Source organism: Nocardia sp. NPDC056000, from assembly GCF_042269265.1.
Taxonomy (GTDB): domain Bacteria; phylum Actinomycetota; class Actinomycetes; order Mycobacteriales; family Mycobacteriaceae; genus Nocardia.
In genome coordinates this window covers 1-459,828 of the sequence record NZ_JBHJXS010000003.1, presented here as the reverse complement: position 1 = coordinate 459,828, position 459,828 = coordinate 1, and the positions used below count along the sequence as shown (strand labels likewise).

Below are 459,828 nucleotides of genomic sequence, written 5' to 3'. Positions count from 1 at the left end.
GGATCAGGAGCGGGCGCGCCGCACGATTCTGGACGCGGCCCTGGCCACGGTCGTGGACCGCGGTGTCGGCAAGGTCCGGATACGCGATGTCGCCGAGTTCGCGGGGGTGTCCCCGGGCACGGTGCACTACTACTTCGAGGATCTGGAGAACCTGCTGCGCACGGTGCATCACGAGGCCAGTGACCGGTTCTTCACCGCTCGCCTGGAGATGGTCACCCAGATCGCCGATGCCCGCCGCAAGATGGGCGCGCTGATCTGGGCCGGACTTCCGGCCTCCGATGCCGACACGCTGGTGGTCGCGCTGTACCGGCTGGAGGGGTACACCAATCTCGCGCCGCAGCACGGGGATCTGATCACCTCGCTGTTCGACAAGCAGGTCGCGGTCTATCTGAACGCGCTGGAAGTCGGTGTGGCGCAAGGTCATTTCCTGATCGACGCGCCGGTGCTGGACGTGGCCGCGAATCTGGTGGCGCTCGAGGACGCGTACGGGCTGCACATCGTGAGCGGCAATCGCACCATGACCAAGAACCGCGCCGCCCAGCTGATCTGCTCGTACGCCCGCACCGCCACCTGCTGCCCCGAGATAGTCACACCGCCGAAGGAGCTGTAAATGTCCGATACCCAAGCGTTTTCACCCGATGGACGGCCGCGGGCGCGGGCATTGGGCATCGAGCCGGGCGGTCGCCCCGGGCCGTGGAACGCCATCACCGATGTGCCGGGGGTCGAAGTCGGCTATCGCACGCTGATTTCCGGAGACGGGCCGCTGCGGCGCGGTCAGGGCCCGGTGCGCACGGGGGTGACCGCGATCCTCCCGCGCGGGCGCGCCGGTGTCGGCAGACCGTGCGCGGCGGGCCGGTACGTGCTCAACGGCAATGGCGAAATGACCGGCACCGCATGGATAGACGAGGTGGGCGAGCTGACCATGCCCATCACCATCTCCAATACCCATGCGATCGGGCCGTGCCACAGCGGGACCATCGAATGGATCAATCGAACGCATCCGGAGTGGGCGCGGCAGTGGCTGCTACCGGTGTGCGCGGAGACCTGGGACGGGTACCTCAATGACATCAACGGCGGGCATGTGACGCCGGAGATCGTCATCGAGGCCCTCGATGCCGCGGAATCCGGTCCGCTGCAGGAGGGTTCGGTCGGCGGCGGTACGGGCATGAACTGCTACGCCTTCAAGGGCGGCAGCGGGACCGCCTCGCGGCTGGTCGATTTCGGTGCGGAGACCTATACGGTCGGGGTCTTCCTGCAGGCGAATTTCGGTTCGCGCCAAGAACTCACGATCGCGGGGCGGCGCATCGGCGATCGGATCGGTACGAGCAATCCGCAGGAGACCACGGCGTGGGGCACCGCACCGGACAGTTCCCCGGCCGCTCCCGGCGGTGCGGGTTCGGTCATCGTCATCGTGGCAACCGACGCGCCTTTGCACGCGCTGCAATGCACGGCGATGGCGCGTCGAGTGCCATTCGGCTTGGCGCGCACCGGAACCACCGGCAGTCTGTTCTCCGGTGATCTGTTCCTGGCGTTCTCGACCGCCGATGACCGGCCCTCGGAAACCGGTTTCCCCGTGGGGGATCCGAGTGCCGACGAGATGATCACCACGACCCGGCTGCCGTGGAATCGCATGGACCGCTTCTATGCGGCCGTTGTCGACGCGGTCGAGGAGGCGGTGTTGAACGCGCTCATCGTGAACTCGGATATGACCGGACGCGACGGACACTTCTCCCCCGCGCTCCCGCATGACCAGCTGAAAACGCTGCTGGCCGAGGCACACTGACTCAGGCGAGCTGGATGAGCTCCAGGTAATCCTGCGACCAGTGGTCCTCGGTGCCGTCGGGCAGCATGATGACCCGTTCCGGGTTGAGCGCCTCGGCCGCGCCCGGATCGTGGGTGACCAGGACGACCGCGCCCGCATAGCTGCGCAGCGCGTCCAGGACCTGCTCGCGCGAGATCGGGTCGAGGTTATTGGTCGGCTCGTCCAGCAGCAGTACGTTCGCGGCCGAGGACACCAGTCCGGCCAGCGCCAGACGGGTCTTCTCACCGCCGGACAGCGTGCCCGCGGGCTGGTCCAGCTGCGGTCCGGAGAACATGAACGCGCCGAGCAGTCCGCGCAGATCCTGTTCGCCCGCGTCGGGTGCGGCGTGCCGGATGTTCTCCCACACGCTGGCGTTGTCGTCGAGGGTGTCGTGCTCCTGGGCGAAGTAGCCGACCTTGAGCCCGTGGCCCGGCACCAGCGTGCCCGCGGTGGGCTGTTCGGCCCCGGCGAGCAGGCGCAGCAGCGTGGTCTTACCCGCACCGTTCAGACCCAGGATGACCACGCGGCTGCCGCGGTCGATGGCCAGGTCCACACCCGCGAAGATCTCCAGCGAGCCGTACATCTTGGTCAGGTTCTCCGCCATGAGCGGGGTCTTACCGCAGGTCGCCGGGTTCGGGAACTTGATGCGGGCGACCCGGTCGGCCACGCGCAACTCATCGACCTCGGAGAGCATGCGTTCGGCGCGCTTGATCATCTGATGTGCGGCAGCGGCTTTGGTGGCCTTGGCGCCGAGTTTGGCGGCCTGCTGCTTGAGCGCGCTGGCCTTCTTCTCGGCATTGGCACGTTCGCGGCGGCGGCGCTGTTCATCGGTGGCGCGGGCGTCGAGGTATTTCTTCCAGCCCATGTTGTAGATATCGGCCTCGCCGCGCACGGCGTCGAGGAACCACACCTTGTTGACCACGTCACCGAGCAGTTCGACATCGTGGGAGATGACGATGAGCCCGCCCTCGTGGTTCTGCAGGAATCCGCGCAGCCAGGTGATGGAGTCGGCGTCGAGGTGGTTGGTGGGCTCATCCAGGAGCAGTGTGGTGTCGGACTTGCCGCCGCTGCCGTCCGAGGCGGCGAAAAGGATGCGCGCCAATTCGATTCGACGGCGCTGACCACCGGACAGTGTGCGCAGCGGCTGGGCGAGCACCCGATCCGGCAACCCCAGGCTGCTACAGATGCGCGCCGCCTCACTCTCGGCCACATATCCGCCCAGCGCCGAGAACCGGTCCTCAAGCTGCCCGTACTTGCGAACGGCCTTATCCCGGGCGGCGTCATCGGCCACCTCGGCCATGATGGTCTGCTGCTTCTCCATATCGCGGATCAGCGTGTCCAGCCCCCGCGCCGACAGCACCCGATCGCGCCCGAGCACATCCAGATTGCCCTCACGCGGATCCTGCGGCAGATAGCCCAAATCGCCCGAACGAATCACCTTGCCCGCGTAAGGTTCTCCCTCACCGGCAAGAATGCGCAACGTAGTGGTCTTCCCGGCGCCGTTCCTGCCGACCAGCCCGATTCGATCACCGGCCTGCACCCGCAGCGCCGGCCCGGGCGCCGTCAACAGGGTGCGGACTCCGGCCCGGACCTCCAGGTCGGTCGCGGTGATCACAGACGGTCTCCTCGTGCGGTGGTGTGCTGACAGATAACTGATCGATTGTGCGCCCTCCGGACACACAAGAACCACCAATTTTAGCTGTCCACCTCGGAACCCCACGGTCAGGGGCACCCGGCCGGTGCGAGCGGTTCGGATCACAGTGATGGCAACCGTGGTGGATGCCGCCAGGTTCGATGAGCATCGAACGTATGGGCAGCGAAAGTGAAGTCCGGAAGAGCCTGTTCGCGCTGGGGATCGAGCTCGACGGCGAGGGGTATCACCCGGGTGCGTGGCGACGCGCCGACCATGAGCCGGAGCGGTTACTCGGTGCACAGGTATTGCGAGCGCGGGTGGCCGCGGCGGAAAACGCGGGGTTCACCTTCGCGAGCTTCGACGATTCGATCACACCGTCCGCGACAGCGATCGGTGGACGGATCGATGCGGTCACTCGCGCCGGGTTCGTCGCGGCCGGTACCAGCACGCTCGGGCTGGTACCGGTGGTGGCGGCTACCTACGCCGAGCCGTTCCATATCTCCTCGCAGTTGTCGAGCTTGGATTACGCATCTCGGGGACGTGCGGGGTGGCTGGCTGCCGATGATCCGGGTTCGGCCCGCACCTGGGGTGCCGCGCCGCGCGTAGGCGATGACGAGGTACGCCGTGAGCGGGTGGATTCCATCGAGGTAGCGCGGCGGCTGTGGGATTCGTGGGAGGACGACGCGGTTGTCCGGGATTACGCGGCGGGGAAGTTCCTGAACCGGGATCGGTTGCATCACGTCGATTTCATCGGGGAGACGTTCTCGGTGAAGGGACCGTCGATCGTGCCGCGGCCGCCGCAGGGGCAGGTGGTCGTATTCGGTTACGACACAGCGGGATCCGGCATCGATGTGGCGCTGGTGAGCGGTGCGACGGTGGCGGAGACACTGGCGGCGGTGCGGCACGCACGCGAGGCCGGTGTGCCGAGGGTCCTGGTCGATCTCACCGTTGCTCTGGATATCCCCGGTGCGAGCGCGAGCGAGCGGCTCGCCGAGCTCGACGCTGATACCGTCGCGGATCACACTGCGCGACTGCACTTTTCGGGCAGCACCGGCGATCTCACCGCACTGCTGACCGAGCTCTCCGCGCACGCCGACGGCGTGCGTCTGCACCTCGCGGTGATCGATGAGGACCTGCCCGCCCTCGCGCACTACGTCCTGCCCGCCCTGCTGCGCGCGGGTATTGCGCATCGCCCGGTGCCCGGTTCGACCCTGCGCGCGAACCTGCGACTCCCCCGTCCCGCCAACCGTTACGCGAAGGAGCTCACCCGATGAGCGAGGTCCGCTTCCCCGATGCCCGAGTGCATTTCGGTGTCTTCTTCCAGGGCGTCAATCACCACACCATCTGGTCCCATCCCAGCAGTGGTTCGCAGATCGACTTCGAAACCTTCCGCCGCGTCGCGACGACCGCCGAACGCGGACTGTTCGACGCCTTCTTCCTCGGCGAGGGATTGCGGCTGCGGGAACAGGACGGGCAACTCCTGGACACCGATATCGCGGGCCGCCCCGATGCCATCACCCAGCTTGCCGCGCTGGCGGGCATCACCGACCGCATCGGCCTGGTCGCCACCCAGAACACCACCTACAACGAGCCTGCCGACCTGGCACGGCGACTATCCGGACTCGATGTGATCTCCGGCGGCCGCGCAGGCTGGAACGTCGTCACCACCGACAACGCGTGGACCGGCGAAAACTTCAGGCGCGGTGGGTTTCTGGACCATGCGCACCGCTACGACCGTGCCGCCGAGTTCCTGGGCACCGCTCGCGAGATCTGGGATTCCTGGTCCGACAACGCCATTGCGTCCTCGCGCCGCGACTCATCCTGGCTGACAACGGGTTCGGTGCGCACCGTCGAACGCGAGACCGAGCATTTCCGGGTGTCCATCACCCCGACCCTGCCGCGCAGCGCGCAGGGCCACCCGGTGATCTTCCAGGCCGGAGTCTCACCGCAGGGCCGCGATTTCGCGGCCGCGCACGCCGAAGTCATCTTCTCCCCCTTCGGAACCAATTTCGATCCCGCCCTCGATTTCGCCGACGATATTCGCGCGCGACTGGTGGCGGCCGGACGCCCCGCCGATGACATCCGCATCCTGCCCGACACCCAAATCGTGCTGGCCGAGCGAGAATCGGAGGTCGAGGAGAAGAAGCGCTGGGTGCTCGAACAGCAGATCACCGGTGCTACCGCGCTCTCGCTGGCGGGTCAGGTCTGGGGCCGCGATCTCTCGCACCTGGATCCGGACGGGCCGCTGCCCGCCGAGGACGCCGAGCAGTCGGTGATCTCGGGCACCCGCGGCACACAGCGTGACGGACAGGACCGCGGCGCGCTCGTCGCGCAGTGGCGCGCGCTCGCCGAATCCCGCAATCTCACGCTGCGCCAGGTGGCCATCGAAACCACCGCGCGATTCGGCTTCGCCGGTACTCCCGGACAGGTTGCCGACGAATTGACCCGCTGGGTCCGGCACGGCGCCAGCGATGGTTTCAATATCACCCCGTATCTGGTGCCGACCGGCCTGGACGACATCGTGGACCTGCTCGTTCCGGAATTGCAGGAACGCGGTTCGTACCCGGCCGCCTACGAGGGCACGACCCTCCGCGAACATCTCGGATTGCGGCCGCCGCTCACCCGACGTTGACGGATCTGCCCCGCGAATCTCTCGCGGGGCAGACTCTTTTCGCAGGTCAAAGTCCACTCCGTCGCGCTGTTCGGCCGCGTAACTGGACCTTTACGGCAACTACTTGTCGCGTAACCTGCCCCTGGGCACAGTACGACTATGTCCTCCAGCGAACAGCGCCCCAGTCGAACCGGTGCACCCGATACCGCACTGGAACGCACCCTGTTCGGCGCGCAGGTGCGGGAGTGCCTACCGGCCTCCTCCCAGCTGATTGCCCGGCGGTTGCACGATCTGCTCCGCGCCGCCCTGCGCGACGGCGCTTTCGCTTCCGGCAGGCTGCCGAGCGAAGCAGAATTGATGGCCCAGTATCAAGCCTCGCGTGATGTGGTCCGCGAGGCGCTCGACCTGCTCCGCAATGCCGGATTGATCGAGCGGCGGCGCGGTGTGGGCACCGTGCCGGTCCGCGCGGAATACCTTGTCGCGGGCGCACTTCCGCCCGAGGGCCGTTCGCTCGAGGAGCATCTGGCGCTGGGCCGGATATCCCCGCGCCTGCTGCATTGGGCATGGGTTCCGGCGACCCGGGTGATCGCCGACCATCTGGACGGCATCGCGGTCAGCGATGACTGCCTGTGCATCGAATACGTGCTGCTGCTCGATCAGCGGCCGATCGGCCTGTTCACCAACTATCTGCGCGCACCTGAAGCCGCGCGGGTCGACCTGACCATTTTTCGCGAGGATTTCTACTCCCTGCTGCACGCGGGCGGTATCGACTTCACGGCATTCGATGTCGGCCTGCAAGCCGCGCGCGCCGACGACTACGCGGCCGCGCTACTGCACGTGCTGCCCGGTGAGCCCGTACTGCTGCTGGAGCAGACCATTCGCAATCACGACGGTCAGGCGATCGACTACGCGCTGGGCACCTGTCGCAGCGAAATTCAGCTCCGAATCGGGGCCATCCCCCGCATCGATCTGACCGGCACCCTCCCCCGATAACAGTGAGGTATGTATGACTACGACTGTCCCCGTGGCGTTTTCGACGCTCACCAGCGCGGCCGCCGCACTGCGCCGCCGTGAGGTGAGCGCGGTCGAATTGGTCGACACCGCCCTGGCCGCCGCCGACGCGGATCCCGATCTCGGCGTCTTCCTGGCGAGATTCGACGACCGCGCGCGTGCGCAGGCCGAACAGGTCGACGCCAAGCTCGCGGCGGGCGAACCGCTGGCCCCGCTCGACGGAATTCCCTTGGGCGTCAAGGATATTCTCGCGCACGCACACGCTCCCACCACCGCGCAGAGCCTCGTACTGGCCCCGGAATGGGGTACCGCCACCGGCGATTGCGCCGTCGTGTCCCGGCTCGAACAGGCCGGTGCCATAGTCACCGGTAAGACCACCACCATGGAATTCGCGATCGGAGCTCCCGATCCGGAGAAGCCCTTCCCGATTCCGCGCAATGCCTGGGATAGGACCCGCTGGGCGGGCGGTTCCAGCTCGGGTTCCGGCAGCGGGGTGGCGGCGGGGATGTTCCTGGGCGCGATCGGCACCGATACCGCGGGCAGTATTCGAATTCCCGCCGCCTTCAACGGAATCACCGGGCTGAAGCCAACTTTCGGCCGAGTGCCCAAATCCGGAGTGGTGCCACTCGGATACACCCTCGACCATGTCGGGCCGATGGCGCGCAGCGCCGCGGACTGTGCCGTGCTGCTATCGGTGATCGCCGGATACGAACCGGGCGACCCGTACAGCTCCCCCGCCGCACTCGACGACTATCCCGCCGCCCTGACCGGTGACCTGCACGGAATCACCATCGGCGTAGACGATTTGGACCGCTACGCCACCGGCGGCATCGACCCGGCGCAACCCGCGCTCTTCGCCGACGCGATCGCCGCGCTACGCGAGGCCGGAGCGACCGTCGTGCCCGTGGAGATCCCGATGTACCCGGAGGTCACCGCGATCGACGTGCTGGTCATGCTCGCCGAGGCGCATACCTATCATCGCCGGGACCTGCGCAGCCGATGGACCGACTACGGTCGCGGCACCCGCGTGATCCTCGCCGCGGGTGACGCCGTCAGCGGTGCGGATTACATTCAGGCGCAACGGGTTCGACGCATCGCCCAGCAGGAGATGGCCGAACTGTTCACCCGCGTCGATCTGGTCCTGACCCCGACCGGTCACCTCGGCGCACCAGCCCTGGACGCCATCGATCAGCTGCGGCCCCTCGATGTGCTCTCCTCCCTGCACACCCCGTATTGGAACCCCCTCGGCAACCCGACACTCGCCGTCCCGATCGGCATGTCGAGCGAACACACTCCCCTGTCGATCTCCCTGAGCGGCAGGCCATTCGCAGAAGCGACCGTGCTGCGCGCGGGCGATGCCTATCAGCGACTTACCGACCATCACCTGCGCACCCCCGCCACCACGGAAGGCAACCGATGACCAACCCCGAAACCTGGTCCGCCACTTCGGAAGAGAACGCCGCGGTCGCCGCCCTCGGCGAGCACCTGCGCGCTATGGCGGCCATGCTCCACAATGTCGACGACAGCCGCTACATCAACCCCAGCGGCGGATACATGCTCAGCTGACCGGTACGGGTCGGACCGGGCCGCCGGGCCGCTCGGCAACGGGAAGGGCCGGACCCCGGAAGGTGCGGCGGTACGCCGACGGGGTGGTGGCGAGGGCACGCCAGAACTGTTCGCGCATCGTGACCGCACTGCCGAAGCCGCAGAGATCGGCGATGCGGTCTATGGGATGGTCACCGGTTTCGAGTAGCCGCTGAGCCATGGCGATGCGCTGGGTGGCCACCCACGCGGCAACGCCGGTGCCCACAGTCTCGCGGAACCGGCGGGTGAATGTCCGGCGGCTCATATTCGCACGCGCGGCCAGGCGATCGACGGACAGATCCTCATCGAGATGCGCTATCGCCCAGTGCAGCGTGCTCGTCAGCGGATGTCCGGAACCCGTTGCGGGCAAAGGATGTTCGATGAACTGCGCTTGCCCGCCCTCGCGATGCGGCGGCGCGACCAGCCGCCGTGCGACGCGATTGGCCAGTTCCGCGCCGTGCTGGCGACGCAGCAGATGCAGGCAGGTATCGATCGCGGCCGTGGTTCCGGCCGAAGTGACGATATCGCCGTCGTCGACATACAGCGACTCACGATCCAGCTGCACATCCGGGAATCTGCGGGCGAAGACATCGGCCCATTTCCAGTGGGTGGCGGCCGGTCGGTTCGCCAGCAGTCCGGTATCGGCGACAACGAACGCACCCAGGCACAACCCCACCACGCGCGCGCCATTGTCGTGCGCAGTGCGGATCGCGTCGATGATCGCGGGCGGGGCGGGCAGATCCGGATCGGGCCAACTGGGCACGATCACCATCGACGCGCCCGCCACCTCGTCCAGCCCGTGCCCGGTGCTGACGGTGAATCCGGCGGTCGTGATGATCGGCGCGGCATCGGGCGTGCACACCCGGATCTCGCACGGCGGCAATTCGGGCGAGGGCTGTTCCTCACCGAACACCAGGCAAGGCACCGACAGGTGAAACGGATTGATCCGGTCGAAGGCCACGACGGCGATCACATCCACGGCTGAACTCCCACACTCCACTGGCCCGAATCCGTTGATTGTAGGCACGCGAGCCACTGTCGAGCCGAGGCCGGTCGCGAGATCGTGGACGCGATCCGATAGCCAGTGGAAAGAGATTCTCGATGACATCGCTCGCCCCGAAGCCCGCTCACCGCATCGCCCGCGTCGCCCTGCCCGCACTGGCGGTGGCGATCGCGGCAACCGCCTGCGAGAGCGGTTCCGCGGCCCAAACACCCGCAACCACCCCGCCCCCGGTGGCGAGCGGCCCCGCCATCTCGTTCCCCGCTGCCAACCTGTCCTGGACCGAACTCCCCGGCAGCGGTGGTGTCCGATACGCCAATGTGCGAGGCGACCTCGCGGGCCACGGCCCTTACGAAGCCTTCGTGAAATTCCCCGCCGGAAAGGACAATCCGCGCCACACCCACACCAGTGACCTGCCGACCGTCGTCCTCAGCGGCACCTTCTACGCCATCTTCGACGGCAAACGCATCGACTACCCCGCCGGTTCCTTCTACACCCTGACCGCCGACATCCCCCACCTGAGCGGCTGTGCCCCCGGCGCGGAATGCCTGCTGTTCCAATACCAAACCGACCACTTCGACCTCGTGCCCACCGCGGGTCAGTAACCGTCAGGGCCGTTCAGGCGGAGGGGCAGCGATACCGCATCCCCGAGTGACACGCGGTGAGGCCGGAGCGACACGCCGACAGCGGGTGCCGGGGCGATGGGCGGACTACGGTCGAAGGATGGGAATCGAACGTTCGAGCGTTGTCTCAGCGCCGCTGGCCGAGGTGTTCGATTGGTTCGGGCGGCCGGGGGCGTTCAGTCGGTTGTCGCCGCCGTGGCAGCCGATGACGCTGATCTCGGAGGCGGATTCGCTGGCTGATGGGCGAGCCGTGCTGGGGTTGCCGGGTGGGCTGCGATGGGTGGCGGCGCATGATCCGGCGGCATATGACCCGCCGCATCGGTTCGCGGATCAGGTGGCGGTGGACGGGGTGGCGTCGATTCCGGCGGGAATCGCGGTGCGGTGGCGGCATATTCATGAGTTCGAGGCCGTGGATGCGGGGCATACGCGCGTTATCGATCGGGTCGAGACGCCGGTTCCCGCCGCGGCGTTGAATGCCACGTTCGACTATCGGTATCGGCAACTCGCCGATGATCTGGCCGCGCATCAGCTGGCGGCGGGCCGGGGGCTGAAGGCATCCACGATCGCGATCACCGGGGCGTCGGGGCTGGTCGGTTCGGCGCTGTCGGCGTTCCTGAGCACCGGCGGGCATACGGTGATCCGGCTGGTGCGGCATGCGCCGCGCAATTCCGCTGAGCGGCAATGGGATCCGGCGGCTCCGGCGGCGCAGCTGTTCGACGGGGTCGATGCGGTGATTCATCTCGCGGGGGAATCGATCGCGGGACGGTTCACCGAGCGGCATCGGCGCGCGATCGCGGACAGCCGGATCGAGCCGACTCGTCTGCTCGCGCGGGCGGTCGGCGAGGCGGGGGTGGGAACCTTCGTCTGCGCGTCGGCCATCGGCATCTACGGCTATGACCGCGGGGATGAGGTCCTGACCGAGGACAGCGCCCGGGGTGACGGGTTCCTCGCCGATGTCGTCGAGGCGTGGGAGGACGCCACCGAGCCTGCGGCCGCCGCCGGAACCCGGGTCGTGCGGGTACGCACCGGCATCGTGCAGTCACCGCGCGGCGGCACGCTGCGGCTCATGCGCCCGCTGTTCGCCACCGGGTTGGGTGGGCGAATCGGTGATGGCGCACAGTGGCTTTCGTGGATCGGCATCGATGATCTCGTCGACGTGTATCACCGTGCGCTCTGGGACGAAACACTGTCGGGACCCGTCAACGCGGTGGCCCCGAATCCGGCGCGCAATCGCGAGTACACCGCCACGCTGGCCCATGTGCTGCACCGCCCCGCGATACTGCCGGTGCCGGGATTCGGCCCCGCACTGCTGCTCGGCAAGCAGGGTGCGCAGGAACTCGCCAATGCCAGCCAGCGGGTGACCCCGGCCCGGCTCACGGCCGCCGAACATCGTTTCCGCACACCGGATCTCGAAAAGACCCTGCGGCATCTACTCGGGCGATAATCCTGCAACCTGTTCCAGGTTGAGCGTCACCATCGCCCGATCACTCTTCGATTCGAAGAACATTCCGCATATATTTTGTCACACAAGCCAATTCGTCTCCGCCGAGTTGTTCTTCCGCACCGCGAACCTATGATCGGGTAGGCGATCGCCTACTCCCGCGGAGGAACAGCAAATGTGTGGAATCAGCGGAATCGTCGACTTCGCCGGTGCGGTGGATCCCCGGCCCATCGAGGCGATGAACGCGATCATGCGGCATCGCGGACCCGATCGGACCGCGGTGTGGTCGGATCGGAACGCGGCGTTCGGGTTCGCGCGGCTCGCGATTGTCGATGTGGCGCACGGGGATCAGCCGGTGCGCAGCGAGGACGGCACCGTACTGGCGGTGTGCAATGGCGAGATCTACAACCATCGCGAGCTGCGGCGGTCACTGGCGGCGCGGGGGCATCGCTTCCACAGTGGCAGCGATGCCGAGGTCCTACCGCACCTGTACGAGGAGTACGGCGATCGGTTCGTCGAACATCTCGATGGCGATTTCGGAATCGCGCTGTGGGACATGGGAAAACAGCGGCTGCTGCTGACCCGGGACCGGGTCGGGGTGAAGCCGCTGTTCTACCACCGCCGCGGCAGCGCAATCGTTTTCGCCTCGGAGATCAAGGGCATCTTCGCTTCCGGTCGCTGCCCGATCGAGATCGATCCGCAGGGCATGGCCGACTGCCTGTTCTACGGGCACACCATCGCACCGCACACCTTCTGGCGGGAGGTGAACGATCTCCAGCCGGGCACGATCACCACCATCGATGCCACCGGAGTCCGATCACGGCGCTATTTCACGGTATTCGAGCGCCCCGATCCCGATAAGCCACTGCTCACGGGTCGCGCCGCCATCGAGGCGTTCAATGAGCGCTTCACCGCTGCCGTGGCCAAACGAATTCCCGAGGAGGTGCGCGGTGGCGTCGCCCTGAGCGGCGGTCTGGATTCGTCCGCTATCGCCGCGGTGGCGGCCCGCCGCTGCGATTCCCCACTCCCCACCCTCAGTCTCGCGCTTCCGGGCGAGATACACGATGAGACCTCGATGTCCCGCCTGGTCGCGGAATCGCTGGGCGTGCGCAATGACGAAGCCGCGATGACCGGGGCCCGCGCGTGCGAACTGCTGCCGAAGAGTATGTGGCACTTCGAATCCCCGTTCTGGTACGGCGGGGTGGCGACGCCGTTCCTGGAGCTGACGGGGATGGCGCGCGAGCACGGCTGGACGGTCGCCATGAGCGGTGACGGCTCCGATGAACTCCTGGCCGGATACGACTTCTACCGGCTCATGAAGGTCAGTGCGAAGCTCGAATCGCTGAAACTGGGTGCGTTGCAGCCGATGCTGTGGCAGCAGGCCACCAAGTGGATCGGCGCGCCGAGCGGTATCGACCGCCATATCACCGGCGTGGCAACGCGATTCGGCGAGTACACCGACCGCTTCGGACAGGTCCCGCCGTGGATCTATCTGTGGAGCGCCCTGGGTGACGCCATCGCACCGGCCATCACCGGACGACTTCCCGAGCCCTCGGAGCTACCGGCCCCGCCCGCGCACACCACCCTGCACCGGCAGTTGCATTTCGAATTCCACACCCGTCTGCCGCACTGGGTGCTGCCCATCTCGGATCGGCTCGGTATGGCCAATGGCATCGAGGTGCGGGTGCCGTTCCTGGATCGCGATGTCATCGATATCTGCGCCGAGATCCATCCGAATATGCTGGTGCACTTGGGCACCGAGAAATACGTGCTCAAACGCGCGGTCGCCGATGTGCTGCCGAAGCCGATCGTGCGCCGCCGCAAGAAACCGTTCATGACGCCGATCAGCGCCTGGTATCTGAGCGGCCCCGGAGCGGAGCTGGCCGGGGATCATCTGTCGCAGTCGGCGGTTCAGCGCTACGGATTGTTCGATCCCGTTGCCACCGAACGGATCTGGCGCACCGCGGTGGACAGGTTCGGCACCTGGGAGGGCGCGGCCGCCGAATGGGCCAGTATGGCGGTGCTGTGCACGCATCTGGTACTGGATCAATTCACCACGGCCGGAATCGAATCGGCCGCCGCGACCGCGTGGACCGGCACCGGAGCCACGGCATGACCATCACCGGCACACCCGTCACCGCTCGCCGCACCGCCGAATGGCATGAACTCGCGCTGCACGCCTGCGCACAGCCGGGCCTGGCCGTACTGCTCACCGCCGCGCCGCTGGCCCGCCCGCTGCGCAAGGTGCCCGGTCTCGGCTGGGTGGTCGCCGACCCCGGGTTGGCACGTGAGATCCACTCCGACAGTGACAATTTCAGCATCGTGCACGATGGCGCGTCCGGGCACTGGTGGTCGCAGATGCTCGGCGATTTCGTGCTCGAACACTTCGAGGGAGTCGATCACACCGCGTTCCGCGCGCGGGTCAACGACCTGTTCACCCGCGCGCGATCCGAGGCGATGGTGGAACGCGCGGTCGGCCCGATGCTGACGCGGCTGCGGACCGATCTCGCCGCCGGGCGCACCGTCGATATCGCGGCCTTCTCCCGGGTGTTCACCGGACGGATCATGACCGATCTGGTGGGCTTGCCCGCGCTGCCCGATGACGCCGCGTACGAGGAGCTGTTCCGGGCGGTCACCGAACTCGCCGATCTCGGTAAGGGCAATTGGGCGACCACCGTCGTACCCGCCCGCAATGCCCGCAAGGGAAGGGCCATCGCCGCCCGGATCGGCGCGGCTGTCGCCGATGTCTACGACACGGCCCCGCCGGATACGGTGATCGGCAGATGCCGCGCACTCGGCTTCGACGCCGGCGAAACCCGTGGCACCGCGGTACTTCTCATCGTCGCGGGCACCGCCACGCTGGCGAGCACGATGGGCCGCCTGGTGGCCCTGCTGCACGACACCGGTGAGCACGAACGGCTCTGCGCCGATCCCGCCTCGCTACCGGCGGCGATTCGCGAGGGTCTGCGGGTCACCAGTTCAATGCCGGTCGTCGGCCGCGGCGTGGTGGGCGAGGTGGAACTGGCGGGCCGGGTGCTGCGCCCGGGCGATCGGGTCAAGATCATGACCTGGACCATCGCCAACGCGCCCGGCCGTTTCGATCCGAACCTGGGTCATATCAACGAGATTCGTCAGCTGTGGTTCGGCGGCGGTAAACACCTGTGCCCGGGCGCGGCCCTGAGCCAGGTCGAACTGACGCGTTTCCTGGAGACGCTGCTGGCCGCCGGTCGCCCCTGGTCGATCATCAGGCGGCGGTACCGGATCAATACCTTCGTTCCGATGTACCAGCGGCTCGATATCGAATTGGCGGCCGATACCGGCGGGTGAGCCGATCAGGCCATGATCACGGGTTGTATTCCGGGCGCGGCGATATCGTCCGGGCTGTCGAGTATGAAGCGGCGGCAGCCCGAGCAGCGTGCCGCGCCGGATTCCGGTGCGACGGTGTGGTGCAGTACGGCCCGGATCGCCCGGATGTCGAGATCCGCACCGGACACGGTCGCGATGCCATCGAGGATGAGCGCATGACCATCCGGGGCGGTGGGCGGCCAGAGAATCGTAATCGCCGGGCTCGCAGCGATATTGCGCCGCGTCGTCGGCCCGATACCGGGCAGGTGCACGCGATTCGCGTCGAGAATCGTCTGCTGCGGAGTGGTGTGCGGGCCGTCGTGCGCGCCGATGGTGATCAGGAAGGCGAGCCGGTATCGGCCGATGGCTTCGACCAGTTCGGACGGGAGCGCCTGGGTGCTCATCGACCCAGGCTAGTAGACAATCCGGACACGCAGGCCCGCATTGGGACAACAATCCGCATCTACGGCATACCGATCGTCAATCGATACGTGAGTGCGGTCGCAGAGTCACGATACTTCCGCGTACGAGGATCAACCGTCCAACTTCCGGCCCGGCTCCGACCAGCCTCACTCCTCGCGGGGAATGACCTGCCACCTGCCGTTTTCCTCACCTTCGGCGCTCACGGCCGCATTTCTGCGACGCGCCGCGGTGGTGAGTGCCGTGCCGATGAGCAGGCAGATCACCGTGATCACGGCGGCGGCCAATCCGATGGCGTTCGCACCGGCCAATCCGGCCAGCAGTGTCGCGCAGGCGGTGAGCACACCCACGCCCAGTAGTGCGTAGCCGATCCGATTGCCGTTGTCCCCCAGCCTTTCCGCTGCCACCGGGGTCTCGCGGGAGATGTCCGGTGCGTCGTCCAGCGGCGGGAACTCCACCGCTCCTTCACTTGTCATATCGCGTCCTCATGTTCAACCGGGATGTCCGGGTGCCCTTTTCAGCAGGATGACCAGCCGGGGCCGGATCAAACGGGAGGACGGCGAGGTATCACGGTTTGATAACGCCCGAGGTGGGGTAACCCATGGATATGACCTTGAAGCGATAGATCGGCCGGTGACGAGCGCACCGATCCCGACCGGCGGAAGGAAAGCAATGGAGTTCGACGAGATGGTGTTACCGGTGTCGGGGCTGTGCGTGCAGTGGCGGCCGGCCGATGAGCATTTCCGAATTCGCCCGTCCCACAACGATTCCGAGGGTGAGGCGGCTCCGCCGTGGCGAACGTGGCTGGGGCACAACGATATGGCGGTCGGCGCGGCGGGTCCCATCCCCGAGGAGCCGGAGGCGATGTGGTGGGCGGTCTGGGGCGAGTACACCGGGGCGGATGTCCAGGTGACCCTGGATGATCAGACCCGGCCGGAGGTCATGGTGTTCGGCAATCTGTGGATCACCGAATGGCGCGGTCCCGAACAGGAGGCGACGGTGGTGACCGCCGATCGGCAGGCGGAAATCCATTTCGCGCATCCGATTTCGCTCCAGGAGCGCACGCAGCGTATGCGGCACAACCGGTTACGCGGTCCCAGTCATATCGAGACCCCGGCCGGATTCCACGAGATGGCGCTTCGCCCGGACCGCCGGAACTCCCGGCTGCGTTCGCGCTGACCGGAACTCGAATCAGCGAAGTATCAGACAATTCCGGCGTGTTCGGTGCGGACGGAATGTCGGTGCGTGCGTCGCGCGGTCCATACGGGGCTTTGCCCTTACCCTGCCCTGGTGATGTCATCGAGCGTGTCCCGGTCGATCACTCTTGGCGATGGCACGGTGGGCTTCGCCGAATACGGCGATCCATCGGGCGTTCCGCTGCTGTACTGCCCCGGCGTCCCCGGATCACATGTGGAGGCGGAGGCTTTCGATCAGGCGGCGGCCGCCGCCGGTATCCGCGTGGTGGCGGTGGACAGACCCGGTATGGGCGATTCCAGCCCGGCCGCCGCCCAGCCGGTGGTGGACTGGCCCGATACCGCCGTCCAACTCGCCGATCACCTCGACTGGGATCAGTTCGCGGTCATCGGCGTATCGGGCGGCGGCCCCTACGCCCTGGCCTGCGCCTACCGCCTGCCCGGACGCGTTGCCGGTATCGCGGTGGTCTCCGCTCCCGCACCCTTCGACAAGCACCCGGACGGCGATCTGGACGCCGCGGCCCGTAAGCGCCGCCGGAGTCTTGCCATGCTGCAACGCTTTCCCTTCCTCACCGGCCCCGCCGCCGCCCAATTGGAGAAGGCCGTCCGCAAGCGCGGCGGAATAGACACCCTGATCTCGCAGATGGCTCAGGTGGATCAGGCCCGCGTGGCCGCCGATCCCGAACTCGCGGCCAAGATGGCCGCCAACCTCGCCGAGGCGTTCCGCCAGGGCCCACGCGGTTTCGCCACGGACCTGCGCTCGCTGTTCGGCAAACCCTGGGGTTTCGATCTCACCGATATCACCGCCCCCGTACAGATCTGGCACGGCGACGCCGACCTGAACCTCCCCTGTTCGGAGAGCCGCCGCCTGGCCACCCTGCTCCCCCACACCGACCTGCACCTGATCCCGGGCGCGGGTCACCTGCTCTTCATCGACTACGCCGCCGAGATCCTGGATTCCCTCTGCCTGCGCTGACTCATGTCAGCGGGAGGGCGGTGGTGCGCAGGGTCCAGGCCGGGGCGCGGTGATGCAGGGTGGTGGCGGTGAGGGGTGGAATGTCTATGCGCCAGAAGGATTGTGCGGGTGCTTGCAGAGCGCACAGGACCGCGGCGCGCACCAGTGCGGGATGGGTGATGGCCGTGATGTGCTCGCCGCGACCGGCGAGGGTGTCCAGCCAGGCCCGGGTGCGGTCGATGAGATCGGTGATCGATTCGCCGCCGTGCGCACGGAATTCGGGGTCGGTGAGCCAGGGCATCAGCTGCTCGGGCGGGAGGGTGTCCATGGTGCGGCCGGACCAGTCGCCGTGGTCGAGATCGCGCAGGGCCGGGTCGGGGGTGCCGATGAGGCCGAGGCCCGATGCGGTGTCCCGGGTTCGGGTTTCGGGGCCATGGTAGGTCACGGTGCGGTCGGCGCCGGGGACGCCGCCGACCTTTCCGATCATGCGTTCACCGAGTGCGTTGAGCGGTTCGTCGAGGGGGAAAGCGGCGTTCTGCGTGGCATCGGTGATCGCGTGTGTGATCAGCGTGAGCCGGGTGACCGCGCTCATGCCGTCGCGGGGGTGCTGGGTTCGGTGGCCCGTTCACCGAGCAGGCGCGGGGCCAGCCACGCGAAGCCGATGCCGATGACCGCCCACATGATCAGTTGTGCGGCAAAGGAATACAGCCGGAAGTGATACAGGTCGTCGGCCGGGAACCCCGGATAGACGATCTTGCCGGACGGATCGGTGAGTGGCCGTGGCGTCTCGGTGTCGAAGTCGCCGAAGGAACTGTTCGCCGACAGATGTCCCAGCGGCGGCAGGATGAGCATGACCACCGCCATGACCACCACGAAGGAGGCTGCGGCGGCGATCGTCGCGGTCCAATTACCCAGTCGCGCAGCGAGTTTGCGGCCGAGCCAGATCGCCGCGATCAGCGCCACCCCGGTGATCACGATCATCGCCAGATAGAGCGCCGTTCGCTCCTTGATGGTGTCCGGATGTCCGATCGAGGGCGGATTGGCCGGATACTTCAGGAACGGAACCGCGTACAGCGTCAGGAACATTCCGCCCGCGACGAGCAGTGCGAGATTGCGCGGGGTGATGTTCCCGGCCCGGCGCAGCGCCAGGTAGTAGACCACCGCGAACAGCGCGCCCAGTGCCAGGCCGAAGACGACCATGCCGAAACCGATTCCGACATTGGCCTGTTCGGTGCGGGTGAACAATTCGGTATCGGCCATATCGGCCATGGGATGTCCGGCGGCCTTGTCCAGGGCCATTTGGGCGTCATCGCGCCCGGTTTCGTAATCGATGGCGCGGCCGATGATGGGTTCGGCCAGAATCCGCGCGAACGCGAACGCCAGCAGTCCGCCGAGTCCGCCCAGCAGGACGCCTCGGCCGATGATTCGCTTTTCCATTGTGTGTGCTCGATTCCCGTTGCTAGTGGCAGGGGAATCCGAGGAAATGCCGGCCGTCGTGGACGAACTCGTGCACGTGCATATCGCTGCCGAAGATCGATACCGCGCCCTGGTCGATCCCGATGAAGTAGATCGCGAGCAGGGCCAGGATGGCGGTGCCGGTCAGCCATAGCGCGGTGGTGGGCAGGGCCAGGGATCCGGTTCCGAGACCGGAACGCGGGACGTATGAGGTTGCCACGATGACTCCTCGAGTTCGTGGGGATTGTGCGCGTCCCCGTCGGTGAATTGAACGCGATGCGAGGGTCTGACTCGCTCCCGCCGGGTGGCGGGAGTTCACAGTGGCGCGACCGTTCCGGAGTTGCACCGGATTCCTCGAGGCATCGTTCCTCAACGATACGAAACCGCGTGCGCGCAGGTCAAACGCGGAACCGCACCGTGAAATGGCTATTGCCGAGCTATCGATACCTGTGAATTTCCTGGTACCGCTCAGGCGGATCCGAGTGCGTCACCGAGGATCTTGTTCAGATCGACCGGCGTTCCCGGTTCGTAGACGGTCGCGCCCTTTTTGGTGATCACCACGATCTTGCCGTCCCGAATCCGGCAATCCATCTCTGTCAGCACGGTTTTGGCGCGCACATCGTAAACGGTTCGGCAGTGCGTCTTTTCGCGAATCCAGAAGCCGAGCCGGGCCAGCACCGACAGCTCGACCAGGGTGGCGGAGATGAGGTATTCCAGCGCCTGCAGATCGATCATGCCGCGCTCGCGGGTGACGCTGACCTCCTCGATCCCGGACTTCTCCAGCCATTGGCCGAGTTCTTCAGCTACGTCGCGGTCACCCGCGCGCACTTCGACATTGAATACTTGTTCCGCTGTCATAACGGGCTCCGGCCGGTCGGCGATGATAGAGAATTATTCCGTGATCGAGGCCGGATCGGAAGCCGATTCGCCCGGCTGTCAGCCCGAACTCCTGCGTGCGCGGGCGGCCCGGCTGATCTCCGATCGCGGCTGGGCCTGGCCGCCCGCCACACCGCTGTCCGAGCGGGAATTGGCGCGAGAATGCGCACTGCTCGGAGTTCCACCGATGGTGGGTCAGCTGGCGAATCACGCGCAATTCGGTGTGCCAGAGGCCCTGGAACTGCTCGTTTCCACATTTCTGACCGAAATCGCGCGGCGGCGACCGGACTTGGCGCGAACGCTGCGGGATTGCGTGGTGGTCGAGACCGGTCGCAGTGGCCGGGCGCATGGCACGAGTACCCCGTATCGGGGTGAGGGGGTGGTCGTCTTTCTCGACGGCGCGATGCTGCTCATGTTCGCCGATATGGTCCGGCACGCGATGACCCTGATCGGTCAAGCACCGGGACGGGTTTTCGTGGATCCCCCCGAATCGGGCACGGTGCGCGCGGCGGCCCGGCTGATCTGGGCGTTCCGGCAACCGGCACGGGGATTCGAGCATTCGGATCTGCCACCGGCGGGTGATGGCTGGTACAGCGGCGCAGCGGCTTTCGGGAAGCTGCTGTGGTTCGGCGAGCGCTTTCTGATCGGACACGAGTTGGCGCACGCGCTGTTCCGCCTGGAACGCCTGACAGCGACACCGGGCATCATCGCCCTGATCGATCGCGATTTCCCGGACCTCCCCGCGCAGGTGCGCGAGGACTGGGCCGAGGAATTGAGCGCGGATCGGTTCGCCCGGAATCTCGTCACCGCCGGGGTCTCGCAAGTCGCACGCCCGGTGGCGTTCACCGCCTGCGCGGTCGCGACGGCCTACCTGGGCATTCTGGAGCGATCGACCGCGATACCGTCGAACGTGCCACTGCCGATCGCGCCCGCGGCGATCCGGGAACATCGGCACTGCTTCAGAACTCATCCGCCAGCCGAGTTACGACTCGAACTCCTGATCAAGGCCCGGGGTTCCGGGGCCGATGCCGGAATGACCGAGTTGTATCTCGCGGCCATGCATGCCCTGCGAGACGCGCTACACCAGGCATCGAATGGAAAGTGCATAGTGCCAATCGATTTCGATGCCTGGTGTGCGAATCCGCGCGGCCCCGCCGGGTGGTTGTGCGAGGCGCACGGCGACCGGCGTCAGTACTGACTACTGGCTGGGCTGCGGCACGTTGACATTGCAGTCGTCGATCTTGGGGTTCACGCCCATGTAATTGAGCGGCCCGGCCAGGATCGTCACCGCGATCGTCGAGGTGCCTGCGCAGTTGGTCGGCGCGTCGTCGAAGTAGTGCCGCTGTCCGGCGGCGACGGCGCCGATGACCAGCCACACCAGCACCAGGAAGGTGCCGATACCGGCCAGGCCGCTGCGGCCGCGGACCATCGGGCGATCGTTCGGATAGCTTCTCATTGTCCAACTCCAGGGTGAATCATGTAGTGCCGGTTCATCTTTCGAATCGGTCAATTCCTACGTGCTGCGCTAGTTGCCGCAATACCCGCTCGCCGCGACCTCAATCCCCGTATCGCGGCGGTTTTTCCCGCTGTTTGAGCGCGGAGCGGACGGCTATAACCCGACCATGACTTCACTGTGGTTGAAAAACGCTGATGCGCCGGCGCGGTTGCGGCTGACGCCCGGATCGCGTTTCGATACCGTCGTGATCGGCGCGGGCATCACGGGTTTGGCGACCGCGCTGCTGCTCGCGGAAAGCGGTGCGGACGTGGCGGTGGTCGAGGCCCGCCGGATCGGCGATTCCACCAGTGGTGCGTCGACCGGAAAGCTCAGCCTGTTGCAGGGCACCCGCGCCCAGCGCATTCGCCGCCGCCACGGCGATCGCGCACTGCTCGACTATCTCGAGGCCAATTGTGAAGCGCAGCAATGGCTGATCCGATTCTGCGAGGAGCATTCCCTGCCGGTGCAACGGGAATCGGCGGTGACCTACGCGCAGACCTTCGCCGAAAAGAAGGCGGTGCGAAGGGAATTCGACGCCCTGCGGATGGCGGGCCTGCCCGTCACCGATCTCGCGCTGGATATGCCGTTTCCGGCCCAGGACGCGATAGCGCTGGCGGATCAGGCCCAATTGGATCCGGCCGCCCTGCTGGAGGCGCTGGCCCTCGAGATCGAGGCGCACACCACGTCGATCTTCGAATCGACCCTGGTGCACGATGTGCGCGAGGGCAGCGGCGATGATCTGATCGTGGAGACCGAGCACGGCGAGCTCACCGCCCGGACGGTGGTGATCGCCACCGGCACACCGATTCTCGATCGCGGCGGCTATTTCGCCCGGCTGATCGCGCAGCGCTCGTATCTCACCGCGTTCCGCGTGGCCGAGCCGATTCCACGGCATATGTTCCTCAGCGCGGGCAGTCCCACCCGGTCGTTGCGCTATGCGCCGACGCCGGAAGGCGATGTGCTGCTCGTCGGCGGTCACGGCCATACGGTGGGCCGCGTCCGCTCGCCGCGGCATCACGCGGAGGAGTTGATCGAATGGACTCGGCGCTGGTTCCCCGATGCCGAGCCGCTGCACAGCTGGTCCGCACAGGACTATCTTCCGATCGACGAACTCCCCTATGTCGGCCCGCTGCTACCGGGCCGGAATCGGATCCTGGTCGCCACCGGATATGCCAAGTGGGGCTTGACGAATGGCGTCGCGGCCGCGCTCGCGCTGACGGGCCGCATTACCGGTAAGCCACCGGCCTGGGCGGGCACGCTGGCGAGCTGGCGGCCCTCGGAATTGCGCTCACTCCCGACCGCCGTCGCCGCCAATGCCGGTGTGGCACAGCAACTTCTGACGGGCTGGCGGCATGCGCTCGGCTCGGGCCGGGACGGTATTCCCGCCGAGGGACAGGGCCGAGTGGAACGCCACGGCGTCATCCCCACCGCCGTCTCCACGGTGGACGGCGTCACCACCGAGATCTCTGCCGTGTGCCCGCACCTGGGTGGCATCCTGTGCTGGAACGATGCCGCGCTGTCCTGGGATTGCCCGCTGCACGGCTCGCGCTTCGCACCCGATGGGACTTTGCTCGACGGCCCCGCCTCGCACCCGTTGCGCCCGCTGGCTCCGCCGCTGGACGCCGCGAACCGGTTGCCCGGCCCGCGGCTCTAGCCGACTACTTCTTGGGCAGCAGAATCCCGGTCAGATCAGCGTTCTTGATCGGGGTATCCGGATTGGCCTGCGCCTTGCACATGAGCCCGATGGCGGTGATCGCTCCGTCGATCGAGTCCGGGCTGGGCGTGGCGCTGATCTCGGTGTCCTTCTCCAGGTACTTGCGCACCGTGACGTGTTGCTTATCCGAATCCTGGGCCACGAATTCACTGCACGGGGTGTCGCCGCCCTTGTTCACCGCTTCTTTCGCCTGGTCACAGCCGGTGATCAGCAGGCCGGTCAGCAGCAGCGCCGCCAAGGGCGCGGTCGCGGTCGCGGCGCGCATCGGTCGGAATCGCATGGGTCCTCCATCGTCAGATGTTCGGTGGCGTTCATGCTGAGGAATTCAGCGGCATTGCTACCGGGGCAATATCCGCTGGACCGGCGGATAAACGGTATTCCGGTATTCGCGCAGGTCCGGGTGACGCGGGTGGGGCGACAGCACCGTAGACCAGGCGTTTCGGCGAGTCGCGGCGGCGCGCCGAAGACCGACCGGGTGTGCCAACTCGCAGACCCGCTGTGCCAGCGGCTTTCCCCGGTTCGACGGGCGCGGTTATGTCGGTGAGACTCATTGTGACCGGCGGTGATTCGTACTTCCGGTTTGCTCCGGGCATGGCGCGGCGCACCGAAGCGCGCACTGTGCAGGGAAGGCACTTCGTGTCGCCGTGGCCCACGCAGACGGCTCCGGCGATGTGAACACCTATCCGGCGGTGCCCATCGGGGCGTCGGCTCCAAGGTGCTGGTGTCCGGAGCAAGAGACGGCCCGGAAGCCCCCTCGGCTTCCGGGCCGTTGTCCACTGCGCGGGATCGGTGCCCGGCATCGGCGCAGGTGCTCGAAACGCGATACGCGAAAGATCTTGGCGGTGGCAGACTTACGCGGCATGACCGCTGCTTCGCCGGAAATCGCCACCATCATCTGCGGAGATCGGGTGCGCACCCAGCCCGATGCCCTGGCCCGGGCCGGACGGCTCGGAGCGGCGCTGGTGGCCGCCGGTATCGGGCGCGGTGACAAATGTGTGGTGATGGCACGCAATGACATCGAGTTCCTGGAGGTCTCGGTCGGTATCGCGGCGACCGGCGGGAATCCGCTGCCGATCAATACCCGGTGGACCGCGGGTGAGGTCGCCCATGTGCTCACCGACGCCGAGGTCCGGTTGATCTTCGCCCATACCGAATTCGTTCCGGTGGTGGAGGCGGCGCGCGAACTGACGGGCACCGCGGCGCGCATCGTGGAAATCGCGATGCCCGCCGAACTGCTGGCCGCCGGTGGCTGGGATGCGGGGCTCGCGCGGCCGACCGGACGCCATGAGCTGCTGGAGGATTGGATCGCCGGGCAGCCCGAGCCGGTAGGCCATATCGAGGGCGCGATCTCGGATTCGATGGGCGTCATCTACACCTCCGGCACCACCGGTAAGCCCAAAGGTGTTGCGCGGGAGTCGATGACGCCGCATCAGCTGCTGAGTATCGCGGGCGCGACCGCACAGCGCATGGGCCTGGCCCCCGGTGTCCCGATGCTGGTCGCCGGTCCGCTCTATCACACCTCACCCAATGCCATTGCCGTGCTGGGCCTTCGAATGGGCGCGAAGATCGTGCTCATGCCCAGATGGGACGCACGCGACTTCCTGCGGCTGGTCGATCACCATCGCATTCGGCAGGTCAAGATCGTGCCGACCATGGTGTCGCGCATTCTGAGCGTGCCCGCCGAGGAGCGCGCACACTACGATCTGTCGAGCCTGACCCATGTGATTCATTCCGCCGCACCGTGTCCGCCCGCACTCAAGCGTGCGGCGATCGAGCTGTTCGGGGATGCGCTGTGGGAGTTCTACGGGTGCAGTGAGGCGGGCACGATCACCTGGATCAATGCGACCGAATGGATGGCGCATCCGGGCAGTGTCGGCCGGGCCGTGGACGGGTCCGCCGTCCTGATCGGTGATGAGCGCGGAAATCCGCTGCCCGCCAAGGAGATCGGCCGGGTGTGGGTGCGCGGCGCGGACTATTGGCCGCGCTTCGAGTACCTCAATCAGGGCGCACCGCAATCCCCGGTGCCGGACATGCTGTGGGTCGGCGATCTCGGCTACCTCGACGAGGACGGTTATCTGTACCTGACCGGGCGCGATGCCGAGGTGGTGATCCGCGGCGGAGTGAACATCTACCCCGCCGAGATCGAGAGCGCCCTCGCCGCGCTGGACGGCGTCGAGGATGTGGCGGTCTTCGGGGTGCCCGATTCCGGTGATCTGGGTGAGCAGGTGGCCGCGCACATCCTGCCGCGCCCCGGTGCGACGCTCACCGAAGCCCTTGTGCGCGAATCCCTGTCCGGGCAGCTCGCCGCCTACAAGCTGCCCGCCCACATCGAGATCGTCGATTCGCTGCCCCGGGACGACAGCGGCAAGGTCTACAAGCGCCTGCTCCGGGACGGCTGGATATCAGCGAATGGTGCCCGCGCCGGGGATGAGCGGCAGGTCCAGGGCGGTCACCCAGCCGGGCGGTAGCGCGTTGACCGCCGGTACCGCGTTCAGTGCGCGCATACCGGTGGACAGGCATCCGGCGACCGCCGGGGCGCGGCCGGAGCCGTCGGTGAACCGGAACGAGGTTTCCTGCGAAATCGACGGGGAGCCGAGGATATCCACGCGGTAGACGTCATCGCGGGTGCCCGCGGGCCAGTCGGGGGCGGCGTCCAATCCGATGCGGTTGACGTGCTCCAGGGTGATCACCTCGCGGCCCTTGTAGATGCCGTTGATGGTGAATCGGATCGCGGCGACGGTGCCCGCCTTGATGGTGCCCTTGGCGCACGGACGATCCTCGGGGGTCACCCACTTCTCCCACGTGGTGGTGATGTCGTCGAGTTCGATTCCGGCGGCGGTGGCGATCATGGGCACGGTCGGACCCCACGCCATGATCAGCAGGTCCCGATGTTCCAGCAGCGCGGTGAATTCCGGCGGATGGCCGATACCCATCTCGAATTCGTAGTCGCCCTCGTAGTCGGTGTAGTCCAGCAGTTCCGAGGCGCGCACGGACTCCACTTCACCGCACAGGCCCATCAGGGTGAGCGGGAACAGGTCGTTGGCGAAGCCTGGATCGATGCCGGTGGTGAAGCAGGACGCCCCGCCCGCCGCGCAGGCTTCGGTAATGGGATCGCGCCAGACATCGGGCAGCTGTTTGATATTCGGGTACACCCACGGGGTCATGGCGGTGGAACAGACGTCGATGCCCGCGCGCAGGAACGCGGTGATGACCCGGATGTTCTCATCGGCGAACTGGGCGGTGGGGCCGTAGTGCACCAGTGCGTCGGGGCGCAGCGCGATCAGCTCGTCGACCGAATTCGTGGCCAGGACACCGGTTTTCGGCTGTCCGCAGAGGTCTCCGGCGTCCTTGCCGACCTTATCGGGGTTGCTCACGCCGACACCGACCAACTCGAACAGGGGATGGCGCAGGATCTCGGTGAGCACCATGGAGCCGACGACTCCGGTGCCCCACAGCACGATTCGTTTGGTCACGGTTTCTCCTGTGCTCATCGGTGGAATTCACCGCAGTCGACGGTCAGCATCTGGCCGGTGACCGCGCTGGCGAGGTCGCTGGCCAGGAAGAGTGCGGCGCGCGCGACCTCTTCGGGTCCGGCGAGCCGTTTGAGATCGGTGGGCTCGGCCTTCTGCCGGTAGATCTCCTCGTGCGTGGTGTTCGCCTGGCTCGCCAGCCAGTCGAAGTAGGCCTTGTTGATGTCCTCGTAGACGTACGACGGGGCGACGCTGTTCACGCGGATGCCGCGCGGGCCGAGTTCGGTGGCCAGCGACGAAGCCAGGTGTGCCAGTGCGCCTTTGGAGAGTTTGTAGCCGGAGAACTCGGGCTGCGAACTGTAGGCCACGCACGAGTTCAGCATGATGACCGAGCCACGGGAGGCCGAGAGCGCGTCGGCGAACAATGTCGAAAGTCGCAGCGGGGCGAAGACATTGGTCTCATTGGCGACCCGCAGCGCCTCCAGTTCGATCTCGGTGATCGGGTTCATCGGCGGAATGGCGAACGCGTTGTTGATCAGGCAGTCGATCCGGCCGAATTCGGCGAGCGCGCGCTCCACCAGTGAGCGACGCTGGTCCTCATCGGTGATATCGGTCGGTGCGACCAGGGCGGTGCCGCCCAGGGCGCGCACTTCTTCGGCGAGCTTCTCCAGGCGCTTCTCGGTGCGGCTGACCAGCACCAGATTCGCGCCCATCCGGGCCGCCTCGATGGTCAGCGAATGACCGAGTCCGGGACCGATGCCCGAAATGACGATGACTTTGTCCTGCAGGAGCGGTACCGCCCGATAGGTATCGGCGATTTCCGGGGCAGCAGACACGATAACTCCTCGAGCCGCAGCAGTTACAGAGTGTAACGACTTTGTTGTGACAGACTGTAACGACTCCCGACCGCACTGACAAGGACGGATTTCGTGACCGAACGCCACCGCCTGGGCCCGCACCGCGACCCCGCGGTGGATGCCGCCGTCCTGGACGCGGCCCGCGAGCTGCTCATCGAACGCGGTTATGCCGCAACGTCAATCGATGCCATCGCGGCGCGCGCGGGCGTGAGCCGCCCGTCGATCTACCGGCGCTGGCCGACGAAAGCGCACCTCATCGCCAAGGCCGTCTTCCCCGATGTCGGCTCCGATCAGGTCGCACCCGACCTCATCTCGGAAATCCGCAAGATCATCCGAGGCACCATCCAGCTCTTCGGCTCCGCCGAGACCCGAGCCGCCATGCCCGGTCTCATGTCGGAAATGCGCCAGGACCCCGGCCTCTACGAAAACCTCGCCACCCGCCTGGACACCCCCACCCGCGCCGAATTGGCCGACTACCTCCCCGCCGACCCCGACTCCCCCCGCCCCGGCCTGGACCCCAATACGGTCCTGGACACCATCGCCGGCGCGGCACTGTTCGCCATGTGCATCCGCGATATAGCCGACCTCGACACCTTCGCCGACTCCCTCGAGGATCTACTCCTCTACGGCATCATGGGAGCCCGCCCCGCCGAATAACACTGCGGCAGAAGCGAACTCCCATCCCTTCCAACGATGCCTAGGGCCGGTCGAACCTACCGCCCTGCACGGCATCATTGAACGTGTCCCATTCGGCCGGGCCGAATACCAGCACCGGCCCGCCCTCCCCCAACTTCGAATCCCGCACCCCGACCGAGCCCCCACTCAGGTGCGCGGCCTCGACACAGTCCTGATTCGGACCGCTTCGGCTGCTCTTGAACCAATCCGCGTTGGGCAAATCGGCGCTCACTCGTACTCCTCTGCGATGCTCAGAACCAGTTGTCTGGTCTCCTGCTCGCTCAGCGCCGTAGCGCGAAGAGTTTTGCAGGCGGCCCGGTACTGGTCCATCTCTTCTGGCTTGTCCAGGTACAGCGCACCCGTGAAGCCCTCCACATAGACCAAGGCGGGCTCGGTCAGTCGAGTGCCCGTATACACGGGGAACTCCATCAGTGTGAACGTACCAACGATCAGCGGCAACGGCGTTGCGATACCCATGGGCACCAACCGAATTGACGCCGTTGGAAGCTTGGACACGGTCGCGATGTGTCGCAGCTGCTCCGCCATGACCGCCGGGCCGCCAACCGCCCACCGCAGCGCCGACTCACAGATGTACATCGTTACGCTGAAATCAGCCGGATCTTCGGTCAGTCGTTGTTGTCGCTTGGCCGAAATCTCAATGCGCTGTTCAACTTCCACCGTCGGCATCCCGGGGATCGCGGCCCAGATCACCGCGCGACGATAGCTGGGCGTCTGAAGTAGTCCGGGAAGCAGATTCGGATGAAGCGTGGTGAGCTTGCACGCCGCTTCTTCCATCCCGAGGTAGAGATCGAAGTAATTCGGCACCGCCGATCCGTAGTTGTGCCACCATCCCGGGCTCTTCGTCTCGGCCACCAGACCGAGTAGTGCGGCGCGCGTGTCCTCGTCAGCGTCATATAACTGGCAGAGCGCACCGACATCCAGCTCTCGAATCTTCGGACCGGGTTGTCCGGTCTCGATACGCCAAAGTGTCTGTGCCGAAACATCGATGAGCTTGTACGCCTGAACCGCCGGAACCCCGGACTGCTCGCGCAGTTGCTTCAAGGTACGGCCGATCAGGCGGCGCGGAACGGTGGAACCGGCTGCCATCTCTTAGCCTCTCTATCGGTCTTATGCAATTTTGGAATGATTCTCCCAACAACTTTGGAAGGCGGAGATCTTTTCGCCGATTTTCCACCCTGGATCATTCCAAGCGCTCGCGTGCCGGCGTAGACCTGTAATCACCCCGGCGGACAGGAGATCCCAAGTCCCCGACCCGATTCCCCGCTACAGGAGGTAAAGGTCATGTACACCAGTCACGAGCCGCCCGACTACCCGATCATGAATCTGACTGTCGCACAGCGCGGCCAACTCGCCCACCAGCACTGCGACCCCGAAACCTGCTCCGCCAAAGCCTATTTCGACAAGGTCGCACTCCGCCTCAGCCGAGAACTCCGCACGGTCAGAAGCTCCCACGGCACCGGCGATATCCGAGGTACCTGGAATATCTGGACGAGCCGCTCCTTCTGACCTTCCCGCCGGATCGGACCCCGCCGCCAACGCGTCAACCGCCCTCGAACGGCAAATCCCCTTCGGCTACTCGCCGGGATGGGGGGTGGTGCTCATTGCTCCTGAGCTGGAATGGATTCGAGTAGAACGCCGCGCTGTGTCGATCCGGAGGGATCGCGCCACGGTGCGGTCACGCGTCCCCCAGTGGTGCCCTCAGCGCTGGTCGACGCGGGAATCCTACTGATATGCAGCGTCATCGGCAGATCCGGATCGGCGGGCGAAATCTCCACCGTGGGGTCCGGGGCGTCACTCTCGTTCTGGGCCTGTGCTTTCGCGCGGCCGGTGAGTAGCGCCCGCGCCTGCGCGATCAGTACCGGGTCGGATTCGCCGTCGTAGACCCAGCGGCGGCCGAGAACACCGTGTTCCATGGTGCCGATCAGTGCTCGGTCGGCTCCGGCCAGTGGCTCGCCCCGGTAGGCCATCGGTACGTGGTAGGTGACGGGGGTGTCGCCGGAAGTGTCTGTCACGAGCATGAATTCGAGGCCGACCGCACCGGCGGGGTCGTCCAGGCGGAATCCGCCCACCTTGCTCAGCTCGGGTGCGCCGGTGCCGCGGTACCACGGTTGGGCCGGGAGCCAGGTGGTGAGCAGTTCGAGTTTGCTCGGGTGCAGGGTGGTGTGGTGGATTTCGGCCATGGCGCGACCCTACCGACCGGATCGGGGCCGGGGCCTACCAGTATTGGTGGCGCGTCCCGTCAGTGTCCGTGATGAAGATGATCGCATCGGCGCTGGTCAGGTCTGCGGGGCCGAATGGGATATGGCCCGGGAGAAACGGTTTGGCGGATTGCGCCGCCGGGGGCAGGGCGGCGAGGAGAGGCGGGACGGGGAATAGGGCACGGCGGGTGGTCGCCTGGGCAAGCAGGTGGTGGAGAGTGCCGGGGTCGGCGGTGGGGTTGGCGTCGGTTGCCACGAAGAGGTAGCGGTCGCCGAGGGTCAGTGCCGTCAAAGCGCCTGCGCTCCCCCAGGTCGGAGCATCGGCACCGGATTGCGGGTGGGGCCGGGCGCGTTGCAGGTGGGCGTTGTGCGCGAAGACCAGGCTGGGCCCGCGGTGGCGTTCCCGAGCCAGGATGGTGAGGAGATTGTCGGCCATCATTTCGGTGCGGTGGCTGGCGAGGGTGCCGATGCGATCGGTCGCGGGGGTTGCCATCGCGGAGTGGTAGCGCAACAGCGCCAATGCCGTTCGCGCCCGGGCGAAGGCGCGGTCGTAACCGCCAGGGTCGGCGGGACGCAAGGTCGGTCCGGCCCGGTGCAGGACGCTGACCAGGTCGTCGGCGATGAGGCGCAGGGCGTGGGCTTGCGCCGAGCCGCCGATGGAGGCGGCCGCGTCGTACATGGCGGCTTGATTGGTCCAGTCGGCATCCGCACCGCAGAGTGCGTCGATATCGGGGAGCGATTCGGGCCGGAATGCGGACGGCAGATAGTCGATGGCATCGGTGAGGAACTGCCGGGGGCTCGGTGCGCCGGAGTACTCAGTCGGGGCGTCGAAGCCGTAGAAGTGAATCCGATCCCGGGTTTCACGGTCCTCGTTCACGGCGCGAAGCCATTCGAGAAGTTCCCGATTGCCCGGTATCGCACCGAATCCGTGACTGAATCCGGTGCTCAGCACAGTGTCGAGATCGGTGTCCGACCCATTCACGTAGTCGTCGACCACGGCGGCGGCGAAGTGGTCGGTCTCGAGAATGATTGAGCGGTAACCCCGTTCGACGAGATGGGCGAGGATGTCATTGCGCAGCACCGGGAATGCCTCGATCCCGTGTGTCGGTTCGCCCAGGGCGAGCAATGCCGGTGGTTCGGTTCGTCCGGCGAGTAATTCATCGAGCGCGCGACCCAGGCTTGCCAGGTCATCGAGTTGGCGGCCGATCGCACGCAGTGCGGTGGACATGGAGCACCCCTTTCCGAAGGAACTCCCCTCGACGATATCGTTGAAGAATCCTTTGAAGCTTTTCCGCTTCAAACGACCACATACTGTCGAAAAGCCTCAATCGGAGGTAAACCTGCGCCCCATCGATCTCGCCCGCGAACACGGATTGTCCACCCAGGCGATCCGCAACTACGACGATGCCGGAGTGCTCCCGCCTGCCGCACGCACCGAGACCGGCTACCGCCGCTACACCCCGCTGCACGCGCAAGCCCTGCGCACCTTCCTCGCCTTGCGCGCGGGCCACGGTCATCAGCGGGCCATGGCGATCATGCGCGCGTGCAATCGCGATGACAGCGAATCCGCCTTCCGCCTGATCGACGCCTCACACATCGCGCTGCGGACGGAGCGAGATACTCGCTCCGAGGTCGCGAAAACCCTTGGTGGCCTGTCGAGTACGCCACCGACCCCGATTCCCGGCCCGCCATTGACGGTGGGTGAACTCGCACACCGAATCGAGGTGCATCCAGCCACGCTGCGCACCTGGGAGGAACGGGGAATTCTGCGACCGGAGCGCGATCGGACCACGGGCTACCGCCGCTACGGTCCGGAATGCGTGCGGGACGCCGATATCGCGCGGCAACTACGGCGCGGCGACTACCCGCTCGAGCGGGTCGCGACATTCCTGGACGCACTGCGCGAGGCGGGCGGCGCGGACTCGCTACGCACCTTCCTCGACTCCTGGCAGGATCGGCTACAGGCCCGCAGCCGCGCTCTGCTGTGCGGCGCTGCCCAACTCGACGCCTACCTCACCATGCTCGATCAGGCATAACGCCTGTCAGTGCGGATCCGCGATCAAATGCAGATACGCGGTATCCAGCGGTATATCGACCGCGTACCAGGCCGCGGGTCTCTCGTCATCGCGCGGGCACCACGCGGTGGCGATGCACAGCCGCGCCACCTCCAGGCCGCCCAATCCGGGCAAATGCCAGGCGATACGCGCCGGATCCTCGTATCGCACACCGTATTCGGACATACTGTCATCGCCGTCTGCGGGCAGCAGATCCACCCAATCCGAGGGCATCAGCCGCCCATCCGCCGCCTGCATACCGAGCAGTTCGGAATCCGGACCGCCGATCGACACCATGAAATGCTCGTTCTCGACACTCACCGCCGCAAGGCATTCGCCCGAATCCCGGCCCCCGTACGCCCCGGCGGGCAAATCGCTCAACTCCGCCGACACCACCAGACCCGGCACCCCGGACGGCGCCTGCACCTGCCAGATCGCGGCCCAGATCGGCACCGCCGCACCACCGTCCCACGGCTGCACATCAATGCTCCCGATCAGCAGATCCACGGTCGCCCCGCGATGCTGCCAGCGATGCAGATGTGAGCCATTGGCCAAGCGCCACAGCGCATCCGGTGCGGCGGGTAGCGCATCCGGACCGAGCCGCACGCCGAACCTGACGGCGCCGAGGGGTGTGTCGATCACGGCTGGGTGCCGGTCCGCCTGGTCCAGGTGCTCGGTGGGAAGCATGCGCCCATCATCCAGGTTGGCTATCTCGGCGAGCCAGCCGGGCACACCACGGGCGGTGATACCGGTTGATGGCATAGTCCCGGTCATGCTCACGATGGCAATGAACGATCGGGCCCGCGAACTGTTCGATCTCCGGACCGGATTCGCGGTGCTGGACCCCGCCGACGGTTTGGCCGCCGGACTACGCGACTGGGCGGACCGCGGCCTGGAATTCCGGGATGAGGTGCTCTCCTGGAAGCCGGTGCCGTTCAACGCCGCGGACGCGCCCGCGGATTTCGGCGATCTCACCGGATGGGAATGCGCGCATACCGTGCTGCATCTCGATGATTTTGTCCCGGTGACGGTTTCGCAGGAGGGCGGGGAGCCGCAGATCGGCCCGGACGATCAGCGCGAACTGCTCCGGCAGGGCATCGTGCTGGCGCGCGAGATCGGCCGCCTGGCGGGCGAACTGACTGTGCCGCAATCGATCCGGTGTGTGATCTCGGCCAATGACACCAATGGCACGTTCCGTTTCCACCGCATCCGGTCCGGGGAGTCCTGGCACGATGCCGACCTCGACAAATACGAGACCGACCATGTGGTGGTGATGGACTTCGGCGTGTGAATCGGCGGGCCTCCCGCCCGCCGGTGCGATACGCGTGCCTCGGTAGAATTCGATCTTGATTCGACTAGCGTCTGCTGCGTTGTGCGCTCCATTCCACCAACCAGGGCGGAGGCCACCGACAATGACCGTTTCCATCGGTACGCGATCCAGAGAGAGCATGTTCGACCAGGTCGAGACCGCGGTCCGCGACATCGCCGCCGGGCGGGCGGTAATCGTGGTCGACAATGAGAATCGCGAGAACGAAGGCGATCTGATCATGTCCGCCGAACTCGCGACGGGTGCGGCGCTCGGCTTCTTCATTCGCTATACCGGCGGGGTGATCTGCGCGCCCATGCCCGCCGAGCGGGCGGATCTGCTGGGGCTGCCGCCCATGGTCGCGGCGAACGAGGATCTGAACCAGACCGCGTTCACGGTCACCGTGGACGCGGTGGCGGGCGTGGTTTCGGGTATCAGCGCGCAGGATCGGGCGACGACGCTGCGCACACTGGCGAATCCGACGACCCGGACCGGGGATCTACAGCGGCCGGGGCATGTGTTCCCGTTGCGCGCGCACCCGCGGGGCCTGGCCGGGCGGCAGGGCCATACCGAGGCCGGGGTCGAGCTGATGCGGCTGGCGGGGGTGGCTCCGGTGGCGGTGATCAGCGAGGTCTGCCATGACGACGGTTCGGTGATGCGGTTGGACGCGTTGCGCGCGTTCGCCGATACCCATGGGCTGACACTGATTTCGATCGATCAGCTCGGTACCGGGTGCGCGGGAGCCGGGGACCTTCCGGGATGAGCGTGCCCATCGACGCGGTGCTGTTCGATCTGGACGGCACACTGGTGGCCACCATGGAACCGTGGGATCGGTGCTGGTTCGATTTCGCGGCCCGGCACGGGCACACCTGGACCGATGCCGACCGGCGGCGCACCCACGGCCATGGCGACTGGGCGGATCATCTCGCCGAGGTCTGCGGAATCGATTCCGCGGCACGGGTTATCGAGGAATGCACCGATCTGATGGTCGAACAGGTGCGGGCCGGGCGTATCGAATTGCTGCCCGGGGTGAGGGAATTGGTGCGGACCGCGACGAATGCCGCGGCGACCGGCGTGGTGTCGGCATCACCGCATCGGTTCGTGCACGCCACCCTCGAACACTTCGGGCTGCACCACCGGTGGGATCTCACCCTGACCCGCGAGGATCTGACCGAGACCAAACCCGACCCGGCCCCGTATCTGCATGCCGCGGCCCGGCTCGGCGTGCTCCCGAAACACTGTGTGGCGGTAGAGGATTCGGCGGCGGGTATTCGCTCCGCCGCAACGGCGGGCTTGCGCGTGCTGGCCATTCCGAGCTGGGCGGATCACTCGCCCGCACCCGAAGCCGCTCTCGCGGAATACCTGGCCCCCGACGCCTTCCGGGCCGACGAGTGGCTGCGCACCACACTCGAGCCGACCATCGCCGGCATGTACGAGATCAGCGCCGCCAATAGTTCATGATTTTCTGAATACAGATTCTGATGTACTGTCGCGGTGTGGACACCTCGCTACACCGCGACGCCCTGGCCCGCTTCGGCCATGCCCTGTCGGACCCGACCCGCACGCAGATCCTGATGAGCCTGCGGCACACCCCGGGATACCCGTCCGAGCTGGCCGAGGAGATCGGCGTCTCACGCCAGATCCTCTCCAATCACCTTGCCTGCCTGCGTGGTTGCGGTCTGGTGGTGGCGGTGCCGGAGGGCCGTCGCTCCCGCTACGAACTGGCCGATCCGAGAATCGGCCGTGCCCTGGACGATCTGACCGGCCTGGTCCTGGCCGTGGATCCGGCCTGCTGCCCCGACTCCGGCACCGAGGGCTGCTGCTGATGTCCCAGTCCCTCGGCATGCCCACGCGCCCCCTCGGCCCATCCCCCCGGCGACGCGCACAACTGGCAACCCGAATCCGCTGGTTGGTAGCCGCCACCATCACCTACAACATCATCGAAGCGATCATCGCCCTCACCGAAGGCACCCGAGCCTCCTCCACCGCCCTCATCGGCTTCGGCCTCGACTCGGTCATAGAGGTCTCCTCCGCCGCCGCCATCGCCTGGCAGTTCGCCACCCCCGACCACGAGCGCCGCGAGAAAACCGCCCTCCGCATCATCGCCTTCTCCTTCTTCGCCCTCGCCGCCTACGTCACCACCGACTCCCTCCGCGCCCTGCTGGGCGTCCACGAAGCCTCCCCCTCCCCCATCGGAATCACCCTGGCCGCACTGAGTTTGGCCATCATGCCGATCCTGTCCCGGTCCCAACGCCGAGCAGGCCGAGAACTAGGCTCCGCCTCAGCCGTAGCCGACTCCAAACAAACCCTCCTCTGCACCTACCTCTCCGCAATCCTCCTAATCGGCCTACTCCTCAACACCCTCCTCACCTGGTCCTGGGCCGACCCCCTAGCCGCCCTGACAATCGCCGCCATAGCCATCAAAGAAGGCATCAACGCCTGGCAAGGCGAAACCTGCTGCCCCACATCGCCGGTCCGCGACTCGGGCACCACACCCGCCGACCACGATTGCTCCTGCTGCTGACACACCAACCGAATCCTCGCGGGACGAACCGGGGCTTCGGTGGCTACTGCGGCGCTGGGGTGGGTTCGCGGTGGCGGAGGGTGATCAGGGCGTTGCGGGAGGGGCTCAGGCCGGTGTGGTAGCGGCGGGCGGGTTCGATGGGGCCGGGGATGGGGTCGATGCGGCGCTTTTCGATGATGGCGCGGAAGAGGATTCGGGCTTCCACGGTGGCGAATTGTGCGCCGAGGCAGCGGTGCGGACCCGCGCCGAAGGTCAGCCAGGTGTGGCCGTCGGGGCGCTTGTCGAGGAAGCGTTCGGGGCGGAAGGAGAGGGGGTCGGGGTAGATGTGTTCGGATTCGTGGATGAGCAGGATGGGGATGATGACGATGGTGCCCTCGGGAATGGCTACGCCGTTGACCACGGTGTCGCGCAAGGCGATTCGGCCGGTGAACGGTGACACCGGGCGCAGCCGCATGGTTTCCGCCACGACCGCGTCCAGATAGGCGTCCAGGCGCGCCTCGTCACCGGAGTCGATGGCGGCGTCGAGTTCGGCCATGGCGTCCGGATGCGCGGCCAGCATGGTGGCGATCCAGCCGAGGGTGATGGCGGTGGTCTCGTACGCGCCCAACAGGATTCCGCGCAGATTGCGGGACAGCGCGACATCATCGTGCTGATCGAGGTCGGTGCCGACGTAGCGCGCCAGCACATCCCGGCGATCGGTGCCGTCCTCGTTATCGGCCCGGCGCGCGGCGATCTCCTCGATGATCACCTCGTCGACCTTGGCCTGCGCGCGCATGAGCGGCCGATACGGCGGGGTGTAGCCACCGAGCAGCGGGGTGATCAGCGTGACCGCGAGGAACCCGCGACTCTCGATCTCCCCGAACCACGCGCTCACCGCATCCTTGAGCCGCCCGCTGCGCTCGGGCGCCACATCACCGAACACCACACTCAGCAGCACACCGATAGCCAGATCGTAACCGGCCTTGAGGAATTCGATCGGTTCGTCGACCGGCCACTTGGGCAGCTCGCGCTCGACGACCTCGATCATCAATTCCTCATAGGATTTGAGCGCCTTGTTCTGGAACGGCGGCGAGAACAGTTTGCGCTCACGACGATGATCATCACCCTCCAGGAAGATCAGCGTCTCCTTGCCGAACACCAGATCATGACTCGACAGCCGCGCCATCAACTGACCGACCGAGAAATCCTCGTGATTGGTGAACACCTCACGGACATCGGCCATGTCATGGGTGATGAACATGGTCGGGAACCCCGGCGGCGAAGCGACGAAACGCTTCCCGAATTCCAATAGCGGGGAGCTATGAGCACCGGGGCGAATCAAGCCCCCCAACTGCCCGAGACGGCGGTTGCGTAGGCGGGGAAGTTGGCGCAGCGTTATCGGGGTCTGTGACACGCAGCCATCTTCACCGCTGATCCGGCGTCTGGCAATCATGAAATCCTTGCCGTACCAACGAGTGTCGCGCCTGCCCTGCCCCTACTTTTCGGGGCGCGGATTGATCTCGCCGAGGTCCGGTGCGGACGTGTAAAGATGGCTAGGGTTGGCGCACACGGGTCGCAACGCGCCGCCGCGCCCTCTTCGCGCGCATCAGTACACAGCACGACCGAATAATGAGATTTACCAGGTAGAGAAGGTATTTCGTGCTCAACACTTTTACTGAAACACTGTTCGCTCAGATTGCGAGCCGACCGGACGAACTGGTCTACCGGTTCCTGGACAGTGCTGAGGTCGAAGGTGTCGTCCGCGAAATGACCTACGCGGAGCTGGGCATACGCGCCAGAGCGATAGGCGCGGCCCTACAGGATTCGAGACCGCGGCGCGCACTGCTGCTCTACCCCGCCGGTCAGGAATTCGCCGAGGCGTTCTTCGGCTGCCTCGCCGCGGGCGTCGCGGCCGTCCCCGCACCGCTGCCCGAATGGGACAACCGCTCCCTGCGCCGGCTGCGGCGCATGGTCACACACGCCGAAGTCGAGGTGGTGCTGGCCCCGGCACGGGTGGTCGCGGATTCGGCCGCACTGTGCGCGGAGATCCCCGAACTCGCGGGCCTGCGCTGGCTTGCCACCGACGAGATCCCGGGCGAGCGCGCGAATGATTGGCGCGAGCCCGATCTCGGCCCCGATTCGATCGCGTTCATCCAGTACACCTCCGGTTCGACCAGCGCCCCGCGCGGTGTGCTGATCACCCATGAGAACCTGCTGCACAATCAGGGCGCGATCGCCGACGGCCTCGGCCACCCCCGCGATTTCGCGCAATCCTGGGACGGCGCGCTGTTCGCGAGCTGGCTGCCCATGTACCACGACATGGGCCTGATCGCGCCCCTGCTGCATACGGTCTACCTGGGCGCGAACTCGGTGCTCATGTCCCCCATGCACTTCCTGCAACGCCCCGAGCGCTGGCTGCGCGCCATCTCCGACTACCGCGCCCACACCAGCGGCGGCCCGAACTTCGCCTACGAGCTGTGCGTGCGCCGCATCGCCGCCGACCAGATCGACGATCTGGATCTGAGCACTTGGCGGGTGGCGTTCAATGGTTCGGAACCGGTGCGCGCGGCCACCATTCGCCGGTTCGCCGACACCTTCGCGCGCGCCGGATTCCGCGCCGGAACCCAGCATCCGGTCTACGGACTGGCCGAGGCCACGCTGATCGTGACCGGTCCGTCCATCGGCGTGCCGCCGACCTTCCACGAGGTGAAGGACGCACTGGGCGATCGCGCCCGCGGCGCGGAACTTGTCGGGGTCGGCCGAGCGGTCGGCGGTATGTCGCTCGCGATCGTCGACCCGGAGACCGGCACCGAGCGTTCCGACGGGACCGAGGGCGAGATCTGGGTCGCCGGAAAGAGCGTCGCCGCGGGCTATTTCCGCGATGACCAGGCCACCGCCGACGTCTTCGGCGCGCGCCTGCCCGGCGATGAACGCCGCTATCTGCGCACCGGCGACCTGGGATTCGTTTCCGGCGGCGAACTTTTCGTGACCGGCCGCAGTAAAGACCTCTTGATCATCGACGGCCGCAATCACTATCCGCAGGACATCGAATCGACCGTGGAGGCCGCGCACAGCGGTGTGCGCGCGGGCTGTGTCGCCGCGTTCTCGGTGGAACTCGGTTCCGGCGGTGAACAACCCGTCGTGGTGGCCGAGGTGCGCACCGAGGAACCCGATGAGCTGGCCGCCATCGAGGCCGCCGTGCGCGGCGCGGTCTCGACCGAACACGGCCTCACCCTGGCCACCCTCATGCTGATTCGGCCGGGCACCATCTTCAAAACCAGCAGCGGCAAGATCCAGCGGCAGGCGTGCCGGGCAGCGTACGGCTCCGGTGAGCTACTCGAATTGACCGCCGGGCCACTGCGTTCCCCCGAGGACGAGCTCTTCGATTTCGAGGAACCGGAGGTCGCGACTGTCGCCGAAACCACCGCCGGACCGTCCACCGAGGCCGTGCGCGCATGGCTGGTCAAGACCATCGCACAGCAGGCCGCACTCGATCCCGAGCGCATCGACATCCATCAGCCGATCGTCGAATTCGGTTTGGGCTCAGCGGATCTGGTCGAGCTGGTGATCGATCTCTCGGATTTCTACGGCGAATTCCTCGATACCAATCTGTTCTTCGACAATCCCACCATCGACGGTGTGGCCCGGGCGCTCTCCCCTGTCGCCGAGACGGTTCCGGAGACGGTCGAGCCCGAGGTCACGGCCACCGCGCAAACCACCGACGCGGACAGCGAGAGCATCGACGAGGACGCCATCGCCATCATCTCCATGTCCTGTCGTTTCCCCGGTGCCGCCGATTCACCCGAGGCGCTGTGGCGCTTGCTGGACGGTAACGGCGACGCGCTCGGTGAAGTCCCCGAGGGCCGTTGGGATATCGAGGATCTCTACGATCCGGACACCACCGCGAGCGGTAAGGCGTACACATTCCGCGGCGGCTACGTGGACGGCCTGGATCGATTCGACGCCGCCTTCTTCGGCATCGGCCCGCGCGAGGCCGCGGTCATGGACCCGCAGCAGCGCATGATGCTGCAACTGGCCTGGGAGGCGATCGAGCGGTCCGGACGCGATCCGCGCACCCTGCACGGCAGCGCCACCGGCGTCTACCTCGGGGTGTACGCGACCGGATACCTCGCCGATCCCGCGCCCGAACAGCTCAATGGTCAAGTCGGGACCGGACTTTCTCCGAGTGTCGCCTCCGGGCGCATCTCGTACACGCTCGGGTTGCACGGTCCGGCGGTCACCCTCGATACCGCCTGCTCATCCTCGATCGTGGCCATGCATTCCGCCATGGCGGCCTTGCGCGCGGGCGAATGCGATCTCGCGCTGGCGGGCGGCACCACACTGCTCATGTCGCCGATCGCGCATATCGAGCTGTGCAAGCTCGGCGTGCTGTCCCCCACCGGCAAATGCGCCCCGTTCTCCGCCGAGGCCGACGGCACGGTGTGGGCCGAGGGTGCGGGCCTGGTGCTGTTGAAACGACTCGACGATGCCCGCCGCGACGGTGATCGGGTACTGGCCGTCATCCGCGGTTCGGCGGTGAATCAGGACGGGCGCAGTCAGGGCTTGAGCGCCCCGAATGGCGCGGCGCAGGAACAGGTCCTGCGTTCGGCGCTGCGAGTTTCGGGTTTGAGCCCGCACGATATCGACTATGTCGAGGCGCACGGCACCGGCACCGCGCTGGGCGATCCCATCGAGGCACGCGCCCTGGCCCGGGTATTCGGACCGGGCCGCGATCCGGAACGCCCGCTGGGTATCGGTTCGCTCAAATCCAATGTGGGACACACCCAGGCCGCTGCGGGCGTCGCGAGCGTCATCAAACTCGTTCTCGCCCTGCAACATGAGCGTATTCCCGCCACCCTGAACGCGAAAACGTCGTCACCGCACGTGGATTGGGAACGCGGCGGCGTCGCGGTGGCGGGCGAGGAGCTGCCGTGGCGGCGCGGCGAGCGCGTCCGACGCGCGGGGGTCAGCGCCTTCGGGCTCAGCGGCACCAATGCGCATCTCATTCTCGAAGAGGCTCCCGCAGTACCGGTCCCGGCCGCCGAGGCCGCGACCGCCGATCAGCGGGTGGCACTGCTCCCGATCTCGGCGCGCAGCGAGGCATCCCTGCACGGTCAGGCACAGCGCCTGCTGGATCTGGTGAGCGCCGATCCGACCCTGGAACCGGCACCGGTCGCCCGCTCACTCGCATTGCGCCGCACCAGGTTCGAGCGCCGCTCCGTGGTGGTGGCCGCCGATCGCGAGCAGATGATCGACGCACTGCGCGCCCTGGTCGACGGTAGCGAATCGCCCGATGCCGTGACCGGCAACGGCGCGGTGCTCACCAATGCCAAGACCGCGTTCATCTTCCCCGGTCAAGGCACCCAGTGGGTCGGTATGGCGCGCGATATGCTGCTCGCCTCCGAGGAGTTCCGCACCGAATTCGAGCGCTGCGACAAGGCTTTCAGCGCGTTGCTCGGCTGGTCGCCACAGGAGCGGCTGGCCACCATGACGGTCGAGGATCTCTGGGATCATCCGCTCATCCAGCCCCTGCTGTTTATGATCATGGCCGGACTCGCCGCCACCTGGCGCGCGGCGGGCGTGACACCGGACGCGGTGATCGGCCACAGCCAGGGCGAGGTCGCGGCGGCCTACTGCGCCGGTGTCCTCGAATTGGGTGATGCCGCAAAGATTGTCGTCACCCGCAGCCGCCTGATCCAGGATATCGAGGAGCCGGGCGCGATGGCCGTGGTCGGCCTGCCCGAGGTCGAGGTCATTCCGCGACTCGCGAAATTCAGCGACCGGGTGTCGATCGCGGCGGTCAATGTCCGGCGCTCGACCTTCGTCACCGGACAGCAGGCCGCGGTCGAGGAATTCCTGGCCGAACTGACCGAGGCCGGGATCTACAACAAGCTGCGCGCCGCCGGGCCGAGCCTGGGCGGGCACAGTCCCATGTACGAGCCACTGCGCGAACCGCTGGCCGCCGCACTGGCCGGAATGTCAGCGGAAGCGCCTGTTACACAGTGGTATTCGACGGTCACCGGCGAGCCGATCACCGAATCGGTCGAGCCCGGCTACTGGTTCCGCAATGCCCGCCAAACGGTGCGATTCGCCGACACCGTGGAGCGCATGATCGGCGACGGCTTCCGCTATTTCGTCGAACTCGGCGCGCATCCCATGCTCACCGCCGCCGTGAAATCCCTCTCCGATGAGCTTTCCCGCGAGGTCATCGCCGTGGGCTCGCTGCTGCGCGATCAGGACGGGCCGACCGCGCTGGCCCGGGCCCAGGCCGAATTGCACGTCGCCGGACATGAACTCGACTGGACCAGCCTGCTGCCCGATGCCGCGCGGGTGGATCTGCCCACCTACGCCTTCGACGAACGCAGCTTCTGGACCGAACGGCTCAACCGGGATTCCACCGCCCTGGGCCTCGGCGATATCGAACACCCCATTCTGGGTGCGGTTGTGCCGCAACCGGATTCCGGCGGCATCATCCTCACCGGCCGGGTATCGCGCCGTCTGCAACCCTGGGTGACCGACCACGCGGGCCCGAACGCGGTGCTCATGCCCGGCGCGGCGCTGATCGAACTGGCCATCCGGGCCGGTGATGAGGTGGACAGCCCGGTGGTACGCGAATTGCTGCTGCGCGCACCGCTGCTCGTCCCCGAACGCGGCGCGCTGCGCGTCCAGGCGGTGGTCGGCGGACTCGACGCGCAGGACTGCCGCACCGTTCGCATCTACGCCCGCGACGAACAAGACCCCGACGCACAGTGGACCCTGCATGCCGACGGCCTGCTGGCGGAAGAATCGGCTCTTGCGCCTGCGCACTCCGATTCACCGCTGCGGACATCGGGTTACGCCGACGCATGGGTGGCACCGGATCCCGCGACTCCGGGACAGGCGCACTCCGATACCGCGACCTGGCCACCACAGGGCGCGGAACGCATCGATGTGGCGGAGTTGTACACCGCCCTGCACGCTCGCGGTCACCAGTACGGCCCGCACTTCCAGGGCATGCGCGCCGCCTGGCGACGCGCCGACGAGATCTTCGCCGAGATCGAACTCCCGGAATCCGCTCACGGTGATGCCGCGCGATTCGGCATCCACCCGGCCCTGCTCGACGCCGCCCTGCACGCCACCGCGCTCTACGCCGACGACGGCACGCACGCCCTGCTGCCCTTCGCCTGGACCGATGTCACGCTCTGGGCCTCCGGCGCGACCGCATTGCGCGTGCGCCTCACCCGCTCGGGCGCGGAGACCGTCTCGATGTCGGCGACCGACCGCACCGGCAACCCGGTCGTCTCGGTGGGTTCGCTCCTCTTGCGCCCGGTCGCAACCACCCAGTGGGATGCCGCCACCCTGGCTCCCGCCTACCGCCGCCTGTTCCAGCTGAACTGGACCGAGCGCACACTCGGCACCGGGAACCGCGCACTAACGATCGCCGAATGGCATTCCCCCGACCTCACCACGGCCGGATCGGAATCCACCTCGGCGGCGAGCGGACGTGGAACGGTGGCGAGTTCGACGGCCACCAACGGAGTCCACGCGCCCGCGCAGGACACGGCTCGGCCCACGTGGGGCTCAGCCTCCGCCGAGAACGCGGATGCGGTCATTCTTCTTGTGCCCAAGGGCAATTCGCCCGAACAGGTGCATGCCGTCACCCAGGATCTGCTGGCGACGCTGCAAACCATTATCGGCGACCCCCGATTCGAGCGGGCGACGCTGGTCGTTCGCACGCGCGGCGCGGTTGCCCCGATCATGCGGGGCGATAACGCGAGTCCGAATCCGGCGGGCGCTGTCGCGTGGGGTCTGGTGCGATCGGCACAGTCCGAGAATCCGGGACGGATCGTGCTGATCGATTCCGAGGATTCGGAACTCGATATCGCCGCGCTGCTCGCGACCGAGGAGCCGCAACTGGCCGTGCGGGACGGCATGGCCTTCGTACCGCGACTGGCTCGTCTGCCGGAGAACGCGACTCGAATGCTGGAGGGCCGGGTCGGTCTCGGAGAGGGCGCGGTGCTGGTCACCGGCGCGCCGGGTGGGCTCGGGTCGGCACTGGCCCGGCATTTGGCCGAGGCATACGGGGTGCGGGATCTGGTGCTGGTCAGCCGACGGGGCATCGATGGCCCCGGCGGACACCAACTGCGGGCGGATCTCGAAAACCGTGGTGTGCGAGTGCGATTCGCACAGTGCGATATCACCGATCGCAATGCGCTGGCGGTCCTGCTCGACGGGTTGCCATTGGCCGGTGTCGTGCACGCGGCGACTGTGCTCGACGACAGCACGCTCGGTTCGCTCACCCCGGCGCAGTTGGATACCGTGCTGCGCCCGAAAGTCGATGCGGCACATCATTTGCACGAATTGACCGCCGACCGCGACCTGTCGATCTTCGTGCTGTTCTCCGCCGCGGGCGGCCTGTTCGGCACACCCGGACAGGCCAATTACGCTGCCGCGAACGCCTATCTCGACGCGCTGGCACTGTACCGCCGGTCCATCGGACTGCCCGCGCAATCGCTGGCCTGGGGCGCATGGGAGGTCAACCAGACCGAGTACATGGCGCGCGCCGATCTGCAACGCTTCGAACGAGCAGGGGTTCGTGCGTTCTCGACCGCCGACGGTATGGCGTGCTTCGACGCCGCACTTCGCGCCGGTGATCCGATGCTGGTCCCGCTGCTGCTCGATACCGAGGTGCTGCGCCGCGAACCGGGTGTCCCGCGCCTGCTGCACGGATTGGTGCGCCGCACCGCGCGCCGGGCCGTCGCCGATCGATCCGCCGTGGACGTGGTGGCGGAATTCCTTTTCGCCGAACGACTTCGGACCGTTCCGCGCGCCGAGGCCGTGACCCTGGCCATCGCCGCCATCTCCGAATGGACCGGGCAGGTGCTCGGCCACGCGGGAACCGCACAGGTGTCGGCGGAGGCGAATTTCCAGAGCCTGGGCCTGGATTCGCTGATGGCGATCGAATTGCGCAACAAGGTGCGCGAGCACACCGGCGTCTCGGTGCCGCTGGGCACCATTCTGGCCGAACAGAACCTCACCGATCTCGCCGGCTTCCTGGTGGATGAAATACTGCGGCAATCGGATTCGACCGCCGACGCCGTCGCCGCCGATGTCCCCGATATCGAGGTCCTGCCGGTGAGCCGCGATATGATGCGGCTGCTGCGCACCGAACAGCTCGGCATTCCCAGCGCCGCGCAGACCGGCGGCGTTGCCGTGCGCATCCCCATTCCGATCACGCGCGCACAGCTGGAGCAGGCGATCACGCGGCTGGCGCATCGACACGCCGCGCTGCGCACGACCATTCGGCGCAGCGAGGAGTACGGCCGTCAGCTCGAGATCCATCGCGAGCCCGGTGCGCTCACCAGCTGGCTCGATCTCGACCACCTCGACGATGCCGTGGTGCGGGAGCGCTTCCGCGAGCTCATGGCGCGCCCGTTCGACCTGGAGACCGGGCCGCTCTGGCGATTCGAGCTTCTCAACAGCGAATCCGATTCACCCGTCCTGCTTTTCGGCGCGCATCACAGCATGAGCGATGTGCAGTCGATGCTGCTGGTCGCGGGTGAGATCGCCGCCGAATTGTCCGGTGAACCGCTCATCGACACCGTCACCAATCGCGATATGCATCAGCTGCTCACCGCGCAGCCGGGCAAACGCGAGGGCGACGAGATCGCCGCGGCCCGCTGGCGTGAACTCTTCGCCGGTGCCCGCCGCCTGGAATTGACTCTGGCACAACCGCGTCCGGCGCAGCGCAGCTACGGCGCGGGATCACTCGCCCTCGATATGCCCGCCGGACTGCACGATCGGGTCGCGGATCGCGCCCGCGATCTGGGCGTCACCCCGGCCGCGATCTTCCTGGGCTCGCTCAGTGTGCTGCTGGCGCGACGCCAGGGCGCCGACCGCTTCGCGCTCGCGGTGCCGGTGGACACCCGCATGCACGCCGACGCGACCGACGCCGTCGGGTATTTCGGTCTGCCGGTGCCGTTCCCGGCCGCCGTCGACGCCGGGGATTCCGTCAGCGATGTGCTCGAACGCACCGGTGAACGCCTGCGCAGTCTGCTCGCACCCGGTGCGGGTTTCGCCGATGTGCTGGCCGCGCTCGCGGCCGAGGGCCTGCATCGCGATAACGCGCCGATGATCGAGGTGTACTTCAACTATCTGCGCGCCAACTCCGCCGTGGCCGCGGCCGAGGTGGTGCCGGTGAGCACCGGATACTCCGACCTGGATCTGATGGTGGCGGTGCTGCCCGATACCGGGCAGGTGTGGTTCACCTACAACAGCGACATCATCGACGCCGACAGCTGCACCGACTTCGGCACGGAGTATCTGGCCACCGTGGCGGCGGCCATCGCCGATCCGGGTGCACCCGCCCGGCCCGAACTCGCTGACGCCCAAGGGGTTTCCGGAGTTCGCGCGGCGGTCGGAGCGACCTTCGCGCTCGGCAGGCTGCCCGAACTGCTGACCGCGGCCTCGGCCGACAGCTCCGCGATCACGGTCGCCGAAGCCCCGTACCACCATGTGCTGTCGAGCCTGCGCGATCCGTCGGGCGTATTCGCGCAGACGTCCATGGCATTGAGCATCGTGCTGTTGCGGGCGGCGGATCTGGAACGGTTCGGCGGACTGTCCGATGAGCTGCTGACCGAACTCGCCACCGAATATCCGGCGGCCATCAAGGAATTGGCCGAGCGGAACCGCAAGCCGGTGATTGTGGGCATGCTGCCGTCGGCGGTAGCGGAGGAACGGCTGCTGACCTGGGAGCGACTCGTCACCGAAAACCTGCGGGAGGTGCCGGGTGTCGCGGTGCTCGAACCGGGTGACTGGACTCGAAACCATCAGGTGGACAACCCCTTCGACGATCGCACCGAGATCCTGGCGCATCTGCCCTTCACCCCGGAGTTCCAGGCCGCGGTCGCGCTCACCCTGGTGGCGACCGTGGGAGCGGTCATCGAACCGGCGCCGAAGGTGATCGCCGTCGACGGTGATGACACGCTGTGGAGTGGAACAGCGGGCGAAATCGGCTCCGCCGCCGTCGGTTTCGATGTGCCGCGACTGGCGTTGGCGCGCAGGCTGGCCCAGTGGCGTGCGGCGGGAACGCTGCTGGTGCTGGTCACCAACAATGACGCCGATATCGTCGACGCCATTCTCGATCGGCCCGAAAGTCCCTTGCGACGTGAGGATTTCGCGGACATCTCCACCGGCTGGGAAGCGAAGCCGGAGCGGCTGGAACGGGTCGCGCATACGCTCGGCCTGAGCCTGGACACCTTCTGCTACCTCGACGACAACCCGGTCGAAGTGGCGCGCATGCGCACCGAACTCCCCGAGGTGCTGTCGGTGACCTGTCCGCCCGCCGCCGAGCTGGAATCCTTCCTGACCCGGCTGTGGCCCATGACTCCGATCGCCGCGACGGCGGAAGACCGGATGCGAGCCGACTTCTACCGCCAGGACGGTGAACGCGACCGTGCCCGCGCCACAGCCGAATTCGCGGACTTCCTGGAGCAGCTCGAACTCGAGGTCGACGTCGAACCCTTGACCGACGCCACCCTCGAACGCGCACAGCAGCTGGTCCGCCGCACCACCCAGTTCACCCTCGCCACCGTCACCGCGGCCGATCTCGACCGCTGGCGCGCCGAAGGCGAAGTCTGGACCGCCACCGCCCGGGACCGCTTCGGCGACTACGGCCTCATCTCCCTGCTCGCCGTGCGCACCGACGGCGACGCCCTGGTGATCACCGGCTGGCAACTCAGCTGCCGCGCCCTCGGCCGCGGCGTCGAGGAACGCCTGCTCACCTGGGCCGCCGACCGAGCCGAGGCACTGGGCCACAACACCATCCGGATATCGTTCGAGCGCACCGCCCGCAATGAACCCGCCCGCCGCCTCGCCGCCCGCCTGCTGGGCGTCCCCGACGACGGTCAGGGCTACGACGTCTCGGTGACCCCGGATCGCCTGCGCCACTTCCGATCCTGGGACGCACACCCGAACACCGAGGAGCTGACCAGTGACCGCACCTGACGAACGCCCCCCGGTCCGCAACGAATCCGTCGACCGCCGCACCCGCGCCGAAACCCTCGAACGCGGCACGGGCGCACTGGACATCGCAGCCCTCCTGGCCCGCACCGGAGGCAACGGGCGAGCGAGCGAGCCCGGTGGCGCCGTAGACGCGCCACGCGAGCCTCCCGCACCACACAGCGGAACGGGTGCCCTGTCGTCCACCGACCACACAAAGCGGTTCGATGTGCGGAAGGCCCCGGGAGACGTCAACCGGTCATCACCACTCGGGATCGCTGCGGACGGCCCTGGCCCGCGGGTGTGGAACGCCGACGCCCTGGCCGAAGCGATCACCGCGTTGGCGAATCGGTTCACCGCCGACCCCATCGACGCGGACACCGATTTCTTCGACGCGGGCGGCACCTCCCTCGCTGCGGTCGAACTGCTCGCGGCGCTCGCGCGTGAACTCGATATCCACCCGGACCTGGACACGGTCTTCTTCGACGCTCGCCCGCGCAGGCTCGCACTCCGCTGGCTCGCCGACCACCCCGAGGCCGTCAAGCGGCCGCCGGACAACCAGAGCCCGGAGCACTCCTCGCCCAAGGGCGGTGGCCCTGTCGAGGACCTCGATCGGAGTTCGGGCGGTCCAACCGGCGGCCTCCCGCAGAGTTCGGCTACGGCCGACCAGCCGGGACGGATCTCCGCGCGTCCCAACGGCGATGATCCGGGCGCGACCGCTACCGAGCCGGGCCTCGGCGGCGTGGGCCTCGGTGAAACGAACGCGCTGGATTCGACCACCTCTGTGGCACGCGATCCCGTTGAAGGCTTCATCGACACGGATGATTTGGCGCTGCTGTTCGCGGATCTCGCGGGGGCGGATCGGCTGCCGATTGTGGCGGAGGTGGAGCGGGTCGCGCCGCGGCGGATTCTGTTGACCGGGGCTACCGGGTTTCTCGGGAGTCATGTGCTGCTGGATTTGCTGCGGCACAGTCAGGCGCACGTGGTGTGTGTGGTGCGGGCCGATGATGATCAGGCGGCGGCGCGGCGGCTCGAGGATGCGGTGCGGCGGTATGCGTTGCCGTGGTCGCGGGAGGTGTTGCGGAGGGTGACGCCGCTGGCGGCGGATCTGCGGCTGCCTCGGCTCGGGTTGACCGATGAGCGGTGGGAGGCACTTGCCGCCGAGGTTGATTCGGTCGTCAATGTGGGTGCGGCGGTGGACTTCCTGCGCGGGTATCCGTCGCTGCGGCGGAGCAATGTGCTCGGGCCGCTGACATTGGCGGAGTTGGCCTGCACCGGACGGCCTAAGCCACTGCATCACATCTCGTCGATGGCGGTGTTCAACGGGTCCGAGGCCGAGACGCTCAGCGAGGACGCGGCGACCGCCAATGTCGCGAAGCTGCCGATCGGATACGACCGGTCCAAGTGGGCCGCCGAAGCGCTGCTGCGACGTGCGAGTGAGCACGGGCTCGTCGTGACGATCATGCGACCGGGCGGGATCGGGAGCCATCCGGAGACCGGTGCGCACAATCCGCGCGATCTGAACGCGGGAATCACCGCCGCGCTCATGCGGTTTCGCACCGTGCCGGGCTTCCGGTACCTCAACTCCGCCCCGGTGGATTGGGTCAGCCGGGTGACCGCGGAGATCGTGGGCACCCCGAGTGCATGGGGACACACCTATCACCTGACCGGCGCACCCACCTCGCTGGAAAAGATCGTCGCCGAAACCACACTGGGCGGCTTGGGGATTCGCGTTCAGCACTGGGAGCAATGGTGCGAGGACGTGGTCCGCGAGATCCGGGACGGCCCGGTACCCGAACTGGAATCGCTCGCACAGGTCCTGCAGAGCCCCGCCGCCAGAAGGCAATTGGCCGCCATGGTGACCGCACCACCCGCCACGGCCGCGCGCACCGACGCCTTCGTCGCGGCACACGGCCTACCCGCGCCGGTCGTCTCCGGCCCGGCGCAGCGCGGCAAGATGCTCGCCACCATGGCGGGAATGGGACCGCGCCCGGGCGATGAACCCTATCTGCGCTTCCACGAGACACTCAGCGGCACAATCAGACTCAGCGGCGAGCAGAGCAGCTCGACCGACTCGGGCACCCCGGCCAACTCGAACGGCTCGGCGAACTCGAACGGCTTGAACGGTCCCACCAGCTCAACCAGCTCGAACAGCCCAAGCGGCTCGACTGCGGACATCCCGTGCGATCTGCGGTTGGCTCTGTCCGTCGCGAGCAGTGCACAGGTGTTCTCCGCCCGCACGCTTGATGTCAGCGGCGAATTGATGTGCGCCGCACTGCATGACGAGCCGCTCACGGTCGAGGGCACGGCCATCGTCCGCCCGCACGACGGCACCCCGCTGCCCGGTGAGACCCGGCATCCGATCATGCATTACCAACTCACCCTGCGGGATTCGTCCGGCGGCACCTGGTGGCTGGAGGGGTACAAGTTCGCCGCCGCCCGGCGCAGACTGGTGCGCCAGCTCGGCACCCAGCTGATCGAGATAGGCCGCACCGGCGAACCGGCGTCGTTCACCGGCGAGGTCGCTGTCCCCGTGCACACCTACCTGCCCGATCAGATCGATGGCATCCAGATCGATCCGCGCCTGCCCGAACGCCAGCAACGCCTGGCGAAGATGTTGTGGCTCAGCTGGTTCGGCGGTCAACTCGGCAAGAGCCTGCTCGAACCGGTCCTGCGCGTGGGCACCGATCTGCTGGATCTGCGCCGCGCCATGCGTAAGGAGCACCGACGGTGACCGACACACGAGCCGAACTCACCGCCGCGGACGTGATCTCATTCCGCACCGCCGACGGCATCGACCTGCGCCTGCGCCGCGTCGGCCCGGCCGACGGTCCGGCGGTGCTGCTGGTGCACGGGCACGGCGTCTCCTCGGAGATGTTCGCACTGCCCGAGATCCGCAATATCACCGATGTGCTCGCCGACGCGGGTTATCAATCCTGGCTGCTGGATTGGCGCGGCAGCTGCCGCCTGCCCTATAACGAATCCGGCCGCCCGTACACCTTCGATGACGTCGCGCTCTACGACCTGCCCGCGGCCGTCGCGGAGGTCCGCGCACATATCGGCGACCGTCCGCTGTTCGTGGTCGCGCACTGCATCGGCGCGTTGGCGTTATCGCTCAGCCTCACCGGCGGCCTGCTGCCCGGTCTGGCGGGCGTAGTCGCGCAAGGCGTCTTCCTGACCCCGAAGGTCAGCACCGCCGCCCGCGTGCGAGTCCTGCTGGGCAGCGAACTGCTGGGTTCGCGTGTCACCCACCTGGACTCGGACTTCCGCAAGGTCGGCCTGTGGTCCAAGCGCACCCTGCTCTACGCCGCCCTGTCCCGCAAGGGCGACTGCCCGGACCCCACCTGCCGCATGGTGCAGCACGGCTGGGGTATGGGCGCGAAACTCTTCGAACACGATCACCTGCACGCCCGCACCCACGATCGCCTGGCCGAATTGTTCGGCGCGGTACCGCTTTCGGTGCTGCCGCATCTACGGCAGATGGAATTGGCGCACGCCGTGGTGCGCTGGAACGTCGACGATGAGCGCTATCACGCGCTCCCGGAGAACGCCCTGGACCAGGCCGGCCGCATCGACTGCCCGGTGCTGCTGCTGTCGGGCAGCCGCAATGAAGCCTGGCTGGACTCCAACCGGCTGTGCCACGAGGTGCTCTCGGCCCGCAATCCGGGGGTCGACGTGCGCTACACCGAGATTCCGTCCTACGGACACCTGGACACCTTCATCGGCCGCGGCGCGGCCTTGGACGTGTTCGGGCATATCGTCGATTTCCTCGATGAGACCTCCGCCCAGATCACGAACGAAAGTCGAGAGTATGCGAATCGCATTGTTGACGGCGGGAACCCGGGGCGACCATCAGCCATATCTGGCCCTGGCCGATGAATTGCGTTCGCGCGGCCATCATGTCGAGATAACCGCGACCGAGAACTACGCGGATGTGGTGCGGCGCTCGGGTTTCGAACCGCATGTCATCCCGTTCAACTCGGCGGAGCTGCTCGAATCGCCCGCGGCCAAACGCGGGCTGTCCTCGGGTAATCCGCTGCCGTTCCTGCAGATCATGCTCGACACCGTCAAGATCATGGCGGGCGAGCGCGGCGCGCAGATGCACGAAGTGCTCAGCGGCGCTGTCGAATCCGCCGATGTGATCGTCTCCTGCGCCTCGACGCTGCCGTGGGCGATGGAACGGCGGGAGAAGACCGGCCAGACCGTGGTCGGCGGCCTGCCGTATCCGCTGGAGCGCACCGCGGAGTTCCCGTCCTCGTTCACGGTCAAGAAGATGATCTCGTCACGACGGCTGCGGCTGGCCAGCTACTCCGCCTTCGAACTCGCCTACGGCGTGGCCTACCGCAAGATGGACCGGCGCGTGCGGCAGTTGATGGGCTTGCCGGGCAAACCGCAGAATCCGTTCCGCCGCATGCGGGCCGAGGGAATTCCGCTGGTGCACATGGTGAGTCCGGTGCTGCTCCCGAAACCCGCCGACTGGCCGGATCGTTCGGTCGTCGTGGGCGCGCCCACCCTGCCCGCGCATATGCGCGACGCCTGGGGCGAAGCGGTGGTGTCCCCCGAACTCGACGAGTGGCTCGGCGAGGGTGAGCCGCCGATCTACTTCTGCCTCACCGGAATGCCGATCCTGGACCCGGCGGGCTCCTGCGATCTCATCGCCGATGTCTGCCGCAGGCTGGGCGCTCGCGCACTCATCACCGTCAAGGGCGAGGGCTATCCGCGCGGAATCGGCTACGACCGGAATCTGTTCGTACTGGACTCCTTCGACTACGACCGGGTGCTGCCGCGCTGCCGCGCGGTCGTCCATCACGGCGGCAGCGGCAATACCCACGATGTGCTGCGCGCCGGACTGCCCGCGGTGGTGATCGGCGTGCACAGCGACCAATTCTTCTACGGCTGGCGGATTTCCGCGCTCGGCATCGGGGCGGACTTCCCGTACCCGTCACTCACCGCGGATCGCCTGTACGACGCCCTGGTCCGCACGCTCACACCCGAGGCACGCGACCGCGCCGCCGAACTCGGGAAGCGGGTCTCCGCCGAGAACGGCATCGCCGCGACCGCCGACGCGGTGGAGAAGCTCGCCGCCAACGCCCCGGCCTGAATCATGGCCGACACCATGCATATCGCGATCTTCACCGATTTCCACCCCGCCACCCTGGGCGGGGTGCAGACGGCAATGCGGTCACTGTGCGACGGGTTGCGGGAGCAGGGCCACCGGGTGACCGTATTCTGCGCTCCCGCACCGGAATCCGCGCCGACCGACACCGATACCGTGGTGCTGTCGGCCATTCCGGCGAAAATGGCCACCGGCCTGCCCGTGGTGCTGCCCACCCGCGCCAACCGACGGCTGATCGATGCCGAGTTCGCCGCGCGCGGCCCGGTCGATGTCGTGCACACCCTCACCGCGTACGGCTGCGCCATCGCGGGCATCCGCGCCGCGCGCAGGCATGGCGTGCCCGTGGTGCAGACCATGCAGAGCCGCGATGACACGATGATCGAAAAGTATTCGCCGTCACCGTATTTCGCCGCCCTGACGATGCGGCTGCTGCACGGCTGGTTCGTACCGCTGCGCCACCAGCCCGCGCATCCGGGCGATACCCGCACCACCCGGCTGGCCTGGCGGCCCATGATCGCCCAGGCGCAGGCCGCCGATCGGGTGACCGTGCCGACCGAACATTTCGCCCAGCGACTGGCCGCGCGGGGTGTCGATCGGCCGATTCACGTGGTGTCCAATGGGATCGATGACGCACTGCTGGATCGAGTCCGTGCTGAACCTGTCGAAGCCGCTGTCGCGGAAGCGCCTTTGCGCGTCCTGTGGTGCGGCCGATTCTCGCCGGAGAAGCGTCCCCTGGAAGCCATCGAGGTGATCCGCGCGGTCCCCGGCTGCACCCTGGACGTCTACGGCGGCGGGCCACTCGCCGAGCGGGTGCGGCTCGCGGTCGATGCCTCGAACCTGGGTGATCGCGTACACCTGCACGGCGAAGTCGATCAGGCCACCTGTCTCGCGGCCATGCGCACCCACGATCTGTTGCTGCTGACCTCGGACTGCGACACCCAGGGCATGGTGCTGCTCGAGGCGGTCGCCACCGGCCTGCCGATCATCTACTGCGATCCCGAGCTCTCCGAGACGATTCCGGCCGGCGGCGGCATCCGCACGACCGACGGCACCGTCGATTCCTTCGCACACGCCGTGCGGGCCGTCGCCGATGACCGCGCCCAGCTCACGCGGCTGCGCGCCGCGCTCGCACCCCATGCCGATGAGCCCCGCCAGTCCCGGCACATCGCCGACATCCTGTCGGTCTATCGCGCCACGCGGGCGGAATCCGCCGAGGCGGAAACCTCGGGAAAGCCGTCGTGACCGCCAATCTCACTGGCCTACTGCGCCTTCCGGCAACGCTGACCGTATGCTGCGTCTCGGAGCGGTCGAGAGCACCGATGCGCTCGCGGATTTTGTGATAGGGGAACGTCGATGCCACCGGATTACCATCGGCCGGATGACCTGTGGAATCAGGCCACCGAGGTACTGCCGATCGTAGACGGCTACGAGCCGCCCGAGGCCGCGCCGGCGGCGAGCTCGGGCAAGCGATCACCGGCGAGCCGATACACCATCATCGGACTCTCCGCGGTGCTGGCCGCATTGCTGCTCATCACGGCGGGACTGTTCGCCGCCAAGCATTTCCGGCCGAATACCGAGACCGCGACCGCGGCGACGACCCAGCGCACCACGCCCGCGCCGACCACCTCGGCGGCGGGCCCGGCGGCACCGCCCGCGGCGGGTGCTCCGCTGGCGTCGGTGGTCGCCTGGGTGCAGGCGGGTAAGACGGTCGACGTCACCAACTATCACACCGCGACCACCAGCGACGGGACCATCAACAATCTGGGCTCGGCCGTGGCGTTCGTGAGCCCGACCAAGAAGATCCAGTGCATGACCCAGAAGCAGGCCACCACGGTCGATCAGGGCGGACTGTCCTGCATGGTGGCGCTGGACAATCCGCCTTCGCGGCCGACGTCACGCAATTTCGGCAACTGGGTCGGCGGCTGGGTCGACTATCCGGGCGAGCGCGTGGGCGTCGGCGCGGTCAAGGGTGATCCGGGACAGTTCCTGCTCGGTGATGGTCCGGCCCTGGCGTACGGCAGCCGAATCACCTTCGACGACTTCGACTGCCGCATGGATCAGACCGGACTGTTCTGCGTGAACAAATCCGCCGAATCCGCAGTCCAGCTCAGCTCCTCGGGCGCGGTGCCGTTCGGCTGCCTCGGCGCGGCCACCGCGCAGAACTACGGCATCGAATACTCCTGCGGCGGTGCGGCTCCGACCACGACCACGACGACGACCACCAAGAGCAATGGTCCCGTCGCGCTCGGCGAGAGCTGCGATACGGCCGGGCAACAGGCCAAGGCCGCCAGCGGCGCGATGCTGACCTGCGATGCCGCCGGTGACAGCGGTCTGCGGTGGCTCAACGAGAACAAGCCGGTCTCCGGATCCTCGTGCTCCGCGGGCGAAGCCGGGACATTCGGCTACACCGCCAACGGCAAGCTGCTGATGTGCTCCAGCGTCACCTCGGGGCGGGTCTACGCCTGGGGCGACCCCGGAACCCTGGTGGGCGGACAGCATCAGTCCGGGGAGAGCTGCGACGGTTCGCAGGAGGGGAAGGTCGCCAAATCGGCCACCGGAACCGGGTTGTTCTGCATGCCGGTCAATGGTTCGCCGGGTAAGTGGGCTTGGCGCGCACCGTCATAGCGATGCGACGGCGCACGGACGGCCCGGCGCGCCACCGCGGGTGCGGCGTCACGGTCCTGTGTCGCGGGGCGCGGCACGATCTCCGGTTCCACCGATCTGTCAGCGCCCACCGCTAATCTGCGGACATGGTCAAACCCGAATCGGCTCTGCGCCGCCTGATGCGTGACACCGGAAAGCTGCTGCAGCCGTATGGATTCGACGGTGCGGAGCCCACGTGGACGCGTGTCGTGGATGCGGGTGTGGCGACGGTCGGGCGCACCCGAACCTTCCGGACCTTCACCGGCGGCGAGCAAATCCTGCGATTCGGGCTGACCATGAGCGCCACCCCCGCGCCCTGGTGGGAGTTCTGCAACTGGCGCAATACCCGACTAAGCCGCCCACCCATACCCTTCGAAGCGGCCACCGGCCCCGGCCTGATCCCCGACGGCATACCCGCCCACCTCACCGAGATGTGGGCGATGAACCTGCCCGCCGAGGCACAGGGGCACATCGACCCGGCCGATATCGACACCATTCGCGCCGAACTCCCCCGCCGCGTGCACGCCTACGCCCGCCGCGCACTGCGCCTGCTCGAACCCGACGCGTACCTCGACGAACTACTGGCCCAACCGGATCCGCAGCTCGGCACCTGGGAAGCCATCGCGGTCCTGCTCGCCGACAACGGCTCCGGCCCGGAGCTCGACAACGCGCTCGAGCGTCTTCGGCTGTGCTGCCACGATCAGGAGGCGTCGGATTACGCGGCCGATGTCATCGCCTACGTCCAATCCCGGGCGGCGCTGGTGTGAGAAGCCCCTCCGATCCGCGATCCGATCGGCGGGGCTGAATACGCTTGTCCCGGAAGGGGATGCATATGAGCGAGGCGACACCGAAGGCGCTGCTGTTCGACGTTCAGGGGACGGTGACGGACTTCTTCACCACGATCCTGACCGAAGTCCGGCAGCTCTGCGCGGCGCGTGGGGTGGAGATCGACGGCCCGCGATTCGTAAACGATTGGCGCAAAGCTTATTCCGATCGAATCGCACGATCCGATCCGGCGAGCGGCTGGCAGCCGGTGCACGAGGTCTACCGCACCGCTCTGGACGAACTGCTCATCGCCTACGACGCGACGGTGTTCGATGACGCCGAACGCGAACAACTCACCTCGGCCTGGCAGCGCCTCATCCCTTGGCCGGACACGGTTCCGGGATTGGCGGCGCTGCGCGAGCGCTACACCATCGCCGCGCTGTCCAACGCCGATGTCGCCGCGGTCGTGCGAATCTCCAAGCGCGCCAACCTCCCCTGGGACGCCATCTTCACCGCCGAAATGTCGGGCGCGTTCAAACCCGCACACCGCACGTACCTGATGGCGGCACGCTACCTCGGCCTCGACCCGGCCGATATCATGATGGTGGCCAGCCACAAGTACGACATTCGAGCCGCCGCCGAGCTGGGATTCCGCACCGCGTTCATCGCCCGGCCGCTCGAATTCGGACCCGGCGAACGCCCGGACGTCACCTACGAGGACACCTTCGATATCAACGCCGCCAGCCTCCTGGAACTGGCAGCCATCCTCGACCCTCGGCCACCGCAACCGGCGAATTCCTTCGCGGTCAACCGCTTCGACCACATCGTCATCAACTGCCGCGATGTCGAAGCCACCGCCGCCTGGTACGCGGCGGTCCTCGGTATGACCATCACCAAATTCGGACCCAGCGGCCGCACCGCCCTCAGCTTCGGCAATCAGAAGATCAACCTGCGCCCCATCGGGGCACTCGACATCGACCCGGCCTGGACGACAGCCACGACCGAAGCCGCTGGGTCCGAAGATCTTTGCTTCATTACCGGCGGTTCCCCGCAGGCTGTTGCCGCGCACCTCACAGCCTCGGGGGTGGAAATCATCAGCGGGCCGGTGACCAAGGAAGGCGCTCTCGGCAAAATGACATCGCACTACTGCTACGACCCCGACGGGAATCTCATAGAGATCGCCGTATACGAGTAGGGCGAGAATTGAATTTGAAGATCTCGATATTCTGAATAGCTTTGTATCACAATAGAATTAAGCTTTCGGAAGACTTCTTGCGGGAGTAGAATAGAGGTATGAATTCAGGGGAGAACATCGCAATCACGGACAGTGCACACGCACTCTCCGCTGCGATCGATTCCCTTGTTTCTCAGCCGCTTATTCCGGTGTCGGACAACGACATTGTCGAATTGATGCAGCAGGTCGAAACCGCTACCCGCAAACTCGACGCGCTCAAACTCGACCTTGTCGTGCAGACCTGTTCACGGTCACTGCCCAAGCGCGCAGGCGCGGGCTCGGTGGCACTGTTCCTGCAAGACACCCTGCGGATTTCGCACGGGGACGCGCTGAACCGCTGGCACTGCGCCGAGCAGGCTGCGATCTGGCCGCGTGTAGGAGACAACGCCGAAGTATCGACCCCTGCGCCGGTGCTGCCCAATACTGCTCTGGCGCAAGAAGAAGGCGCGATCGGACTCGACCATGTGCGCGTGATTCGGCAGATCATGGACCGGCTGCCCAACCAAGTCACCGCCGAAGACCGCGCACTCGCTGAAGAGCACCTGGCCCGGCACGCGCGCGCCCTGAACCCGAACCAGCTCCCCAAGATCGGTGACCGGATCCTCGGCCACCTGGATCCCGACGGCACCCTCACCGACGACGCGGACCGCGCTCGCATGCGCAGCATGCGGTTGAGCCCACAGGGCTTCGACCTGATGTCCACCATGACCGTGGTGTTGACCCCCGAAGCCCGCGCCGCCATGGACGCAGTGCTGGCAAAACTCGCGCGGCCCGGCCTTTGCAACCCGGCCGACCCGGAGAGCCCGTTCGTCGTGGATGACAAGCTCGATCCGGAGGTCGTGAAGGCCGCTGCCGCACGCGATACCCGCACCACGGTGCAGCGTCAGCACGATGCGCTGTTCGCGCTCCTGCACCCCGACTTCAACCCCGCCCACCTCGGCTCACACCGTGGACTGCCCGCCACCACGATCCTGACCATGAGCATCGCCGATGTGGAGCGCGCCGCCGGAGTGGCGACAACCGCCACGGGTGGGACGGTGCCGGTCGCGGTCGCGTTGGAAATGGCTGCGCGCAAGAGCAAGACGTTCTCCGTGGTGACTGACGGCAGCGAGATGCCCTTGCACATCGGTGAAGCACGCCTGGCGAACCCGGCCCAGCGGATGGCGTTGATCGCCACCGAACGTGGCTGCACCCGCCCGGGCTGCACCGCACCAGCCAGCATGGCCGCCGTGCACCACGTCACCGAGTACGTCAAAGGCGGCCCTACGGACATCGAAAACCTCACCCTGGCTTGCGATCACTGCCACGCGCTGGTGAACGACACCCCGACCGGGTGGACCACCATCAAGCTCGGCAAGGATTCAGCCTTCGCGGGACGCACCGCATGGATCGCACCGGCACACATCGACCCAACTCGCACACCGAAGGTGAACCACCTTCATCACCCGGACGAGTTGATGGCCACCGCACCGGCCGCGCCACCACTGCCTGCTCGCTCCTCTCGGGGGTGTGTGCCGAGTCGGATGCGTCAGCGACCCTGGGTATTGCCTCGCCCGGCTTGCCCAGCCCGGCAATAGGTTCCACCCCACCTGCCTCCACCGTCAGGAACCCTCCTGCCGGTCCTACAGGCATGTCCGCATCGAACTTCGGGGTGCGGATGCCCTGTTCCAGCCCTCCCGCAGTCCAGACAAAGAAGCAGTGCTGGGCACGTCGCCTGCCGTACCCGACTTGCTCTCCCGCAACCCACGCCCGCACCTCACGCACCCGACGGGGTGACCGGCTGTGGTCACCTTCCAGGACCTAAGAACCAAGCCCCCCAAATGTTTTAGTTCTTTTTGTTTTGTTCTTTTCTTGTCCGGGCGTCTTTTTCTTTTGTTCTTTTAGTTCTTTGTTCTTCTAGTCTTTTGTCTTTCCCAGCAGGTGTCCGATCAGTGCGGTGCCAGGCGCAACCCGGCCCCCTGCCCCGGGCAGGTAATCGACAGTCTCGGTTGTCAACCGCTCGCCACATTGTTCGCATGCCACAACGGCATTGGTGACGTGGCCGCAGTCCTGATGGTGTACTCGCAAAGGCGCGCCGTCGGAACCAGATTCCCACCGATCACCCCACGCCATCAAAGCCAGTAGCGCCGGAACGAGATCCTGCCCTTTCTCCGTGAGCCGGTACTCGAACCGGTCCGGATTCCGCTCATACAGATGCCGTTCCAGCACTTCCGCATTGACCAACCGCTGTAGTCGATCGCTCAGCACGTTGGTGGCGACTCCCAGATCTCGCTGAAGTTCATCGAACCGGTGCAGACCGACAGCGATATCCCGCACCACCAGCAGCGCCCACGGATCACCGACGATCGCGGCCGAGCGCGCGATCGAGCAGGCGATCCGACTGAAGTCAGTCCTAGCCATGACAGTCCCTTGTTATAAGCAAGTCAGCAGGTTAGCTTGAGTATATGTACCACGCTATCGTGCGAACCCTGGTCCGGAGAACATGGCGCCGTGCAGGCGCGGGCGACTTCGACGCGGCAGTGGCGATGGCCGCGCCCGATATTCGATTCCGCTTCCTCGGCGATACCGCGCTCGGCGCGGACCTGCGCGGCCGTGACGCCTTCCGGAACTGGTTCGACACCTTCGAACAGCATCTGCCGGGCATCCGCCTCGAACTCGTGGACGTCGTCGCGAACGGCTGGCCTTGGAAAACCACCGTCGCCGCCCAACTCAACGTCACCGGCACACTCGCCGACGGAACCCCCTACCGCAACACCGCAATCCAATGGCTCACCCTGCGCTGGGGCCGCCTCACCGACGATCTGGTCCTGGAAGACACCCTCGCCCTCGACGCCGCACTGCGCCGCCAGCAAGCACTTCCGGCATGATTCCCTCGGATGGTCCCGGAACCTTCCCGGCAACAACGACGTTGACGGGGTGCGGAGCGGATCTCCGAGGAATAATCCGGTAGGGCCGGTGGCCGGCCACCGTAGAGATCGTTAGGAGAAATCGGTATGGGTGTCAGTCTGACCAAGGGTGGCAATGTTTCGCTTACCAAGGCGGCTCCGAACCTGACGGCCGTCGCCGTCGGTCTGGGCTGGGACCTGCGAACCACCACGGGAACCGATTTCGACCTGGACGCCAGCGCCATCGCCCTGGGCCCGGAAAAGAAGGTTGTCTCCAACGGCCACTTCGTCTTCTTCAACAACCTGAAGTCGCCGGAAGGCACCATCGAGCACACCGGCGACAACAAGACCGGTGAGGGCGAAGGCGACGACGAGGTCATCAACGTCGACCTCGCCAACACCCCGGCCACCATCGACAGCATCGTCTTCCCGGTGTCGATCTACGAAGCCGACACCCGCGCACAGAGTTTCGGCCAGGTCCGCAACGCCTACATCCGCGTCGTAGACCGCTCCAACGGCACCGAGCTCGCCCGCTACGACCTGTCCGAGGACGCCTCCACCGAGACCGCCATGGTCTTCGGCGAGCTGTACCGCAATGGCGCCGAATGGAAGTTCCGCGCCACCGGTCAGGGCTACACCTCCGGTCTGGCCGGCATCGCGCAGGACTTCGGCGTCACCATCTGAGTGCGGCAGCGGTAGGCCTGACAGCCCCGAACTGCTAGGCCGGGGCGGGCGCGGAAGCGCCCGCCCACACCGCCGCGGCCAGTCGCCGATGCGACTCGAGCCGCGCGGTGCGGTCGAAAGTGCTGGTGTGCACCAGGATTTCGTCCGCTCCGGTATGCGCGATCAGGCGATCCAATTCCGGAATCACCACCGATTCCGGACCGTGGATGTGCCCGCGCAGCGAGTCCTCGAAGATGCCGCGCTGGCGATCGGTCATGGGTTCACGCTCGATTCTGTCCGGTGAGATCAACGCCGGAAACTCACCGCGCGTACGGGAGTACGCCGCGGACCATGCCTCGGGCAGCAGCAGACGGTGCGCCTCTTCGACGGTGTCCGCGATGACCACCGAGGTGGAGACGATCACGTACGGCGCGCTCCCCCATTCGGTCACCCGAAAAGCCTTGCGATAGTTGTCGATTGCCTCGACCATCGCGTCTTCACCGGCGACGGCGGCGATGACCAGCGGCAGGCCGAACTCCGCCGCTCGCTGCGCACCGGATCCGGTCGCCAGCAGATACGCCGGAACCCGCAAGCCTTCGGCAGGCCAGGCGTGCACGCCATTTCGCCCGCGCGCCAAATACTCCAGCACCTCGGTCAATTGCGCGTCGAAGTCCTCGGCGTCATCCTTGCCATGCCCGAGCGCCCGCCGCACGCCGTCGGTGAATCCCACGGATCGCCCGAGTCCCATATCGATTCGGCCTGGGAACAATGCCTCCAGGGTCCCGAATTGCTCAGCGACGATCAGCGGTTGATGATTGGGCAGCATGACGCCGCCGGTTCCCACTCGAATGTGATCGGTGACCGCGGCGATCGCGGCCGCGAGCACGGTGGGCGCGGAACCCGCGACACCCGGCACGCTGTGATGCTCGGACACCCAGAATCGGTGATAGCCCCACTCCTCGGCGAGCCTGCCGAATTCGACGGTCTCGCGCAACGCCTCGGGATGCGATTGACCGTACCGGACGCGCGAACGGTCCAGGATCGAGAAGCGGGTGGTCTGTGCGGAGCTCATAGCCATGGCAACGCATTCGGCCCGGGTTGATTCCGGCCCGGTAATGCGGCTCACTCGTGCACATGCACAAATTCGGCGATGCATGATCGGCATGACGCCGATTGCGCGCGGGGTGGCGGTGGTGTGAGCTGGATCGCATGCACCGGAGTGTCTGAGCCGGTGGTGTGGAAACAATGGAGTTTTGGAGGCTCGGGTGAACAGGGCTCGAATGCGGCGGCTGCTGGTGTTGGCTACGTCGGCTTGTTTGGTGACGGCGGGTGCGGGCGCGGCGGGCGCCGAACCGGATTTCCCGCCGACGTTCCCGCCGAATCAGAATCAACTGCCGCAATTGCCCACGGAGCCACAGATTTACGATCTGCTGCCGATTCCGTCCCCGGATCAGGACCCCTGGTACAACGACCCGGAGAACATCGCCGACTATCAGCCCGGCGAGATCGTGCGCTCACGCGAAGTGCAGACCCGTCTGCTCGGCCTGCCGGTCCCGGTGTACACCAAGCAGCTGCTGTTCCGCTCGGAGGATGTGCACGGCAATCCGATCGTCACCGCGTCCACCGTGATCGTCCCGGGCATTCCCTGGCAGGGCAGCGCGCGGCCGGTGGTGTCCTTCCAGGAGGCCATCGACTCCACCGATTCGGCGTGCAACCCCTCGCACACCCTGCAGACCGGCACCATGAAGGAATCCACCCTCGTGGTGTATTGGCTGGCACAGGGATTCGCGATCAACGTCCCGGACTTCGATGGCAAGTTCAATACGTTCAACACCTACGCCGAGGGCAAGATGGTGCTGGACAGCTTGCGCGCCATGAAGAATGACACCTCGCTGGGCCTCACCGATTCCGGGATCGCGCTGTACGGATACTCCGGTGGCGGTTCGGGTTCCATTCGCGCGGCCGAATTGCGGGCCAGCTACGCGCCGGATGTGCGGCTGCTCGGCACTTCGATCGGCGGTACCCCGGGCAACCTGGTGGCCGAGGCGGACTACGCGACCCGCAATCAGCCCGGTCTGACCGGCACCAGCAATTTCACCATGTGGCTCGGATTCGCCTCGCTGTCGCGGGAGTACCCGGATGTGTTCAAGCCCGAGGAATTCCTGACGCCCGAAGGGCAGGGGCTGCTCGCCGATATGCAGCACCGCTGCTATGCGACCATCGCGTTGCAGGGCGTGTATCGCCCGATCAGCGACTATTTCCAGCCGGGTAAATCGCTCAATACCTCGCCGGAGGTCTTGCAGGTGCTCAGCGATAACAGCCTCGGCAAGCACATTCCGGACACCCCGATTCTGTGGTGGCACGGTGTCTGGGATGAGCTGATTCCGCCGTCGGTGGTCATCCCGACCGTGCAGTCCTACTGGGATCAGGGCGCGGACGTGCGGTTCTATACCGTTCCGGTCCCCGAGCACATCACCAACGCGGTCACCGGCTGGCTGCCCGCGGTCGCCTGGACCAGTGCGGTGCTGCGCGGATTGTCGCCCGGGCCGAAGTTTATGGCCGCGTTCCAGCCGCTCCCGGCCGGTTTCCCGGGCAGCTGAGGTAGCCGGGCTATCTGTAACATCCTGTATCGCATACAGTGTCCGAGACACTGTATGCGCTCGGGCACAAGGAGGTGGCATGGGCGACACATTGGAGCTGCTGCGGGAGCGCGCTACCGCGCTGGCAACCGCGGTCAGCGGTGCTACGCAGCCGTATGACGAACTTCCGCATTCGTTTCGAGACGCGGATTTCGTCCCCGGCGCCACCCTGAACCTCGAACTGTTCTTCCGCTATCTCATCGAAGATATCGAGCCCTCGGTCGCCGATACCCAGCCGCTCATCGATCGGGCGCTCACGCTGGTGCACGACGGCATGTCCCTCGATGAGGTGCTGGCCAATTATCGGGTGGGCGCGGCCTTCTTCTGGGCGCAACTGATGCCGCTGCTCGATGTGCGGGAGTACGGCGTCGTCCCGCAGGTCGGGCTGCGCCTGACCGAATATCTGGGTCTGATCATGGGCCGCATCGCGGGCGCGCTGGTCGAGGACGCACGCCAGCCGCGCTGGGATCTGCTCGAACGCCAGCGCGAGATCGCGGACGCACTGCTGACCGGGCGGGAACCCGCGGGATGGGCCGTCGATCCCGAATCACCGCCCGCCCCGGCGTTTCTCGTGGCCGTGATCCGCCTCGGCGAACCCGCACCCGGCACGCTCACCCGGCTGCGCAGTCGCCTGGCGACATTGCCGGGCACCCTGCTGCACCGGGACAGCGGCGGCTGGACGGCACTGGTGCCCATGCGCGAGAGCGCCGGTGATCCGGTGAGCGGGCTCATTCATACACTCGCACTGCGTGATTCCGATCCGCACCCGCAGTTCTGGATCGGTGTCGCCCCGGCCTCGACGCATACCGCCATCCCGGCGGCCTATGCCGAGGCCACCGCGGTGGCCGAGGTCGCGTGCAGTCTGCAATTGCCAGAAGTGGTCTGCCGTCGCGAGCATATGATGTTCGAATACGCCATCGCCACAACGGGTTCCACCCGGCACGCGCTGGCGGCGCTGCTCGATCCGCTCGATGATCAGCCCATGCTGGGGCAGACTCTCGACGCCTTCATCGATAATCAGTTCAATCACAATGCGGTGGCTCGCGCGCTGTTCATCCACCGCAATACCGTCACCTATCGGCTGAGCCGGATCGCCGATCTCACCGGTTACGATCCGCTGCATCCCACCGGGATCTCGACCCTGATGGCGGCGCGCACGGCTCGGCGGCTGGAGTCGAAGTCGTTCCGGCTCTGAGGGAGTCGACTAGCGCTCGGCGAATTGACCTACCGCATAAGAGATTTCGGCCAGGGAATCACGCAGGGCGCGGTCCGGATCGCCGGGCGCGGTAACCGCGCGCCAGCCGATATAGCCATCGGGACGGATCAGCGACGCGCCCTGTGCCGAGATGCCGTACGCGGTCTGGAATGCCTCGGGCACAACCGGTTCCACATCCTCGCCGATATGTACGAAGGTGACGTCGATACCGAGTTCGGTGGCCATTCCGGCTGCCGCCGCCACCCAACGCGCATCCGCGCTCAGCAGCACCCAGCCGCGCTGAAATAGTTCGAGAATCGAGAACTCGGAACCGTTGGCGCGCACCGGAATGTGCGGGGCACGCGTCCCCGGCTGTCCTGCCCACTGCTCGGGCCGCTGGGCGCGCGGCAATTCCGGACCCGCGCCGAGTATCGCGGCCGAGCGGTACAGCTGCCCCAGCTCCATCGCGTCATCGTCGATGATCTCCGCCGTCGCGGCTCCGGTCTCCAAGTGCGCCTTGTAATCCGCGCGCGCGAAGATCTGCTCATGCCGCAGCCAGGCGATGGGGCGGCGCTCGGCGTCATAGGTGTTCAGTAGCTCCGGCCCCGATTCCCCCGCCAGTACCGCCGCGAGCTTCCACGCGAGATTGTGCACGTCCTCGATACCGGTGTTCGCGCCGTAACCCCCTCGGTTGGGCGGCAATTGGTGCGCGGCGTCTCCGGCCAGGAAGACCCGGCCGGCGGCAAATCGGTCGGCGATGAGCGCGGCCAGTTCCCAGCGACCGGTGGTGATCAGCTCGATATCGATATCCTCGCGCCCGATGGCTTTGCGAAGCAGCGCACGCTGCGCGTTCTCGTCCCGTTCGATGTCGTCGGCGATCATGAAGACCCAGCGGCCGTCGTTGTAGGTGGTCAGGAAGCCGGTGAGATCCGGCTGCTCGATTTCGAATTGGTTCACCCCGTGCACCAGGTACTCGTCCAGCGGTGCGCGGAACAGGATGCTGCGCTGTTCGGAGAGCAGGCCGCGACCGGTGCGATCGATGCCGAGGGCCTTGCGGACCGGGCTGCGCACGCCGTCGGCGGCCACCACATACTGTGCGCGGAGCCGATATTCGTGCCCGTCGGCGCGTCGGCGCAGGGTTGCCGTCACCCCGGCGTCGTCCTGCGCGAAGTCGACGAGTTCGGTGCTCATGCGGATATCCGCGCCGAGTTCGATCGCCCTGTCCCGCAGGATCGGCTCGAGCGCGTCCTGCGCGAGTGCAGTGGCCCGCATGGGCGAGTACTCGATCTCCGGACGCGAGGCGGCCCCGGCGGGCGACCACGGGTACTCCTCGAACCACTCTCCGGCCAGGCTCGCCACGCGCGCCCGGCGCGGTTTGCCGCCGTGCACGGGCGGCAGCTCCACACCCGCCGCGTGGAACAGCTCCATCGTCCGGGTCGTGTATCCGATGGCTCGGGGATGCGCTGAGCTGCCCGGATGCTTCTCGACCAGCACGGTCGGCACACCCCCGGCGGCGTAGGAAAACAGCGGCGGACAGCCCGACCAGGCCGCCACCCACGATCAGTACGGGCGTTGTCTCCAGCTTCTCTTCTGTCATGCCTCCAGAAAAACACAACTCAGTTAAAACAGCCACTGAGTTAATTAATTATGTGACTTAACAGACCTGATACGATGGGCCGATGACCACGCCGACCATGGGACGCCGCGAGCGCAAGAACGCCCAGACCCGTCAAGCGCTGGCCGATGCGGCACTGCGACTGTTCCTCGAACGCGGGTACGACGCGGTGAGCGTGAAGGAGATCGCCGATGCGGTGGACATCTCGGTGCCGACGGTGTTCAAGCACGTCCCCGACGGCAAGGAGGCGCTCATGTTCGACGACGGCGTCGAACGCCGCGAGCGCCTGCTGGCCGCGGTGCATGACCGCCCCGCCGGTCAGTCGGTAATGGCGGCGCTGCGCGAGTTCATCTCCAGCCGTGGACCTTTCGTCGCCGATCAGTCCCCGGAGTTCCGGCGGCGCACCGAGCTGATCATGAACACCCCGGCCCTGCGCGACTACTCCCGCAAGCTCTGGATTCGCTGCGAAGAGCCCCTGGCAGAGGCCATCGCCGCCGAAATCGGCCGTCCCGCAGGCGATATCACCGCGCGCGCCACCGCACGCTATGTACTCGAGATCCCGCAGTTCGTCGGCGGCGAACCCGATGCGGTCACTGCCATGCACGCGGTGTTCGATCTGCTGGAGTTCGGCCTGCCGACGGCCACCGGGGTGCGACCCGGTGGCGTCGAACTCGGTGATCTGCTGCCGGACGCTATCGACTCCGCACCCGGGGCATAACCACTGTCCGAGTGATCACAACCGCGGCCGCCACAGCGATTTCCAGGACAGCGGTCCCGGTCGCCGCACGCAGCATGGGCATTTCCGTGTGATGCATCGCCGTACCCATCGGCATCGTATGCAGGACGATCATGCCCACGCTCATGGCGGCCGTGAGCGCCCATGCCCGCATGGTCGGCCGGGTCCACAGGTGCCAGGCACACACCAGGCACGCCAGGATCATCAGATTCAGCAGTACGACACCGGGAGCGGCCACCGAGCCGTGACCGGAGGAACCGGCGGCGTGCAGTGCCGCCGATCCCACCGCCAGGACCGCGCCGCAGCGGCCCGCGATTCGAGCGCGATCACTCGGGGACAGCGAATACCGCTGCGGCGCATGCTGATCGACGGTCACCGCGGCTCCGGATGGCAGCAGTGCGATTGCGTCGACGCGGGCACGCCCAGCACCGGATTGCGGTCGAAGAATCCGTACGGCTTCAGCGTGAAACCCACGTAGTCGACCGGCATCACGGGCCAGTCCTCCAGCCTCGGGAAATGGGTGAGGCCGAAGGTATGCCACAGCACGATGTCCTCGCCGTCGATACCGCGATCCGCCGCCATATAGGCGGGCAGGCCGTCCCCGCCCGCGTTCTGATTCACCAGATCGCCTGCGGGATAGCGCTCCTCGGGCGAGTACCGGGATACCCACAGCTGGCGGGTCGTGAAGGCGGCGCGGGCGGCGATGGAAGACGACGGGTCGGCCAGCAGGGTCGGGGTCTGCTGCGGGTGCAGCACATAGCCGGTCGGCTTGCCCATGCGATTGGTCCGCTCGGTGCTGACCACATGCCAAACGCGCCCGCTGGCGGCATCGGCATCACGCACGCCCTCCGACTCACTCGCCAGTCGAGTCGTCTTGGCGGTGAAGGCGTTTCCGTACGGGTTGTCCGGCCCGACGGGCACCCGGCTCACCTCCACCTCGTCCACCGCGTTGGCGGTCCCGTCGACCGTCATGTCCAGCCGCACGCTGAACAGATGCTGGTGATACGGCAGGCCCAGCCCGGGTGCGACCTCGCTCTGATACGGCGAGCCCTCGGGCGGGTAGGCGGCGCTGAACGCGATACCGGTGAGCTTGGCCTCGCATTCGATGGTGCCGTCCAGGTAGAGGTACCAGTAGAACCCGTAGTCGTAATTGCCGACGGTGGTGAAGAAGCTGATCACCAGCCGCCGCTGCCGCCGCACCTCGCTGACGCCGGTGAACAGGTCGGTGTGCTTCCAGAGTGTGCCGTAATCCTCCTCGTGCAGGCAGATGGCGTTCTCGATGGTGCGGGGCATACCGAGCTCATCGGCGAGGGTGGCGTCGAAGTAGTGGATCTCGCCCAGGCAGTCACAGCCCAGGCGCAGGGAATTGGTGAAGCGGCCGAACAGGTATTCGCCGGTGTCGAAGTAGTTCTGCCAGAACCGGTTCGGTGACGGATCGGCGTAGGGCACCACCATTTCGGCGATCGAGGCGCGGTAGAGCACCGGGCGGTCGCGATCGCCGTCGCGGAAGCTCAACTGCCGCAGGATGAGTCCCTCGCGGGCATCGAATCCGATGCGCAACCGCCAGTTCGCCCATTCGATGCTGTCACCGTCGACGGTGAAACTCGGTCCCTGCGGCTGGGTGATCTCGATAGGCTTGAGGCCCTCGTAGCCCGGCAGCGCCAATTCGGGATCCTGGAAATTCCCGTGCTCCTCGGGCACGGGCAGAATGCGGTCGTCGATCAGGTCGACGAGTTCGCGGGTGATGATGTCAACGTAGGCGCACAGACCGTCCACCGGATGCGCCCACGGGTGATCCTCGGGATGGTCCTGCCGGAAGGCGAAGACGCGAATAATGCGGCGGCCCTGCTCACTCGGGATGTCGTAGTGCCCGGCCGACAGCGGTACGCACACCGTCATGGCGGGATCGACGCCACGGGCGCGCAGTGCCGCGCACCAACGGTCGTTCCCTGCGAGCACCACGCCGACCTCGGCGAATTCCTCCTCCAGAATTGGCACCTGACCGCGCGAGCCGTCTATCGCTGTGTCGGAATGGATTTCGCCACGGGTGAGCGATACCAGCACATCACGGGACGCGCCGGTGACGATATCCAGCAGCAGCGCCCGGGCCAGCCGTTCGGGTGCGGGCGCGGTGCCGAGTTGATGGGCCAGTACCTCGGCCTTGTCCGGCTCGTTCAGTCCGACGTAGACGAAACGTCCGGTGGGACCGACCTTGCCCGCGGCGGTGAGGATTTCACGCACGGCACCGATCTCCTCGGCGGACAGGCTTTCCAGCACCCGTAGCCCGGAATCGGTTGTGGTCACGAGTGATTCGACAGTGGACATGGTTCAACTCCTGATGAGAAGGGATGAAAACGAGCCGGAGTCACGCGGCGATGGCATCGGTCATGCCGTCGTACACACCGCGATTGCCGCGCCGCAGCGCGTACGCCTGTGCGATGCCCGCCAGCGGGCAGGCGAAGGTGATCAGCAGCAGGACCGTCGACAGGGTGGCCGATCCGCCGATCAGCGTGCGGAAATTGAGCACGATGAGCCCGGCCGCCACGGCCAGGCCGACCACACCCAGGGCGGGCGCAATTCGCGTGTGCCACAACCGAGTATCCGCCCGAGTGCGCGCGAAATACACCAGTACCGCGGCACAGGTGAGTGCCATCAGCAGCGCCACCCCGAGGCTCGCCACACCCGAGAACCAGGTGAATACCTCGAGTTCGGGATCGAGCCCGCACAGCGCGAACACCACGATGAGCGTCGCGGCGGTGACCGTCTGCACCGCCGAGGACAGGTACGGCGAGGAGTGCCGCCCGTGCACCCGGGCCAGCGCGCCCGGCAGCACATTCGTCGCGCCCATCGAATGCTGATAGCGCGCGATCACATTGTGGAAGGAGAGCACGCAGGCGAACAGGCTGGTGAGCAAGAGGACATTGATGGCGACCGCGCCGACGGTCCCCAGGTACTCCTGTGCCGTGCGCACGATCAACCCGCCCGGATCCTGCGCCGCTTCATCGAGCACCCGATCCGGTCCCCACGCCATGACCAGCGCCCAGGTGCCGAAGGTGTAGAACAGTCCGATCGAGATGACCGCGCCGTAGGTGGCGCGCGGAATGGTGCGGGCCGGATCGCGCGCCTCATCCCGGAAGATGGCGGTCGCCTCGAATCCGATGAATCCGGCAAGGGCCATCATGAGTCCGAGTCCGGGCGAGCCGGACAGCGCCAGATGCGGGGTGAACGGCTGCGCCGACAAGCCCTCGGCTCCCCCGCGCGCCACGACCACCAGACCGAGCAACAGTACGATGCCCACCTCGGCGATCAGCAGTGGCCCCAGCACTTTCGAGCTGAATTCGATATGGCGGTAGCCGAGCGTTCCGACCACGGCCACCACGGTGAGCGCGTAGGCGTACCACGGCAGGTCCGGTCCCCCGATATCGAGCACGGACCTGCGCAGTGCCGCGCCCAGGAACCCGTACACCGCGACCTGCACCGTCGTATACGTCAGCAGCGCAAGGTAGGCCGCGCCCAATCCGAGCGGCCGTCCCAGGCCGTAGCCGATGTAGGTGAAGAACGCCCCGGCTTTGGGCACATGCCTGCTCATGGCGCTGAGGCCGACCGAGAACAGCAGCAGCACAACGGCGGACACGACGAACATGGCCGGGAAACCCGCGCCATTGCCGATGAGCATGGCGATCGGCGCACTGCCGCCGATCACGGTGAGCGGGGCCGCCGCGGCCACCACCATGAAGATAATGGCGCCGGGCCCGAGTGAGCCGCGTAACCCGCCCGGTGACGCGGAGGTCCCTCGGCCGGGACTGGATATGGATGTCATGGGTGCACCTCGCAGAGCGAAAACCTGGAACTCCCAACACTGTTGGCGCATCCCTTTGCCGGACCATGACCCGGCGGTAACGGTCACGGCAGCCGCTTTTGAGACCCTCCGCCCGCGCGCTGTCTCGTTCGGCAACACCGAGCGCTGACATCACGGCAACATTCGCGACACATTGCCTTCGTACGTTCCGGGCGTATGAGCTCACGCGGCAGCGCACTCGATCAGGCCATCGCCGATCCCCCGCCGGTCTCCGGTGTGCGCGATACCTCGCCCATGTCCGGATTGCACCGGCGCAGCCTGGGGTTTCCGGATCTACTGGCGCAATCGGTTTCGGCGGTCGCGCCGTGCGCGGCGGCGGCCACCGTGCCAGCCATGCTGGTGACCGCAAGCGGTGACGGGGCGCTGTGGGCGGCGGTGCTCGGTATCGGTATGACGCTGCCGGTCGCGGCGGCGATCAATCAGTTCACCAAGCGCATGACTACGGCGGGCTCGCTGTACACGTTCACCGCCAAGGGTCTCGGCCCAACGGCGGCGTTCCTGTGCGGGGTCGGCATGATCCTCGGATACGCCTTCATCGCCATGTACTCACTGGCGAATATCGGTTTGCAGGTATCGAATCTGCTGGGCGCGCAGGGCGTGCTGATCCCGATCCTGTGCGTACTGTGCTGCGGCCTGATGTGCGCGACGGTGATGCTGCGCGGGGTACGAGTCTCGGCGCGTTTGAGTCTGCTGGTGGAGTCCGTCGCGGTGGCGGTGCTGGCCGGATTGGTGATCGTGCTGTTCCTGGGTCAGGGGCATCGGCCGATCGCCCGGGAGCTGCTCGTGCCACCGCATCTCTCGTTCGCCGGGCTGGTCACCGGTGCGGTCATCGCCATTACCGCGTTCGTAGGATTCGAGAGCGCGGCTTCGCTGTCGGTGGAGGCGCGCCGCCCGTTCGCCGCGGTGCCGCGGGTGCTGATCTGGTCGCCGATCGCGGCCGGGGTACTGGTGGTGGCGGCCACCTCGGTGCAGACCACCGGATTCCGCGCGGCGGGGGTGGCGCTGGATCAGGATTCCGCTCCGGTGCATCAGCTTTCGTCGTACTACGGGGTCGGGTGGATCTCGCCGATTCTCGATTGCGGTGTGGCCGCATCGTTTTTCGCGTGTGCGCTGGCCTCGGCGACGGCGCTGGTCCGGGTGCTGCTGAGCATGGGTATCGACGGGGTGCTGCCGCGGTCGGTGAGCCGCACCCATCCGGTGCATCGCACCCCGCATATCGCGATCGGAGTGTCGATGCCGGTGGTGACCGTGGTGCCCGCACTTCTGCTCGCCGCCGGAATCACGAACCGGCAGGCGGTGGGGATTCTGCTGGTGGTGTCGGCGGGCGGATATGTGCTGGCCTACACGCTGGTGTGCGCGGCGGTGCCGTTCTTCCTGCGGCGCATCGGTGAGTTCATGGTGGGTCCGGTGCTGGTGGCGACCGTGGCCGCGCTGGCCCTGGCCGGCTGCCTGGTGGTCTTCCTGGGTACCGAATGGCAGGGTCCGCGCGCCGCCGGGGTGGTGCTGTTCCTGCTCGGAGTCGCGGTCGGGCTCATGGTGTTCCGCCGTGCCCGGCGACGCGGCGCACTCCTGGTGGGCACCCATGACATTCCGATCGGCGCGGATGTGCTGGGCGGTTCCGCACGCGAGGAGCGAGACGCGGCGTGAGCGCTTCGGACGGTATCGGCGGCCGCCAGCCCAAGGCGGTCCTGAGCGCCCTGGTGGTGCTCGAGGAGGTCGCCGCCTGCGGTCCGGGTGTGACCGCACGCGAGATCAGCCGCAATCTGGGTATGCCGCGCGCCACCGCGTACCGGCTGCTGAATCTGCTGGTGCAGCAGGAGTATCTGGTGCGCACACCGGATCTGAGCGGATTCGCGCTGGGCAGCAAGGTGACCGAACTGGCTGGAATGGCCACTCCCGCACCGCTTCCCGGTGCGGCACTGGAGGCGCTCGCACGATTGCGCGATCACACCCGCGGCGGTGTGCATCTGGCCGGATATCACCGCACCGGTACCGAACGGCCCCGGGTCCGCATTCTCGACGCCGATCCGGAGTATCCGATCGAGCATGAACACGTGATCACCGGCGATCTCACCGCATCGGCCATCGGGCGGCTCGCGCTGGCCGAGAACGACGCCTTCGCTCGGGCTCGCGGATACGCCCTCCAGGTGAATGAATTGCGTTCCGGGGCAGGGTGTCTGACGCTTCCGATCCGCAATCGGCGCGGAGTGCTGGTCGCCGGGCTCACGCTCTCGACCAGTTCGGCGCGGTTGCGGGATGTGGATGAGGCGGTCGGGCTGCTCACTCCCGGCCGGGATCTGCTCGAAACCGCCTTCGGCGACCGCTAGCCCGCTCGATCAGCGTCGCGAGGCACTCGATTGGCGTTGCACACCACTGGTTTTCAGCACGTCGATGACCATCGAGGTTTCCACCGAGTCCACATGCGCGACCCATTCGGCCGCGGTCAGCAACTGATACAGGCTGAGTTTGTCCGGTACCGCCACATCGGCGACGATCTGGTGATCGCCCATGATCACCGCCGCATATCGCACGTACGGTGACTTCAGCAGCAGCTGCCCCACCAATTCCACCGTGCCCGGCTGCGTCCGGATCCACAGCAGCGCCTCCACGCCCAGACCGAGCGCGGCCGGGGCCACCACCGCCCGAATGTGCACGGCCCCGGTACGCCGCAGCGCCTCCACCCGGCGGCGCGCGGTCGGCTCGGAAACGCCTGCGATACGCGCGATTTCGTCATAGGTGCGGCGACCGTCCTCGGCCAGTGCGCGCAGCATGAGCCGTTCCTCGCGGCCGAGCCGCTGCCCGCCCACCCCGGTGGGCTCGGGCGTGATCGGCGGTTGCTCGGTCAGCGCCTCGACTTCGGCCGCGGTGAGCAGCGCGGGCCGCCATTCGTGCACGGTGCGGAAATAGCGCAGCACCGGCAGGGTATTGCTCTCCACCAGTCCCGCGATCCCCGGCAGTTCCTGCAACACCAGATCCGCGACCTGTTCCGGCAGACAGATGATTTCGGCGACGCAGTCCACCGAACCGGTCAGCACATAGCTGAAGATCGCGTCCGGCCGATGCGCCAGCGTGCGTCCGCACACCCCCGCCGTACCCGGTGCGCATCGAATGCGGACCAGTACCGAATCCCCGCGCGGCGCGAGCGCGGTCACCGTCACCGCCCCGCTCTCCAGCAGTCGATTGCCGTGCCGGGCCACGGTGCGCTCGGGTTCGCCCAGCACCGCTGCGATGCGACTCCAGGCCGCGCGGCCGTCGATCTGTAGCGCCCCAACGATTCTGCGGTCCAATTCGTCCAGCATCGGCCAAGTATGTGGCGGTATCCGTCGATCAGCCAGCCGACCTTGTCCGAAATCTCGCTGACCGGGCACGGTGATACGCATGCGAATTCGGCACATGCTGTCGGCCCTGGCTCTCATCTGCGCGGCGGGTCTCGGAACAGCCGCCCCCGCCCCCGCCGATACCGGCTCCGGCTCCGACCCGACGGTCGTGACCATCGATACCGGACAGATTCGGGGCACTACCACCGATACCGATCGGTCCTACCTCGGAATCCCCTACGCCGCACCACCGGTCGGCCCGCTGCGCTGGCAGCCGCCGCAACCCGCGCTCCCGTGGCCGGGCGTGCGGGAGGCGACCGGTCCGGGCAATGCCTGCCCGCAGTCCGCGGGCGCGCTCGGCGGAACCGATGTGACCACCGAGGATTGCCTGAACCTCAATGTCTGGACGCCTCGGCGCGCGACGCGCGGGCTGCCGGTCATGGTGTTCATCCACGGCGGCTCGATGGTGTCCGGTTCCGGACGGGACTATGCGGCGCATCGGATGGTGGCACGCGGCGATGTCGTGGTGGTCACCGTCAACTATCGGCTCGGCGTGCTGGGCGGGCTGTCCATGGCAGCGGATTCCGGAGCCGAAATCACCGGGAACTACGGCATTCTCGATCAGCAGGCCGCGCTGCGCTGGGTGCGGCGCAATATCGCGGCCTTCGGCGGTGATCCGGGATCGGTCACCATCGACGGACAGTCCGCCGGGGCGGTATCGGTGTGCTCGCAGCTCGGATCGCCACTGGCGGCCGGACTGTTCCAGCGCGCGATCGTGCAGAGCGCACCGTGTGCCGGTGACGGTTTCGGCGCGTGGCCGACTCGGGCGCAGGCCGATGCCAAGGGACAGACCTACGCCGCGGCGGTCGGCTGTGCGGATCCGCGCACCGCGGGAATCTGCCTGCGCGCCAAGCCCGTCGGCGAGCTGATCGCGGCACAGGCTCCGTACCAATGGTTTCCCGATATCGACGGCCGGGTGCTGACCGAACCGCTGCGGGATGCGCTGGGGTCGGGGCGTTTCAACCGGGTGCCCGTGCTGGTCACCGATGCCAAGGATGAGGAGCGCCTGATGGTGCTGTTCCAGTACGGGCTCGGCACCACGCTCACCGCCGATGCCTATCCGCAGGCCGTGCGTGATTTCTTCGGCGCGGACAAGGCCGATCAGGTGATCGAGCGCTATCCATTGCGGGACTACGCCCAACCGGTACTCGCCTACGCCGCCGCGCGCAGCGATTTCGACTACATCTGCGGCGTACCGACCACGGCCGGACTACTGGCACAGCATGTTCCGACCTATGCCGCCGAATTCGCCGACGATACCGCGCCCGCGCTGCCGGGCATTCCACCGGCGAGCTTCCCGCTCGGCGCGGCACATGCTTTCGACCTGCCCTACCTGTATGAAACCAACGGCGTCACACCGGCGTTCACCGATGCCCAGCGGCGACTGTCGGAACAGATGATCGACTACTGGACCGCGTTCGCCCGCACCGGCGATCCCGATGGGGCGGGCCGCCCGGCCGCACCGCGCTTCGATGCCGCATCGGGACGAATGCTCCGGTTCGCACCGGACGGGTCCCGCGACTACACCCGGTTCGCCGCGGATCACCACTGCGGCTTCTGGAACTCCTTCATCACCTGGTGACCCTCGAAATACACACGGAGCAGCCATGAATCGAACACTTCTGTCCCTATCCCCCGGTGTACCCGCGGTGGCGCTGCTGTCGGCGATCTGGTTGCCGTTCGTCAATACCCCGCACCTGTGGTTCGGCTTGCCTGCACTGTTCGTCTGGCTCTCGGCGTGGGTGCTGCTGATCACCCCGGCGCTGCTGCTGGCCGAGCGTGGCCGCAGCGGAGGGCGGGACCGATGATTCTCACCATCGCACTGATCGGTATGGCGGTGATCGCCGCGCTCGGTATCCGCGGGCGGCGCAGCAGCCGTGACCTGTCCGAATGGACCGTCGGCGGCAGGAATTTCGGCAAGGGCGCGACGTGGTTCCTCCAGGCCGGAGAGGGCTTCACCACGTTCACCTTCCTCGGGGTGGCGAACCGGACCTTCGTCGGCGGCGCGACCGCGACCTACGCCATCCCGTACATCCCGCTGTCCTATATCGGCGTGTACTTTCTCGGGCCGCGACTGTGGCGACTCGCCAAGGCGCGCGAATACCTCACGCAGGCGGACTATTTCGCGGATCGCTATCGCAGTCCGCTGTTCGGCAAGCTGGTCGCGCTGATCGGGGTGATCTTCCTGCTGCCGTATCTGCAATTGCAGATCACCGGGCTGGGCACCATCGTGCAATTGGTCACCGGCAGTAGAAGTTCGGGCCATTGGAGCATGGTGATCGCGACCGCGCTGATGGTGGCGTTCGTACTGTGGTCGGGTATTCGCGGCATCGCCAATACGGCCTATCTGAAGGACGCCCTCATGATCGGCGCGATGATCGTGCTGGTGATCGCGATTCCGGCGCATTTCGCCGGTGGTATCGGGGATGTCTTCCGCGAAATCCAGCGCAGCGCACCGCAATTGCTCACGGTGCCGCACAATGACGGTCCGGCGGGATCGAACTGGTGGATCAGCGGGGTGCTGATCTCCGCGATCGGCAGCGCGTTCTTCACCCTGCCGCACCTGTGGCCGCCGCTGCTGGCCTCGCGCGACGAACAGGTGATCCGCAGCAATAACACCTGGTTGCCGCTGTATCAGGTGGTGATCATTCTGCCGATCATCATCGGCTTCACCGGGGTACTGGCCGCGCTGCACGGCTTCCGGGTGCCGCCCGGCGGGGTGCTGCTGTGGCTGACCGGGCAAGCGCTGCCGGATTGGCTGGTCGGGGTGATCGCGGTGGCGGCCGCGGCGGCGGCCATGGTGCCCGCGGCCGCGATCAGCCTGGGCATCTCCTCGCTGGTGGCGCGCAATCTGATTCCGCTGCGCGGTGCGCGGGCGACGCTGGCGCTCAATCACGGCACGGTGATCGTGGTCGCGTGCCTGACCCTGCTGCTGGCGATACAGCGGCCCAGTGCGCTGGCCGATCTGCTGTTGCTGACCTTCAGCGGATTGGCGCAGACCGCACCGGCTTTCCTCGCCGCGCTGGGTGATCGGCGGCCGCTCGGAAAGTATCCCGCCATGGCCGGACTGCTGTCCGGCATCGGCGTGGTGGCCTGGGTGGAGATCGGCAAGCACTACGCCGCGGTGCACAACATCAATTCCGGAATCATCGGATTGGCCGTGAACCTCGCGGTATGTGTGGTGGCCCAGGGTATTTGGATGCTGCGCACGAGCCGCACCGGGGAGCCGGTCGCGGAATCCGATGCCCTGACCGCCGAACTCTAGGAGACACCGATGGATTCGGATATCTGCTTCGCCACCGCGCGGGAACAGGCCCGGCTGCTGCGCACCCGCGCGATATCGGCCGTCGAGCTCACCCGGGCCCACCTGGAGCGGATCGAGGCGACCAACCCGCGGGTCAACGCGATCGTCACCCTGGTCGCCGACCGGGCGCTGGATCAGGCCCGCGCCGCCGATGCCAGGATGGCCGCCAAGGCTCCGGTGGGACCGCTGCACGGTATTCCCATGGCACACAAGGACACCCACGATACCGCCGGAATACGCACCACCTCGGGCAGTGTCCTGCTGGCCGAGAATGTGCCCGTCCGTGACGAATTGGTGATCGAGCGCATCCGTGCCGCCGGGGCGATCACGCTGGGCAAGACCAATGTGCCCGAGTTCGCGGCGGGTTCGCACACGTTCAACGAACTGTTCGGCGCCACCCGTAATCCCTATGACCTCGGAAAGTCCGCGGGCGGCAGCAGTGGCGGCGCGGCGGCGGCGCTGGCCTGCGGTATGCACGCGCTCGCCGATGGCAGCGATATGGGTGGCTCACTGCGCAATCCGGCATCGTTCTGCAATGTCGTGGGATTCCGGCCCTCCCCCGGCCGGGTGCCGTCCTGGCCGACGCAGGCCCCCTGGTCGACGCTGGCGGTCCAGGGGCCGATGGCGCGCACCGTCGGCGATATCGCGCTGCTGCTCTCGGTGCTCGCCGGACCCGATTCCCGCAGTCCCATCGCGATTTCCGAGCGCGGATCGGTCTTCAGCGGTGAACTGGACCGGGATATGCGCGGGCTCCGGGTGGCCTGGGCACCCGATCTGGGCGGGGCGGTACCCGTGGACCCGGCGGTGCGCGCGGCCCTGGAGCCCACGGTGGCGACGTTCACCGAACTCGGCGCGGATGTCACGCTCGACTGTCCGAATCTGACTGGGGCGGAAGAGGTCTTCCGCACCCTGCGGGCCTGGCAGTTCGCCCTCGCTCTGGGTCCGCTGCTAACACAACGGGATCGAATCAAGAAGTCACTGGTGTGGAATATCGAAGCCGGACTCGCCCTGCGCGGGACCGATATCGCCGCCGCGGAGCTCCGGCACGCCGAGCTCTTCCATCGGATGCGCGAATTCTTCGACCGCTACGACGTGCTGCTGGCCCCGGTCAGCCAGGTGCCGCCGTTCGATATCGAGCTGGAGTATCCGGCCGAGATCGCGGGCGAACCCATGCACACCTACCTGGATTGGATGCGCTCGGCGTACTTCATCAGCGCCACCGGCTGCCCGGCGCTGTCGGTGCCGGGCGGGTTCACGGCCACCGGGCTACCGGTGGGATTGCAGATCATCGGACCGCATCGCGCCGACCGGCGCGTGCTGGAGGTCGGTCATGCTTTCGAACAGGCCACCGGTTTCGGGAAGATCCGTCCCACCATCGCTCGTTGAACCAAGGGTAGGAAGGTCTCGAAATGGCGGGAATTTCCCTCTCGGACATGACAATCCGCGCCGGGGACGTCAAGATGATCGATGGCCCCGGCCAGAAAACGACAATGTTGTCAGACAGTTCCAGCGCTTCGGCTTCGCGGCGCGGACAGGAGAGCCCCGTGGCAATGACGCCGCAGACCTCGGAATCCGTTACGTCCGTGATCGTCGAATCGACCCGGCCCGCCCGGATCGGCACCCGCATCGCACATCCGGTATTGCGCACGACGCTGCAACAGTTCCTGCGCGCCGGAGCGTGGGTCGCCGATTTCGGGCCGGGGCCCGCCGAACTGATCTTCCGGGCGACCCGGCTGTCCGAAGCGCCCGCCCGCATGCTGGGCGCACCGCGCGGGACCCATCGGCATCCGGTGTTCTTCGAACGGTTCGATGCCGAATGGCTGTGGACCGCACCGGTTTCCGACCCTCGCGTCGACCGGGACGCGGCCATCCTGTACTTCCACGGCGGCGCGTTCATCGCGGGCGGACTGAACAGCTACCGCAGGCACACCGCGCGGCTGGGCACCGAAAGCGCGCTTCCGGTGTTCACCGTGGACTATCGGCAACTGCCGGACGCGCATCCGAACGACAGCCTCGATGACGCGCTGACCGCCTATCAGTACCTGCTGGACGAGGGCTTCGCGCCCGAGAAGATCATCGTGGCGGGCGACTCCGCCGGCGGCGGGCTGGCACTGCGGATGGTGCTCACCGCCCGCGATCTGGGCCTGCCGCTGCCCGCGGGCATCTCGGTCACCTCGCCGTGGGCCGATTTCGACTCCACCGCCCGCATGGCCCACCCCAATGCCAATACCGATGCGGTGCTGCCCGCGGCGGGTCCGGCCATGGTGGTGCGCCGCGGTATCGCCATCGACGGCGTACTCGATCCCAGCTGGTCGGTGGTCAATCACGATTTCACCGGGTTGCCGCCCATCCTGTTGCAGGTCGGCTCGCGCGAAATGCTGCTCTCCGACGCCCTCGAAGTGGCGCGCCGCTGCGAGGAGGCGAATGTCCCGATGACTTTGCAGATCCGGGCCAGCGCCCCGCACACCCTGATTCACCTGGGTGCGGAACTGCTCGCCGACGGCCGCGACGCCGCCCGCGACGCGGCCGGATTCCATCGTGCGATGATCGAACAGGCGAGTACGGGACGCAGCGCGGCCTGAGCCCTCGCCACCCTCGACCGCTATCGCCAGGGAGGCCCGAATGTCCCAGCCCGCCAACGCTTCCCAGGCAGCTCGGCCCGCCGTCCTGATCACCGGGGCGGCGGCGGGCATCGGCCGCGCCATCGCGGCCAAATTCGCGGGACAGGGCTGGACGGTCGGCATGTACGACATCGATGCCGAGGCCGTGGCGCGCACCGCCAAGGAGATCGGCGGGACCACGGTCACGGGGGCATTCGACGTGACCGACTCGGCTGGGTGGGAGCAGGCGCTCGCGGACTTCACCGCTACCACCGGCCGCCTGGATCTGCTGGTCAACAATGCGGGCATCCTGTACTCCGGCCCGTTCGGGGATATCTCCCTGGAGCGTCAGCACCGTCTGGTCGATGTGAATATCAAGGGCGTGCTGAACGGCTGTCACACCGCGCTGCCGTATCTGCGCCGCACACCCGGCAGTCAGGTCATCAATCTGGCCTCGGCCTCGGCGCTGTACGGCCAGCCCGGTCTGGCGGTCTACGGGGCGACCAAGGCGGCGGTCCGCAGTCTCACCGAGGCGCTCGATCTGGAATGGCGGCACTACGGCATCGCCGTGCGGGATCTGCTGCCGCTGTTCGTGGCCACCGACATGATGACCGAGGTGACCCGGGGCTCGAAGTCCTCGGCCACGCTGGGCGTGCGCCTCACCGCCGATGATGTGGCGAACAGTGTGTGGCACACCGCGACTCACCGCCGGGCGGTGCGCGGTTCACACGTGCTGGTCGGTTTGCAAACCAAAATCACCGCCGCCGCCACCCAACTCTCCCCCTCCTGGCTCAACCGCACCGTCGTCGGCTGGATCAGCAAGGCCGATTCGCTGTAGCTACGCGGGCCGACGCTGCTTGCGCGACAACGGGATCGGCATCCCGCGCAACACGCCCGCGGCGCGCCGCAGCATCCGAGACACCGGCACCGTGAAGATGCCCGCCAAACGCGTGTACGGCCAAATCGCGATGAGCGTCATGACGATCAGCCCGCGCGCCTGATAGATCACCGGCGCATGCTGCATGACCTCGGGATTCGGATGCAGCGTGACCAGCGAACGGCACCAGGTGTACAGCGTCTCGGCCGTGCGATAGCGGTCATCGGTGGAGTACGGATCGAAGGTGACCAGCACCGAGGACAGCAGCGCGGCCACCAGCACCGGCAGCGTCATGCGATCGATCGGGGTGACGTGCGGACGGGATTCGGCGGTGATGAGCGGCGGGATCAGGATCAGGCCGGCGCCGATCACCGCCAGCGGTATCGCAATGCATTGCGCCAGCGTCAGAATCACGTCGACGGTGCCGTGCGAGCGCGAATGCGGCCCGGAGACAACGACTTCGGCGATCCGCACCGTGAACAGCACCGGCACCCCGGTCCGGAAGGCGAGGCTGCCGAAGCGTTGCGGCCGATCGATATGCGGGCCGTAGAGGTAGCTCAGGAACCGATCGCGGCGGAAGCGCCAGATGTGTCCCCCGACACAACACAGCACGGCGGCGACAGGCAGGAAGACCCACAACAGATGCATCATGGTTAGACTTCCTCGTCCGATCGATCGTGCTGTTGCGCACCACTGTTGCACGTGCATCCGCGCTGCGAAAGAGGCGAATTCTGCGAATTCCCGGCGCAATTCCGGGACGCTACGCGTCGGCCGCCCGGCGCGCAGCTGTTTGACACATCGGCGATCCGCGGGCAGCATGGTCGAGTCAGCACCTCGCTAGGCGAGGCTCCTGTTCGAACACAGGCCACTGATCCGACGACGTCGAGAGACGCCCAGGGTTAGGACAGATCGCTCCGGATTAAGGGGCTATCCAAAGTGGCTTCCCCAGCCGGGGATACGTCGTTCAGTGCCGAAGCTCTGACGAGAGGGGTGCCCGCCATATCGTTCGGATTGGCGGATTCTCCCTCTGTGTCGCGTGGTTCGCACCGCGTGGTCTGACGTGATCGACGCCCGCGTGCGTCCCGGCGGCAAGGAGGTGAGGAGTGAAGTGAGTTCCGGCGATAGTCCGTATCCGAGTACGGATACACCATTCACGTTCATACCCGCCTGCCGCGGTTATTCAGTCATGCGCTGAATCAGGTTGCGGCAGCGGACTTTTCCTCCAAGGAGGCTGTCATGACCTTTATCGCTTTCCAGCGCCCGATGTCGGTACTGTCGGTGCTCGGCGAATCCGCCCAGCGCATCAGGGAGCGCCACACCCTGACCCCGCAGGAGCGGCACAATATGTCGCTGTCGCGGGATCGGGTGGCGGTGCACACCGCATCGCTCGGTGGGCACCCGTTCCACCACTGACCTGCCGAATCGAGCTACGAAACCACGAATTCCATTGAGGTGCCGGTGAATCCGGCGGTCTGCCCGGCGGCGTCCTTACTGTCGCCGAAATACCGGATCCGATATTTCCCGATCCTGGTCCCGGCCGGGATCGTCCAGCGGACCTGGATCAGCGAAGCCGCCGGATTGTCATCGGGTCGCCGCCAATGCAATTCGGTGCACCAGTCGTTATCGTCGAATACCCGCTCCCAGCCGTCCCCGGTCGAGCGCTGCACCTCGAAATAGGTGCCGCCCAAACGGAAGTCGTTGTTCGGGTGCGCGCCCGCGAATTCCACCGACACCAGATCCCCGGCGGTGTTGTTCGCGGGCGGCTGGGTCAGCACATCACCGAAGGCGCGGCCGGCGACCGGGACGTCGGCCGGGACCGGGGCCAGCAGATTGGGTTGCAGGCCGAAATTCCAGTCCAGCGGCGCGGGTCCGCGGCCGATATCGGTGCGCGCGGCCACCGCGCGGGCGAGCCGATCGAACTCCTGCATATAGGCCGACAATGTCCAACGGCCGTACAGGGTTTCACCGCCCTCGTACTGCTGGGAGACGTACTCCTCGGGCGTGGTCACATAGCCGCAGTAGCCGTTGGCGTACCCCTGCATCAGCACGTTCTCCAGCGGCACCCCGAGGGCGCGCGCGACCACCCGACGCACCCGCAGACCGGAGACGATGGTGAATTCCGCTGGGCCCGAGGCCAATACCAGATCACCGATGCGCATGATCTGGATCGCCACCACCTGCGGCACCCACGGACGCGGCGGCAGGATGCCGAGCGGGACGATGGCCAGCTTGGGGGCCTGCACATCGCGCATCCACTCTTCGATGGGCGCGTCGACGCCGCCGAGCGCGGCCACCATCGGATTGGTATCGCCCTCGTGCAGGAACGGGATCTGGGTGTTGTAGTTGTCCTCCGAACTGGTGGCGACCGCGGCCGCGCCCATCATGGCGGGTGCGGTGCGGGCGGCCTTACCGTCCGGGGTGTACGAACCGTCGATGAAGGTGTCGGCCATATTCACATAGCGGATGACCGAATCGACACCGCCGGTGGACATGGCGCGCGCGGCGGCGAAAGCCGTTCGCCCGGCTTGATATTGACGCTCACCGATCATGGCGCAGTTGGCGCGATTGTCCTCGGTCGGCCCGGCCGGATGCCACGGGCGGGTCCACAGGTTGGGGGTCATATCGCCCGGATTGGTCTGCGGGAACGCGGCGATGAAACCCGGCTGCCCGTCCAGATAGCGCGCGCCCATCTCATCGTGCTCCCAGCGGTAGCTGGCATAGCCCTTGTTGTCGACCGAGATGAGCGTGTTGTGATCGGTGAGCGAGGTGCCGTGCGTGGCGAACCAGGTGATCGCGCCGACATCCCTGCCGCCCTGCTTCAGTCGCAGCACGGTGACGGCCGGATCGATGGCATCCGGGAATTCGGCCTTGTCATCGGCCGGATTGAGATCGAAGGCCACCCGCGAGCGATTGGCGCTGGCATCGTGCAACTCACCGTGGCCGATCATGATGGTGCCCGGGGCCAGGCGCTCGTGCGCGTTAGCGATGGCGGTGACGATGCCGTTCACCTCGGCGTCGTATGAGTTCTGCTGGAACCCTTGCGCGGCAAGGGAATACGCGTACTCGCGAGCGGTGCCGCCGCAGGAATTGTGATTGTGCGTGGCATTGAGATTCACATTGCGCTCGGTGTACAGATCACCGAATCGCTTGGCCAGCTCCACCATCACGGCCAGGTGCACCGACTGGAACAGACAGGCGTTATCGGTGTTCACGAACGCCACCCGATCACCGGTCACCTGATCGACGATGATGTACGCGCGAGCCCAGCAGCGCATGAGCAGACCGGTGGTGACCTGATCCAGTTCGGAGTAGCCCATCATGCCCTGACCCGCGGGCGCACCGGTCATATCGGCCATACCGCAACCGACGAGATAGTCCGCGCCGCCGCCCGGTTCGGCCGCGGCCGTACCCGCGCCGAGGAAGCCGGTCGCGCCCAGCGCGGCGGCGGAAGCGGCCGCGCCTGCCAGCGCGGATCGCCGGGACACTCTCATCGAATACTCCTTACGTATGTCGGTCACGGACCGGTCCACTGACTCGCGTACGCGCGCAGCGCGATCTTGGCCTGGCGCAGCAGATCCGGATCGCCGTCCGGATCGGAACGGAAGGCTTCCTGCATCACCGCATCTCCCATCAGGTGTGCGGTGCGGCAGGCGGTATCCAGATCGGCGGTGTCCGCGGCGACGCCCTGCGCGATCATGATCTCGCGGAGCGTAACCGCCATTCGGCGTTTATGCTCGCGGTCCGCCGCGCGCGCCGCCTCGGTGAGGTGTCGGCCGAACCAGAGTGCGCGGAATCCGGGCTCACTGCGATACAGGTGCGCGAAGGCATCGATCAGCACATCGGTGGGGTCCGGCCAGGGTGCGGCGCGGGCGAGTTCCAGCAGTGCGGCCATGCGGGATTCGATCATGGCGAGATAGGACCCGGCGAGCGCCTCGATAATGGCGTCGCGATCGGGGAGGTACTGGTAGAGCGAGCCGACCGAAATGCGCGCCTCGGCCGCCACTCTGATCATGGTCAGCGATTCGACGCCCTCGGTCCCAAGTAGTCGATCAGAGACCTCGAGCACCCGGGCCAGTCGCTGCCGACTGCGGGCCTGGCGCGGCACGCGGCGCAGCAGGGCGTCGGGCAGCTCCAGCGAGGCGGACATTTCGGCTCCGAGTTAATGTGAATCGAATTCAGGTTTGGGTAGGGTAGCCGCCATGAGCAGTCCCGCGCCAGCCGAAAGCGCCCGTGTCGCAGCCGCTTCCCGGCGCTTGGCCGAGGAGGGGCTGCTGATCGGCACCGCCGGAAATGTGAGTATGCGCCATGGCGATCTTGTCTCGGTCACCCCCACCGGTGCGGTGCTCGGCGAGATCGACGCGGCCGATATCACCGTGGTCGATCTGGACGGTGGAATCGTGGCGGGAAAATACGCGCCGACCTCGGAACTCGGTCTGCACCTTGATATCTACCGCGCCTATCCGGCACGCGCGATCGTGCATACGCACGCGCCGAAATCGACGGCCGTCGGCTGCGTGCTCGATGAGCTGCCGGTGCTGCACTATCAGCAGCTGGTGCTCGGCGGTGCCACACCGGTCGTGCCCTTCCATCCCTTCGGGACCCCGGAACTCGCGACCGCGGTGCGAGAAGCCCTGCGGGGCAAGCAGTGCGCGCTGCTGGCCAATCACGGCGCGGTAGCGCTCGGCGCGGATCTCGATCAGGCCGTCGAGTACGCGCTGCTGCTGGAGTGGGCGTGCACGCTCTACCTCGACGCCCGGACCATCGGAACGCCGCGCCCGCTGACGGCCGAACAGCAGACCGCCGTCATCGAAGTCGCCTGGCGCACCGGATACGGCACCCGCAAACCGCTCGACGGTCGGCTCGATAGGGATAACAGATGAAGGTCATCACTCTGGGCGCGCACGTCCTGGATATTCTGGTCCGACCGGTCGATGGGATTCCGGAAGGTCAGCAGACCGCGCTGGTACAGGACATTCGCATCACCGCCGCGGGCACGGCCGCCGGAACCGCGCTGACCCTGGCCAAGCTCGGGGCGCAGGTCCGCACCGCAGGAGCCGTCGGCACCGATTCGACCGGGGATTTCCTTGTCTCCCTGCTGAATACGGCGGGAATCGACACCGCGCTCATCGTCCGCAAGTCGGAGCAGCCCACCTCGGCCTCGGTACTGCCCATCCGCCCCAATGGCGAACGCCCGAGCCTGCACCTACTCGGCGCGAATCCCTTTTACACCCTCGACGATGTCGACTGGGATGCGCTGGCGGCCACCGACTTCCTGCACCTGGGCGGTCCCGAACTGCTCGGCGCACCCAATGCGGCGCGAATCCTGCAGCACGCCAAGGACAATGGCGTCACCACCTCCGCCGATCTCATCGCGCCCGGAGCACTGGGCAGCCTCGACGCCATAGCGGCAGCGCTCCCCCACATCGACTACTTCCTGCCCAATGACGAACAGGCGCTCGGCTTCACCGGCGCGTCAACGCTTTCCGCCGCCTGCGAGATCCTGCACGCGACGGGGGCGCGCACCCTGGCGATTACCCAAGGCGCAGCCGGAGCCCTGCTCTCCACCCCCGACGGCACGCACACCATCCCGGCCTTCGCCGTGGACGTGGTCGACACCACCGGCTGCGGCGACGCCTTCTCGGCGGGCTTCCTGCGCGGGCTGGCCCTCGGCCGCGAGCCCACCGCCGCGGCCATCCTCGGCAACGCGGTCGCGGCGCTGGTCGCACAGGGGCTGGGCAGCGATCACGGCGAATTCACACTGACAACCACAGACGCTTTCGCCGCGCAAAACCCGACCGTCGCAGCCCGATAGGCACTGACACGAGCCCGTGATTCCGGTGCGCTTTCCGCCGTAATCACCACGGCATGCCGGTGAGTCTCCGGTGTGAATCCCGGCCACAAACACGCCGGGATGACGCGGGGAAGCGCGCCGGGGCGGATGAGGCATCCTGCGACCCGATGACGAGCGGAGCCGTTCGGTGTGGCCGGTGGTGGCGAGCACTGAAGCCGGGGTCGCGTTCGATGGGCGCGGCTAATAGGCTGGCGCGGTGATTTCCGGGCGGACAGTGGTCGACGGGCGCTTCGAATTGCTCGAACCGCTCGGCAGTGGCGGTATGGGGACGGTGTGGCGGGCCTATGACCTGGCGCTGCATCGGGAGGTGGCGCTCAAGGAGGTGCGGGCGGCCGATCCGGATAAGGCCAGTTCGCCGGGGGTGCAGCGGGAGCGGGTGCTGCGCGAGGCGCGGGCACTGGCGCGGATCGGGCATCCGAATGTGGTTGCCATCCACCATATTGTCGATACGCCCGGTGAAGAGCATCCGTGGATCGTCATGGAGCTCGTGCGCGGGCGCAGCCTGGCCGATCAACTCGATCTGGGTCCGATGCCGCCGGATCGGGCCGCGCAGATCGGGCGCGGAATTCTCGCGGCATTGCGGGCCGCGCACGCGGTGGGGGTGCTGCATCGCGATATCAAGCCCGCGAATGTGCTCATGCGCGAAGACGGTTCGCCGGTGCTCACCGATTTCGGCATCGCCGCGATCAACGGGCTGGAGGGGCTGACCTCCACCGGCAGCGTGGTCGGATCACTGGATTACGTGGCACCGGAACGACTGGGCGGGCAGGAGGGGCATCCGGCCTCGGATCTGTGGTCGCTCGGGCTATTGCTCTACGTCTGCGTCGAGGGCTATCACCCGATGCGCCGGGAGACCTCGGTCGCCACCCTGGCGGCGGTCATGCGCGGTGAGGTCCCGCCGCCGCGCCGCGCGGGCGCGCTCACCCCCGCGCTCCAGGCGGTGCTGGTACCGCAGCCCGATCAGCGGCCCACCTCCGAACAGGTGGATTGGCTGCTGTCCCAGGCGATTACGGCTCCGAACACACCGATGCCGATGCCCGGGCCGCATCAGATGTCCGCGCCGCAGCAACTATCCGTGCCGCACCATATGCCCGGGGTGTCGAGCCCGCATCACCCGCTGGCCACGTCCTCCGGCCAGACCACCTATTCGGGACCGGTACAGCCGCTGGCGTACGGCGGACATCCGAGTCAACCGAGCTATCCGGGGTACGCCGCAGCGCCGGTCTACACGGCACCGACCGCCTCCTCCCCCGGCATCGCGACGGATACCGCCCCCCGATCGCAGCGGCACTGGATCCTCGCCGGAGCCGCGGGTGCGGTCGTGATCGCGCTGATAGTCGTTGCGGCGGTAGCACTTCGGCCCAGCGGATCCGGTAGTGACCCCAATCCGCAGGCGCTGCCGAGCGTGCCCGGCGGCACCAGCATCGTGCGCGGCACGAACGCGGTCCCGCCGATCACGCAAACCAAGGCGAGTACCGGCACCGTCGACCTATTGACCCCGATCGCGGTCCGCCAGGCCATCGCCTCCCTCGAACAGGCAACGGGCGGACAGCTTTTCACCGAAACCACCATCTACCCGGAGTTCATCAACACCGGGGCTCCGGTCAAGGATCGGCCGACGGTGTACGACGAGTACACCTATCGCAATGGCGCGACCACCAGATCCGGTCCGGGCGGTCAGCTCTCCGGTCATCCGACCGTGGCGCTGGGCGGTATCAACTGGGATATTCTCCCGGCGCTGCTGAGCACCGCCCAGGACAAGCTCGCCGTCCCGAACCCCAAGAACCACTACATCATCATTGATCCGGCCTGGACGTTCAACGACAACAAGCCGACCCTGCTGGTGTACTACTCGGACGAGTACAACGGCGGCGGTTATGTCGCGGCCAATGTCGACGGCAGCATCGTGAGCGTCTACAACAGCAAGTAACGCACGCCGCGGTTACGGCATCACCCCGCGCGGCACCACGCGGATGAACGTGATCGAACTGTCCGGCGCGACAGCGGATTCGGGATCCTGGCAGCCGACGGTGACCTCGTCACCGGCCGGCGCGGAGAAGGTCTGCTGTGTCACCCAGGAGGTTTCGCGCACCTGCTCGCGGTACACGCCATCGGGCCTGCGCAGTTCGAGCACGGTCCCATTGCGATCGGTGGCGGTGCAGCGCAGTGCGGTCGCGGTGGCGGGATTCCAGCTCTCCGGGACCTTGATATCCATGACCGCGTCGGCGGGGATCGGCACCGTCTTGGTCTGCCCGATCAGCACGCGGACGCCGCCGCCGCGTTCGGCGTCATCGTCGGCGAGCGGGTCGGCCGTGGGGGTGCCGGTGGCAGCGGCGGTGGTCGTGGTCGATCCGCTCGCCTCGGTCTTGCCGGAATCGCTGCTCGAACAGCCTGCGGCGGCGGCGGTGGCGATCAGCAGGGGCACTGCGGTCCAGACAAGCTTCATGGTCGTCATCCTCTCGTTCGCGGGTCCCCGACAATTTCGTGTAACCGAAAGTATCAGTTAGCTGAATAATTGCCAGTGACCTGCACCATAACGTGAGGACTACCGCAGCAGATTGACAATCTGACGATACGCGGTGCGAGTCGGCGGAGCGAGCTTCGACCAGCTCACCGCGCCACCGGTAGCCAGATGCGCGTCATACGGGATCTCGGTGACCGCGCGGACATACTTTCCGAGGTACTGCCGGATATGTTTGGCATAACCGGGACCATCGGTCGGATTCTGTCGCGTCACCACGATGACCGCCTCGGCCAGGTGATACTCGCTGTAATTGTCATCCAGCCAGATCAGCGCGGGGCGCAAACGGTTCACCGCGTCCGAACGCGCGGCCAGGGTGATCACCAGCGCGATGCGCGAATCCGCGAGCAGCGGCGCGACCATGCGATTGGTCACCGGTGACCCGCCGTCGTACACGGGCAGACAACCCGCATCACACAGACTCCGATGCACCGAGGCATAGCTCTCCCGGCGGGGCAGCGCTTCGGGACCGCGCGGCAGAATGCCGACGCTGGAGGTGTTCTCACCGCAGCTGTCCAGCACCGCCGAGGCCAGCCCGCGGTGGCTCATATTCAGCCAGGATTGCACCGTGCCCGCGGCATCGATTGCGTCGCAACCCCTTCGGGCCAGATCGCCGCCGGTGGCGGTGGCGTCCACCACGATCGGCGAATGCTCGCGATAGTTATAGGAGGCGGCGGTGGCCACCCCGAGCGCGGTGGTGGTGGTCCCCGCGCCGCCGGAACTGCCCAGCACCAGTACGGGCGGCAGATCGGCCCAGAGCAGGAACCCATTGGAGCTGCGCAGGCGCACCACATCGGTGGGGGCGCCGGGCGGAGCCGGGCGCAGCAGTACGGACAGATCGGTGGGGGTGTTGGAGAGCGCGGCGGGGTGATCGGGAAAGCTCAGGGACACTCGAGATTCCTTTGTTCGAGCGGCATCTGTTCGAGCGGTATCGATGAAGTTCTTCGGTTACTGCGCGCATACCCCCTTGCCGCTGCCCAAAAGAGTTGCAGAACAACTCCTTTCAGAGTGGAACGATAGTACATCGATCGAGGTGCCGGGACGATTCGGGGAGGATCTCCGCACCGGCAACCACGCGGCGCGAGCACCGCCGGTAGCAGACCACTCCGGCCGTTATATGCGGGCTACTGTCGCGCAAAAAGGCTGTGGGAGAACGCGGAAAACCCGCGCCGTGTCGAATGACATGGCGTTGTTCACGCTTTCGTGGGGTGTATTGCGGAATACCTTCGAATTAAGTTGTAACCCATTGGATTCGAACTGGACAACCGTATCCTTGTCGCGGGGACGGCTACGGAAGGAACACACCATGTCGCTGATACCCGGCGCCAGTGCAATCGGGCGCGGATTCAACATCCTCGGCACATACAGCACCCGATCGCTGATGCCACAGCAAATCGTGAATCTCGGCCCCGACGCCCGGAACTGGGAATACCCGCCGAGTGGCATCACCTACCAGGTGCCGGAGAACGCCACTCCGATCGAGTACACCAATACGATGGGCTCGTCCTACGTATACAACACGGTCTCGCAGTTCCAGTCGCACTTCTCGCAGAAGGCCGAAGTTCAGGCCTCGTACGGTGCGTTCAGCGCGCAGTTCAATGCCGCTTACAGTAAGACCGTAAATACCGACCAGTCATATTATTACGGCATTTACGAAGCCGATTTCACCGCCTGGGAACTCAATCTCAACCATACGTCCAGCCAATGGCTGAGTGCGGACTTCCGCGATGATCCCGACATCAAGAACCTGCCGAGCACCTTCAACTCCGCCAATCAAGAGCAATTCTTCGCCGTATTCCGCAAGTGGGGAACCCATTTCGTGGGACAGGTGGTGGTCGGCGGCAGCCTGGACTACTACGAGGCGGTGCAGACCATGTACACCTCCAACCAGTCGCAGGTCAGCGCCAATATCGAGCTCGAGTACAAGGCCGTGTTCACCTCCAGCAAGGCCGAATCCCATACGCAGTGGGAAGAACTCACCAAGACCTGGTCGGACAGCCGGCTGGTCACGGTGAACGCGACCGGCGGCGACGCCTCCGCGCTCAACGCACTCACACCCGGCTATGGCGATTCCAAGGTGGGAGTGTTCGACGCGTGGTCCGCGGCGCTGATGAAGAACCCGTCGGTCATCGATTTCAATCTGCGCCCGCTGAACATGCTGTTCTCCGGCAATCAGGCGACGGCGGTGGCCCAGGCGCTGGAGGCCTATACCAATGGCGCGATTCTGACCTATGCCGCAACCGATTACACCCCGCATCGCGCACCCGGCGGCGGCAATGTCAGCACCAGCTGGGGCATCATCACCAATGGCCGGGTCGCGACTCCGGTACCGGAAGTGGATCCGCCGGCCCCGACAGTCATTGCTCCCGGAGAGGTGGCGCCGGTCGGCGGTTATCAACTGGCACTATATGACTCGACAACCTTCGAACCGCTCATGGTGCATCTGTATTACCAGACGTACCAGCCCAATTCACTCACTCCGGATCCGGCCATCTACAAGGCCATGATGAAGGATCTGAATGGGGTGAAGAACACCGGCTACATCGCCGCGGTGACCGGCTTCGGCATCGATCTGCTGAACTATCCCTCGCAGGATTTCCAGCATTGGCTGTTGAGCATCGGCGCGACCATGCAGGGGTGGAAGAAATTCGTCGGCTATCCGGATAAGGGCGGCTCGGCCTGCTACACGGTGGTCGGCAGGCAGGGTTCGGCACCCGGTTTGGCACTGGAAATCCTACAGGCCGTCTACTCACCCAACACCTGGTTGGCAGAGCCGTACTACTTCAATATGAATGCCTCGGTCGTCGGCCTGACCTATGCGCGCTCGGCTACCGCCGCAACCAAGAACCACGCGATCGGTTCGGTGGCGAAGTCACTCGAGCCCGAACAGCCCCATAAGCCACAGCAGCCCACAAAGCCGCACAAGCCCGAGGATCACGGTTCGCATCACCACAAGTAGGTAAACGGCGCACCAATTCTCGATGCCCTCCCGCACACGAATGCGGGAGGGCATCGATCACGCCTCAGAGAATGGCGATCGGCGCGACCGGAGCGCCGGTGCCGCCGACGAACGGTTCCGGTGTGGCCGAGAGCAGGAATTCATAGCGCTGCTCCTCGGCGCAGACCCGGGACAGTTCCTCCAGATTCCAGTTCTGGCCCTGCAGCATGCCCATCTCCACCAGATGCAGCGCGTGCACCGGCAGCCATAGATTCTCGATCTCGGGCGGGAAGATCTCGAAGGTCAGCGTGTCATTGGCCACGGCCGCGACATCGCGGGCATGAAACCATTCCGGACAGCGCACCGACAGGCCCGGTGACGGAACGCCGTAACCGTGCCGGTCACCGGCCAGGAAGAGCCGGATCTGACCGGTGCGCACCAGCACCAGATCACCCGCGCGCACCCGCACCCGGCCGTATTCCTCGGCCAGTTCGAGGTCCTCGGGGGTGACCGCGTGGTCCGCGGGCAGGCGTTCGAGCCCCAGCGCCCCGGCCACATCCAGCAGCACGCCGCGCGAGACGATATGGCGCACCTTGTCTATGGCGCTGTACGTCGCGCCGCCATGCGCGGTGATGCTGTCGGCGGGGCGGTTGTTGTAGATGCGCCCGTTGTACGACACGTGCGGTAAAGCGTCCCAATGGGTCCCGGCCTGCAATGCCATGGTGACCACGTCATCGCTGGTGGCAACGGTGTCGGGACCGAACATCTCCCAGTTGATCGCGATCATGCTGTGCAGCGGGTTGACTCGGCCCCGGATCATGCCGGTCTGAATGCCCTGCTGGCTCAGCGGTACCGCCAGGGCGACGCGCCGCCCGCTGCGTACCGTGGCCGCGGCGGCGCGCACCACATTGTCGGTGATGAGGTTGAGCGTGCCGATCTGATCGTCGGAACCCCAACGGCCCCAATTGTTCACGCGTTTGGCGAGGGCGAGGAATTCGGGTGGGAAAGCCATACCGGGGTAACTTACCCACCGCACTCCGGCGATCCGCACACACCAGACAATCCACACGCCTAGTACCGTGGACCATTGGTCACCGTGGAGTTCGCCCGCTGGTAACCCTCGTGTGAAACAACAGACGCACAAGCGCTGGGCAGTTCTATGAGAGGTGGGCACGACGCCATGCAGCAGTCCCCGGTCGATACGGCGATGGGCGCCAGCCCGTTGCTGCGGGCCACATTGGCGCCACCTGTGCGGACGCTGGTCGAGTTGCTGGCCGCCACCGCGGCCGAGTTCCCCGAGGCCGCCGCCATCGACGACGGCGAGGCGATTCTCAGCTATTCGGAGTTGCTGACCGAGATCGATCACGAGGTCGGCCGCCTGGCCGCGGCGGGTGTGCGCGCCGGTGATCGCGTGGGCGTGCGCATGCCGTCCGGCACCCGGGCGCTCTACATCACCATTCTCGCGGTGCTGCACGCCGGTGCGGCATACGTCCCGGTGGACGCCGACGATCCGGACGAACGTGCGCGGCTGGTCTTCGGCGAGGCGAAGGTGAGCGCCATCGTCACCGGCGACGGCATCGAAAGCACCGGCGCGACAACGGAATCGGCGGAAGGATCGGCCGCGCCGGGGTCGACCGCGCATCCCACCCCGGACGATGACGCCTGGATCATCTTCACCTCCGGCTCGACCGGAACCCCCAAAGGCGTTGCGGTGACCCATCGCAACGCCGCCGCCTTCGTCGACGCCGAGGCCCGGTTGTTCCTGCAGGGCGAGCCCATCGCCCCGGGTGATCGGGTGCTGGCCGGGCTCTCGGTCGCCTTCGACGCCTCCTGCGAGGAGATGTGGCTGGCGTGGCGGCACGGGGCCTGCCTGGTGCCCGCACCGCGCGCGCTGGTGCGGACCGGTGCGGATCTGGGTCCGTGGCTGGTGCGCCGGGAGATCAGCATCGTCTCCACCGTGCCGACGCTGGCCGCCACCTGGCCCGCCGAGGCGCTGGATTCGGTGCGCCTGCTCATCTTCGGCGGTGAGGCGGTACCGCCGGAATTGGCCGAGCGGCTCGCGGGCACGGCCGATCGTGAGGTGTGGAACACCTACGGCCCCACCGAGGCGACCGTGGTGGCGTGCGCGGCCCTGCTGAACGGCGACTGGCCGGTGCGCATCGGCCTGCCGCTGGACGGCTGGGATCTGACCGTCATCGACGCCGCCGGAAATCCGGTGGCCGAGGGCGAATCCGGTGAGCTGGTCATCGGCGGCGTCGGCCTGGCCCGCTATCTGGACCCGGCCAAGGATGCGGAGAAGTACGCGCCGCTGGAGTCCGTCGGCTGGGAACGCGCCTATCGCAGTGGCGATCTGGTGCGCAATGACAGTGCCGGACTGGTGTTCCTGGGCCGCGCCGACGATCAGATCAAACTCGGCGGGCGGCGCATCGAACTCGGTGAGATCGATAACGCGCTGCAGCATCTGCCCGGTGTGACCGGCGGTGCGGCCGCGATTCGAACCACCAAGGCGGGCAATAAGATTCTGGTCGGATATCTGACCGGACCGGGCGCGGACTACGACGTCAAGGCCGCTCGCGCCATTCTCGCCGAACAGCTACCCGCGCCACTGGTGCCCCGGCTCGCGGTGGTGGCGGATATGCCCACCCGCACGTCGGGCAAGGTCGATCGCGATGCGCTGCCCTGGCCGCTGCCCAAGGTGACCGAGGTCGACCCGGGACTCACCCCGACCGAACAATGGGTTGCGGGACTGTGGGATTCGATCCTCGGCGCGGAGGTCACCGATCCCAATGCCGACTTCTTCGATCTCGGCGGCGGTTCGCTCGCGGCCGCACAGCTGGTGACCGGATTGCGCGAACGGCATCCGCAGATCACCGTCGCCGATCTCTACGATCAGCCCCGGCTCGGCGCGCTCGCCGCGATGCTGGACGCCCGGGCTCCGGTCGCGGCGGTGCAGGACCGGGTGGTCGCACCGGTGCCACTGCCCGCGCAGCTGTTCCAGGTACTGGCCACCATCCCGCTCACCACACTGACCGGATTGCAGTGGCTGACCTGGCTGGCCATCGTCGGCAATATCGCGTCCTGGAACGGGTCGCTGCCTTGGCTGCCGCATCTGTCATGGTGGTGGGCGCTGATCGCCTTCCTGCTTTTCATCTCGCCGCCCGGCCGAATGGCACTGTGCGTGGCCGGTTCCCGGCTGCTGTTGAGCAATGTGCAGCCGGGTGACTATCCGCGCGGCGGACTGGTACATCTGCGGCTGTGGACGGCCGTGCGGCTGTCCGAGGCCAGCGGTGCCGAGAACCTGTCCGGCGCACCGTGGATGGTGCCGTTCGCGCGCGCCCTGGGCTCGCGCATCGGCAAGGGCGTCGATCTGCACACCCTGCCGCCGGTGACCGGCATGCTCGAACTCGGTGACGGATGCAGTGTGGAACCCGAGGTCGATCTGTCGGGGTACTGGATCGACGGCGATACGGTGCATATCGGCCCGATCACCATCGGGCCGGGCGCGGTGGTCGGCGCGCGCTCGATTCTGCTGCCCGGCACCAGGATCGGCCGCAATGCCGAGATCGCACCGGGTTCGGCGGTCTCCGGACGGGTCAAGGCCGAACAGGCCTGGGCCGGATCACCGGCGGTGAAAGTCGGTAAGGCACAGCACGGCTGGCCCGACAACACGCCCGCGCGGGCGTCGCACTGGGTCGCCGTCTTCGGTATCACCTCGATGGCGCTGGCGGCGGTGCCGATCCTGGCGCTGGGCACCGGCGGCGCGTTCATCGCCTGGTGGATTCGCGATACCACCACGCTCACAGCGGGACTCGGGCGCGCGTTCGCCATCCTGCCGGTCGCGGCACTGCTGTGCCTGGGCGTGTACGCCGCGGTGACTATCATCGCGGTGCGACTGTTCAGCATCGGCCTCACCGCCGGATATCACCCGGTGCGCAGCCGGGTGGGCTGGCAGGCGTGGTCCACCGAACGACTGCTCGATTCGGCGCGCACCTTCCTTTTCCCGCTCTACGCAAGCCTTTTGACCCCGGTGTGGCTGCGGCTGCTCGGCGCGAAGGTCGGTAAGCACGTGGAAGCCTCGACGGTGCTGTTGCTGCCCAAGTTCACCACGGTCGCCGACGGCGCGTTCCTGGCCGATGACACCATGATCGCCAGCTACGAACTCGGCGGCGGCTGGCTGCATATCGGTGAGGCCAAGGTCGGCAAGCGCGCCTTCCTCGGCAATTCCGGAATGACCGCGCCGGGCCGCCGGGTGCCCAAGAACGGACTCGTCGCGGTGCTCTCGGCCGCGCCGTCCAAGGCCAAGGCCGGTTCCTCGTGGCTGGGCAGTCCGCCGGTACGCCTGCGTCGCACCGCCGGAACCTCCGATACCGCACGCACTTTCGATCCGTCCTGGCGACTGCGGGTGGCGCGCGGCATCGTCGAGACCTGCCGCCTGATACCGGTGCTGGTGACCTTCGCCATCGGGCTGGGCGTGCTGTTCACCCTGGCCTGGCTCGCCCAGCAGATCGGGCATCTGGGCACCGCGCTGCTGAGCGGGCTGGTGCTGCTGGCCGCCGGTGCGGTGGCGGGTGTTGTCTCGGTCATCGCCAAATGGTTGCTGGTCGGGCGGATCGGCACCGAGGAGCATCCGCTGTGGAGCTCGTTCGTATGGCGCAATGAAGTCGCGGACACATTCGTGGAACATGTTGCCGCACCGTGGTTCGCGCGCGCCGCAACGGGTACGCCGGTACTGAATCTGTGGCTGCGCGGACTCGGCGCGAAGATCGGGCGCGGGGTATGGTGCGAGTCCTATTGGCTTCCGGAGGCTGACCTGGTGACTCTCGGTGATGGTGCGACCGTCGAGCGCGGCTGTGTGGTGCAGACCCATCTGTTCCACGATCGAATCATGGCCATGGACACCGTAACCCTGGGCGCGGGAGCGACTTTGGGCCCGCACTGTGTGGCGCTGCCCGCGTCCGGCATCGGGGCGGGCGCGACCGTCGGCCCCGCATCGCTGGTGATGCGCGGTGACACCGTGCCGCCGTCCACGAGATGGTGGGGCAACCCCATCGCACCGTGGCCGCACACCGGAGCGGCCGAGTGATGCCCGGCAAGTTCGCCGATGAGCCCATCGATGATTACCTGCCGCAGAACGGTAATCGCGGTTACCGGGTGTCCAGGTATGAGCTGGAGCTGGTCTACAAGGTAGCCAGCAACCGGCTCAGCGGGCGCGCGGAGATCACCGCGGTCACCACCGAGGTGCGCGAGCGGTTCGCACTGGACCTGTCGCAGGCGCTGGCCGTGTCGAAGGTGTTCGTCAATGGCACTCGGGCCGCGAAATACGCGCACCAGCAAGGCAAATTGGTGATCACGCCCGCGCAGCGGATTCCCGCCGGGGGCGTGCTGGCGCTGGTGATCCAGTACACCGGTGTGCCCAAACCGGTGCGCGGGCCGTGGGGTGAGGTCGGCTGGGAGGAGCTCACCGAGGGCGCGCTGGTGGCCAGTCAGCCCAATGGCGCGGCGTCCTGGTACCCGTGTGACGATCATCCGAGTTCCAAAGCGTCCTACCGGATTTCGATCACCACCGACACCCCGTACTACGCCCTGGCCAATGGCACCCTGATGCGCAAGCAGACCAAGGCCAGTCAGACCACCTGGGTGTACGAGCAGACCGAGCCGATGGCCACCTATCTGGCCACCATTCAGATCGGGCCGTATCGCAAACATCGGCTGGAGGCCCCGCGCGGCGCGGTCCCCATGCAGGCGGTGCTGCCGGTCCGGCTGCGCGCCGCCTTCGATCATGATTTCGCGCGGCAGCCGCATATGATGGAGGTCTTCACCGACCGGTTCGGCCCGTACCCGTTCGACGGGTACACCGTCGTCATCACCGATGACGAACTGGAGATCCCGATCGAGGCGCAGGGCATCTCGATCTTCGGCGCGAACCACTGCGACGGCCACCGCGGCTCGGAACGCCTTGTCGCGCACGAACTCGCGCACCAGTGGTTCGGCAACAGCCTCACCCTGCGCCAATGGCGCGATATCTGGCTGCACGAGGGTTTCGCCTGTTATGCCGAATGGATCTGGTCCGAGGCGTCGGGCGGGCAGAGTGCGGACCAGCTGGCCCGCTCGGCCCACCATATGCTCTCGCGGCATCCGCAGGACATCCTGATCGGCGATCCGGGCCCCACCCGCATGTTCGACGATCGGGTCTACAAGCGCGGGGCCCTCGCCCTGCACGCGCTGCGCCTGCACCTTGGCGATCCGAAGTTCTTCAACCTGCTGCGCGAGTGGACCACCCGCTATCGGCACTCATCGGTCACCACCGACGAATTCACCGATCTGGCAGGCCATTACAGCTCAACCCCGCTGCGACCGCTGTGGGACGGCTGGCTCTACAGCCTGCCGCTCCCCCATCTGCCGCCGCCCCGGGTGCTGAGCGCGTAACCCCGCGTCTACGCGCTCAGAGCCTCCGGGTCGCGGAAAGCGCCGCCGCTCAGTCCTTTTCGGTGGGGTCGATGCGGCGGCGGGCCAGCTGGGTGATGCCGTTGTAGCCGTAGCTCTCGCCGTCGAGTTCGTAGAGGGCCACGTAGGCCGCGCCGGGCAGTGCGCCCAGGCGGGTGTTCAGCGCGTCGTAGGCGTGGTCGATGAAGGCGGCCTTCTCCTGGGATGTGTTGGTGCCCGCGGTGATACTGACCTCGAGGTGAGCGCCGGTGACTCCGGTGAGCCTGCTCGCGCCAACGAACCAGCGGTCGGCCGGGACCAGGTTCAGGTGCACGACGGTGACCTCGGGCTCCTTCAGGAGATCCTTCTCCAGGAGAGCGGTGATATCCGCGGCCAGAGCCGCCTGGGTGTCCGGTGCGAGCTCCGGATCGGCAATGGTGATGCGCACGAACGGCATTGGTACGACTCCTGCTCCAAGGGGTGGGCCTTCGAATCTAGAACGATTCGAAGGCCGAACCCGGGCGCAGAACACGCCAGGATGCGGTCCCGGTGCGCCAACCGGCCGAATCGCTCAGCGGCGCTGATAGGCCAGGCTCTGCGCGGCGACCAGATCGACCAGATCCTGCTGTGCGAGATTGGTATCGAGTAGATGGGTACCCCAGGTCTGATCCGGGACCGCGGGCACCAGTCCCGCGCCGGGGCCTTCGACCAGTAGGACGTGCGGGCCGTCACCGGTGGTGCACCGTGCGTGCAGGGTATCGAATTCACGGCCCGCGACCACCGCGTGTATCGGGGCATCGGCGTTGTCCCGCAGGGACGCCGGGTTCGTGCAGAGCACCTCGTAGCCGGGGCCGTAGGGCAGGGTGCCGCGCACATCGGAGACGTCCGGTGTCGCGGGTGAGCGGCCGAAGCGAGTATTCGCCGGGGGCGTGCGCGTGAACGACGAGTAGGCGATGACGCAGCCGGTTTGCGCCACCTCGGTGCACGCCGGAACGGTCGGGAAGTCTCCGCCCGTCGTCGAGCCCTTGGCGACCAGGACGTCACCGCCGATCAGCAGGGCCGAAACCAATTGCGACCGCACCGGTTTCCCGTCGATCTCATTGCGAATCAGGGAGCGCAGCATGCGAGTGCCCTGCGAATGGCCGATGAGCACGACGCCGCGGCCGCCATTGTGGTTGGCCAGGTAGTCGTTCCACGCGTTCACCACGTCGTGATACGCGAGATCCCGTGCGGCGGCGACGCCTTCGGCGGGCGGATTGAACAGCGCTTTCAGCGTCACCTGGCGGTACACCGGAGCCCACACATCGCAGTCGGCGTCGAAGGGTCCGGCCTGCATGCCCGCGACCGTCCGCAACTCCGCCGAGGTGGCGAAGTCCGCGTTCGTCGACTGTTCGAGCGAGGCGGTCGGATAGACGTAGAAGCAGTCGATCGGCGCGCCCGAGCGACCGCCGCACGGATCGCCCGCCTGCCCGGGACGGCACAGCCAGGTGGTGCCGGAATCGGCCGAAGCGGGCGGGGCGGCGACCAGGAAGGCCGAGACGAGGGTGAGGATCGCACCGCTCAGGACGGACGCTACGGCGGGGATGCGCATTTCAACACCAAACCCCTTGCCGCCCTTGTTGGCAAGTACCGCCGATTGATACATAATCACCGTTATGCCAAAACAGGTCGATGTGGTGGAACAGCGCCGGACCATCGCCGCCGCGGCGGTCTCGGTGATCGGAGCCGCCGGGATCGACGGGACGCGATTACGCGATGTGGCCGCCGCCGCGAATGTCACCACGGGCGCGGTCACGCACTATTTCGACGGTAAGGACGCGGTGCTCGAGGCCGCGCTCGAAGAGGTGGTGCGGCGGGTGCTCGAACGACCCGAGACCGACTCCCCCGCCGATGTCCGGGCCTGCATCGACATCTCCGCGAGCTATCTGCCCCTGACCGCCGAGAGCCTCGGCGAATGGCGGGTGTGGCTGGCCTTCTGGGCGCGGGCCATGACCGATGAGCGATTGCGCGCGGTGCATCGGCGGTACTACACCGCGATCGTCGAGCGCATCGCAGACCGGGTCTCGACGCTGCGGACGACGCCGCCGACTCGCGCGGAGGCGATCGCCTGTGCGGACGCGGTGCTCGCGGCCGTCGACGGCGTCGGGTGCCGGACCGTGCTGGAGCCCGAGGTCTGGCCCGCCGAGCGTCAGCGACAAGCGCTTTCGATGCTGCTTCTACCCATGCTCACCGCGTTCGCGGCAGGAAATCAGGAGTTCTGAAATGCCTCAGCAGGATATGTCCGCCGATGATGCGCTGGCGGACTTCACCATTCGTGAGATCACCCTCGAAAACGTCAGCAAGCGGGTCTATCTCGCGGGAACCGGCCCGGCGGTAATCGTGATGACCGAGATGCCGGGCATCAGCCCGCATGTGGCGCGTTTCGCGCGCTGGGTACGCGATGCCGGATTCACGGTGTACATGCCGTCGCTGTTCGGCCGCGACGGTGTGGTCGCGAGCGCGGACGAGGGCATGCGGGTCTTCCGCAAGGCCTGTGTCAGTGCGGAATTCCGCGCTTTCGCCGCCGGCGAATCCAGTCCGGTCACCGTCTGGTTGCGCGCACTGGCGCGGTTGGCGCATGCGGAGTCCGGCGGTCCCGGCGTCGGTGCGATCGGTATGTGCTTCACCGGGAATTTCGCGCTCACCATGATGCTGGAGCCGTCCGTACTCGCGCCGGTGCTGTCCCAGCCCACGCTGCCGATGAACGATCCGGCCGGATTGGAGATCGCGCCCGATGAGCTCGTGGCGGTGCGGGATCGGCTCGAGCGCGATGACCTCACCGTGCTGGCGTATCGCTTCGCGGGCGATAAGTTCTGCCGCGCACAGCGTTTCGCGGCCTATCAGGACGCGCTCGGCGATCGGTTCGTCGGCCGGGTGCTACCCGACGAAGCCGCGAATACCGATACGGCCCCGTTCTTTTCGGTGCACGTCGACAGTCCGCACAGCGTTGTCACCGCCCACCTGATCGATGAGGCCGGACAGCCCACCATCGCCGCCCGCGATGAGATTCTCGCCTTCTTCAGGGAGCGGCTCACCGTGGGTGCGGCGATGCGGTCCGGACGGACCTAGTTGGCGACCGGTTCGCGAGCGGCCATGGTCCGCCCGGTGAGCTCCACCGAGTGGACGCGGTCTTCGATCTTCGTGGCGTGGTGGGCGAGGATGAGTTCGTCCGCGCCGATTCCGGCGGCGAAATCCTCCAGTCCGGCAACGACTTCGACGGGTGTGCCCGCGAACGTGTAGGTGGTCATCTTGGCCAGGTGTGAACCATTGGGCGTGCTCAGGAACAGATCGATCTCCTCATCGGAGAACTCCTGCGCGGCCGCACCACGCTGGAGCATGCCGCGCGCCCGCGCGCGGTAGGCGATCTGCTTCTGTTCCTGGGCCTGTTCGTGATCGTCGGCGGCGAAGACGTTCGCCGCCGCCATCACATACGGTTCGGCGAGCTGCTCGGACGGCTTGAAACCCTCCCGGTACGCCTCGACGGCCTGGTACAGCGCGTCCGGCGCGAAATGCGAGGCGAAGGCGTAGGGCAGGCCCAGATGCGCGGCCAATTGCGCACCGAACAGCGAGGAGCCCAGAATGTACAGCGGCACAATGCCTTCCGCGCGCGGTACGGCGTTGATGCCCGGAATGCGCGAATTGCCGGACAGGTAGCCCTGCAACTCCAGCACATCCTGCGGGAAGGTGTCGGCGGAGGACGGATTGCGGCGCAGCGCCCGCATGGTGGCCTGATCACTGCCGGGCGCACGGCCCAAACCGAGGTCGATGCGCCCCGGGAACAGCGATTCCAGGGTCCCGAACTGCTCGGCGATCACCAGCGGCGAATGATTCGGCAGCATGATCCCGCCCGCGCCGAGCCGAATGCTCTCGGTCTGGGTGGCCACATGCCCGATCAGCACGCTGGTCGCGCTCGACGCGATGGACTTCATATTGTGGTGCTCGGCGTACCAGACCCGGCGATGTCCACTGCGTTCCGCGGCCTGGGCCAGCTGCACGCTGTTGCCGAAACTGTCACGCGCGGTCTGACCGGGCGCGATAACCGCCAGGTCGAGGAGGGACAGTGCGACGGGCATCGGGGCCGCCTTTCTGATTCGGAAATATCGGCAGCGCGACGCAAAGTCCGCGCGCATACCTTTCCTTCAATTCATCTCTACCCGAAGTTATGCCCACCGGTGGGTGCCGGTCCGCTCACACCCGTCGGCACCGATGCCCGACACGCGCATTCCCGCCGGTTACGGCCCACCGGTTCGCCCAGGTGAGACCCTTGCCGCTGTGACCGACTCGCTGATGATGGCCGCGATAGAGAGCTTCTCCCAGACGGTGAATTCGCACGCCGCCGAAGCCGCCGGGCGACCGCTACCCCGGGTGCGGTGGATGTGGGATTGCTGCGCGCACTTCACCGACACCGATCCGGAATTCTGCGGCACCATCGACCCCGATATCCCCGCCATCGAAGCCAGCGCGCAGCTGCAGCAGTGGGCCATCGCGTTGAATATGGTCGAGTCGACCACCGACCGGGAAGCCGCCGAAGGCCGCCGCTCATTCTCCGGCCACCTGGCCAATGTGCGCCTGCGCCTCACCGCCGCCGTCGAATCCCTCACCCCCACAACCGAAACCCAGCCGCTGCTGATCATGTCCTGATCGAAGAAGAGCTAGGCGAGAATGGCGAGGGTCAGCGCCGCGAGCAGCGAGAGGCCGAACGCGGCCGCGACGGCACACGCCAGGGAGAAGATCAGGCGGGGGCGCAGTGCCTGGGCGATGAAGTAGCCCGCGAGGCCGCCGAGTGCGGCCAGCACGAACCCCTCGCCCATCACCAGGTAGTAGACCGAGGCCGCGGCCGCGTTCAGCGCGTCGGCGAGTCCGGTGGCCTTGTCGCCGAACGGAATCGGGAAGCGGTAGGCGATGCCGATGATGGCCGCCGAGAGCGGTGCCGTGAGGATCGCGGCGATCAGCCCCCAGGCGGCGACGGTCCAGGGCACCAGTCCGCTGGTCCCGTCCGTTTCGATGCGCATATGTCCGCCTCCCGATTCCACGTAGCTGAATCGTAGAGTCACCGCGATCGATGTTCGCCCAGGACCGTCGCCGCGAGCACCGCCGGGCGGGTCGTGCACGACGATCCGCCCCGCTCAGCGCCGACGCGCTCGAATCAGGGCGCGGGCCAGTCGTTCTCGGTGTCCGCGACCTTGTTGACGTAGTTGGTCAGGGTTTGCAGCGCCACCAGGGCGATGATCTCCAGGATCTGTTCCTCGGTCCAGCCCGCGGCCAGCGCGGCGCTCGGATCCGCCTTACCCCGGCTCTCGGTGAGATCGCGGGCGAAGGCCACCGCGGCGGCCTCTTTGGCGTCGGCGGAGGTGCCGGCCTTCGCGGCCTCGATTTCCGCGGCGCTGAGCTTGGCGACGCGGGTGCCCGTGAAGGTGTGCGCGGCAACGCAATACCCGCAGTCATTGGCCGCACCGACCGCGAGGGCGATGCGTTCGGAGGTGGGGGCGGGAAGCGCGCCGCGCTTCAGCGCCCCGGCCAGACCCAGGTAGCCCTCCAGTACGGCGGGCGAATTGGCCATCACCTTGGTCATATTGGGCACCCGGCCCATGCGCTTGCGCACTTCATCCAGTAGCGGGGCTGCTTCGACGGGCTTGATCATGACGGGCCTTTCCGGTGGAACCGATATGCGCGTCACCGAATCTAGGAGCGATGCGCGCGGTCACCGGGGTACCGGAGACGCCACGGTGCGGACAGTCGACGCCAGCGCGTCCAGGCGGAAGTAATGGATCGGCGGCCGTACCCGTGCCGGGCATGGCCGCCGCGATATTCGGCTATTTCGGTTGCTGGACAGTTACTATCAGTATTAATCGACCGTTCAATGACTAGGTCGAGCGGTCGTCCGGACTCGGATAGGAGAAGATCCCATGCTCGGTCTCGGAATTCTGGGTTGGATCATTATCGGTGGTCTTGCCGGGTGGATTGCCAGTAAGTTGATGAAAACCGATGCTCAGCAGGGCATCATGCTCAATATTGTCGTCGGCGTTATCGGCGGTTTGCTGGGCGGATTCCTGCTGAAGTTGCTCGGGGTGGATGTGCACGGCGGTGGATTGTGGTTCAGCTTCTTCACCTGCCTGGGCGGCGCGGTTATTCTGCTATTCCTCGTGAGCCGTTTCGCGGGACGCTGATCGAATTGCCCACGCGCGCGCGGTGATGCTCGATGCGCACCACCGCCGCGCCCGTGGCCAGGCATAACGCGCTGGTGATCATGCCGATCAGGGACCAGTTGTCGAAGCCGGAGTCGGCGGCGGCCAAGGTGGATCCGAGGCCGAGAATTCCGAAAAGCAACAGGGCCAGGCCCGGACCATTGACGGTATCGAGGATGGATTCTCCGGTGCGTGCCCCGGTGGTGTTCGAATAGCTCGCTTGGTGACTCATCGAGGGGTTCTCCTTCGGCTGGTCGATTCCCCAACCTCTCCGGGGTGCCCGACCGCGCTCGCGCCAAACGGATCAATGTGCGCCGGTCAGCGCGTCGTCAGCGTGTCGGCGCCGTGTCGCCGCGGGACAGCCAGGCGAGAAGATCGGATTCGACTTCCTCGCGATTGATTTCATTCAGAATTTCATGCCGGGCGCCCGGATAAATCCGATAGGTGAGATCGGTCAGACCCGCCGCGCGATACCGTTCGACGAGCAGATCGCTCAGCCGCAGACCGGCGTTGAGCGGATCGCGATCGCCGACCATGATGTACACCGGCAGATCGGTCGGTACGGTTTTCGGCTCCGAAAGCCGTTGCGCCGCAACCTCGGCCAGCGTGCCCATATTGGCCGGATCGATCTCGAACCCGCACCAGGGATGCGCGATATAGGCGTCGACCTGCGCCTCATCGCGACTGAGCCAATCCGCGGTGGTCCGCACGGGCTGGAACTCGGCGTTGAACAGCTCCAGCAGATCACCGCCCGTCGCGGCGATGATCTCGAAGAGTCCGTCGACCGCTGTGCTGCCGCACAACACCACATCGTCGACCAGGGCGGAGTGGTCCAGAATGTACTGCTGCACGGCGAAGGACCCGAGACTGTGCCCGAAGAGCACGAGCGGCACCCCGCGATGCCGTTCGCGCAGCAGTCCGGTGAGCGTCACCAGGTCGTTCACCAGCAGATTCCAGCCGTCCGCGCCGAGCTCGCCGGGTGCGCCCGCCATGCTGTGCCCGTGCCCGCGGTGATCATTGGCGTAGACCGCGTATCCGTGCTCGGTGAGCCGTTCGGCGAGGTGGCCGTAGCGCGCGGCGTACTCCCCCATACCGTGCGCGATCTGCACGATGCCGACCGTCGATCCGGTCGGCAACCATTCGCGCACATGGATTTTCACGCCGTCGCTGCTGGTGAAGGTGAACACGGTCGGCTCCTCGCAATCGTCAGGTCGCGGACGATCCTCGCAGTGCGCGACCGCCGAGCCCATGGGTGCGCCGACAACATCGCCGCCGGCCTCTTGTTCCGGCGGACAATCGCACCGGCGGTACGCTGGTCGAATGCCCGGAGAAGTGCCGCTCGAGATAATCAGGACGGTGCCGCCCGCGGCGATTGTCGAGGTCGCGGACGCGCTGCTGGAGCGCATCGATGATCTCGGGTTGGCGCTGGCCCACCGATTCCAGCTCGAGCTGGAGTCCTACCGCAATGCCGCGCAGGTGCCGTTCGATTCGATTCGCATCTCCTGCACCCGCAATCTGACGCTGATGATCCGGCACTTCACCTCCACCATCCCGGTGGATCCGGAACCGCCGAAGGAGACCGGCCGCCTGCGGGCACAGCAGGGTGTGCCGCTGGCGGAAACCCTGCACGCCTTCCGCATCGGCTTCGAATTCCTCTGGTCCGAACTGGTTTCCGAGGCGCGCCGGCATCCGGGCGTCACCGATGCCATGCTGGTGGCCGTCGCCGCCGAGGTGTGGGCGCTGTCGGGTGAATACGCGGTCGCGGTGGCGACGGCCTATCGCGAGATGTCCTCCGAGCTACTGTTCCAGCGTGAGCATGAGCGCTCGGTGCTGGTCGAGGCCCTGTTCACCGGGGTGATCGCGGATCCCGCCACGCTCGGCGAGACGACCCGCATTCTCGGCCTCCCCGCCACGGGCAGATATCTGGTCGCGGCCGCCGATGTACCCGCCACGGGCCGGGAAGCTTTGCCCGGCATCGAATCCGCACTCCGGGTCCTCGGGGTCACCTCGGCCTGGCGGCTGCTGCCCGATCAGCAGATCGGGGTGCTGGCGGTACCCGCCGAGCAGGAGAACGCCGTGCTCAGGGCGGTGCGCAAACACCACAGCCGAGTGGGCATCAGCCCGCCCTACGAATCGCTGCCCGAGACTCCGCAGGCCCTGCATTTCGCCCGCCTCGCCCTGGCCGGATTGCGCGGACACGCCTCCGGCGTAGCCCGTTTCGACGACAACCCACTCGCCATGTTGATCGCCGCCGCTCCCGTCGAGGCCGCGCGTATGGTCCGGGTGGAATTGGGCGCGATCCTGGCGCTGCCGTACGAGGAGCGCCATCGGCTGCTCGAAACCCTCCAATCCTGGTATGCCGCACGGGGATCGGCCGCCGAAACGGGGCGTCGCCTGTTCCTGCACGCCAATACGGTTCGCTATCGGCTGCGCCGTATCGAGGAGCTCACCGGGCGCACCCTCACCGATCCCGCGTCCGCCACCGCGCTCGGCAGCGCACTACAGGCATACGCCCTGCTCCCGGAAACGCCGACGGGCGGCTGACCCGCGACCGATCGGCCGATTACTCCGAGGCTTCGAGCAGTCGTTTGGGATGCATGCCGTCGACCTGGCCGATGAAGGGCGGATGGATGCTGTAGCCGAGCATGCGGCGGATGTCCTCGTCCACGGTTCGGGCGATGTGGTGCGGGGTGGACAGGGTGAACGCCTCCTGCGGTCGCAACCAGGGCTCGCAGTACTGCGCGGTGACGGCCATGCGCGGTGCGGTGGAGCGATTCGGGCCGCCGCCGTGCCAGAGCGTGCCGAGGAAGAAGACGCAGGATCCGGCGGACATGACCACCGGCCGCCGTTCCGAATCCGGTTGCGGGAGTTGTGAACCCCACTCCTGACTGCCGGGCACGATCTCGGTCGCGCCATTGCTGTCGGTGAATTCGTCGATGGCCCAGATGGTGGCGGCGCTCAGGGCTTTGCGGGGGCGCGGCAGCGGATAGAAGCCGTCATCGGTGTGCAGCATTTGGGCGGCTTCGCCGGGCAGGATATTGATGACCTGGAGCATGGACAGCAGATAGTTCGGCATCAGCAGGCGATCGAGCAGGGCGAGCACCCGCGGATGCGCCGCCAGCCGATCACAGCTGCGGGTCTTGTTCAGCACGCTGTAGATGCGCTGGGTGGCGTGGCCTTCGAAGTTATTGCGGCCCTTGAGGTTCAGCAGTGAGTCGACATCGTCGTGAATGGCTTTCAATTCATCGGCGGTGAGCAGATCCGGCAGGATCACGTACCCATCGCGCAGTACCGCGGCCAGATCGGCCTCCACCACGGCCGGATCGACAGTGCTCCCGCTGCTTTCCGTCCGGCGGTACTTGCCGGCCAGGTCACCGGCCAGATCGGTGACGGATGAGACTTCGGCGCTCACTGCGTACCTCCGTTTAACATAACTGAGTTCTGTTATGCTTCGGAGCATGGCACGGGCTCCCCTGGGACGTCAACAACTTCTCGATGCCGCCCGCGCGGAGCTGGTGGCCGCCAATGGCGTGGTCGATCTGAACGCGCTCAAACGGCGCTCCGGATTGAGCACCGGGGCGCTCTATCATCACTTCGGGTCCAAAGCCGGTCTGCTGGTGGCGATCTACGAGGAATTCCACGCCGGACTGGTGGCCGCCATCGCCGATGACACCATTGCCGATGAACACGGCTGGGGTCCGCGCGAACGCGCCCGCACCCGCAATTTCGTGGCCTACCACTTCGCCGATCCACTGGCCGAACTGCTGCTTGGCCGAATCAGCACCGAACCCGAGGTCGCCGAGGTGGAGGCCGCCACGCTGGCGCGCATCATCGAATCGGCGGGCCGCAATATCCGCTCGGGTCAGGAATCGGGCGAACTGGACCCGAGCATCGATCCGGAACTGGCCGGGGCCTGCGTCATGGGCGCACTGCGGCACGGTATCGCCGAACAGCTGCGCCGCCACCCCCGGCCCGCGGTCGAGGACGCCACCGAGGCGCTGTGGCGCTTCATCGCCGCAGCGGTCGGGGTCGAGGCCGTCGCGTCCGCGATCAGTCCAGCGTCCACACCAGCGCCATAGTGAACGGATGACCGCGCAGCTCGGCCCATTTGGGTTTGCGCGCCAGCCACGCCTCGTCCACCACCGCCTCGGCGACCTCGGTCAATCGCCATCCGGCGGCCACGCCCGCGGCCACGTGCTCGCCGAACATGTGCAGATGTGTGCTGATGGCAAGGGGCGCACCGGATTCGGGCGTGTAGTGGGTGGGCATACCGGTCACCATCATGAACTGCGGGTGGTACGCGACCAGGACGAAGGTCGCGCCGGGAGCCGCGAGTCTGCGCGCCTCACGATAGAAAGGCTCCAACTCCGGCAGGTGCTCGTCGATCAGCGATGAGATCACCAGATCGTAAGCGCCGCCGGGGAATCCGGTCGCACGCACATCGCCCTGTGTGAGCGTGGTGTGCGCACCCCGTTCCCGCGCGCGGTCCAGCATTCCCGCGCTGAGGTCGATGCCGTCGATATGGGTGACGCCCCGCGCGCGCAACCAGCCGCCGGTGCGCCCGGTCCCGCAGCCCAGATCCACCGCTCGCCCGCTCCAGCGCACCCGCACCCGATCCAGCAGCGCCAGATCCATCTCATCCATGACGGTCCGGTCGTAGGTCGGCGCCCAGCCGTCGTAGCCGTCGGCCACCCCGACGGTCGGATAGTTGCGGCGGTCGAAGTCGGCGAAGGTCGGCATGGCGGCAGTATTCCGTGTCGAATGGGTCTCGAGCCAAGTAATTTTCGGCCAGCCGCGTCGAAACCCGATGAACCGCAGCGATAGCGCCTAACCTGGGGTTTGTTTCAACTCGACCAAAACGGGAATGGCTGCTTTGCCCAACTGTCCTCGGCAGTCATACGCGCAGAACGCAGGAGCAACCCAGCGTGAGCAGGAAAGCGAACACCCCGCAACTCGATCTCGACGATACGACCCAGAAGACCCTCAGCGGCGCGGACGCCTGTTGGCCCGAACCGAGTCCGCTGGCGTCATGGTGGGAAGAAGTGATGTTCGACGGCGCGGACGCCGGCAGCCGCCGGCGCGATATCGCCTGAAGCCAAACGCACGAACCTGATTCGATCACGGCCCGCTCCGGATCAACGGCGGGCCGTGGGCTCGCACGGCCGAACGTGAATGCGGCACAACCGAACTTGTCGGTGGGCGGGCCTACGCTCGATGGGCAGATTCGCATTTGCCCAGCAGCGTAAAGAGTTGATCTTCATGACTGTATTTGCCGTTTATGGAGCCACCGGCCATACCGGTCGCCTGGTTTCCGCCGAACTACTCGCCCGGGGCGCCGATGTCATTGTCTCCGGGCGGGATTCGGGCGCGCTCAACGCGCTCGAAGCAACCCGTGCCATGCCCGCCGCGGTGGATGATCCCGTCGCACTGCGCGCACTGGCCGAGGCCGCCGACGTGCTCATTCACTGCGCCGGGCCCTTCGCCGACACCGGCTTGCCGCTCGCCACGGCCGCGGTCGAGGGCGGCTGTCACTATGTCGATCACGCGGTCGAGGTGCACCACGTCAAGCGTTTGTTCGACGATTTTCCCGATCGCGCGCAGCGCGCCGGGGTCACCCTGCTGCCGAGCGTGAGTTTCTACGGCGGACTGGGTGATCTGCTCGCGGGCGCGGTGGCGCGGGATATTCCGGATATCGACCGCATCACCGTGGCGTACGCGGTGAGCAATTGGATGATGACGCACGGTGCGGTGGAAACCGCGCGGCTGCTTTTCGCGGATACCGACCGGATCGGATTTTTCGACGGACAACAGCAGTACGGATTCGTGGAGCCGCGCAGCGCGATCTTCGCCTTCCCGCCTCCGGTCGGCCCGCGGCCGATGATCGCCCCGGTGCCCTTCCCGGAGGCGGTCACCATTCCCCGGCACACCCGCACCCGGGCGGTGGAGGCGCAACTCACCGCCGCCACCTTCGCCGAGGAGCAGGCGTTCGCCAGCGAACAGGTGGCACCCGAAGCCCGCGCCGACAGCGAATTCACCATCACCGCACAGGTACTGGCCGGACCCGGATCGGCCGCCGGGAATCTCCGGGGCCGCGATCTCTGGCGCGCCGCGGCGCTGGCGTCGGTGGAGGCGGCGGTCCGGCTCGCCGGGGGCGCGGCCAAGGCCGGAGTGTCCAGTCCCGCCGAGGCTTTCGACGCGACCGAATTCCTCACCGCCCTCGCGACGAGCGGGGCATTCACCCTCGACCTGCCAGGGAAGGCGTGAACACCATGACAACGGAACCGATTCTCGTCACCGGCGCGGCCGGTGGCACCCAGGGCGGCACCGGCCGCCGGGTCGCCGAATCCCTGCTGCATGCGGGATTGCCGGTGCGCGCCTTCGTCCATCACGATGACGCCCGCGCCGCCGAATTGAAGGATCTCGGGGCCGAGATCGCACTGGGCGATCTCCGGGAGATCGCCACGGTGCTACCCGCCACCGAGGGTGTGCGGCGCGCGTATTTCACCTATCCGGTGACCGCCGGAATGCTGGACGCCACCGCCGTTTTCGCGGCGGCCGCCCGCGAGTCCGCGATGGAGCGCGTGGTCGCGGTATCCCAGCTCGGTTCCGCGCATAACGCGGGCACGCCGCATATGCGCAGGCACTGGGTCGCCGAACAGGTCCTCGATCGCGCCGAGATCGGCGCGGTGCACCTGCGGGCGGCGGTGTTCTTCGAGAACCTGCGCGTCGCCATCGGCGACAGCGGTGTGCTCGCGCTACCCCTCGGATCCCCGGATACCGTGCTGCCCTTGATCGCGGCCGAGGATGTCGCGGGTGTCGGCAGCGGTGTGCTGCGCACCGGCGAATCCGTCGACCCCGTGCTGTGGCTGGCGGGCGAGGTCATGACCGTCGGCGAGGCCGCCGAAATCCTCGGCGTCCCCTACGAACACGTCGATGCCGACGAATGGTCCGGAACCGCGCTGACGCGCTACCGCGATCCGGTCGCGGTGGAGCATCTCACCCACCTCTGGACCATGTTCGCCGCCATCGGCTCCGGTCATGAACTCTTCCGAGTCACCGAAACCATCGAGCGGTACACCGGCAGACCACCGATCACGCTGCGCGAGTACCTATCCCGCGAATAATCGCGAGTAGCCGACTCGCGAAAGCGCGGTCAGGCCGCCTGCTGATCGTTGCCCGTCCCGGCCCCGGGATCGTCGTACATGGCACGGTGCATCGCGCACCGATGCGCCGGTCCCGGGCGGCAGAAGGCCGGGTCCAGCCGCTGTACGAAGGTGAGGTTGTCACGCCGCCAGCAATCCACACACACCGGCTCGTTCATGGCGTCCTCCTAGGTCTCGTGCGCGAGAGGCCCCATTGCCTCGTCACGAAAGGCCACAGTGCAGTAGTTCCCCGGCACGTACGCACTCACGCGTGACGTGTCCATCCGCTCACCGCGAAGCGGCCGAATCGTTATCCCGCAACCTGATTCAGGTCATGTCAACCTGTTCACTGATTGTGCGGGACCGGAGCCGAAACCGCTTCTCCAACAGCGAATCAGCCCACGGCGGCCCGTTGGATCAGCTCCGCCGCACCCGGTCCGGTGAGCGCGTGCACGCGCGCGGATCTGCCGGTGGCGAGCAGTAGCAGATCGGCGGTGGAGCCCTCGACGAGCGCACCGCTGCCCGCGGACCAGCCGGAATCGGTAGCGAGGAGATGGAAACCGGACAATCGTTGTTCGGAGCGGAACAGCCAGCCGGTGGACCACACCCGTTCGATCGCGAGTCGCGCTGCGGCCGTTGGCATTTCCACCGTGCGGCCGAGCGGGATGGCGATGTCCTGGATGTGCACGAGCACATCCATCAGACGATCCGCCGGGGTGGTTCCGGGTGCGGTGGTGCGCATCGGGATCGCGGCGCGCAACTGCGCCACCAATTCCGGTGCGCCGACACGGTCGGCGTGCCGGATGCCGGTATCGCGGGCCAGCCGGGTGATGCTGCCGCGCGCGCGAATCAGATTGATCAGCAGCACCCAGAATTCCGGATTGCTGGAGAGCACCACGTGCGCGACCACATCGCGCACGCGCCAGTCCGCGCACAGCGAGGGATGATCCCAATCCGGTGCGGAGAGTGATTCGAGCAGTTCCACCAGGATGACGCGCTGGGCGGCGACGGCCCGCCAGATTTCGTCGTCGGTCATGGACATCGTTGAGTTCCTTTCGGTTCGGCGTCGGTACCGTAGGAACTCCACCCGGGTGGAGGTTCAAGACATCGTGACCCAAGACACACAGCGCGGCCTGGTGAGCATCGGTGAGCTGGCGGAGCTGACCGGGGTTCCGGTGCGCACCATTCGCTTCTACTGCGATAACGAGGTGCTCGACTTCGCACGAAGTTCGGGCGGTCACCGCATGTTCGACGGCGCGCACGCCGCCGATCGACTGCTGCTGGTGCGCAGACTGCGCGCACTGGGCATGGGATTGACCATGATTCGCGCCGTGCTCACCGGTGAGCGCTCACTGGCCGAGGCGGTGGCCGCCGAACGCGCGACGGTCGATATCGAACTCGACGCGCTCAGCTGGCGGCGAGCGAGTCTGCGCGCCATCGAGGACGCGAATCCGGCGCAGCGCGCAGCGCGACTCGAATTGCTCACCGCGGTACAGGACGGAGCCGCCGCGCATGACGCCTTGGTCGCGTTCTGGCGACGGGTGCTCGGCCCGGTGCCCGCGGAGATGTTCGAGGGCTTCCTGGAGATGAATGTGCCCGACCGGCTGCGGGATCCGACGCCGGAGCAGGTGCTCGGTTACGCCGAACTGGTCACGCTGGTCACCGATCAGCAATTCAGGATCGTTGTCGCACAGCAGCTCTGGCGCTCGGATCGATACACGCTGCGCGACCGCGCCGGATTGATCGCCGGGGCCGGAGAAGCCTGCGGTATGGCCGAGACCCTGATCGGCTCGGGCGTCGAACCCACCGCCGGGGCGGCTCTCGACCGCTATGTCGCCGCGCACGCCGCCGCGCGAAATATCCGGGACACACCGGAATTCCGGATCAAGCTCAGCCACGGACGCTACGACTCCGATCCGCGCGCACAGCGCTACTGGCAGCGCACCGCCGAGGTCATGGGCACCACGACCACGGCCGGTGCGGGCCAGCGCTGGCTGTTCCAGGCGCTGGACCGCACGGTGCGCCGATCGGCGGGCGACCGCATGCCGCTCGCCTAGAGCACGATGTCACCGCGAATCGGTCAGGCCGCGGCCGCGATTCGAAGCTGTGCGACCACGACTTCGGGCTCGGCGACATCGACGACCAGCCGGGTGAAATCAGCGCCCGACAGCTCGATGCGCACACCCTGCCCGGTGAAATGCGTATCCCAGAACTCCTTGCGCCCCTTACCCCGGAAAGTGCCGGCCGCGATCACGCCCGGGAAGAAGGTGCCCGGTGCCCGGACCCACGGCGGCCGCAGATCCACCTCGGCCTTGCGCACATCGGTGACCTGCGATAGATCGAACGTCAGATGCTCGCGCAGGGCCAGTACCCGATGCGCTCCGGTCACGTGCACCGTCACGGTCGTCCCCGTGATCTCCAGCTCGACCATCCCGCACCTCCACGCTCGTCGTTCACTGTCCTGCCCTCCACAGTGCCGCGCGGTTCTGGTCATAGCCTGAGCTTCTCCTACGAGTTCTCTCAGGTTCGGTCACACGCGCGGGTCCGCTGTGAAACGGACGACCCCCGTTAACGTGGCAGGGTGATGACAGGAGGCAGACTTCGGTGGGCGGCGCTGTTCGGCTCGATCGCACTTGCCACGGGATGTGCGCACGGGTTGGCCGACGGTGCTGATCCACAGCGGGCCACCGATATCCGGAGCACCACTGCGCAGGTGCGGGTGTGGGCGCGGACCATCACGCTGACCACGGCCGACGGCGGCGGCTGGGCGAGTATCGCGGACGCACGGCCCGGGGACGCGGTCTGGCTCGATCGCGGTACAGGCGATGAGCCGACGGGCAACGAGAATCTGGGCGGCACAACTGTTTCCGCACCCGATACCGCCGCCACCACACAGTTCTACCGGTACGACCGAAATCGGCTGCGCGCCTGCGGAAAAGCCGGTGACCGGCCGGAAGTGCGCTGTACGCGCTGGATCGCGGCCGGAGACGCGCCGCCCGATCAGCGCATGCGCGCGGTGGAGCGACTACTCGATCGCTACCAACACGACACCGGACTGTGGGAGCGCGACGGCAGTATCTGGCAGAGCGCCAATGCGCTCACCACGCTCATCGGGTACATGCGCCGCACCGGGGATCGTCAGTACCTCGACTATCTCGACGAGACCTACCGGCACGGCGAGATCGCGCGCACCGGGCTGCCCAGGACGACCGGATACAACGATGACGAACTGTGGTGGGCGCTGGCGTGGATCGACGCCTACGACCTGACCGGTGAATACCGCTACCTCACCGCCGCGCGGACCATCGTGGACGGGCTCGAGGATCAGCGGGCGTCCTTCTGCGACGGCGGATTGGCGTGGGCTCGTACCGGAGTGGATCCACAGACGCGGCCGTGGGAGCAGGTCAACTCGATCACCAACGCGCTGTACCTCACCGCGAGCGCGAGACTGGCGACCCGGGTCGGCAAGCCCGATCTCGCGCGGTATCGCGACCGCGCCACCGATACCTGGGACTGGTTCACCTCCCGGGCGGGCCGCGCGCTGCTGGATCCCTCGGGGGCGGTCAACGATCATCTGGATCGCTACGGCGATACCTGCGTACTGGTCGACGAGCACACGCGCTGGACCTACGGGCAGGGACAGCTGATCGCCGGACTGGTTGCGCTGTATCGGGTTTCGGGAAATACGCAGCTACTCGCCCCGGCCGATGCGATCGCGGCGGCGGCCACCCGTGCGGACTCGGTATTCTTGCGCGACGGTGTGCTGATCGAGCCGAATGCCGCCAACTGCCCCGGACCCGAATGCGCTGACGCGGAAACCTATAAGGGCGTATTCGTCCGCGGCTACCGAGAACTGCTGGATACCGGCCTATCCCGGGTCGCGACGGCGGATTTCCTGACCCGCCAGGCCGATTCGCTGCGCGCGACCGGCGATGAATACGGCTTCCGGTGGCAGGGTGAGCCGCAGCCCGACGACCGCCCGGATTTCGCGACCCAGGCGGCGGCCCTGGACGCACTCGACGCGTCCGCGGGCAAACCTCCGGCATAGCCCGATTCGCCGCGCCCACTCCCCTAACGCAGTGAACATATTGGCGCGCAGCGGCTTTCGATCAACCACCGACGTCGACACGGCACCCTCGCGCGCGGGAGACTGCTAGGCGATGCCCAGGCATCACCGGACTGTCGAGGAGAGCACGATGGACGCACAGCCAATTGTCCTGGACCCCATGGGATCCGATATTCAGGGCGAATCCGCCCGCATTCGTGAACACGGACCGATCACGCTGGTCGAACTGCCCGGCGGCGTGCGCGCCTGGTCGGTCACCGATGCCACGGTGCTCAAGGAGCTGCTCACCGATCCGCGCGTCTCCAAGGACGCGCGCCAGCACTGGACCGCCTATATGAACGGTGAGATCACCGCCGAATGGCCACTGCTGCCGTGGGTTTCGGTCGACAATATGTTCACCGCCTACGGCACCGATCATCGCCGACTGCGCAAGCTGGTCGCACCCGCCTTCACCCATCGCCGCACCACCGCGCTGCGGCCGCGCATCGAGGCGATCACCGCGGAACTGCTGGACGGACTGGCGCTGACCCCAGCCGGCGCGACCGTCGATCTGCGCGAGGGCTACTGCTATCCGGTGCCGATCCAGGTGATCAGCGAACTCATGGGCGTGCCCGAGGACCGCAATCCGGCCCTGCGCAAATGCGTGGACGGGTTCTTCGACGGCTCGCTCGGGCCGGAAGAGGGCTTGGCCAACTACCTCGAGATGTACGGCCTGATGACCGAGATCGTGGCACTGCGCCGCCGATCCCCGGGCGAGGACATCACCAGCGCGCTCATCGCCGCCCGCGATGAGGACGACGGCTCCGAACTCTCGGAGAAGGAGCTGGTCGACACCCTGCTGCTGATCATCAACGCGGGCCACGAGACCACCGTGAACCTGCTGGACCAGGCGATTGTCGCGCTGCTGACCCGCCCGCAGGTGCGCGCCGACCTGGCCGAGAACCGGATCACCTGGGCCGATCTGGTGGAGGAGACGCTGCGCTATGAAGCGCCGGTGGCCCATCTTCCGCTGCGCTATGCCGTCGAGGATATCGAGATCGGCGATCATCGCATTCCCAAGGGCGAGGCCATTCTCGCCTCCTACGCGGGCGCGAACCGGGATCCGAAGGTGCACGGCCCCAACGCATCCGAGTTCGATCCGACGCGCGGCAGCAAGGATCAGCACCTCGCGTTCGGCTACGGTGTGCACCACTGCCTCGGCGCGCCGCTGGCCCGGCTGGAGGCGACCATCGCCCTGCCCGCACTGTTCGCCCGATTCCCGGATCTCGCACTCGCCGCGGACCCGGCCACCCTGCCCCGGGTGGGCAGTTTCATCTCCAACGGACATGCCGAACTCCCCGTGCGTCTGACCCTCTGACAAGATCGAACCGAGGACCGGACCACGACACGACGGGTGTCGGTGATCACGCACCACGCGATTTCCGGCATCCGACCGGCGGTCCCACCGCGCACCGGCATCGATCGTAGAACAATTTCGATGCATCACGAGATGTCTTTGTTACATATTTGTCCTAGCTTCGAGGTGACCACGAATCAGCCGGAAGGGCAGAGATGCTGCACACAGATATCCCCACCCGCCACGAAATCGAAGCACTGATCAACGCGTCCGCGCCCTGGTCCGTGTCGATCTACACCCCCACCGAGGCCGATACCCCGACCCCGGAGGAGAACCGGATCGCGTTCACCAATCAGACCCGCGACGCACTGGACCGCATCGATGACCGCAAGGCCCGGACCGCGCTGGAGCAGGAACTCGACGATCTCATCGACGATGAGGACTTCTGGCGCTTCCAGTCCCGCACCCTGGTCGTGCATGCCACCCCGGACCGGATGCGGACCTTCCGGGTGCCCAATCGCCTCGACGCGGGCGTGACGGTCGGCGACCGATTCTTCATCAAGCCGCTGCTGCGCGCGGTCACCTTCCCGCAGTCCGCGTTCGTACTCGCCCTCGCCGAGGGTTCGGTGCGGCTGGTGCAGATCACCCCCGATCGACCCGCCGCGGATGTGCGCGTCACCGATATGCCCACCAGCGCGGCGGATTACGCGCGCAAGGCTTCGCTGAGCGGGCGCGCGCCCAAGGGCCGCATCCAGGGCACCGAGGGCCGTAAGGTCCGGGTGCGCCAGTACGCCCGCGCGGTGGATGCCGAACTGCGGCCCATACTTTCGGGCAGCGATCTGCCGCTCATCCTGGCCGCCGCCGAACCGATCGAGGGGCTGTTCCGCTCGGTCAACAGCTATGACGGACTGCTGGACGAGACCATCACCGGCAATCCCGAACACCTCACCGACGAACAGCTCGCCGCCCGGGCACGGGAGATCCTGGACCGGCATTACGAACACGAATTGGCCGATCTGCGTGCGCTTTTCGAGCAGCGGCGCGCCGAGGGCCGCGGTGCGACCGATCTCGCGGATATCGCCCGCGCCGCCACCTTCGGCACCGTCGACACGCTCATGGTCGATATCGACGCGACCGTGCACGGTTCGATCGCCGAGGATGACGGAACCCTCACCCTGGCAACGGCTTCCGATATCGAGGCACCCGGCGTGCTCGATGAGATCGCCCGGCGCGTACTGCTGTCCGGTGGCCGCGTGCTGGCCGTGCGCGCCGCCGACCTGCCGGAATCGACACCGGCTGCGGCGATTCTGCGCTACGCCCCGTAACGCCGATTCCGCCCTGCTCCGACCACAGTCAGACAGTTTCAGGAAGGACGCGCACCCATGTCCGACAATGTCGCCGATGCCATGTGGAAGATGCTCGAATCCGCCGGGGTCCGAAGGTGTTACGGGATCGTGGGCGATGCCCTCAACCCGGTCATCGATGCCATGCGCCGCAATGGGCAGATCGATTTCGTCCATGTCCGGCATGAGGAGTACGGGGTGTTCGCCGCCGTCGCCGAGGCGCGATTGACCGGGCGGCCGGTGGCGGTGTGCGGTACGGCGGGACCGGGCGTGACACATCTGATCAACGGGCTGCTGGACGCGCGCAAGGAGGCCGCGCCGGTCATCGCCATCGCGGGCGATACCGAAACCGCCATGTGGGACAGCAGTACGGTCGAGGAGCTGAATCCGTACAAGTTCTTCGAGACCGCATCGCGGTACACCGGGCGGATCGCCGATCCGGCGCAGCTGCCGCATGTGGTGGGCAGTGCGGTCACCATCGCGCTGGCCGAGCGGGGGCCGACGGTCATCTCGCTGCCCGGCGATGTGGCGGTGCGCAAGGCCCCGAAGATCACCCTGCCCTTGGCGCTTCCGGCCACGACGCCGGGACCGGCCGGGAGCCAAGATCTTTCGGACATGGCCGAGCTGATCAATTCGGGCGGCACCGTGGCCATCTTCGGTGGCGACGGCTGTGAGTTCGCGACCGCGGAGGTCCGCGAACTCGCCGAAAAGCTGCGCGCGCCGGTGGGTTACTCGCTCAAGGGCAAGCAGTGGCTGGAGTACGACAATCCCAATGCCGTCGGCATGACCGGGCTGCTCGGCTACGGCGGATGCTGGGAAGCGGTCAATAAATGCGATGTGCTGCTCATGCTCGGCACGGACTTCCCGTATCCGAACTTCCTGCCGCATGACAAGGTCAAGGTAATCCAGGTCGATCGCAACGCCCGCCATCTGGGGCGGCGAATTCCCTTGGAGCTGGCGGTGATCGGCGATGTCAAGGCGACCGTCGCGGCCTTGCTGCCCATGGTCACCGAGAAGTCCGAGGATCGCTTCCTGAAGAAATGCGTGAAGCTGACCGTGAATTCGCGGGAACGGCTGCGGCACTACATCACCAAGGGCCCGGAGCTGTCCCCGATCCGGCCGGAGTACCTGGCGTCGATCCTGGACGAGGAAGCCGCGGACGACGCGCTGTTCTTCGCCGATACCGGCACCGCTGTCATGTGGGCCTCCCAGCACATCAGCTACGGACCACAGCGCAGGCTGTTCGGCTCGTTCTCCTGGGCGTCCATGGCCAATGCCTCGCCCAATGCCTTCGGCGCACAACTCGCCTATCCCGGACGCCAGACCATCGCGCTGTGCGGGGACGGCGGATTCACCATGCTGGGACTCGGCGATCTGCTCACCGAGGTGCAGCGGCAGACCCCGGTGGTGCACGTCATCCTGAACAACAGCATGCTCGATTTCGTCAATATCGAACAGCAGGAAGCCGGGTTGATCCCCTACGGCACCGACTTCCAGAACCCGGATTTCAGTAAGGTCGCCGAGGCCATGGGGGCCAATGGAATTCGGGTCGAGGACCCCGGCGATCTGCGCACCGCGGTGCGAAATGCCCTGCGGCACACCGGCGGGCCGACCGTGCTCGATGTGGTCGTGGACAAGTACGCCCTCGCCCTGCCCGAGCACGTGCCCATGGACGCGGCCACCGGTTTCACGCTCAGCATGGCCAAACAGGCACTGAGCGGTGATTTCGAGAGCGTGCGCCGCACCGCCACGCACAACATCCGGCTGCTGTGACGGTCAGCGTGTGATCACTGGGCGTGGTGGCCGACCGCGTCCAGGTGCTTGAGCGCCTGGGCGTAGGAATCGAGCAGGGAGGTCTCGGCGTACGGAAGTCCGCGCTCGGCACAGAAATCCATCACGATCGGCCGGGCGTAGCGCAGGCTGGGCCGGGGCATGGACGGGAACAGGTGATGCTCGATCTGATAGTTCAACCCGCCCATGGCCGTATCGGTGAGCGCGCTCGGCCGCACATTGCGGGAGGACAGCACCTGGCGGCGCAGGAAGTCCGGATCCTCGCCCTCCTCGAAGACCTCCATGCCCTTGTGGTTCGGCGCGAAGGTACAGCCCATGTAGAAACCGAACAGACCCTGCTGAACCGCGATGAACACCAGCGCCTTGACCGGTGACAGCACCAGGAAAACGGTCGCCAGATATCCGGCCGCGTGCGCGGCGAGCAGCGCACCCTCCCAGAAGCGGTGCCGCAGCGGCCATTTCACCACCGCGCGGACGCTGGAGAAGTGCAGGCTGCCCGCCTCCAGCAGCAGCAGCGGGAAGAACAGCCACGCCTGATACCGGAAGATGAACCGCCGCCAGCCTTTTCCGGTCGCGGCGCGCTCCCCCGAATGCGCCAGGATGCCCGACACATCGGGATCGGCGCCCTCGGTATTGGGATGCGCGTGATGCCGATTGTGGTTGCTGGTCCACCAGCCGATGCTCAACCCGATCGCGAGATTGCCCGCGATCACCCCGTAGATGTAGTTGGCGCGGCGGGTGCCGAAGATCTGCCGATGCCCGGCATCGTGCCCGAGAAACGCGATCTGGGAGAACACCGCGGCCAGTACCGGCGCGGGGGCCAGCGCCCACCACGAATCGCCGATCGCCACGAGCGCCGCCCACCCACCGAAGTACACCGCCGCGGTGATCGCACTGCGCACCCCGTACGCGCGCACGCGCCGATCCAGCAGACCCGCCTGCCGCACCCGGCGCAGCAGTACCGCGTACTCGCTGCCGCGAATGGGCGCGGTATCGCGCGCCATAGGCAGCCGCGTCTGGACAATCGACGCAGACCTGGGCTGCGTCATCTCAATCACCACGGGCTCTGCACATCCTGCTGTCGCTGTTGATCGGCGAGCACCCCTTTGGTGTTCGCCGCCGCACCGGATTTCGACGTCGGCACATGGCCGCTCACCTGCCTAGCCAACAGCATGCCGCGCCGCGACCACCATCGGATGAACATCTGTGCCGAGCGGTGACACATCTGCATGACGATTCGCCCTGCCGTCGTCCGCACATAATGCACCACGCGGCGTGCCCGCGAAAATCGCGACCCTGCCGGACAATGAGGCGGTTCGGTGACCACTTTCCCGGTTGGATCGGAGCTGCCGTTATGCACGATGATCGTCGGTTGATCGAGGCGCGCCTGGGACGGGTGCTCGGTGAGCGGATCGTTCCGGCCATCTATCCGGAATCGGTGCCGTTGCGGGCCTCGATCTGGGTCGCGCCGGGGGAACCCGTGGACGTGGCCGAGGGGCTGGCGGCACCGCGGACACCCGTCGAATCGGGTGCGCGCTGGGGTGCGCCCTGGGGGACGAGCTGGCTGACCGTCGAGGGCACGGTGCCGCCGGAGTGGGCGGGGCGGACCGTCGAGGCGCTCATCGATCTGGGCTTCGACCAGAACATGACCGGATTCCAATGTGAGGGACTGGTTTACCGGGCGGACGGGACGCCGGTGAAGGGGCTGCATCCGCGAAATCAGTGGGTGCGCATAGGATCCCCGGTCACCGGCGGTGAGCAGGTGCTGCTGCATGTGGAGGCGGCGTCGAACCCGATCATTCCGTTCTTCGGGCCGACCGCGCTCGGGGACAAGCTGACCGCGGGTGGTGATCCGCAATATCGGCTGGGGCGAATGGATCTCGCGGTCTTCGACGAAGAGGTCTGGCAGCTGGTGCAGGACCTCGAGGTGCTCGGCGAACTGATGCACGAGATGCCGGAGGATCCGGCGCGCCGCTACGACATCGTGCGAGCCATCGAACGGGCGCTGGACGCGATCGATCTGCGCGATGTGAACGGCACCGCGACGGCCGCGCGGGCCTGCCTGACCGAGGTGCTGGCACAACCGGCCATCGGTTCCGCGCATACGATTTCGGCGGTCGGACACGCGCATATCGATACCGCCTGGCTGTGGCCGCTGCGCGAGACGGTGCGCAAGGTCGCGCGCACCACCGCGAATATGACCGCGCTGCTGGCGGATTCGCCGGAGTTCATCTTCACCATGTCGCAGGCCGCGCAGTACGACTTCATCAAACAGCATCGGCCCGAGGTGTACGCGAAGGTCAAGCGGGCGGTGGCCGAGGGCAGATTCGTTCCGGCGGGCGGGATGTGGGTCGAATCGGATACGAATATGCCGGGGTCGGAGGCGATGGCGCGGCAGTTCGTGTACGGCAAACGGTTCTTCCTCGACGAATTCGGGGTCGAGAATCAGGAGGCGTGGTTGCCGGACACCTTCGGGTTCGCGGCGGGACTGCCGCAGATCATCAAGGCGGCGGGATCCAAATGGCTGCTGACGCAGAAGATTTCCTGGAGTCAGATCAATCAGTTCCCGCACCATACGTTCCTGTGGGAGGGGATAGACGGCAGCCGGATCTTCACCCACTTCCCGCCCGTGGACACCTACAACTGCTCCATGCAGGGGCGCGAGATCGCGCACGCGGCACGGAATTTCAAGGAGAAGGGGCGCGCGTCGATATCGCTCGCGCCGACCGGCTGGGGTGACGGCGGCGGCGGAACGACCCGCGAGATGGTGGCCAAGGCGGCGCGCATGAAGGACCTCGAAGGGTCACCGAGGGTGCGGTGGGACACCCCCGCCGACTTCTTCACCCGGGCGGAGGCCGACTACGCGAATCCGCCGGTGTGGGTGGGTGAGCTGTACCTGGAGCTGCATCGCGCGACCCTGACCAGTCAGGCCCGGACCAAACAGGGCAATCGGCGCAGTGAACATCTACTGCGCGAGGCGGAGCTCTGGGCGGCCACCGCGGCCGTGCGCGGCGGCTTCGACTACCCGAGCGCGGATCTGGACCGGATCTGGAAGACGGTGCTGCTGCATCAGTTTCACGACATCCTGCCCGGATCGGCGATCGCCTGGGTGTACCGGGAGGCGGCGCAGACCTATGCGGCGGTGGCCACGGAACTGGTCTCGATCATCGATCGGGCGCAGCGCGCGCTCGGCGGTGATGCGCTGGGCCCGAACGTCTTCAACTCCACCCCGCACACCTGGCGATCGATTCCGGCCGGTGCGGCGGGTCCGGCCGAGGCCACTCCCCCGTGCTCGGTGACCGCTCGAACCGAGGGCGGATTCGTGCTCGACAATGGGCTGCTGCGAGTGGAGGTGGACGCGCGCGGGCTCGTGGTGTCGGCATTCGACCTCGAGCGGCGGCGGGAGGCACTGCCGCCCGGTGCGACCGCGAATCTGCTGCAAGTGCATCCGGATCTGCCGAATTCGTGGGACGCCTGGGATGTCGATCTCTTCTACCGGAACCGGGTCACCGATCTCGTCGACGCGGATTCGGTGACGGCGGAACCGGATTCGACGTCGGGCGCCGCGGTGCGGGTGACCCGCTCGTTCGGAACCTCCACGGTCGAACAGACCCTGACCCTGCGCCCGGGTGAACGCGCCCTCGATATCGACACCGGCGTCGACTGGCATGAGACCGAGAAATTCCTGAAACTCGCGTTCCCCCTCGATATCCACGCCGATCGCTATGCCTCGGAAACCCAGTTCGGGCATATGTTCCGGCCGACGCACACCAATACCAGCTGGGAGTACGCCAAATTCGAGGCGTGCAACCATCGCTTCGTGCACGTGGCAGAACCGGGCTGGGGCGTGGCGGTGGTCAATGATTCGACCTATGGGCACGATGTCACCCGCACCGTCCGCGATGACGGCGGAACGACCACGACGCTGCGGGTTTCGCTCCTGCGCGCACCGCGCTTCCCCGATCCCGAGACCGATCACGGTGCGCACCGGTTCCGGCACGCGCTGATCGTCGGCGCGTCCATCGGCGATGCGGTGCGCGAGGGATACCGGATCAACCTCACCGCACCGCGCACCGGTTTCGGCTCGGCTGTCGCACCGCTGGTCCGTATCGACAATCCCGCCGTCGTGACCAGCGCCGTCAAACTCGCGGACGATGGGAGCGGGGATGTGATCGTGCGGGTGTACGAGGCGCATGGCGACCGCGCGCAAGCCCTGATATCGCCCGATTTCGACTACACCGGGGTCGAGTTCTGCGATCTCCTGGAGCGGCCGCTGGCCGGGGAATCCTCAGAGACCTCTCATGACGACGGAATTCGCTTGCGGCTGCGGCCATTTCAACTACTCACCCTCCGCTTCACCCGTCCCGGCGCATCGCCCGCGCGTCAATGATCCGACATGCGGGGTTACGATCCGAGCCGCTCCACAGCTTCGACGAAAGGCCCGGCCCGGTGACTCGACTCCGCCGCGCGGTACCCGGTGCGATCATCGCCATGGTCGCCGCATCCCTCTGCGCGGGTCCGCAGGCGGCCGCCGATCAACCGGCGGCCGATCAGGGCTGTGCCTGGCAGGCGGAGCTGTCACCGCGCACGGTCGGTCAGGTGAACTTCGCGTATCCCGATACCGGCGCGTGGTACTGGATCCTGCCGTACCAGGTGCGGCCGGGTATGACGATCACCGCGACCGGGCAGTACCCGGACTCCCGGTACATCTCGTTCAATACCTACGACGCGAGATTCAGCAGTTTCAGCAATGGCGGGGTGTCCTCGGCACTGCCCGACTATCTGATCGCCCCCGACGCCGGATCGGTCAATCCGTGGCAGCGGCCGGGCGGCGGCGGCACCTACACGGTGACGATCGGTTCGGATCGCACCGCGGCGAACGCGCTTCCGCTCGCTCCCGAGGGCGAGTCGGCGGGCGTGGGATTCCTGATCTATCGCGAGTACCTGCCCTCCGGCGGGGCGTCGTCGGTGCGGCTGCCGCAGGCTCGCATCACCGATGACACGGGCTCCCGGACGCTCGGGGGCTGTGTGGGCGGTGGTTCGCCGCTGCTGGCATCGGCGCTGTCCGCACTCGGCGCGACCGCCGCGAATCTGCCGCCGGCCACCGCCGACAATCTCGAATTCCGCCGGGTCAGCGGTGCGGGGGCGTTTCCGAACGCGGACAACGCCTACCTGGTCGCCACGCTCACCCCGCCCGGTGACGACAAGGTGGTCGTGGTGCGGGGTAAAGCTCCGGTCGCACCGGCGGGTACCGGACCGACGGTGTGGCCGCCCGGTGCGAGCGCCGATGTCCGCTATTTCTCGCTGTGCGCGAACCTGAGCACACTGCCCGGACCGGTGGTGCTCAATCCCGCCGCCGACGGTTCCACCGACAATGGCTGCCGATCGGATCGGGAAACCCTGCTCGACGCCGACCGCGACTACACCTACGTGCTGGGCACCGAGGCGCAGCGGGCCCGGATCGAGGCGATACCGGGTGCGACCTTCGTACCACTGTCGTCGGCGCACCCCACCGCCCAGGAAGCGATTCTGCTGCGGAATATGCTGCCCGCCAGCGATTTCCGGCAGGGGGTGCAGAGCGTACCGGTCAATGGCACCCCGGCGCAGGCCGCGGAAATCATGGGCCCCTACCCGCGCGCCACGGTGTGCGCGCTCGCGGCTGTGCTCGATCGCACCTGCTGAGACTCCGTCCGCGCCGATGCCCACCGCATCACCGAACAAGTGCTAGGTTTCGGCGGTTGTCTTGTAGCGGATGGAGATTCGGTGGGGCTGGGTAGCTTTTGGCGGCGCGAACCGCAGCAGCGGACGGCGGGGAGCGAGATCACCCCGGAGATCGCCGGCGAGCTGTGGGATTCGTATACCGAATCACTGGCGTGGCGGCTGTTCACCCTGCCACTCGGGGGTCGAATCCTGCTGTCGCCCGGGCACGGTCGCAACGCCCGATTCACCCGCGACGGCGGCGGACTGGAATGGGCGCTCTTCGCGCCCGGACAGGACAATCTGCCCAGCAGGCGACTGCCGTGGCCCGCGCTGTTCGAGGACTACCGATCCTTCACCGCCATGACGGCGCTGGCGTTCCGCGATATCTTCGGCGCGGAGCTGCCCTTCGAGCTCACCGCGCAGGCGTGGATCGAGGATTCCGGCGAGCAACTCGATACGCGCGGAATCGGATTCGGGGAGTTCGCCGACGAACCGCCGGGCCGGGACGCCGATGACGCGCTCGATCTCATGGACTGGGTGCGCCAGCTCGCCGAGGCGGATCGGGAGGTCCGCACCCACGATCACACCATCGCCATGGTCTGCGGCGTCGACGTGCTGAAACAGCAGGGGGTCGAACTGCTCGTCGGCGGGGATGAGAACTGGCCGGTGCGCGAGCATACGGTGGACTTCATCGGGCTGACGGACGACCGGCTGATCGTCACCGACGTCTTCGTCAATTTCGAAGGGCTGACGGCGATTCCGCCCGCGAGCATCGAGGTCGACGGGCGCATGGTGGATCGGGGCAGTCCGGCCTACGCGCACGCCATGGTCAACGCGGACCCCGATTTCCGGCGGGTGCTGGCCCGGCGGCCGGAACTCGCACAGGCGCTGAACCAGGACCGGCTCACGATCGAGTACTCCATCCTGGAGATCGACGCCGAGCAGCGGATTCGCCTGCACGGCTTCGAGGGCGCGACGGATTCGATTGCCCCGGCGCCGATCACGCATGAGCTGTCCCCCGCCGACGATGCGAACGGACCGGCGACCGATCCCATCGAGACGTGGGTGCCATTCGATCCGTACCCGCTGCTGAAACCGGCCGATTGGCCACACCGGCATCAGATTCCGCACTGGCCCAGCGCATCCGGAAACGCCCCGATCATCGTGCTCGCCGCGGACACCCCCGACGGCTACACCATGCAGAGCTATGACCAGCACGCACCCGAGAACCAATTCCTGCTGCCCACGGCCATGGCCCGGCTCTCCGGTATGGAACGCTACGAATGGGAATTCGACGAGCTGTACGGACTGCCCACCGCGAACTGCTCGGGACACGATTTCTCCGCGGAGAAGGTGCTCGATCCCCGGGCGATGCTGGTGGCGCACAACGCGCTTCGCACCCCGCGCCTGTGGGTCGCCACACCGCGCCGAACCTGTCTCACCGCGGTCCCGTACGACCTGGACGAACGCCAGCGCATGATCTTCCAGCATCTGGTGCGACTGACCTGGGATGACGACTCGTTCGGCAACGCACCCATCACGCGCGGCGCGTTCCTGCTCGAACACGGCCGCATCGCGGGTTTCGTCGAGGATGTGGATCTCATCGGCCGAAGCTGAAACACGCTGTCGGACGGTCGATCCGACCTGGTTCGTTAGTCGGTCGTTAGTGCCTCGTTGGTGTCCCCGGACAGGGTCGTTCCGAGCCGTCCGAAGGCTGGACATCGATTCACTCGAGGGGAACCACCATGACGATCACCCACCGGACCACGTTCATTCGCCGTATCGTCCCGCTCGCCGCCGCCGTGCTGACACTCGGCGCGGGCGCTGCCGTCGTCGCCGGACCGGCATCGGCCAACTACGACTGTCCCGGCGGCATGTTCTGCGGCTACGACAATCCCAATGGCACCGGCATGATCGTGCAGGTCGATTCGGGTTGCTTCCTGCACGATATCGGCAATGGCGGGGTCGGCGATCGGCTGAGCTCGTACTGGAATCGCACCGGCCAGAAGGCGACCGTCTACAACTGGACCGGCCGGGAATGGCAGGTGCTGGTGACCATTCCGGACAACACCCGGGGCACCATGCCCAAGAGCGTCGACAATATCGCCGATGCGGTGAAGATCTGCGACTGAGTCCCACTACTCGGCCGCGGTGAGGCCCCCGGGTTATTCCCGGGGGCCTTTTCGGCGATTCCGATCAGTCGTCGAGGTGCGCGCGCCGCAGCCGCTGCAGGAAATCCTCCAGCGGGGCCTCATTCGGGCGTTGCGGCAGTACGGATTTCGCGCTGTCGAACTTCTCCTCGTATTCCGCGATGAGCGCCTTGGCGATATCCGCGCCCGCTTCGGTCATCATCTGCCTGCCGAATTCGAAATACGGTTCCGGATCGGGCAGCCGGATGGGCAGCACACCGGTCGTGTACAGCTCATAGCCCTGCCAGAGCAGGCGGCGGGTATGCCTGGCGTGCTTGGCCAGCCGGGTATCGCCCAGCCCCTGGGTTTCCTGCCTATGCAGCATGCGCCGGAACTGGGCCATGGCGTAGCCGAAATAGGAATGCCGAACCCGTTGCGCCGAAAGGAAACACGACCGCAATTCGATCAGCTCGGCCCCGAATTCGGTGGTCACCGTGTAATCGTCGAGCCAGAGGATCTCCGAGGCCGTCGGATTGCAGGACAGGATCAGGCCGATCGCCTTGCCCACCTCATGATAGGTGGCATCGGCCCCGTCGCGACCCTGCCGAGTGCCCCGGTCGCGGGTCGGCGGATGCAATCCGAGGAAGGTCCGGGTCGGCTCCACATACACGCCCAGATAGTCGATATCGCTCGCGGGCGTATTCAGGCCGTATGCGAACGACCCCACCACGCCTTCCAGCAACAGATCGCTTCGATCGCTCATCACACTTCCCTCCCCGGTTTCGGAAAGCACCGAGTATTCCGGGACGGGGAGGGAAGCGATACCGAATATTTCAGGCGGGCACGTTCATGCCCTGGGCGAGCATCGGCCAGGAATCGTGCAGGGCCTTCTCCCAGTACGGGTAGTAGTGGGTGCCGACCGGGGTGAACTGGTAGGTGGCCGGAATGGCGAGCGCGTCCAGGCGATTCTTCAGGTTCACGGTGCAGCCGTTGACCGCGCCCTCGATGATCATGCCCAGCGCGAGCGTGGTGGGGCCGCCGCTGGCCAGGTAGTACTTCACATCCTCCATGACGGGGATGCCGCTACCGCTGGAGATGTACAGCGTTGTGCCGCGCAGCTTCTCGGCATTGAGCACCGGATCATTGGCGGCCCACTGCGGATCCGCGGACGGCCCGTACATATTCTCGGTGTCACCGCCCGCCCAGGTCTCGACCGCCAGTTTCACGAACTGCTGACCGATCGGATCCGCGATCTGCGCGCAACCGCTGTACGCGGCCACCGCCTTCCACAGACCGGGTGCGGCCTCGGCCAATTGCAGTACCGAGGTGCCGGAGGTGGACAGGCCGGTCAGGGCGTTCACACCCGTCGAGTGCAGCGCCTCGTCCAGCAGCGGCGGCAGCTCCTGCGTGAAGAAGGTCCGCCATTTGTTCACCCCGAGAACGGGATCCGAATGCTGCCAGTCGGTGTAGTAGCTGCCGAAACCGCCGATCGGCTGAATCACATTGACCTGTTTGCCCGCCAGGAAATCGAGCGCGTTGGTCTGGGCCTTCCAATTCGCGGTGCCCTCACCGCCGTCGAGGCCATTGAGCATATAGAGATTGGGAGCGGGCACGGACTCGTCGACCGGCCGCTGCACATCGACGGAGATATCGCGGCCCATCGCGGGTGAGTACACCCGCAGATGCCAGGTCCGGCCCTCTTTGGCGATGGAAGTAATTCCGGACGCTCTATCCGGCGCAGCCGACGCGCCCCCACCCAGCATCATCATGGACAGCGCGGCGGTCACTGCCACCGCGGTGGTCCGAAGGGCGGTCGCGCCGCCCGGCACAGAAAGCTTCACGTGCGGCTACGTCTCGGGCCGAGGCAAAACCGTTACACGACAATGGCGTTCGATAGCATCGTCTGGGTGAGTACACCTGTGGAGGACGAATACGAATTCGATGTCGACGCCGAGCGGATCGATGTGGACCTGGTCCATAAATGGCTGTCCACGGACGCGTACTGGGCGCTCGGGCGCGAGCGCGAGGTGGTCGAGCGATCGGTGCGGGGGTCGTTGAATTTCGGGGCGTACGACCGGGAGGGGAATCAGGTCGCCTACGCGCGGGTGGTGACCGATCTGGCGACATTCGCGTGGCTGTGTGATGTGTATGTCGCGCGGGATCATCGCGGATCCGGGCTCGGGGTGCGGCTCGCCACCACCGTTGTCGAATATCTCGCGCCCTACGAACTCAGGCGGGTCATGCTCGCGACCCTCGACGCGCACGGGCTGTACGCCAAACTCGGATTCGTCGCGCTGCCGGACCCGCAGAAGTGGATGGTTCTGCTCGACGGCCGATCCGCCTGATCAACTCCACCCGCCGCTCTGCCCTAAGCTGCACGAATGGCCGAGGGTGCGGGTGCTACCGGAACATTCGGGAAGGCTCCTTGGGGGTCCCGACTACTGGGGCCCGTCGAGGAAGGCGCCGTGTCCCGGCGGGTTCGGGTACAGGTATTGCTGACCGTCCCGTTGACCGTGGCGAATTTGATCGGCATCGCGGTGGCGATGGTGTTGATCGGGGTGGTGCTGCCCGGGCCTTCGGTATTCACCCGGAAACTGGTGCTGCTCAACTTCGTGGCGGTGCCGCTGTACGCGGCGCTGGCGCTGGTGCTCGGATTCACCTGGGGCACCGTCTGGGGATTGCGGACGCTGCGCTGGTCCACCGATCCGGATCGGATACCCGATCAGCGCGAGCGGCATGCCGCCGCACGGGTGCCGCGGCGACTGGTTTTGCAGCAGGCGTTGCTGTGGCTCGGTGGTATGGCGGTGCTGACGCCGCTGTACGGGATCGCCGATCCGGCGTTCGTGCCCAAGTTCGTGCTCGGCATCGGATTCAGCGCGATCGTGGTGTGCGCCAACAGCTATCTGGCCGCCGAGTTCGCGCTGCGGGTGATCACGGCGCGGGTGCTGGACGCCGCACCGTCACGGCAGGCGCGCGGGGTCGGGGTGTTCGGGCGGTCGATGCTGGTGTGGATGCTCGGGTCCGGGACGCCGGTGGCGCTGCTCATGGTGCTGGCGATACTGGCGCTGTCGAGTGTGGACATCAGCACCGAAAGGCTTGCGGTGTGCGTACTCTCGCTCGGCGGGGCGACGCTGGTCTTCGGCGGTGTCCTCATGACACAGACGCTGGGAGCGGCGGTCGCGCCGATTCGCGGTGTGCGCAATGCGCTGCGGCGGGTCGAGGACGGCGATCTGGAGGCCGCGGTCACCGTGTACGACGGCACCGAATTGGGGGAACTGCAAGCCGGTTTCAACCGCATGGTGCAGGGTCTGCGGGAGCGGGAACAGATCCGCGACCTGTTCGGCCGTCACGTCGGCCACGATGTCGCCGCGGCCGCGCTGGAACGCAATCCCGAGCTCGGCGGCGAAGAACTGTATGCCGCAGCGCTTTTCGTCGACATCATCGGATCGACCACCATGGCGGCGACTCGCCCCGCCCGGGAAATCGTCACCATCCTCAATGACTTCTTCGCCATCGTGGTCGACGAGGTGGAACGACACGGCGGGCTGGTCAACAAGTTCGAGGGCGATGCCGCCCTCGCGGTCTTCGGCACGCCCGCACCGCTGTCCGACGCCGCCGGGTCCGCGCTGGCCGCATCGCGTGCGATACGCGGCCGGTTATCCAGTGAGACAACCGGATTCGATGCCGCGATCGGCGTCGCGGCGGGCCGTGTGGTGGCAGGCAATGTCGGCGCGCACCGCCGCTATGAGTTCACCGTCATCGGCGATGCGGTCAATGAGGCCGCCCGCCTGTGCGAACTCGCCAAATCCGAGGACAACCGGGTCCTCGGCTCCGGGGCCACCGTGGATGCGGCCGACGCCGCCGAACAGAAATACTGGACCGTGGGCGAATCGGTGACCCTGCGCGGCCGCCTCGCCCCCACCCACCTGGCCCGACCACAGAATTGACCCCGTATGCGACACCCATGGCGCACAAGGCATTTCCGGTCACTATCGCTGCTGCTGGCGGTGTGCGCATCGGCGAGCCTCATCGCCGCGTGCTCCGATGATCAGCCCACCACGGCCCAGGGCCCGACGGCGGTGGCCACCTCGACCGCACCGAGCCGGTCCGGCGGAACGATAGATCTCACCGCGCCCGAGGAACTCGTCCACGGCATCGACGTGCCCTGGGGTCTCGCCTTCCTCCCGCAGGGCGGCGCGCTGGTCGCCGAGCGCGACTCCGGGGTGATACTCCGGATCACCCCGGGAGCCCCCGCCGAACAGGTCTACCGGGTCCCCGGTGTGGCGGCCGCCGGTGAGGGCGGTCTGCTCGGTCTCGCCGTATCCCCCGCCTATGCCGAAAACGGCTATATCTACGCCTATTTCACCGCCGACACCGATAACCGCATCGTGCGCTTCCGGCTCGACGGCCAACCCGAGGTGCTGTTCACCGGAATCGCCAAGGCGTCCAACCACAATGGCGGCCGCATAGCCTTCGGCCCCGACGGCATGCTCTACGCGGGCACCGGCGACGCCGGAACCGGTGCCGCGGCACAGAACCCGTCCAGCCCCAACGGCAAGATCCTGCGCCTCACCCCCGAAGGCCAACCCGCACCGGGCAATCCGACCCCCGGCTCCCCCGTCTACAGCCTCGGCCACCGCAATGTCCAAGGACTCGCCTGGGATTCGGAAGGCCGCCTCTACGCCACCGAATTCGGCCAGAACCGCTTCGACGAAATCAACCGCATAGAACCGGCCCACAACTACGGCTGGCCCGACGTCGAAGGCATAGCGAACAACCCCCAATACACCGACCCCCTCATCACCTGGTCCCCCTCCGACGCCTCCCCCTCCGGCCTCGCGATCGCCGGAAACACCATGTACGCGGCAGCCCTACGCGGCGAACGACTCTGGACCCTCCCCCTGCAAGACGGCGCACCAACCCGCCCCACCGCCCAATTGACCAACCACCTCGGCAGGCTGCGCACCGTCGCGATCGCCCCCGACGGCGCACTCTGGCTGACCACCTCCAACACCGACGGCCGCGGCGACATCCACACCGGCGACGACCGCATCCTCCGCTTCCCCGCCCGCTGAATCGAATCCATCACCGAACCGGCCGAAACGGGCAATATCGTTCGGCCGCGCGACATGCGGTCGAAACCGGGGTGGAGCGTCGGATTTGGGGTGTTTCGCGGCGTGGTTCGGGGGTGGGTTGCCGCTAGCATTCGCTCGATTGAATACCCATTTCGCTGCCGAGTAGATATCGCGGCGGGCCCTTTGCTGCCCTCGGCTGGATCGACGAGTTCGGATCTTTCGCAGAGGAGATGACGGTGACGGCTGCCCCACAGCGGACTACGACGCGGACACTCGCGCCCGATCGTTCGCCTCGGCGGGGGGAGCTACCCGAAGAACACGGGGCCGCCGGTCGGCCGGTGGTGAGCGATCGGATGATGATCGTCGTCGCGATCGCCGCGGTGGCGGTGCTGGTGTGGCATGTGTTCGCGATGCCGATGGGCAATCCCTACTACGGGCTGTTCAGCAATGCGCTGGATTTGCAGGTGTATCGCGCGGGTGGGCTCTCGCTGCTGGAACGCACGCCGCTGTACAGCGGGCCCGTCGTGTTCGAGATGGAGTTCACCTATACCCCGTTCGCGGCGCTGACGTTCGTACCGCTCGCGTTCTTCGGGGTGAGCGTGGCCAAGGTGATCTGGTGGGTGGCGATCATGGCGGCGCTGATCGGGCTGGTGGGGCGCTGCCTGCTGGTGCTGCGGTACGAGAACAGCACGCGCACCTGGATTTTCGCGACCGTGCTGGCGGTGGTGTGCACCGCGCTGGAGCCGGTGCGCACCACGCTGTGGCTCGGACAGGTCAATGTGTTCCTGGTGCTGCTGATCGTTTGGGATCTCACCCGGCCGCCGACCGCGCGGCTGCGCGGGCTGGGGGTCGGGATCGCGGCGGGTATCAAGCTGACACCGGCGTTCTTCCTGCTGTATCTGGCGTGCACGCGGCAGTGGCGCACGCTCGGCATCGCGGCCGGGACATTCGCCGCGACCATCGCGGTCGGATTCCTGATCCGGCCCACCGATTCCTGGAAGTACTGGAGTGCGCAGGTCACCGCGTCGGGGCGGATCGGAGCGGTGGACTCGCCGGGCAATCAATCGGTCAATGGCATTGTCGCGCAACTGCTTCGGTTCGCCGATGCGCGAAAGTTCATCTCGCACACCTACGGCACCGTCTACACCCCGCCTATGTGGATGTGGCTGGCCGCCGTCATCCCGGTGATCGCACTCGGGCTGGCGGCCGCGACCCTGGCCTATCGCACCGGCCGGAATCTGCTGGCCATCACCATCGCGGGCATGACCTCGGCGTGCGCGTCGCCGTTCTCGTGGGGGCATCACTGGGTGTGGTTCGTACCGCTGTTCATTCTCGCGGTACAGCACGTCTGCACCACGACCGATCGGAAGCGCTGGATCGCGCCGGCGGTGGTGCTGTCGATCAGCTTCTGCTGGTGGTGGAACTATCCGGACCGCCCGCCGCTGGCGGAGTCCCCGCATCCGATCGGGATCGGGCTGTTCATGTTGCCGCGCGACGACATTCCGGACTGGTGGTCGTATCTGGCGGTGCCGTTCTACGCGAGTTGCTATCCGCTGCTGCTCATCGTGACGGCGGCCTACGTGATCGCCCGACGCCATGATCGGAGTAGTCGATGACGCTGTCCCTCTCCCCCGATGCGGTCGCCGACCCGGGACTGCCCGCCACCGCGCAATTGCCGATCGTGCGCACCGGTACCCCGCGAGAGCACCACGCGGCCGCGTTCCCGCAGCTGCCGCGTATCGTATTCGGCGGTGGAATCCTGCTCGTGGCAATACTTTTCGCCGCCGGAGCGTGGCAGCGCCGCTGGATCGCCGATGACGGGCTGATCGTGCTGCGCACCGTCCGGAATCTGCTGGCGGGCAATGGCCCGGTCTTCAATATGGGCGAACGCGTCGAAACCAATACGAGTACGGCGTGGACCTATGTCGTGTGGTTCTTCAGCTGGCTGACCCAGGGACGGCTCGAATACGTCGTCCTGACGATCGCGCTCACGCTGTCGGTGCTCGCGGTGGTCATCGCCATGCTGGGCGCGGGAAGGCTGTGGGGCGGAACGCGATCCACCCTGCTGGTCCCCGCCGGAGCGCTGGTCTATATCGCCCTGCCGCCCGCCCGCGATTACGCCACCTCCGGACTGGAGAACTGCCTGGTCATCTTCTGGCTGGCGGTGCTGTGGTGGGGACTGATGCGCTGGGCCCAGGCCGAAACAGTGCGTCCCGCGGCGTTTTTCGGGTTGGTGTTCTGGGCCGGACTGGCACCGCTGATCCGCCCGGAACTGACCGTGGTCGGCGGGCTCGCGGTACTGCTGCTGTGCTGCGCGCCGGTCCCCCGAACCCGGCTGCGGCCGTGGATGTTCCGGGTGTTGATCGGCGTGGTCGCCGGTCTGACGCCGATCGCCTATCAGATCTGGCGGATGGGCTACTATGCGCTGCCGTTCCCGAATACCGCGGTGGCCAAGGATGCCGGTGGCGCGAAATGGCATCAGGGGTTCATCTACCTCCAGGATCTGGCCGGACCGTATCTGCTGTGGCTGCCACTGCTGATCCTGGGAATCTGGGCGGGGGTGGCTCTCCGGGAGCGCCGAATCCGCTGGGCCGCACGGCGATTGCGCGCACCGGCCACCATCGCCGCACTCATGATCGGCAGCGGCATCCTGCTCACCGTCTATGAACTCCGCGTCGGCGGCGATTTCATGCACGGCCGCATGCTGCTGCCCCAGCTGTTCTGCCTCCTGGCCCCGGTCATGGTGCTGCCCATCCGCCTCGGCCGTGATCGCACCGCCGTGATCGCGCTGGTGACCCTGGCCTGTACGGCGGGCTGGGCGCTGTTCGCCGCCAATATCACCGCCATCACCTCCGGTACCGAGATCCGGTCCAGCGGTATCGTCGACGAGCGAATCTACTACGTGCTCAACGGCGGTCACGACCATCCCATCCTGGCCGAGGACTATCTCGATTACCCCCGCATGCGCCCGCTGCTGCGCGATATCGGCGACACCCCCAACGGCGGACTCGTCGTCAACCTGCCCGATCAAACCTATTGGTACGTCATCCCGCCGCCGCAACCCGTCCCCGAGGGCGGCGCGGGCCATACCGTGCTGTTCCTGAACCTCGGCATGACGAGCATGAACCTGCCGTTGCACGTACGCGTCATCGATCCGATGGGTCTGGCGTATCCCCTTGCGGCGCATACCGATCGGGTCACCGACGGCCGCATCGGACACGATAAGAACCTGAACGGCAGCTGGGTCGTCGCCGATACCGGCGTCGTCGACAAGCACCCGTGGATGGCCGCGCACATCGAGGAATCCGCGGTGGCCCGCTCCCGCGCCGCGCTGTCCTGCCCCACCACCCAGGACCTACTCGCCTCGGTCCGCGCCCCACTCACCTTCACCCGCTTCCGCCACAACCTCATGCAGGCACTCACCTTCGCGAACACCCGCATCGACCGCATCCCACGCTACGAGTTGCAGCGCTGCGATCTCGCCGACCCGATCCCGAAATAGTTCCCGCACCCCCTCACCAAGAGATTTCGCCCCGATCGGCATAGCATCGGGGCGTGCCCGCAATTCCACCGCTGCCCTCGTTCCGCGGACCGAGGCGACGGTCGGCCGTACCGTTGCCGCGCATTCGCATTCCCACCGCGCGCGCCATTGTGGATTGCGCGGTGTACGTGGACGGGGAGCGGTTGCGGGGGCATTTCACGCATACCGCGGCATTGGCCGAGGTGCGCAAGCGCGGGAACGGATTCGTGTGGGTGGGTCTGCACGATCCGGACGATATCCAGATGACCGATATAGCGCAGACTTTCGGATTGCACGCGCTGGCGGTCGAGGATGTGCTGGAGGGTTCGCATCGGCCGAAAGCCGAGCGCTATGACGACACCCTCATGTTGATCATGCGCACCGTCGCCTATGTCGAACATGAAATGCATACGGTCAGCGAGATCGTGCAGACCGGGGAGGTCGTGGTATTCGCCGCGCCCGATTTCGTGGTGGCGGTGCGGCAGGGCGAACATTCGGGACTGGCCGGCGTCCGGCAGGAATTGGAATCGGACCCGAAACGGCTGGCTTTGGGGTCCGGTGCGGTGCTGCACGCCATCGCCGACTATGTGGTCGACGCCTATGTCGAGGTGACGCGGAAACTCGAGGCCGAGGTGGACGCGGTCGAAGAGGTGGTGTTCTCCCCGAACAGCCATGTCTCGATCGAATCGATCTACCAGCTCAAACGCGAGATCGTCGAATTACGGCGCGCGGTGAGCCCACTGGCGACCCCGCTGCAATTGCTGGGCCGCCCCGAAACCCCACTGCCCAAAGAGGTTCGGCGGTATCTGCGCGATGTCGCCGACCACCACACCGCGGTCACCGAACGTATTCGCGATTTCGACGAAACGCTCAGCGCCCTGGTCAATGCCGCCGTCGCCAAGACCGCGGTACAGCAGAACACCGATATGCGGAAGATCTCGGCGGGGGTCGCCATCGCCGCGGTGCCGACCATGATCGCCGGAATCTACGGGATGAATTTCGAGCATATGCCCGAACTGCATCAGGTATGGGGTTATCCGGCGGTACTGACGCTGATGTTCACCCTCTGCGCCGGATTGCTGGTGCTGTTCCGGCGCATCAAGTGGTTGTAGCTCAGGGGTTTCCGGGCTCGTTCCAATTGTCGTCGACGGGCCATCCCGAAGCCAATAAATGCGCGCGCACCCGCGCGATATCGGCTTCGGAAGGCATATCGTCGGTGACTTTGGTGATCCCGACCCCGGCGTCGATCTTATCCGCCGGAATCGCTCCCTGCCGCACGAGTGCGTCCGCCACCTGACGAACTTCGTCCTCGGGCAACCGCTGCGCGAGCAGCGACAGCAGCGGAATGTAATCGGTATCCGGCACGCCCTGGGGATATCCGGCCCTGAGCCAGGCCAGAATTCGGGCGAGCACACCAGACAGCGCCATTGGTCTCCGGTTTCGCGAAAGTGATCAGGCTTCGGACGGGTGTGCCAGCGGCCACCCGGCGGCGGCGAGCCGCGCGGCGACTCGATTGATATCGTCGTCCCCCGGCGTTTCATGCGCAAGCCGCCGGATGGCCGCTTCGATTTCCGCGCGCTCGATGATGCCGTCGGTGTCCTCGGCGGTCAATTGGTCCACGAGCAGGCCGATCTCGGTCTCGGTGAGCCGGCGGTGCAGCACCGCCAGCAGGGCGAGATAGTCCTCGGACGGAACGCCCTGCGGGTATCCGGCGCGCAGCCAGCGCAGCACCGAACCCAGGATTGACGTATTCGATGTCATGGCTTCATTTCTTGGGAGGTTTGGCGCCGAAGAGCTGGATATCGAACGAGTGGCTGATGAAATCCTTGGCGATGTACAGGATTCCGAGCCCGACCGCGATGACCACGATCGCGAAGCAGAGGTAGGCGACCGCCTGTACGGCCGGATTGCGCACGGCGGGAGCGCCATTGGCGGTGGCGGGTTCGTCGGTCGCCCAGAACCGGATGCCGACCGAGAAGATCAGCGGCAATCCGACACCGAGCAGCAGCGCGATCAGGGTGACTTCGCCGAGGGATTTCGCGATGGCGGTAACTGTATGCATGGATCGTGGCTCCTCAGACCGTCGCGCCGGTCTTGATATCCGAAGACGGTGCGAGCCCGCCCTCCCATTCGTCATTGACATTGTCGGTGCCGACCGGATTGCGCCGGGACCGCAGGTAGATGTAGCCGGACACCGCGATCAGCAGCGCGAAATCGACCAGCACGCCGCCGAGTCCGCCGAACAGATCGGCGATGAACCAGCACAGCGCGCCCACCAGACCCGCCAGCGGCAGGGTGAACAACCAGGCCAGCGCCATGCGTCCCATGACCCCCCAGCGCACCTCCGCGCCCGGCTTACCGAGCCCGGTACCCAGAATCGAGCCGGTGGCGGTCTGCGTGGTCGAGAGCGGCAGGCCGAATTGCGCCGAGGTGAGAATGATTGCCGCCGAGGATGTCTCGGCCGCGAAACCCTGCGGGGAATCGATTTCCACCAGACCCTTGCCGAGCGTGCGGATAATCCGCCAGCCGCCCAGATAGGTGCCCGCGGCAATTGCCAGCGCGCAGCAGACCTTGACCCACAGCGGAATATCGTCGCCATTGGTGAAGGTGCCGTGCGCGACCAATGCCATGAAGATCACGCCCATGGTCTTCTGCGCGTCATTGGTGCCGTGCGCGAGCGAAACCAAACCGGCGGAACCGATCTGGCCCCAGCGGAAGCCGTCGGAGACCTTCTTCTTGTTCGCGGTGCGGGTGAGCCGGTAGATCAGGAAGGTGCCCAGCGCGGCCACCATGGCCGCGACGAACGGGGCCAGCGCCGCCGGAACGATGATCTTGCTGATCAGGCCGGTCTTCTCATTGCCGGTCCAGATCACCCCGCTCGCGCCCAGCGCCGCAACGGCCGCACCGATCAGGCCGCCGAACAGCGCGTGCGAGGAGCTGGACGGAATTCCGAACAGCCAGGTGAACAGATTCCACAGAATTCCGCCGACCAGACCGGCGAAGACTATGTGCAGCAATTCCATATGGTGGACATTGCCGATATTGAGCAGCCCGCCCGAGACGGTTTTGGCCACTTCGACGGAAAGAAAAGCGCCGATCAAGTTGAGGACCGCCGACATGGCCACGGCCACTCGCGGTTTGAGCGCCCCGGTGGCGATCGAGGTCGCCATCGCATTGGCGGTGTCATGAAAACCGTTGGTGAAATCGAAAGCCAACGCGGTGATGATCACGATCAGAAGCACGATCAGTTCTGCACTCACCCACGTATTTTCAGTCGCCGCCGGGCCGTCGGCTACGGCTCCGCGCAGCTGTTCACTCGAAGTTCAGAACGCGACCACCCAGTGTGTCCGAGCTGTGCCATACTCCCAAACATGTATAGCCAAGTTTCGAGCGGGTGCGGGGTCGAGGCTGCTGTGATCGGCGGTGATGTGCGGCTCACAACCGGTGGCGACACCATTGACATACCCGCAATCTGGTTGCGGGACAACGCACCCGACGCGGACAGCCGGGACGTGCTGAGCGGGCAGCGGCTGTTCGATATCGTCGACCTGCCCGCCGATATCCGGGTCGCCGAGGCGACTGTCGCCGATGGCCGTCTGCGGGTGCGGTTCTCCCCCGATGACCATCAGACCTCGTTCCCCCTGGAATCGCTGCTGGGTGACGCCGACCGGATCGCGAACCTCGATCTGCGCAGCGAACGCGCCAAACGACTCTGGATCGACGCCCGCGACGCGGCCGCGCTCGAGCCGATCGCATGGGAGAGCTATCTGAACGATCCCGCGCCCGCACTGCGCCAGGTGGTGGAGTGGGGATTCGCACTGCTGCACGGTGTTCCGGCCGCGGCCGGACAGGTCACCGCGGTCGCCGATACCTTCGGATATGTGCGCGAGACCAACTACGGGCGCATTTTCGATGTGCGAGTCGAGCCGAATCCGGTGAACCTGGCGTTCACGGGATTGGCCATCACACCGCATACCGATAATCCCTATCGGGAGCCGGTCCCCACCCTGCAATTGCTGCTCTGCCTGCACAACGCGGCCGAGGGCGGCGATTCGGGACTGGTGGACGGGTTCGCCGCCGCCGCCACGCTGCGCCGGACCGATCGCGCCGCCTTCGATGTCCTCACCTCGACCCCGGTCGCCTACCGGTACGAGGGTGACGGAACCCGGCTCGGCGCGATGGTGCCGCTCATCGGACTCGATGCCGAACAGCGCATTCGCGAGATCCGGTTCAATAATCGGTCCATGGCGGTACCGCTCGCCGAACCGGCCCGGGTGCGCGCGTTCTACGCCGCGTATCGCGCCTTCGCCGAACTGCTCTACGCACCGGCGGCACGCCTGAATTTCCGCCTGGACAGCGGCGACTGCCTGATCTTCGACAACACCCGCGCACTGCACGCCCGTACGGCGTTCGCCGCCGCCGGTGGCCGCCACCTGCAGGGCGCGTACGCCGATCTGGACGGACTCACCAGCACCCTGCGCCGACTCGAGGAGCACGCGCGATGACCTCCGCGTATCACGTCCTGACCGAACTCTTCGAGAGCGAGGGTGCGGCGGACTATCTCGGCGAACAGGTGTCGATGGCCACCCATATGCTGCAAACCGCGCGGGTGGCCCGCGAATCCGGCGCATCGGCGGCATTGATCGTGGCGGCGCTGGTGCACGATGTCGGGCACTTCTCCGGTGCGATGAGCGGGCGTGAACTCATGCGCGGCACCGATAACCGCCATGATCTCATTGCGGCGCAGTGGCTTTCGCAATGGTTCGATGCCGATGTCACCGAACCGGTGCGGTTGCACGTCGCGGCCAAACGGTATCTGTGCGGGACCGACCCGGACTACTACGACCGGCTCTCGGCCGCCTCGAAATACACCATGTCGGTACAGGGCGGGCAGATGAGCGCCAGCGAACTCGCGGCCTTCGCGGCCGAGCCGCACTGCGAATCCGCCACCGCCCTGCGCAGATTCGACGATGCCGGAAAGGATCCGGACGCGCCGATACCTGCGCTGGCGGACTTCCGCGCCGAGATCGACGCCCTGGATCGCACGCTCAGGTCGCCAGCAGCGACCTGACCCGGCTGACCGCGCCCGCGGCCACCGAATTGCGCACCACGAACGCGACGGCCGAACCGACATAGGTGTCGAACGAGCACTCCAGCACCTCACCCGCGGGATCGGTGGTGCGCCGGATGGTGCGCAATAGCGGTGTGCCGGTGCGGATTCCGAGCAGTCCGGCGGTGCGGGCGGGTGCGGCGATGGCATCGATGGAGTGTTCGGCGTCGGCGAAGACGATGCCGTAGTTCTCCAGGTGATCGGTGATGGATTCGGCGTCCAGATCCATGGCCAGAATCGGCTCGGCGAGCCGTTCGGGATAGTAGGTGTTCTCCAGCATGGTCGGGGTTCCGCTCAGCAGCCGCACCCGTTCGACGTGGAAAGCGTTCTCGCCCTTGGCCAAACCCAGCTTTTCGCGCACTTCGTCCGAGGGCAGCACACTCGCGGTCCCGACCGTGCTGCTGCTCGGGGTCTCACCGATGCTGCGCGCCCACCGGGCGAAGCTCACCAGTTCGGTCATGGGCTGCGCGCGCGGACCGCTCAGCACCTGGCGGCGCGCGCCCTGGCGTGAGGAGACCACACCGGAGGCGCGCAGGAACGCGAACGCATGGCGGATGGTGCCGCGCGATACCCCGTAGCGTTCGCTGAGGCGATGTTCCGAGGGTAGTGCGGATCCGTCGGCGAACTCACCGTTCTCGATCGCCGCGCGCAATTGCTCGGCGATCTCCCGGTAGCGGGGAACCTTCGGATGCTCAGTGGTCACACGGCAACTGTATTCAACGCGAATCCGCGGCCAGCAGCACCGGCCGGTCCAGCAGCGAGACCTCGACCCGGGTGCCGGGGGTCAGCTCGGCGGCACGGTGGCTGGCCACATCGGCGAGCAGTTCCAGACCGTCGGGCCGGGTCAGGCGCAAGCGGGTGGTCGCGCCGAAGAACGTTCCGGACTTCACAGTCGTTGTGCCGTCCGGGGATTCGTGCACCAGCACCGCTTCCGGGCGGGCCAGTACGGTCACCTCACCCGACGGTGTGGACTCACCGTCGCACACCAGCACCTGCTCCCCCACCCGGACATGGGTGGCGTCCACGGCGATCGCCGGAATCCGATTCATGGTGCCGACGAATTCGGCGACGAACGGCGTCGCGGGCCGCTGATACACCTGATCGGGACTCGCGCACTGTTCCATGCGGCCATTGCGCATGACCGCGACCCGGTCCGCGATGGCCAGCGCCTCCTCCTGGTCATGGGTGACGAAGACGGTGGTCACGCCGAGTTCGCGCTGGATGCGGCGAATCTCCTCGCGTAATTGCTGGCGTACCTTGGCATCCAGGGCCGAGAGCGGCTCATCGAGCAGTAGCACCCGGGGTGCGATGGCGAGCGCTCGCGCCAGTGCGACGCGCTGCTGCTGTCCGCCGGAGAGCTGATGCGGATACTTCGTCACATGTTCGGCGAGGCCGACCATATCCAGGAGTTCGCGCGCCCGCTCGCGCCGCCGCTTGGCGGGCCGACCGCGCAGGCCGAGCCCGAACGCCACATTGTCCTGCGCCGACATGGTCGGAAAGAGGCTGTAGGACTGGAAGACCATGCCCATATCGCGCTTGTTCGCCGGGATCGAAGCGGCATCGCGGCCACCGACCAGGATCTGCCCCGAACTCGGGTGATCGAATCCGGCGAGAATGCGCAGCGCGGTGGTCTTACCGCAGCCCGAGGGACCGAGCAGGGCGATGAATTCACCCGGTTCGATATCGAGGGTGAGCCCGTCCAGCGCGCGCACCGCACCGTAGTGCCGGTGCACATCGGCGAAACTCACCGCGGTGCTGCTGATTTCGGGAACGGTCTGGGCGGTCATCGGGATTCCTTCCGGGATCGACCGGCGATCGAGACGACGATGAGCAGGACGAGCCAGGTCAGCACCAGGCTCAGAATGGACAGTGCGACCTGCAACTGACCGTCGGTATTGGCCGACTGCGCCAGCCACACCGGGAAGGTCCGGAAGATCAGGATCTTCGCGATCGTGTACTCCCCCATGACGAGGGCGAAGGTCAGGAAGGCCGCGTTCAGGATGGAGGTGCGCAGCGCGGGCAGCACCACCCGCCACAGCACCGTGAACCAGCCCGCGCCGAGATTCTGCGCGGCCTCGACCAGCACGTCGATCCGCGAACCGCGGATTCCGGCATCGAGGGCCCGGAAGGTGAACGGCAACGCGATCACCACGTAGACCAGGGCCAGAATCAGCGAAAGCGGTTGCCGCTGTAGCGCGGTGAAGACCTGGGTCACTTCCACGTAATCGCTGTTATTGCCCCACGACAGCACACTGCGCACGCCCACCACCAGGGCGACCGGCGGAATCACCAGGGGCAGTAGCGATAACAGCTCGACCAGCGGGCGCGCGGCGGGTAATCGCAGGTGCACCAGCAGCATGGTGGGCACCATGAGCACCAGGGTGATCACCACCGCGATCAGGCCCAGCGCCAATGAGGTGCCCAGGGCGTCGGTGAGCCCACCGGCGGACAGGATGTGCCCGTACGCGCGGAAACTCACCCCGTTCTTGTCGTGGATGGTGAACCAGAACGCCACCGCGAACGGGCCGATGAAATAGAGCCCGGCCAGGCCGAGCACGATCCACCGCCAGTACGCCGTCGGGCGCGAGATACCGCGCCGAGGTCCCGAATTCGGTTGTCCCGCAGCGCCACCCAGCACCACGGCGGGATCGGTCACTGTAGCCATCGGGAGGTCCTGTTCTGCATGTACTGGTAGAGCAGGGTCAGCGGCACCACCACCACGATCATGTTCAGAGCCATGGCCGCGCCCAGATTCTCCTGTCCGACAAGGACATTGCCCGAGACGGCGCTCTCGATCTGGAGGGGCGTGATCGCCAGGGTGCCGTTGGTGAGCGCATCGGCGGTCGCGAAGGAGGAGAACGAGGTGCAGAACAGCAGCGCCACACTGCCCAGGAAATGCGGCAGTAGTGCCGGACCCGCGACATAGCGCCAGTACTGCCAGCCGCGCGCGCCCAGACTCTCGGCCGCCTCGCGCCATTCCGGCCGCAGGCCCTCCAGCGCGGGTGTGATCACCAGAACCATCAGCGGGACAAGGAAATACAGGTAGACGAACTGCACGCCGATCTGGGAGTAGAGATCGAAGTGCAGATCATCGCGAAGCGAGACGCCCAGGTGATCCTGCACCAGTTTCGTCAGCACGCCGGCATTGCCGATCGCCGCGACGAACAGGAACGCCAGCGGCAGACCGCCGAAATTCGCCAGCACCGCGGCCGAGGTGGATACCGCGCGTTGCAGCAACTGCCCGCGTCCGCTCGAAATCGCTTGTGCCAGCACGATACCCAGCACCGCCGCGATGACCGCGACCACGAGCGACAGCACGACGCTGTTCTTCAAACCGGTGAGGTACGCGCCCTTGAGCGCCGCCGCCACATTCGCGGTGCCGAAACCGGTATTTCCGCTATCGCCCACCTGGAACGCGGAATACGCGATCACGCCGGTGGGCAGCAGGAAGAACACGCCGACGTAGGCGAGGAACGGAACGAGCCCGAGCCAGCGCAGGGCTCGGGCCGAACGGGCCGTGGAACTCATTTGACAGTGTTCGCCCAGTTCTGGGTCATGACATCCTTGGCCTTGGCGGCCTGATCGTCGGTCGGATAGACCGCCTTGTCACTGGGCGCGGGCAGCACCTTGGTCAGCGCCGGATCGACCTTGCCGCTCTTCTGCATGGCGGGCAGGCGCACCGGGCGGGCGAAACCCTTGAGCAGGCCGTTCTGACCCTCATCGCTGTACAGGTACTCCTGCCACAGGCGCGCCGCGGCCGGATGCGGTGCGGTCTTGCTGATGGCCTGCGCGTAGTAGCCACCGATGGTGGCATCGGTGGAGACCGCGACCGTCCACTTCACACCGGTGTTCGAGGTGGTCTGCGCGATGCCCGCGTTCAGGTAGTCCCAGTCGATGATGATCGGGGTCTCACCGGACTGCACGGTCGCCGCGGTCGCCTTGACCGGAACGAAATTGCCTGCCGCCTTGAGCTTTCCGAAGTACTCGATACCGGGCTGGATATTGTCCGGCGAACCGCCGTTGGCCAGCGCGGCCGTCCACACCGCCATGAGCGCGGAATTGCTCTTGAGCGGATCACCGCTGAGCGCGACCTGACCCTTGTACTGCGGTTTGATCAGATCGGCGATGGTGGTCGGGCACACCTGCACCTTGGCCGAATCGCAGCCGATCGACATGTAGCCGCCGTAATCGGCGAACCACGTTCCGTCCGAAGCCTTCTGGGAATCCGGGATATCGGCCCAGCCGGTCACCTTGTAGGGCGCGTACAGCCCTTCCTTGGCCCCGCTGATGGCGAACGAGGTGCCCACGTCCACCGCGTCCGGCGCGCGATCCTGCCCCTTCAGTGATTTGATGGCATTGATCTCATCGGCGCTGCTCGCGCCCGGGTTGTCATCGTTGACCTTGATGCCGTACTTGGCGGCGAAATTGTCCATGAGTTCGCCGTAGCCCGCCCAATCCCGTGGCAGCGCCATGAGATTGAGCGTCCCCTCCTTCTTGGCGGCGGCGATCAACGCGTCCATCCCACCCAGGTCCGCGGCCGAGGTGGCGGTGGCGGCACTGCTCGCCGCCGTCTCGGACTTCTTGGTGCAGGCTCCCATGCTCAGGACCAAAGCCCCTGCGACGAGACAGATTCCAATATTGCGAGCAGATGCGATGCGCACGAGCGACTCCCGGTCCAGCGTTCGATCAAATACCGGGAATCGATCACGATCCCGGCAACACGTACATACATTCGGCCCGAAAGTTGTATAGCCAAGATATCCGAAACATACGGAAGGTGAACAGAAAATGTGATGTCCGGTCCACTTTCTGTTCACCCCATCTTGCGCTTGAATCGCTAAGCGCCGCAGCCGAATGCCGCCCTACGGTACGAAGAAGGTCGCCAGACCGGGAGTGACGATGCCGCCGCCGACGGGATTGAGGATCAAAGCGACCTGTCCCCCACCGGTATTGAGCGTCGCGGCGGCGGGAATGCCGTTGAGGCCGTTGGACAGTTGAGCCGCGCCGGTGGCTCCGGTGGCGAGGTTGATCCAGTTGACCCCGGCCGACAGGGGGCAGCCCCAGCCGCCGGGTTTGTCGCCGGTGATCAGCACTACGCCGGGCTGATCACCGACCACCGCCGCGCATCGCATCGCGGGGGCATCGAAGCTGCCGTTCGGATTGCCGAACGGAGCGGGATTTATCTGAAAGGGGATGGAGACCGGATCGGCAGCGGCGACTCCCGTTGATGCCATCCCCGCCGCGGCACCGATGATCGCGAACAAACCCAGGGTGGTTCTCAAAGCCGGTGTGGTTCTCAAAGCCATCGTGGTTCGCAAAGCCATCGTGGAGATCTCCTGCGGTGGTAGGGACCAGACTCGAGCATTGCCGACCATATCGGGCATTCGCGACGCCGCGTTACCCATCAGCGCATTGTCAGCTAATTTCCCTGTGTCAGGGCCTCGAAATCCGTGTAATCGTGCAGTGTGATGGCGTCGGCCTTTTGCAACTGCTTCGACATGAGGCCGCGCATGGGCTTCGAGGTCATCACCCGGACCGAGAGATTGCGCATGCGGATGGCCGCCCGGCTACCGGGCAGGAAACCATTCACACCGCCCGGCGGCAGCTTCTGGCATTCGGTCACGTACGGGCGCAGTTCCTGCTGATAGCGGTCGAAGGCCGCCCGGTGGTCATCGCGCGAGCGGGCCAATTCACCGGCCAGGACGTACGCACCGACCATGGCCATCGCGGTGCCGTTGCCCGAGAGCGGGGAGCCGCAGTAGCCCGCATCACCGATCAGGGCGACCCGGCCGCGGGACCAGCTGTCCATCCGGGTCTGGCTGATGGTGTCGAAGAAGAAGTCCGGGGCCTGATCCATCACCTCGAGCAATCGCGGTACGTGCCAGCCCAATTCACCGAACCGCTCGGCGAGAATGCGCTGCTGCCCCGCCTGATCGTGCCGGTCGTACACCAGATCCGTTGCCTTGAAACCGAACATGGCCTTGGCACTGGCCGGTCCCTCCGGCCGGATGGCGGCGAGCAGGCCACCGGGCGCGTTGTACATCAGGAACCAGTCCTCGAGGTCGAGGCCCTCCACGGGCACCGTGAAGTAGGACAGGTACGCACCCAGATGCCGGACGAATTCGGATTCGGGACCGAAGGCCAGGCGGCGCACCGTGGAGTGCAGACCGTCCGCGCCGACGACGAGATCGAAGACGCGCGAGGCATGGCGTCCGAAGTCGGCCACCACGCCGTCCGCGGTCTCGCGCAGCTCGGTGATCGTATCGTCGAAGAGGTACTCGACACCGGATCGCGCTGCGGCATAGAGGATATCGGTGAGATCACCGCGCAGGATCTCGATCTCGGCGACCGCGCCCTCACCATCGAAGAGTTCGGCGGACATACTCGCCGACCAGTCACCGGCGGCGTCGACATAGGCCAGACCGCGCTCGTGCACGCGGGCCCGCTCGATCTCGGGCAGGATGCCCATGCGCTGGGCGACCTCCTTGGCGACGCCGCGCAGATCCACGGCCTGCCCGCCGGGACGCGGGGCGGGTGCGCGTTCGACGACGGTGACCTCGAATCCGTAGCGGCGCAACCAGTATGCGAGGGTCAGACCGGCGATACTGCCGCCGGAGATCAGGACGGTACGGGCGGTGGTATTCATCGGGTGCTCCTAAAGGGTGGGAATCATCAACTGGCGCAGGATGGGTGGCCAGCCCTGTTCATGTGCGAGCTTGCGCACGGCGGTGGCGACGGCGCTGCCCGCACCGCGACCGCCGATCAGCAGGCGGTCCGGATCGGCGGACAGGTCCGCCGCGTGTTCGGCGGCCCATTCGAGGGTGCGCAGGGCATCGCGCTCTACGGCGGCGCGCTGCTCGGGCAGCAGGTCGTATCGCACCGCGAGGACGACGAAATCGCCTGCGGCGCTCAAGGTTCGGCACAGCGCGTCGAGATCGATCGATCGGTTCGACGGACCGACCTCGAACAGCGTCAGCAGTGCGCGCGGCGGGCCGGTGGGACCGGGCCAATAGATACGAGAGCCGCGGTCGACGATCGCGGACCGCAATCGCAGGTCGGCGACCCGGTGGCGGGCCGGGGTGGAAGGCATGCCAGAACATTCGCATCGGCCCCGCGACCGAAGGAAGGTCCGAATGCGCATAACAGTCTTGCGTCCACGGCATGACCGCTCGCACCGGATCTGGGCAATACTGACGATCATGAACGTCCAGACCGGCGAGAACACGGCCGGAAGCCCGACCCCGCTCCCCAAAGCGCCCGATGCGATCGAGTTGCGCCACCTGCGAGCCTTCGTCACCGTCGCCGAGGAACTCAATTTCGGCCGGGCAGCCACCCGCCTGTACGTCTCACAACCCGCACTGAGCAGGCAGATTCGGGGACTGGAACGCCTGGTGGGCTGTGATCTGTTGCGGCGCACCACGCATCGGGTGGAGCTGACGCTGGCCGGGGAGGCGCTGCTCGATCGCGCACGGCGCATTCTCGACGATGTGGACGAGGCGGTATCGGCAACCCGGGCGGTCGGCGGGGAGCTGCTGGCGCGAATCGCGCAGTACTGGGAGCCTTTCGGTGATCCGGATCCCGAATTGGGGGTGCTGCGAACGGCTTACGAGGACCTGCACGCGCAATTCCCGCCGCCGCCGGAGGTCACCGTGCGACCGGCCAACGCGGGCGGGGTGCCGAGTCTGCTGGTGCGGACCGAACAACCGAACGACACCACGGTGCTCTATCTGCACGGCGGCGGGTATATCGCGGGCTCGGCGTTCGGCTACCGCTCGCTCGCCGGTGCGCTCACCGTCGCCGCGAACAGCAGCACGCTCATCCCGGATTATCGCCTCGCGCCGGAACATCCGTTCCCGGCGGCCGTCGACGACGCCGTGAGCGCCTACCGCTGGTTGCTCGATACCGGTGTCGAGGCCGAGAACATCACGCTCGCAGGCGATTCGGTCGGTGCGCACCTGACCATATCGGTCCTGCTGCGACTGCGCGAGGAACAACTGCCGCAGCCCGCGAGCGTCGTATTGCTCTGCCCCGGAATCGATCTGCACTGCGGAACACTCGATGCCCAGCTACCGGACGCGCAGCCGGGGAAGGTGTCCGGGGCGCATTTCCACCGCCGCATCGTGCCCGACTATCTGGCCGGGCATCGCGACGATGATCCGATCGTCGCCCCGTTGCTGGCCGATCTGACGGGCTTGCCGCCGCTGCTCATCCAGGCGAGCACGGGTGACTCGCATCTCACCGACGCGCATCAACTCCTGGACCACGCCCAGGCGCACGGGGTGCGGGCCCGGCTCGAGCTCTATCCGGTGGAAACCCATAATTTCCACCTGTTCTGGTCGTTCCTGCCCGAGGCCGCGGACGCCCTCGAACAGGCCGGGAAGTTCATCCGGGAGCAGGCCGGACGGGCGCGGGTCCGGTCCAGCGCATAGCCCTTCTACCACCACAATCACCCCTCGCCCGTTTTGCCCGATTAGGGTTGGGGCGTGAATATTGCAGCAACACAGATATTGCGCTCGTTCGTAGCACTGTTCGAGTTGAAGATGATCACCTCCGGCCCAGCCGGCCGCGATCTCACGGACGGCTGAGCTGAATGGTCGCGCATGAAACCGCACTGTCACTGGTTCAACTGGGCGCGGTGCTCTTCGGATTGGGATTGCTCGGACGATTGGCGGCGCGGATCGGGATGTCACCGATCCCGCTGTACCTGATCGGCGGGCTGGTGTTCGGCACCGGCGGGCTGATCGAATTGCAGCATGTGGACCAGTTCATCGAACTGGCCAGCGAGATCGGCGTGGTACTGCTGCTCCTGCTGCTCGGATTGGAATACACCGCAAGCGAATTGGTGACCGGGCTGCGCAGCTCCTGGGCCGCGGGCGTGGTGGATCTGGTACTCAACGCGGTGCCCGGCGTAGCGGTGGCGCTGATCCTGGGGTGGGGAGCCACCGGGGCGGTCGCCATGGCGGGCGTCACCTATATCTCCTCCTCCGGAATCGTCGCCAAGGTGCTCAATGACCTTGGGCGACTTGGCAACCGGGAGACCCCGACGATTCTGTCGATCCTGGTGTTCGAGGATCTGGTGATGGCCGGATATCTGCCGGTGCTCACCGCCATCCTGGCCGGGGCCGGATTCGCGGCGGGTATGAAGACGGTCGCCATCGCGCTCACCGCGGTCACTGTGGTGCTGGTGGTCGCGCTGCGCTACGGCAAATACGTCTCCAAGATCGTCGACAGCCAAGACCGGGAGATCTTCCTGCTCAAACTGCTCGGCTCCGCCCTGCTGATCGCGGGAATCGCTTCCGCGCTACAGGTTTCGGCGGCGGTCGGGGCGTTCCTGCTCGGTATCGCCATCTCCGATTCCACCGCGCACAATGCCACCAAACTGCTGGAACCGCTGCGCGATCTGTTCGCGGCGCTGTTCTTCGTACTGTTCGGGCTCAGCACCGATCCGGCGAGTATTCCGCCGGTGCTCGGCTGGGCGATCGTGCTGGCGGTGCTCACCGCCGGAACCAAGATCGCGACCGGATGGTGGGCGGCCGGGCGGGCCGGGGCTTCCCGCTACGGACGCGCTCGCGCCGGATCGGCGCTCGTGGCGCGCGGTGAATTCTCCATCGTCATCGCGGGTCTCGCGGTCGCGTACGGGGCGGTGCCGCCCGCGTTCGCGGCGCTCGCGACCACCTACGTGCTGATCATGGCCGTACTGGGACCGGTCGCCGCGCGATTGATCGAACCCGCGCTGCGGTGGGCGGATCAGCTGCGCGTGCGCACGGCCTGACCACGATCGCCGCCGGTGGCCCGCTCGACGCGGGCGGCCACCGGGGCGGTCAATCCCGTTCGGGGCCCAGCGAAATGCCACGACTGGCCAGCCACGGCAGCGGATCGACCTTGTCCGCGCCATTGAGCCACACCTCGAAATGGCAGTGCGGGCCGGTGGAGAAACCGCGATTGCCGACCGTGGCGATCTGATCACCCGCCAGCACCCGCTGACCCACATCGACCGTCGCGGTATCGACATGCCCGTAGACGGTGATGGTGCCGTCATCGTGCTGAAGTCGCACCCACATGCCGAAACCAGAGGCCGGACCAGCACTGATCACCTTGCCGTCCTCGACGGCGTAGATCGGCGTTCCGATCGGGGCGGCGATATCCACGCCCAAATGTTCCGCGCCCCAGCGCGAACCGAAACCCGAGGTGAAGGTGCCCTCGGCGAATTTCACGAACAGCGGGCGCAGTTTCGAAGCGGCGCGGGCCGCGATATCGGCCTCGAATTGCTCGCCATTGCGCAGAATGTCTTGGAAGTCTTCGGGATTCTCCACCTGGGCGGCATCGAGAATCTCCGGGAAATGCGCATCCGTGCCATCCAGGGTGGCCGGCTGTAAGGCCGCCAACTCCTCGGTGGCGGACGTGTCCGCCGGTTGTTCATGCGCCTGCTGCATACCGGCCTGCGTGGCGGCCACCGCCGCGCCCGCGGCCACCGCGGCTATCACCGCGCGACCGCGCAGTACCTTGATCGCGGGCTGGCGCCGGTGCGCACCCCGGCCATTCTGAATCCCGGAAGTATTGCCGTGCAATAGAACTGCGCCTCCAACCTCGTTCTGCCCTGAGTCGGCCGCGAGACCGTAACAGACGAAGCTGTGAGTCGTTCCCAGGAAACCGTATGGACCGGAGCGCCGGCACCGTGCGTGCGTGGCGGCCGGATTACGCGGTGCGCGCGAACTCTTCCGGGCCGAGTGCCTGTTCACGCAGGTCGGACAGGGTGCGCGTGAGCAATCGCGAAACCTGCATTTGCGAGACGCCCAATCGCTGGCCGATCTCGGACTGGGTCCGATTCTCGAAGAAGCGCCAGTGCAGAATTTGGCGTTCGCGCGCGGGCAATTTCGCCAGCAGCGGGCCCACCGCGAGCGCGTTCTCCAGCAGCCGATAGGACGGCTCCTCCGCACCGAGCGTGGCGACCAGCGGGGATTCTCCGGATTCGCTATCGCGGGTCGCGTCGAGCGAACTCGCCTGATACGCATTGCGTGCCACCAAAGCCTTGGTGACCTCGGCCAATTCGACCTCGAGTTCGGCGGCGATCTCCCGCGCGGTGGGCATGCGCTCCAACCGTTGCGCCAGCACCTCGACCGCCGGGGCGATACGCCCCTGCAATTCCTTGGCACTGCGCGGAACTCGCACCGACCACGTGTTATCGCGGAAATGCCGCCGCACCTCACCCATTACCGTCGGCACCGCGAAGGACAGGAACGAGCTCCCGCGCGTCACATCGAAGCGGTCGACGGCCGCCACCAATCCCATCGACGCCACCTGGTGCAGATCGTCGAATTCCTCACCGCGGCCCTTGTACCGGCGCGCGATATGCTCGGCCAGCGGCAGGCACAGTTCGATGATGCGTTCGCGCAGCACCTCCCAGTGCGGGTCAGCACGATCGAGCTGCGACCATTCGGTGAACCGCACCTCGATATCGTCATAGCTGTCCTTGGTGGCTATCGCCTCGTTCATGAAGTTCCTCACTTCTCTACGAATCCGACAGATACCGAGTACCCACTCGTTCGTTATCAAAACGTAATCAGTCCGAATTGATCTCTACCTGCGGGTATCCGAGGGCGAAAACGCCGCGATCGCGGCTCGGCGTCAGCTCGTGGCGGGCGTGCCCGGCGGCACCTCCCGCGGCAACCGGACCGTGAAGGTCGCACCGGCGCCCGGGGCGGTGTCGACCGTCACCCGGCCACCGTGCGCGGCCACCAGGGCCTGCACGATGGACAGGCCCAGGCCGGTGCCGCCGCTGGCGCGGGTGCGCGAGGAATCGGTGCGATAGAAACGTTCGAAGACCCGCATAGCGGCATCGGGGGCCAGGCCCGGCCCCTTGTCCTCGACATCGATCCGGACCTCATCGGGAGACGGTGTGAGCCGCACCGTGATCGGGGCCGGGGCGGGCGTATGGGTCAGGGCGTTGCCGACCAGATTCGCCAGCACCTGCCGCAAACGGGCCTCATCGCCGACGACCTGGAGAGTGCCCTCCCCCGGGCACACCTCGAGCTTGATCGGGCGGGCCGGTGCGTCCGCGGTGGCCTGCTGGCGCGCGGCGATGGCCTGGGCGTTGTGCACGGCGTCGGAACCGATGGTCAGCAGATCCACCGGCTTTCGCTCGAACGGGCGGTTCGCGTCGACCCTGGCCAGCATGAGCAGATCCTCGACCAGCAGCCCCATCCGCGCGGCCTCGGCCTCGATCCTGGTGAGAATTCCGGCGGCGTCGGCGCTCGCGCCCTGCCGGTAGAGCTCGGCGAAACCTCGAATGGTGGTCAGCGGGGTGCGCAGTTCATGGCTGGCGTCGGCGATGAATCGGCGCATCTTCGCCTCCGAACGCCGGGCGGCCTCCTCCTGCGCCTCGGTCGCGGCCACCCCGTGCTGGATCTGGGCCAGCATTTCATTGAGTGACCGGGCCAGATGATCGACCTCGGTATCGACATTGCGCACCGGCACCCGGCGATGCAGATCACCGCCCGCGATGGCCGCGGCGGTCTCCTCCACCTGGCGCAGCGGCCGCAGACTCCGGCGCACCACAAGATAGCCGCCGGTGCCGAGCACCAGCAAAGCCGTTATGCCGGTGGCCAGTTCGAAATAGATCAGGCCGGAAATGGTCTCGCGGTTCTCGGCCAGTGAGATGCCGATGGTCGTGGAGCCGTACTCGTTGGCGATGGTGAGCACCCGCCAGCGCGGCATGGACTCATCGGTGGAGCGCACCGTGGCCGGGCCGTCGCCGTGCAGATCCGACAGCGCGGGGGTCGAATCATCGCCTCCGGCAAGGAATTCCGAATACACCGTGCCGTCCGGGCCCTTGCGCAGTTCATAGAATCGGCGGGGCTGTTCGCCCGTCGTCTTCACAGGTTGCGGCGGACGCGGCGCATCGGTGGGCACCCACACCGCGCGACCGTCCTCGGTGGTGATCTGCTTCATCGCGCGCGGCTGCGCCCAGCCGCGCGCGGCGTCGAAGAGTTGCTCATCGGTTCGCGAGGTCAGCGAACGCGATAACGCGGAGGTCAGCGCCACCCCCGAGGCGAAGAGCACCAGTGCCGCGAGCGCCACCATCGCCACCACCAAGCCGATTCGGAGCGGCACCGAGGAGGCCCGCCGAGCCAGCGTCTTCCGCAGGTTCACGTCCCGCTCAGCCCCGGTTCCGAATCGTTGTGCCACACCGTCATGGCTAGATGGTGGCGTTGGCAACCTCGGTGACGCTGTATGTGCGCTGGGTGTTTCCTGTGAATCGCCCGCCGGGACGCTATAACAGTCGGTATGGCATTGAATTGGAAGCTTGTCATCGACAGCGCGGACGCCCCGGTCCTGGCCGATTTCTGGGCCGCCGCACTGGAATACGAGGTCGAGGATCCGAGCCCGCTCATCGAACAATTGCTCGCCGCGGGGCACCTGCCGCCGGAGGCCGTTCGAGAACACAATGGCCACAACACTTTTCGCGGGCTGGCGGGAATCCGGCATCCCGAGGATCCGTTCGATCCGCTCAGCGGCGCGGGCCATGGCAGGCGACTGCTCTTCCAGGACGTCCCCGAACCCAAATCCGTGAAGAATCGCCTGCATATCGACGTGCACGGTGTGCCGGGTGAACTGGAAGCGCTGGTCAAGCGGCTGGAGAGCCTCGGGGCCGAGCGCGTGCACGAGGTCGACCAGGGACCGGCCGGGCACTGGTGGGTCATGCGCGATCCCGAGGGCAATGAATTCTGTGCCGCCTAGGTGACACGGAATTGCGCGCCGGATAGGTATAGCGTTTCATTCGTCAACTGCCCGCTGGGACAGGAGAACGATCATGCGGATACCGACAACACTGCGGACCGGCGTTTTGAGCGCGGCGGCCGTCCTGGGGCTCACCGGGGTCACCGCGCACGCGGAACCCGCTCTGCCGACCGTCGTCCTGGTGCACGGCGCGTTCGCGGACGCCACCAGCTGGGACGGCGTCGCCACGAAATTGCGCGCCGACGGATATCGAGTCGTGGTGCCCGACAACCCATTACGCGGACCCGCCAATGACGCGGCCGCCATCGAGCGCACCCTGAACGAACTGTCCGGGCCGATCGTGCTGGTCGGGCACTCCTACGGCGGCACGGTCATCACCAATGTGTCCGACCCGAAGGTCACGGCGCTGGTCTATATCGCGGGATTCGCGCCGACACCGGGCGAGCCCGCGCTGCTGGAGATCAATCCGGTGCAATTCCCGGGCAGTCGACTGCTGCCGCCCGCACTGTCGGTCAAGGTGGCCGACGGCGGCCTCGACGCCTACGTCGATCCGGCGTACTTCCACGAGGTGTTCGCCCAGGACGTCTCCGATGCCACGGCCGCGGACATGATCACGCATCAGCGCTCGCTGGCGCTGACCGCCAATCTCGAACCGTCCGGTCCCGCCGCCTGGTCGAATACGCCCAGCTGGTATCTGGTCTCCAGCCAGGACCAGGTCATTCCGCCCGCGTCCCAGCGCTATATGGCACAGCGCATGCACGCGCACACCAGCGAGATCACGGCCTCGCACGCCTCGCTGGTCTCGCAGCCGCTCGCGGTCGCCGATGTCATCGAACAGGCCGCCCGCGGCTGATTCCGAGTACGCCGGGCGGTAGGCCACCCGGCTATCGGAGCGTGTCGATACCCGCCAGGATGAGGTCGAGACCGGCGCGGAACTGCGCCCGATCGTCATGGTCGGCCAGTTGCGCGGCGATCCGGTGCACGAAGGGGTATCGCTGCGGATCGTGCCGGGTCCAGCGGTCCGCGACCGTGGCCAGGAAGGCCGCGCGATCGGTTTCGCGGGCTATGCGCGCGCCCGCGGCGTACTGGCCCGCGAGGCCGTGGATGTAGTTCACCAGGGCGGAAGCCGCGTCGAACTGCGCTGATTCGGGCACGCCGAGGGCCTCGAGCTGTCCGCCGACGCCCTCCAGAATCCGCATATTCGCGGAATGCCATGGCTCACTGGAGAGTTGGGCTCCCACCCAGGGGTGGGCGTCGATCGCGTCGAAGACGCCCAGGGCGACGGCGCGAATGGATTCGCGCGGTTCCGCGCCCGCGGGCACCTCGGTCATGACCCGGGCGATGATGTCGTCCGCCGCGGCGGCGAGCAGATCGTTCTTGTTCGCGACATGCCAGTAGATCGCGCCGCTGCCGGTGGCCAGGCGGGCCGAGAGCGCACGGAAGGTGAGCGCGGCCTCGCCCTCGGTATCGAGGATCGCTATCGCGGTCTCGACGATCCGCTCCTTGGACAGTGCGTCCGCGCGGCGTTCGGGCCGCTGCTTCTTGGTCGTCACAATCTTCATCTTGACATGTCTGGAACGTTGTTCCAAACTGGTTTGTGGAACAACGTTCCAGAGAGCTTTGAAGGGAGCGCATCATGACGACATCGATCACCATCATCGGAGCGGGACTGGGCGGCCTGACCCTGGCTCGCGTCCTGCACGTACACGGCATCACCGCCACCATCTACGAGGCCGAAGCCTCCGCCGCCGCCCGAACCCAGGGCGGTCAGCTGGACATCCATCAGGACGACGGGCAGTTCGCACTCGAAGCGGCCGGGCTCACCGACGAATTCCGGGCGATCATCCACGCCGGCGCGGAGGCACAGCGCGTCTTCGACCGGGACGGCCGGCTACTGCTCGACGTCGCCGACGACGGACTGGCGACCCGGCCCGAGGTGCTGCGCGGGGAGTTGCGGCAGATCCTGCTCGATTCACTGCCCGAGGACACGATTCGGTGGGGACACAAGGTCACCGGCGTGCGCCCGCTCGGCGACGGGCGGCACGAACTCACCTTCGCGGACGGTTCGACCGTGATCAGCGATCTGCTCGTGGGCGCGGACGGCGCGTGGTCCAAGATCCGGCCGCTGCTCTCGGACGCGACGCCCGAGTACATCGGCACCACCTTCATCGAAACCTATCTGTACAACGCCGATCAGCGTCATCCCGCCATCGCCGCCATGGTCGGCGACGGTGCGATGTACGCGGCCACACCCGGCAAAGGCATTACGGCGCACCGGGAATCGGGCGGCACACTGCACACCTACGTGCAGCTCAACCGCTCGGCCGCCTGGATCGCGGATATCGATTTCACGGACGCCGCCGCGGCGACCGCGCGCATCGCGGCCGAATTCGACGGCTGGGCACCGGAACTCACCGCGCTCATCACCGAGGGTGAATCCGCACCCGTGCCGCGCATGATCCACACCCTGCCGGACGGACATCACTGGGACCGGACGCGCGGGGTGACGCTGATCGGCGATGCCGCCCACCTCATGCCGCCCTCCGGCGACGGCGCGAACCTGGCCATGCTCGACGGCGCGGAACTCGCGCTCGCCATCGCCGCGCACCCCGGCGATATCGAGGCCGCCCTGACCGCGTACGAGGCGAGCATGTTCCCGCGCAGCGCCGCGTTCTACGCGGACGCACACGAGATCCTCGACCTCTGCCTCGGCGATCGCGCGCCGTACGGACTCGTCGATCTGTTCAACGGTGTGCCGCAGCCCGAACTCGAACCGTCCGCCCGGTCCTGACAGGCCGCCCGGTCACAGCGCCGACACCCCGGGTCACACCGCAAGTTGGCACGAATGGTCATCAACTGGCCATTCACGCGCTCGTGTCCCCGCCACTACAGTGATCGACGGTCCACAAGCTGTGCGGTTATTGCTCGGTAGCTCATCCGATCAGAGGTGGCGAAAACAACAGTGGCAGTGACGAATACACATCAGTTGCTGAGCGAGGTGCTCTCCAGATACGGGAGCGTCGAGGAATTCTGCTCGCGCCTTCGCGGCGATGGCGAAACCACCACCGAATTACCGCGCATCAGCATCGAACCGGACACCGGGGGGCGGCACCGCCGTCACGATACGGCCTGACAGGAGTGCGAATCGATGGACTTCGGCAGCATTCTGTGGGGCCATGCCGATGCTGCCGGGCCGGAGACGGCCGAGGATACGACGCTCACCGATCTGAATCTCGATCAGGTCTTCGCGGCCACCGGCGGCGCGGAACACCGGGCCGCACAGTACCGGCCGCTCCGCGATATCGCACTGGTCGAATTCCGGCAGCGGGTCTTCGGTGATCTCGAGGATGACGCGGTCCGTTCGGTATTCGAAGCCTTCGTCGACGGAATGCGTTCGGTGCGCGCCCATCTGGAGCGCGCGGGACGGCTGACCCATCCGCAGCAGCGCAATCGCTGGCAGATCGACGCCGAAGCGGTGTACTGCCGCACGGTGCGCGGGATGAGCATCGCGCTGCGGGGACTGCCGCTGCACTCGACCGGATTGCGGGAATGGGCGGCGTGGCTGTCCGGCTACGTCGATCTCGATTCGTTCCGCGGCTTCGCCGAGGACGGGGCGGGAGTGCGCGCGGAGCTCGATGCCGTGCGCTATTCGGTGCAGGTGACCGGCCGCCAGCTGGTCATCGACCGGTACGGCGGCCAGCCCGATTTCAGCGAGACCATCGCGGCGGCCTTCGCGCGCTTCCGGCCCGAGGGTGATCCTGCCCGGCCGCCCGCGGTGGATCCGTGGCCGGATATGAACGAGGTCGAGGAGCAGGTAATCGCGGCCGTCATCGATCAGCATCCGGCCGTCTTCGAACGGCTGGGCCGCCATGCCGAGCGGTATCGGGATTTCATCGATCCGGTCATCGCGCGATTCGACGCCGAGGTGCGCTTCTACCTCGACTATCTGCGCCTGGTGCGCGGGCTGCGCGCCCGCGGTATGCCGTTCTGCTATCCGGAGGTCACGGCCGAGTTCGCCGGAATCGAGGTGGTGGACGGTTTCGACGCGGCCCTCGGCTTCGCCCTCGCCAAACGGCAGGCGACCGTGGTGCGCAATGGTTTTCGGCTCGACGGCCGCGAGCGCGTGCTCGCGGTCACCGGCCCCAATCAGGGCGGGAAGAGCACATTCGCCCGCATGGTCGGGCAGTCGCTGTATCTGGCCGCGCTCGGCTGCCCGATTCCCGGGACGCGCGCGCGAACCATGCTGCCGGACAACGTGTTCACGCATTTCATCCGCGCGGACGATATCGAGGATCCGCACGGCGCGCTGGCGCAGGAGCTCACCCGCATGCGCGATATCCTGGACCGGCTCACCGCGCGCAGTGTGGTCGTGCTGAACGAAAGCTTCAGTACCACCACCGCTTCCGATGCCGTGGCGATCGGCGCGGACGTGGTCGGGCGCATCATCGAACGCGGTGCGGTGGCGGTGTACGTGACCTTCCTGGACGAACTCGCCACCGTCCGGCCGGAGGTGGTCAGCATGGTCGCGGGCGTGGAATCCGGCGATGATCCGGTGCGCACCTTCCGAATCGAACGCCGCCTGCCCGACGGCCTGGCCTACGCGGCGGCGGTCGCACAGCGACACGGACTGACCTACCACGAGATTCGCGCGAGGATTCGATGATCCCGATCGGCCTGCTGCATCCGCCCGGCGCGATCGTGCACGGTGCGCGCAATGGTGCGGCACTCACCGATGATCTCGGCCTGGACGAGCTCTACGCGGCCATGGCGGCCGGGGACGAATTCATCGCCCAGGTCGTGAAAACCGTTGTGCCCGTGGGCCTCACCGATTGCGCGATCATCCGGCACCGGCAGGGCGTGCTCGCGGACTGCTGCGCCGATCCCGATCTGCCGCGCGCCCTCTACGCGGTGACCGCCGCCGCGACCACGGTGCGGCGCTGGACCACCGGGCGCACCCGCGAACCGCGCGGCAAACTTGGGCTGGCGCTGCAACCGCTGGAGGCGTTGATCGGCCACCTGCGGCAGCTGCGGCAGACACTGGAAAAATACGCCGCATCCTGCACCTCGGACGGGCTGCGGCGCTTGCGGCGGGTACTGGCCGAGCAATTGGACGAGGACTATCTCGCGCGTCTCGAACAGCATGTGGCCGCACTGTATTTCGAGCACGGCATCCATTTCAGCGCGGCACTGGGCACCGGCAACAAGGCCGATCGGATCATGCTGCACGAGCCGCCGGCCGCCGCCAAACGGCTGCGGCTGGGCCGCCGTTCCGGGACCGTGTTCGAGGCCTTCGACAATTTCGAATTCCATGACGGCGATCCGCTGCGGGCGGTCATCGAACCGCCGCTGGACGGCGTCGCCGAGGTGATCTCCCGGGTCACCGACAATGTGCAGGACTTCTTCCGGCAGCTGCGCACCGAACTGGCCTTCTATCTCGGCGGGGTGAATCTGCACGAGCGACTGACCCGGTCCGGTGCGCCCGTCTGCTTCCCGGAACCGGTCGCGGCGGGTGCGAACCTCATGCGCGCCACGGATTTGCGTGATGCGGTGCTGTGCCTGAACACGTCCGAGGTGATCGGCAATGACATCGACGCGGACGGCTCGACCCTGGTGGTCGTCACCGGAGCCAACAGCGGCGGTAAATCGACCTTCCTGCGCAGCGCCGGGACCGCGCAATTGCTGATGCAGGCCGGAATGTTCGTCACCGCCAAGACTTTTCGCGCCGATGTCCGCGAGGGCATCTTCTCGCATTTCGTGCGCGCCGAGGATCCGACCATGACGCACGGCCGCCTCGACGAGGAGCTGTCCCGCATGGGCGAGATCATCGACGCCCTCACCCCGGGCGCGCTGCTGCTGTGCAATGAACCCTTCGCCTCCACCAATGAGCGGGACGCGGCCGCCATCGCCGATCCGATCATCTCCGCACTGCTCGATTCCGGCGTCAAGATCATCCTGGTCACCCACCTGTACGAGTTCGCACACCGCCGCCATCTCGCCGCGCACGGCACCGATCTGTTCCTGCGCGCCCGGCGCGATGCCGAGGGCAGGCGCACCTATCGGCTGACCGCCGGTCCGCCCGAACCGACCAGTCACGGCGCGGATATTTTCCGGGGCGTCTTCGGCCCGGCGGACCTCGAGAGCGACTAAACGCCGTTAACCAATGGCTTTTCCCGGCATCCGAAACCGGTTACATTCGCGATCGACGGTGCGGGCGATACGAGGAGAGTCATGAACACGAGCGAGCTGGCGACGGCGTTCGAACTGGGTATCGACACCCGCATCACCCTGGCCGCCGCCGGGCTGCTGTTCCTGCTGGCGCTGCTGCTCGGGGTCTGGAAGTACGAGCAGATCCGCACCTCCCCGGACGCGACCGCGCATGTATACGTCGATATCGCGCACCGCGCTACCCTGCTCTACTCCTTCGCCACCCTGCTGCTCGCGGTCTTCACCGAACTCAGCAGCTGGCCGACCGCGGTGAATCTGACCGCCGATATCGTGGTGCTGATCTTCTTCGTCGCCGCCATCGCCGCCTATATCGTGCACGGCCTGCTGCGGGACACCACCAACCAGTTCCACGGTCAGACCGGCAAGATCGGCACCAATGTCTCGATGATCGCGCTGATCATCGGCGAGGTCGGCGGATTCGGGGTGCTGTTCGCCGGATTCATCGCCGGTCAGTTCTGATATTCGGCCAGGGCGCAGGCCAGATCCAGATTGTCGACCGTGGCCAGATAGGCGGGCGGTTTGACGGGGGCACCGAGGTCGCCGAGTTCGTTCAACAGGGCGATATGCGTCGACCAGGTGATGCCCGGCTGCTCGTGCAGGAGCGGAACGAGTGCGCGAATGGCATCCGCGGCCTCGAGTTCGCCCAGCGTGTGAATGGCGGTGTGGCCGATCACTTCCCGGGGGTCGGTGCGGGCCAGTTCGACCAGGCGATCGATCGCCTCCGGCGCGGGCGCGTGCGCGGCATAGGTGCGCAATGCCTCATAGGCCGCCGTTCCGGTGGCCGTCGCGAGGTATTCCCATGCGGTGGTGGCGATTCGGGCGTCGACCGGCAGCAGGACCAGCGAGTACATGGCGGCCTTGCGGACCGTGAAACTGGGATCCGCGGTGAGTTTCAGCAGTGTGCCGGGATCGGACCAGCCGACCAGCACCGCGCACGCGCACTCCCGCACGAGTGGATCGGGGTGCGCCGCCAACCGCTCGGTCAGCCGCGCTCGTGCGCCGGAATCGTAAACGCCCCAGTCGATTCGGCGCAGGGTTGCGGTCATCTCCAGCCAATCCTGATCCGGAGTGCCGAGGATCGCGGTCACCGCCTGCTCCGATAACTCCGCGGGTGGTTGCGGGGGCGTGGCCGGATGCGGCGTGTGTTCCGGCCGCGGCGGACGCAGCAGATCGGTCACCGGCCGCACCCACTCGTGCAGTGCGACAGCCTCTTTCGCGCCCGCGGTGTGAACGGACGATTCGAACTGGGCACGCAGATCCTCGAATGTCTCGAGCGCCGCGGCGCGGACCCCCGCGTCATCGGAATCCCGGAGTTCGGCGACGGCGCGCAGCACCCGCCGGGTCGGGTAGTAGCGCAGGGTGTTGACGGCTACCGCCGCCAGTTCGGCCGAACGATCCCGGGCCGCCGCGAGCAACCCCTCCTCGGCGGCGACGGGCTCGTCCCAGAGCAGCGTTTCCGCCGCCACCGCGCGGATGTCGCGATCGCGATGATCGAGGGCGCGAATCAGCACCGGCATGAATTCGGGCTCACCGAAACCGAAGCTCATCGCGGCCAGGGCGTCGCGCTGGAGCGGATGCGAGTCATCGGCGGCGACCGGGATGAGCAGATCGGCCTCGGTACGGCCCATCAGGCCCAGCGCGTGCCGCATGACGATCGGATCGCCACTCCCCCACCAGGTTCGGCGGAGCGCGGGGGTGGAGACGTCCTCGTAGGCGACGACCACATCGGAGGCCCGCGTCCGAATCGGTTCGGGCACTTGGGTATCGAGCACCATGGCGGTCAGCGGCTCGATGGCGCGATAGTCCTCGAGCGCGGCCAGCGCCTGGAGGGCATCGGCCCGTTCCGAGGCCGGGGCATCGGCGTCCCCGGCCCGGGCGAGCAGGTCGAACGTTCGGGTCCGATCGTGTTCGGCGGCCATCCGCTCAGAATGACATGCCCGGCTACCGATCCAGGCCAGCGAATTGCGGGCGGAACGAATCCGGATCCGCGGCCACCCAGTCCAGCACCCAGGTCGCGGGCGGCTCCTCGAGCAGCTGGTTCGGGGTGAGCCATTCGTAAAGCTCCGCGTAGGAGCGCTGTTCGGTCGGTGAGATGCGCTTGCGCAGCAGATGCGGGGTCAGTTGCGCGATCTCCGAGACGCCGAGCGAGGCCATGATCTGCGCGGCCTGCATGGTGGTGGCCCGCTGATAGTGGAACACCCGCTCGCTCTTGTCCGCGACGTCGAGGGCGCGGGCGCGGCGCGGATCCTGGGTCGCCACGCCTACCGGGCATTCATTGGTGTGACAGCGCTGGGCCTGGATGCAGCCGACCGCCATCATCATGGCGCGCGCGGCCATGGTGAAGTCCGCGCCCTGGATGAGCCGTTTGACGATGTCATTGCCGAGCGCGATCTTGCCGCTCGCACCGAGTTTGATTCGATCGCGCAGCCCGGCGCCGACCAGTGCGTTGTGCATGATCATCAGGCCGTCGGTGAGCGGCAGCCCGATATGGTCCTCGTACTCCAAAGGCGCTGCGGCCGTGCCGCCTTCGGCGCCGTCGATAATGATGAAATCGGGTGTGCTGCGCTCGGCGAGCATGGCCTTGCACAGCGCGAGCACTTCCACGCGCGAGCCGACGCAGAGTTTGAAGCCGATCGGCTTACCGTCGGAGAGCTCCCGCAATCCGGCGATGAAGCGGATCAGTTCGCGCGGGGTCGAGAAGGCCGAATGCGCGGCGGGGCTGACGCATTTCTCGTGTACGGGCACGCCGCGGAATTCGGCGATCTCCGGGGTCACCTTGGCCGCGGGCAGCACACCGCCCAGACCCGGCTTCGCACCCTGGCTGAGTTTGATCGACACCGCTTTGATCCGCTCGTGCGCGACCCGGTCCTTGAAGCGCGCGGGATCGAAATGTCCATCGCCGGTACGGGTTCCGAAATAGCCGGAGCCGATCTCCCAGACCAGGTCGCCGCCGCCGTCCAAGTGATAGGGCGTGAGCCCGCCCTCCCCGGTGTCATGCGCGAAACCACCCAGTGCCGCACCGCGATTCAGCGCGCGCAGCGCATTGGCCGACAGCGCGCCGAAGCTCATGGCCGAAACATTCAGCAGCGCCATGGAATACGGCCGCGTGCAGTCCGGACCGCCGATCAGCACCCGCGGCGGCTCGGCGGGCTGGGGCACCGGGGCGATGGAGTGCACCAGGTATTCGTAGCCGACCGCTTCGACATCGCGTTCGGTGCCGAAGGACAGCTCACCGTTGATGCCCTTCGCGCGCTCGTAGATCATGGTCCGCACATCGCGGTCGTACGGGCGGCCGTCGTAATTGCGCTCGATGAAGTACTGCTGCAATTCCGGCCGCAGACTCTCCAGCAGATAGCGCATATGCCCGAGCACCGGATAGTTGCGCAGGATCGAATGCCGCGTCTGGATCACGTCGTAGACGCCCACCACGAGCAGCGCCACCAGGATCACCAGCAGGACGTACCAGGCCCAGGAGCCGATGGCGGCGGCCACGCCGACCGCGAGGACGGCCGTGGCGAGAAACCCGATCAGGAAAAATCGGAGCATGACCGTCCTCGGATCGCTGGGCTGGCGTACTCCGGCAGCGTAGCGAGCATTGCTGTGAGCGGGCCGCCGAAACCGCCGGGCGGAACCGGATCAGGCTTTGCGATCCACCGCGGCCCAGGCGGTCAGCGCGACCGCGCTCGATACCACCGCCACCGACGGCCAGGCGCCGATCTTCTTGGCCAGCGGATGCGAGGCGCCCATCGCCCCGATCGACAGGCCGGTCAGCGCGGCCGCGCCGCCGACGCCGATCGTCTTGCGCCACTGCGGAATCGCGGCGGCGGTACCCGCGGCGAAGACCACGCCGCCGAGTTGCCGCTGTTTCGTGGCCTGCGCGAGCGCGAAGCCGCCCACCAGACTGCCTGCCGCGAGCAACGACGTTGGTACCGCGGGAATTCGAGCCATTTGACTACCTCCATCTCCGAGCTGTCCATCCGAACACCTCGACGATAACCGGAGGAATCACCACCGTTTCATTGGGGCGGGCGGGCCCGATCAGAGCACGCAGATCTCATCGCTCGCGTTGAGCAGGGCCGCGGCGATGCGGCGGGCCTCCGTCGCGGTGACCTCGGTGGGTTCGTCATCCTGAATGACCAGTGCGATCACGATCCGCCTGCCGAGACGAGTATCCCTGGCACACAGGCGGATTCGAATCTCGGCGTTCCAGCGATGCGGACCCTCGACCGGAATCGAGGCCGCCCGGCCGTGATGCGACAGCTCCACCAGCGGATCCTGTTCAAGGGCGCCGTCATGCTGCACACACCAGGGCGGGCACTCATCGGCAAGCAGCAGCGTATCGGGCAGCACCCGATAGTCCCAGAGATCGGCCACCGCGATGAGCGTATCGGCGACCCGGACCGCCTGATCCTCGGTGAGTTCGGCATGTGCGCGGGTGGGGGCGACCAGATCGATCCAGTTGTGCCGCAGACCGTCACAGTCGTGCGCGTTCAGCTGTACGAAGACCGCGGGCAATACCGGGCGCGGTTGCGGGCCGACCAGCACCGACATTTCCTGTCCGCCGTGCCGTCCGCCGTCGTAGGGGTCGAACGGGTCCGGATCCTCGTGCTCGACGCACCATGCCGGACAAGGTAGAACAACGGTCATCTTCTCGGCCCCCGGATCAGCCGCAGCACGGCCCGTTCGCGAGGACTGCGCCCCCTTCGCGCAGCCCTCGCGCCGGAACTCCCGCACGGCGCCGGGCGGGCGAACTGTGAGGTGCGACACAGCCGAGGCACTAGCGAAATGTGCTGTACTGCAGTGCAATTGCCCTTCACTTCGGCCTCGATCAGAGATCGCGACCGCAGGCAATCCCATCACGGGAGATCGCGCCGGTAAAGGTGTGTGAGACACGCTGACAAGAGGTACCTCTGACCAGAGGGTGGTGCCGGGTATGGCCGCGGGGCGGCACCGAGCGGCGAACGAGATTCGAACTTTCGGGGCGAGGTTCGTGAACCGGAACAGATGGTCGCTCGGTCGAGGGGCCGCCCAACGGGTAGTGTCCTGATCGTGAATGCTGGCCACTCCGCGCCGGGGGGATTCATAGCCGACCAGCTGCTGGCCCCCAATCTTGCCGACTTCGTCCGAACCCACCGCACCTTTCCGCGACCGCCCGAACATCCGCGGGGGCTCAGCCGCCCCGCTCTGGCCGCCCGCTGCGATGTCAGCGCCAGCTATATCGCCCAGATCGAGCAGCGCGAGAAGGTGTCACCCAGCCCCGAGGTCGTGGACGCGATCGCCCGCGCACTGGAACTCACCCCGGCCGAACGACAGCACATGCACAATCTCGCGGCCCCCAAAACCCCCGGTCCGCGCACGCACGACCCGATGCCCGTCACCGCCATGCTCACCCTGATCACCGATGATCTGCGCGCCGCCGCGGACGATCTCATGCCGCACCTGTCCGGTTATATCGACGAGCGCTGGAATGTGCTGTGGGTCAATGAAACCTACGATCGCGCATATCCCCGGCTGCTGGATGTGGTCAATATCCTGGTGTGGTTCTTCCTGGTGCCCGAATCACGCCGGGTGATGCTCGAATGGGAGGACGAGGCGCGCCTGACGGTGAACTGGTTCCGCTGGCATATGGGCCGCTACCAGGATCCCGAATGGGCGATGGAACTGCTCGCCCAGCTCAGCTCGTGCGAGGAGTTCCGGGCCATGTACCTGGCCGAGCGGGTGGATTTCGAACGGCATCAACCGCTCATGCATCTGCGCGATCCGGACACGCTGGAGCCGTACAGCGTGCGCGTCCGGATTACCGATGTGCCGGGTGTCGACGCGCCATTTCAATGGTTCATCGGCATCCGGCAGCCGTTCAACGGACCGGCGAGCTTGTTAACCGAGTGAGGAACTCCCCCAGCGCGTCGTTGACCAGGTCGGGCGCGGTCCAGTTGGCGGCGTGCCCGGCATCGGGAATGGTCACCACCGGACCCGAGGCGGGCAGTCCGGCCGCCAGCGCCGCGGACTTCTCCGCGGTGCTGGAACCATCGTGCTCACCGCGCAGAACCAGTGCGGGACAGGTGATCTCGGAAAGCCGGTCGAGCAGTGACTCGCGTTCGATCAGGGTCTGCGCGGCGGCGCGGATCGCGGTGCGGTCGCTCGCGGCCCACTTGTAGCGCCACGGCGACTGATCGACCACGGTACCGCCGATGAGCTGACCGGCCAGCCCCTCGGACAGCTGGCCGATCGGCACCTCGGGATTGGTCCACGCGGCGAACAGGCCGCGATACTCCTCCCGCTGCTCCTCCGGGGAATCACTGGCCTCGGTGTCGAACAGCAGCAGCGCGTCGACGCGTTCGGGAGCCAGCAGTGCGGCGCGCAGCACCGCGTACCCGCCCTGCGACATGCCACCGAGTACGGCGTGCTCGACGCCCGCGGCGTCCATCACGGCGAACATATCGCGCGCCGAATCCCAGTAGGTGAAGGACTGCTCGGGGTCCGAGTCGGTCGCACCGTGGCCGCGCGCGTCCCAGCACAGCACCCGGAATCCGCGCGCCTCCAGGTACTCGGCCTGCGGCGCGAACATCGACAGGTCCATGAAGAACCCGTGACCCAGCACCACGGCCGGCCGGTCCTGACCACCGGAATCGGTGTAGAAGATACGGGCACCATCGGTACTTACGTACGGCATGGCCGTAGCGTAGCCGGGCGGTGCGTGCTTGTCGCGGCCCGGGCACACTCTGTGCAGAGGTGGATCGCGAGCGCGGCGGAATGCGAAAGCCGCAGTGGCTCAAGTCGAATCACTCGATGATCCAGTGTGGATGCAGTGCGGCGATATGCGCGTCGACGGCGGCCCCGACCCGATCGCGCCAGCCCGGATTCGCCTGCGTGGTGTTCTCGTCGTGGAACCAGGGACAGCCGGGCACCGGACAGACGAATCGGTACGTGCCGAAATCATCGACGCGCCCGCCGGGGCTGAAACGCCAACTACCCGTTTCGGTTCCGTCCAGAGACCCGGCGGAGGGTGTGATCTCGTCTCCCACTCGCACATGCGATCACAGAACGGTGCGCACGTACCACTTGCGTACCGCGCGGTACGTGATGTGCCGCGGCACCCTGCCCGATTCGTCCGATCGCCACGTGCGCTGCGTCACACAAACTTTAAGCAACTATTTAGCAACGTTTCCGTGCCGCATGACGATAGGTGTTCGAGCGAGCGTGGTGACGGAAACTGCCTCCGGCGCCGCGCTCGCTCCGCGCCCGGTGCGGGGACCGGATCCGAATGGCCCTGCGGTCACCATGACCGCTCGAGCGAGAGGACCCGATCGATGAGATCGATTCGCGGTAGAACGAATTCGACCGAAAGACGCGGCGGCCCGATCCGGCGAACAGCGCTGTTTCTGGCATTGGCGCTGCTCATCCCCTTGGGGACAACCGTTTTGGGCAGTGGCGCGAAAGCGTCGGCGGCGTTCAATCCCGCCGCGTTCGACTTCTGGGTGGACTCACCCTCGATGGGCCCCATCAAGACTCGCGTGCTGCGCGCCGCGGACGGCAATACCAATCGTGTGGTCTACGCCCTCGACGGTATGCGCGCGGGCGAAGGTCTGAACGGCTGGGAAATCGAGACCAATGTCGCGGAGACGCTGGCATCGTGGAACATCAACGTGGTCATGCCCGTGGGTGGTCAATCGAGTTTCTACACCGACTGGAACGCACCCAGCGAATTCCTGGGTATCCCCGCGGGCACCGGCTCGGCCAATACCGGCTCCGGTGCGACCGATGCCCTGTCGGGTGGTCCGGGTAAGAGCTACCGCTATACCTGGGAGACCTTCCTGACCAATGATCTGCGCTGGGCACTGCGCGATCGACTGGGTTTCAACCCCAATCGCAATGGCATCTTCGGCCTGTCCATGGGCGGCAGCGCGGCCCTCACGCTGGCCGCCTACCACCCGGATCAGTTCAGCTTCGCCGGTTCGTACTCCGGCTACCTCAATATCTCCGCGCCCGGTATGCGCGAGGCCATTCGACTGGCCATGATCGATGCCGGTGGCTACAACGTCGATTCGATGGCTCCGCCGTGGGGACCGCAGTGGCTGCGGATGGATCCGTTCGTCTTCGCACCGCAGCTGGTCGCCAATAACACCCGGGTCTACGTGGCCGCGGCGAGCGGGCGGCCCACCGCCATGGACGGCCCGAATATGGGCACCGTGAACGGTATGGCGCTGGAAGCGCTGGCACTGGCCAACACTCGCGCCTTCCAGGTCCGCATGGCTTCGCTGGGCGCGGGCAATGTCTCGTACTCGTTCCCCGCCTTCGGCATTCACGCCTGGAACAACTGGCAGGACGAGGCGTACCGGATGATCCCGGACCTGTCCGCCAGCATCGGCTAGAACGCCCGGGCTAGGACCCGGCGAGGCGGTTGCCGACCTCACCCAGGCCATCGGCGATGGCCCGCTGCTGCGCGGGCGTGAGCACGTCGATCAGCGCCCGGCGCACCGTGTCGACATGACCGGGCGCGATCTCGGCCAGCCGTTCCCGGCCCGCGTCGGTCAGCACCGCGAGCACCCCGCGCACATCGGTGGGGCAGTTCTCGCGCCGCACCAGACCGGCCTTCTCCAAGAGCGTGACCTGATAGTTCAGGCCGCTCTTGGAGGTGTAGAGGGCATCGGCGAGTTCGGTCATGCGCACCGCACCGCCGGGGGCCTCGGCCAGCCGGACCAGCACCTCGTACTGGGTGTGCGAGAAACCCTCCTGTTTGAGGTGTCGTTCCACCTCGCGCCCCACCAGCGCCCCGGCCGCCAGGAAGCTCTGCCAGGTCCGCATCTCGCGATCGTTCAACCACTGTGGATCGTGCACAACCGCCAGCATAGCCCCGGTTGTTCAAATTTGAACAGCCTGCTAGCGTGCTAGTTGTTCAAATTTGAACATCACCGGCGGAGGAGAACGCGATGACAGGCGAGGATCGGGCGATGCCCGTGCTGTACCTCTCGCACGGAGCGCCGCCTTTGGCGGACCATCCGCGCTGGCCCGGCGAATTGGCCGCCTGGGCGGGTGCACTGCCCCGGCCGCGCGCGGTGCTGGTGGTGTCCGCGCACTGGGAGACCGCGCCGATCGCGCTGGGGGCCACCACCGTGACCCCGCTGGTGTACGACTTCGGCGGCTTCGAAAAGCGTTATTACGACGTCACCTACGCCGCACCGGGCGCGCCCGAACTCGCGGCCGAAGTGCGCGCATTGCTGAGCGGCCCCGGTACGACCGTGCAGGATTTCCCGGATCGCGGGCTGGATCACGGGGCCTATGTGCCGCTCAAGGAGATGTATCCGGACGCCGACGTGCCGATCCTGCAACTGTCGATCCCGACCCTGGATCCGCGGGCGCTACTCGAGGTGGGCCGCAAGCTCGCACCGCTGCGCGCACAGGGTGTGCTCATCGTGGGCAGCGGATTCTTCACCCACAATCTGCGCGCCATGACCGGCGATGACGAACACGCCTATTCCTTCACCGTCGAATTCGACCAGTGGGGCCGGGAAGCGCTGGCCGCCAACGATATCGACGCACTCCTGAACTTCCGGCACACCGCACCGGGAGCCAAACTCGCGCATCCGCGCACCGAACACTTCGCGCCGCTGTTCGTCGCCCTCGGGGCCGGCGAGTCCGATCTGGGCACCGTCCGCACCGTCATCGACGGTTACTGGTTCGGCATGGCGCGTCGCTCCATCCAACTCGGCTGATCCCGGCCCTCCGCGAAAGGCGTTCTCATGTCCACGATTTCCGCGCTGACCAAACCCGCCGCGATCGGCGTCGACACCACCCGCACCGCACCCTACGACCCGGGACTGCTGGTGCTGCGCCTGGTGGTCGGGTTGACCATGGCCGCGCACGGTACGCAGAAACTGTTCGGCTGGTTCAGCGGTGGCGGTATCGACGGCACCGCGGCCTTCTTCGATTCGAGCGGTTACCCCGCCGCGCGCACCATGGCCGTAATCGCCGGTCTCACCGAGACTTTCGGCGGTCTGGGCTTGGCGCTGGGCCTGCTGACCCCACTCGCGGGTGCGGCCGTGGTCGGCACGCTGCTCAATGCGCTCGCGGTCAAATGGGGTGGCGGGTTCTTCGCGCCCAAGGGCGTGGAATACGAACTGCTGCTGACCGCGGCGGCGGCCACGCTGACCCTCACCGGTCCGGGCGCTTACGCGCTGGACCGGTACCTGCCCGCACTCCGCACACCGCGCCTGGCCTACGGCCTGGCCGCACTGGTGCTGGCGGTCGTGTCCGCGGGCCTGGTGCTGCTCATCCGCACCTAGGACATCGCGATCACGGCTATCCCGAAAACCGCAGTGCCCGGACACCTTCGGGGTCCGGGCAACACGGATTTCGGGACGGGCCCCGGGTCAGTGCTTGAAAGCGTCCTTGACCTTCTCGCCCGCGTCCTTGAAGTCGGACTTGACCTGGTCGGTCTTACCCTCGCGCTCCTGTTCGCGATCGCCGGTCACCTGACCGAGCTTCTCCTTGGCCTTACCGGCGATTTCCTCAGCCTTGTTCTTGGCCTTGTCGGTGGCACTCATGTGTCATTCCTTCCATCGAGCGAACTCGGTGAGCCGGGAATCGACCCGAAACGGACCTACCCGGCTATTCGGTGACGAAACGGGCGAGGCCCGCGCGGGACAGATCACCCGCTGTGGGTGAGCCGCCTGACCTGGAGCGATGCCACGCTCGCAGTCGTGAAGAAACTCATGATGATCTCCGGCCTGGCCGCCGCCGTACTGGTCGCGGTGACCGCCTGCGGCGGCTCCGGGAAATCGCCGGACGGCACCGCGACATCCTCCGGTTCGCCATCCTCGGCGGCAGCCGCGCCGAACTATCCGCTCGGGCAGCCACTGACGGTGACGCCGGAGAACTTCGTACGCGCCGAAACAGATATGGAATTCTCGCGCAGTGTCGAGTCGGGCGGATTCGGGCGATTTCACCACAATCGCGAGCTGATGCCGATCGACGGCCAGACGGTCGTGCGTCCCAACCGGGACACGCTGTACTCCTCGGCGGTGTTCGATCTCGACGCCGGTCCGGTCACGGTCACCCTGCCCGATTCCGGTACGCGATATATGGCCATGCAGGTCCTCGACGAGGACGAGTACACCCACCAGGTGGTGTACAAATCCGGCAGCTACACCTTCGACCGGGACGAGATCGGCACCCGCTATCTCATGCTCGCCGTGCGCACCTTCGTCGACCCGAACAGTCCCGCCGATCTGGACACCGTGCACCGGTTACAGGACGCGATCAAGGTCGGACAGCCCACCGGCCCCGGCACATTCGAGATTCCGCAGTGGGATCCGGTGAGCCAGAAGGTCGTGCGCGATGCCCTGCTGACCCTGGCGGGGACCCTGCCGAACACCAATGGCGCGTTCGGCCCGAGGGATGAGGTCGACCCGATCCAGCACCTCATCGGCGCGGCCTCCGCCTGGGGCGGCAATCCGCTGCGGGACGCGGTGTACCTCACGGTCACCCCGGCCGGGAACGACGGCGCGACGGACTACACCCTGCACGTGAAAGACGTTCCGGTGAAAGGATTCTGGTCGATCAGCCTGTACAACGCCGAGGGCTACTTCCAAGCCAACCCGCTGAACGCCTATTCGATCAACAATGTCACCGCCGCGACCAATCCGGACGGCTCGGTCGACATCCGTTTCGGCGGTTGCGACGCGCGACCCGGCAATTGCCTGCCGATCATGCCGGGATGGAACTACATGGTCCGACTCTATGAGCCGGAGCCCTCGATACTCAACGGGCAGTGGACATTTCCCCAGCCCACACCCGTGCGATAGCCGATCGGATACGATCTTGAATTTGTTGGACGATATCGTTCAACAAGTTGCCCACGGGTGGCCCGGATAAGCTGCGACGGCAGCCCCGGTTCAGCGTCGATCGATCGCGAAGGGAGCATTCCTCTCCGATGCCGCAGCACACTGGTTCCGCAGCGCGCCTGTACGGGCGCGAACGCGAACGCGAGGAACTGGATCGGGTGTTGTCGCTGGCCCGGGACGGGAAGGGATCGGCGATGATCCTGGTGGGCGAGCCCGGGATCGGTAAGACCACCCTCCTGCGCTACGCGACCGCACAGGCCGCCGACTTCCGGGTGCTGACCTGCCGCGGCGTGCCGAGTGAGACCGAGCTGGCCTTCGCCGGACTGCATCAACTGCTGTGGCCGATACTCGATCGAATCGATGAGCTGCCGAGCGCGCAGGCGACGGTACTGCGGGGTGCGCTGGGATTGGGCGGGCACAGCGGAGACCGGCTACTGCTGGGCGTCGCGGTGCTGACACTGCTCTCCGAACTGGCCGGGGACCGGCCCGTCCTGGTGGTCATCGACGATCTGCAGCTACTCGACCAGCCGAGCCGGAACTGTCTTCGATTCGTCTCGCGGCGCATCGCGGAGGAACCGATCGCCATGCTCGTCGCGGCACATCCGGGAACCTACAGCGAGACCGGTGAGCCGACCCCCGTCCTGCCGATCCGGGGCCTGGACAGTGCGAGTGCCGAACAGCTTGTCGCCGAACACAACCCGAGATTGAGCCGGGCGCGCACCAGTACACTGGTTCGGCTCACCGACGGAAACCCGCTCGCGCTGATGGAACTGAGCCGCGACGCGGGAGTGACGCTGAGCCCGGCGGCGAGTTCCCATATCGCGCTCGGTCCACGCCTGCGGGCCTCATTCGACGCGCGGCTACGCGAACTGCCCGAGAGCGAACGGATCATCGCGCTCATCGCGGCCGCCGATGACGGCGCGGACGCCCGCACCGTCGCGCATGCGGCCGAACTGCTCGGCGTCACCGCCGAAAACTTCTCCGCCGCACTGAATTCCGAGCTGCTGCGGCCCGCCGACGGCCGAATAACGGTGGACCACCCGCTGATTCGCGCGGCGGTGTACGACAGCGCGGATCCGGAACTGCGGCGCACCGTGCACGCCGCACTGGCCCGGGTGTACGCCGATACCGACCGCGAGCGACATGACTGGCATGTGGCGGCGACCGCCACCGAACCGGACGAGACCATCGCCGCGATGCTGGACGATGCCGCCGAGCGGGCCTGGGGCCGTGGCGGCGCACTGGCGGCGGCGCGGATCTATCGCCGGGCCGCCGCGCTCTCACCCGATACGGCCGCGGCCGCGCACCGGCTGGCCCGGGCGGCGCGCGCGGCCTGGGACGGCGGTGACACCGAATCGGCGCGCGAACTGCTCGAGGCGGCCGAGGATCGAGCCGGGGCCGATGTGGTCGGGGCGGCGGGCGGTGGCCTGACCGGACTGTTCGAACTGGGGCAGGGCGATACCGCGCGGGCGCGCCGATTGCTGTTGCGCGACGCCGAATCCGCCGAACCACGCTTCGCCGATGAACTCCGGCATTTGGCGCTGCGCGCGAGCTGGGCGCTGAGCGATCCGCTCACCGCGTCCCAGCTCGGCGCGATCGCCGCGCGCACGGTGGACAGCGGCACCGACCTGCCGCCGTCCCGGTTGCCGATCGCCGAGGTCGCGATCGCCGTCGGAGGCGAAGCCCACGCATTGCGCCTGTATCGGGAAAGTATCGAACGAATGCGCACCGAGGGACCGGTCACCTGGCTCGGCTACTCACTCGGCCAGCAGGCGATGCTCGAGATCACGGTCGGCCGCTGGGATGACGCCATCGCGAACGCCATCGAGGGGCTGCGGCTCTCCGAGGACTTCGGCGGCCGTCAGACGCCCGCATACTGTTATGTCGCAATGGGTTTCATAGCGGCGCTGCGCGGTGACGAGGCGACCGCGCTCGACCTCACCGATCGGGCGCTGGCTTTCGCGCGCCCGATCCGATTCCATCCGCTCGCCGCGGACGCGTACTGGTGCCGAGCGCTCGCCGCGCTGGGCGCCGGACGGCCCGACGATGCCTTCGAACTACTCCGAACCATCCGCGCCCCGGAGCATTTCGCGCATCAGTCCACCATCGTCGTGCTGAGCGCGGCCGATGCCGCCGAGGCCGCCGTGCGGCTCGGCCGTTTCGAGCCCGCCCGCGAATACCTGGAGATTCTCACCGCGCACGCCGAACTCACCACTGCCGCATGGGCATCGGCGGACGCCGCCCGGGTGCGCGCGCTGCTGGCCACCGATGCGGAGGCCGAGGCGCTGTTCCTGGAGGCGCTGCGCATCGCGCCCACTCAGCGACCGTTCACCTATGCCCGTATCCAACTGCAGTTCGGGGAATGGCTGCGCCGAATGCGCCGCCGCCGGGCGGCGCTGGAGCAATTACATCTGGCGCACAACACCTTCGAACGGCTGGGTGCGCGGCCGTGGGCCGAGCGCGCCGAGCGCGAAATCGTCATGGCCGGTGATCGCACCACCGTGGGCGCCGTTCGCTCGGACTCCGATCCCGCCACCGTGCTGACCGCTCAGGAATTGCAGGTGGCCCGGCTGGCGGCCACCGGGCTCACCAACCGGGAGATCGCCGCGCGGCTGTTGATCAGTCCCCGGACCGTGGGAAACCATCTCTCGCATATCTTCTCGAAGCTGGGACTGGGCGGGCGCGGGGATCTGGTGAACGTCGATTTCGAGAACGGCTTCCGCCTCATACCCTGACCGATGCTGCCGGGCGCGGGTGTGCGCCAACGTCACTGTCAGCGATCCGCAGGCGACGGTGACCGCGACCGCGATCCAGCCCGGCACCCAGGACTCGTCCGGCGGGCTGTGCGTCCACACTTTCGACAGGCCCGCATGGTCGTAGCGCCTGCTGGTCACCACGGCAACGAGCGCGGGAGCGATCAACGTCACCAACGCCACTGCCATGCTCGAAAGCTCCTGCGGCACTATGACTCCGAAACAGTAGCCGCCGACCGTCGCGACCGCGGCGGCACCGACCGCCGACAGTGACGCGGATCCATCCGGCGCCACGGTGAGAGCTTCGAACACCGCCAATGCGATGGTGGCCAACACCGCGAGCAGTGGGCGTGGCCAGCGCATTCCCGCGGCCAGGCCCGCCGCCACCGCGATAACCAGCAGCGGAATCATCCAGCCCGGCCGCAGCCCCAGGCCCACCGCCCCGCCCGCGGCGGTGAACGCCACCGCGAGCGCGATCAGCACACCGTCGCGGCCCGGTAACAGCAGTGCCGCGACCGAGGTCGCGATCACGATCAGCACACTGCCGCCGATTATCCGCGCCGCCCAATCCTCCTGGGCCGCCAGCCATTCCGATCGCAGCAGCGATGCGATGACCAGCACCAGCACCGCGCCCACCGGGCGCAGCGGAATCTCCACCACCGGAACGGCATCCGCGTCCCGGTTCAGCCACGCACAGCCGCCGAGCAATCCCACCGTGACCACGATCAGCAGGAAGGGCGGTGGATCGATCAGCGCCCACCGCACCACCTCGTGCGATTGAACTCCACTGCCCGGCACGGTGATTCGATTCCCGGTCACGATGCCGGACAGCGCACCGAGCAGCGTGCCCGCCAGCGCCGCACGCCGCCCCGCGGACAGTACGACCAGCGCGCCCAGCAGCGCGCCGCTCACGATCGCGTCCACGAAACCGAAGGTCGCCAATCCGAAGGTCACCCGGTGCGCCACCAGGTGGGTGAGCAGGAGCAGCAGACCGCAGAACCAGGCGAGCAGCCAGACCGTGCGAATGGTGATCGCGGTGCACAGCGCCGCCACCCCGACCGCCGCGAGGGCCGCGGTCGCCGTCGCACGCGGTGTGCTGAACACCAGCATCTGCAGGTCCAGCGCCGACCCGCGCGCCAGCCAGCGGAAATCGATCGGCACCGTCACCGCCAGCCCCGCGACGCCGGCGGCGAGGCACAGCGTGAGGACCTCCAGCCGATATCTCCTGCCAGCGGTCATGGCGACCTTCCTCCCGGAACGCGTCGACCACGGTGATCGAGCCTGATCGCACGCTACGAATCGAGTGCGTATCCGCGCCTCACGCATTTCGGGTGAACAGGCCCGCACCGCGTGCGGGCACCGGCCGATGCGATATCCGGGCCTTGTTCACCCTCGATGGGTGGCGTGCGGCCGCCCGCACCGCTCCTAGGCTGGGATCAGTCGATCGGACACCGCTCGGATACGACGGGTATGCGCGCAGGACCGATCGGGAATCGGAACAGGAGGATTGCATGCGAATCGATGTGCACGCGCATTTTTGGACCGATGACTATCTGGACCTGCTGGTGGACCTGGGCAAGACCGATACCGATACCCAGCGCGGTATGGGCGCGGGCGGCGGCGCGGAACTCGAGGCCCGGCTGCTGCTGATGGACCGGGCCGGTGTCGATATGCAGGTGCTGTCCACCGCACCGCAGAACCCCTACGGGACGGATCGCGAAAAAGCCGTCACCGCAGCGAGATTCGTGAACGACCAGTACGCCGGGGTGGTGGCCGCGCATCCGGATCGATTCCTGGCCTTCGCGTCCGCACCGCTGCCGCATATCAGCGAGTCCATCGCCGAAATAGGCCGGGCACTGGACGATTTGGGCATGGTGGGCGTGGCCATGAACACCACGGTGCTCGATCGCGCGCTGGTGGATCCCGAATTCGCGCCGGTATTCGCCGAACTCGATCGGCGCGGGACCGTGCTGTATCTGCATCCGGCCGGTAACAGCGCGTGCTCGCCGCTGATTCGCGATTACCACCTCACCTGGATGGCGGGTGCGCCGATCGAGGACACCATCAGCGTCATGCAATTGATCACCACCGGTTTTCCGCTGCGCTATCCGAATATCAGAATCATCAACTCACATCTGGGCGGCGCACTGCCGATGCTGTTGCAGCGGGCCGACAATCAGTACCTGTGGGAGGCGCCGCAGACGCCCGAAGCGCCCAGCGTGCTGGCGCGCCGGATGTGGTACGACACGGTCGGGCACGGTCATCTGCCCGCGCTGAAGGCCGCCATCGAATCCTTCGGTGCGGACCGCCTGATCCTGGGCACCGATTTCCCGTACGAGAATGACAAGATCTTCGTGCGCGCGATCGATTACATCTCCGATCCGAGTATCGCGGCCGCGGACGCACGGGCGATTCTGGAAGGGAACGCCGAGCGAATATTCGCGCCGGACCGGTCCGCCCGGGTGTGACGTACCTCATCGGTCGATTGATCAATAAATGTTTGCGGTAACGTCGCCAGTGGCGGTTGTGATGTCTCTGCACTCGAGCCGGAGGATTCGGTGACGACTTCACAACGAACATCTGTTTGTCCGCAATCGGTACTCGAACGCTCTGCGCCCTACCGTCCACCCACGCTCACCTGCGATCCGATCACCCGGTCCGAACTCTTCGACCGCCTCGACACCGGGCCGCCGCAGCCGGGAGCCCGCGTGGTGGTGCTCAACGCACCCGCCGGATCCGGGAAAACTGTGCTGTTGCTGGACTGGATCGAACAGCGCGTTCGCGCACGCGCCCCCGAGACCGCGGTGGCGTGGCTGACCATTACCGCGGCCTTCGACCGCGATCGCAGCCGCTGGCCCGTGGTCACCCGGGCGCTGTGCGAGGCGCTCGGCACTCCCCCGCCGCCGCCGGGTGTCACCTTCGCCGCACATCTGATCGAAGCGCTCGGCGAACGTGACACCCCGGCGCTACTGGTGGTCGACGACGCGCATCTGATCACCGATTCGTTCGTTCTGGTCGCCGTCGAATATCTGATCCGGCACGCACCGCGCACCCTGACCATCGTGCTGTCCGGACGGTACGAACCGCCGCTGCGCTGGCACACCCTGCATGTGGAGGGGAGACTCACCCGCATTCGCCGATGGCATCTGGCTTTGACCAGATCCCAAGCGGGACAACTGTTCACCAGGCACGGCTGCACCCTGACCGAACCGGAATTGGATACGGTCATGGAACTCACCGAGGGCTGGACCGCGCTGGTCCGGATCGCCGCACAGGTGGTGGCGGGCGGTGCGCGCGATCGCGCCGCATCGCTGGCGCTGCTGGCCCGTCCCGCCCCGGCGGTGGTGGATTTCGTGGTCGGCGAGGTGCTGCGCCCTCTCCCCGAGACCGTGCTCGAATTCCTCATCGGCACCGGCGTGCCCGAGCGGTTCACCGAACAACTCGCCGACGAACTCTCCGATACGCGCACCCATGACATGCTGGATGAGTTGCAGCGCACCGGATTTCCCCTCACTCGGCATTCCGAAGGCGGTGCGCTGTGGTTCGTTCACCACCCCCTGGTGCGTGCGTACCTGTTGACGCGGGCCCGCCGTCGCGGTGATGCCGCACTGTCGGAATTGCGGCTGCGCACCGCGCGAGCGCTCATCGAGGCGGGCACACCGGCCGCCGCGCTACCGCAGCTGCTGGCCCTGCCCGATCCGGAACCGCTGCGGGACTTCTTGCGCGACAACGGTATCGGCATCGTTTTCGACGGTTCCGGCCCGCGATTGTTCGATGCGCTCGACCGATCCGGCTCCGCCGTCGCCGATGATCCCTTCGTCTGGCGGCTGCGGGCCATCGACGCGGTGACCAGCGGCCAGGATCGGGCGGCGCTGGCCTACCTGGAACTGATTCGCGCCCAGCCCATGACGAAACCCTCACTCGCGCCGATACATTGGCTGGACGCCCTCGGTTCCGCGGTGACCATCGACGCGGTGCTGAGTTCGGGCGCGCAAGTGGACGACGTGGACGCGCGCATCGAGCTGCCCGCCACCGGCAACCTCGATATCGACTGCTATCTCGCGGTCCAGGCGGCGAGCGCCATGCTGCTGCACGGCCGAATCGAACGCGGTGAGGCACTCTTGCGCTCGGGCATCACCCTGGCAGAGCGCACCGGCAGGCATCGCCTGGTACTGCGATCGCTGGCCCGGCTGGCGGTCGCCTCGGTGTACACCGGTGCCATCGGTGCCGCGCGCGCCCGTTCCGAGGTCGCGATTCGCTATGCGTTCGACCATGAGCTGCGAGATTTCCCCGACACCCATCGAATGCTGCTCGTGGCGGCGCTGACCCGGTATGTGCAGGGCGAATCCTTCGATGCCGAGCCGATTGCCGACATTCTGGAGCAGTGGTCCGAACCGGAGCGCTCGGGTATGCCCGCCACCGGCCTGCCCACGGTGGTCGCCTGCGAGTTCCTGCTGAGCCGCGTCGCGCCGGACAAATACCTCGCCGTGCATCGGGTCCGGGCCGGACTGCTGCGACTGCTGGCTTCGGATCCGCTGCCCGCGGGCAATCAGGGTGTGCAGCTTCCGGCGGTGGTGCGTTCGCTGCTGCAATTGCGCGAGGTGCGCCCGGCGCAGGAACTGGCGGATCGCGCGCAGGCGGTGCTCGGCGACACCGCCGAGGTGATCCTGCTCCAGGCGATGCTCGCCGACGCGGCGCATAAACCGCGCTCGGCCCGCGCACTGTTGGAGCCACTGCTGCACGGCACCGAACAGCTGTACTCGGTGACGGAACTGTCCGCGTGGCTGCGTTACGCGGCCGTCGTGCACAAACTCGGCATGCCCACCAAGGCGGCGGAGGCGCTGGAGTCGGCGCTGCGGATATCGGAGCCCGACGCACTGATCTCACCGTGGCTCGATGTGCCCGAGGCCATCGGGCTATTGGATATCTACGCGGGGCGTTTCGGCCGCCTGGACGATTTCGCCGAACGGCTGCGCCATCATCCGGCCGCCGTGCGCGATGCGGCGCTTCCGCCGCTCACCGCATCGGAAACGACTGTCCTGAAACATCTTCCGTCGGGACGCACCACCGGGCAGATCGCCGCGGATCTCGGGGTGTCCATCAATACGGTCAAGACGCATCTGCGCGGTATCTACAGCAAGCTCGATGCGAATACCCGGGGCAATGCCGTGGAGCGGGCGCGCCTGGTGGGCCTGCTCTGAATTCCCGCTCTGACGTAAGAGACGGACCGCCTCCGGCGGCGGTTGTGCTGGGATGGAGTACGGTCCCTCTCTCACGTTGGCGCCGTTCGGACTGCAGGGAACCGACCGACATTGCCATGGTGCCCGCGGTCCACCTCGACCGCCAGGTCATGACCTATACGGCGACCTATACGAGAGTGTGTGACGTCCACGCTTCCCGGCTCACGTCGTGATTCGTTGCATATCGCTGATGAGCCAGCGGCCGTCGGGTTGTTCTTCGGCGGTGACGACCGCGACGGTGAGCGCCACTTCCGGATTGGGAGCGGTCTCGGTGGTGGTGGACTGTTTGATATAGCCCACGGCCGTGGCGACATTGTCGGTGATCGCGCGCAGGCCGCAATTGAAGTCGACCACTTCGCTGGTGCTGTTGTTCGCGAGCAGATACGCGCGGGTGGCGGTATTGGTTTCCTGCAATTGTTTACGGTACGGCCCCGTGGACGCGGCGATGGCTCCGGCGAAATAGGCGTCGAGCGATCTCGGATCGTAGGTGCCGATATTCTTGAGGTGCACATGAATGGCGTGCAGGGCGGCGATATGTCTACTGCCGATTTTCGCGATCTCGGGCGCGACCCCCGGGTTGGGCTGGGACCTCGTCGTAATGGCTCCGGCATTGTTGACCGCCGCACCGGTCGCGCGCTTGGGGGCGGAAGAATTGTCATCACCGGAATTTCCGACGAAATACGCCGAGCCGACGGCGACAGCGCTCAATGGCAGCACCCCGGCGAGTGCGGCGAGCTTTCGGCGCGACATCGGGGCCTTGACGGGCGGCGGGGTGGGCTCCGGAAAGGGTGGCGGCTCGACCGGAGGGAAGGACAGCGATTCGTTCTCAGTTTGAGTCACGCGATTTCCTCACTGTAGTGCGACCAATCGCAGATGTTAACCGGCGGTGGGTATTTCAGCGCGGAAACCATGAATGTCGATACATTCGCCTTTAATGCCTGAATTGCACGAAATCACCATTTCTATGACGGGGTGAGCACCCGATCGATGAGATATACGGTGGCGGTGGGGGTATGGAAACCACCGCAGACCAAACCCGCCGCACCGATCCGGATAACCGGACCCGAGCGGGTGATGGTCAGGCTGTGCCCCTCCAGCGTGGGGTGGGTACCGGGCAGCGCGTCGGGCGTGAGCTCGAGCGGAATCGTCTGGTACGCGATGAGTTTGAGTACGGCGGCCGGATCGGTGCGGAAGGTCGCGGCCGCCTCCGGAGCCAACTCGGACAGCGCGGTGGCGGTGGGGATGAACATGGTGATGCGCCGGGGCGCGCGGCCCGCCCGCGCCGACCGGGCGGTCGGCGTCGCGGGCGGGTAGAGCAGCGCGTCCAGCAGCGCGGTATGCGGTGTGAAGGCCGCCGGATCTCCCGATGCCTTTGCGGCGGAGCGGTATTCGTCGCAGCCGGGTCCGATCAGCTCGGGCGGTTCCGAATGCGCCGCACCGGTCCCGGCGGCGAGCGGCGGGACCGGGATCTCACCCGCGGCCTGCTCGGGCGGACTGCCGAACGGGCCGGAGGCCGCGACGGCGAGTGCCAGCGCGGCCACGGCCGGATACCGCATCATTCTTCGGTCGCGGCGATCAGGCTGTTCGGGCGCATATCGGTCCAGTGCATTTCGACATAGGCCAGGCAGCCGACCCGATCGCCCTCGTAGACCGCCTGCCAGCCGTCCGGCACCGCGGCGAAGTCCGGCCAGAGCGAATGCTGGCCTTCGGCATTCACCAGTACGGCGAAGCGGCCCTCCGGGTTGTCGAACGGATTGGTGGCACTCATCGATGGTCCCTTTCTGCTCCGGTGTGGATGGAAACCTCCGACCGCCCGCCGATATCGCGCAGGTGGTCGCACAGCACCGGGCCGATCTCGTCGAGCGCCCGGGGTGAGCCCATATCGACATGCGAACAGGCGATGAAGCGTTCGTGGATCTCACCGCCGACGGTGCGCCGCCAGGGTCCGGCGCCGGGGATCGGCTCGGGCGGGCGGTTGGCGATGATCGGCGAATCCTGTTCGGTGGCGGTGAAATACAGCAGATCACCGTCGTAGCGGCCGGGCCGGAAGCTGTAACCCATGCTGGTTCCGGCCAGATATGCCGCGTACAGCCGTTCCACGTGCGCGGCATCGAGCGAGCCGAAGGGGCCCTGATGTTCGTGCAGCAGTTCGGCGGCCCGCTCGGAGGAGACATTCTCCGCGGCCAGGCTCGCATCGCCCAGCAGCGCGGCGAGCAGCTCCCCGGCGCTGGGGTCGGCGATCTCGGGTTCGTCGGCCAGCACCCGGCTGTCCAGCATGGCCAGCAGGTCCACCCGCTCCCCCGCCGCCCGCAGCCGGATGGCGATCTCGTACGCGATCAGACCGCCCAGCGACCAGCCCAGCAGGTGGTACGGACCGTGCGGCTGCACCGTCCGGATCTCGCGGATATAGCGTTGCGCCACTTGCTCGATGGTGTCCAGCCCGCTCGCGTCCTCGGTGAGGTGCGGCAGTTGCAGACCGTACAGCGGACGCTCGGATTCCAGATGCGGGAGCAGCCCGGTGTAACTCCAGGCCACGCCGCTCACCGAGTGCACGCAGAACAGCGGCGGCAGTTCACCTTCGGCGCGAATGGGCAGCAGCGGCAGCAGCGCGGCCTCGATGGGATCGGGGCCGGTGCTGTCCGGGCTGCTCATGCGGGCGGCGATCCCGGCCGGGGTCGGATCCAGGAACAACGCCTGCATGGGTACTTCGATGCCGCCGCGCTCCCGGATGGCTGCCACCAATTGTGTTGCCAGCAAGGAGTTTCCGCCGAGCTCGAAGAAATTGTCGTCCGCGCCGACGGTGTCGAGCCCCAGTGTGGCACCGAAGCATTCGCACACCAGCGCCTCGGCCGCGTCGGCCGGAGCCCGGTAACCGGCCGCGGACAGCAGCACCGGTTCGGGCAGGGCGGCCCGATCGAGCTTGCCCGAGGGGGAGAGCGGCAGCGTATCGAGCACCGCGATCGCCTGCGGCACCATATATCCCGGCACGCTCAACGCGACGTGCCGGCGCAGCTCGGCGGGGTTCAGTCCCGCATCACCGCTGACGTACGCCGCCAGAATCATGGCGCCGCTGCCCATTTCGTACCCGATGGTGGTGGCGGCCCGCACGCCTGGATAGCCGGCGAACGCGGCGTCGATCTCACCGAATTCGATGCGGAAGCCGCGGATCTTCACCTGATCGTCACCGCGCCCGAGGTATTCGAGCTCGAGCCCGGCGGGCCGCAGCACCCAGCGCACCAGATCGCCGGTGCGGTACATGCGCTCGCCGGGTCCGCCGAAGGGATGTGCGACGAACCGCTCGCTGGTCAGGCTCGGCCGATCGTGATAGCCACGCGCCAAAGCGGTTCCGGCCAGGTACAGCTCACCGGGGACGGCGAGCGGTACCGGGCGCAGCCGGTCGTCCAGCACGGTCAGCCCGAAACCGCGCAGCGGTGCGCCGATGGTGACCGGCGCGCCGGGGCGCAGCGGTGCGCTGATGGTCGCCGCCACCGTGGCCTCGGATGGCCCGTAGGCATTGAGCATGGTGCGCTGCGGTGCGCCCGCGGTCCAGCGTTCCACCAGTTCCGGTCCGGTGCGATCGCCACCGACCATGATCATCTCGAGTTCCTCGAGCTGTTCGGGTTCGACCGTGGCCAGTGCCGCCGGGGTGATGAAGGCGTGCGTAATCCGTTCCGAGCGCAGCAGTTCGCCCAGTTCCGCGCCACCGAACACGGTGGCGTCGGCCAGCACCAGGGTCGCGGCCGAGCCCAGCGCGAGCAGCAGCTCCAGGATCGCGGCGTCGAAACTCGGTGAGGCGAAATGCAATACCCGCGATTCGCCGGTGACGCCGCCGCGTTCGGCCAGCTCCGCGGTGAAGTCGGCGATGCCCGCGTGCGTGACGCTCACGCCCTTGGGCAGGCCGGTGGAACCGGAGGTGTAGATCAGATACGCCGGATTGGCCGGATGCGGACGGCCGTGCAATTCGGTATCGGCCAGCGCCGCATCGGAATACGCGCGGATCTCGGTGGCGAAGGACGGATCGTCCAGCACCAGCCAGTGCGCGCCGTCCGGCAGTTCCGCCCGGCAGCGCGCCACGGTCAGGCCGATCGCGGCGCGGGAATCGGTGAGCATGTGCTCCTTGCGCCGGGCCGGGTACGCCGGATCGACGGGCAGGAACGCCGCACCGGTCTTGAGCACCGCGAGCATGGCGCGCACCGAGTCCACCGACCGCGGAATACCGACCGCGACATAGCTTTCCGGTCCGACACCGCGCGCGAGCAGTGCCCGCGCGAGCCGGTTGGTGGACAGATCCAGCTGCTGGTAGCTCATCTGGATCTCCCGATCGCGCACCGCGACGGTGCGGGGCGCGGCGGCGACGGCATTGCCGAACACCGCGGGGAAGGCCACCGGTCCCCGGGTGGCGGGACCGCGTGCGGGCACCAGGCGGCGGGTCTCGTCCGGATCGAGCAGATCGAGATTGCCGACGGGTGCGCCCGGATCGGCCACGGCCGCCCCGAGCACCCGTACGAACCGCCCGCACAGCTGATCGGCGCTGTGCGCGTCGAACAGATCGGCGGCGAAGCTCAGGCTCAGTTCGATACCGTCCGGAACACCGTCGCCGGCTTGGGTTTCGGTCAGCGTGAATTGCAGATCGAACTTGGCCGCCTCGAAACCGGGATCCTCGGCGAGCACGTCCAGCGCGCCCAGCTTCGGCAGTCCGGGCACGGTGTTGTGCACCGAGAGCATCACCTGGAACAGCGGATGGTGCGCCGCCGAGCGCACCGGATCGAGCGCCTCGACCAGCCGCTCGAACGGAATATCGGCGTGCGCGAAGGCATCCAGATCGGTTTCGCGCACGGTATCGAGCAGCTCGGTGAACGAACTCGCGCCCGCGACCCGGGTACGCAGCACCAGGGTGCCGACGAACATGCCGACCAGACTGTCCAGTCGCGGATCGACACGACCGCCGATCGGGGTGCCGACCACCACGTCCGAGGTGCCGCCGAGCCTGCTCAGCACCACCGCCAGCACCGCGTGCAGCAGCATGAAGACGCTGACCCCGTGGCGGCGCGCCAATTCGGTCAGTTCCTCGTGCAATTCGGCGTCGATGCGGGTGTGCACCGTGGCCCCGCGCTGGGACGGCACCGGCGGACGCGGCCGGTCGGTCGGCAGGGTGAGGCAATCGGGCAGATCGGCGAGCTTGCCGGTCCAGTAGGCGAGCTGACGGGCGGCCGGACTCTCCGGATCCGCCTCACCGCCGAGCACCTCGTGCTGCCACAGGCTGAAATCGGCGTATTGCACCGGGAGCGGAGCCCATTCGGGCGCGCGGCGCGCCTCCCGGGCCGTGTACGCCAGTGCCAGATCCGCGGCCAGCGGTGCGGCGGACGCGCCGTCGGCAGCGATGTGGTGCACGACCAGGACCAGCACATGCTCCTCGGCGGAAAGGCGCAGCAGCCGGGCGCGAATCGGAAGCTCGCGCGTGACATCGAATCCCGTCGCCCCGAAGGACCGGATGAACTCCGGCACCCCGGCGGCGGCGACCTCGGTCACCGGCACCGCCAGCGCCGGATCGGCGACGGGCAGCACGATCTGATGCGGACCGTTCGCATCGGCCGGGTACACGGTGCGCAGCACCTCGTGCCGGTGCACCACATCGGCGACGGCCGCGCGCAGCGCATCGGTATCCAGCGCACCGCGCAGGCGCAGCACCAGCGGGATGTTGTACGCGCCCGACACCGCGTCGAACCGGTTCAGCAGCCACAGTCGCTGCTGGGCCGGGGACAGCGGCACCCGCGCGGGCCGGGGCCGGGCCTGCAAGGCCGGGCGGTGCGAACCACCCGCGGACAGCGCCCGATCCAGTACCACCGCAAGGGATTCCGGTGTCGGATGTTCGAACACCGCGCGCACCTCCAGGCGGCAGCCCGAACTCGCGGCGATGCGCGCCACCAGCTGGGTGGCCGAGAGCGAATTGCCGCCGAGGTCGAAGAAGCTGTGATCGGCGCAGACGCGTTCGCGACCGACCACCTCGGCCATGGCCGCGGCGATGGTGATCTCACTCGGCGTGACCGGCGCGCGTCCGGTGTCGGCCACCGTCAGGGTCGGCTCCGGCAGTGCCCGGCGATCGAGTTTGCCGTTGGGCGACAGCGGAATCGACTGCAACGGCATGAAAGCCGTCGGCACCATATGACCCGGAAGTCGCTGCGCGAGCTGATCGCGCAGCTCCTTCGGGGTCACCACCGCGTCCGCCGTGACGGCGAACCAGCACACGATATGCGCGCGCCCGCCCTCGTCATCGCGAACCTCGGTGTGCGCGAATCGAACTCCCGCGCACGCCGCGACGGCCGCGGTGATCTCACCGAGCTCCACGCGGAAGCCGCGCACCTTGACCTGATCGTCGGCGCGGCCGACGAACACCAGATCACCCTCGGCGTTCCAGCGCACCAGATCACCGGTGCGGTACATCCGGGAACCCTTGTCGTCGAACGGATTCGCCACGAACCGCGCACTGCTGAGCGCCGCGCGGCGGTGATAGCCGCGCGCCAGCCCGATACCGCCGACATAGAGTTCGCCGACCACGCCCGGCGGCACCGGCCGCAGGCGCGCGTCCAGCACCACCGTGGTCACCCCGCGCATCGGGCGGCCGAGCACGATCGGCCGATCCGGGCGCATGGGCTCGGAGAAGGTGGTGGCGATGGTGGCCTCGGACGGGCCGTAGCCGTTCACCATGTCGCGGCCGGGTCCCCACTGCTGCACCAGATCCCGGTCGAACGCCTCACCGCCGACGATCATGGTGCGCAGGCTCGGCAGCGACCAGCGCGCGGAATCGATACTGGCCAGCGCGGCCGGGGTGATGACCGCGTGCGTCACCGCATCGGCCTCGATCAACTCGGCCAGTGGATCGCCACCGTAGACATCGGTCGGGACGATCACCATGGTCGCACCCGCGCACCAGGCGAGCAGCAGTTCCAGCACCGCCACATCGAAGCTCGGCGAGGCCAGATGCATGGTGCGCGAGGCGGGTTCGACACCGAACCGGACCCGCTGCACCTCGGCGCAGTTGAGCAGACCGCGATGGGTGACCGCGACGCCCTTGGGCAGACCGGTGGAGCCGGAGGTGTAGATCAAATACGCGATATCGTCCAGGCTCGGGGTGCGCCGCAGCTCCCGGTCCGTCAGCGCCGCGCCGGACTGCTCGGCGGCCTCGTCGACCGGCATCCACTCCACGCCCGAATCGGCGGGCAGCGCACCGCGATCGGCCGGACGGGTGAGCCCGAAGCGCACCGCGGAATCGGTGAGCATATGCCGGATGCGATCGGCGGGGTGCCGCACATCCACCGGCAGGAAGGCCGCGCCGGTCTTGGCGATGGCCAGCGAGGCCGCCACCGATTCCACCGAGCGGGACAGACCGAGCGCCACCACGGTGCCGGGGCCGACACCGTGGCCGATCAGCTTGCGCGCCAACCGGTTCGTCCAGGCGTCCAGTTCACCGTAGGTGAGCGTCCGATCGCCCGCGACCAGCGCGGGATGATCGGCCCGGACCGCCCGGGCGAACAGTTCCGCCAGCGTGATCGACGCGGCGGCGGCCGCACCGCGTGCGGGCATGAGGGTCGAGCGCTCCCACGCCGAGAGCACATCCGCATCGCCGACCGCGGTACGCGGAGCGGCCACCAGCGCCGCCAGCAGCCGCACGTAGCGACCGCCCATATGTTCGGCCGTCGCGGCGTCGAACAGATCGGTGGCGTAGGTCAGCGACATCTCGATGCCGTCCGGAACGCCCTGTGCGGTATGGCTTTCGGTGAAGGTGAACTGCAGATCGCATTTGGCCAGTCCGGGATCGACCGGGAACTCGGCCACCGCGACCTCGGGCAGGCGCACGGTCGGCGACCCCATATTGGTCAGCGACAGGCTCACCTGGAACAGCGGGTGGTGCGCGGTCGAGCGCACCGGATTGAGCACCTCGACCAGTCGCTCGAACGGCAGGTCGGCATGGGCGAAGGCATCGAGATCGCCCTCGCGCACCGCCGCCAGCACCTCGGTGAACGCGGCCGCGCCGTCGATCTCGGTGCGCAGCACCAGGGTGCCGACGAACATGCCGATCAGCTCGTCCAGCGCCGCGTCACCGCGTCCGGCCACGGCGGTACCGATGGCGATGTCACCGGTCCCGCTGGTGCGGGCGATCAGCACCGCCAGCACCGCGTGCAACAGCATGAAGACGCTGACATCGTGGCTCCGGGCCGAATCCAGCACGCGCGCATGGAGTTCGGCGTCGATCCGGGTCACGATGCTCTCGCCGCGATGCGAGGCCACCAGCGGGCGCGGGCGGTCACCGGGCAGTTCCAGGCATTCCGGAAGGCCCGCGAGATGTTCGGTCCAGTAGTGCAGCTGTTGCGCGGCGAGACTGTCCGCATCGTCCTCGCTACCGAGCAATTCGCGTTGCCACACACTGAAATCCGCGTACTGCACCGGCAGCGGCGACCATTCGGGCGCGGCTCCGGCGCCGCGCGCCCGGTAGGCGGTGACCAGATCCCCCGCCAGCGGTGTGAGCGACCAGCCATCGGCGGCGATGTGATGGATCACCAGGATCAGCACGTGTTCGTCCAGGCCGACGCGCAACAGTGCCGCGCGAATCGGAATCTGCGCGGCCAGATCGAATCCGGGCTGCGCGGGTTCGAGCGCATCGGCGGCCACGGTGTGCGGGCTGGACACGATGCGCGTGAACGGCACCGTCACCTCGGCCGCGTCCAGCACCAGCTGATGCGGTCCGTCGGCGTCCTCGGGGAAGATCGTGCGCAGCACCTCGTGCCGCTCGACGACATCCGATACCGCCCGCTGCAACGCGGTCGCGTCCAGGCGTCCGGTCAGCCGCAGGCCCACCGGAACGTTGTAGGCCGCGGAGACCGTATCGAACCGGTTCAGGAACCACAGCCGCTGCTGTGCCAGGGACAGCGGGATGCGCGCGGGCCGCGCACCACCGGTCAGCGCCGGACGTGCGATGGCGCCGACCGAATCATCGAGCAGCAGCGCCAATTCCGCCGGTGTCGGATGTTCGAAGACCGCGCGGACCGCGAGCTGCTGTCCGGAGGCCGCCGCCAAACGCGCGACCAGCTGGGTCGCGGAGAGCGAATTGCCGCCGAGTTCGAAGAAGCCGTGATCGGCGCACACCTGATCATGGCCGAGCACCTCGGCCATGACCCGCGCCACCAGCTTCTCCCCCGGGGTGCGCGGTGCGCGCCCCTGCGCACCCGCCGCCCAGGTGGGCTCGGGCAGGGCGCGACGATCCAGTTTTCCATTGGGCGACAGCGGAATCGACGCCAATGGCACGAAGATCGCGGGCACCATATGGATGGGCAGGCGTTCGGCGACGAAGTCGCGCAGCAGCGCGGTATCCGGGATCGCCGGGCGTGCGCCCGCCGCACCGGAGCCGTTCCGATCACCACTCTGCCCCGCCGCCGCATCGGACGGACCGGCGGGAACGATGTAGCAGACGATCGCCGGACGACCCGCCGCGTCCGCGCGGATCTCGGTGTGCGCGAACGCGATTCCCTCGGCCTCGGTGACCACGGCGGTGATCTCGCCCAATTCGACGCGGAAGCCGCGGATCTTCACCTGGTCATCGCTGCGGCCGACGAATACCAGTTCACCGGTATCGGTCCAGGTGACCACGTCACCGGTGCGGTACATCCGCTCGCCCGGCACCGTCGCGAACGGGTTCGCCACGAAGCGGTGCGCGGTGAGGCCGGGACGCCGAATGTAGCCGCGCGCCAGCCCATCTCCGCTGATGTACAGATCTCCGGCCACACCCGGCGGCACCGGGCACAGCCGTTCGTCCAGGACGACCACGGCGGTGCCACGCACCGGCCGCCCCAGCGTCACGACGGCCGTATCGGCGGCCAGCGGTTCGGAGATCACGCTCATGATGGTGGTTTCGGTGGGGCCGTATCCGTTGTAGAAGGATCGACCGACCGCCCAGCGCGCCACCAGTTCGGTGCCGACCGCCTCACCGCCCACCACCAGCGAGCGCAGTGCGGGCAGCCGCCAGCGCGTGGCGTCGATGCTGGCCAGTGCGGCGGGGGTGATGAACGCGTGCGTCACCCCGGTGCGTTCGAGCAGTTCGGCCAGTTCGTCGCCGCCGTACACCTCCGGCGCGGCGATCACCAGGGTCGCGCCCGTGCACCACGCGAGCAGCAGTTCGAGCACCGCGGCGTCGAAGCTGGGTGAGGCGAAATGCAGTGCCCGGCAGTCGGCTTCGATGCCGTAGCGGGTGCGCTGTTCCACCGCGAAGCCGCCCAGGCCGCGATGGGTCACCGCCACGCCCTTGGGCACACCGGTCGACCCGGAGGTGTAGACGATATAGGCGGCATCGTCGATGCCCAGGCCCCGGACACGATCGTGCTCGCCGATCGGCGCGGCGCTGCCGGTCCGCTCCAACTCGGCCAGCGTGAGCCAGCGCGGCCCCCGCGGCAAAGCCGTGACATCGGGCGCATTCGTCACACCCACGCGCGCACCGGAATCGGTGAGCATATGAGTGATTCGCTCGGCGGGATAGCGCATATCGATCGGCGCGAAAGCCGCACCGGTCTTGGTGACCGCCACCGTGGCGAGCACCGAATCCGGTGACCGGGACAGGCCCAGCGCGACGATATCGCCGGGGCCGACACCGTGCGCGATGAGCGCGCGGGCCACCCGGTTGGATCGCTGATCGAGTTCGCCGTAGCTCATCGATCCCGAATCCGCCACTACCGCAAGGGCATCGCGGGAGGCCGCGGCGGCGGTGAAGAGTTCGGGCAGGGTCGCCGCGACCGGTCCATTCACCCCGCGCGCGGGCACCAGGTCGGCGCGCTCGGGCACCGACAGCAGGTCGATATCGCCGACCGCGGTATGCGGGCGGCCGCTCACCCCGGCCAGCAATCGAATGAACCGCGCACCGAGCCGTTCGGCGGTCGCCCGGTCGAACAGATCGGTGGCATAGGTCAGGCGGATATCGATACCGTCCGGATCCCCTTGTGCGGTACGGGATTCGGTGAAGGTGAACTGGAGATCGAATTTCGCGATCTCCAATTCGATCTCGGCCACGGTGACCTCGAGCTCATCCAGGCGCGGCAGCCCCGGCATGGCGTCATGCACCGACAGCATGACCTGGAACAGCGGGTGATGCGCGGTGGAGCGCACCGGATCGATGGCCTCCACCAGGCGTTCGAACGGAATATCGGCGTGCGCGAAGGCATTCAGATCGTGATCGCGCACCGAAGTCAGCAATTCGGTGAACGATGCGGCGCGATCGACCTCGGTGCGCAGTACCAGCGTGCCGGCGAACATGCCGATCAGCGGGTGCAACCGGGCATCGGACCGGCCCGAGATCGGCGTGCCCACCGTGACATCGGCGACCCCGGCCAGCCGGGCCAGCAGCACCGCGAGCACCGCGTGCAGCACCATGAACAGCGTCGCGTCATGGTCGCGGGCCAGGCGTGCCAGGGCGGCGTGCGAGGAGCCCTCCAGCCGCGTGGTCACCGAGGCGCCGCGTTGCGACGGCTGCGCCGGGCGGTTCCGGTCGGCGGGCAGTTCCAGGCATTCGGGCAGTCCGCGCAGGCGGTCGGTCCAGTACCCGAGCTGGCGGGTGGCGATACTTCCGGCATCGGCTTCATCGCCGAGCAACTCGTGCTGCCAGATGCTGAAATCGGCGTACTGCACGGGCAATTCGGCCCAGTCGGGCGCAGTGCCCCGCAGCCGGGCGGTGTAGGCCGCGGCCAGATCCCCGGCCAGTGGTGCGGTGGAACCGCCGTCGGCCGCGATGTGGTGCACGACCACCGCGAGCACATGCTCGTGCTCGCCGACGCACAGCAGTTCCGCGCGCAGCGGCAGCTCCGTGGTCAGGTCGAAGCCGCGCACGGCCAGTGCGCACAGCCACTCCTGCACCGATTCGGCGGCCGAATCACGCACCGGCAGTTCGAATTCGGCCGCGGCCTCGGGCAGCACCACCTGATGCGGACCCTCGGCGTCCTGGGGGAAGAGGGTGCGCAGCGACTCATGCCGCCGCACCACATCGCCCAGTGCCGCGGTCAGCGCCGCGCGATCCAGTGTGCCGCGCAGCCGCAGCGCCACCGGAATGTTGTACGCCCCCGACTCGGTGTCGAACCGGTTCAGGAACCACAGTCGCGCCTGCGCCGGGGACAGCGGCACCCGGGCCGGGCGAGTGGCCCGGCCGAGTTCGGGCAGTGCCGGATCGTCCTGCGCCAGCAGCTCGTCCACGAAGCGGGCGAGCTCCTGCGGGGTCGGATGTTCGAAGACCGCGCGCACGCCGAGGCGGCGACCGGTCACGGTCGCGATGCGCGCCACCAGCTGGGTCGCCGACAGCGAGGTGCCGCCGAGTTCGAAGAAGTCATGGTCGGCGCACACGCTGTCCAGGCCGATGACCTCGGCCATCGCCGTGGCGACCATGATCTCGGCGGGGGTCTCCGCCGCCCGGCCCGGCGCCACTTCGTATTCCGGGTCGGGCAATGCCCGGCGGTCGAGTTTGCCGCTGGGCGCGAGTGGAATGCGTTCGAGCACCGTGACGGCCGCGGGCACCATATAACCGGGCAGCCGGGTGGCGGCGTGGGCGCGCACCGCGTCCCGATCCGGTCGCTCCGAACCGGTCGGCACCACATAGCCGACGATGCGCGGGGTGCCGGTGTCATCGGCGCGGATCTCGGTGTGCGCGAAGCCGATTCCGGGATATCCGGCCAGCACCGCGCTGATCTCGCCGAGTTCGATGCGGAAGCCGCGGATCTTCACCTGATCATCGCTGCGGCCGACGAACACCAGCTCGCCCGAACCGTTCCAGCGCACCACATCACCGGTGCGGTACATGCGCTCACCGGGGGCCGCGGCGTACGGATTGGCCACGAAACGATCCGAGGTGAGCGCGGCCCGGCCGACATAGCCGCGGGCCAGACCCATCCCGGACACATACAGCTCGCCCGCCACTCCGACGGGCACCGGACGCAGCCGGGTGTCCAGCACGGCGAGGGCGGCTCCTCGAATGGGACGGCCGAGCACCACCGGGCGATCCGGGGCCAGTGCCTCCGAAATCGCCGGGGCCACGGTCGCTTCCGAGGGACCATAGGCGTTGAACATGGTGCGATCGCCCGCCCAGTGCGCCACCAGATCCGGACTGACGGCTTCACCGCCGACCACCAGGCAGCGCAGCGCGCGCAACGGCCACGCCACCGGATCGATGGTCGCGAGCGCGGCGGGGGTGATGAAGGCGTGCGTGACCCCGTTGTCCTCCAGCAGGGCCGCCAGTTCGTCACCACCGTAGATATCGGCGGCGGCGACCACCATGGTCGCGCCCACCGACCAGGCCAGCAGCAGTTCGAGCACCGAGGCATCGAAACTCGGCGACGCGAAATGCAGGGTGCGGCTGCGGGATTCCAGGCCGTATCGATCGCGCTGCTCGAAGGCGAAAGCGGCCAGGCCGCGATGCGGCACCGCGACGCCCTTGGGCAGGCCGGTCGAGCCGGAGGTGTAGATGATGTAGGCCAGATCATCGGCCAGCAGCGGTCGTGAACGCTCCGAATCCGTCACCGGGGCAATGGATCCGGTGGCATCCAGCTCGTCGAGCAGCAGCCAGGACACGCCGGGTTCGGCGGGCAGGCGCTCGCGATCCGAGGCGATGGTCAGGCCCAATCGCACACCCGAGTCGGTGAGCATATGCCGGATCCGGTCCTCGGGATGGCGCACGTCGACGGGCAGATAGGCCGCACCGGTCTTGGTGACCGCCACGGTGGCCAGCACCGATTCCAGTGAGCGCGCCAACCCCAGCGCGATCACCTGACCGGGTCCGGCTCCCTGGGCGATCAGGGTGCGCGCCAGGCGATTCGACCATTCGTCGAGTTCACGATAGGTCAGCGTGCGCGTGCGCGAGACCAGCGCGATGCGATCGGGATCGGTCGCGGCGGCGGCGAACAACTCCGGCAGCGTGCGGACGGTATCGGTGAGCGCGCCGCGGACCGGGGCCAGCGACCGCGCCTCCAGCGGGGTGAGCAGTGCCAGATCACCCACGGCCGCAGCGGGATCGGTGATCGCCGCGTCCAGCAGGCGCACGAAGCGGCGGGCCATTTCCACCGCGGTGCCGCGGTCGAACAGATCGGTGGCATAGGTCAGGCACAATTCGAGCTCGCCGGTCCGCCCGGTGCTGTCCGCCGCCTCGGTGAAGGCGAATTGCAGATCGAATTTCGCCGCGGCCGGGTCGATTCGGGTGATGCCGACCTCGAGGTCGGGCAGTCGCAGCGCCGGTGCGGCGAAATTGTCCAGCGACAGGCTGACCTGGAACAGCGGATGGTGCGCGGTGGAGCGATCCGGGTTGACCGCCTTCACCAGGCGTTCGAACGGCAGGTCCGCGTGCGCGAACGCCTCCAGATCGGCCTCGCGCACGGTGCGCAGCAGCTCGGTGAAGGAGGCGCCGCCGTCGACGCCGGTGCGCAGCACCAGGGTGCCGACGAAAGCGCCGATGAGCCGGTCGAGTTCGGGTTCGGCGCGGCCCGCGATGGCGGTGCCGATCGCGATATCGGAGCTGCCGCCGAGCCGGGCCAGCAGGACCGCGAGCACGGCGTGCAGCACCATGAACTCGCTGACCTCGTGCTTACGCGCCAGTTCCGCCACCCGCACGGCCAGGTCCGCGTCCACGCGGGCGCGCACCGAACCGCCGGAATGGGTGGCCACCGTGGGCCGGGGCCGATCGGTGGGCAGATCGTGGCAGTCCGGGATACCGGCCAATCGCGTACGCCAGTAGTCCAGTTGCCGCGCGGCCACGCTCTGCGGATCGTCCTCGTCGCCGAGCAGTTCGGCGTGCCAGACCGAGTAATCCGCGTATTGCACCGCCAGCGGCGACCATTCGGGCGCGCGCCCGGTGCGGCGGGCCGCGTAGGCGGTCATCAGATCGGTCGCCAGCGGTGCGAGCGACCAGCCGTCCATGGCGATGTGGTGCACCACCAGCGCGAGGGCGTATTCGTCATTTCCGGTGCGCAGCAATTCGACTCGCAACGGCAGTTCCGCGGTCAGATCGAAGCCCTGTTCGGCGGCGACCTCGACATGCTGTTCGAGTTCGAGCGGGGAGGTCTCCAGCACCGACAGCGGCAGTGGCGCTTCATGAATCGGCATCACCACCTGGTGCACGCCCTCATCGTCGAGCGGGTAGAGGGTGCGCAGGATCTCGTGCCGGGCGATGACATCGGTGAGGGCGGCGCGCAGCGCGGGCTCGTCCATCGCACCGCGCAACCGCAGCGCCACCGGAATGTTGTACGCGCCCGAGGTGGGATCGAATTGATTGAGGTACCACAGGCGCATCTGCACCGAGGACAGCGGCACCCGCGCGGGCCGGGTGAGCGCGCCCAGTCGCGGCCGATCCGAGAACGTCTGTCCGGCAGCCTGATCCAGCACGCGGGCCAGGCCCTCGGGCGTGGGATGTTCGAAGACATCGCGGACCGCCGGGCGGATTCCGCACGCGGCCGCGATCCTGGATACCAGCCCGGTCGCCGAGAGCGAGTTGCCGCCGAGGTCGAAGAAGCTGTGATCGGCGCTGACCTGCTCGCGGCCCAGCAGCTCGGCCATCTCCGCCGCCACCAGGATCTCGGTGGGGGTCGCCGGTGCCCGGCCTGCGGTCAGGCCCGCGTCCCACTCCGGATCCGGCAGGGCGCGGCGATCCAGTTTTCCGCTGGGAGACAAGGGGATCGAGGCGAGCGCGGTGACCGAGGACGGCACCATATGCGCGGGCAACCGGGTGCCCACGTGTGCGCGCACCGCCCGGGGGTCCACCGTATGCGGCGGGTCGGCCAGCACATAGCTCACGATATGCGCGCGCCCGGCCGCATCGTGCCGAACCTCGGTGTGCGCGAAGCGAATCCCGGGCAGGGCCGCGACCACCGCGGTGATCTCGCCCAGTTCGATCCGGAAGCCGCGCACCTTGACCTGGTCATCGCCGCGGCCGACGAACACCAGTTCACCGTCGCTCGTCCAGCGCACCAGATCGCCGGTGCGATACATGCGCGCACCGGCCGCACCGAACGGGTCCGCGATGAAACGGGCAGAGCTCTGCCCCGGCCGCGCGAGGTAACCGCGCGCCAGGCCCGCGCCGCTGATGTACAGCTCACCGACCACGCCGACCGGAACGGGTCGCAGATGGCGATCCAGTACGGCCAGACCGGTGCCCTGAATCGGGCCGCCGAGCACGATCTGCCGCTGCGGCACCAGGGCGTTCGAGATGGCGACGGCGACCGTCGCCTCGGAGGGACCGTAGGCGTTGAACAACCGGCGACCGGCCGCCCAGCGCTCGACGAGTTCCGCGCCCACCGCCTCGCCGCCGACGATCAGGCTGCGCAGCGCGGGCAGGGAGTGAGCATCGGCGTCAAGACCAGCCAGCACGACCGGGGTGAGGAAGGCGTGCGTGACCTGTTCGCGCTCCAGCAGTTCCGCGAGTTCCGCGCCGCCGTAGAGCTGTGCCGGGGCAATGACCAGCGTCGCGCCCGCACCCCAGGCCAGCAGCAGTTCGAGCACCGCGGCATCGAAACTGGGCGAGGCGAAATGCAGTGTCCGGGAACCGGATTCCACACCGAACCGATCGGACATGGTGTGGGTGAAATTGGTGAGTCCGGTATGGGTGACGGCCACACCCTTGGGCGTACCGGTCGATCCCGAGGTGTAGATGAGGTAGGCGATATCCGACATCCGTTGCGGTGCGGTGCGATCCGCATCGGTGATCGGACCGTCCGGCAGTGCGGTGACGCGAGCGGTGAGCGCCGGATCGTCGAGGACCAGCCAGCTGACTCCCTGATCCGGCAGCGCGGCACGCTGTGCGGTCATGGTCACGCCGATGCGGGTGCCCGAATCGGTGAGCATGTGCGCGATGCGCCGCTCCGGATAGGCGGGGTCGACGGGCAGGAATCCCGCACCCGATTTGGCCACCGCCACCGTGGCGCACACCGAGTCGATGGAGCGCGGAATACCGAGTGCCACGATGGTTTCCGGGCCGACGCCGTGCGCGATGAGCAGGCGGGCGAGCCGGTTCGACCGCCGGTCCAATTCGGCGTAGGTCAGTTGCTCGTCGCCGAAGCGCACGGCGATGGCCGCCGGGTCGATCGCGGCAGCGGCCACGAAGATATCGGCCAGCGTGCGCTCCGGGGCCGCCGTCGGACCCGAAACCGGTGTGAGAGCGGAGATTTCAGCCGGGGTGAGCAGCGGCAGCGCGCCGACCGGACGCTCCGGATCCGCCACCGCGGCGGTGAGCATCGCGGTGAACCGTTCGGTGAATTGGCGCGCGGACTCCGCCTCGAACAGATCGGTGGCGTAGGTCAGGGCGAGGTCGATGCCCGCCGGATCACCCTGTGCGGTCTGCCTTTCGATGAGGGTGAATTCCAGATCCCAGCGGGCCCCGCCGGTGGCGAGGGCACTGGCGACAGCCTCCAGTCCGGGCAGTCGCAGCGGTGCCGGGGTGGAGCTGTGCAGCGACAGCATCACCTGGAACAGCGGATGATGTGCGGCCGAACGGGTCGGGGCCAGCGCGTCCACGAGCTGTTCGAAGGGCAGTTCGGCGTGTGCGAAGGCATCCAGATCGGCCTCGCGCACGGTGCCGAGCAGGTCCGCGAACGATGCGCCGGTATCGACGGCGGTGCGCAGCACCACCGTGCCGACGAACATGCCGATCAGATCGTCCAGGCGCGGATCCGTACGGCCCGCGACCGGTGTGCCGATGGCGATGTCCTCGGTCGCGGCCAGTCGCGCCAGCGTCGCCGCCAGCGCGGCGTGCAGCACCATGAACACGCTGACGCCATAGCGCTGGGACAGCGCGGTCACCGCGGTGTGCAATCCGGCGTCCAGCGGTGCGTCGATGGTCGCGCCGCGCTGCGATGCCACGGCGGGACGCGGCCGATCGGCGGGCAGTTCCAGGCATTCGGGCAGCTCGGCGAGCCGGTCGCGCCAGTACCCGAGCTGTTCCGCGGCCAGGCTGTCCGAATCCTCGGGGCTGCCGAGCATATCGTGTTGCCACACACTGAAATCCGCGTATTGGACCGGCAGCGCGGACCATTGCGGCGCGGACCCGGAACGGCGGGCCGCGTACGCGGTCGCCACATCCGCGGCCAGCGGGGTGAGCGACCAGCCGTCGGCGGCGATGTGGTGAATGACCACCACCAGCAGGTGCTCGGTCGCGCTCAGCCGCAGCAATGCGGCGCGGATCGGCAGTTGCGTCGTGAGATCGAAACCGGCGGAGGCGAATTCGAGCGCATCGGCATCGGCGGTACCGACGCCCGAGTCGATGGCGGCGAAGGGCAGCACCTCCACCGTGGTCGCCCGCACCACCTGGTGCGGACCCGTGGCGTCCTCCGGGAAGACGGTGCGCAGCACCTCGTGCCTGCCCACCACATCCGCCAGAGCCTGGTGCAGGGCAACGGGTTCCAGACTTCCGGACAGTCGCAGTCCGATCGCGATGTTGTACGCGCCGGATGTGCTGTCGAACCGATTGAGGAACCACAGTCGCTGCTGCGCCGGCGAGAGCGGCACCCGGGCGGGGCGCTCCCCCGCTTCCAGCACCGGCCGCGCCACCGCGGGCATAGAACGCTCCAGCAGTTCGGCGAGCGCACCGACGGTGGGCGCGTCGAACAGCGCCCGCACTTCCACCCGGGTACGCAGGGTCAGGCCGAGTCGCCCCGCGACCTTGGTCGCCAGCAGCGAATTACCGCCCAGGGCGAAGAAGTCGTCGTCCAGACCGACCTGTTCGATGCCGAGCACCTCCGCGAGAGTCGCGGCCACCGCCCGTTCGGTGCGGGTGCCGGGCGCGCGGAAGCGGGCCACGGTGAACACCGGTTCCGGCAGGGCGTTCCGGTTCACCTTGCCGGTCGCGGACACCGGCAGTTCGGGCAGCACCATCAGCGCGGCCGGAACCATATAGGCGGGCAGCAGTGCGCCGAGCCGGGTGCGCAGCGCGTCCGGATCGATATCCCGGCCCGGAGCGGGCGCGAGGTACGCCACCAGCTGCTCACCGCGTCGCACGTCCGTATGCGCCAGCACGACCGCGGCGTCGACATCGTCCTGCGCCAGCAGCGCGGCCTCGATATCGCCGAGTTCGATGCGGAATCCGCGCACCTTCACCTGGAAGTCGGTGCGCCCGTGGTACTCCAGCTCTCCGGCCGCGCTCCAGGACGCGAGATCGCCGGTGCGGTACATGCGTTCGCCCGCGGTGGCCGCGAACGGATCCGGTACGAACCGCTCCGCGGTCAGCGCGCCCAGCCCGATATAGCCGTGCGCCAACTGGATTCCCGCCAGGTACAGATCGCCGACCACCCCGGCGGGCACCGGGCGCAGACGGGCGTCGAGCACATAGACCCGGGTGTTCCACTCCGGGCGACCGATCGGCACACCGTCCGCGTCCGCGTCGTCGACCAGGTGCGCGGTCACCGAGACCGCGGCCTCGGTGGGGCCGTACAGATTCCACAGCTGGACAGCGGGATTGGCCCGGCGAAAGCGCTGTGCGATCGCGGCGGGCAGCGCTTCGCCGATGGCGAGCACCGCGCGCACCGAATCCGATAGCTCCGCCTGCGAACCGGCGGTGAGCGCGGTCAGCAGCGACGGCACCAGGTGCAGTACCGAGACCCGCTGTTCCCGGATCAGCGCGGTCAATCGGACCGGATCGCGCTGGGCGTCCGCCGCGGCGATCACGGTGCGGCCGCCGGTGAGCAGACCCGAATAGAACTCCCAGACCGACAGGTCGAAGGTGGCGGCGGTCTTGAGCAGCACGGTGTCATCACCGGTGATGCCGAAAGTGGTGTGTTTCCAGAGCAGTTGGTTGACCACCGCGCGATGCGGTACCGCGACGCCCTTGGGTCGTCCGGTGGAGCCGGAGGTGAAGATGACGTACGCGGTGTTCAGTGCGCGCAGCGAGGTGATCCGGTCATGGTCGAGCACCGGGTACGGCGGCAGCGCGGACAGATCGAGCGCATCGATCTCGAGCACCGCCATGCCGTTGCGCGGCAGGCTGTCCGAGTCCGCGCGCACCGTCAGCACACAGTTCGGGGCGGCCGTGTCCAGGATGGCCGCCAGGCGTTCGGCGGGCTGATCCGGGTCCAGCGGCACATACGCGCCGCCCGCGGCGGATACCGCGTACATGCCGACGATCAGCTCCACCGAGCGGCGCATGGCCAGCGCGACCCGGACCTCAGGTCCGACGCCGAGTGAGATCAGATGGCGGGCAAGGCGATTCACCCGTTCGGAGAATTCGCGATAGGTCAGCGACCCCGGCTCGGCCGGGCCGGACGCGTCCACCAGGGCCACCGCCCCCGGTGTGCGCGCGGCCTGTGCGGCGAACAGCGACACCAGGGTTTGGCGCGGGTCGACCGGATGGCCGGTGGCGTTCCAGCGCTGCAGGATGCGCCGGCGCTCGGCCCGATCCAGCAGCTCCAGCTCACCGATCACCTGATCGGGGCAGACGGCCACATCGGCGAGCAGCCGTTCCAGGCGACCGGCGATTCCGGCCACGGTGCTCTCGTCGAAAAGATCCGTGGCATAGACGAAGTGGCCGGTGATACCGGCCGGTGCGCCCGACTCGTCGTACTCGTCGGTGAGCACCAATTGCAGATCGAATTGGGCGACGCCGGTCTCGATCTCACTGCCGGACACCGTCACCCCGGGCAGTTCGATGCCGATGCGGCCCAGGTTCTGGAAGGAGAAGCCGATCTGCACCAGCGGATGCCGGGCGGTGGAGCGCACCGGGTTCAGCTCCTCCACCAGGCGCTCGAACGGCAACTGCGCGTGCGCGAACGCCGCCAGATCCAGGGCGCGCTGCCGGATCAGCAAGGTGCGGAAGGATTCGGCGGGATCGGGTTGCGCCCGGAACACCACCGTATTGACGAACATGCCGATCAGGGCGTCCAACTGTGCCTCACCGCGACCGGCGACCGGGGTGCCGACCGCGATATCGAGGCCACCTGACAGCCGAGACAGCAGGACCGCGAAGGCCGCGTGCACGGCCATGAACAGGGTCGCATCGGTATCGCGCGCGAGCCGCAGCAGATCCGCGTGCGCGGCGGCGGGCACCGATACGCCCGCCTTCGCACCCCGGAAGGATTGCACCGCCGGGCGGGGGCGATCGTAGGGCAGCGACAGTTCGTCGGGCAGATCGGCGAGCCGGGTGCGCCAGTAATCCAGTTGTGCCGCCGCAAGACTCGACGGATCGGCGGCATCACCGAGGGTTTCGGCCTGCCACCGGCTGTAGTCGGCGTACTGCACCGCCAGCGGAGCCCAGCCGGGAGCCCGCCCGCTGGTGCGCGCTGTGTAGGCGTGCGAGAGATCCGCGAAAAACGGTGCGAGTGACCAGCCGTCGGCCGCGATGTGGTGAATGACCACGGCCAGCACGTGATCCCGGACTCCGGTGCGCAGCAATTCCATCCGCAGCGCGGTCTCGGTGGTCAGGTCGAATCCGCGAGAGCCGATGGCGCGCAAGCGATCATCGAGTTCGGCGGCGTTCACCTCCGCGAGTTCGAGCGCCGGCACCGCACGCTCCGCGGCCAGGATCAGCTGGTGCGGCCCCTCGGCGCTGTCCGGGAAGACGGTGCGCAGCGGTTCGTGCCGGGTGATCAGATCCGCGACCGCCGCGCGCAGTGCCGCTATATCCAGATCACCGGTCATGCGGACCGCGAAGGGGATGTTGTAGGTGCGGGCGCTCGGATCGAAGCGGTTGATGAACCAGACGCGCAGCTGCGCCGGGGAGAGCGGGATATGCGCCGGACGCGGGCGCGCGACCAGCTCGGCATGCGCCGGTGCGGGCAGCAGCGTGGCCACCCGGGCGGCCAGACCGGTGACCGTGGTCTCCTCCAGCACCAGCCGAACCGGGACGGCCACACCGAGTTCCGCGCCGATGCGGGCGGCCACCCGGGTCGCGCTCAGCGAATTGCCGCCGAGCGCGAAGAAGCCGTCGTCCAGGCCGATGCGGTCGATCTCGAGCACCTCGCCGAGCACCGCCGCGACCACGCGCTCGGCCGAGGTGACCGGTGCGCGATAGGTGACGGTCGCCGCGACGGGCGCGGGCAGGGCGCGACGATCGAGTTTGCCGTTGGCGGTCAAGGGGATCGCGTCCATGACCACGCACGCGGCGGGCACCATATAGTCCGGCAGGCGTTCGCCCAGCGCGGCTCGCAGTTCCGGAATATCCAGTGCGGCAGCGGATTCGGTGACCACGTAGGCGACGATGGCGGGTTCGCCGGAATCGTCGTCGCGCACGATCACCGCGGCCTGGCCGATGCGGTCCTGGGCCAGCAGCGCGGCCTCGATCTCACCGAGTTCGATGCGGAAGCCGCGCACCTTGACCTGATCGTCGGCGCGGCCGAGGTATTCGAGCTCTCCGGCGGGAGTCCAGCGCCCCAGATCGCCGGAACGGTACAGCCGGGTGCCCGGCGCGCCGAACGGGTCCGCCACGAAACGGGTCGCGGTCAGCGCGGGCTGCCCCAGGTAGCCGCGCGCGAGTTGTTCACCGCTGACATAGATTTCACCGGCGACGCCGATCGGCACCGGCCGCAGCCGATGGTCCAGCAGGAAGATGCCGAGCCCGGGGATGGCGTGCCCGATACCGCCGCCGCCCGCCGCCGCGGCCGCGCGATCGAGTGCGCGATAGGTGACGTGCACGGTGGTCTCGGTGATGCCGTACATATTGATCAGGCGCGGCGCGGTCTCCTCATGCCGCTGATACCAGTCCGCCAGGCGGCGCGGCTCGAGCGCCTCACCACCGAAGATGATGTAGCGCAACGCCAGTGGCGGTGCGCTCGGATCGAGGTCCGCCGCCGCGCGGTCGGCGGCGACCAGCTGGGAGAACGCCGACGGGGTCTGGTTCAGCACCGTCACCTGTTCGCGGCGCAGCAGTTCCAGGAACAGCTCGGGCGAGCGGGAGGTCTCATAGTCCACCACCGCGAGCGCGCCGCCGTGCAGCAGCGGGCCCCACAGTTCCCACACCGAGAAGTCGAAGGCGTAGGAGTGGAACAGCGTCCACACATCGTGGTGGTCGAAGGCGTAGTCGGCGGCGGTGTTCGCGAACAGGGTCACCACATTGGCGTGCGGGATCTGTACGCCCTTGGGGCGGCCGGTGGAGCCCGAGGTGTAGATGACGTAGGCGATATTTCCGGGTGTGAGCGCGCCGATCCGGTCGGCCGGGGTCACGGGTGAGCCGTCCGCGGCCGGATCGACCGCCTCGATCATGATCACCGGAAGCTCGCCCGGCAGCGCCGAAGGCAATGCGGCGGTGGTGATCACGCAGGCCGGGCGGGCGTCGGAGAGCATGTACTGGATGCGATCGGCGGGATAGTCCGGATCGACGGGCAGATACCCGCCGCCGGACTTGATCACCGCGAGCAGTGCGACCACGAGATCGATCGAGCGCGGCAGCGCCACCGCGACCAGCGTTTCGGGTCCGACCCCGTGCCGGATGAGCTCCCGGGCCAGACGATTGGCCCGGGCGTCGAGTTCGGCGTAGGTCAGGGTCGAATCACCGTGCAGTACCGCGGTCGCCCCAGCGTGCGCGGCGACGGCGGCGTCGAACAGTTCGGCCAGGGTGGTGGTCGCGGGCAGCGACCGGGCCGGGGTGAGCGCCCATTCCCGCAGTACCAGCTCACGTTCGGCCGGGCTCAGCACCGTCACCTCATTGAGCCCGGATTCCGGTGCGGTGGTGAGGAATTCGGTGAGGTAGTCCAGGAAGCGGCGGTGATGCGCGCGCAACTCCTCGGCGGTGTACCTGGCCGGATTGCCGATGAAGTCGACATGCAGCTCACCCGGGCCGGAGCCGTTGTAGATATTGATCGACAGATCTTCGACCGCACCGGTGGACAGCAGATGCATGGTCGCCGCGGCGTCACCGAAGCGAATGCCGTTGTGGAACAGCATGATATTCAGCACCGGGCCGAAGAAGCTGCGGTGTTCGCCCGCGCCCCCGCGATCGCGCTGCATATCCTCGTGCCGGTAGCGCTGGTGACGCAGCGCGTCCCGAATGTTCGGGCCGACCGTCGCGGCCAGGTCCGCGATGCTGCGTGCGGCGGCGATATCGATGTGCAGCGGAATCACATTGGAGACGTAGCCCGCGGACATGCGCAGCTCATGGGTGGTGCGCGCGGTGACAGGCAGGCTCAGCGTGACCCGCGAGCGTCCGGTGACCGCAGCCAGATACGCGGCGACGCCCGCGGTGAGCAGCGTCGCGCGCGATTCGCCCAGTCGTTCCCGCGCCGAATCGAGTTCGGCGAGGCAGGCCGGTGCGAGCATGCCGCCTTCGATCCAGCGATCGGCCTCGGCGGGACCGTAGCGGTCGCTGAGGGTGAACGCGGAGTCGATGGCGTCGAGCTGGGTGCGCCAGAAGCGCCGGTCCTGTTCGAAGGCCGACGATTCGCGATAGGCGGATTCGTGTTCGTACAGCGCGCGCAGATCGGGCGCGGCGGCCGGACTGGGCGCGCTGCCGTCGGTGAGCGCGTTGTAGTGCTCGGCGATCCGCGCCACCAGCAGCATGGCGCCGTAACCGTCGATGGCGATGTGATGCATCTTGGCGTACCAGAGGTATTCGGCCTCGCCGGTACGCAATACGGCCGTGGCATAGAGCCGGTTGTCCAGCAGTGCGATGGGCTCGGCGCAGTCGCGCCGCATCCAGGCCATGGCCGCGGCGCGCGGATCGTCGCAGGAGCGGAAGTCGTGCCTGTCGATATCGATGGAATCGTCCGGTAAGACCAGTTGCCGTGGGCTGCCTGCTACCTCGACGATGCGCAGCCGAAAGCTCTGCAAATCATCAGCACATAGACGCATGGCGTGACCGAGGCGAGGAATGTCGAAATCGCCGTGGATCTCGACGTACTGCGCGACCGTCAGCGGGACACCGGGCGCGATGTGCTGGGCGTTCCAGATACCAGTCTGCGCCTCTGACAAGGGGAAAGAGCTAACGGTGTCCGATGCGTCACGACCTGCGGGCTCCGAGGCCAAGGCGGTCATCAAAACACTCCAATCGCCGATAGAGGAATCAGGACTTTCTCCGAACTTGCTCGAGGCAGCCAGCAACACATCCGCAAAGCTCCGAGTAGGGAGTCGTCCAGACCAGGCGGCCGGATTGGTATTCGTCCGAAATCTCTTGATAAGCCGGTCAATTCCGGCAAACGGCGCGATTCCTTCACTGGCGCAGCAAGAATCGGCCGGTGCGCGAAGCGCCCGGCCGAGCTGAATTTCCGAGGGTTAGACGGCGGTCCTCATCGCACCGTCACCACCCGGCTGTGCCAGCCGGTGGACCCACTGGGAAACGGCGGCGTGCGCCGATCGGTCTGCCGCTCCCCCGAACGATCGGTGGCGCGCACCCGCAGGGTGTGATTGCCCGGCGCGGCATCCCAGCGCCAGGTCCACTGCCGCCAGGTGTCCAGCGAATACTCGCTCGCGAGAGTGGCGGTCTCCCAGGGCTGATCGTCCACCTGCACCTCGACGCCATCGATTCCGCGCCCCTGCGCCCAGGCCACCCCCGCCACCATCACCACGCCCGCCGGGACCGTCGCGAAAGCGGCGGGCACATCGATCCGCGAGGCCGTCTTGATCGGGGCACGATCGGCCCAGCCGCGCTCGGTCCAATAGGCGCGCACCCGATCGAAGCGGGTCAGTTCCAGATCCACCACCCATTTGGTGGCCGAGACATACCCGTACAGTCCCGGCACCACCAGCCGCGCGGGATAGCCGTGCGCGATCGGCAGCGGTGCGCCGTTCATACCTACGGCGAGCAGGGCGTCACGCCCGTCCAGCACCGCCGCCAGCGGGGTGCCGATGGTGAAACCGTCGATACTGCGGGACAGCAGCATATCGGCGTCCGAATGAATTCCGGCCTCCGCCAGCAGATCCGCGATCGGATAGCCCAGCCAGCGCGCGGTCCCGGCGAGATTGCCGCCGACCTCGTTGGATACACAGGTGAGCGTGATGACGCGCTCGACCGCGGTCCGCATGCGCAGCCGATCCATATCGAATTCGACGGTGCGATCGGTCATTCCGTGAATCCGCAGCCGCCAGTCGGCGCTGGTCAGCGCGGGCAGCTGCAATGCGGTGTCGACCCGGTAGAAATCGGCGGCATCGGTGACGAACGGTGTGACACCGTCCACCTGGGCCTGCACCTCCGGGAACACCGTGGGCGCGGGCCGATTCGGGCGAGGCAGCAGGAACCGCGCGCGATCGGCGACCACATCGTGCAACCGCGCGCCCAATTGCCGCCCGGCCGCCGCCGCGACCAGTGCCAGCGCGCCCACACCCGCCGCGGTCGCCAGGAACCTGCGCCGCGACACCGCGACCGGTTCGAGTGACCGCAGGGCGGGTGCGCCCCCGACGAGCAGGCGCAACGCGATGATTCCGGCGATGATGCCCACCGCGGTGGGCAGCACGAACCGGATGTCCGCCGTGGGCCTCTGCAGCGCGGCCCCCGCGGTGACAACGCCCAGCACCACCAGCAGTACACTTCCCACGGGTCGCCGGCGCTCCAGCATGCCCGCCACGGCGGCACCGGCCGCCATCACCGCACCCATCGAAATGAACAGCGCCAGTTTGTCATTGCTGCCGAAGCGCCGAATCGCGGCGTCCTTCAACGCATGTGGCGTGTGATCGACCATGGTCGAGCCCAGCACGAAGAACGGTGAGGACGCCGGATCGATGAGGACGGCCACCAGATGACCCACGCCCAGCACGGTCGCCGCCGCGAGCAGCCCGGCCACCGCGCCCCTGACCCGATGACCGCGCTCGACCGGCGAATTCGGCTGGGGCGCTGTGAGAGTACTGCTCGGGACGGACATGGCGGCTACTTCCGGTAGGCCGGATTTACCGGCTCAGGTGATGAGGTTGAGACTGGCGATCGGCGGTGTGGTCGGCTCCGGGGAGCCGCCCGCCGGTTCGACGGTGACGGCGAGGGTGTCCACCGATCGGAACGGGGTCACCAGCGGCGCTCCGGTGGACCCGGACAACACCGCGGCCGAGCGCGGGGTACCGCCGAGCGGAACCAGCCACACCTGATAGGCATGTGCGTCCGGCGGTTGCGGGACCGCGCGAAAGCGCACCGAGGCGGCGGAAAGCGCCGCGGAGACATGTATTTCGAGTTGCCCGCCGGTGCTGACCGGAACGAATCGAATCGTCATATCGGGCTGCTGATCGATCATCGCCGCGGACAGCACATCACCGGTCGGGTGCGCGCCGGTCCGGAAGACCATGAAGCCCACGCCCATTCCGAGCGCCACCACCAGGACGACGGCCGCGGCCAGCCAATCCAGCCGGGAGAAGGGGCCCATCCCCCAGATTCGGCGTCGATCATCGCGATCCAGGGCGGCCACCATCACCCGATCCAGGGCGCGCATGAGCCGATCTTCCAAATCGGCCGGGGCCGGACAACTGTCGACAATGCTGAGTTCGGCCATCGTCTCGCGGATCGAGGACACGGTGGCGTCGAATTCGGCGACCGTGAGCCGATCGGCGCGATCCCGCCGCTGTTCGATGGCGCCACGCTCGGAATCGGTGACGGCGTCCATCGCATACGGGTAGGCGAGCTCGAGCAGATCCATGTCCGGCCGCTCGATGGTGCTCATCCGAGGTCACCTCCTGTCAGGCAGGCCGCTAGGCGCTTGAGACCGTCGCGGATACGGGTTTTCACGGTGGGCACCGGGGTGCCCAGCTGTTCGGCGACCTCGGCATAGGTGCGGCCGCCGTAGTACGCCAGCGCGATGGTCTCGCGCTGGATCGGGGTGAGCGTCGCCAGGCAGCCCTGTACCGCGCGCTCGTCGAAACGCTGTTCCACCGCCTCCAGCACCACATCGTGATCGCGGCCCAAATGCAGTTGGCCATAGGCGATATCGCGTCCGGCGGCCGAATGCTCGACCCGGATGCGATCGACCGAGCGCCGGTGCGCGAGCATCATCAGCCAGCCCATCGGACTGGACATCCGCTCGTCATAGCGGGCGGCCAGGGACCAGGCCTGGAGATAGACCTCCTGGGTGACCTCTTCGGCTGTCGCGCGATTGCGCGACATGCGTAGCGCCAGACCGAAAACCCGGTGGCTGGTCAGCCGATACAGCTCGGTGAACGCGTCCCGGTCACCGCCGCCCACCGCCACGACCAGTTCGGTCAGGCGCTGGGTCAGCTCCTCATCGCGTTCGGGTGCGCCGACCGGACACGAGGGTCCGGCGGCGGACTCGTCGCCGAGGTCGCGGAGCAGGGGCACGACATGCGAATTCTCTTCCTCCATCACGCTGGCACCTGCGGTATTCCTCCAGTTCCTGCCGGGGTGAACGGGATTCGCGGCGTCGACATCTGTCTCTCGCCTCCTGAGGACGGGGTGGACGTGCGTGACCATGAGCTGTCGGCCAGTACTCAGGCGGGCGGCATCAGGACGGTGTCGATCAGATAGACCGTCGCGTTCGCGGTGCGCACACCACCGCAGATCACCGATGCGTCACCGACTTTGAGGGTGTCACCGCTGCCGGTGATCGTCACGTCCGCGCCTTCGACCGTCTTATGCGCACCGGCGATCTTGTCGGGCGCGATCTGGCCGGGCACCACGTGATAGGTGAGGATCTTGGTGAGGGTGGCCGAATCGGTCTTGAGACCGTCGACGGTCGCCGCCGGAATCTTCGCGAAGGCCGCGTCCACCGGAGCGAATACCGTGAACTGCCCGCCGTCGAGGGTGTCGACCAGATTCACCTGCGGATTGAGCTGACCCGAGACCGCCGCGGTCAGGGTCTTGAGCAGCGGATTGTTCGAGGCCGCCACGGCGACCGGATCCTGTGCCATACCGCTGACCGAACCGGCGCCGGTCGGGACCTGCTCGGCATAGGCCTTGCAGCCGGGACCGACCAGGTTGGCGGCCGATGCCGCGGTGGTGGTGGTGCCCGCCATCGAGGTGGTCGAGGCGCTGCTGGAGTCGGACTTGTCGCTCGAACAACCGGCGATCCCGGCGGTGGCGGCGGCTAGTACGGCGGTGAACACGAGCGAACGGTGCATGAGTTTCATGTCATTTCCTTCAGGCATAAGGGAGGGAGGGGTTTTCGCGAACTCCCCCGAGTCCGCCACTGGTCACCGGCCGATTGGTCGGGGTGCGAATGGTCGGCCGGTGACCGGTGCGGGGCGGCTCGTGCCCCGGCACTCATCCGTATCCGATGAGCGCGGAAAGGGTTTCGCCCAGCACCCTCCTCCGGTTTGGTCTGATTCCAAAATCTTTCGTGAGAGCCCGCTCGCCGAATCCGGTAAAAAAGTTCCGGCCGCGTCCAAACCGGGCCGCGAGGCATGTCGAAATCGGGGTATGGGTTCAGCTCACGACACTTCGGGATCGGCGCCGCACAGCCGTCGTACCGGCCGGAATCACAGCCGTCGTACCGGCCGGAATATCGCCGTGATCGGCAGCGGAGTAGCCGGGCTCACCGCCGCGTATGTGCTCGCCAAACATGATCGGGTGACGCTGTACGAACGCGATTCGCGACTCGGCGGGCACGCACATACCCACGAGGTGGAGTTCGCTCCCGGCAAACACGTATCGGTCGACTCGGCGTTCCTGGTCCACAATGACCGCACCTATCCCACGCTGCAGCGCCTGTTCACCGAACTCGGCGTGGAAACCCACGACACCGATATGTCCATGTCGGTGCGCGCGGACGCGCGCGGGCTCCAGTACGCGGGCGCGCGCGGAGTATCCGGGCTATTCCCCGCCCCGCGAATGCTGGCGAAACCGCGCTATCTGCGGTTACTCACCGAAGTGCCGCGATTCCATCGCGCCGCGCGCGAGCTGTTACGCGACGGTGATAGCGAACTCACCCTCGCGGAATTCCTGACCCGGCATCGATTCGGGGCGTACTTCACCGAATACTTCATGACGCCGCTGGTGGCCGCGGTGTGGTCCTGCGATCCGGAAGTCGCGCTGCACTATCCCGCGCGATATCTGTTCCGGTTCCTCGACCATCACGGCATGCTCACCGTGTTCGGCTCGCCCACCTGGCGCACTGTCGTGGGCGGATCGGCCCGCTACGTGGAGAAGATCGCCGCCACCATCGACGAGATCCGCACGGGCACAGCCGTAATCGCGATTCACGAGGACTCCGACGGGGTGCTGGTGACCGATCGCGGCGGGGTGCGCCGATTCGACGCGGCGGTCGTCGCCACCCATCCGCGCCAGGCGCTGACCCTGCTCAGCGAACCGAGCGAACTCGCCGAAGCGGTGCTGGGATCCATTCCGTATTCGATCAATCGCGCCCAATTGCACACCGACGAATCACTGCTGCCGACGCTGCCGCGCGCCCGCGCTTCCTGGAACTACCTGGTCCGGGAGCCGGGCAGCGCCGAGGACGTGGTGGTCACCTACGATCTGACCCGGCTGATGGGGCTCGACCATATTCGCGATCGGCGATTCCTGGTCACCCTCAACGGTTCCGGACTCGTCGATCCCGCCCGGGTGCTCGCCGAAATGACCTATGAGCACCCGATATACACCCCCGAATCGGTCGCGGCACAGGCCCGGCTGCCCGAAATCGACAGTGACCGAATGGCATTCGCCGGGGCCTACCACGGCTGGGGCTTCCACGAGGACGGCGCGCTGTCCGGTCTGCGCGCGGCCGAACGCCTGGGCGGCTGGTGGCCGATCCTGCTGCCGGGGCGCACGGCGGACGCGGTGGGTGCGCGATGAATTCGGCAGGTGCGTTGTGAACGACATCCGCGAGCCCGCGCTGTACCTGACGCGGATCCGGCATGCGCGCGTCGAGCCGGTGCGGCATTCGTTCGAATATCGCGGGTACAGCTGGTATTTCGATATCGAGCGGCCGCCGGTGCTGCCGATCGCGCTGCGCCCGTTCAGCTACTTCCGCGCCGCGGACCATCTCGCACCGCCACGGGCGAATACCGATGCGGCGCAGGGTCCCCCGCGACGGGATGACCTGCGTGCGCGGGTCGATGACTTCCTCGGCGAGCACGGCATCGACTGCACGGGCGGGCGCGTCACGGCGCTGATGAACGCGCGGGCGCTGGGTTACGTCTTCGATCCGCTCACCGTTTTCTGGTGTCACGCGGCCGACGGTTCGCTGCGATGCGTCATCGCGGAGGTGCACAACACCTATGGCGAGCGGCACGCCTACCTGGTGCGGCCCGATGAACTCGGCCGCGCGGACACCGATAAGCGGTTCTACGTCTCACCTTTCAACGAGGTCGACGGCCGCTATCAGCTGCGCCTGCCCGAACCCGAGGACGCGCTCGCGCTGCGCATCGCGCTGCTGCGCGCGGATCGCCCGCCGTTCACCGCATCGGTCTCGGGCCACCGCGTTCCGGTGACCGCGCGCACGGTGGTGCGCGCCCATCTGCGCACACCTTTGGCGCCCCTGCTCATCTCGGCCCGCATCCGCAAGCACGGCGTGGCGCTGTGGGCGCGCGGACTTCCGATCGCACCGCGGCCACTCGCCGAATCATCCCGAAGGACAGCACAGTGACCTCCTGCCTGCACACCACCACCGACGAACACCGGAATCCCCTGCCGCCCAGCGGGACTCGCGCCCGCATCAGCGCCGGGGTGGTGGCCATGCTCTTCCGCCGCGCGGTCGCCGGACTGCCGTTGCGCGTGGAATTCCCCGACGGCACGGTACTCGGCGCGCACGCCGATTCGGATCCGCTGCCGCGCATGATCATTCGCGACCCGTCGGCGTTCTTCGCACGGCTGGGCAGGCACGGTTTGATCGGTTTCGGGGAGTCCTATACCGCCGGGGAGTGGACCGCCCCGGATCCGGCGGCCGTGCTCACCGTACTCGCCACCGATCTGACCCGCCTGATACCGCCTGCGCTGCAACGCTTCCGGGCGCTGCTGCCCGCACCGCCCGCCGGTGAGATCGGCACCGCGGATAACGCGCGCGACAATATCGAACACCATTACGACCTGTCGAACGAGCTGTTCCACACCTTCCTCGACGAGACCATGACCTACTCCTCGGCGTTGTTCGATCCCGCCGAAATGGCCGCCGGACCGGCGCGCTGGGAGCGGCTCGCACGGGCGCAGCGACGCAAGATCGATGTGCTGCTGGACGCGGCCGGGGTGCGCGCGGGCAGCCGGGTGCTCGAAATCGGCACGGGCTGGGGCGAATTGTGTGTCCGCGCGGCCGCGCGGGGCGCAACGGTGCATTCGGTGACCCTGTCCGCGCGGCAGCAGGAACTCGCGCGGCTGCGGGTCGCGGCCGCGGGATACGCGGATTCGGTGCGCATCGAATTGCGGGACTATCGCGAAATCCAGGGCAGCTATGACGCCATCGTCTCGGTGGAGATGATCGAGGCGGTCGGATATCGGCACTGGGAAACCTATTTCCGCTGCCTGGATCGCTATCTCGCACCGGGCGGGCGAATCGCGTTGCAGGCCATCACCATGCCGCATCGGCGCATGCTCGCCACCCGCAATACCTACACCTGGATTCAGAAGTACATCTTCCCGGGCGGTTTCCTGCCCTCCTCGGAGGCGATCGCCGATACCGCCGCCCGGCATACCCGGTTGCGGGTGCGCTCGGAGTTCGGCTTCGGAACGCACTACGCGGAAACGCTGCGGCTGTGGCGCGAACGCTTCGACAGTCGGACCGCCGATATCGAATCGCTCGGGTTCGACGGTCGTTTCCGGCGCATCTGGCAGTTCTATCTCGCGTACTCCGAGGCCGGATTCCGCTCCGGCTATCTCGATGTCCGGCATATCGTGCTCGATCGCCCGGAGGAACAGTCGTGAGCGTCCGAGATCGCGGACTGCCGATGATCGCCCGGCGGCCCGAGCAAACCGGGGCCGACCGGCCCGGATATCGGGGTCATCGGCGGCGCACCGCCCACTGCCGCCCGAGGCCGGCGCGATGAACTCAGCCGATATGGTTTCCATGCGTCACGAAGTGGAACTACTCTTCGGGAGAGCGTCCGGACCGCACGATCCATCGTCGAGTTGCCGAACCCCACGGAGAATCCACCACATGGCGGACGAACACCGCTTGTACACCATTCATACCGATAGCGCCGGGCCCGCCGAGGATCCGTCGTGTCCCACGCCGCGGCCCGCACCGGATCCCGAGGCGCAGAACCGTCTCATCACGTTGCTCACCGCGATCGCCGCCGGGGACCGTGAAGCCTTCACCCGGTTCTATCACTCCACCCACGATCGGGTGTTCGGGCTGGCATTGCGCGTCCTACGCCGGGAGAACGTGGCCGAGGAGATCACCCAGGAGGTGTATCTGTACGTCTGGAACGCCGCCGCACAGTACGACCGGCGGCTCGCCAGCCCCATCGGCTGGCTCATGATGCTCACCCATCGGCGCGCGGTCGATCGCGTGCGTGTGGAATCGCGCTCGTACACCCGCGATATCGCCTACGGGCATCGCGAATTGGGCCGTGACCACGACATCGTGGCCGAGACGGTCGGCCAGCGCTCGGAAGAACGCGCGGTAGTGGACTGCCTGCGCACGCTGACGGACACCCAGCGTGAGACCCTCGCGCTGGCGTACTACGGCGGGCGCACCTACGCGGAGGTCGCGACACATCTGGGCATTCCGCTCTCAACCGTCAAGACACGCATACGCGACGGTCTCAAACGCTTGCAGAACTGTTTGACAGGATCAACGCACGATGTCTGAGCACCCACACACCGAATTGCTCGACCTGGCGTACCCCTACGCCCTCGACGCCCTGTCCGATGACGACAGGCGCGCCGTCGAGCAGCTGCTGAGCACCGCCGATGAGACGGCCGCGGCCGCCTTCCGGACGACCGTCCGCGATATCCACGAAACCATGGCCACCATGACCGAGGTGGACGCGCGTCCCGCGCCACCGGCGGTGGAAACCGCACTGCAACGCGCCCTCGACGCGCAGCAGGCCGAATCCGCTTCCGGGACAGGCGGACCTGGATCGCCATCCGCCCGTAGATCTTGGCGGGTCGGGTGGCTGGCAGCCGCCGCGGCGCTCATCGCCGTCATCGCGCTCGGGGTGACGGTGGCGGTGTTCCGCTCCGACTCCCCGGATTCCGGCGCGGTCACCGCCGAGAAGGTCCAGACCCACTCCGACACCCGCACGGCCACCGTGGATGTCGGAGGGGGCGGGACCATTACGGTCAGCGCGTCACGGGATCTGAATACCGCGGCGGTATCGTTCGCCGCGGTGCCTCCGCCCGCCACCGGGCGCACCTATCAGCTATGGGTGATTCCCGCTGGGGCGCAACCTCATTCACTCGCGGTGCTGGCGACCCTGCCCACCGCGCGCGACCCCATGCTCATGCCGCTGACCGATGCCGACAAACTCGCGCTCTCCGTCGAACCCGCGGGTGGCTCCCCGCAACCCACCACCGATCCCCTGGTGGCGGTGCAGTTGCGTTAGTGCCGCGCGTCGAACCGCGCCGTATGTGGTCGAAGTCATAAGCCTGGCGATCACGCGGCGCGGACCGATGTTTCGGGGCGGCTGCGGCGGTGGCTCATGCCCGCGCCGCCGTCTCGGTTGCCAGTCTGTAACCCTTGGTTGGCTCAATGTTCGCCACAGCAGTCACTGTACTTCCATTCGGTACCAATGTCTGGAAAACCACGCGGTGGCAATGAAATTCGTTCGCGCATGATTGAGATATAGCCAGCCGCTACCGTTGCCAAACAGGTGCCGGGTTCGTAGCCTACGCGCTGCCGATATGCGCCATCCGCCCTAGGGTCAGCCTTCTCCACACGACGAGAGGCCCGCGGGTTCTCGATGGAAAGGCGCTCACCATGTCGGCAGCACGAACCACCATCCTCGTTCTGGCCTGCTCGATGGCCGCGATCAGCGCCGCGGCGATGACCGCGCAGGCGGTACCGGCGACCAGCGATCCCCTTCGGCTCGAACCGGTCGCGGCTCCCGTCGCGCTCGCCGGAACCGGCAGTGCGGCAGCGGGAATCGGCTTCGCCGGACTGCTCGCGAGCGGTAGCGCCGCGCTCGGTACCGGCAGTGTCGCGGTCGCGCCGTGGGCGGCCGGGGCGGGTACCGGCAGTGCGGCGCTGGGCGCGGGCAGCGCGGCGGCGGCACCCGTCGGCGATCTATTGGGTGCGGCGGCACTGGCTTTGGGCACCGGCAGTGCGGCGCTCGGAGCCTCAGGTAGTGCCGCGTCCGGTGGGCTCGGCACACCGCTGGCCGTACTCGGCACCGGCAGTGCGGCACTCGGCACCGGCAGCGCCGGACTCGCGGCGGCGGGCACGGCCGTCGCGCCGTTCGCGGCGCTGGCGGGTACGGGTAGCGCGGGACTCGGGGCGGGTAGCGCGGCGGCCGCACCGGTCGTCGCGGGTGCGGGCACCGGTCTGGCGGCGCTGATTGCCACCGGCAGCACGGCGCTCGGGGCGGGCAGTGCGGCCTCGCCGGTGGCGGCCGAAACAGCGCCCGCCGCTACCGAATACGAACCGCTCGCGCTCCGCTGACGGCGACCACCCGGGCGGTGATCGGGTGCCGTAACGTGCCGGTACAGTCTCCACGCTGAACACGGATGGGCGGATATCGGCTATGTCGAATCACTTGATCGAGGATCTGGTCGAATCGTCCATCCGTGCTTTGCATGAGGTAGCAGGGGAACGCCGCCTGCGGGATCACATTGCCGCGCTGTATCGATTTCAGGAGGGGCAGGATTGTTCCTTCACCCGGTTCCGGGTGCTGGAGATTCTGCTCGAACACGGGTTCAGCTTTCGGTTCGCGCTGAGCGCGCATCCCGAATATGAGAGTCGGCGGGCGTTTTTCGATGGATTGCGCGAATTCACCGCGCTCGCCGAGCCCGATGAGGATGGCCGCGATGACGATGCCTGGCTCGATCAGGGGTACGTCGATCCGCCGTATCTGTACTGCGATGCCGGAACGTCTCTCTGGCGCACGATGATCGAGCGCGGCGCTATATCGGGTGCGGATGCCGAATCGCCGCATAAGGTGCGCCTGCTCGATGTGGTGCGCGAAATCGTGGACGCGGCAGCGGTTTCCGGGGATATCGAACTGATCGCGCTCTGGCACGCACTGGGCTACTCGGTGCTGCTCGATGACGAGGTCTGGCTGGAGCCCGCGCCCGAAATCCCCGCTCTCGCGGCTATTCGAGACGTCGCCGTTCGCACCGGTGCGGTGTCCTTCGACCTGCCGGAGGGCTATCGGCCGCCGCTGTGGTTCATCGAGGATGATGAGATCGAGCGCTGGTGGGCAGGTGTCGAAGATGCGGCGCGGATCGACTGACGCTCAATCACTCTGCCGCGCTTCGGGATTGCCGGTGAGTGCACCGACGACCAGATCCGCTGCGCGGCGGTAGCTCTCGATATCGATATCGGGCTCCCACGCCTGCTGGAGGATGAAGCCCTGGATGATGGCCAGCACCAGGCGGGTGATGCCGTCGGCGTCGGCCGCGGCGGTGATGACGCCCTCGGCCTGTGCGGCGCGGATCGCGTCGAGGGCTAGGCCGCGCTGGCCGATCCCCTCGTCCACCGAGGGCCGAAAGCGTTCATTGACAAGCGATTCCGCCCACACCTGTATGCCCACCCGACGGCGCTGCTGTTCGTCCGGATCGGCGAGCCAGTCGAAATAGGTGTCCAGGAACGTGCGCAGGCCCGCACTCGGATTCGCCGATCCGAGTGCGGATTCGAGGAGTTCCCGCTCGCGGTCGTGGCGCTCGCGCGCGACCGCGTCGACGATCTCTTCCTTACTGGCATACCAGCAGTAGACCGCGCCGGGACTCAGTTTCGCGGTGCGGCAGATATCGGCCATGGTGGTGGCGTGCAGTCCGCGGGCGGCGAAGCATTCGATCGCCGCGTCGAGGATGCGGCGACGGCGCTCCCGCGCCGTGCGTTCGGTCAGCTTGGGCATGTGCGCGCCGCCGCGATTCGATACAGCTCGGATGCGCGGTCCGCACGCCCGCTCGGGGCGAAATACCGGCGGCCCGCCGCCGCGGTCGACTCATCCCACAGCAGGTCGAAGCCGCGTTCGGCCAGGTAGTCGTGCAATTCGGCGGGGTTCAGACCGAAGGTCCAGGGTTCGCCGACCTTGGCGACGCTACGCACCCAGCGTTCGGCTTCCGGGAAATCGGCGGTGCCGTCGAGCACGCCCGCGTGCACGAAGGTGAAAACCAGCGTGCTGCCCGGGGCACTGAGTCTGCGCACGATATCGAGGGTGTGATCGACGGCCTCGGCGGTCAGATAGTTGGTGACGCCTTCCCACAGGAACAATGCCGGTTTCGTCGTCTCGAATTCGGCTGTGCGCAAGGCGCTTTCGAGATCGTCGCGTTCGAAGTCGACCGGTACGAAGCGAACCGAGTCCACTGTCGCGTGGGCCCGCCGCAACGCCGCCACTTTCATTTCCTGGGTTTCGCGCCGATCGATCTCGATTACGCGGGTGTGCCGTAACGACTCCAAACGCCATGCGCGACTGTCGAATCCGGCTCCAAGAATGACCAACTGATCGATCCCATCCGCCACCGCCGTGTCGATGGCGTCATCGATCACGCGCGTGCGCACCACCGCTGACGGACGCGGACCGGGCCAGATCAGGTCGTACAGCCGCGGAGCGGTGCGCCCCAGCAGCGGCATCCTCACCAGGGCCGCCGCACCGCGCAGTGGGCCGGAGAGAAAGGCCGTGGCCAGCGGATCACTGAATAGCCGGGATCGTTCGGGTAGCGCCGTCTCCATGGCTCGTTGCAATGCCATGGTCTGCGCGGTGAAGCTGGGCCGCATAAACAGAAGATAGATTCTGTTTGTGCGAGGGTCAAGGGTATTCACGACCCATCCGAACCGCCTAAACTGATCCCATGCCGCAACCAGTTGCCAATGACAAGCTCCCGGTCCCCGCCGGAAAATCCGGCTGCCCGATCAATATGACGGTCGAACTCCTCGGCGACCGCTGGAGCCTGATCATCCTGCGCGACATCATGTTCGGCAACACCACCCACTTCCGCGAACTACTGTCCCGCTCCATGGAAGGCATAGCCTCCAACATCCTCGCCGCCCGCCTCGCCAAACTCGTCGAAGCCGGTCTCCTCACCCGAGACGACGACCCCAGCCACCGCCAAAAAGTCGAATACCACCTCACCGAGCCCGCCATCCAACTCGTCCCCGTCATGGCCCAACTGGGCGCCTGGGGCGCCCGCTGGCTCGACACCACCCCCGAACTAACCGCCCGAGCACTCCTGCTCGCCGAAGGCGGCCCCCCACTCTGGGACGAATTCATGACCGAACTCCGCACCATCCACCTGGCCCGCACCCCCGCCCCCACCCACGGCGTCCTAGCCCAACTATCCGCCGCCTACCAGGCCGCCCTCCCCAAGTAGCCGATCCCACCTCGTCGCGAAATCCTTACCCGCTCACAGACTTACGAACCAGCGCCACCCGCCGACGCCTGCGCTTCCGCACTTCTTGCACCGGCGCGGGCGACCGCCGCCGCCCATACCGCAACAACACCATCAATAAATCCTCCGCAGCCCGATACCGCGATAGATCAACCCGAAGCCGCCACAAAACCTCCGGATCCCCGCGCTCCAACACGGTCGCCCGCACCGGCATCACATACCCCGCGATCCCCGCATCGGTCAGCGCGAACAACACCCGATAAACCTGCGCCTCCTCCAGATCGGCGAGAATCCCCCACTGCCGAGCCGGCAACCCATTCGCCAACCCCCGGGCGGGCACCCAGTGCTGTACCCCCCGCTCATCCGACCACGGATCGGGAATCTCACGCGAAGCCGTCACCACACCCACCCGCTCGCAGAATCGCCATCACCCGGTCAGCCCTTCCTCACCACATCGCAGATCTCCACGATAGTCGGACGGCGTGACAACCACGCAGGCCAGCCGAGTCCGACGAGGCATCACATCGGCCTCCGTGGCGATGGATATCGACCGGCCCATCACTGCGAGATGTCGCACCGTGGCCCTAGGGTGGTCGGCGAGCTCGTGTCGGCGAGCGTTCTCGTGATGGATGAGGGGTTGGTTGTGTCGGACAGCTTTTTGGTTGCTGCTCGAATTCCTATGAGCCGGGCGGATTTCGAGCGCTGGCTCGAAACGCCCGCACCGGAGCCCAGCGCAATCGCCAACCCCGCCGAGATGTTCACCGGCTGGTACTGGGATGGCAAGGTCGCGGATTGGGACCAGGCCGAGGTCGGTGTCACACCTCGTGAGTATTTCGCAGACTGCTTCGCGGCGGAAGGGGATGGGCTGACCTACGTTCTGACCCATCGCGACGGCGCGCTCGAGGCGTATCTGATGCACTTCGGGTTTTGCGAATCGAATGTCTACACAGCGCTTTTGATGCTCACCGCGGCAGGCCGGTTCACCTCCGGCACCACCGACAGCACCGTGCTCTTCTGGGCCGAAACCAGTTGTGCGCTGCGCGAACCCAAGTGGAACGGCTGGCTGTCGACCCTGGAGGTCGGCGCATCGGGCGCCCGCTTCGTCACGAAAACCGATCTCACGGAAACCATCTCGGCCCTCAAACCGGCTGAAGGCCAGTTCTTCGACCTGGTGAGCAAACTGGCCGGCGCATACGAATCCTCCGATGAAGCCGGCGAATCCGGTCATGTCGGGATCATTCGCGACCCCCGCTACGCCGACCCCGCGATCTTCGCCTAACGCGGCGAGATCATGCCCGCCGACGCCTGCAAGCGGCTCTTGGCCTGTTCCACGAGCTCTCCGTCGAGCGGCGCCTCGACGAGTTCCTCTGCCCCGGGCCGCATTCCGGCGATACTCAAGGCCAGCTGCCGCTTCCACGCGGTATCGGTGACGCCGCGGGTTGTTTCGATCACGCCGCGCATCGCCCAGAACTGCACTTCGAGATCGGTGTCGGTGAGATCGGCGCGGATATGGCCTGCGGCTTTGGCCGCGATCAGCAGCTCGGAGACGATGCGCCAGTATTCGGTCTTGAGCGATTGGGTCTCTTCGTCATTCCACAATCGCGGCAGGCAGCCGCGCTGGGAGGCCATGACCTCACCGGTGCGATAGAGCACCTGCTCGAGCCCGCGACCGTCGGGACGATCGCGGGCGGTGTTCGCGATGACCACCAAATCATCGAGCACCTTGCGAACCAGCGCGCTGATCAGCGCGTCCTTGGTGGGAAATCGGCGGTAGAGCGTGCCCATGCCGACACCGGCTACCCGCGCGATCTCATCGACGCCCGCGTCCATCCCGTACTCGGCGAAAACCTGCTCCGCCGCGTCCAGGAGCAGTTGCCGATTCCGCGCGGCATCGCGGCGCAATACCTTGGGCTCATTCGGATTCATCGCCGACCACGGTACCGCCGGCGATCAGCGCCAATTCGCCATGGGCGAGTTCGGCGGGCTCCTCGAGGCGCGAATCCGGGTTGCGGGCGATCGCGGGGATGAGCAGTGCGGCGAAGGCGGCCAGCGCGACCGCGACACCGAGCATGACGAACCCGTTCGTATACCCGGATTCCTTCGGCAGCCCCGAAGGCGAGGCCCCGATACTCACCACACCGGCCATGAAGGCCGCGCCGAGCGAACCGCCGATGGTCCGAATATTGGCGTTCATCCCGCTGGCGACCCCGGTCTGCGCCGGTGACACCGCGGCGACGACCACATTCGACATGGCCGAGAACGCCACCCCGAAACCGACTCCGACAATCGCCATCGCGATATAGATATCCACCTCGTAGTCATGCAGGAACGCCAGCATGAAGTAACCCACCGCGCCGAGCAGCGACCCCGCGAAAAGGATGTTCCTGGAACCGAATCGCGCCGCCAGCGATCCGGAAGCCAAGCCCAGCAAGAACATTCCGACGGTCATGGGAAGCAGCATCAGTCCGGACTGGGTCACCGACGCGCCGAAGCCGTAGCCCGCCGATGCCGGTGTCTGCAAGAACTGTGGCAGGAAGCCGAAATTCGCGTACATACCGATGCCCATCAGCAGGGCCACCAAATTCGCCGCCCACACCGTGCGAATCCGCATCATCGTCATATCGATGAGCGGATTGGACGAGCGCGTTTCGGCGATCACCCAGATCACCACGATGATCACCGCGACCGCGAGCAGGCCGAGCACCTTGGGCGAGCCCCAGCCCCAGCTCGGCGCCTGACTCACGGCCAGCAGCAGCGCGACCAGCCAGCCCGAGAGCAGAAGCGCGGTACCCCAGTTCACCCTGCCCGCGCTGCGATGCTCGGATTCCGGAATCACCAGGAAGGCAGCCACCGCACCGATGGCGATCATGATCAGCGGGATCCAGAACAGCCAGTGGTAGCTGAGCACATCGACGATCGGGCCGGCGAAGACGATCCCGAGTCCGGAGCCCACCGCGGTCAGGGCGGCGATGATCCCCACCGCGCCAGGCACTTTCGGCGCGGGGAACTCATCGCGAATGATGCCGAATGCCAGGGGCAGCACGCCACCGCCAATACCCTGGATCGCTCGCGCGACGATCATGACGGACAGACTCGTGGCCAGCGCGGCGAGCAGCGAACCCACTCCGAGCGCGACCAGCGCGATCACGAAAAGCCGCTTCTTACCGTGCATATCACCGAGGCGGCCCATGATCGGGGTAAAAATCGATGCCGACAGCAGATAGGCCGTGAGAACCCAGGTGACATCGGTTTGGCTGGTGCCCAGCGAACTCTGGATGGTCGGCAGCACCGGCATCACCAGCGATTGCAACAGGGCATACGCGCCCACGCCGAGCGCGAGTACCACGAACGTCACCCGATAGTGCGCCCGACGGGCGGTTTCCATGAACAACTCCTCCGAACCGGAGTGTCTACTCCGCATCCGGCAAAAGCTAACACCTCTAGCGGAGCGATCGCTCCGCATAGGGGGCAGATCACACGCCCGGCATCCGGCGCATCACCCATCGCGATATGCCTGCACGAATGCGCCGGCGAGGCGGGTGGCGGTGCGATCCGAGGCGCTACACCTCGACCTGCGCCCCCATGATCACCGTTCGCTGACCGGGCAGGCCGAAGTAGGCGGCGGCGTCGGTGGTGATGTAGGACGTGGCGATGAACAGGCTCTTGCGCCAGCGAGCCATGGTGTGCGCCTTGCCTTTCCTCAATTCGATCTTCGACAGGAAGTAGGAGGCGCCGTCGATATCGAGGTGGCCTTCGGTGCGGGCGGGGTCGAGCAGGCGCAGGGCGTGCGGGACGTTGGGGCGCTCCATGTATCCGTAGTGCGCGAGTACGTGGATGATGCCGTCGTCGGCGTAGCCGAGCGCGTCGATCTCGGTGCGATGTTCGTCCGGCACCCGGGGCACCGGCAGCGTATCGATGGACAGCACGACCACGTGCTGGTGCAGCACCTGGTTGTGCTCGACGTTGGCGCGCATGGCCAGCGGTGTGGTCTCGCTGCCGCGATTGAGGAATACCGCGGTGCCGGGCACCCGAATCAGCGGCGGGCGGCGCTGCTGCAATTCGTCGACGAACTCCCGCAGCGGTCCCTCCACCTCTTCCCTTGCGGCGGTGACGATTACGCGTCCGCGCGCCCAGGTGATCATCACGGTGAACGCGGTGAGACCTATCAGCAGGGGCAGCCACGCCCCGTGCACCAGTTTGGTGAGATTCGCGGCCACGAACATCGCGTCGATGCCCAGCAGCGGAATCGCGCCGAGCAGGACCAGCCACAGCGGCGTATGCCACTTGACCCGGGCGACATAGAAGAACAGCAGCGTGGTGATCGAAATCGTCGCTGTCACAGCCATTCCGAACGCGAACGCCAGTGCCGCCGAACTCTGGAAGGTGAACACCAGCGTGAGCACGGCGACCATCAGGATCCGGTTGATCAGCGGAACGTAGATCTGCCCGATGGTCGATTCGGAGGTGTGCTCCACCCGCAGACGCGGCAGGTAGCCCAATTGTGAGGCCTGCGAGGCCACCGAGAACGCCCCCGTGATCACCGCCTGCGAAGCGATCACCGTCGCCGCGGTCGCCAGCAGCACCAACGGAAGTCGAGCCCAGCCGGGTGCGAGCAGAAAGAACGGGCTGCCCACCGCGCTCTCGTCACCGAGAATCAGCGCACCCTGCCCGAGGTAACTCAACGCGCACGCGGGCAGCACCAGCCCCAGCCAGCCGCGAGTGATCGCCTTGCGACCGAAATGCCCCATATCGGCGTACAGCGCCTCGGCCCCGGTCACGGCCAGCACGATCGCGGCCAGCGCGAAGAACGCGATCCCGAAGTGCTCGAACATGAATCCCAGCGCATAGGTCGGCGACAGCGCCTTCAGAATCTCCGGATGCCGTGCGATACCGCTGATCCCGAGCACCCCGATCGTGGTGAACCAGGCGATCATCACCGGACCGAACAATCGCCCCACCGCGGCCGTCCCCCGATGCTGCACCGAGAACAATCCGACGATGATCACCACCGTGATCGGAATGATCAGATCATCGAACCCCGGCGATACGATCTTCAACCCCTCGACCGCCGACAACACCGAGATAGCCGGTGTGATCATCCCGTCCCCGAAGAACAGTGCGGCACCGAAGATCCCGACCCCGGCCAATAGCCCCGCCGCCCGCAAATCCCGCTTCCCCGCCAACCTCCGCAGCAAGGTGATCAGGGCCATGATCCCGCCCTCACCGTCATTGTCAGTGCGCATCACCAGCGTGATGTAGGTCAGCGTGACAATGATCATCACCGACCAGAAGATAAGCGACACAACCCCATACACATTGTCCGTGCTGATCGGCACCGGATGCGGATCACTCGGATTGAACACCGTCTGAATGGTGTAGATCGGACTGGTCCCGATATCCCCGAACACCACCCCCAGCGCACCCACCACCACTGCGGCCCGCACGGGCCCGGCACTACGGTGTCCCGCGTGTATCGGCGGACTGACTTCGGGTACTGCGGCCATCAACGGTCTCCTCGCGTACGGATGCGCCCCCTATCCTGCCGTGAGGACCGCGATACGCGGCGGAGCGGGCCGAAGCCACGCAGATCAAGCGACTGAAGTAGCGTGCCTTCACATGAGCGAAGATCTGGTTGGGAAGAGTGCGCTGGTTACCGGGGCGAGCCGGGGTATCGGGTTCGCGGTGGCTTCGGAGTTGCTGCGGCGGGGAGCCGATGTTGTGGTGACCGCTCGGAAGCAGGGGCCGTTGGAGGAGGCGGCCGAGCAGCTTCGGGGGCTCGGGTACTCCGGCAAGGTTGTCGCGGTGGCGGGGAATTCCGGGGAGGCCGAGGCTCGGGCGGAGCAGGTTGCGGCTGCCGTGGCGCAGTTCGGGTCGTTGGATGTGCTGATCAATAACACCGGGATCAATCCGGTGTACGGGTCGCTCATGGAGGCCGACCTGGATGGGGTGCGCAAGATCTTCGATGTGAATGTTGTTGCGGCGCTGGGGTATGTGCAGGAAGCCTATAAGGCTTGGATGGGTGAGAACGGTGGGGCGGTGGTCAATGTGGCCAGCGTTGCGGGGTTGCGGTCCACCGGGGTTATTGCCGCTTATGGCGCGTCGAAGGCCGCTTTGATTCGGCTTACCGAGGAGCTTGCTTGGCAGCTCGGGCCGAAGATCCGGGTGAATGCGGTGGCTCCGGGTGTGATCAAGACCAAGTTTGCGGATGCGCTGTACTCGGCGGATGAGGAGGCCGCGGCGGCGGTGTATCCGATGAAGCGGCTCGGGTCGCCGGAGGATGTCGCGGGGCTGATCGGGTTCCTGGCGTCGAATGAGTCGGCGTGGATCACCGGGACCACCGTTCGGGTGGATGGCGGGCTACTGGCTACCGGCGGTATCTGACAGAGCCGAAAACACCCGCCCCGCACCGTGATTCGGTGCGGGGCGGAATCATGTACGGCCCCGGAGCGAACATGCCCGCCACTCGCCCGCATACGCGAACGGGGCGGCCGCTTACCCGAACGGCGAGGCATCAAACGCCGCGGATTTCCGGGAGTTCGACTGCTGGACAATCGATTTCAGGACGAGCGGTCGCTTTTGCCCGAACCCGGCAATTCGCCTTGCCCGTGTACATTGGCGACCGGCGCGCTCGAAAAGCTCTGCCCGAGGGCGCCATGCAGCCGTCCCCATTACGACCCACCATTACACAGCCGCCCGAGCACGTCGCGGGCGGTGGTTAGGGCTGGTCCGCAATGATCGACTCCGACGACCACACTCTGGGCGAGCCGAATCGACGGTGGCCCCGGCACGCGGCGGCCCCGCCAGTGGCGCGCTCGCGGCTGACCAATCGACTCCAGGCCGCGCTCGCCGGGCGTGTCACCTCGGTGGTGGCCCCGCCCGGATACGGTAAGAGCACCCTCATCGCGCAGTGGCTGGAGACGCCGGAACCGCGCCGGCCGCGCGCGGTGGTGCACACCCTGCACGAACGCGATGACGATCTGGGACGCTTCGCCCGGCACCTGATCGAGGCGGTAGAGCGACTCGGCGCGGATCCCCGGCGCACCGCGAGTCTGGAAGCACTGGCGCACAAGGAGATTCGCGATTCCTCCCGCGAGGCCCCGGAAGCGTTCCTGCGCGCGCTGCGCGATACCCTCGACGATGTGCCGCAACGCTCGGTGCTGATTCTCGAGGACGCACACCATCTGCGCCGGGAGAACGTGCTGGCCCTGCTCGACTATCTGGCCGAGGTGCTGCCGCCCCCGATGCATCTGCTGGTGACCAGCCGGACCTCGACGCCACTGCGGCGCGCGGCCACCCTGCGCGTGCGCGGACAGCTCACCGAACTGTCCCCGAGCGATCTGGCCTTCACCTCCGCCGAGGCCCGCGCCTATCTCGCCGATCAAGCCCCGTCGCTGTCGGAGCGGCAGACCGAATCGATCATCGAACGGTGTGAGGGCTGGATCGCCGGACTGCATCTGGCCGGGCGCGCCCTGGCCGCGCATCAGGACCCGGAAGCCTTCCTGCTGGCCTTCACCGGCCGCACCCGCGATGTGGCCGATTTCCTCGGCCACGAATTCCTCGATCACCGGTCACCGGAGGTGCGGGACTTCCTGCTCGATACCGCGGTGCTCGATGTGCTCTCCGCCGATATCTGCCAGGCCGTGACCGACCGGGCCGACAGCGGCGCGATCCTGCGGGAGCTGGAGGCCGAGGGTGGTTTCCTGCTCGCTCTCGACGATGAGGAGTCCTACCGCTTCCACACCCTGTTCGGCGAATTTCTCAGGGGCGAACTGCATCGCACCGAGCCCGATCGCGCCCGCAAATCCCATCTGCGCGCGGCCGATTGGCTCGCCGATCAGCACCGCCTGCCCGAGGCCGTCGATCATGCCGTGGTGGCCCGCGACTTCTCCCGCGCCGCAACACTTCTCACCGAGATCATCGATACGGTGGATTCCGGCTGGCCCGATTCGGAGGTGGAGTCGCTGCTGGCGAAACTGCCCCGCCATGTCATCGAGCGCGAGCCCGCGCTGGCCATTCGAATGGCCTCCACGGCACTGTGGGCGGGCCGCCCGGCCGAGGCGCTGCTGTGGTGCGAACGCACCGAAGAGCTCTGCGACGACGGCGATTTCACCATGGAGGCGAGCTGGCTGCGCACGGTCGCGTACTGGAACCTGGGCGCGCTGGAGCAGACCATCATCTGGGGTGAGCGCGCGCGAGGGGTGCTCGATGAGCGCGAGGCGACCAGCCGCCATCGCGATACGCTGCCGCGCCTGACCGTGCTCGAGACGCTCGCCGAGGCATACGACAGCATCGATCGTTTCGATGCCGCACTGGAAGTTCTGCGCGACGGACTGGACCGGTCCCGCGAGGGCGCGCACCCGCCCGCGTTCGTGACACTGCCGGGCAAACAGGCAGCCGTGTTGAGCCATCTCGGAAACCTCGAACAGGTACGCGAATACGCCGAATTATCGCTGTCCGCCGCCGCGCAGGCCGGGCAGTCCGATGAGCCCGCCATTCTAGAGGCCCGCGTCGCACTCGGCGAATTGCAGTGCGAGCGAGACGATCTCGTCGGCGCGGAGCGCGAATTCCGGATCGCCGCCGCGGTCGGCCCGGTGCCGGATCGGGTGCCGATCCGCGCCCGGGGCATGCTCGGCCTGGCCCGCAGCGTGTTCTTCCAGGGCCGGGTCGGTGAGGCCTTCGAGGTGTTGCACGAGGTGATGGGTATCGACACCCGCGCGGGCCTGCCCGAATTCGTGCGGCATCGAGTCGCCGGACAGCAGATCCGATTGCGGCTGATGAATCGCGATCTGAGCGGCGCGCACGGCTGGCTGTCCGAATTGCACCGCCTCATCGGTGACGCCCCGATGCACCGGGGCCTACAGGTCTGGTTCGACTGCGAAGACGGCGCGGACCCGCACCTGGTGCACGACACCGCGAACGATCTGCTGCACAACACGTCCCAGCGCCCATTGCAGGCGACCCTCAAACTGCACCTGATCATCGCTCGCGCACTGCGCCTGACCGGTGACCTCGACGAGAGCCGTCAGCACACCCGCACCGCGCTCGAATTGGCCGCGCCACAGTTCATGGTGCGCACGCTGATCGAGGGCGCGGGCACCGATTGTGAGCAACTGCTGCACGATGCCGCGGCCGATGAGGTGCACGCGCCGTTCGTCGCAGCCGTGCACGCCGCCCTGGACCGCAATGCGGCGCTTCAGACGGGTGCGCGCGCCGCGCGTGGTCCGCAGAGCCCGCCCGCGCCCATCGAACCGCTGACCCAGACCGAGTCGGAGCTGATCCCGTATCTGTCCGCGGAGCTGACCTACGCGGAGATCGCGGCGCGCCGTTTCGTCTCGGTCAACACCGTCAAATCGCAGTTGCAGGCGGTCTATCGCAAGCTCGGCGTCACCTCGCGCATCGCGGCCATCGAGCGCAGTCGCGCCCTCGGCCTGGTCAGCGGTGCGAGGGTGAAGGTGTGAGGGTGACGGGCCGTAGCCCCTTTCACCCGTCCGGGTGATGACCCGCCCGCCCGATGCGGCAATAGTCGAGGTATGACCTACCCGGGCGATACGAACTGGACCAGCGACCACGTCGCGGGACCATTCGCACTGGGTACCTTCGGTTTTCCCGGTGACCGCCCGTTTCCGGGGCTGCTGGCCGAGGGGACGGTGCTGGATCTGCGGTTCGTGCCCGAACTGTGGGAGACGGCGATCGACCGGCCGTCGATCCGCGGCCTGCTCGAGAGCTGGGACGAGTCGCTCGAACTGCTGAGCGCGGTAGTCGACCGCCGTACGCACTACGACTGGTTCGATGCCGACGATGTCCGGGTGTATCCGCCGGTGCAACCCCGTCAGGTCTTCCAGATCGACGACGATCGGGCCCGGGCACCCGAGCCCGCCCTGGTACCCGGATTGACCTCGGCGCTGACCGGTCCCTTCGATGTCGTCGCGATCCCCGCGTGGGCGGCGCAGCTGGATTGGGAACTGGAACTGTGCGTGGTCATCGGCCGCCCGACCTTCCAGGTCGCGCCGTACCAGGCGCTGGACCATATCGCCGCCTACACGATCGCCAACGACCTCACCGCGCACGATCCGCACGCGCGGTCCGATCCGAGCCGACCGGATCCGGACTGGCTGCGGCGCAAGAACTTTCCCGGATTCACCCCGCTGGGCCCGTACCTGGTCCCGGCGGCTTTCCTCACCGAACCGCAGCGGCTGCGCCTGACCGTCCGTTTGAACGGACAGGAATTGCCGCATACCGCCGAATACCGATGCGTCGATATCGCCCAACTCGTCTCGCACGCCTCACATCTGACCCGTTTGCTGCCCGGCGATGTGCTGCTGACCGGGAGCCGGTCGGGCAATGGCACCCGCCGGGGGCACTGGCTGGTGCCGGGCGATGAAATCGAAGCGGTGACAACGACTCTCGGTCGGCAATGCACCAGATTCAAACGCGCGTAGTGAAAAATGCTCGGCAACCGGAAATATTCACGAATATGGAAGGAAGACTCATGCAGGATCATGAAGCAGTCGACAGCTACTACCAGGCCTGGACCGAACTCGGCGGCGACCTCGGAAAGGTCCCGCTGGCAGACGATTTCCTCTTCGTGAGCCCGGTCGCCACGCTCCAGGGCCGCGAACAGGTACAGGCCATGGCGGCGCAATTCGGCCCCGCCGCAGTCGATTTCCGGGTTCGCGAGCAGTTCGTCGCCCCCGGTGCGGTGACCACCATCGTCGAATGGGAGCTGCCCGGCGTCGAGGGCACCACCAGCGCCGCGGAACTGCTCACGGTGCGCGACGGGATCATCCACAAGGCGGAGCTGTTCTACGATCCGCACCTGGTCATCGAATTCTCCACTGCCGCAAACAAATAGCCTGAATTCGCATTCTCGGCAACGGCGCGGTTCGACCGCGCCGGCGCTGAGCCATACCCTTCAGAGGATTAATTTTCATGTCTGTTTCATCAGTCGAAAGCTCCGCCCTCGACTGCCCGATCGGCGAGTATCCCGATGCGGATCAATTGCTCCGGGAAGCCGTGCGCTGGCATTTCGATCCGGAGACCGGTTCCCGATTCTGGCTCGATCGCCGCCCGAGATTGGGGTTCGATCCGATCGAGGAGATCACCACTTTCGCCGATCTCAAAAAGTTCCCCTATGTGATCAATGAACTGCGTGATGTCCCCGCCGAGGATCTGATTCCGCGCGGCCTCACCGCCGCCGATGTCTACGGCGTCTACGAGAGCGGCGGCACCACCGGCTCGCCCAAGCGGGTCATCTGCACGAACGAGTGGCTCGATCGCTGGATCGCCTTCAGCGAGCAGCAGTTCCAGCTGCGCGGCCAGCAGCCGGGCGGAAACTGGCTCGGCATCATGCCGTCCGGCCCGCATATCTTCGGCGCGGCCCTCAAGGAGCAGGCGCATCGCGGCGGCGGACTGCTGTTCACCATCGATATGGATCCGCGCTGGGTCAAGAAGCGCATTGCCGCAGGCGATATGGAGGGTGCGGGGCAGTACGCCGCGCATCTGGTCGAGCAGGCGAGCTATCTGCTCGAAACCCAGGACATCGCCGTCATGGTCACCACGCCCGCGCTGCTGGAGCGGCTGGCCGCCGATCCGCGCCTGGCGAAGTTGATCACCGAGAAGGTCGAGTACATCCAGTGGGGCGGAATGCATATGGACGCCGACACCCGGCATCTGTTCCGCACCGAGGTGTTCCCGGGCATCACGCTCCAGGGCGGCTACGGCAGCACCATGGTGTGCGGCGGTTCGATGGAGCGCATCGGCCTGGCCGATGACGAGCCCTGCATCTTCGATCCGCTCGGCCCGTTCATCTCCTTCAATGTCATCGACCAGGAGAGCGGCGAACCGGTCCCCTACGGCGAACGCGGCCAGGTCGTGATGAACCTGGTCTCCAAAGGCATGTTCCTGCCGAACAATCCGGAGCGCGATACCGCACTGCGTTTCGAGGCGCGCCCCGGAATGCCCGGTGACGCGGTCGCCGATGTCCAGCCGCTGCAGTCGTTCGACGAGGCGACCGTCATCGAGGGCGTGTACTGATGGTGCCCGTACTCGGCGCGCTGGGAAGCCGGGGAGCGTACAGCCCGATCCGGCGCGAGCAGATCACCGATGTACGCGGCACCGTGCGAGCCGAATTGGGTTTGGTGCCGGACCTTTTCGTGAAGCGCTCGATGGCGGAGACGGGCACGCACACGGCTCGGTCACTCGATGAGCGCGCCAAGATGCTCGCGGTCGCCGGTGAACTCTTCCGGGACAGCACCATTGCCGGAATCGCCCCCGCCGAGTATCACGAGCTGGTGGCGGTCGTCTCCGGTCTGCCGATCGGCGTGGTGCGCGCCGCCGCCGATGTCATCGCCGAAGCCGCGACCCGCGCGGTCGATACCGCCTATGCCGCCATGCCGACTCGGGCACGGGCGAATTGGAGCGAGGTAGCCGATGCCAGCGCCGTATGGACCAGGCGCGGCCGCTCGCTCGCGGTGAATGCCGCGGGCAATCACCCCGGCGTGCATTCGCTGTGGCTGGAGGCGCTCGCACTCGGTTACGGCGTCGCGGTGCGCCCGTCGCGGCGCGAACCGTTCACCCCGCACCGCCTGGTATCCGCGCTCTGGGAAGCGGGATTCACCGGTCCGGAGATCGCACTGCTGCCCGGTGGACAGGAAATCGCCGGATCCATGCTGTCGGCCGCCGATCTCGGCCTGGTCTACGGCGGCGACGATGTGGTCAACCGCTATCGTGACGATCCGACGGTACTACCGCAGGGACCGGGCCGCGCCAAGGTCCTGCTCACCGGCACGGTGACCGACGAGGATATTCGCTTCGCCGCGGATTCCATTGCGTACCAAGGCGGTACGGCGTGCGTGAACGCGACCGCCGTCTACGTCGAACACGACCATGGCGAGGTAGCCCGGCGGATCGCCGAACTGCTCGCCGAACTGCCCGCGCTCCCGCCGGAGGATCCGGCCGCGGTGCTGCCCTGCTGGACCGAATCGGCCGGAAACGCCGTGGCGCAGTACGTTCGGAGCCAGGTCGGATCCGCCACCGCCATGCTGCCGGAACAGAACACGGTCACCTCGCTCGGCGACGGCAGCGTGGTGTTGCGCCCGACCGTGTACGCCTGTGATCTCCCCGACGCACCGCAGGCCAGGCTCGAAATGCCCTACCCCTGCGGGTGGGTGCTGCCGTGGACACCCGGCGACGCGTCGGTCCTGACCGACAGCCTGGTCGTCAGCGCGGTCACCGATGACGAGGAGCTCATCACCGCCCTGGTCGATGATCCCTCGATTCGCAATGTCTACCTCGGCCGCGTGCCGACCTATCGAGTGGAATTCGGCGTCCCGCACGACGGATTCCTCGGCGAATTTCTCATGCGCTCCAAAGCTGTGGCGCGGCAATTCATTTCGTGAATGCATCCAGTATGAATGCATGAAAGGAAGTGGCCGTGAGTATCGAACATCGGCCGCCGATCAGCCCACCGGATCTACCCCTGCACGATCCCGACGTACCGATCGAGAACGCGGTCATCACCAGACTCTCCGGAAACTGGGGTAAACGAGCCGCGGTCAAACGTCCCGAATCCGATCTGCTCGAATTCTTCGAACCCGATCGGCTCGACTGTCCCGAATCCCTGCTGCCCTTCCGGGATCACCCCGACTATCTGCGGCTCCCCGAGGAAACCCAGCGCCGCCTGCACGCCTGGGGCTGGATCGCATTCAACAAGAATGTGATGGATATCGAACAGCACGTGGTGAATCCGGGATTCGCGGTGCTCGCCGAGGATGCCTTCGGCACCGGTCTCGGTGATAAACTCACCGTCGCCGCCACCCAGGCCATGGTGGACGAGCAGTACCACACGCTGATGCATTTCAATGCCAGCGCCGCCACCCGCGCCGGCCGCGGCTGGGATCTGCCCGAGCGCGATCTGCCGCTCGCGCACAAGGTCCGCTCGCACGCCCGAGCCCTGGACGAGGCCGGTTCAGCACGCGACCGAGCACTGACCGGGCTGGGCTATATGACCGTCGCCGAGATCTCCATCAATGCCTTCCTGGAGCTGGTGGCGGGCGATAAGACCATCCAGCCGATCAACCGGACCACCGCCGAACTGCACAGCCGCGATGAGTACTGCCACTCCTCGGTGGCGGCCGAACTGGCCACCATCGTCTTCGAGGATCTGGCCCCCGCGGATCGAACGACGCTGCTGCACAGCATGGCCCGGGCCATGGAGGCGTTCGCGGCCACCGATTTCACCACCTGGACCGCGGTCCTGCAGCGGGAGGGTATTCCCGAGGCCGACCGCATCATCGCCGATGTGCGTGCGGCCGGAAACCGGCAGCGGATCCTTCAGGACTTCCGTGGTCTGCGGAAACTCTGTCAGTCGTGGGATGTAGTCGACGCCTTGCCATTCGACTGGTCCACCACGATTTCCCAGTAGTTCTCCCTCGAGAAAATGGTTCGGAGTTTCTGGTCACCATGCGAACGCTGTTGATCGACAATCACGATTCCTATACCTACAACCTATTCCAGCTCATCGCGGCGACGTCCGGGGTACCGCCCACGGTCATCACCAATGACGATCCGCGCTGGGACGATCTGGATCTCGACGAATTCGACGCCGCGGTGATCTCCCCCGGGCCCGGAAATCCGCAGCACACCGAGGATTTCGGGCACAGCGCGACCCTGCTGCGCCGCCGGGATCTGCCGGTGCTCGGCGTCTGCCTCGGACATCAGGGCATCGGCGCGTTCTTCGGCGGCCGAATCGAATCCGCGCCCCGGGCTCGGCACGGGCATATCAGTGTCGTCCGGCATTGCGAGGAGGACCTTTTCGAAGGAATTCCGAATCCATTCCAGGTGGTGCGCTATCACTCGCTGCATGTGCCCGAACCGCTGCCGCCGGAGCTGCTGAGCCTGGCGACCTCCGAGGACGGGGTGGTGATGGGACTGCGGCATCGGACGCTGCCGCGCTGGGGCGTGCAGTTCCATCCGGAGTCCATCTCCACCGAGAACGGGCGCGAGCTGATCTCGAACTTCCTGCGCCTGGCCCGCGAATCGGCGTCCGAGGCCATCGAGGTCCGAGAAGCTCGCGCCGACAACGGATTACACGCGGACTGGCTGCGGCTCGATCATGAGGTCGACCCGATCACGGTGGCGCGCGACGTCTTCGGCTCGCAGCGGCGGGTGTTCTGGCTGGACAGCGCGCGGGTGGTGGAAGGTATGGGACGGTTCTCCTTCCTGGGCGCGCAACTCGGCGCGGCGGGCGAAACACTCAGTGCCCGAGTGCATGACGATTCGGTGCGGGTGCTCACCGAGACCGGATCGCATACCGAATCGGGGACCATCTTCGACGCGCTCGAACGCCGCCTGGCCATTCCCGTCTCCGGAGCCGACGAACTGCCCTTCGATCTGACCGGCGGCTATGTCGGCTACTTCGGCTACGAACTGAAATCCGAATGCGGTCTCAACGCCGACCACCGCGCCCAGACCCCGGACGCCCTCTGGATCCGCGCCGATCACCTGGTCGTCATCGATCACGAGCGGCATCAGACCTACATCGTGGCGATCGCCACCCCCGCGAATGCCCCTGCGGCACAGCGGTGGCTGGCTGAGACCACGCACCGGCTGCGGTCCGCGCCCACCATCGACCCGCGCGGTGCGGATATCGACCTCGACACCGTGCTGGGCGCGGTCGAATTCGCCGACGTCGAACAGTACGCCCGCCCGCGCGCCGAATACCTCGCCGCGCTGGACGAAATCCACCGGCGGCTGCTCGCGGGTGACACCTACGAGGTCTGCCTCACCAATATGCTGCACCTGCCCGCGATCTCACATGACGCGGACAGCGATCTCGAGGCGTATCTGCGGTTGCGCGCCATCAATCCGGCCCCCTACGCCGCCTTCCTGCGCGCCGATGATGTCACCGTGTTCTGCTCCTCGCCCGAGCGATTCCTGCGCATCAATCGCGACGGCGTGGTGGAGAGCAAACCGATCAAGGGCACCGCCCCGCGCGGCCTCACCGCCGACGAGGACGAAACCCTGCGCGCCGCATTGCAATCGGATCCGAAGACGCAGGCCGAGAACCTGATGATCGTCGATCTGCTGCGCAATGATCTGGGCCGGGTCTGCCGCATCGGCTCGGTGTCGGTGCCCAGCTATATGGCCACCGAGACCTATGCCACCGTGCATCAGCTGGTCTCCACCATCCGCGGTGAACTGGCCGCCGGAGTGAGCGCACTGGACTGCGTGCGCGCCTGTTTCCCGGGCGGATCCATGACCGGTGCGCCGAAACTGCGCACCACCGACATCATCGACACTCTGGAAACCGAAGCGCGCGGGGTCTATTCGGGTGCGCTCGGCTATCTCGGCCAGGGCGGTACGGCGGATCTCAATATCGTCATTCGCACCGCGGTGCGGGTCGGTGAGGAACTGCTGATCGGTGCGGGCGGCGCGATCGTGCTCGATTCCGATCCCACCGCCGAATATGAGGAGATGCTGCTCAAAGCGGCGGCACTGGTACGGGTTTTCGGTGCGGCGCAGCCCGTCGCGGCGGGAGACGGTCCCCGTGGATGAGTTGACGCTGTTCGATCCCGATACCGGCGAATTGGTCCCGGCCCCGAGTCTGGACGGTCCGGACGTGATGGATTCCTGGCTGCTGGTCGATGGCCGGGTGCGCTGTCTGGAACTGCACGAACAACGCTTCACCGCCTCGGTCGCGCGCCGGCACGACATTCCGGAGGAGACGATCGCGGCCTTCCTGCTCCGCATGCGCGACATGCTCCCGACCGGCGGGCACTGGTTCCCGCGCATCGAATGCTCCCGGCTGGGCGATCTCGGCCTGCGGGTGCGCCGTGCGCCGGAGTTGTCGGACACGGTCCGACTGTGGACCGCGACGGTGCCCGACCCACGAGCGGAACCGCGGATCAAGGGGCCGGATCAGGGCCGCCTCGCCGAATTGCGCCGCATCGCCACCCATTTCGGGTCGGAGGAGCCGGTGCTCCTGGATCCGGACGGTTATCTGCGCGAGGGCGCGTTCAGCGCGATCGGCTGGTGGCGGGACGGCACCCTGTGCTTCCCCGACCCCGATGCGCCGGTGCTGCCGAGCGTGACCCGTCAGCTGATCGAGGCCGTCGCCGGAATGCGCGGGGTCGCAGTCGAATACGAACGGGTCCGCCCGGCCGATATCACCGGTCTACCGGTGTGGGTACTCAGCGCACTGCATGGAATCCGGGAGGCTGTGCACTGGACCGGCAATCCCGCGCCCGCATCGACCGAGGGAGCACGGGACGAGTGGCAGGACGCGCTCGGCCGGTTCGCCACCCGTATCGATCGTGCGACGCCATATCCTGGGGAGATACAACATGCGTGAACCATTCGTGACCGATCTCGCCGCCTCGGGCTGGAATGAGCTGGCCTCCGTCCGAGACGGCCTGCACGCGGCCGGCCTGCCGATTCCGGATGAGAAGTATCTGCGCGGGGCCTTCAGCGCCGCCGATTGGAAGCAGGCGCATCGGCTCGCCGATACCCTGCGGGATCGATTCGCCAAGGCGCGCTTCGCCGATACCGTCGATTACGGGCCGGTGCTCATTCCGGATCCGGACCGGCTCGATGTGCGCGGTGCGGTCGATCCGGCGGTGCGCGCCGACCAGACCGAGGTCACCACACCGGATTTCGTGGATGACAAACTCCCCGAAGGGGTTTCGGTCGCCGCGTCCGGCGCGGACTGGACCCTGGCCGTATCGCTGGTCGGCCCCGCGGGCCTCGCGCTGGGCAGCTACCTCGATATCACCGAGGACGCCGATCCGGACTTCTACGTGGTCGAGGGCACCGACACCCGCGATCTGATGATCCGCCAGCTCTGGGGAGCCCTGACCCTGCAATGCGGCACCGAGATGCCCGATTGCGAAAACCGCGCCAGCTGGACGTTCTCGCTGTTCCCAGGTGAGGGGCTGCTCGGCGAACAGGCCGCCTCGGGCACCGTGCTGCACGGCACCGTGCGGCATCGGCTCGGACGGCGCGACCGCGGTATCAAATCGACCCGGGTGCGCCCGGCCCTGCTCGTGGACGTGGGCAAATGAGCACCGCACCGGGCGAATCGCTCGGCGAGACGGTCGATCCCGTGAACATCGTGGTGTTCCCCGGACAGGGCAGTCAGCGGGCGGGTATGGGCGGTGAGCTCTTCGACCGCTATCCCGAACTGGTGGCGCAGGCCGATGACGTTCTCGGATACAGCGTGCGGGCACTGTGCTCGGACGATTCGGACGGGCGACTCGATCGCACCGAATTCACCCAGCCCGCACTGTATGTGGTGAACGCGCTGCACTACGCGGCGCACCTGGAATCCGCGCCGCCACCGCGAATAGTGCTGGGGCACAGCCTCGGCGAATACAACGCCCTGCACGCCGCCGAGGTCTTCGATTTCGCGACCGGGCTGCGACTGGTCGCGGCCCGAGCCGGGGCGATGAGCGCCATCGACGGCGGCGCGATGGCGGCGGTCGTCGGACTCGACGCGGACACCATCGGCTACACCCTCGGTGCGGCCCGGCTGACCGGCCTCGATATCGCCAATCTCAATACGCCGCAGCAGGTTGTACTGTCCGGACCGGTCGACGAACTCGCCGCGGCCACCGATCCGCTGGTGGCCGCGGGCGCGAAAATGGTTCGCCCGCTGCGGGTCAGCGGCCCGTTCCACTCCCGGTACATGACACCGGCGCGCATGAAACTCACCGAGGCGTTGGCGGCCACCGACTTTCATCCGCCCCGCCGCACCGTCCTGGCCAATGCCACCGCCCGCCCCTACGAGCCGGACACCATCGGCACGCTGCTGGCCATGCAGATCGATCATCCGGTGCGCTGGGGCGAATCCTGCTATCCACTGCTCGCGGCGCCCGGGGTGCACCTCACCGAGATGTACTCCAACACGCTGACCCGAATGTTCGCCCAGATGCGGCGGAATTTCGAAAGGTAGACCACCATGGCCGTTTTCAATCGCGATTTCATCGGCCGCAGGTTCGGCCCGGTCGGCCCGTACGAGGTGAGCCGGGAGAAGATCCGCGACTACGCCCTGGCCACGGGTGACCCGCATCCGCTCTATCTGGACCGCGCCGCCGCCGAGGCCGCCGGATACCCCGATGTCATCGCACCACCGAGCTTTCCGGTCATGCTGTTCTTCCGATTCGGCGGCTGGCCGCTCTACGATCCGGAATTCGGCAAGAAGCAGCAGCCGATCTGCGTGCACCGGGCACAGTCGGTGCGCACCCTGCGCCCGATCCACCCCGGCGATCTGCTGCTGATGACCACCGAGGTCACCGATATCCGCGAGGTGGGGCCGCACGACCAGTTCGACATGACCCACACCATCGTCGACACGGATGCCAATGACGTTGCCGTGGTGACCAATTCGATCATCTCCCGGCACATCACGGCATTGGCGGAGGCGGTATGAGCGCCATCGCGTACGACGATGTGACGGTCGGCCAGCAGATCCTCGAAGAGGTCATCACGCTGCGCCGGGTCGATCTGCTGCGCTACTGCGGCGCGTGCTCGGATTTCACCGGGACGCACTGGAATGAGCGCATCGCCAAATCCGTCGGGCTGCCGGACGTCATCTCGCACGGCACCCTCAATATCGCCGTCGCCACCCGGATGGTGAGCGATTGGCTCGACGACCCCGCCGCCGTACTCGGCTACGAGGTCACCCGGTTCTCGCACCCGCTGGTGGTGCCCGATAACGATGAGGGCGGGCACCTGATCGTGCGCGCCGTCGTGGAGGGCAAGGGCGAGGACCGCAGCGCCGTCATTCGGATCACCGCCAAGACACCGGACGGCAAACAGGTCATGGGTGGCGCGCGCGTCACCGTTCGATTGGCCTGAGCGACAACATTTCTCATTAGAAGGAGTTCCACCGTGCAGCTCACCGACACCGACCGGGCCGATATCAAGGACCTGGTCTGCGACATCCTCGAACTCGATACCGAAGAGGTCACCGACACCAGCCATTTCGTCGACGATCACGGGGCCGATTCCCTGCTCGCGATCGAGATCCTCTCGGCGCTGGAGAAGAAGTACCGCGTGAAGATCGCCCAGTCCGAACTGGCGCGCATGGGAAATATGGACGGCGTGTACGAGGTGCTCGCCGAGTCCGATTCGGTGGGGGTGCCGTCGTGAGCCTGCCGCACGCGCGCCGGGTCGCGATCACCGGAATCGGGCCGATCAGCAGTATCGGATCCGGGTCGGAGGCTTTCCTGGCCGGACTCCGCGCCGGGGCCTCCGGCGCACGACCCATCACGGCCTTCGACACCACCGGCTTCGACCATGACATCGGCTGCGAGGTGGTCGATTTCGATCCGGCCGACGCGGTCACCCGCATTTCGGCGAAGGAGTACGGGCGTTCCAGCCTGTTCGCGGCCGCGGCGGCGCGCATGGCGCTGGAAGACAGTGGATTAGCACCCGACGCGTTGCGCGCCCAGCGGTCGGTGGTGGCCATCGGCACCACCGACGGCGAATCCCGCGATCTCGATGATCTGGTCCGCGGCGATGTCGCCGCGGGCGGCGAATCCGCCTTCGATCCGACACTGGCACATCGGATTCCGGCCGCGCGGCTGTCCGCGGCGGTCGCGGCCGAACTGGAGCTGGAATCCGTCGAGGCGGTCACCCTGACCACGGCCTGCGCCGCGGGCAACTACGCCATCGGGTACGGATACGACGCGGTGCGCCTCGGCGAGACCGATATCGCACTCTGCGGCGGCGCGGATTCGGTGTGCCAGAAGACCTTCGCCGGATTCTATCGACTGGGGACCGTCGCACCCGATGTCTGCCGCCCCTTCGATGTGAACCGCAAGGGCATTCTCACCGGCGAGGGTGCGGGCGTGGTCATGCTCGAGCCCTGGGACGCGGCGGTGGCGCGCGGTGCGCACATCTACGCCGAGGTGCTGGGTTTCGGCCTCAATTGCGATGGCGATCATCCGGTGGCCCCCAATGAGGAGCGCATCGCCGAATGTATGCGCCTGGCCCTGGCCGATGCCGGTCTCGAACCCGAGGCGGTCGATCTGATCTCCGCGCACGGCACCGGCACCGTCGCCAATGATCGCACCGAATCACGCGCCATCCGTTCGGTATACGGCGGCGCGGCGCCGAGCACCATCTCCATCAAATCCATGATCGGGCACACCATGGGCGCGGCCAGCGCACTGGCGTCCATCGCCTGCGCGCTCGCCATCGACAACGGTTTCATTCCGCCCACGATCAACCATATCGAGACCGATCCGGAGTGCGGGCTCGACTGCGTGCCCAATGCGGCGGTCGAGCGCGACCTCACCGTGGTGCAGAACAACGGGCTCGCGTTCGGCGGTAACAACGCGGTGGTCATCTTCGGAAAACCCGTGCCCGCCAACGCATGACCGGTCGCGAATCGGCAGAACGGATAGACCCATGACCACCACCCGTCTCACCCATTGGTCGGCGCTGTCACCGTACGGTCCGACCAGCGGCCATTTCCATTCCGGCGGAACGACCCTCGTCGCCGGACCGGTACCGGACTTCGATATCCGCACCGCGCTCGGCAAGGCCGGGACCCGCAGTATGGACCGGGTCACCGCGCTGGCCGTGCAGGCGATCGGCGATCTCATCGCCCAGCCCGGTGTCGCCGAGGTGATCGGCTCCCGCACCGCCATCGTGCTCGGCACCACGGCGGGCAGCGTCGCGAGCACCATGCGGTTCACCCGGGATTCGCTCACCGAGGAGCGGCCGTATCTGGTCGATCCGGCGCGCTTCCCCAACACCGTGATGAATTGCGCGGCAGGACGATCGGCCATCTGGCATAAGCTCCGGGGGCCGAACGCCACGATCGCGGGCGGCCGCACGGCCGGGCTGCTCGCCCTGAATTACGCACGCCGCCTGCTCGATACCGATCGCGCGGACACCGTCGTGGTCGGCGCGGCCGAGGAGCTGTCCAGTGAGCGGATGCGCATCGATCCGCACACCTCGGGCGCGACGGGTGCGCCGCTGTCCGAGGGCGCGGGCGTATTCCTGCTGCATCGGCACGAAACAGGCGCCACCGCAACCGGTCTGGAGCTGGCCGGTCCGGTCCGAAGCGCGGCGGTATCGGACTCGAACGCCGGTGCGGTCGCCCTGCGAGAAGGGCTGGCCGCACTCGCCGCGGCGAGTATCACCCCCGATGCCGTGGTCGCGGTCGCGGTGGCCGGACCCCTCGAGCTCGGAGACAGCCTCACCGCGACCTTCCCGGCGGCCGATCCGGTGCTCCGGCCCGAACAGCATCTCGGCGATACCGGTGCCGCCGCAAGCGTTTTCGCCATGGCGCTGCTGGCCAGGCAGAGCCGCCCCGGCCCCGCGCTGGTACTGGCCTACGACGAGCACACCGTGGTCGCGGCGGTGCTGCATATCCACGGTGAGTTCCGGTGAGATCGGCCACCGCCGCCGCGTACCGTATCGCACGGGCGGAACACTCGGGCGGAACACTCACCGCCACGGTGGATTTCGATCCCGGCGCGCCGATCTTCGCCGGTCACTACCCGGAGCTCGCGGTGGTGCCCGGGGTGCTGCTGATCGATATCGCCGGTCTGCTCGCCACCGAGCTGGCGGGCGGTGCCCGGTGGCGGATCCATTCGGCGCAGTTCTCCTCGCCCGTGCACCCGGGAACCCCGGTCACGCTGACCGCCGATACTCGAGCGGACGGCGAGGTGCGGATCGCGGTGTCGACCGGTGGACGCAAGACCGCGTCGATTCGGTTGCGGCCGGACGATTCCGAGCCGCTGGAGACGCGGGAAGTAGCGCAGCACCCCTCGGGTGAGCCGGTCGTATCGCGATTGCCGCACCGCCCGCCGATGGCGTTCCTCGACGAGGCCATTACCGTCGGCGACGGTCGGCTGACGGCGCACTGCCACCGCCAGAGCATCGAATTCCACCGCTACAGCACCACATTCAGCAGTCCGGACCCCGCCGCGATCTGGCCCGCGACCCTCATGCTCGAAGCGTGGTGTCAGGCCGCGGCCGTGCTGATGATGACCCTCGAGCCCGAATTCACGACTCCCGCGGTACTCATCAGCCGTCTGGCCACGGTGCGCACCCGGGCCGAGGTCGAGATGGGCGAAACCCTCGAACTGTCGGTGCGGCTGCTCGAACGCTTCCCCGATGCCAGCACCTTCACCGGTTACGCGCAGGCCGGACAACGCACCGTACTCGACATCGACCGCCTCACCGCCACTTTGCGCCCCTTCGATCAGCTCCGGAGTTCCTCGTGAACGATCATCGTCCCGTCGCCGTCGTCACCGGCGGCTCCCGTGGCATCGGCCGCGAGATAGTCCTGGACCTCGCGCGCGGCGGCTATGACGTCGCCTTCTGCTACAACAGCGATAGCACCGCGGCGCAGGAGGTCGTCGCGGCCGCGACCGGCGGCAGCGTACTGCCCATTCGCGCCGATGTGCGCGATGAGCAGCAGGTCGACGAATTCCTGGAGGCCGCCGAAGCCAAATTCGGCAGCCCCGACTGCGTCATCACCTCGGCGGGCGTCACCGACGATCAATCCCTGGTGTCCATGTCGAGCGAGAGCTGGCATCGGGTCGTCGACACCAATCTGACCGGTGTGTTCAATGTCTGCCGCCGCGCCGCGTTCGGAATGGTCAAACAGCGTTCGGGCGCGATCGTCACCATCGCCTCGGTCTCCGGGGTGTACGGCAATCCCGGGCAGACCAATTACAGTGCGGCCAAAGCCGGCACCGTCGGATTCACCAAATCCCTCGCCAAGGAGGTCGGGCGGTTCGGTGTACGGGTCAACGCGGTGGTGCCCGGCTATATCGACAGCGATATGACCGGACATCTCACCGGGCCCAAGCGCGCCGCCCTCGAAAAGTCCATTGCCCTAAGACGATTCGGCGAACCCGCCGATGTGGCGGATCTGGTGGGATTCCTGGTCTCGGATCGGGCCCGCTACATCACCGGCGCGGTACTGCACGTCGACGGCGGCATCACCCTGTGACAACGGGAGCAGACTCATGAAAACCGCACCCCGCGTGTACTTCTCATTCCGCAGCCCGTACTCCTGGCTGGCCTTCCACGATCTGCGGCGCGAGCACCCCGAGCTGGTCTCGGCCTTGGAATGGCGGCCCTTCTGGGAACCGGACGAACATTTCAGCGCGCTGCTCGCCGAGACCGGTCACGAATTCCCGTATACGCCGATGAGCCGCGCCAAACACTTCTATCTACTGCGCGATGTCCGCCGCCTCGCGGGTCGGCGCGGCCTCACCAATTCCTGGCCTCTGGATGAGCAGATGCATTGGGAGCCATCGCATCTCGGCTGGTTCGCGGCGTCCGATCACGGACTCGCGCACGAGTACGTCGACCGCGTGTACACCGCGCGCTGGCTGTCCGGCCTCGACATCTGCCGCACCGAGGTGATCCAGTCGATCCTGGACGAGCTCGCCATACCGGCCGATGTCGGCGAACTGTTGCGCTCACCGGCGATCGAAAAGCGTGCCCTGGAGGCTCTTCAGGCGGTCTGTCAGGAGGATGTCTTCGGCGTCCCGATGTTCATTCACCGCCGCGAGAAGTACTGGGGCATCGACCGGCTGGCGGATTTCCTCGCCGCCCTGCCGGGATCGTCCACCGCTCAGCCCGTATCGACCGCCGCCACCGGTACGCCGGACGGCCTCGCCGAGATACCGGTGCCCAAGGAGACCGCGGAGATCGGCCACGCGGGTGGCTGCGGCTGACGAGCGCGAACACCCGGCGTGACAGTCCGAACGTGATGTTCGATCACGTTCGGACGGGTTCGCGCCTGGGTACTCCCTCCTCGGATCACACCCGGTACGAGCGTTGCGGCAAACATGGGGCCGGGGTGGCCGGAGTCGAGTAGGAGCTGAGTCCCATGGCGTTGGACATCGTGGCTTTCTCTTTGGCCGCACTACTTCTCACCGTGGTGGTCGCGATCCTGGCGGTCGGTTTCACCGACCTCACCGATCCGCCGCCCTCCACCTGGTGCCGTCAATGCGCCCGCTGGATGGTGAACAAACACCATCAGGCCGAACCGCTGTGCCTGCGGTGCCGGCTCACCGCCGGATTCGACAGCGCGGTGCACGGGCGCAGATAGCTCAGCGGAAGGCCAGCGCGCCGATGGTGTCGGTGTGGCGGTAGCGCAGATATTTCTCGACGGTGTCCGAATCCACGGTGGTGTCGGCGGTGGCCAGGGTGATCACCAGGAATTCGGCTTCGCTGCCGTCGCGCCATTTGCCGGTCTCGAAGTGCGAGATGTAGGTCCCGGCGGGGAGGTTGATATCGCCGTCGTCGAAATGATCCTCGGCGGCGGCGGCTTTGGCGGCATCGCTCATGGTGAGCACGAACTGGGTGAGCATGAGACCGCCGTTCTCGGACTTCCACACCAGTTCCGAGGCGTACTGGCAGCCGAGGCCGGTGAGTTTGCCGTTCTCCTCGACGGGACCGCAGGTGTCGTAGTCGCGCCCCTGGACCCAATCGGCCTGCAACGCGACATCGCCGAGCTTGAAATTCCACGCCTCGCCGAATTCGGTGTAGGTGAAGCGGTTACCGGCGGGTGCGGCCTGAGTGGTGGTATTCGGGCGCGTGGAGGTGGTTTCGATAGGCGGTTCGACGCTGCTGGTCGTCACCGTCGCCTGATCGGAGCTGTCGCCGCCCGTGAGCACCACGACCGCGCCGACTCCGACGGCCAGCACCGCGACCGCCGCCAGGGCGATGCCGACGATCAGACCGGTATTCGAACGCGGTGGTTGCGGCGGCGGCGCGCCATAGCCCGGCTGCTGCGAATATCCTTGCTGCCCAGGCCATCCCGGCTGGGCGACGGGCTGCTGCCAGGTCGGCTCGCTCTGCTGTGCCTGATATCCGCCCTGCTGCGCCTGATATCCGTCCGGCTGTGCCGCGAATCCGGGCTGTTGCCAGGCGTCGCCCTGCTGCCCCGGCCAGGCCGGTTGCGCGGGCTGCGCAGGCTGCGCGGGCTGGGTCGGCGCCGCCGGTTGGTCCCACCAGGCCGCGGCCGCGTCCTCCGCGGGCTGTCCGCCCTGGCCGTGCGGATCGCCACCGAATCCGGATCCGGATGGCGGGCCGGGGGGATAGCTCATGTAGTCAACCTTTCACGGCGCACCGGGGACCTCCCGACCCGGCGAAATGTCACCGAAGCGTAGAACGGCGGCCGATCATGATCCAATCACGGTGTGACTTCCGATCTCGTGGTGTGCGGCGCCGGTCCGGCGGGGCGAGCGCTGGCGCATCGCGCACTGGTGCGGGGGCAGTCGGTCACGATCATCGATCCACGACCCGAACGCCGGTGGAGCGCCACCTACGCGGCCTGGGCCGATGAACTGCCGGAGTGGCTGGATCCCGGGGTGTTCGCGGCGACCGTGGACCGTCCGGCCGTATGGACCACCCGGCGCATCGAACTGGATCGCCGCTATTGCGTTTTCGATACCGCGGCCCTACAGGATTCCCTCGATCTGACCGGCGCGCGGATCATCACGGACCGGGTGATCGACATCGTCGCGCCGCCGCGCTTCGGCACGCGCAAGGATGAACTGCCGCTGGCGCGGCTGGCATCGGGGACGGATGTGCCGGGCGGTCGCGTCATCGACGCCCGGGGTGTGTCCCGCTCCCCCGGTCTCGCCGAGCAGACCGCGTTCGGTGTGGTGCTCGATCGCGACCGCTGGGCCGATCCGGACACCCTGTTCATGGACTGGCGCATCGACAATGGCGCACGGCCCGATGAGCCGCGCTCATTCCTCTACGCGGTTCCCTTGGGCGACAATACGATTCTGCTCGAGGAGACCTGTCTGGCGGGCCGCCCGGCCCTGCGCACCGAGGTGCTGCGCGATCGTCTGGCAACCCGATTGCGTTCTCGCGGAGTGACTCTCGACGGTTCCGAGCGCATCGAACGCGTCCGATTCCCCGTCGAAGGCGGCCGGGCGCACCCCGCCGCCTTCGGTGCGGCGGGCGCGCTCATCCATCCGGCGACCGGATACAGCGTCGCGGCGGCGCTGCGCACCGCGGATATTCTCGCCGCCGGGGATTCGATCTGGAACATTTCATCCCGCACGGTCAATCGCCTGCGGCACATCGGATTACAGGCCCTATTGGCGCTCCCACCACAGGATTTGCCGATTTTCTTCGACAAATTCTTCGAGCTGACCCCCGAACGCCAGCGCGCATATCTCTCCGGTCGTGATGATCTGGCCGGGACCGCCGTCGCCATGACGGCTCTGTTCGCCGCGCTTCCGTGGCGTTCGCGTCGTACACTCGCTCGCGCCACAACCGGTTCCTAGCCCCCTTTATTGCGGGCTGGGGCGGGCTGCGGCCGAGTGCGAGACTTCCTGCGCCGCAATAACAGAACTCGTTAACCGGAGTACCGAATCACCATGCCAGACGGTAACCGAAGCCCCATTGTCCTGTCCGTCGTCATTCCCGCTCTGAACGAGGAGAAATCGATTCTCGCGACCCTCGACCGCCTGGTCGACCAGGATGCGGTGGACGAGATCATCGTGGTGGACAACGGGTCCACCGACGAGACCCGCGATCTAGTCGAGAAATACATTGTAACCAGCCCCAAAGTGCGGCTGCTCGACGAGCCCAGACGCGGTCTGCCCTTCGCCCGGAACACCGGTTTCGATGCGGCCCGAGGTGAATTCATCGGGCGTACCGATGCCGATACCCTGGTGTTTCCCAACTGGGGTGAAACCATCAGAACGTATCTCGCCGATAATCCCGAGGTCGGCGCGGTCACCGGAATCACGACCTATCACGATTCGCCGGTGGGATTCCTGCTGCGCCTGGGATATTGGATTCAGGACCGGCGCGGCGCACTCGGCAATCGGGTGGGAAATCTGCACGGGCCGAATATGGGAATCCGGCGCACGGCCTGGCTCGAAGTGCGCGATCAGACCATCACCGGAGTTCCGGTCGCCGAGGATCTCGATCTGGCGCTCTGCCTGATCAAGAAACAATTACCGATCCAGCAGCTGAAGGATTTGCGGGCCGATACCTCGGCCCGGCGGCGGCGCGCCACCCCGCGCGAATGGTGGCGATTCCAGCAGACCGGCCTCAATACGCTGCGCGGACAGGGATTCTGGGTATTGCCGCTGCACCGCAGGGTGATCGTGGGCGCGTGGCTGGCACATACCGTGCAGTGGCCGATCTATCTGTTCTGGGACTTCGAGGCGCGGCGATTCACGCTGCGCCGCACCGGAACCCGGATCTCGTCGATCGGCCACTGACGGTTGCACCCGCCGGGGCGCGTGGGTGTACCGGTCAGGCCGCGCCCCAGCGGGTGACGAGCGCCTCGAGACCCGCCGGGGTGGGAGCACCCAGCAGCCGCAGGCGGGCAATGCCGCCGTCCGGATAGATATCGAGACGCACGTGGGTGGCCGGCCGCGCACCCTGCACCCGGAAGCGGTGCGGGGTATCGGGCTGAATCGGCACGGTCGGCAGCAGGTCGAACCAGTCCGGTGCGTCCGGACCGGGAATCGGTGCCCCACTGGGCAGATCGATGCCGAGCAGTCGCACCTCGGCCGGGGAGTTGAACACCAGGTTGGTGGTGTCGATTTCGATGAGCTCCGGAATACCCTGGGCGGCAAGGCGAATCACGGCCCAGTCATTGCCGTCATCGCGGCGGCGGGCGGTCTCCCAGCCCTCGGCCTGATTCCGCGCCAGGCCGGGGGCGAGCATATTGTCCGCGCCCGAGTAGAACAGATTCGAGCAATCGATGGCCCGGCCACCGTATTCGAGTGCGGCCAGGTCCACGGTCAGCCCGGTCAGCAGCGCCGGATCGGGCACCACGTCACCGTGCACCCGGAAACGGGCCACACCGCCGTCCGGATGGATATTCAGGCGCACATGGGTGAAGATCCGCTCCTCGTCGACGGGCAGTTCGTGCCGGGCGTCGCCCTGCAGCGCCGTGCGCGGCACGATCTCCACCCACTCGGCCGAATCCAGCTGCGCCACATCGGGATAACCGGCGACCCGGCACGCCTCCACGGAGGCGGACGGGGGGTAGTTGCCCTTGAACCAGGCGGTGTCGATCACCACCCCGCGCACGATGCCGGGCATGCCGAGCCGCACGATCGCCCAGTCGTGTCCGGGCGCGCCGCGCCGCCGCCGGGTCTCCCAGCCGTCGTATTCCTGGCCCTTGGTGCCGAAGGTCTCGGCGGAGAAGCGCGGTTCCCACGGCTGGATGAGATTCTCGCGCTCTTCGAAGGATTCGTCGCTGGCGGCGATCACGCTCGCGCGGTAGGTGCGCAGCGCCAGATTCGGCAGGCTGGTGAAGTCCGACATCAGTTCCCTTTCGGTCGATGTTCAGGTCGGTGGAGAGTTCAGGCGTTGCGGGAGAGCAATTCACCCAGGCGGGTTTCGGCGATGCGCACGGCCAGCTGTTCCAGCAGCGGCCCGGCATTGTCGATACAGCGCTGCGGATCGGGCTCGATATCGGTGAGCGCGTAGGCGTCCTCGAATCCGAAGCGGCGCAGCATATCCCGGGTGAGCAGCCGCTGCCCCGCGACCGCGAGCACCGGAATGCCCGCCGCCGCGGCGGCTTTGGCCACCCCCATCGGAGCCTTGCCGTGCAGGGTCTGCCGATCCAGGCAGCCCTCCCCGGTGATCACCAGCCGCGCGCCCTGTAGCCGATCGGTGAAATCCAGCTGCCGCAGGATCAATTCGATACCGGGTTCGCTGCGTGCGCCGAGGAAGGCGATGGCGGCGAATCCGACACCGCCCGCCGCACCGGCCCCGGGCCGATCCGACAGGTCAACACCCAGATCCCGGCGCGCGATCTCGGCGAAGCGCGCCAGACCGCGCTCCAACTGCACGACATCGTCCGCGCCCGCGCCCTTCTGGGGCGCGTACACCTGGGCGGCCCCGCGCTCACCGAGCAGTGGGTTGTCCACATCCGAGGCCACGGTGACCGGCACGCGCAGCAGATCGGCGAGATCGATGCGCTCGAGTCGTTGCAGCGCGACGCCTCCCGGCGGCAGCGGCGCACCGTCCGCGTCCAGCAGGCGCGCGCCCAGCGCGGTGAGCATGCCCGCACCGCCGTCGGTGCAGGCGCTGCCGCCCAGCCCGAGCACCACGCGCCGGGCACCGCGCGATACCGCGGTGCGCATCAGCTCGCCGGTGCCCGCGCTGGTGGCGGTGCGCGCGGTGACCGGGGTGGGCCGGTCGGGTAGACGCCGGAGCCCGGAGGCTTCGGCGAGTTCGATAATGGCCGTCTCGCCCCTCATTGCCAACGAGGCGACCACTCGATTCCCGACCGGCCCGGTGACGGCGGTCTGCAGGCCGGCGAAACCCGCTGCCACCATCGCGTCCACGGTGCCGTCCCCGCCATCGGCGACGGGGACCGAGACCACCGGCAGTTCCGGGCGCACCCGCCGCAGTCCGGCCGCGAGATGCTCGGCGACCTGGGCGGCGGTCAGCGACCCCTTGAATTTGTCGGGGGCGATGATCACCTGCCCATCGCGCCAGCCCCGGCCCGAACCACCGCGCGCGTGAATCACGAAGGGCTCCCGGCCGATTCGTACTCCGCCCGCGCGGCGATGGCGGTGGGGGCATCGGAGAACGATTCGGCGAGTTCCTCGAACTCGTTGACGCTGTCGATCTCGAGACCCATGGACACATTGGTGACGCGTTCGAGAATGACCTCGACCAGCACCGGCACCCGATGTTCGGCCATCAGCCGCTTGGCCTCGGCGAACGCGGAGCCCAGCTGTTCGGGCTCGGTGACGCGAACGGCCTTGCAGCCCAGCCCTTCCGCGACCTTCACATGATCGACGCCGTATCCGCCGACCTCCGGACTGTTGATGTTGTCGAAGGACAGCTGCACGTAGTAGTCCATATCGAACGCGCGCTGCGCCTGACGGATCAGGCCCAGGTACGAATTGTTCACCACCACGTGCACGTACGGGATCTTGAACTGCGCGCCGACCGCCAATTCCTCGATGAGGAACTGGAAGTCGTAATCGCCCGACAGCGCGACCACGGTCTCCTCCGGCAGGGCGGTGGCGACGCCGATGGCGGCGGGCAGCGTCCAGCCCAGCGGTCCGGCCTGTCCGGCGTTGATCCAGTGCCGCGGCTTGTACACATGCAGCAGCTGCGCCGCCTGGATCTGCGACAGTCCGATGGTGGTGACGTAGCGGACGTCCTGCCCGAAGGCCGCGTTCATCTCCTCGTACACCCGCTGCGGTTTGATCGGCACGGTGTCGAAGTGCGTCTTACGCAGCAGGGTTCGCTTGCGGTCCCGGCATTTCCCGGCCCATTCGGAGCGGTCGCGCAGCTGTCCGGTGAGCTTCAGATCGTGTGCGACATCCAGGAACGCCGCCAGGGCCGCGCCAGCGTCGGAGACGATGCCGTAGTCGGCCGCGAACACCCGCCCGATCTGGGTCGGCTCGATGTCGACGTGCACGAAAGTGCGATCCTTGGTGTAGGTTTCGACGCCACCGGTATGCCGGTTGGCCCACCGATTGCCGATACCCAGCACGAAATCCGATTCCAGCAGCGTGGCATTGCCGTAGCGGTGCGAGGTCTGCAATCCGACCATGCCCGCGTGCAGCGGATGGTCATCGGCGATGGTGCCCCAGCCCATCAGCGTGGGCACCACCGGAATTCCGGTGAGCTCGGCGAATTCGAGCAGCAGATCCGCCGAGTCGGCGTTCACGATGCCGCCGCCCGCCACGATGAGCGGTCGCTCGGCCGCGTTCAGCATCATGATGGCTTTCTCGGCCTGCGCCCTGGTCGCGGTGGGCCGATGCACGTCCAGGGGCGTGTAGGTCTCGATATCGAATTCGATCTCGGCCAGCTGCACATCGATCGGCAGATCGATCAGCACGGGTCCGGGACGCCCGGATCGCATGAGCTGGAACGCCTTCTGGAAGGTGCCCGGCACCTGCGCGGGCTCGAGCACGGTCACCGCCCACTTGCTCACCGGGGCGGCGATCGAGGCGATATCGACGGCCTGGAAATCCTCCTTGTGCAGTTTGGCCACCGGCGCCTGCCCGGTGATGCACAGGATCGGAATGGAATCCGCACTGGCGGAATACAATCCGGTGATCATATCGGTGCCCGCCGGACCGGAGGTGCCGATGCAGATGCCGATATTGCCGGGTGCGGCGCGGGTGAAGCCCTCTGCCATATGCGAGGCCGCTTCCACGTGCCGGGCCAGGATATGGCCGATCCCGCCGTGTGCGCGCATGGCGCTGTAGAACGGGTTGATGGCCGCGCCGGGTAGCCCGAAAGCCTGTGTCGCGCCTTCCTTTTCGAGAATGAGGACGGCCGCGTCCACTGTCCGCATGCGTGTCATATCAGATCCCCTTCCGGATCAGCGTCAGCGGCCGATCGGTCGAATTCGCCGTCGGCGCGAAGGTGCGGACGTGCGGTGTGCGCGGCTCGACGGTGCAGCGCTCCACCACCCAGCCCGCCGGAACGCCGATGGCGCAAATGCCGTGCCCGTGCGCCATATTCGGTCCGAAGCCGGACTCCAGCTCCTGTGCGGCGACCCTCACGCGGTCCCCTTACCGGACAGCGCCTCGGCGACCAGCAGCAGCGCGGAGTGATCCAGCGAGCCGTGGCCCATGGCGCGGGCGGCGGCGATGAGCTGGGCGGTGAGCGCGCCCATCGGGATGGCGACCTCGGCCTGGCGGGCGGCGGCCAGGATGATGCCCATATCCTTGTGGTGCAGATCGATGCGGAAGCCGGGCTGGAAGCTGCGCTCCAGCATCGACTTTCGCTTCAGCTCCAGAATCTTGCTGCCCGCCAGGCCACCGGCCAGCACGTCCAGGCCCGCCTCGGCGTTCGCGCCCAGGTTCTCCATGAGCAGGATGGCCTCGGCGACCAGGGCGTAGGTGCCGCCGACCACCAGCTGGTTGGCGGCCTTGACGACCTGGCCCGCGCCATTGGGGCCGACCAGGGCGATGGTCTTGCCGACCGCCTCGAAAACCTCTCGGGCGGACTCGAAGTCATCGCGGGAGCCGCCGACCATGATGGACAGGGCGGCGTTCTTGGCACCGGGCTCGCCACCGCTCACGGGGGCGTCCAGGACACGCAGTCCCTTCTTCGCGCCTTCGGTGGCGGTCCACTCCGAGGTGCGCGGGGTGATGGTGGAGAAGTCGATGTAGAGCGTGCCGGGCGCGGCGTGCTCGAGCACCTCGGCGAACACCGATTCCACATGCTCGTCCTGCGGCAGCATGGTGATGACGATGTCCTTGTCGCGCACCGTCTCCGCGGCGTCCGCGCCCGCCTTGCCGCCGGCGGCGGTGAGCCGTTCGACGGCGGCGGCGCTGTGGTCGTAGCCGGTGACGTCGTGACCGGCCTTGACCAGGTGTCCGGCCATGGGGCCGCCCATGATGCCGAGGCCGACGAATCCGATGGTGCTCACTTGATCCACTCCCAGTTCAGTTCGGGGTCTTTGTATTCCAGGCCGATGTAGCCGTCGTAGCCGCTCGCGTCCAGTGCCGCGAACAGCTCGGCGAAGTCGAGTGCGCCGGTGCCGGGGCGTCCGCGCCCGGGCGAATCGGCGATCTGGACGTGGCCGATATAGCCGCCGTAGGTGTCGATGACGGCGGGCAGGTTCTCGCCCATCCGGGCCAGGTGGTACAGGTCGCAGAGGAACCGCACATTGGGTTCGCCGACGGCCTCGATAATCCGCACCGCGTGCGCGGCCGAGACGATCGGATAGTCCTGCGACTCATAGGCATTGAGCGCCTCGAGCAGTACCGTCGCACCGATGCGCTGCGCGGCCGTGGCTGCCAGGCGCAGATTCTCCAGCGCCAGCTCGTCCTGCTTCTCCGGATTCTCGGCGGCGATCCGGTTGCCGTACAGCGCGTTCAGCGCCTTGCATCCGGTGCGCTCGGCGATGCCGATCGCGATGTCGATATTGTCCCGGAACCTGGTCTCCTGCCCGGGGATGGAGACCAGGCCCCGGCCCGCCGGAATCAGATCGATGAAATTCAGGCCGACGAGCTGTACCCCGGCGTCCTCGATGGAGGCGACGAAGGCATCGATATCGGCATCGGCGGGCGTGGGATCCGCGCCGAACGGCCACCAGAATTCCACCGCGTCGAACCCGGCCGCCTTGGCCGCCGCCGCCCGCTCCAGCAGCGGTAGATCGGTGAACAGGATGGAGCAGTTGACGTCGTATTTCCGGAGCGCGCCCCCGGCGGTGTATTTCATCGGGTTCCTTCGCGGTAGGTCGACCAGCTGCCGAATTCGGTGATGTCGATCAGCTGCGGGTACGAGACGGGCGGGCGGCGCAGCAGCATGGCCAGCACCGAGCGGTGGTCGTCGAGTTCGATCACGCCGAGTTCGAGCTCGGGCGGTTCGGCCGGGAGCAGACTCTTGCGCAATACCTCCATCGAGACCTCGAAGAGTTCGCCCGCGATGGGCGCGCCGCCGTCGGGGACGGGATGCAGGCCCGGGAAGCGGTCACCGATGGAGTAGAAGCGGTACTGCGCCGAGGTGGTCACCTCACCGGCGAACGGTGCGCCGTCGAGCAGGTGATTCAGGGGTCCGCCGCGCATGGCTCCCCCGTTCAAGAAGATCAAAGGCATTGGGGTCTATCCTTTTTCGGTCATTTCGAGGGGGTTCCAGCGCATCCGGGATGTGGATGTCGGGGACGGGGACGGTGTCGCGGTGTATGGGTCCACCGCTCACGCCCAGGGGGATTCCGGAGCCGCCGCGGCGCACGGCCACGATTTCGGCGGCGATGGAGACCGCGGTCTCCTCGGGGGTGCGCCCGCCCAGATCGAGGCCGATTGGTGAGCGCAACCGGGCCAGTTCGGCTTCGGTCATACCGTTCGCCCGCAGGCGGGCGAGCCGGTCGTCATGGGTGCGCCGCGAGCCCATGGCTCCGACGAAGGCCACCGGCAGGCGCAGCGCCACTTCCAGCAGCGGCACATCGAATTTGGCGTCATGGGTGAGCACGCACAGCACGGTGCGGGCATCGACGCGAGTGTTCGCGAGGTAGGTGTTCGGCCATTCGACCACGACCTCGTCGGCTTCGGGAAACCGTGCGGGCGTGGCGAATACGGGCCGGGCATCGCAGACGGTGACGTGGTAGCCGAGGAATTTGCCGATGCGGGCGACCGCGGCGGCGAAATCGATGGCCCCGAACACGATCATCCGCGGCGGCGGTACCTCGGATTCCACGAAGACGGTGGATTCGGCTGTGTCACAACCGATGACGCGGATTCCGGTCGCGCCGGTATCGAGCATGGCTCGTGCCTCGGCGACGACGGTCTCGTCGAAGGTGGCCCCGACGGTCCACCACGATCCCAGGGCCATGGCGGCCCCGGTGTTCACGTCGCGGACCAGTGCGACGGGTTCCTCGGAACGCAGGAGTGCTTCGAAGGCGGTGCGATTGGCCGCCGTGACCGGCTGTACGAACACCTCGATGGTGCCGCCGCAGGTCAATCCGACCGCGAAGGCGTCGGAATCGCTGTACCCGAACGTTTCCCGCACGGGTTCGCCGGTGCGCAACGACTCGCGGCACAGCTCGTAGACCGCGCCCTCGACGCATCCGCCGGAAATGCTCCCGACGACAACGCCTTCGGTGTTCACCGCGAGGGCCGCGCCCACCGGCCGGGGCGCACTGCCGCCGATGCCGATGATCGAGGCGACGGCGTAATCCTGCTGCGCCGCATGCCAGGTCAAGAGTTGTGCCGCGATGTCGCGCATATCAGCCTCCCAGGGCCAGTTCGATGGCGTTGATGCCGAAGTAGGCGGCGAAGACCACGCTCACCACGGCCACCAGCCAATGGATTTCACTGAACTTGCCGCGCGCCGCCTTGATCACCACGTACGAGATCAGGCCGGCGCCGACGCCATTGGTGATCGAGTAGGTGAAGGGCATGAGCGCGATGGTCACGAAGGCCGGGACCGCGATCTCCAGATCGGTCCAGTCGATCTTGCGGGCCTGGGTCATCATGAGCGCGCCCACCAGCACCAGGGCCGGAGCCGCGGCCTGGATCGGCACCACCGCCGCGAGCGGGGTGAAGAACACCGCCGCGGCGAACAATCCGCCCGTCACCACGCTGGTGAGTCCGGTACGAGCGCCCTCACCGACGCCCGTCGCGGATTCCACGTACACCGTGCTGCCCGCACCACCGCTGACGCCGCCGATCACCTGGGCGATACCGTCGACGGTCAGGATCTTGCCGATACCGGGCATGGTGCCCTTCTCATCGAGCAGCTTGGCCTCGTCACAGACACCGAAAACCGTTCCCATGGCATCGAAGAAGCCGGTCAGCACCAGCGTGAACAGCACCACGCTCGCCACCAGCCCACCCGCCCGGGCGAATCCGCCGAACAGGTCGACATTGAGCATGAGACCGAAATCCGGTGCGGCGAAGAAGGAATCGGGCCGCTTGGGCACGACGGTCCCCCACGCCTTGGGATCGATGGTGGCCAGGGCGTTGATCACGATGGCCAGCAGCGTGGAGACGGCGATGCTGATCAGGATCGCGCCGGGCACCTTGCGGACGTACAGCGCCAGCATGAGCAGCAGCCCGACCGCGAAAACCACCACGGGCCAACCCTGTAGATGTCCGTCGACCCCGAGCGTGACCGGCGGCCCGCCGGGCGCACCGTGCCCGACCACGCCGGAGGAGACCAGGCCGATCATGGCGATGAACATGCCGATGCCGACACCGATGGCGTTCTTGAGCGCCGTCGGAATGGCGTTGATGATCATGGTTCGCAGGCCGGTGGCGGCCATGATCACGATGATCACACCCATCAGCACGACCAGGCCCATGGTCTGCGGCCAGGTCATATGCGGGGCCGCCTGGAAGGCGACCACCGGGACCACCCCGAGACCGGCCGCCAGGGCCAGTGGTACGTTGCCGACCAATCCCATCAGGACCGTGGAGAGTCCGGCGGAGAACGCCGTGGCGGTGGTGAGCTGGGCGATGCTCAGATGGTTGCCGTCGATATCGGTGACCCCGCCGAGAATCAGCGGGACGAGCAGGATAACGTAGGCCATGGCGACGAATGTGGTGATTCCGCCGCGGATTTCGCGTGAGACAGTGGTATGTCGTTCATTCAACTTGAAGAACCGGTCGAGTGCCGAACCCCGGGCGATTGTGGTGGTCGCCGTGGGAGTCGGATCTTGGATTTGGGTCATGGCATGCCCTCCTGTTGGGCGTAGCCGACCTACGGTCCGGGATTCATCGCCTCCGGACCGCGGATTCGGTTGCTGCGTTGTGGAGTCCCTACCGGGTGAGATCCGGTCTGCCCCTGTTGATCAACTGCCCCGGATGATGTCTTCCGGTCGTACCGGTACGCGGGTGATGTGCCCGGTACCGCCCTGCTTGCGGCAGGCGTCGCGAATGGCTGCGGCGATCGCGGGTGTCGAGGAGAGAGTGGGCGGTTCGCCCGCACCGCGTAACCCGTAGGGGGCGTGCGGATCCGGATTCTCCAGAATTTCCAGCCGCTGCGGGGGTGTGTCGAGAATGGTGGGGATCAAATAGTCCGTGAAGGACGGGTTCCGCACCTTGCCATTGCTTACCTGGATTTCCTCCATCACTGCCAGACCCAGTCCTTGAATCGATCCGCCGTGGATCTGGCCCTCGAGGGACAGGCGGTTCATGATCTTGCCAACGTCCTGGACCGCGTCCAGGGCAACGACTTTCACCAATCCGAGTTCGACATCGACATCGACCACGGCCCGGTGCACGCAGACCGCGAGCTGGGTGTGGCTATTGCCCTGTCCGGTCACCGGATCCATGCCCGTGGTGGGCTTGTGGTGGTATTCCCTTGTCTCCTCGATGATTTCGTCGCCGAGCACATCGGCGATGGCCGAGAGCACCTCACCGGTGCCCGCCACGACCTTGCCGCCGATGAGTTGCAGACCGCGATGCGCACCGTGCTTGCCCTGCGCGAGAGCGAGTACGCGCTGGCGCACCGCTTCGCACGCGGCCTTCACCGCGCCGCCGGTCATATAGGTCTGCCGCGACGCCGAGGAGGAGCCCGAATCGCCGACTCCGTTATCGGCCGGATGGATGACCACCCGTTCGATGCCGAGTTCGGTGCGCGCGATCTGCGCTTCGACGGTGACCAGACCCTGGCCGACCTCGGCCGCGGCGGTGTGCACCATGGCGACCGGTTCGCCGCCGATGACCTCCAGTCGGACCCGGGCGGTGGACAGATCGTCGAAACCCTCGGAGAAGCAGATGTTCTTGATGCCGACGCCGTAACCGACCCCGCGCATCACACCCTCACCGTGAGTGGTCTGCGACGCACCGCCGGGAAGATTGCGAATATCGCTGGCGTCCATGGCATCCGGGAGCGGCATCTCACTCAGGGTGGTGAGCATTTCCTTCAGCGGCGTGGGCGCGTGCACGATCTGACCGGTGGCCAGCTTCGACCCCTGCGCGACGACATTGAGCTGGCGCACCCGCACCGGATCCATATCCAGGGCCTCGGCGAGCTTGTCCATCATCGACTCGTGCGCGAAGCACGCCTGCACCGCGCCGAAGCCGCGCATGGCGCCGCAGGGCGGGTTGTTGGTGTACACCCCGTAGGCGTCGATCTCGATGTGCGGGATTTCGTATGGTCCTACAGCCAGCGATGAGGCATTGCCGGTCACGTTCAGCGTCGCGGAGGTGTACGCGCCACCGTCCAGGACGATGAGAACCTTGGCGTAGGTGAGCTTTCCGGCGGCGGTGGCCCCGAATTCGTAGAGCATCTTCGCCGGATGGCGATGCACGTGACCGAAGAAGGATTCCTCGCGGTTGTACATCATCTTGATCGGCTTACCGGTGTGCATGGCCAGCATGCCCGCGTGGATCTGCATGGACAGGTCCTCGCGGCCGCCGAACGCACCGCCGATACCGGCCATGGTCATGCGGATCTGATCATCGGCCAGGCCCAGGCACGGCCCGATCTGCGAGAGATCGTTATGCATCCACTGGGTGGCGACGTAGAAGTCGAGTCCGCCGTCCTCGGCCGGAATCACCATGCCGGATTCGGGTCCCAGGAACGCCTGGTCCTGAATGCCGACCTCGAACTCCTCCTCGACCACCACCGCGGCCAGCGCCCGGCCCACGGTGATATCGCCGACCCGCACCGGCTGATGCCGGGCGATACCGCCGCGCTCCTGCACCTTGAGCTTGGTCGGGGCCGACAGCACCGCCATCGGATCGGTGATGGGCTCGAGCACCTCCCAGTCGATATCGATGAGAGCCAGTGCGCGCCGGGCGATCTCGGGATGATCGGCCGCGACCAGGGCGATGGGCTCACCGTGATGGCGCACCTCGCCGATCGCCAGGACCGGCTGATCCCAGGTGTGGTCCAGGCCGTACACCTTGCGGCCGGGCACATCCTCATGGGTGAGCACGGCGTGCACACCGGTCAGAGCCAGCGCCGGGGCGATATTGATGCTCTTGATGATGGCCCGGGGATGCGGGCTGCGCAGGGTCGCGCCCCACAGCATGCCGTCGATCCACAGATCCGAGGCATAGGCGAACTCGCCCTTGACCTTCAGCGTGCCGTCCGGTCGCAGCGGGCTGTCGCCGACGCCGCCGCGACCGGGGGCCGCCACCTCGCCCGGGAACCGGGTGGTACGTGCGGTGGTCATCGGCCACCCTCCTGACGCAGCAGGCGCTTACGGGCGAGCACGCCCGCGCGGCCGACCTGATCGTGCGGCAGCGTGCGCAGTTCGTCGTTCTGCACGACGGTGCGGCCGCCGACGAGCAGCCGGGCCAGCGGCGGGGTGGGGCCGAAGACCAAGGCGCACACCGGATCCGCGACCGCGGCGCGGAAACCGTCGACGCGCCACATGGCGATATCGGCGAGCTTGCCGGGTTCGAGGCTGCCGATCTCGTTCTGGCGGCCCAGGTTCCGAGCACCGCCGAGGGTGCCCATTTCCAGGGCCTGGCGGGCGGTGAGGGCCTTGGGACCGTGCACGGCGCGCTGGAACAGCATGGCCTGGCGCATTTCGCCCGCCATGGACGTCAATTCGCTCGAGGCCGCGCCGTCCACGCCCAGGCCGACCGGAGCGCCGGCGGCGAGCAGATCCGAGACGCGGGCGATGCCCGCGCCGAGCCGGGCATTGGAGCTCGGGCAGTGTGCCGAACCGGTGCCGGTTTCGGCGAAGCGGCGGATATCGGAATCGTGCAGGTGCACGGCGTGTGCGAACCACACGTCATCGCCGAGCCAGCCCAGCTTCTCCATGTATTCGACGGGGGTGCACCCCATCTGCTCGACGCAGTGTTCTTCCTCGTCAAGGGTTTCGGCCAGATGGGTGTGCAGGCGTACGCCCTTGGCCCGGGCCAGCTCGGCCGCGTCGATCATCAGGCCCTCGCTCACCGAGAACGGCGAGCAGGGCGCGACGGCCACGCGCAGCATGGAATCGAAGGAGGCGTCGTGATAGCGATCGATGATCTCCGCGGTGTTCAGCAGGATCTCTTCGCGGTTCTCGACCACCTCGTCCGGCGGCAGTCCGCCCTGGGACTGCCCGCGATCCATGGAACCGCGGCAGGGGTGGAAGCGAAGGCCGATCTCGCGGGCCGCCATGACCTCGGCTTCGAACAGATCGCCGCGGCCCTTGGGGAATACGTAGTGGTGATCGCTCGAGGTGGTGCAGCCGGTCAGCGCCAGCCAGCCCAAACCGGCTGTGGCGGCGCCGTATACGACATCGGCGTCCATACCCGCCCAGGTGCGGTACAGCCCGGTGAGCCATTCGAACAGCGTCGAATCCTGGAACAGGCCCTGGGTGGCCCACTGGTAGAGGTGGTGGTGGGTGTTCACCAGGCCCGGGGTTACCAGGCAGCCGGTGCCGGAGACGCGTTCGGCGCCCACCACCGTCGGCGCCGGTCCGGCGCCGAGGGCTTCGATGCGGCCATTGTCGATGACGAGGTATCCGGATTCGATCTCATCACCGACGACCGGTGCGATGTAGGCATTCTCGATGACGATCTTGCCCGCATTGGGTAGGGAAAAGTTCGTAGTGGTCACTGGGCGACCGCCTTTCGCTGTGCCGCCAGGCGCACGGCGTCCAGGATCTTCTCGTATCCGGTGCAGCGGCACAGGTTTCCGGCCAGCGCCTCACGGATCTCCACATCGGAGGGATCCGGATTGCGCTCGATCAGATCGTGCGCCTGCACGATGAGACCCGGTGTGCAGAAACCGCATTGCACCGCGCCCGCCTCGACGAACGCCTGCTGCATGGGATCGAGGCGATCGCCCTCGGCCAGACCCTCCACGGTGCGCACCGAGCGCCCGTGCACCTGACCGGCGGCCACCAGACACGAACAGACCGGCGTGCCATCCAAATAGACCGTGCAGGAACCGCATTCGCCCTGTTCGCAGGCATTCTTGGAACCGGGGAGCCCGGCCCGCTCACGCAGCAGGTACAGCAGGCTCTCCCCCTCCCAGACGTCGTCGACGTTCTCCGGGGTGCCATTGACGGTGAAACTCACGCGCATCAGGCGGCCCTCCTCTCCGCTGTGTAGTCGTTCCAGGCCCAGCCGAGGCTGCGACGGGCCATGACAGAAAGCGCGTGCTTGCGGTAGTCCGCGGTGCCGCGCACATCGTCGATGGGTTTGGCGGCGGCGGCCACCAGGGTGCCGAACTCGCGCAGCAGGCTGTCGCTCAGCGGGCGCGGGTTCTCCCAAGGCAGTTGTGCCGCAAGGAAATCCTGGGCGTCATGCGCCCGCAGCGGGGTCGGCCCGGCCGAGCCGATACCGGTGCCGACGGTCCGGGTGTCCGGATGCAGGGCGATGCCGAAGGAGCAGACCGCGATGACCATGGCATTGCGGGTGCCGACCTTGGTGAAGTACTGCGGGCCGGTGGCGGGCCGCAGCCAGACGGCGCGAATCAGCTCATCGGGCTCGAGCGCGTTCTTCTTGACCCAGACGTAGAAATCGTCGATCGGGATCATGCGGGTGCCGCGCGCGGCGGACTCCACCTCGACGGTCGCGTTCGCGGCCAGCAGGGCCGGATGCGCGTCACCGGCGGGTGAGGCGCCGCCGAGATTGCCGCCCACGGTGCCGCGATTGCGAATCTGCGGGGAGCCGACGGTGCGCGAAGCCTGCGCCAAACCGGGCAGGCGATCGCCGAGACGGCGGATGATGCGCTCGTACGGCACACCGGAACCGATGCGCAGCCGGGCGTCGCCGGTCTCCTCGTAATCGAAGAGTTCGCGGCACGGGTTCAGATCGAGCAGTGCGCCCGGGCGATGGCGGTCGAAGTTCAATTCGACCATCACATCGGTGCCGCCCTGAATCGGCACGGCGTCGGGGCGCTCGGCGCGGAGCGCGAGTGCGTCCGCCCAGCTCTCGGGTCGTAGGAAATCCATTGCGTTACTCCGGGATTCAGGACCAGGCCGGTCCGGCGGGAGGCACTTCGCGCACCACGGTGCCCTCGATGAGCCCGTACGGGCGATCGGCGGCCCAGTACACCTCGTTGTCATTGACCAGGCCGAACGGCGACAGGTCGACCTCGAAGTGATGCTTGTTGGGCAGCACCAGCTTGACCTCGGCGATATCGGGGCAGGTCTCGAGCACACGCTCCCCCATCTCGAACAGGGTCTGCTGCAGCGACAGGCTGTGGGTGTCCGCGAAAGCCTGGAGCAGACAACGCTTCACGACCTCGTAGGACTTATCCCATTCGACGTTCTCACCGCTGTGCCGCCACTGCGCGTTCACCTCGGTGGCCAGCACGCGCTCGCGGGTCTCGCGCAGCGTGGTGTAGCGATCCTTGATGAAGCCGTGGAATTCGGATTTGGTGGTGTTCAGGACGGTCAGATCCTTCAGACCGCTCACCACCCAGGCCCGGCGACCGTCGTAATGCACCAGCGCGGTGCGGGTTTCGCGGCCCGAGCGCACGAACGAGTGCGGATGGCTGTTGAGCCCCACCACATTTCGCTCCCATTCGTATTCCTCGAGCTCCACCCGGGAGTGCTCGATGGAGGGCTGCGAATCGACGAAGTGCCGGGCCAGTTTCAGGCCGAAATCCTCCGGGGAGGCGATGCCGTGCTGTTTGGCGAAGGCGAACACCGTGTTCTTCTGCGTATCGGTGGGCAGCACGGTGGCGTTGTCGCCGGTCAGGTGCACCTGCTCCATATCGCCCGACAGCGCGACGCTGACATTGAGATCGCGGATCTGGTGTTTGGTCCCGTTCTTTTCGACCCGGACGACGCGGGTCTCCGCCTTGCCATAGCGGTTGGGACCGAGCTTGATCGACATTGTCAGCTACCTCGATACGTGGAGAAGGAATAGGGGCTCAGCAGCAGCGGCACGTGATAGTGCTGCGCCGGATCGGTGACGGTGAACGCGATGGTCACCTCGGGATAGAACGGGCTCAGGTCGCCGGTGTCGAAGATGAGCCGGTGCACCCCGGGTTCCGGGGCGGGCAGATCCTTGATGCGGCCGTCGGCGTCGGTTTTCCCTTGCGCGAGCAGCGTGCCGTCGGCGGCTTCCAGCCGAACCGACACGCCGTCCGCGGGGCGACCGGTGGCCGCGTTCAGCACATGAGTGGAGAGACTCATATCAACCCCAGCAGCTTGCGCAACCGCAGCCGGGTGATGGCGGCCAATTCCGCTCGCACCACCGCGCGTTCGGCCTCGACCGAATTGCCCAGCCGGCGCTCCAGCTCCGCGAGCATCTCCTCGGCGGTGCGGCCGGTGGCGCGAATCAGGAAGACATGACCGAAGTGGTTCTCGTAGGCCACATTCCGATCCGCGAGCAGAGCGCGCACCTGGTCGGAGGCGACGGCCGCACCGGACTGTTCATCCTGCGACCACCGCGCCTCACGCTGTGCGACCTCCCCTGAAACACCTTCGGCGCGTGGGGTTTCCGCGCGCTCGCCGATGCGGGGGTGCGCCCCGAGGGCTTCCTCGATATCCGTCCAGTCGAGGGCGTCCAGGCCCCAGAGCGCGGCCTGCATGAGGCTGGACTCATCGATGTACGGCCGTCCGACCACCATCTTCCGAGCCCATTCCCGCGAGGCGCAGCAGCTGAGCAGCTGGGCCTCGGCCTCTTCCAGGGGCAGCGACCCGAGCCATTCCAGGCGACCCGACATCCGACCTCCATCCATTGGCGACTTGCCCGGTAAGTACAACCCTCGGGCGGCGCCGGCGGCAGGGACGAGACCTCCGAATCTGTGGTCCAGTTCACAACACGGGTTTTGTAGATACATCCAAGCCGGTAACCCGGAGGTCATTGGCTGTTAGCGTGGGCAATCATGCGGTTGCGTTCTCTGCTCGCCCTCACCGAAGCCGGTCTGGAACTCGTCACCGGGGAAGACGAACTCGAAAGGTTCGTTCGCTGGGTGGTTACTACAGACATGCTCGACCCTAGCCGGTACCTCTCCGGCGGGGAACTGGTCCTGACCGGACTGCAATTCCGGCGCGATCCCGGCGATACCGAGGCGTTCATCGCCGCACTGGCCCGGGCCAAGGTCGCGGCGGTGGCGGCGGGCGACGCCAAATACGGCGAACCACCCGCGGATCTGGTGGAAGCGTGCCGCCGCCATCGGGTTCCGCTGTTCCGGGTGCCCGAGCACATCGCCTTCGCGACCGTCACCGAACAGGTCAATCGCAATCTGTCGACCGGGCGCGCGGCCGATCTCGCCGCGATTCTGGACCGGCATCGCCAGCTCGTCTCCGGCGGCGGGCTCGATTCGGTGCTCGAACTCATCCACCGCAATCTGGGCACGCCGTGCTGGGTGGTGTCCTCCACCGGGCGGGTGGTGGCCGGACCGCAGCAGCCGCTGTCGGCGCAGGTCCAGGCCGCGTGCCTCGCGGCCCAGCGACTACCGGCGACTAGTTCGCTGGACGGTAGCTTGTTCTCGCTTTTCGCGGTGGACGCGGACGGCACCTCGCGGGTCGCGGACTGGTTCATGGTGTTCGAGAGCGACTACAAGGACTGGCCGGAGGAGCACCGCGCCATCATCGGCGAACTCGCCGCAGTCGTCGCGCTCGAGCGTGTCCGACAAGACGATCGGCAGAACGCGGAGGGGCGGCTGGCCCAGGAGCTCATCGAACTGGTGGTCTCGGACGCGAAACCGGCCGAGATCGTGTCCCGGCTCGAACTCACCGGACTGGCGCTGTCCGAGCGCTATCTCGCGGTGGCCGCCACCGCGGATTCGGGTGCGGTGCGGCCCAGGGAATTACGGTCGCTGTTGCGCGAAATCCTGTACGGCAGAAGCCCGGCCGCGGGTGTGATCGACGGTGAGGCCATCGCGCTGGTGCCGATCGGCGATGACGACAATCTCGACGATCGCATTCAGCGGGCCGTGGAGGCGCTCGAACCCGGCCTGCAGGGCAGCCGCCTGGCCGTCGGCATCAGCGGCGGCGTGGACGGTGAAAGTCTGCGCGGCGCAGTCGAAGAGGCCCGCTATGCCCGGCGCATGGCCGCCGAGCGCAATCAGCCCACCAGCGTGGTGCGCCATGACGAACTCGCCACCCATATGCTGCTGCTGGCCAGCGTGCCCGATGAGGTGCGGCGCATGTTCCGGGTGCGGCTGCTGGATCCGCTCGCGGTCTACGACCGGGACAATCGGGCCGATCTGGTGCACACCCTGGAGACCTTCCTGCAGGTCTCGGGCTCCTGGTCCAAATGCGCCGAACTGCTGCACGTGCACGTGAATACGCTGCGCTATCGCGTCCAGCGGATCGAGGAGCTCACCGATCGCGATCTGTCCCGGCTCGAGGATCGGGTCGACTTCTTCCTGGCACTGGCGCTGCGCTGACCGGCCCCGCCAGGTTCACCGGCGAATTCACCCGGCCGTAGTGCGGGTGCCAACCGCGTCTGACACAGTCGGGTTCATGACTCGACGCACCCGTGGACTCTGCGCGGTCCTGTTCAGCGTGCTGCTGGTGGCCGGATGCGGCAGCGGCGGCGATACCCCCGCGCCCACCGGCTCCGGTGTGGCGCAGGTGGTTTCGACCGCGGATCTGCCCGCCGCACAGCCCGGTGAGGTGCATCTGTTCGGGTTCAACGACCTGCACGGCAATCTGCAACCGCCGACGGGGAGCAACGGGCAGGTCGGCAGCGTGCAGGCGGGTGGCGCGGCCTATCTGGCGGCGCATCTGGCGAAATTGAAGGCGGCGTATCCGGCCAGTGCCATCCTCGCCGCCGGTGACAATGTCGGGGCCAGTCCGCTCATCTCCGCGCTCTTCCACGATGAGCCGACCATCGACTTCATGAATGCGATCGGGGTGTCCGCGTCCTCGGTCGGCAATCACGAATTCGACCACGGTGTCGTCGAATTGGCGCGGTTGCAACAGGGCGGTTGTGCCCTGGACGGCTGCGTGCCCGGCGATGCGTTCACCGGGGCGAAGTTCGCCTATCTGGCCGCCAATGTCACCGATGCGAATGGCAAGCTGCCGAACGGATTGCGGCCCTGGACCATGCTGGAGTTGGGCGGGCACAAGATCGGCGTGGTCGGCACCGTCACCGCCGATACCGCGAATATCGTTCTGCCCGAAGGTATTCGCGGCTACACCTTCGGCAACGAGGCCGATGCCATCAACAAATACGTACCGGAGATGAAGGCCGCGGGTGCGGAAACCATCGTGGCGCTGCTGCATGACGGCGGCGCGCAGCGCACCAAGGGCGCGCCCTTGGACTACAACGGGTGCGCCGATATCACCCCGGCCGTCACCGATCTGGCCACCCGCACCGATGCCGCGGTCAAGGTAATGCTCACCGCCCACACGCATCAGCCGTACAACTGCACCATCAACGGCAAGGTGGTCACCCAGGCGTACTCCTACGGCCGCCTGATCACCGATATCACGCTGCGGTTCCACGACGGCACGGTCGACGCCAAGGCCGTCAATCGTGTTGTCATCCGCGACATCACACCGGATCCGGCCGCGACGCGGCTGGTCGATTTCTTCGCGGCACAGGCCAAACCGCTCGCCGAACGCGTAATCGGCACCGCCACGGCCGCATTGGCCGCCGATCCGGCCCCGGCGGGTGACTCCCCCCTCGGTGATCTGCTGGCCGACACCATGCTCGAGGGCGCGGCCCCCGCCGGAGCCGTTGCCGCCGTGATGAATCCGGGCGGCGTGCGCGCGGGCCTGCCCTCCGGTCCGATCACCTACGAACGCGCCTACACGGTCCAGCCCTTCGGCAACCAGGTCGTCACCGTCAGCCTGACCGGTCAGCAGATCATCGAACTGCTCGAACAGCAGTGGGATAACGTCAGCAAACCCGCCGTGCTGTCCATAGCGGGCCTGACCTACGCCTACTCCGACGCCGCGCCCAAGGGGCACCGCGTCGTCGCCGACTCCGTCCGGATCGCCGGGCAACCACTCAACCCCGTTGCCTCCTACCGCATCTCGACGAACAACTTCCTGGCCTCCGGCGGCGACGGCTTCACCACCTTCACCCGAGCCACCGGCCTCCAGGTGGGCCCCATCGATCTCGACGCCTTCGAGTCCTACCTGCGTGCACACGGTGCGGTGACCCCCGCACCCTCTCGCATCGAACGCCGCTGACGGTCATTCCGGATCGGGCTCGGACCGTTCCTCTATCGGGAAAAGAATTGGGCTGAGCAGATATTGGCCGCGCTCGGGTGTTGGTTCATAGCCCAGCCGGGGCCCGATGACGCGCCGCAGCTCATCGATCAGCTCGAGCAGTTCGGTGGGGTCGAGCCATAGCGCGTGCTGCCGGAAACCGACGAGATCGGTTGCCGGGTCCGCGTTCTCACGATCGAGGTAGGTATTGAACTCGGCCATGAGCACCGCCATGGCGGTGGCGAAGATACCGCGCTGATCCTCGATCGTCAGCTCGGCAGTCTGGTCGATGACCGCCCGTTCCGGCCGCAGCCGATAGCGGCGTTCGACCGCGCCGCGCACCCGCCGCTCCCCGGCGACCTCCAACACCCCGGCGTTCGCCAGCAGTTCGACATGCCGGTAGGCGGTCGCCTTCGAGACGTCGGGCAGTCGGGCGCACAGTTCGGCGGTGGTCAGGACGCGGCCCCCGCGCATGGCGTGCACCATGCGCAATCGCACCGGATGGGCCAGCAGCTCGAAGGATTCCACTTCGCAACGTTCTCACATCCTGCTATTGTTCTCAAAACATGAGAATGGTCGTTAGGGCGGCAACAATGGCAGGGACAGATCCGGCGGCGATCGCCACCACGGTGGCCGAACTCGCACGGGCGGAACACTTCAGCGCGATCGAAGAACTCTTCGCACCGCGACTACGAGCGGTCGTCTCGGGTGAAACGGTTCGGGTGGGCTGGAATACCGAGATCGCCAGGATCGGCGCGGTACGCGAGATCGGGGCACCCGGCACCGAATCCATTGACGCCGAACTGGTTCGGGTGAGCGTGCCCGTCGAGTGTGAACGGGGCGGGCTGACGCTGATCGTCTCGGTGGACGGTGCGGGGCAACTGCACGGATTTCGGCTCGCGCCACCGGCGGGCAGCTGGACACCGCCCGACTATGCGACACCCAAACGCTTTGCCGAGCACGAGATTACGGTGGGCGACGGGGTAACGGCCGTACCGGGGACGCTGACGCTGCCGCGCGGGAAAGGACCGTTTCCAGGGGCTGTGCTACTGGCTTCGGGGCCGACCGACCGCGATCAGACGGTCGGGCCGAATAAGCCGTTCAAGGATCTGGCCTGGGGATTGGCCAGTCGCGGGATCGCGGTGCTGCGGTTCGACAAGGTGAACTACGTGCACGGGGAGGTGGCGGGCGAACCCGAGTTCAGCATGGTGGCGGAGTATCTGCCCACAACCATCGCGGCGGTGCGTGCGCTGCAACAGCATTCGAGGGTGGACTCGGAGCGGGTATTCGTGGTGGGGCACAGCGGTGGCGGGAAGGCCGCACCCCGGGTCGCGGCGGCGGAGCCGTCCATCGCCGGGGTGGTGGTAATGGCGGGAGATACGGTTGCGCTGCCGCGCGCCGCCGTCCGGGTGGCGAATTATCTTGCGGCACTGGATCCCGGGCCGCACACCACCGCCACCGTCGAGTCGATCGGCCGCCAGGCCGCGGCGGTCGAGAGTCCGCTGCTGTCCCCCACGACGGCGACCTCGGAGCTGTTGTTCGGGTGGCCCGCCGCGTACTGGCTCGATCTGCGCGATTACGACCCCGTCGAAACCGCTGCGGCGCTGGGTAAACCGGTGCTGGTCGTACAGGGCGGGCGCGATTATCAGGTCACGGTCGAGGATGATCTGAGCGGCTGGCGGTCCAGGCTGGCCGAACGCGCCGACGTACACATCAAGATCTATGACGCCGACGATCACATGTTCTTTCCCGGGACCGGCCCCTCCAGCCCCGCGGGCTATCAGGTTCCGAACCACCTCGACGCCGCCGTCGTCGCCGATATCGCCGACTGGCTCAACGGGGGCCGCTGCCCGGGCCCACTGGCTCGGCTGGCACGGAAATTCGGGCGCTGACGGACAGCCCGCCGGAGCCGCGGAGCATGATCGAATAGGAGCGTCGATCAAGGAGGAGCTTTGGCACATCCATCGATCCATACCGCTTCGCTGCTGCACGGCGAAGAGATCCATCGCAGTGACCTCGGGTCCATCACCAGGCTCACCGCGGATAACTTCCCCATTCTGTCCGGGCTGTCGATCAAACGGCTCACCCTCGCACCGGGTGCGATTCGCGAACCGCACTGGCATGCCAATGCCACCGAACTGACCTACTGCACCGCAGGGCAGGCGCTGGTGTCCGTGCTCGATAACGGCAGCGAATTCTCCTCGTTCCTGGTCGGGGCGGGCGAGATGTTCCATATCGAATCCGGGGCGCTGCACCACGTAGAGAACATCGGCGAGACCGAGGCGGAATTCATCGTCGCCTTCCGGCATGAACGGCCCGAGGATTTCGGCTTCAGCGCCGCCCTGGGTGCCATGACCGATTCGGTGCTGGGCAATACCTATGACCTGCCCGCCTCGGACTTCGCCCGGATTCGGCGGGACACCACGGCGAAACTGCTGGTCGCCCGCGAAGGCGATCCGGAGATTCCGGCCCGCGCGCATTTCGGGGATCCGCACCATTTCGCCGTCGAGGCCATGGCCGCGCCGGTGGATTCGCCGGTCGGATCCGCGCGCACCGCCCGGCAGCAATTCTGGCCCGCACTGCACGACATCTCCATGTACTCGCTGCGCATTCGCGAAGACGGTATGCGCGAACCACATTGGCATCCGGTCACCGCCGAAATGGGCTATGTGCATCGGGGGTCGGCGCGCATGACCATCATGGATCCGGACGGCCGCCTCGACACCTATGTGGTCGGTCCGGGCGAGGTGTACTTCGTGCCGCGCGCCTACCCGCATCACATCGAGGTCATGGAATCGCCCGATATCCAGCTGCTCATCTTCTTCGACCAGCCCACACCCGGGGATATCGGATATCGCGCCTCGATGAGCGCCTATTCGCGCAAGGTGCTGGCCGCCACCTTCGGGGTGGCATTGGCGGACCTGCCCGACTTCCCGTTCACCCCGGAAGATCCGCTCATCGTCACCAGGAACAATCCGCTCGCACCCTAGGATCGCCCATACGACACCCGGCGCGCCGGACCGCGCACGCTGCTACCGTCTGCGGCGTGAGCACAAGCCACGGTCCGCCGGATCCGAAATATGTTCGTTCTCAGCGCCTTTGGCGACTCATGCGCCGGGCCGCGTTCGCGGGTCTGGTGCTCGCGCTGCTCGCGGTGGTCGGATATTTCCTACAGGGAGCACCGCAGACCGCCTGTTCCTGCGCGATCGTCGATCCCAACGCGGCCGTCACCGCCGCGCCCGGGGTATTCATCGGCACCCCGACCAGCGTGCTGCACGGCCGCGATTCGGATCTGTACGAATTCCAGGTGACCGAGGTCTTCCACGGTGAGGTGGGTTCGACCACGACCGTGGCCACCAGTTCCGGCAATGACTGCGCCGCCGGATTCACCATCGGCCGCCCGAGCGTTCTGCTCGCCGCGACACCGCACGCCATGGGCGCGGACTGGCAGGCACACGGCTGCGGTCCCGATGTCAGCACCAACGAACTGCGGGCCGTCGCCCAGGCCACCTACGGTCAGGCACACGCGCCGAGCGCGCCGAGCAGCGAGATCACCGCGTGGACACGCTTCAACTACAAGGTGCCGCTCACCTTGCAACTGCTGATTCTGGCCGCACTCGCCTGTGTCGGCTTGGCCGCCTACGCCACCCGCGTGCTGCATCGGCCCGAACCGCTCGACCCGGCCCCCGGGATCGGGGATACCATCGCCGGGTGAGCACCTACTGGCATCGCGTCACTCCGCCGCCGCCGCGCTGAGCGGGCGCACCGGCTGACTTTCGCCGCACGCTCCGGCTGACCCCCTCGGGCAGCCCGGATTGTCGTGCGCCCGTTTTCGAATCCTTGCTCACCGCATTCGATGACGGAGTACACGACCATGTCAGAAGATTTGTCCACCCGCCTGTCCGCCTCGCGGCCGATACGGCGATCCAGCGGTTCCGGAACCGCGGCCATTCTGCTCGCGGCGGTGCTGTGGGGTAGCACCGGAACCGCCGCGTCCTTCGCGCCCGCCGGGGTGCCCGCGGGCGCGGTCGGAGCGGCGGGCCTGCTGTTCGGCGGGCTGCTGCTGTGGCTCACCTCGCGAGGTAATCGGTTACCGCACAACAGGTTCGACTGGGGATTGCTCGGCATCGGCGCGATCGCCGTCGCGGTCTATCCGGTCACCTTCTATCCCGCCGTCGCTCGCACCGGGGTGGCGGTGGCGACGGTGACCGCGCTCGGGAGCGCACCGGTATTCGCCGGACTGGCGTCCTGGATCATCGGCCGGGGCAGGCCCTCGGGCCGCTGGCTCATCGCCACCGTGCTCGCCGTAATCGGTTGTGCAGTACTGGTGCTGGGGCCGGAACTGACCGGTGCGGGTACGCCGATCGATCCGATCGGCATCGCGCTGGCGGCCTGCGCCGGGTTCACCTACACCGTCTACTCGCTGGCGGGCGCGAAACTCATTGCGCGCGGGCATCCTTCGAACGCGGTCATGGGGACCATGTTCGGCGTGGCCGCGGTGCTGGTCGCACCGGTGGTGCTGCACGCCGGAATCGATTGGCTGGCAACACCGCGCGGTGCGCTGGTCACGCTGCACCTCGCGGTGTTCACCTGTTTCCTCGCCTATCGACTGTTCGGCTACGGCCTGCGGCACACCGGGGTCGAGACCACGACCACGCTGACCCTGGCCGAACCGGCGGTGGCCGCGGTGCTCGGTGTCACCGTGGTCGGTGAGCGGCTGCCGCTGCCGTCCTGGTGCGGAATGGCCGTGCTGGCAGTGGGTTTGGCGGTCCTCACGCTGCCGTCACCGGTCCGGGCCGCTCCAGCTTGGAATGCTTTCGCGAATAGGCGAAATACACGATCAGGCCGACGACCAGCCAGATAGCGAAGCGCAGCCAGGTCTCCCACGGCAGCGACCAGATCAGATAGATCGAGAAGCCGATGCCGACCACCGGGACCACCGGCATGAGCGGCAGCCGGAATTCCCGGGGCTCCTCGGGGCGGGTGTAGCGCAGCACGATCACCGCGACGCTCACCACGATGAAGGCCATCAGAATGCCGATATTCGTCAGTTCCGCAACGGTATTGATCGGCAGCACACCCGCCAGGATCGCCGACCCGACACCCACGATCCAGGTGACCCGGGTCGGCACCTTGCGGGTGGGATGGGTTTTGGCGAACCAGCCGGGCAGCAGGCCGTCACGGCTCATGGCGTACCAGACGCGGGTGACGGCCAGCATGAACGCGAGCACCACCGTCGCGATGCCGACGATCGCGCCGACCGCGATGATATTCGCGATGCCCGGCAGCCCAACGGATTTGAAGGCGCTGGAGAATCCGCTGGTGGGGTTGATCTCGGTGTACTTCTGCATCCCGGTCAACACCAGCGTCGCCAGCACGTACAGCACCATGGCGATGGCCAAGGAATACAGAATCGCCTTGGGCAGATGCTTTTTCGCCTCGTGCGACTCCTCGGCGGCGGTGCTCATGGCGTCATAGCCGAAGACCGCGAAGAACACCGTCGCCGCGCCCGTCCACACCGCGGCATGACCGTACGGGAAGTACGGCGTGTAATTCGAACTGTCGATATGGAATACGCCCAGGCCGATGATCAACAGCACCACCGCGACCTTGACGCCGACGAAGAAAGTTTCGAAGCGCCCGACGCTCTTGATGCCACGCGTCAGCATGTATGCCGTGCCCAGGCAGAACAGCACCGCGAACACATCGATCACATGACCCTCACCGGTGCCCGCCGCGCCCAGCATCCAATCCGGCAGCGTTATCCCGATCTGATCGAGCAGGAAGTTGAAATATCCGGAGACGCCGATGGCGACCACCGCCGCCACGGCCGTGTACTCCAGCAGCAGATCCCAGCCGATGAACCAGCCGCCCAACTCCCCCAGCGCCACATAGCCGTAGGTGTACGCCGATCCCGCCTTGGGCACCATGCCCGCGAATTCGGCGTAACACAGCGCCGCACAGGCACTGGCCACACCCGCGATGAGGAATGAGATGAGCACCGCGGGTCCGGCCGTCTTATTCGCCACCGACCCGGCGAGGGAGAAGATCCCGGCCCCGATGATCCCGCCCACCCCGATGGCGGTCAGCTGCCACAAACCCAGATGCCGCGCCAACTGCTGATCATCGGCCGTCTCGCCCTCGACCTCACCGATCGGTTTGCGCCGCACGATCTGACTACGCAATTCCGCAATGGACATACCGCGTCCTTCCGTCCCGCCGCACCGACTTCGCGGCGCAGGCCCGACTCGTCCGAGATCAACCCATCCGATCACGGACCCCGGGCATTTGTCCGGATATCCGGCCGCTGTTATCGCCCGGTAACTACCCGCACCGCACCACCGGCCCATAACGGACCTGATTCAGGGCCGATGTACAGCGAGTTCGGCCGCCAACTTCGGGGTCGGCTGTTGACACCCCTGTCCCGCCCGAGCAGAGTCATTCGGGCACAAGCGCTTTGGATGGGGGAACACATGCCGAGCAAGTTCGGGAACGCGCTGGTCACGGTCGCCATGCGGATATCGGCTTTTCTGGGGCCGAACACCATGCGCAGAATCGCCCGCTTCAACAAGTACGTGACGAATCCGGTGCAGCGGCTATGGGCCCCGCACCTGCCCAATTACGCGATCGTCGAGCACACCGGGCGCAGCTCCGGCAAGACCTATCGCACACCGGTCGTGGCGCTCATCGAACACGGCGCGCTCGCGATAACGCTGAACTACGGCGCGAATTCGGACTGGGTGCGCAATATCCAGGCCGCGGGCTCGGCCGATGTCATCCACCGGGGCAGGCGCTACCGGATGACCGAACCGCGCATCGCCCCCGCCGACTCCCCGCAATTGCCGCCGACCCTGCACGGGGTGCTCTCCCCCGTCGGCTGACGCCGATCACACCAGATTGATCGAATCGAGGAATCGAGCGCCCAGCGCTGCGTCGCCGTCGACGCTCACCTCGCATTCGGTCCAGGGGCGGCGCGTGGTGCTCCACAGCGGGAACTCCAGCGCGGCGGCGTGAATGCGCGCGGCGGTCCCGGTCTCGTCACCGGGGGCGACCCGCAGCCGGTTCCGGGGCGCGGGCTCGATCCGCCAGGTTCCGCCGCCCGGACCCGAAAGGGTCAGCGCGACAGGCGCATCCAGCCATCGCAGCGGTGCGCGATGCGATTGTTCCAGGAGCGCGAGCAGCCAATCGAGAATGGCGGACATGCGGCGTGCGTCCGTCTCGGGCGCGGGACGTTCCAGCGCCGGTGCGATGTCATGCCGCAGATGGGTGTGCCAGTCGAAGACGTAGAGCGCCGGGAACAGCCGTAGCGGAAACCAGCCGAGTTCACCGACGCGCAGCGGGAGTCCGGCCACACCCGGCGCGGTCGCCGCCGTCAGGCCGGTGATGCCGCGCGCACTCCAGATCTCGAAGTCCGCGAGCGCCTGTTCCGGTGTGCCGGAGGCGTTTTCGGCGACCACCCGGTCGTTGACGCGCTCGATCTGCCCCGTGGTCATGGCACGCAGCGCCGCCGGGGTGATCGCCGCGCGCACCGCACCCGTCATGTGCACCAGCACATCTCGCACATTCCACCCGGCGGCCGCGCTGGGCGCGGCCCACTCCCCGGCATCGAGCGCACGATAGAACTCGAGCACGGCGGACCGCTCGGCGTGCAGCGCAGCCAGCGCATCGGCCCGGCTCAATCGCGAAGTAACCACGCCGCCAACACTGCCACGCCCAACTGTCAGTGAGCCAGCAGGGTGTTCAGTTCATCCTCGAAGAGCAGGGCCGGATCGAAGCCCATCCCGGCGAAATGACCGGCCAATTCCAGGGACAGCACCCCGTGCATGCGGGTCCAGAACGACACCGCGCGATGCAGGGTCGCGACCGGAACCTCATGTCCGGCCGCCCACTCGCGATGGTTCGCGAGGTGGGCGTCGAACGGGGTGGCCGCGGCATCGGACGGTTGCGCGGCGAATGCCTCGATCAGCACCGCCATGATCTCCGAGGAGATGGCGGTGGTGTCATCGGGCGCGTGATAGCCGGGCACCGGCGTCCCGTAGATCAGGAAGTAGCGCTGCGGATCCGCGAGCGCCCAGGCCCGGGTCGCGTGCGCGATCGCGGAAATGTCCGCGCCGGAATCGAATTCGGCGCGCAGGGTGTCGGCGAGACTGCGGTAGGCGTCGCGGATGAGTTCGGTGATGAGGTCGTCGCGACTGGCGAAATACCAGTACAGCGCCGGTCCGCTCATACCCACGCGTTTGGCGATCGCGTTCAGCGATAGCGCCGAGACGCCCGCGGTCGCGATCTGCTCGCGGGCGTGCTCCTTGATCTCCTCGCGCACCTGCGCCCGATAGCGCTCGCGGGAACCCGTCCGGTTCGGTGCCACGATCAGCCCTTTCGTCGCGGATCCCGCCATGCCGGGACCCGGTTAGAGCCTATCAGCATATTTACTCGCGCTCAGATTCCCGATTGACACTCGATGCGTTCAATTATAGCCTCTAAATAAATCAAGTAGCAGTAGACAACACGAGGGAGCATGACCATGTCTCACCGGAACCTGACCCTGATCCCCCTGGCGGCCGCCGTCGTCCTGGCGACCGTCACCGCATGCGGCACCGATGACAACGCCGCGAGCAGCACCTCGAGCCCTGCCACCTCCGCCGCGGCCCCGGCCGGATTGAGCTGCGGCGGTGCGGGAATCGATGAGCAGGCCCAGATCAAGTACCGCACCGAAGCCCTGATCAAGGCACCCCTGAGCACCATCTGGAAGCTGCAGACCGATGTCGAGAACTGGCCGGCGTGGCAGCAGCCGGTCGAGAGCAATAAGCGCCTCGATCAGGGCCAACTCCGGGACGGCTCGCAATTCCAGTGGCGCACACCGGTTCCCGCCTCCGCCACCACACCGGCCACCACCCTGGTCATCACCTCGACCGTGCACCAGATCCAGCCCGAGAGCTGCATTCGCTGGAGCGGTCCGGCGGTCGGCGACGGCCTGCGCATCGACAATGGCGTGCACGTCTGGAATTTCATCCAGCAGGGCGATAGCGTCCTGGTCCGCACCGAGGAGAATTGGAGCGGCTCCCAGGTCGAAGCCGACGTCGCCACCTCCACCGCCTTCCTCGGCGCGGGGCTGGAAGCCTGGCTGAAGGACCTCGAGGCCGCCGCCGAGGCGCACTCCTGAAACCCGCCCGGGCGCAGTTCGGCAGCTTCGGCGTGTCGATGCGGAGCGAATCTGAATTGTCCGATTTCATTGCGATTCATGACGCGAAGCGGCGGCGGGACCTGGCGGGCGGCCTTCGTCGCGGCGACGGCGTTGACCACGGTGATCGTCTGGCCCGGTATCGCGGCCGCACAGCGCGAACCGGCCTGTCTGAGCGGGAATCTCAGTTACACCCGGCCGGATGCCGAAGCCGGAACGGAATTGCCCGAGGTGACTTCCCCGGCTCGCAATGCCAATTGGGCGCTGTACGACACACCCCGGCCCGGACTGTTCGACCGGCCGCTGGCAGCCGATATGACCGACGGGAGCGGGAATTTCCACGCCTGCGCCGAACATGCGGCCGGGGCGGATCTGTATCTGATGTTCATCGCCGAGAGTTCGGGGCTGTGGCAGGTGCTGCCGCAGGCCGGGGATACCGAAGCGCCGTACACCTTCACCGTCGCGGCCCCCGCCGTCACCGGTTCTCGTGATCTCGGCGCGGTGGCCGTTCCGGACGAGATGGCCGGGGCGTGGAAGGTACTCGACTCCGTCAATCTGCTGTGGTGGCAGCGCCCTGCCGCTGCCGGCGACTGCTGGCTGCCCGAATCCCACTGCACACCAATGTCATTCGTCTGGCCCGCGCAGTCCGGCAGTTCCTACTTCACCACGGCCGGATTCGTGTATCTCACTCAGGACGATGCGAACACCAGGCATGTGACCCTGCACGAGGCGGGCCACAACCTGCAATGGCTGTGGCAGCACCGCAGGTGGGCCGATGTCACCAATTGCAGTCCGCACTACATCAATCTCGCGTCCTCACCCTCGTGCGCGTTCACCGAGGGGTTCGCCGACGCGGTCGCCATGCACGCCGTCGGCGATTACCGATTCGTCTGGGGCTCGGGCTTTTCCGCCGATCTCACCAATGACGCGAATACCCGCGGCTGGGATCTCGGCGATGCCGTCGAGGGCCGGGTGGCGACCTCCCTCGTCGACCTCTGGAACGGTCCCGATCACGGCTGGGAAGCCACCCTGCGCATCCTCGGCAAGACCGTCCCCGCCGATTTCCACGACTACTTCTACAACGACCGGCCCACCGAAAACCTCGGCACCACAGGCGAAGCCGCCGACATCATCCACAAACACACCGCCGATCAGGCCAGTCCCAACGCCGCTGGCGCACCGCAGCCGATCGACGACCTCCGCATACCCCTCGGACCGCCGGACAATGATCCGGGCGTCAAACAGGAACCCGAGCACCGGTGGAAGACCACGCACATCCGCTGGACCCTGCGGCCGCCCAATCCGCGCCCGGTCGACTGATCCCGATCACCGCTGACAGGTCGAGGTGAAGGACGCGCCGGCGAAGAGATCATCGATCCATCCCAGCCACCGCTCCGAGATCTGGTCCGGCGCATCGTGACCACCCGGGACCACCTCATCGTGCACCGGCGTCCCCAGCACGCACATCTTCGCGACAGCCGCGTTCGACCATTCGGTACTCACCAGCTTGTCCGCATCACCGCGAGCGATATAGGTGGGCACTGCGCTCGCCACCTTCGGCAGATTGGTGCGACCCTCCAGATCCACGACGGCCTGTGCGGCGGCGTCATCCACGAATCGGGCATCGGCGGGCGTCGCCGCGGCGGCCAGCGCGAGATCGGCCGGGGTCATATCGCCGGTGCACTGCGCCTCCAAACGCGGTGCGGCACCGAGTAGATCACCGTGAATCACCCGGTCGTAGTTGTAGTTCGGATAGTGGTACCGCACGGCCTCCACCAGATACGGCAGGATCAGATACTGATCGGGAACATTGAGCGTGCCCGCCCGGATCGCATCCGCGAATTTGATCTCCAGAGCCGGTGACAACAGCACCACGCCGCGGATATTCAGTTCCGGCGCATAGGATTTCGCCGTTTCCGACGCCGATTCAGCGGCACGTCCGCCCTGCGAGATCCCGACCAGCACGGTCTCGCCCGCCAACGGCGCACCGGTCGCCCGCGCCGCTCGCACCGAGTTCACGATGTCGTATCCGGATGACGGGGTGTCCACATACGGTGCGGCCCCCGGTCCGTCCAGCCCCTGATAGTTGGTCATCACCACCGCCCGATGCCCCGCCAGCATCGCCGCCACCGCGGGCGCGGAACCGAACAGGTTCGGTGAATTGGTCGGCGCGCACGAGCTGACCACCCCGGAGGTGCCGTGCCCGAGGGCGATCACCGGCCAGCCCCCGGCGGGCGCGTCACCCTTGGGCAGGAATACCGCACCCGACACCTCGATCGGCTTACCGGCCGGAGAGGTCGACTCATACCGGATATAGGTGGCCGTGGAAACGGCCGCCGACAATGCCGGGTCCAGATTGGTCAGCGGGCTCTGCGCCATCAGCGCACCGGGAGTATCCGCCGTCGTTTTCCCGGTATCGGAGGCCGTACCGCAGGCCGCCACGATCACGGCGGCCACGATCGGGAAGAGAATTCGCGTTCGCATACCACTCCTGCTTCCGAGATTGGCTACGATCAGACCATGCGGTCCATTTGGAAGGGCTCCATCGCGTTCGGGCTGGTCAACGTCCCCGTGAAGGTCTATACCGCCACGGAAGACCATGACATCAAATTCCATCAGGTACACGCCGCCGACGGGGGGCGGATCAAATACGAGCGGGTCTGCACGGTGGACGGGCAACCCGTGCAGTATGCCGATATCGACAAGGCGTACGAATCCCCCGAGGGGGATCGGGTGATCCTCACCGATGAGGATTTCGCCAAACTCCCCGCCGCCGAGAAGCATGAGATTCCGGTATTGCAATTCGTGCCGGCCGAGCAGATCGATCCCATGCTCTTCGATAAGAGCTACTTCCTGGAACCGGATTCGACCACGCCCAAAGCCTATGTGCTGCTGGCGAAAACACTCGAACACACCGATCGCGTGGCGCTGGTGCATTTCACCCTGCGGCAGAAGACGCGGCTCGGAGCGCTGCGCGTGCGCGACGGGGTGCTGGTGTTGCAGGCGCTGCTGTGGCCCGATGAGGTGCGGGCGGTGGCGTTCGACAAGCTCGACGGCGTGTCCGAGCCGCGACCGCAGGAATTGCAGATGGCCGAGACGCTGGTAGATACGCTCTCGGACGATTTCGATCCCTCGCAGTACGTGGACGAGTACCAGATCGAATTGAAGAAGATGCTGGACGAGGCCATCGCCAGCGGTAGCGGCAAGGTCACCCGCGCGCCCGAGAAAGCCGCGCCCGAGATGGACGCCGAGGTGGTGGATCTGGTCGCGGCGCTGCAACGCAGTCTGGAGGCATCCGGGCGCAGCACCGGGAAGGCCGCATCGGCCCCCGCCAAGGCCGCGAAGGCGACCAAGGCCACGACCGCCGCCAAGAAAACTCCCGCCAAGAAGACCGTGGCGAAGAAGGCTCCCGCCAAGCAAACCCGCAAGGGCGCGTGAGACCGGGCGGGTGAGAACCGCATCCACCTGGCAAACTGTCGGGTATGGAACCCGCCATAGCCATCGTCCCCATGGGACTCGGACATCTACGCCAGGTCCTGGATCTGGGTTACGAGGTCTTCGACACCTCCACCAAGCCCTACACCTCCTGGTCGCTCACCTCGGTGGCCGAGCATATGGACAGCCCCAGCCGCTCCTGCTGGGTGGCGGTGGATTCGGATCGGGTGGTGGGATTCGTACTGGGTTCCATGGAATTCGAATTGCGCGATGACTGGGGCTATCTGGAATGGATCGCGGTCGCGCCGGATATGCAGGGCCGCGGTATCGCCGGACGGCTCATGTCCGCCTGCTGCGACACCCTTTTCGAGGGCGGCGCGCGGCGGATCGTCACCGATGTGGAAATCCACAACACCGCCTCGGCGTCATTGATGAAGCGCAACGGCTTCACCGAGGGCACCACCGTCACGCTGTTCGTGCGGCCGAATCCGGTCCCGCTCGAGGAGGCCGTCGCGGCCGGTGACAGCGATCAGGTCACGCTGACCCCGGGCACCAAACGCGAACTCATTCGCAAGGGGCGCATCGCCGGTGAGGGCGGCCGCCCGCGCGTGGGCCGCTAGCTCCCCTAGGCATCGGCGGCGGCACGGGCCCGGCCCTCCCGGAAGAATTCCAGCAGGGCCTCCACCGTGCCGGCCTCGGCCCGGGAGCGTTTCGCGCCGAACGGTGCATTCCAGAATTCGCCGTGCCGCCGCGTCCACGGGCCGACATAGGCGTACGGCTGCGGATTCTCCCAATCCCCCGGCGACACACCGTAATTCACCTCGCCCACCGCGACCGACAGATCGAAGTGCTCCGGCCACAGCACCGGCTGTTCGGCCGCGAAACGCCGTAATGCGGTGTCCCCCACCGCGAACCAGTCGTGCACCGACACCGCCGCCTCGGTGTCCACCGCGAAGGGCTCGTCCGGGTCCATACCCGTACCTTCGCAATACAACCCGTCGGGCGGGCCGTCGGCCTCGAACCCGGCGGCGATGGCGAGTTCGGTATAGCTGCCGTGTAATCGGATTCGGCCCTGCGGCCAGACCAGATCGGGCCCGGTTACCGACACCGGCCACTTCACGCCGGTGAAACCACCCAGCACGATGCGCATGCGAATACTGCCGAACCGCCGATACTGCGGACCCGCGATGAGCAGTTCCGCCGCCGCGTGCATCGCGAACCGGGTGTCCTCATAGGTGATGTCGTCCACCTCGAAATCATCTCCGGCCGGACAGGTGGTTTGCTGGAAAACGGGCCCTGGCAAACAAAAGTGCGCCGCACCGGAAATCCGGTACGGCGCACGGGCGGCGAGTGCGCTAGCGCGTACTCGCCAGTGTCAACGCGCGTTATCGGTGCACGCCGACAGAATCACCTTGGCTCCGCGCGGCGATGCGGAACCGACGTCCGGGAACTTCGGCGCGCTGTTGCCCAGCACGTCGATGGCGCCCTTCTCGGCGTCTACCTTGGTGGCCGCCCACGCCCAGCCGAAGCGGGTGTCGGCGCCCTGTGCGACGGCGCCGCACGCGTTGGCGAAGTGCACGACGACCTCACAGTCGCCGCCACCGCACTTGCTGACGGCGGCGCCATCGGCACCGCCCCAGCTGCCATAGTTGACCGCGTATGCGACATTTCCGGTGCTCCGAGACAGCGCCAGGGCGCCGTACAGATCACCGGAAGCGGCCGTGAATCCCGGCGCGTCTTCCGCCGCGTTGGCGGGACCGGCGGCCATGATGCCCATCGCGGCCATCGAGGTGATGGCGAGGCCTATTCCGGCCTTGCGCAGCAACGACATTCGATACTCCCCGTGATGAATTATTGGAACGGGTCGAATCCTTGTCGAGGGACCCCATATTGTCCAATCCGGTCTTACCGGACGGAATCAAACGCGGCGCATTACCGAGACGACTTTGCCGAGCACAACTGCCTTGTCACCATCGATCACGTCGTAGGCGGGGTTGCGCGGCTCCAGATAGACATGGCCGTTACGCCGGCGATAGACCTTGACGGTGGCTTCACCGTCGATCATGGCCGCCACGATTTCCCCGGAGTGCGCCTCGCTCTCCTTGCGGATCACCACGATGTCGCCATCGCAGATGGCCGCGTCGATCATCGAATCACCGCGCACGCGCAGTCCGAACACGGTGCCGCGGCCGACCAATTCGCGCGGCAGCGACAGCACGTCATCGGTGTGCTCCTCGGCCAGGATCGGCGTGCCCGCCGCGATATCGCCGACCACCGGCACCGGAACCGAATCGCCGGAGGTCTGCTGCGGCGCGGCCGACTTGAGGAACAGCCGCACATCCATCGGACGGGTGACCGATTCGCTGCGGGTGAGGAATCCGCGATCCTCGAGCGCCTTCAAATGCTTCGATACCGACGAACCGGATTTGAGCCCGACCGAGTCACCGATCTCGCGGGTGCTGGGCGAATACCCGTGCCGCTGTACCCAATCGCGGATCGTGCAGAGAATCTGCTGCTGGCGCGGGTGCAGGCTGGAGGTGTCGAGGTGGGCGAACCCGTCGAAGTCGTCGTATCCGGTCACCCGCGCATCCTACGGTGCGGCGACGCGGTTGCTCGCCGACTGCGGCCAACGGTCCGCGTGTGTCGCCGCCGTGCACTAGTTTGGTGCGGTGAGTTGCGAATTCGTCGTACTACCGGCAGATTCCGTTGCTTCCGCCGATGAGGTCGAAGCGTATGCAGCCGCCAGCGGCGGCATTCCGGCGGTGAGTCTGGGCCCGGTACTGGCCGGGCTGTGGCGCTGGAATACCGAGATCCCGGTCTGGAACGGGCGCATCACGCTGGCCGCGGTGGGCGATTGCGTCCGGGTGACGGTGCCCGATCACGCGGCCTGGCGCGCGCTGCTATGGATCGAAGAACTCATCGCCGGAACCGAATTCGCGCTCTACGATCCGCGCGACGGCAGTCTGGCCGGACCGGAAATGCGGGACTTCCGCGTCAATGTCGGCGGCGCGCGGTATTTCAATGTGCTCACCCAGCGCCAATTGCACTCCTGGATACCGGAATTGACGACGGTCGCCCGCACACCCTTTCTGATTGTCCAGGAGCCGGATGATCCGGACACCTTCATCCAGACCTACCGGCAGCCGACCGGTGAATTCCTGCTGGAGTACCGCGACGGCGGGCATATGTTCAGCACCACCCTGGACAATCCGACGCGCATCGCCGACTACATGTGGGACTGGGCCGATGATCGCCGCAAGAACCTCGACAAACTGTTCTGGACCAAACGTCCCTGATTCCGGCGCGATTCAGTAGTAGAAGCACACCAGGCCGGTGCCCTCGGCCTGGCAGGTGCGCGCCCATTCGCGCATTTCCGCCACCGAGCCGCGGATGGAGTCATCGGTGAGCAGCTCCAGGTCGACGGCGTTCAACGTGTCCGCCATGGCATCGATGCGGTAGCCCTCCACGAAACCGATGCTCGGGAAGTCATCGATGGGCGGCAGGTCGATGGGCGCGCCGCCGAGCACCAGCTCCGCCGGATCGAACTCGACGCCGATATCGGCCAGCGCCTGCTCCACCATGGCGAAGTACCGGAATCGCATACCCGCCCAGTGCGCATTGCCGAGCAGCTTGCCGGAGTGATGGCACAGCACCTCGAGCGCATGCCCGTAGGTCGGCCCGAAATCCTGCTCCATCGGCTCGCCCAGCAGCAATTGCCGCATCACATCGCGCGGGGTGAGCCCGAGCTCCTCGGCCTCATCGAGCCGATCCAGCACATGCTGCGGCGTCGACCGCACCACGGCATCCGCGAACTCCTGGCCATAGGATCCGACCAACCGGATCCCTTCCAGGTCAACGGCATACGGGCTGACAATGTAGGACAAGGCTCCCCTTCCGGCGCGACGCGCACACCCTAACAGCACCCACCCGCCCGCCGCCGGGGTCGATATCACCCCGAGATCTGGAGGACGAACACCTCATTCCGATCCCGAGCCCGGAACGGCCCTGAGATGGGCGAATTCCTCGATCGGCACACCGCGGCGGCTACGATCGTGATGACGGGACCGGCGAGCTTTCTCAGCGGAGGCGGCATGCGGCATCGGATTCGAATCATCTTGGTAGCCGCGTGCTTTGCGATACCGGCGGCGGTCATACCGGTGGCGGCGCGGGCCGAACAGTCCGAGATCGTGAGCGTCCACATCGTCGACGATCGCAAACTGTCATTCCAGGTGTATTCGGCGGCCATGGGCAAGCCGATTCGAGTGGATGTGCTGCGGCCCGCGGATCGGACCCGGCCGCATCCGACGCTGTATCTGCTCAATGGCGCGTCCGGCGGATACGGCGGTAAGAGCTGGCAGGATCGCGCGCCCGAGGTCTTCGATTTCCTGGCGACCAAGGAGGTGAACGTCGTCCAGCCCATCGGCGGGATCGCCAGTTTCTACGGTGACTGGCGCGCACCCGATCCGGTGCTGGGCGTGAATAAATGGAAGACCTTCCTCACCGCCGAACTGCCACCGCTGATCGATAAAGCGTTGGGCGCCAATGGGATCAATGCGATCGCGGGCGTCTCCGGATCCGCCACCGCGGTATTGAACCTGGCCATCGCCGCACCCGGACTGTTCCGCGCGGTGGCGGCCTACAGCGGCTGCCCGCAGATCAGCGATCCGATCGGGCACGAATTCGTGCGCGTGGTGGTCGAATTCGTCGCGGGCGGCAATCTCGACAATATGTACGGTGCGCCGGACAATCCGCTGTGGGCCGAGAATGATCCCTACGTGCATGCCGAGAAGCTGCGCGGTGTGGGACTCTATCTCTATAGCGGCACCGGTGTTCCCGGTGGTTACGATGGGTTCAGCGACGAATTCCGCACCGGGGCGGATGTGGTGGACCATCTGATCGTGGACGGCGTGACCGAGGCCGCGACCGGCTACTGCACGCGCAATATGGTCGATCGGCTCCTCCAGCTCGGAATTCCGGTGACCTACGATCTGCCCCCGGACGGCGGACACGCCTGGCAGTACTGGCGGGATCAGCTGATCAAGAGCTGGCCGGTGCTGGCCGAGGGCCTCGGCATCGAGGCGTGAAACCCGGACGATAGTCCCACCGGTATCACTCCGGAGAGCTATTCCATGCCGTACCAACGGGTTACGGCGAACGAGAGATACGCCGATAGCTTCGGGGCATGACGACATCCGGCTTGGTTCCCGAGTCAGCTTCACGGACATCGCGACGCGGTGCCGACGGTGATTACGCCCGGCTACTGCGCCGGATTTCCGATGCGGGACTGATGGATCGGCGGCCCGCCTACTACGTTGCCCGCTTCGGACTCGTCGGGTTCGCGTTCATCGGCGGATGGGCGACGTTCCTGCTCGTCGGCGATTCGTGGTGGACGCTGCTGGTCGCCGGATTCATGGCGGTGGCGTTCGCACAGGTCGCGCTGGTCATGCATGATGTCGCGCACCGCCAGGTCTTCCGGCTGCGCAAACCGACCGAGCTGGTGGGACGGATTGTCGGCAATGCCGGAATCGGCCTGGGGTACGGGTGGTGGCAGGACAAGCACACCCGGCATCATGCCAATCCGAACCACGAGGATCTCGATCCCGATGTCGCACCGGACATTCTGGTCTGGTCGCAGCGGCAGGCGCGGTCCAGTCGCGGGATCGCCCGGATCGTCGGGCGGGCGCAGGCGTATCTGTTCTTCCCGCTGCTGCTGCTCGAAGGGCTGAACCTGCACCTGGCGGGCGTCCGCGCGCTCGGAAATCGATCGGTCAAACATCGCCGCATGGAGGGTGCCCTGCTGTTCACCCACTTCGCGCTCTATCTGATCGCGGTGTTCGCGGTGCTGCCCGCGGATAAGGGCCTCGCGTTCATCGCGGTGCATCAGGGCCTGTTCGGTCTCTATATGGGATGCATCTTCGCCCCCAACCACAAGGGCATGCCGACCCTGACCGGTGACGAGCGGCCCGACTACCTCCGCCGTCAGGTGCTCACCTCACGCAATGTGCGCGGTGGTGTACTGACCGATATCGCGCTGGGCGGACTCAACTATCAGATCGAGCACCACCTGTTCCCGAGCATGCCGACGCCGAATCTGCGGCATGCCCGGCTCATCGTGCGCGACTACTGCGCCGAAATCGGTGTGGCGTACCACGAGACCGGGCTGGTCTCGTCCTACCGCGAGGCGCTGCGGCACCTGCATCACGTCGGCGCACCGCTGCGACAGTCGGAAGTCAGCGCAGAAAGCTGACCAGGGCCGCCGCCACCGGGGCGGGATTCTCGACCTGGGGGTAGTGGCCGGTCGCCGGATCCTCGTCGAGGACGAGGACTCGCGCATCGGGGAGGCGTTCGCGCAACCGCGGCAGCACATGCGCACCGCTCACGGGATCGGCTGGGCCCCAGATGAATTGGATCGGACCCGGATAGCTCTCGAGGGCGGTGCGCCAGCGGTCGGAATGCGTGCGCCGCTCGTCGATATAGCGGAGCAGCCGGTGCTGTACTCGCTTACCGTTGTTCATCGTGGTGGACAGCCACATATCGTGCACGGCGTCATCGCTGACCGGTCGGCCGAACACCTCGTGCAGCGACCGGTGATACATCGGCTCGCTCGACAGATGTTGCAGCACCGCGCCCGCGGGTCCGTGGAGCAACCGTTGTATCCGGATCGGCCGGTGCAGGTCCGGATACAGACCGCCATTGAGGAATGCCGCCGCGGTAATGCGATTCGCGTTGCGGTGCAACAGTTCCTGAGCGACCGATACGCCGTAGTCGTGCGAGACCAGTGCGGTCTTGTCGATCTCGAACCGCTCCCACAGCTCCTCGATGATCGACGCCTGCTCGGTGAGCCGATAGTCGTATCGCGCGGGCTTGGCACTGGCCCCGAACCCGAGCAGGTCCAAAGTCGTTATCCGGCAACCGGATTCGACCAGCGCCGGGACGATCGGCGCCCAGTCGTGCGATGAGGTCGGAAATCCGTGCACCAGCGTCACGGGCCGCCCATCCACCGGACCGTCCTGCCGGTAGAAGATGTCATGCCCACCAAGCTGTATATGCCCGCCACCGGCGATCCACTCATCGAGCCGCATACGGTATGCCTACCACACGAAATCACCCCCACCGGATTCCGGCGGGGGTGATGACAGGCTGTCCGACTAGACGGTGAAGCCGAGCGCGCGCAGCTGCTCGCGGCCGTCGTCGGTGATCTTGTCCGGGCCCCACGGCGGCATCCAGACCCAGTTGATCTGCAGGTCCTCGACCAGACCGCTGCGCACCAGGGCATTGCGGGACTGGTCCTCGATCACATCGGTGAGCGGGCAGGCCGGGGAGGTCAGGGTCATATCCAGTTTGCAGATGCCGTCGGTGACGGTCATACCGTAGACCAGGCCCAGGTCGACCACATTGATGCCGAGCTCGGGGTCGACGACATCGCGCATGGCCTCTTCGAGGTCCTCGAGGAATGCGGCGTCCTCCGCGCTCAGTTCCTGCGGCGCAACGGTTTCGGTGGTCTCGACCACGGCGTCGGCGTCTTTCACCGAGCCGTCGGCCGGAGTTCCGGTGGTCTCACTCATCGTTCTTCTTCTCCCCGTTCGACATCGGCAGCTTGGTCTCCTCGGCGGAGGCGATCTGCACCACCGCGTCCTTGAACGCCATCCAGCCCAGCAGCGCGCACTTGACCCGCGCCGGGTACTTGGACACGCCCGCGAAGGCGATGCCGTCGCCGATCATGTCCTCATCACCCTCGAGGGTGCCGCGGCTGGAGATCATCTCGTTGAACGAGTCGACCACCTTGAGCGCCTGCTGCACCGGCAGGCCGATGACCTGATCGGTGAGCACTGAGGTGGACGCCTGGCTGATCGAGCAGCCCTGGCCGTCATAGGACACATCGGTGACATCGCCATTGTCGTCCAGCTGTACGCGCAGCGTGATCTCGTCACCGCAGGTCGGGTTGACGTGATGCACTTCCGCACCGAACGGCTCGCGTAGGCCGCGGTGGTGCGGGTGCTTGTAGTGGTCCAGGATCACTTCCTGGTACATCTGCTCCATGCGCATGATCTATGCAACTCCGAAGAAGCTCTGAGCCTTCCGCACCGCCGCCAGCAGCGCGTCCACCTCGTCGAGGGTGTTGTAGACGGCGAACGAGGCACGGGCGGTGGCCGGAACGCCGAGGCGGCGCATGAGCGGCCACGCGCAATGGTGCCCGACGCGGATCGCGACGCCCTCGTCATCGAGGATCTGGCCCACATCGTGGGCGTGAATACCGTCCACCACGAAAGATACTGCGCCACCGCGATTCAGGGTATCGGCCGGGCCGACAATGCGAACACCGTCAATCTTGGCGAGCCCCTCGAGCGTGGCGGCTACGAGCGAATGCTCGTGCGCCGCAACCGCATCCATACCGATGGCTTCGAGATACCGCACAGCGGCACCCAATCCGACGACCTGCGAGGTCATCGGCACGCCCGCCTCGAACCGCTGCGGCGGGGCCGCGTAGGTGGTGGCCTCCATGGTGACCGTCTCGATCATGGAGCCGCCGGTGATGAACGGCGGGGTCTCTTCCAGCAGCGCGTAGCGGCCGTACAGCACACCGACACCGGACGGGCCGAGCATCTTGTGACCGGAGAACGCGGCGAAGTCCACGCCGAGCTCCCGGAAGTTCACCGGCATATGCGGTACCGACTGGCAGGCGTCGAGCACCGTGAGCGCGCCGACTTCCTTTGCGCGACGCACCATTTCGGGCACATCGGCGATCGCGCCGGTCACATTGGACTGATGCGTGAACGCGACGACCTTGGTGGCGGGCGACAATTCGAGCGAATCGAGATCGATACGCCCGTCATCGGTGATGCCGTACCACTTGAGCGTCGCGCCCGTGCGGCGTGCGAGTTCCTGCCACGGAACGAGATTCGCGTGATGTTCGAGCTCGGTGACCACGATCTCGTCACCCGGTCCCACGTGGTACGGGAACCGGGAATCGGAGAACGCATAGGTCACCAGGTTCAGCGATTCGGTCGCGTTCTTGGTGAACACGATCTCGCGCGCGTCCACGCCGACGAAGCGGGCGATATCCGCACGCGCGTCTTCGTAAGCGTCCGTGGCCTCTTCGGCCAGCTGATGCGCACCACGATGCACCGCCGCATTGTGCTGGGTCAGGAAGGTGTGTTCCGCGTCCAGCACCGCCGTGGGCCGCTGCGAGGTGGCGCCCGAGTCCAAGTAGACCAGGGGTTTACCGTCTCGCACCGTGCGGCTCAGGATCGGGAAGTCGGCGCGGATGCGGGCGACGTCCAAAGCAGGCACCGTAGTGGTCATCAGCAGGGGCTCCTAAACAGCAGCAGCGGAGGTGAAGCGCACGTAACCGTTCGAGTCGAGTTCCTCGGCCAGCTCCTTGCCGCCCTCGGCGACAATGCGGCCGTTCACGAACACGTGCACGAAATCGGGCTCGATGTAGCGCAGGATGCGGGTGTAGTGGGTGATCAGCAGAATGCCGCCGTTCTCCCGCTCCTTGTACTTGTTGACGCCCTCGGAGACGATGCGCAGCGCGTCGACGTCCAGGCCGGAGTCGGTCTCGTCCAGGATGGCGATCTTCGGCTTGAGCAGACCCAGCTGCAGGATCTCCTGGCGCTTCTTCTCACCGCCGGAGAAGCCCTCGTTGACCGAGCGCTCGACGAAGCTGGGCTCGATCTCCAGCTCGGTCATGGACTCCTTGAGCTCCTTGACCCAGGTACGCAGCTTGGGGGCCTCACCGCGGACGGCGGTGGCGGCGGTGCGCAGGAAGTTCGAGACCGAGACACCCGGAACCTCGACCGGGTACTGCATGGCCAGGAACAGACCCGCGCGGGCACGCTCGTCGACGGTCATCTCCAGCACGTCTTCACCGTCGAGGGTGATCGAGCCGGAGGTCACCGTGTACTTGGGGTGACCGGCGATGGCGTACGACAGCGTCGACTTGCCCGAACCGTTGGGGCCCATGATCGCGTGCGTCTCACCCGAGCGCACGGTCAGGTTGACGCCCTTGAGGATCTTGATGGGCTCGCCGGACTCGTCGGGGTTGGCGACCTCGACGTGCAGGTCCTTGATTTCCAGGGTGGTCATCGAATTCGAATTCCTTTGCGGGATGGGAAGTATGGGTGATCAGACGCCGACGGCGGCGAGTTCGGCCTCGATGGCCGCCTCGAGCCGCTCGCGGACCTCGGGGACCGTGATCTTGGAGATGATCTCGAAGAAGAAGCCGCGCACGACAAGTCGCCGCGCCACCTCCTCCGGGATACCGCGCGAGCGCAGGTAGAACAGCTGCTCATCATCGAAACGCCCGGTGGCCGAGGCATGTCCGGCACCGACGATCTCGCCGGTCTCGATCTCCAGGTTCGGCACCGAATCGGCGCGTGCGCCATCGGTGAGCACCAGGTTGCGGTTGGCCTCGTAGGTCTCGGTGCCCTCGGCGGCCGCGCGAATGAGCACATCGCCCACCCACACCGTGCGCGCATCGGGCTTCTTCGAGGTCGGATCGCCCTGCAGCGCACCCTTGTACAGCACGTTCGACTTGCAGTTCGGCTCGGAGTGATCCATGAGCAGCCGCTGCTCGAAGTGCTGGCCGTCATCGGCGAAGTACACGCCGAGCATTTCGGCGTCGCCGCCCGGACCGGCGTAACGCACGGTCGCGGTCAGGCGCACCAGATCGCCACCGAGGGTGACATTGATATGCCGCAGGGTGGCGTCGCGACCCAGCTTGGCGTGATGCGCGACGGCGTGCACGACATCGTCGGCCCAGTCCTGGATGACGATGACATTCAGCTTGGCGCTGTCGCCGAGCACGAATTCCACGTTCTCCGCGTAGGTTCCGCTGCCGCGCTGGTCGATGACCACATTGGCGTGCGCGAAGTTGCCCAGGCGAATCTGGGTGTGACCGTAGGCGGTCTTGCCCTCGCCCGGACCGGTGACCGTGACGGTAACCGCCTCGGCCACTTCGGTTTCCGCGCCGACGGACACGATGGTCGCCTGCTCGAAGCCCGAGTACGCCTGTGCGGCAACACGATCGGTCGGGGTGCCGGCGACGCCGAGGCGCGCGTCGGTGCGATCGACGGTCTCGACGGTGACGCCCTCGACGGAGTTCACCTCGACGACGGCCTGCCCGTCACGAACGGCGGTGCCGTCGTGCAGTCCGCGCAGGCGGCGCAGCGGGGTGAACCGCCACGCCTCGTCGTGCGCCGAAGGCACCTCGAACGCGTTCACGTCGAACGAGGCGAAGACTTCGCCCTTGTTCAGCGCCGGAGGACGAGCCTCGGCAGCAACGGCTACATTCTCGACCGTCATCAGCCGACGGCTCCTTCCATTTGCAGTTCGATCAGGCGGTTGAGCTCGAGCGCGTATTCCATCGGCAGTTCCTTGGCGATCGGCTCCACGAAGCCGCGCACGACCATCGCCATGGCCTCGTCCTCGGTGAGGCCGCGGCTCATCAGGTAGAACAGCTGATCGGCCGACACCTTCGACACGGTCGCCTCATGACCCATGGTCACGTCGTCCTCGCGGATATCGACGTACGGGTAGGTGTCCGAGCGAGAGATGTTGTCCACCAGCAGCGCATCGCACTTCACGGTCGACTTCGAGCCGTACGCACCCTTGTTCACCTGCACCAGGCCGCGGTACGAGGCACGACCGCCGCCGCGCGCCACCGACTTGGAGATGATGTTCGAGGAGGTGTGCGGCGCCAGGTGCAGCATCTTGGCACCGGTGTCCTGGTGCTGACCCGCACCGGCGAACGCGATGGAGAGCACCTCACCCTTGGCGTGCTCACCGGTCATCCACACGGCCGGGTACTTCATGGTGACCTTGGAGCCGATATTGCCGTCGACCCATTCCATGGTCGCGCCCGCCTCGGCCTTGGCCCGCTTGGTGACCAGGTTGTAGACGTTGTTCGACCAGTTCTGAATGGTGGTGTACCGGCAGCGGCCACCCTTCTTCACGATGATCTCGACAACCGCGGAGTGCAGCGAATCCGAGCTGTAAATCGGTGCGGTACAACCCTCGACGTAATGCACGTAGGCGTCCTCGTCGACGATGATCAGCGTCCGCTCGAACTGACCCATGTTCTCGGTGTTGATGCGGAAGTACGCCTGCAGCGGGATATCCACGTGCACGCCCTTCGGCACGTAGATGAACGAACCGCCGGACCAGGTGGCCGAATTCAGCGCGGAGAACTTGTTGTCACCCGAGGGAATGACCGAGCCGAAGTACTGCTGGAACAGCTCCGGGTGCTCCTTGAGCGCGGTATCGGTGTCCAGGAAGATGACACCCTGCTTCTCGAGGTCCTCGCGGATCGAGTGGTAGACGACCTCGGACTCGTACTGCGCGGCGACACCGGACACCAGGCGCTGCTTCTCCGCCTCCGGGATGCCCAGCTTGTCGTAGGTGTTCTTGATGTCCTCGGGCAGGTCATCCCAGGTGGCGGCCTGCTTCTCGCTGGACCGCACGAAGTACTTGATGTTGTCGAAATCGATGCCGTCCAGGTCCGAACCCCAGTTCGGCATGGGCTTCTTCTCGAAGATGCGCAGCGCCTTCAGGCGGAAGTCGAGCATCCATTCGGGCTCGCTCTTCTTCGCCGAGATGTCGCGTACGACCTCCTCGGAGAGGCCGCGCTTGGCACTGGCACCGGCGACATCCTTGTCGGCCCAGCCGTACCCGTACGTACCAATGGAGGCAATGGTCTCCTCTTGGGACAGCGGCTGCACCTGGTCAGTCGTAGTCGTCATTCGGCACTCCTTCCGGAGTCGTGTGTAGAAGTCGTTGCGGGCTGGGCAACGTGGGGTTTTGCGTTTTTAGGGGTAAGCATCAGCGGCACATGCGTGGTGCACGCGCAATCGCCATTGGCGATGGTCGCCAGTCTTTGTACATGGGTACCCAGGATTTCCTTGAACGCCTCCAACTCGGCGGCGCACAATTCCGGAAACTCCTCGGCGACATGCGAAACCGGGCAGTGGTGCTGGCAGATCTGTACTCCCGCACCGACTTTCCGGGTGGAGGCGGCGAATCCGGCTTCGGAGAACGCGTCCGCGATCTCATCGGCCTTATCGGTGGTCGCCTCCGGCGTATGCCGCTCCAACTGTCCGATACCGGCGACAATCGCGGCGACCCGCTTGCGCGCGAATTCGACGATGGCCTTATCCCCGCCGATCTCGCGCAGCTGGCGCATCGCGGCGCCGGCCAGGTCATCGTAGGCATGGCCCAAACGGCCGCGACCGGTGGCCGTCAACTGGTATTGCTTGGCCGGACGACCACGCCCCTGCTGCTGCCAGGACGCCGATCGCGCGGCCCGCGCCTCACCCGATTCGATGAGTGCGTCCAGATGCCGCCGGACACCCGCCGGGCTGAGGCCGAGCCGTTTGCCGATGGCGGTCGCGGTGATCGGACCCTCCTCCAGCAGTAGCTTGATCACGGCCTCGCGGGTGTGGCCTTCACCGGCCGGTGCGGGCACAACAGCAGGCCGGGCGCCCAGCTGGCGCCCGGTTTCCGCCTTCGCGTTCCGCAAACCCACGGTTTTCACAACATCAGTGTGACGGAATTACTTCCCGCGTTCCAGTAAGGGTCACCTGACTTTGAGGGTGCCGGGGGTGTGAACCTTTGCACACCATCCACACGCGGTCCGACCGGCGCAAAGTTCGGCAATCTTCTGGCTACTCTCAAACCTGACCGATTGAGCAGACGGATCGACCCACAGGAGACACCCCATGGGACACGCGGTCGGCCAGTTCCTCAGCCATGCGGTGGGCGTAGCTATCAGCCCGCTCGCGCTGATAGCGGTGATTCTGCTGATCGCCACACCGCGCGGACGCTCGAACGCGGTGGCCTTCATGATCGGCTGGGTGCTCGCGATCAGCGGACTTTTCGTAGTGCTGCTGACGATCGGAATCGTGGCGGGAGCCGAACACAATGGGCAGCCCGGCACCTGGGTGGCGTGGTTCCGGCTCATTCTCGGCGTGCTGCTGGCGCTCATGACGCTGCGGCAATTGCGACTGGCCCGCGCGGAGAACGCGGGCATGCTGCCCGCGCGGCTGGCGCATCTCGAGCAGTTCCGGGGCGGGAACTGCCTGGCGCTGGGCGTGGTGCTGGCGCTGGCCAATCCCAAGAACGTCACGCAGATCGCCGCGGGCGCGGTGACCACGGCCGAATCCACCGCGCATATCGCCGGAAGAGTCGGCGCGGCACTGATTTTCATCGCCATCGCCTCGGCCGGGGTGCTGGTGCCGCTATCCCTGCACTTCGTGCGACGCGAGACCGCGACGGGCACCCTCGAACGCTGGAAGGAATGGACGGTGCGCAATCACTACGTGATCATGGCGGTGCTGTTCGCCCTGCTCAGCGCGAAATCACTGGGTGATGGCATCAGCGGGCTGGCGTAGCGGTTCAGGCGCGGACGGCGACCAGTTTGGTGGGTCCTTCCAGCAGGGCATCGATGGAATCGGACCACGGGACGACACTCGTGGTGACGATCGAGGGATCGAAACGGCCGGTCGCCACCAGATCGAGGATCTGCGGGATGGCCGGACGGACGTGGGCGCGGCCCGTATGGAAGGTGCAGCAGCGGGAGTACATGGCCAGCATGGGTAGTGCGACGTCCTTGGCCTGCACGCTGACACTAGTGCACCAGCCGTCGTTCGCGGTGGCGTTGACCGCGGCGATGAGCGCCTTGGCACCACCGGCGGCCTCCACCGTGATGGGGAAGCGGCCGACCCGGGTGTCGGGCTTACCCTCGATGACCTCCGCGCCGAATTTAGCTGCGATGGCGAGCCTTTCGGGGTCGGTGTCGAGGTAGACGGTGCGGGACGCGCCCAGCGCGACCGCGAGACCGGTGGCGTAGAGGCCGATGGAGGCGGCCGCGGGGCCGCCCAGAATCAGCACTTCCGCGCCCGGATCCACCGCCAATTGCGGTGCGACGGCGCGAAATCCGTCCGGAATATTGTCGCTGGCGCTTGCGACGGCGGCCGGGTCGACGCCCGCCGGGACGGGTACGAGCATGGCGTCCGCGTGCGGGATGAGCGCCAGATCCGCCCAGAGCCCGCCCCAGTTCAGGCCGCCCATGGGGCCCAGTCCGAAGGTGGACATGAGGGGGTGGGCGGTGCAGTTGCCGGTGCGGCCGCGCAGGCACGCGGGACATGCGCCACAGGAGATTTGGAAGGGGACGACCACGGTGTCGCCGGGACGCACGGTACGGACGTCATCGCCGACGGCGACCACCTCCGCGACGCCTTCATGACCGAAGGCGTACGGCCCCGGCAGTGGGAACCTGCCCTGTAGTACGGCGGGGTCGATGTCGCAGGTGGCCAGGGCGATCGGGCGGACGAGCGCCTGATCCGGGGAATCGAGGACGGGTTCGGGGCAGTCTTCCCAGCGCAGTGCGCCGGGGCCGTCGAGCATGAGTCGCTGCATGCTTCGATCATCCCTAGAACGATCGTTCTAGACAACCCCACCTAGGGTGAGTTCTGCTCCGCGACAGCGATTTCCGCCAGGCTCAATCGGATGAGCCGGGCCATGGCCGCCGACACCGTATGCAGCGGCTCCTGCGACCGCCGCACCCGCGCCAGCAGGGTCGCCCCCTCATAGGCAGCGACGACAGTGGTCGCCAGCTCATGCGATTCCGCCTCGGGCAGGCCCATTTCGGTGAGCAGCTCCGCGAAACCCGCTGCCATGGCATCGAATGCCGAAACGCACGCGGTGCGCACCGCCTCCACATCGCTGCCGCCGTCGAGCGCCGGAGTTCCGACCGGACAACCGTCGGTCCATTCCGAGACAGCGAGTTTCGCGGCCATGAAGTCGAACAGGCTTGCCGCCGTGCTGAACACATCAGCCGGGGCATCCTGAATCATGCGCCCCACCAGCAGTCCGGTCCCCGCGATGGCCGATACCGCGATCTCCTCCTTCCCACCCGGAAAGTGGTGGTAGATGGACCCGTACGGCAACCCGGCCGCCTCGCTCAGCTTCTTCAACCCGAACCCGTGATAGCCGTGCCGCGCCAAAAGCCCGGCCGCCGCCACCTCGATCCGCCGCTTCGACTCGGAAACCATGCGTCAAGCGTATGAGCGAGGTCCGACACCGGCAGCGCGAATCGATCCGAACCGGCACAGATCACTCAATTGTTTTGCACGATGCGCACTTTCGCAGACCGTGCGCCATCACCCGCCGTGCCGAACCACGCGGGGCCCGGCGGTGGGATACGCGGCCGCCATTCGGATCAAACGACAGGTCCGCCGCACGGGCATTCCGGTTCCGAGGGTTCGAAGGACAGCCTGGCGGTAGCCGCGGGACAATCGCCCTCGCCGCTCCGGGCGTGCACCGCGTCCCCGCGGGCGGGTTCACCACTCGGCACAGCCGGGCGATCAGAGTCCGGTGGTACCCGCCCTACTAGGCTTGACCACCGTGGCGGTAGCGGACGGCGCGGGGCGCAAGGTAATGGAGCTGGGTCGCCGGGTGCTGGGCCTGGACGTGCGGCCGTCCGACCATACGATCGCGGTGTTGCACACCAATGAGTCCGAGGTACCGGGGCTCGATCGGCGAGAAACGCTGCAGCTGATGCGGATCCGGTTGCTGGGGGCGACCGGGGTGGTCATCATGGCGATTTCGGCGCTGGGCGTGGGGGCGCAACCGGTACATCAGAATCCGACGTCCGGACTGCGGGTGCTGGGATTCTTCGCGCGGGCGCATACCTCGACGCTGGCCATGTGCATGATCGGCGCGACCCTGGTGGTGATGGCGTGGCTGCTGCTCGGGCGGTTCGCGGTGGGCGGCTGGGGCGGGAATCCGCGGCATCGGCTCACGCGATCGCAGATGGATCGGACATTGCTGCTGTGGATCATTCCACTCAGTGTCGCGCCACCCATGTTCAGCAATGACGTGTATTCGTATCTGGCACAGAGTGAAATCGCGGCGCGGGGATTGGATCCCTATCAGGTGGGGCCGGTCGACGGGCTCGGGCTCAGCAATGTGCTGACCAATAATGTGCCGAATATCTGGCGCGAGACGCCCGCGCCCTATGGGCCGCTGTTCCTGTGGATGGGTCGCGGTATCGCGGAATTGACCGGCAGCAATATCATCGCCGGGGTTTGGATGCACCGGCTGCTGGCGCTCGCGGGCGTGGCCTTGATCGTATGGGCGCTGCCCCGGCTGGCTCGGCGCTGTGGAGTCGCGCCGGTCAGCGCGCTGTGGCTGGGTGCGGCCAATCCGCTGGTGCTGTTCCACCTGGTCGGCGGCGTGCACAATGACGCGATCATGCTGGGACTCATGCTCGCCGGATTGGAATTCTGCCTGCGGGCCATTGAGGATTCGCCGGTATTCGACAGGAATGCCTGGGCCACGCTGATATTCGGTGCGGTCGTCATCACGCTGTCGTCATCGATCAAAATCACCTCGATCGTCGCGCTCGGTTTCGTCGGAATGGCGCTCGCCCGGCGCTGGGACAATGGCATTCGATCGGTGCTGCTGGCCGGTGCCATATTGGGCGCGCTCGCCATTGCCACAACGGCTTTCGTCAGTGGCTTCAGCGGGCTCGGATTCGGCTGGGTGTACACGCTGAATCAGGCCAGTACCGTGCGCAGCTATCTGTCGCTGCCGACCGCGGTCAGCATCATCACCGGATTCGGCGGCGTACTGCTCGGACTCGGCGATCACACCACCGCACTGCTCGATCTCATTCGCCCGATGGCCGAGATCGTGGCCGGGTTCGTGATCATCCGCATGCTCGTGGCCACCTGGACCGGCCGCCTCAATCCCATCGGCGCGCTCGGTGTCGGCCTCGGCGCGCTGGTGCTGCTGTTCCCGGTGGTGCAGCCCTGGTATCTGCTGTGGGCGATCGTTCCCCTCGCCGCCTGGGCGAACCGGCCCGCGTTCCGCGTGCCCGCCGTGGTGCTCTCGGTGGTGGTGAGCATGATCGTCATGCCGCGCGGTGCGGACTTCTATGTTTTCCAGATCGTCGAATCCGCCATCGCCACCGTGCTCGTGGGCGTGCTGTTCATTTTCCTGACCCGGAATGTGCTGCCGTGGCGCAATCAGCCGGGGGTGTCGGCTCCGTCACAGCGACCCACGGCTTACGGTGTCTCATCGTGACCGCAGCCTCCGAACCCGCCGTCAGAGTCGACGGCGTCGTCAAACGCTTCGGCGATACCACCGCGGTCGACGGCCTCAGCTTCGAACTGCAACGCGCGCAGGTGCTGGCGCTGCTCGGGCCCAATGGCGCGGGCAAGACCACCACGACGGAAATGTGCGAGGGTTTCGTCGCCCCCGATGCCGGAACCGTGCGCGTGCTCGGGCTCGATCCCATCGCCGATTCCGACAAACTGCGCCCGCGCATCGGTGTCATGTTGCAGGGCGGCGGAGCGTATCCGGGTTCGCGCGCCGGGGAGATGCTGGATCTGGTCGCCTCGTATTCGGCGAATCCGCTCGATCCGAACTGGCTGCTCAAGACACTCGGTTTGCAGGACGCGCGCCGCACGCCGTACCGCCGCTTATCGGGCGGTCAGCAGCAGCGGCTGGCCCTGGCCTGCGCCCTGGTCGGACGGCCCGAAATCGTCTTCCTCGATGAGCCGACCGCCGGATTGGACGCGCAGGCAAGGCATTTGGTGTGGGAGCTGATCGACGCGCTGCGCCGCGACGGGGTGAGCGTGCTGCTCACCACCCACCTCATGGATGAGGCCGAACAGCTCGCCGATCAGCTGGTCATCATCGATCATGGCCGCATCGTCGCCCAGGGCACGCCCACCGAGGTGACCTCGCACGGGGCCGAAGGCCGTCTGGCCTTCACCGCCCCTCCGAATCTGGACCTCGAACTGCTGGCCCAGGCGCTGCCGGAAGGCTTCACCCCCAAGGAATCCAGTCCGGGCTCCTATCAGCTGCACGGCGATATCACCCCGCAGGTGCTGGCCACCGTGACCGCCTGGTGCGCGCGAATCAATGTGCTGCCCACCGATATTCGCATCGACCAGCGTCGCCTGGAGGATGTCTTCCTGGAACTGACCGGACGGGAAATCCGCGGATGACCGAGACCACCAACCGCTTCGCACCCGGGACGTTCGCCCCCGCGCCGCAGCCCACCACGCGCGCCAAGATGCTCATGGCGCAGACGCGCATGGAGCTGATCCTGTTGCTGCGCAATGGCGAACAGCTGTTGCTCACCATGTTCATTCCGATCACGCTGTTGATCGGCCTGACGCTGCTGCCGATGAGCGGACTGGGCGAACATCGGGTCGATCGCGTCGTGCCCGCGGTGATGATGGTGGCGGTCATGTCCACCGCGTTCACCGGACAAGCCATCGCCGTGGGCTTCGATCGCCGCTATGGCGCGCTGAAACGCCTTGGGGCGACACCACTCCCCCGCTGGGGCATTGTGGCGGGCAAATGCTCGGCCGTGCTGATCGTGGTGGTGTTGCAGTCGATCCTGCTGGGGGCCATCGGATTCGCGCTCGGCTGGCGGCCGTCGCTGGCCGGTTTGGCGCTCGGCGCGGTCGTCATCGCCTTGGGCACAGTCGCTTTCGGGGCGCTGGGACTGCTGCTCGGCGGCACCCTCAAGGCCGAAATCGTACTGGCGCTTGCCAATATCCTGTGGTTCGTCATGCTCGGCACCGCCAGCCTGGTCTTCATGTCCGATGATCTGCCGAACGCGGTCAGCCTGATCGCCCGGATCATCCCGTCGGGCGCGCTGTCCGAATGCCTGGAACAGGCGCTGCGCACCAGCATCGACTGGTACGGGCTCGCCGTACTGGCCGCCTGGAGCGCGGTCAGCGGCTGGCTCGCCACCCGCTTCTTCCGCTTCGACTAGCGACGACGACACGCTGTAGTAGGCCGCGTGCGGGGAGCGAACGCGGCCCCGCTACCATCGACGGGTGCTAGCTCGCGCCTTCCAGCGATTCGCCGACCTGTTCCCGTTGCCGTCCCTGCGGGCGCAGCGCATCATCGCCTTCGCGGTGATCGTGTCCCAGGCCGGAATCGCGGTGACCGGAGCCATTGTTCGAGTCACCGCCTCCGGACTCGGCTGCCCGACGTGGCCGCAGTGCTTCCCCGGCAGCTTCGTGCCGACCGCGGTGGCCGAGGTGCCGGTGCTGCATCAGGCGGTCGAATTCGGCAATCGCATGCTGAGTTTCGTGGTGACGCTGTGCGCGGCGCTGGTGGTCATCGCGGTGACCCGGGCGCGGCGGCGGCGCGATGTGCAGATCTACGCCTGGCTGATGCCCGGTGGCACCGTATTGCAGGCGGTCGTCGGTGGTATCACCGTGCGCACCGGACTGCTGTGGTGGACGGTCTCGGTGCATCTGCTGGTGTCCATGTTGATCGTGTGGGTGTCGGTGCTGCTGTACGCCAAGGTGTGCGAACCCGATGACGGCATCGAGGTCGTACGGGTGCCCAGACCGCTGCGCCTGCTGACCGTGTTGAGCGCGATCGCGCTGTCCGGCACGCTGGTCGCGGGCACGCTGGTCACGGGTGCGGGTCCGCACGCCGGTGACAAGAGTCTGGAGCGGCCGGTGGAACGGCTGCAGGTCGAGGTGGTCACGCTGGTGCATCTGCACGCCGAACTCCTCGTCGCCTATCTGGCCCTGCTCGTCGGCCTCGCCTGCGGCCTCGCGGCGATCGGGATGAACAAGGCGATTCGCGATCGCATGATCGTGCTGCTGGTGCTGGTGTGCAGTCAGGCGCTGGTCGGCCTGGTGCAGTACTTCACCGATGTGCCCGCCGCGCTGGTGGCGATCCACGTCGGTGGCGCGGCCGCCTGCGTCGCCGCGACTGCCGCGCTGTGGGCCGCCATGCGCACCCGGGAATCGGTCACCGCCGAGGTCACCGAACCGGCGACACAGGCCGCCTGACAGCGCGATTCGATGCCTGCCCGCTGAACTTCGCCGGGTAGATCATGACCTCCGAAGCCGAGTCGGGCTGACACGGCCCAACTCGGGTCGGCGCGGCTCAGCGCGCGTCGGCCACGGCGATTCTGCCGCTGCCCAGGAAACGGGTGCGCTCGATCGGCATATCCAGGCCCTGCGCCGCGGTGAGCAGGTCGACGTCCATGGTGACGTCGAATCCGCTCTTACCCAACAGTTTTGCGAGGCTCTCCGGCCCCCAGGAGGATCGGAAGGGCTCATCGGCCATCGGGTTTTCGCGACCGGTCAGGGTCAGCAGCCGCTGAACCGCCCTGCGCCCGAACGCATTCAGGCGCGAATGCGTCGCATAGGTGACTATCAATCGACTGCCGGACGCACTGTGCTCGCCGACAATCGCGACGGTGGCCGCCACCTGATCCGGGGTGAGATAGGGAACGACACCCTCCCAGATCCAGGTGGTCGAAACGGCGGCATCATGGCCCGCGGTAGCGAGCGCAGCACCGAGCGAGTCCTTGGCGAAGTCCACGGCCACGAAGTGCACCGCACCCGCCAGCGCGGTCCGCTCCCCCAGCCTTTCTCGCTTCTCCTGTTGTGAGGCAGGCTGATCCACCTCGAACACCGTGGCGTCCGCGAGCTCCTTCATCCGCCAGGCGCGCGCGTCCAGGCCCGCGCCGAGAATCACCAGTTGCGGATTGCCGCGATCGCGCACCGCGTCATCGATGGTGACGGTCCGCGCGGCGAGGATTTCCGAAGTGCCAGCGACCAATTCGAACTCCATACGCGGCCCGAGCGCGCTCGGCATCTCCCCCGCACGCACGGTCGCAACGAGTTCCCGCTCACTCTCGCTGAGCAGTTCCAGCGCAATCGGATCGGAAAAGCGCCCCATCGCCAATCGCCCATCCGCCACCGCGCGGCCCTGGCATACCAATACCGCGGTCCGACTTGCCTTGCGCTCGGCCATGCGGGTCATTATTCAGCAGGTGTCGGGAAGGCGGCATGCCGGACGCGCGAGTCTTCCGACGCGCGGGTACGCGGTTTCGGCCCTAGCCTTCTCCCGGGCGGGAAAGATCGAAAGGGTTGACCACCATGAATGTTGCGCTGTGGATCGTCGCGATCGTCTTGGGGCTGGCGTTCACCGCCGCGGGCGTGGCCAAGAGTACGCAGTCCAAGGAGAAACTGAACGAGAAGATGCCGTGGGTGGAGGATGTCTCCCCGAATACCCTGCGGCTCATCGGGATTACCGAATTCCTGGGCGGGCTCGGGCTGATCCTGCCCGCGTGGACCGGCATCGCTCCGGTGCTCACCCCGATCGCGGCGAGCGGTATCGCCCTCATCATGGCCCTCGCGGTGGTCGTGCACGTGCGCCGCAGGGAGTACGTGGCGCTGCCGATCAACGCGGTGATGTTCGCGCTGGCGGTGTTCGTGGCGTGGGGGCGATTCGGCCCGTACGCGTACTGATCATCCATTCGACGGCGACCAGGATCCAGGCGGCGATCGCGAAGGCCAACAAGGCTTTTCCGAGCGCGTGCAGCCACGGGACCTCGAGTACCGCGCCGGTGGACAGCGTCGCCACAGCGGTCATGCCCAGTGGGAAGACGGTGGCCCAGCGGCGAACGTCGTAGCCCGGACGGTAGCGCATGATCTCGGCGACGCACAGCACCACGTAGGCGAGCAGGGTGACGGTGAGCAGTATCGCGGTCACCACACGTAATGTGTTGTGCGGGTTGCCGGTCCAGTGTGGCCAGGCGGCTAGTTTGGAGGCGGCCAGCGTCGAGATCGCCACGGCACCGGCCGCCACCCACTGATCCCCCGCGCCCTTCCAGATCTGGGTGAAGTCGAAGTGCGTGAATGCCGCCGCGTACAGGATCAGTCCGAGGATGAAGAACACCAGCGCGGCGGGCATGAGCCAATCGGCCACATGCGCCAGTGCGAGCGTCGAGCCGAGGACGGCGAGGCCCTGGGTGGATACGCACACCAGGAATGCCGCGCCCGGCATCCGCCGATTCCAGTGCCGGAGCACCGAAACCAGCAGTACCGGCCAGACGGCGGCCGCGAGTACGAGCAGCGCCACGGCCATCGCGTGCCAGCCCAGCAGGGCGATTCGGGTACCGAGGACCGTGGTGGCCGCGATCGCGGTCAACGCGGGCGGGGTATCGGATTCGGTCTCCCAGCGCGAGTGATCCCACAGCAGCCGGGTGGCGAAATCCACGGCCAGCAGCACCCAGACGACGCCCGCCACCGCGAGCGCTATTCGGGACAGCGTCTCGAAGTCGGTGAGATGCAGTCCGACCGACAGGATTCCGGTGGCGATGACGAACGCGCCCGCTGCCGGAGGCATCTCGGTCCAGGCGGGTCGCTGGGTCATGCGCTCATCACAACCGGAGCAGCAGCACTAGTCAAGCAAACGCGCGGCTATCCGATCAGCCGCATGCGGGCGAGCTCTCGCCAACCATCCGCACCACCAAGCAAGCCCACGACAGGCTGATCTTCCATTGGCCATCGTCCGCGACGAGCGGAAAGACCGATCGAGACTTTCCCAAGGGTGAGTCCGACGCAGTGGTGGCAGAAAGCGCCTGCCCGATCCTGGTTACCTTCTCGACCTGAAACCTGGTGAAGAACGATCCGACCCGAATGAGCAGATCCGGATCTTTCGCACCGCCCTGAACAGTCAGAGGGCGCTGCGCCGCCGGAACGTTCGGGTCGAAGCTCTGCCGCAATTGCGAGTTCAACTCATCGACAGAGGGAACAGCCGGCGTTGGTGCGGTCCAATAACCGGCACCCTCGCCCTGCAGCCCTGGATACAAGGCGGCCACGATATGCATCCAGACCTCATCGGCCGGAGCCCCGAACGTACTAGGCGGAATCGTGTACTGGTTCACCGCGACCGCAACGGTGAGCTTTCGTTCCGGCAGATAGCGAACCTTGGTCGTATAACCGGGCACCGCACCCTCGTGCCCTAGCCACCCGTTGGTCACTATCAGTCCGAGCCCGTACGGCAGTTCCGCGTCCGCTGCGGCGTCCTGGACCCGGGCGCGCTCGCGGAACGTCTCGGGTCGCAGCAGATCACCACGACCGAGCTTGCTGGCGTACTCAGCGAGATCCGAGATGGTCGATACCATGGATCCCGCCGCACCGAACAGCGCGGGCGTGGTGCGTGCGGTGACATCGGTCGGGTTCTCCTCGAAGTAGGAATAACCGTGGCTCACCGGATCGGGCATGACACCGTCTACCGGATAACGAGTTTCACGCAGTCCGTAGTCGGCTGCGAGACCGTTGAGCACGTCCCGGACGGGTCTACCCGACACCTTCTCCAGCACCAGACCGAGTAGGTAGTAGTTCGAATTCGAGTAGACGGTATGAGCGTTCGGTGGCATCGCGCGATCCGGGTTGTCGATGATCGCGCGCAGATAATCGCCTTCGCGCCATTCGGTGGCGGGTGTCTTCCGATAGAGCTGCTCGTTCTGCGCAGCAAGTCCATCGAGCCGCCAGACGCCGCCGCGCATATCGAGCAGATCCCGCAGCGTGATTACATCGCCATAGGGGATGTGATCGACGTACCGGTCCAGGCGATCATCGAGCGAGAGCTTGCCCTCGTCGACGAGCCGGAGCACGGCCGTGGCGGTGAACGTCTTGGTGACACTGCCGATTCGCACCGAGTCATGAACGCTCGCGGGGCGACCGGTGGCGAGATCCGATACCCCGTACGCGTGCACGTAGGAGCCCCGCTCCGGATCTATCACCGCCACCATCACCCCGGGAATGAGGGACGCCGCCATGCTCGAAGCGACGATCTCATCGATCTTGCTTACCAATTCCGTTGGTAAGTAATGGGTTTCGTCTCCATCACCGCGGCCGCATCCCACCACGACCGTCGTCAGCACCAGCGCCGCGACGCAGGCACGGCTGAATCTGCCGATCAGACTGCTATTCAAGATATCCCGCCCCCAGGTAGATCGAACGGGACGAGCTTACCGGGTATTCGCCTGTGCCCGAATCAGAAGCTCTGCCAGGCGGGCTTGTTCTCGACCGCGAAGCGGTAGTAGTCGACGGCTTTCAGGTTGGCGGCGGCGGCCGGGTCGACGATGACGGTGACGTGCGGGTGCATTTGCAGGATGGAGGCGGGGCAGAAGGCGGAGACGGGACCTTCGACGGCGGCGGCTACCGCGTCGGCTTTGCCTTCGCCGGTGGCGATCATGAGCAGATGGTCTGCGTCGCTGATGGTTCCGAGGCCCTGGGTGAGGACGTGGGTGGGGACCTGGGTGAGGTCGTCTTCGAAGAAGCGGGCGTTGTCCTCGCGGGTCTTCGGCGTGAGCGTCTTGACTCGGGTGCGGGAGCGCAGGGAGGAGCCGGGCTCGTTGAAACCGAGGTGGCCGTTCGCGCCGATGCCGAGGATCTGCACCGAGATGCGGCCGGTCTCGGCGATCGAGCGCTCGTAATCTGCTGCGGCGGCGGGGATATCGGCGGCATTGCCGTCGGGGCTGTGCACATTCGAGTCGGTGAAATCGACGTGCGCGGTGAACTCGTCGCGAATGAATTGCGCGTAGGACTGCGGATGTCCCGGCGGCAGGCCGATGTATTCGTCCAGCAGGAAGGCTTGCACGCCCGCGAAACTCACCTCACCGGCCCGATATTGGCGAATGAGTTCCTGATACGCGCCGAGTGGGGAGGAGCCGGTGGCCAGGCCGATGGCGCGGGCGCCGCGGCGTACGTGGTCGGCCATGATGCGGCCCGCCAGTACTCCGGCTTCGGCCGCGTTATCGGTGATCACGAGTTCCATTGGGTTCCGTCCTTGTACACGGTGAGTGGGGTCAGATGGGAGTCGGTGACGAGCAGGTCGGCTCGCATACCGGGGCGGAGCGCGCCGAGTTCACCGGCGCGTCCGAGCAGGCGGGCGGGGGTCGCGCAGGCCGCGGTCGCGGCGGCGGTGAGATCGACCCCGGCGTGGAATACGGTGCGGCGCAGCACATCCGCGGCGCAGGCGGTGCCGCCCGCGATCGCGCCTTCGCCGTGCGGATCGTACAGTCGCGATACGCCGTCCTTCACCACGACATCCAGGCTGCCGAGGTGATAGCGGCCGTCGGGTTCCCCGGCGGCGGCCATGGCATCGGTGATGAGGGCGAGATTGTCCGGGCCGATGGTGTCGAACACCATGCGCACGGTGCCGTCGGCCAAATGCACACCGTCGCCGATGACTTCGGCCACCACATCGCCGCGACCGGCGGCCGCCATGGCGGCGGTGAGGAAGTTCGCGTCGCGGTGCGCGAGTTCGGGCATGGCGTTGAACAGGTGGGTGATGGACACCCGCCTGCCACGCCGCATGGCATGCACGGAGTGCTCGTAGTCGGCGACCGTATGCCCCAGGGACAGAATCACGTTCGCATCCGCGAGCACATCGGCCAGCGCGTCGAAATGCGCGGTCTCCGGTGCGATGGTGACCGATACGATGCGCCCACCGGCATAGTCGATGAGCCGTGCCAGCATCGCCGGATCACCCTCGATGATCCGGTCGGGATTGTGTGCGCCCCTGCGATATTCGCTGATGAACGGGCCTTCGAGGTGAATGCCCGCGAGCAGTCCGTCATCGATGGCCTTGCCGAGCACGTCGATGCGCTCACGCAGTTCGGTCTCGGTGGCCGAGACCAGCGAGGCGATCAGCGTGGTGGTGCCGTGGCGGCGGTGGAAGTCCGCCGCCACCGCGACACCGTCGGAATCGGTTTCCGGAAAGCCGAATCCGCCGCCGCCATGACAGTGCACATCGATCAGCCCGGGCAGGATCACCGGCGACTCCCCCGCATTCTCGGGGAGCTCACCGGCGAATCCCGTTGCCGGGCCCACATAGTCGAGCAGCGGTCCGTCGAACGACACCACACCGTCGGCGAGTTCGCCCGCCTCGGTGAGGGTGACGACCCGGCCGCGCAGTGTCGTCCTCAACGCGCTATCGCCCTCGATCGCGGCGTCATGCGGAGCAATCCCGCGTTCATTTCGCCTGTCCCAGTGCGGATCGCGCGGCCTGGACCGCATCGTCGGCGGTGCGCGCGGCCAGCACCGCTGCCGCTGCGGCCCGGCACTGCTCCAGCGTGACCGCCGCGAGCTGTGCCCGCACACCGGCCAGCGAGCGCGGTGCCATGGACAGCGTATCGACGCCGAGACCGACCAGGACGCAGGCGAATTCGGGATTGGAGGCCGATTCGCCGCAGACGCCGACCTTCACATCGTTCTTGCCCGCCCCGGCGACGACCATCGCGATGGTCGCGGCGAGCGCGGGCTGCCACGGATTGTGCAGTGCGGCCAGGGTCGAGGACATGCGGTCCGCACCGAACAGGTACTGGGACAGGTCATTGGTGCCGATGGAGAAGAAATCCACTTCCGCGCCAAGGTGTTCCGAGCGAATGGCAGCGGCCGGGATCTCGATCATCACGCCGGGTGAGCGCACCCCGGCCTCGCGCGCGCGGGTGGCGAAGTAGTTCGCTTCCTCGACCGTGCCGACCATCGGTGCCATGACGTTCACGGTAGCCCCGGTGGCCGCGCGCGCGGCCTCGATCGCGGTGAGCTGATCGAGCAGCGTCCCCTCATCGACGCTGCTCAACCGCAGCCCGCGCACACCCAGCGCGGGGTTCTCCTCATCCGGCAGGTTGAGGAAGGGCAGCGGCTTGTCCGAGCCCGCGTCCAGGGTGCGCACGGTGATCGGCCGGTCGCCCAGGGCGCGGAAGATATCCGCGTATTGCTCGGTCTGCTCGACCACCGTCGGCGCGGATTGCCTGCCCAGGAACAGGAATTCGGTGCGGAACAGGCCCACGCCCTCCGCGCCGAGTTCCGCCGCCAGCTCGGCATCGGCCACGCTGCCCACATTCGCGAGCAGCGGAACCGCGTGCCCGTCGGCGGTGCGGCCGGGACCGGTGGGCGCGTCTGCCTGCCGTGCGCGCACGGCAGCCACTTCCTCGCGACGCGCCGCATCCGGTTCGAGCTCGACCACACCGGTCGTCCCGTCGACCACGACGACGGTGTTCTCGGCGATCTCGACCGCTCCGGGAGCGGCGACCACGGCCGGAATCCCCAGGGCCTTGGCCAGAATCGCGGTGTGCGAGGTGGGTCCGCCCGCGACGGTGAGCAATCCGACCACGACGGCCGGATCCAGCGTCGCGGTATCGGCGGGCGCGAGATCCTGCGCGGCAAGCACGAAAGGCGCTGTGCTGTCCGGGATTCCGGGCGGATCCACACCGAGCAATTCGGCGACCACGCGCTGGCCCACATCGCGCAGATCGGACGCGCGCTCGGCCATCATGCCGCCGAGCGCGGTCAGCTGATCGGCGAAATGCCGCACGGCCTCGGTGACCGAATGCGCGGTGGGACCGCCCGCGCGAATGCCCGCGCGCACCTGATCCAGCAGTGCCGGATCGGCCGCCAGCGCCGAGGTCATGAACAGGATGTCGGCGGCCGGGCCCTTGGCGTCCAGGGCCTGCGCCGAATACCGCGCCGCCACCGCCTCGAAAGCCGCTTCGGCACGGGAGATTTCGGCGTCGACATCACTGCCGGGCGCGTCGGAGGCGCTGGTGACCGGCGCGGACGCCAGCCACTTCACCGGTCCGACGGCGATTCCGGGAGCGGCGGCGACGCCGCGCACCTCATGCGTCAAGATCGGTCTCCAGCAGCTTGACCAGCTGGTCCAGGGTGTCCTCGTTACCTTCCTCGGTGTAGAGGATGACCTCGTCGCCCTGTTTGACGCCCAGGGTCATCACCTGGAGCAGGCTTCCGGCGGCGACCGGAGCCTTACCGTCGGCCGAAATGGTCACCGGGGCGGGCGATTTGGCGGCGGCCTGGGCGAACATGGCGGCCGGGCGGGCGTGCAGACCGGTCTTCGAGGCGACTACAGCTGTGCGATTGATCATTACGCGACGTTCTCCTTCTCGATCTCTTCTTCGTCGGGTTCGCGACCCGGGGTGGGCAGGTTCCAGCGTCGAATGATGAAGCTGAAGGTGACGTAGTACAGCACCGCGTAACCCAGGCCGATGGGGATCAGCAGCAGCGGATGCGTGGCCTTGCCGAAGTTCAGCAGATAGTCGATGGCGCCCGCGGAGAAGGTGAACCCGTCGTGGATGCCGAGCCAATTGGTCAGCGCCAGTGCGGAACCGGTGAAGATCGCGTGGATGAGCAGCAACGGCCAGGCCACGAAGATGAAGGCGAATTCGAGCGGTTCGGTGATACCGGTGACGAAGGCGGTCAGACCGGTGGACAGCATGATGCCGCCGATCATCTTGCGGTTCTCCGGCTTCGCGTTGCGCCAGATGGCGAGCGCGGCGGCGGGCAGGCCGAACATCATGATCGGGAAGAAGCCGGTCATGAAGGTGCCGGCGTTCGGGTCACCGGCCAGGAAGCGCGGGATATCGCCGTGCACGCCGTTGTAGTCGCCGATGACGAACCAGACGACCGAGTTCAGAATGTGGTGCAGGCCCAGCGGCAGCAGCAGGCGGTTGGCGAAGCCGAACACCCCGCCACCGGCGACGGCGTTGTCCGCCACGGTGTTTCCGAGCCAGGTCAGGCCGGAGTTGAAGGCCGGGTAGATGAACGCCATGATCACGCCGATGACGACGGCGGCGCACGCGGTCAGGATCGGGACCATGCGGCGGCCGGAGAAGAAGCCGAGGTAATCGGGCAGCTGGGTGCGATGGAAGCGCGTCCAGAGGATGGCCGCGGTGATGCCGATGACGATGCCCCCGAGGACACCGAAGTTGATCATCAGCTGTCCGCCCTTGGCGTCGACCTTGCCGTCGAGCACCACCGGGGACATGGCTTTGAAAACGCCACCCAGGGCCAGGTATCCGACGACCGCGGCCAAGGCCGTGGATCCGTCGGCCTTCTTGGCCCAGCCGATGGCGATGCCGACCGCGAACAGCAGCGGCAGATTGTCGATGAGCGCGCCGCCTGCTCCGGCGAGGACATTGGCGACGGTTTTGAGCGCCGACCACCGGCCGAGCATGTCGTCCTGTCCTAGTCGTAGCAACAGGCCAGCGGCAGGTAGCGTGGCAATCGGCAGCATCAAGCTGCGGCCGAGCTTCTGCAGTCCGGACAGGTCGATTTTCTTGCGCGCGCTCTGGGCGGCATCGGCCATAGCGGTGGTCCTCAGTCTGTGAATAGGGTCACCCGGAGGTATGGTGACTGGTTATAACCACAGTAAACTGGTTATAACCAGCTTTGTCCACTCGACACGCACGGAGGAAAGATGTCGAAAGTCGATCAAATCGTCGCCGGTCTCGGCGGTACCGGCAATATCGTCGAGGTCGAGGGGTGTATCACCCGGCTTCGCGTCGAGGTCAAGGACGCTTCACTGGTGAACGAGAAGGACCTCAAGGCCGCAGGCGCGCACGGCGTGGTCAAGGCGGGCGCGGCCGTGCAGGTCGTGGTCGGGCCGACCGCCGACGCCCTGGCCGAAGACATCAACGATCTGCTCTGATCGCCATGAGCACACAGATTCTCGCGCCCCTGCCGGGTGTCGCCATGGCGCTGTCCGACGTGCCCGATCCGGTGTTCTCGGCGGAGATGGTCGGCTCCGGCGTCGCCATCGAACCGCCCGATACCGATGAGCCGATCACGGTCGTCGCGCCCATCTCGGGCTCGATCGTGAAGCTGCATCCGCATGCCGCGGTCATCGTTTCCGATGACGGTCTCGGGGTGCTGCTGCACGTGGGCATCGATACCGTCGGCAAGCCCGATCTGTTCGAGGTCAAGGCCGTCGAGGGTGAGCGCATCGAGGTGGGCGAACCGCTGGTTATCTTCTCGCCGAATGCCGTTCGACGACTGGGGCTCAGCGCCGCGGTGCCGGTCGTGGTGATGGATACCGCGCCCGGATCGGCGCAGGACGCAGTCACCGGCGCGGTCGCCGTGGGCGATAAGCTTTTCGCCATCTGAACCAGCGGCGGAAATGAACTGAGCCCCGGCCTGAATCAGGCTGGGGCTCAGTCGCATTGGTGTATTAGTCGGCCGCGGAGACGGTCATGTAGACCTGATAGCGGTCCGCTCGATACCAGGAATGCGCGTGCTCGATACAGCGGTCCCGCGAGTAGGACATGCGATCGAACGCCAGCAGCGGTGAACCCACATCGGTGCCGAGCCAGCCCGCGCCGCGTTCATCGGCCGCGACCGCGCGCACCGTCTGATCGGCGCGATCGATCGGGCAGTCGTACTGCTTCTCCAGCAGCGAATACAGCGATTGCGTCAGATCGTGATCGAGCAGGCCGGGCAGCAGATCCGCCCGGTACCAGCCGTCATCGATGGAAATCGGCAGCCCGTCGGCCAATCGGAGCCGCACCAGGTGAAAAGCCTTCTCGCTGGCCCCGATCGCGAGCGCGTTGATCGAAGCCGGCGGTGGCACAGCGTATTCGGTGTGCAGCACCACGGTGCTCGGCGTGCGGCCGAGCCTGCGCATGTCGTCACTGAAGGACGCCATATGCAGGCGTGAGCGCGCCACCCGCTCGGCGACGAAGGTCCCCTTACCCGGGATACGGGTGATGACGCCCTCGGTTTCGAGCTGCCCCAGCACTTCTCGCACCGTCATGCGACTGACCCGGTAGTCATCGCAGAGCTGGCGTTCGCTGGGCAGCATCTCACCGGGACGCAACTGCGCGCACAGCGTCGTCAGCGCGGAGCGCAGCTGCGCCTGTTTCGTCACTCGGACCGACACATCGTCCTCTGGGTGCGTACGTCCCCCGCGGATTGCGGGCTCATTGACCTACTTCTCGTTGCGCGCCTTGGGGAATCGCTTCTGCTTGGCGACCCAGCCCGCCATCTTGGCCCAGTGGCCCTTGGCCGGGGTGACGATGGAAACCAGCTCGCGGTTCCACTCATCGGCCTCGGTGAGCCCGTCGACGGTGGCGACGAGGGTCTTGGCGGTCTCGAGATCGCCCACGACCCGATCGCCGAGCACGCCGTCGGCGCCGACCAGAGTGACGCGGACGCCGACGCGGCCGATGGGCTGCAGCACCGCGGTGGCGGAACCACCGTGCTCAGCCAGGAATCCCTTGACGGAATCCACGACGGACGGCGACAGCTTGGCGGGTGCCTCGGCAGTGGTAGCGCTCATGCCCAGGAGTTTACCCATCGGTAAAACGGAGTCGATGAGCCGCCGTACAGCTCACAGTGGCGCGGGTGTAGAAACGGTTCATGCGCGCCATTCAGGTTTCCGAAAACGGCGGTCCCGAAGTACTGCGGCTCACCGAGGTTCCGGACCCGCAGGCCGGGCCGGGACAGCTGCTGGTGGAGACCGAGGCGATCGGTGTGAACTTCATCGACACCTATATCCGGACCGGGTTCTATCCCACGCCGCTGCCCTACATTCCGGGGGCCGAGGGCACCGGTGTGGTGACCGCGCTCGGGGCGGGCGTGAGCGATTTCCAGGTCGGGGATCGGGTGGCGTGGGCGACCGCTCCGGGTAGCTATGCCGAAAAGGTGCTGGTGTCAGCCGAATTCGCGGTTCCGGTGCCCGCGGGGGTGTCCGCGCCGGTCGCGGCGTCGGCGCTGTTGCAGGGGATGACGGCGCACTATCTGATCGAGTCGATCTACAAGCCGGAGCCGGATGAGACCGTGCTCGTGCACGCCGGGGCGGGCGGTGTCGGGCTGATCCTGACGCAGTTGCTGGCCCATCGCGGGGTGCGGGTGATCACCACCGTGTCGACCGATGACAAGGAGAAGCTGTCCCGGGACGCGGGGGCGGCCGAGGTGCTGCGCTATGACGACGAGATCGCCGCGCGGGTAAGGGAACTCACAGCCGGGGTGGGCGTGGCGGCCGCCTATGACGGCGTCGGCAAGAGCACCTTCGAGGCCAGTCTGGCCTCGGTGCGGGTGCGCGGCATGCTGGCGCTGTACGGGGCGGCCAGCGGGCCGGTGCCGCCGTTCGATCTGCAACGGCTCAATCCGGCCGGATCACTGTTCGTGACGCGGCCGACGCTGGCGCACTACGTCCGCGATCGCGCCGAATTGCTGTGGCGCTCAGGCGATATCATGAACGCCATCGCCGACGGATCACTGAATGTGCGTGTCGGGGCGAGCTATCCGCTGGCCCATGCCGAGCAGGCGCATCGGGATCTGGAGGCACGCAAGACGACCGGATCGGTCGTGCTACTGCCCTGAGTCAGGGCATATCGCGGCCGGTGAGGCCGCGATAGATGAACAGGGTCAGCGAATCGACGGCCTGTTCATCGGTCAGTTCCAGGCCACCCTCCTCGATGGCCTGCAATACGCCCGTGGTCGCCATGAACATCATGGCGAGGCTGGCGTCGACGCTGCCGGGCAGTTTCAGCCCGGCGGCGGGGAACCCATCCAGGTGGTCGGCGATATCGGCGCGCTGTTCCGCGCCGTAACCGGCCACCATCTGCGCGAATTGCTCGTTGACCAGCGCCGCCTGATTCATGGCGCGCAGTACCGGCCAATTGCGCCGGGCGAAATTCCAGTACTGCTCGACGTGGTACCGGACCGCCTCGGGATCGGTGAAATCCGATTTGTGCCCGGGCGCCTCCGCCGAGGAATCCCCTTCCACCGCAAGGTCTTTCAGCAGGGACTGGAGTAGCTCTTCCTTGCTCGCGAAGTGGTTGTAGAAGGAGCCCGCCGCGCGACCGGCCGCCGCGGTGATGTCGGTGATCTTGGTGTTGAGGTATCCGCGTTCGGCGAATACGCGGCGCGCCGCCGCCTTGAGCGCCTGCTCGGTCTCGGTCGACCGTTCCTGACGTCGCCCTGCCATGTTCTTCGACCACCTCCTTGACAGCGGAAACTACCATCCACAATACTGAATCCACATTCAGTGAATCTAGATTCAGTAATTGGAGTTGCGATGTCAACGCAGGTACTCATCGCCGGAGCCGGTCCGACCGGCCTCACCCTCGCCATCGATCTGGCGCGCCGCGGGGTCGCGGTCCGCATCGTCGACCACGCCGAAACCTTCTTCGACGGATCGCGCGGGGACGGCATCCAGCCGCGCACGCTCGAGGTCTTCGACGATCTGGGCGTGCTGGACGCCGTGCTGGCGGCCGGAATGCCGCAGCCGCTGATGCGGGTGCACGTGGGCGGGGAATTCGTGATGGAGCGGCGCATGACGCCGATCCGGGAGGCCACTCCCGATGTGCCGCATCCGAATCCGTGGGTGCTGGGGCAGTCCGATACCGAGGGACTGCTGCGCGATCGGCTGGCCGAATTCGGGGTGCGGGTCGAACTCGGTACGGGCGTGGTCGATTTCGCGGCCGATGCCGACGGGGTGAGCGTGACACTGGCGCACGACGGCGTGACCGAGACCGTGCGGGCGGACTATCTGGTGGGCGCGGACGGCGGCAAGAGCACCGTGCGCAAGGCGCTCGGGATCGCGTTCGAGGGCACCACCGATGAGTCGATTCGCATGCTGCTCGGCGATGTGCGGGCCGACGCACTCGATCACGAGTTCGGGTACTGGTTCGCCGATGCGGCGAATCCGATGAACGGCATCGCCATGACGCCGCTGCCCGGCGGGCGCAAGTTCCAGTTCGGCGCGCCCCTGGAACAGGACTCGGATACCGATCTGGCGGCCTTGCAGAAGCTGCTGGAAGCGCGGTCCGGGCGCACGGATCTGGTGCTGTCCGAGCTGAGCTGGTCGACCGTGTGGCGGCCGAATATCCGCCTGGCCGAACGCTTCCGAATCGGCCGCGTGTTCATCGCGGGTGATGCCGCGCACGTGCACCCGCCGACCGGCGGGCAGGGACTGAACACCGGCGTCCAGGATGCGTTCAATCTGGGCTGGAAACTCGCTGCGGCACTGCACAATCCAGGGGCTGAAACCGAGGCGCTGCTGGATTCCTATGAGACCGAGCGGCGTTCGGTGGCGGCGCGGGTGCTGGGTTTGAGCGCGGCACTGCTGGAGAAGACCGTGCAGGGCGATCCCGATGCCATGGACCGCGAGGGCACACAGCAGCTCGATATCAGTTATCGGGATGTGGTCGCGGGCAATGAGTCCGGAGGTCTGGTCCGGGCCGATCTCGTCGCCGGGGATCGCGCGCCGGACGCGCCGCTGATCGATGCGGACGGGCGTGCGATCAGTCTGTTCGAGGTCTTCCGGGGACCACACGCGACGCTGCTGGTGTTCGGCAGTGGCGCGCACGGGGCGAACTCGGATGCGGCGGACGGGGGTGCGAGCACGGCCGAGACCGGCACGCTCGCGGCGTTCGGCATTCGGGCGCGGACCGTGGTCGTGACGCGGCCCGATCACGGCGAGGCCGCGCCGGACAAGCGGGCTATCGTCCCCGGAAATCGGTTCGGGCTTTCATCCGCGTGCGCCGATACCGGCGTGGAGCTGGTCGATCCGGATGGTCACGCCTACCGCGCATACGGCGTATCCGAGGGTGCGCGGGTGCTGATTCGGCCCGATGGTTATGTCGCGACGCTGAACCGGTGAGCCATACCGCGGACATCCCGGGCGGTTGGTCGGATTGGTCCGGAACCAGCCGGTAGGCCGCCCCGGGAGCGACAACATCGGGAACCGTGCAGAATGATCTTGCTGCCGCGCAAGACGATTCATCGCGACCCCCTGGCGGAACACCGTAAGGTAGTCGCGGCGACCGTTCGGGCGGCCGGCAGGTGAAGGCATCGGTCAGAGGTGGTCTTGGATGTTGGTGAAGGTCCGCAACGACGACCCGTCGCGGCTGTCGGGCACCGAACGCACCGTGGTGAACTGGCTCAAATCCTGGAGCGGTCCGCACGCGGTACCCGGAATCGCGATCGTGCAATGCCAGGACGCCGATATCGTGGTGTGGACGCCGCAGACCAGTGTGGTGCTGGGCGTACACGCCTTCGCCGAACGCGTCACCGGAACACTCACCTGCGCCGAGGGCGAACCCTGGACGATCGACGGCAAACCCGCGCCCATCGACGGTGACGCCGATCCGCTCGAACGGGTGCGGCGGCAGACGATGGATCTGGCCCGTCAGCTCCGTTCCGCGCCCGGACGGGAGAATGTTCCCGTCAGCGGGCTGGTGCTGCTGGTGCCGCAGTTGGGCAGCCGGGTGAAGCTCGAAAAGGGGACGCTCCCACCGGGTATCGACGTCCTCATCGGGGACGGGCCGTCGTCGCTGCGCAGCTACTTCACCACGATCGCCGAGGGCGCGACGCCGTCCTGGGATGCCGCACAGGTGGGCCAGGCGCTCGGGGCGCTCGGATTCGCCGCCGCCGCAACGTATTCCGATCTCGTATCGGAGGGGTTCCCGCCACCGGAATCGGCGCGCAGTTCGGCGCTGCCGATGTCGGCCGCGCCGACGGTCGTGGTGCCCTCGGTGCCGGTGCAGACCGAGGCTCCGGCGGCACTGCCGAAGCGTGTCGCCGGAGCGTCCGGCATCCAATCGGTCAGTGGCTCCGGCACTTCCGGATCAGGGTCCCGCGAAGGCGGTCCGGCCGACCAGCCGGGCGGGCGCGGTGCGGCGGCGGGTGCGGGCGCGGCGGCGGGTGCGAGCGCGGCGGCAGGTGCGGCGGCCGCCGGAACAGCCGGTGCGAGTGGCGAATCCGGTGCGCCGAGCGGTCCGGGAGCCGCCGAACCCGCGCAGCGGTCCTCGCGCGCGGGCAAGGTCGCCGCGGCTGGCGCGGGTGTCGCGGGAGCCGCTGCGGCGGCGGCCGCCTATCGTGCCGTCACGGGATCCTCCGAACCCCACGAACCGCGCCCCAATGTCCCGCAGGGCGCACCGCAGGGTCCGCCGCCGCAACAGCCCAGGCCGCCGCAGCCCGTCGGCCCGCAAGGCAATCCACCGCCGCGTCAGCAACAGGTTCAGCAGGGCCCGCCGCCGGTCGAATCCCATCCGCAGGCAAGCTATTCCGCCGCACCATCGCAACCGGCGGCCCCCGGCTTCCCGCTCTGGCCGAATCAGCAGAACCAGGGTCAGGTGGCGCAGCGTCCGCGCCGCCGCAAGGATCTTCCGGTATTGCTCGGGCTGATTCTGGTGGTGCTGGTGCTGGCGGTGGCCGCCATGTGCACCGGCCGCACCACCCACACCGATGAGAAACCCGCCCCCGGCCAGCAGACCTCCGCGGTGCATCGCCCGTCGAGCAGCAGCGGCGGCGCGACCACCACCACCGACCCGACCATCCCCAAGACCACCATCGCTCCCCCGTGCTTCCCGATGCAGCCGGGTTGCTGACAACCCTCCCGCCCTTCAATGTAGGTTAGGCTTGGCTTACATACATTGAAGGGAGTCTTTGCGTGCGCGTAGTCATTCTGTTCGGATCCGAAATGGGCACGGCCGAGAACGCCGCGGAAGCCATCGCGGACGAGCTGACCAGCCATGATGTCTCGGTCTACGATATGACCGATTTCGACCCGGCTGATCTCGACGTCGCCGACTTCCACATCATCGTCTGCTCCACCTACGGCGACGGTGAACTCCCCACCGGCGCCGAACCCTTCTTCAACACCCTCGACGCCACCGTCCCCGACCTGACCGGCCTGCGCTTCGCCGTCTTCGGCCTCGGCGACATCATCTACGGCGACACCTTCAACCGCGGTGGCGAGATAGCCGCCGAAAAGCTCACCGCCCTCGGCGCGATCCAGATCGGCGAGCACGCCCGCCACGACTCCTCAACCGATATCCGCCCCAAGGACATGGCCCGCGACTGGGCCAACACCCTCCCGATCCCCGCTCTGCTGAACACCTGAGCCCTACTGGGATCGCCCGGTTACGCTCTGCTCGAATCAGTCTGTCCAGCCGAGCAATTCATCCAACCGCCCCCACATCTCCCGCACCACCGGATCCTCCGCGAGCAGTCCATGCAACTGCTCCCGGAATCCGGCGTACTCACCCCTGTACATCTCCAACAACCGCGGCTCACTCGCGACCGACGCCCTCACATTAGAAATCCGATCAGCCAACTTCAGCTTCACCGCCTCGGGCGTAGCCCGAATCTTCCCGTAAGCGTTGACATTCCGCTCCTTACGCGTCTCCCCCACCCCCGTAACCGCCCACACCAACCCCGCCACCCGCACCCCGAATTCGGCTTCGACCTCCTCGATCCCGACCCCGGTATCCTCCACCACGTCATGCAGCCACGCCGCCGCCCCGAACTCCGGATCAGTGACCCCGAATTCACGCAGCACCGCCCCGACAGCAGCCAGGTGATAGGTATACGGCCGCACCCCATACAACTGCCCGCCATGCGCCTTCGCAGCGAACGCCTGAGCGTCAGATCTCGAATCATTCTCCATGGGCCCACCGTGCCACACCACGATCAACCCGGCACTGGCGACGAAAACAACTGGGGTGCACACGAACTCGCCCGTGCGCAGATCAGCGATTCCGGGCGTATCGGGCGCGGGCTCGGTCGTATGCCATTCGCAGCAGTTCGTCGATCACGGGTTCGGTTCGGGGGCCGGGGTTGAGGACCGCGAGCCAGCCCGCGCCCGCGTAGGTGGGGTGTGGGATGAGGGTGTCGAGGGCGCTCGGGTCGGTGGGGTGGGCGGATGACTCACGTGGTGGGTAGCCGAGGTGGGTGGTGAAGGCGTCCTTGCCCGCGTGGATGTTGAGGCGGAAGGTGTTGGGGCGGTTCAGGTTCGAGGAATTGTCGTCGGGGTAGTCCTTGGTGACGATGGTTGCGAAGGGTTGGGTTGCGGTGGGGATTTCGGCGTTGGGGGCGTAGTAGACGAAGGAGTCGCCCCAGGAGATTTCGGGGTAGGCGGGGTCGCCGGGGGTGGGTGACAGGCGCAGGGTGCCGGGTAGGGAATCCAGGAGGGTGATGAGTTGGTCGATGGTCATGGGTTATAGCGTTACATTCATGTGCTTGTGGAGGGTTTCGCCGAGAATGGGCAGGTGACTGCGTGACAGGTCTCCACTCGGGGGTGTTGCGCACTGCGGAGGTGGGGCGGCTGGCGGGGTATTCCGTACAGCAGGTGCGGAATCTCGAACGTGACGGTGTGTTGCCGCCTGCGGGGCGAACTGCGGCCGGGTATCGGGTTTATGACCGGTCGCATGTGCTGTCGGCGCGAGCGTATCGAGCGCTCGCGGCGGGGACGGGGCCGGTCGAGGCGAAACGGATCATGCGAGCGGCGCATGCGGATCCCGAGGTGACATTGCTGGAGTTGCTGGATGCGGCGCATGCCGGGCTCGATCGGGAGCGGCGGGATCTTGCCACTGCCAAGGCGGCCGTCCGGTTTATAAGCGCGGAGCCGGTCGCGCAGGTGCGCGACTCGGATGCGATGACGATCTCCGAGTTGGCCGATGCGCTGGGGATTCGGCCGTCGACGCTGCGGCATTGGGACGCAATGGGATTGGTGAGTCCGGGGCGGGGCAGCACCAGGGCGCGCATCTACTCCCCGGAGGACGTGCGGGCGGCCCGGATCGTGCATCAGCTGCGACTGGCCGGATACGGGATCACGCTGTTGCGGGGATTGATGCCGGAGCTACGCGGCGCACTCCGCCGCGATGATGTGCTCACAGGTCTGGATGCCCGGGAAGCGAATATCCGGGCACGGTCCAGAGCCTTGATGACGGGCGCGGCGGAACTCCACGCCCTGCTCACAGCCTCCTGATCAGGGTTCGACGGTGATCGTCAGGGTCGGATTGGGGTTGGGGCGGGAGCGGACCGTGGAGTCGGTGGCCACCTGCGAGGACGCGCACGCGCCCAGGCGGCCGTCCGCCTTGTAGACCACCGGCATACCGGCGAGGATGGCGTAGGCGCGGTCCCGTTCGACTAGGTATTCGCGCGCTCCCACGTTGAACACGTACATCTCATCGTTTTCGGTGATGGTCCGGTCGTCGAGACAGAATGTGCCCCAACGCCAATCGGACTCGAAGAACGCCCGAATGGTCTGCCGCGCCTGTTCGTACGTCACGCCCAAGGTTTCGGTTCCCAACCCTCATCGGTCACTGGTTTCGGTCACGCCGCTGGATAACGCATTGTCCCTCATGGTGTTTGCTACGGGTGTACTCCTGCTGCGGCGAGTCGGGTTCCGGCGGAAGGGAATCGCAGACCAGGTGGTTCCCAACTAAGCGTTCAACTGCCGTTGCCGGGTGGTCGCCGTAACTCCTCGTGATGCCCATATTTCTTGGGGCGCAGGATCTTTGGGCAGACCCGCCGGGGTCCTGCGGATAACAGGACAAGTAGCCGGTCCGATGACCAAGTAGTTCTCCCGATAATCGAGATCACGATCCGAATGCCACCGGCAGGGTTGGCATATGCGGCGAGGACGCTGTTCTCCGGATGATTGCCGGACCAACTTCGAGGGGATCACATGAAAACCACCACGGCCGTACTCGCCGCTGGACTGGCGTTGCTGCTGAGCGGATGCGGTTCCACCACAACGGACTCCGGCGGTGCGAGCTCCACCTCCCGTTCGGCCTCCACCTCCGCGGCGACCCAGCCCACCAAGGCGACCCAACCGGCCGACCAGTCCCAACAGCCCGGCACGCAACCCGGTCAGCAGACCCCCGTCAGCACCGAAACCGCGCCCGGCACCGCCATCACCGAAAGCCCCGCACCCAACAACCCGCCCGCGACCACCGTCGCCGCCCCGAACGGCAGCGGCCACGGCCTCTGCTTCGACGTCAACTCCGCACTCGCCAACACATCCCTGAACCGCCTCGCCGCAACCGCTTCCGGCCCCTGGCAGGTCGAATCGGGCAGCAACGACGCGATAGCGGACGGCTGCACCGGCGTCCTGTCCTACCTGGTAGCCACCTCAGGCAATATCCACCCCTACACCCACATCCTCTTCTTCACCAACGGCACCTACCTCGGCACCGCCACCTCCCAGCCCTACGGCTACACCAGCGTCACCGGCAAAACCCGCACCGCCGTCTCCGTCGACTACCGCTGGCTCAAGGGCAACGAAGCCCTCTGCTGCCCCGAAGGCGGCCCCAGCACGGTGACCTTCACCCTCAGCGGCACCACGGTCCAAGCCAACGGCCAGTTCCCGCCGAAGTAGCGCACCCGCATCGTTGGTCTCCGGTACCCGGCAGCCGTCGCTGTCGGGTTGAGAGGCAATCCGCATATATCTTCATTGGTGCAGGTTTTGGGGCTGGTGAGGAGAGAGCGGGTGCTATGCACTGGGATCAGATGAGAGATACGCCCGAGGATTTGCGCAGGCGGGCGACGCGGTTGCGCAGGGGGATCGGGCAGTTGGGGATTTTGGAGTCGATTATCGAGGCGGCGGAGGGGCCGTGGCTGGGGGCCATGGACGCCGATGGGCGGGGGGCCGCGGAGTTGCGGATGCATTTGGCGGGGAAGTATCGGCTTCTGGTGGTGGTGACCAGTGCGGGGAAAATCAGCCTGGTGCATGTGAATTCGCTGGTCAAGGGCGGGGACGGGGAGAAGATCCTGTCCACCAAGACCGCGCTGCGCAAGGGGTGGGATGAGGAGAAGATGCCCAAGCCGCAGGAGTGGGTGGAGTACGCGGTGCGGTGGGTGTCGGATGTCAGTGGCGAGGTCGATCGGCGCGATGTCGTGGAATGGCTGCTGGCGGGAGCCGACCGCAAGCTGAGCACGGTGAACGATGTGATCGAGAGCCTGCGGATCAGTCTGCGCGAGCAGGAGGAGGTCCGCGATGAGCGCGCCGCCGAGGTCGCCGAACTCAAAGCCGAACTGAAATACCTCACTTCGGTCGCCGAGCGCCAGGCCGTCGAATAACGAAAACCGCCGCCGGACACGGGGTCCGGCGGCGGTGATGTTTCGAAGTGTCGCGGGTCAGCCGAAGGCGATGTGGCCCAGGGTGTTCCAGCCCATGACCGAGTCGACCGCCAAGCCGCAGAAGACCACGGCGAGGTAGTTGTTCGACTGGAGGAACAGGCGCAGCGGCTTCACCGGCTCGCCGCGGCGCACGCCGGAGTAGAGCTGGTGCGCCATCAGCAGGAACCACGCGCCCGCCGCGATGGCCACGGCCGCGTAGATAGCTCCGGCCGCCGGAACCAGTGCCAGCGTCGCCAGCACCGTCAACCAGGTGTAGATGACGATCTGCTTGGTGACGACCTGCTCGGTGGCCACCACCGGCAGCATCGGCACGCCGGCCGCCTTGTAATCCTCCTTGTAGCGCATGGCGAGCGCCCAGGTGTGCGGCGGCGTCCAGAAGAAGATGATCAGGAACAGCACAATGGCGGGCCAGCCGATATTGCCGGTGACCGCGGACCAGCCCACGAGCGCGGGCATACATCCGGCCGCGCCGCCCCAGATCACATTCTGTGAGGTGCGCCGCTTGAGCCCCAGGGTGTAGACGAAGACGTAGAACAGAATCGTCGCCACCACCAGCACACCGCTGAGCAGGTTCGCCTGCCACCACAGCCACGCGAACGACCCGAGCCCGAGCACGATGCCGAAGACCGCGGCATTGCGCGTCGGCACGGCCTCGCGCGCCAGCGGACGCTTGGAGGTCCGCTTCATCACCTTGTCGATATCGGCGTCCGCCACGCAGTTCAGCGTGTTGGCCGAGGCCGCGCCCATCCACCCGCCGAACAGCGTGGCCAGGATGAGCCGCAGATCCGCGTGCCCGCGGTCGGCCAGCAGCATGGTGGGAATCGTTGCCACCAGCAACAACTCGATCACCCGGGGCTTGGTGAGCGCGATATACGCCAGCACCCGCCGGGTGCCCGCGGCGAGCGGTCCACTACCCGTGACGCGGTCGGCCAGCACCGTCCCGGAGGAGCCGTGAGCGCCACCCGGCTGTTGCCCAATCCGCACTGTTTCTCCTCGCACGCCGTGCACTTGATCCGGTCTGGAAAGCAGCGCGCTCTGCTATCCCCCTTGGAGACATGACTGTGCCGGCGCGGCTACTACTACAGAGCATGGTAGACCCACGCCGACCGTGCTCTCGCCCAGGTCCGGCCCGGACGCACCGAAACCGGTTCGAAATCGGGTCTACGGGGCATCACGAAAGGGTCCGCGCGAGGACACGAACGTCGACACGTCGGCCGGTGAACGCGGGTTCCCGCGTGGAGCGGAAACCGCCACCTCTAGGGTGGTGGCTAGTCCGGTGCGCTGTCGGATGATTGAGTCGGCGCATCGCGCACGCCCCCGCCAGCGAGCCCGCCGACAACCTCAGTGTTCACGAGAAGGTCAGGAGAACCTCGGTCGTGTCAGTCACAGACGACATCCGCGCCCTCACGCAGCCGCATCACCCCACCGACTGGTCCGAAGTGGACACCAGGGCCGTTGACACGGCCCGTGTCCTCGCCGCCGATGCGGTGCAGAACGCCGGAAACGGCCATCCCGGTACCGCAATGAGCCTGGCGCCGTTGGCGTACACGCTGTTTCAGCGTGTGATGCGCATCGATCCGAGTGATCCGGAGTGGGTGGGGCGCGACCGTTTCGTGCTGTCCTGCGGCCACTCCAGCCTCACCCAGTACGTCCAGCTGTACCTCGCCGGTTTCGGTCTCGAGCTCGATGACCTGGTGAACCTGCGCAAGTGGGGTTCGCTGACCCCGGGCCACCCCGAGTACCGGCACACCAACGGTGTGGAGATCACCACCGGTCCGCTGGGTCAGGGTCTGGCGTCGGCGGTCGGCATGTCGATGGCGTCGCGGCGTGAGCGCGGCCTGTTCGATCCGGCTGCGGCACAGGGCGAGAGCGCGTTCGATCACTTCATCTACGTCATCGCCTCCGACGGCGATCTGGAAGAGGGCGTCACCTCCGAGGCGTCCTCGCTCGCGGGCACCCAGCAGCTGGGCAATCTGATCGTCTTCTACGACGACAACCGCATCTCCATCGAGGATGACACCCGCATCGCGTTCACCGAGGATGTGGCCGCGCGCTACCGCGCCTACGACTGGCATGTGCAGGTCGTCGAGGGCGGCGAGAATGTGACCGGTATCGAAGAGGCAGTCACCGCCGCGCAGGCCGTGACCGATAAGCCGTCGATCATCGTGCTGCGCACCATCATCGGCTTCCCGGCTCCGACCAAGATGAACACCGGTGGCGCGCACGGCGCGGCGCTGGGCAAGGACGAGGTCGCCGCCACCAAGAAGGTGCTGGGTTTCGACCCGGAGCAGAACTTCGAGGTCGACGAGTCGGTCATAGCGCACACTCGCAGCCAGGTCGCCGATCGTGCCAAGGCCGCCAAGGCCGCTTGGCAGGATCAGTTCGACGCGTGGGCCGCGGCCAACCCGGAGAACAAGGCGCTCTTCGATCGCCTGCAGACCCGCGCGCTGCCGCAGGGCTGGGCCGAGACGCTGCCGTCGTGGCCCGCCGATCCGAAGGGTATGGCCACCCGTAAGGCGTCCGGTGCGGTGCTCGCCGCGCTCGCGCCGGTGCTGCCGGAACTGTGGGGCGGTTCGGCCGACCTCGCCGAGTCCAACAACACCACCATGCCGAACACCCCGAGCTTCGGCCCGGAGGACATCTCCACCGGTATGTGGAAGGCCAACCCGTACGGCCGCACGCTGCACTTCGGTGTCCGCGAGCACGCCATGGGCTCGATTCTCAATGGCATTGCGCTGCACGGTCCCACGCGTCCGTACGGCGGCACCTTCCTGGTGTTCTCCGATTACATGCGCCCCGCGGTGCGCCTGGGCGCGCTCATGCGCACCCCGGTCACCTACGTGTGGACGCACGATTCCATCGGCCTGGGCGAGGACGGTCCCACGCATCAGCCGATCGAGCATCTGGCCGCGCTGCGCGCCATCCCGGGCCTGAACGTGGTGCGCCCGGGTGACGCCAATGAGACCGCGTACGCCTGGCGCACCATCCTGGAACGTGACTCCGCCGAACGGCATTCGCATTTCGTGCCCGCCGATGCCCCGCATCAGGACGGTCCGTCCGCGCTGGCGCTGACCCGTCAGGATCTGCCGATCCAGGAGGGCACCTCGTACGAGGGTGTCGCCAAGGGCGGTTACGTGCTGGCCGAATCATCCACCGCCACACCGCAGGTGATCCTGATCGCCACCGGTTCGGAACTCCAGCTCGCGGTCGAAGCCCGCGCTACGCTCGAGGCGCAGGGTGTCGGCACCCGCGTGGTGTCCATGCCGTGTGTGGAGTGGTTCGACGCGCAGGATCAGGCCTACCGGGATCAGGTGCTGCCGCCGTCGGTGCGCGCACGGGTCACGGTCGAGGCCGGGATCGCGATGCCGTGGCACCGATTCACCGGTGACGCCGGTGAGAACGTGTCCATCGAGCACTTCGGCGCCTCCGCCGATTACAAGACGCTGTTCCGCGAGTTCGGCATCACCACCGAAGCTGTGGTCGACGCCGCCAACCGCTCGCTCACCAAGGTGAAGGGATAAGCCACCATGACTCAGAACACCAACCTCGCGGCCCTGTCGGCCGCCGGGGTCTCGGTGTGGCTCGACGATCTCTCGCGTGATCGCATCAAGTCCGGGAACCTCCAGGACCTGATCGATACCCGCAGTGTCGTCGGTGTCACCACGAACCCGACCATCTTCCAGGGCGCGCTGTCGCAGGGCCACGATTACGACGCTCAGGTGCGCGAGCTCGCCGCCCGCGGCGCCGATGTGGATTCCGCGATTCGCACCATCACCACCGATGACGTGCGCGCGGCCTGCGATATCTTCGCCGACGTGTTCGCGGCCTCGAACGGTAAGGACGGCCGCGTCTCCATCGAGGTCGATCCGCGCCTGGCGTTCGACACCGACGGCACGGTGGCGCAGGCCATCGAGCTGTGGAAGATCGTCGACCGGCCGAACCTGCTCATCAAGATTCCGGCGACCGAGGCCGGTATTCCGGCCATCACGCGGGTGATCTCCGAGGGCATCAGCGTGAATGTGACGCTGATCTTCTCGGTCGAGCGGTACCGCGCGGTCATGGGCGCGTACCTGGACGGTCTGACCAACGCGCTGACCGCCGGGCACGATCTGGCCAAGATCCATTCCGTCGCTTCGTTCTTCGTGTCCCGCGTGGACTCCGAGATCGACAAGCGCCTCGAGGCCATCGGCACCGAGGAGGCGCTGGCGCTGCGCGGTAAGGCCGGAATCGCCAACGCGCGCTTGGCCTATGCCGCCTACCAGGATGTCTTCGACGGTGGCGCACACACTTCGGTGTACGCGCGGCTGCGGGCCTCCGGTGGCGCGAACGCACAGCGGGCGCTGTGGGCCTCGACCGGTGTGAAGAACCCGGACTACCCGGACACCATGTACGTGACCGAGCTGGTGGGTCCGAACACGGTGAACACGCTGCCGGAGAAGACGCTGCAGGCCGCCGCCGATCATGCCGAGATCACCGGGGACACGCTGTCCGGCACCGGTCCGGCCGCACAGGAGATCTTCGATCAGGTCGCCGCCGCCGGCGTCAACCTGGACGAGGTATTCGGTGTGCTCGAGGTCGAGGGCGTCGACAAATTCGTGAAGTCCTGGGAGGAACTGCTGGTCGCCACGACCGAGCAGCTCCAGGTAGCCGGAGGAAACTGACGGTGACAGCCCGCGCGGCGACAACGGTCACGAAGGGGAACCCGCTCCGCGATGGGCGGGACAGCCGGGTTCCCCGCATCGCCGGACCGTGCAGCATGGTGATTTTCGGGGTGACCGGTGACCTGTCGCGGCGCAAACTGCTGCCGGCCATCTATGACCTGGCGAACCGGGGGCTGTTGCCCCCCGGTTTCGCCCTGGTCGGGTTCGCCCGGCGCGATTTCTCCGATGAGGAATTCGCGACCCTGGTGAAGGATTCGGTCAGCTCGTCGGCGCGCACACCCTTCCGCGAGGAAGTGTGGGAGCAGCTGCGCGAGGGATTGCGGTTCGTCCAAGGCACTTTCGAGGACGACGCCGCCTTCCATCGGCTGGCCACCACGCTCAAGGATCTCGATCGGGATCGCGGGACGGGCGGCAATCACGCCTTCTACCTGGCGATTCCGCCGACCGAGTTCCCGATTGTGCTGGATGGGCTCTCCAAGAACGGTCTGGCGCAACCGAATCCGGCGCAGACCGAACAGGCTCCGGCCTGGCGGCGCGTGGTGATCGAGAAGCCGTTCGGGCACGATCTGGAGAGTGCGCGCGATCTCAACGCGCTGGTCAATCGGGTGTTCCCGGAGTCGTCGGTCTTCCGCATCGACCACTACCTGGGCAAGGAGACGGTGCAGAATATTCTGGCGCTGCGCTTCGCGAACCAGCTGTGGGATCCGATCTGGAATGCCAATTACGTCGACCATGTGCAGATCACCATGGCCGAGGACATCGGATTGGGCGGGCGCGCAGGCTATTACGACGGTATCGGCGCGGCCCGCGATGTGATCCAGAACCATCTGCTGCAGCTGCTGGCGCTGACGGCGATGGAAGAGCCGGTGTCCTTCCAGCCCAAGCAATTGCAGATCGAGAAGATCAAGGTGCTCTCGGCGACGAAACTCGCTGAGCCGCTCGACGAGACGACCGCGCGCGGGCAGTACACCTCCGGGTGGCAGGGCAGTGAACCCGTGGTGGGGCTGTTGCAGGAGGAGGGTTTCGACCCGAATTCGCGCACCGAGACCTATGCGGCAATCACCCTGGCCGTGGAGACGCGGCGCTGGGCGGGGGTGCCGTTCTATCTGCGCACCGGAAAACGCCTGGGCCGCCGCGTCACCGAGATCGCGGTGGTGTTCAAGCGCGCACCGCATCTGCCGTTCGATCAGACCATGACCGAGGAGCTCGGGCAGAACGCCCTGGTGATTCGGGTGCAGCCGGATGAGGGCATCACCATGCGATTCGGGTCCAAGGTGCCCGGGTCCAGCATGGAGGTCCGTGATGTGAATATGGACTTCAGCTACGGCGAAGCCTTCACCGAGGACTCCCCCGAGGCGTACGAGCGGCTGATTCTCGATGTGCTGCTGGGTGTTCCGTCGCTCTTCCCGGTCAATGAGGAAGTCGAATTGTCCTGGAACATACTGGATCCCGTGCTCGACCATTGGGCGTCGACCGGGAAACCGGATCCGTACGAGGCCGGGACCTGGGGCCCGGAATCCGCTGACGAGATGCTCGCGCGCAGCGGGCGGGAATGGCGGCGACCGTGATCATCGATATGCCCGATACCGATACCCGCGAGGTGTCCAAGCGGCTGATTCAGCTGCGCGAGGCCAATGGCGTGGTCACCGTGGGGCGGGTGCTGACCCTGGTGGTGTGCACCCTGGACAGCTCCGAGGCCGAGGACGCGATCGATGCGGCCAATGACGCCTCGCGTGAACATCCTTGCCGGGTAATAGTTCTCGCACGCGGTGACCGCAATGCGGGCACGCGCTTGGACGCTCAGATCCGAGTCGGCGGGGATGCCGGTGCGGCCGAGGTGATCGTGCTGCGGTTGCAGGGTGATCTGGTGGCGCACGAGAGCAGTGTGGTGGTGCCGTTCCTGCTGCCCGACACCCCCGTGGTGGCGTGGTGGCCGCGCGGGGCCCCGGAGTTCCCGTCCAAGGATTCGGTGGGGCGCTTGGCGACTCGGCGCATCACCGATGCGACGTTCGCGGCGGATCCGCAGGAGACGATCAAGAAGCGTCGCGATTCGTACGCGACCGGCGATACCGATCTGGCGTGGAGCCGGATCACCTACTGGCGGGCGCTGCTGGCGGCGGCACTCGATGAAGCGCCGTTCGAAGCCGTTGAGTCCGTGACGATTTCGGGTCTGCGCGATGAGCCCGCGCTGGACATGCTCGCGGGTTGGCTGGCCGCCCGGCTGGATTGCCCGGTGGTGCGCAAGACCGGTGAGCTGAAGGTGGAGATGCGCCGATCCTCGGTGTCGATCTCCATCGCCCGCCCGCAACACGGGCGTACCGCCACCCTGACCCGCACCGGCGAACCCGATCAGCGATTCGCTTTGGCGCGCAGGGAAACTCGTGACTGCCTCGCCGAGGAACTGCGCCACCTCGACGCCGATGAGATCTACGCCGAGGCGCTGACCGGAATCGAGAAGGTGACCTATGAGTAAGCCCACCGTCGAAACCTTCAGCGGGCCCGACGAACTCGTTCAGGCTGCCGCCGCGCGTTTCGTGGTTCAGGTTGTCGAGGCGCAGCGCCTGCGCGGGTCCGCCTCGGTGATCCTCACCGGCGGCGGTACCGGTATCGGGCTGCTGGAATGGGTGCGCAAGGCTCCCGGTGACATCGACTGGTCGAAGCTCGACATCTTCTGGGGCGATGAGCGTTTCGTCCCCACCGGCGATCCCGAGCGCAATGACCTGCAGGCCCGCGAGGCGCTCCTGGACCATGTCCCCGTGGATCCGTCCCGCGTGCACCCCACCGAGACCTCGAGTGGCGACTACCCGGACATTCTCGAAGCCACCGGCGAGTACTCGGCCACCGTGCACGCGCACCTCGCCGAACACGGGGCCTTCGACCTCCACCTGCTCGGCATGGGCGGTGAGGGCCATATCAACTCGCTCTTCCCGCATACCGCCGCCACCCGCGAGGAGCACGATCTCGTTGTGGCGGAAACCCATTCGCCCAAGCCCCCGGCGGCCCGCATCACCCTGACGCTGCCTGCCATCCGCAAGTCCCGGCACGTCATGATCATCACCGCGGGTGAGGCCAAAGCCGCGGCGGTAGCCGCAGCCTTGAACGGCGCGTCCCCCCTGGACATCCCGGCGGCCGGTGCCATCGGCACCGAGTCCACCACCTGGCTGCTCGACGAAGCCGCCGCGGCGGATCTCCCCCGCTGACGGCAGCCGTCAACCGGTAGCCGGGTCGTCTTCGGACGAAGCGACTCCTGACAGTGGATGTCGATCGATAGCCCCGCGAAAGCCGAGTCCCCTTAGGGTGACTCGGCTTTCGCGTCGCGCCCCCTGTTCACACCCGAAATCCAGTACTCCAGGGTGATCCCTCAATGGGATATCGCCTGCCAGGGTGATGCCTGTGAGCCCCACCGGTATCAGCAACGCGAACCCCGGCCCCGCCCGCGTTCCGCGATCACCAACGGCCGCAAAGCTATGGTCCGCCCTGGGTATCTACATCCTCGCGACCCTCACCGCCTCAGTTGCTCTACTTGCGGCACAACCTCATTCGCGCATAGACCCCGCCGCCCTGTCCCTGGTCCAGTTCGCCCCCGCCCTGGGCGCACTGACAACCTGGCTCCTATTCAGAAAAACCATCACCGCCGCACTCCCCCCGGCGACCTCCTCCCGCCAACTGACCAAAAACCTACTGGCGGCAGTAACAGCCTGCACACTCTTCTACCTACTCATCACCGCAGCCGCCCTGCTCACGAACACCGCCCCGGTAGGCCCCGCCCCGGTAGGCGGCGTACCTTTCGCCATCTTCATCCCCCTCCAGCTGATCGGCGCATTCGGCGAGGAAACCGGCTGGCGCGGCCTCATGCAACCCCTCCTCGAATCCCGCCTGACCAAATTCGCGGCAATCCTGACCACCGGAACCACCTGGGCCCTATGGCACGTCCAAGCCTTCACCGCAGGCCCGCTAACCGCCCTCTGCTTCTTCACAGGCGTCCTCGCCTTCGCCACCATCCTCGGCTACCTCAGCACCGGCACCTTCAGCCAAAGAGTCCTGATCGCAGCAGTAGGCCACTGGCTCATCAACATCGCCTCCTGCCTCCTCGCGGGCGACAACACCCTCGACCACCCCCAAGTCATCTTCACCGCGGTCGCAGCCGCCATCACCGCCGCAGCCGTAACCACCTACCACTTCCACTCAACCCGCGCCCACCCCTAACCCACCCTCAGGACTCATACCCCAACGGATAGAACACCTTCCCAGCCTCAAACAACGCCGCCGCAGCCCGATACTCGCGATCATCTCCCCGCAACAACGGCAACACATCCTCCGCATGACACATCGGCAAATGCGCCGACCCCCGAAAATGAGCCTCCACCAACCGCACAATCAACTCCCCCGCCAACCGAGGCGGCTCCGCCCGCCCATCACCCACACCCATGCCACACAGCATCCCGCATAGGTCCGACACCAAACCTTGGCTGCCCGCAGTCTTCCCGCCCAAGCAAATGGGGGCGACCGAATGACAGTCATGTTCACTACCGTCGCAGTCCATGATGAAGAAGAGTTTGACCGTTCTTGCCTGTGCCGCAGCACTTTCCGCCGTCGGCGCGGGGTCGGCGTCCGCGCTGCCGTTGGGGTCCGCGGATGTTCCGGTGAATTTGGGTTCCGCGCAGGCGGTTACGGGGTCGGGAGGAGGGGCGCTGTCCGGGAGTGCACATTCGTTGGCTGGGCTGTTGGCCGGGAGTAGTGCGCCGTTCGTGAGCGGGAGTGCGCAGGATCTGGGGAATGCGCTGAACTGCTTGTTCCCGAGTCCGGTCACCCTTTGTGTGCGCGGCTGAAAGCTGGCAGCGTCGTCGGTTCACCGGATTCGTTTGTGTGCGTGCGAATCTCACCATCGAATAGCGGTGAGGTCGGGGCGACGTAGCCAGGGCACGGGCCATGGTGGGGCATCGGTAGATTCGGCAAGGCGCCGGCGTGTCGATTCGCGCGCGCACGCGCCACCCGCGTCTACAACGTCCAGCCAGCCGGCGGACCTACCCCGAGGATCGATCGCGGCGCATCTGGGCCGCGCATCGGTTCGGGACGCTGGATCTGCCACGCTCCTGATCCACTCGAAAGGAAACAGGTGCGCTGCGCACCCTAGATGGCTATAGTTTTATATAGTCAGATGGTTTCGAAGGGATGAGAGAGGCGAACATGACCGCGATTGAGGGTGCGAACGTATTGGTTACCGGCGGGCAGCGGGGGTTGGGGCGGGCGTTCGCGCGGGAGTTTTTGGAGCGGGGGGCGGCGAAGGTGTATGTGACCGCCAGGAAGCCGGAGGTTAGTGAGGATTCGCGGGTTGTGGCGGTGGAGTTGGAGGTTACCGATCCGGATTCGGTTGCGGCGGTGGCGGATCGGGCGGGGGATGTGGGGATTGTGGTGAATAATGCGGGGGTTTTGCGGTCGGGATCGCTGTTGCGCGGGGAGATGGGGGATGTGTTGGAGACGTTCGAGACGAACGTTTTCGGGCCGTTGCTGATTGCCAGGGCGTTCGCGCCGATACTCGCGGCGAACGGGGGTGGGGCGCTGGTGGATATTCATTCGGTGCTGTCGTGGAGTTCGGGGGCGGGAGCGTACGGGGCGTCGAAGGCGGCGCTGTGGTCGATCACCAATTCGCTGCGAATCGAGCTGGCGGGGCAGGGAACTCAGGTGCTGGGGGTGCATTTGGGGTTCGCCGATACCGACATGGTGAAGGCGATCAGTGCGCCGAAGATCAGTCCGGCGGAAGTGGCGGGGGCGGTGGCCGATGGGCTGGAGCAGGGTGCGGCGGAGGTGCTGGTGGATGAGTTCACCAGGAGCGTCAAGGCTTCGCTGACCGGGCCGGTCGAGGGCCTCGCATTGCCGTTCAGTCGCTGAAATTCCCCTTCGTTCAAAGGAATTCATCATGCCGCTGTGGCATATCCATCATCCCGCCGACACCTTCACGGCGGAAGACAAGCAGAGCTTCGCCAAGGACATCACCGACTATTACGCGCGGTTCGGGCTGCCGGAGTTCTACGCGGTGGTGCTGTTCCACGAGATCCCGGCCGACTCCTTCTACGTTGGCGGCCAAGCGATTCCGGCGGTGCGCATCACCATCGACCATCTGGCGCGCCAACTCGACGATCCCGAAATGCGCAAGCGAATGACCGAACGCCTGCACGCCCTGATCGCCCCGTACACCCAGGATCGCGGCCTGCACCTCGAATTCAACGTCACGGAAGTCCCGCGAGACACCTGGATGATCGCGGGCCAGTTCCCGCCGCTCCCCGGTACCGATATCGAGCGCGGCTGGGTCGAGGCGAATAAGCCACTTCCCTACTGAGCGGCGGGAGCCAGCAGCGCCAAGGCCAGGGTTTCCGCCACCCACCGTTCGGTATCGGTGGCAGACCAGCCGCGGTCGACCATGAGCGAGCGGTAGACGTCATAGGCGGTGAGCGCGTACATGATGTCCGCCGCACGCTCGGCGGTGAGATCGTGGCGCAGAGCGCCTTTGGCGGCCAGTTCGGGTGTGATGTGGGCGGGACCGTCATACCGGCCGCGTTCGGCGGTGGTCAGGAAGGCCCCCACCTCGGGATCCACCGCGGCGGTTACCCGCATGACATCGAGCAGCGACATGTACCGCTCGGAAACAGTCCGCATGTGCACGGCATAGAGGAACAACTGCCGGACCGGATCGGGCTCGGCGAAGAGCTCCCGAACCCATTTGCGCTCCGGCGGCGGCGTCGAGGACTCCTCATCGGGCCCGGCGACCAGCACCGCCGCAGTCTCGGCCAGCACCGCGACCTTCGTACCGAACGCCTGGTAAATGGTCTGCACGTGTACGCCCGCGGCATCGGCGATGGCTTGCAGCGTGGTTGCCGCGTACCCGCGCTCGGCGAACAGCGCGGCCGCGGCCTCGGCAATGCGACGACGCGTCTGAGCACGGCGACCGCCGCGAGCGGGAGCGGTTGACATGCCTACCATCCTATCTATAGTTCACTATATAGCGCACTATAGCTGAGGGAGGTTCGGCGATATGCGAGTGCTCTGTTCGACAACTCCGATGGAAGGCGTCTTCGCGCCCGTGGTCCCGCTGGCGCGAGCATTGCGCGCCCGCGGGCACAACATACTGGTGGCGACCGCACCGCAATTGATTCCCCGCGTCGAAGCGGCCGGATTACCGGCGGCGCAGGCGGGCCCGAACGCACCGGACGCCGCGGCGCAGGCGGTGACCCTGCCGGAGTTCAGCGCCGGGACGCAGCCGTGGCGCATCGGCGCGGTGATGTTCAGCCGCGTCATGGCACCGGCGAAACTGCCCGAATTACGCCAGATCGCACGGGGATTCGCCCCCGATCTGATCGTGCACGCACCGGTGGATCTGGCCGCACCGCTGTTGGCGGCCGAACTCGGCATCGCGTCGGTCACGTACGGCACCGGCCTGCTCCTCGAACCCGACTTGATCACCGCGATGGCGGAATGGGTTGCCCCGCTGTGGCATTCATCCGGTCTCGAACCCGATGAATACGCGGGCCTGTACCGGCACGGCTATATCGATCCGGTCCCCGCCAGCCTGCAATCCGATCTCGGCCCCGCACAGCGGATCGCAATGCCGATCCGCCCGGCGGTCCCGGGAAACGAAGATGACGAACTCCCGGACTGGGCAACCCGACTGGGCGATCGGCCGGTGGTCTACGTATCACTGGGCACCGTGCCGATCTTCAATCAGCCCGCGGCCTTCGGACCGCTACTGGAAGGACTCGCCCACCTCGACGCGGACATCATCGTGACTCTCGGCAGCGATACGGACCCCGCGGCGATCGGCCCGCAACCCGGCAATATTCATGTCGCGCAATGGTTGTCACTGTCCGCCCTGCTCCCCCGTTGCGACGCGGTGCTCTGCCACGCCGGCGCGGGCACCACCCTGGCCGCCCTCACGCACGGCATCCCCCTGCTGCTGTCCCCGCGCGGTGCGGACCAATTCCCCACGGCCGCCGCCGTCCGCCAGGCGGGCGCGGCGCGCGTGCTGCCGCCGGACCGCATCACCCCGGCCGCCGTTGCCGAGGGAGTTAGCCTGCTGCTTACCGGGGACGCGTATCGTAGTGCCGCCGAACGCATTCGCTCGGAGATTGCCCGTATGCCCGCACCGGCCGCGGCGGTCGATGAGCTACTGCACCGCTTCGCGCTCGACCCCCGAGCCGCGCCGTGAACGGAGATGCCCTGTGCCGTATACGAGCTACGTCGATGTCCTGCTCATTCTGACGCGCGGCAATGAGGTGCTGCTCGCGCGGCGGACGAATACCGGCTATTCGGACGGATTGTGGAATCTGCCGTCCGGCAAGCTGGAATCCGGTGAGGATCTGGAAGCCGGGATGATTCGCGAGGCGGCCGAGGAGATCGGTATAGGACTCCGCCGCAAGGACATTCGCATGGCGGCCACGGTGCACTATCTCCCGCCCGATGGGCAGGCCCGCGTCGGATTCTTCTTTCACGCCGATCGCTGGTCCGGTGAACCCTTCAATGCCGAACCGGACAAGTGCTCCGATCTGCGCTGGTTCGGGTTCGATGAGATTCCACCGGACACGGTCCCCTATACAAATGCCGGATTGGATCTGTTTCGGCGCGGTGAGCATTTCAGCGTGTCAGGCTGGACATCGACGGCCGATACAGCCGGGGACTCGAGTGAGATTGGCTGATATCGGCGTTCGAACAGCAGGGCGGTGGATCATGGCGGTATTCGTCGTTGGGCTCGGCGTTGCGCTTTTGCCGCGCGTCACTACGGACAAGCCGCCATTCGATCCGGATTCGATCCCCGGCACCCAGGTGGTGTGGGTGACCGCCCCTGCCGGTGAAGCGCGCGGAACCCTGGAGTTGTGGCAGCGAAATCGCCTGCGGGACTGGAAGCGCAGCTTTGCGACGCCCGCGTGGGTCGGGGCGGAGGGGATCTCCGAACTCGCCGCGGAGGGCCGGTCCTTCACTCCGAAGGGCACTTTCGCATTGACCGAGGGATTCGGCCGCATTCCGGATCCGGCGGCGCGGCTGCCCTACATCGCGATCGACCGATCCAATACCTGGTGGTGGGTCTCGGATGTGGAAAGTCCGCTGTACAACCGGAGCTTCCGCTGCGCCTCCCCGGACTGCCCGTTCGACACCTCGCTGAGTGAAAACCTGGGGCGCACGGAGCCGCAGTACAACCACGCGCTGGTCATCGATTACAACCGTTCTCCGGCGCTGCCCGGCGCGGGTTCGGCCTTCTTCGTACACGGTGACGTCGGCAGGCCGACGGCGGGTTGCGTGGCCGTCTCGGAGGATGTGGTGCGCACCCTGCTCGCCACCCTGCAACCGTCCCGGAAACCGGTGATCGGCCTGTACGCGAGTTGAAAAGCGCTCCGGCCCACAGTGACTCGGGCCGGAGCAACCGTCGTACGAATCAGACGCACATACCGTTCAGGTTCACGGCGTTGATGGTGGTCTGGCCGACCGCGGGACGCATATCCGACGAATCGTCGAAGTAGAACGCGCTCACCGTATGCGTGCCCTCGACACCCGGAACCCAGAAGATGCTGGCGGTGCCGTCGGTGACCGGCACCGTGCCCACCACATTGCCGCCCATATTCGGCAGGTGGCTGGTGAATTCGACGAACCCGTGCGATACCGGGGTGCCGTCCGCCATCTTCACCGAGGCCACCGCGGTCTGCCCGCAGCCGACCGAGGCCACCTTGACCGGCCCGATCGGCGCCCCCGACATGGAGACCGACAGGTTCGGCGTCGCCGCCGCGCCCGCCTGCGGTGCGATGACGGCCACCGTCACCGCCAGACATGCTGCCGCGACCGCCGTACCGGCTATGCCGCGCGAAACTTCCAATCCGCTCATCGTGCCCCGTCTTTCGGATTTCCGGACCAATCGTGGACAGATCATCGAACCGGAGGCAGGGTACCGGATTCGAGGGCGGTGACCCGGTAGGCGGGCCGATCAGACAAGGAAGGTCAGCGCGGATTCGGCCTCGTTCTCCAGCGCCTCGGTATGCGCGGCGATATTGAGGCAATCGCTCAGGGTCGCACCGGCGTCGAGTTTCGCGATGACACGGGATTCGGCCTGTTTCACCGCCGCCGCGGCGGCCAGCAGTCCGTCGAGCGCGGCCGGTTCGACCACCACGATGCCCTCCTGATCGGCGAGCACCATATCGCCGGGACTCACCGGCACGCCGCCGCAGGTGACCCGCACCTGGAGTTCACCGAGTTCGGTGGTGGAACCGGACATGGGCGTGATGAAGCGGCTGTAGATGGGCAGTTCGCATTCGCGGACATAGCCGATATCCCGGTACCCGCCGTCGACGATGATGCCGCCGAGCCCGCGCACCAGCGCACCGCGCGCGAAAAGCTCACCCGCGAGCGCGATTTCGCTACTGCCGCCGTCGACGATGACCACATCGCCGGGCGCGGCCGCCTCGATGGCACGCAATGCTCCGAAGAAGTCGTCCTGACAGCGAACGGTGAAGGCGGGTCCCAGGATTCCGATACCCGCCGAACGCGGTCGAATCGCACTGTCCATCACCCGTAATGACTTGTCGGCGTCACAGAGTGCGGTCGTATCGACGGATTGGAATGCGGCGGCATATCGGTCGGCGAGCATGAGCGACGCCTTTCGAGTCGAATGCTGGTGGATCCTTCGACCCTACCGACCAGCGCCCGGGCAATTAGGTGTGTCGCGGGAATCGGATGCGAGTGCGAGTGGGTTCGAGCTGTGCGCTACTCGCGTTTCGCACACTGACCAGTTCCAACGCCGTCGCGGAGATGATCGTGATCGGCGTGAGCACCTGTGCGGCGGATTATCCGAACGCGAACTACCGAGTGGTGTCGGCCCAGATATCGGGCGGCACGATATCGCGGGATCGGCCGTGCGAGTCCAGAATTCGGCCGAGCAGTTTCTCATGCCGCAGCGTCACAGTGCGTTCGGCGACGACCAGGCCGGGATGTGCGGTGGTGAGCTGGTTTTCGAAACGCGTCACCTCGGCGACCGAGTGCAATCCGGCCTGCAGAATGAGATTGTGGGTACCGCTCACGGCCGCGCAATTGCGGGTCTGCGGTAGCCGGATCAGGGCGTATCCGATCTCGGGCAGCGCGGCGGTGGGCGCGGTCGCCCGATAGGTGACCGCCACCGGCCAGCCGCCCAGCGGGCGCGCGAAATCGCAGCGGAACTTCAGCATGCCGAGCCGGGTGAGTTCATCGATGCGCCGCTTCACGGTGGCCCCGCTGGTGCCAAGGGCCGCGGCGACCGCGCGGTGCGAGGCCCGGCCGTCGAGCGAGAGCTGTCCCATCATGGCGCGGTCGACCTCGGTGATGCGGCGGTCGTGCGCGCGGGTGGCCGCGATGGCGGGTGTGCGCAGGCGCTGCCGCTGATCCGGGGCGAGGGCGTCGATGCGCCAGCTGCCGCCCTCGGCGAACCAGTGTGTGACGATCTGCGTGCGAATGGCGGCGATATGCGGGACGGCCGGGAGCAGGTCCAGGGTGTAGCGGGCCATCTGGTCGAAATCCCGGGTCGCGACGGTGGCGAAGATGCGATTGCTGCCACCGGCGCGCTCGAGGGTGAGCATATGCGGATGCCGGGCGAGCGCGGCCACCACGGTCGCGGTTTCCCCTGCGGCGCAATCGATATCGACGTACGCGGCGCAGACGTGATCGTAGAGCGACGGACCCGGTGACATGCACACCCAGGCTTCGCCGCGCTCGCCCAGCCGCTGCCAGCGCCGCGCCACGGTGACCGGATCGACGCCCAGCACTCCCCCGAGTTCGGTCCAGGAGGCACGCGGGCGCAGTTGCAGGGCGTGAATGAGCGCGAGGTCTTCCTCGCTCAAGCGTCTGGCATCATCCTGCATTCGAACCCGTCTTCCTGGCGACATCCTGCGAAATACCCGCCCGCATCGCTCAGTCTCGCACAATCGATACGACCCTCAATGCGGAGAGAGCTGGAGACTGCGGCATGGCATTCGGTGACTATCAGAACGAGATCTACTTCAACGGCCTGCGCGGCGTGGTGCCCGCGTTCCCGGTGAGCTTCGATGAGCTCGAGGCCCGCGCACAGGCCGCCATGCCGCCGTCGGTGTGGTCCTATGTCGCCGGCGGCGCGGGCAATGAGCGCACCCAGCGCGCCAATGTCACCGCCTTCGACCACTGGGGTCTTATCCCCCGCATGTTCGTCGGCGCGGCACAGCGCGATCTCTCGGTCGATCTGTTCGGAATGACGCTGCCCGCACCGGTTTTCATGGCTCCCATCGGTGTGATCGGCATCTGCGACCGGGACGGGCACGGCGATCTGGCCACCGCGCGCGCCGCCGCCCGCACCGGGGTGCCCATGGTGGCCTCCACGCTCATGGTCGATCCGCTCGAGGATGTCGCGGCCGAATTGGGTGACACCCCCGGGTTCTTCCAGCTCTACACCCCCACCGATCGCGATCTCGCGGCCAGCCTGGTGGAGCGCGCCGAACAGGCTGGTTACAAGGGCATCGTGGTCACCCTGGACACCTGGGTGACGGGCTGGCGGCCCCGCGACCTGGCCACCGGTAACTTCCCGCAGCTGCGCGGGCACTGCCTGGCGAACTACTTCAGCGATCCGGTCTTCCTGAAGAGTCTGGCGAAATCGCCCGCCGAGGATCCGCAGACGGCGATCCTGCGCTGGATCCAGGTCTTCGGGAATCCGCTCACCTGGGCCGATCTGCCGTGGCTGCGGTCGCTCACCAAACTGCCGCTGATCGTGAAGGGCATTTCGCATCCCGAGGACGCGCGGCGTGCCCGCGATGGCGGGGTGGACGGCATCTACTGCTCCAATCACGGTGGGCGGCAGGCCAATGGCGGTATTCCGGCCATCGATCTGCTGCCGGATGTGGTGGCGGCGGCCGAGGGCCTGCCGGTGCTGTTCGACTCCGGCATCCGATCGGGCGCGGACATCATCAAGGCGCTCGCGCTCGGGGCGACCGCGGTCGGCATCGGCCGCCCGTACGCCTACGGATTGGCGCTCGGCGGTGCGGACGGCATCGTGCATGTGCTGCGCACACTGCTCGCCGAGGCCGATCTCATCATGGCCGTGGACGGCTATCCGACCCTCGCGGATCTGACGCCGGAGGCGCTGCGCCGCGTGCTGTGAGGCGGGGGCGCGTCCTTGGTGGAGTGCACTAGGGAATGCGCGCGAGTGCGGCAATCGGCCGAAAAGTGTTGAAGCCGTGAGAATGCCGGTTGCGGGTGTCCTAAAGTCCGTGGCCACCACCACACGGTGGTGCTACTGCGAATCAGGAACACCTATGCAACTTCGCACTTTGCGCGCCTTCCTCTCCCTTTCCGCTGTCAGCTCGGCCATTGTTCTCGCACTACCGGGAACGGCCTTGGCGGCGGGCAGTATTCAATTCGCGGCGGCGGTCGACTCGCCCTCGGGTGGGTCGTTTCCATCCTGGGGGCCGGGGCCGTCGCCGATCGGAATGGTGGGGGCGGATTTCACCGGGGACGGGGTGCCCGATATCGTCGCCGCCGATTTCCAAGGGGACGGCCCGATTATCATGGCGGGCAAGGGCGATGGCACTTTCTCGCCCGGAAAACGTGTCGGTTCGGTGGGTATCGGATACGGCGCTATCGGGGCCGGCGATCTCAATGGCGATGGCAAGCCCGATGTGGTCGCACAGGCGTGGACACAGATCGTGGTTTTCCTCAATAATGGCGACGGCACCTTCAAGGTGGGCAAGAAGTACACCACCCTGGAGGGCGCACAGCAGGAGGTCATCGTCGCCGATGCCAACGGTGACGGGAAAGCCGATGTGCTGAGCCTGATTCCGACCGGCGTGCAGACCTGGCTGGGGCAGGGTGACGGGACCTTGAAGTCGGGTCCGTCCGCGATCATCGCCGGACCGGCGGCGGCGTTCACCACCGGAAAGTTCAACAGCGACAATAAGATCGACATTGCCGTGAACAATGATCTGCTGCAACAGGTGGAGGTGTTCACCGGTAATGGCGATGGCGGGTTCACCCGCCGCGGTGCCAGCACCAGCGGATTGATCACCGAGGATGTCCGGGCCGGTGATTTCAACGGTGACGGCATCGACGATGTGGTGACCGCGGATTCGTTCTCGTTCAGCACCACCGTGCTGATCTCCGATGGCCAGGGCGGTTTCAAGAAGACCAATCGGGTGAATCTGTCCGGCCTCGGCCCGACCAGTATCGCGGTCGCGGATTTCGATCACAATGGCACCCTCGACGCGGCGATGTCGGCGGTATTGAGTTCGAAGATCGTGGTATTCAACGGAAATGGTGACGGTACGCTCACCACCGCCAACAGCTATCCGGTGACCGGGCAGCCGCAGACGCCGGTGCTCGCCGATTTCAATCGCGACGGCAAACCCGATATCGCGGTCGCGGGTGCGGCCAACGCGGTGTCCTTCCTGGGCAATAACTCCTGATTCAGCCGAATGACCTCGCGGGTTCCTGGCGATCACGCCAGGCTCGCGGGGTCATTCCGTGTTCGCGGCGGAATCTGCGGGTGAAGTAGCCGGGATCGAAAACGCCTACCCGCCTGGCGATATCGTTGATGGGCAGATCTGATTCGGCGAGCAGTCGGCGCGCTTCGGTCATGCGGCGCTCGATGAGCCAGTCCTGCACCGTACGTCCGGTCCGGCGGCGCACCAGCGTGGTCAGGTAGGCGGGCGTCATACCCACCGATTTCGCCACATCGCGCAGTGAGATCTGTTCGGCGAAGCGCCGTTCGATCACATCGAACACCTCGGCCAGCAGGGTCTCATTGCTGCGGCGCAGATCGCCGACCACATCGACGGCCAGGCGGGCGACATCGACCAGCAGCAGGGTCAGGTGCGCCGCGGCGGCCTGCCGGAAACCCGTGCGGCGCGCGGCGAGTTCCTCCTCGATCGCGGCCAGCGTGTACTCCCACGACGGTTGTCGCTCCGGCGGCACCCGCAGCCGGAGCAGCCCGGTGGACATGCCGTGCAGGAACGGGAACAGCAGCGGATGCGCACGCCAGGCGGGCCAGGGCGCGCGGGTGTCGTCACCGAGCGCGGCGGGGTCGAAGAGGACGCCGACGGCGCTCTCCATCCGCATACCGGCCGCATCGATGACCGCGCCCGGTGCGACGACGTAGAGATCACCGGTTCGGAAGTCCGGATCGCCGTCGCCGGGTCCGGCGTCGATGTACATCAGTACCGGAAAGTCGTGAATGTGCGGGATGCCGTGCGCGGGTCGCATATCGCCGGTGAAGCGCATGACCGACAGCGGCGGGGCGTCCGGATCGGCGGCGTAGCGGTACACCGGCACACCCGCCTGATATCGGGTGGGGTGCATGCGCTGGGACATGAACCAAAGATAATCCTAGTTCTGCCGAGAATCACCCAATTACCGTGGCGTCCGGCCAGACAACATGGATGGCATGACGAAAAATACTCCTCTCTCGCAGGCCATGGGCAATCAGCACGACTACCTTCCCGCCGCGGGCCGGGACAGCATGCTGCCGTTCTACGACCTGCTGACCCGAGCGCTCGGCGCCGGCAGGGTGCACAGCGCACTACTGCGGCAGGCGAGTCTCACGCCCGGCGATCGCGTCCTCGAAATCGGCTGCGGCACCGGAAATCTCACCATCGCCGCCAAGAACGCCCAGCCCGGCGCGGAGATCGTCGGCACCGATCCGGATCCGCTGGCGCTGGCGCGCGCCGAGCGTAAAAGCAAAGGCCGCAATGGACTTCGCTATGAACGCGCCTACGGCCAGGCGCTCCCGTTCCCGGATGGCGGCTTCGACCATGTGCTGTCGGCCTTCATGCTGCATCACCTCGACCCCGAGGTGAAGGAGGCCACCGCCGCAGAGGTGTTCCGTGTACTGCGCCCGGGCGGGCAGCTGCATTTGGTCGATATCGGTGGAAACCTCACCGCCGCCGATGGATTCAGCGCCCGGCGCATGCTGAAGAACCCGCATGTGGCGGCCAACCTGGGCGACGGAATTCCCAGCCTGCTCCGCAAGGCCGGATTCGACTGCGAGGAGGTCGATTCCCGGGTCTACCCGCACGTCAGCCGCGTCACCTATTTCCGCGCGACTCGTCCGGCCTGATCCGCGACGTGGCGTCGTAGCGGCTCATCGGCGGTGAGTGGTTCACCACTTGAGCACGGGCAGCGGGGAAAACGGATGCGTGCGAAGGCGTTCCGCGCCGAGTTGCAGCAGGCGGCGATGGAATCCGGCATCCGGGAATTCCTCGGTCAGCGCGCGGTAGGCGGACCGGGAGACGCCGAAGCGGCCCAGCACCGCCATTTCCACATCGATGGCGTCGGCGCGGCGGAAGATCTCCACCGGATCATCGGCATCACCCGCGGAGCGGAGTTTGTGGTGCTGGTCGATCATCCGGGTGACCAGCGGTGTCAACTCGCTCTGGCCGTTGCCCTCGAGCCAGTGTCCGGCGAGTTCCTCCGAGGGCGCGAGGTAGTCGAAGGTGCCCGCGGTCCAGATACCGAGATCGTGGAATACGCCCGCCGCCAGGAACTCCGGGCGATCGCTCGGCGCGGGTCCCGGCCCCTTCGCGATCAGGTCGCTGAGCGAGATGACTCGCAGGACGTGGTTGGTGTAGGCGACTCGATCGGGACCCAGTTGTGCGGACCACGGTTCGAGGCGGCGATCGATTTCCTTGCGCAGCGCAGTGCTGTCCATACCTGGAGACGATAGAAGAATCGCCGGGCCGGGGGCCGATATCGGGGCGCGACGCGGCTGATTTCTCTTGGCACAGGACGGATTTCGCGGTCGATCGCGAACAGGTGGCCCGCCCGCGCACGGGCGGGCCACCTGCCGACGCTATGAGGTGACGGTCGCGGGCAGGCCGAGCGCCTGCAGGGTGTCGACCAGGAAAGCGTTCACCGCGTCCGGTCGCTCCAGCTGGACCAGATGGCCCGCGGCGGGCACCTCGATCACCGTGCGCAGATCGGGCACCCCCGCGCGCATGGTCGCCAGCGGATCGCGACCGCTGAAGCCCTCCATATCCGGATCCTTCTCGCCGTACAGGAAGAAGGCGGGCACCGAGACCTTGGCGTCCGCGAACGCCTCGGTGAGTTCCCAGTTGCGGTCCAGATTGCGGTACCAGTTCAGGCCGCCGGTGAATCCGGTGCGCTCGAAATCGGCTACGAGCGTGTCGAATTCCTCCTGCGAGAGCCACGACCAGGGCAGCGGCGGGGCCTCGGGCAGCACATCCAGATAGCCGAGGCCGGGCGGGTTCTTCCAGGTGTCCAGGTAGTGGTACTCGCCGCTGAGCGAGTAGTAGACCCGGGCCAGGAAGCCGCGCGTATCGGCCGCCAGTTCGGCATCGGCGATACCGGGGGTCTGGAAGTACGACAGGTGCAGGAAGTGCTTCTCGGCCGCCCGGGTCCAGAAGGCCGAGGGCGCGCGGTGCGGGCGCGGGCTGAACGGATTGTTCAGCACCGCCACCGCCGCGACCCGTTCGGGCGCGCGCAGCGACAGCTCCCACACCAGTTGCGCGCCGAAGTCCAGACCGACGAAGACGGCCTTGTCCGCGCCGATATCGTCGAGCAGGAAGAGCAGATCACCGATGACGGCCGCATTGGTGTACGACTCCAGCCCGGCGGGCGCGTCGGTGCGCCCGTACCCGCGCAGGTCCGGCGCGATCGCGCGATACCCGGCCGCGGCCACCGCTTCCAGCTGGTTGTGCCACATGAACCAGGTGTGCGGGAACCCGTGGCAGAAGATGACCGGATACCCCTGTCCCTGCTCCGCCACGTGCATACGGATCTCCCCGGTATCCACCGTCCGATGCGTCAGCTCCACTACCGCCTCCAATTTCTAGAACACGTTCTTATTTCAAGGTAGTGTCCAGAGGTCGTGAGCGAAATACCCAAGATTCTCGCCGGAACGGTCGCCGTGGTGACCGGAGCCAGCCGTGGCATCGGCAAGGGCATCGCCCTGGAGCTGGGCGCGGCCGGTGCGACCGTCTACGTCACCGGGCGCACCACCGTGCCCGGACATCTGCCCGGCACGGTGGCGGGCACCGCCGCCGAGATCGACGCGCTCGGCGGCGTCGGTGTGCCGGTGGTCTGCGATCACAAGGACGACGGGGCGGTGGAGAAGCTGTTCGCGCAGGTGCGCGATGAGCAGGGCCGCCTGGACGTGCTGGTGAACAATGTCTACAACTCCCCCGCCGCCGCGCGCTGGCTGGGCCGCAAATTCTGGGAGGTGCCCGCCAAGGCGTGGGATGAGACCTTCGATATCGGGGTGCGATCGCACTATGTGGCAAGCGTTTTCGCCGCACCGCTGCTGATCGAATCCGGCGGGTTGATCGTGAACGTGTCCTCGCCGGGCGCGGTGCGGTACATGCACAATGCCGTCTACGGCGCCGGCAAGACCGCGCTGGATCGGCTCACCGTCGATCTGGCGCACGATCTCGCCGATACCGGGGCGACGGCAGTCTCGCTGTGGCCGGGCATCGTGGATACCGAACTGCTGCAAATGGTTCCGGCCGATGCCGATGGCAATCGCATCGTCACGCTGCCCGGTGAGGGCAGCTTCGATCTCAATGACGCCGAATCGCCGCGCTTCCCAGGTCGCGCCGTCGCTGCATTGGCCGCGGATCCGAATCGCAAGGCGCGCGGCGGGAAAGCCTGGAAGGTCGCCGATCTCGCCGAGGCGTACGGCTTCACCGATATCGACGGCCGCGTACCGCGCGCGGACTAGTCACCCCCGAAAAACGTTCCCGGACAAGAGGAGTACAGCAAGTTATGCGTCGCGTTTTCGTCGTCGGTGTCAACATGACCCCGTTCGTCAAGATCGGGTCCCGCGAGTGGACCTACCCCGAAATGGTCGGTGAGGCCGTGCGCGGGGCACTCGGCGATGCGGGTGTCAGCTATGACCAGGTGCAGCGCGCCGCCGTCGGCTATGTGTTCCAGCCGTCCGCCGCCGGTCAGCGCGCGCTGTACGACGTGGGGCTGACCGGGATTCCGGTGGTGAACGTGAACAACAACTGCGCCACCGGATCCACCGCGCTGATGCTGGCGCGCGAATGGGTCGGCAGCGGGATCGTCGATGTTGCCCTGGCCGTCGGGTTCGAACAGATGACCAAGGAGGCCATGGCGGGTCCGGCGACCCGGCCCAAGGCCACCACCGTCGATCACCACCTGGGCGTGATGCGCGGGCAGTACGAATTCAGCCAGGCGCCGATCACCACGCAGTTCTTCGGCAATGCCGCCATCGAGCATATGAAGCAGTACGGCACCACGCCCGAGCAGTTGGCGGCGGTCGCGGTCAAGAATCATGAGCATTCGACGCGGAATCCGCTGGCGCAGTTCCAGGATGCGTACACCCTGGAGCAGGTGCTCACCGATAAGCCGGTGCACGGGCCGCTGACGCGTTCGCAGTGTTCGCCCATGTCCGATGGCGCGGCGGCCGCGGTGGTGGTCAGCGAGGAGTACGTGCGGGCGCACGGCCTCGAGGCGCAGGCCATCGAGATCCTGGCGCAGGAGCTCGCCACCGATGACGGGACCTCGTTCTCGACCGGGTCCATGATCGATGTGGTGGGTGCGCCCATGACCCGCGCGGCGGCCTCGAAGGTGTTCGCCACCGCGGGAATCGGCGTGAATGATGTCGATGTGATCGAGCTGCACGACTGCTTCACCATCAACGAGCTCATCACCTATGAGGCGCTCGGACTGTGCGGTGAGGGCGAGTCCGGCGCGTTGATCGAATCCGGCGCGACCACCTACGGCGGTACCTGGGTGGTGAATCCGTCGGGCGGGCTGATCTCCAAGGGGCATCCGCTCGGCGCGACCGGCCTGGCGCAGGCCACCGAATTGTCCTGGCATCTGCGCGGACTCGCGGGCGACCGGCAGGTGCCGGGTGCGCGCACCGCGCTCGCACACAACCTCGGCCTGGGCGGCGCGGTGGTTGTCACCCTGTACGCCGCCAACACCCTCTGATTCCCGGACGGAGTGAGATCCCTATGACTGCAATCGATCCCGACACCCTGCTGCGGCTGCCGGTGCACAATGGGCACGCCCTGGTGGCGGGGCTGCGGCGGCACAAGAACCGGCCGGTGCTCACGCTCGGTGACCATATCCTCACCGGCGGTGAGGTTCTGGACGCCGTGAGCCGGTATATCGCGGCGTTCGAGGAGTACGGCGTCGGCACCGGAACGCCCATCGGCGTGCTGGCATTGAACCGGCCCGAGGTGCTGTTCACCATCGGCGCGGGTCAGATCGTGGGACAGCGGCGCACCGCGCTGCATCCCATCGGCGGGCTCGACGATCACGCGTATGTGCTTGCCGACGCGGGGATTACGACGCTGATCCTGGATCCGGTGCCCGCGTTCGTGAAGCGTGCGCGGGAGCTGGTGGACCGCGTCGAGGGGCTGAATCGGGTGCTGACGCTCGGGCCCGTGCCCGAGGAGCTCGCCGATGTGGGCGTGGATCTGCTTGCGGCAGCGGACAAGTACGAGCCGCGGCCGGTCGAGGCCGTGGAACTGCTGCCCGATGATGTCATCTCCATCGCGTACACCGGTGGGACCACCGGTAAGCCCAAGGGTGTCATCGGCACCGCGCAGGCCATGGCCACCATGACGCAGATTCAGCTGTCGGAGTGGGAATGGCCGACGCGGCCGAAATTCCTTATCTGCACGCCTCTTTCGCATGCGGGTGCGGCGTTCTTCCTGCCCGTGGTGCTGCTCGGCGGGCAGTGCGTGGTCGTGCCGCGCTTCGAGCCCGGTGAGGTGCTCAAGGCCATCGAGGAGCACAAGATCAGCGCCACCATGCTGGTGCCGTCCATGCTCTACGCGCTGCTGGATCACCCCGATTCCAAGACCCGCGACCTGTCCTCGCTGGAGACGGTCTACTACGGCGCTGCCGCCATCGACCCGAATCGGTTGCAGGAAGCCATCGATCGCTTCGGCCCGATCTTCGCCCAGTACTTCGGCCAGTCCGAGGCCCCCATGGCGATCAGCTACCTCGGCAAGGAGGAGCACGACAAGGAACGCCTCACCTCCTGCGGCCGCCCCTCCACCGCCATCCGAGTCGCGTTGCTGGACAAGGAAGGCAACCAGGTCCCCCAGGGCGAAGTAGGCGAAATCTGCGTCTCCGGCCCACTGCTGGCCGGCGGCTACCTCAATCTCCCCGAGGTCACCGCCGAAACCTTCACCAACGGCTGGCTGCACACCGGCGACCTGGCCCGCCAAGACGAGGACGGCTTCCTCTTCATCGTCGGCCGCAGCAAGGACATGGTCGTCACCGGCGGCTTCAACGTCTTCCCCCGCGAAGTCGAAGACGTTGTCTCCGAACACCCCAAGGTCCTCAACGTGGCAGTCGTCGGCGTCCCCGACGCCTACTACGGCGAAGCCGTCACCGCCGTAATCGTCCTCGACCCGGCCACCGCCGCCGACCCCGCCGCGATCGAAACGGTCACCGCAGAAATCCAGGCCGCCGTGAAACAGCGCAAGGGCTCCGTCCAGGTCCCCAAGCACGTCATCATCATCGAGGAACTCCCCCTCACCGGCCTCGGCAAGCCCGACAAGAAAAACATCCGCATCCTCGCCGCCGAACGCCTCGGCCTGGCCTGATTCGCGCCATCCGCAATGCCCCGCCGGCCATCCAGGTATGGTCGGCGGGGCATTTTGTAATGCGCACTGTGCCAGCGGTTTTCAAGGAGTCGAAGATGAAGTCAGCAGGCGTCGCCGGATCTTTCGCGGCGGCGATGATCGTGGTTCTGTCCGGGTCAGGTATGGCGCAGGCGTATCCCAACCTATTCGAGGGGTTGCAAGACGGCGGCTGCGCATACCGGGAGAAGAACCCCGATACGGCGGGACCCGCCGCCTGCGATTCGACGGCAGCGCGATACAAGCTCATCGAACGGGTCGACCTGACACCGGATACCCAGGACCGAACCTGTGGTCCCGAGGCGACCCTTCAGTACCTGCATCGAACCGATGAGGGTTATCGGCTCACGCTGTACTGCTTCACCTACAACATGCCGGTGGACAGCTGCTGGGACTTCTCCGACAACCGCGACCCGCGCCGCGTCGATTGTGCCGCTCATCAACCCGGGAGCGAACGCATCACGCAGGTATTCGAAGGTGTCGTGGACGGGAAGCTGTGCGCCAGCCCCATCACGTACGACCGAATCCGGCGCACGATATGCGTCGTTCCCAACTGATCCGCGGCCAGGTATCGCAGTGGTCATCGACCCGGTAATCGAATTGCCCGCCGATCCGGTCGATCAGCGGGCAATGTAGCGAAAAGCGGTGTGGCGGTAGCTAGATCACGAGGCAGGAGCTGCCGCCGTTGAGGCCGGTGCCTACGGTGAGGGGGATGGATTTGGTGTCGCCGTTCTGGACGATCTGGAGGACGTGGGTGCCGGGGGTGGCGGGGGTCCAGTTGGCTACGTGGGTCTTCGGGGTGGGGCTGCCCTGGGTGGCGGCGAACCAGACGCCGTTGTCGTAGAAGTCCATGCCCGCGGTGGAGGTGCTGTTCGCGGTTACCGCGTAGGTGCAGCCGGTGCCGTAGCCGTTGCTGAGGCCACCGCCCGCGATGATGACCTGGGAACCGATCTCGGCTGACGCCTGTGGGGCGGCCAGGGCGAGGCCGGCGGCGGCCAGGGCGATGGTGACGGGCAGGGCGTTCCGAAGATTTCGCATCGAATACCGACTCCTCTAGTTGCGCTATTGGACCCGAACCATGTTGCCGGTCAAGCACTCCCGGCTGCATCGGTCATGTGCCCCAAATCTGGGAACCTACGCGATCGGACGGAAGTCGCGGTTTCCGATATGGGTCGGGCGGGGCGCGGGAGCCGCGAACGGTGCGGTGAGGGTGTTTTCGACGCTGTTGAAGACAATGAACAGGTTGGAGCGCGGGAATGGGGTGATGTTGTTGGAGGAGCCGTGCATGATGTTCGAATCGAACAGCAGGGCCGAACCCGCGCGGCCGGTGAACTGGGCGATGCCGTGTTTATTGGCCAGTTCGGTGATGTCGGCTTCCGATGGGACGCCGATCTCCTGCTCCCGCAAGGAGTTCCGGTAGTTGGCGTCGGGGGTCTCACCCTGGCAGGGCACGAACGTCCGGTGCGAGCCGGGCATTACCATCAGACTGCCGTTGAACGGATAATTGTCGGTGAGCGCGATGGACAGGCTCACCGCGCGGGGCGCGGGCATTCCGTCTTCGGCATGCCAGGTCTCGAAGTCGGAGTGCCAGTAGAACCCCGCACCGCGCAGGCCGGGCATGTAGTTGATGCGGCTCTGATGGATATAGACCTCCGAGCCGAGCACCTGCCGCGCCAAACCGGCGATTCGGCTCTCCCGCACCAGATTCGAGATAACGGCACTGAGCTTGTGCACCTCGAAAATGGAGCGGACCCGATTCGAACCCTTCTCGATGACGACACGCTCGTCGAGCATGAGTTCGGGATCGCGGGTCATGCGCCCGAGCTCGGCCGCCACATCGGCGACCTCCTCCCGCTCGAGCAGATCATCGAGGATCGCGAAGCCATCCGACTCGAAATTCGACAGCGCCGGAGTCCCGATCTCACCCCAGACGGTGGGATCGATGCGCTCCAGATGCGGTGCCGGTCCGGCGGTGCGGGTGGGGTATCGATCGATCAACGCGTGCGACGACATTCCTTGCGAACTCCCATCTTCGGCTAGTCGACGGCGACGAGCGGGTAGACACCATACTCGTCATGCACTTCCTTGCCGGTGACCGGCGGATTGAACACGCACAGCATGCGCATCCTGGTGCGGGTGCGCAGCCGATGCTTCTCATGGCCGTTGAGCAGGTACATCGAGCCCGGACCCAGGTCGTAGGTGACGCCGTTGTCGAGATCTTCCAGGGTTCCGTCGCCTTCGACGAGCCACACCGCCTCCACATGATTGCGGTAGTGGAATTCGTGCTCGGTCCCGGCTTCGATGGTGGTCTCGTGGAACGAGAAACCCACACCGTCACCGCCGAGCACGATGCGCTTGCTGCGCCAACCCGCTTCGGCCACATCACGATCGGTGCCGGTGATCTCCGAGGTGGTACGAACGATCATGTCAGTGCGCTCCTTCGCAGACCACGCCCACCGATTCGGCGAGAATGCCCAGACCGTGCTCCAGTTCCGCACTCGTGATCGTCAGCGGCGGAAGCAGTTTCACCACCTCATCGGACGCGCCGGAGGTCTCCGTGAGCAGTCCGCGCTCGAACGCCGCCTGGCATACCTTGCCCGCCTGGGACGGTTCATCGAAGACCAGGCCGTGCACCAGACCGCGCCCGCGGGTCGACAGGCCCTGGAACGATCCGGTCAGCTGGCTCAGATTGCGGTGCACCAGTTCGCCTTTGGCGAGCGTCCCGGTGCTGAGCAGGGTGTCGGACCAGTAGTGCTCCAGCGCCACCTGCGCGGTCACGAAGGCCGGATTGTTTCCTCGGAAGGTGCCATTGTGCTCGCCCGGAGCCCACTGATCGAGCTCGGGCTTCATGAGCACCAATGCCATCGGGAGTCCGTAGCCACCAATGGATTTCGACAGTGTGACGATATCGGGGGTGATGTCCGCGGCCTCGAAGGAGAAGAACGGCCCGGTGCGACCGCAACCCATCTGCACATCGTCGACGATGAGCAGAATCTCACGGTCGGCACACAATTGGGCCAGACTGCGCAGCCATTCCACGCTGGCGATATTCACGCCGCCCTCGCCCTGCACGGTTTCCACGATCACAGCGGCGGGCTTGTCCACGCCCGAGGACGCGTCATCGAGGATGGTCTCCATCCACACGAACGGATCATCCCCGCCCTCGGGCAGATAACCGTCGAACGGCATCGGGGTGGCGTGCAGCAGCGGCACACCCGCACCGGCCCGCTTGGCGGCGTTGCCCGTGACGGCCAGCGCGCCCAGCGTCATACCGTGAAAAGCGTTGGTGAAGTTCAGAATCGTGGTGCGCCCGGTGACCTTGCGCGCCAGTTTCAATGCGGCCTCGACCGCGTTCGCTCCGGTCGGCCCGGGGAACTGCACTTTGTAATCGAGGTCACGCGGTTCCAGCAGTGTGGTCTGAATCGTCTCCAGCAATCGCCGTTTGGCGACGGTCGACATATCCAGTCCGTGCGTAATGCCGTCGCGCATCACATAATCCACCAGCGCCTGCTTGAGCACCGGATTGTTGTGCCCGTAATTGAGCGCACCGGCACCGGCGAAGAAATCCAGGTAGTCCCGGCCGTCCTCATCACGCAGCCAGGAGCCCGACGCGGTGTCGAAAACCGTCGGCCAGGCACGGCAGTAACCACGCACATTCGATTCGATTTCGTCGAAAATGTTCATATCGAGGGTAGTCATCATCCAACCTCCTGGTGAGGGGTTATGCGGAACAGATGCTCGGGTTCGTGGCCGTCGGGGAAATGGCTGGGATCGAAGAGCGCGCGGTGGCTGAGCCGGCAGTCGCGCCGCACGGCGAGTGAGGCGAACATGGCCCGTGACGCGGTGTTATCGGGCGAGATGGTGGTTTCCAACTCCTCGACACCGTGCTGGGACAGGTTCTCCAGCAGGAAGTCGAGCATGGCCACACCGAGGCCGTGACCGCGGTGTTTGCGCTCCACCGCGACCTGCCAGACGAAGAAGGTGCCGGGTTGTTCCGGGCGGACATAGCCGATGACGAATCCGCCCACTTCACCGTCGATTTCGACGACCGCCGAAGTGGCCGCGAAATCACGGCACCACAGCAGATAGGCGTAACTCGAATTGGTGTCGAGCACTCCCGAATTCGCGGCGATCTGCCACAATCGGGCTCCGTCTTCCAGGGTAGGAGTTCGAAGGAGCGCCGCATTCTCGCCGCGTACCGAGTGCAGGGGAATCAGCGCGGTAGGGGGTTCCGGAGTGATTTGCTGAACTAGGGCGTCGAATTTCATGAATTGGGTTTGCATGACCCAATTCAGATTGCCGAACGAACTTTGAGGTCTTCTTGTCGCTTCGTTACGATCGTGTGACGATCCGGTGTCATCGAGTGGCACTCGGCAATCTGATGGTGAATCGCGCACCGCCACTGGGAGTTTCGTCACACTCCACCCGACCACGATGGGCCGCAACGGTTTCCGCGACGAGTGCCAAGCCGATGCCCGTGCCGCTGGCGGCGCGGCGGGCATTGCGCACGGTGGCGAAGCGTTCGAAGATACGTTCACGTTCGGCAACGGGGACACCGGGACCGGCGTCATCGACGGTGATCACCACCTCCGCGCCCGCGCGCACGGCGGTCACGGCAACCACACCACCGCCGTGCCGGTCGGCATTGTCGAGCAGATTGCCGATCGCGCGCTCCAACTCCAGTTTCCGGCCCGAGATGATGATCTCCTCGCGCGCGGTCAGCAGATCCGGGGCGTAGCCGCGGTCGGCCAGCATATGGGTGAGAAGTTCTGCGGCACACAGTGGTTCGGTATCGCCGCGATGCACTCCGGCCTCGACCCTGGCCAGTTCGAGCATATCGTCGAGAATGTGGCGCAGATGTTCGAGTTCGACGCTGACGAATTCGAGGGCGCGGCGCGATCGTTCGGGCAACTCGCCCGAATGTCGGTTCAGCACACCGACACTGGTGATCAACGTGGTCAGCGGAGTGCGTAGTTCATGGCTGACATCACCGACCAGTCGCCGTTCCCGATCGACGCGACGCTGTAGCGAATCGACCATGGTATTGAACTCTTCGACGGTGGTCGACAGCCGTCGCCGCGTCACCCAGACTCCCACCGCCACACCGAGAATGGCCGCGATCGCCCCAACCAGCAGGGTGAGCATCACCGCTGGGTGTCGAGCCGGTAGCCCAGACCGCGCACGGTGACCACGAGTTGCGGATCCGAGGGATCGTGCTCGATCTTGGTGCGTAGTCGGCGCACATGCACGTCGACAATGCGCTCATCGCCGAAAAAGCCACGGTCCCAGATGCGTTCGAGCAATGCCGTGCGACTGAGCACACGGCCGGGGCTGGCGGCCAGTTCACACAGCACTCGGAATTCGGTGATGGTCAGGTGCAATTCCTCATCGCCGCGTCGCACCGTGCCGCCGTCGGGCGAAAGCATCAGCGGGGCATCGGGATCCGCGTCCAGCACCAATTCCTCCGGCTGTTCCGGCGCGGGTTCGTCCTGGGCGTTCGCCAATCGCGCGCGGCGGCGCAGTGCCCGCATGCGGGCGGTGATCTCCTTGATCTCGAAGGGTTTGGTGACGAAATCGTCCGCGCCCGCCTCCAGTGCCGCCACCACATCGTGGGTGTCATCGCGGGCGCTCACCACGATGATCGGCACATCATGGTCCCGGCGCACCTCACGGATACAGGTGAAACCGTCCATCTCGCCGAGCATGAGGTCCACGATCATGACATCGGGCACGCCGTGATCGCGCAGATGCTCGAGCGCGGTCTCCGCAGCTTCGGCTTCGGCGACGTCGTAGCCCTCGTCCTCCATGGCGAGTCGCAGCGCCCCGCGAACCCGGTCGTCGTCCTCCACGATCATCAGGTTCGCACCCATACCCACATCCCTCACCTGCGCGCGAATGCGGCGAACCGCATCCTCTCCAACGCGCGCCCGAGCGGGCGCGCACGAACACCCCCGCGATTACCCGGATGTGCGGAACCCAAACAGGCGAGCGATTCAGACCTGGTCAGCGCTCGGAGGCGTCAGCCGGACCGCGCGCACCACCCGGACACCGCGGCGGGCGCTGGCCACGCTCGCCTCGACCACGGCGCGGGTGACGAAATGCCCCAGCGCGGTCGCCACGAAGACCGCGGCGATCAGGATGGGAGCCCACTCCCAGGTCAGCGCCAGCACCATGCGCTCGAACGCGCCCCGGGGCTCGACCATGGGTTCCCAGCTGTTCAGCCGCACCCAGCGGCCCAGGAAAACGCCTATGGCGCAAAGGAAATGGATGGTGAGAATGACGGGCACGCGCCAGAACGCCAGCCCGGAACGCTCCAGGAAAGCGCGTAGCTCGGCGAGAACCAGGTAGTACGCGACGAATCCGGAGACGATGAAAACGCCGTACACCGGCAGCACCGTACTCACCACCGGCCCATTGCCGATGGCCTTGATGTCATCGCGCAAATGCACCAGATCGGTCACCACGTAGGGCGCGTTGGGCAGGAACAGCATGAGCAGCACGACCCCCGCCCACCACACCGGCGATACCGGCAATCTCTTCCCCACCTGCGGGTTCGACCGAAACACCAGCAGCGCCAGCGCAACAGGCACCCAAGCCAATACCGAGTTCCACGTCATCCACAACAGATCCCGCCGCAACAGCCCCGCCAGACTCGGTGTGACCGCGTTCACCACGTCCATGGATCCATGATGCACGTAGACAGCACAAGTCGCCCGGGCGTCGCTGAAAGCGAGACCCGGGCGTTTTGCGCTGACCGAACTAGCTGAACTTGATCTCGAGCCCGATTCCCAGAATCGAGATCAACCAGATCACCCCGAGAAAGATGGTGATCCGATCAAGGTTCTTCTCCACAACCGTCGACCCGGAAAGGCTCGACTGCACGCCACCACCGAACAGGCTCGACAAACCTCCGCCCTTGGCGCGGTGCAACAGCACCAGCAGCACCAGCAGCACGCTGGTGATGATCAGGAGGATATCGAGGAACATCCGCATTTCAGCGAGTATAGGCGGTCGTCAGGGGGACGATTACCAACCCCCCGGGTGCGGGACACGCCGGTGCGGCGCGCCCTCGACACAGTGTTCCGAACACGATTGCCTGCCCGCATTTCGTGCCGATCGTCACACCGGCGTCGACTCCGGCGCTACGTCGCGCCCCGAGACACGCGATGACGCTCGACAGCGTCCAGAATCAGCCGACGAGCTTCGTCACCGGCAACCGCAAGAGCGCTCAACATATCGAAGGTCTGCCCGTACACGGATACCTCGCGCGGTTGTCTCACCGACAGCTCGGCCGTGACGGTTTCGACGGTCACGATGCGGTCATCGAACATCACGAAGTTCGTCGTCTGCTGAGGCAGCACCGCCATCGCCGGAATCACGCCGAGGGTCACGCGCGCGAGACCCATCGCCACGAGCAGACGATCCAACTGCCCGATCATCACATCGCTATCGCCGACTGTCGTGAGCAGCGTCTGCTCGGCGATCAGAATGTGGAACCGGCGCTCGCCACGGTAGAGGAACCGCTGTCGTTCGATCCGCTTCATCACACCGGCATCGAGGTCGTCCGGAATTCGGTGGCGCTCAATCGATCTCCACAGCACAGCGCGGGCGTAGTCGGGCGTCTGCAGTATCCCGGGAATCAGTATGTTCTGGTAGATGCGAGTCAGGAGGGTTCGTTCCGCAAGACGGACCAACTCATCCTGGCGACGACCGGTGCCGCTGCTGAGCAGTCGTCTCGTCTCCATGTAGGCGGCATCGATGTTGTGCAGGGTCGCGAGTAGATCGTCGCGCTCATCGGTCGCGCCGGAGAATTCACAGTAGGCGCGTACGTCCGCATCAGACGGGCGAAGCTTTCCGTACTCGAGCTTGGAAACCTTGGACTCATGCCAGCCCGCCAGTGCCGCCAGCCGACGTCCGGTCAGCCCCGCCCGCCGACGAACTTCCCTCAGACGCTGCCCCAATGCCTCCTGAGCGTCACGACTTGCCGGTGTCACGGGCGTGCGTGCGTGCCAGTGACGTAGTCGGCGAAGGGAATCGCCTGCTGCCACAGTCGATCTCTGACAGCTCGGCAATGGTCGACGATGGCCGGATCGCTGGTCAACGCCATCCCGTCCGGCTTGCCACCACCGTCGACGAGATTGAACGCCACCCGCGCATCGTCGTAGATCCACCAGTCGTCGGCCGGTACCTTATCGGCGAGATGTCTTGGCAGATAACGGATGTCCTCCCCCGCGTCGACATTTCCACCGGTGATCGACAGCAGCCAGCGTTGGTAGTCCGAGTGCGGTACAGACAGGACCCGCACCCGCCGCACCGTGACACCACGTGCGGTGGTGTCACGGATAGCCTCGACCCACGGACGCGACGAGTAGTCGACGGTCGGCGGCTCACCGTTCAGGAAGCGACGCAGTTCCTCCGATTCGGACGGAACCGCATATGTATCACGCACTTCGAGATGGAACGCGTCGAACTGGCAGTCGTGCAACAGCTCACCGGACTGTCCGTGGACTCGTTGCACCGTAGAAAGTCCTCTCCGACTTCGGAACCTCGATCGCGGCCTCATCAATGGCCAACGTCAGTTGCTCCAGTGTCTCAGCGTCGTCGACATCGTGGCGGTCGCCGGACCGGCACGGAATGTCAGATTTCTGCCCGTCAGACGGGTGACAAGAGCGGGATCGCGGTGAGACCGCACTCCGTCAAGTGCTCGGCGAAATGCTTCACCGGCGCTCCACGTTCGGCAGCAGGGATTCCGGCTTGAAGTTGACGATGTAGTGGTCGGGAGAGACGTTCGCGCTGTCGATCTGCTCGACCACGTATGTCACGTTGTCGCTGAGGCCGAGGTAGTGCTTCTTGTACTCGTCCGAGCCGACCTTGCAGGTCACTGTGATCTTGCGGTTGTCCGGGTTGATGGAGCAGAAGCCTTCGATCAGCAGCATGTACTTGTCGGTGATGCCGTTGTAGAAGACGATTCGGCGATTGATCTCGAAGTTGTCGGCCTTCTTCGAAATATTGTCCGCGGCGACATCGGCATCGGACGAGCACGCTGTCAGTGCGACTGCCAGGACAGCCGAACCGGCGGCAACTGCGATGATGAACTTTTTCATCGGGGCTTCTCTCACGGGTGATGAATTGCTTGCGCCTGTCGCAGATCCACGAAAGTTCCTGCGAGACAGTGCGGCAGATCCAATGGCAGCGCGTCCGCCCCGCAGCGTCAACCGATTTCGGAGGCTCTGCATAGCCGAGGGCGATCTCGCACGACCCGCTCGGCATCGCCATGGACTCCACGATTGTGACCCACGCCTGTTTTCGATCTTGTATGGTGGCCAACCGAGGATCACACCTACTCGGGGGAATTATCTTGGAACACAAGGGTTTACGGCGGCGTATCCTGGCCGTCGCGGCGATTTCGATGGCCGCTGCAGCTGCTGGCGGTGTTGCGGATGCGAGCCCGGGCGCGCCCGTCGTCACGATCAGCTTGCCTGCTCCGACCGGGGCGAATGCGGTGGGTGTCGCCGATTGGCATCTCGTTGATGGCACGCGGGCCGATCCTTGGGATGCGGGGCGGCGGCGGGAATTGATGGTGCAGATCTGGTATCCGGCCGATGGTGGCGGTGGTGCGCCCTTGGCTCCGTGGATGCCGCCGGGTGGGGTGCAGGAGCAGCAGTTCGGGCTCGGGCAGTTCGGGGTTGCCGCCGATAGTTGGCGGCTGGGGCCGAGTCACAGTCGCGGTGGCGAACCGGCGCGGGCCGGTGGTGGGCGGTTTCCGATTCTGCTGAATTCGCCGGGGATGGGTGACACCACCGGGTTCAGCACCGCGCAGGCCGAGGATCTCGCGAGTCACGGGTACGTCGTGGTCGCGATCAATCACACCCATGAGTCGTTCGCGGTGCAGTTCCCGGACGGGCGCACCGAACGCGGTGTGGTGCCGATGGATTCGCCGCCGAACGTGCTGCCCGATCTGCTGCTTCCCACCCGGGTGGCCGATGCGCGATTCGTGCTCGATCAGCTCGCGGCCGCGGCGGCGCGTCCCGGCGATGCCGCGCTGCCGCAACAGCTCGCCGAGGATCTGGACCTGACGAAGGTCGGGATGTTCGGCCACTCCCTCGGCGGATCGACCGCCGCTCAAACGATGCATGACGATCCGAGAGTCGCGGCGGGCGTCAACCTGGACGGTCCGATAATCGGATCGGTTGCCACCGAGGGCCTCGATCGCCCACTGCTGATGCTCGCCAGCGACACCTCCCCCTGGTTCGGAAACTCCGGCTGGGAACCGTACTGGGCGAACAACACCGGCGTGAAGCTGCCGCTGCGCATCGCGGGCACCCGGCACATGTCCCTCTGTGATGAACAGGTGATCGCGGCACAGCTGACCACCGCCGGTCTGATCGGTCCGGAATTGCGGGACACCGCGATCGGCTCGATCGACGCGACCCGCTCGGTCGACCTGCAACGGGCCTATCTGCTCGCCTATTTCGATGCCGTCTTCGGGCGCGGCGACGCCAACCCGGCTGACACCATCAGGCGGCTCGCACAGCCCGAGATGCTCCCGCATTCGTAGCTCCGCGTTCGATGCGATCAAAGTGGGGAGGCATATCCCCATTCTCGATCCCTTAGCCTGGAAAACTATGCGGATCTTTCTGGCGGGCGCCAGTGGCGTCCTCGGTATACGACTCATCCCGCTGCTCATCGCGGCGGGCCACGAGGTGGCGGGCATGACCCGCTCTCTGGAGAAGGCGGACCTGCTTGCCGCGGCGGGAGCCGAACCGGTTGTCTGCGATGCCTTCGACCCGGACGGGCTCATCAAGGCCGTCACCGCGTATGCCCCCGACCTGGTCATGCATCAGCTCACCGATCTGCCCGACGATCCGGCTCGGCTCGCCGAAGGCCGGGCGGCCAATGCCCGCATTCGCCGCGAGGGCACGGCGAATCTGCTGGCGGCCGCCGATGCCGCGGGCGCGAAACGGTTCATCGCTCAGAGCGTGGCCTGGGAGATGACCGGAGAAGGCTTGGTAGCCAAGGATTTCCTCGAACAGTCTGTGCTCGCCGCGAATGGCGTGGTGCTTCGATACGGGCAGTTGTACGGTCCCGGAACGTACTACCCGGACAACCTTCCGCCAGCGCCCCGTATCGCCGTCGATGAAGCAGCGGCGCGCACCGCTCAGGCCCTCGATCTCGCATCGGGTATCTACGAAGTCACCGACGGATCAACCTCTGCGGTGAGCCCGGCCGAATAAGGCAGCGACCGGGCGAACAGTTGTGGCGGTGGTCGGATTCGAACCGACGACCTACGGCTTATGAGTCCGTTGCGCTGCCAGGCTGCGCTACACCGCCGCGGAGGACAGAGAAATCGAATCCCAAGGCAGCGCCTCGATCTCGCTAGCAACGAGTCCCGGCCCCTGGCCGGTTTATCCTCCATGCCCCGAACGGGCTTGTGGTAGAAGAACACTCGCAAATCCGAGTGGCGGGCGCAACCGATTATTCGGTGGGCACTCAGGTGCGCCACCAGGAGCGGGCCGGATCGGGCGGGGTTACGGCGATGAGGTGCAGGGTGCGGCCTTCGCCGATGGTGAATTCGGCTACCCGGGCCTCGGCGGCCGCGTCGGTGGCGGTGAGGCGGAGTTGGTGCTGGCGCATGTGTTCGGACCAGGAGCGGACGGTGAAGGCTTCGATGAAGCGGTCGGCGTGGCCGACGTCGCGGTAGAGGCGCCATTCGGTGGCGCCGGTGCGCTGGCGGGAACGGCCGACGCGGGTCATGGCGGCGGTGAAGTCGGCGGTCAGTTCCTCGGGGACGTGATAGGTCTCGAGGACCAGGACGGGGCCGTCGGCGGGGGCCGGTTCGAAATCGAGGACGGGGTCCTGCCAGTGGGTCGACGGGGTGGTGTCGAGCGAGGAGATGCGGACCGGCCACCAGCGAGTGCTGATGGCGCACACCACGAGTAGGACGGTCGCGGCGACGAGCGCGGTGACGGTGCCGTGGCGTTCGGCCACCAGACCCCAGGCCAGCGAGCCGATGGCCTGGCCACCCATGAAGACGAGTTGGTAGACCGACAAGCCGCGCGCTCGCACCCAGCCGGGGAGCAACAGCTGCATCGTCGAGTTCATGGTGGACATGGCGATCATCCAGCCGAAACCGCCGACCACCAGGAGAGCCAGCACCACCGGCATATTCGGCACCAGGGCCGCGCCCAAGGTGGCGGCGGCGAAGGCCAGGGCGGCGACCGCCAGCATGCCGGTCGGGGCAAGAAACCGGCGCACCCGGCTGAGTTGGGTCGCGCCGAACACCGCACCCGCACCGAGAGCCGCCAGCAGCAGACCGTAGCCCGAGGACGAGAGCTGGAGTCGGCCATGCGCGACCAAGGGCAGCAGCGCCCACAACGCACTGCCGGGGGCGAGAAAGAGCAGGCAGCGCAACAGCACTCGACGCACGGCAGGAGCGGCGCGGATGAAGCGCAGGCCCGCCAGCAGGGCGGCAATGGGCCGTTCGACGGGAAGATCGTCATCCAATCGCGGACGCTTCCAGCGCAACAGCACGATCAGAATCCCGGTGAAGGACACCGCGTTCAACGCGAACACCAGCGTCGGACCCGAAAGCGATACCAGCACACCGGCAATCGCGGGACCGACCGCGCGGCCGATATTGTTGCTCATACTGCCCAGCGCGGCGGCGGCGGGAATCTGACTGCGCGGCACCAGATCCGGTTGCACCGCCTGCCAGGCGGGTGCGGTCAGCGCCTGTCCGCAGCCGAGCAGGAACAACAGCGTGAGCAGCAGCACCGGGGTGGTGTGGCCGGTCGCGGTGAACACCGTCAGCAGCGTCGCCAGGATCGCCATGGCGGTCTGCGCCACGATCAGCAGCCGGCGGCGATCCACCAGATCGGCGAGCACCCCGGACGGTATGGACAGCAGCATGACCGGCAGCGTGGTCGCGGTCTGCACCAGCGAGACCAGGGTCGCGGCATTCGGCTGATCGACCAGAATCCATTGCGCGCCAACGGTTTGCATCCAGGTGCCGAGATTGGACACCAGCTGCGCGATCCACAGCGCGCGGAAGACCTTGGACGCCAGCGGTGCCCACGGCGATCCGGGCGTCTCGGTGCGTACGGCTGTCACCGGATCAGCTTAGTCTCAGCAACCAACCGGTCGGTCTACGCGGGCCGCCTCCCCACCGCATGTCGCCAACCACCCGAAACGCCCGTCACGATTCCGCCGCGGTCCGCACCCGCGCCGCATACGTGGCGAGCATGTCCTCGACCAACCCGAGGATCGCCACATCAAGATCGGGCCGCGGATACACCCCCCGCACCACCGCCTCGCCCGAGAACAGGTGCAGCATCATGAAGAAGATGGGTTCACGCAGCTCAGCGGGAAAATCATCGAGCAGCCCGGTCCGATTGAGCGTGGCGACGATATCGCCGTAGTACCCCTCCGCGATGGGCGCGATGCGCTCGCGGAGCTCGGTGTCCGATCGCGCCGCGAGGAAGATCTCGCGCAGCGCGTGGATCAGATTCGACGATTGCGCCGCCCGCAGGAACCGTAGCGCGGCATCGAGCGCATTCTCCTGCGCCCCAAGGTGTTCCATGGTCGCGCGATAGGCCGCGAGCTGCCGGGAGAACGCCTCCTGCGCCGTGCGCACGATCAGATCCAGGCGCGTGTCGAACTGCCGGAACATGGCACCGGCGGACAATCCCGCCCGACCGCAGATCTCCTGCACGGTGGCCCGCTGATAGCCGACCTCACCGATCGCGGCGATGGTCGCGTCGACCAGCTTGGCCACCGTCGTGGCCCGGCGCTCCTGTTGGGTGCGGCGCGGGCGCGAAACTTCACTCACGTCGCACCATCCTGCCGTGCCGGTGACCGCGGGCGAAGCAGTGCCCCGGGGTGACCGTTGACACATTCCATTTCCGCATCATATGGTCTGCATCGCAACTTAGAAACTAAGCACTCTCTATCTTTGGTGAGCGCTCTGCCGTCAGGGGCGGCATGAAGGAGTTCGAAATGACAGCGGGGACTCGAACCACGATCGCCCGGGCCACCCTGGCCCTGGCGGCGGGACTGACCGTGACCATCTGCCCGGTGGTAACCAATACGGCTGCGGCGGAACCGGTTACGGTGGAACCCGCACTGCCGTTCCCGGTGCCGCCCGCACCGCCGTATCTGGATCCGGGCTTCTACCAACCCGATCCGGCCCGGGTGGCGGCGGCGCAGCCGGGCGAGATCCTCGCCGCGCGGCAGGTGAACCTGGCCAATTTCTGGCTGCTGCCGCTCAATACCAATGCCTGGCAGCTGTCCTACCGCAGCACCAATACCCGCGGCGAGGCGATCGCGGCCGTCGCCACCGTCATCGTGCCGCACCGGCCCGCACCCAGCGGTGAGCGGGGACTGCTCTCCTTCCAGTTCGCCGAGGATTCGCTGTCCCAGAACTGCGCACCCTCGTACACCCTCCAGATGGGTTCACTGCCCAATCCGCTGAACCCGGTCATCTCGGCCGAATTCATCGAAGTGCAGGCCATGCTGCAGCGCGGCCACGCGGTGGTGATCCCGGATCATCAGGGCCCGAACGCGGCGTACGCGGTCGGTCCGCTCGGCGGGCGCATCACCCTGGACGGCATTCGCGCGGCGGAGAATTTCGAACCCGCCGGACTGCCCGGCACCGCGACTCGCGTTGCGCTGTGGGGCTATTCGGGCGGCGCGATTCCCACCGCGCACGCGGCCGAACTCCAGCCCGAGTACGCGCCGGAATTGAACCTCACCGGTTCGGCCGCGGGCGGCCTGATGGCCGATATCCGCATGGCCGTCGACTACAACAACGGCACCTCCACCTTCGGCGGCGCGGTGCTGGGCGGGCTGTTCGGCGTCGCCCGCGAGTATCCGCAGGTCGCCCAGTTCATCGACCAGCATATGAACCCGCTCGGCAAGGCCGTGCGCCTGGTGCACGAAGGCCAGTGCGTCGCACTGCAATTCGCCGGATTCCCGTTCATCAACATCAAGGGCCTGTTCGACTATCCGGGCGATCCCATGCGCTCGCCCGAAATGCAGCCCGTGCTGGACGAACTCAGTCTCGGCCGACGCGGCACGCCCACCGCGCCCATCTATATCTACGAGGCGCCGCTCGATGAGGTCATGCCGATCAACGCCGTCAACAATCTCTACGACACCTACTGCCAGGATCCCAACGCCCGCGTCGCCTACACCCGGGACCTGCTCAGCGAGCACGGCATAGCGGCCGTCGCCGGAACGGCCAGCGCGGTGCTGTGGCTCGACGACCGTTTGAACGGCGTACCGGTCTCCACCGGATGCCATCAGCGCGATGTCCCGACCGAGATCACCGATCCGGGCGCGTTCGCGGCGTTCGCCAACGCGATCGGCGGCACGCTCGCGGCCGCACTCGGTATGCCCGTCTGAATCCGTACGATCGGCTACATGTCAGCAACTCGCAGGTGGTGTGCGCTGCTCGTCTTGACGGCGGGCGCGATGGCCGGATGCACGAATTCCCAGCAGGCCAGTGATCAGCCGACGGTGACGCCGATGGGACGAGCGTTCGTATCGACCGAGGTCAAAGGCACCGCCATTCCCGGCGGCGGGCCTTTGACCCTGCGCTTCCAGGACGGGCGGGTGACCGCGAACGCGGGCTGCAATACCGCCACCGGACCGGTCACCCTGGACGGGAACACCCTGAAGGTCGGCGAACTCGCGACCACCATGATGGGCTGCCCGGGCGATGTCGCCGGGGCGGACGGCTGGGTGGCCGGGCTGCTGCACTCCTCCCCCACCTGGAAACTCGACGGATCGGATCTCACCCTCACCGGAAACGGCAATACGGTGACCATGCTCGACCGCAAGGTCGCGCATCCGGATAAATCGCTCACCGGCACCCCGTGGATCGTCGACGCGCTCGTGCGCAATAACGGCGTGGAACGCTCCCAGACCCTCGACGAGGTGCGCCCGACCCTGACCATCGCACCCGATGGCAACGTCTCCGGCAGCGCGGGCTGCAACAGCATGACCGGCCGTGCCGAGATCACCGGTTCCGATATCAGCTTCCATATCGCCACCACCAAGATGATGTGCGATCCGCAGGTGATGGACGTGGAACGGGCAGTACTCCAGGCACTGGACGGAAACGTCACCGCCACAGTCGATTCCAACACCCTGACGCTGCGCAACGCGGGTAACGGCACCGGCGTGAACCTGCGCGCGGAGTAGGCGTACGCGCCGAAATTCGTTGTCGCCGGACGGTATCGGAGCGGTACCGTCCGGCGCTATGCATACGAGATACCTCAATGTGGTGGATGTGGAGGCCACCTGCTGGCAGGGCCCGAATCCACCCGGACAGCCGATGGAGATCATCGAGATCGGCCTGTGCGTGCTGGACCTCGAGGCCCGGGAGCGAGTGTCCAAGCACAGCATTCTGGTGCGCCCGGATCGGTCCACCGTGAGCGAGTTCTGCACCCAACTGACCACCCTCACGCCCGAAATGGTGGCGACCGGCGTGTCCTTCGCCGAAGCCTGCGAGCTGCTGCGTACCGAATTCCATTCCGATTCCCGCCCGTGGGCCAGCTGGGGCGCGTACGACCGGCAGCAGTTCGAACGCCAGTGCGCCGCAACCCAAGTGCGCTATCCGTTCGGATCGAAGCACACCAACGCCAAGATCGCGTTCTCCGAGTCCCGCGATACCGGGCACCGCTTCGGCATGGCGGGTGCACTGAAGGCCGCCGATATCCCGCTGGAGGGCACCCACCATCGAGGCGGCGATGACGCCTGGAATATCGCCGCGCTGATCCTCGACATGATGCGCCGCGACCGCTGGCCCGAATAGCCCGCCGGAAGTTCGCCGACGCGGCACAATCGAGGGAGGTTCGCGACCAGCCGAGGCCACCGGAATTGCGCCGGACCTGCGCATTCCACCTCTACTCTGATGACCCGGCGTACGCGACATATCGGACATACGGGAGAGGGTGGGTCGCATCAACGAGCGGGAGGCCGAACTCGACGGCTGGTTCCGGGCGGAAGTCGCGGCGACGCGACCGGGACCCACACGGCCACAACAGGAATCGCTCGAACCGGGCAACGAGCTCACCGGTGCGCGGGCGCTCGAACTATTCGAGGCGCAGGCCACCTCGCGACATCTGGACCTGGCGGCGCGACAGCTCGCCCGCGACGGGGTCGGGTACTACAGCATCGGATCCTCCGGGCATGAGGGCAATGCGGCGGTAGCCGCGGCATTGCGTGTGAACGATCCCGCACTGCTGCACTATCGCTCCGGCGGGTTCTTCGTCCAGCGCACCCGGCAGGTGGGCGGCATCGATCCGATACGCGATGTGCTGCTGGGCATCACCTCGGCGATCGCGGATCCGATTTCCGGTGGGCGGCACAAGGTTTTCGGCAGTAAGGCCGCGCACATCATTCCGCAGACCTCCACCATCGCCTCGCATCTGCCGCGCGCGGTCGGGCTGGCGTTCGCGCTCGAGCGCGCCGCGCAAATGAAGGTGGCCTGCCCGTGGCCGTCGGACGCGGTGGTGGTGTGCAGTTTCGGTGACGCGTCGGCCAATCACTCCACCGCCACCGGGGCGATCAATACCGCCGTGCACACCGCGCAATTGGGCGTCCCCGCGCCCATCCTGTTCGTCTGCGAGGACAACGGGATCGGCATCAGCGTGCCCACCTCGCGCACCTGGATCGAACAGGCCTACGGCACGCGCCCGGGACTGCGGTATTTCGAGGCGGACGGGGCCGAACTGACCGATGCGTTCGCCACCGCCCGGGAGGCCGCGAATTGGGTTCGCGCGCACCGTAAACCGGCATTCCTGCGCTTGCGTACCGTGCGCTTGCTCGGACACGCGGGCTCCGATGTCGAATCGGCGTACCGGCGGCCCGCCGACATCGCGGCCGATCTGCGCGGCGATCCGGTGACGCGCACCGCGCGACTGATCATCGGCGCGGGTTTCGCCACGCCGGGAGAAATGCTGCGCAGGTACTCCGATATCGGTCTGCGGGTGACGGCGACCGCCGAAAGCATCAGGGGCGAAGCACAACTCACCTCCGCCGCCGCGATCGTGGCCCCGCTCGCGCCCGCGCGGCCGACGGTGGTCCGCACCGACGCCCTGCGCGGCAGCGCGGGTCCGGCGGCCCCGTCGACCGCGGAAACCGACGCCGGTACCCCGATGACATTGGCGCAGGCCGTGAATCACACCCTCGGACAACTGCTCACCCGCGATTCCGATGTGCTGGTCTTCGGCGAGGACGTCGGCCGCAAGGGCGGGGTGTACGGCGTCACCAAGGGTTTGCAGCAGACCTTCGGCGTGCGAAGGGTTTTCGACACCCTGCTCGATGAGCAGAGCGTGCTCGGCACGGCCCTGGGCGCGGGGCTGGCGGGCTTCGTGCCGATTCCGGAGATCCAGTATCTGGCGTACGTGCACAACGCCCTGGATCAACTACGCGGTGAGGCGTCGACGCTGTCGTTCTTCTCCAATGGGCAGTACCGCAATCCGCTGGTGGTGCGCATCGCCGGATTGGCCTATCAGAAGGGCTTCGGCGGCCACTTCCACAATGACAATTCCATTGCGGCACTGCGGGATATCCCCGGCGTGGTGATCGCCGCGCCGGCTCGCGCCGATGACGCGGCGGCCATGCTGCGCACCTGTGTGTCGGCGGCGCGGGTGGACGGTCGGGTCTGCGTGTATCTGGAACCGATCGCGCTCTATCACACCCGTGATCTGCATCGCAGCGGTGACGGCGGCTGGCTCGCTCCCGCCGCGGCGGTGCGTCACGCCGAGATCGGCCGGGCGCGGGTGCACGGCACCGGGACGCATCTCACGATTGTGAGCTTCGCCAATGGCGTGCCCATGAGCCTGCGGGTCGCGCGGCGGCTGGCCGAGCGCGGCGTGCACGCGCGGGTGCTGGATCTGCGCTGGCTCTCGCCGCTGCCGGTCGAGGATCTGCTCGATAATGCCCGCGCCACCGGGCGAGTATTGGTCGCCGATGAAACCAGGCGCGGCGGAGGCGTTTCCGAGGCGGTGTGCACGGCGTTGCTGGATGCGGGATTCGACGGTCGTATCGCGCGGGTCACCAGCGAGGACAGTTTCATTCCATTGGGTCCCGCGGCGAATGTCGTACTGCTCGATGAGGACCGTATCGAGGCGGCGGCGGACAAACTGCTCGCGGCGCTCTGACGGCCGGAATTCCTCGGATACGGAGGGTGGCAACGAGCGGAGCGAGCCCGATGAGGGGTGGTCCCCCGTCCGCTCGTTGCCGGCGCCGGTCCGGTCGGCGCCCCTGTGCCGATGAGGGGGCGGCACAAGCTTTATCTACTATCTCCGTACGTAGATAGTATTACCGTACGAGGGTCCTACATGGCAATACCCGGGTGTGACAGTAAGGGTTCCCTCAGGTTTCGTCCGTACACTCGGGCCGACCAACGGGAGGAGTTCGATGCGGGCGGATGGACGGTGGTCGGTCCGGTGAGCGTCGCCGCGTGCCTGGCGCTCTACGGATTCGCCGTCGCGGTGCTCGCGCCGCGACTACTGCGCCTGGTGGAACACGGGGGTGCCACACCCCGGGTGGCCCTGGCCGCCTGGCTGTCCGCGATGGCGTCGACCGTCCTGGCATGGACGGTCGCGCTCGCGATTCTCATTCTCGACCTTGCCACACACCGGGTTTCGAGTGCGCCACACCGCTTCATGGACAGCTGCCTGGTGCACCTGCACGATGCGGTGCTCGGCGATTACGGCCTGCCGGTACAGACCGGACTGCTGCTGCTCTCCGGATTCGCCGCCCTGGCCGCCGGGCTGGTGGCGGCAAGACTGGTGCGGACGCTGTTGAAGGCACGGCGCACCACGCATGAGCACGCGCGGATGGCGCGCCTGGCGGGCCGGCACCACGCCGGACTGGACGCGGTCATCCTCGAGGTCGACCAGCCCGCCGCGTATTGCGTTGCGGGCAAACCACATACGGTCGTGGTCAGTCGCGGCGTGCTCAGCGCGCTCGAGGACGATCATCTCGAAGCGGTGCTCACTCATGAGCGCGCACACCTGGAGGGCAGACATCACCTGGTGCTGGCGCTCACCCGGGGCCTGGCCACCGTCATGCCGCGCATCGAATTGTTCACCCACGGTGCGGCCGAGGTGGCGCGTCTGCTGGAGATGATCGCCGATGATGCCGCGGCGCGAATTCACGGCCGCGGCACCGTACTTCAGGCGCTACTCACCCTCTCCGGCATCGCCGACGGACCGGCGGGCGCGCTCGGCGTCGCCGAGGTCGGGCTGGCGGTGCGGGTGGAACGGCTGGCCGAGCCAGCCGCTCCGGCCCAGCGCACCCGGGCGCGGGTGACGCTCACCGCCGCGGCGGGAGCGGCGGTGCTGATTCCGCTCGCAGCGGTGGGTGTGGGGGTAATCGGTCTGGTGATCTGCCCGCCGGTGGGGTGATGCTCCGGTCGAGCCGATACAGCGCCGTCGCGGCGATACCGCCGATGACGATCAGGCCGATCCACACCGCGCGATCCATACCCGCGGCCCGGGCCGCGCCCACGATGACGCCGGTGGCCAGATTGCCGATCAGGATGCCGACGCCCACGATGGTGTTGTAGAAGCCGTAGTGGGTGGCCACCAGGCGGTCTCCGGACAGCGAGACCACGGTATCCATCTCGAAGGGGAAGACCGCCGCCGTGCCGACCGCCAGCAGCGCCGCCGCGACCAGCAACGCGACAATGGCGGCCACCGGACCGAAAGGCTGTGTGCCGGGCACGATTACGAGCGGCACGAAGGCCACCGACAGCATTGCCATACCGGCCACCAGACTGCGGCCCGAACCCCAGCGGGCACGCAACCAGGCGGTGATACGCAACTGCCCCGCGACGGCGACCACGCCGGAGATGACGAACAGTGCCGAGGTCACCGTCTGCGCACTCGCACCGGCGATATAGCCCGCCTGCAACGGGAGCGCCAGATACACCTGGAACGACAGCACATACGAGCCGATCATGGCCACGGAGAAAGCCAGGAAGCGGCGATTGCCGACGATGGTGCGCCAATCCTGGAGTACCGACGCACCGGTCGGAGCCGCCGCCTCGCGCGTGGGCAGGGCGAAGAGCTGCGCGACCGTCAGTGCCGCGAAGACCACCGCCGCCGCGGCCGCCGTGACGCGAAAATCGAAGGCCAGCAGCGCGAGTCCCACCAGCGGTCCCGCGAGTATGCCCGCCTGGTAGAAGACGTTGAAGACCGCGAACGCCTCCACGCGCCGCTCCCCCGCCTCCGCGGCCAGATACGCGCGCACCGCCGGATTGAACAGCGCACCGGCGAATCCCGTCGCGGCCGAGGCGATCAGCAGACCGGGCAGCGATGAGGCGAAGGCCAGCAGTGCGAAACCACCTGTGCGCAGCAGACATCCGGCCACGATGAGGGGTTTGTAACCGAGCCGGTCCGCGAGCGTACCGCCCAGCAGGAACATGCCCTGCTGGGAGAAATTGCGCACCCCGAGCACCAGCCCGACCGCCCACGCCGCCAGACCCAGCGGCCCGGCGAGGTATCCGGCCAGGTACGGCATCAGCATGTAGAAGCCGAGGTTGATGCCGAACTGGTTGACCATGAGCAGCTGTGCCGCGCGATCGAAACCGCGGAACTTGGCGAGCACGCTCACCGGACGCGCTCCACGGTGAACGCGCTCGGGTCCAGCACGGTGTCGCAGCGGGTCCAGGACTCGACCTGACGTTGCGCCGGATGGGTCAGGACATCGGGCTCGGTGGGCGGGGTGACATCCAGCAGGCCGTGTTCGGCGCAGTAGTCGTCGTTGTAGACGGTGTCGAAATATCGGTGCGGGCCATCGGGGAACACCGCCGCGACCGTGGCGTCCGGACCGTACGTGCGGGCCGCCCAGCCTGCCACCAGCGCGACCGCACCGACGCTCCAGCCGCCGCTGGCGAGGTGGGTGGCGGCGAGGGTGCGGCAGGCCCAGACCGCCTCGGCCGGTGCGACCCAATGGATTTCGGCGAAGGCGGCGTAATCCACATTGCGCGGATAGATGCTCGAACCGAGTCCGCGCATGAGCCGGGTCCCGGCGCGCTGCCCGAAGATGGTGGAGGACACCGTATCCACGCCGATGAGCTTCAGTGCGGGATTGCTCCGGCGCAGTACTCGCGCCACACCGGCCGAATGCCCGCCGGTGCCGACCGCGCACACCAGCACATCGACGGTGCCGAGCTGTTCGATGAGCTCCAGAGCCAAGGATTCGTAGCCGTCGACATTGTCGGGATTGCTGTACTGATCCGGGCACCACGAATCCCGTTCGGCCGCCAGCAGTTCGGCGACGCGATCGCGGCGCGCCTGCTGCCAGCCGCCGTCCGGATGCGGGGCGGCAACCACTTCCACCCGCGCGCCGTAGGCGGTGAGCATGCGCGCGACGATCGGTTCCAGTCCCGGGTCGGTCACCAGGGTCACCGGGTGCCGGTACACCAGTCCGGCCAGTGCCAGTCCGAGACCCAAAGTCCCACTGGTGGATTCGATGATCCGCGCACCGGGCGCGAGATCACCGCGCAATTCGGCGCGCCGCACCATGTGCAGGGCCGGGCGGTCCTTCATACCGCCGGGATTGAAGCCCTCGAGTTTCGCCCAGAAGCCGAGGCCGCCGGGCGCGAACGGTTCCCCCACCCACAGCACCGGGGTATTGCCGACCAGGCCGCGCGGGCGGCGCGCCGCACCGGGTGCGGCGATCACCTGCTCATCGACCAGGGCGGCGATCTTGCCGAGCATGATCTTGTCCATTGCGTATCGCTTTCGGTATCGAGCCGCCGGGGGCGGCCGAAGGACGCGGGCAGCGGACACCGGCCGATGGCGAACACACACCGGCCTGACGCTGACCGATCAGCGCCGGGCGATACACAGGCGCGTCAACAGCATTCGGCCGCTGACGACGGAGAAGACCGGATTCGGCGGGCCGCGCCCGGAATCCGCGCCGGAGGAACGCGCCGCGCCGAGCACCGCCAGCGCGGCCGCGATGAGCAGCATCAGCTGCGAATGCGAGATCTCCGGTGTGGCGGGCAGCGAGACCTTGAGACAGTGCTCCTGATGCGGTCCGCAATCCACGACTTGCGCGGCGGGACTCCGGAATTCGCCCGGGAGGTGAACGAAGGCCGCCGATGCGATCGCTTCCTCAGCGAGCGGCGTGCTGCCGTGGTGGTGTCCGTCGCGGTGCGAGAGCGTGCAGTCGGCGGCCACCGCCACCAGCAGCAGTACGGCGGCCAGCAGTGCCGTCAGCACCACCGAGGGCCGCAACCGGGCTCGCCGCACACCACCTCCCGACTCGAATCCGGTTGACCGGATGCTGGTTCCGAGGGATCACGTACGCCGTGGCGACATGATCGATACCGTCCGGAAACAATCTACTATCTCCGTACGTACTTAGTCGGAACGGTGTGAGCTAGTCGACGGTGGCGGCGGCGTGCCGGGGATCGGCGTGGCGGGTCTAGCGCTTACCGCGGGTCAGTTTGCGCAGCGCGGCGCGCAGGCCCTCGGACTCCTCCGCACTCATCTGCTCGACGAAATGGGCGAGTACCAAATCGGATCGGCCGCCGCTGCCCAGCGCCTCGCGCATGAGCCGGGCGCTGTATTCCTCGCGGCTCAGGGTCGGCCAGTAGCGGTAGGCCTTACCGGCGCGTTCGCGCTCCAGCCAGCCTTTGCGATGCAGGTTGTCCATGGTCGACATGACGGTCGTATAGGCGATATCTCGTTCGGCAGCCAAGCCGTCGAACACCTCACGGACGGTTGTCTTCTCATTGCGATCCCAGATCCGTTCGATCACGACCGCTTCCAGGTCGCCGAAACCTCGCGCACCCATGCGTGTCACTCCTCATCTCACGACGCCTCATACGCCGTGCCTGGGCTCGAAGTCCTGGTGCGTGGTACTTGGAATAGGGGGGACGCCCGTACCTGCTCGAGCCGGTGTCCACTGGTCCGCAGCGTATGCCCTCACATACGTTCTACGTACGTAGACAGTAGTATCGTGCACCCGTGCGGGATTCCACGCAACTGGGCGGGAAATGTACACCCGCGGTTCACCTACTGGACAGCGAACACCCCGGCGGGAGTGTCTAGTCGGCTATGCGGTGCCCGGCCTCGCGCAGCACTTCGGACGCCTCCACCAGCCGATGATCCGGGACCAGCACCAGATCCGCGTGATAGGTCGAGACCACGAACACCGGGATGGCGGCATCGGCCAGCGGGCCGACGAGCGCGGCCAGCATGCCGGGTTTGTCCAGGGCGTGCGGGCCGTCGCCGTAGAAGCCCTTCCAGCGCTCACCCTCGACCCAGCCCGGCGCCTCGCGAATCGCGGTGAGGCCCTCCGGCGCTCGCACCAGCGCGATCCAGTCGTCATCCTCGGGGAAGGTCGAATTCGGCAGATGTTCGACCACGAACTGGGACGGGACTATGCGCAGACGCTGGCGGGCTGACATAGCTGCATCGTAGAGGCGACCACCGACTGAATACCGGGCGGTCGCGGACCGACCGGCCGCCGGTTGGCGTGTCGCCCGGGCAGCCCATGACGGCGGGCGAGCTCAGCGGGCAAGACCGGCGCGGTGCGCGTAGGCGATGGCCTGTCCGCGATCTCTCACCCCGAGCTTGCCGAAGAGCGAATTGATATGGCTCTTGACGGTGCTCACGCCGATGAACAGTTCACGGGCGATCTCGGTGTTGTTGCGGCCCTTCGCCATCAGGCGCAGCACATCGAGTTCGCGATCGGTGAGATCGGCGGCTGGAGCCGAGGGTGTTTCGAGGGCCGCGACCAGGCGCGCGCCCACATCGGCGGCGAGGGTGGTGTGACCGCTGGCCACCGAGCGAATCGCGGCGGCGATCTCGGCGCGGCCCGCGTCCTTGGTGAGATAGCCGCGCGCGCCGGCGCGCAGTGCGCCCGCGATGGAGGCGTCATCGGCGTAGGTGGTCAGCACCAGCACCGCGGTCTCGGGATGGGTGGCGGTAATGGTCGCGGTCGCGGATACGCCGTCGATGCCGGGCATGCGCAGATCCATCAGCACCACGCGGGGTGACAGGCGGCGCACCAGCTCGACGGCTTCCGCGCCGTCGCGGGCCTCGCCGACCACCTCGACATCCGGGAGCAGTGACAGCACCGTACTGAGACCGTCGCGCACGGTGGTCTGATCATCGGCGACCACCACCGTGATCACCTGCGCGGCACCAGGATTCGCACCGTCCATCGACCGTCCTCCTTCCCCGCCGTCACCGTGCCGCCCACCGCGGCGATGCGTTCGCGCATACCGAGCAGACCGGCACCCGAACCGGATCGGGCCAGTGCGCCGAACTGCGTGGTGATCGGATTCGACACCGTCAATTCGAGCTCCGCCGGACCGTCGCGTCGAATGAGCGTAACCGGCTGTCCCGGAGCGTGTTTGCGGGCATTCGTCAGCGCTTCCTGCACCGCCCGCGCGAGCGCCACCGCCACCTGTTCGCTCACGGCATCGGTACCGACCGCGGGTTGCTCACCCACACCGGGCATCTCGACCGCCCCGCCCGCGGCGCGATGCTCGGCCGCCAGCCGGTGCAGTTCGGCACCCAGGTCGATATCCTCCGATCGGAGCGTGCCCACGACCCGGCGGGCATCGGCCAGGCCCGAAACCGCCAGTGCGTGTGAGGCTTTCACCCGTTCTGCGGCCTGATCCGCCTGTCCCGCCTCGAGCAGGGCGTCGGCGGCGTCGAGCTGTAATACCAAGCCGCCCAAGGTATGCGCGAGGACATCGTGGATATCGCGAGCGATGCGACCACGCTCGGCCAGGGCGGCGGCGCGATCGCGTTCGGCGCGAATCACCCGGCTCTGCTCCAGCAGCAGTCGATTCTGCTCATTGGTGATGCGGGTCTGCCGCCGGTTCCAGCCCATCAGGGTCAGGACGACGACGGATATGGCGATACCCAGGAAACCGGTCGCGGTGGATCCGGCCAGCACCGCGGACACGCACATGGCGGTCACGGTCACCGCCGCCATGGTGATACCGAACCACAGGGGGTCGGTCAGCACCGCCACCGACAGGACCACCAGTACCAGGGCCGTGATCATCGATCCGGTCAGCTGCACGGCGGTCAATCCGCCGCCGATGGCCATGGCGCACAGGAAGATTCGCTCCGTGCGCCGGGCATCGAACGGGGTGAGCAGCCAACCCGTCCAGCCGATCCAGGACACGATCGCGGCTACCGCGACCCACGGTTGGTGCAGGCTCGCATCATGCCAGGAGGTCGCGATCACCGCGACCAGCCCGATCAGGCGGAAGAGCCTGGTCAGGCGAGTCGGGGGCGTTCCGAGCAGCATTCGGTCAGTCTGCCGTAACCAGGTGCGGCTGTGCGGCGCGACGGGCCAGCACGACGCCGCGGCCCGCTCGATTCAGGGCGAGCATGATCAGGATCGCGCCCACCGAGGCCACGACATCTGCGCCGAGGTGCTTGGCACCGATATCGACGCCGATCCGGACCGCGAGCAGTACCAGCCACAGGGCCGAGCCGAGCCAGCCGGTGCGCGCCTGCCATCCATCACCTGTTCGGCGGACCTGGGACAGCGCGCCCATGGCGAGTCCGACCGCGATGCTCAGTACGGCCGACACCGCCAGCAGGACGACCGCGACAGCGCTGATGCCCGCCGCCGGGATCGCGGATTTCAGTTGAACGAATCCGACTACGCCCAGGATGATGGGGCCGCGCCACATGCGCATCGGGTCCAGGTCCTGCCAGCGGGTCTGGCGGAGCATGATCCAGCCGACCACCAGCACGATGATCGCGCCTTCGACTACCGCGTTCTGCAAGTTCATGATTCGAGCGTCGGTCAGAAGCGGGTCGCGTCCCACCACCCCGGGGTGGAGTGCGGGTGGAAATCCAGGGATTTAGTAGTGGTGACCAAAATTCGAGTGACGGGGTGCGGCGCGCGCCGTACGGTCTTGGGTCATGAGTAGTAGTCCCAGGGAAATGGCGGTGCGGAACGAGGAGATCGCGGACGCGGGCGGTTATCGGACGGCAGATGGCGTCGAGGTCGATATTCGCGCGACGCTGGCGGCGGCGCGGGCCGGAACCGTTTCGTACGCACCGGAAGACGCCGTCGCCGGGGGCGAACGCGGAAGTTTCGCCGGGCGGCCCGAAGTCACCGATGAGGGCAGTATCGATGCGGCCCGGCGGTTGTTCGAGAGTGGCGGGCGATCGGTCGGGGTGCTGAATTTCGCATCGGCACGGAATCCGGGCGGTGGGTATCTGCGTGGGGCGCGGGCACAGGAGGAGGATCTGTGCCGCAGTGCGCTGCTGTACCGATGCCTGCTGGAGGCACCGGATTATTATGCGGCGCATCGTGATTCGACGGATCTGCGATACAGCGATCGGGTGATCTTCTCGCCCGGTGTGCCGGTTATTCGCGATCGGCGCGGTGAGTTGCGCACGGATCCGTACCCAGTTTCGTTCCTGACCTCGCCCGCACCGAATGCCGGTCAGCTGAATCTGCGTTCGGAACAATCCGTTTCGGTGCGCGAGGTGCTGAATACGCGTGCGGACAAGGTCCTTGCCGTCGCGGCGCGGCATGGCATCCGTGATCTGGTGCTCGGCGCGTGGGGTTGCGGGGTCTTCCGCAATGATCCCGCGGAGGTCGCCGCCGCATTCGCCCATGCGCTCGATATCCACGGCGCGGCCTTCGACCGGGTGGTGTTCGCCGTCTGGGATCGGGCCGCCGTCTCCGCCAATCGCACCGCGTTCGAGGACAGATTCCTCTCCCCCACAAGACAATCGGGCTAGAAAGACAATGGCTGACAACTTCGAGATCAGGGCCGATTACGACCGCGACAGCATCGTCGTCTATCAGGCATTCCGGGAACAGATCGCCGCGCCCGCTGTAGCGGCGCAGCGGTTCGTGCCGCCGTTCTCCACCAATCGCATGACCTGGATCAAACCGTCGTTCCGATGGCTGATGCATCGGAGCAACTGGGCGCGCAAGCCCGGGCAGGAATGCATTCTCGCGGTGCGGATTTCGCGGGCCGGTTGGGAGGAGGCATTGGGACAGGCGGTGCTCACGGGTCATGACCGGCGGGTGTACGCCGACTCGACGGCTTGGCGAAAAGCGTTCTCGCACGCGGTGGTTCACGTGCAGTGGGATCCGGAGTACTCCTTGCGGGCCGCCAAGCTCGACCATCGCAGTATTCAGGTCGGACTGTCGCGGCACATTATCGATCGCTATGTCGACGAGTGGACCGTGGAGATCCGCGATCTGACGCCGCTGGTGCACAAGATGTCGGCCCATTTGCGCGCGGGTCACGTCGATCGTGCCAAGGCGCTACTGCCGCCGGAACGGCCGTATCCGCTGGACGCCGAGCTGGCACACCGAATCGGAGTGCACTGACCGCCGCGTGAGATCCGGCGAAAGCGCCACCGTGCGGGCGTGCGCCGATTACCCTGCGAAACGCTTTCATTTCAGTTTCGACGTGGGTCGCGACAGTCGTCAGGTTTCGTGCTGGCGGATCCGCCGGAAGGACCCTGCTGTATGCGTAAATCCCTGTGGGTCAATGGCATTGCCCTCACCGCCGCCGCGCTCATGAGCGCCGCCGGACCCGCCTCGGCCACCGTGTCCGACACCATGGGCTACGACTCCACCTTCAAGGTCGGCGTCGATATCAAGCCCGGCGTCTACACCACGACCACCGCCGCCACCATCTGCGCCTGGGCGCGGCTCTCGGCCATCACCGACGATCTCAGCGCGGTGCTGGAGAGCGGCGGCGCGATCAACGGCAAGGTCACCGTCGAGATCAAGTCCGGCGATATCGCGTTCTTCACCACCGGTTGCGGTACCTGGAAGTTGCAGACCACCACCAATATCTCCACCGGGTCCGGCGGCAGCGGATCCGGCACCGGCTCGTCCTAGGCTGCCCGCCGTGTCCACCCCCGGGTGGACACGGTCCGGCCCCGAGGTGGTGGTCGCGACGGCGGTCCGGGAGCACGCTGAAACGCATGGTCATCATTCATCTACTGCCGAATTTCGCGGGCTGGAGCCTGCAGGCGGTCGGGATCGTCTGGCTCGTCACCGCCGTCTGGTTCGCGGCGCAACGCCGGGACACGGTACGCGGCAAACTCTGGCATTTCGCCCGCACCCTGCTCCCCGAACCCTGGATGATCATCGGCCTGGCCGCCCTGATCATCATCCTGAACCTGCTCCCCACCTCGATCTGGCACCCGATCAGCTGGCACAACCCCGCCCTGGTCGAATTCGGATCGATCCTGGTGATCGCCTCGTCCGCCCTCATGATCTGGGCACGACTGGCCCTGGGCAATATGTGGGCCGGACGCCCGATGATCCAGCAGGAACACGAATTACGCACCGGCGGCCCCTACCAGCTCGTACGACACCCGATCTACACCGGCATCCTCGGCGTCATGTTCGGCCTCACCCTCATGGCCGGATTCGGCCCCTCCACAGTGACTTTCGCCTTCGTCCTGGCCTGGCTGATCCACCGAGTCCACGAGGAAGACCGCATCCTGATCAACACCTTCGGCAACGACTACCGCACCTACCAACAACAGGTCAACGCCCTGATCCCCCTGCCCCACCGCATGATTCACCAGTGAGGCTGACGAACGACGTGAAAATGCCGACGGGGCCGGACATCTGGTGATGTCCGGCCCCATCGGGGGGTGTAGCGACCGTTACGGGAGGGGGCCGCCGGCGGCGATGGCTGAGAGGGTGGCGAATTCGTCGCCCTTCAGGGAGGCGCCGCCTACGAGGGCTCCGTCGATATCGGTTTGGCTGATCAGTTCGCCTACGTTCTTGGCGTTGACCGAGCCGCCGTAGAGGACTCGGACTCCGGCTGCCACTTCGGGATTCGCCAGGTCGGCGAGTTCCTTGCGGATGGCGCCGCAGACCTCTTGGGCGTCGGCGGGGGTGGCCACCTTGCCGGTGCCGATGGCCCAGACGGGCTCGTAGGCGATGACGACCTTGGAGATTTCCTCGGCGGTCAGGCCCTTGAGAGAACCGCGGAGCTGTTCGAGGTTGTACTCGACGTGGGTCTTGGATTCGCGGACGCCCAGGCCCTCACCGATGCAGACGATCGGGGTGATGCCGTATTTGAGCGCCTGCTTGGCCTTGGCCAGCACCGTCGCGTCATCTTCCAGGTGGTACTGGCGACGCTCGGAGTGACCGACGACCACGTAGGTGCAACCCAGTTTGGCCAGCATGGAACCGCTGATCTCGCCGGTGTAGGCACCCTCGTCATGGGTCGAAACATCCTGCGCGCCATAGGTGAGCAGGAGGCGATCGCCCTCGATGAGGGTTTGCACGCTGCGCAGATCGGTGAACGGCGGGATCACCGTGACATCGACCTTCGCGAAGTACTTCTCGGGCAGGGCGAAAGCGATCTTCTGCACCAGAGCGATGGACTCCAGGTGGTTCAGATTCATCTTCCAGTTGCCCGCGATAAGAGGCTTACGTGCCATTGCTCAGTCCTCCAGTACCGCGATGCCGGGGAGTTCCTTGCCCTCCAGGTACTCCAGCGACGCGCCGCCACCGGTGGAGATATGCGAGAAACCCTCATCGGGCAGGCCGAGGGTGCGCACGGCCGCGGCCGAATCGCCGCCACCGACCACGGTGAACGCGCCCTTACCGGTGGCGACCACGATCGCCTCGGCAACGCCGCGGGTACCGGCCGCGAACTTCTCGAACTCGAACACGCCCATGGGCCCGTTCCAGAACACCGTCTTGGCCTCGGTCAGCAGTGCGCCGAACCGATCGGTGGACTCCGGACCGATGTCCAGACCCATCCAGCCTTCGGGAATCTCGTTGGCGGGCACCACCTTCGACTCCGCGTCGGCGGCGAACTTATCCGCAACCACGATATCGCGCGGCAGGTGGATCACATCGGCGTACTTGTCGAGCAGACCCTTGCAGGTGTCGATCATCTCTTCCTGCAGCAGCGAACCGCCGACCGGAAGTCCTTGCGCCGCAAGGAAGGTGAAGCACATGCCGCCACCGATGACCAGCGTGTCGACCTTCGGCGCGAGCGCCTCGATGACAGCCAGCTTGTCGGACACCTTGGAACCGCCGAGCACGACCGCGTACGGGCGCTCCGCGTTCTCGGTGAGCTTCTTCAGTACTTCGGTCTCAGCCGCGACCAACCCGCCCGCGTAATGCGGAAGCAGCTTGGCCACATCGAAAACCGACGCCTGCTTGCGGTGCACGACACCGAAACCGTCGGAGACGAACGCGCCGTCATCGCCGACCAGCTCGACCAGCGCCGCGGCCAGCTTGGCCCGCTGCGCATCGTCCTTGCTGGTCTCACGCGCGTCGAAGCGAATGTTCTCCAGCAGCAACACATCACCGTCGGTGAGGCCCTCGGACCGCGCGAGCGCGTCCTGCCCCACCACATCACCGGCGAGCTGCACATTGCGGCCCAGCTCTTCGGCCAGACGCGCCGCCACGGGAGCGAGCGAGAGCTTCGGATCCGGCTCACCCTTCGGGCGGCCCAGATGCGCGGTCACAACCACTTTCGCGCCCGCCTCGGCGAGCGCCTTGATGGTCGGAGCCGACGCGATGATGCGGCCCGGATCGGTGATTACACCGTTGTCGTCGAGGGGAACGTTCAGGTCGGAGCGCACGAGCACGCCCCGACCCTCGACACCCTCGCTCAGCAGATCCTGGAGTGTCTTGATCGCCATCGCGCTTACAGGGACTTGCCGACGAGACCGATGAGGTCGGCCAGGCGGTTGGAGTAGCCCCACTCGTTGTCGTACCACGAGGCGACCTTGACCTGGTTGTCGATGACCTGGGTCAGCGGCGCGTCGTAGATGGAGGAGTGCGGATCGGTCACGATGTCGGTGGAGACGATCGGATCGGTGTTGTACTTCAGGATGCCCTTGAGCGGCCCGTCGGCGGCGGCCTTCATGGCGGCGTTGATCTCATCGACGGTCGCGGCCTTCTTCAGCACGACGGTCAGGTCGGTGAGCGAACCGGTCGGAACCGGCACGCGCAGCGCGTAACCGTTGAGCTTGCCCTGCAGTTCGGGGAGCACGAGGCCGATGGCCTTGGCGGCGCCGGTGCCGGTGGGCACGATGTTCAGCGCGGCGGCGCGGGCGCGACGCAGATCCTTGTGCGGGGCGTCCTGCAGGTTCTGGTCCTGGGTGTACGCGTGCACGGTGGTCATGAGGCCGTGCTCGATACCGAAGGAATCGTTGAGCACCTTGGCAATCGGACCCAGGCAGTTGGTGGTGCACGACGCGTTGGAGATGATGTTCTGCGAACCGTCGTACTTGTCATCGTTCACGCCCATCACGATGGTGATGTCCTCACCCGAGGCGGGGGCGGAGATGATGACCTTCTTGGCGCCGGCGGACAGGTGACCCTTCGCCTTGGCGGAGTCGGTGAAGATACCGGTGGACTCGACGACCACGTCGACACCCAGTTCGGCCCACGGCAGGGCGGACGGGCCCTCCTTGATGGCGAGCGCCTTGATGCGCTGCTCACCGACGACGATGAAGTCACCGTCGACCGAGACGTCCTGCGGCAGGCGACCCAGGATGGAGTCGTACTTCAGCAGCGTCGCCAGGGTCTGGATGTCGGTCAGGTCGTTCACCGCGACAATCTCGATGTCGGTGGTGCCGAGGGCCTTCAGCGCCTCTACGGCCCGGAAGAAGTTACGTCCGATGCGGCCGAAGCCGTTGATACCTACCCGGACAGTCACGTTATCGCTCCTCAGTTGTGTCGCGGAACTTATTCTGTTGCACCCCTCACCCTAGACCGTCACGAGGATGTAACGGACAGGCCCCTCTCACGGCCGTAGGGCCCGGTGTGAGCAGGTGGCACAGTCCATACGGAACGGTCTGCGAGGGTGCACTGAAACACCGATGGCACCGCACCCTTTTCGAGGTGCAGCGCCATCGGATCATTATGTCCGATTTCAGGACATGATCACGCCTCTTCCAACAACTCCGCGGTAACAGCGGATTCGGTGTCCGGTATGCCAAGTTCCTTGGCGCGCCGGTCAGCCATCGACAGCAAGCGTCGAATACGGCCTGCCACAGCGTCTTTCGTCATCGGCGGATCGGCCAGCTGGCCGAGCTCCTCCAGCGACGCCTGCCGGTGCAGCACACGCAGTTTGCCCGCGGCGGCCAAATGATCCGGCACATCGTCGGCCAATATCTCCAGCGCGCGTTCCACGCGGGCGGCGGCGGCAACCGCGGCCCGGGCCGAACGACGCAGGTTCGCGTCGTCGAAGTTCGCGAGCCGGTTGGCCGTTGCCCGGACCTCGCGGCGCATGCGCCGTTCCTCCCAGGTGAGCCGGGTGTCCTGCGCGCCCATCCGGGTGAGCAGGGCGCCGATGGCCTCGCCGTCGCGTACCACGACGCGATCGGTGCCGCGCACTTCGCGTGCTTTGGCCGAAATGCCCATGCGGCGAGCCGCACCGACCAGGGCCAGCGCGGCCTCCGGTCCGGGGCAGCTGACCTCCAGCGCGGAGGAGCGGCCCGGTTCGGTGAGCGAACCGTGCGCGAGAAACGCTCCGCGCCAGGCGGCTTCGGCATCACCGATGCTGCCGCCGACCACCTGGGCGGGTAGACCCCGCACCGGGCGACCGCGCACATCGAGTAGGCCGGTCTGACGCGCCAGCGCCTCGCCTTCCTTGGAAACCCGTACCACGTACCGGGAGGTTTTCCGGAGTCCGCCCGCACCCAGGACGTGCACATCGGAGCCGTATCCATACAGCTCGAAGATCTCGCGTCGCAGTCGGCGTGCGATGGAACCCATGTCCACCTCAGCCTCAACGATCACGCGACCACCGACGATGTGCAATCCACCGGCGAACCGCAGTAGCGCGGACAGTTCCGCCTTGCGCGAGCTCACCTGAGAAATGGTGAGCCGGCTCAGCTCGTCCTTCACTTCCGCTGTCATCGCCACGAGACGCGCTCCTTTCCACCCAACCCGGTGCGCACATGTTGGCCCATATGCCGTCCTTCGACTCGAAGCCCTGCTGATTCCGGCCGAGGTTGCCGGATCACCTGATCCAGTGCGGCGGCAAGCTTTCCGGGGTGGTGCCGGTCTGTCCCGGCCTCGGCGACATCAGCGAAGGTTACTCGTGCTCGCAGCTGTTCGGCAGCTCTTGCCACATGTTCGCGCTCCCTACCCTCGGGTACGGATCCGGAATCCACCAAAACATGGTCGACCGTGAAATCCGGTGCGTGCTGGGACAATACATGGAGATGCCGTTCTGCGGAGAATCCGGCCGTTTCGCCCGGTTCCGCAGCTAGGTTGAGCACCAACACTTTCCGCGCCCGAGTGTGCAGTAGAGCTTCGTGCAAATCGGGCACGAGTACGTGTGGAATCACGCTCGTGAACCAGCTGCCGGGGCCCAGCACCACCACGTCCGCATGCTCGATTGCCGAGGTAGCCTCGGTGCACGCGGGCGGATCCGACGGAATCAGCCGCACCCGCCGCACCTTGCCCGGCGTGGTCGCCACGGCCACCTGACCTCGAATGCAACGGCTCACCCGGGGGTCGCCCTCCAGGCCCGCGACATCGGCTTCGATGGTCAGCGCGATCGGCGACATGGGTAGCACGCGACCGGTGATCCGCAGGATCCTGCCCGCTTCGTCAAGGGCCGCAACGGGATCCCCGAGCTCCTCGGTGAGGCCCGCCAGGATCAGGTTGCCGACCGAATGCCCGGCCAGCGCGCCGGAGCCGCCGAAGCGATGCTGGAGCGTCCGCGCCCATACCCCGTCGGACTCTTCGGCCAAGGCCGCCAACGCCATTCGCAGATCACCCGGCGGTAGCATGCCGAGTTCCGCCCGTAGCCGCCCGGAGGACCCGCCGTCATCGGCGACCGTCACCACCGCCGTGATCTTGCGGGTCAGCCGCCGCACCGCCGTCAGCGTCGCGTACAGACCGTGTCCGCCACCCAGCGCGACGATCGCGGGGTTGGCGCCCCGGCTCGCCGCGGTGTCGGTGTCGCGCGCACTCATTCCCGCCCCAAATCCCGATGAACCACGCGAACAACGTCCCCCGATCCGTTGTTCGCGCCGGCGCCGAGTAGTTCACCCAGGGCCTCCGCTATTGCCACACTGCGGTGCTTACCGCCGGTGCAGCCCACTGCCACGGTCATGTATCGCTTCCCCTCTTGGCGGTAGCCCTCGGTGGTGAGATCGATGAGGTGGCGGCCGGTACCCAGATAATCCTGGGCACCCGGACGTGACAGCACGTACTCACTGACCGGGGCATCCTGTCCGGTCTGTTCGCGGAGTTCCGGGACCCAATGCGGATTGGGCAGGAAACGCAAATCCAACACCATATCGGCGTCCAGTGGTACTCCGTACTTGAAACCGAACGATTGGATTGTTAATTGGAGGGCGGTGGGGGTGGCCCCGCCGTAGGCCTCTTCCAGCTTTCGGTGCAGCTGATGAATCGATAGCGCGGTGGTGTCGATAACCAGGTCGGCCGCGGTCTTCACCGAGGAAAGCCGCGCCCGCTCGGCCGCGATGCCCGCGGTCAGCGTGCCGTCGGCGCTCTCGCTCTGCAGCGGATGGCGCCGCCGGGCGAACCCGTAACGACGGATCAGGACATCGTCGGAGGCCTCCAGGAAGAGAATGCGGGTGGGCACGCCCGCGGCGCGCAATTGTTCGGTGACCGCCGAGAGATTTCCGGTGAAGAACCTGCTGCGCACATCCATGACCATGGCGAGCTTGCGAATCGGCGGATCGGCGCTCTCGCCGAGTTCGACCAGGCGGCCGATCAACTCGGGCGGCAGATTATCGGCCACGTAGTAGCCCAAATCCTCGAGCACCTTCGCAGCGGTACCACGCCCCGCTCCGGATAAACCGGTGACGATGACCACCTCCACCGGTTGCTCACCGATCTCGGTCGTACTGCTGGATTCTGCGACCGCATTGCTGCTGGCTTCGACGCGCGTCATGTCCTACCGGGTTCGTCTCTGAGGGTCCCTCGATCATCCTGCACCGATACCCGATTGCCGCGCAGGCGCACGCTCGAGGAGAGACACAGATGTAATTCTCCCTCCCGACCTGCACAGTCGGCGTGTCGCGCGACTCGCTCTCGGCGTGTCGCGCCACTGACCGGGGATGAACTAGTCGGTATGCAAAGCAGCGAGCACTGCCTTGGCCGTAGCCATCCCGATGCCCGGGACCTCGGTGATCTGCTCCACCGTAGCCTCCTTCAGCTTCGCGACCGATCCGAAGTGCGTCACCAGCGCCGTTTTCCGGGTTTCCCCCAGGCCCGGCACGGTATCGAGCACCGAGGCGGTCATCCGGCGCGAACGTTTGCTGCGATGGAAGGTGATGGCGAAACGGTGTGCCTCATCGCGCACGCGCTGCAGCAGATAGAGCGCCTCACTGGTGCGCGGCATGATGACCGGATCGGGTTCGTTCGGCACCCAGACCTCTTCCAGGCGCTTGGCCAGGCCGATGACCGCGACATCGGTGATGCCCAGTTCGTCCAGGATCTCGGCGGCGGCGTTCACCTGCGGCGCACCGCCGTCGACCACGTACAGGTTGGGTGGATAGGCGAATCGGCGCGGTTTACCGGTCTTCGGGTCGATGCCGGGCAGGCCGGGTTCCATTGCGTCCGAATCGGATTCGGCGAGCTCGGCGGCTTCGGCGGCATCCAGATCGCGGCGCAGTTTGGCGAAGCGGCGGCGCGTGACCTCGGCGATGCTGGCCACATCGTCGGAGCGGCCGTCACCGGCGGCCTCCTTGATGGCGTAGTGCCGATACTCGGACTTGCGGGCCAGGCCGTCCTCGAAGACGACCAGTGAGGCCACCACATCGGTGCCCTGCACGTGGCTGATATCGACACATTCGATGCGCAGCGGTGCGCTGTCCAGATCCAGGGCGTCCTGGATCTCCTGGAGCGCGGCCGAGCGGGCGGTGAGATCGCCTGCGCGCCTTAGCTTGTGCTGTTGCAGCGCCTCCTGCGCGTTGCGCTGCACGGTCTCGGCGAGAGCCTTCTTATCGCCGCGCTGCGGGATGCGCAGCTGTACGGCCGAACCGCGCAGGGTGGAGAGCCACTGCTGCACCTGTTCCGCGTCCCGGGGCAGGGCGGGGACCAGGACTTCGCGCGGCACCACATTGCCGGGCTGTTCCTCACCCGTCTGCTCGGCGAGGGTGGACTGCTCACCGTAGAACTGGGTGAGGAACTGTTCGACCAGGGCGGGCAGTTCACCGCCCGATTCGACCTCGTCGATGGCATCGCCGGATTTGTCGACCACCCAGCCGCGCTGACCGCGCACGCGGCCGTTGCGGACGTGGAAGATCTGCACGGCGACTTCCAATTCGTCTATGGCGAAGTCGATTACGTCCGCATCGGTGCCGGTGCCGAGCACCACGGCCTGCTTCTCCAACGCGCGGCGCAGCGCCTGGACGTCATCGCGCAGGCGTGCGGCGGTCTCGAAATCGAGCTCCTCGGAGGCGGCGTGCATCCGCTTCTCCAGCTCCTTGACCAATCGGTCGGTCTTACCGGAGAGGAAGTCGCAGAAGTCCTCGACGATCTGCCGATGCTCATCGGCGCTCACCCGGCCGACGCACGGCGCGGAGCATTTGTCGATATAGCCGAGCAGGCAGGGACGGCCGATCTGGTTGTGCCGCTTGAAGACTCCGGCCGAACAGGTGCGCACCGGGAAGACCCGCAGCAGCAGATCGAGGGTTTCGCGGATCGCCCACGCGTGCGCGTACGGGCCGAAGTACCGCACGCCCTTCTTGCGCGCGCCGCGATAGACGAATACCCGCGGATACTCCTCGTTGAGGCTGACCGCGAGCACCGGATACGACTTGTCGTCCCGGTAGCGGACATTGAAGCGCGGATCGAATTCCTTGATCCAGTTGTATTCCAGCTGTAGCGCTTCGACCTCGGTGGAGACGACGGTCCACTCCACGCTGGCGGCGGTGGTGACCATCTGGCGGGTGCGCGGATGCAATCCGGAGATATCGGCGAAGTACGAGTTCAGCCTGCTGCGCAGGCTTTTCGCCTTACCGACGTAGATGACCCGCTTGTGGACATCCCGGAACTTGTAGACGCCGGGCTCAACAGGAATGGTCCCCGGCGCGGGCCGGTACGTCGCGGGATCTGGCACGCACCCAGATTAACGAGCCCCTCCGACAGCTCCCCCGCGCCCATCACACGACCAATCCGGCGAACGCGACACGACACTCATGTAGGACGCGCCACGCCGGAAGACTCATCCGCGGGCACGACGGCTCCGAAGGTACGGGCAAGATCACCGAACTGCCTGATCAGCGAACCCAGAGGAGAGCAGAACCATGATTCGCCTTCGCCGCCGGCGCCGGTCGCTCGCGATAGGGGCCGCACTGACCCTGGCCGCCGCCGCGCTGGTCGGGGTCTCCGTACCGGCGGCCGCCGAGTCCGCGGACGGCACCATATTCGTGTACGGCGACTACCTGATTCACGAATCGACCGTCGTGATCTGCGGCGGTCCGGTGCTCACCGCGCCCGCGCCCCTGCTCGTCGCATAACCGCGCCACGCCGACTGCTCGCGCGCGTACTCCCACGTACCGCCGCCGACTGAGGCCAGTATGGGTGCGCACTGTCATCGGACCAGCTGTCCACGCAACAACGGGAGAGTATTGAAGATGAACCGTCCCCATCTCCGTTCGCTCGCCACCGGCTCGGCCCTGAGCCTGGGCGCGGCGGCCCTGGTCACCCTGGGCGCACCGGCCACGCAGGCCGACGCGCCCTGCCGGATCGACCGCACCCTCGACACCGCGACCTACACCTGCCCGGAGGGCATGTGGTACGCCGCCGTCGTCGAATGCCTCGGCACCCGCCAGGTCGGCCACGGGTTCCAGTCCCCGACGTACATCGTCGGCGACTCACCGCGCCCCATGATTCCCATGACCATCGAATGCAATGGCGAGGGCAAGCAGGGCATCGTGTTGAACGCCTATACGGACGGGCCGTTCTGACGCTCGGTTAGCCGTCGCACCCCTCTGCGCCGAAACATGTTGCGGCGCAGAGGGTGTGGATCCCGGCCAAAAACGTGCCGGGATGACGAGCGGCGTCACGCCGGCAAGCCCTCACCCTGCCATACCGACTTACCAGCTTGCCGTCATCCCGGCGTGCTTGTGGCCGGGATCCACACTCATTACGTGCTCACGCGGACTCGACCGGCCTTGGACAGGGCGGTGGCGAGGTCGCCTCGGGTGCCGATTTCCAGGGTGTCGAGTTCGAGCCAGTCGGCCATTTCGCGAAGTGCCGCAGCGAGTTCCACCGCTACGCGGGTACGGTCGTGGCCCGGTTCGAGGAATGCGCCTGGGACGCGAAGGATTCCGGTGGTGCGGTCGGCGCGCAGGTCCACGCGGGCGACTATTTCGCCGTCCAGCAGGAATGGGAAGACGTAGTAGCCGTGCACGCGTTTGTGCTCGGGGGTGTAGATCTCGATGCGGTAGTGGAAGTCGAAGAGGCGTTCGGTGCGGGCGCGGAAGAAGATCAGCGGGTCGAAGGGGCACAGTAGGGCCGGGCCGGTGATCCGGCGCGGGATGCGGGCCGCGGTGTGCAGGTACGCGGGCTTGTCCCAGCCTTCGACGGCGACCTGTTCGAGTTCACCCGCGTCGATGAGGTCGGCGATGGCGGGCTCGGTCTGGGTGCGCTTGAGGCGGTAGTAGTCCCGCAGGTCGGTTTCGGTGGCGATGCCGTGCGCGGCGGCCGAGCGGCGGACGAGTTCGCGGACGGCGTCGGGCTCGTCGATCTCGCGGGCGCAGACCTCGGCGGGCAGGACGCGTTCGGTCAGGTCGTAATGACGTTGGAAGGCAACGCGTTTGGGGACCGAGAGCTCACCGGAGGCGAAGAGCTGTTCGCATACCACCTTGGTCTCGCTGTAGTTCCAGCCCCAATTGTCCTTGGCGCGTGGCCGATCCAGCTCCAGATGCTTCTCGATCTCACCGGCGGTGCTGGGACCGAATTCGCGCAGCACGCTCTGTACCTCGTCGGCCAGCTTCTCATCGCGGTGGCGACCCAGGCCCGCCCAGCGGCCGTGCCGGTATTTGATCATGCGCCAGCGCATGAGCGGCCAATCCTCGACCGGGAGCAGCGCGGCCTCGTGCGCCCAGTATTCGACCAGTTTGCGCGGCCGCCGCGCGGTATCGCTCCAGGCCATCTCATCCAATAGCGCCCGGTCATACGCGCCGATGCGACTGAACACCGGTGCGTAGTGCGCGCGCACCACCGCCGAGACCGAATCGATCTGTAGCAGTTTGGTGGTGTCCAGCACCTTGGCCAGCGTGCGGCGGGTGGGCGGACCGCTCGGGCGGGCGGCGGCGAAGCCCTGTGCGCCCAGGGCAATGCGACGCGCCGCAGCGACGGTCAGAGCAGCAGATCCATTGGAGGAAATCGGCACAGTAGAACAATGCCACGCCGCACCGACAGATCAGTTCGATACACTCGTGTATCGAACTTCTACAACCCTAGGAATTGGGCATGATCGAGAACCCGGATGTCATCGTCGTCGGCGCCGGTCTGGCCGGTCTCGTCGCGACCCACGAACTGGTCAAGGCGGGACGCCGGGTGCTGGTGGTGGATCAGGAGAACCGCGCCAACCTGGGCGGGCAGGCGTTCTGGTCGCTGGGCGGCCTGTTCTTCGTGGACAGTCCGGAGCAGCGCCGCCTGGGCGTGAAGGACTCCCTGGAGCTGGCCATGCAGGACTGGCTGGGCTCGGCGGGCTTCGACCGCGAGGACGAGGACCACTGGGGCCGCCAGTGGGCACGCGCCTACGTGGAATTCGCGGCCGGTGAGAAGCGGCAGTACCTGCACGATCTCGGACTCCGGGTGACGCCGCTGGTCGGCTGGGCCGAACGCGGCGGCGAATTCGCCGACGGACACGGCAATTCGGTACCGCGCTTCCATCTCACCTGGGGTACCGGGCCGGAGGTGGTGCGGGTGTTCCTGGAGCCGGTGCTGGCCGCCGAACAGCGCGGGCAGGTCGGCTTCGCCTTCCGCCATCGCGTGGACGAATTGGTGGTCGCCGATGACGCGGTCACCGGTATTCGCGGCAGCGTGCTGGAGCCCTCGGACGAAGCGCGCGGTGTGGCATCCTCACGAAATGTGGTGGGCGACTTCGAACTCGCCGCCAAGGCCGTAATCGTCACCTCCGGCGGTATCGGCCACAATCACGACCTGATTCGCGCCAATTGGCCGGTGGATCGCCTGGGCCCCTGCCCCGAGCACATGATCTCGGGTGTGCCCGCGCACGTGGACGGGCGCATGCTCGGCATCACCGAGGCCGCGGGCGGGCGCATCGTGAACCGGGATCGCATGTGGCACTACACCGAAGGCATTCACAACTGGGATCCGATCTGGCCCGATCACGCCATTCGCATCATTCCGGGTCCGTCGTCGCTGTGGTTCGACGCCAATGGAAAGCGTATGCCCGCACCGTGTTTCCCGGGTTTCGACACCAATGCCACCATGAAGCAGATCCTCTCGACCGGCTACGACTACTCCTGGTTCATCCTGGATCAGTCGATCATCGAGAAGGAGTTCGCGCTCTCGGGTTCGGAGCAGAATCCCGATATCACCGGTAAGGATCTCAAGCTCACGCTCAAGAGCCGGGTGGCCAAGGGCGCGCCCGGACCGGTGGAAGCCTTCAAGCAGCACGGCGTGGACTTCGTTGTCGCCGATACCCTTTCGGAGCTCGTCGCTGGCATGAACAAGATCGCCCGCGGACCCCATCTGGACGCGGCCGATATCGAACGCCAGATCGTGGCCCGTGATCGCGACGCCGAGCACAAGTTCAGCAAGGACGGCCAGCTCATGGCCATCGGCAATGCCCGCCGCTACCTCGGCGACAAACTGGGCCGCGTCGCCACCCCGCACAAGATCCTCGATCCCGCACACGGCCCGCTCATCGCGGTGCGATTGAACATCCTGACCCGAAAGACGCTGGGCGGCTTGCAGACCAACCTCGACTCCCAGGTCATGCGGCCGGACGGCACCGCCTTCCCGGGGCTCTACGCCGCGGGTGAGGTCGCCGGTTTCGGTGGCGGTGGCGTGCACGGTTACAACGCCCTGGAAGGCACCTTCCTGGGCGGCTGCATCTTCTCCGGCCGCGCCGCCGGGCGAGCCCTGGGCCGCAGCCTGAAATAGCGCACCGATCGGAAGTTCTTGCCGCCCAGGCCGATGCGTGGGCGGCAATTCCGTCTCAGGCCGCCACGAACCACCGATAGCAGTCCCGGCGCAGCAGCAGCGCGAGCACCACACCGGACGCCATCACGCCGAACAGCACGGTGAAAGGCCCGACCCCCGTGGGCATTTCGGCCGATACCAGCGTGAAGACCCCGAAGAACGCCTGCAGGCTGGCCACTCCCAGCGCCGCGATCCAGACCCACTGCGAGCGCAGGCCGAAAAACAGTGCCACACCACCGGTTATCCAGGCGGCGCAGAAGTGCCCGGCGCTGCCGAGCATCTCGCCGAATCCGTCGGTCGCCGCCAGCAGCACGTGCAGAAACGCGAATCCCGCAGCGAACAAAGCCGCGTTCCGAGTTTCCCGCACCTGTGCGGGCAACTCGATCTCGGAACTATTACGGCGAATAATTCGTAGAACCTGTGTCAATCGCTCGAAAATCGTGGCAGGAACACTGTTCCCGGCACCCGTCGACGAGATGTCCACCTCGTCGACCACAGCCGAAGTCGAACTCACAGCACTCCTCATCGAGTAACCCCTGGTTGCGCGCCCCCTGCGAACGCGCAGAACCTGACGCTAACCAAATGTTTTGCTGCGAGACAATCGAGTTCGGGAAGTTATGACCATGGCCACAGCGCATAGCACGCACGGCAAACAGTGATATCGAACACATAACGGCCGCACACGAATTGCGTGTGCGGCCGTTGTAAGCGCAGGTCCCCCCGCGATTTTCCAGTATAGCGCCGGAAGCCGGAAACTACTTGTCGTCCATCGGGATCGGCGGAATCACCGGGAATTCCCCGGTGTATCCGGCCCGCTCCTGTGCGATGGCCAGCACCCGCGGCGCGGCGAACTTCCACCCGATCATCAAGGCGGGCACGATGATCACCAGGCTGGCGACGGTCCAAGTGCCCACCGGCCGGTCGAAGGCCATCAGCACCAGCACCGCGAACAGGAACACCAGCGTGGCGATACCGGTGTAGGGCGCGCCGATCATGCGGAAGGCGGGTCGCTCGGCGCGGCCGTCGCGCGACCAGTACCAGAGCTTGAGCTGGCACAGCACGATGGTGGCCCAGGAGGCCAGAATGCCCAGCGAGGCCACATTCAGCACGATCTCGAAGGCATCCTCGGGGACGATGTAGTTCAGCCAGATGCCGAACAGCGCGATGGTGCTGGTGAGCAGGATGCCGCCGTAGGGCACACCGGCACTGGACATGCGCGCGGTGAACTTGGGCGCGCTGCCGTTCATGGCCATCGATCGCAGAATGCGCCCGGTCGAGTAGAGACCGGCGTTCAGCGAGGACAGCGCCGCGGTGAGCACCACGAAGTTCATGATCGAACCCATGTGCGCCACACCGACTTTGCTGAAGAAGGTGACGAACGGGCTCTCACCGGCCTTGTAGGCGGTGTACGGCAGCAGCAGCGCCAGCAGGATGACCGAACCGCAGTAGAACACCGCGATACGCACGATCACCGAGTTGATGGCGCGCGGCATGATCTTGGCCGGATTCTCCGTCTCACCCGCCGCGATGCCGACCATTTCGACCGCGGCGTAAGCGAATACGACACCCGAGGTGACGGTGATGAGCGGCAGCACACCGGTCGGGAACCAGCCGCCCGCATCGCTGACCATCCGGAATCCGGTGGCCGCGCCGTCGACATCGAAGCGCCCGGCCAGGAAGACGGTGCCCACCACCAGGAAGGTGACCAGAGCCAGCACCTTGATCATGGCGGCCCAGAACTCCATCTCGCCGAACCACTTCACCGAGGCGAGGTTGATGCCGAGCACGATGATCAGTGCGCCCAGGGCCAGAATCCATTGCGCCACAGGCTCGAACGGGCCCCAGTAGTGCAGATAGGTGGCCACCGCGGTGGTGTCGACGATGCCGGTCATGGACCAGTTCAGGAAGTACATCCAGCCCGCGACGAACGCGGCTCGCTCACCGAAGAATTCGCGAGCGTAGGAGACGAATGATCCCGAGGAGGGGCGATGCAGTACCAGCTCGCCCAGGGCGCGCAGGATGAAGAAGACGAAAACTCCGCAGACCAGGTACACCACGAACAGCGACGGGCCCGCGCTGTGCAGGCGACCGCCCGCACCGAGGAACAGGCCGGTGCCGATGGCGCCGCCGATGGCGATCATCTGCAACTGACGAGGTTTGAGCGCCTTGTGATAGCCGCTGTCCTCGGCAGTCAGATTTGTGGCCTGTGTCCGGATCTCGGTCATATGCCGGTTAACCCTCCGCAATCGTGTGTTGAGGCGGTCCGACAGTACCTTGCAAATAACTGAGAACCACATCGCCGCTCCGAGCTGGGTGAGTTACTCATGGTCAGGGCACTTCAGCCGATATGACCGGCTTCCCAGTGCTGATAACCAGCGCGACGCCGGTAGTCGGCATATCGCCCGAGCAACGCAAAATCCTGTCGGCATCGCGCCCCGGCGCTAGAGTCCGACCATGAGGCGCATGCGACGGCATACCTGGAGCGGCGCCGCGGCCGCCCTGCTGCTGCTACTCGGAGTGGCCACGGCCTGTTCGTCCGATTCGGACGCGAAACTGGGCGTGTGCGAGACCTCCCCCAACGGCACCCCCATCAGTGCCAGTGCGGGTAGCGGCCCCACCAGCACGAATCTGAGCCTGCACCCGGAGATCGCCACCGGGTACCGGACCGGTATGAAACCGGTGCACACCAAGACCTTCGCGGTCTCCACCGCCAATCCCATCGCCACCGCGGCGGCCTGCAAGGTGCTGCACGACGGCGGAACGGCCGCGGACGCGCTCATCGTGGCGCAGACCGTGCTCGGCCTGGTGGAACCGCAGGCGTCCGGACTCGGCGGTGGCGCGTTCCTGCTCTACTACGACGCCGCGAGTAAGCAGATAGATGCCTACGACGGCCGGGAAACCGCGCCTGCGGGCGCGACGCAGGACTATCTGCGCTGGATAAGCGATACCGACCGCACCACACCGCAACCCAACGCGCGGGCCAGCGGCCGCTCCATCGGCACCCCGGGCGCACTGCGCATGCTGGAGCTGGCGCAGCGCGAACACGGTAAGCAAACCTGGCGTGATCTGTTCGCCCCGGCGATCGCCCTGGCGGATCAGGGTTTCCAGATCAGTCCGCGCATGGCGGGCCAAATCGCCGACAGCGCAGCGGATCTCAAGCGCGACGAGAACGCGAGCGCGTACTTCCTGCAGTCCGACGGCAGCCCGAAGACCGCCGGGACGACACTCACCAATCCCGCGATGTCCAAGACGCTCAACACGATTGCCACCGACGGCGCGGACGCGCTGTACACCGGGGCCATCGCCAAGGACATCGTCGACGCCATCAACACCACCTCCGGCGGGCGCACGCCGGGTCTGACCACCCTCGCCGATCTGGCCGCGTACCAGCCGAAGAAGCGCACCGTGGTGTGCGCGCCGTATCGCACGCACGAGGTCTGCGGTATGCCCAATCCGTCCTCGGGCGGGATCACCGTCGAGGCGACGCTGGGCATTCTGTCGAACTTCGATCTGGCGTCCATGAAGCCGACGGACACCACCGGCGACAATGACACCGCCCGCAATGGCGGTAAGCCAACCGCGGAGGCGGTGCACATCATCTCCGAGGCGGAGCGGCTCGCCTACGCCGATCGCGACAAGTACATCGCGGACTCGGATTTCATTCCGATGCCGGGCAATTCACCGCAGGCGCTGTTGAATCCGGACTATCTCAAGCAGCGTGCCGGGCTGATCGATCGCAATCACAGCATGGGCACCGCACAGCCCGGCGACTTCGGGCCGGTGCCGCTGGGCACCGCCGCACCGCAGCCCGAGCACGGCACCAGCCATATCTCCATCGTGGACGAGTACGGCAATGCCGCGTCCATGACCACGACAGTGGAATCGGCGTTCGGCTCCTTCCATATCGTGGACGGGTTCGTGCTGAACAACCAGCTCACCGACTTCGCCGCCGAACCGCTCGGCAAAGATGGCCTGCCCGTGGCGAATCGGATCGACGCGGGGAAGCGGCCGCGCAGCTCCATGGCCCCGACCCTGGTCTTCGACCGCGCCGCCGACGGTTCCCGTGGACAGCTGACATACGTGACCGGATCACCCGGCGGCGCGGTGATCATTCAGTTCGTGGTGAAAACCCTAGTGGCCATGCTGGATTGGGGCCTGAACCCGCAGCAGGCGGTGTCCATGGTGGCATTCGGCGCGGCCAACTCCCCCACCACCAACGTGGGTGGGGAGCATCCGGCGATCAATGCCGCCGACAACGGCGATCACGACGCACTCGTCCAGCAGCTACGCCAACTAGGGCACCAGGTATCAGTGCTGCCGCAATCCAGCGGCCTGTCCGCATTGGTGCGCGACGGGAACGGCTGGGTGGGCGGAGCGGATCCACGCCGCGAAGGCGCGGTGCTGGGCGACCCCAACTGATCCACGCCCCGCGTCGACACTCGACCGCCACCCCGGCACAACGCCACGGCACGGCGGCTGGCGATCAGTGTGCCTGGGCCACAACGCCGCTGAGTTCGTTGGGCGCGTGGTCCAGGGTTACCGAGGCGGCGATGGTGCCCGCCGCCAGGTCGATGCGGTGAATCTGTTTGGTGGCGGGATCGCTGACGAAGACATTCGCGCCGCGCACGAAGATCGACGGGCGGGCCTGCTGCCATTCGAGGGGCTCCTCCCAGGCCCGCAGGACCGGGAAGCTGCGGGTTTCGGTGCCTGCCACAGGATCCACGACGTGGATGCGGCCGTCGGTGCCGAGGATCAGGGCCTCGCCCTGTGCGCCCCGGGCCAGTGAGCGGAAGGTGTAGCTGGTGCCGAGCGGCACCAGGCGGATGCTGCCGTTACGCGAGTCGATCAGGGAAACCTGTTGCGGGCGTTCCAGTTCGGCGTTCTTGTCCTGCTTGTAGTCGCCGAGGGCGATCGGTGAGGCGTCGCTGCCCGCCTGATTGCCGATGCGGCCGTACGGCGTCGGGCTGGTGACCTTGGTGATGACGCCATCGCGGTAGACCAGTGCGCCGGTCTGGCAGCCGATGACGACCGCTTCGCCCGCGACGGTGGATTCGCCGTGCACACCGGGGCAGTCCTCATTGCGCGCGATCTCACGGCGGTCCCTGTCGAGAACCACTATGCCGGTGCGCTTTTCCTCGGTGCCGAGGGTGGTGACCAATTGCCCGTTCGCGAGTTCGACGGCGACGCCGTGATGCGCGGCGGCGGATTTGTAGACCTCGGCTTTGGGCTGACCGTGGTCGAGCTCGCGCGGATCGAAGATGGTGGCCTCGCCGGTGCCGTCGGTGAACAGCACGGTGCGATCGGCGTGCCGCACCACGTGGCCGGGTTTGGCCCCGGGGAACTTGATATCGGTGAACTCGCCGCGCACCGCATCGAGTGCCTGGAAGCCCTCCTTGGTGGACACCATGATGTGGGTGTCGTTACCGGCCGGATTGACACGGTTGAACCCCGTCAGCGGGAGATCCTTTGCCACCGTGAGGGTTCGGCCGTTCAGCAGGTAGATACCGCCGTCATACGTCACCGCGAGGGGTTCGGCGATCACGAGCCGATCGTCCTTGCTGTCGGCGCTACAGCCGCTCAGGGCGACCACCGATGCCAAGAGGCCGGTGAGCGCCGTCGCGGAGGCGACTCTGGTGCGGGTCGACATTATTGCTCCTCATCATCTTCGGTTGTTGCGCAACGCATATGGGTCACGGCGCGGTCAGGCCGGTGACAATGGCTTCGGTGTTGGCGCGCATCATTTCCAGGTAGGTCGCCGCTCCCCCGCCCGGCGCAGTCAGCGATTCGGTGTGCAGGGCGGCGACTTTCACGTGCACGCCCGACTGTTCGGCCAGGACCCGGGCCAGACGGTCCGGCTGGGAGGAGTCGGCGAAAATCGTGGGTACCCCGGACTCCCGTACCGCGGTGGCCAGCTCGGCCAGGTCCGAGGCGCTCGGAGAGGCGAGCGCGGTACCGCTGGGGACGATCGCGCCGATCACCCGGAAGTCGAAACGCTGTGCCAGATAGCCGAATACGTGGTGATTGGTGACCAGTCGGCGCTGCTCCGGGGCAAGGGTGGCGAAGCGCTGGGTCATCCAGGTGTCGAGTGCCGAGAGCTCGGTCAGGTAGCGGGCGCTGTTACCGCGCACCGCCTCGGCGTCGATGCCGGGAATCTCGAGCATGCGGGCGCTGATCACTTCGGCGGCGCGGCGGGCCCGGGCCGGATCGGTCCAGAAGTGCGGATCGGGCCGGTCGCTGTTGCGGTAGGTGATCGGATCGACCCGTTCACCCACGGAAAGCGTTGGGACGCCGGAGTCTTGGGCCGCGATCACCTGACGCTGGACGCCGGTCTCCAACCCGAGCCCGTTGTGGACCAGGAGTGTGGCCCGCTCGATTCGAGCCGCCTGCTGGGCGGAGATGGCGAACTGGTGGGGATCCGCACCGGCGGGCATGAGCACCAGGACATCGGCGGCGGCACCGGCGATGGCCTTCGTCATATCGCCGAGAATGTTCGTGGTGACGACGATTTGAACCTTGGCGGTATCGGAGGACGAGCAACCGGACACCGGCAGCAGCGCCGCGAGGGCGGCCAGGCTGACGGCGCAGAGGCGGAATAGGGATCTCATCGGCCGGTCTCCACCATGTGCGCGGGGGCGATATCGAGGGGGAAGGTGCGGGCGCGACGCAGATTGTCGCGGTAGTCGATCTCATGGATCGCGCGTCCGGTCGCATCGTTGAGGTAGGCGCGGTTGGTATCGATCTCGATCACGGGGCGGACAGCACCGGAGACAGGTTCGGTGAGTACCTGCGCCCGTGCGGTTTCCGCACCCGTCGCGATGTCGTGAGCGTGCAGGACACCGTCACGAGTCAGTGCGAGCAGTGAACTGCCCGACCCTGCCGTGTTGACCGCGAGCACCGGACCTGTCTCGACGAATCGCCAAGCGCGGGCATCGATATCGAGCACCCAGGCACCGCGATCACCGGCCCGCGCGGCGAGTGTGGTGCTGGTCGCGCGATGGGTGAATTCGGTGGCGCGTTCGGCCGCGGGCACCGGAGTCGGATAGGCAATCTTGGTCGCGGAGAAACTGCCGTCGTCCGCCGCGATCAGCAAAGCCCCATCCGCACAACCGAATACGACGCCGCGACGGGTCACGACCGGTGAGCGCGGTTCGAGGCACTGTTCGGTGAGCGGAGTGACAACGACGCCGTCGCGTGCGCGGACTTCCGGACTCCCGGAACCGGTTACGGCGACGAGGTGCTCCGCGTATGGAACCGCTATGCCGTCGACGATTCCACGCTGGGTGACGGTACCGGTATCCAATGCCGCACGGTCCAGTAGCAGCGTCCGCACCGCCGCCCCCGAGCCAAAGACCATGGCGGTGACCATCTTGTCGCTGTTCACGTCGGTCACGCCGCCGCGTGCCACGCCGTCGATATCGCGAATCGTGGTGCGGTAGTAGTGCATATGGTCGCCGTGATCGACGGTCCAGCCGCCGCCGTCCACCACCCGGGTGGCATCGGCCGTGACCGGATATCCGAAGCGATCGTCACCGGCCAGCCGCACCGTGCCGGGTACACGCCCTGCCTCGGAGATCTGCCCGGTGATCAGATCGACCACCCGAATCGCACCCTCGGCATCGGCCACCACCAATCGCGACTGAGGCGAATCGGTTTCCTCGGCTCCCGCCACATACCCGTGCGGCGGCGGCTCGGCAGGCGCAGGTTCCTCGGCATCCGCACCACATCCGGCCAAAGGCAGCACCGCGGCCAGAACCGTAAGCAGCACAACGCCATTCGCACTCGGTACGGGCACCCTCCCCCGAATTCGCGCCATCCGTGCGACGACCTGCGCACGCAATCGCGCGGCGACCGCCGAGAGGAAGAACAGCGCGACCGCGAGCGCGGAGATGGTCGCCCCGGCCGCGGTCCCCGCATGCCAGGAGACCAATAGTCCGGCGACGGTGGCGAATCCGCCGAAGAGAGCGGCCAGCGCCATGATCACCGGAATGCGATGCGACCAATACGTGGCCGCCGCGGGCGGTGCGATGAGCAGCCCGAAAACCAGCAGCGTTCCCACGACGTGAAAGGACGCGACGATCGCGAGCGTCAGCAGTCCGAGCAGCGCCGCCTGCGCCCAGCGGGGTCGCAGCCCGAGCGTATGCGCGGTGCGTGGATCGAAGGCCAGGGCCACGAACGCGCGGTGACCGAGCACCGCAACGGTGAGCGAAACAACAAGCGCGACAGCCAGATACGCGATATCGCGCTCCCGGATGGCCAGCACGTCACCGAACAGCAGTCCGGTCACATCCACGGCGAAGGACTGCGACCGCGAGACGATGAGCACGCCGATCGAGAGCATGCCCGCGAACAGCAGTCCGATCGCGGTATCGGCGGCGAACCGCGGACTGCGGCCCAGGGCCGTCACCCCCGCCGCCATGGCTCCGGCACTGAATGCCGCGCCCAGCACCAGATTTCCGCCGAGCAGCGAGGCGATCGCCACCCCGGGCAGCAGCCCGTGCGCGATCGCCTCACCCAGAAAAGCCATACCGCGCACCACAACCCACGTTCCGGCCAGCGCGCACACGGCCGAGACGAGCAATCCACCCCACAGCGCGCGCTGCACGAATGAAACCTCCAACGGGGCGATCAGCCACTCCATGGGACGGCACGCTATTATGAAAACGATTTTCAATACAAGTTAGGTGACGCAGTGCACAGTTCATCCACCCCGGCCGTGCGGCTGGACGCTCTGACCGCCGGATACCGATCGCGCACGGTACTGCGCGAGATCACCGCCGAGATTCCGGCGGGGCGGGTGACGGCACTGGTGGGGCCGAACGGGTCCGGCAAGTCCACCCTGCTCGGCGTGCTGGCGGGCGTAATCAGCCCGGCCGCAGGCACTATCGCGCGCACCGGCGCACGGCGGCCCGCACTGGTCGTCCAGCACAGCGGCGTCCCCGCGACGCTGCCGATCACCGTGCGCGACACGGTCGCCATGGGCCGCTGGGCGCATCGGGGTCCGTGGCGGCGACTCACGCGCGATGATCGGGCGGTGGTGCGCGACTGTATGGACCGCATGGGGATCGCCGGTCTCGCGGATCGCCGCCTGACCGATCTCTCCGGCGGGCAGCGGCAGCGCGCGCTGCTCGCCCGGGCCCTGGCTCAGGAGTCGGACCTGCTGCTGCTCGACGAACCCACGACGGGATTGGATATCGAAGCGCAGCAGGAGATCTCGCGGACGCTACGGGAGACCGCCGCCGCCGGCGTCACCGTCGTGCACGCCACGCACGACCGAGCCGAGGCACTCGACGCCGATCACTGCGTACTGCTTCGCGACGGCACGGTGGCCGATATCGGCCTGCCGCACGATGTCATGAATGCCCGCGCCACCGGGCGGAATTAGTCAGTTGGTGTTCGCGGCAGTGTATTTCGCACCCAGTTCACGGAAACGATCCATCGCACCGGCCGCGCGCAGTTTGTCATTGGTGCGAATGGCCATCATGGGCACGTATTCGTCGTGCACCAATTCCAGCCGGGCCCAGGACTTCTTATCCGCGAAGGAGATGCCGCGAATATCCTGCCAGCGGAACTCATTGTCGCCCAGGATATTCCGGACCGAGACGCCGCGCTTACCGACTCGCACCCGGGGCCTGGTGAGCAGCAGGACCGCACCGCCCAGCAGCAGGCCGAAGACCGCGAGGCCCAATTGATCGGCGAGACGGAAATTCACGCCCGTCGATCCCCGGCGCAGCAGAATGCCCGCGACGATGAAGATGAGCGCCAGCACCGCCGCGACGATGCGCGCGGTCATGATGGCGTGCTGCGGGCGCACCTCGAGATCCCATTCGCCGCCCGATGGCGCGGGGTTCTCGGTCTCCTCGGCGGCGTCCGCGGTCGATTTCGACTGCGCGCCAGCGGTTTCGGTGCCAGACACTTCGGTTTCACCGGCCTTCGATTCGGGTGCCGACGGTGGAGTCGCCGGTGTCGCGGACGGTTCGGTGCGGCGGGGCGGTTCTTCCGCTCCGCCGTCCCGCTTCCAGATCCGGACGACTGGCATGACTCAGACTGTCTGCGAGAGTTCGCGCAGGGTGAGCGCGGCATCCAGGGCGGCGGCGGACGCCTGCTCACCCTTGTTCTCGAACGAACCGGGCAGCCCGGCGCGATCCAGGGCCTGCTGTTCGGTGTTCACCGTCAGCACGCCATTGGTGACCGGGACGCTCTCATCGAGCGAGACCCGGGTCAGCCCGGCGGTGACCGAATCGCATACGTACTCGAAATGCGGTGTCTCGCCGCGGATTACGACGCCCACAGCGACCACCGCATCATGGCTGCGGGCCAGCGCCTGCGCCACCACCGGCAGTTCCATGGCGCCCGCGACGCGGACCACGGTGATATCGGAGACCCCCGCGTCCCGCGCGGTCTGCTCCGCGTTGGCGACCAGCGCATCGCAGATGGTGGTGTGCCAGCGCGACGCCACGATGCCAAGTTTGAGATCCTTGGCATCGGCGAGCTCGAACGTGGGTACGCCCGTGCCGCTCATCGGTTTTCCGCCCTTCTCAGTGCTCGGGAACAGTCGGTCAGTTCGCGGTTTCGCCCAGGTCGAGATCGTCCAGGCCGACCAGGTCGTGGCCCATGCGATCCCGCTTGGTGCGCAGGTAGTGCAGATTGTGCGAATTGGCGCGCACCGGCATCTGCACGCGCTCGGTGATGCTCAGGCCGTAGCCCTCGATCCCGGCACGCTTATCCGGATTATTGGTGAGCAGCCGCATCGAGGTGATGCCCAGATCCACCAGAATCTGTGCGCCCGTACCGTAATCGCGGGCGTCGGCGGGCTGGCCGATGGCGATATTGGCGTCGTAGGTGTCCAGCTGCTGCTCATCCTGCACCTGGTACGCCTGCAACTTGTGCATGAGGCCGATACCGCGGCCCTCGTGCCCGCGCATGTACAGCACCACGCCGCGGCCCTCATCGGCCACCAGCTGCAGTGCCGCGTTCAACTGCGGACCGCAGTCGCAGCGCAGCGAACCGAAGACATCGCCGGTGAGGCATTCGGAGTGCACGCGCACCAGCACGTCCTCACCCTTGCCGTCCGCGCCCGCGATATCGCCCATGACCAGGGCGACATGCTCGGACTCGTCGTATTCGCTCTCGTAGCCGATGGCCTTGAAGTCACCGAACGAGGTCGGGATGCGGGCCTCGGCGACACGCCGGACGTGCTTCTCGTTCTTGCGCCGCCAGGCGATCATGTCGGCGATGCAGATGAGCGCCAGATCGTGTTCGTCGGCGAAGACGCGCAGCTCCTCGGTGCGCGCCATATCGCCTTCGTTCTTCTGGCTGACGATCTCGCAGATGACGCCGGCGGGGCTGAGCCCGGCCATCCGGGATAGGTCGACCGCGGCCTCGGTGTGCCCGGCGCGGCGCAGTACGCCACCGTCCTTGGCGCGCAACGGAACCACGTGGCCCGGGCGGGTCAGATCATCGGACTTGGCCAGCGGATCGGCCAGCACCCGCATGGTGGCGGCGCGATCGGCGGCGGAGATACCGGTGCTGATGCCCTCGCGGGCATCCACGGACACGGTGTACGCGGTGCCGTGCTTGTCCTGATTGACCGCGTACATGGGCGGCAGGCCCAGGCGGTCGCAGTCTTCACCCGTGAGAGGTACACAGATGTAACCGGAGGTGTAGCGGATCATGAAGGCCACGAGCTCGGGTGTCGCCTTCTCCGCCGCGAAGATGAGGTCGCCCTCGTTCTCCCGGCCCTCGTCGTCGACGACGACAACGGCCTTACCGGCTGCGATGTCGGCGACTGCGCGCTCGATGGTGTCGAACCTGGTCACGTCTGTTGTGCTCCATCTCGAATTAGGTGCCGCTACCTACAGTAGGCCAGCGTCCGTTTTGCGCCGCCTCCGGCTTCGCCTTGCGCTAGCCGCGCTGAACGAGCCTCTCCACGTACTTAGCGATGATGTCCACCTCCAGGTTCACCGTGGCGCCCACCGGAGCGGTGCCGAGCGTGGTGAGTTCGCGGGTGGTCGGGATGAGCGAGACCTCGAACCAGTCCTTGCTGCCGTCCGCGGCGACCTCATCGGCCAGGCCGAGGCCCGACACGGTGAGCGAGATGCCGTCGACGGTGATGGAGCCCTTCTCCACGACATAGCGGGCGATGCTGTCGGGCAACGAGATTCGCACCACCTCCCAGTTCTCGGACGGGGTGCGGGAGAGCACGGTGCCGGTGCCGTCGACATGGCCCTGCACGATATGTCCGCCGAGGCGGCTGTTCACCGCGGCGGCGCGTTCCAGATTGACCCGTGCGCCGTTGGCGAGGCCGCCGATGCTGGAGCGATTGAGGGTCTCGGCCATCACGTCGACGGTGAAGGTGTCGCCCTCGACCTGCTGATCCACCACCGTGAGGCAGACGCCGTTGACCGCGATCGAATCACCGTGTCCGGCATCGGAGGTCACCAGCGGGCCCCGAATGGTGAGCCGGGCCGCATCGGCCAGCTGCTCGGTGGCGACGATCTCGCCCAGCTCCTCAACGATGCCTGTGAACATGCCCAACCTCTCCCAGTCGCCTCGGACCGTGCATCCGGCCCTTCGCTTGCGCCAACAGCCCGGACCATCGGTGATATTCCCCGATGAGCGGGCGTTCGACACCAGCCTAACGACAGGCGGTCGTAGGAGGCAGAGCGCCTCACTCGCCCGAACATCACACTCCAGACAGCTGTGTGCCGAGATCGTCGGCGCGTCGTACCCAATTCCGACTCGCTTACACCAGAATCTTGCGCATCTGACGAAATGGTCGCAAGATTGTTATGCAGCTGATTCCTACAGTTCAACTTCGCTCAGTTTTACATCTCGCGAGCAGTTCAGCGCAGAACAGTCCCGCATCCGCCGCCGTGTCCGGCGCGGGTGAATCTTCGCCACGTCGAACCGAAGGAAGGTTGGACCCCGCGCGGGTCGGATCCAGGTGGACTACAACACAATTGGGAGTGCAGCGTGACCACGCTTCTCGATACCACCCTCGAAGTTCGTTGCGTGCAGTACCGGCGCGAATTTCATCTCCCGGCATCGATAGATCCCACGTCACGACACATTCTTCTGGAGATAGGCAGCCGTTACGGCGCCGTCACCATGCCCGCCGAACTAGGCGAACGCGTGCTCGCACGGCTCACCCAGGCCGAACTGGCCGGGCCCGTCGTACATCATCCCCGCGCGCGGCGCTGGACCTTCATCACCGGTCCCGCCCGGCCGGAGACGCTGAGCACCCCGGTCGGCGCGGCACTGTTCCGGATGTACGCCACCGTCGCGTGCGCCGGGGCCCAGGTGGTGCTGCCGTCCGCCGATGACGAGCGGACGGGCTACCGCACCTGGATTCAGCCGCCCGAGACGGTCAGCTCGGTGCCGCCGCTGGAAGCGGTGGTCGAGGCCCTACTGGGCCGCTGACGCCTCCACCGCAATCACCTTCTGCCGCAAGGCTTCCACCGTCGCGGCCGGATCGGCGGTGTTGTAGACGGCGGAACCCGCTACGAAACAGTCGATTCCGGCTTCGGCGGCCTGCTCGATGGTGTCCATATTGATGCCGCCGTCGATCTCCACCACCAGGCGCAGCTCACCGGAATCGACCAGGCGGCGCACGATGCGGGCCTTCTCCAGCACCTCGGCGATGAACGACTGACCGCCGAAGCCGGGTTCGACGCTCATCACCAGCAGGGTGTCGAAATCGCGCAGGATCTCCAGGTACGGCTCGATCGGGGTGCCGGGTTTCACCGACAGCCCGGCCTTCGCACCGGCCGCGCGGATATCGCGGGCAACGGCGATCGGATTATCGGTCGCCTCGGCGTGGAAGGTGACGTTGTACGCGCCCGCCTCCGCATAGCCCGGCGCCCAGCGCTCGGGATCCTCGATCATCAGATGGCAGTCCAGCGGAATGTCCGTGGCCTTCAACAGACTCTGCACCACCGGCAGGCCCAGCGTCAGGTTCGGCACGAAGTGGTTGTCCATCACATCCACGTGCACCCAATCGGCTCCCGCGATGGCCTTCACCTCATCCCCGAGGCGCGCGAAATCGGCGGACAGGATGGACGGCGCGATCATGGGCGCGGGCCGCGTGAAAGGAGAGGATGGGGTGCACACACGCGGCAGTCTAACGGTCGCCGCACCCCCGAACCCCGGATAGTCGCGTGGCAGCCCGCCGGCGAACTCGATCGAGCGGGGTGAGCACGGATCCGGGTGGTGGATCGCGGCCATTGCGCTGATTGCGGGGCGCGGAAATGGGTAGCCTAGTGCAGGTGATCAACATTTCGGCGGAAAAAGGGGTCCGCGCCACACCGGTCGAGATCGGTGTCGCCGCGTCCGTCTCCCAGTTGCCCATCGTGCGCGGACTCGCCGAAACCCTGGTGCTACTCAGTGAATTCACCCTGGACGAGGTAGCCGACATCCGGCTCGCCGTGGACGAGGCCGCCTCCACGGTCATCGCGCTGGCCGTACCCGGGTCGACACTGCAGTGCGTGTTCACCGTGGGTGACAGCGATTTGGTGATTCGGGTCAGCGGAATCGCGGGCTCGGAAGGGTTGCCGAACCAGCACAGCTTCGGCTGGCACGTACTGCGCACCCTGGCCGATGAGGTGACGGCCAACCAGGGCGCATACGATCCGGCAATCTCCGGATACCCGACGACGGTGGAGTTCCGGCGGGTCCGGGGGAAGGCGTAGTGACCGACGAGGACATGGTGTTCGCCTCGCCAGACGCGTCGCAGCCCGATTCGCCCGATTCCGGGCATAGCGCCCCCGATTCCAGACCGAAGCGCGGGGTGACCGTCTCGAGCGGAACGGCCGCGCCGGACAGTGCGGCCACCCCCGAAACCGCTGCCGCCGAAGCGAAAACACCGCAGGACGCCACCTCGCCCGAGGCTACGCCGGCCGACGGTGAGGACGACGCCGAGAACAACGAAGCGGCCGAGAACGATGACACGGTCGACGCCGAGGAAATCGAAGAGGTCGCCGAGGAAGTCGCGCGCAGCGGCTCCGGATACGACGATGTGGCAGCGCTGTTCGAGCAATTGGCCGCCACCGAGCCGGATTCCGCGCGCCGCGCCGCACTACGCGGCCAGCTGATCAACCGGTGCATACCGCTCGCCGATCACATCGCCCGCAAATTCAGCGGGCGCGGTGAACCCTTCGACGATCTCACCCAGGTCGCCCGGGTCGGCCTGGTGCACGCGGTGGACCGATTCGATATCGGGCGCGGCTCCAACTTCCTGTCCTTCGCGGTGCCCACCATCATGGGCGAGGTCCGCAGATACTTCCGCGACAACACCTGGGCCATGCGAGTTCCGCGGCGGGTCAAGGAAACTCACCTGCGCATCGGCGCGGCCATCGACGCGCTCTCCCAGCAGCTCGGCCGCTCCCCCACCGCCAAGGAGATCGCGGCCCAACTCGGCATCGATCCGGATGAGGTGACCCAGGCCGTCATCGCCGGAAACGCCTACCAGCCCAGCTCCATCGACGCGGTCTCGGTCGGCCGCGATACCGAAGCCTCACTGCTGGACACCCTCGGCGAGGAGGAATCCCAATTCGATCGGGTCGAGGAGTACGTGGCCATCCGGCCGCTGCTCGCCGGACTGCCCGAACGCGAGCGGCGCATCCTCACCATGCGGTTCTTCGAATCCATGACCCAGACCCAGATCGCCCAGCAGATGGGGATCTCACAAATGCATGTGTCCCGAATCCTCGCGAAAACCCTTGCGCGCCTGCGGGAGCAGTCCGCCCGCGAATGAGTGCCGGGCAAGCAATGGGCTTGCCTGCGCCCGCCGCCGGTGGAACGATCGAGGCCACTCGGCACGCACCGCAACCTGGCGGGACCATGACGCAGTACCGCGATCAGCACATCGTGAATCAGATCGACCAGCTCGTGAACGAACAGCTGGCCGACGGAGAACCACGCACCGGCTACGACTACGGCGATCCGGATTTCCCGCGCTGCCCGCACCCCTGGTGCGATGAGGAATGGCATGGGCTGCCGATCACCACGCGCATGGCCGAAATGCGGTGGCGCGGTGAGGTGGATCCCGGATACCGATATCCCGATGATCAGTCGCCGGTGCTGTGCCCCGGATCCGATGATCCGGGCGATTTCACACCCGCCGATCGATTCCGGGCGCTGGCCGAGCTGCGGCATACGGTGTCGGCGGCGCGCACCATCACCCGGCGCACCCGGACCCAGCCGCAATGGTGGTGCTGCTTCCATATCGCGGATCTGACCATCAACTCGGTGGTTCGCTACGGCAGCGGGCGGCCGCAGCGATTCCTCGAGGTGAATGGCGAAACCATCGAGCTGATACCGGATTCCGATGGCAGCTGCATGCTCGGGCGCACCGATCTCGGACCGGATGACACCGAGCGGCCGCAGTGGATGGCGATCCGCTGCCGCCGCGCGCCACGGGCGGGCGTATGGGTGTCATGGCGGCCGAATCCGCCCGCGCGGCAATGAGGAAGGCGTAGGACTGAAAATGCGGCCCGCGATTCACGGGCCACATTCCTCGATTACATCCGATTCATTCGAGCGGTTTGCGCAGGGCCGCGACGAACATGGCGTCGGTGCCGTGGCGGTGCGGCCAGAGCTGTGCGCCCGGGCCGTCGCCGAGATCCGGTACGCCCGGGAGCAATTCGCGGGTGTCCAGCTGTTCGGCGCCGGTGCGGCGCACCATATCGGAGACCACCGAAACCGTCTCCGGGAGGTGCGGGGAACAGGTCGAGTAGACGACCACGCCGCCGGGGCGGACCAGATCCCATGCGGCGCTGAGCAATTCGCGCTGCAATTTGACCAGGTCCTTGACGTCCGAGGGCTGCCTGCGCCAGCGTGCCTCCGGGCGACGGCGCAGCGCGCCCAGTCCGGTGCACGGGGCGTCGACCAGGATGCGGTCGTAGCCCGGGGTGAGTCCGCTCTCGCGGCCGTCGGCGATATGGATATCGACCGGCAGCCCACAAGCCGCCTGCCGCACCAGGTCGGCGCGATGTTCGGCGGGTTCGACGGCGTCGATGTGGAAGCCGTCGATATCGGCGATCGCGCCCAGCAGTGCGGTCTTACCGCCCGGTCCGGCGCACAGATCCAGCCAGCGGCCGCCATCGGGGCCCTCCAGGGGTGCGCGCGTAACCGCAAGCGCGACAAGCTGACTGCCCTCGTCCTGAACGGCGGCCATACCCTCGCGCACCGGCTCCAGCTTGCCCGGATCGCCACTCTCGAGATAGACGGCGTACGGCGACCACTTACCTTCCTCGCCACCGCTGACCAGCGCCAACTCCTCGGCACTGATCTCACCCGGCCGGGCGACGAGATGCACGGTGGGCCGGGCGTCATCGGCCGCGAGCACCTCCTGCAACTCCCCTGCCCGCGCGCCGAGCGCATCGGCGAACGCCTGCGCGATCCACACCGGATGTGCGTATTCGAAAGCCAAGTGCCCCAGCGTGTCCTGTGGCGCGAGCTGCTCGACCCATTCCTCGGCCGTCTTCTCCGCCACCCGCCGCAGCACCGCGTTCACGAAACCCGCACGCCCCGCGCCATATTCGGCCCGAGCCAACGCGACCGAGGTATCCACCGCCGCATGCGCCCCGATCCGGGTCCGCAACAGCTGATAGGTCCCCAACCGCAAAGCATCCAGCAGCGGCCCATCGATCTCCTCGACCGACCGCCCCGCGCCGGCCTCGATCACCGCATCCAGCAACCCCAGCGACCGCGCCGCCCCATAGGTCAACTCTGTAGCCAGCGCAGCATCCCGCCCACTGATCTTCCGCTCCCGCAACAACCCCGGCAGCACCAGATTCGCGTAAGCATCCCGCTCCCGCACCGCCCGCAACACATCCCGGGCGACAACCCGCACCGGATCCACCCCATGCACGGCCGCAGCGGCCTTCCCGCCCGCAGCACCGGACTTGGACCCACCGGACTTGCCAGCGGCCGCACGCGGTTTCGCACCCGACCCAGCGGAATCACGCCCACTGGAAACGGCCTTGCCGCGCTGCTGATCACGCTGCGCCGCAACAGATTCCCGCTTACCACGAGGACGTCCGGCATCGTCGCGCTTACCGCTCGGGGCAGTGAATCCGGCACCTGCACCACCGGACTTTCCGCCGGTTGCGCGGGAGTCCTGGCGGCCGGACTGAGCCGTACGCTCGCCGGACGCACGGCCAGAGCCGGAGCGTTCGGAGGTGCCGCGCGGAGAATCGGGCTTGCCCGCGGTGTAGGAGCGCTTGGTGTCGCTGTCTGGGCGCGCCGACTTGTATTGGCGTGAGCCGCCGGTGTTGTCGCTGCGGTTCGGCTCGCCGGGCGCCGTGGCGGGCTTGCCGTATGGCGCGTTGGCCGCGCGTGGACGCCAGTCGCGGCGCACGGGCTTGGCGGGGCGGTCGTCGCGACCGGCGCGAGCGCCGCTATCGCGACGGTCGGTACCAGCGGAACGAGGTGTGCCCGTATCGCGGGCGGTGCCGCTGTCTCGGCGGTCGGTGCCGCCGGTGCGGGGAGTGCCGTTGTCGCGGCGCCGGCTGTTTCCGTCGGCGCGGCTTGCGCTTTGGCGGAGGCTGCGTTTACCGGTGGAATCGTCCCGCTCGGGGCGGGTCATTCGGTGACCGCGCCGGGCTGGAGGCGGGCGCCGCGCGCCCAGTCGAGGGCAGGCATCATGCGCTTTCCTTGGGGTTGGACCTCGGTGAGGCGGACGGCTGTGGTGGCGGTGCCGATGAAGACGCCCGACTTGCGGACCTCGATCTCGCGTACGGGGAGGGTTTCCTCCACCATTTCGACGGGGCCGAGCTTGATGCGCTTACCGTCGACCTCCGTCCAGGCTCCGGGGTTGGGGGTGACCGCGCGAATGCGGCGGTTGATGGCGAGGGCGGGCTCGTCCCAGCGCACGCGGCCCGCTTCGACTTCCACCTTGGGGGCGTAGGAAACGCCATCGGCGGATTGCGGAACCGAGTGCAGCGCACCGGCTTCCACCCCGTCGAGGGTGGATTCCAAAAGGTGCGCGCCACTTTCGGCGAGGCGCTCGAGCAGAATGCCCGAAGTATCGGTGACCCGGACCTTTTCGGTGACGGTGCCGAACACCGGCCCGGTATCGAGGCCCTTCTCGATCAGGAAGGTGGACGCGCCGGTGATCTCGTCACCGGCCAGGATCGCCGCCTGCACCGGGGCCGCACCACGCCAGGCGGGCAGCAGCGAGAAATGCAGGTTGATCCACCCGTGCCGCGGAATCGCCAGCACCCGCTCGGGCAGCAGCGCACCGTATGCCACCACCGGGCAGCAATCCGGCGCGAGCTCGGTCAATTGCTCGATGAATTCGGGTTCGGACGGCTTACGCGGCGTGAACACCGGGATCCCGTACTCATCGGCGAGCAGTCCGATGGGCGAACGCGTCACCTTGCGCCCGCGCCCGGCCACCGCGTCCGGCCGGGTCACCACCCCGACCACTTCGTGCCGCTCCGATTCGATGAGCCGCCGCAGCGACGGCACCGCCGGTTCGGGCGTGCCAGCGAAGACCAAGCGCATCAACGACTCCGTTCCCTGGTGCGACGGCCACCGCCGATCTCGGACGCGGCCAGCACCGTGATTCCCTGTGTGAACCAAGACGATTCACGCAGGGTGCGCATCGCCTCCTTACGCACGGCCGGATCCAGCCGCTGCAGGAACAGCACACCGTCGAGATGATCGGTCTCATGCTGTACGCATCGGGCCAGCAGCCCTTCCGCCCGGAACTCGACCGCCGCGCCGTCCATATCGACGCCGCGCGCGATCACCGTATTCGCTCGCGAAACATCCTCGCGCACACCGGGAATCGACAGGCAGCCCTCGGGCCCGATCTGTGTCTCATCGCCGATCACCTCGAAGACCGGATTGATCAGATGCCCCTGCGCGTCCCCGGTGTCGTACACGAACACCCGCAACCCCACCCCGATCTGCGGCGCGGCCATGCCGACCCCACCGCTCTCGTACATGGTGTCGAGCAGATCGGTCACCAACTGACGCACCTGCGGATCGAAGGTCTCGACCTCCGCCGCGCGAGCGCGCAGGATCGGATCGCCGAACAGGCGGACGGGCTGGATGGTCACGGACTACTCCCGGTGCGAACGAATACGGTCGTCTCATTTTACGGATAAGAACGAACCGCCACGCCGCGCACCGGGCCGCGACCACCTCAGGAATGTGCCGCCAGCACCACTTCACTGATACCGGTGCCCAGCGCGACCGGCACGCAGGCCGGTGTCACCGCGTGATCCGGATCGAGCGCGTTGCGCACCAACTGCTGCACGTATGGGTCGTAGACCTCGTGGAAGTGTCCGGTCTTGTTCACCGCGCACAGGTCCTGCAACACCACATTGGTCGCGTCGGCACCGCGCAGGGCGATGTTCTCGAAGGGCTGGATCATCTCATCGACCCGACTGCCGATTGTGGTGTAGCGCACGCCGGGCACGGTGTCGCCACCCGCGTTCAGCTCACTGATGAATGCCGAACCGGCCGCCTGCTGGACCGCCGCGACGGAACTGAACAGTTCGGCGACGGTGTAGAGCGCGGGCACCTGCTGGGCCACGGGCACCAGGCCGTACATGACACCGCCGTAGCTGGGTGAGGCCACGCCGACCCACTGGCCGACCTTCGCCGCGCCGTCGAGTTTGTTGATGAAATAGCGAGTTACGCTGGCGCCCTGGGAGAATCCGACCATATCGACCTTGGCGGCCCCGGTCGCGGCGAGCACCTGATCGACGAACGCGCCGATCTGCGCCGAGCTGGCCCACACATCCTCGGTGCCGTAGCTCTTACCGCCCGGCTTACCGCCGTAATTCACCGCGAAAACGCAGAATCCGGCCTGTACGAGTTGCGGGCCGATGACCGAGAAGTCGGAATAGGCCGAGGAATCTGTGCCGTGTGCCAGAACGACCGGACGCGGATGGTCAGCGTTCGGCTTGCACGCGAAGTTGTTCGTCCCCTCCGGCGTGGCGTTCGGATGCAGCTTCAAATAGTTGGCCGCGGCGAGCGGACCGTCCTGCGGCGGGCCGGGTTCGGTCGGCACCACCGGCGGCAGAAAGAAGATCGTCCCTGCCACCGGCTGCCCCGAGGGCTGTGCCGCCGATTCGACCGGCATCGCCGTCATACCCGCAATAACCCCGAGCACCATCACCCCGACCGGTGCGACGCTGCGCAACAGCGACTTTCGCGACCGGCTCCTCCGAATTCCCATATAGGAATGATCGCTTGTGAGGGGTCACAATGCCTACCTGGTTGCGGTGTTGTGACCCCACTACTTTTCGGGTGTGTCGTCTTCGGCGAGGATCCGGTAGAGCGACCGGCGCGCCTCGGTGAGTACCTCCGCGGCCTTGGCGGCCTGATCCGGTGTGCCCGCCGCGGCGACCTGTGCGGCCGCGCCCATGAGCTGACCGATCAGCGCGCGCAGATCGAGCGCCTGATCGCCGACGCCGTCCTTGACGTCCTGCCAGGGATCGCCCAGTTCAGCGCGGTTCTCCTCCAGGTACGCGGTGCCTGCCTCGGTGAGCTTGGCGGTCTTGCGACCGGCCACCTTCTCGATGATGACCAAACCCTCGTCCTCGAGCTGCGACAGCGCGGGGTAGATGGAACCCGGGCTCGGACGCCATACGTCCTGGCTCTTCTCGCGGATCTGCTGGATCAGCTCGTAGCCGTGCATGGGCCGCTCCTGCAGCAGCAGCAGGATGGCGGCGCGGACATCACCGCGACGACCACGTCCACCGCGACCGCGTCCACGACCGAAGTGCGGGCCGCCACCGGGACCGAAACCGCCCGGGCCGAAACCGCCGGGACCGAATTCCGGGCCGAAACCACGGCCGTGACCGTGGCGATGCGGACCGTTCTCACGCGGGCCGAATTCGCCGCGTCCACCGCGTCGCATCCGCGGGTGTTCGGGGCCCTGCTGCTCATCGCTACGCAGTCGCCGCCAGGGCCCGCGGCCCCTGTTGTCAAAGTTCTCCATGCGTTCCATGGTGTGCCTCCTAAAGGCTTCGTCGTTGTTCTTGACGCTATCAACGATATATCGGCAATCTGTCGACAGCAAGTGTGTCCTGGGACACGAACCTGCCGGTTTGGTTCTTTAGGCGGGACGGGCGATCAAACCGCGCGAGGCGACGATATCGCGCAGGGCGCTCGGGCGATCCAGCACCGACACCGGATCCACCAGCGCGAACTCGCAGCCGAGAGCCGTTGCGCCGCCGTCGGCTTCGGCGCTGTCACCGATCATCAGGGCTTTCTCGGGGGCAACGCCCAGGCTGGTGAGAGCGGATTCGAAGATACGCGGGTCCGGCTTCACCGCACCCACTTCGAAGGACAGGGTGAACTCGTCGATATAGCCGTCCCAGCCCCGGCTGCTGAACGCCGGGCGGATATCCCAGGCGATATTGCTGACGATGGCCACCGGCACTCCGCGCTCATGCAGTGCGCGCAGGACCTCATCGGTATCGGGATAGGGGGTCCACATCACCGCGTCGAGCATGCGCTCGTAGATCTGCGTGGCCGGCACCTCCGGCACACCCTTGCGGGTGAGGGTCTGCATATAGGCGATGCGGTGCAGGGCGGGATCGAGATCCCTTCGCTCCCAGGCATATTGGCCCTCCTCGTCGAGTTCGACGAATTGGCCGACCGGCGCGGTCATCGCGCGCATGATCGCGGCGACCTCGTGGGTATCGAGGGGACGACCGTCGCCGTCGGTCAGATCGGCGTTCTGGTATTCCGATTCCTCGAATCGGAATACGGTGCCGGAGAAGTCGAAGAGAACCGCCTCGATCGCCATATCGCCACCCTACACAGCGGGTTTCCGGCGCACTGTGGCGTTGCTCGCACTCCTCAACTTGTCTGAGGAGTTTGCTACGGTGGAGGGATGACGGACTCCCCGGTGCTCCAGGTCGACGCGGTCGATGTCGTGCGGGACGGAAACGCTATCCTGCAGGCGGTTTCATTGACCGTGCGCGCGGGCGAGCACTGGGCGCTACTGGGGCCGAACGGGGCGGGTAAGACCACATTGCTGCGCATGCTGGGCGCGTTCGAGCATCCCACGCGCGGGACCGTCGAAGTGCTCGGCAAACGGCTCGGGCGGGTGGATATGCGCGAATTGCGCACGGCCATCGGGCATGTCGACCCGCGGCATGCGCCGCGCAGTCCATTGACAGTGCACGAGGTCGTGCTGACGGGCATCACCAATACCGCGGAGCTGGTGCCGCGCTGGCAGCCCAGCGCCGAACAGCTCGCCGAAGCCGATCGGCTGATCGACATGCTCGGTCTCGCGCACCGGCATGACGCGCCCTGGCCGATTCTGTCGCAGGGGCAGCGCGGACGGGCGCTCATCGCTCGCGCGCTCATGCCGAGACCGCGACTGCTGCTGTTGGACGAGCCCGCCACCGGGCTCGATCTCGCTGGGCGCGAACAACTTCTGGAGCGGATCGACGTGCTTCAGCATGCGCACCCCGAGCTCGCGTCGGTGCTGGTCACTCACCATCTCGAGGAACTCCCGCCGGGGACCACGCATGCCATGCTGCTGCGCGATGGTCGTGCGCTGGTGAGCGGACACGTTGATGAGGTGGTCACGACCGAGCACATCAGCGACGCCTTCGATCACCCCGTGCGGATCATTCGCTCGGACGGCCGCTGGAGTGTGCGCCCGGCGCAACCCGCGCTGAGCTGAGCCGACTCTCCCACAACCCATTCCAGGGCTCGGAGGATTGCGGGCGCTCAAGCCAGGGAATCGATCCAGCGCTCCAGGCGACGCCCCTCCCCCGCCATCATCTCCGGGTCACGGAAGGTGTTGGTGAGCAGTGAGATTCCCTGATACGACGCGAAGAGCGCGACCGCGAGTTCACGGGCGTCCTCGCGACCCATTGCCGCGAACTGGGATTCGATCCAGTCCAGCAGGGCGCGCATGACATCGGCCAGCTCCTGATCCAGGCCGTCGGCGCGCTTATCCAGTTCGGTGGCGAGACTGCCGGAGGGGCAACCGAATTGGACGGCGGTATCGCGCTGGTCGACCCAGCCGCGCACCAGTGCCTTGAGTCGCTCGACCGGACTGTCGAACTGTTCCAGCGCGGCGATGATCTCCTTCGCGGTGCGGTCGTGCGCACCGATCGCCGCCTGGACCAGCTGATCCTTGGTCTTGAAGTAGTAGTAGACGTTTCCCACCGGTACCTCGGCGGCGCGCGCGATATCGGCGATGGTGGTCTTCTCCACGCCCTGTTCGTGGAAGACCTTGGCGGCCGCATCGGCCAGCCGCTCGCGCTTACCCGCGCCGCGACCCACTGAGTTAGTCATACAACTCACTATAGACAACCGCCGATCGAATGCTCTACGGTCTTGTTAGTCAGTCAACTAACTCAGGAGCGAAAATGATCGTGGTAACCGGGGCAACGGGCAATGTCGGCAGCACCGTGGTGCGGATCCTCGCCGATGCGGGCGAGAAGGTGGTCGCGGTATCGCGCGGCACCAAGCCGGTGGAACTGCCCGCGGGCGTCGAGCACCGCACCGGCGATGTGGGCGATCTCGCCAGCCTGGCCGAGGTCGCGGCCGGAGCGGACGCACTGTTCCTGCTCATCACCGGTGAGCAGCTGGTGTCCGGGCCCGAACCGGAGGAGATTCTCGAAACCCTTGCCGCGCAGGGCGTTCGGCGGGTGGTGTTCCTGTCCTCGCAGGGTGCGGTGACACGGGCCGAGAGCGCGGGCTATGCCCGCACCATCGCGTTCGAAAAGGCTTTGGCGGCATCGGATCTGGAGTGGACCTCGGTGCGGCCGGGTGCGTTCGCCAGCAATACCTTCGCGTGGATCGAACCCGTGCGAACCCAGCGCATGGTGCCCGCACCGTTCGGGGATGTCGGGCTGCCGGTGGTCGATCCGGGCGATATCGCGGCGGTGGCAGCGGCCGCGCTGCGCGAGGACGGGCATCACGGGCAGGCGTACACGGTGACGGGCCCGGCGGTGATCACGCCGCGGGAACAGGCGGAGGCGCTGGCGGCCGCGCTCGGGGAGCCGCTGCGGTTCGTCGAGTTGACCCGCGACGAGGCCAAGGTCAACATGCTGCGCTTCATGCCGGAATCCGTTGCGGATCACACGCTTTCGATTCTCGGCGAGCCGACCGCGGCGGAGCAGAAGGTCAGCTCGGACGTGCAGCGCGTATTGGGCCGCCCGGCGACCAGCTATGCCGAATGGGCTCGGCGCGTCGCGCCCGCGTACCGCTGAAGCCGACACAACCCCTTGCCGATTTAGTACGCACACGCTTATCGTCTACACATGCATACTAAATCTGACCTCTTCTCCGACGGCACCGTGCTGATGCCGTGGAATCCCGGACCCCGCCAAGACCTCTCCGGTGACGTTTTCGTCAGCGTGACCGACTTCCTGGCGGGGTCGGACGAGGAGGTTCGAACCATCTACGAGATCGGGCTGGAACTGGGCCGGACCTGGCCGGTCATGCAGGGCGCGGTCGGGCTGTGGCTGTGGGGCAGGCCCGCCGAACGGCGCGGCGGATCCATCACGGTGTGGGAATCCGAACGCGATATGCGGCGATTCGTGCGCTGGCCGGTGCACACCGCGATCGTCAAGGCGTGGCGGGGCAGGGTCGGTATCGGAACCGACTCGTGGCCGGCCGAGCGGTTCGACGCGGAGCAGATTCTGACCCGCGCCGCGGACACGATCGAACGGCCGCACCGCACCGCCGCATAATCTTGTCCGCATGAGGACAACCCGCCCGGATCTGGCAGCGATGATCGTTCCCCTCGGCCGCGCGCTGATGGCGGCCGAGCAGCCGATCCTGGCGGCACACGGGGTGAGCATGTGGGCATACGTCGTACTGCTCGCCCTGGGCGAGGGACCCGCACGCGGACAGGGGGTGCTCGCCCAGGAGATCGGCGCGGACAAGACCCGCATCATCGCCGTACTCGACGACCTGCAAGCCCGCGGCCTCATCGAACGCACCCCCGACCCGGCCGACCGCCGCGCCCGCCTGCTCGCCCTCACCCCGGCCGGACGCCGACTACGCGATGCGGCGCAAGCCGATATCCAGGCTCGCGAAGACCGTCTGCTCGACCGCATCCCGGCCGCCGACCGCCGTGGCTTCCTCAACGCGCTGACCGCGCTGGCCGCGCTTCCACGTCACGAGGTCACCGGCGAGTAGCGCCGAACGCGGCAGCGGCCGTATTCCACTGTCCGGCACGGGCTCTCAGCCGATATCGACCGGATCGATCTGCACGCGCAACGGGTCGTCGGACTTGTGGGTGCTGCGCACGGCCTGGGCGATGCTCAATGCTTTGGACAGCGAAGATCCGGCCGAGCGGTCCACGCGCAGAATCATCCGCTCCACTTCGGCGGGAGAATCGCCGGAGGAGAACGGCTTTCGCGCACCGGGCGGCAGTGGGACCGGGCCGAGTACCTCGACCACGTCGGGAAGCTTTGCCTCGGCGAGCAATTCGGCGATCGAATCGGCGGTGCCGTCGATGGCGGCGAGCCGAACGGCGGGCGGGAACCGCACATCGATCCGCTCCCCCAGCTCGAACTGGGCGTGCCCCACCGGATCCCAGCGCAAGAATGCCTGCACGGTCGCCAACGCCGGATCCGCCATGACGATCACCTGCCCACCGGAACGCACCAATGCCGCGGCCGACATCCACCGTCGCATCGCATCCTCCGCCGCCCGCAAATCCTCACGCCCGAGCAGCGCCCACCCGTCCAGCAGCATCGCCACCGAATACCCGCCCGGCACAGACGGTTCCGCCCCGATAGTGGACACCACCACCTGTGGCCCCTCCGGCACCGAACTCAATACGGTCGACCCACCCGACCCCCGCACCGGCACACCCGGAAAGGCCCGTCCCAGTTCTTCAGCGGTTCGCGCGGCACCGATGACAACCGCCCGCAATGCCCTCGAACCGCAAGCCCCGCACCGGAATGCCGCCTCGGTGATCCCACACCACCGGCACGCCGGACTGTGCGCCACTTCCGAACCGCCACGCGGTGTTCCAACTCCCACCGCCACGCCCAGATCAACCCGATCCCGCGCACCCCGGGCCTGCGCTCCCGTGCCGTAACCGCGCCCGCCACCATCGCGTCCGGGATTCCCCCAGCCGCCCGCGGCCGCACGGTCACCCGCGTCGGTCCGGCCGCCGGAAGATCCGCGGTCCCCCGGGTCGCCCCATCCGCTTGCGGCAGCCCGGCCGCCGGAAACCCCGCGGTCACCCGGGTCGCTCCACGCGCCGGAGGCCCCGCGATCATCCGTCTGCGCCCACGCGGTGGTATTTCCGCGCCCACCGGAACCGCGCGTGCGCGCTCCGCCGTCGCGTCCTTGCGCGCCGGGACCGGGCGCACCCCAATCGTTCTCGAAATTCAGCCCCTGCTGCTCGTACTCGCCGCTCTGCTGGGGTCCCCGGCCCTGCGCGCCCGAGGGTCCCTGCGAGGCGGCGCGGCCCCGACCGGCCGGACTCGCGCCGCGCTGATCAGAGGTCGTCCCGCGACCGGCACCTCGGCCCGCATCCGATGCGGCGGCGGTACCGCGCGCCGTCGTGGCTTTGCCCGCGGTCGAAGCGCGGATGTTGTTGTCCGGCAAGGCCAATGGGCCGTTGCAGTGGCGACATCGGGCCGGGGTGCGGCATTTCGAGCAGGACAGGGCGGGGATGTAGCCGCGGCGGGGGACCTGGACCAACACGGGTTCGCCCGCTGCGAGTGCGCGGCGGGCGGCCATGAACGCGGCCGCCGGGATGCGGATCGCCCGTGCCATCGGGTCGCGTTCCAGGGCGGCGTCGGTATCTCCGGGGGCGATGAGACGGGGCATCACCTGCCGCAGCAGACTGCGTTCGGCGAGCAGGTCATGGGCCCAACCGGATTCGACGATCGCCTGGACCTCGGCCGTGCGCGCGAAACCGGCCGCGACGAATGCCGCCCCGGTCTCGTGCGCGCGCAACATCGCCACTTCCCGCGCATGCGGATAGGGCGACCGAGGCTCCGCGTAGGTGTCATCCCCGTCATCCCAAATAGCGATGAGCCCAAGGTCTTTCACCGGCGCGAACACCGAGCTGCGGGTCCCGACCACCACCCGAGCCGTCCCACGCAAAGCGGCCAGCCATCGCCGATACCGCGCCGAAGGCCCCAACCCGGCCGCCAACCCCACCGCCGACTCCCCCACCAGCGCAACACATTCCGTCAGCACGCGATCCAGATCCCGCTGATCCGGCACCATCAGAATCGCACTGCGCCCACTCCCCACGGTCGTGGCCGCCAACTCCGCCAACCGCCGCGCCCAATCCTCCCCCGGCAACGCCTGCCACGCCGCCCGCGGCCCCCGCCCAGCCGCCACCGCACCGAGGAACGAATGCCCATGCGCATACCGACCCCAGTCGGGGTACAACTCCGAAACTTCCTGCCCCGCCACAGCTTCAGCAAGACCGGGGGCCGGTTCCGCGTCGCCCTCCACCACGTCCGGCGCGGACGCGGCCGGTGAAAGTTCCTCCAGCGCAACAGCAGTCGTGGGCTGTTCGGTGATGCCCGTGTCCGGTGATGATTCGACTGCTGCCGGAGCGGTTTCCGGGAGAGCGTCGTGTTGATCGGGCGCGCTGTCCGGGATCGGGTCGGCCGGGTCGTCGAGGTCGATCGGGGCGGGTTCGGCGGCAACGGCTTTCGCGGCGGCGGCCTTACCGCGGCGCTTCTTCGGAGTGGCGGGTTTGGGGGTCGCGCCTTCCGCTTCGACTTTGGCGTGGCGGGGTGGGATGGCCAGGCGCAGGACATCGGCTCGGGTGCCCGCGTAGCGGGCGGCGACGGCGGTGACGAGGCGCAGGATCTCCGGGGTGAGGACCTTTTCGGGGGAGACCACTCGGTCGAGGCGGACGAGTTTGCCTGTGTGGGAGGTCTTTTCGAGGCGTTCGAGAACGTAGCCGTCGATGAGGCGGCCGGAGAAGCGGACTCGGACTCGGACACCGGGTTGGGCGTCGGCGTCGAACTCGGGGGGAACGAGGTAGTCGAAATCCCGGTCCAGGTGCGCCGGTTCGAGCAGGGGCAGGACCCGCGCGATGGGGCGGGGGGCGGCTACGACGGCGGGAGCGCCGGGCTCGGAGATGGTCTCCGTGCTCGGCGCTCCCGTCGATGCCTGTCCCGTGTCGGCCAATTACAGACCGGCGGCGGCGCGCAACTTCTCCGCGCGGTCGGTGCGCTCCCAGGGCAGGTCCACATCGGTGCGGCCGAAGTGGCCGTACGCGGCGGTGGGCGCGTAGATGGGGCGCAGCAGGTCCAGATCGCGGATGATCGCGCCGGGACGCAGGTCGAAGACCTCGCCGATGGCGGCCGAGATCTTGGCCGGATCGACCAGTTCGGTGCCGAAGGTCTCCACGAACAGGCCGACGGGGGCGGCCTTGCCGATGGCGTAGGCGACCTGAACCTCGACGCGCTCGGACAAACCGGCGGCGACGACATTCTTGGCGACCCAGCGCATGGCGTAGGCGGCCGAACGGTCCACCTTCGACGGATCCTTACCGGAGAACGCACCGCCACCGTGGCGAGCCATGCCGCCGTAGGTGTCGACGATGATCTTGCGACCGGTCAGGCCGGCGTCACCCATCGGACCGCCGAGCACGAACTTGCCGGTCGGGTTCACCAGCAGCCGAATGTTGGAGGTGTCCAACGGATTCGGCAGCGACAGCTCGGCGAGCACCGAGTCGACGACCTTCTCGCGGATGTCCGGGGTGAGCAGGTTGTCCAGGTCGATATCGGCCGCGTGCTGGGTCGAGATGACGACCGTGTCCAGGCGCTTGGGGATATCGCCCTCGTATTCGATGGTGACCTGGGTCTTGCCGTCGGGACGCAGGTACGGCAGCACACCGGACTTGCGGACCTCGGTCAGGCGACGGGAAAGCTTGTGCGCCAGCGAGATCGGCAGCGGCATGAGCTCGGGGGTCTCGATGGTGGCGTAACCGAACATCAGACCCTGATCGCCCGCACCCTGGCGCGCGATGTCATCGTCCTCGCCGCCGACGCGGGCCTCGTGCGAGGTGTCCACGCCCTGTGCGATATCGGGCGACTGCGCGCCGATGGCGATGTTCACACCGCAGGACGCGCCGTCGAAACCCTTTGCGGAGGAGTCGTATCCGATCTCCAGCACCTTTTCGCGGACGATCGTCGGGATATCGACGTAGGCCGAAGTGGTGACCTCACCGGCCACGTGCACCTGGCCGGTGGTCACCAGGGTTTCCACCGCGACACGGCTGCGCGGATCGGCCGCGAGCAACGCGTCGAGGATGGAATCGCTGATGGCATCACAGATCTTGTCCGGATGACCTTCGGTCACGGACTCACTGGTGAATAGGCGGCTGCCAGTCGTGCGCACAGTTGTTCCCTCTCCCTCAACGGGTTTCTCGTATCGGGCTGCCACGGTAGCGCTTCTCCACCACCGCACAACCCTTTGTCTCAGGTTATGCCAATAAATTCGTCACAAGGCGCGAGGACGCTCCGGTGACGAACATATCGTGACTCAGACAGCTGCCGTCATGTGGCAGCCGTCCGAACCCTGCGGTGCCGAGGCTTCAGCGGAGCAAGGGGCCGAGCGCATCCAGCACTCGACTGGCCAGCAGTGCCTTGGATCCGTGGTCCAAGGCGATCTCGGTGCCATCGGCACCGAGCAGCCAACCATCATTATGGTCTACTTCGAAGGCTTTGCCTTCACCAACTGCGTTGACCACCAAAAGATCACAGCCCTTACGGGCGAGTTTGGCGCGCGCGTGGGTGAGCACATCGGCGTGTTCATCACCGGTTTCGGCGGCGAAGCCCACGATCGCGGTGCCCGGTAGCTGACCGTCCCGGCGCGACTGCACCAGACCCGCGAGAATATCCGGGGTCTTGGTCAGTTCGATCGAATTCGGTTCGTCCGCACCCTTTTTGATCTTCGCGGCGGCCACGTTCACCGGCCGGAAGTCGGCGACGGCCGCGGCCATGATGACCGCGTCCGCACCGATGGAATGCTTGTCGACCGCCACCTTCAACTGCTCGGCGGTATTGATGTGCACGACTTCGACCGCGGCGGGCGGAGGCATACCGATGGTGTTGCCCGCGATGAGCGTCACCTGGGCACCGCGCTGCGCGGCCACCCGGGCGATCGCATACCCCTGCTTACCGGAGCTGCGATTGCCGAGGAACCGCACCGGGTCCAGGGGTTCACGAGTGCCGCCGGCGGATACGACGACGCGACGGCCCTCGAGATCACGCGGGATCGCGTCCTTGCGCTCGAGCAGCAGTGCCGCGAGCGCGTAGATCTCCTCCGGTTCGGGCAAACGCCCTGCGCCGGAATCGGATCCGGTGAGCCGCCCGTGCGCGGGCTCCATCACGGTGGCGCCGTGCGCGCGCAAGGCGGCCACGTTCGCGATCGTCGCGGGATGCTCCCACATTTCGGTGTGCATCGCGGGCGCGAACAAGATGGGACATCGGGCGGTGAGAAGTGTGGCGGTGAGCAGATCGTCCGCGCGGCCGGAAGCGGCACGCGCCATGAGATCCGCCGTCGCGGGGGCGATGACCACCAATTCGGCTTCCTGACCGAGTCGCACATGCGGCACCTCGGGCACATCGGAGAAGACTCCGGTGTGCACGGGATGGCCGGACAGCGCCTCGAAGGTGGCCTTGCCGACGAAATTCAACGCCGCCTCGGTGGGGATGACGCGCACCTCGTGGCCGGTTTCGGTGAACCGGCGCACGAGGGCGCAACTCTTGTATGCGGCGATACCGCCGCCGACACCGACGATGACCCGGGTCACCGCATGCCCCGGGTGGATTCTGTCGTCACTACGCCTCCAGCGCCGTAGAGAGTTGCCTGGCTCTTACTCTCTCGGGGGCTTATTCGCCCTCGGAGTGCTCCAGCAGATCGGCGTGGATCTCACGCATGGCCACCGACAGCGGCTTCTCCTGCAGACCCGGCTCGACCAGCGGGCCGACGTATTCGAGAATGCCGTCGCCGAGCTGGTTGTAGTAGTCGTTGATCTGCCGGGCCCGCTTGGCTGCGTAGATGACCAGCGCGTACTTGGACGAGGTCCGTTCCAGCAGTTCGTCGATCGGCGGGTTGGTGAGGCCGACCGGAGTGTCGTAGGCGGGGACGGTCTTCATGTCCGTACTCACTAGGAAGGCTCCTGCGGGTTGGTTTGAAAGGGTGAAACCGGCTCACTTCGAAGATGAGCCGGTTGTTCTTTCGAGAACTACCTCGAAATTGTGCTAACGAACAAGGATACCAACTGCTCACAGGCAGTCGTCACCTCGTCGTTCACTATGACGATGTCGAACTCGTCACAGGCCGCCAATTCGGTCTTGGCGGTGAGCAGCCTTCGCTCTATGACCTCGGGCGATTCAGTGCCTCGCGAGGTGAGCCGGGAGACCAATTCCTCCCAGCTGGGCGGGGCCAGGAAGACCAGGGTGGCTTCCGGCATCGCCTTGCGGATCGAGCGCGCTCCCTCGAGGTCTACCTCGATCAGGACCGGGTGTCCGGTCGCGAGCGCTGCACGCACAGGTGCGGCCGGGGTACCCGACCGCTGTAGTCCACCGTGGATATCGGCCCATTCGAGGAGCTCGTCCGCCGTGATCATGGCGTCGAAGTCTTCGCGGGACACGAACCGGTAGTCGCGACCGTCGACCTCCCCGGGCCGGGGGGCCCGGGTGGTGGCCGAAACACTGAAAACCAGTTCGGGCAGTCGTTCGCGCACGCAGCGCACGACAGTGGACTTGCCGACGGCCGAGGGGCCGACCAGTACTACCAGTCGTCCCTTCCGAGTGTGTTCGACCACCCTCGGATTAATCTGCCGTGAAGTCGAACCGGGCCAGCAGCGCCTTACGCTGCCGGTCACCCAGTCCGCGCAGGCGGCGAGTGGGAGCGATTTCGAGCTCGCTCATGATTTCGGCAGCCTTGACCTTGCCCACCTTCGGCAGAGCCTCGAGCAGTGCCGACACCTTCATCTTGCCGAGAACTTCGTCCTTCTCGGCATCAGCAAGGACCGTCTTCAGATCGGTACCGCCACGCTTCAGGCGCTCCTTGAGCTCCGCCCGAGCACGGCGAGCGGCAGCCGCCTTCTCCAAAGCAGCGGCGCGCTGCTCGTCAGTCAGCTGGGGAAGGGCCACGGTTCCTCCGTCTCATCGTTCATTGCATGTACTCCCGCCGTTCTAACCCGGCGGTCTCAGCGACCGTACCCACGACGCCTCCCGATTGCGAACCCGCCCCCCAGGTCAGCGCGTGATTCCGAGCACGACCGGGCGGAATGCGGCCATCCGGGTGGCCGGTCGGACCGGGTCCGCCGACTCCTTGCGAGGGTGCACGAATCCCCTTGTGGCCAGGGGTTTTTCGGCTTTCGGCGGGCGCGCGGAACAGCGTTACCGATGTCCGATTCAGACCGTGACCCACCTGTAATCATCCGACCTGGAACTTCTTCGAATTTACCGGCGTGTCGCGCGAAACTGCACCGCGTGTCGCGGATCACCCGACCCATTCGAACACCGTTCGAACACACGATCCCGCCGCAGGTCCAGCCCCCTAATGCCACCCCGATCGGGCGCGCTGACCCCTGACGCCGTCACAGACGGGTGAAACCCGAAGGATGCGACTTCCCGGGCGTTTCGCCCACAGCGCAGCGTCAGGGGACGATCAGGACAAGCGATCGATCAATCGTCGTACTGGCAGAGCTCGATCAGGGTGCCCTCCGGGGCGCGCAGATGGGCCACGCGCATACCCCACGCGTCCTGGTCGACCGGTCCCGCGGCGAGTACGACACCGCGCGCTTCCAGGGTCTTCGCGGCGGCATCGACATCGGCGACGCGGAGCACGACAACGACGGCGTCCACGCCATCACGCGGGCGGTGTTCGGCCCCCACCGCGGCCTCCATGAACGCGCGGGTGAACAGCGCCAGATCGGCGTCACCGGCGACGAAGCAGGCGTAGGGACCGTCGGCGGGTTCCGCGCCGCTCTCATCGGGATGTTTGAGCGGCAGGCCCAGGACATCGCGGTAGAAGCGATAGCTCGTCGTGAAATCGTCTACCAGGACACGTGTTTGGGCGTAGGACAGCAGGCCCAGGTTGTTGTTCGACACAGCGCAAACCTAATCAGTTGGACTGCACGGCGATGCGCAGGCCCAGCGCGACCATGACCGAACCCATGACCGCGTCCAGGGCGCGCCGGACCCGGCGGCGGGTGAAGGCGTGCCGGAGCGCGCCGACGCCGATCGCCAGGGCCGCGAACCAGGACAGATTGGCCACGGTGCAGACGATGCCCAGCTCCAGGGTGCTCAGCACGGTGGGATCGGCCGGGAGGAACTGCGGGACCAGCGCGATGAAGAAGACGGCGCATTTGGGGTTGAACAGATTGGTCAGCAGGCCCTGGCGGAAAGCCAGGCCCATCCCGCGCTCCCGGCCGGAATCGGCCGTGGCGGGCGCGTATTCGCCGCGCCGGGCCGCGAGCAGTGCGCGAATTCCCAGGTAGCCCAGGTAGATCGCGCCTGCGAGCTTGACGACCGTATAGGCCATCGCCGAGGCGGCCAGCAGCCCCGCTATGCCCACGGCGGTCACGATGGACCAGGTGAACACACCCACGGCTACGCCTGCGGCACAGGCGATTCCGGCGCGACGGCCGGTGACGGCGGCATTGCGGATGACGATCATCCAGTCCGGTCCCGGTGACATGGAACCGAGCAGGATCACACCGGCCAATGCGAGCACCTCTGCGGTCGACATCATGCCGACAGCGTACGAGCGCGGCCGCAACGCCGCGCCGGGTTCACCGATTGCCGTCAGCGCGTGGGCCACACCGCTTTCAGGCGTGGCGCGGCATCGGCGGCCTGGCGATAGCCCGCCTCGTACGAGGGGTGCAGCGCGGCCGGATTGAACAGGTCGACGCCGAAGACGGCGATCGTCTCCGCATCCGGAACGATGGACAGCGTTGTCGCGCCACCCAATTCACTATCCGACGGCGCGTGCGGAAACATATGCGCCAGCGGTTCGATGATCAGCATGAAGTCCGCCCCCGCCGCCAGATCGGCATTGATGGGCGACCGCATCCCACCGTCGATGTAATAGCGTCCATCGATCGGAATCGGCGGGAACACACCGGGAACCGACGTACTCGACGCCAGCGCCTGCGGCAGCGTGGCCACACCGTCACGGGTCCAGGCTTGCAGTTCACCGGTGGTGATATCGACGGCGGTCACAATGAAATCCGCCTCCGACCACTCGGAAACCCCTGCGACACCGGCTATCCGCGCGATATGCGCATCCGGATCACCGACCCCCATCTCCAGCGCCCGAGCCCCGGCCCGCCGCCTCGCCTCGTTCCCGCTGATGCCCGGCGTGGCGAGAATGCCCATGATCTCACCGAAGCCCGCCGGATCGATCTGCGGCGCATCGCCATCCGGCGCAGGCATCGCCACCAGCTGCTGCAAATCGCCATGCCCGGTAATCACCGAACCCACCACCGCACCCGCGGAGGTCCCGACAACCCGATCAGCCAGAGACAGATCGATCCCGGCCTCCCGTAACCCGACGGCCAGCCCGGTCATCCAGCAGATGCCCAGCGCCCCGCCTCCACCGAGAATCAGAGCGTGCTGAATAGCGTTGGGCGGCACCGCGTCAGACATGGGTACCACTGTACCGAAACGGCCCGCTGCGAGATTTCACAACGGGCCGTTCAGAAGTCCATCACCGCTGCAGGAAAGCGAACTCCTCGGCCAGCTCGGCGACGCGGTCCTGCAGGGCGGCGACCGAGGGGCCGGATTTGAGGACCTCGCGGGAGACGTTCGGCAGGACGGCGCCGAGATCGCTTGCGGGGACCAGGGTGCGGATGGAGTCGGCTCCGCCGCCCTGCGCGCCGACACCCGGCATGAGGATGGGGCCGTTGAGGGCGGACAGGTCGGGGGACTCGGTGAGGGTTGCGCCGATGACCACGCCGACCGAACCGAATTCCTCGCCCCTGTTGAGCGCTGCCGCGTCGTCGACCATGCGCTGGGCGATGGTGCGGCCGTCCGTGCCGGTGATGCGCTGCAGTTCGGCGGCTTCCGGGTTGGAGGTGGCCGCGAGGACGAAGACGCCGCGGTTGTTCGCGCGGGCCAGGTCCAGAGCCGGTGTGAGCGAACCGAATCCGAGGTACGGCGAGACGGTGACGGCATCGCTGGCCAGCGGGCCGTCACCGAGCCAGGCGTGCGCGTAGGCGTCCATGGTGGAGCCGATATCGCCGCGCTTGGCGTCGGCGAGCACCAGGGTGCCCGCCTCACGCAGTGCGCGAATCGTCTCCTCCAGCACGATGATTCCGGCCGAACCGTAGGTTTCGAAGAACGCCACCTGCGGTTTGACCAGGGCTACCCGACCGGCGAACGCCTCGACGCAGGCATTGGCGAACTTCGCCACGCCCGCGGCGTCCTCGGTCAGGCCCCAGGCCCGCAGCAGCGGCGGATGCGGGTCGATGCCAACACAGACGGGTCCGTGCTTACGCATCGCATCCCGCAGCCGCACACCGAAACTCGTCATCGCGTCAGCCCCGCAGGGTGGCGTGGAGTTCCTGCAGGGACCGCACGCCGATGCCGCCGTTGATGGTGGCCTCGATGCCCTGCACGGCCGCGGCCGCACCCTGCACGGTGGTGATGCACGGGATGTTCGCGCTCACCGCGGCGGTGCGGATCTCGTAACCGTCCACGCGCGGACCGTTATTGCCGTACGGGGTGTTGAAGACGATATCGACTTCGCCGTCCTTGATCATGTCCACGATGCTGGGCTGATCGGTGGCCTCATCCGAATGCTTGCGGACCTGCTCACACGGAATACCGTTGCGGCGCAGCATTTCCGCGGTGCCCTCGGTGGCCAGGATGCGGAAGCCGAGATCGTGCAGGCGCTTGACCGGGAACACCATGGCGCGCTTATCGCGGTTGGCGATCGAGACGAAGGCGGCGCCCTCGGTCGGCAGCGAACCGTAGGAAGCGGTCTGGGACTTGGCGAATGCCGTACCGAAGTCGGCGTCGATGCCCATGACCTCACCGGTGGACTTCATCTCCGGCGAGAGCAGCGAATCGATACCGCTGCCGTCGGGCCGCTTGAAGCGGTGGAAGGGCAGTACGGCTTCCTTCACCGCGACCGGCGCGTCGATCGGGGTGTACCCGCCGTCGCCCTCGGCCGGGAGCAGGCCCTCCTTGCGAAGTTCGGCGATGGTGGCGCCCAGCGCGATTCGCGCCGCGGCCTTGGCCAGCGGGACCGCGGTGGCCTTGGACACGAACGGCACGGTGCGGCTGGCACGCGGGTTCGCCTCGAGGACGTAGAGCACATCGTCCTTGAGCGCGTACTGCACGTTCAGCAGGCCCTTGACGCCGATGCCCTTGGCCAGCGCCACGGTGGAGCGGCGCACGGCCTCGATATCGCTGCGGCCCAGGGTGATCGGGGGCAGAGCGCACGCGGAGTCACCGGAGTGGATACCGGCTTCCTCGATGTGCTCCATGACCCCGCCCAGGTAGACCTCGTCGCCGTCGCACAGGGCGTCGACGTCGATTTCGATGGCGTCTTCCAGGAACCGGTCGATCAGCACCGGGCGATCCGGGCTGATATCGGTGGCGCGGGAGATGTAGCCCTCGAGGGTCTGCTCGTCGTAGACGATCTCCATACCGCGACCGCCCAGCACATAGGACGGGCGCACCAGCACCGGGTAGCCGATCTCGGCGGCGATCTTCTTCGCGGCCGGGAAGGTGGTGGCGGTGCCGTACTTGGGAGCCGGAAGTCCCGCTCCGACAAGGACATCGCCGAATTCGGCGCGGTCCTCGGCCAGATCGATGGCGGCGGCGGAGGTGCCGACCACCGGAACGCCCGCGTCCGTGAGCTTTTGGGCCAGACCCAGCGGGGTCTGACCGCCCAGCTGGCAGATAACGCCCGCGACGGTGCCGGATTCGGTTTCCGCGTGGTAGACCTCGAGGACATCCTCGAAGGTCAGCGGCTCGAAGTAGAGCCGGTCCGCGGTGTCGTAGTCGGTGGAGACGGTCTCGGGATTGCAGTTGACCATGACGGTCTCGTAACCGGCTTCCGAAAGCGTCAGTGCCGCATGCACACACGAGTAGTCGAACTCGATGCCCTGACCGATGCGGTTCGGACCCGATCCCAGGATCAGGACCTTCTCGCGCTCCTTCTGCGGCGCCACTTCGGATTCCGCGGCGGGATCGAGCTCGTACGCCGAGTAGTGGTACGGGGTCTTGGCCTCGAATTCGGCGGCGCAGGTGTCGACGGTCTTGAACACCGGGCGGATGTGCAGGCGGTGCCGCAGTGCGCGCACGCCGTCCTCACCCGCGAGTTCCGGTCGGAGAGCGGCGATCTGGCGATCGGACAGGCCGTAATGCTTGGCGGTGCGCAGCAGCGGCTCGTCCAGTACGGCGGCGTCCAGGATCTCCTGGCGCAGTTCGACCAGCGCGGCGACCTCGGCCACGAACCACGGGTCGATGCCCGAGGCCTTGGCGGTGTCCTCGATGCTCGCGCCCAGGCGCAGCGCCCGCTCCACCTGGTAGATGCGGCCCTCGGTGGGGGTGCGCAGATCCTCGAGGATGGCCTCGACATCGGTCCAGTCGCCATCGGGCTGGGTCCAGAAGCCGGTGGCCTTGGTCTCCAGCGAGCGCAGCACCTTACCCAGCGCCTCGGAGAAGTTGCGGCCCATGGACATTGCCTCGCCGACCGACTTCATGGTGGTGGTCAGCGTCGGGTCGGCGCCCGGGAACTTCTCGAACGCGAAGCGCGGAGCCTTGACCACGACGTAGTCGAGCGTGGGCTCGAAGCAGGCCGGGGTCTCCTTGGTGATGTCGTTGACGATCTCGTCCAGGGTGTAGCCGATGGCCAGCTTGGCGGCGATCTTGGCGATCGGGAATCCCGTTGCCTTGGAAGCCAATGCGGACGAGCGCGAGACGCGCGGGTTCATCTCGATGACGATGAGGCGGCCGTCGGCCGGATCCACCGCGAACTGGATATTGCAGCCGCCGGTGTCGACGCCGACCTCGCGCAGGATGTCGATGCCGAGATCGCGCATCTTCTGATATTCGCGGTCGGTGAGGGTCATGGCCGGGGCGACGGTGACCGAGTCACCGGTGTGCACGCCCATCGGGTCGACATTCTCGATCGAGCAGACGATGACCACATTGTCATTGCGGTCGCGCATGAGCTCGAGCTCGAATTCCTTCCAGCCCAGGATGGATTCCTCGATGAGCACATTCGCGGTCGGCGAGGCCGCGAGGCCGCCACCGGCGATGCGATCGAGATCCTCATCGTTGTAGGCCATACCGGAACCGAGGCCGCCCATGGTGAAGGACGGGCGCACCACGACCGGGAAACCCAAGTCGCGCACGGTCTCCCGGACCTCGTCCATGGTGTAGCAGACCTTGGAGCGGGCGCTCTCGCCGCCGACCTTGGCGACGATGTCCTTGAACTTCTGCCGATCCTCACCGCGCTGGATGGCCTCGAAGTCCGCGCCGATGAGCTCGACGTTGTACTTCTCCAGAATGCCGTTGTCGTGCAGGTCGACCGCGCAGTTCAGCGCGGTCTGACCGCCCAGGGTCGCCAGGATCGCGTCCGGGCGCTCCTTGGCGATGACCTTCTCGACGTACTCCCAGGTGATCGGCTCGACGTAGGTGGCGTCGGCGAACTCCGGGTCGGTCATGATGGTGGCCGGGTTGGAGTTGACCAGCGAGACGCGCAGGCCCTCGGACCGCAGCACGCGGCACGCCTGGGTTCCGGAATAGTCGAACTCACAGGCCTGGCCGATGACGATCGGACCCGAGCCGATCACCAGGATGTGATTGAGGTCGGTACGGCGTGGCATCAGGCACCTTCCATCAGGCCGGCGAAACGATCGAACAGGTAGGCGGCGTCGTGCGGTCCGGCGGCGGCCTCGGGGTGGTACTGCACCGAGAAGGCGCGGCCGCTGACCAGCTGAACACCTTCGACGACACCGTCATTGGCGCAGATATGGCTGACCTCGGCCTTGCCGAACGGGGTGTCGAAGACCTCGCCGCGCTCGCCTTCGAGGGCGAAGCCGTGGTTCTGGGCGGTGATCGAGATGCGCCCGGTGTGGTGTTCGATGACCGGGACATTGATGCCGCGGTGGCCGAACTTCATCTTGTAGGTATTGCGCCCGAAGGCCCGGCCCAGGATCTGGTTGCCGAAGCAGATGCCGAACAGCGGGATATCGGCCTGCAGCACCTGCTGGGTGAGCGTGACCGCGCCGTCGGCGGTGGCCGGGTCACCGGGACCGTTGGACAGGAACACCCCGTTCGGGTTCAGTTCCTTGATCTGGTCGAAGGTGACGTTCGAGGGCACCACGTGCACCCGCATCCCGCGCTCGGCGAACATGCGCGGGGTGTTGGACTTGATGCCGAGGTCGACCGCGACGACGGTGAAGCGGTGCTCGCCGACCGGCTCGATGGTGTACATCTCATCGGTGGAGACCTCACCGGCCAGGTCCGCGCCCAGCATGGAGGGCTGCCCGTTGACCCGCGCGACGAGTTCCTCGTACTCGGCCAGCGCGGTGCCGGAGAAGACGCCCGCCTTCATGGAACCGCGAGTGCGCAAGTGCCGCACCAGGGCTCGGGTGTCGATGCCCGCGATGCCGACGATGTTCTGGTTCTCCAGCTCGTCCTGCAGGGTGCGCTTGGAACGCCAGTTGGAGGCGCGGCGCGCGGGATCGCGCACGGCGTAACCGGCGACCCAGATCTTGCTCGACTCGTCGTCCTCGTCGTTCCAGCCGGTGTTGCCGATCTGGGGCGCGGTGGCCACCACGATCTGGCGGTCGTAGCTGGGGTCGGTGAGGGTCTCCTGGTATCCGGTCATCGCGGTGCAGAACACCGCCTCACCCAAAGTCTGTCCCTGTGCGCCGAAGGTCGTCCCGCGGAATACGCGGCCGTCCTCGAGCACCATCACTGCGACGTTGTCGCTGCTCATGCCTCGTCTCCCGTCTTCGTCGTCTCTGTCTGCGGTGCGCCGGTCCAGGCCGGGTACACCGTCTTGTCGTCGCCCCGGAATCCGGTATCCACCTCGGTTCCGGTCGGCAGCTTCCAGCGAATCACCAGCACACCGCCTTCGGTCATCACTTTGCCCGCATGCCCGCGCTCGGTGCGCACCGCGGTCACCGACTCCTGCGGAATCCAGATGGTGCCCGCGCCGTCGCGCTCGAGCAGGATGCCGCGCTCGAATCGGGTCAGTTCCGCGGTGGCGCGGAAACCCAAGTCGCCCACGGTGACTCGCTGAATCCAGCTCGGGGCCAGGGTGCTGCCGAGGTAGAGGCCCGTGGTGGGCTCCAGCAGCTGTGCGCCGCAATCGGCGGGCACGGCCGGCAGGTCACCGATCGACGCCGCCTGCTTCTTCGCGCGGCCGGTCCAGGCCCGGTACATGCCCCACAGGCACAGCGCGAAAAGTGCGAGCAGCACGACGATCGTCAGTGTTCGCTCCATTACGGTCCTCCTCGGTTCCCCACCCGCCGGTCGCCACCGGCGAAGACCTCATCGCCACCGCGCGGGGCGCTGGCGACTCCGTTGCGCGAGGTGACGCGGCCGCGCAGGAAGGTGGCGGTCACCTTCGCGGGCAGGGTCATCTCGTCGAACGGGGTGTTGTGGGCGATGCTGGCGAGTTCCTTCGCGCGCACCGTCCACTCGGTGTTCGGATCGATCAGCGCCAGGTTGGCCGGTTCGCCGACGGCGAGCGGGCGGCCCTGATCGTCCAGGCCCACGATGCGGGCCGGGTTCTCGCTCATGACGCGGGCCACGCCGCGCCAGTCGAGCAGGCCGGGCTGGACCATCGTCTGCACGATGATCGACAGGGCGGTCTCCAGGCCGAGCATGCCGGGGCGGGCGGCCGCGAATTCGCAGCACTTGTCCTGTTCGGCGTGCGGGGCGTGATCGGTTGCGACACAGTCGATGACACCGTCGGCCAGGGCCTGGCGCAGCGCGGTCACATCGGAGGATTCGCGCAGCGGCGGGTTGACGCGGTTGACCGCGTCGTAGGTCTCCAGGCGCGAATCATCGAGCAGCAGGTGATGCGGGGTGACCTCGGCGGTGATCGAAATGCCCTGGGACTTGGCCCATTTGAGCAGTTCGACGGTGCCCGCGGTGGAGGCGTGGCAGATGTGCACGCGCGCACCGGCATCGCGAGCCAGCAGGGCGTCGCGGGCCACGATGGATTCCTCGGCGGCGCGCGGCCAGCCGGCCAAGCCCAGGCGGGCGGCGTTCGGACCCTCGTGCGCCACCGCGCCCTTGGTCAGGCGCGGCTCCTCCGCGTGCTGGGCGATGAGCACGCCGAGGGAGTTCGCGTATTCCAGCGCGCGGCGCATGATCAGCGGGTCGTAGACGCAGTGGCCGTCATCGGAGAACATGCGCACCGCGCCGACTCCGGCTGCCATGGTTCCCATTTCGGCGAGCTGCTTGCCCTCCAGGCCCACGGTGACCGCGCCGACCGGATGCACATCGACCAGGCCGACCTGCTGTCCGCGCCGCCACACATGGTCGGTGATGACCTGCGAGTCCGCGACCGGGCTGGTGTTGGCCATGGCGAAGACCGCCGTATAACCGCCCAGAGCCGCTGCGGCGGAACCGGTTTCGATGGTTTCGGTGTCCTCGCGGCCCGGCTCGCGCAGATGCGTGTGCAGGTCGATGAAGCCGGGGAGCAGGAATTGCCCGGTGCCGTCGATGATTTCGGCGTCCTCGGCCTTCAGACCGGCACCGATCTCACGGATCTCACCGTCGGCCAACAGCACGTCGACGGGGTCGCCTTCGCCGTACAGACGGACGTTCTGGATCAGGACGTTGTTCATGCCACCACCTCGTCGGTTCCTACCAGCAGGCGGAAGAGCACCGCCATGCGCATATGGACTCCGTTGTTGACCTGTTGCAGCACAGCCGCTTTGGGGGAATCGGCGACGGCCGACGCGATTTCCATGCCGCGCAGCATGGGACCCGGATGCAGTACCACCGCATGCTCGTCGAGCATGCCGAGGCGACGCTCGCTCAGGCCGTAGTTGATCGAGTACTCGCGCGCCGACGGGAAGAAGCCGCCGTTCATGCGCTCGGCCTGCACGCGCAGCATCATGACCGCGTCCGCGCCGGGGAGTTCGGCATCGAGAGAGTGCGAGATCCGCACCGGCCAGGCCTGCACGCCCACCGGCAGCAGCGTCTGCGGCGCGACCAGCACCACATCCGCACCGAGGGTGCTGAGCAGGAAGGCATTCGAGCGCGCCACCCGGCTGTGCAGGATGTCGCCGACCAGCACGATCCGCTTACCCTCCAGATCGCCGAGCCGCTGACGCAGGGTCAGCGCGTCCAGCAGCGCCTGGGTGGGGTGCTCATGGGTGCCGTCTCCGGCATTGATGATGGCCGGGCCGGGACCGGTGAAACCGCCGCTGCGCTCCTGGATCTGGGAGAACCAGTGCGCGATCTGATGCGCCGCGCCCGAGGCCGGATGCCGCACGATGAGCGCGTCCGCGCCCGCCGCGTGCAGGGTCAGCGCGGTATCGCGCAGCGATTCACCCTTGGAGTTCGAGGAGCTCGACGAGCTGACGTTGATCACGTCCGCGCTCATCCATTTGCCCGCGACCTCGAAGGAAACCCTTGTACGCGTGGAGTTCTCGAAGAACACCGTCATGACCGTGCGCCCGCGCAGGGTCGGCAGCTTCTTCACCTCGCGCCCGAGCAGGGCCTGTTCGAAGCGTTCGGCGTCATCGAGCAGTTCGGTGGCGGCGGCGCGATCCAGATCGGTCACCGAGAGCAGATGCTTCACTTGTCACCCTCCTGACGCAGGTACACACCGTCGCGGCCGTCGTGCTCGCGCAGTAGTACCGAGATGTCCTCGCTGCGGGAGGTGGGCACGTTCTTGCCGACGTAGTCGGCGCGGATGGGAAGTTCGCGATGGCCGCGGTCGATGAGCACGGCCAGCTGCACCGCGCGCGGGCGGCCCAGATCGCGCAGTCCGTCCAGGGCCGAGCGCACGGTGCGCCCGGAGAACAGCACATCGTCGACCAGCACCACCAGCACATCCTCGATTCCGCCTTCGGGCACCGAAGTGCGCTCGAGCGGACGGTGCGGTTTGCTGCGCAGGTCGTCGCGGTAGAGGGTGATGTCCAGGGAGCCGACGGCGGGGCGGACCCCGGCGAACTCCTCGATGCGATTCGCCAGTCGAGCGGCGAGAGTCGTTCCGCGCGTGGGGATTCCGATCAGCACCACGCGGGGGGCGGCGGGATCGCCGGAATCCAGCGCGGTCTTCTCGATGATCTGGTGCGCCATGCGCGCGATGGTGCGGCCGACATCGGAATCCGAGAGCAGCTCGCGCCCCGCGTCCACCTGCGCGGGATCGTGTCGCTGCGAGTGGTCAGCAGCGCTCGACTTGGCAGCCCGGTCTTCGGGCACAGCCATGCCGACCTCCTTCCCCGCCTCACCGGACGGTCCGTTAAAGGATGTCTTTTCGGGTTGCGAGCCTAGCAGCGCCGCCGACCCGGGCCGTCACCGCACCCCTGTGGCAACCAGCGGTTCGCGGCGGGTCGGCGAGTTGTGTCCGACACACCCGCGGACAAGGTGCGGGTTCGGCGCGATCGGGCCGCATAGGCCCCGCACCAGGGAGTTTTCGACTACGAATCCCGACAACCCGGACATGGCTCAGGCAACCGCGCAGCTATGAATTGGACCGATCGGTCTTCTACTGACGCTCGGCCTTTCCCCATCGCTGGGAGGAAGCTCACAGTGTGCGAGCTGCCGATCCGCCCGTCGAGTCCCGCTTGGCGGCAGGTCTTCATACACCGTAAACCGGTCTGTGCGATGCTCGGAGAGTGAGCAACGAAGCCGACTTCACCGAACCTGCCCGCGTCACCTTCCGCGGCCACGGCGGTATCACCCTCGCCGGTGACTCCTGGGGACCCCAGGACGGACCACTGGTGGTGTTCCTGCACGGCGGTGGCCAGACCCGCCATTCCTGGAAGGATTCCGGGCTCGCGCTGGCCAAGGCCGGAATGCACGCGGTGCTATTGGACGCGCGCGGGCACGGGGACAGTGAATGGGCTCCCGGCGGCGATTACACCCGCGCGGCCATGGTCGAGGACCTCATGACGGTGCTCGAGCAGCTCGGCAAGCCCGGATTCGTGGTCGGGGCCAGCATGGGCGGGCTCACCGGGCTCATCGCCAGCGCGCATCCGCAGCATGAGCGCATCACCGGACTGGTGCTCGTCGACGTCGTTCCCCGCCCCGAGGTCGCGGGCGTACAGCGCGTGATCAGCTTCCTGGGCAGCAATCCCGAGGGTTTCGCCAGCCTCGAGGAGGCCGCCGACGCAGTGGCCGCGTACCTGCCGCATCGCCGTCGTCCGCGCAATCCCGAAGGGCTGCAACGCAATCTGCGTCAGCGCGAGGACGGACGCTGGTACTGGCACTGGGACCCGGCCATGCTGGGCGGTGATCGCGGCGAACAGATCGACGTGCACACCAAGGCGCTGGAGGATGCCGCCCGGCAGCTGACCATGCCGGTGCTGCTGGTGCGCGGCGCGCTCTCAGATGTGGTGAGCGAGGAGGGCGTGCAGTCCTTCCGCGCACTGGTGCCGCATGCCGAATACGCCGAGATCGGCGCGGCCGCGCATACCGCGGCCAGCGATGCCAATGACGAATTCACCGATGCCGTGGTCGATTTCGTGCGCGCGCACGTGAGCGTGGCCTGAGGACTAACAGTCCCCCAGCATTCGATCGAGCAGGTGGCGGATCAATTCGACCACCTGCTCGCGGGTGTGAGAGCCGATCAGCACGCCCTGGGTGATGCTGCCCAGACTGAAGACGATCAGCTGGGCGTCCAATTGCGCGGTGTCGAAAGCCTTGCCGGGCTTGCGATTGCGGCGCAGCTGCTCGGTGAAGAGATTGACCAGGTACAGCGGCGCGCCATGGGTGTCCTCGGGTTTGATGAACTCCGAATTGCTCAGCGCCGCCGCGTGATAGGCCGCCAGCACCAGCGCGTCCGCATGACTCGCGTCATCGAGCGGAAGCAGCGCCAGCGATACCGCCTCGATCACCTCGCGCGGTGGCGCGTCCGCACCCAGCACCCCGACCCGGGCGGCGAACCGCTCCCCCGAATCCACCACCACCGCGAGGTGGGTGGCGAGCAGTAGCTCCCGCTTCGCGCCGAAGTAGTACTGGATCAGGCGTACCGAGATCCCGGCCTCGGCCGCCACCGATTGAAATGTCGCCGCCTCCAGGCCCCCGGCGGCAATGACGCGCCGGGCGGCCGTGGTGATCTCCCGGCGGCGCTGCTCGTGATCGACCAAACGTGGCATGGGGAGTCATGGTACGCCCATACCACGCCACCGATTACACAATTAAGATTGAACAATCTGAATTGAACAATCCAGGTTGTCGATCTACCGTGGAGTCATGACCGATGCCACCGTGACCGTTTCCCGGTCCGCCGCGCGCGCCGCCCGTGACCTCCGGATTCTGGTCGGGCGACTGCGCAGGCGATTCCTGGAGCAATCGGACAGCCGCGAGCTCACCCCGTCACAGCAATCGCTGGTCAGCCGGTTGAGCAAGGCGGACAGTTCGGCCAGCGACCTCGCCACCGCCGAACGGGTGCGCCCGCAGGCGGTCGCGGCCACCCTGAACATTCTCGAGGAACGCGGGCTGATCGAGCGGCGGCCGGATCCGGCGGACCGGCGGCGGCAACTGGTGTCACTGAGCGATGCCGGGCGCGAATTCCACGAAGGCAGGCGGCGCGCGGGCGACGAGTGGCTGGCCACCGTCATGCAGGAGAAGTTCAGCGAGGACGAGCGGCGCATCGTGCTCGAGGCGCTCACGCTGCTGGAAAGACTCGGGCAGGAATGACTTCGGTTCTCACACGGCGCGGACGGGCGGCGTCCGGGGACGGCTTCGATCGCTCCCTGCTCACCCCGATGTTGCTCGGGACGATTCTCAATCCGATCAATTCGTCGATCATCGCGGTATCGCTGGTGCCGATCGGGGTGGCGCTCGGCGCGCCCGCCACCGAGACGGCCTGGCTGGTGTCGGCGCTGTATCTGGCCACCGCCATCGGACAGCCCGTGGTCGGGCGGCTCATCGATCTGTTCGGACCGCGGCGGCTGTTCCTCGCCGGGGCGACGCTCACCGGAATCGCCGGTGTGCTGGGCGCTTTCGCACCCGCGCTGTGGGTGCTGGTGGTAGCGCGGATCGTGCTCGGATTCGGTACGTGCGCGGGATATCCCGCGGCGATGTACCTGATTCGCGGTGAAGCGGACCGCACCGGCAAGGACAGCCCGGCGGGCGTGCTGACCGCGCTCGCGGTGGCGGCACAGACCATCGTCGTGATCGGACCGCCCCTGGGCGGCCTGCTGATTCACGTCGGCGGCTGGCGCGCGACCTTCGCGATCAATATCCCGCTGGCGGTGGCCTGCCTGGTCGCGGGACTGCTGTGGCTGCCGAAAACCGCTATGCCGCAGCGGGACCGGAGCTCCGGACTCGACTTCCCCGGTATCGTCCTGTTCACCGCGCTACTGCTGACCGCACTGCTGTTCCTGATGAATCCGCAAGCCGCGCACTGGTATCTGCCGGTCCTGGCCGTCGCGGCCGGAGCCGCGCTAGTGATGCGCGAACTTCACACGCCCGCACCATTTCTCGACGTACGCGTACTGGGCGGCAATTTCCCACTGCTGGCCACCTACGGCCGGGTAATGCTGACCAGCACAGTCGGCTACTGCTTCCTCTACGGGTTCACCCAGTGGCTCGAATCCGGCCGCGGCCTGAATCCCGGTGCGGCCGGGCTCATCCTGCTACCCCTCTCCCTCACCGGTATCGCGGTCTCGGCCATCACCGGCCGCCGCGCGGTGATTCGCGGCAAGCTGATCGTCGGCGCGACGGCCCAAATCGTCGGCTGCACAGTCCTTCTGCTCATGCCCGGCCACGCCCCCATCTGGCTCCTGCTCACGGCCGCCTGCGTCATGGGCATCCCGCAGGGCCTCAACAGCCTGGCCAATCAGAACGCCGTCTACTACCAATCCACCCCGGACCGCATCGGATCCTCGGCCGGACTGCTCCGCACCTTCAACTACATCGGCGCGATGATCGCCGCAGCAGCGGGCGGCGCATTCCTCAACACCGGCGGCAGCCCGGCCGGATTACACCACCTCGCGATGTTCATGCTCGCCGCCGCGACCCTATTCCTCGCATTGACCCTGGCCGACCGTTCCCTACGCTCGGTGGGGCGAGCCGCCCGACAACCCTGAATCACCGCGAAGCAGCGGACGGACCCGCGAAGGTGCGACGGTAGTCGCGGGGTGGAATGCCGCGGCGCAGGGCGAACTGTTCGCGGAAGACCGCCGCGGTACGGTAGCCGACCCGATGGGCGATGCGTTCGATCGGGAGGTCGGTCGTTTCCAGGAGTTCCTCGGCGAGATCGAGGCGCTGGGCCAGCAGCCAGGCATGCGGGGTCGCGCCGGTGGCGGCTTTGAAGCGGCGGGCGAAGGTGCGCGGGCTCATGACAGCACGAGCCGCCAGTTGCTCGATGGTGAGGGAGGCGTGCAGGTGCGCCCGCGCCCAGGTGATGGTCTCGGCGAGCCGATGGTCATCGCCGTCGGCGGGCACCGGGGCCGAAATGTATTGGCCCTGACCGCCTTCCCGGTGCGGCGGGGTGACCAGGCCGCGCGCGATCTCATTGGCGAGCGCAGCGCCGTGCTCTCGCCTGATCAGGTGCAGGTACAGGTCCAGACCGGCGGTCGCGCCCGCGCCGGTGACAATGGAGCCCTGGTCGAGATAGAGGGCTTCGGGGCGAATGCGCACCGCCGGATAGGCTTTCGCGAATTCGTCCGCGTACTGCCAGTGCGTGGTGGCTTCCAGACCGTCGAGCACACCGGCCGCGGCCAGCAGGAACACCCCGGTGCAGTTGGCGGCGAGGGTGATTCCGCGCAGATGGGCCGCGCGCAATGCCGTCAGGACTTCCGGTGCGGGCACCGTGCGGTAGTCCGCGCTCGGCAGGATCAGCACCAGGTCGGCGGTGTCTATGAGCTCCAGACCATTACCCACCTCGACGGTGAGCCCGAGATCGGCCGTGACCAGACCCGGCCGATCCGTGCAGAGCGCGATATCGAAATCAACTGCGCCAGAAGTTCTTCCGAAGACAGCGGCGAAGGTGCCCAGACCGAGGGTCGTCACCCCGGCCGGAGCGTAGGCGACGATCCGGCGCATGCTCACGATCCCATGGTGGCAGAAAACCCGCGATAGGTGTCGTTCTGGACAGTGTCCCCGCGACCGACGCCACGACAGGGTCGGAATATGCACTCGGACAACGGGAGAGATGCCATGGCGGAACAGCGGGAAGAGGTCATCCTGGTCACCGGGGCCACCGGAAACCAGGGCGGGGCAGCGGCGACGCGGCTACTCCGGGCGGGATGGCGGGTGCGGGCGCTGACCCGCGATCCGATGAGCACCCGAGCGAAGGCGCTGGTAAGCGCCGGATGCGAGATAGTGGCGGGCGAGCAGTCCGATCGCACGGCCTTGGATATCGCAATGCGTGGCGTCCATGGGGTTTTCAGCGTGCAGCCGGGCGCGCTGGCCGCATCGCCGGTGCCCTATGACGAGGAAATCGCCTGGGGCCGGAAGGTGGCGGACGCGGCATCGAATGCGGGTGTGGCCCATCTCGTCTACGCCTCGGTCGCGGGCGCACAGGACAGCGCGGGAATCGCTGTGTTCGAACCCAAACTGCGAATCGAGCGGTACATCAAGGAGATCGGGGTGCCCGCGACGATTCTGCGCCCGGTGTCGTTCATGGAGAACTACGCCGATGCGTGGACGGACTCGCAGGCGCTCGCGACACCGCTCGATCCCGCGGTGCCCGAGCAGCTCATCGCGCTCGCCGATATCGGCGCTTTCGTCGCCTTCGCGTTCGGCGATCCCGGCCGGTACCTCGGGCGCACCGTCACCATCGCCGGTGATCAGCTCACACCACCGGAGATCGCCCGGGCGCTGAGCGCGGCGGCGGGCCGGACCGTCGATTTCGTGCAGATCCCGATCGACGCGGTCCGAGCCGGGCACGGGGACTTCGCCGATGTCGTCGAATTCCTCAATCGGCGCGGTGGGTATCGGGCGAGTATCGCCGAAACCCGGGAACTCCATCCGGCGGCGCTGACCTTCGAGCGATGGCTCACCGCGCGTCACAGCGCGGACGCTTGAACATCATCTCGATAGAACGTATGTTCGATCTCATGTCGACGCCATTGCAGGGATCACTGCTCGATGGGTTCGGGGAGCTCGAAGTCGGGGCGCTGGGCGGACTCCGACGCACCGTGCTGAGCGCCGGGGCCTGGGTGGATGTGCTCCCCGGGTGGTTGAGCGGAGCCGACACACTGTTCGAGCGGCTTGCGGCCGATGTGCCGTGGCGGGCGGATCGGCGTGCCATGTACGACCGGGTGGTGGATGTGCCTCGGTTGCTGGCGTTCTACGAGCAGGGGCAGGGGTTGCCGGATCCTGTTCTGGACGAGGCTCGCGATGCTCTGAGCGAGCACTATCGGGGTGAGCTCGGAGAGCCGTTCACCACGGCGGGACTTTGCTACTACCGGGACGGGAATGACAGTGTCGCCTGGCATGGCGATACCTCGGGGCGTGGGGCCACGCACGACACCATGGTGGCGATCGTGTCGGTGGGCGCTGCACGAGCGTTGCTGCTGCGGCCGCGCGGAGGCGGGGAGAGTCTGCGGTATCCGCTCGGGCATGGGGATCTCATCGTGATGGGTGGATCCTGCCAGCGGACTTGGGAGCATGCGATTCCCAAGACGCGGCGGCCGGTGGGGCCGCGCATCAGCATTCAATTCCGGACGCGCGGCGTGCGCTGAACTCCGGATCGCGAACCGCGCGGAATGGAAACCGATCGGTTCGGGTTCATTCGCTGCGCAAGCAGACAGTGCGCGAGGAGTGATGCGATATGGCGAGTTTCGAACTCGGTGGCAGCCTTCCGGTGAACCGGATCGGTTACGGCACCATGCGATTGGCCGCCGCGCCGGAACCCGGTTACGACGCGGGGATGGGGCATATCTGGCGGGCGCCCGCCGATCGGGAGGCGGCGATCGCGGTGCTGCGGCGTGCGGTGGAACTCGGGGTGAACCTCATCGATACCGCCGATTCGTACGCGCTGGGCGAGAACGAGGAGCTGGTCGCGGAGGCGCTGCACCCCTATCGGGATGATGTGGTGATCGCGACCAAGGTGGGCGTGGTGCGCCCGTCACCGACCGAATGGGTACCGCTCGGGCATCCCGCCTATCTGCGTCAGCAGGCCGAATTGGGTTTGCGGCGACTGAAACTCGACCAGATCGACCTGTTGCAACTCCATCGCGTCGATCCGGACGTACCGCTCGAAGATCAGATCGGCGCGCTGCGGCAACTGGTGGACGAGGGCAAGGCGCGCCATATCGGGCTCTCCGAGGTAGGCGTCGAGGAATTGCGCGCGGCCCAGCAGATCACGCCCATCGCGAGCGTGCAGAACTTGTACAACCTCGGGGCCCGGCAGCACGAGGATGTGGTGGATTACACCGCGGCACAAGGGATCGCGTTCATTCCGTTCTTCCCCGTCGCGATGGGCGCGCACGCGGCGGCGGACGGCCCGCTCGCCGCCGTGGCCGCCGAACTCGGCGCGACAACCGCACAGACATCGCTGGCGTGGCTGCTGCGCCGTGCGGACAATATCCTGCCGATTCCGGGCACCACCTCCATCGCGCACCTGGAGGAGAACACCGCGGCGGCCGCCGTGCGGCTCTCCGATGCGCAGTTCGAACGGCTCTCCGCCATCGCACCGGTGGGTGTGGACGCGTAATAGCGCAGTGCCGCAGGCCGTTTCAGGGTCGGCGAGCGAATTCCGGAGCGTGTTCGGCGAGCAATCCGCGCGCCACCAGGTAGGGCGGGAGACTGCGCAGGACGGGCAGGCGGCGGAAAACGCGAAGAGCCAGTGGGGTATTCGCGGAATTCGAGATATTGAGCTTGCCCGCCACCGCGGGTGCGATGGCCCGGGCGTGCGCTATGCGCTGCATGCCCTGGATGACCCGGGTCGGAACGGCGCGGCGGCGCTGCACCCGGGCCAGATCGGAGGTGCCGACCGTGCCCGAGATCAGTTTCGGGGCAAGGATTCTCGCCGCCGCCACACCGTCCTGAATGGCCAGGTTGATACCCACTCCCCCGACCGGTGACATGGCGTGCGCGGCGTCACCGATGCAGAGCAGGCCCGGGGTGTACCAGCGATCGAGCCGATCGAGTTTGACATCGAGCAGTTTGACCTCGTCCCAGCTCCGGACCGCGTCCACGCGATCGAGCAGCCAGGGTGCGGCGGCGGCCATATCCCGCAGGATCCCGGTCACCGGATGCTGTTGCCGCACAGCCGAATCGCTGCCCTTGGCCAGCAGAATCGCGCACTGCCAGTAATCGCCGCGGTCGAGCATGATGGCGAACCGGTCGGCGGTGAGCACCGGGACCGCGCCCGCCGGGTCGATATCGTGCCGCGGAACCCGCATCCACCACACATCGAACGGGGTCTGCCAGGAACGCACCGGCAGCCCCGCCGCGGCGCGCAGGGTCGAGCTCCGGCCGTCGCACGCGACGGTGAGGTCGGCGCGAAGTTCGCCCGCGGCACCGTCTTCGGTGCGATAGCGCACCCCGGCGACCCGGCCGTTCTCGCGCAGCAGTTCGGTCGCCTCGGTGTTCATGCGCAGCCGGAAGGTGGGTTCGGCATCGGCCGCGTGCGCGAGCAGATCCAGCAGATCCCACTGCGGCACCATGGCGATGTACTTGTACCGGCCCGGTATGTGCTCGAACGTGGCCAGGGTCCGCATGCCCCCGGCGATCGGGATCTGCACCGAATTCAACCGGCGCTGCGGCAGTTTCGCGAACTCCTCGTGCAGGCCGAGTTCATCGAGTAGTTCCAGGGTGGTGGGGTGCACGGTGTCACCGCGGAAATCGCGCAGGAAGTCCGCGTGTTTCTCCAGCACCGTCACCTCGACGCCCGCGCGCGCCAGTAGCAGCCCCAAGATCATGCCCGCCGGGCCACCACCGGCGATGAGACAGGTCGTATCTTTCATCGGGCACCCCTCCCGAGCGATAACAATCGGTCAGGTCAAGGGTAGGCCGAAAAAGCCTGGTGGTCGGGCTGATCTACCGATCCCGGTAGAGGATGAAGAAGTACGGATCGCGCAGACCGCGCTTGTCCATGACCCCGAGCAGGGTGTCCTCGTCCACCCGCCGGAAGATATCGATGATCGGCAGATCGTCGTAGATCATTGCGGCGCTGGACTTTCCGCGGAATTCCAGATTGCGCAGCCGGGCGCGCGGGGTCTTGGTGCGCAGCGCCAGGCGCAGCACACCGAGCGAACGGCGCACCGGCCCCAGCGTGGCGACCGGCACCTTGCCCGCGAGGAAGAGCGGGACACGGCGCGGGTCCACCGGGAAGATCTGCCCGTCGGGGGCGCTGAAGAGCAGCGGCTGCACCGCATCGGCGCTGTCGAACTGCTTTCCGTACCAACCGGATTCGACCAGCATGCCCTTCCAGGGATGGTCGGTGTCCAGTTCGGCCCCGCGCCAGCGGCCGACGGTCACCTCCTCCACGCGCGCGGCGGGCAGCCCGTCGAAGAACTGCCAGGCCTGTTCGGGGGTGCATCCGGCGGATCGCAGTTCCGCCAAACGCGCCGTGGCACTCGATACCGATTCACCGATGGCCATCCGCGGCCTCCTTGCCCGAGTGGATGAAAGATTCTGACTCACAATATCTCAGGGCCTCGGCGGGCTTCCCGCCCCTAGGCTGACCGCATGCCGACACAGCTCGCCGCCCACGTACACGCCGCCAATCGACTCACCGCGCGCTGGTGCGAGCGGGCGGGCACGGACGATTTCGTGCTGTCCGGATGCGGTGTCTGGCCGCTGCTGGCACTGCTGGCGGCGACCGCCGATGAGCCCGTGCGATCGGAACTCGCTGCGGCGGCCGGAGTTTCGCCCGAGACCGCACATGCGCAGGCGCTGGCCATGCTGAAGACGCTCACACACGCGGATTCGATCTCGGCGGCGCTGGGGGTCTGGGTGCGCCACGATGTCCGACTGCGGGACGAATGGTTGCGCGCGCTGCCACCCGGTACCGCCGATGTGCTCGGCGGCCAGGCTCAACTGGACGAGTGGGCGAGCAAGTACACCGATGGATTGATCGAGCGATTTCCCCTGCGGATCGACGCGAACACCCTGCTGGTGCTGGCCACCGCGCTGGTGGCGCGCACGCGGTGGCACTCGGCTTTCACCGAGATCCGCATGGAGATCACCGAGGGACCGTGGCGCGGATACGCCGCGACCGGGCTCGATCGCTCGACGCGCGGCGGCAGGGATGCGAGTGTGCTGGAAACGCCACGGCCGGTCACCCGGGTCGTCGTGGAAGGCACCGGCGATCTGGATGTCCATCTACTGCTCGGCGACGACACCCCGGGCGAGGTGCTGCGCGCCGGACTCGCCGCCATCGACGGCACGGTGCCCGCGCGCACCGGATTGCCGGCGGGAACCGACGCCCCCGGGTTGACCGTACGCGAGATCGAGAGCACCAGCCGGTCCGATATCGAACGAATTCTGCTGCCCCCGTTCACCGTTCGCTCCCTACACGATCTGTGCGAGCAGCCCGGGCTGTTCGGTTTGACCACGGCGCTCAACGATGGCCGCGGGCACTTCTCCGGTATGTCCGACACCCCGCTGGCCATTCAGGCCGGAGCGCAGGACGTGTACGCGAAATTCAGCGCGACCGGTTTCGAAGCGGCGGCGGTCACCGCGTTCAGCATTCAGCCCGGCGGGATGCCCCCGCGCGATCGGTTCACCATTCGGTACACCGAGGTGACCTTCGATCGGCCGTTCGGATTCCTGGCGGTGCACCGGCCGACGGGTGCGGCCGTGGTTGCGGGCTGGGTGGCGCGACCACCCGTCTAGCGTTTTAGTCCCATTGACAAAATACTTCCCGAAAAGGGTGGCGCTCCACGTTTTAGTCTCCTAGGCTAAAACACATGACGACGGTACGAGACACAGCGGAGGCGATCCGGGCGGCCAACCGGCCCGAAGACCTGTTCGGTACCGCCACAGCCGATTCCGCCACCCGCGCCGAGGGACGGCGGCGCTATCACCGGCTCGCCGCACAGGTGCATCCGGACCGCGCCACACCCGGTGAGATCAACCTGGCGCGCCGGGCATTCGAGCGCCTCACCGAGCTGTACCGGCAGTGGTCGCAGGCCGATGACAGCGCATCGCGAGTGACCGGGGCGCGCGGAACGTATCCGATCGGCGCACTGCACGCCCGCGGCTCGGTCGCGGACCTCTACCGCAGCGGCCGGGACCGGATCGTCAAGATCCCGCGGCACGGCGCGGCCAACAAACTGCTCGCGGCCGAACGAAACGCGCTGCGAGACATCGCGATCGTCACCGCCGAACACGAATGGCTGCGGCCGTACTTCCCGGTCCTGGCCGACACCGTCGATCACCTGGACACCGATACCGGCGAACAGCGGACGGTGAACGTGCTCGACGCGCTCACCGACGGCTTCGTCACCCTCGCGGATGTGCACGCCGAATATCCGGACGGCCTGGACCCGCGCGATTACGCGTGGATGCACCGGCGGCTGCTGCGCTGCCTGTCCGGTGCGGCGCTGGCCGGATGGGTGCACACCGCCATCTGCCCGGCCAATGTGCTCATCCATCCGGCCCAGCACGGGGTCGTCCTGGTCGGCTGGTCCTTCGCCACCCGCCCGGGCGCGGCCGCCACCGCGACCCTGGGCTCGCTCGACTATCCACCGGAGATCCGCGATGCGGTCTCCCCCGCCACCGATGTCCACCTCGCACACCGGCTGATGCTCACCATGCTCGGCCGCCACGCTCCCCCGGCGATGCGCTCCTTCGCCGCGGGGTCCATGCAGTCCGATCCGCGGCTGCGCCCCGACGCCGCCGACCTGCTCGGCGAATTCGACGATCTGCTCGACCGGCTTTACGGACAGCGCCGCTTCCGGCCCTTCGAGCTCACGAAAGGACAGTGATCACCATGGGTTACGGAAACTGGGACGACAGCGCCTACGACGCCGCCCGCACCTTCCGCGCCGCCCGCGGCCTCGACGATTTCGGCTACACCGCGGATATGCGGTCGCAGCCGTGGGACGACTGGAAGGCACACCCCTCGCTCGACCCCAAGGGCGTGAAGTTCCGCGAATCCCGCGATTCGGATGATCACGGGAACTCGCTGCCCATCGCGGTGCTCTTCGATGTCACCGGATCCATGGGCGCGGTGCCGCGCATCATGCAGGAGAAGCTCGGCAAACTGCACGGACTGTTGCAGCGCAAGGGATATGCCGAGGATCCGCAGATCATGTTCGGCGGTATCGGCGACGCGGACTCGGACCGAGTTCCCTTGCAGGTCGGACAGTTCGAATCCGACAACCGCATGGACGAGCAGCTGCGGCTCATCTTCCTGGAGGGCAACGGCGGCGGGCAGAAGTCCGAAAGCTATGAACTGGCCGCGTATTTCATGGCCCGGCACACCGCCACCGATGCCTGGGACAAGCGCGGGCAGAAGGGCTATCTGTTCATCGTCGGCGATGAATTGAACAAGCCGCGCTTGGCTTCTCGGCACATTCGCCGCGTCATCGGCGACAAGGTGGACCGCGATATCACCGTCGAATCGGTGTTCCGCGAGGTCGCCGACCGCTGGCACGTGCACTACATCCTGCCCAATCAGTCCAGCTACTACAACGATCCGGAGATCTCGGACTACTGGCGCGGACTGCTCGGCGAGCGATTCCTGCGGCTGGACGATCCGGCGGCGGTGTGCGAGCTCATCGCGCTGACCATCGGCATCGGTGAGGATCGCATCGATCTCGGTGCGGGACTGGCGGATCTGCGCGATATCGGTTCGGTCGACGAGGCCGACGCGGTCGGCAAGGCGCTCGCCCCCATCGGGGCCGCACGGCGCACCCGCAGCGCCGGGGCGCTGCCCGCCGCCACCGGCGACGATGACGTCGACTTCGGAAACTAGAAGGGAGACAACCATGTTCGGCGATCGCCACCTGATAGTGGTCGACCTCGGGTTCGGCGATGCCGGCAAGGGGGCGACGGTGGATTGGCTCTGCGCGCCCTCGACCGGGCTCGATGTGGCGGCGGTGGTGCGCTTCAACGGCGGCGCGCAGGCCGCGCACAATGTGATCGCCGGCGGGCGGCATCACACCTTCAGGCAGTTCGGGTCCGGCACCCTGTCCCGGGTGCCGACCCTGCTGTCGCGCTACATGCTGGTCGAGCCCATCGCGCTGGCCGCCGAGGCGCGAGCGCTGGAACTGCTCGGGATCGCCGATCCGCTGTCACTGGTGTCCGTCGATGAACGAGCACTGCTCACCACCCCGATCCACGGGGCCGCCAACCGCTGCCGGGAAGACACGAGGGGTGCTGCCCGGCACGGTTCGTGCGGAATCGGGATCGGGGAGACCGCGAGCTACGCGCTCGAACACGACGCGCCGCGGGTGGCGGACTGCCTGCGGCCGGATGTGCTGCGGCGCAAGCTGATCGCGCTGGAGCAGCATTACGCGCCGCTCCTCGCGGACAGTGCGCACGGATACGACGCCATCGACGATCTCGTCGACGTGTACACCGAATTTGCCCGCGCCGTGGCGATTCTGCCGGGCGATCAGCTGGCCGCGATCGCCGCACAGGGGCGATTGGTATTCGAGGGCGCGCAGGGGGCGCTGCTGGACGAATGGCGCGGGCTACACCCGTACACCACCTGGTCGACGGTGGAACCGCGCAATGCCCGAGCCATGCTCGCCCGCATCGACGCGCCCGGATACGTCCTCGGCGTCACCCGCAGCTATTTCACCCGGCACGGTGCGGGACCGTTCCCCACCGAGGACGCCGAACTGTCGATTGCCGAGCGGCACAATGGAACCGGGGCCTACCAGGGCGAATTCCGGCGCGGGCATCTGGATCCGATCCTGCTTCGCTATGCCGTGGAGGCCTGCGGCGGTGTGGACGGACTGGTGGTCAACCACCTCGACGCGATCGGCGATATCCGCACGGCCACGGGCTATCTCACGCCCGAGAGCTATGTGGACCGGCTCGATCTCGGGGCCTGGCAGGATCTGGTCCACCAGCGCCGGTTGACCGATCTGCTGAATCGCGCCACACCGGTGCTGGCCGACCTGCCCGCCGATGTGCCCGGATACCTCGAGGCCGAACTCGGCGTGCCGGTGGTGCTCACCGCGAACGGTCCGGATCGCGCCGATCGCACCCCGGCAACAAATCGGTCATTTCGCCCAACTCGGGCCGAACACGCGAATCCTCCCCCGGCTACGGCATGATTGACCACTTGTGGAGCAACAATCCGCGGTATCCATCGATGTGATCGCCCTGCGCTACGGGCGCGATGACGCCACCGTCACGGTGGGCGTCGCGCCCCGGCGCTGGGAACCCTTCTCCGGCGAACTCGCTCTGCCCGGCGTGCTGCTCGGCCGAGGTGAACGCCTGGAAGCGGCCGCCCGGCGCGCCGTGCACACCAAACTCGGTGTGCCCGAAGACGCCATCCGCGCCGTCGGCCAGCTGGTCACCTTCGACGAGCCCAACCGCGACCCGCGCGGACCCACCCTGTCCATCGCCATGTGGGCGGTCATCGGCGACCACGACGGCGATACCGCCGAATGGGCCAACTTCGAGCGAATGCCACACCTCGCCTTCGACCACAATCGCATCGTCGACACCGCCCGCGGGCTCTTCGCCGAAATGCTGTGGAAGCACCTCGAATTCACCCGGCCCCTGATCGGCGAACAATTTCCGGCCACCCGCGCCGTCGAACTGACCGCCGCGCTGGAAGGTGCCCGGCCCGATCCGGGGAACCTCAACCGCACGCTCGCCGCGCTACCGGGCCTGACGCGCACCGGCGACCGCATGCGCGTCAAAGCCACCGGGCGACCGGCCGCGGTCTGGGCGTTCGAAGCCGAGTAGACATCCCGCCCTGTTCAAGGCATTTCATGAGGTGAGCACCGAATTTCGGTGCGGGTGGGCCGCTTTCGTGAGTCCCGGCGTATCTGACACGCGAGCCTCACATATTTAGATGCGCATATCTACGTCTAGGTATGTTCATGGCAGAACCTCCCGGATGCCAGCCCGGCAATCCGGGATCAGGCCGAGGGCGTGCTCGTCAGCACCGACTTCACCAGTGCGCGAATGGCATTGCGCAGGCGCTCGGTCTCCCCCGCTCGGACCATGGCACGCGCTACTTCCGAGCCGACCGAGCTGAAAAGCAGGCGGCCCGCCGCCTCCGCGTCCAGATCGGGGCGAGCTTCGCCGAGCAGATCGGTGATGTGACGGTCCCAGGTGCCGTGGAATTCGGCGGTGCGGGGGTGCGGCGGAATGGGCGCGCCCGTATACGCGGCCATGAGCTCGACATTCTCGGCCATCATGACGGTCATCGCATCGAAGAAGGCGAGCAGGCGATCACCGGCGGACGCGCCCGGCCCCAGCGGCGGCGGGCCGGTGCTGATCCCGGCCAGCAGCGCCTCGGCGGGCTCGGCGACCAGCGCGTGCAGCAGCCCCGCGCGACTGCCGAAGCGATGAAAGATGGTGCCTTTACCCACCCCGGCCGCCGCCGCGACCCGGTCCATGGTGATGGCGTCCGCGCCGAATTCGGCCAGCAGCGCGCGGGTGGCGTCCAGAATCGCGCGCCGATTGCGCGCGGCATCCGCGCGTTCCTTCGGCACGACACGCTCTTTCGCCGCGACGCGTTCCGTCGATGCGGCGTGTTCGTTCGACGCGTCGGACCGATTCGGCGCAGCGCTCTCCCCCATCGACGCAGGCTGCTCAGCTGGCATTTCCTCGGCTTTCATTGACAACTTGACCGACGGTCCATATCGTAGCGACGCATAACTGGACCGTCAGTCAATTTATGAGGTTTCGATGCAGGCAATCCTATTGACCACCACCGGTGCACCCGACGTCCTGGTGCCGGATGAGGTCCCCACACCGCGGCCCGGAGCGGGACAGGTACTCGTGCGCAACGAGGCGATTCCGGTGCTGTATCCGGAGACCATGCTGCGGTCGGGGGCCTTCCCCATTCCGCTGGAGAAGCCGTTCGTATTCGGCACCCAGGCCGCTGGCGTGATCGTGGAACTCGGTGACGGCGTCGACCCCGCACTGCTCGGACAGCGGGTGATCGTGGCGAGCGACAGCTTCGGCACCTACGCCGAATTCGTGTGCGTCCAGGCCGAATCCGCGGTGCGCATTCCGGACGCGCTCTCCTCGGTCGACGCCGCCGCGCTGACCATGAGCGGATCGGTGACCGTTCCGCTGCTGGCGGCCGCCAAACTCACCGGCACCGAGACCGTGCTGATCGAGGCCGCCGCAACGGGAATCGGCGGCTATCTCACCCAGCTCGCCAAGGAGGCCGGGGCCGCGCGCGTCATCGCCACCGCGGGCGGGCCCGAAAAGGCCGAGCGCGCTCGCGAATTCGGCGCGGATCTGGTGATCGACCACCTCGATCCGGAATGGCCCGCGCGCCTGCGCGAAGCACTCGGCGATGCGACCATCGACGTGGTGTTCGATTCCATCGGCGGCGAATCCGCCACTGCGCTACTGGATCTCATGACCCCGCTGACCGGTCGCATGCTCAGCTACGGTTTCCTGTCCGGCGCACCCGCGCAGGTCACCGCGATGGACCTGATCATGCGCGGTCTCACCCTGATCGGCTGCTCCGGTCCGGCCTGGCTCGCCGGTGTCGCGAACTCGCGCGCCGCCGCCCTGGAGCTCGCGGCGACGGGATCGATCACCCCGCTGGTGGATCGCGTACTGCCGCTCGACCAGGCCGCACTGGCCCACCAGCTGCTCGATCAGCGCGCCGCCAAGGGAACGATTGTGCTGCAACCTCGTTAGCCCGATCGCCCGCCCCGCCCGGCGGCCTCGGAATCGCGGGACGGATCGACACGCTGTGCTGTCCGGCGACCCGGCGCGCAGACCGGCCAAACCTTCCGATTCGGGCGCGGCGTCCGCATAGAGTGCGTAGACGACAGCGGCGCGGCATCCCACCGGAAGCGAGACTCCATGAGCTCCTCGAATACCGTCCTGATCACCGGCACCTCCACGGGTATCGGCCTGGCCACCGCCATAGGGGCGGCGCGCGCGGGCTGGCAAACCGTGGCCACGATGCGCGATGTGGGGCGCGCGGGGGCGCTCATGGACGCGGCCAATGAAGCGGGCGTGGCCGGGCTGATCCGTGTGGAGGCCCTGGATGTCACCGATTCCGGCTCGGTCACCAACTGCGTGCAGAAGGTGATCTCCGATTACGGGCGACTGGACGCGGTGATCAATAACGCCGGGGCCGGATTCGTCGGGACCATCGAGCAGACCGGCCTCGAGCCGGTGCGAAATGTCATGGAGGTCAACTATTTCGGCGTGGTCGCGGTGACGCACGCCGCCATGCCGCATCTGCGCGCGGCGGGCGGGCGGTTGATCACCGTGACCAGCGTCGGCGGGGTGATCGGGCAGCCGTTCAACGAGGCGTACTGTGCGGCCAAATTCGCCGTCGAGGGTTTCATGGAGGCGCTCGCACCGGTCGCGGCGACCGTAGGGGTGCGGGTCCATGTGATCGAACCCGGTGCGGTGGCAAGCGAATTCGTGGCCAGCCAGGGCATCGACGTCCCGGCCCTGCTCGCCGCCGCCGGACCGTACGCGCCGGCGCTGAAGTTCTATGTCGAGCGCACCCAGCAGGCGTTCCGCAGCGCCCAGACCCCGGAGCAGGCGGCGGTCCCGATCATCGCGGCGCTGACCGACGACGAGGCGCCGTTCCGGGCGCAAACCTCCTCGTGGGCACGGGGATTCACCTCCACCAAACTCGCCGATCTGGATGGCGCGGCGGTTCAGATGGTCACCTCGAGCTGGGTCGAGAAGCACGATCACGTCGGCGCGGATCACTAGCGTCGAGAAACACCCGGTAGAACGGCAATGAGCGCCATCCGGATTCCGGAGGCGCTCATTCGCTGTGGCATAGCGGCTCTCAGCCGGTGATCTCCCATTCGTACACGGTGAGTTCGGACGCTCCGGTCGTATGAATGGGGTCGGTGAAGACCAGATCCCGTGCGGCGTCCAGGCTTTCGGCGAGAATCACGTACGCCCCGCCGCTGTCATCGGTGAACTTGCCGGTCTCGACCAGCTGCCCGCGCGAGCGGACGCGATCGAGCCAGTCCCGATGCGGCTGTGCCACAGCCGGATCGAAGCGCGGGGTGCGCATCGCCAGCACCAAGTACTTGCGCACCCTGCGCCTCTCCCTTACCTACTTGTCGTCGTCGCGCGGTGCGCGAGTCGCCGCCGCGGCCGCCCGGACCTGCGGTGCGACCTGCACCACCTGGCCGAGCACACCGTTGATGAACGAGGGGGAATCATCGGTGGAGAGCTCCTTGGCGAGCTCGACCGCCTCATCCACCGCCACCACGGGCGGAACATCATTGGCGTGGAACAGTTCCCACACCGCGACCCGCAGAATCGCGCGGTCCACGGCGGGCAGCCGGGACAGCGCCCAATCCTGCAGATAGGACTCGATGGTGCCGTCCACCCGATCCAGATCGTCGGCGACGCCTTCGACCAGGACCCGGGTGTAGGGGTTCACCGGGGCCACCGAATCGTCCCGCACGGAGAGCGAGACGCGTTCGGACAGCAGATCGGCCGGGTCGATATCGCGGGCCTCGGCTTCGAAAAGCAGATCCACCGCACGTCGGCGCGCCTTGTGTCGCGCACCCAGCTTCTTGAAACCGGCGGACTTCTTGTCCGGGGGTTGGTTGGCCACGGTCACCATTATCCGCGCGTCAGGAGTTGACGCGGCTGATGTAGGAACCGTCGCGGGTATCCACGCGCAGCTTGTCACCCTGGTTGATGAACAGCGGCACCTGGATCTCGGCGCCGGTCTCCACGGTGGCGGGCTTGGTGCCCGCGCTGGAGCGGTCGCCCTGCAGGCCCGGCTCGGTGTGGGTGACGATGACGTCGATGGCGACGGGGAGCTCGACGAACAGCGCCTCGCCCTCGTGCATCGCGATCTGGACCTGCATGTTCTCCAGCAGGAAGCCGGCGTTCTTGCCGATGGTGCCTTCCTGCAGGTGAATCTGGTCGTAGGTCTCGCCATCCATGAAGATGAAGTCCGAGCCGTCGTGGTACAGGTAGGTCATATCGCGACGGTCGACGGTCGCGGTCTCCACCTTGACGCCCGCGTTGAAGGTCTTGTCGACGACCTTGCCGGAGACGACGTTCTTCAGCTTGGTACGCACGAAGGCGGGACCCTTACCCGGCTTGACATGCTGGAATTCGACGATCTGCTGCAGCTGATTGTCGATCTTCAGCACGAGGCCGTTCTTGAAGTCACTGGTGTCCGCCACTGTCCTGCGATCTCCTGTTTGTCGGTCAACCGGCGTCAGTCGACGACGGTCAGGTCTTTGCTGGTGCGGGTGAGCAGCTCCGGGCCCCCCTGGCGAACCACGAGCGTATCCTCGATCCGGACTCCGCCGCGGCCGGGGAAATACACACCTGGCTCGACGGTCACCGCCACGCCATCGAGAAGTGTACCCGTGCCGGTTTTGGCGATTCCGGGCGCTTCATGAATCTGCAGGCCGACCCCGTGCCCGAGACCGTGCACGAAGAGTTCGCCGTGGCCCGCCGCCTCGATGACCGAGCGAGCGGCCGCGTCCACCGCGCGGGTGGAGATACCGGGGGCGAGCGCTTCGCGGCCCGCTTTCTGCGCGGCGTAGACCAGGTCGTAGATCTCCCGCTGCCAGTCCGAGGGCTGGCCGAGCACATAGGTTCGGGTCATATCCGAGTGATAGCCGTCGACCATCGCGCCGAAATCCAGCTTCACGAAATCGCCCCGAGCCAGCACCGCATCGGTCGGACGATGGTGCGGGACGGCCGAATTCGCGCCCGCCGCCACGATGGTCTCGAAGGCCACCGCGTCCGCGCCGTGCTCGAACATGAGCCATTCCAACTCGCGCGCCACCTGGCGTTCGGTGCGGCCGGGACGCAGGCCACCGCGCTCGAGCAGGGTCGCCAGGGCCACATCGGCGGCATCGCAGGCGGCTTGCAGGCGGCCGACCTCGAAGGCGTCCTTCACCATGCGCAGCTGTTCGACCAGCCCCGAGACCGGGACCAGATCCAGGCCGGTGGCCTGGGAGACGAAACCGCGATGCTGTTCGAAGGTGACGATATGGCTTTCGAAGCCGACGCGGCCGGTCTGCCACTCCCCCGCTATCTCGACCACGCGGCGCGCGCTGGCGCGATTGATCTCGGCGCGCAGATCGGGCACCTGTTCGCCGACCTGGGTGGTGTAGCGGCCGTCGGTGCAGATGACGGTGCGGTCGGCATCACTGCTCCAGGCGTAGACCAGTAGCGCGGCATTCGATCCGGTGAAGCCGGTGAGGTAGCGGATATTGATCAGATCCGTGACCAGTAGGGCATCGACGCGGTTCTCGACGAGCAGGTTGCGCAGGTTGGCCCGGCGCTGCGCGTAATTGGGGCGCGCGCCCGGATCGGGAGCAGCAGACATGCGTCCAAGCTACCGCCGACACGCCGCAACACCGACACGCAACACGTTGATCGGCGGGTGTAGGAGAAAGCCCGGTTGTTCACATGTCAAGTGGTTCTCCACATTTCGTGATTCCGCGGCCCGCGGCGGCATCTCGGAGAGCAGGCTCGAAAGTATGGAATCGCCGCCGCTGTTCATCCTCGCGATCTGGTGCGCACTGCTCAGCTACTTCGATCTGCGGGCGCATCGGCTGCCGAATCTGCTCACCCTGCCCGGGGCCGTCGCGGTGCTCGGATACGGATTCGTCACCGGGCGCGGCACACTCGCGGTGCTCGGGGCGCTGCTCCTGGCGGTTCCCTATCTACTGGTACATCTCTGCGCACCCGGGGCGCTCGGGGCCGGGGATGTGAAACTCGCCCTAGGACTGGGTGCGGCCACCGCACTCGGCGGCGCGCAGTGCTGGGTCTGGGCGGCGCTGGCCGCACCGGTGCTCACCGCCCTCGCCGGGGTCGGCTCGATCACCTCGGCAGCGGTCCGACCGGGCACTATGCCCGGACCGAAGCTACCGGCCGGAACGTTTTCCGGCGGTGCGATCGGTACCGTCGCACACGGCCCGGCCATGTGCGCGGCGAGTGTGGTTGCGCTGCTTGCCACACGGTGACGAGCGTCATGCTCGGACCACGTGTCCGGGCAGGCGCATTGACATGGAAGGATGTAACCCGTGTTGCGCTGGATAACTGCCGGAGAATCCCATGGCCCCGCTCTCGTCACGATCCTCGAGGGGATGGTGGCCGGTGTCGAGGTGAGCTCTGCCGATGTCGCGGCGCAATTGGCGCGCCGGCGCCTGGGCTACGGGCGCGGCGCTCGAATGAAGTTCGAGGCCGATGTGGTCACCCTGGTCGGCGGCGTGCGCCACGGCCGCAGCATGGGCGGGCCGATCGCCATCGAGGTCGCCAATTCCGAATGGCCCAAGTGGACCCAGGTCATGTCCGCCGATCCGGTGGACGAGGCCGAACTCGCCGAACTGGCGCGCAACGCGCCGCTCACCCGGCCGCGGCCCGGGCACGCCGATTACTCCGGCATGCTCAAGTACGGCTTCGACGACGCCCGCAATGTGCTCGAACGCGCCAGCGCGCGGGAGACCGCAGCGCGCGTCGCGGCGGGCACCGTGGCCAAGAACTTCCTGCGGCAGGCGCTCGGGGTCGAGGTGATCTCGCATGTGGTGTCCATCGGAACCGCCGCGAACACCACCGGTTTCGTGCCGACCGCCGCCGATCTGGACGCCATCGACGAGAGCCCGGTGCGCTCGTTCGACAAGGACGCCGAGGCCGCCATGATCGCCGAGATCGAAGCCGCCAAGAAGGACGGCGACACCCTGGGCGGTGTGGTCGAGGTCGTGATCGAGGGGCTGCCCGTCGGCCTGGGCTCGTTCACCAGCGGTGAGGCGCGCCTGGATTCGCGACTCGCGGGCGCGCTCATGGGAATTCAGGCCATCAAGGGTGTCGAGGTGGGCGACGGTTTCGAGACCGCGCGCCGGCGCGGCAGCCAGGCGCACGATGAGATGAAGCCCGGTCCGGATGGCGTGCTGCGCTCGACCAATCGCGCGGGCGGTCTCGAAGGCGGTATGACCAATGGCGAGGCGCTGCGCGTGCGCGCGGCCATGAAGCCGATTTCGACCGTGCCCCGGGCACTTTCGACCGTGGACATGACCACCGGCGACGAGGCCGTCGCCATTCACCAGCGTTCGGATGTGTGCGCGGTGCCCGCCGCCGGTGTGGTCGCCGAGGCCATGGTGGCGCTCGTGGTGGCGCAGGCCGTACTGGAGAAGTTCGGCGGAGACTCGCTCAACGAGACCGTCGACAACATCACCAGCTATGTGAAGCGAATCAACGCGCGCCCGCACGTGCCCTCGGGCAACGCGCCACAGTGACCGGGGAAACCGGCCAGCCGCTGAGTGTGGTGCTGGTCGGTCCGCCCGGTGCGGGTAAGTCGACGATCGGCCGCAAGCTCGCTCGTGAACTCGGGCTGGACCTGTATGACACCGATGCCGGGATCGAGGAACAGACCGGCCGCACCATTCCGGAGATCTTCGCCGAGGATGGCGAACCGGAGTTCCGCCGCATCGAGGAACAGGTGGTGCGCGAGGCGGTACTGGCCGGGCACGGCATCATCTCGCTCGGCGGCGGTTCGGTGCTGTCCGCCGCCACCCGCGAGATTCTGCGGGGCCGCACCGTGGTCTACCTGGAAATCAGTGTGGGCGAGGGCCTTCGCCGCACCGGCGCCAGCACCAATCGCCCGCTGCTGAACGGCGATGATCCGGCCGCCAAATACCGCGAACTCATGAAGATCCGCCGCCCCCTCTACCGCGAGGTGGCCTCGGTCCGCGTCCGCACCGACGGCCGCAGCCCGGGCCGCGTGGTCCGCATGATCCTGGCCAAGCTCGGCCTGGAATCGGTACTGCCGCAGGAGGAAACCACCCCCGGCACCCCGCCCCCGATCGTAGAACCCGGCGATTCGACCCGCACCCGATCCCGCCGACGCCGCCGTCGCGGCCGCGGACGCGGCGACAAATCCCCCGACCCCCAGCCGAATACCCCCGCGTCCGAAGCGAATTCGGACCCGCGCGACAACAACATCACCACCATCGACTCCCCGGCGACCACACCGGACGCACCCGCCGCCACCGAGGACTCGAAACCCGCCCGCCGCAACCGCCGTTCGCGCCGCCGCAGCCGCCGCCCCGCCGGCCCCGCCGCCGCGAGCGGCACAGATTCATCCACCGTGTCGGGCACCGGGCCGGTCGAATCGGCGAGCAATGTCCTCGACTCCGGTGCCAGTGCGCCGGAGGGCGGCACCTCACTGACTGAGAGTGTCACTGCCGCAGGTGAACTCACTGGGTCGGGTCCGGTCGCCAGCTCGAGTAGGGGCCGTCGGCGCGGGCGTGGGTCACGCAAGCGAGGGAACGGCTCGGTGGAATCCGGACGTGACACCGCGGCCGGGTCCGCGATTGCCACCGAGAGCGCCCCAAGCGTTTCCGAGGCCGAATCCGCTGGTGGACAGCAGGGTTCGACGGCCGGGCAGCAGGGGTCGGTGGCTGGGGAGCCGGGGGCGGGGCGGTCGCGGCGGGCCAGGGCGCGGCGGGCTCGGGCCCGGGCGCGCGGGGAGCAAGCAGAACTATCCGTACGAGAAGAATCGGAGCAGCATCCATGAGCGAGCCGACCCGTATCGAGGTCCGCACCGCCGATCCGTATCCGGTGATCATCGGGCGCGGCCTGCTGGGTGATCTGGTGGAGCAGGTGACCGGGCGCAATGGTGTGCGCACGGTCGCCATCTTCCATCAGCCGCCGCTCGCCGAGACCGCCGAGGTGGTGCGCAAGGCACTGGCGGACAAGGGCATCGACGCGCATCGCATCGAGATCCCGGACGCCGAGGACGGTAAGGATCTGGCCGTGGCCGGATTCTGCTGGGAGGTGCTGGGCCGGATCGGGCTGACCCGCAAGGATGTCATCATCAGCCTCGGCGGTGGCGCGGCCACCGATCTCGCGGGCTTCGTCGCCGCCACCTGGATGCGCGGGGTGAGCATCGTGCACGTGCCCACCACGCTGCTGGCCATGGTCGACGCGGCCGTGGGCGGTAAGACCGGCATCAATACCGAGGCGGGCAAGAATCTGGTCGGCTCGTTCCACGAACCGCACGCGGTCATGGTCGATCTCGCCACGCTGGAAACGGTGCCGCGCAATGAGATCGTCGCGGGCATGGCCGAGATCATCAAGGCCGGTTTCATCGCCGACCCGGTCATTCTCGAACTCATCGAACGCGATCCCGAAGCCGCGCTCGACCCGACCGGTGAGGTGCTGCCCGAACTGATTCGGCGCGCGGTGCAGGTCAAGGCCGATGTGGTCGCCGCCGATCTCAAGGAATCGGATCTGCGCGAGATCCTGAACTACGGCCATACCCTCGGCCACGCCATCGAGCGCCGCGAGCGCTACCGCTGGCGTCACGGCGCGGCCGTATCGGTCGGCTTGGTCTTCGCCGCCGAACTCGGCCGCCTGGCCGGTCGCCTCGACGATGCCACCGCCGAACGCCACCGCACCGTGCTGGCGAGCGTCGGACTGCCCACCACCTACGACGCCGACGCGCTCCCCCAACTGCTGGACACCATGCAGACCGATAAGAAGACGCGCTCGGGCATGCTGCGTTTCGTGGTGCTGGACGGTCTGGCCAAGCCGGGCCGCCTGGAAGCCCCGGATCCGTCCCTGCTGGCCGCGGCCTATTCGGCCATCGCTCGCGAGGCCACCCCGGGCGGCAGTACCGCCATCCTGCTGTAGCGAAAGCCTTCGCCCACAACGGGTTTCATACAAAAAGAACGCCCGCGGTCGATATCGACC

425 protein-coding genes, 1 tRNA gene, 3 pseudogenes and 2 riboswitches (1 of these 431 only partly in view) are annotated in these 459,828 nt (G+C 66.9%); of the genes and pseudogenes, 215 read left to right on the top strand and 214 right to left on the bottom strand.

Annotation, left to right across the window (positions count from 1 at the left end; translation table 11 throughout):
- Both ACFC4D_RS10695 and ACFC4D_RS10690 read left to right on the top strand, forming a co-directional pair.
- On the top strand, positions 1–610 hold the 3' portion of the coding sequence (locus tag ACFC4D_RS10695; protein ID WP_364635201.1) for a TetR/AcrR family transcriptional regulator. It extends 14 nt beyond the left edge of the window; 610 of the gene's 624 nt are visible here — the last part of the coding sequence; its start codon lies off the left edge, out of view; its stop codon occupies positions 608–610.
- Complete coding sequence (locus tag ACFC4D_RS10690) at positions 611–1,783, top strand: P1 family peptidase (protein WP_376062538.1); 1,173 nt, start codon at positions 611–613, stop codon at positions 1,781–1,783.
- A gap of 1 nt (position 1,784) precedes the next feature.
- Here the strand turns inward: ACFC4D_RS10690 and ACFC4D_RS10685 are convergent, their stop codons facing one another.
- Positions 1,785–3,416 (bottom strand): ABC-F family ATP-binding cassette domain-containing protein, encoded by a 1,632-nt coding sequence (locus ACFC4D_RS10685; protein ID WP_364635207.1) that lies wholly within the window; start codon positions 3,414–3,416, stop codon positions 1,785–1,787.
- Between the two features lie 179 nt (positions 3,417–3,595).
- Between ACFC4D_RS10685 and ACFC4D_RS10680 the strand changes: the two genes are divergently transcribed.
- From ACFC4D_RS10680 to ACFC4D_RS10660, 5 genes are all read left to right on the top strand, one after another.
- Positions 3,596–4,708, top strand: a complete 1,113-nt coding sequence (locus ACFC4D_RS10680; protein WP_376062537.1) for an LLM class flavin-dependent oxidoreductase — start codon at positions 3,596–3,598, stop codon at positions 4,706–4,708.
- On the top strand, positions 4,705–6,066 hold the full coding sequence (locus tag ACFC4D_RS10675) for an NtaA/DmoA family FMN-dependent monooxygenase (RefSeq protein WP_376062536.1): 1,362 nt from the start codon (positions 4,705–4,707) through the stop codon (positions 6,064–6,066). The genes ACFC4D_RS10680 and ACFC4D_RS10675 overlap by 4 nt, the downstream gene beginning before the upstream one ends.
- 138 nt (positions 6,067–6,204) lie before the next feature.
- Positions 6,205–7,038: a GntR family transcriptional regulator gene (locus tag ACFC4D_RS10670; protein WP_376062535.1), complete on the top strand. Its 834-nt coding sequence runs from the start codon at positions 6,205–6,207 to the stop codon at positions 7,036–7,038.
- A gap of 13 nt (positions 7,039–7,051) precedes the next feature.
- Entirely contained in the window at positions 7,052–8,476 is a 1,425-nt protein-coding gene (locus ACFC4D_RS10665) for an amidase (RefSeq protein WP_376062534.1), read from the top strand.
- On the top strand, positions 8,473–8,622 hold the full coding sequence (locus tag ACFC4D_RS10660; RefSeq protein ID WP_376062533.1) for a hypothetical protein: 150 nt from the start codon (positions 8,473–8,475) through the stop codon (positions 8,620–8,622). The genes ACFC4D_RS10665 and ACFC4D_RS10660 overlap by 4 nt, the downstream gene beginning before the upstream one ends.
- Here ACFC4D_RS10660 and ACFC4D_RS10655 read toward each other — a convergent pair.
- On the bottom strand, positions 8,615–9,619 hold the full coding sequence (locus tag ACFC4D_RS10655) for a GlxA family transcriptional regulator (RefSeq protein ID WP_376062532.1): 1,005 nt from the start codon (positions 9,617–9,619) through the stop codon (positions 8,615–8,617). The two genes, ACFC4D_RS10660 and ACFC4D_RS10655, sit on opposite strands and share 8 nt — an antisense overlap.
- Before the next feature lie 122 nt (positions 9,620–9,741).
- Between ACFC4D_RS10655 and ACFC4D_RS10650 the strand changes: the two genes are divergently transcribed.
- The 4 genes from ACFC4D_RS10650 to ACFC4D_RS10635 all read left to right on the top strand — a co-directional run bounded on the left by ACFC4D_RS10650 (position 9,742) and on the right by ACFC4D_RS10635 (position 15,031).
- Positions 9,742–10,245 (top strand): hypothetical protein, encoded by a 504-nt coding sequence (locus tag ACFC4D_RS10650; RefSeq protein ID WP_376062531.1) that lies wholly within the window; start codon positions 9,742–9,744, stop codon positions 10,243–10,245.
- Between the two features lie 118 nt (positions 10,246–10,363).
- The gene (locus ACFC4D_RS10645; RefSeq protein WP_376062530.1) at positions 10,364–11,707 is read left to right on the top strand and encodes a TIGR01777 family oxidoreductase; all 1,344 of its coding nucleotides are present in this window, start codon (positions 10,364–10,366) and stop codon (positions 11,705–11,707) included.
- 172 nt (positions 11,708–11,879) lie between these two features.
- Positions 11,880–13,820: an asparagine synthase (glutamine-hydrolyzing) gene (gene asnB, locus ACFC4D_RS10640; RefSeq protein ID WP_376062529.1), complete on the top strand. Its 1,941-nt coding sequence runs from the start codon at positions 11,880–11,882 to the stop codon at positions 13,818–13,820.
- Positions 13,817–15,031, top strand: a complete 1,215-nt coding sequence (locus tag ACFC4D_RS10635; protein WP_376062528.1) for a cytochrome P450 — start codon at positions 13,817–13,819, stop codon at positions 15,029–15,031. Before asnB ends, ACFC4D_RS10635 begins: the two co-directional genes overlap by 4 nt.
- 5 nt (positions 15,032–15,036) lie before the next feature.
- Here the strand turns inward: ACFC4D_RS10635 and ACFC4D_RS10630 are convergent, their stop codons facing one another.
- Together ACFC4D_RS10630 and ACFC4D_RS10625 are read right to left on the bottom strand one after the other, a co-directional pair.
- Positions 15,037–15,453 carry a hypothetical protein gene (locus ACFC4D_RS10630; protein WP_376062527.1) on the bottom strand — a complete coding sequence of 139 codons (417 nt, stop codon included), beginning with the start codon at positions 15,451–15,453 and terminating at the stop codon, positions 15,037–15,039.
- A 165-nt stretch (positions 15,454–15,618) separates the two neighbouring features.
- On the bottom strand, positions 15,619–15,945 hold the full coding sequence (locus tag ACFC4D_RS10625; protein ID WP_376062526.1) for a hypothetical protein: 327 nt from the start codon (positions 15,943–15,945) through the stop codon (positions 15,619–15,621).
- Positions 15,946–16,141: 196 nt separating this feature from the next.
- On the opposite strand from ACFC4D_RS10625, the gene ACFC4D_RS10620 reads away from it, so the two are divergent.
- Positions 16,142–16,648 carry a hypothetical protein gene (locus tag ACFC4D_RS10620; RefSeq protein ID WP_375952689.1) on the top strand — a complete coding sequence of 169 codons (507 nt, stop codon included), beginning with the start codon at positions 16,142–16,144 and terminating at the stop codon, positions 16,646–16,648.
- Positions 16,649–16,762: 114 nt separating this feature from the next.
- On the top strand, positions 16,763–17,638 hold the full coding sequence (locus ACFC4D_RS10615) for an alpha/beta fold hydrolase (protein WP_376062718.1): 876 nt from the start codon (positions 16,763–16,765) through the stop codon (positions 17,636–17,638).
- Between the two features lies 1 nt (position 17,639).
- On the opposite strand, the gene ACFC4D_RS10610 is transcribed toward ACFC4D_RS10615, so the two are convergent.
- The 4 genes from ACFC4D_RS10610 to ACFC4D_RS10595 form a co-directional block, all read right to left on the bottom strand.
- On the bottom strand, positions 17,640–18,209 hold the full coding sequence (locus ACFC4D_RS10610) for a histidine phosphatase family protein (protein ID WP_376062525.1): 570 nt from the start codon (positions 18,207–18,209) through the stop codon (positions 17,640–17,642).
- The gene (locus ACFC4D_RS10605; RefSeq protein WP_376062524.1) at positions 18,206–19,054 is read right to left on the bottom strand and encodes a CbtA family protein; all 849 of its coding nucleotides are present in this window, start codon (positions 19,052–19,054) and stop codon (positions 18,206–18,208) included. The genes ACFC4D_RS10610 and ACFC4D_RS10605 overlap by 4 nt, the downstream gene beginning before the upstream one ends.
- Positions 19,055–19,076: 22 nt before the next feature.
- Positions 19,077–19,292 (bottom strand): CbtB domain-containing protein, encoded by a 216-nt coding sequence (locus ACFC4D_RS10600; protein ID WP_375952697.1) that lies wholly within the window; start codon positions 19,290–19,292, stop codon positions 19,077–19,079.
- Positions 19,293–19,331: 39 nt separating this feature from the next.
- A riboswitch (cobalamin riboswitch) is annotated at positions 19,332–19,475 on the bottom strand.
- A 65-nt stretch (positions 19,476–19,540) separates the two neighbouring features.
- Positions 19,541–19,930, bottom strand: coding sequence for a hypothetical protein (locus tag ACFC4D_RS10595; protein ID WP_376062523.1), 390 nt, complete (start codon positions 19,928–19,930; stop codon positions 19,541–19,543).
- Between the two features lie 40 nt (positions 19,931–19,970).
- Between ACFC4D_RS10595 and ACFC4D_RS10590 the strand changes: the two genes are divergently transcribed.
- Positions 19,971–21,146: a hypothetical protein gene (locus tag ACFC4D_RS10590; protein WP_376062522.1), complete on the top strand. Its 1,176-nt coding sequence runs from the start codon at positions 19,971–19,973 to the stop codon at positions 21,144–21,146.
- On the opposite strand, the gene ACFC4D_RS10585 is transcribed toward ACFC4D_RS10590, so the two are convergent.
- A complete protein-coding gene (locus ACFC4D_RS10585; RefSeq protein WP_375955872.1) occupies positions 21,147–21,377 on the bottom strand; it encodes a hypothetical protein in 231 nt (76 codons plus the stop codon).
- Between the two features lie 193 nt (positions 21,378–21,570).
- On the opposite strand from ACFC4D_RS10585, the gene ACFC4D_RS10580 reads away from it, so the two are divergent.
- Entirely contained in the window at positions 21,571–23,097 is a 1,527-nt protein-coding gene (locus ACFC4D_RS10580; RefSeq protein WP_376062521.1) for an FAD-dependent oxidoreductase, read from the top strand.
- A 4-nt stretch (positions 23,098–23,101) separates the two neighbouring features.
- Here the strand turns inward: ACFC4D_RS10580 and ACFC4D_RS10575 are convergent, their stop codons facing one another.
- Positions 23,102–23,437 carry a hypothetical protein gene (locus ACFC4D_RS10575; protein ID WP_375952706.1) on the bottom strand — a complete coding sequence of 112 codons (336 nt, stop codon included), beginning with the start codon at positions 23,435–23,437 and terminating at the stop codon, positions 23,102–23,104.
- 580 nt (positions 23,438–24,017) lie between these two features.
- On the opposite strand from ACFC4D_RS10575, the gene ACFC4D_RS10570 reads away from it, so the two are divergent.
- On the top strand, positions 24,018–25,625 hold the full coding sequence (locus ACFC4D_RS10570) for an AMP-binding protein (protein WP_376062520.1): 1,608 nt from the start codon (positions 24,018–24,020) through the stop codon (positions 25,623–25,625).
- Here ACFC4D_RS10570 and ACFC4D_RS10565 read toward each other — a convergent pair.
- Both ACFC4D_RS10565 and ACFC4D_RS10560 read right to left on the bottom strand, forming a co-directional pair.
- Positions 25,560–26,648 (bottom strand): dihydrodipicolinate reductase, encoded by a 1,089-nt coding sequence (locus ACFC4D_RS10565; protein WP_376062519.1) that lies wholly within the window; start codon positions 26,646–26,648, stop codon positions 25,560–25,562. The genes ACFC4D_RS10570 and ACFC4D_RS10565 overlap by 66 nt on opposite strands.
- The gene (locus ACFC4D_RS10560) at positions 26,645–27,463 is read right to left on the bottom strand and encodes an SDR family oxidoreductase (protein ID WP_376062518.1); all 819 of its coding nucleotides are present in this window, start codon (positions 27,461–27,463) and stop codon (positions 26,645–26,647) included. The genes ACFC4D_RS10565 and ACFC4D_RS10560 overlap by 4 nt, the downstream gene beginning before the upstream one ends.
- A 93-nt stretch (positions 27,464–27,556) precedes the next feature.
- On the opposite strand from ACFC4D_RS10560, the gene ACFC4D_RS10555 reads away from it, so the two are divergent.
- Positions 27,557–28,141: a TetR/AcrR family transcriptional regulator gene (locus ACFC4D_RS10555; protein ID WP_364635269.1), complete on the top strand. Its 585-nt coding sequence runs from the start codon at positions 27,557–27,559 to the stop codon at positions 28,139–28,141.
- Positions 28,142–28,181: 40 nt separating this feature from the next.
- Here the strand turns inward: ACFC4D_RS10555 and ACFC4D_RS10550 are convergent, their stop codons facing one another.
- Entirely contained in the window at positions 28,182–28,391 is a 210-nt protein-coding gene (locus tag ACFC4D_RS10550; RefSeq protein ID WP_376062517.1) for a DUF397 domain-containing protein, read from the bottom strand.
- Positions 28,388–29,266 carry a helix-turn-helix domain-containing protein gene (locus ACFC4D_RS10545; protein ID WP_376062516.1) on the bottom strand — a complete coding sequence of 293 codons (879 nt, stop codon included), beginning with the start codon at positions 29,264–29,266 and terminating at the stop codon, positions 28,388–28,390. Before ACFC4D_RS10545 ends, ACFC4D_RS10550 begins: the two co-directional genes overlap by 4 nt.
- 195 nt (positions 29,267–29,461) lie before the next feature.
- On the opposite strand from ACFC4D_RS10545, the gene ACFC4D_RS10540 reads away from it, so the two are divergent.
- Positions 29,462–29,686: a hypothetical protein gene (locus tag ACFC4D_RS10540; RefSeq protein ID WP_376062515.1), complete on the top strand. Its 225-nt coding sequence runs from the start codon at positions 29,462–29,464 to the stop codon at positions 29,684–29,686.
- Between the two features lie 92 nt (positions 29,687–29,778).
- On the opposite strand, the gene ACFC4D_RS10535 is transcribed toward ACFC4D_RS10540, so the two are convergent.
- Together ACFC4D_RS10535 and ACFC4D_RS10530 are read right to left on the bottom strand one after the other, a co-directional pair.
- Positions 29,779–30,360, bottom strand: coding sequence for a 1,4-alpha-glucan branching protein (locus tag ACFC4D_RS10535; protein ID WP_376062514.1), 582 nt, complete (start codon positions 30,358–30,360; stop codon positions 29,779–29,781).
- A gap of 34 nt (positions 30,361–30,394) precedes the next feature.
- Entirely contained in the window at positions 30,395–31,606 is a 1,212-nt protein-coding gene (locus tag ACFC4D_RS10530; RefSeq protein ID WP_376062513.1) for an erythromycin esterase family protein, read from the bottom strand.
- Between the two features lie 112 nt (positions 31,607–31,718).
- On the opposite strand from ACFC4D_RS10530, the gene ACFC4D_RS10525 reads away from it, so the two are divergent.
- The gene (locus ACFC4D_RS10525) at positions 31,719–32,414 is read left to right on the top strand and encodes a MerR family transcriptional regulator (RefSeq protein ID WP_376062717.1); all 696 of its coding nucleotides are present in this window, start codon (positions 31,719–31,721) and stop codon (positions 32,412–32,414) included.
- A 6-nt stretch (positions 32,415–32,420) separates the two neighbouring features.
- Here ACFC4D_RS10525 and ACFC4D_RS10520 read toward each other — a convergent pair whose 3' ends face one another.
- Positions 32,421–33,206 (bottom strand): hypothetical protein, encoded by a 786-nt coding sequence (locus tag ACFC4D_RS10520; RefSeq protein ID WP_375952728.1) that lies wholly within the window; start codon positions 33,204–33,206, stop codon positions 32,421–32,423.
- Between ACFC4D_RS10520 and ACFC4D_RS10515 the strand changes: the two genes are divergently transcribed.
- The 5 genes from ACFC4D_RS10515 (at position 33,205) to ACFC4D_RS10495 (ending at position 36,262) form a co-directional block, all read left to right on the top strand.
- Positions 33,205–33,723 (top strand): hypothetical protein, encoded by a 519-nt coding sequence (locus tag ACFC4D_RS10515; protein WP_376062512.1) that lies wholly within the window; start codon positions 33,205–33,207, stop codon positions 33,721–33,723. The genes ACFC4D_RS10520 and ACFC4D_RS10515 overlap by 2 nt on opposite strands.
- Before the next feature lie 121 nt (positions 33,724–33,844).
- Positions 33,845–34,501 (top strand): 3,4-dihydroxy-2-butanone-4-phosphate synthase, encoded by a 657-nt coding sequence (gene ribB, locus ACFC4D_RS10510; protein ID WP_376062511.1) that lies wholly within the window; start codon positions 33,845–33,847, stop codon positions 34,499–34,501.
- Positions 34,498–35,199 carry an HAD family hydrolase gene (locus tag ACFC4D_RS10505; protein WP_376062510.1) on the top strand — a complete coding sequence of 234 codons (702 nt, stop codon included), beginning with the start codon at positions 34,498–34,500 and terminating at the stop codon, positions 35,197–35,199. Before ribB ends, ACFC4D_RS10505 begins: the two co-directional genes overlap by 4 nt.
- Before the next feature lie 35 nt (positions 35,200–35,234).
- A complete protein-coding gene (locus tag ACFC4D_RS10500) occupies positions 35,235–35,564 on the top strand; it encodes a metalloregulator ArsR/SmtB family transcription factor (RefSeq protein WP_364635298.1) in 330 nt (109 codons plus the stop codon).
- Positions 35,564–36,262, top strand: coding sequence for a cation transporter (locus tag ACFC4D_RS10495; RefSeq protein ID WP_376062509.1), 699 nt, complete (start codon positions 35,564–35,566; stop codon positions 36,260–36,262). The genes ACFC4D_RS10500 and ACFC4D_RS10495 overlap by 1 nt, the downstream gene beginning before the upstream one ends.
- 43 nt (positions 36,263–36,305) lie before the next feature.
- Here the strand turns inward: ACFC4D_RS10495 and ACFC4D_RS10490 are convergent, their stop codons facing one another.
- The gene (locus ACFC4D_RS10490; RefSeq protein WP_376062508.1) at positions 36,306–37,502 is read right to left on the bottom strand and encodes a cytochrome P450; all 1,197 of its coding nucleotides are present in this window, start codon (positions 37,500–37,502) and stop codon (positions 36,306–36,308) included.
- A 398-nt stretch (positions 37,503–37,900) separates the two neighbouring features.
- On the opposite strand from ACFC4D_RS10490, the gene ACFC4D_RS10485 reads away from it, so the two are divergent.
- The 10 genes and pseudogenes from ACFC4D_RS10485 (at position 37,901) to ACFC4D_RS10440 (ending at position 59,555) form a co-directional block, all read left to right on the top strand.
- Entirely contained in the window at positions 37,901–48,226 is a 10,326-nt protein-coding gene (locus ACFC4D_RS10485) for an HAD-IIIC family phosphatase (protein ID WP_376062507.1), read from the top strand.
- The gene (locus ACFC4D_RS10480) at positions 48,213–50,954 is read left to right on the top strand and encodes a thioester reductase domain-containing protein (protein WP_376062506.1); all 2,742 of its coding nucleotides are present in this window, start codon (positions 48,213–48,215) and stop codon (positions 50,952–50,954) included. Before ACFC4D_RS10485 ends, ACFC4D_RS10480 begins: the two co-directional genes overlap by 14 nt.
- The gene (locus ACFC4D_RS10475) at positions 50,951–52,099 is read left to right on the top strand and encodes an alpha/beta hydrolase (protein ID WP_376062505.1); all 1,149 of its coding nucleotides are present in this window, start codon (positions 50,951–50,953) and stop codon (positions 52,097–52,099) included. The genes ACFC4D_RS10480 and ACFC4D_RS10475 overlap by 4 nt, the downstream gene beginning before the upstream one ends.
- Positions 52,032–53,321, top strand: a complete 1,290-nt coding sequence (locus tag ACFC4D_RS10470) for a glycosyltransferase (protein WP_376062504.1) — start codon at positions 52,032–52,034, stop codon at positions 53,319–53,321. The genes ACFC4D_RS10475 and ACFC4D_RS10470 overlap by 68 nt, the downstream gene beginning before the upstream one ends.
- Before the next feature lie 3 nt (positions 53,322–53,324).
- On the top strand, positions 53,325–54,578 hold the full coding sequence (locus tag ACFC4D_RS10465; protein ID WP_376062503.1) for a glycosyltransferase: 1,254 nt from the start codon (positions 53,325–53,327) through the stop codon (positions 54,576–54,578).
- Between the two features lie 111 nt (positions 54,579–54,689).
- Positions 54,690–55,961 carry a hypothetical protein gene (locus ACFC4D_RS10460; RefSeq protein WP_376062502.1) on the top strand — a complete coding sequence of 424 codons (1,272 nt, stop codon included), beginning with the start codon at positions 54,690–54,692 and terminating at the stop codon, positions 55,959–55,961.
- Between the two features lie 125 nt (positions 55,962–56,086).
- Entirely contained in the window at positions 56,087–56,746 is a 660-nt protein-coding gene (locus ACFC4D_RS10455) for a hypothetical protein (RefSeq protein WP_376062501.1), read from the top strand.
- A 59-nt stretch (positions 56,747–56,805) separates the two neighbouring features.
- Positions 56,806–57,513, top strand: a pseudogene (locus ACFC4D_RS10450) (haloacid dehalogenase type II); the annotation flags it as partial.
- Entirely contained in the window at positions 57,508–57,939 is a 432-nt protein-coding gene (locus ACFC4D_RS10445; RefSeq protein ID WP_376062716.1) for a VOC family protein, read from the top strand. The pseudogene ACFC4D_RS10450 and the gene ACFC4D_RS10445, both read left to right, overlap by 6 nt.
- Before the next feature lie 215 nt (positions 57,940–58,154).
- Complete coding sequence (locus ACFC4D_RS10440) at positions 58,155–59,555, top strand: DUF222 domain-containing protein (protein ID WP_376062500.1); 1,401 nt, start codon at positions 58,155–58,157, stop codon at positions 59,553–59,555.
- 319 nt (positions 59,556–59,874) lie between these two features.
- Here ACFC4D_RS10440 and ACFC4D_RS10435 read toward each other — a convergent pair whose 3' ends face one another.
- On the bottom strand, positions 59,875–60,378 hold the full coding sequence (locus tag ACFC4D_RS10435) for a winged helix-turn-helix transcriptional regulator (protein WP_376062499.1): 504 nt from the start codon (positions 60,376–60,378) through the stop codon (positions 59,875–59,877).
- Positions 60,379–60,422: 44 nt separating this feature from the next.
- Here ACFC4D_RS10435 and ACFC4D_RS10430 point away from each other — a divergent pair, with 44 nt between their 5' ends.
- Positions 60,423–60,845 carry a nuclear transport factor 2 family protein gene (locus ACFC4D_RS10430; RefSeq protein ID WP_364635336.1) on the top strand — a complete coding sequence of 141 codons (423 nt, stop codon included), beginning with the start codon at positions 60,423–60,425 and terminating at the stop codon, positions 60,843–60,845.
- A 126-nt stretch (positions 60,846–60,971) separates the two neighbouring features.
- Positions 60,972–61,547, top strand: a complete 576-nt coding sequence (locus tag ACFC4D_RS10425; protein WP_364635339.1) for a TerD family protein — start codon at positions 60,972–60,974, stop codon at positions 61,545–61,547.
- Positions 61,548–61,581: 34 nt separating this feature from the next.
- Here ACFC4D_RS10425 and ACFC4D_RS10420 read toward each other — a convergent pair whose 3' ends face one another.
- On the bottom strand, positions 61,582–62,598 hold the full coding sequence (locus tag ACFC4D_RS10420; protein WP_376062498.1) for an LLM class flavin-dependent oxidoreductase: 1,017 nt from the start codon (positions 62,596–62,598) through the stop codon (positions 61,582–61,584).
- Between the two features lie 208 nt (positions 62,599–62,806).
- Between ACFC4D_RS10420 and ACFC4D_RS10415 the strand changes: the two genes are divergently transcribed.
- Both ACFC4D_RS10415 and ACFC4D_RS10410 read left to right on the top strand, forming a co-directional pair.
- A complete protein-coding gene (locus ACFC4D_RS10415) occupies positions 62,807–64,126 on the top strand; it encodes a lipase family protein (RefSeq protein WP_375955883.1) in 1,320 nt (439 codons plus the stop codon).
- Between the two features lie 79 nt (positions 64,127–64,205).
- Complete coding sequence (locus ACFC4D_RS10410) at positions 64,206–65,360, top strand: PucR family transcriptional regulator (protein ID WP_375952782.1); 1,155 nt, start codon at positions 64,206–64,208, stop codon at positions 65,358–65,360.
- A gap of 9 nt (positions 65,361–65,369) precedes the next feature.
- Here ACFC4D_RS10410 and ACFC4D_RS10405 read toward each other — a convergent pair whose 3' ends face one another.
- Positions 65,370–66,914: an FAD-dependent monooxygenase gene (locus tag ACFC4D_RS10405; protein WP_376062497.1), complete on the bottom strand. Its 1,545-nt coding sequence runs from the start codon at positions 66,912–66,914 to the stop codon at positions 65,370–65,372.
- A 125-nt stretch (positions 66,915–67,039) separates the two neighbouring features.
- Here ACFC4D_RS10405 and ACFC4D_RS10400 point away from each other — a divergent pair, with 125 nt between their 5' ends.
- Positions 67,040–67,693 (top strand): TetR/AcrR family transcriptional regulator, encoded by a 654-nt coding sequence (locus ACFC4D_RS10400; RefSeq protein WP_376062496.1) that lies wholly within the window; start codon positions 67,040–67,042, stop codon positions 67,691–67,693.
- Here the strand turns inward: ACFC4D_RS10400 and ACFC4D_RS10395 are convergent.
- Genes ACFC4D_RS10395 through ACFC4D_RS10385 form a run of 3 tightly spaced genes read right to left on the bottom strand, consistent with a single transcriptional unit; the run spans position 67,668 to position 71,531 of the window.
- Positions 67,668–68,087, bottom strand: coding sequence for a hypothetical protein (locus ACFC4D_RS10395; RefSeq protein WP_376062495.1), 420 nt, complete (start codon positions 68,085–68,087; stop codon positions 67,668–67,670). The genes ACFC4D_RS10400 and ACFC4D_RS10395 overlap by 26 nt on opposite strands.
- A complete protein-coding gene (locus ACFC4D_RS10390; protein WP_376062494.1) occupies positions 68,084–70,036 on the bottom strand; it encodes a primary-amine oxidase in 1,953 nt (650 codons plus the stop codon). Before ACFC4D_RS10390 ends, ACFC4D_RS10395 begins: the two co-directional genes overlap by 4 nt.
- A gap of 40 nt (positions 70,037–70,076) precedes the next feature.
- On the bottom strand, positions 70,077–71,531 hold the full coding sequence (locus ACFC4D_RS10385; protein ID WP_376062493.1) for an APC family permease: 1,455 nt from the start codon (positions 71,529–71,531) through the stop codon (positions 70,077–70,079).
- 195 nt (positions 71,532–71,726) lie between these two features.
- Here ACFC4D_RS10385 and ACFC4D_RS10380 point away from each other — a divergent pair, with 195 nt between their 5' ends.
- Positions 71,727–73,217 (top strand): APC family permease, encoded by a 1,491-nt coding sequence (locus tag ACFC4D_RS10380; RefSeq protein ID WP_376062492.1) that lies wholly within the window; start codon positions 71,727–71,729, stop codon positions 73,215–73,217.
- Positions 73,214–73,897 (top strand): helix-turn-helix domain-containing protein, encoded by a 684-nt coding sequence (locus ACFC4D_RS10375; RefSeq protein ID WP_376062491.1) that lies wholly within the window; start codon positions 73,214–73,216, stop codon positions 73,895–73,897. Before ACFC4D_RS10380 ends, ACFC4D_RS10375 begins: the two co-directional genes overlap by 4 nt.
- 9 nt (positions 73,898–73,906) lie before the next feature.
- Here ACFC4D_RS10375 and ACFC4D_RS10370 read toward each other — a convergent pair whose 3' ends face one another.
- The gene (locus ACFC4D_RS10370) at positions 73,907–74,869 is read right to left on the bottom strand and encodes an Lrp/AsnC family transcriptional regulator (RefSeq protein ID WP_376062490.1); all 963 of its coding nucleotides are present in this window, start codon (positions 74,867–74,869) and stop codon (positions 73,907–73,909) included.
- A 79-nt stretch (positions 74,870–74,948) separates the two neighbouring features.
- Between ACFC4D_RS10370 and ACFC4D_RS10365 the strand changes: the two genes are divergently transcribed.
- From ACFC4D_RS10365 to ACFC4D_RS10340, 6 genes are all read left to right on the top strand, one after another.
- The gene (locus ACFC4D_RS10365; RefSeq protein ID WP_376062489.1) at positions 74,949–76,529 is read left to right on the top strand and encodes a carboxylesterase/lipase family protein; all 1,581 of its coding nucleotides are present in this window, start codon (positions 74,949–74,951) and stop codon (positions 76,527–76,529) included.
- Positions 76,530–76,554: 25 nt separating this feature from the next.
- Entirely contained in the window at positions 76,555–76,755 is a 201-nt protein-coding gene (locus ACFC4D_RS10360; protein WP_376062488.1) for a hypothetical protein, read from the top strand.
- Positions 76,752–78,212 carry a sodium:solute symporter gene (locus tag ACFC4D_RS10355; protein ID WP_376062487.1) on the top strand — a complete coding sequence of 487 codons (1,461 nt, stop codon included), beginning with the start codon at positions 76,752–76,754 and terminating at the stop codon, positions 78,210–78,212. The genes ACFC4D_RS10360 and ACFC4D_RS10355 overlap by 4 nt, the downstream gene beginning before the upstream one ends.
- Positions 78,213–78,221: 9 nt before the next feature.
- Positions 78,222–79,637: an amidase gene (locus ACFC4D_RS10350; protein ID WP_376062486.1), complete on the top strand. Its 1,416-nt coding sequence runs from the start codon at positions 78,222–78,224 to the stop codon at positions 79,635–79,637.
- A gap of 164 nt (positions 79,638–79,801) precedes the next feature.
- Positions 79,802–80,833: an alpha/beta hydrolase gene (locus ACFC4D_RS10345; protein WP_376062715.1), complete on the top strand. Its 1,032-nt coding sequence runs from the start codon at positions 79,802–79,804 to the stop codon at positions 80,831–80,833.
- Positions 80,834–80,873: 40 nt separating this feature from the next.
- A complete protein-coding gene (locus ACFC4D_RS10340) occupies positions 80,874–81,689 on the top strand; it encodes an SDR family oxidoreductase (protein WP_376062485.1) in 816 nt (271 codons plus the stop codon).
- Here ACFC4D_RS10340 and ACFC4D_RS10335 read toward each other — a convergent pair whose 3' ends face one another.
- Complete coding sequence (locus ACFC4D_RS10335) at positions 81,690–82,379, bottom strand: respiratory nitrate reductase subunit gamma (protein WP_376062484.1); 690 nt, start codon at positions 82,377–82,379, stop codon at positions 81,690–81,692. It abuts the gene before it with no gap.
- Between the two features lie 175 nt (positions 82,380–82,554).
- Positions 82,555–82,725, top strand: a riboswitch (M-box (ykoK) riboswitch).
- Between the two features lie 239 nt (positions 82,726–82,964).
- Between ACFC4D_RS10335 and ACFC4D_RS10330 the strand changes: the two genes are divergently transcribed.
- On the top strand, positions 82,965–83,141 hold the full coding sequence (locus tag ACFC4D_RS10330) for a hypothetical protein (protein ID WP_375952826.1): 177 nt from the start codon (positions 82,965–82,967) through the stop codon (positions 83,139–83,141).
- 14 nt (positions 83,142–83,155) lie between these two features.
- Here ACFC4D_RS10330 and ACFC4D_RS10325 read toward each other — a convergent pair whose 3' ends face one another.
- Both ACFC4D_RS10325 and ACFC4D_RS10320 read right to left on the bottom strand, forming a co-directional pair.
- A complete protein-coding gene (locus ACFC4D_RS10325) occupies positions 83,156–85,219 on the bottom strand; it encodes a neutral/alkaline ceramidase (RefSeq protein ID WP_375952829.1) in 2,064 nt (687 codons plus the stop codon).
- Between the two features lie 23 nt (positions 85,220–85,242).
- Positions 85,243–85,875, bottom strand: a complete 633-nt coding sequence (locus ACFC4D_RS10320) for a TetR family transcriptional regulator (RefSeq protein ID WP_375952832.1) — start codon at positions 85,873–85,875, stop codon at positions 85,243–85,245.
- A 52-nt stretch (positions 85,876–85,927) separates the two neighbouring features.
- On the opposite strand from ACFC4D_RS10320, the gene ACFC4D_RS10315 reads away from it, so the two are divergent.
- The 3 genes from ACFC4D_RS10315 (at position 85,928) to ACFC4D_RS10305 (ending at position 89,509) form a co-directional block, all read left to right on the top strand.
- Positions 85,928–86,608, top strand: a complete 681-nt coding sequence (locus ACFC4D_RS10315; RefSeq protein WP_376062483.1) for a class II aldolase/adducin family protein — start codon at positions 85,928–85,930, stop codon at positions 86,606–86,608.
- Positions 86,605–87,540 (top strand): carbohydrate kinase family protein, encoded by a 936-nt coding sequence (locus tag ACFC4D_RS10310; protein ID WP_376062482.1) that lies wholly within the window; start codon positions 86,605–86,607, stop codon positions 87,538–87,540. The genes ACFC4D_RS10315 and ACFC4D_RS10310 overlap by 4 nt, the downstream gene beginning before the upstream one ends.
- A gap of 235 nt (positions 87,541–87,775) precedes the next feature.
- Complete coding sequence (locus tag ACFC4D_RS10305) at positions 87,776–89,509, top strand: protein kinase (protein WP_376062481.1); 1,734 nt, start codon at positions 87,776–87,778, stop codon at positions 89,507–89,509.
- A gap of 12 nt (positions 89,510–89,521) precedes the next feature.
- Here the strand turns inward: ACFC4D_RS10305 and ACFC4D_RS10300 are convergent, their stop codons facing one another.
- Complete coding sequence (locus tag ACFC4D_RS10300) at positions 89,522–90,025, bottom strand: hypothetical protein (RefSeq protein ID WP_376062480.1); 504 nt, start codon at positions 90,023–90,025, stop codon at positions 89,522–89,524.
- 99 nt (positions 90,026–90,124) lie between these two features.
- On the bottom strand, positions 90,125–90,991 hold the full coding sequence (locus ACFC4D_RS10295) for a hypothetical protein (protein ID WP_364635390.1): 867 nt from the start codon (positions 90,989–90,991) through the stop codon (positions 90,125–90,127).
- A 43-nt stretch (positions 90,992–91,034) separates the two neighbouring features.
- Here ACFC4D_RS10295 and ACFC4D_RS10290 point away from each other — a divergent pair, with 43 nt between their 5' ends.
- The gene (locus ACFC4D_RS10290; protein ID WP_376062479.1) at positions 91,035–93,059 is read left to right on the top strand and encodes an MAC/perforin domain-containing protein; all 2,025 of its coding nucleotides are present in this window, start codon (positions 91,035–91,037) and stop codon (positions 93,057–93,059) included.
- Positions 93,060–93,123: 64 nt separating this feature from the next.
- On the opposite strand, the gene ACFC4D_RS10285 is transcribed toward ACFC4D_RS10290, so the two are convergent.
- Positions 93,124–94,050, bottom strand: coding sequence for a cyclase family protein (locus ACFC4D_RS10285; RefSeq protein ID WP_375952849.1), 927 nt, complete (start codon positions 94,048–94,050; stop codon positions 93,124–93,126).
- A gap of 168 nt (positions 94,051–94,218) precedes the next feature.
- Between ACFC4D_RS10285 and ACFC4D_RS10280 the strand changes: the two genes are divergently transcribed.
- The gene (locus tag ACFC4D_RS10280) at positions 94,219–98,121 is read left to right on the top strand and encodes a Pls/PosA family non-ribosomal peptide synthetase (RefSeq protein ID WP_376062478.1); all 3,903 of its coding nucleotides are present in this window, start codon (positions 94,219–94,221) and stop codon (positions 98,119–98,121) included.
- The gene (locus ACFC4D_RS10275) at positions 98,121–99,464 is read left to right on the top strand and encodes a M1 family metallopeptidase (RefSeq protein WP_376062477.1); all 1,344 of its coding nucleotides are present in this window, start codon (positions 98,121–98,123) and stop codon (positions 99,462–99,464) included. The genes ACFC4D_RS10280 and ACFC4D_RS10275 overlap by 1 nt, the downstream gene beginning before the upstream one ends.
- Positions 99,465–99,513: 49 nt before the next feature.
- On the opposite strand, the gene ACFC4D_RS10270 is transcribed toward ACFC4D_RS10275, so the two are convergent.
- Together ACFC4D_RS10270 and ACFC4D_RS10265 are read right to left on the bottom strand one after the other, a co-directional pair.
- Positions 99,514–99,918, bottom strand: coding sequence for a hypothetical protein (locus tag ACFC4D_RS10270; protein ID WP_364635405.1), 405 nt, complete (start codon positions 99,916–99,918; stop codon positions 99,514–99,516).
- A gap of 114 nt (positions 99,919–100,032) precedes the next feature.
- Positions 100,033–101,052, bottom strand: coding sequence for a DUF3089 domain-containing protein (locus ACFC4D_RS10265; protein WP_376062476.1), 1,020 nt, complete (start codon positions 101,050–101,052; stop codon positions 100,033–100,035).
- A 64-nt stretch (positions 101,053–101,116) separates the two neighbouring features.
- On the opposite strand from ACFC4D_RS10265, the gene ACFC4D_RS10260 reads away from it, so the two are divergent.
- Both ACFC4D_RS10260 and ACFC4D_RS10255 read left to right on the top strand, forming a co-directional pair.
- The gene (locus ACFC4D_RS10260) at positions 101,117–101,722 is read left to right on the top strand and encodes a TetR/AcrR family transcriptional regulator (RefSeq protein ID WP_376062475.1); all 606 of its coding nucleotides are present in this window, start codon (positions 101,117–101,119) and stop codon (positions 101,720–101,722) included.
- Between the two features lies 1 nt (position 101,723).
- The gene (locus tag ACFC4D_RS10255) at positions 101,724–102,569 is read left to right on the top strand and encodes a dienelactone hydrolase family protein (protein ID WP_376062474.1); all 846 of its coding nucleotides are present in this window, start codon (positions 101,724–101,726) and stop codon (positions 102,567–102,569) included.
- On the opposite strand, the gene ACFC4D_RS10250 is transcribed toward ACFC4D_RS10255, so the two are convergent.
- On the bottom strand, positions 102,566–103,573 hold the full coding sequence (locus tag ACFC4D_RS10250) for an LLM class flavin-dependent oxidoreductase (protein WP_364635417.1): 1,008 nt from the start codon (positions 103,571–103,573) through the stop codon (positions 102,566–102,568). The genes ACFC4D_RS10255 and ACFC4D_RS10250 overlap by 4 nt on opposite strands.
- A 199-nt stretch (positions 103,574–103,772) precedes the next feature.
- On the opposite strand from ACFC4D_RS10250, the gene ACFC4D_RS10245 reads away from it, so the two are divergent.
- Entirely contained in the window at positions 103,773–104,141 is a 369-nt protein-coding gene (locus tag ACFC4D_RS10245; RefSeq protein WP_364635420.1) for a hypothetical protein, read from the top strand.
- Positions 104,142–104,152: 11 nt separating this feature from the next.
- Here the strand turns inward: ACFC4D_RS10245 and ACFC4D_RS10240 are convergent, their stop codons facing one another.
- Together ACFC4D_RS10240 and ACFC4D_RS10235 are read right to left on the bottom strand one after the other, a co-directional pair.
- On the bottom strand, positions 104,153–104,512 hold the full coding sequence (locus ACFC4D_RS10240) for a hypothetical protein (protein WP_364635423.1): 360 nt from the start codon (positions 104,510–104,512) through the stop codon (positions 104,153–104,155).
- A 134-nt stretch (positions 104,513–104,646) separates the two neighbouring features.
- The gene (locus ACFC4D_RS10235) at positions 104,647–105,141 is read right to left on the bottom strand and encodes a carboxymuconolactone decarboxylase family protein (RefSeq protein ID WP_376062473.1); all 495 of its coding nucleotides are present in this window, start codon (positions 105,139–105,141) and stop codon (positions 104,647–104,649) included.
- Positions 105,142–105,406: 265 nt separating this feature from the next.
- Between ACFC4D_RS10235 and ACFC4D_RS10230 the strand changes: the two genes are divergently transcribed.
- On the top strand, positions 105,407–105,667 hold the full coding sequence (locus ACFC4D_RS10230; protein WP_364635428.1) for a GlsB/YeaQ/YmgE family stress response membrane protein: 261 nt from the start codon (positions 105,407–105,409) through the stop codon (positions 105,665–105,667).
- Here the strand turns inward: ACFC4D_RS10230 and ACFC4D_RS10225 are convergent.
- Positions 105,627–105,917 carry a hypothetical protein gene (locus ACFC4D_RS10225; protein WP_376062472.1) on the bottom strand — a complete coding sequence of 97 codons (291 nt, stop codon included), beginning with the start codon at positions 105,915–105,917 and terminating at the stop codon, positions 105,627–105,629. The genes ACFC4D_RS10230 and ACFC4D_RS10225 overlap by 41 nt on opposite strands.
- A 97-nt stretch (positions 105,918–106,014) precedes the next feature.
- Positions 106,015–106,872 carry an alpha/beta fold hydrolase gene (locus ACFC4D_RS10220; RefSeq protein ID WP_376062471.1) on the bottom strand — a complete coding sequence of 286 codons (858 nt, stop codon included), beginning with the start codon at positions 106,870–106,872 and terminating at the stop codon, positions 106,015–106,017.
- Positions 106,873–107,005: 133 nt separating this feature from the next.
- Between ACFC4D_RS10220 and ACFC4D_RS10215 the strand changes: the two genes are divergently transcribed.
- Positions 107,006–108,229: a PucR family transcriptional regulator gene (locus tag ACFC4D_RS10215; protein ID WP_376062470.1), complete on the top strand. Its 1,224-nt coding sequence runs from the start codon at positions 107,006–107,008 to the stop codon at positions 108,227–108,229.
- A 19-nt stretch (positions 108,230–108,248) separates the two neighbouring features.
- Here the strand turns inward: ACFC4D_RS10215 and ACFC4D_RS10210 are convergent, their stop codons facing one another.
- Entirely contained in the window at positions 108,249–109,097 is an 849-nt protein-coding gene (locus ACFC4D_RS10210) for a phytanoyl-CoA dioxygenase family protein (RefSeq protein WP_376062469.1), read from the bottom strand.
- A 46-nt stretch (positions 109,098–109,143) separates the two neighbouring features.
- Here ACFC4D_RS10210 and ACFC4D_RS10205 point away from each other — a divergent pair, with 46 nt between their 5' ends.
- Positions 109,144–109,764: a TetR/AcrR family transcriptional regulator gene (locus ACFC4D_RS10205; RefSeq protein ID WP_364635442.1), complete on the top strand. Its 621-nt coding sequence runs from the start codon at positions 109,144–109,146 to the stop codon at positions 109,762–109,764.
- Here ACFC4D_RS10205 and ACFC4D_RS10200 read toward each other — a convergent pair.
- On the bottom strand, positions 109,736–110,425 hold the full coding sequence (locus ACFC4D_RS10200) for a class I SAM-dependent DNA methyltransferase (RefSeq protein ID WP_376062468.1): 690 nt from the start codon (positions 110,423–110,425) through the stop codon (positions 109,736–109,738). The genes ACFC4D_RS10205 and ACFC4D_RS10200 overlap by 29 nt on opposite strands.
- A gap of 185 nt (positions 110,426–110,610) precedes the next feature.
- Here ACFC4D_RS10200 and ACFC4D_RS10195 point away from each other — a divergent pair, with 185 nt between their 5' ends.
- From ACFC4D_RS10195 to ACFC4D_RS10185, 3 genes are all read left to right on the top strand, one after another.
- Positions 110,611–110,778 carry a hypothetical protein gene (locus ACFC4D_RS10195; RefSeq protein ID WP_364635449.1) on the top strand — a complete coding sequence of 56 codons (168 nt, stop codon included), beginning with the start codon at positions 110,611–110,613 and terminating at the stop codon, positions 110,776–110,778.
- Positions 110,779–110,944: 166 nt separating this feature from the next.
- On the top strand, positions 110,945–111,949 hold the full coding sequence (locus ACFC4D_RS10190; protein WP_376062467.1) for a saccharopine dehydrogenase NADP-binding domain-containing protein: 1,005 nt from the start codon (positions 110,945–110,947) through the stop codon (positions 111,947–111,949).
- A gap of 5 nt (positions 111,950–111,954) precedes the next feature.
- Entirely contained in the window at positions 111,955–112,809 is an 855-nt protein-coding gene (locus ACFC4D_RS10185; protein ID WP_364635455.1) for an NAD(P)H-binding protein, read from the top strand.
- A 29-nt stretch (positions 112,810–112,838) separates the two neighbouring features.
- Here the strand turns inward: ACFC4D_RS10185 and ACFC4D_RS10180 are convergent, their stop codons facing one another.
- Positions 112,839–113,006 (bottom strand): hypothetical protein, encoded by a 168-nt coding sequence (locus ACFC4D_RS10180; RefSeq protein ID WP_364635458.1) that lies wholly within the window; start codon positions 113,004–113,006, stop codon positions 112,839–112,841.
- Between the two features lie 215 nt (positions 113,007–113,221).
- The gene (locus ACFC4D_RS10175) at positions 113,222–113,869 is read right to left on the bottom strand and encodes a maleylpyruvate isomerase family mycothiol-dependent enzyme (RefSeq protein WP_376062466.1); all 648 of its coding nucleotides are present in this window, start codon (positions 113,867–113,869) and stop codon (positions 113,222–113,224) included.
- Positions 113,870–113,936: 67 nt separating this feature from the next.
- Here ACFC4D_RS10175 and ACFC4D_RS10170 point away from each other — a divergent pair, with 67 nt between their 5' ends.
- Positions 113,937–114,884, top strand: coding sequence for a MerR family transcriptional regulator (locus ACFC4D_RS10170; RefSeq protein WP_376062465.1), 948 nt, complete (start codon positions 113,937–113,939; stop codon positions 114,882–114,884).
- Between the two features lie 23 nt (positions 114,885–114,907).
- Here ACFC4D_RS10170 and ACFC4D_RS10165 read toward each other — a convergent pair whose 3' ends face one another.
- Positions 114,908–115,258, bottom strand: coding sequence for a hypothetical protein (locus ACFC4D_RS10165; protein WP_375952903.1), 351 nt, complete (start codon positions 115,256–115,258; stop codon positions 114,908–114,910).
- A gap of 153 nt (positions 115,259–115,411) precedes the next feature.
- Here ACFC4D_RS10165 and ACFC4D_RS10160 point away from each other — a divergent pair, with 153 nt between their 5' ends.
- From ACFC4D_RS10160 to ACFC4D_RS10145, 4 genes are all read left to right on the top strand, one after another.
- A complete protein-coding gene (locus ACFC4D_RS10160; RefSeq protein ID WP_376062464.1) occupies positions 115,412–116,875 on the top strand; it encodes a glycoside hydrolase family 76 protein in 1,464 nt (487 codons plus the stop codon).
- Positions 116,876–117,023: 148 nt separating this feature from the next.
- Complete coding sequence (locus ACFC4D_RS10155; protein WP_376062463.1) at positions 117,024–118,250, top strand: cytochrome P450; 1,227 nt, start codon at positions 117,024–117,026, stop codon at positions 118,248–118,250.
- A gap of 194 nt (positions 118,251–118,444) precedes the next feature.
- Positions 118,445–119,554 (top strand): hypothetical protein, encoded by a 1,110-nt coding sequence (locus tag ACFC4D_RS10150; RefSeq protein ID WP_376062462.1) that lies wholly within the window; start codon positions 118,445–118,447, stop codon positions 119,552–119,554.
- A gap of 57 nt (positions 119,555–119,611) precedes the next feature.
- Positions 119,612–121,345: a thiamine pyrophosphate-dependent enzyme gene (locus ACFC4D_RS10145; RefSeq protein WP_376062461.1), complete on the top strand. Its 1,734-nt coding sequence runs from the start codon at positions 119,612–119,614 to the stop codon at positions 121,343–121,345.
- Positions 121,346–121,359: 14 nt separating this feature from the next.
- Here ACFC4D_RS10145 and ACFC4D_RS10140 read toward each other — a convergent pair whose 3' ends face one another.
- The gene (locus tag ACFC4D_RS10140) at positions 121,360–122,412 is read right to left on the bottom strand and encodes a fatty acid desaturase family protein (RefSeq protein WP_375952917.1); all 1,053 of its coding nucleotides are present in this window, start codon (positions 122,410–122,412) and stop codon (positions 121,360–121,362) included.
- Positions 122,413–122,717: 305 nt separating this feature from the next.
- Here ACFC4D_RS10140 and ACFC4D_RS10135 point away from each other — a divergent pair, with 305 nt between their 5' ends.
- The 4 genes from ACFC4D_RS10135 (at position 122,718) to ACFC4D_RS10120 (ending at position 129,195) form a co-directional block, all read left to right on the top strand.
- Positions 122,718–125,753, top strand: coding sequence for an alpha-mannosidase (locus ACFC4D_RS10135; RefSeq protein WP_376062460.1), 3,036 nt, complete (start codon positions 122,718–122,720; stop codon positions 125,751–125,753).
- Between the two features lie 59 nt (positions 125,754–125,812).
- Positions 125,813–127,045: a hypothetical protein gene (locus ACFC4D_RS10130; RefSeq protein WP_376062459.1), complete on the top strand. Its 1,233-nt coding sequence runs from the start codon at positions 125,813–125,815 to the stop codon at positions 127,043–127,045.
- An 81-nt stretch (positions 127,046–127,126) separates the two neighbouring features.
- Entirely contained in the window at positions 127,127–128,680 is a 1,554-nt protein-coding gene (locus ACFC4D_RS10125) for a hypothetical protein (RefSeq protein WP_376062458.1), read from the top strand.
- Positions 128,681–128,808: 128 nt separating this feature from the next.
- On the top strand, positions 128,809–129,195 hold the full coding sequence (locus tag ACFC4D_RS10120; RefSeq protein ID WP_376062457.1) for a peptidase inhibitor family I36 protein: 387 nt from the start codon (positions 128,809–128,811) through the stop codon (positions 129,193–129,195).
- Between the two features lie 64 nt (positions 129,196–129,259).
- Here the strand turns inward: ACFC4D_RS10120 and ACFC4D_RS10115 are convergent, their stop codons facing one another.
- Entirely contained in the window at positions 129,260–129,955 is a 696-nt protein-coding gene (locus tag ACFC4D_RS10115; protein WP_376062456.1) for a DNA polymerase beta superfamily protein, read from the bottom strand.
- 70 nt (positions 129,956–130,025) lie between these two features.
- Complete coding sequence (locus ACFC4D_RS10110; RefSeq protein WP_376062714.1) at positions 130,026–130,961, bottom strand: alpha/beta hydrolase; 936 nt, start codon at positions 130,959–130,961, stop codon at positions 130,026–130,028.
- 138 nt (positions 130,962–131,099) lie between these two features.
- Between ACFC4D_RS10110 and ACFC4D_RS10105 the strand changes: the two genes are divergently transcribed.
- The 6 genes from ACFC4D_RS10105 (at position 131,100) to ACFC4D_RS10080 (ending at position 138,899) form a co-directional block, all read left to right on the top strand.
- Positions 131,100–131,537 carry a GNAT family N-acetyltransferase gene (locus ACFC4D_RS10105; RefSeq protein WP_376062455.1) on the top strand — a complete coding sequence of 146 codons (438 nt, stop codon included), beginning with the start codon at positions 131,100–131,102 and terminating at the stop codon, positions 131,535–131,537.
- Positions 131,538–131,573: 36 nt separating this feature from the next.
- Positions 131,574–133,139: an adenylate/guanylate cyclase domain-containing protein gene (locus ACFC4D_RS10100; RefSeq protein ID WP_376062454.1), complete on the top strand. Its 1,566-nt coding sequence runs from the start codon at positions 131,574–131,576 to the stop codon at positions 133,137–133,139.
- Positions 133,140–133,145: 6 nt separating this feature from the next.
- Entirely contained in the window at positions 133,146–134,267 is a 1,122-nt protein-coding gene (locus ACFC4D_RS10095) for a PQQ-dependent sugar dehydrogenase (protein WP_376062453.1), read from the top strand.
- A 353-nt stretch (positions 134,268–134,620) separates the two neighbouring features.
- Positions 134,621–135,883: a glycosyltransferase 87 family protein gene (locus tag ACFC4D_RS10090; protein ID WP_376062452.1), complete on the top strand. Its 1,263-nt coding sequence runs from the start codon at positions 134,621–134,623 to the stop codon at positions 135,881–135,883.
- Positions 135,880–137,769 carry a flagellar motor control protein ZomB gene (gene zomB / locus ACFC4D_RS10085; protein WP_376062451.1) on the top strand — a complete coding sequence of 630 codons (1,890 nt, stop codon included), beginning with the start codon at positions 135,880–135,882 and terminating at the stop codon, positions 137,767–137,769. Before ACFC4D_RS10090 ends, zomB begins: the two co-directional genes overlap by 4 nt.
- A gap of 53 nt (positions 137,770–137,822) precedes the next feature.
- Entirely contained in the window at positions 137,823–138,899 is a 1,077-nt protein-coding gene (locus ACFC4D_RS10080) for a magnesium and cobalt transport protein CorA (protein WP_376062450.1), read from the top strand.
- A gap of 1 nt (position 138,900) precedes the next feature.
- Here the strand turns inward: ACFC4D_RS10080 and ACFC4D_RS10075 are convergent, their stop codons facing one another.
- Genes ACFC4D_RS10075 through ACFC4D_RS10060 form a run of 4 tightly spaced genes read right to left on the bottom strand, consistent with a single transcriptional unit; the run spans position 138,901 to position 141,047 of the window.
- Positions 138,901–139,215, bottom strand: a complete 315-nt coding sequence (locus tag ACFC4D_RS10075; protein ID WP_375952947.1) for a DUF3349 domain-containing protein — start codon at positions 139,213–139,215, stop codon at positions 138,901–138,903.
- Positions 139,216–139,239: 24 nt separating this feature from the next.
- Positions 139,240–139,548, bottom strand: a complete 309-nt coding sequence (locus ACFC4D_RS10070; protein WP_376062449.1) for a DUF3349 domain-containing protein — start codon at positions 139,546–139,548, stop codon at positions 139,240–139,242.
- Between the two features lie 4 nt (positions 139,549–139,552).
- On the bottom strand, positions 139,553–139,849 hold the full coding sequence (locus tag ACFC4D_RS10065) for a hypothetical protein (protein ID WP_376062448.1): 297 nt from the start codon (positions 139,847–139,849) through the stop codon (positions 139,553–139,555).
- 13 nt (positions 139,850–139,862) lie between these two features.
- The gene (locus ACFC4D_RS10060) at positions 139,863–141,047 is read right to left on the bottom strand and encodes an anion permease (RefSeq protein ID WP_376062447.1); all 1,185 of its coding nucleotides are present in this window, start codon (positions 141,045–141,047) and stop codon (positions 139,863–139,865) included.
- 111 nt (positions 141,048–141,158) lie between these two features.
- On the opposite strand from ACFC4D_RS10060, the gene ACFC4D_RS10055 reads away from it, so the two are divergent.
- Together ACFC4D_RS10055 and ACFC4D_RS10050 are read left to right on the top strand one after the other, a co-directional pair.
- Positions 141,159–142,292 carry a TauD/TfdA family dioxygenase gene (locus ACFC4D_RS10055; protein WP_375952959.1) on the top strand — a complete coding sequence of 378 codons (1,134 nt, stop codon included), beginning with the start codon at positions 141,159–141,161 and terminating at the stop codon, positions 142,290–142,292.
- Positions 142,289–142,858 (top strand): HD domain-containing protein, encoded by a 570-nt coding sequence (locus ACFC4D_RS10050; RefSeq protein WP_376062446.1) that lies wholly within the window; start codon positions 142,289–142,291, stop codon positions 142,856–142,858. The genes ACFC4D_RS10055 and ACFC4D_RS10050 overlap by 4 nt, the downstream gene beginning before the upstream one ends.
- Here the strand turns inward: ACFC4D_RS10050 and ACFC4D_RS10045 are convergent.
- The 8 genes from ACFC4D_RS10045 to ACFC4D_RS10010 form a co-directional block, all read right to left on the bottom strand.
- Positions 142,836–143,600, bottom strand: coding sequence for a GntR family transcriptional regulator (locus ACFC4D_RS10045; protein WP_375952964.1), 765 nt, complete (start codon positions 143,598–143,600; stop codon positions 142,836–142,838). The two genes, ACFC4D_RS10050 and ACFC4D_RS10045, sit on opposite strands and share 23 nt — an antisense overlap.
- Positions 143,601–143,613: 13 nt before the next feature.
- A complete protein-coding gene (locus ACFC4D_RS10040) occupies positions 143,614–144,684 on the bottom strand; it encodes an ABC transporter ATP-binding protein (protein WP_376062445.1) in 1,071 nt (356 codons plus the stop codon).
- Positions 144,681–145,562 carry an ABC transporter permease gene (locus tag ACFC4D_RS10035; RefSeq protein ID WP_376062444.1) on the bottom strand — a complete coding sequence of 294 codons (882 nt, stop codon included), beginning with the start codon at positions 145,560–145,562 and terminating at the stop codon, positions 144,681–144,683. Before ACFC4D_RS10035 ends, ACFC4D_RS10040 begins: the two co-directional genes overlap by 4 nt.
- A complete protein-coding gene (locus ACFC4D_RS10030) occupies positions 145,550–146,425 on the bottom strand; it encodes an ABC transporter permease (RefSeq protein WP_376062443.1) in 876 nt (291 codons plus the stop codon). The genes ACFC4D_RS10035 and ACFC4D_RS10030 overlap by 13 nt, the downstream gene beginning before the upstream one ends.
- Positions 146,422–147,495: an ABC transporter substrate-binding protein gene (locus ACFC4D_RS10025; RefSeq protein WP_376062442.1), complete on the bottom strand. Its 1,074-nt coding sequence runs from the start codon at positions 147,493–147,495 to the stop codon at positions 146,422–146,424. The genes ACFC4D_RS10030 and ACFC4D_RS10025 overlap by 4 nt, the downstream gene beginning before the upstream one ends.
- 264 nt (positions 147,496–147,759) lie before the next feature.
- Positions 147,760–148,221 carry a hypothetical protein gene (locus ACFC4D_RS10020; protein ID WP_376062441.1) on the bottom strand — a complete coding sequence of 154 codons (462 nt, stop codon included), beginning with the start codon at positions 148,219–148,221 and terminating at the stop codon, positions 147,760–147,762.
- A gap of 95 nt (positions 148,222–148,316) precedes the next feature.
- Positions 148,317–149,543, bottom strand: coding sequence for an FAD-dependent monooxygenase (locus ACFC4D_RS10015; RefSeq protein WP_376062440.1), 1,227 nt, complete (start codon positions 149,541–149,543; stop codon positions 148,317–148,319).
- A gap of 9 nt (positions 149,544–149,552) precedes the next feature.
- A complete protein-coding gene (locus ACFC4D_RS10010) occupies positions 149,553–149,987 on the bottom strand; it encodes an alpha/beta hydrolase fold domain-containing protein (protein WP_376062439.1) in 435 nt (144 codons plus the stop codon).
- 109 nt (positions 149,988–150,096) lie between these two features.
- On the opposite strand from ACFC4D_RS10010, the gene ACFC4D_RS10005 reads away from it, so the two are divergent.
- Both ACFC4D_RS10005 and ACFC4D_RS10000 read left to right on the top strand, forming a co-directional pair.
- Positions 150,097–151,326, top strand: a complete 1,230-nt coding sequence (locus ACFC4D_RS10005) for an alpha/beta hydrolase fold domain-containing protein (RefSeq protein ID WP_376062438.1) — start codon at positions 150,097–150,099, stop codon at positions 151,324–151,326.
- Positions 151,327–151,487: 161 nt separating this feature from the next.
- Entirely contained in the window at positions 151,488–152,669 is a 1,182-nt protein-coding gene (locus ACFC4D_RS10000; protein ID WP_375952988.1) for a cation:proton antiporter, read from the top strand.
- 49 nt (positions 152,670–152,718) lie between these two features.
- Here the strand turns inward: ACFC4D_RS10000 and ACFC4D_RS09995 are convergent, their stop codons facing one another.
- From ACFC4D_RS09995 to ACFC4D_RS09985, 3 genes are all read right to left on the bottom strand, one after another.
- The gene (locus tag ACFC4D_RS09995; RefSeq protein WP_376062437.1) at positions 152,719–153,636 is read right to left on the bottom strand and encodes a M23 family metallopeptidase; all 918 of its coding nucleotides are present in this window, start codon (positions 153,634–153,636) and stop codon (positions 152,719–152,721) included.
- Entirely contained in the window at positions 153,593–154,390 is a 798-nt protein-coding gene (locus ACFC4D_RS09990) for an RNA polymerase sigma factor SigF (RefSeq protein WP_376062436.1), read from the bottom strand. The genes ACFC4D_RS09995 and ACFC4D_RS09990 overlap by 44 nt, the downstream gene beginning before the upstream one ends.
- 132 nt (positions 154,391–154,522) lie before the next feature.
- Entirely contained in the window at positions 154,523–156,046 is a 1,524-nt protein-coding gene (locus tag ACFC4D_RS09985) for a sensor histidine kinase (protein WP_376062435.1), read from the bottom strand.
- Positions 156,047–156,181: 135 nt separating this feature from the next.
- On the opposite strand from ACFC4D_RS09985, the gene ACFC4D_RS09980 reads away from it, so the two are divergent.
- Both ACFC4D_RS09980 and ACFC4D_RS09975 read left to right on the top strand, forming a co-directional pair.
- Positions 156,182–156,634 carry a VOC family protein gene (locus ACFC4D_RS09980; RefSeq protein WP_376062434.1) on the top strand — a complete coding sequence of 151 codons (453 nt, stop codon included), beginning with the start codon at positions 156,182–156,184 and terminating at the stop codon, positions 156,632–156,634.
- Positions 156,635–156,707: 73 nt separating this feature from the next.
- On the top strand, positions 156,708–157,487 hold the full coding sequence (locus ACFC4D_RS09975; protein ID WP_376062433.1) for an alpha/beta fold hydrolase: 780 nt from the start codon (positions 156,708–156,710) through the stop codon (positions 157,485–157,487).
- A 31-nt stretch (positions 157,488–157,518) separates the two neighbouring features.
- Here the strand turns inward: ACFC4D_RS09975 and ACFC4D_RS09970 are convergent, their stop codons facing one another.
- Positions 157,519–158,196, bottom strand: coding sequence for a TetR/AcrR family transcriptional regulator (locus ACFC4D_RS09970; RefSeq protein WP_376062432.1), 678 nt, complete (start codon positions 158,194–158,196; stop codon positions 157,519–157,521).
- A 74-nt stretch (positions 158,197–158,270) separates the two neighbouring features.
- Between ACFC4D_RS09970 and ACFC4D_RS09965 the strand changes: the two genes are divergently transcribed.
- The 4 genes from ACFC4D_RS09965 (at position 158,271) to ACFC4D_RS09950 (ending at position 163,318) form a co-directional block, all read left to right on the top strand.
- On the top strand, positions 158,271–159,425 hold the full coding sequence (locus ACFC4D_RS09965) for an FAD-dependent oxidoreductase (protein WP_376062431.1): 1,155 nt from the start codon (positions 158,271–158,273) through the stop codon (positions 159,423–159,425).
- A 357-nt stretch (positions 159,426–159,782) separates the two neighbouring features.
- On the top strand, positions 159,783–161,297 hold the full coding sequence (locus tag ACFC4D_RS09960; protein ID WP_375953005.1) for a DNA mismatch repair protein MutS: 1,515 nt from the start codon (positions 159,783–159,785) through the stop codon (positions 161,295–161,297).
- Complete coding sequence (locus ACFC4D_RS09955) at positions 161,294–162,781, top strand: DNA mismatch repair protein (RefSeq protein ID WP_376062430.1); 1,488 nt, start codon at positions 161,294–161,296, stop codon at positions 162,779–162,781. The genes ACFC4D_RS09960 and ACFC4D_RS09955 overlap by 4 nt, the downstream gene beginning before the upstream one ends.
- 81 nt (positions 162,782–162,862) lie before the next feature.
- A complete protein-coding gene (locus tag ACFC4D_RS09950; protein ID WP_376062429.1) occupies positions 162,863–163,318 on the top strand; it encodes a hypothetical protein in 456 nt (151 codons plus the stop codon).
- Here ACFC4D_RS09950 and ACFC4D_RS09945 read toward each other — a convergent pair.
- The 4 genes from ACFC4D_RS09945 to ACFC4D_RS09930 form a co-directional block, all read right to left on the bottom strand.
- A complete protein-coding gene (locus ACFC4D_RS09945) occupies positions 163,309–164,778 on the bottom strand; it encodes a hypothetical protein (protein ID WP_376062428.1) in 1,470 nt (489 codons plus the stop codon). The two genes, ACFC4D_RS09950 and ACFC4D_RS09945, sit on opposite strands and share 10 nt — an antisense overlap.
- Positions 164,779–164,800: 22 nt before the next feature.
- Positions 164,801–166,405, bottom strand: a complete 1,605-nt coding sequence (locus tag ACFC4D_RS09940) for an FMN-binding glutamate synthase family protein (protein ID WP_376062427.1) — start codon at positions 166,403–166,405, stop codon at positions 164,801–164,803.
- Between the two features lie 90 nt (positions 166,406–166,495).
- Positions 166,496–166,807, bottom strand: a complete 312-nt coding sequence (locus tag ACFC4D_RS09935) for a hypothetical protein (RefSeq protein WP_375953015.1) — start codon at positions 166,805–166,807, stop codon at positions 166,496–166,498.
- A gap of 90 nt (positions 166,808–166,897) precedes the next feature.
- On the bottom strand, positions 166,898–167,506 hold the full coding sequence (locus tag ACFC4D_RS09930) for a DUF6907 domain-containing protein (RefSeq protein ID WP_376062426.1): 609 nt from the start codon (positions 167,504–167,506) through the stop codon (positions 166,898–166,900).
- A gap of 402 nt (positions 167,507–167,908) precedes the next feature.
- Here ACFC4D_RS09930 and ACFC4D_RS09925 point away from each other — a divergent pair, with 402 nt between their 5' ends.
- Positions 167,909–168,748, top strand: coding sequence for a helix-turn-helix domain-containing protein (locus ACFC4D_RS09925; protein ID WP_375953017.1), 840 nt, complete (start codon positions 167,909–167,911; stop codon positions 168,746–168,748).
- Here the strand turns inward: ACFC4D_RS09925 and ACFC4D_RS09920 are convergent.
- Positions 168,717–169,532, bottom strand: a complete 816-nt coding sequence (locus ACFC4D_RS09920) for an alpha/beta fold hydrolase (protein WP_376062425.1) — start codon at positions 169,530–169,532, stop codon at positions 168,717–168,719. The two genes, ACFC4D_RS09925 and ACFC4D_RS09920, sit on opposite strands and share 32 nt — an antisense overlap.
- Positions 169,533–169,641: 109 nt before the next feature.
- Positions 169,642–169,884: a hypothetical protein gene (locus ACFC4D_RS09915; RefSeq protein ID WP_364635591.1), complete on the bottom strand. Its 243-nt coding sequence runs from the start codon at positions 169,882–169,884 to the stop codon at positions 169,642–169,644.
- Between the two features lie 285 nt (positions 169,885–170,169).
- On the opposite strand from ACFC4D_RS09915, the gene ACFC4D_RS09910 reads away from it, so the two are divergent.
- A complete protein-coding gene (locus ACFC4D_RS09910; protein WP_375953021.1) occupies positions 170,170–171,231 on the top strand; it encodes an alpha/beta hydrolase in 1,062 nt (353 codons plus the stop codon).
- A gap of 10 nt (positions 171,232–171,241) precedes the next feature.
- Here ACFC4D_RS09910 and ACFC4D_RS09905 read toward each other — a convergent pair whose 3' ends face one another.
- Positions 171,242–171,697 (bottom strand): MarR family winged helix-turn-helix transcriptional regulator, encoded by a 456-nt coding sequence (locus ACFC4D_RS09905; protein WP_376062424.1) that lies wholly within the window; start codon positions 171,695–171,697, stop codon positions 171,242–171,244.
- Positions 171,698–171,789: 92 nt separating this feature from the next.
- On the opposite strand from ACFC4D_RS09905, the gene ACFC4D_RS09900 reads away from it, so the two are divergent.
- Positions 171,790–172,572, top strand: a complete 783-nt coding sequence (locus tag ACFC4D_RS09900; RefSeq protein WP_376062423.1) for a dioxygenase — start codon at positions 171,790–171,792, stop codon at positions 172,570–172,572.
- A gap of 27 nt (positions 172,573–172,599) precedes the next feature.
- On the top strand, positions 172,600–173,142 hold the full coding sequence (locus ACFC4D_RS09895; protein ID WP_376062422.1) for a DoxX family protein: 543 nt from the start codon (positions 172,600–172,602) through the stop codon (positions 173,140–173,142).
- An 87-nt stretch (positions 173,143–173,229) separates the two neighbouring features.
- Here the strand turns inward: ACFC4D_RS09895 and ACFC4D_RS09890 are convergent, their stop codons facing one another.
- Complete coding sequence (locus ACFC4D_RS09890) at positions 173,230–173,403, bottom strand: CsbD family protein (RefSeq protein ID WP_375953028.1); 174 nt, start codon at positions 173,401–173,403, stop codon at positions 173,230–173,232.
- 318 nt (positions 173,404–173,721) lie between these two features.
- On the opposite strand from ACFC4D_RS09890, the gene ACFC4D_RS09885 reads away from it, so the two are divergent.
- The 4 genes from ACFC4D_RS09885 (at position 173,722) to ACFC4D_RS09870 (ending at position 182,656) form a co-directional block, all read left to right on the top strand.
- Positions 173,722–174,663 (top strand): DUF1254 domain-containing protein, encoded by a 942-nt coding sequence (locus tag ACFC4D_RS09885; protein ID WP_376062713.1) that lies wholly within the window; start codon positions 173,722–173,724, stop codon positions 174,661–174,663.
- A 128-nt stretch (positions 174,664–174,791) separates the two neighbouring features.
- On the top strand, positions 174,792–177,437 hold the full coding sequence (locus tag ACFC4D_RS09880; protein WP_376062421.1) for an AAA family ATPase: 2,646 nt from the start codon (positions 174,792–174,794) through the stop codon (positions 177,435–177,437).
- A gap of 1,529 nt (positions 177,438–178,966) precedes the next feature.
- Complete coding sequence (locus tag ACFC4D_RS09875) at positions 178,967–179,923, top strand: amidohydrolase family protein (protein WP_376062420.1); 957 nt, start codon at positions 178,967–178,969, stop codon at positions 179,921–179,923.
- Positions 179,924–180,013: 90 nt separating this feature from the next.
- On the top strand, positions 180,014–182,656 hold the full coding sequence (locus tag ACFC4D_RS09870; protein WP_376062419.1) for a LuxR C-terminal-related transcriptional regulator: 2,643 nt from the start codon (positions 180,014–180,016) through the stop codon (positions 182,654–182,656).
- Positions 182,657–182,857: 201 nt separating this feature from the next.
- Here ACFC4D_RS09870 and ACFC4D_RS09865 read toward each other — a convergent pair whose 3' ends face one another.
- The 8 genes from ACFC4D_RS09865 to ACFC4D_RS09830 all read right to left on the bottom strand — a co-directional run bounded on the left by ACFC4D_RS09865 (position 182,858) and on the right by ACFC4D_RS09830 (position 211,675).
- The gene (locus ACFC4D_RS09865; protein ID WP_375953036.1) at positions 182,858–183,535 is read right to left on the bottom strand and encodes a hypothetical protein; all 678 of its coding nucleotides are present in this window, start codon (positions 183,533–183,535) and stop codon (positions 182,858–182,860) included.
- A gap of 122 nt (positions 183,536–183,657) precedes the next feature.
- Positions 183,658–184,251, bottom strand: a complete 594-nt coding sequence (locus ACFC4D_RS09860; protein WP_376062418.1) for a fasciclin domain-containing protein — start codon at positions 184,249–184,251, stop codon at positions 183,658–183,660.
- Positions 184,251–184,463: an MbtH family protein gene (locus ACFC4D_RS09855; RefSeq protein WP_364635621.1), complete on the bottom strand. Its 213-nt coding sequence runs from the start codon at positions 184,461–184,463 to the stop codon at positions 184,251–184,253. Before ACFC4D_RS09855 ends, ACFC4D_RS09860 begins: the two co-directional genes overlap by 1 nt.
- The gene (locus ACFC4D_RS09850; RefSeq protein ID WP_376062417.1) at positions 184,460–207,652 is read right to left on the bottom strand and encodes a non-ribosomal peptide synthase/polyketide synthase; all 23,193 of its coding nucleotides are present in this window, start codon (positions 207,650–207,652) and stop codon (positions 184,460–184,462) included. The genes ACFC4D_RS09855 and ACFC4D_RS09850 overlap by 4 nt, the downstream gene beginning before the upstream one ends.
- 251 nt (positions 207,653–207,903) lie before the next feature.
- Positions 207,904–209,472: a molybdopterin-dependent oxidoreductase gene (locus tag ACFC4D_RS09845; protein WP_376062416.1), complete on the bottom strand. Its 1,569-nt coding sequence runs from the start codon at positions 209,470–209,472 to the stop codon at positions 207,904–207,906.
- 33 nt (positions 209,473–209,505) lie between these two features.
- Positions 209,506–210,255, bottom strand: coding sequence for an anti-sigma factor domain-containing protein (locus ACFC4D_RS09840; RefSeq protein WP_375953043.1), 750 nt, complete (start codon positions 210,253–210,255; stop codon positions 209,506–209,508).
- The gene (gene sigK, locus ACFC4D_RS09835; protein WP_375955897.1) at positions 210,252–210,911 is read right to left on the bottom strand and encodes an ECF RNA polymerase sigma factor SigK; all 660 of its coding nucleotides are present in this window, start codon (positions 210,909–210,911) and stop codon (positions 210,252–210,254) included. Before sigK (ACFC4D_RS09835) ends, ACFC4D_RS09840 begins: the two co-directional genes overlap by 4 nt.
- 125 nt (positions 210,912–211,036) lie before the next feature.
- Positions 211,037–211,675: a fasciclin domain-containing protein gene (locus tag ACFC4D_RS09830; RefSeq protein WP_376062415.1), complete on the bottom strand. Its 639-nt coding sequence runs from the start codon at positions 211,673–211,675 to the stop codon at positions 211,037–211,039.
- Between the two features lie 373 nt (positions 211,676–212,048).
- On the opposite strand from ACFC4D_RS09830, the gene ACFC4D_RS09825 reads away from it, so the two are divergent.
- From ACFC4D_RS09825 to ACFC4D_RS09795, 7 genes are all read left to right on the top strand, one after another.
- Complete coding sequence (locus ACFC4D_RS09825; protein WP_376062712.1) at positions 212,049–213,338, top strand: NAD(P)/FAD-dependent oxidoreductase; 1,290 nt, start codon at positions 212,049–212,051, stop codon at positions 213,336–213,338.
- 25 nt (positions 213,339–213,363) lie between these two features.
- Complete coding sequence (locus tag ACFC4D_RS09820; protein WP_376062711.1) at positions 213,364–214,131, top strand: DUF1365 domain-containing protein; 768 nt, start codon at positions 213,364–213,366, stop codon at positions 214,129–214,131.
- Positions 214,128–215,399: a class I SAM-dependent methyltransferase gene (locus ACFC4D_RS09815; protein ID WP_376062414.1), complete on the top strand. Its 1,272-nt coding sequence runs from the start codon at positions 214,128–214,130 to the stop codon at positions 215,397–215,399. The genes ACFC4D_RS09820 and ACFC4D_RS09815 overlap by 4 nt, the downstream gene beginning before the upstream one ends.
- A 232-nt stretch (positions 215,400–215,631) precedes the next feature.
- Entirely contained in the window at positions 215,632–216,288 is a 657-nt protein-coding gene (gene sigK / locus ACFC4D_RS09810) for an ECF RNA polymerase sigma factor SigK (protein ID WP_375953047.1), read from the top strand.
- Positions 216,281–217,024 (top strand): anti-sigma factor domain-containing protein, encoded by a 744-nt coding sequence (locus tag ACFC4D_RS09805; protein WP_376062413.1) that lies wholly within the window; start codon positions 216,281–216,283, stop codon positions 217,022–217,024. The genes sigK (ACFC4D_RS09810) and ACFC4D_RS09805 overlap by 8 nt, the downstream gene beginning before the upstream one ends.
- Before the next feature lie 374 nt (positions 217,025–217,398).
- Positions 217,399–218,079 (top strand): hypothetical protein, encoded by a 681-nt coding sequence (locus tag ACFC4D_RS09800; protein ID WP_376062412.1) that lies wholly within the window; start codon positions 217,399–217,401, stop codon positions 218,077–218,079.
- Positions 218,080–218,161: 82 nt separating this feature from the next.
- A complete protein-coding gene (locus ACFC4D_RS09795; RefSeq protein WP_376062411.1) occupies positions 218,162–218,869 on the top strand; it encodes a hypothetical protein in 708 nt (235 codons plus the stop codon).
- 3 nt (positions 218,870–218,872) lie between these two features.
- On the opposite strand, the gene ACFC4D_RS09790 is transcribed toward ACFC4D_RS09795, so the two are convergent.
- Together ACFC4D_RS09790 and ACFC4D_RS09785 are read right to left on the bottom strand one after the other, a co-directional pair.
- Complete coding sequence (locus ACFC4D_RS09790; RefSeq protein ID WP_376062410.1) at positions 218,873–219,493, bottom strand: TetR/AcrR family transcriptional regulator; 621 nt, start codon at positions 219,491–219,493, stop codon at positions 218,873–218,875.
- On the bottom strand, positions 219,481–220,356 hold the full coding sequence (locus ACFC4D_RS09785; RefSeq protein ID WP_376062409.1) for an SAM-dependent methyltransferase: 876 nt from the start codon (positions 220,354–220,356) through the stop codon (positions 219,481–219,483). Before ACFC4D_RS09785 ends, ACFC4D_RS09790 begins: the two co-directional genes overlap by 13 nt.
- 74 nt (positions 220,357–220,430) lie before the next feature.
- On the opposite strand from ACFC4D_RS09785, the gene ACFC4D_RS09780 reads away from it, so the two are divergent.
- Together ACFC4D_RS09780 and ACFC4D_RS09775 are read left to right on the top strand one after the other, a co-directional pair.
- Positions 220,431–220,949, top strand: a complete 519-nt coding sequence (locus ACFC4D_RS09780) for a winged helix-turn-helix transcriptional regulator (protein ID WP_375953057.1) — start codon at positions 220,431–220,433, stop codon at positions 220,947–220,949.
- A gap of 607 nt (positions 220,950–221,556) precedes the next feature.
- Positions 221,557–222,246 carry a hypothetical protein gene (locus ACFC4D_RS09775; RefSeq protein WP_376062408.1) on the top strand — a complete coding sequence of 230 codons (690 nt, stop codon included), beginning with the start codon at positions 221,557–221,559 and terminating at the stop codon, positions 222,244–222,246.
- Here the strand turns inward: ACFC4D_RS09775 and ACFC4D_RS09770 are convergent.
- The 3 genes from ACFC4D_RS09770 to ACFC4D_RS09760 all read right to left on the bottom strand — a co-directional run bounded on the left by ACFC4D_RS09770 (position 222,243) and on the right by ACFC4D_RS09760 (position 226,471).
- Positions 222,243–222,893 (bottom strand): TetR/AcrR family transcriptional regulator, encoded by a 651-nt coding sequence (locus tag ACFC4D_RS09770; RefSeq protein ID WP_376062407.1) that lies wholly within the window; start codon positions 222,891–222,893, stop codon positions 222,243–222,245. The two genes, ACFC4D_RS09775 and ACFC4D_RS09770, sit on opposite strands and share 4 nt — an antisense overlap.
- Entirely contained in the window at positions 222,880–224,352 is a 1,473-nt protein-coding gene (locus tag ACFC4D_RS09765; protein ID WP_376062406.1) for an MFS transporter, read from the bottom strand. Before ACFC4D_RS09765 ends, ACFC4D_RS09770 begins: the two co-directional genes overlap by 14 nt.
- 175 nt (positions 224,353–224,527) lie before the next feature.
- The gene (locus ACFC4D_RS09760; protein WP_376062405.1) at positions 224,528–226,471 is read right to left on the bottom strand and encodes a potassium transporter Kup; all 1,944 of its coding nucleotides are present in this window, start codon (positions 226,469–226,471) and stop codon (positions 224,528–224,530) included.
- A gap of 112 nt (positions 226,472–226,583) precedes the next feature.
- Between ACFC4D_RS09760 and ACFC4D_RS09755 the strand changes: the two genes are divergently transcribed.
- The 20 genes from ACFC4D_RS09755 to ACFC4D_RS09660 all read left to right on the top strand — a co-directional run bounded on the left by ACFC4D_RS09755 (position 226,584) and on the right by ACFC4D_RS09660 (position 246,051).
- Positions 226,584–227,348 carry an SDR family oxidoreductase gene (locus ACFC4D_RS09755; protein WP_376062404.1) on the top strand — a complete coding sequence of 255 codons (765 nt, stop codon included), beginning with the start codon at positions 226,584–226,586 and terminating at the stop codon, positions 227,346–227,348.
- A 350-nt stretch (positions 227,349–227,698) separates the two neighbouring features.
- Positions 227,699–230,425 (top strand): AAA family ATPase, encoded by a 2,727-nt coding sequence (locus ACFC4D_RS09750; RefSeq protein WP_375953094.1) that lies wholly within the window; start codon positions 227,699–227,701, stop codon positions 230,423–230,425.
- 72 nt (positions 230,426–230,497) lie between these two features.
- Positions 230,498–231,406 carry a fumarylacetoacetate hydrolase family protein gene (locus tag ACFC4D_RS09745; RefSeq protein WP_375953096.1) on the top strand — a complete coding sequence of 303 codons (909 nt, stop codon included), beginning with the start codon at positions 230,498–230,500 and terminating at the stop codon, positions 231,404–231,406.
- Between the two features lie 50 nt (positions 231,407–231,456).
- Positions 231,457–231,819 (top strand): nuclear transport factor 2 family protein, encoded by a 363-nt coding sequence (locus ACFC4D_RS09740; protein WP_375953098.1) that lies wholly within the window; start codon positions 231,457–231,459, stop codon positions 231,817–231,819.
- A 77-nt stretch (positions 231,820–231,896) separates the two neighbouring features.
- Entirely contained in the window at positions 231,897–233,000 is a 1,104-nt protein-coding gene (locus ACFC4D_RS09735) for an AMP-binding protein (RefSeq protein WP_376062403.1), read from the top strand.
- The gene (locus ACFC4D_RS09730; RefSeq protein WP_376062402.1) at positions 233,000–234,364 is read left to right on the top strand and encodes an aldehyde dehydrogenase family protein; all 1,365 of its coding nucleotides are present in this window, start codon (positions 233,000–233,002) and stop codon (positions 234,362–234,364) included. The genes ACFC4D_RS09735 and ACFC4D_RS09730 overlap by 1 nt, the downstream gene beginning before the upstream one ends.
- Positions 234,365–234,399: 35 nt before the next feature.
- The gene (locus tag ACFC4D_RS09725) at positions 234,400–235,389 is read left to right on the top strand and encodes a diiron oxygenase (RefSeq protein WP_376062401.1); all 990 of its coding nucleotides are present in this window, start codon (positions 234,400–234,402) and stop codon (positions 235,387–235,389) included.
- Positions 235,390–235,427: 38 nt separating this feature from the next.
- Positions 235,428–237,521, top strand: coding sequence for an aminodeoxychorismate synthase component I (gene pabB, locus ACFC4D_RS09720; RefSeq protein ID WP_376062400.1), 2,094 nt, complete (start codon positions 235,428–235,430; stop codon positions 237,519–237,521).
- A complete protein-coding gene (locus ACFC4D_RS09715) occupies positions 237,514–238,317 on the top strand; it encodes an aminotransferase class IV (RefSeq protein ID WP_376062399.1) in 804 nt (267 codons plus the stop codon). Before pabB ends, ACFC4D_RS09715 begins: the two co-directional genes overlap by 8 nt.
- Complete coding sequence (locus ACFC4D_RS09710) at positions 238,310–239,026, top strand: hypothetical protein (protein WP_376062398.1); 717 nt, start codon at positions 238,310–238,312, stop codon at positions 239,024–239,026. Before ACFC4D_RS09715 ends, ACFC4D_RS09710 begins: the two co-directional genes overlap by 8 nt.
- Positions 239,023–239,916: an ACP S-malonyltransferase gene (gene fabD / locus ACFC4D_RS09705; RefSeq protein WP_376062397.1), complete on the top strand. Its 894-nt coding sequence runs from the start codon at positions 239,023–239,025 to the stop codon at positions 239,914–239,916. Before ACFC4D_RS09710 ends, fabD begins: the two co-directional genes overlap by 4 nt.
- A gap of 6 nt (positions 239,917–239,922) precedes the next feature.
- Entirely contained in the window at positions 239,923–240,393 is a 471-nt protein-coding gene (locus tag ACFC4D_RS09700) for a MaoC family dehydratase N-terminal domain-containing protein (protein WP_375953114.1), read from the top strand.
- A complete protein-coding gene (locus ACFC4D_RS09695) occupies positions 240,390–240,821 on the top strand; it encodes a MaoC/PaaZ C-terminal domain-containing protein (protein ID WP_376062396.1) in 432 nt (143 codons plus the stop codon). Before ACFC4D_RS09700 ends, ACFC4D_RS09695 begins: the two co-directional genes overlap by 4 nt.
- A gap of 33 nt (positions 240,822–240,854) precedes the next feature.
- Positions 240,855–241,115, top strand: coding sequence for an acyl carrier protein (locus tag ACFC4D_RS09690; protein ID WP_375953117.1), 261 nt, complete (start codon positions 240,855–240,857; stop codon positions 241,113–241,115).
- Positions 241,112–242,347, top strand: coding sequence for a beta-ketoacyl-[acyl-carrier-protein] synthase family protein (locus ACFC4D_RS09685; protein ID WP_376062395.1), 1,236 nt, complete (start codon positions 241,112–241,114; stop codon positions 242,345–242,347). Before ACFC4D_RS09690 ends, ACFC4D_RS09685 begins: the two co-directional genes overlap by 4 nt.
- Positions 242,348–242,378: 31 nt before the next feature.
- Positions 242,379–243,368, top strand: coding sequence for a beta-ketoacyl synthase N-terminal-like domain-containing protein (locus ACFC4D_RS09680; RefSeq protein WP_376062394.1), 990 nt, complete (start codon positions 242,379–242,381; stop codon positions 243,366–243,368).
- Positions 243,365–244,207, top strand: a complete 843-nt coding sequence (locus ACFC4D_RS09675) for a hypothetical protein (protein WP_376062393.1) — start codon at positions 243,365–243,367, stop codon at positions 244,205–244,207. The genes ACFC4D_RS09680 and ACFC4D_RS09675 overlap by 4 nt, the downstream gene beginning before the upstream one ends.
- Positions 244,204–244,941, top strand: a complete 738-nt coding sequence (gene fabG, locus ACFC4D_RS09670; protein WP_376062392.1) for a 3-oxoacyl-ACP reductase FabG — start codon at positions 244,204–244,206, stop codon at positions 244,939–244,941. The genes ACFC4D_RS09675 and fabG overlap by 4 nt, the downstream gene beginning before the upstream one ends.
- 16 nt (positions 244,942–244,957) lie before the next feature.
- On the top strand, positions 244,958–245,674 hold the full coding sequence (locus ACFC4D_RS09665; protein ID WP_376062391.1) for a 2-hydroxychromene-2-carboxylate isomerase: 717 nt from the start codon (positions 244,958–244,960) through the stop codon (positions 245,672–245,674).
- 155 nt (positions 245,675–245,829) lie between these two features.
- Positions 245,830–246,051 carry a hypothetical protein gene (locus tag ACFC4D_RS09660; RefSeq protein ID WP_375953127.1) on the top strand — a complete coding sequence of 74 codons (222 nt, stop codon included), beginning with the start codon at positions 245,830–245,832 and terminating at the stop codon, positions 246,049–246,051.
- 1 nt (position 246,052) lies between these two features.
- On the opposite strand, the gene ACFC4D_RS09655 is transcribed toward ACFC4D_RS09660, so the two are convergent.
- A complete protein-coding gene (locus tag ACFC4D_RS09655; RefSeq protein WP_376062390.1) occupies positions 246,053–247,051 on the bottom strand; it encodes a hypothetical protein in 999 nt (332 codons plus the stop codon).
- A gap of 93 nt (positions 247,052–247,144) precedes the next feature.
- Between ACFC4D_RS09655 and ACFC4D_RS09650 the strand changes: the two genes are divergently transcribed.
- Together ACFC4D_RS09650 and ACFC4D_RS09645 are read left to right on the top strand one after the other, a co-directional pair.
- Positions 247,145–248,245 (top strand): lycopene cyclase family protein, encoded by a 1,101-nt coding sequence (locus ACFC4D_RS09650; RefSeq protein WP_376062389.1) that lies wholly within the window; start codon positions 247,145–247,147, stop codon positions 248,243–248,245.
- A 93-nt stretch (positions 248,246–248,338) separates the two neighbouring features.
- A complete protein-coding gene (locus tag ACFC4D_RS09645; RefSeq protein ID WP_376062388.1) occupies positions 248,339–249,193 on the top strand; it encodes a glycosyltransferase family 2 protein in 855 nt (284 codons plus the stop codon).
- A 34-nt stretch (positions 249,194–249,227) separates the two neighbouring features.
- Here ACFC4D_RS09645 and alc read toward each other — a convergent pair whose 3' ends face one another.
- The 16 genes from alc to uraD form a co-directional block, all read right to left on the bottom strand.
- On the bottom strand, positions 249,228–250,250 hold the full coding sequence (gene alc / locus ACFC4D_RS09640; protein WP_376062387.1) for an allantoicase: 1,023 nt from the start codon (positions 250,248–250,250) through the stop codon (positions 249,228–249,230).
- A 38-nt stretch (positions 250,251–250,288) separates the two neighbouring features.
- Positions 250,289–251,464 carry a glycerate kinase gene (locus tag ACFC4D_RS09635; protein ID WP_376062386.1) on the bottom strand — a complete coding sequence of 392 codons (1,176 nt, stop codon included), beginning with the start codon at positions 251,462–251,464 and terminating at the stop codon, positions 250,289–250,291.
- Positions 251,461–253,263: a glyoxylate carboligase gene (gene gcl, locus ACFC4D_RS09630; RefSeq protein WP_375953137.1), complete on the bottom strand. Its 1,803-nt coding sequence runs from the start codon at positions 253,261–253,263 to the stop codon at positions 251,461–251,463. The genes ACFC4D_RS09635 and gcl overlap by 4 nt, the downstream gene beginning before the upstream one ends.
- A gap of 1 nt (position 253,264) precedes the next feature.
- Positions 253,265–253,465: a hypothetical protein gene (locus tag ACFC4D_RS09625; RefSeq protein ID WP_375953139.1), complete on the bottom strand. Its 201-nt coding sequence runs from the start codon at positions 253,463–253,465 to the stop codon at positions 253,265–253,267.
- Positions 253,462–254,337 carry an NAD(P)-dependent oxidoreductase gene (locus tag ACFC4D_RS09620; RefSeq protein WP_375953141.1) on the bottom strand — a complete coding sequence of 292 codons (876 nt, stop codon included), beginning with the start codon at positions 254,335–254,337 and terminating at the stop codon, positions 253,462–253,464. The genes ACFC4D_RS09625 and ACFC4D_RS09620 overlap by 4 nt, the downstream gene beginning before the upstream one ends.
- Positions 254,334–255,131, bottom strand: a complete 798-nt coding sequence (locus ACFC4D_RS09615; RefSeq protein WP_375953143.1) for a hydroxypyruvate isomerase family protein — start codon at positions 255,129–255,131, stop codon at positions 254,334–254,336. The genes ACFC4D_RS09620 and ACFC4D_RS09615 overlap by 4 nt, the downstream gene beginning before the upstream one ends.
- Entirely contained in the window at positions 255,128–255,478 is a 351-nt protein-coding gene (locus ACFC4D_RS09610) for a gamma-glutamylcyclotransferase (protein WP_376062385.1), read from the bottom strand. The genes ACFC4D_RS09615 and ACFC4D_RS09610 overlap by 4 nt, the downstream gene beginning before the upstream one ends.
- Positions 255,426–256,634: an XdhC family protein gene (locus ACFC4D_RS09605; RefSeq protein ID WP_376062384.1), complete on the bottom strand. Its 1,209-nt coding sequence runs from the start codon at positions 256,632–256,634 to the stop codon at positions 255,426–255,428. The genes ACFC4D_RS09610 and ACFC4D_RS09605 overlap by 53 nt, the downstream gene beginning before the upstream one ends.
- Before the next feature lies 1 nt (position 256,635).
- Positions 256,636–258,081 (bottom strand): NCS2 family permease, encoded by a 1,446-nt coding sequence (locus ACFC4D_RS09600; protein ID WP_376062383.1) that lies wholly within the window; start codon positions 258,079–258,081, stop codon positions 256,636–256,638.
- Positions 258,082–258,201: 120 nt separating this feature from the next.
- Complete coding sequence (locus ACFC4D_RS09595; RefSeq protein WP_376062382.1) at positions 258,202–260,535, bottom strand: xanthine dehydrogenase family protein molybdopterin-binding subunit; 2,334 nt, start codon at positions 260,533–260,535, stop codon at positions 258,202–258,204.
- Complete coding sequence (locus tag ACFC4D_RS09590) at positions 260,532–261,914, bottom strand: 8-oxoguanine deaminase (RefSeq protein WP_375953152.1); 1,383 nt, start codon at positions 261,912–261,914, stop codon at positions 260,532–260,534. Before ACFC4D_RS09590 ends, ACFC4D_RS09595 begins: the two co-directional genes overlap by 4 nt.
- Positions 261,911–262,384 (bottom strand): (2Fe-2S)-binding protein, encoded by a 474-nt coding sequence (locus ACFC4D_RS09585; RefSeq protein WP_364635755.1) that lies wholly within the window; start codon positions 262,382–262,384, stop codon positions 261,911–261,913. The genes ACFC4D_RS09590 and ACFC4D_RS09585 overlap by 4 nt, the downstream gene beginning before the upstream one ends.
- A complete protein-coding gene (locus tag ACFC4D_RS09580) occupies positions 262,384–263,256 on the bottom strand; it encodes an FAD binding domain-containing protein (RefSeq protein ID WP_375953155.1) in 873 nt (290 codons plus the stop codon). The genes ACFC4D_RS09585 and ACFC4D_RS09580 overlap by 1 nt, the downstream gene beginning before the upstream one ends.
- Before the next feature lie 16 nt (positions 263,257–263,272).
- Positions 263,273–264,145 (bottom strand): factor-independent urate hydroxylase, encoded by an 873-nt coding sequence (gene pucL, locus ACFC4D_RS09575; protein WP_364635760.1) that lies wholly within the window; start codon positions 264,143–264,145, stop codon positions 263,273–263,275.
- Between the two features lie 2 nt (positions 264,146–264,147).
- Positions 264,148–264,447 (bottom strand): hydroxyisourate hydrolase, encoded by a 300-nt coding sequence (gene uraH, locus ACFC4D_RS09570; RefSeq protein ID WP_364635764.1) that lies wholly within the window; start codon positions 264,445–264,447, stop codon positions 264,148–264,150.
- A complete protein-coding gene (uraD, locus tag ACFC4D_RS09565) occupies positions 264,444–264,980 on the bottom strand; it encodes a 2-oxo-4-hydroxy-4-carboxy-5-ureidoimidazoline decarboxylase (RefSeq protein ID WP_376062381.1) in 537 nt (178 codons plus the stop codon). The genes uraH and uraD overlap by 4 nt, the downstream gene beginning before the upstream one ends.
- A 162-nt stretch (positions 264,981–265,142) precedes the next feature.
- On the opposite strand from uraD, the gene ACFC4D_RS09560 reads away from it, so the two are divergent.
- Positions 265,143–266,651: a PucR family transcriptional regulator gene (locus ACFC4D_RS09560; RefSeq protein WP_376062380.1), complete on the top strand. Its 1,509-nt coding sequence runs from the start codon at positions 265,143–265,145 to the stop codon at positions 266,649–266,651.
- Between the two features lie 76 nt (positions 266,652–266,727).
- Entirely contained in the window at positions 266,728–268,407 is a 1,680-nt protein-coding gene (locus ACFC4D_RS09555; protein ID WP_376062379.1) for a bifunctional metallophosphatase/5'-nucleotidase, read from the top strand.
- Positions 268,408–268,410: 3 nt separating this feature from the next.
- Here the strand turns inward: ACFC4D_RS09555 and ACFC4D_RS09550 are convergent, their stop codons facing one another.
- Positions 268,411–268,953 carry a helix-turn-helix domain-containing protein gene (locus tag ACFC4D_RS09550; protein ID WP_376062378.1) on the bottom strand — a complete coding sequence of 181 codons (543 nt, stop codon included), beginning with the start codon at positions 268,951–268,953 and terminating at the stop codon, positions 268,411–268,413.
- A 65-nt stretch (positions 268,954–269,018) separates the two neighbouring features.
- Between ACFC4D_RS09550 and ACFC4D_RS09545 the strand changes: the two genes are divergently transcribed.
- From ACFC4D_RS09545 to ACFC4D_RS09530, 4 genes are all read left to right on the top strand, one after another.
- Positions 269,019–270,317, top strand: coding sequence for a hypothetical protein (locus ACFC4D_RS09545; protein WP_376062377.1), 1,299 nt, complete (start codon positions 269,019–269,021; stop codon positions 270,315–270,317).
- A gap of 60 nt (positions 270,318–270,377) precedes the next feature.
- Positions 270,378–271,415 carry a cupin domain-containing protein gene (locus tag ACFC4D_RS09540; protein WP_376062376.1) on the top strand — a complete coding sequence of 346 codons (1,038 nt, stop codon included), beginning with the start codon at positions 270,378–270,380 and terminating at the stop codon, positions 271,413–271,415.
- A gap of 56 nt (positions 271,416–271,471) precedes the next feature.
- Complete coding sequence (locus ACFC4D_RS09535; RefSeq protein WP_376062375.1) at positions 271,472–272,140, top strand: hypothetical protein; 669 nt, start codon at positions 271,472–271,474, stop codon at positions 272,138–272,140.
- A gap of 159 nt (positions 272,141–272,299) precedes the next feature.
- Positions 272,300–273,289, top strand: a complete 990-nt coding sequence (locus ACFC4D_RS09530; protein WP_376062374.1) for a DMT family transporter — start codon at positions 272,300–272,302, stop codon at positions 273,287–273,289.
- Here ACFC4D_RS09530 and ACFC4D_RS09525 read toward each other — a convergent pair.
- Positions 273,198–274,625, bottom strand: coding sequence for an amino acid permease (locus tag ACFC4D_RS09525; RefSeq protein WP_375953171.1), 1,428 nt, complete (start codon positions 274,623–274,625; stop codon positions 273,198–273,200). The genes ACFC4D_RS09530 and ACFC4D_RS09525 overlap by 92 nt on opposite strands.
- 273 nt (positions 274,626–274,898) lie before the next feature.
- Here ACFC4D_RS09525 and ACFC4D_RS09520 point away from each other — a divergent pair, with 273 nt between their 5' ends.
- A complete protein-coding gene (locus ACFC4D_RS09520) occupies positions 274,899–275,306 on the top strand; it encodes a nitroreductase family deazaflavin-dependent oxidoreductase (RefSeq protein ID WP_375953173.1) in 408 nt (135 codons plus the stop codon).
- Positions 275,307–275,312: 6 nt separating this feature from the next.
- Here ACFC4D_RS09520 and ACFC4D_RS09515 read toward each other — a convergent pair whose 3' ends face one another.
- Positions 275,313–276,119 carry a maleylpyruvate isomerase N-terminal domain-containing protein gene (locus ACFC4D_RS09515; RefSeq protein ID WP_376062373.1) on the bottom strand — a complete coding sequence of 269 codons (807 nt, stop codon included), beginning with the start codon at positions 276,117–276,119 and terminating at the stop codon, positions 275,313–275,315.
- Between the two features lie 26 nt (positions 276,120–276,145).
- Complete coding sequence (locus ACFC4D_RS09510; RefSeq protein ID WP_376062372.1) at positions 276,146–276,790, bottom strand: TetR/AcrR family transcriptional regulator; 645 nt, start codon at positions 276,788–276,790, stop codon at positions 276,146–276,148.
- Between the two features lie 156 nt (positions 276,791–276,946).
- Here ACFC4D_RS09510 and ACFC4D_RS09505 point away from each other — a divergent pair, with 156 nt between their 5' ends.
- Both ACFC4D_RS09505 and ACFC4D_RS09500 read left to right on the top strand, forming a co-directional pair.
- Positions 276,947–277,585 (top strand): SRPBCC family protein, encoded by a 639-nt coding sequence (locus ACFC4D_RS09505; RefSeq protein WP_376062371.1) that lies wholly within the window; start codon positions 276,947–276,949, stop codon positions 277,583–277,585.
- Positions 277,586–277,663: 78 nt separating this feature from the next.
- Positions 277,664–278,923 (top strand): hypothetical protein, encoded by a 1,260-nt coding sequence (locus ACFC4D_RS09500; protein WP_376062370.1) that lies wholly within the window; start codon positions 277,664–277,666, stop codon positions 278,921–278,923.
- Between the two features lie 6 nt (positions 278,924–278,929).
- Here the strand turns inward: ACFC4D_RS09500 and ACFC4D_RS09495 are convergent, their stop codons facing one another.
- Positions 278,930–280,087 carry a lipase family protein gene (locus ACFC4D_RS09495; protein ID WP_376062369.1) on the bottom strand — a complete coding sequence of 386 codons (1,158 nt, stop codon included), beginning with the start codon at positions 280,085–280,087 and terminating at the stop codon, positions 278,930–278,932.
- Between the two features lie 36 nt (positions 280,088–280,123).
- Here ACFC4D_RS09495 and ACFC4D_RS09490 point away from each other — a divergent pair, with 36 nt between their 5' ends.
- A complete protein-coding gene (locus ACFC4D_RS09490; RefSeq protein ID WP_376062368.1) occupies positions 280,124–281,041 on the top strand; it encodes a Ku protein in 918 nt (305 codons plus the stop codon).
- Between the two features lie 44 nt (positions 281,042–281,085).
- Entirely contained in the window at positions 281,086–281,658 is a 573-nt protein-coding gene (locus ACFC4D_RS09485) for a GNAT family N-acetyltransferase (protein ID WP_376062367.1), read from the top strand.
- 5 nt (positions 281,659–281,663) lie between these two features.
- On the opposite strand, the gene ACFC4D_RS09480 is transcribed toward ACFC4D_RS09485, so the two are convergent.
- The 3 genes from ACFC4D_RS09480 to lexA all read right to left on the bottom strand — a co-directional run bounded on the left by ACFC4D_RS09480 (position 281,664) and on the right by lexA (position 283,619).
- Positions 281,664–282,287 (bottom strand): hypothetical protein, encoded by a 624-nt coding sequence (locus tag ACFC4D_RS09480; protein WP_376062366.1) that lies wholly within the window; start codon positions 282,285–282,287, stop codon positions 281,664–281,666.
- A gap of 126 nt (positions 282,288–282,413) precedes the next feature.
- Positions 282,414–282,869, bottom strand: coding sequence for a DUF4189 domain-containing protein (locus ACFC4D_RS09475; protein WP_364635815.1), 456 nt, complete (start codon positions 282,867–282,869; stop codon positions 282,414–282,416).
- Positions 282,870–282,956: 87 nt separating this feature from the next.
- On the bottom strand, positions 282,957–283,619 hold the full coding sequence (gene lexA / locus ACFC4D_RS09470) for a transcriptional repressor LexA (RefSeq protein ID WP_375953189.1): 663 nt from the start codon (positions 283,617–283,619) through the stop codon (positions 282,957–282,959).
- Between the two features lie 88 nt (positions 283,620–283,707).
- Between lexA and ACFC4D_RS09465 the strand changes: the two genes are divergently transcribed.
- Positions 283,708–284,334 (top strand): hypothetical protein, encoded by a 627-nt coding sequence (locus ACFC4D_RS09465; RefSeq protein ID WP_364635821.1) that lies wholly within the window; start codon positions 283,708–283,710, stop codon positions 284,332–284,334.
- A gap of 12 nt (positions 284,335–284,346) precedes the next feature.
- On the opposite strand, the gene ACFC4D_RS09460 is transcribed toward ACFC4D_RS09465, so the two are convergent.
- Positions 284,347–284,874, bottom strand: a complete 528-nt coding sequence (locus ACFC4D_RS09460) for a hypothetical protein (RefSeq protein ID WP_375953191.1) — start codon at positions 284,872–284,874, stop codon at positions 284,347–284,349.
- A gap of 255 nt (positions 284,875–285,129) precedes the next feature.
- Between ACFC4D_RS09460 and ACFC4D_RS09455 the strand changes: the two genes are divergently transcribed.
- Together ACFC4D_RS09455 and ACFC4D_RS09450 are read left to right on the top strand one after the other, a co-directional pair.
- Positions 285,130–286,122, top strand: coding sequence for an alpha/beta hydrolase (locus ACFC4D_RS09455; RefSeq protein ID WP_376062365.1), 993 nt, complete (start codon positions 285,130–285,132; stop codon positions 286,120–286,122).
- Positions 286,123–286,220: 98 nt separating this feature from the next.
- Positions 286,221–287,285, top strand: a complete 1,065-nt coding sequence (locus tag ACFC4D_RS09450; RefSeq protein WP_375953194.1) for a fatty acid desaturase family protein — start codon at positions 286,221–286,223, stop codon at positions 287,283–287,285.
- Here the strand turns inward: ACFC4D_RS09450 and ACFC4D_RS09445 are convergent.
- The 8 genes from ACFC4D_RS09445 to ACFC4D_RS09410 form a co-directional block, all read right to left on the bottom strand.
- The gene (locus tag ACFC4D_RS09445; RefSeq protein WP_376062364.1) at positions 287,269–288,120 is read right to left on the bottom strand and encodes an alpha/beta fold hydrolase; all 852 of its coding nucleotides are present in this window, start codon (positions 288,118–288,120) and stop codon (positions 287,269–287,271) included. The genes ACFC4D_RS09450 and ACFC4D_RS09445 overlap by 17 nt on opposite strands.
- A 66-nt stretch (positions 288,121–288,186) precedes the next feature.
- Positions 288,187–288,603 carry a metal-sulfur cluster assembly factor gene (locus tag ACFC4D_RS09440; protein ID WP_375953198.1) on the bottom strand — a complete coding sequence of 139 codons (417 nt, stop codon included), beginning with the start codon at positions 288,601–288,603 and terminating at the stop codon, positions 288,187–288,189.
- The gene (gene sufU / locus ACFC4D_RS09435) at positions 288,596–289,084 is read right to left on the bottom strand and encodes a Fe-S cluster assembly sulfur transfer protein SufU (RefSeq protein ID WP_364635840.1); all 489 of its coding nucleotides are present in this window, start codon (positions 289,082–289,084) and stop codon (positions 288,596–288,598) included. The genes ACFC4D_RS09440 and sufU overlap by 8 nt, the downstream gene beginning before the upstream one ends.
- A 3-nt stretch (positions 289,085–289,087) precedes the next feature.
- Positions 289,088–290,341, bottom strand: coding sequence for a cysteine desulfurase (locus tag ACFC4D_RS09430; RefSeq protein ID WP_376062363.1), 1,254 nt, complete (start codon positions 290,339–290,341; stop codon positions 289,088–289,090).
- A 12-nt stretch (positions 290,342–290,353) separates the two neighbouring features.
- Positions 290,354–291,124 carry a Fe-S cluster assembly ATPase SufC gene (sufC, locus tag ACFC4D_RS09425; protein ID WP_364635846.1) on the bottom strand — a complete coding sequence of 257 codons (771 nt, stop codon included), beginning with the start codon at positions 291,122–291,124 and terminating at the stop codon, positions 290,354–290,356.
- A 39-nt stretch (positions 291,125–291,163) separates the two neighbouring features.
- The gene (gene sufD, locus ACFC4D_RS09420; protein ID WP_375953202.1) at positions 291,164–292,342 is read right to left on the bottom strand and encodes a Fe-S cluster assembly protein SufD; all 1,179 of its coding nucleotides are present in this window, start codon (positions 292,340–292,342) and stop codon (positions 291,164–291,166) included.
- The gene (gene sufB / locus ACFC4D_RS09415; protein WP_376062362.1) at positions 292,342–293,778 is read right to left on the bottom strand and encodes a Fe-S cluster assembly protein SufB; all 1,437 of its coding nucleotides are present in this window, start codon (positions 293,776–293,778) and stop codon (positions 292,342–292,344) included. Before sufB ends, sufD begins: the two co-directional genes overlap by 1 nt.
- Positions 293,775–294,569: a helix-turn-helix transcriptional regulator gene (locus ACFC4D_RS09410; protein WP_376062361.1), complete on the bottom strand. Its 795-nt coding sequence runs from the start codon at positions 294,567–294,569 to the stop codon at positions 293,775–293,777. The genes sufB and ACFC4D_RS09410 overlap by 4 nt, the downstream gene beginning before the upstream one ends.
- Before the next feature lie 184 nt (positions 294,570–294,753).
- Here ACFC4D_RS09410 and ACFC4D_RS09405 point away from each other — a divergent pair, with 184 nt between their 5' ends.
- Positions 294,754–295,425, top strand: a complete 672-nt coding sequence (locus ACFC4D_RS09405; protein WP_375953208.1) for a GAP family protein — start codon at positions 294,754–294,756, stop codon at positions 295,423–295,425.
- 4 nt (positions 295,426–295,429) lie between these two features.
- Here the strand turns inward: ACFC4D_RS09405 and ACFC4D_RS09400 are convergent, their stop codons facing one another.
- Together ACFC4D_RS09400 and ACFC4D_RS09395 are read right to left on the bottom strand one after the other, a co-directional pair.
- Positions 295,430–296,452 (bottom strand): zinc-binding dehydrogenase, encoded by a 1,023-nt coding sequence (locus tag ACFC4D_RS09400; protein ID WP_376062360.1) that lies wholly within the window; start codon positions 296,450–296,452, stop codon positions 295,430–295,432.
- A 41-nt stretch (positions 296,453–296,493) separates the two neighbouring features.
- On the bottom strand, positions 296,494–297,087 hold the full coding sequence (locus tag ACFC4D_RS09395) for a TetR/AcrR family transcriptional regulator (protein ID WP_375953211.1): 594 nt from the start codon (positions 297,085–297,087) through the stop codon (positions 296,494–296,496).
- Between the two features lie 352 nt (positions 297,088–297,439).
- Here ACFC4D_RS09395 and mptB point away from each other — a divergent pair, with 352 nt between their 5' ends.
- The 4 genes from mptB (at position 297,440) to ACFC4D_RS09375 (ending at position 301,869) form a co-directional block, all read left to right on the top strand.
- The gene (gene mptB, locus ACFC4D_RS09390) at positions 297,440–299,122 is read left to right on the top strand and encodes a polyprenol phosphomannose-dependent alpha 1,6 mannosyltransferase MptB (protein ID WP_376062359.1); all 1,683 of its coding nucleotides are present in this window, start codon (positions 297,440–297,442) and stop codon (positions 299,120–299,122) included.
- Positions 299,119–300,051, top strand: a complete 933-nt coding sequence (locus tag ACFC4D_RS09385) for an ABC transporter ATP-binding protein (RefSeq protein ID WP_375953214.1) — start codon at positions 299,119–299,121, stop codon at positions 300,049–300,051. The genes mptB and ACFC4D_RS09385 overlap by 4 nt, the downstream gene beginning before the upstream one ends.
- Positions 300,048–300,830 (top strand): ABC transporter permease, encoded by a 783-nt coding sequence (locus ACFC4D_RS09380; RefSeq protein WP_375953216.1) that lies wholly within the window; start codon positions 300,048–300,050, stop codon positions 300,828–300,830. Before ACFC4D_RS09385 ends, ACFC4D_RS09380 begins: the two co-directional genes overlap by 4 nt.
- Before the next feature lie 64 nt (positions 300,831–300,894).
- Positions 300,895–301,869 (top strand): heme A synthase, encoded by a 975-nt coding sequence (locus ACFC4D_RS09375; protein WP_376062358.1) that lies wholly within the window; start codon positions 300,895–300,897, stop codon positions 301,867–301,869.
- Positions 301,870–301,966: 97 nt separating this feature from the next.
- Here the strand turns inward: ACFC4D_RS09375 and ACFC4D_RS09370 are convergent, their stop codons facing one another.
- Positions 301,967–302,842: a class I SAM-dependent methyltransferase gene (locus tag ACFC4D_RS09370; protein ID WP_376062357.1), complete on the bottom strand. Its 876-nt coding sequence runs from the start codon at positions 302,840–302,842 to the stop codon at positions 301,967–301,969.
- A 125-nt stretch (positions 302,843–302,967) separates the two neighbouring features.
- Between ACFC4D_RS09370 and ACFC4D_RS09365 the strand changes: the two genes are divergently transcribed.
- Positions 302,968–303,339, top strand: a complete 372-nt coding sequence (locus tag ACFC4D_RS09365; protein ID WP_376062356.1) for a DoxX family protein — start codon at positions 302,968–302,970, stop codon at positions 303,337–303,339.
- Here ACFC4D_RS09365 and ACFC4D_RS09360 read toward each other — a convergent pair.
- The 7 genes from ACFC4D_RS09360 to ACFC4D_RS09330 form a co-directional block, all read right to left on the bottom strand.
- Positions 303,272–304,246 carry a tellurite resistance/C4-dicarboxylate transporter family protein gene (locus ACFC4D_RS09360; RefSeq protein ID WP_376062355.1) on the bottom strand — a complete coding sequence of 325 codons (975 nt, stop codon included), beginning with the start codon at positions 304,244–304,246 and terminating at the stop codon, positions 303,272–303,274. The genes ACFC4D_RS09365 and ACFC4D_RS09360 overlap by 68 nt on opposite strands.
- Before the next feature lie 55 nt (positions 304,247–304,301).
- Positions 304,302–305,813, bottom strand: coding sequence for a serine hydrolase domain-containing protein (locus ACFC4D_RS09355; protein ID WP_376062354.1), 1,512 nt, complete (start codon positions 305,811–305,813; stop codon positions 304,302–304,304).
- 62 nt (positions 305,814–305,875) lie between these two features.
- On the bottom strand, positions 305,876–306,658 hold the full coding sequence (nagB, locus tag ACFC4D_RS09350; protein ID WP_364635879.1) for a glucosamine-6-phosphate deaminase: 783 nt from the start codon (positions 306,656–306,658) through the stop codon (positions 305,876–305,878).
- Positions 306,646–307,812, bottom strand: coding sequence for an N-acetylglucosamine-6-phosphate deacetylase (locus ACFC4D_RS09345; RefSeq protein ID WP_376062353.1), 1,167 nt, complete (start codon positions 307,810–307,812; stop codon positions 306,646–306,648). Before ACFC4D_RS09345 ends, nagB begins: the two co-directional genes overlap by 13 nt.
- Before the next feature lie 46 nt (positions 307,813–307,858).
- Entirely contained in the window at positions 307,859–309,514 is a 1,656-nt protein-coding gene (gene ptsP / locus ACFC4D_RS09340; protein ID WP_376062352.1) for a phosphoenolpyruvate--protein phosphotransferase, read from the bottom strand.
- Positions 309,504–309,767: an HPr family phosphocarrier protein gene (locus ACFC4D_RS09335; RefSeq protein WP_364635888.1), complete on the bottom strand. Its 264-nt coding sequence runs from the start codon at positions 309,765–309,767 to the stop codon at positions 309,504–309,506. The genes ptsP and ACFC4D_RS09335 overlap by 11 nt, the downstream gene beginning before the upstream one ends.
- Entirely contained in the window at positions 309,767–310,987 is a 1,221-nt protein-coding gene (locus ACFC4D_RS09330; protein ID WP_375953233.1) for a PTS transporter subunit EIIC, read from the bottom strand. The genes ACFC4D_RS09335 and ACFC4D_RS09330 overlap by 1 nt, the downstream gene beginning before the upstream one ends.
- A gap of 111 nt (positions 310,988–311,098) precedes the next feature.
- Here ACFC4D_RS09330 and ACFC4D_RS09325 point away from each other — a divergent pair, with 111 nt between their 5' ends.
- Both ACFC4D_RS09325 and ACFC4D_RS09320 read left to right on the top strand, forming a co-directional pair.
- Positions 311,099–311,329, top strand: a complete 231-nt coding sequence (locus ACFC4D_RS09325) for a PTS glucose/sucrose transporter subunit IIB (protein WP_364635894.1) — start codon at positions 311,099–311,101, stop codon at positions 311,327–311,329.
- Between the two features lie 5 nt (positions 311,330–311,334).
- Positions 311,335–311,784 carry a PTS glucose transporter subunit IIA gene (locus ACFC4D_RS09320; RefSeq protein WP_376062351.1) on the top strand — a complete coding sequence of 150 codons (450 nt, stop codon included), beginning with the start codon at positions 311,335–311,337 and terminating at the stop codon, positions 311,782–311,784.
- A gap of 64 nt (positions 311,785–311,848) precedes the next feature.
- On the opposite strand, the gene ACFC4D_RS09315 is transcribed toward ACFC4D_RS09320, so the two are convergent.
- Positions 311,849–312,544, bottom strand: coding sequence for a GntR family transcriptional regulator (locus ACFC4D_RS09315; protein WP_375953236.1), 696 nt, complete (start codon positions 312,542–312,544; stop codon positions 311,849–311,851).
- Positions 312,545–312,604: 60 nt separating this feature from the next.
- Positions 312,605–312,955 carry a hypothetical protein gene (locus ACFC4D_RS09310; protein ID WP_375953238.1) on the bottom strand — a complete coding sequence of 117 codons (351 nt, stop codon included), beginning with the start codon at positions 312,953–312,955 and terminating at the stop codon, positions 312,605–312,607.
- A gap of 80 nt (positions 312,956–313,035) precedes the next feature.
- On the opposite strand from ACFC4D_RS09310, the gene ACFC4D_RS09305 reads away from it, so the two are divergent.
- Positions 313,036–314,001 (top strand): quinone oxidoreductase, encoded by a 966-nt coding sequence (locus ACFC4D_RS09305; protein ID WP_375953240.1) that lies wholly within the window; start codon positions 313,036–313,038, stop codon positions 313,999–314,001.
- 1 nt (position 314,002) lies between these two features.
- On the opposite strand, the gene ACFC4D_RS09300 is transcribed toward ACFC4D_RS09305, so the two are convergent.
- Positions 314,003–314,608 (bottom strand): TetR/AcrR family transcriptional regulator, encoded by a 606-nt coding sequence (locus ACFC4D_RS09300; RefSeq protein ID WP_376062350.1) that lies wholly within the window; start codon positions 314,606–314,608, stop codon positions 314,003–314,005.
- Between the two features lie 90 nt (positions 314,609–314,698).
- Between ACFC4D_RS09300 and ACFC4D_RS09295 the strand changes: the two genes are divergently transcribed.
- The 3 genes from ACFC4D_RS09295 to ACFC4D_RS09285 all read left to right on the top strand — a co-directional run bounded on the left by ACFC4D_RS09295 (position 314,699) and on the right by ACFC4D_RS09285 (position 318,529).
- Complete coding sequence (locus ACFC4D_RS09295) at positions 314,699–316,285, top strand: FAD-dependent monooxygenase (RefSeq protein WP_376062349.1); 1,587 nt, start codon at positions 314,699–314,701, stop codon at positions 316,283–316,285.
- A gap of 211 nt (positions 316,286–316,496) precedes the next feature.
- Positions 316,497–318,014 (top strand): hypothetical protein, encoded by a 1,518-nt coding sequence (locus tag ACFC4D_RS09290; RefSeq protein ID WP_376062348.1) that lies wholly within the window; start codon positions 316,497–316,499, stop codon positions 318,012–318,014.
- Positions 318,015–318,076: 62 nt separating this feature from the next.
- Positions 318,077–318,529, top strand: a complete 453-nt coding sequence (locus ACFC4D_RS09285) for a flavodoxin domain-containing protein (RefSeq protein ID WP_376062347.1) — start codon at positions 318,077–318,079, stop codon at positions 318,527–318,529.
- 36 nt (positions 318,530–318,565) lie between these two features.
- On the opposite strand, the gene ACFC4D_RS09280 is transcribed toward ACFC4D_RS09285, so the two are convergent.
- On the bottom strand, positions 318,566–319,075 hold the full coding sequence (locus ACFC4D_RS09280; protein ID WP_376062346.1) for an HD domain-containing protein: 510 nt from the start codon (positions 319,073–319,075) through the stop codon (positions 318,566–318,568).
- 82 nt (positions 319,076–319,157) lie between these two features.
- Positions 319,158–319,622 (bottom strand): DUF6194 family protein, encoded by a 465-nt coding sequence (locus ACFC4D_RS09275; protein ID WP_376062345.1) that lies wholly within the window; start codon positions 319,620–319,622, stop codon positions 319,158–319,160.
- Positions 319,623–319,684: 62 nt separating this feature from the next.
- On the opposite strand from ACFC4D_RS09275, the gene ACFC4D_RS09270 reads away from it, so the two are divergent.
- Positions 319,685–320,395: a MerR family transcriptional regulator gene (locus ACFC4D_RS09270; protein ID WP_376062344.1), complete on the top strand. Its 711-nt coding sequence runs from the start codon at positions 319,685–319,687 to the stop codon at positions 320,393–320,395.
- Here the strand turns inward: ACFC4D_RS09270 and ACFC4D_RS09265 are convergent, their stop codons facing one another.
- Positions 320,396–320,698, bottom strand: coding sequence for a hypothetical protein (locus tag ACFC4D_RS09265; RefSeq protein ID WP_376062343.1), 303 nt, complete (start codon positions 320,696–320,698; stop codon positions 320,396–320,398).
- Between the two features lie 399 nt (positions 320,699–321,097).
- Here ACFC4D_RS09265 and ACFC4D_RS09260 point away from each other — a divergent pair, with 399 nt between their 5' ends.
- Positions 321,098–321,790, top strand: a complete 693-nt coding sequence (locus ACFC4D_RS09260) for an LppP/LprE family lipoprotein (RefSeq protein WP_376062342.1) — start codon at positions 321,098–321,100, stop codon at positions 321,788–321,790.
- A gap of 131 nt (positions 321,791–321,921) precedes the next feature.
- A complete protein-coding gene (locus ACFC4D_RS09255; RefSeq protein ID WP_376062341.1) occupies positions 321,922–322,491 on the top strand; it encodes a hypothetical protein in 570 nt (189 codons plus the stop codon).
- Between the two features lie 57 nt (positions 322,492–322,548).
- Here ACFC4D_RS09255 and ACFC4D_RS09250 read toward each other — a convergent pair whose 3' ends face one another.
- Positions 322,549–323,535: a heme o synthase gene (locus ACFC4D_RS09250; protein ID WP_375953261.1), complete on the bottom strand. Its 987-nt coding sequence runs from the start codon at positions 323,533–323,535 to the stop codon at positions 322,549–322,551.
- A gap of 392 nt (positions 323,536–323,927) precedes the next feature.
- Between ACFC4D_RS09250 and tkt the strand changes: the two genes are divergently transcribed.
- The 8 genes from tkt to ACFC4D_RS09210 all read left to right on the top strand — a co-directional run bounded on the left by tkt (position 323,928) and on the right by ACFC4D_RS09210 (position 333,549).
- Complete coding sequence (gene tkt, locus ACFC4D_RS09245; protein ID WP_375953263.1) at positions 323,928–326,072, top strand: transketolase; 2,145 nt, start codon at positions 323,928–323,930, stop codon at positions 326,070–326,072.
- A gap of 6 nt (positions 326,073–326,078) precedes the next feature.
- Entirely contained in the window at positions 326,079–327,212 is a 1,134-nt protein-coding gene (gene tal, locus ACFC4D_RS09240) for a transaldolase (protein WP_376062340.1), read from the top strand.
- Between the two features lie 2 nt (positions 327,213–327,214).
- On the top strand, positions 327,215–328,780 hold the full coding sequence (zwf, locus tag ACFC4D_RS09235; protein ID WP_375953264.1) for a glucose-6-phosphate dehydrogenase: 1,566 nt from the start codon (positions 327,215–327,217) through the stop codon (positions 328,778–328,780).
- On the top strand, positions 328,777–329,685 hold the full coding sequence (gene opcA / locus ACFC4D_RS09230) for a glucose-6-phosphate dehydrogenase assembly protein OpcA (protein ID WP_364632848.1): 909 nt from the start codon (positions 328,777–328,779) through the stop codon (positions 329,683–329,685). The genes zwf and opcA overlap by 4 nt, the downstream gene beginning before the upstream one ends.
- Positions 329,678–330,412 (top strand): 6-phosphogluconolactonase, encoded by a 735-nt coding sequence (pgl, locus tag ACFC4D_RS09225; RefSeq protein ID WP_364632668.1) that lies wholly within the window; start codon positions 329,678–329,680, stop codon positions 330,410–330,412. Before opcA ends, pgl begins: the two co-directional genes overlap by 8 nt.
- Before the next feature lie 193 nt (positions 330,413–330,605).
- Positions 330,606–331,418, top strand: coding sequence for a CPBP family intramembrane glutamic endopeptidase (locus tag ACFC4D_RS09220; RefSeq protein ID WP_376062339.1), 813 nt, complete (start codon positions 330,606–330,608; stop codon positions 331,416–331,418).
- A 981-nt stretch (positions 331,419–332,399) separates the two neighbouring features.
- Positions 332,400–333,101: an SDR family oxidoreductase gene (locus ACFC4D_RS09215; RefSeq protein WP_376062338.1), complete on the top strand. Its 702-nt coding sequence runs from the start codon at positions 332,400–332,402 to the stop codon at positions 333,099–333,101.
- Between the two features lie 28 nt (positions 333,102–333,129).
- Positions 333,130–333,549: a tautomerase family protein gene (locus tag ACFC4D_RS09210; RefSeq protein ID WP_376062337.1), complete on the top strand. Its 420-nt coding sequence runs from the start codon at positions 333,130–333,132 to the stop codon at positions 333,547–333,549.
- On the opposite strand, the gene ACFC4D_RS09205 is transcribed toward ACFC4D_RS09210, so the two are convergent.
- The gene (locus ACFC4D_RS09205; RefSeq protein WP_376062336.1) at positions 333,543–334,181 is read right to left on the bottom strand and encodes a TetR/AcrR family transcriptional regulator; all 639 of its coding nucleotides are present in this window, start codon (positions 334,179–334,181) and stop codon (positions 333,543–333,545) included. The genes ACFC4D_RS09210 and ACFC4D_RS09205 overlap by 7 nt on opposite strands.
- A 61-nt stretch (positions 334,182–334,242) precedes the next feature.
- Here ACFC4D_RS09205 and ACFC4D_RS09200 point away from each other — a divergent pair, with 61 nt between their 5' ends.
- The 3 genes from ACFC4D_RS09200 to ACFC4D_RS09190 are packed head-to-tail and all read left to right on the top strand — an operon-like array spanning position 334,243 to position 336,584.
- A complete protein-coding gene (locus ACFC4D_RS09200; RefSeq protein WP_376062335.1) occupies positions 334,243–335,412 on the top strand; it encodes a glycosyltransferase in 1,170 nt (389 codons plus the stop codon).
- A gap of 13 nt (positions 335,413–335,425) precedes the next feature.
- Positions 335,426–335,899, top strand: coding sequence for an NUDIX domain-containing protein (locus ACFC4D_RS09195; protein ID WP_376062334.1), 474 nt, complete (start codon positions 335,426–335,428; stop codon positions 335,897–335,899).
- A gap of 31 nt (positions 335,900–335,930) precedes the next feature.
- Complete coding sequence (locus tag ACFC4D_RS09190; RefSeq protein ID WP_376062333.1) at positions 335,931–336,584, top strand: L,D-transpeptidase; 654 nt, start codon at positions 335,931–335,933, stop codon at positions 336,582–336,584.
- Positions 336,585–336,633: 49 nt separating this feature from the next.
- On the opposite strand, the gene ACFC4D_RS09185 is transcribed toward ACFC4D_RS09190, so the two are convergent.
- From ACFC4D_RS09185 to ACFC4D_RS09175, 3 genes are all read right to left on the bottom strand, one after another.
- Positions 336,634–337,077 (bottom strand): hypothetical protein, encoded by a 444-nt coding sequence (locus ACFC4D_RS09185; RefSeq protein ID WP_364632650.1) that lies wholly within the window; start codon positions 337,075–337,077, stop codon positions 336,634–336,636.
- A 99-nt stretch (positions 337,078–337,176) separates the two neighbouring features.
- Positions 337,177–337,836, bottom strand: a complete 660-nt coding sequence (locus tag ACFC4D_RS09180) for an RraA family protein (RefSeq protein WP_375953281.1) — start codon at positions 337,834–337,836, stop codon at positions 337,177–337,179.
- Between the two features lie 211 nt (positions 337,837–338,047).
- Positions 338,048–339,058 (bottom strand): Lrp/AsnC family transcriptional regulator, encoded by a 1,011-nt coding sequence (locus ACFC4D_RS09175; RefSeq protein ID WP_376062332.1) that lies wholly within the window; start codon positions 339,056–339,058, stop codon positions 338,048–338,050.
- 125 nt (positions 339,059–339,183) lie between these two features.
- On the opposite strand from ACFC4D_RS09175, the gene ACFC4D_RS09170 reads away from it, so the two are divergent.
- Together ACFC4D_RS09170 and ACFC4D_RS09165 are read left to right on the top strand one after the other, a co-directional pair.
- A complete protein-coding gene (locus ACFC4D_RS09170) occupies positions 339,184–340,344 on the top strand; it encodes an alpha-hydroxy-acid oxidizing protein (RefSeq protein WP_376062331.1) in 1,161 nt (386 codons plus the stop codon).
- Positions 340,345–340,498: 154 nt separating this feature from the next.
- Positions 340,499–341,644, top strand: a complete 1,146-nt coding sequence (locus ACFC4D_RS09165; RefSeq protein ID WP_376062330.1) for an FG-GAP repeat domain-containing protein — start codon at positions 340,499–340,501, stop codon at positions 341,642–341,644.
- 1 nt (position 341,645) lies between these two features.
- On the opposite strand, the gene ACFC4D_RS09160 is transcribed toward ACFC4D_RS09165, so the two are convergent.
- Positions 341,646–342,548 carry a helix-turn-helix transcriptional regulator gene (locus ACFC4D_RS09160; RefSeq protein WP_376062329.1) on the bottom strand — a complete coding sequence of 301 codons (903 nt, stop codon included), beginning with the start codon at positions 342,546–342,548 and terminating at the stop codon, positions 341,646–341,648.
- Between the two features lie 64 nt (positions 342,549–342,612).
- Between ACFC4D_RS09160 and ACFC4D_RS09155 the strand changes: the two genes are divergently transcribed.
- Positions 342,613–343,293 (top strand): methyltransferase domain-containing protein, encoded by a 681-nt coding sequence (locus ACFC4D_RS09155; RefSeq protein WP_376062328.1) that lies wholly within the window; start codon positions 342,613–342,615, stop codon positions 343,291–343,293.
- Positions 343,294–343,335: 42 nt separating this feature from the next.
- Here the strand turns inward: ACFC4D_RS09155 and ACFC4D_RS09150 are convergent, their stop codons facing one another.
- Together ACFC4D_RS09150 and ACFC4D_RS09145 are read right to left on the bottom strand one after the other, a co-directional pair.
- Complete coding sequence (locus tag ACFC4D_RS09150) at positions 343,336–343,884, bottom strand: hypothetical protein (protein WP_376062327.1); 549 nt, start codon at positions 343,882–343,884, stop codon at positions 343,336–343,338.
- A 141-nt stretch (positions 343,885–344,025) separates the two neighbouring features.
- A complete protein-coding gene (locus ACFC4D_RS09145) occupies positions 344,026–345,009 on the bottom strand; it encodes an alpha/beta fold hydrolase (RefSeq protein ID WP_376062326.1) in 984 nt (327 codons plus the stop codon).
- A gap of 54 nt (positions 345,010–345,063) precedes the next feature.
- On the opposite strand from ACFC4D_RS09145, the gene ACFC4D_RS09140 reads away from it, so the two are divergent.
- From ACFC4D_RS09140 to ACFC4D_RS09125, 4 genes are all read left to right on the top strand, one after another.
- Positions 345,064–345,912, top strand: a complete 849-nt coding sequence (locus ACFC4D_RS09140) for an SDR family NAD(P)-dependent oxidoreductase (RefSeq protein ID WP_376062325.1) — start codon at positions 345,064–345,066, stop codon at positions 345,910–345,912.
- A gap of 44 nt (positions 345,913–345,956) precedes the next feature.
- Positions 345,957–347,150 (top strand): beta-ketoacyl synthase N-terminal-like domain-containing protein, encoded by a 1,194-nt coding sequence (locus tag ACFC4D_RS09135; protein ID WP_376062324.1) that lies wholly within the window; start codon positions 345,957–345,959, stop codon positions 347,148–347,150.
- 23 nt (positions 347,151–347,173) lie between these two features.
- Entirely contained in the window at positions 347,174–348,781 is a 1,608-nt protein-coding gene (gene fadD8 / locus ACFC4D_RS09130; RefSeq protein WP_376062323.1) for a fatty-acid--CoA ligase FadD8, read from the top strand.
- Between the two features lie 95 nt (positions 348,782–348,876).
- Complete coding sequence (locus ACFC4D_RS09125) at positions 348,877–349,374, top strand: hypothetical protein (protein ID WP_376062322.1); 498 nt, start codon at positions 348,877–348,879, stop codon at positions 349,372–349,374.
- A 100-nt stretch (positions 349,375–349,474) separates the two neighbouring features.
- Here the strand turns inward: ACFC4D_RS09125 and ACFC4D_RS09120 are convergent, their stop codons facing one another.
- The 12 genes from ACFC4D_RS09120 to ACFC4D_RS09065 all read right to left on the bottom strand — a co-directional run bounded on the left by ACFC4D_RS09120 (position 349,475) and on the right by ACFC4D_RS09065 (position 357,921).
- Complete coding sequence (locus ACFC4D_RS09120) at positions 349,475–349,855, bottom strand: hypothetical protein (protein ID WP_375953303.1); 381 nt, start codon at positions 349,853–349,855, stop codon at positions 349,475–349,477.
- 96 nt (positions 349,856–349,951) lie between these two features.
- On the bottom strand, positions 349,952–350,830 hold the full coding sequence (gene thpD, locus ACFC4D_RS09115) for an ectoine hydroxylase (protein WP_376062321.1): 879 nt from the start codon (positions 350,828–350,830) through the stop codon (positions 349,952–349,954).
- Between the two features lie 23 nt (positions 350,831–350,853).
- A complete protein-coding gene (locus ACFC4D_RS09110) occupies positions 350,854–351,243 on the bottom strand; it encodes an ectoine synthase (protein WP_376062320.1) in 390 nt (129 codons plus the stop codon).
- Position 351,244: 1 nt separating this feature from the next.
- On the bottom strand, positions 351,245–352,516 hold the full coding sequence (gene ectB / locus ACFC4D_RS09105; protein ID WP_376062710.1) for a diaminobutyrate--2-oxoglutarate transaminase: 1,272 nt from the start codon (positions 352,514–352,516) through the stop codon (positions 351,245–351,247).
- Positions 352,516–353,025 carry a diaminobutyrate acetyltransferase gene (gene ectA, locus ACFC4D_RS09100; protein WP_376062709.1) on the bottom strand — a complete coding sequence of 170 codons (510 nt, stop codon included), beginning with the start codon at positions 353,023–353,025 and terminating at the stop codon, positions 352,516–352,518. Before ectA ends, ectB begins: the two co-directional genes overlap by 1 nt.
- Before the next feature lie 148 nt (positions 353,026–353,173).
- Positions 353,174–353,962, bottom strand: a complete 789-nt coding sequence (locus ACFC4D_RS09095) for a sensor histidine kinase (protein WP_376062319.1) — start codon at positions 353,960–353,962, stop codon at positions 353,174–353,176.
- Complete coding sequence (locus ACFC4D_RS09090) at positions 353,962–354,687, bottom strand: response regulator transcription factor (protein ID WP_364632618.1); 726 nt, start codon at positions 354,685–354,687, stop codon at positions 353,962–353,964. Before ACFC4D_RS09090 ends, ACFC4D_RS09095 begins: the two co-directional genes overlap by 1 nt.
- 123 nt (positions 354,688–354,810) lie before the next feature.
- Positions 354,811–355,497: a DUF1361 domain-containing protein gene (locus tag ACFC4D_RS09085; protein WP_375953310.1), complete on the bottom strand. Its 687-nt coding sequence runs from the start codon at positions 355,495–355,497 to the stop codon at positions 354,811–354,813.
- Between the two features lie 79 nt (positions 355,498–355,576).
- A complete protein-coding gene (secG, locus tag ACFC4D_RS09080) occupies positions 355,577–355,810 on the bottom strand; it encodes a preprotein translocase subunit SecG (protein ID WP_067564549.1) in 234 nt (77 codons plus the stop codon).
- Positions 355,811–355,959: 149 nt separating this feature from the next.
- Positions 355,960–356,778 carry a helix-turn-helix domain-containing protein gene (locus ACFC4D_RS09075; RefSeq protein WP_376062318.1) on the bottom strand — a complete coding sequence of 273 codons (819 nt, stop codon included), beginning with the start codon at positions 356,776–356,778 and terminating at the stop codon, positions 355,960–355,962.
- A gap of 29 nt (positions 356,779–356,807) precedes the next feature.
- Entirely contained in the window at positions 356,808–357,302 is a 495-nt protein-coding gene (locus tag ACFC4D_RS09070; protein ID WP_376062317.1) for a DUF6879 family protein, read from the bottom strand.
- A gap of 232 nt (positions 357,303–357,534) precedes the next feature.
- Positions 357,535–357,921 carry a hypothetical protein gene (locus tag ACFC4D_RS09065; protein WP_376062316.1) on the bottom strand — a complete coding sequence of 129 codons (387 nt, stop codon included), beginning with the start codon at positions 357,919–357,921 and terminating at the stop codon, positions 357,535–357,537.
- 398 nt (positions 357,922–358,319) lie between these two features.
- Here ACFC4D_RS09065 and ACFC4D_RS09060 point away from each other — a divergent pair, with 398 nt between their 5' ends.
- On the top strand, positions 358,320–359,375 hold the full coding sequence (locus ACFC4D_RS09060) for an alpha/beta hydrolase family protein (protein WP_376062315.1): 1,056 nt from the start codon (positions 358,320–358,322) through the stop codon (positions 359,373–359,375).
- 67 nt (positions 359,376–359,442) lie between these two features.
- The gene (locus ACFC4D_RS09055; RefSeq protein WP_376062314.1) at positions 359,443–360,051 is read left to right on the top strand and encodes an NAD-dependent epimerase/dehydratase family protein; all 609 of its coding nucleotides are present in this window, start codon (positions 359,443–359,445) and stop codon (positions 360,049–360,051) included.
- Positions 360,052–360,074: 23 nt separating this feature from the next.
- Here ACFC4D_RS09055 and ACFC4D_RS09050 read toward each other — a convergent pair.
- From ACFC4D_RS09050 to ACFC4D_RS09040, 3 genes are all read right to left on the bottom strand, one after another.
- Positions 360,075–360,148: transfer RNA gene (locus tag ACFC4D_RS09050), tRNA-Met, on the bottom strand.
- A 159-nt stretch (positions 360,149–360,307) separates the two neighbouring features.
- Positions 360,308–361,927 (bottom strand): MFS transporter, encoded by a 1,620-nt coding sequence (locus ACFC4D_RS09045; protein WP_376062313.1) that lies wholly within the window; start codon positions 361,925–361,927, stop codon positions 360,308–360,310.
- Between the two features lie 85 nt (positions 361,928–362,012).
- Positions 362,013–362,645: a TetR/AcrR family transcriptional regulator gene (locus tag ACFC4D_RS09040; RefSeq protein WP_376062312.1), complete on the bottom strand. Its 633-nt coding sequence runs from the start codon at positions 362,643–362,645 to the stop codon at positions 362,013–362,015.
- Between the two features lie 167 nt (positions 362,646–362,812).
- Between ACFC4D_RS09040 and ACFC4D_RS09035 the strand changes: the two genes are divergently transcribed.
- The 5 genes from ACFC4D_RS09035 (at position 362,813) to ACFC4D_RS09015 (ending at position 369,237) form a co-directional block, all read left to right on the top strand.
- A complete protein-coding gene (locus tag ACFC4D_RS09035) occupies positions 362,813–364,219 on the top strand; it encodes a lipase family protein (RefSeq protein ID WP_376062311.1) in 1,407 nt (468 codons plus the stop codon).
- An 18-nt stretch (positions 364,220–364,237) separates the two neighbouring features.
- On the top strand, positions 364,238–365,020 hold the full coding sequence (locus tag ACFC4D_RS09030) for an META domain-containing protein (protein ID WP_376062310.1): 783 nt from the start codon (positions 364,238–364,240) through the stop codon (positions 365,018–365,020).
- Between the two features lie 58 nt (positions 365,021–365,078).
- Entirely contained in the window at positions 365,079–365,633 is a 555-nt protein-coding gene (locus ACFC4D_RS09025) for an exonuclease domain-containing protein (protein ID WP_376062309.1), read from the top strand.
- 139 nt (positions 365,634–365,772) lie between these two features.
- Positions 365,773–367,986: a thiamine pyrophosphate-dependent enzyme gene (locus ACFC4D_RS09020; protein ID WP_376062308.1), complete on the top strand. Its 2,214-nt coding sequence runs from the start codon at positions 365,773–365,775 to the stop codon at positions 367,984–367,986.
- Between the two features lie 288 nt (positions 367,987–368,274).
- Entirely contained in the window at positions 368,275–369,237 is a 963-nt protein-coding gene (locus ACFC4D_RS09015) for a M56 family metallopeptidase (RefSeq protein ID WP_375953336.1), read from the top strand.
- Here ACFC4D_RS09015 and ACFC4D_RS09010 read toward each other — a convergent pair.
- The 8 genes from ACFC4D_RS09010 to ACFC4D_RS08975 form a co-directional block, all read right to left on the bottom strand.
- The gene (locus ACFC4D_RS09010; protein WP_376062307.1) at positions 369,146–370,447 is read right to left on the bottom strand and encodes an MFS transporter; all 1,302 of its coding nucleotides are present in this window, start codon (positions 370,445–370,447) and stop codon (positions 369,146–369,148) included. The genes ACFC4D_RS09015 and ACFC4D_RS09010 overlap by 92 nt on opposite strands.
- A complete protein-coding gene (locus ACFC4D_RS09005; RefSeq protein ID WP_376062306.1) occupies positions 370,444–371,568 on the bottom strand; it encodes a PLP-dependent cysteine synthase family protein in 1,125 nt (374 codons plus the stop codon). Before ACFC4D_RS09005 ends, ACFC4D_RS09010 begins: the two co-directional genes overlap by 4 nt.
- A 99-nt stretch (positions 371,569–371,667) precedes the next feature.
- A complete protein-coding gene (locus tag ACFC4D_RS09000; protein ID WP_376062305.1) occupies positions 371,668–372,093 on the bottom strand; it encodes a hypothetical protein in 426 nt (141 codons plus the stop codon).
- A gap of 175 nt (positions 372,094–372,268) precedes the next feature.
- Entirely contained in the window at positions 372,269–372,640 is a 372-nt protein-coding gene (locus ACFC4D_RS08995) for a BlaI/MecI/CopY family transcriptional regulator (protein ID WP_375953342.1), read from the bottom strand.
- A gap of 253 nt (positions 372,641–372,893) precedes the next feature.
- On the bottom strand, positions 372,894–373,256 hold the full coding sequence (locus ACFC4D_RS08990) for an ACT domain-containing protein (RefSeq protein ID WP_364632589.1): 363 nt from the start codon (positions 373,254–373,256) through the stop codon (positions 372,894–372,896).
- Positions 373,257–373,358: 102 nt separating this feature from the next.
- Complete coding sequence (locus tag ACFC4D_RS08985; protein ID WP_375953346.1) at positions 373,359–374,015, bottom strand: response regulator; 657 nt, start codon at positions 374,013–374,015, stop codon at positions 373,359–373,361.
- Positions 373,982–375,118, bottom strand: a complete 1,137-nt coding sequence (locus tag ACFC4D_RS08980; protein ID WP_376062304.1) for a sensor histidine kinase — start codon at positions 375,116–375,118, stop codon at positions 373,982–373,984. The genes ACFC4D_RS08985 and ACFC4D_RS08980 overlap by 34 nt, the downstream gene beginning before the upstream one ends.
- Positions 375,119–375,122: 4 nt before the next feature.
- A complete protein-coding gene (locus ACFC4D_RS08975) occupies positions 375,123–375,611 on the bottom strand; it encodes a hypothetical protein (protein ID WP_376062303.1) in 489 nt (162 codons plus the stop codon).
- 133 nt (positions 375,612–375,744) lie between these two features.
- Between ACFC4D_RS08975 and ACFC4D_RS08970 the strand changes: the two genes are divergently transcribed.
- From ACFC4D_RS08970 to ACFC4D_RS08955, 4 genes are all read left to right on the top strand, one after another.
- Positions 375,745–376,575, top strand: coding sequence for a TIGR02452 family protein (locus ACFC4D_RS08970; protein ID WP_376062302.1), 831 nt, complete (start codon positions 375,745–375,747; stop codon positions 376,573–376,575).
- A 7-nt stretch (positions 376,576–376,582) separates the two neighbouring features.
- Complete coding sequence (locus ACFC4D_RS08965; protein WP_376062301.1) at positions 376,583–377,176, top strand: DUF4291 domain-containing protein; 594 nt, start codon at positions 376,583–376,585, stop codon at positions 377,174–377,176.
- A gap of 141 nt (positions 377,177–377,317) precedes the next feature.
- The gene (locus tag ACFC4D_RS08960) at positions 377,318–377,695 is read left to right on the top strand and encodes a hypothetical protein (RefSeq protein ID WP_375953356.1); all 378 of its coding nucleotides are present in this window, start codon (positions 377,318–377,320) and stop codon (positions 377,693–377,695) included.
- A gap of 86 nt (positions 377,696–377,781) precedes the next feature.
- Positions 377,782–378,396: a methyltransferase family protein gene (locus tag ACFC4D_RS08955; RefSeq protein ID WP_376062300.1), complete on the top strand. Its 615-nt coding sequence runs from the start codon at positions 377,782–377,784 to the stop codon at positions 378,394–378,396.
- 78 nt (positions 378,397–378,474) lie between these two features.
- Here ACFC4D_RS08955 and tpiA read toward each other — a convergent pair whose 3' ends face one another.
- From tpiA to uvrC, 7 genes are all read right to left on the bottom strand, one after another.
- Complete coding sequence (gene tpiA / locus ACFC4D_RS08950) at positions 378,475–379,260, bottom strand: triose-phosphate isomerase (protein WP_364632571.1); 786 nt, start codon at positions 379,258–379,260, stop codon at positions 378,475–378,477.
- Positions 379,261–379,263: 3 nt separating this feature from the next.
- Positions 379,264–380,478, bottom strand: a complete 1,215-nt coding sequence (locus ACFC4D_RS08945) for a phosphoglycerate kinase (RefSeq protein WP_376062299.1) — start codon at positions 380,476–380,478, stop codon at positions 379,264–379,266.
- 5 nt (positions 380,479–380,483) lie between these two features.
- Positions 380,484–381,500 carry a type I glyceraldehyde-3-phosphate dehydrogenase gene (gap, locus tag ACFC4D_RS08940; protein ID WP_364632567.1) on the bottom strand — a complete coding sequence of 339 codons (1,017 nt, stop codon included), beginning with the start codon at positions 381,498–381,500 and terminating at the stop codon, positions 380,484–380,486.
- 227 nt (positions 381,501–381,727) lie between these two features.
- A complete protein-coding gene (whiA, locus tag ACFC4D_RS08935; RefSeq protein WP_364632565.1) occupies positions 381,728–382,711 on the bottom strand; it encodes a DNA-binding protein WhiA in 984 nt (327 codons plus the stop codon).
- A complete protein-coding gene (gene yvcK, locus ACFC4D_RS08930) occupies positions 382,702–383,772 on the bottom strand; it encodes a uridine diphosphate-N-acetylglucosamine-binding protein YvcK (protein ID WP_375953362.1) in 1,071 nt (356 codons plus the stop codon). Before yvcK ends, whiA begins: the two co-directional genes overlap by 10 nt.
- Entirely contained in the window at positions 383,769–384,719 is a 951-nt protein-coding gene (gene rapZ / locus ACFC4D_RS08925; protein WP_375953364.1) for an RNase adapter RapZ, read from the bottom strand. The genes yvcK and rapZ overlap by 4 nt, the downstream gene beginning before the upstream one ends.
- A gap of 171 nt (positions 384,720–384,890) precedes the next feature.
- Complete coding sequence (uvrC, locus tag ACFC4D_RS08920; protein WP_364632559.1) at positions 384,891–386,891, bottom strand: excinuclease ABC subunit UvrC; 2,001 nt, start codon at positions 386,889–386,891, stop codon at positions 384,891–384,893.
- A gap of 187 nt (positions 386,892–387,078) precedes the next feature.
- Here uvrC and ACFC4D_RS08915 point away from each other — a divergent pair, with 187 nt between their 5' ends.
- Together ACFC4D_RS08915 and ACFC4D_RS08910 are read left to right on the top strand one after the other, a co-directional pair.
- Complete coding sequence (locus ACFC4D_RS08915; RefSeq protein WP_375953368.1) at positions 387,079–387,291, top strand: hypothetical protein; 213 nt, start codon at positions 387,079–387,081, stop codon at positions 387,289–387,291.
- 117 nt (positions 387,292–387,408) lie between these two features.
- Entirely contained in the window at positions 387,409–387,741 is a 333-nt protein-coding gene (locus ACFC4D_RS08910) for a hypothetical protein (RefSeq protein ID WP_364632555.1), read from the top strand.
- A gap of 179 nt (positions 387,742–387,920) precedes the next feature.
- Here the strand turns inward: ACFC4D_RS08910 and ACFC4D_RS08905 are convergent, their stop codons facing one another.
- Entirely contained in the window at positions 387,921–389,171 is a 1,251-nt protein-coding gene (locus ACFC4D_RS08905; protein ID WP_376062298.1) for a winged helix-turn-helix domain-containing protein, read from the bottom strand.
- A gap of 80 nt (positions 389,172–389,251) precedes the next feature.
- Here ACFC4D_RS08905 and ACFC4D_RS08900 point away from each other — a divergent pair, with 80 nt between their 5' ends.
- Positions 389,252–390,916, top strand: a complete 1,665-nt coding sequence (locus ACFC4D_RS08900; protein ID WP_376062297.1) for an FAD-binding dehydrogenase — start codon at positions 389,252–389,254, stop codon at positions 390,914–390,916.
- 55 nt (positions 390,917–390,971) lie between these two features.
- Here the strand turns inward: ACFC4D_RS08900 and ACFC4D_RS08895 are convergent, their stop codons facing one another.
- Both ACFC4D_RS08895 and ACFC4D_RS08890 read right to left on the bottom strand, forming a co-directional pair.
- Complete coding sequence (locus ACFC4D_RS08895) at positions 390,972–391,298, bottom strand: hypothetical protein (protein WP_364632549.1); 327 nt, start codon at positions 391,296–391,298, stop codon at positions 390,972–390,974.
- Between the two features lie 412 nt (positions 391,299–391,710).
- The gene (locus tag ACFC4D_RS08890) at positions 391,711–393,180 is read right to left on the bottom strand and encodes an amino acid permease (RefSeq protein ID WP_364632547.1); all 1,470 of its coding nucleotides are present in this window, start codon (positions 393,178–393,180) and stop codon (positions 391,711–391,713) included.
- A 238-nt stretch (positions 393,181–393,418) separates the two neighbouring features.
- On the opposite strand from ACFC4D_RS08890, the gene ACFC4D_RS08885 reads away from it, so the two are divergent.
- Positions 393,419–395,374, top strand: a complete 1,956-nt coding sequence (locus ACFC4D_RS08885; RefSeq protein ID WP_376062708.1) for a gamma-glutamyltransferase family protein — start codon at positions 393,419–393,421, stop codon at positions 395,372–395,374.
- A gap of 64 nt (positions 395,375–395,438) precedes the next feature.
- Here ACFC4D_RS08885 and aztD read toward each other — a convergent pair whose 3' ends face one another.
- The 3 genes from aztD to aztB are packed head-to-tail and all read right to left on the bottom strand — an operon-like array spanning position 395,439 to position 399,593.
- A complete protein-coding gene (gene aztD, locus ACFC4D_RS08880) occupies positions 395,439–396,602 on the bottom strand; it encodes a zinc metallochaperone AztD (protein ID WP_376062296.1) in 1,164 nt (387 codons plus the stop codon).
- A 43-nt stretch (positions 396,603–396,645) separates the two neighbouring features.
- Complete coding sequence (locus tag ACFC4D_RS08875) at positions 396,646–397,560, bottom strand: metal ABC transporter solute-binding protein, Zn/Mn family (RefSeq protein ID WP_376062295.1); 915 nt, start codon at positions 397,558–397,560, stop codon at positions 396,646–396,648.
- Positions 397,557–399,593 carry a zinc ABC transporter permease AztB gene (gene aztB, locus ACFC4D_RS08870; protein WP_376062294.1) on the bottom strand — a complete coding sequence of 679 codons (2,037 nt, stop codon included), beginning with the start codon at positions 399,591–399,593 and terminating at the stop codon, positions 397,557–397,559. The genes ACFC4D_RS08875 and aztB overlap by 4 nt, the downstream gene beginning before the upstream one ends.
- A 51-nt stretch (positions 399,594–399,644) precedes the next feature.
- Here aztB and aztA point away from each other — a divergent pair, with 51 nt between their 5' ends.
- Positions 399,645–400,337 carry a zinc ABC transporter ATP-binding protein AztA gene (aztA, locus tag ACFC4D_RS08865; protein WP_375953384.1) on the top strand — a complete coding sequence of 231 codons (693 nt, stop codon included), beginning with the start codon at positions 399,645–399,647 and terminating at the stop codon, positions 400,335–400,337.
- Here aztA and ACFC4D_RS08860 read toward each other — a convergent pair whose 3' ends face one another.
- The 4 genes from ACFC4D_RS08860 to ACFC4D_RS08845 form a co-directional block, all read right to left on the bottom strand.
- A complete protein-coding gene (locus ACFC4D_RS08860) occupies positions 400,338–400,991 on the bottom strand; it encodes a PH domain-containing protein (RefSeq protein ID WP_375953386.1) in 654 nt (217 codons plus the stop codon).
- 3 nt (positions 400,992–400,994) lie between these two features.
- The gene (ribH, locus tag ACFC4D_RS08855) at positions 400,995–401,474 is read right to left on the bottom strand and encodes a 6,7-dimethyl-8-ribityllumazine synthase (RefSeq protein ID WP_376062293.1); all 480 of its coding nucleotides are present in this window, start codon (positions 401,472–401,474) and stop codon (positions 400,995–400,997) included.
- A 37-nt stretch (positions 401,475–401,511) separates the two neighbouring features.
- Complete coding sequence (locus ACFC4D_RS08850) at positions 401,512–402,771, bottom strand: bifunctional 3,4-dihydroxy-2-butanone-4-phosphate synthase/GTP cyclohydrolase II (RefSeq protein ID WP_364632531.1); 1,260 nt, start codon at positions 402,769–402,771, stop codon at positions 401,512–401,514.
- Between the two features lie 85 nt (positions 402,772–402,856).
- Positions 402,857–403,483 carry a riboflavin synthase gene (locus tag ACFC4D_RS08845; protein ID WP_364632529.1) on the bottom strand — a complete coding sequence of 209 codons (627 nt, stop codon included), beginning with the start codon at positions 403,481–403,483 and terminating at the stop codon, positions 402,857–402,859.
- Positions 403,484–404,062: 579 nt separating this feature from the next.
- On the opposite strand from ACFC4D_RS08845, the gene ACFC4D_RS08840 reads away from it, so the two are divergent.
- The gene (locus ACFC4D_RS08840) at positions 404,063–404,374 is read left to right on the top strand and encodes a hypothetical protein (protein ID WP_364632527.1); all 312 of its coding nucleotides are present in this window, start codon (positions 404,063–404,065) and stop codon (positions 404,372–404,374) included.
- On the opposite strand, the gene rpe is transcribed toward ACFC4D_RS08840, so the two are convergent.
- Positions 404,360–405,025: a ribulose-phosphate 3-epimerase gene (rpe, locus tag ACFC4D_RS08835; RefSeq protein ID WP_364632841.1), complete on the bottom strand. Its 666-nt coding sequence runs from the start codon at positions 405,023–405,025 to the stop codon at positions 404,360–404,362. The genes ACFC4D_RS08840 and rpe overlap by 15 nt on opposite strands.
- 194 nt (positions 405,026–405,219) lie before the next feature.
- Between rpe and ACFC4D_RS08830 the strand changes: the two genes are divergently transcribed.
- The 3 genes from ACFC4D_RS08830 to ACFC4D_RS08820 all read left to right on the top strand — a co-directional run bounded on the left by ACFC4D_RS08830 (position 405,220) and on the right by ACFC4D_RS08820 (position 407,419).
- Positions 405,220–405,642: an anti-sigma factor gene (locus ACFC4D_RS08830; protein WP_375953389.1), complete on the top strand. Its 423-nt coding sequence runs from the start codon at positions 405,220–405,222 to the stop codon at positions 405,640–405,642.
- A 275-nt stretch (positions 405,643–405,917) separates the two neighbouring features.
- Entirely contained in the window at positions 405,918–406,706 is a 789-nt protein-coding gene (locus ACFC4D_RS08825) for a SigB/SigF/SigG family RNA polymerase sigma factor (RefSeq protein ID WP_364632839.1), read from the top strand.
- Between the two features lie 86 nt (positions 406,707–406,792).
- Positions 406,793–407,419: a hypothetical protein gene (locus tag ACFC4D_RS08820; protein ID WP_364632523.1), complete on the top strand. Its 627-nt coding sequence runs from the start codon at positions 406,793–406,795 to the stop codon at positions 407,417–407,419.
- Positions 407,420–407,483: 64 nt separating this feature from the next.
- Here ACFC4D_RS08820 and ACFC4D_RS08815 read toward each other — a convergent pair.
- The 6 genes and pseudogenes from ACFC4D_RS08815 to ACFC4D_RS08790 form a co-directional block, all read right to left on the bottom strand.
- Positions 407,484–408,803, bottom strand: a pseudogene (locus ACFC4D_RS08815) (RsmB/NOP family class I SAM-dependent RNA methyltransferase); the annotation flags it as partial.
- 734 nt (positions 408,804–409,537) lie between these two features.
- Entirely contained in the window at positions 409,538–410,461 is a 924-nt protein-coding gene (gene fmt / locus ACFC4D_RS08810) for a methionyl-tRNA formyltransferase (RefSeq protein ID WP_375953392.1), read from the bottom strand.
- Positions 410,461–411,021 carry a peptide deformylase gene (gene def, locus ACFC4D_RS08805; RefSeq protein ID WP_375953394.1) on the bottom strand — a complete coding sequence of 187 codons (561 nt, stop codon included), beginning with the start codon at positions 411,019–411,021 and terminating at the stop codon, positions 410,461–410,463. Before def ends, fmt begins: the two co-directional genes overlap by 1 nt.
- A gap of 86 nt (positions 411,022–411,107) precedes the next feature.
- Entirely contained in the window at positions 411,108–412,148 is a 1,041-nt protein-coding gene (locus tag ACFC4D_RS08800) for a lipase family alpha/beta hydrolase (protein WP_375953396.1), read from the bottom strand.
- A gap of 60 nt (positions 412,149–412,208) precedes the next feature.
- On the bottom strand, positions 412,209–412,913 hold the full coding sequence (locus tag ACFC4D_RS08795) for a PadR family transcriptional regulator (protein WP_375953398.1): 705 nt from the start codon (positions 412,911–412,913) through the stop codon (positions 412,209–412,211).
- A 117-nt stretch (positions 412,914–413,030) separates the two neighbouring features.
- Entirely contained in the window at positions 413,031–413,726 is a 696-nt protein-coding gene (locus ACFC4D_RS08790; RefSeq protein ID WP_376062292.1) for an HAD family hydrolase, read from the bottom strand.
- Between the two features lie 87 nt (positions 413,727–413,813).
- Between ACFC4D_RS08790 and ACFC4D_RS08785 the strand changes: the two genes are divergently transcribed.
- Complete coding sequence (locus tag ACFC4D_RS08785) at positions 413,814–414,614, top strand: ABC transporter ATP-binding protein (protein ID WP_376062291.1); 801 nt, start codon at positions 413,814–413,816, stop codon at positions 414,612–414,614.
- Positions 414,615–414,661: 47 nt separating this feature from the next.
- Here ACFC4D_RS08785 and ACFC4D_RS08780 read toward each other — a convergent pair whose 3' ends face one another.
- The gene (locus ACFC4D_RS08780; RefSeq protein ID WP_376062290.1) at positions 414,662–415,234 is read right to left on the bottom strand and encodes a TetR/AcrR family transcriptional regulator; all 573 of its coding nucleotides are present in this window, start codon (positions 415,232–415,234) and stop codon (positions 414,662–414,664) included.
- 74 nt (positions 415,235–415,308) lie between these two features.
- Between ACFC4D_RS08780 and ACFC4D_RS08775 the strand changes: the two genes are divergently transcribed.
- From ACFC4D_RS08775 to ACFC4D_RS08765, 3 genes are read left to right on the top strand one after another with little or no spacing between them, the layout of a single operon-like run.
- Positions 415,309–416,154 carry an SDR family oxidoreductase gene (locus tag ACFC4D_RS08775; protein WP_376062289.1) on the top strand — a complete coding sequence of 282 codons (846 nt, stop codon included), beginning with the start codon at positions 415,309–415,311 and terminating at the stop codon, positions 416,152–416,154.
- A gap of 51 nt (positions 416,155–416,205) precedes the next feature.
- Entirely contained in the window at positions 416,206–416,637 is a 432-nt protein-coding gene (locus ACFC4D_RS08770) for a hypothetical protein (RefSeq protein ID WP_375953408.1), read from the top strand.
- A 10-nt stretch (positions 416,638–416,647) separates the two neighbouring features.
- Positions 416,648–417,088: a MarR family winged helix-turn-helix transcriptional regulator gene (locus ACFC4D_RS08765; protein WP_375953410.1), complete on the top strand. Its 441-nt coding sequence runs from the start codon at positions 416,648–416,650 to the stop codon at positions 417,086–417,088.
- A 45-nt stretch (positions 417,089–417,133) separates the two neighbouring features.
- Here ACFC4D_RS08765 and ACFC4D_RS08760 read toward each other — a convergent pair whose 3' ends face one another.
- The 16 genes from ACFC4D_RS08760 to pyrR all read right to left on the bottom strand — a co-directional run bounded on the left by ACFC4D_RS08760 (position 417,134) and on the right by pyrR (position 435,318).
- Positions 417,134–420,016 carry a primosomal protein N' gene (locus ACFC4D_RS08760; RefSeq protein WP_376062707.1) on the bottom strand — a complete coding sequence of 961 codons (2,883 nt, stop codon included), beginning with the start codon at positions 420,014–420,016 and terminating at the stop codon, positions 417,134–417,136.
- 48 nt (positions 420,017–420,064) lie between these two features.
- Positions 420,065–421,279 carry a methionine adenosyltransferase gene (gene metK / locus ACFC4D_RS08755; protein WP_376062288.1) on the bottom strand — a complete coding sequence of 405 codons (1,215 nt, stop codon included), beginning with the start codon at positions 421,277–421,279 and terminating at the stop codon, positions 420,065–420,067.
- A gap of 196 nt (positions 421,280–421,475) precedes the next feature.
- Complete coding sequence (gene coaBC, locus ACFC4D_RS08750) at positions 421,476–422,696, bottom strand: bifunctional phosphopantothenoylcysteine decarboxylase/phosphopantothenate--cysteine ligase CoaBC (RefSeq protein ID WP_364632498.1); 1,221 nt, start codon at positions 422,694–422,696, stop codon at positions 421,476–421,478.
- A gap of 79 nt (positions 422,697–422,775) precedes the next feature.
- On the bottom strand, positions 422,776–423,042 hold the full coding sequence (gene rpoZ, locus ACFC4D_RS08745; protein ID WP_375955921.1) for a DNA-directed RNA polymerase subunit omega: 267 nt from the start codon (positions 423,040–423,042) through the stop codon (positions 422,776–422,778).
- Positions 423,043–423,131: 89 nt separating this feature from the next.
- Positions 423,132–423,713 (bottom strand): guanylate kinase, encoded by a 582-nt coding sequence (gene gmk / locus ACFC4D_RS08740; RefSeq protein WP_364632496.1) that lies wholly within the window; start codon positions 423,711–423,713, stop codon positions 423,132–423,134.
- 7 nt (positions 423,714–423,720) lie between these two features.
- On the bottom strand, positions 423,721–424,044 hold the full coding sequence (gene mihF, locus ACFC4D_RS08735) for an integration host factor, actinobacterial type (protein WP_067571887.1): 324 nt from the start codon (positions 424,042–424,044) through the stop codon (positions 423,721–423,723).
- Between the two features lie 537 nt (positions 424,045–424,581).
- A complete protein-coding gene (locus ACFC4D_RS08730; RefSeq protein WP_376062287.1) occupies positions 424,582–425,007 on the bottom strand; it encodes a VOC family protein in 426 nt (141 codons plus the stop codon).
- Between the two features lie 13 nt (positions 425,008–425,020).
- Positions 425,021–425,650: a LysE family translocator gene (locus tag ACFC4D_RS08725; RefSeq protein WP_376062286.1), complete on the bottom strand. Its 630-nt coding sequence runs from the start codon at positions 425,648–425,650 to the stop codon at positions 425,021–425,023.
- Between the two features lie 53 nt (positions 425,651–425,703).
- The gene (locus ACFC4D_RS08720) at positions 425,704–426,546 is read right to left on the bottom strand and encodes a patatin-like phospholipase family protein (protein ID WP_376062285.1); all 843 of its coding nucleotides are present in this window, start codon (positions 426,544–426,546) and stop codon (positions 425,704–425,706) included.
- 61 nt (positions 426,547–426,607) lie between these two features.
- Positions 426,608–427,432: an orotidine-5'-phosphate decarboxylase gene (gene pyrF, locus ACFC4D_RS08715; RefSeq protein ID WP_376062284.1), complete on the bottom strand. Its 825-nt coding sequence runs from the start codon at positions 427,430–427,432 to the stop codon at positions 426,608–426,610.
- Between the two features lie 4 nt (positions 427,433–427,436).
- Positions 427,437–430,742, bottom strand: a complete 3,306-nt coding sequence (carB, locus tag ACFC4D_RS08710; protein ID WP_364632473.1) for a carbamoyl-phosphate synthase large subunit — start codon at positions 430,740–430,742, stop codon at positions 427,437–427,439.
- The gene (gene carA, locus ACFC4D_RS08705; RefSeq protein WP_376062283.1) at positions 430,742–431,860 is read right to left on the bottom strand and encodes a glutamine-hydrolyzing carbamoyl-phosphate synthase small subunit; all 1,119 of its coding nucleotides are present in this window, start codon (positions 431,858–431,860) and stop codon (positions 430,742–430,744) included. The genes carB and carA overlap by 1 nt, the downstream gene beginning before the upstream one ends.
- Entirely contained in the window at positions 431,857–432,369 is a 513-nt protein-coding gene (locus ACFC4D_RS08700; protein WP_375953427.1) for a transporter, read from the bottom strand. The genes carA and ACFC4D_RS08700 overlap by 4 nt, the downstream gene beginning before the upstream one ends.
- Positions 432,369–433,724, bottom strand: a complete 1,356-nt coding sequence (locus tag ACFC4D_RS08695; protein ID WP_376062282.1) for a dihydroorotase — start codon at positions 433,722–433,724, stop codon at positions 432,369–432,371. The genes ACFC4D_RS08700 and ACFC4D_RS08695 overlap by 1 nt, the downstream gene beginning before the upstream one ends.
- Complete coding sequence (locus ACFC4D_RS08690; protein WP_375953429.1) at positions 433,721–434,686, bottom strand: aspartate carbamoyltransferase catalytic subunit; 966 nt, start codon at positions 434,684–434,686, stop codon at positions 433,721–433,723. Before ACFC4D_RS08690 ends, ACFC4D_RS08695 begins: the two co-directional genes overlap by 4 nt.
- The gene (gene pyrR, locus ACFC4D_RS08685; RefSeq protein WP_364632463.1) at positions 434,683–435,318 is read right to left on the bottom strand and encodes a bifunctional pyr operon transcriptional regulator/uracil phosphoribosyltransferase PyrR; all 636 of its coding nucleotides are present in this window, start codon (positions 435,316–435,318) and stop codon (positions 434,683–434,685) included. Before pyrR ends, ACFC4D_RS08690 begins: the two co-directional genes overlap by 4 nt.
- A gap of 410 nt (positions 435,319–435,728) precedes the next feature.
- On the opposite strand from pyrR, the gene ACFC4D_RS08680 reads away from it, so the two are divergent.
- On the top strand, positions 435,729–436,604 hold the full coding sequence (locus tag ACFC4D_RS08680; RefSeq protein WP_376062281.1) for an alpha/beta fold hydrolase: 876 nt from the start codon (positions 435,729–435,731) through the stop codon (positions 436,602–436,604).
- A gap of 3 nt (positions 436,605–436,607) precedes the next feature.
- On the opposite strand, the gene ACFC4D_RS08675 is transcribed toward ACFC4D_RS08680, so the two are convergent.
- Positions 436,608–437,210 carry a TetR/AcrR family transcriptional regulator gene (locus ACFC4D_RS08675; RefSeq protein ID WP_375953433.1) on the bottom strand — a complete coding sequence of 201 codons (603 nt, stop codon included), beginning with the start codon at positions 437,208–437,210 and terminating at the stop codon, positions 436,608–436,610.
- 97 nt (positions 437,211–437,307) lie between these two features.
- Between ACFC4D_RS08675 and ACFC4D_RS08670 the strand changes: the two genes are divergently transcribed.
- Both ACFC4D_RS08670 and ACFC4D_RS08665 read left to right on the top strand, forming a co-directional pair.
- Positions 437,308–437,754 (top strand): MarR family winged helix-turn-helix transcriptional regulator, encoded by a 447-nt coding sequence (locus ACFC4D_RS08670; RefSeq protein ID WP_376062280.1) that lies wholly within the window; start codon positions 437,308–437,310, stop codon positions 437,752–437,754.
- A complete protein-coding gene (locus tag ACFC4D_RS08665; RefSeq protein WP_376062279.1) occupies positions 437,751–439,148 on the top strand; it encodes an MFS transporter in 1,398 nt (465 codons plus the stop codon). Before ACFC4D_RS08670 ends, ACFC4D_RS08665 begins: the two co-directional genes overlap by 4 nt.
- A 1-nt stretch (position 439,149) precedes the next feature.
- On the opposite strand, the gene ACFC4D_RS08660 is transcribed toward ACFC4D_RS08665, so the two are convergent.
- Positions 439,150–440,106 carry a GlxA family transcriptional regulator gene (locus tag ACFC4D_RS08660; RefSeq protein ID WP_376062706.1) on the bottom strand — a complete coding sequence of 319 codons (957 nt, stop codon included), beginning with the start codon at positions 440,104–440,106 and terminating at the stop codon, positions 439,150–439,152.
- A gap of 114 nt (positions 440,107–440,220) precedes the next feature.
- Here ACFC4D_RS08660 and ACFC4D_RS08655 point away from each other — a divergent pair, with 114 nt between their 5' ends.
- The 3 genes from ACFC4D_RS08655 to ACFC4D_RS08645 all read left to right on the top strand — a co-directional run bounded on the left by ACFC4D_RS08655 (position 440,221) and on the right by ACFC4D_RS08645 (position 442,723).
- Positions 440,221–441,090 carry an NmrA/HSCARG family protein gene (locus ACFC4D_RS08655; protein ID WP_376062278.1) on the top strand — a complete coding sequence of 290 codons (870 nt, stop codon included), beginning with the start codon at positions 440,221–440,223 and terminating at the stop codon, positions 441,088–441,090.
- 32 nt (positions 441,091–441,122) lie between these two features.
- Complete coding sequence (locus tag ACFC4D_RS08650) at positions 441,123–441,749, top strand: alpha-ketoglutarate-dependent dioxygenase AlkB (protein ID WP_375953441.1); 627 nt, start codon at positions 441,123–441,125, stop codon at positions 441,747–441,749.
- Positions 441,750–441,838: 89 nt separating this feature from the next.
- A complete protein-coding gene (locus ACFC4D_RS08645; protein ID WP_376062277.1) occupies positions 441,839–442,723 on the top strand; it encodes an aldo/keto reductase in 885 nt (294 codons plus the stop codon).
- Between the two features lie 22 nt (positions 442,724–442,745).
- On the opposite strand, the gene ACFC4D_RS08640 is transcribed toward ACFC4D_RS08645, so the two are convergent.
- Positions 442,746–443,978: an FAD-dependent oxidoreductase gene (locus ACFC4D_RS08640; RefSeq protein WP_376062276.1), complete on the bottom strand. Its 1,233-nt coding sequence runs from the start codon at positions 443,976–443,978 to the stop codon at positions 442,746–442,748.
- Between the two features lie 73 nt (positions 443,979–444,051).
- A complete protein-coding gene (locus ACFC4D_RS08635; protein ID WP_376062275.1) occupies positions 444,052–444,615 on the bottom strand; it encodes a DUF4334 domain-containing protein in 564 nt (187 codons plus the stop codon).
- A gap of 87 nt (positions 444,616–444,702) precedes the next feature.
- On the opposite strand from ACFC4D_RS08635, the gene ACFC4D_RS08630 reads away from it, so the two are divergent.
- The 5 genes from ACFC4D_RS08630 to ACFC4D_RS08610 all read left to right on the top strand — a co-directional run bounded on the left by ACFC4D_RS08630 (position 444,703) and on the right by ACFC4D_RS08610 (position 449,889).
- The gene (locus tag ACFC4D_RS08630) at positions 444,703–445,851 is read left to right on the top strand and encodes a serpin family protein (protein WP_376062274.1); all 1,149 of its coding nucleotides are present in this window, start codon (positions 444,703–444,705) and stop codon (positions 445,849–445,851) included.
- Between the two features lie 74 nt (positions 445,852–445,925).
- A complete protein-coding gene (locus tag ACFC4D_RS08625; protein ID WP_376062273.1) occupies positions 445,926–446,945 on the top strand; it encodes a J domain-containing protein in 1,020 nt (339 codons plus the stop codon).
- A 5-nt stretch (positions 446,946–446,950) separates the two neighbouring features.
- Positions 446,951–447,937 (top strand): hypothetical protein, encoded by a 987-nt coding sequence (locus ACFC4D_RS08620; RefSeq protein ID WP_364632444.1) that lies wholly within the window; start codon positions 446,951–446,953, stop codon positions 447,935–447,937.
- Positions 447,938–447,950: 13 nt separating this feature from the next.
- Positions 447,951–449,249 (top strand): adenylosuccinate synthetase, encoded by a 1,299-nt coding sequence (locus tag ACFC4D_RS08615; RefSeq protein ID WP_376062272.1) that lies wholly within the window; start codon positions 447,951–447,953, stop codon positions 449,247–449,249.
- A 10-nt stretch (positions 449,250–449,259) separates the two neighbouring features.
- Entirely contained in the window at positions 449,260–449,889 is a 630-nt protein-coding gene (locus ACFC4D_RS08610; RefSeq protein ID WP_375953452.1) for an NUDIX domain-containing protein, read from the top strand.
- Positions 449,890–450,065: 176 nt separating this feature from the next.
- On the opposite strand, the gene ACFC4D_RS08605 is transcribed toward ACFC4D_RS08610, so the two are convergent.
- Positions 450,066–450,644, bottom strand: coding sequence for a TetR/AcrR family transcriptional regulator (locus ACFC4D_RS08605; protein WP_375953454.1), 579 nt, complete (start codon positions 450,642–450,644; stop codon positions 450,066–450,068).
- A gap of 196 nt (positions 450,645–450,840) precedes the next feature.
- Here ACFC4D_RS08605 and ACFC4D_RS08600 point away from each other — a divergent pair, with 196 nt between their 5' ends.
- Together ACFC4D_RS08600 and ACFC4D_RS08595 are read left to right on the top strand one after the other, a co-directional pair.
- Positions 450,841–451,812 carry a zinc-binding alcohol dehydrogenase family protein gene (locus tag ACFC4D_RS08600; protein WP_375953456.1) on the top strand — a complete coding sequence of 324 codons (972 nt, stop codon included), beginning with the start codon at positions 450,841–450,843 and terminating at the stop codon, positions 451,810–451,812.
- Positions 451,813–451,980: 168 nt separating this feature from the next.
- Complete coding sequence (locus tag ACFC4D_RS08595; RefSeq protein WP_376062271.1) at positions 451,981–452,853, top strand: SDR family oxidoreductase; 873 nt, start codon at positions 451,981–451,983, stop codon at positions 452,851–452,853.
- A 79-nt stretch (positions 452,854–452,932) separates the two neighbouring features.
- Here ACFC4D_RS08595 and ACFC4D_RS08590 read toward each other — a convergent pair whose 3' ends face one another.
- From ACFC4D_RS08590 to ACFC4D_RS08575, 4 genes are read right to left on the bottom strand one after another with little or no spacing between them, the layout of a single operon-like run.
- Positions 452,933–453,190, bottom strand: coding sequence for a YciI family protein (locus ACFC4D_RS08590; RefSeq protein ID WP_376062270.1), 258 nt, complete (start codon positions 453,188–453,190; stop codon positions 452,933–452,935).
- 18 nt (positions 453,191–453,208) lie between these two features.
- Positions 453,209–453,718: a transcription antitermination factor NusB gene (gene nusB, locus ACFC4D_RS08585; RefSeq protein WP_364632430.1), complete on the bottom strand. Its 510-nt coding sequence runs from the start codon at positions 453,716–453,718 to the stop codon at positions 453,209–453,211.
- A gap of 19 nt (positions 453,719–453,737) precedes the next feature.
- Complete coding sequence (gene efp, locus ACFC4D_RS08580; RefSeq protein WP_364632428.1) at positions 453,738–454,301, bottom strand: elongation factor P; 564 nt, start codon at positions 454,299–454,301, stop codon at positions 453,738–453,740.
- A gap of 35 nt (positions 454,302–454,336) precedes the next feature.
- On the bottom strand, positions 454,337–455,461 hold the full coding sequence (locus tag ACFC4D_RS08575) for a M24 family metallopeptidase (RefSeq protein ID WP_376062269.1): 1,125 nt from the start codon (positions 455,459–455,461) through the stop codon (positions 454,337–454,339).
- A gap of 154 nt (positions 455,462–455,615) precedes the next feature.
- On the opposite strand from ACFC4D_RS08575, the gene ACFC4D_RS08570 reads away from it, so the two are divergent.
- The 4 genes and pseudogenes from ACFC4D_RS08570 (at position 455,616) to aroB (ending at position 459,768) form a co-directional block, all read left to right on the top strand.
- Positions 455,616–456,101 carry a prepilin peptidase gene (locus ACFC4D_RS08570; protein WP_376062268.1) on the top strand — a complete coding sequence of 162 codons (486 nt, stop codon included), beginning with the start codon at positions 455,616–455,618 and terminating at the stop codon, positions 456,099–456,101.
- 60 nt (positions 456,102–456,161) lie between these two features.
- Complete coding sequence (gene aroC, locus ACFC4D_RS08565) at positions 456,162–457,370, top strand: chorismate synthase (RefSeq protein ID WP_376062267.1); 1,209 nt, start codon at positions 456,162–456,164, stop codon at positions 457,368–457,370.
- A gap of 20 nt (positions 457,371–457,390) precedes the next feature.
- Positions 457,391–457,882 (top strand): annotated as a pseudogene (locus ACFC4D_RS08560) (shikimate kinase); the annotation flags it as partial.
- Between the two features lie 764 nt (positions 457,883–458,646).
- On the top strand, positions 458,647–459,768 hold the full coding sequence (gene aroB, locus ACFC4D_RS08555; RefSeq protein ID WP_364632420.1) for a 3-dehydroquinate synthase: 1,122 nt from the start codon (positions 458,647–458,649) through the stop codon (positions 459,766–459,768).
- Positions 459,769–459,828 lie beyond the last annotated feature (60 nt).

What these genes read in the sequence shown, in the direction of transcription:
- ACFC4D_RS10690 (WP_376062538.1), top strand. Translation starts at nt 611, where the DNA reads ATGTCCGATACCCAAGCGTTTTCACCCGATGGACGGCCGCGGGCGCGG.
- ACFC4D_RS10680 (WP_376062537.1), top strand. Translation starts at nt 3,596, where the DNA reads ATGAGCATCGAACGTATGGGCAGCGAAAGTGAAGTCCGGAAGAGCCTG.
- ACFC4D_RS10675 (WP_376062536.1), top strand. Translation starts at nt 4,705, where the DNA reads ATGAGCGAGGTCCGCTTCCCCGATGCCCGAGTGCATTTCGGTGTCTTC.
- ACFC4D_RS10670 (WP_376062535.1), top strand. Translation starts at nt 6,205, where the DNA reads ATGTCCTCCAGCGAACAGCGCCCCAGTCGAACCGGTGCACCCGATACC.
- ACFC4D_RS10665 (WP_376062534.1), top strand. Translation starts at nt 7,052, where the DNA reads ATGACTACGACTGTCCCCGTGGCGTTTTCGACGCTCACCAGCGCGGCC.
- ACFC4D_RS10660 (WP_376062533.1), top strand. Translation starts at nt 8,473, where the DNA reads ATGACCAACCCCGAAACCTGGTCCGCCACTTCGGAAGAGAACGCCGCG.
- ACFC4D_RS10650 (WP_376062531.1), top strand. Translation starts at nt 9,742, where the DNA reads ATGACATCGCTCGCCCCGAAGCCCGCTCACCGCATCGCCCGCGTCGCC.
- ACFC4D_RS10645 (WP_376062530.1), top strand. Translation starts at nt 10,364, where the DNA reads ATGGGAATCGAACGTTCGAGCGTTGTCTCAGCGCCGCTGGCCGAGGTG.
- asnB (WP_376062529.1), top strand. Translation starts at nt 11,880, where the DNA reads ATGTGTGGAATCAGCGGAATCGTCGACTTCGCCGGTGCGGTGGATCCC.
- ACFC4D_RS10635 (WP_376062528.1), top strand. Translation starts at nt 13,817, where the DNA reads ATGACCATCACCGGCACACCCGTCACCGCTCGCCGCACCGCCGAATGG.
- ACFC4D_RS10630 (WP_376062527.1), bottom strand. Translation starts at nt 15,453, where the DNA reads ATGAGCACCCAGGCGCTCCCGTCCGAACTGGTCGAAGCCATCGGCCGA.
- ACFC4D_RS10625 (WP_376062526.1), bottom strand. Translation starts at nt 15,945, where the DNA reads ATGACAAGTGAAGGAGCGGTGGAGTTCCCGCCGCTGGACGACGCACCG.
- ACFC4D_RS10620 (WP_375952689.1), top strand. Translation starts at nt 16,142, where the DNA reads ATGGAGTTCGACGAGATGGTGTTACCGGTGTCGGGGCTGTGCGTGCAG.
- ACFC4D_RS10615 (WP_376062718.1), top strand. Translation starts at nt 16,763, where the DNA reads ATGTCATCGAGCGTGTCCCGGTCGATCACTCTTGGCGATGGCACGGTG.
- ACFC4D_RS10610 (WP_376062525.1), bottom strand. Translation starts at nt 18,209, where the DNA reads ATGAGCGCGGTCACCCGGCTCACGCTGATCACACACGCGATCACCGAT.
- ACFC4D_RS10605 (WP_376062524.1), bottom strand. Translation starts at nt 19,054, where the DNA reads ATGGAAAAGCGAATCATCGGCCGAGGCGTCCTGCTGGGCGGACTCGGC.
- ACFC4D_RS10595 (WP_376062523.1), bottom strand. Translation starts at nt 19,930, where the DNA reads ATGACAGCGGAACAAGTATTCAATGTCGAAGTGCGCGCGGGTGACCGC.
- ACFC4D_RS10585 (WP_375955872.1), bottom strand. Translation starts at nt 21,377, where the DNA reads ATGGTCCGCGGCCGCAGCGGCCTGGCCGGTATCGGCACCTTCCTGGTG.
- ACFC4D_RS10580 (WP_376062521.1), top strand. Translation starts at nt 21,571, where the DNA reads ATGACTTCACTGTGGTTGAAAAACGCTGATGCGCCGGCGCGGTTGCGG.
- ACFC4D_RS10575 (WP_375952706.1), bottom strand. Translation starts at nt 23,437, where the DNA reads ATGCGATTCCGACCGATGCGCGCCGCGACCGCGACCGCGCCCTTGGCG.
- ACFC4D_RS10570 (WP_376062520.1), top strand. Translation starts at nt 24,018, where the DNA reads ATGACCGCTGCTTCGCCGGAAATCGCCACCATCATCTGCGGAGATCGG.
- ACFC4D_RS10565 (WP_376062519.1), bottom strand. Translation starts at nt 26,648, where the DNA reads ATGAGCACAGGAGAAACCGTGACCAAACGAATCGTGCTGTGGGGCACC.
- ACFC4D_RS10545 (WP_376062516.1), bottom strand. Translation starts at nt 29,266, where the DNA reads ATGGCAGCCGGTTCCACCGTTCCGCGCCGCCTGATCGGCCGTACCTTG.
- ACFC4D_RS10540 (WP_376062515.1), top strand. Translation starts at nt 29,462, where the DNA reads ATGTACACCAGTCACGAGCCGCCCGACTACCCGATCATGAATCTGACT.
- ACFC4D_RS10535 (WP_376062514.1), bottom strand. Translation starts at nt 30,360, where the DNA reads ATGGCCGAAATCCACCACACCACCCTGCACCCGAGCAAACTCGAACTG.
- ACFC4D_RS10530 (WP_376062513.1), bottom strand. Translation starts at nt 31,606, where the DNA reads ATGTCCACCGCACTGCGTGCGATCGGCCGCCAACTCGATGACCTGGCA.
- ACFC4D_RS10515 (WP_376062512.1), top strand. Translation starts at nt 33,205, where the DNA reads ATGCTCACGATGGCAATGAACGATCGGGCCCGCGAACTGTTCGATCTC.
- ACFC4D_RS10520 (WP_375952728.1), bottom strand. Translation starts at nt 33,206, where the DNA reads ATGACCGGGACTATGCCATCAACCGGTATCACCGCCCGTGGTGTGCCC.
- ribB (WP_376062511.1), top strand. Translation starts at nt 33,845, where the DNA reads ATGACCGTTTCCATCGGTACGCGATCCAGAGAGAGCATGTTCGACCAG.
- ACFC4D_RS10505 (WP_376062510.1), top strand. Translation starts at nt 34,498, where the DNA reads ATGAGCGTGCCCATCGACGCGGTGCTGTTCGATCTGGACGGCACACTG.
- ACFC4D_RS10495 (WP_376062509.1), top strand. Translation starts at nt 35,564, where the DNA reads ATGTCCCAGTCCCTCGGCATGCCCACGCGCCCCCTCGGCCCATCCCCC.
- ACFC4D_RS10490 (WP_376062508.1), bottom strand. Translation starts at nt 37,502, where the DNA reads ATGTTCATCACCCATGACATGGCCGATGTCCGTGAGGTGTTCACCAAT.
- ACFC4D_RS10470 (WP_376062504.1), top strand. Translation starts at nt 52,032, where the DNA reads ATGCGAATCGCATTGTTGACGGCGGGAACCCGGGGCGACCATCAGCCA.
- ACFC4D_RS10465 (WP_376062503.1), top strand. Translation starts at nt 53,325, where the DNA reads ATGGCCGACACCATGCATATCGCGATCTTCACCGATTTCCACCCCGCC.
- ACFC4D_RS10460 (WP_376062502.1), top strand. Translation starts at nt 54,690, where the DNA reads ATGCCACCGGATTACCATCGGCCGGATGACCTGTGGAATCAGGCCACC.
- ACFC4D_RS10455 (WP_376062501.1), top strand. Translation starts at nt 56,087, where the DNA reads ATGGTCAAACCCGAATCGGCTCTGCGCCGCCTGATGCGTGACACCGGA.
- ACFC4D_RS10440 (WP_376062500.1), top strand. Translation starts at nt 58,155, where the DNA reads ATGCAGCAGGTCGAAACCGCTACCCGCAAACTCGACGCGCTCAAACTC.
- ACFC4D_RS10435 (WP_376062499.1), bottom strand. Translation starts at nt 60,378, where the DNA reads ATGGCTAGGACTGACTTCAGTCGGATCGCCTGCTCGATCGCGCGCTCG.
- ACFC4D_RS10430 (WP_364635336.1), top strand. Translation starts at nt 60,423, where the DNA reads ATGTACCACGCTATCGTGCGAACCCTGGTCCGGAGAACATGGCGCCGT.
- ACFC4D_RS10425 (WP_364635339.1), top strand. Translation starts at nt 60,972, where the DNA reads ATGGGTGTCAGTCTGACCAAGGGTGGCAATGTTTCGCTTACCAAGGCG.
- ACFC4D_RS10420 (WP_376062498.1), bottom strand. Translation starts at nt 62,598, where the DNA reads ATGAGCTCCGCACAGACCACCCGCTTCTCGATCCTGGACCGTTCGCGC.
- ACFC4D_RS10415 (WP_375955883.1), top strand. Translation starts at nt 62,807, where the DNA reads ATGCGGCGGCTGCTGGTGTTGGCTACGTCGGCTTGTTTGGTGACGGCG.
- ACFC4D_RS10410 (WP_375952782.1), top strand. Translation starts at nt 64,206, where the DNA reads ATGGGCGACACATTGGAGCTGCTGCGGGAGCGCGCTACCGCGCTGGCA.
- ACFC4D_RS10400 (WP_376062496.1), top strand. Translation starts at nt 67,040, where the DNA reads ATGACCACGCCGACCATGGGACGCCGCGAGCGCAAGAACGCCCAGACC.
- ACFC4D_RS10390 (WP_376062494.1), bottom strand. Translation starts at nt 70,036, where the DNA reads ATGTCCACTGTCGAATCACTCGTGACCACAACCGATTCCGGGCTACGG.
- ACFC4D_RS10385 (WP_376062493.1), bottom strand. Translation starts at nt 71,531, where the DNA reads ATGACATCCATATCCAGTCCCGGCCGAGGGACCTCCGCGTCACCGGGC.
- ACFC4D_RS10380 (WP_376062492.1), top strand. Translation starts at nt 71,727, where the DNA reads ATGAGCTCACGCGGCAGCGCACTCGATCAGGCCATCGCCGATCCCCCG.
- ACFC4D_RS10370 (WP_376062490.1), bottom strand. Translation starts at nt 74,869, where the DNA reads ATGCTGGACGAATTGGACCGCAGAATCGTTGGGGCGCTACAGATCGAC.
- ACFC4D_RS10365 (WP_376062489.1), top strand. Translation starts at nt 74,949, where the DNA reads ATGCGAATTCGGCACATGCTGTCGGCCCTGGCTCTCATCTGCGCGGCG.
- ACFC4D_RS10360 (WP_376062488.1), top strand. Translation starts at nt 76,555, where the DNA reads ATGAATCGAACACTTCTGTCCCTATCCCCCGGTGTACCCGCGGTGGCG.
- ACFC4D_RS10355 (WP_376062487.1), top strand. Translation starts at nt 76,752, where the DNA reads ATGATTCTCACCATCGCACTGATCGGTATGGCGGTGATCGCCGCGCTC.
- ACFC4D_RS10350 (WP_376062486.1), top strand. Translation starts at nt 78,222, where the DNA reads ATGGATTCGGATATCTGCTTCGCCACCGCGCGGGAACAGGCCCGGCTG.
- ACFC4D_RS10345 (WP_376062715.1), top strand. Translation starts at nt 79,802, where the DNA reads ATGACGCCGCAGACCTCGGAATCCGTTACGTCCGTGATCGTCGAATCG.
- ACFC4D_RS10340 (WP_376062485.1), top strand. Translation starts at nt 80,874, where the DNA reads ATGTCCCAGCCCGCCAACGCTTCCCAGGCAGCTCGGCCCGCCGTCCTG.
- ACFC4D_RS10335 (WP_376062484.1), bottom strand. Translation starts at nt 82,379, where the DNA reads ATGATGCATCTGTTGTGGGTCTTCCTGCCTGTCGCCGCCGTGCTGTGT.
- ACFC4D_RS10330 (WP_375952826.1), top strand. Translation starts at nt 82,965, where the DNA reads ATGACCTTTATCGCTTTCCAGCGCCCGATGTCGGTACTGTCGGTGCTC.
- ACFC4D_RS10325 (WP_375952829.1), bottom strand. Translation starts at nt 85,219, where the DNA reads ATGAGAGTGTCCCGGCGATCCGCGCTGGCAGGCGCGGCCGCTTCCGCC.
- ACFC4D_RS10320 (WP_375952832.1), bottom strand. Translation starts at nt 85,875, where the DNA reads ATGTCCGCCTCGCTGGAGCTGCCCGACGCCCTGCTGCGCCGCGTGCCG.
- ACFC4D_RS10315 (WP_376062483.1), top strand. Translation starts at nt 85,928, where the DNA reads ATGAGCAGTCCCGCGCCAGCCGAAAGCGCCCGTGTCGCAGCCGCTTCC.
- ACFC4D_RS10310 (WP_376062482.1), top strand. Translation starts at nt 86,605, where the DNA reads ATGAAGGTCATCACTCTGGGCGCGCACGTCCTGGATATTCTGGTCCGA.
- ACFC4D_RS10300 (WP_376062480.1), bottom strand. Translation starts at nt 90,025, where the DNA reads ATGAAGCTTGTCTGGACCGCAGTGCCCCTGCTGATCGCCACCGCCGCC.
- ACFC4D_RS10290 (WP_376062479.1), top strand. Translation starts at nt 91,035, where the DNA reads ATGAAGTTCTTCGGTTACTGCGCGCATACCCCCTTGCCGCTGCCCAAA.
- ACFC4D_RS10285 (WP_375952849.1), bottom strand. Translation starts at nt 94,050, where the DNA reads ATGGCTTTCCCACCCGAATTCCTCGCCCTCGCCAAACGCGTGAACAAT.
- ACFC4D_RS10280 (WP_376062478.1), top strand. Translation starts at nt 94,219, where the DNA reads ATGCAGCAGTCCCCGGTCGATACGGCGATGGGCGCCAGCCCGTTGCTG.
- ACFC4D_RS10275 (WP_376062477.1), top strand. Translation starts at nt 98,121, where the DNA reads ATGCCCGGCAAGTTCGCCGATGAGCCCATCGATGATTACCTGCCGCAG.
- ACFC4D_RS10270 (WP_364635405.1), bottom strand. Translation starts at nt 99,918, where the DNA reads ATGCCGTTCGTGCGCATCACCATTGCCGATCCGGAGCTCGCACCGGAC.
- ACFC4D_RS10265 (WP_376062476.1), bottom strand. Translation starts at nt 101,052, where the DNA reads ATGCGCATCCCCGCCGTAGCGTCCGTCCTGAGCGGTGCGATCCTCACC.
- ACFC4D_RS10260 (WP_376062475.1), top strand. Translation starts at nt 101,117, where the DNA reads ATGCCAAAACAGGTCGATGTGGTGGAACAGCGCCGGACCATCGCCGCC.
- ACFC4D_RS10255 (WP_376062474.1), top strand. Translation starts at nt 101,724, where the DNA reads ATGCCTCAGCAGGATATGTCCGCCGATGATGCGCTGGCGGACTTCACC.
- ACFC4D_RS10250 (WP_364635417.1), bottom strand. Translation starts at nt 103,573, where the DNA reads ATGCCCGTCGCACTGTCCCTCCTCGACCTGGCGGTTATCGCGCCCGGT.
- ACFC4D_RS10240 (WP_364635423.1), bottom strand. Translation starts at nt 104,512, where the DNA reads ATGCGCATCGAAACGGACGGGACCAGCGGACTGGTGCCCTGGACCGTC.
- ACFC4D_RS10235 (WP_376062473.1), bottom strand. Translation starts at nt 105,141, where the DNA reads ATGATCAAGCCCGTCGAAGCAGCCCCGCTACTGGATGAAGTGCGCAAG.
- ACFC4D_RS10230 (WP_364635428.1), top strand. Translation starts at nt 105,407, where the DNA reads ATGCTCGGTCTCGGAATTCTGGGTTGGATCATTATCGGTGGTCTTGCC.
- ACFC4D_RS10225 (WP_376062472.1), bottom strand. Translation starts at nt 105,917, where the DNA reads ATGAGTCACCAAGCGAGCTATTCGAACACCACCGGGGCACGCACCGGA.
- ACFC4D_RS10215 (WP_376062470.1), top strand. Translation starts at nt 107,006, where the DNA reads ATGCCCGGAGAAGTGCCGCTCGAGATAATCAGGACGGTGCCGCCCGCG.
- ACFC4D_RS10205 (WP_364635442.1), top strand. Translation starts at nt 109,144, where the DNA reads ATGGCACGGGCTCCCCTGGGACGTCAACAACTTCTCGATGCCGCCCGC.
- ACFC4D_RS10200 (WP_376062468.1), bottom strand. Translation starts at nt 110,425, where the DNA reads ATGCCGACCTTCGCCGACTTCGACCGCCGCAACTATCCGACCGTCGGG.
- ACFC4D_RS10190 (WP_376062467.1), top strand. Translation starts at nt 110,945, where the DNA reads ATGACTGTATTTGCCGTTTATGGAGCCACCGGCCATACCGGTCGCCTG.
- ACFC4D_RS10185 (WP_364635455.1), top strand. Translation starts at nt 111,955, where the DNA reads ATGACAACGGAACCGATTCTCGTCACCGGCGCGGCCGGTGGCACCCAG.
- ACFC4D_RS10180 (WP_364635458.1), bottom strand. Translation starts at nt 113,006, where the DNA reads ATGAACGAGCCGGTGTGTGTGGATTGCTGGCGGCGTGACAACCTCACC.
- ACFC4D_RS10175 (WP_376062466.1), bottom strand. Translation starts at nt 113,869, where the DNA reads ATGTCCATGACCGACGACGAAATCTGGCGGGCCGTCGCCGCCCAGCGC.
- ACFC4D_RS10165 (WP_375952903.1), bottom strand. Translation starts at nt 115,258, where the DNA reads ATGGTCGAGCTGGAGATCACGGGGACGACCGTGACGGTGCACGTGACC.
- ACFC4D_RS10160 (WP_376062464.1), top strand. Translation starts at nt 115,412, where the DNA reads ATGACAGGAGGCAGACTTCGGTGGGCGGCGCTGTTCGGCTCGATCGCA.
- ACFC4D_RS10155 (WP_376062463.1), top strand. Translation starts at nt 117,024, where the DNA reads ATGGACGCACAGCCAATTGTCCTGGACCCCATGGGATCCGATATTCAG.
- ACFC4D_RS10150 (WP_376062462.1), top strand. Translation starts at nt 118,445, where the DNA reads ATGCTGCACACAGATATCCCCACCCGCCACGAAATCGAAGCACTGATC.
- ACFC4D_RS10145 (WP_376062461.1), top strand. Translation starts at nt 119,612, where the DNA reads ATGTCCGACAATGTCGCCGATGCCATGTGGAAGATGCTCGAATCCGCC.
- ACFC4D_RS10140 (WP_375952917.1), bottom strand. Translation starts at nt 122,412, where the DNA reads ATGACGCAGCCCAGGTCTGCGTCGATTGTCCAGACGCGGCTGCCTATG.
- ACFC4D_RS10135 (WP_376062460.1), top strand. Translation starts at nt 122,718, where the DNA reads ATGCACGATGATCGTCGGTTGATCGAGGCGCGCCTGGGACGGGTGCTC.
- ACFC4D_RS10120 (WP_376062457.1), top strand. Translation starts at nt 128,809, where the DNA reads ATGACGATCACCCACCGGACCACGTTCATTCGCCGTATCGTCCCGCTC.
- ACFC4D_RS10115 (WP_376062456.1), bottom strand. Translation starts at nt 129,955, where the DNA reads ATGAGCGATCGAAGCGATCTGTTGCTGGAAGGCGTGGTGGGGTCGTTC.
- ACFC4D_RS10110 (WP_376062714.1), bottom strand. Translation starts at nt 130,961, where the DNA reads ATGATGATGCTGGGTGGGGGCGCGTCGGCTGCGCCGGATAGAGCGTCC.
- ACFC4D_RS10100 (WP_376062454.1), top strand. Translation starts at nt 131,574, where the DNA reads ATGGCCGAGGGTGCGGGTGCTACCGGAACATTCGGGAAGGCTCCTTGG.
- ACFC4D_RS10095 (WP_376062453.1), top strand. Translation starts at nt 133,146, where the DNA reads ATGCGACACCCATGGCGCACAAGGCATTTCCGGTCACTATCGCTGCTG.
- ACFC4D_RS10090 (WP_376062452.1), top strand. Translation starts at nt 134,621, where the DNA reads ATGATGATCGTCGTCGCGATCGCCGCGGTGGCGGTGCTGGTGTGGCAT.
- zomB (WP_376062451.1), top strand. Translation starts at nt 135,880, where the DNA reads ATGACGCTGTCCCTCTCCCCCGATGCGGTCGCCGACCCGGGACTGCCC.
- ACFC4D_RS10075 (WP_375952947.1), bottom strand. Translation starts at nt 139,215, where the DNA reads ATGGCGCTGTCTGGTGTGCTCGCCCGAATTCTGGCCTGGCTCAGGGCC.
- ACFC4D_RS10070 (WP_376062449.1), bottom strand. Translation starts at nt 139,548, where the DNA reads ATGACATCGAATACGTCAATCCTGGGTTCGGTGCTGCGCTGGCTGCGC.
- ACFC4D_RS10065 (WP_376062448.1), bottom strand. Translation starts at nt 139,849, where the DNA reads ATGCATACAGTTACCGCCATCGCGAAATCCCTCGGCGAAGTCACCCTG.
- ACFC4D_RS10055 (WP_375952959.1), top strand. Translation starts at nt 141,159, where the DNA reads ATGTATAGCCAAGTTTCGAGCGGGTGCGGGGTCGAGGCTGCTGTGATC.
- ACFC4D_RS10050 (WP_376062446.1), top strand. Translation starts at nt 142,289, where the DNA reads ATGACCTCCGCGTATCACGTCCTGACCGAACTCTTCGAGAGCGAGGGT.
- ACFC4D_RS10040 (WP_376062445.1), bottom strand. Translation starts at nt 144,684, where the DNA reads ATGACCGCCCAGACCGTTCCCGAAATCAGCAGCACCGCGGTGAGTTTC.
- ACFC4D_RS10035 (WP_376062444.1), bottom strand. Translation starts at nt 145,562, where the DNA reads ATGGCTACAGTGACCGATCCCGCCGTGGTGCTGGGTGGCGCTGCGGGA.
- ACFC4D_RS10030 (WP_376062443.1), bottom strand. Translation starts at nt 146,425, where the DNA reads ATGAGTTCCACGGCCCGTTCGGCCCGAGCCCTGCGCTGGCTCGGGCTC.
- ACFC4D_RS10025 (WP_376062442.1), bottom strand. Translation starts at nt 147,495, where the DNA reads ATGGGAGCCTGCACCAAGAAGTCCGAGACGGCGGCGAGCAGTGCCGCC.
- ACFC4D_RS10020 (WP_376062441.1), bottom strand. Translation starts at nt 148,221, where the DNA reads ATGGCTTTGCGAACCACGATGGCTTTGAGAACCACACCGGCTTTGAGA.
- ACFC4D_RS10015 (WP_376062440.1), bottom strand. Translation starts at nt 149,543, where the DNA reads ATGAATACCACCGCCCGTACCGTCCTGATCTCCGGCGGCAGTATCGCC.
- ACFC4D_RS10010 (WP_376062439.1), bottom strand. Translation starts at nt 149,987, where the DNA reads ATGCCTTCCACCCCGGCCCGCCACCGGGTCGCCGACCTGCGATTGCGG.
- ACFC4D_RS10005 (WP_376062438.1), top strand. Translation starts at nt 150,097, where the DNA reads ATGAACGTCCAGACCGGCGAGAACACGGCCGGAAGCCCGACCCCGCTC.
- ACFC4D_RS10000 (WP_375952988.1), top strand. Translation starts at nt 151,488, where the DNA reads ATGGTCGCGCATGAAACCGCACTGTCACTGGTTCAACTGGGCGCGGTG.
- ACFC4D_RS09990 (WP_376062436.1), bottom strand. Translation starts at nt 154,390, where the DNA reads ATGAACGAGGCGATAGCCACCAAGGACAGCTATGACGATATCGAGGTG.
- ACFC4D_RS09980 (WP_376062434.1), top strand. Translation starts at nt 156,182, where the DNA reads ATGGCATTGAATTGGAAGCTTGTCATCGACAGCGCGGACGCCCCGGTC.
- ACFC4D_RS09975 (WP_376062433.1), top strand. Translation starts at nt 156,708, where the DNA reads ATGCGGATACCGACAACACTGCGGACCGGCGTTTTGAGCGCGGCGGCC.
- ACFC4D_RS09970 (WP_376062432.1), bottom strand. Translation starts at nt 158,196, where the DNA reads ATGAAGATTGTGACGACCAAGAAGCAGCGGCCCGAACGCCGCGCGGAC.
- ACFC4D_RS09965 (WP_376062431.1), top strand. Translation starts at nt 158,271, where the DNA reads ATGACGACATCGATCACCATCATCGGAGCGGGACTGGGCGGCCTGACC.
- ACFC4D_RS09960 (WP_375953005.1), top strand. Translation starts at nt 159,783, where the DNA reads ATGGACTTCGGCAGCATTCTGTGGGGCCATGCCGATGCTGCCGGGCCG.
- ACFC4D_RS09955 (WP_376062430.1), top strand. Translation starts at nt 161,294, where the DNA reads ATGATCCCGATCGGCCTGCTGCATCCGCCCGGCGCGATCGTGCACGGT.
- ACFC4D_RS09950 (WP_376062429.1), top strand. Translation starts at nt 162,863, where the DNA reads ATGAACACGAGCGAGCTGGCGACGGCGTTCGAACTGGGTATCGACACC.
- ACFC4D_RS09945 (WP_376062428.1), bottom strand. Translation starts at nt 164,778, where the DNA reads ATGGCCGCCGAACACGATCGGACCCGAACGTTCGACCTGCTCGCCCGG.
- ACFC4D_RS09940 (WP_376062427.1), bottom strand. Translation starts at nt 166,405, where the DNA reads ATGCTCCGATTTTTCCTGATCGGGTTTCTCGCCACGGCCGTCCTCGCG.
- ACFC4D_RS09935 (WP_375953015.1), bottom strand. Translation starts at nt 166,807, where the DNA reads ATGGCTCGAATTCCCGCGGTACCAACGTCGTTGCTCGCGGCAGGCAGT.
- ACFC4D_RS09930 (WP_376062426.1), bottom strand. Translation starts at nt 167,506, where the DNA reads ATGACCGTTGTTCTACCTTGTCCGGCATGGTGCGTCGAGCACGAGGAT.
- ACFC4D_RS09920 (WP_376062425.1), bottom strand. Translation starts at nt 169,532, where the DNA reads ATGCCGTACGTAAGTACCGATGGTGCCCGTATCTTCTACACCGATTCC.
- ACFC4D_RS09910 (WP_375953021.1), top strand. Translation starts at nt 170,170, where the DNA reads ATGAGATCGATTCGCGGTAGAACGAATTCGACCGAAAGACGCGGCGGC.
- ACFC4D_RS09900 (WP_376062423.1), top strand. Translation starts at nt 171,790, where the DNA reads ATGACAGGCGAGGATCGGGCGATGCCCGTGCTGTACCTCTCGCACGGA.
- ACFC4D_RS09895 (WP_376062422.1), top strand. Translation starts at nt 172,600, where the DNA reads ATGTCCACGATTTCCGCGCTGACCAAACCCGCCGCGATCGGCGTCGAC.
- ACFC4D_RS09890 (WP_375953028.1), bottom strand. Translation starts at nt 173,403, where the DNA reads ATGAGTGCCACCGACAAGGCCAAGAACAAGGCTGAGGAAATCGCCGGT.
- ACFC4D_RS09880 (WP_376062421.1), top strand. Translation starts at nt 174,792, where the DNA reads ATGCCGCAGCACACTGGTTCCGCAGCGCGCCTGTACGGGCGCGAACGC.
- ACFC4D_RS09875 (WP_376062420.1), top strand. Translation starts at nt 178,967, where the DNA reads ATGCGAATCGATGTGCACGCGCATTTTTGGACCGATGACTATCTGGAC.
- ACFC4D_RS09860 (WP_376062418.1), bottom strand. Translation starts at nt 184,251, where the DNA reads ATGCGGTATCCGGCCGTGGCCGCGCTGGCACTCGCCGTCGCGGCCTCC.
- ACFC4D_RS09855 (WP_364635621.1), bottom strand. Translation starts at nt 184,463, where the DNA reads ATGAGTGCCACCAATCCGTTCGACAACCCGGAGGGCCGCTTCGCCGTA.
- ACFC4D_RS09850 (WP_376062417.1), bottom strand. Translation starts at nt 207,652, where the DNA reads ATGACCGCCTTGGCCTCGGAGCCCGCAGGTCGTGACGCATCGGACACC.
- ACFC4D_RS09845 (WP_376062416.1), bottom strand. Translation starts at nt 209,472, where the DNA reads ATGTCCGTCCCGAGCAGTACTCTCACAGCGCCCCAGCCGAATTCGCCG.
- ACFC4D_RS09840 (WP_375953043.1), bottom strand. Translation starts at nt 210,255, where the DNA reads ATGAGCACCATCGAGCGGCCGGACATGGATCTGCTCGAGCTCGCCTAC.
- sigK (WP_375955897.1), bottom strand. Translation starts at nt 210,911, where the DNA reads ATGGAGGAAGAGAATTCGCATGTCGTGCCCCTGCTCCGCGACCTCGGC.
- ACFC4D_RS09830 (WP_376062415.1), bottom strand. Translation starts at nt 211,675, where the DNA reads ATGAAACTCATGCACCGTTCGCTCGTGTTCACCGCCGTACTAGCCGCC.
- sigK (WP_375953047.1), top strand. Translation starts at nt 215,632, where the DNA reads ATGGCGGACGAACACCGCTTGTACACCATTCATACCGATAGCGCCGGG.
- ACFC4D_RS09805 (WP_376062413.1), top strand. Translation starts at nt 216,281, where the DNA reads ATGTCTGAGCACCCACACACCGAATTGCTCGACCTGGCGTACCCCTAC.
- ACFC4D_RS09800 (WP_376062412.1), top strand. Translation starts at nt 217,399, where the DNA reads ATGTCGGCAGCACGAACCACCATCCTCGTTCTGGCCTGCTCGATGGCC.
- ACFC4D_RS09795 (WP_376062411.1), top strand. Translation starts at nt 218,162, where the DNA reads ATGTCGAATCACTTGATCGAGGATCTGGTCGAATCGTCCATCCGTGCT.
- ACFC4D_RS09790 (WP_376062410.1), bottom strand. Translation starts at nt 219,493, where the DNA reads ATGCCCAAGCTGACCGAACGCACGGCGCGGGAGCGCCGTCGCCGCATC.
- ACFC4D_RS09785 (WP_376062409.1), bottom strand. Translation starts at nt 220,356, where the DNA reads ATGCGGCCCAGCTTCACCGCGCAGACCATGGCATTGCAACGAGCCATG.
- ACFC4D_RS09780 (WP_375953057.1), top strand. Translation starts at nt 220,431, where the DNA reads ATGCCGCAACCAGTTGCCAATGACAAGCTCCCGGTCCCCGCCGGAAAA.
- ACFC4D_RS09770 (WP_376062407.1), bottom strand. Translation starts at nt 222,893, where the DNA reads ATGAATCCGAATGAGCCCAAGGTATTGCGCCGCGATGCCGCGCGGAAT.
- ACFC4D_RS09765 (WP_376062406.1), bottom strand. Translation starts at nt 224,352, where the DNA reads ATGGAAACCGCCCGTCGGGCGCACTATCGGGTGACGTTCGTGGTACTC.
- ACFC4D_RS09760 (WP_376062405.1), bottom strand. Translation starts at nt 226,471, where the DNA reads ATGGCCGCAGTACCCGAAGTCAGTCCGCCGATACACGCGGGACACCGT.
- ACFC4D_RS09755 (WP_376062404.1), top strand. Translation starts at nt 226,584, where the DNA reads ATGAGCGAAGATCTGGTTGGGAAGAGTGCGCTGGTTACCGGGGCGAGC.
- ACFC4D_RS09750 (WP_375953094.1), top strand. Translation starts at nt 227,699, where the DNA reads ATGATCGACTCCGACGACCACACTCTGGGCGAGCCGAATCGACGGTGG.
- ACFC4D_RS09745 (WP_375953096.1), top strand. Translation starts at nt 230,498, where the DNA reads ATGACCTACCCGGGCGATACGAACTGGACCAGCGACCACGTCGCGGGA.
- ACFC4D_RS09740 (WP_375953098.1), top strand. Translation starts at nt 231,457, where the DNA reads ATGCAGGATCATGAAGCAGTCGACAGCTACTACCAGGCCTGGACCGAA.
- ACFC4D_RS09735 (WP_376062403.1), top strand. Translation starts at nt 231,897, where the DNA reads ATGTCTGTTTCATCAGTCGAAAGCTCCGCCCTCGACTGCCCGATCGGC.
- ACFC4D_RS09730 (WP_376062402.1), top strand. Translation starts at nt 233,000, where the DNA reads ATGGTGCCCGTACTCGGCGCGCTGGGAAGCCGGGGAGCGTACAGCCCG.
- pabB (WP_376062400.1), top strand. Translation starts at nt 235,428, where the DNA reads ATGCGAACGCTGTTGATCGACAATCACGATTCCTATACCTACAACCTA.
- ACFC4D_RS09710 (WP_376062398.1), top strand. Translation starts at nt 238,310, where the DNA reads ATGCGTGAACCATTCGTGACCGATCTCGCCGCCTCGGGCTGGAATGAG.
- fabD (WP_376062397.1), top strand. Translation starts at nt 239,023, where the DNA reads ATGAGCACCGCACCGGGCGAATCGCTCGGCGAGACGGTCGATCCCGTG.
- ACFC4D_RS09700 (WP_375953114.1), top strand. Translation starts at nt 239,923, where the DNA reads ATGGCCGTTTTCAATCGCGATTTCATCGGCCGCAGGTTCGGCCCGGTC.
- ACFC4D_RS09695 (WP_376062396.1), top strand. Translation starts at nt 240,390, where the DNA reads ATGAGCGCCATCGCGTACGACGATGTGACGGTCGGCCAGCAGATCCTC.
- ACFC4D_RS09680 (WP_376062394.1), top strand. Translation starts at nt 242,379, where the DNA reads ATGACCACCACCCGTCTCACCCATTGGTCGGCGCTGTCACCGTACGGT.
- ACFC4D_RS09665 (WP_376062391.1), top strand. Translation starts at nt 244,958, where the DNA reads ATGAAAACCGCACCCCGCGTGTACTTCTCATTCCGCAGCCCGTACTCC.
- ACFC4D_RS09660 (WP_375953127.1), top strand. Translation starts at nt 245,830, where the DNA reads ATGGCGTTGGACATCGTGGCTTTCTCTTTGGCCGCACTACTTCTCACC.
- ACFC4D_RS09655 (WP_376062390.1), bottom strand. Translation starts at nt 247,051, where the DNA reads ATGAGCTATCCCCCCGGCCCGCCATCCGGATCCGGATTCGGTGGCGAT.
- ACFC4D_RS09645 (WP_376062388.1), top strand. Translation starts at nt 248,339, where the DNA reads ATGCCAGACGGTAACCGAAGCCCCATTGTCCTGTCCGTCGTCATTCCC.
- alc (WP_376062387.1), bottom strand. Translation starts at nt 250,250, where the DNA reads ATGTCGGACTTCACCAGCCTGCCGAATCTGGCGCTGCGCACCTACCGC.
- gcl (WP_375953137.1), bottom strand. Translation starts at nt 253,263, where the DNA reads ATGACACGCATGCGGACAGTGGACGCGGCCGTCCTCATTCTCGAAAAG.
- ACFC4D_RS09615 (WP_375953143.1), bottom strand. Translation starts at nt 255,131, where the DNA reads ATGAAATACACCGCCGGGGGCGCGCTCCGGAAATACGACGTCAACTGC.
- ACFC4D_RS09610 (WP_376062385.1), bottom strand. Translation starts at nt 255,478, where the DNA reads ATGCGCGGCGGACCCCTGAATCACCTGCTCGACGGCGCACCGTTCGCC.
- ACFC4D_RS09605 (WP_376062384.1), bottom strand. Translation starts at nt 256,634, where the DNA reads ATGCGCGACATCGCGGCACAACTCTTGACCTGGCATGCGGCGCAGCAG.
- ACFC4D_RS09600 (WP_376062383.1), bottom strand. Translation starts at nt 258,081, where the DNA reads ATGACCCAAATCCAAGATCCGACTCCCACGGCGACCACCACAATCGCC.
- ACFC4D_RS09595 (WP_376062382.1), bottom strand. Translation starts at nt 260,535, where the DNA reads ATGACCACCGCACGTACCACCCGGTTCCCGGGCGAGGTGGCGGCCCCC.
- ACFC4D_RS09585 (WP_364635755.1), bottom strand. Translation starts at nt 262,384, where the DNA reads ATGCGCGTGAGTTTCACCGTCAATGGCACCCCGGAGAACGTCGACGAC.
- ACFC4D_RS09580 (WP_375953155.1), bottom strand. Translation starts at nt 263,256, where the DNA reads ATGGATTTCCTACGACCCGAGAGCTGGGCGGACGCACTCGCGCTCCGC.
- pucL (WP_364635760.1), bottom strand. Translation starts at nt 264,145, where the DNA reads ATGTCGATCAAGCTCGGTCCCAACCGCTATGGCAAGGCGGAGACCCGC.
- uraH (WP_364635764.1), bottom strand. Translation starts at nt 264,447, where the DNA reads ATGAGTCTCTCCACTCATGTGCTGAACGCGGCCACCGGTCGCCCCGCG.
- uraD (WP_376062381.1), bottom strand. Translation starts at nt 264,980, where the DNA reads ATGTCGGGTCGCCTGGAATGGCTCGGGTCGCTGCCCCTGGAAGAGGCC.
- ACFC4D_RS09560 (WP_376062380.1), top strand. Translation starts at nt 265,143, where the DNA reads ATGCGGTTGCGTTCTCTGCTCGCCCTCACCGAAGCCGGTCTGGAACTC.
- ACFC4D_RS09555 (WP_376062379.1), top strand. Translation starts at nt 266,728, where the DNA reads ATGACTCGACGCACCCGTGGACTCTGCGCGGTCCTGTTCAGCGTGCTG.
- ACFC4D_RS09545 (WP_376062377.1), top strand. Translation starts at nt 269,019, where the DNA reads ATGGCAGGGACAGATCCGGCGGCGATCGCCACCACGGTGGCCGAACTC.
- ACFC4D_RS09530 (WP_376062374.1), top strand. Translation starts at nt 272,300, where the DNA reads ATGTCAGAAGATTTGTCCACCCGCCTGTCCGCCTCGCGGCCGATACGG.
- ACFC4D_RS09525 (WP_375953171.1), bottom strand. Translation starts at nt 274,625, where the DNA reads ATGTCCATTGCGGAATTGCGTAGTCAGATCGTGCGGCGCAAACCGATC.
- ACFC4D_RS09520 (WP_375953173.1), top strand. Translation starts at nt 274,899, where the DNA reads ATGCCGAGCAAGTTCGGGAACGCGCTGGTCACGGTCGCCATGCGGATA.
- ACFC4D_RS09505 (WP_376062371.1), top strand. Translation starts at nt 276,947, where the DNA reads ATGTCTCACCGGAACCTGACCCTGATCCCCCTGGCGGCCGCCGTCGTC.
- ACFC4D_RS09500 (WP_376062370.1), top strand. Translation starts at nt 277,664, where the DNA reads ATGACGCGAAGCGGCGGCGGGACCTGGCGGGCGGCCTTCGTCGCGGCG.
- ACFC4D_RS09495 (WP_376062369.1), bottom strand. Translation starts at nt 280,087, where the DNA reads ATGCGAACGCGAATTCTCTTCCCGATCGTGGCCGCCGTGATCGTGGCG.
- ACFC4D_RS09490 (WP_376062368.1), top strand. Translation starts at nt 280,124, where the DNA reads ATGCGGTCCATTTGGAAGGGCTCCATCGCGTTCGGGCTGGTCAACGTC.
- ACFC4D_RS09485 (WP_376062367.1), top strand. Translation starts at nt 281,086, where the DNA reads ATGGAACCCGCCATAGCCATCGTCCCCATGGGACTCGGACATCTACGC.
- ACFC4D_RS09475 (WP_364635815.1), bottom strand. Translation starts at nt 282,869, where the DNA reads ATGTCGTTGCTGCGCAAGGCCGGAATAGGCCTCGCCATCACCTCGATG.
- ACFC4D_RS09455 (WP_376062365.1), top strand. Translation starts at nt 285,130, where the DNA reads ATGCGGCATCGGATTCGAATCATCTTGGTAGCCGCGTGCTTTGCGATA.
- ACFC4D_RS09450 (WP_375953194.1), top strand. Translation starts at nt 286,221, where the DNA reads ATGACGACATCCGGCTTGGTTCCCGAGTCAGCTTCACGGACATCGCGA.
- ACFC4D_RS09445 (WP_376062364.1), bottom strand. Translation starts at nt 288,120, where the DNA reads ATGCGGCTCGATGAGTGGATCGCCGGTGGCGGGCATATACAGCTTGGT.
- ACFC4D_RS09440 (WP_375953198.1), bottom strand. Translation starts at nt 288,603, where the DNA reads ATGAGTGAGACCACCGGAACTCCGGCCGACGGCTCGGTGAAAGACGCC.
- sufU (WP_364635840.1), bottom strand. Translation starts at nt 289,084, where the DNA reads ATGCGCATGGAGCAGATGTACCAGGAAGTGATCCTGGACCACTACAAG.
- ACFC4D_RS09430 (WP_376062363.1), bottom strand. Translation starts at nt 290,341, where the DNA reads ATGACCACTACGGTGCCTGCTTTGGACGTCGCCCGCATCCGCGCCGAC.
- sufC (WP_364635846.1), bottom strand. Translation starts at nt 291,124, where the DNA reads ATGACCACCCTGGAAATCAAGGACCTGCACGTCGAGGTCGCCAACCCC.
- sufD (WP_375953202.1), bottom strand. Translation starts at nt 292,342, where the DNA reads ATGACGGTCGAGAATGTAGCCGTTGCTGCCGAGGCTCGTCCTCCGGCG.
- sufB (WP_376062362.1), bottom strand. Translation starts at nt 293,778, where the DNA reads ATGACGACTACGACTGACCAGGTGCAGCCGCTGTCCCAAGAGGAGACC.
- ACFC4D_RS09405 (WP_375953208.1), top strand. Translation starts at nt 294,754, where the DNA reads ATGGGACACGCGGTCGGCCAGTTCCTCAGCCATGCGGTGGGCGTAGCT.
- ACFC4D_RS09400 (WP_376062360.1), bottom strand. Translation starts at nt 296,452, where the DNA reads ATGCAGCGACTCATGCTCGACGGCCCCGGCGCACTGCGCTGGGAAGAC.
- ACFC4D_RS09395 (WP_375953211.1), bottom strand. Translation starts at nt 297,087, where the DNA reads ATGGTTTCCGAGTCGAAGCGGCGGATCGAGGTGGCGGCGGCCGGGCTT.
- ACFC4D_RS09380 (WP_375953216.1), top strand. Translation starts at nt 300,048, where the DNA reads ATGACCGAGACCACCAACCGCTTCGCACCCGGGACGTTCGCCCCCGCG.
- ACFC4D_RS09370 (WP_376062357.1), bottom strand. Translation starts at nt 302,842, where the DNA reads ATGGCCGAGCGCAAGGCAAGTCGGACCGCGGTATTGGTATGCCAGGGC.
- ACFC4D_RS09365 (WP_376062356.1), top strand. Translation starts at nt 302,968, where the DNA reads ATGAATGTTGCGCTGTGGATCGTCGCGATCGTCTTGGGGCTGGCGTTC.
- ACFC4D_RS09360 (WP_376062355.1), bottom strand. Translation starts at nt 304,246, where the DNA reads ATGACCCAGCGACCCGCCTGGACCGAGATGCCTCCGGCAGCGGGCGCG.
- nagB (WP_364635879.1), bottom strand. Translation starts at nt 306,658, where the DNA reads ATGGAACTCGTGATCACCGATAACGCGGCCGAAGCCGGAGTACTGGCG.
- ACFC4D_RS09335 (WP_364635888.1), bottom strand. Translation starts at nt 309,767, where the DNA reads ATGATCAATCGCACAGCTGTAGTCGCCTCGAAGACCGGTCTGCACGCC.
- ACFC4D_RS09330 (WP_375953233.1), bottom strand. Translation starts at nt 310,987, where the DNA reads ATGGCCGATGCCGCCCAGAGCGCGCGCAAGAAAATCGACCTGTCCGGA.
- ACFC4D_RS09325 (WP_364635894.1), top strand. Translation starts at nt 311,099, where the DNA reads ATGTCGAAAGTCGATCAAATCGTCGCCGGTCTCGGCGGTACCGGCAAT.
- ACFC4D_RS09320 (WP_376062351.1), top strand. Translation starts at nt 311,335, where the DNA reads ATGAGCACACAGATTCTCGCGCCCCTGCCGGGTGTCGCCATGGCGCTG.
- ACFC4D_RS09310 (WP_375953238.1), bottom strand. Translation starts at nt 312,955, where the DNA reads ATGAGCGCTACCACTGCCGAGGCACCCGCCAAGCTGTCGCCGTCCGTC.
- ACFC4D_RS09305 (WP_375953240.1), top strand. Translation starts at nt 313,036, where the DNA reads ATGCGCGCCATTCAGGTTTCCGAAAACGGCGGTCCCGAAGTACTGCGG.
- ACFC4D_RS09300 (WP_376062350.1), bottom strand. Translation starts at nt 314,608, where the DNA reads ATGGCAGGGCGACGTCAGGAACGGTCGACCGAGACCGAGCAGGCGCTC.
- ACFC4D_RS09295 (WP_376062349.1), top strand. Translation starts at nt 314,699, where the DNA reads ATGTCAACGCAGGTACTCATCGCCGGAGCCGGTCCGACCGGCCTCACC.
- ACFC4D_RS09290 (WP_376062348.1), top strand. Translation starts at nt 316,497, where the DNA reads ATGTTGGTGAAGGTCCGCAACGACGACCCGTCGCGGCTGTCGGGCACC.
- ACFC4D_RS09280 (WP_376062346.1), bottom strand. Translation starts at nt 319,075, where the DNA reads ATGGAGAATGATTCGAGATCTGACGCTCAGGCGTTCGCTGCGAAGGCG.
- ACFC4D_RS09275 (WP_376062345.1), bottom strand. Translation starts at nt 319,622, where the DNA reads ATGACCATCGACCAACTCATCACCCTCCTGGATTCCCTACCCGGCACC.
- ACFC4D_RS09260 (WP_376062342.1), top strand. Translation starts at nt 321,098, where the DNA reads ATGAAAACCACCACGGCCGTACTCGCCGCTGGACTGGCGTTGCTGCTG.
- ACFC4D_RS09255 (WP_376062341.1), top strand. Translation starts at nt 321,922, where the DNA reads ATGAGAGATACGCCCGAGGATTTGCGCAGGCGGGCGACGCGGTTGCGC.
- tal (WP_376062340.1), top strand. Translation starts at nt 326,079, where the DNA reads ATGACTCAGAACACCAACCTCGCGGCCCTGTCGGCCGCCGGGGTCTCG.
- pgl (WP_364632668.1), top strand. Translation starts at nt 329,678, where the DNA reads ATGAGTAAGCCCACCGTCGAAACCTTCAGCGGGCCCGACGAACTCGTT.
- ACFC4D_RS09215 (WP_376062338.1), top strand. Translation starts at nt 332,400, where the DNA reads ATGACCGCGATTGAGGGTGCGAACGTATTGGTTACCGGCGGGCAGCGG.
- ACFC4D_RS09210 (WP_376062337.1), top strand. Translation starts at nt 333,130, where the DNA reads ATGCCGCTGTGGCATATCCATCATCCCGCCGACACCTTCACGGCGGAA.
- ACFC4D_RS09205 (WP_376062336.1), bottom strand. Translation starts at nt 334,181, where the DNA reads ATGTCAACCGCTCCCGCTCGCGGCGGTCGCCGTGCTCAGACGCGTCGT.
- ACFC4D_RS09200 (WP_376062335.1), top strand. Translation starts at nt 334,243, where the DNA reads ATGCGAGTGCTCTGTTCGACAACTCCGATGGAAGGCGTCTTCGCGCCC.
- ACFC4D_RS09190 (WP_376062333.1), top strand. Translation starts at nt 335,931, where the DNA reads ATGGCGGTATTCGTCGTTGGGCTCGGCGTTGCGCTTTTGCCGCGCGTC.
- ACFC4D_RS09185 (WP_364632650.1), bottom strand. Translation starts at nt 337,077, where the DNA reads ATGAGCGGATTGGAAGTTTCGCGCGGCATAGCCGGTACGGCGGTCGCG.
- ACFC4D_RS09180 (WP_375953281.1), bottom strand. Translation starts at nt 337,836, where the DNA reads ATGCTCGCCGACCGATATGCCGCCGCATTCCAATCCGTCGATACGACC.
- ACFC4D_RS09170 (WP_376062331.1), top strand. Translation starts at nt 339,184, where the DNA reads ATGGCATTCGGTGACTATCAGAACGAGATCTACTTCAACGGCCTGCGC.
- ACFC4D_RS09165 (WP_376062330.1), top strand. Translation starts at nt 340,499, where the DNA reads ATGCAACTTCGCACTTTGCGCGCCTTCCTCTCCCTTTCCGCTGTCAGC.
- ACFC4D_RS09160 (WP_376062329.1), bottom strand. Translation starts at nt 342,548, where the DNA reads ATGTCCCAGCGCATGCACCCCACCCGATATCAGGCGGGTGTGCCGGTG.
- ACFC4D_RS09155 (WP_376062328.1), top strand. Translation starts at nt 342,613, where the DNA reads ATGGATGGCATGACGAAAAATACTCCTCTCTCGCAGGCCATGGGCAAT.
- ACFC4D_RS09150 (WP_376062327.1), bottom strand. Translation starts at nt 343,884, where the DNA reads ATGGACAGCACTGCGCTGCGCAAGGAAATCGATCGCCGCCTCGAACCG.
- ACFC4D_RS09135 (WP_376062324.1), top strand. Translation starts at nt 345,957, where the DNA reads ATGCGTCGCGTTTTCGTCGTCGGTGTCAACATGACCCCGTTCGTCAAG.
- fadD8 (WP_376062323.1), top strand. Translation starts at nt 347,174, where the DNA reads ATGACTGCAATCGATCCCGACACCCTGCTGCGGCTGCCGGTGCACAAT.
- ACFC4D_RS09125 (WP_376062322.1), top strand. Translation starts at nt 348,877, where the DNA reads ATGAAGTCAGCAGGCGTCGCCGGATCTTTCGCGGCGGCGATGATCGTG.
- ACFC4D_RS09120 (WP_375953303.1), bottom strand. Translation starts at nt 349,855, where the DNA reads ATGCGAAATCTTCGGAACGCCCTGCCCGTCACCATCGCCCTGGCCGCC.
- thpD (WP_376062321.1), bottom strand. Translation starts at nt 350,830, where the DNA reads ATGTCGTCGCACGCGTTGATCGATCGATACCCCACCCGCACCGCCGGA.
- ACFC4D_RS09110 (WP_376062320.1), bottom strand. Translation starts at nt 351,243, where the DNA reads ATGATCGTTCGTACCACCTCGGAGATCACCGGCACCGATCGTGATGTG.
- ectB (WP_376062710.1), bottom strand. Translation starts at nt 352,516, where the DNA reads ATGACTACCCTCGATATGAACATTTTCGACGAAATCGAATCGAATGTG.
- ACFC4D_RS09095 (WP_376062319.1), bottom strand. Translation starts at nt 353,962, where the DNA reads ATGCTCACCCTGCTGGTTGGGGCGATCGCGGCCATTCTCGGTGTGGCG.
- ACFC4D_RS09090 (WP_364632618.1), bottom strand. Translation starts at nt 354,687, where the DNA reads ATGGGTGCGAACCTGATGATCGTGGAGGACGACGACCGGGTTCGCGGG.
- ACFC4D_RS09085 (WP_375953310.1), bottom strand. Translation starts at nt 355,497, where the DNA reads ATGGACGTGGTGAACGCGGTCACACCGAGTCTGGCGGGGCTGTTGCGG.
- secG (WP_067564549.1), bottom strand. Translation starts at nt 355,810, where the DNA reads ATGCGGATGTTCCTCGATATCCTCCTGATCATCACCAGCGTGCTGCTG.
- ACFC4D_RS09065 (WP_376062316.1), bottom strand. Translation starts at nt 357,921, where the DNA reads ATGAAAAAGTTCATCATCGCAGTTGCCGCCGGTTCGGCTGTCCTGGCA.
- ACFC4D_RS09055 (WP_376062314.1), top strand. Translation starts at nt 359,443, where the DNA reads ATGCGGATCTTTCTGGCGGGCGCCAGTGGCGTCCTCGGTATACGACTC.
- ACFC4D_RS09035 (WP_376062311.1), top strand. Translation starts at nt 362,813, where the DNA reads ATGACAGCGGGGACTCGAACCACGATCGCCCGGGCCACCCTGGCCCTG.
- ACFC4D_RS09030 (WP_376062310.1), top strand. Translation starts at nt 364,238, where the DNA reads ATGTCAGCAACTCGCAGGTGGTGTGCGCTGCTCGTCTTGACGGCGGGC.
- ACFC4D_RS09025 (WP_376062309.1), top strand. Translation starts at nt 365,079, where the DNA reads ATGCATACGAGATACCTCAATGTGGTGGATGTGGAGGCCACCTGCTGG.
- ACFC4D_RS09005 (WP_376062306.1), bottom strand. Translation starts at nt 371,568, where the DNA reads ATGGACAAGATCATGCTCGGCAAGATCGCCGCCCTGGTCGATGAGCAG.
- ACFC4D_RS08995 (WP_375953342.1), bottom strand. Translation starts at nt 372,640, where the DNA reads ATGGGTGCGCGAGGTTTCGGCGACCTGGAAGCGGTCGTGATCGAACGG.
- ACFC4D_RS08990 (WP_364632589.1), bottom strand. Translation starts at nt 373,256, where the DNA reads ATGTCAGCCCGCCAGCGTCTGCGCATAGTCCCGTCCCAGTTCGTGGTC.
- ACFC4D_RS08985 (WP_375953346.1), bottom strand. Translation starts at nt 374,015, where the DNA reads ATGGACGGTGCGAATCCTGGTGCCGCGCAGGTGATCACGGTGGTGGTC.
- ACFC4D_RS08980 (WP_376062304.1), bottom strand. Translation starts at nt 375,118, where the DNA reads ATGCTGCTCGGAACGCCCCCGACTCGCCTGACCAGGCTCTTCCGCCTG.
- ACFC4D_RS08975 (WP_376062303.1), bottom strand. Translation starts at nt 375,611, where the DNA reads ATGAACTTGCAGAACGCGGTAGTCGAAGGCGCGATCATCGTGCTGGTG.
- ACFC4D_RS08970 (WP_376062302.1), top strand. Translation starts at nt 375,745, where the DNA reads ATGAGTAGTAGTCCCAGGGAAATGGCGGTGCGGAACGAGGAGATCGCG.
- ACFC4D_RS08965 (WP_376062301.1), top strand. Translation starts at nt 376,583, where the DNA reads ATGGCTGACAACTTCGAGATCAGGGCCGATTACGACCGCGACAGCATC.
- ACFC4D_RS08960 (WP_375953356.1), top strand. Translation starts at nt 377,318, where the DNA reads ATGCGTAAATCCCTGTGGGTCAATGGCATTGCCCTCACCGCCGCCGCG.
- ACFC4D_RS08955 (WP_376062300.1), top strand. Translation starts at nt 377,782, where the DNA reads ATGGTCATCATTCATCTACTGCCGAATTTCGCGGGCTGGAGCCTGCAG.
- tpiA (WP_364632571.1), bottom strand. Translation starts at nt 379,260, where the DNA reads ATGGCACGTAAGCCTCTTATCGCGGGCAACTGGAAGATGAATCTGAAC.
- ACFC4D_RS08945 (WP_376062299.1), bottom strand. Translation starts at nt 380,478, where the DNA reads ATGGCGATCAAGACACTCCAGGATCTGCTGAGCGAGGGTGTCGAGGGT.
- yvcK (WP_375953362.1), bottom strand. Translation starts at nt 383,772, where the DNA reads ATGAGTGCGCGCGACACCGACACCGCGGCGAGCCGGGGCGCCAACCCC.
- rapZ (WP_375953364.1), bottom strand. Translation starts at nt 384,719, where the DNA reads ATGACGCGCGTCGAAGCCAGCAGCAATGCGGTCGCAGAATCCAGCAGT.
- ACFC4D_RS08915 (WP_375953368.1), top strand. Translation starts at nt 387,079, where the DNA reads ATGATTCGCCTTCGCCGCCGGCGCCGGTCGCTCGCGATAGGGGCCGCA.
- ACFC4D_RS08910 (WP_364632555.1), top strand. Translation starts at nt 387,409, where the DNA reads ATGAACCGTCCCCATCTCCGTTCGCTCGCCACCGGCTCGGCCCTGAGC.
- ACFC4D_RS08900 (WP_376062297.1), top strand. Translation starts at nt 389,252, where the DNA reads ATGATCGAGAACCCGGATGTCATCGTCGTCGGCGCCGGTCTGGCCGGT.
- ACFC4D_RS08890 (WP_364632547.1), bottom strand. Translation starts at nt 393,180, where the DNA reads ATGACCGAGATCCGGACACAGGCCACAAATCTGACTGCCGAGGACAGC.
- ACFC4D_RS08885 (WP_376062708.1), top strand. Translation starts at nt 393,419, where the DNA reads ATGCGACGGCATACCTGGAGCGGCGCCGCGGCCGCCCTGCTGCTGCTA.
- aztD (WP_376062296.1), bottom strand. Translation starts at nt 396,602, where the DNA reads ATGTCGACCCGCACCAGAGTCGCCTCCGCGACGGCGCTCACCGGCCTC.
- ACFC4D_RS08875 (WP_376062295.1), bottom strand. Translation starts at nt 397,560, where the DNA reads ATGAGATCCCTATTCCGCCTCTGCGCCGTCAGCCTGGCCGCCCTCGCG.
- aztB (WP_376062294.1), bottom strand. Translation starts at nt 399,593, where the DNA reads ATGGAGTGGCTGATCGCCCCGTTGGAGGTTTCATTCGTGCAGCGCGCG.
- ACFC4D_RS08860 (WP_375953386.1), bottom strand. Translation starts at nt 400,991, where the DNA reads ATGCCAGTCGTCCGGATCTGGAAGCGGGACGGCGGAGCGGAAGAACCG.
- ribH (WP_376062293.1), bottom strand. Translation starts at nt 401,474, where the DNA reads ATGAGCGGCACGGGCGTACCCACGTTCGAGCTCGCCGATGCCAAGGAT.
- ACFC4D_RS08845 (WP_364632529.1), bottom strand. Translation starts at nt 403,483, where the DNA reads ATGTTCACAGGCATCGTTGAGGAGCTGGGCGAGATCGTCGCCACCGAG.
- ACFC4D_RS08840 (WP_364632527.1), top strand. Translation starts at nt 404,063, where the DNA reads ATGCCCGCCGAACTAGGCGAACGCGTGCTCGCACGGCTCACCCAGGCC.
- rpe (WP_364632841.1), bottom strand. Translation starts at nt 405,025, where the DNA reads ATGATCGCGCCGTCCATCCTGTCCGCCGATTTCGCGCGCCTCGGGGAT.
- ACFC4D_RS08820 (WP_364632523.1), top strand. Translation starts at nt 406,793, where the DNA reads ATGACGCAGTACCGCGATCAGCACATCGTGAATCAGATCGACCAGCTC.
- fmt (WP_375953392.1), bottom strand. Translation starts at nt 410,461, where the DNA reads ATGCGCTTGGTCTTCGCTGGCACGCCCGAACCGGCGGTGCCGTCGCTG.
- ACFC4D_RS08800 (WP_375953396.1), bottom strand. Translation starts at nt 412,148, where the DNA reads ATGGGAATTCGGAGGAGCCGGTCGCGAAAGTCGCTGTTGCGCAGCGTC.
- ACFC4D_RS08795 (WP_375953398.1), bottom strand. Translation starts at nt 412,913, where the DNA reads ATGGAGAACTTTGACAACAGGGGCCGCGGGCCCTGGCGGCGACTGCGT.
- ACFC4D_RS08790 (WP_376062292.1), bottom strand. Translation starts at nt 413,726, where the DNA reads ATGGCGATCGAGGCGGTTCTCTTCGACTTCTCCGGCACCGTATTCCGA.
- ACFC4D_RS08785 (WP_376062291.1), top strand. Translation starts at nt 413,814, where the DNA reads ATGACGGACTCCCCGGTGCTCCAGGTCGACGCGGTCGATGTCGTGCGG.
- ACFC4D_RS08780 (WP_376062290.1), bottom strand. Translation starts at nt 415,234, where the DNA reads ATGACTAACTCAGTGGGTCGCGGCGCGGGTAAGCGCGAGCGGCTGGCC.
- ACFC4D_RS08775 (WP_376062289.1), top strand. Translation starts at nt 415,309, where the DNA reads ATGATCGTGGTAACCGGGGCAACGGGCAATGTCGGCAGCACCGTGGTG.
- ACFC4D_RS08770 (WP_375953408.1), top strand. Translation starts at nt 416,206, where the DNA reads ATGCATACTAAATCTGACCTCTTCTCCGACGGCACCGTGCTGATGCCG.
- ACFC4D_RS08765 (WP_375953410.1), top strand. Translation starts at nt 416,648, where the DNA reads ATGAGGACAACCCGCCCGGATCTGGCAGCGATGATCGTTCCCCTCGGC.
- rpoZ (WP_375955921.1), bottom strand. Translation starts at nt 423,042, where the DNA reads ATGAAGACCGTCCCCGCCTACGACACTCCGGTCGGCCTCACCAACCCG.
- ACFC4D_RS08725 (WP_376062286.1), bottom strand. Translation starts at nt 425,650, where the DNA reads ATGATGTCGACCGCAGAGGTGCTCGCATTGGCCGGTGTGATCCTGCTC.
- ACFC4D_RS08720 (WP_376062285.1), bottom strand. Translation starts at nt 426,546, where the DNA reads ATGTCTGACGCGGTGCCGCCCAACGCTATTCAGCACGCTCTGATTCTC.
- pyrF (WP_376062284.1), bottom strand. Translation starts at nt 427,432, where the DNA reads ATGACGAGTTTCGGTGTGCGGCTGCGGGATGCGATGCGTAAGCACGGA.
- carB (WP_364632473.1), bottom strand. Translation starts at nt 430,742, where the DNA reads ATGCCACGCCGTACCGACCTCAATCACATCCTGGTGATCGGCTCGGGT.
- carA (WP_376062283.1), bottom strand. Translation starts at nt 431,860, where the DNA reads ATGAGCAGCGACAACGTCGCAGTGATGGTGCTCGAGGACGGCCGCGTA.
- ACFC4D_RS08700 (WP_375953427.1), bottom strand. Translation starts at nt 432,369, where the DNA reads ATGGAGCGAACACTGACGATCGTCGTGCTGCTCGCACTTTTCGCGCTG.
- ACFC4D_RS08695 (WP_376062282.1), bottom strand. Translation starts at nt 433,724, where the DNA reads ATGAACAACGTCCTGATCCAGAACGTCCGTCTGTACGGCGAAGGCGAC.
- pyrR (WP_364632463.1), bottom strand. Translation starts at nt 435,318, where the DNA reads ATGGCTGTGCCCGAAGACCGGGCTGCCAAGTCGAGCGCTGCTGACCAC.
- ACFC4D_RS08675 (WP_375953433.1), bottom strand. Translation starts at nt 437,210, where the DNA reads ATGCCACGTTTGGTCGATCACGAGCAGCGCCGCCGGGAGATCACCACG.
- ACFC4D_RS08670 (WP_376062280.1), top strand. Translation starts at nt 437,308, where the DNA reads ATGACCGATGCCACCGTGACCGTTTCCCGGTCCGCCGCGCGCGCCGCC.
- ACFC4D_RS08665 (WP_376062279.1), top strand. Translation starts at nt 437,751, where the DNA reads ATGACTTCGGTTCTCACACGGCGCGGACGGGCGGCGTCCGGGGACGGC.
- ACFC4D_RS08660 (WP_376062706.1), bottom strand. Translation starts at nt 440,106, where the DNA reads ATGCGCCGGATCGTCGCCTACGCTCCGGCCGGGGTGACGACCCTCGGT.
- ACFC4D_RS08655 (WP_376062278.1), top strand. Translation starts at nt 440,221, where the DNA reads ATGGCGGAACAGCGGGAAGAGGTCATCCTGGTCACCGGGGCCACCGGA.
- ACFC4D_RS08650 (WP_375953441.1), top strand. Translation starts at nt 441,123, where the DNA reads ATGTCGACGCCATTGCAGGGATCACTGCTCGATGGGTTCGGGGAGCTC.
- ACFC4D_RS08645 (WP_376062277.1), top strand. Translation starts at nt 441,839, where the DNA reads ATGGCGAGTTTCGAACTCGGTGGCAGCCTTCCGGTGAACCGGATCGGT.
- ACFC4D_RS08640 (WP_376062276.1), bottom strand. Translation starts at nt 443,978, where the DNA reads ATGAAAGATACGACCTGTCTCATCGCCGGTGGTGGCCCGGCGGGCATG.
- ACFC4D_RS08635 (WP_376062275.1), bottom strand. Translation starts at nt 444,615, where the DNA reads ATGGCCATCGGTGAATCGGTATCGAGTGCCACGGCGCGTTTGGCGGAA.
- ACFC4D_RS08630 (WP_376062274.1), top strand. Translation starts at nt 444,703, where the DNA reads ATGCCGACACAGCTCGCCGCCCACGTACACGCCGCCAATCGACTCACC.
- ACFC4D_RS08625 (WP_376062273.1), top strand. Translation starts at nt 445,926, where the DNA reads ATGACGACGGTACGAGACACAGCGGAGGCGATCCGGGCGGCCAACCGG.
- ACFC4D_RS08620 (WP_364632444.1), top strand. Translation starts at nt 446,951, where the DNA reads ATGGGTTACGGAAACTGGGACGACAGCGCCTACGACGCCGCCCGCACC.
- ACFC4D_RS08615 (WP_376062272.1), top strand. Translation starts at nt 447,951, where the DNA reads ATGTTCGGCGATCGCCACCTGATAGTGGTCGACCTCGGGTTCGGCGAT.
- ACFC4D_RS08600 (WP_375953456.1), top strand. Translation starts at nt 450,841, where the DNA reads ATGCAGGCAATCCTATTGACCACCACCGGTGCACCCGACGTCCTGGTG.
- ACFC4D_RS08595 (WP_376062271.1), top strand. Translation starts at nt 451,981, where the DNA reads ATGAGCTCCTCGAATACCGTCCTGATCACCGGCACCTCCACGGGTATC.
- ACFC4D_RS08575 (WP_376062269.1), bottom strand. Translation starts at nt 455,461, where the DNA reads ATGTCTGCTGCTCCCGATCCGGGCGCGCGCCCCAATTACGCGCAGCGC.
- ACFC4D_RS08570 (WP_376062268.1), top strand. Translation starts at nt 455,616, where the DNA reads ATGGAATCGCCGCCGCTGTTCATCCTCGCGATCTGGTGCGCACTGCTC.
- aroB (WP_364632420.1), top strand. Translation starts at nt 458,647, where the DNA reads ATGAGCGAGCCGACCCGTATCGAGGTCCGCACCGCCGATCCGTATCCG.